General features: G+C 62.9%; 432 protein-coding genes, 2 tRNA genes, 2 other RNA genes and 17 pseudogenes (2 of these 453 only partly in view). 245 read left to right on the top strand and 208 right to left on the bottom strand.

The genetic code is table 11. The features are described from left to right. Nucleotides 1-120 carry the 5' portion of a transglycosylase SLT domain-containing protein gene (locus tag ACE103_RS31490; RefSeq protein ID WP_375776216.1) on the bottom strand. 420 nt of this gene lie to the left of the window's left edge, so 120 of the gene's 540 nt are visible here — the first part of the coding sequence; it begins with the start codon at nt 118-120; its stop codon lies off the left edge, out of view. A 377-nt stretch (nt 121-497) separates the two neighbouring features. On the opposite strand from ACE103_RS31490, the gene ACE103_RS31485 reads away from it, so the two are divergent. Continuing rightward, nucleotides 498-692, top strand: a complete 195-nt coding sequence (locus ACE103_RS31485) for a hypothetical protein (protein ID WP_050403193.1) — start codon at nt 498-500, stop codon at nt 690-692. 46 nt (nt 693-738) lie between these two features. Here the strand turns inward: ACE103_RS31485 and ACE103_RS31480 are convergent, their stop codons facing one another. Beyond that, complete coding sequence (locus ACE103_RS31480) at nt 739-2,094, bottom strand: ATP-binding protein (protein ID WP_223975350.1); 1,356 nt, start codon at nt 2,092-2,094, stop codon at nt 739-741. Between the two features lie 2 nt (nt 2,095-2,096). Then, complete coding sequence (locus ACE103_RS31475; RefSeq protein WP_021079973.1) at nt 2,097-2,834, bottom strand: response regulator; 738 nt, start codon at nt 2,832-2,834, stop codon at nt 2,097-2,099. A 286-nt stretch (nt 2,835-3,120) separates the two neighbouring features. On the opposite strand from ACE103_RS31475, the gene ACE103_RS31470 reads away from it, so the two are divergent. Then, complete coding sequence (locus ACE103_RS31470) at nt 3,121-3,498, top strand: PRC-barrel domain-containing protein (RefSeq protein WP_375776215.1); 378 nt, start codon at nt 3,121-3,123, stop codon at nt 3,496-3,498. A 371-nt stretch (nt 3,499-3,869) separates the two neighbouring features. Next, nucleotides 3,870-4,394 (top strand): PRC-barrel domain-containing protein, encoded by a 525-nt coding sequence (locus tag ACE103_RS31465; protein ID WP_375776214.1) that lies wholly within the window; start codon nt 3,870-3,872, stop codon nt 4,392-4,394. An 85-nt stretch (nt 4,395-4,479) separates the two neighbouring features. On the opposite strand, the gene ACE103_RS31460 is transcribed toward ACE103_RS31465, so the two are convergent. The 4 genes from ACE103_RS31460 to ACE103_RS31445 form a co-directional block, all read right to left on the bottom strand. Then, nucleotides 4,480-5,877, bottom strand: coding sequence for a glycerophosphodiester phosphodiesterase family protein (locus tag ACE103_RS31460; protein ID WP_375776213.1), 1,398 nt, complete (start codon nt 5,875-5,877; stop codon nt 4,480-4,482). A gap of 194 nt (nt 5,878-6,071) precedes the next feature. Next, a complete protein-coding gene (locus ACE103_RS31455; protein WP_375776212.1) occupies nt 6,072-7,040 on the bottom strand; it encodes an HlyD family secretion protein in 969 nt (322 codons plus the stop codon). After that, on the bottom strand, nt 7,027-9,378 hold the full coding sequence (locus ACE103_RS31450; RefSeq protein ID WP_375776211.1) for an ABC transporter permease: 2,352 nt from the start codon (nt 9,376-9,378) through the stop codon (nt 7,027-7,029). The genes ACE103_RS31455 and ACE103_RS31450 overlap by 14 nt, the downstream gene beginning before the upstream one ends. Further along, entirely contained in the window at nt 9,375-10,346 is a 972-nt protein-coding gene (locus ACE103_RS31445) for an HlyD family secretion protein (RefSeq protein ID WP_375776210.1), read from the bottom strand. The genes ACE103_RS31450 and ACE103_RS31445 overlap by 4 nt, the downstream gene beginning before the upstream one ends. 475 nt (nt 10,347-10,821) lie before the next feature. Here ACE103_RS31445 and ACE103_RS31440 point away from each other — a divergent pair, with 475 nt between their 5' ends. The 5 genes from ACE103_RS31440 (at nt 10,822) to ACE103_RS31420 (ending at nt 14,938) form a co-directional block, all read left to right on the top strand. Continuing rightward, nucleotides 10,822-12,567 carry a CocE/NonD family hydrolase gene (locus ACE103_RS31440; protein ID WP_375776209.1) on the top strand — a complete coding sequence of 582 codons (1,746 nt, stop codon included), beginning with the start codon at nt 10,822-10,824 and terminating at the stop codon, nt 12,565-12,567. Between the two features lie 24 nt (nt 12,568-12,591). After that, a complete protein-coding gene (locus tag ACE103_RS31435; RefSeq protein ID WP_375776208.1) occupies nt 12,592-13,380 on the top strand; it encodes an enoyl-CoA hydratase/isomerase family protein in 789 nt (262 codons plus the stop codon). A gap of 23 nt (nt 13,381-13,403) precedes the next feature. Further along, complete coding sequence (locus tag ACE103_RS31430) at nt 13,404-14,153, top strand: TetR/AcrR family transcriptional regulator (protein ID WP_375776207.1); 750 nt, start codon at nt 13,404-13,406, stop codon at nt 14,151-14,153. A gap of 216 nt (nt 14,154-14,369) precedes the next feature. Then, nucleotides 14,370-14,672, top strand: a complete 303-nt coding sequence (locus ACE103_RS31425; RefSeq protein WP_375776206.1) for a hypothetical protein — start codon at nt 14,370-14,372, stop codon at nt 14,670-14,672. Nucleotides 14,673-14,785: 113 nt separating this feature from the next. Continuing rightward, a complete protein-coding gene (locus ACE103_RS31420) occupies nt 14,786-14,938 on the top strand; it encodes a hypothetical protein (protein WP_172803558.1) in 153 nt (50 codons plus the stop codon). Between the two features lie 152 nt (nt 14,939-15,090). Here ACE103_RS31420 and ACE103_RS31415 read toward each other — a convergent pair whose 3' ends face one another. The 3 genes from ACE103_RS31415 to ACE103_RS31405 form a co-directional block, all read right to left on the bottom strand. Further along, entirely contained in the window at nt 15,091-16,305 is a 1,215-nt protein-coding gene (locus tag ACE103_RS31415) for an ABC transporter substrate-binding protein (RefSeq protein WP_375776205.1), read from the bottom strand. A gap of 134 nt (nt 16,306-16,439) precedes the next feature. After that, nucleotides 16,440-18,008, bottom strand: coding sequence for a DUF4403 family protein (locus ACE103_RS31410; RefSeq protein WP_375776204.1), 1,569 nt, complete (start codon nt 18,006-18,008; stop codon nt 16,440-16,442). Nucleotides 18,009-18,221: 213 nt separating this feature from the next. After that, complete coding sequence (locus ACE103_RS31405) at nt 18,222-18,911, bottom strand: L,D-transpeptidase (RefSeq protein WP_375776203.1); 690 nt, start codon at nt 18,909-18,911, stop codon at nt 18,222-18,224. 251 nt (nt 18,912-19,162) lie between these two features. On the opposite strand from ACE103_RS31405, the gene ACE103_RS31400 reads away from it, so the two are divergent. Beyond that, entirely contained in the window at nt 19,163-20,383 is a 1,221-nt protein-coding gene (locus ACE103_RS31400; RefSeq protein ID WP_375776202.1) for an acyltransferase family protein, read from the top strand. Between the two features lie 64 nt (nt 20,384-20,447). On the opposite strand, the gene ACE103_RS31395 is transcribed toward ACE103_RS31400, so the two are convergent. Together ACE103_RS31395 and ACE103_RS31390 are read right to left on the bottom strand one after the other, a co-directional pair. Further along, complete coding sequence (locus tag ACE103_RS31395) at nt 20,448-21,218, bottom strand: sulfite exporter TauE/SafE family protein (protein ID WP_375776201.1); 771 nt, start codon at nt 21,216-21,218, stop codon at nt 20,448-20,450. A gap of 111 nt (nt 21,219-21,329) precedes the next feature. Beyond that, nucleotides 21,330-22,715: a TAXI family TRAP transporter solute-binding subunit gene (locus ACE103_RS31390; protein ID WP_375776200.1), complete on the bottom strand. Its 1,386-nt coding sequence runs from the start codon at nt 22,713-22,715 to the stop codon at nt 21,330-21,332. 138 nt (nt 22,716-22,853) lie between these two features. On the opposite strand from ACE103_RS31390, the gene ACE103_RS31385 reads away from it, so the two are divergent. From ACE103_RS31385 to ACE103_RS31375, 3 genes are all read left to right on the top strand, one after another. Next, on the top strand, nt 22,854-23,909 hold the full coding sequence (locus ACE103_RS31385; protein WP_223975374.1) for a glycosyltransferase family 1 protein: 1,056 nt from the start codon (nt 22,854-22,856) through the stop codon (nt 23,907-23,909). Between the two features lie 35 nt (nt 23,910-23,944). Further along, nucleotides 23,945-24,634 carry a methyltransferase domain-containing protein gene (locus tag ACE103_RS31380; RefSeq protein ID WP_223975375.1) on the top strand — a complete coding sequence of 230 codons (690 nt, stop codon included), beginning with the start codon at nt 23,945-23,947 and terminating at the stop codon, nt 24,632-24,634. Between the two features lie 257 nt (nt 24,635-24,891). Next, nucleotides 24,892-25,509, top strand: coding sequence for a hypothetical protein (locus ACE103_RS31375; RefSeq protein WP_223975376.1), 618 nt, complete (start codon nt 24,892-24,894; stop codon nt 25,507-25,509). A 282-nt stretch (nt 25,510-25,791) separates the two neighbouring features. On the opposite strand, the gene ACE103_RS31370 is transcribed toward ACE103_RS31375, so the two are convergent. Further along, nucleotides 25,792-27,456, bottom strand: coding sequence for an aminotransferase class III-fold pyridoxal phosphate-dependent enzyme (locus tag ACE103_RS31370; protein ID WP_375776199.1), 1,665 nt, complete (start codon nt 27,454-27,456; stop codon nt 25,792-25,794). 34 nt (nt 27,457-27,490) lie between these two features. Here ACE103_RS31370 and asd point away from each other — a divergent pair, with 34 nt between their 5' ends. Together asd and ACE103_RS31360 are read left to right on the top strand one after the other, a co-directional pair. Then, on the top strand, nt 27,491-28,357 hold the full coding sequence (asd, locus tag ACE103_RS31365) for an archaetidylserine decarboxylase (RefSeq protein WP_375781221.1): 867 nt from the start codon (nt 27,491-27,493) through the stop codon (nt 28,355-28,357). A 196-nt stretch (nt 28,358-28,553) separates the two neighbouring features. Beyond that, nucleotides 28,554-29,336, top strand: a complete 783-nt coding sequence (locus tag ACE103_RS31360; RefSeq protein ID WP_375776198.1) for an NUDIX domain-containing protein — start codon at nt 28,554-28,556, stop codon at nt 29,334-29,336. Here the strand turns inward: ACE103_RS31360 and ACE103_RS31355 are convergent, their stop codons facing one another. Further along, the gene (locus ACE103_RS31355; RefSeq protein WP_375776197.1) at nt 29,337-31,061 is read right to left on the bottom strand and encodes a winged helix-turn-helix domain-containing protein; all 1,725 of its coding nucleotides are present in this window, start codon (nt 31,059-31,061) and stop codon (nt 29,337-29,339) included. Nucleotides 31,062-31,302: 241 nt separating this feature from the next. Here ACE103_RS31355 and ACE103_RS31350 point away from each other — a divergent pair, with 241 nt between their 5' ends. The 3 genes from ACE103_RS31350 to ACE103_RS31340 all read left to right on the top strand — a co-directional run bounded on the left by ACE103_RS31350 (nt 31,303) and on the right by ACE103_RS31340 (nt 33,042). Beyond that, nucleotides 31,303-31,608: a nickel-binding protein gene (locus ACE103_RS31350; protein WP_375776196.1), complete on the top strand. Its 306-nt coding sequence runs from the start codon at nt 31,303-31,305 to the stop codon at nt 31,606-31,608. Between the two features lie 79 nt (nt 31,609-31,687). After that, nucleotides 31,688-32,098, top strand: a complete 411-nt coding sequence (locus ACE103_RS31345; protein ID WP_375776195.1) for a hypothetical protein — start codon at nt 31,688-31,690, stop codon at nt 32,096-32,098. Between the two features lie 116 nt (nt 32,099-32,214). After that, nucleotides 32,215-33,042, top strand: a complete 828-nt coding sequence (locus ACE103_RS31340) for a class I SAM-dependent methyltransferase (protein ID WP_375776194.1) — start codon at nt 32,215-32,217, stop codon at nt 33,040-33,042. A 60-nt stretch (nt 33,043-33,102) separates the two neighbouring features. On the opposite strand, the gene ACE103_RS31335 is transcribed toward ACE103_RS31340, so the two are convergent. The 5 genes from ACE103_RS31335 to ACE103_RS31315 all read right to left on the bottom strand — a co-directional run bounded on the left by ACE103_RS31335 (nt 33,103) and on the right by ACE103_RS31315 (nt 38,097). After that, a complete protein-coding gene (locus ACE103_RS31335; RefSeq protein ID WP_375776193.1) occupies nt 33,103-34,731 on the bottom strand; it encodes a FecR domain-containing protein in 1,629 nt (542 codons plus the stop codon). A 71-nt stretch (nt 34,732-34,802) separates the two neighbouring features. After that, nucleotides 34,803-35,129 (bottom strand): hypothetical protein, encoded by a 327-nt coding sequence (locus tag ACE103_RS31330; RefSeq protein ID WP_375776192.1) that lies wholly within the window; start codon nt 35,127-35,129, stop codon nt 34,803-34,805. 155 nt (nt 35,130-35,284) lie between these two features. Beyond that, nucleotides 35,285-35,899, bottom strand: coding sequence for an inner membrane-spanning protein YciB (locus ACE103_RS31325; RefSeq protein ID WP_375776191.1), 615 nt, complete (start codon nt 35,897-35,899; stop codon nt 35,285-35,287). Nucleotides 35,900-36,007: 108 nt separating this feature from the next. Continuing rightward, a complete protein-coding gene (locus ACE103_RS31320) occupies nt 36,008-37,117 on the bottom strand; it encodes a helix-turn-helix domain-containing protein (RefSeq protein ID WP_375776190.1) in 1,110 nt (369 codons plus the stop codon). Between the two features lie 230 nt (nt 37,118-37,347). Continuing rightward, complete coding sequence (locus ACE103_RS31315; RefSeq protein ID WP_375776189.1) at nt 37,348-38,097, bottom strand: DUF2147 domain-containing protein; 750 nt, start codon at nt 38,095-38,097, stop codon at nt 37,348-37,350. Nucleotides 38,098-38,279: 182 nt separating this feature from the next. On the opposite strand from ACE103_RS31315, the gene ACE103_RS31310 reads away from it, so the two are divergent. Together ACE103_RS31310 and ACE103_RS31305 are read left to right on the top strand one after the other, a co-directional pair. Continuing rightward, nucleotides 38,280-39,059, top strand: coding sequence for a DUF2147 domain-containing protein (locus ACE103_RS31310; RefSeq protein WP_375776188.1), 780 nt, complete (start codon nt 38,280-38,282; stop codon nt 39,057-39,059). A gap of 103 nt (nt 39,060-39,162) precedes the next feature. Further along, entirely contained in the window at nt 39,163-39,504 is a 342-nt protein-coding gene (locus tag ACE103_RS31305; RefSeq protein ID WP_375776187.1) for a hypothetical protein, read from the top strand. A 629-nt stretch (nt 39,505-40,133) separates the two neighbouring features. Here ACE103_RS31305 and ACE103_RS31300 read toward each other — a convergent pair. Next, nucleotides 40,134-40,310, bottom strand: a complete 177-nt coding sequence (locus tag ACE103_RS31300; RefSeq protein WP_375776186.1) for a hypothetical protein — start codon at nt 40,308-40,310, stop codon at nt 40,134-40,136. A 20-nt stretch (nt 40,311-40,330) separates the two neighbouring features. Here ACE103_RS31300 and ACE103_RS31295 point away from each other — a divergent pair, with 20 nt between their 5' ends. The 3 genes from ACE103_RS31295 to ACE103_RS31285 all read left to right on the top strand — a co-directional run bounded on the left by ACE103_RS31295 (nt 40,331) and on the right by ACE103_RS31285 (nt 42,378). Continuing rightward, nucleotides 40,331-41,548, top strand: coding sequence for an extensin family protein (locus ACE103_RS31295; protein WP_375776185.1), 1,218 nt, complete (start codon nt 40,331-40,333; stop codon nt 41,546-41,548). A gap of 111 nt (nt 41,549-41,659) precedes the next feature. After that, nucleotides 41,660-42,043, top strand: coding sequence for a response regulator (locus ACE103_RS31290; RefSeq protein ID WP_050403215.1), 384 nt, complete (start codon nt 41,660-41,662; stop codon nt 42,041-42,043). A gap of 140 nt (nt 42,044-42,183) precedes the next feature. Further along, complete coding sequence (locus ACE103_RS31285) at nt 42,184-42,378, top strand: hypothetical protein (protein WP_342727590.1); 195 nt, start codon at nt 42,184-42,186, stop codon at nt 42,376-42,378. An 86-nt stretch (nt 42,379-42,464) separates the two neighbouring features. On the opposite strand, the gene ACE103_RS31280 is transcribed toward ACE103_RS31285, so the two are convergent. After that, nucleotides 42,465-43,055 carry a TetR/AcrR family transcriptional regulator gene (locus ACE103_RS31280; protein WP_375776184.1) on the bottom strand — a complete coding sequence of 197 codons (591 nt, stop codon included), beginning with the start codon at nt 43,053-43,055 and terminating at the stop codon, nt 42,465-42,467. Nucleotides 43,056-43,176: 121 nt separating this feature from the next. Here ACE103_RS31280 and ACE103_RS31275 point away from each other — a divergent pair, with 121 nt between their 5' ends. The 4 genes from ACE103_RS31275 to ACE103_RS31260 all read left to right on the top strand — a co-directional run bounded on the left by ACE103_RS31275 (nt 43,177) and on the right by ACE103_RS31260 (nt 47,769). Next, the gene (locus ACE103_RS31275; RefSeq protein ID WP_375776183.1) at nt 43,177-43,557 is read left to right on the top strand and encodes a DUF4267 domain-containing protein; all 381 of its coding nucleotides are present in this window, start codon (nt 43,177-43,179) and stop codon (nt 43,555-43,557) included. A 1-nt stretch (nt 43,558) separates the two neighbouring features. Beyond that, complete coding sequence (locus tag ACE103_RS31270; protein WP_375776182.1) at nt 43,559-43,879, top strand: DoxX family protein; 321 nt, start codon at nt 43,559-43,561, stop codon at nt 43,877-43,879. A 78-nt stretch (nt 43,880-43,957) separates the two neighbouring features. Beyond that, nucleotides 43,958-44,662 (top strand): SDR family oxidoreductase, encoded by a 705-nt coding sequence (locus tag ACE103_RS31265; protein ID WP_375776181.1) that lies wholly within the window; start codon nt 43,958-43,960, stop codon nt 44,660-44,662. A gap of 434 nt (nt 44,663-45,096) precedes the next feature. Then, the gene (locus ACE103_RS31260) at nt 45,097-47,769 is read left to right on the top strand and encodes an alpha/beta hydrolase fold domain-containing protein (RefSeq protein WP_375776180.1); all 2,673 of its coding nucleotides are present in this window, start codon (nt 45,097-45,099) and stop codon (nt 47,767-47,769) included. 178 nt (nt 47,770-47,947) lie between these two features. On the opposite strand, the gene ACE103_RS31255 is transcribed toward ACE103_RS31260, so the two are convergent. Continuing rightward, nucleotides 47,948-48,241: a hypothetical protein gene (locus ACE103_RS31255; RefSeq protein WP_375776179.1), complete on the bottom strand. Its 294-nt coding sequence runs from the start codon at nt 48,239-48,241 to the stop codon at nt 47,948-47,950. A 164-nt stretch (nt 48,242-48,405) separates the two neighbouring features. Further along, complete coding sequence (locus ACE103_RS31250; RefSeq protein WP_375776178.1) at nt 48,406-49,248, bottom strand: GNAT family N-acetyltransferase; 843 nt, start codon at nt 49,246-49,248, stop codon at nt 48,406-48,408. 371 nt (nt 49,249-49,619) lie between these two features. Here ACE103_RS31250 and ACE103_RS31245 point away from each other — a divergent pair, with 371 nt between their 5' ends. Both ACE103_RS31245 and ACE103_RS31240 read left to right on the top strand, forming a co-directional pair. Further along, a complete protein-coding gene (locus ACE103_RS31245; protein WP_375776177.1) occupies nt 49,620-52,556 on the top strand; it encodes an Ig-like domain-containing protein in 2,937 nt (978 codons plus the stop codon). Nucleotides 52,557-52,641: 85 nt separating this feature from the next. Further along, nucleotides 52,642-52,998 carry a hypothetical protein gene (locus ACE103_RS31240; RefSeq protein ID WP_375776176.1) on the top strand — a complete coding sequence of 119 codons (357 nt, stop codon included), beginning with the start codon at nt 52,642-52,644 and terminating at the stop codon, nt 52,996-52,998. 89 nt (nt 52,999-53,087) lie between these two features. On the opposite strand, the gene ACE103_RS31235 is transcribed toward ACE103_RS31240, so the two are convergent. Then, nucleotides 53,088-54,158 (bottom strand): helix-turn-helix transcriptional regulator, encoded by a 1,071-nt coding sequence (locus ACE103_RS31235; RefSeq protein ID WP_375776175.1) that lies wholly within the window; start codon nt 54,156-54,158, stop codon nt 53,088-53,090. Between the two features lie 138 nt (nt 54,159-54,296). Continuing rightward, nucleotides 54,297-54,944, bottom strand: coding sequence for a TetR/AcrR family transcriptional regulator (locus ACE103_RS31230; protein WP_223975407.1), 648 nt, complete (start codon nt 54,942-54,944; stop codon nt 54,297-54,299). Between the two features lie 190 nt (nt 54,945-55,134). On the opposite strand from ACE103_RS31230, the gene ACE103_RS31225 reads away from it, so the two are divergent. The 4 genes from ACE103_RS31225 (at nt 55,135) to ACE103_RS31210 (ending at nt 61,720) form a co-directional block, all read left to right on the top strand. Beyond that, nucleotides 55,135-56,448, top strand: a complete 1,314-nt coding sequence (locus ACE103_RS31225; protein ID WP_375776174.1) for an HlyD family secretion protein — start codon at nt 55,135-55,137, stop codon at nt 56,446-56,448. Nucleotides 56,449-56,498: 50 nt separating this feature from the next. Continuing rightward, nucleotides 56,499-58,088, top strand: a complete 1,590-nt coding sequence (locus tag ACE103_RS31220) for a DHA2 family efflux MFS transporter permease subunit (protein WP_375776173.1) — start codon at nt 56,499-56,501, stop codon at nt 58,086-58,088. Nucleotides 58,089-58,452: 364 nt separating this feature from the next. Next, nucleotides 58,453-60,252, top strand: coding sequence for an ABC transporter ATP-binding protein (locus tag ACE103_RS31215; protein WP_375776172.1), 1,800 nt, complete (start codon nt 58,453-58,455; stop codon nt 60,250-60,252). Nucleotides 60,253-60,334: 82 nt separating this feature from the next. Then, complete coding sequence (locus ACE103_RS31210; RefSeq protein ID WP_375776171.1) at nt 60,335-61,720, top strand: MATE family efflux transporter; 1,386 nt, start codon at nt 60,335-60,337, stop codon at nt 61,718-61,720. Between the two features lie 31 nt (nt 61,721-61,751). Here ACE103_RS31210 and ACE103_RS31205 read toward each other — a convergent pair whose 3' ends face one another. Continuing rightward, entirely contained in the window at nt 61,752-62,495 is a 744-nt protein-coding gene (locus ACE103_RS31205; RefSeq protein ID WP_375781220.1) for a sulfite exporter TauE/SafE family protein, read from the bottom strand. 190 nt (nt 62,496-62,685) lie between these two features. Here ACE103_RS31205 and ACE103_RS31200 point away from each other — a divergent pair, with 190 nt between their 5' ends. After that, nucleotides 62,686-63,402, top strand: a complete 717-nt coding sequence (locus tag ACE103_RS31200; protein WP_375776170.1) for an alpha/beta fold hydrolase — start codon at nt 62,686-62,688, stop codon at nt 63,400-63,402. Between the two features lie 593 nt (nt 63,403-63,995). On the opposite strand, the gene ACE103_RS31195 is transcribed toward ACE103_RS31200, so the two are convergent. Together ACE103_RS31195 and ACE103_RS31190 are read right to left on the bottom strand one after the other, a co-directional pair. Next, nucleotides 63,996-64,523: a hypothetical protein gene (locus ACE103_RS31195; protein ID WP_375776169.1), complete on the bottom strand. Its 528-nt coding sequence runs from the start codon at nt 64,521-64,523 to the stop codon at nt 63,996-63,998. 171 nt (nt 64,524-64,694) lie between these two features. Continuing rightward, on the bottom strand, nt 64,695-64,874 hold the full coding sequence (locus ACE103_RS31190) for a hypothetical protein (protein ID WP_298371939.1): 180 nt from the start codon (nt 64,872-64,874) through the stop codon (nt 64,695-64,697). A 231-nt stretch (nt 64,875-65,105) separates the two neighbouring features. On the opposite strand from ACE103_RS31190, the gene ACE103_RS31185 reads away from it, so the two are divergent. Continuing rightward, nucleotides 65,106-66,125, top strand: coding sequence for a patatin-like phospholipase family protein (locus tag ACE103_RS31185; RefSeq protein WP_223975692.1), 1,020 nt, complete (start codon nt 65,106-65,108; stop codon nt 66,123-66,125). A gap of 4 nt (nt 66,126-66,129) precedes the next feature. Further along, nucleotides 66,130-67,581 (top strand): GntP family permease, encoded by a 1,452-nt coding sequence (locus ACE103_RS31180; RefSeq protein WP_375776168.1) that lies wholly within the window; start codon nt 66,130-66,132, stop codon nt 67,579-67,581. Nucleotides 67,582-67,690: 109 nt separating this feature from the next. On the opposite strand, the gene rnpB is transcribed toward ACE103_RS31180, so the two are convergent. After that, nucleotides 67,691-68,105: RNase P RNA component class A (gene rnpB / locus ACE103_RS31175), an RNA gene on the bottom strand. Between the two features lie 135 nt (nt 68,106-68,240). Between rnpB and ACE103_RS31170 the strand changes: the two genes are divergently transcribed. Both ACE103_RS31170 and ACE103_RS31165 read left to right on the top strand, forming a co-directional pair. After that, nucleotides 68,241-69,140, top strand: coding sequence for a LysR family transcriptional regulator (locus ACE103_RS31170; RefSeq protein ID WP_375776167.1), 900 nt, complete (start codon nt 68,241-68,243; stop codon nt 69,138-69,140). Between the two features lie 105 nt (nt 69,141-69,245). After that, nucleotides 69,246-69,677: a PAS domain-containing protein gene (locus ACE103_RS31165; RefSeq protein WP_375776166.1), complete on the top strand. Its 432-nt coding sequence runs from the start codon at nt 69,246-69,248 to the stop codon at nt 69,675-69,677. 21 nt (nt 69,678-69,698) lie between these two features. Here the strand turns inward: ACE103_RS31165 and ACE103_RS31160 are convergent, their stop codons facing one another. Together ACE103_RS31160 and ACE103_RS31155 are read right to left on the bottom strand one after the other, a co-directional pair. Next, nucleotides 69,699-69,899: a hypothetical protein gene (locus ACE103_RS31160; protein WP_375776165.1), complete on the bottom strand. Its 201-nt coding sequence runs from the start codon at nt 69,897-69,899 to the stop codon at nt 69,699-69,701. Between the two features lie 7 nt (nt 69,900-69,906). Beyond that, complete coding sequence (locus tag ACE103_RS31155; RefSeq protein WP_375776164.1) at nt 69,907-70,062, bottom strand: hypothetical protein; 156 nt, start codon at nt 70,060-70,062, stop codon at nt 69,907-69,909. 216 nt (nt 70,063-70,278) lie between these two features. Here ACE103_RS31155 and ACE103_RS31150 point away from each other — a divergent pair, with 216 nt between their 5' ends. After that, nucleotides 70,279-70,638 (top strand): YciI family protein, encoded by a 360-nt coding sequence (locus tag ACE103_RS31150; RefSeq protein ID WP_223975424.1) that lies wholly within the window; start codon nt 70,279-70,281, stop codon nt 70,636-70,638. A 69-nt stretch (nt 70,639-70,707) separates the two neighbouring features. Next, complete coding sequence (locus ACE103_RS31145; RefSeq protein ID WP_375781219.1) at nt 70,708-71,943, top strand: RNA polymerase sigma factor; 1,236 nt, start codon at nt 70,708-70,710, stop codon at nt 71,941-71,943. 115 nt (nt 71,944-72,058) lie between these two features. On the opposite strand, the gene ACE103_RS31140 is transcribed toward ACE103_RS31145, so the two are convergent. Further along, entirely contained in the window at nt 72,059-72,910 is an 852-nt protein-coding gene (locus ACE103_RS31140; RefSeq protein ID WP_375776163.1) for an N-acetylmuramoyl-L-alanine amidase, read from the bottom strand. A gap of 478 nt (nt 72,911-73,388) precedes the next feature. On the opposite strand from ACE103_RS31140, the gene rsmH reads away from it, so the two are divergent. The 11 genes from rsmH to murC all read left to right on the top strand — a co-directional run bounded on the left by rsmH (nt 73,389) and on the right by murC (nt 87,286). Further along, complete coding sequence (rsmH, locus tag ACE103_RS31135) at nt 73,389-74,384, top strand: 16S rRNA (cytosine(1402)-N(4))-methyltransferase RsmH (RefSeq protein ID WP_375776162.1); 996 nt, start codon at nt 73,389-73,391, stop codon at nt 74,382-74,384. A gap of 2 nt (nt 74,385-74,386) precedes the next feature. Continuing rightward, nucleotides 74,387-74,839 (top strand): hypothetical protein, encoded by a 453-nt coding sequence (locus tag ACE103_RS31130; protein WP_223975427.1) that lies wholly within the window; start codon nt 74,387-74,389, stop codon nt 74,837-74,839. A gap of 11 nt (nt 74,840-74,850) precedes the next feature. Continuing rightward, nucleotides 74,851-76,608, top strand: a complete 1,758-nt coding sequence (locus ACE103_RS31125; RefSeq protein WP_375781218.1) for a peptidoglycan D,D-transpeptidase FtsI family protein — start codon at nt 74,851-74,853, stop codon at nt 76,606-76,608. A gap of 49 nt (nt 76,609-76,657) precedes the next feature. Further along, nucleotides 76,658-78,115 carry a UDP-N-acetylmuramoyl-L-alanyl-D-glutamate--2,6-diaminopimelate ligase gene (locus ACE103_RS31120; RefSeq protein WP_375776161.1) on the top strand — a complete coding sequence of 486 codons (1,458 nt, stop codon included), beginning with the start codon at nt 76,658-76,660 and terminating at the stop codon, nt 78,113-78,115. Next, nucleotides 78,112-79,545 carry a UDP-N-acetylmuramoylalanyl-D-glutamyl-2,6-diaminopimelate--D-alanyl-D-alanine ligase gene (locus ACE103_RS31115; RefSeq protein ID WP_375776160.1) on the top strand — a complete coding sequence of 478 codons (1,434 nt, stop codon included), beginning with the start codon at nt 78,112-78,114 and terminating at the stop codon, nt 79,543-79,545. Before ACE103_RS31120 ends, ACE103_RS31115 begins: the two co-directional genes overlap by 4 nt. A gap of 10 nt (nt 79,546-79,555) precedes the next feature. After that, nucleotides 79,556-80,662 (top strand): phospho-N-acetylmuramoyl-pentapeptide-transferase, encoded by a 1,107-nt coding sequence (mraY, locus tag ACE103_RS31110; RefSeq protein WP_016846578.1) that lies wholly within the window; start codon nt 79,556-79,558, stop codon nt 80,660-80,662. Nucleotides 80,663-80,670: 8 nt separating this feature from the next. After that, entirely contained in the window at nt 80,671-82,071 is a 1,401-nt protein-coding gene (gene murD, locus ACE103_RS31105) for a UDP-N-acetylmuramoyl-L-alanine--D-glutamate ligase (RefSeq protein ID WP_375776159.1), read from the top strand. Between the two features lie 391 nt (nt 82,072-82,462). Further along, on the top strand, nt 82,463-83,614 hold the full coding sequence (ftsW, locus tag ACE103_RS31100) for a putative lipid II flippase FtsW (RefSeq protein WP_223975432.1): 1,152 nt from the start codon (nt 82,463-82,465) through the stop codon (nt 83,612-83,614). Nucleotides 83,615-83,718: 104 nt separating this feature from the next. After that, nucleotides 83,719-84,819, top strand: a complete 1,101-nt coding sequence (gene murG / locus ACE103_RS31095; protein ID WP_375776158.1) for an undecaprenyldiphospho-muramoylpentapeptide beta-N-acetylglucosaminyltransferase — start codon at nt 83,719-83,721, stop codon at nt 84,817-84,819. 37 nt (nt 84,820-84,856) lie between these two features. After that, on the top strand, nt 84,857-85,696 hold the full coding sequence (locus ACE103_RS31090) for a class I SAM-dependent methyltransferase (protein ID WP_375776157.1): 840 nt from the start codon (nt 84,857-84,859) through the stop codon (nt 85,694-85,696). A 186-nt stretch (nt 85,697-85,882) separates the two neighbouring features. Further along, nucleotides 85,883-87,286, top strand: a complete 1,404-nt coding sequence (gene murC / locus ACE103_RS31085; RefSeq protein WP_375776156.1) for a UDP-N-acetylmuramate--L-alanine ligase — start codon at nt 85,883-85,885, stop codon at nt 87,284-87,286. A 56-nt stretch (nt 87,287-87,342) separates the two neighbouring features. Here murC and ACE103_RS31080 read toward each other — a convergent pair whose 3' ends face one another. Continuing rightward, on the bottom strand, nt 87,343-87,678 hold the full coding sequence (locus ACE103_RS31080; protein WP_375781217.1) for a GIY-YIG nuclease family protein: 336 nt from the start codon (nt 87,676-87,678) through the stop codon (nt 87,343-87,345). Between the two features lie 20 nt (nt 87,679-87,698). Here ACE103_RS31080 and murB point away from each other — a divergent pair, with 20 nt between their 5' ends. The 10 genes and pseudogenes from murB (at nt 87,699) to ligA (ending at nt 100,610) form a co-directional block, all read left to right on the top strand. Next, a complete protein-coding gene (gene murB / locus ACE103_RS31075) occupies nt 87,699-88,619 on the top strand; it encodes a UDP-N-acetylmuramate dehydrogenase (protein ID WP_375776155.1) in 921 nt (306 codons plus the stop codon). 149 nt (nt 88,620-88,768) lie between these two features. Beyond that, nucleotides 88,769-89,755 carry a D-alanine--D-alanine ligase gene (locus tag ACE103_RS31070; RefSeq protein ID WP_375776154.1) on the top strand — a complete coding sequence of 329 codons (987 nt, stop codon included), beginning with the start codon at nt 88,769-88,771 and terminating at the stop codon, nt 89,753-89,755. A gap of 125 nt (nt 89,756-89,880) precedes the next feature. Further along, a pseudogene (locus ACE103_RS31065) lies at nt 89,881-90,149 on the top strand (hypothetical protein); the annotation flags it as partial. Then, complete coding sequence (locus ACE103_RS31060; RefSeq protein ID WP_375776153.1) at nt 90,089-91,096, top strand: cell division protein FtsQ/DivIB; 1,008 nt, start codon at nt 90,089-90,091, stop codon at nt 91,094-91,096. The pseudogene ACE103_RS31065 and the gene ACE103_RS31060, both read left to right, overlap by 61 nt. Then, the gene (gene ftsA / locus ACE103_RS31055; RefSeq protein ID WP_375776152.1) at nt 91,093-92,409 is read left to right on the top strand and encodes a cell division protein FtsA; all 1,317 of its coding nucleotides are present in this window, start codon (nt 91,093-91,095) and stop codon (nt 92,407-92,409) included. Before ACE103_RS31060 ends, ftsA begins: the two co-directional genes overlap by 4 nt. Nucleotides 92,410-92,498: 89 nt before the next feature. Further along, the gene (ftsZ, locus tag ACE103_RS31050) at nt 92,499-94,283 is read left to right on the top strand and encodes a cell division protein FtsZ (protein WP_375776151.1); all 1,785 of its coding nucleotides are present in this window, start codon (nt 92,499-92,501) and stop codon (nt 94,281-94,283) included. Nucleotides 94,284-94,634: 351 nt separating this feature from the next. Continuing rightward, nucleotides 94,635-95,597, top strand: coding sequence for a UDP-3-O-acyl-N-acetylglucosamine deacetylase (gene lpxC / locus ACE103_RS31045; protein WP_375776150.1), 963 nt, complete (start codon nt 94,635-94,637; stop codon nt 95,595-95,597). A 259-nt stretch (nt 95,598-95,856) separates the two neighbouring features. Then, entirely contained in the window at nt 95,857-96,765 is a 909-nt protein-coding gene (locus tag ACE103_RS31040; protein ID WP_375776149.1) for an outer membrane protein assembly factor BamD, read from the top strand. A 13-nt stretch (nt 96,766-96,778) separates the two neighbouring features. Further along, complete coding sequence (gene recN / locus ACE103_RS31035) at nt 96,779-98,449, top strand: DNA repair protein RecN (RefSeq protein WP_375776148.1); 1,671 nt, start codon at nt 96,779-96,781, stop codon at nt 98,447-98,449. A gap of 7 nt (nt 98,450-98,456) precedes the next feature. Continuing rightward, on the top strand, nt 98,457-100,610 hold the full coding sequence (ligA, locus tag ACE103_RS31030) for an NAD-dependent DNA ligase LigA (protein ID WP_375776147.1): 2,154 nt from the start codon (nt 98,457-98,459) through the stop codon (nt 100,608-100,610). A gap of 160 nt (nt 100,611-100,770) precedes the next feature. Here the strand turns inward: ligA and ACE103_RS31025 are convergent, their stop codons facing one another. Next, entirely contained in the window at nt 100,771-102,048 is a 1,278-nt protein-coding gene (locus ACE103_RS31025) for a multidrug effflux MFS transporter (protein WP_375776146.1), read from the bottom strand. Between the two features lie 300 nt (nt 102,049-102,348). After that, a complete protein-coding gene (locus ACE103_RS31020) occupies nt 102,349-104,178 on the bottom strand; it encodes an aminopeptidase P family protein (RefSeq protein ID WP_375776145.1) in 1,830 nt (609 codons plus the stop codon). A 187-nt stretch (nt 104,179-104,365) separates the two neighbouring features. On the opposite strand from ACE103_RS31020, the gene ACE103_RS31015 reads away from it, so the two are divergent. After that, nucleotides 104,366-104,551: a hypothetical protein gene (locus ACE103_RS31015; RefSeq protein ID WP_223975455.1), complete on the top strand. Its 186-nt coding sequence runs from the start codon at nt 104,366-104,368 to the stop codon at nt 104,549-104,551. Between the two features lie 7 nt (nt 104,552-104,558). Here the strand turns inward: ACE103_RS31015 and ACE103_RS31010 are convergent, their stop codons facing one another. The 3 genes from ACE103_RS31010 to ACE103_RS31000 all read right to left on the bottom strand — a co-directional run bounded on the left by ACE103_RS31010 (nt 104,559) and on the right by ACE103_RS31000 (nt 106,300). Then, a complete protein-coding gene (locus ACE103_RS31010) occupies nt 104,559-104,825 on the bottom strand; it encodes a hypothetical protein (protein ID WP_223975456.1) in 267 nt (88 codons plus the stop codon). An 85-nt stretch (nt 104,826-104,910) separates the two neighbouring features. Beyond that, nucleotides 104,911-105,363 (bottom strand): hypothetical protein, encoded by a 453-nt coding sequence (locus ACE103_RS31005; RefSeq protein WP_375776144.1) that lies wholly within the window; start codon nt 105,361-105,363, stop codon nt 104,911-104,913. Between the two features lie 52 nt (nt 105,364-105,415). After that, nucleotides 105,416-106,300, bottom strand: coding sequence for a 50S ribosomal protein L11 methyltransferase (locus tag ACE103_RS31000; RefSeq protein WP_375776143.1), 885 nt, complete (start codon nt 106,298-106,300; stop codon nt 105,416-105,418). Between the two features lie 170 nt (nt 106,301-106,470). On the opposite strand from ACE103_RS31000, the gene ACE103_RS30995 reads away from it, so the two are divergent. Continuing rightward, nucleotides 106,471-106,635, top strand: coding sequence for a Flp family type IVb pilin (locus tag ACE103_RS30995; protein ID WP_223975461.1), 165 nt, complete (start codon nt 106,471-106,473; stop codon nt 106,633-106,635). A 270-nt stretch (nt 106,636-106,905) separates the two neighbouring features. On the opposite strand, the gene ACE103_RS30990 is transcribed toward ACE103_RS30995, so the two are convergent. Beyond that, nucleotides 106,906-108,513: a phytoene desaturase family protein gene (locus tag ACE103_RS30990; RefSeq protein WP_375776142.1), complete on the bottom strand. Its 1,608-nt coding sequence runs from the start codon at nt 108,511-108,513 to the stop codon at nt 106,906-106,908. Nucleotides 108,514-108,695: 182 nt separating this feature from the next. On the opposite strand from ACE103_RS30990, the gene ACE103_RS30985 reads away from it, so the two are divergent. The 3 genes from ACE103_RS30985 to ACE103_RS30975 all read left to right on the top strand — a co-directional run bounded on the left by ACE103_RS30985 (nt 108,696) and on the right by ACE103_RS30975 (nt 112,186). Further along, complete coding sequence (locus ACE103_RS30985) at nt 108,696-109,409, top strand: hypothetical protein (RefSeq protein WP_375776141.1); 714 nt, start codon at nt 108,696-108,698, stop codon at nt 109,407-109,409. A 6-nt stretch (nt 109,410-109,415) separates the two neighbouring features. Beyond that, a complete protein-coding gene (locus ACE103_RS30980) occupies nt 109,416-109,811 on the top strand; it encodes a DUF6915 family protein (RefSeq protein ID WP_375776140.1) in 396 nt (131 codons plus the stop codon). Between the two features lie 110 nt (nt 109,812-109,921). Next, entirely contained in the window at nt 109,922-112,186 is a 2,265-nt protein-coding gene (locus ACE103_RS30975; protein WP_375776139.1) for a spermidine synthase, read from the top strand. Between the two features lie 3 nt (nt 112,187-112,189). On the opposite strand, the gene ACE103_RS30970 is transcribed toward ACE103_RS30975, so the two are convergent. Next, nucleotides 112,190-112,777: a TetR/AcrR family transcriptional regulator gene (locus ACE103_RS30970; RefSeq protein WP_375776138.1), complete on the bottom strand. Its 588-nt coding sequence runs from the start codon at nt 112,775-112,777 to the stop codon at nt 112,190-112,192. Between the two features lie 140 nt (nt 112,778-112,917). On the opposite strand from ACE103_RS30970, the gene ACE103_RS30965 reads away from it, so the two are divergent. After that, a complete protein-coding gene (locus ACE103_RS30965) occupies nt 112,918-113,475 on the top strand; it encodes a DUF308 domain-containing protein (RefSeq protein ID WP_375776137.1) in 558 nt (185 codons plus the stop codon). 48 nt (nt 113,476-113,523) lie between these two features. Here the strand turns inward: ACE103_RS30965 and ACE103_RS30960 are convergent, their stop codons facing one another. Both ACE103_RS30960 and ACE103_RS30955 read right to left on the bottom strand, forming a co-directional pair. After that, nucleotides 113,524-114,369: an alpha/beta hydrolase gene (locus tag ACE103_RS30960; RefSeq protein WP_375776136.1), complete on the bottom strand. Its 846-nt coding sequence runs from the start codon at nt 114,367-114,369 to the stop codon at nt 113,524-113,526. 262 nt (nt 114,370-114,631) lie between these two features. Further along, nucleotides 114,632-115,426: a L,D-transpeptidase gene (locus tag ACE103_RS30955; protein ID WP_375776135.1), complete on the bottom strand. Its 795-nt coding sequence runs from the start codon at nt 115,424-115,426 to the stop codon at nt 114,632-114,634. A 285-nt stretch (nt 115,427-115,711) separates the two neighbouring features. On the opposite strand from ACE103_RS30955, the gene ACE103_RS30950 reads away from it, so the two are divergent. Continuing rightward, nucleotides 115,712-116,041: a hypothetical protein gene (locus ACE103_RS30950; RefSeq protein WP_375776134.1), complete on the top strand. Its 330-nt coding sequence runs from the start codon at nt 115,712-115,714 to the stop codon at nt 116,039-116,041. A gap of 125 nt (nt 116,042-116,166) precedes the next feature. Here ACE103_RS30950 and ACE103_RS30945 read toward each other — a convergent pair whose 3' ends face one another. The 5 genes from ACE103_RS30945 to ACE103_RS30925 all read right to left on the bottom strand — a co-directional run bounded on the left by ACE103_RS30945 (nt 116,167) and on the right by ACE103_RS30925 (nt 122,131). Next, nucleotides 116,167-116,928: an ABC transporter permease gene (locus ACE103_RS30945; RefSeq protein ID WP_244069794.1), complete on the bottom strand. Its 762-nt coding sequence runs from the start codon at nt 116,926-116,928 to the stop codon at nt 116,167-116,169. Continuing rightward, the gene (locus ACE103_RS30940; RefSeq protein ID WP_375776133.1) at nt 116,925-117,848 is read right to left on the bottom strand and encodes an ABC transporter ATP-binding protein; all 924 of its coding nucleotides are present in this window, start codon (nt 117,846-117,848) and stop codon (nt 116,925-116,927) included. The genes ACE103_RS30945 and ACE103_RS30940 overlap by 4 nt, the downstream gene beginning before the upstream one ends. 511 nt (nt 117,849-118,359) lie before the next feature. After that, complete coding sequence (locus tag ACE103_RS30935; RefSeq protein WP_375776132.1) at nt 118,360-119,052, bottom strand: OmpA family protein; 693 nt, start codon at nt 119,050-119,052, stop codon at nt 118,360-118,362. Beyond that, the gene (locus ACE103_RS30930) at nt 119,049-119,462 is read right to left on the bottom strand and encodes a hypothetical protein (protein ID WP_097674553.1); all 414 of its coding nucleotides are present in this window, start codon (nt 119,460-119,462) and stop codon (nt 119,049-119,051) included. Before ACE103_RS30930 ends, ACE103_RS30935 begins: the two co-directional genes overlap by 4 nt. An 89-nt stretch (nt 119,463-119,551) precedes the next feature. After that, nucleotides 119,552-122,131 (bottom strand): ATP-dependent helicase, encoded by a 2,580-nt coding sequence (locus tag ACE103_RS30925; RefSeq protein WP_375776131.1) that lies wholly within the window; start codon nt 122,129-122,131, stop codon nt 119,552-119,554. Between the two features lie 294 nt (nt 122,132-122,425). Here ACE103_RS30925 and ACE103_RS30920 point away from each other — a divergent pair, with 294 nt between their 5' ends. After that, nucleotides 122,426-122,599 (top strand): DUF1328 domain-containing protein, encoded by a 174-nt coding sequence (locus tag ACE103_RS30920; protein ID WP_212310518.1) that lies wholly within the window; start codon nt 122,426-122,428, stop codon nt 122,597-122,599. A gap of 237 nt (nt 122,600-122,836) precedes the next feature. Here the strand turns inward: ACE103_RS30920 and ACE103_RS30915 are convergent, their stop codons facing one another. Continuing rightward, nucleotides 122,837-123,352 (bottom strand): thioesterase family protein, encoded by a 516-nt coding sequence (locus tag ACE103_RS30915; protein WP_375776130.1) that lies wholly within the window; start codon nt 123,350-123,352, stop codon nt 122,837-122,839. Between the two features lie 130 nt (nt 123,353-123,482). On the opposite strand from ACE103_RS30915, the gene ACE103_RS30910 reads away from it, so the two are divergent. Both ACE103_RS30910 and ACE103_RS30905 read left to right on the top strand, forming a co-directional pair. Further along, the gene (locus ACE103_RS30910; protein ID WP_375776129.1) at nt 123,483-124,907 is read left to right on the top strand and encodes an FAD-binding oxidoreductase; all 1,425 of its coding nucleotides are present in this window, start codon (nt 123,483-123,485) and stop codon (nt 124,905-124,907) included. 34 nt (nt 124,908-124,941) lie between these two features. Then, a complete protein-coding gene (locus ACE103_RS30905; protein ID WP_375776128.1) occupies nt 124,942-125,334 on the top strand; it encodes a hypothetical protein in 393 nt (130 codons plus the stop codon). A 90-nt stretch (nt 125,335-125,424) separates the two neighbouring features. Here ACE103_RS30905 and ACE103_RS30900 read toward each other — a convergent pair whose 3' ends face one another. The 10 genes from ACE103_RS30900 to ACE103_RS30855 all read right to left on the bottom strand — a co-directional run bounded on the left by ACE103_RS30900 (nt 125,425) and on the right by ACE103_RS30855 (nt 135,013). Continuing rightward, nucleotides 125,425-127,113 carry a SulP family inorganic anion transporter gene (locus ACE103_RS30900; protein ID WP_375776127.1) on the bottom strand — a complete coding sequence of 563 codons (1,689 nt, stop codon included), beginning with the start codon at nt 127,111-127,113 and terminating at the stop codon, nt 125,425-125,427. Between the two features lie 97 nt (nt 127,114-127,210). Further along, nucleotides 127,211-128,200 (bottom strand): hypothetical protein, encoded by a 990-nt coding sequence (locus tag ACE103_RS30895; RefSeq protein WP_375776126.1) that lies wholly within the window; start codon nt 128,198-128,200, stop codon nt 127,211-127,213. Next, on the bottom strand, nt 128,197-128,973 hold the full coding sequence (locus ACE103_RS30890) for a creatininase family protein (protein ID WP_375776125.1): 777 nt from the start codon (nt 128,971-128,973) through the stop codon (nt 128,197-128,199). Before ACE103_RS30890 ends, ACE103_RS30895 begins: the two co-directional genes overlap by 4 nt. 12 nt (nt 128,974-128,985) lie before the next feature. After that, the gene (locus ACE103_RS30885; protein WP_375776124.1) at nt 128,986-129,771 is read right to left on the bottom strand and encodes a putative DNA-binding domain-containing protein; all 786 of its coding nucleotides are present in this window, start codon (nt 129,769-129,771) and stop codon (nt 128,986-128,988) included. Then, the gene (locus ACE103_RS30880) at nt 129,768-130,667 is read right to left on the bottom strand and encodes a DUF692 domain-containing protein (protein WP_375776123.1); all 900 of its coding nucleotides are present in this window, start codon (nt 130,665-130,667) and stop codon (nt 129,768-129,770) included. Before ACE103_RS30880 ends, ACE103_RS30885 begins: the two co-directional genes overlap by 4 nt. A 102-nt stretch (nt 130,668-130,769) precedes the next feature. After that, nucleotides 130,770-131,027, bottom strand: a complete 258-nt coding sequence (locus ACE103_RS30875) for a hypothetical protein (protein WP_021077200.1) — start codon at nt 131,025-131,027, stop codon at nt 130,770-130,772. A gap of 182 nt (nt 131,028-131,209) precedes the next feature. Then, a complete protein-coding gene (locus ACE103_RS30870; RefSeq protein WP_375776122.1) occupies nt 131,210-131,473 on the bottom strand; it encodes a hypothetical protein in 264 nt (87 codons plus the stop codon). Between the two features lie 321 nt (nt 131,474-131,794). Then, nucleotides 131,795-133,585, bottom strand: coding sequence for a thioredoxin domain-containing protein (locus tag ACE103_RS30865; RefSeq protein WP_375776121.1), 1,791 nt, complete (start codon nt 133,583-133,585; stop codon nt 131,795-131,797). A 97-nt stretch (nt 133,586-133,682) separates the two neighbouring features. Beyond that, nucleotides 133,683-134,147 carry a DoxX family protein gene (locus ACE103_RS30860; protein ID WP_223975491.1) on the bottom strand — a complete coding sequence of 155 codons (465 nt, stop codon included), beginning with the start codon at nt 134,145-134,147 and terminating at the stop codon, nt 133,683-133,685. Nucleotides 134,148-134,281: 134 nt separating this feature from the next. Further along, entirely contained in the window at nt 134,282-135,013 is a 732-nt protein-coding gene (locus ACE103_RS30855; protein ID WP_092115881.1) for a cytochrome c biogenesis CcdA family protein, read from the bottom strand. 190 nt (nt 135,014-135,203) lie between these two features. Between ACE103_RS30855 and ACE103_RS30850 the strand changes: the two genes are divergently transcribed. Both ACE103_RS30850 and ACE103_RS30845 read left to right on the top strand, forming a co-directional pair. Beyond that, a complete protein-coding gene (locus ACE103_RS30850) occupies nt 135,204-137,249 on the top strand; it encodes an adenylate/guanylate cyclase domain-containing protein (RefSeq protein WP_375776120.1) in 2,046 nt (681 codons plus the stop codon). Between the two features lie 74 nt (nt 137,250-137,323). Further along, complete coding sequence (locus tag ACE103_RS30845; RefSeq protein WP_375776119.1) at nt 137,324-137,608, top strand: hypothetical protein; 285 nt, start codon at nt 137,324-137,326, stop codon at nt 137,606-137,608. 13 nt (nt 137,609-137,621) lie between these two features. Here the strand turns inward: ACE103_RS30845 and ACE103_RS30840 are convergent, their stop codons facing one another. Then, nucleotides 137,622-138,353 (bottom strand): FadR/GntR family transcriptional regulator, encoded by a 732-nt coding sequence (locus ACE103_RS30840; protein ID WP_375776118.1) that lies wholly within the window; start codon nt 138,351-138,353, stop codon nt 137,622-137,624. A 159-nt stretch (nt 138,354-138,512) separates the two neighbouring features. Between ACE103_RS30840 and ACE103_RS30835 the strand changes: the two genes are divergently transcribed. The 7 genes from ACE103_RS30835 (at nt 138,513) to ACE103_RS30805 (ending at nt 147,164) form a co-directional block, all read left to right on the top strand. Continuing rightward, nucleotides 138,513-139,544, top strand: a complete 1,032-nt coding sequence (locus tag ACE103_RS30835) for a TRAP transporter substrate-binding protein (RefSeq protein WP_375776117.1) — start codon at nt 138,513-138,515, stop codon at nt 139,542-139,544. A gap of 9 nt (nt 139,545-139,553) precedes the next feature. Beyond that, complete coding sequence (locus tag ACE103_RS30830; protein WP_375776116.1) at nt 139,554-141,410, top strand: TRAP transporter large permease subunit; 1,857 nt, start codon at nt 139,554-139,556, stop codon at nt 141,408-141,410. 12 nt (nt 141,411-141,422) lie between these two features. Continuing rightward, nucleotides 141,423-142,406: an NAD(P)-dependent oxidoreductase gene (locus ACE103_RS30825; RefSeq protein WP_375776115.1), complete on the top strand. Its 984-nt coding sequence runs from the start codon at nt 141,423-141,425 to the stop codon at nt 142,404-142,406. 161 nt (nt 142,407-142,567) lie between these two features. Then, entirely contained in the window at nt 142,568-143,764 is a 1,197-nt protein-coding gene (locus ACE103_RS30820) for an ABC transporter substrate-binding protein (protein WP_375776114.1), read from the top strand. Nucleotides 143,765-143,783: 19 nt separating this feature from the next. Beyond that, nucleotides 143,784-144,641, top strand: coding sequence for a branched-chain amino acid ABC transporter permease (locus ACE103_RS30815; protein WP_223975500.1), 858 nt, complete (start codon nt 143,784-143,786; stop codon nt 144,639-144,641). Next, entirely contained in the window at nt 144,641-146,440 is a 1,800-nt protein-coding gene (locus tag ACE103_RS30810) for an ATP-binding cassette domain-containing protein (protein ID WP_375776113.1), read from the top strand. Before ACE103_RS30815 ends, ACE103_RS30810 begins: the two co-directional genes overlap by 1 nt. After that, entirely contained in the window at nt 146,421-147,164 is a 744-nt protein-coding gene (locus ACE103_RS30805) for an ABC transporter ATP-binding protein (RefSeq protein ID WP_375776112.1), read from the top strand. The genes ACE103_RS30810 and ACE103_RS30805 overlap by 20 nt, the downstream gene beginning before the upstream one ends. 52 nt (nt 147,165-147,216) lie before the next feature. Here ACE103_RS30805 and ACE103_RS30800 read toward each other — a convergent pair whose 3' ends face one another. From ACE103_RS30800 to ACE103_RS30790, 3 genes are read right to left on the bottom strand one after another with little or no spacing between them, the layout of a single operon-like run. Beyond that, nucleotides 147,217-148,254, bottom strand: a complete 1,038-nt coding sequence (locus ACE103_RS30800; RefSeq protein ID WP_375776111.1) for an A4/G1 family peptidase — start codon at nt 148,252-148,254, stop codon at nt 147,217-147,219. Further along, on the bottom strand, nt 148,251-149,150 hold the full coding sequence (locus tag ACE103_RS30795) for a phosphatase PAP2 family protein (protein WP_375776110.1): 900 nt from the start codon (nt 149,148-149,150) through the stop codon (nt 148,251-148,253). The genes ACE103_RS30800 and ACE103_RS30795 overlap by 4 nt, the downstream gene beginning before the upstream one ends. A 43-nt stretch (nt 149,151-149,193) precedes the next feature. Then, nucleotides 149,194-150,963 carry an adenylate/guanylate cyclase domain-containing protein gene (locus tag ACE103_RS30790; protein ID WP_375776109.1) on the bottom strand — a complete coding sequence of 590 codons (1,770 nt, stop codon included), beginning with the start codon at nt 150,961-150,963 and terminating at the stop codon, nt 149,194-149,196. Between the two features lie 701 nt (nt 150,964-151,664). Here ACE103_RS30790 and ACE103_RS30785 point away from each other — a divergent pair. Continuing rightward, complete coding sequence (locus ACE103_RS30785) at nt 151,665-152,957, top strand: MFS transporter (protein WP_375776108.1); 1,293 nt, start codon at nt 151,665-151,667, stop codon at nt 152,955-152,957. Between the two features lie 4 nt (nt 152,958-152,961). On the opposite strand, the gene ACE103_RS30780 is transcribed toward ACE103_RS30785, so the two are convergent. After that, nucleotides 152,962-153,573, bottom strand: coding sequence for a TetR/AcrR family transcriptional regulator (locus ACE103_RS30780; RefSeq protein ID WP_375776107.1), 612 nt, complete (start codon nt 153,571-153,573; stop codon nt 152,962-152,964). Between the two features lie 171 nt (nt 153,574-153,744). On the opposite strand from ACE103_RS30780, the gene ACE103_RS30775 reads away from it, so the two are divergent. Both ACE103_RS30775 and ACE103_RS30770 read left to right on the top strand, forming a co-directional pair. Beyond that, the gene (locus ACE103_RS30775; protein ID WP_375776106.1) at nt 153,745-154,977 is read left to right on the top strand and encodes a cytochrome P450; all 1,233 of its coding nucleotides are present in this window, start codon (nt 153,745-153,747) and stop codon (nt 154,975-154,977) included. A 229-nt stretch (nt 154,978-155,206) separates the two neighbouring features. Further along, the gene (locus ACE103_RS30770) at nt 155,207-158,941 is read left to right on the top strand and encodes an AsmA family protein (RefSeq protein ID WP_375776105.1); all 3,735 of its coding nucleotides are present in this window, start codon (nt 155,207-155,209) and stop codon (nt 158,939-158,941) included. 69 nt (nt 158,942-159,010) lie between these two features. Here ACE103_RS30770 and ACE103_RS30765 read toward each other — a convergent pair whose 3' ends face one another. The 6 genes from ACE103_RS30765 to ssrA form a co-directional block, all read right to left on the bottom strand. Next, complete coding sequence (locus ACE103_RS30765) at nt 159,011-159,364, bottom strand: VOC family protein (protein ID WP_375776104.1); 354 nt, start codon at nt 159,362-159,364, stop codon at nt 159,011-159,013. 55 nt (nt 159,365-159,419) lie between these two features. After that, entirely contained in the window at nt 159,420-159,695 is a 276-nt protein-coding gene (locus ACE103_RS30760; RefSeq protein WP_021077181.1) for a ribbon-helix-helix domain-containing protein, read from the bottom strand. Then, complete coding sequence (locus tag ACE103_RS30755) at nt 159,692-159,880, bottom strand: DUF4169 family protein (protein ID WP_097674527.1); 189 nt, start codon at nt 159,878-159,880, stop codon at nt 159,692-159,694. The genes ACE103_RS30760 and ACE103_RS30755 overlap by 4 nt, the downstream gene beginning before the upstream one ends. A gap of 274 nt (nt 159,881-160,154) precedes the next feature. Continuing rightward, nucleotides 160,155-161,570: a class II fumarate hydratase gene (gene fumC / locus ACE103_RS30750; protein ID WP_375776103.1), complete on the bottom strand. Its 1,416-nt coding sequence runs from the start codon at nt 161,568-161,570 to the stop codon at nt 160,155-160,157. 176 nt (nt 161,571-161,746) lie between these two features. After that, the gene (locus tag ACE103_RS30745) at nt 161,747-162,265 is read right to left on the bottom strand and encodes an SspB family protein (RefSeq protein ID WP_375776102.1); all 519 of its coding nucleotides are present in this window, start codon (nt 162,263-162,265) and stop codon (nt 161,747-161,749) included. 143 nt (nt 162,266-162,408) lie between these two features. Continuing rightward, nucleotides 162,409-162,774, bottom strand: a transfer-messenger RNA (tmRNA) gene (ssrA, locus tag ACE103_RS30740). Between the two features lie 76 nt (nt 162,775-162,850). On the opposite strand from ssrA, the gene ACE103_RS30735 reads away from it, so the two are divergent. The 12 genes and pseudogenes from ACE103_RS30735 to ACE103_RS30680 all read left to right on the top strand — a co-directional run bounded on the left by ACE103_RS30735 (nt 162,851) and on the right by ACE103_RS30680 (nt 173,359). Then, the gene (locus tag ACE103_RS30735; protein WP_375776101.1) at nt 162,851-163,462 is read left to right on the top strand and encodes a chromate transporter; all 612 of its coding nucleotides are present in this window, start codon (nt 162,851-162,853) and stop codon (nt 163,460-163,462) included. Further along, the gene (locus ACE103_RS30730) at nt 163,459-163,992 is read left to right on the top strand and encodes a chromate transporter (protein ID WP_223975525.1); all 534 of its coding nucleotides are present in this window, start codon (nt 163,459-163,461) and stop codon (nt 163,990-163,992) included. The genes ACE103_RS30735 and ACE103_RS30730 overlap by 4 nt, the downstream gene beginning before the upstream one ends. A 144-nt stretch (nt 163,993-164,136) precedes the next feature. Next, nucleotides 164,137-164,586 (top strand): annotated as a pseudogene (locus tag ACE103_RS30725) (tripartite tricarboxylate transporter TctB family protein); the annotation flags it as partial. 7 nt (nt 164,587-164,593) lie between these two features. Then, the gene (locus ACE103_RS30720) at nt 164,594-166,108 is read left to right on the top strand and encodes a tripartite tricarboxylate transporter permease (RefSeq protein ID WP_223975529.1); all 1,515 of its coding nucleotides are present in this window, start codon (nt 164,594-164,596) and stop codon (nt 166,106-166,108) included. Nucleotides 166,109-166,238: 130 nt separating this feature from the next. Next, the gene (locus tag ACE103_RS30715; RefSeq protein ID WP_375776100.1) at nt 166,239-167,219 is read left to right on the top strand and encodes a tripartite tricarboxylate transporter substrate binding protein BugD; all 981 of its coding nucleotides are present in this window, start codon (nt 166,239-166,241) and stop codon (nt 167,217-167,219) included. Nucleotides 167,220-167,394: 175 nt separating this feature from the next. Continuing rightward, a complete protein-coding gene (locus ACE103_RS30710) occupies nt 167,395-168,189 on the top strand; it encodes a thymidylate synthase (RefSeq protein WP_092115855.1) in 795 nt (264 codons plus the stop codon). Then, complete coding sequence (locus tag ACE103_RS30705; protein WP_375776099.1) at nt 168,189-168,674, top strand: GNAT family N-acetyltransferase; 486 nt, start codon at nt 168,189-168,191, stop codon at nt 168,672-168,674. Before ACE103_RS30710 ends, ACE103_RS30705 begins: the two co-directional genes overlap by 1 nt. Then, entirely contained in the window at nt 168,674-169,186 is a 513-nt protein-coding gene (locus ACE103_RS30700; RefSeq protein ID WP_375776098.1) for a dihydrofolate reductase, read from the top strand. The genes ACE103_RS30705 and ACE103_RS30700 overlap by 1 nt, the downstream gene beginning before the upstream one ends. A gap of 144 nt (nt 169,187-169,330) precedes the next feature. Further along, complete coding sequence (hflK, locus tag ACE103_RS30695) at nt 169,331-170,473, top strand: FtsH protease activity modulator HflK (protein WP_375776097.1); 1,143 nt, start codon at nt 169,331-169,333, stop codon at nt 170,471-170,473. Further along, nucleotides 170,470-171,369, top strand: coding sequence for a protease modulator HflC (hflC, locus tag ACE103_RS30690; protein ID WP_375776096.1), 900 nt, complete (start codon nt 170,470-170,472; stop codon nt 171,367-171,369). Before hflK ends, hflC begins: the two co-directional genes overlap by 4 nt. A 106-nt stretch (nt 171,370-171,475) precedes the next feature. Continuing rightward, nucleotides 171,476-171,676 carry a DUF2065 domain-containing protein gene (locus tag ACE103_RS30685; protein ID WP_092115850.1) on the top strand — a complete coding sequence of 67 codons (201 nt, stop codon included), beginning with the start codon at nt 171,476-171,478 and terminating at the stop codon, nt 171,674-171,676. A gap of 186 nt (nt 171,677-171,862) precedes the next feature. After that, nucleotides 171,863-173,359 (top strand): Do family serine endopeptidase, encoded by a 1,497-nt coding sequence (locus ACE103_RS30680; RefSeq protein WP_375776095.1) that lies wholly within the window; start codon nt 171,863-171,865, stop codon nt 173,357-173,359. Nucleotides 173,360-173,518: 159 nt separating this feature from the next. Here the strand turns inward: ACE103_RS30680 and serB are convergent, their stop codons facing one another. Next, the gene (gene serB, locus ACE103_RS30675) at nt 173,519-174,436 is read right to left on the bottom strand and encodes a phosphoserine phosphatase SerB (RefSeq protein WP_375776094.1); all 918 of its coding nucleotides are present in this window, start codon (nt 174,434-174,436) and stop codon (nt 173,519-173,521) included. Here serB and miaA point away from each other — a divergent pair. From miaA to ilvC, 8 genes are all read left to right on the top strand, one after another. Continuing rightward, complete coding sequence (gene miaA / locus ACE103_RS30670) at nt 174,435-175,364, top strand: tRNA (adenosine(37)-N6)-dimethylallyltransferase MiaA (RefSeq protein ID WP_375776093.1); 930 nt, start codon at nt 174,435-174,437, stop codon at nt 175,362-175,364. The genes serB and miaA overlap by 2 nt on opposite strands. Before the next feature lie 394 nt (nt 175,365-175,758). Next, nucleotides 175,759-177,534, top strand: coding sequence for an acetolactate synthase 3 large subunit (locus tag ACE103_RS30665; protein ID WP_375776092.1), 1,776 nt, complete (start codon nt 175,759-175,761; stop codon nt 177,532-177,534). Nucleotides 177,535-177,548: 14 nt separating this feature from the next. Next, nucleotides 177,549-178,535 (top strand): threonine dehydratase, encoded by a 987-nt coding sequence (locus ACE103_RS30660; protein ID WP_375776091.1) that lies wholly within the window; start codon nt 177,549-177,551, stop codon nt 178,533-178,535. A 22-nt stretch (nt 178,536-178,557) separates the two neighbouring features. Further along, nucleotides 178,558-179,100, top strand: a complete 543-nt coding sequence (gene ilvN / locus ACE103_RS30655) for an acetolactate synthase small subunit (protein WP_016841057.1) — start codon at nt 178,558-178,560, stop codon at nt 179,098-179,100. A 3-nt stretch (nt 179,101-179,103) separates the two neighbouring features. After that, nucleotides 179,104-179,799: a class I SAM-dependent methyltransferase gene (locus ACE103_RS30650; RefSeq protein WP_212310478.1), complete on the top strand. Its 696-nt coding sequence runs from the start codon at nt 179,104-179,106 to the stop codon at nt 179,797-179,799. 43 nt (nt 179,800-179,842) lie between these two features. Further along, nucleotides 179,843-180,721 carry an EamA family transporter gene (locus ACE103_RS30645; protein WP_375776090.1) on the top strand — a complete coding sequence of 293 codons (879 nt, stop codon included), beginning with the start codon at nt 179,843-179,845 and terminating at the stop codon, nt 180,719-180,721. 7 nt (nt 180,722-180,728) lie between these two features. Beyond that, nucleotides 180,729-181,337: a LysE family translocator gene (locus ACE103_RS30640; protein WP_223975544.1), complete on the top strand. Its 609-nt coding sequence runs from the start codon at nt 180,729-180,731 to the stop codon at nt 181,335-181,337. 151 nt (nt 181,338-181,488) lie between these two features. Further along, nucleotides 181,489-182,508, top strand: coding sequence for a ketol-acid reductoisomerase (gene ilvC / locus ACE103_RS30635; RefSeq protein ID WP_375776089.1), 1,020 nt, complete (start codon nt 181,489-181,491; stop codon nt 182,506-182,508). Between the two features lie 165 nt (nt 182,509-182,673). Here ilvC and ACE103_RS30630 read toward each other — a convergent pair whose 3' ends face one another. Together ACE103_RS30630 and ACE103_RS30625 are read right to left on the bottom strand one after the other, a co-directional pair. After that, nucleotides 182,674-183,780: a DUF2336 domain-containing protein gene (locus ACE103_RS30630; RefSeq protein ID WP_375776088.1), complete on the bottom strand. Its 1,107-nt coding sequence runs from the start codon at nt 183,778-183,780 to the stop codon at nt 182,674-182,676. Nucleotides 183,781-183,962: 182 nt separating this feature from the next. Then, nucleotides 183,963-184,982, bottom strand: coding sequence for an adenylate/guanylate cyclase domain-containing protein (locus ACE103_RS30625; protein WP_375776087.1), 1,020 nt, complete (start codon nt 184,980-184,982; stop codon nt 183,963-183,965). A gap of 133 nt (nt 184,983-185,115) precedes the next feature. Between ACE103_RS30625 and ACE103_RS30620 the strand changes: the two genes are divergently transcribed. Both ACE103_RS30620 and ACE103_RS30615 read left to right on the top strand, forming a co-directional pair. After that, nucleotides 185,116-185,514: a lysozyme inhibitor LprI family protein gene (locus ACE103_RS30620; protein ID WP_375776086.1), complete on the top strand. Its 399-nt coding sequence runs from the start codon at nt 185,116-185,118 to the stop codon at nt 185,512-185,514. A gap of 28 nt (nt 185,515-185,542) precedes the next feature. Beyond that, nucleotides 185,543-185,776 (top strand): hypothetical protein, encoded by a 234-nt coding sequence (locus ACE103_RS30615; protein ID WP_375776085.1) that lies wholly within the window; start codon nt 185,543-185,545, stop codon nt 185,774-185,776. A 12-nt stretch (nt 185,777-185,788) separates the two neighbouring features. On the opposite strand, the gene ACE103_RS30610 is transcribed toward ACE103_RS30615, so the two are convergent. Further along, nucleotides 185,789-186,409, bottom strand: a complete 621-nt coding sequence (locus ACE103_RS30610; protein WP_375776084.1) for a hypothetical protein — start codon at nt 186,407-186,409, stop codon at nt 185,789-185,791. Nucleotides 186,410-186,519: 110 nt separating this feature from the next. Between ACE103_RS30610 and ACE103_RS30605 the strand changes: the two genes are divergently transcribed. Next, complete coding sequence (locus ACE103_RS30605) at nt 186,520-187,233, top strand: TetR/AcrR family transcriptional regulator (protein WP_375776083.1); 714 nt, start codon at nt 186,520-186,522, stop codon at nt 187,231-187,233. A gap of 169 nt (nt 187,234-187,402) precedes the next feature. Then, a complete protein-coding gene (locus tag ACE103_RS30600; RefSeq protein ID WP_375776082.1) occupies nt 187,403-189,115 on the top strand; it encodes a sulfatase-like hydrolase/transferase in 1,713 nt (570 codons plus the stop codon). Between the two features lie 99 nt (nt 189,116-189,214). On the opposite strand, the gene ACE103_RS30595 is transcribed toward ACE103_RS30600, so the two are convergent. The 3 genes from ACE103_RS30595 to ACE103_RS30585 form a co-directional block, all read right to left on the bottom strand. After that, nucleotides 189,215-190,765, bottom strand: a complete 1,551-nt coding sequence (locus tag ACE103_RS30595) for an ABC transporter permease/substrate-binding protein (RefSeq protein ID WP_375776081.1) — start codon at nt 190,763-190,765, stop codon at nt 189,215-189,217. Beyond that, nucleotides 190,762-191,550: an ATP-binding cassette domain-containing protein gene (locus ACE103_RS30590; protein ID WP_223975561.1), complete on the bottom strand. Its 789-nt coding sequence runs from the start codon at nt 191,548-191,550 to the stop codon at nt 190,762-190,764. Before ACE103_RS30590 ends, ACE103_RS30595 begins: the two co-directional genes overlap by 4 nt. A gap of 168 nt (nt 191,551-191,718) precedes the next feature. Next, nucleotides 191,719-191,934: a hypothetical protein gene (locus ACE103_RS30585; RefSeq protein ID WP_021077148.1), complete on the bottom strand. Its 216-nt coding sequence runs from the start codon at nt 191,932-191,934 to the stop codon at nt 191,719-191,721. A 228-nt stretch (nt 191,935-192,162) separates the two neighbouring features. On the opposite strand from ACE103_RS30585, the gene ACE103_RS30580 reads away from it, so the two are divergent. From ACE103_RS30580 to ACE103_RS30565, 4 genes are all read left to right on the top strand, one after another. Beyond that, on the top strand, nt 192,163-192,999 hold the full coding sequence (locus ACE103_RS30580; RefSeq protein ID WP_223975563.1) for a metal-dependent phosphohydrolase: 837 nt from the start codon (nt 192,163-192,165) through the stop codon (nt 192,997-192,999). Between the two features lie 124 nt (nt 193,000-193,123). Then, the gene (locus ACE103_RS30575) at nt 193,124-193,834 is read left to right on the top strand and encodes a hypothetical protein (RefSeq protein WP_223975565.1); all 711 of its coding nucleotides are present in this window, start codon (nt 193,124-193,126) and stop codon (nt 193,832-193,834) included. Between the two features lie 41 nt (nt 193,835-193,875). Continuing rightward, on the top strand, nt 193,876-194,148 hold the full coding sequence (locus ACE103_RS30570; protein WP_375776080.1) for a DUF3551 domain-containing protein: 273 nt from the start codon (nt 193,876-193,878) through the stop codon (nt 194,146-194,148). Between the two features lie 76 nt (nt 194,149-194,224). Continuing rightward, entirely contained in the window at nt 194,225-194,494 is a 270-nt protein-coding gene (locus ACE103_RS30565; protein ID WP_375776079.1) for a DUF3551 domain-containing protein, read from the top strand. A 32-nt stretch (nt 194,495-194,526) separates the two neighbouring features. Here the strand turns inward: ACE103_RS30565 and ACE103_RS30560 are convergent, their stop codons facing one another. Genes ACE103_RS30560 through ACE103_RS30530 form a run of 7 tightly spaced genes read right to left on the bottom strand, consistent with a single transcriptional unit; the run spans nt 194,527 to nt 200,435 of the window. After that, nucleotides 194,527-195,726: an FAD-dependent monooxygenase gene (locus ACE103_RS30560; protein WP_375776078.1), complete on the bottom strand. Its 1,200-nt coding sequence runs from the start codon at nt 195,724-195,726 to the stop codon at nt 194,527-194,529. A gap of 15 nt (nt 195,727-195,741) precedes the next feature. Further along, a complete protein-coding gene (locus ACE103_RS30555) occupies nt 195,742-196,137 on the bottom strand; it encodes a hypothetical protein (RefSeq protein ID WP_223975569.1) in 396 nt (131 codons plus the stop codon). 23 nt (nt 196,138-196,160) lie between these two features. After that, nucleotides 196,161-196,355, bottom strand: a complete 195-nt coding sequence (locus ACE103_RS30550; protein WP_375776077.1) for a hypothetical protein — start codon at nt 196,353-196,355, stop codon at nt 196,161-196,163. A gap of 15 nt (nt 196,356-196,370) precedes the next feature. After that, a complete protein-coding gene (locus tag ACE103_RS30545; protein ID WP_375776076.1) occupies nt 196,371-196,964 on the bottom strand; it encodes a 3-phenylpropionate/cinnamic acid dioxygenase subunit beta in 594 nt (197 codons plus the stop codon). 10 nt (nt 196,965-196,974) lie between these two features. Next, nucleotides 196,975-197,802 (bottom strand): SDR family NAD(P)-dependent oxidoreductase, encoded by an 828-nt coding sequence (locus tag ACE103_RS30540; protein ID WP_375776075.1) that lies wholly within the window; start codon nt 197,800-197,802, stop codon nt 196,975-196,977. After that, nucleotides 197,799-199,148, bottom strand: a complete 1,350-nt coding sequence (locus ACE103_RS30535) for an aromatic ring-hydroxylating dioxygenase subunit alpha (protein ID WP_375776074.1) — start codon at nt 199,146-199,148, stop codon at nt 197,799-197,801. The genes ACE103_RS30540 and ACE103_RS30535 overlap by 4 nt, the downstream gene beginning before the upstream one ends. Nucleotides 199,149-199,205: 57 nt before the next feature. Further along, nucleotides 199,206-200,435 carry an ABC transporter substrate-binding protein gene (locus ACE103_RS30530; RefSeq protein ID WP_375781216.1) on the bottom strand — a complete coding sequence of 410 codons (1,230 nt, stop codon included), beginning with the start codon at nt 200,433-200,435 and terminating at the stop codon, nt 199,206-199,208. Nucleotides 200,436-200,563: 128 nt separating this feature from the next. Between ACE103_RS30530 and ACE103_RS30525 the strand changes: the two genes are divergently transcribed. Beyond that, the gene (locus ACE103_RS30525) at nt 200,564-201,373 is read left to right on the top strand and encodes an IclR family transcriptional regulator (RefSeq protein WP_375776073.1); all 810 of its coding nucleotides are present in this window, start codon (nt 200,564-200,566) and stop codon (nt 201,371-201,373) included. Between the two features lie 396 nt (nt 201,374-201,769). Further along, a complete protein-coding gene (locus tag ACE103_RS30520; RefSeq protein ID WP_375776072.1) occupies nt 201,770-205,540 on the top strand; it encodes a C2 family cysteine protease in 3,771 nt (1,256 codons plus the stop codon). 33 nt (nt 205,541-205,573) lie between these two features. Here ACE103_RS30520 and ACE103_RS30515 read toward each other — a convergent pair whose 3' ends face one another. Further along, nucleotides 205,574-206,497, bottom strand: coding sequence for a ketopantoate reductase family protein (locus ACE103_RS30515; protein WP_375776071.1), 924 nt, complete (start codon nt 206,495-206,497; stop codon nt 205,574-205,576). 170 nt (nt 206,498-206,667) lie between these two features. On the opposite strand from ACE103_RS30515, the gene ACE103_RS30510 reads away from it, so the two are divergent. Further along, nucleotides 206,668-207,483: an ABC transporter ATP-binding protein gene (locus ACE103_RS30510; protein ID WP_375776070.1), complete on the top strand. Its 816-nt coding sequence runs from the start codon at nt 206,668-206,670 to the stop codon at nt 207,481-207,483. Next, on the top strand, nt 207,483-208,268 hold the full coding sequence (locus ACE103_RS30505; RefSeq protein ID WP_223975579.1) for an ABC transporter permease: 786 nt from the start codon (nt 207,483-207,485) through the stop codon (nt 208,266-208,268). Before ACE103_RS30510 ends, ACE103_RS30505 begins: the two co-directional genes overlap by 1 nt. An 18-nt stretch (nt 208,269-208,286) precedes the next feature. Here ACE103_RS30505 and ACE103_RS30500 read toward each other — a convergent pair whose 3' ends face one another. Then, a complete protein-coding gene (locus ACE103_RS30500) occupies nt 208,287-208,793 on the bottom strand; it encodes a GNAT family N-acetyltransferase (RefSeq protein WP_375776069.1) in 507 nt (168 codons plus the stop codon). A 550-nt stretch (nt 208,794-209,343) separates the two neighbouring features. Beyond that, nucleotides 209,344-210,192 carry a helix-turn-helix transcriptional regulator gene (locus ACE103_RS30495; RefSeq protein WP_375776068.1) on the bottom strand — a complete coding sequence of 283 codons (849 nt, stop codon included), beginning with the start codon at nt 210,190-210,192 and terminating at the stop codon, nt 209,344-209,346. 92 nt (nt 210,193-210,284) lie between these two features. Between ACE103_RS30495 and ACE103_RS30490 the strand changes: the two genes are divergently transcribed. Together ACE103_RS30490 and ACE103_RS30485 are read left to right on the top strand one after the other, a co-directional pair. Further along, nucleotides 210,285-211,175, top strand: coding sequence for an SDR family oxidoreductase (locus ACE103_RS30490; protein ID WP_375776067.1), 891 nt, complete (start codon nt 210,285-210,287; stop codon nt 211,173-211,175). Between the two features lie 19 nt (nt 211,176-211,194). Next, entirely contained in the window at nt 211,195-211,920 is a 726-nt protein-coding gene (locus tag ACE103_RS30485) for an SDR family oxidoreductase (RefSeq protein WP_375776066.1), read from the top strand. Between the two features lie 119 nt (nt 211,921-212,039). Here ACE103_RS30485 and ACE103_RS30480 read toward each other — a convergent pair whose 3' ends face one another. Both ACE103_RS30480 and ACE103_RS30475 read right to left on the bottom strand, forming a co-directional pair. Next, nucleotides 212,040-213,365 (bottom strand): 4Fe-4S binding protein, encoded by a 1,326-nt coding sequence (locus ACE103_RS30480; protein ID WP_375776065.1) that lies wholly within the window; start codon nt 213,363-213,365, stop codon nt 212,040-212,042. A gap of 315 nt (nt 213,366-213,680) precedes the next feature. Next, nucleotides 213,681-214,130, bottom strand: a complete 450-nt coding sequence (locus ACE103_RS30475) for a cupin domain-containing protein (RefSeq protein WP_223975587.1) — start codon at nt 214,128-214,130, stop codon at nt 213,681-213,683. 167 nt (nt 214,131-214,297) lie between these two features. Between ACE103_RS30475 and ACE103_RS30470 the strand changes: the two genes are divergently transcribed. The 3 genes from ACE103_RS30470 (at nt 214,298) to ACE103_RS30460 (ending at nt 216,897) form a co-directional block, all read left to right on the top strand. Beyond that, on the top strand, nt 214,298-215,323 hold the full coding sequence (locus tag ACE103_RS30470; RefSeq protein WP_375776064.1) for an ABC transporter substrate-binding protein: 1,026 nt from the start codon (nt 214,298-214,300) through the stop codon (nt 215,321-215,323). 59 nt (nt 215,324-215,382) lie between these two features. Continuing rightward, nucleotides 215,383-216,084 (top strand): NUDIX hydrolase, encoded by a 702-nt coding sequence (locus ACE103_RS30465; protein WP_375781215.1) that lies wholly within the window; start codon nt 215,383-215,385, stop codon nt 216,082-216,084. Nucleotides 216,085-216,195: 111 nt separating this feature from the next. Continuing rightward, nucleotides 216,196-216,897, top strand: a complete 702-nt coding sequence (locus tag ACE103_RS30460) for a glutathione S-transferase C-terminal domain-containing protein (protein ID WP_375776063.1) — start codon at nt 216,196-216,198, stop codon at nt 216,895-216,897. A 145-nt stretch (nt 216,898-217,042) separates the two neighbouring features. On the opposite strand, the gene ACE103_RS30455 is transcribed toward ACE103_RS30460, so the two are convergent. Further along, nucleotides 217,043-217,594, bottom strand: a complete 552-nt coding sequence (locus tag ACE103_RS30455; protein ID WP_223975593.1) for a TetR/AcrR family transcriptional regulator — start codon at nt 217,592-217,594, stop codon at nt 217,043-217,045. A 72-nt stretch (nt 217,595-217,666) separates the two neighbouring features. Here ACE103_RS30455 and ACE103_RS30450 point away from each other — a divergent pair, with 72 nt between their 5' ends. The 9 genes from ACE103_RS30450 (at nt 217,667) to ACE103_RS30410 (ending at nt 225,608) form a co-directional block, all read left to right on the top strand. Continuing rightward, nucleotides 217,667-217,903, top strand: a complete 237-nt coding sequence (locus ACE103_RS30450) for a DUF2798 domain-containing protein (protein WP_223975595.1) — start codon at nt 217,667-217,669, stop codon at nt 217,901-217,903. 139 nt (nt 217,904-218,042) lie between these two features. Continuing rightward, nucleotides 218,043-218,924 (top strand): NAD(P)H-binding protein, encoded by an 882-nt coding sequence (locus ACE103_RS30445; protein ID WP_375776062.1) that lies wholly within the window; start codon nt 218,043-218,045, stop codon nt 218,922-218,924. Nucleotides 218,925-219,123: 199 nt separating this feature from the next. Then, on the top strand, nt 219,124-219,585 hold the full coding sequence (locus ACE103_RS30440) for a hypothetical protein (RefSeq protein ID WP_375776061.1): 462 nt from the start codon (nt 219,124-219,126) through the stop codon (nt 219,583-219,585). Between the two features lie 203 nt (nt 219,586-219,788). Next, a complete protein-coding gene (locus tag ACE103_RS30435; RefSeq protein ID WP_375776060.1) occupies nt 219,789-221,099 on the top strand; it encodes an ABC transporter substrate-binding protein in 1,311 nt (436 codons plus the stop codon). A 21-nt stretch (nt 221,100-221,120) separates the two neighbouring features. Continuing rightward, complete coding sequence (locus ACE103_RS30430) at nt 221,121-221,894, top strand: ABC transporter ATP-binding protein (protein ID WP_375776059.1); 774 nt, start codon at nt 221,121-221,123, stop codon at nt 221,892-221,894. Between the two features lie 5 nt (nt 221,895-221,899). After that, complete coding sequence (locus ACE103_RS30425; protein WP_223975702.1) at nt 221,900-222,604, top strand: ABC transporter ATP-binding protein; 705 nt, start codon at nt 221,900-221,902, stop codon at nt 222,602-222,604. Nucleotides 222,605-222,797: 193 nt separating this feature from the next. Next, the gene (locus ACE103_RS30420; RefSeq protein WP_375776058.1) at nt 222,798-223,679 is read left to right on the top strand and encodes a branched-chain amino acid ABC transporter permease; all 882 of its coding nucleotides are present in this window, start codon (nt 222,798-222,800) and stop codon (nt 223,677-223,679) included. Then, nucleotides 223,676-224,686 carry a branched-chain amino acid ABC transporter permease gene (locus ACE103_RS30415; RefSeq protein WP_375776057.1) on the top strand — a complete coding sequence of 337 codons (1,011 nt, stop codon included), beginning with the start codon at nt 223,676-223,678 and terminating at the stop codon, nt 224,684-224,686. Before ACE103_RS30420 ends, ACE103_RS30415 begins: the two co-directional genes overlap by 4 nt. After that, entirely contained in the window at nt 224,652-225,608 is a 957-nt protein-coding gene (locus ACE103_RS30410) for a polyphosphate kinase 2 family protein (protein WP_375776056.1), read from the top strand. Before ACE103_RS30415 ends, ACE103_RS30410 begins: the two co-directional genes overlap by 35 nt. Before the next feature lie 217 nt (nt 225,609-225,825). On the opposite strand, the gene ACE103_RS30405 is transcribed toward ACE103_RS30410, so the two are convergent. Next, on the bottom strand, nt 225,826-228,021 hold the full coding sequence (locus tag ACE103_RS30405; protein ID WP_375776055.1) for a spermidine synthase: 2,196 nt from the start codon (nt 228,019-228,021) through the stop codon (nt 225,826-225,828). A gap of 275 nt (nt 228,022-228,296) precedes the next feature. Then, on the bottom strand, nt 228,297-228,722 hold the full coding sequence (locus ACE103_RS30400; protein ID WP_375776054.1) for a nuclear transport factor 2 family protein: 426 nt from the start codon (nt 228,720-228,722) through the stop codon (nt 228,297-228,299). A 126-nt stretch (nt 228,723-228,848) separates the two neighbouring features. Here ACE103_RS30400 and ACE103_RS30395 point away from each other — a divergent pair, with 126 nt between their 5' ends. From ACE103_RS30395 to ACE103_RS30380, 4 genes are all read left to right on the top strand, one after another. Continuing rightward, nucleotides 228,849-229,418, top strand: a complete 570-nt coding sequence (locus ACE103_RS30395) for a bifunctional transcriptional activator/DNA repair enzyme AdaA (protein WP_375776053.1) — start codon at nt 228,849-228,851, stop codon at nt 229,416-229,418. A gap of 407 nt (nt 229,419-229,825) precedes the next feature. Beyond that, on the top strand, nt 229,826-231,388 hold the full coding sequence (locus ACE103_RS30390; RefSeq protein ID WP_223975611.1) for a 2-isopropylmalate synthase: 1,563 nt from the start codon (nt 229,826-229,828) through the stop codon (nt 231,386-231,388). Nucleotides 231,389-231,879: 491 nt separating this feature from the next. After that, complete coding sequence (locus ACE103_RS30385) at nt 231,880-232,857, top strand: LysR family transcriptional regulator (protein WP_375776052.1); 978 nt, start codon at nt 231,880-231,882, stop codon at nt 232,855-232,857. Between the two features lie 275 nt (nt 232,858-233,132). Next, the gene (locus ACE103_RS30380) at nt 233,133-233,771 is read left to right on the top strand and encodes an HD domain-containing protein (protein ID WP_375776051.1); all 639 of its coding nucleotides are present in this window, start codon (nt 233,133-233,135) and stop codon (nt 233,769-233,771) included. A gap of 18 nt (nt 233,772-233,789) precedes the next feature. On the opposite strand, the gene mobA is transcribed toward ACE103_RS30380, so the two are convergent. Both mobA and ACE103_RS30370 read right to left on the bottom strand, forming a co-directional pair. After that, on the bottom strand, nt 233,790-234,407 hold the full coding sequence (mobA, locus tag ACE103_RS30375) for a molybdenum cofactor guanylyltransferase MobA (RefSeq protein WP_375776050.1): 618 nt from the start codon (nt 234,405-234,407) through the stop codon (nt 233,790-233,792). Next, nucleotides 234,400-235,284 (bottom strand): formate dehydrogenase accessory sulfurtransferase FdhD, encoded by an 885-nt coding sequence (locus ACE103_RS30370; protein WP_375776049.1) that lies wholly within the window; start codon nt 235,282-235,284, stop codon nt 234,400-234,402. Before ACE103_RS30370 ends, mobA begins: the two co-directional genes overlap by 8 nt. Before the next feature lie 194 nt (nt 235,285-235,478). On the opposite strand from ACE103_RS30370, the gene glp reads away from it, so the two are divergent. From glp to ACE103_RS30345, 5 genes are all read left to right on the top strand, one after another. Then, nucleotides 235,479-236,732, top strand: coding sequence for a gephyrin-like molybdotransferase Glp (glp, locus tag ACE103_RS30365; RefSeq protein ID WP_375776048.1), 1,254 nt, complete (start codon nt 235,479-235,481; stop codon nt 236,730-236,732). A gap of 209 nt (nt 236,733-236,941) precedes the next feature. Continuing rightward, nucleotides 236,942-238,654: an NADH-ubiquinone oxidoreductase-F iron-sulfur binding region domain-containing protein gene (locus ACE103_RS30360; protein WP_375776047.1), complete on the top strand. Its 1,713-nt coding sequence runs from the start codon at nt 236,942-236,944 to the stop codon at nt 238,652-238,654. Between the two features lie 36 nt (nt 238,655-238,690). After that, a complete protein-coding gene (gene fdhF, locus ACE103_RS30355) occupies nt 238,691-241,477 on the top strand; it encodes a formate dehydrogenase subunit alpha (RefSeq protein WP_375776046.1) in 2,787 nt (928 codons plus the stop codon). A 61-nt stretch (nt 241,478-241,538) separates the two neighbouring features. Continuing rightward, entirely contained in the window at nt 241,539-242,333 is a 795-nt protein-coding gene (locus tag ACE103_RS30350) for a dienelactone hydrolase family protein (protein WP_375776045.1), read from the top strand. Beyond that, entirely contained in the window at nt 242,311-243,099 is a 789-nt protein-coding gene (locus tag ACE103_RS30345) for a substrate-binding domain-containing protein (protein WP_375776044.1), read from the top strand. Before ACE103_RS30350 ends, ACE103_RS30345 begins: the two co-directional genes overlap by 23 nt. 85 nt (nt 243,100-243,184) lie before the next feature. On the opposite strand, the gene ACE103_RS30340 is transcribed toward ACE103_RS30345, so the two are convergent. Beyond that, nucleotides 243,185-243,724, bottom strand: a complete 540-nt coding sequence (locus ACE103_RS30340) for a hypothetical protein (protein WP_375776043.1) — start codon at nt 243,722-243,724, stop codon at nt 243,185-243,187. A gap of 89 nt (nt 243,725-243,813) precedes the next feature. Here ACE103_RS30340 and ACE103_RS30335 point away from each other — a divergent pair, with 89 nt between their 5' ends. The 10 genes from ACE103_RS30335 (at nt 243,814) to ACE103_RS30290 (ending at nt 254,464) form a co-directional block, all read left to right on the top strand. Then, on the top strand, nt 243,814-244,401 hold the full coding sequence (locus ACE103_RS30335) for an exopolysaccharide biosynthesis protein (RefSeq protein WP_375776042.1): 588 nt from the start codon (nt 243,814-243,816) through the stop codon (nt 244,399-244,401). Nucleotides 244,402-244,515: 114 nt separating this feature from the next. Beyond that, a complete protein-coding gene (locus ACE103_RS30330) occupies nt 244,516-245,727 on the top strand; it encodes an ABC transporter substrate-binding protein (protein ID WP_375776041.1) in 1,212 nt (403 codons plus the stop codon). A 966-nt stretch (nt 245,728-246,693) separates the two neighbouring features. Then, nucleotides 246,694-247,086: a nuclear transport factor 2 family protein gene (locus ACE103_RS30325; RefSeq protein ID WP_375776040.1), complete on the top strand. Its 393-nt coding sequence runs from the start codon at nt 246,694-246,696 to the stop codon at nt 247,084-247,086. 186 nt (nt 247,087-247,272) lie between these two features. Beyond that, nucleotides 247,273-248,892 (top strand): GMC family oxidoreductase, encoded by a 1,620-nt coding sequence (locus tag ACE103_RS30320; protein ID WP_375776039.1) that lies wholly within the window; start codon nt 247,273-247,275, stop codon nt 248,890-248,892. A gap of 249 nt (nt 248,893-249,141) precedes the next feature. After that, nucleotides 249,142-249,918, top strand: coding sequence for a DUF4239 domain-containing protein (locus ACE103_RS30315; protein WP_375776038.1), 777 nt, complete (start codon nt 249,142-249,144; stop codon nt 249,916-249,918). A 467-nt stretch (nt 249,919-250,385) separates the two neighbouring features. After that, the gene (locus tag ACE103_RS30310; RefSeq protein WP_375776037.1) at nt 250,386-251,390 is read left to right on the top strand and encodes a TRAP transporter substrate-binding protein; all 1,005 of its coding nucleotides are present in this window, start codon (nt 250,386-250,388) and stop codon (nt 251,388-251,390) included. Between the two features lie 225 nt (nt 251,391-251,615). Beyond that, the gene (locus ACE103_RS30305; RefSeq protein WP_223975637.1) at nt 251,616-252,188 is read left to right on the top strand and encodes a TRAP transporter small permease; all 573 of its coding nucleotides are present in this window, start codon (nt 251,616-251,618) and stop codon (nt 252,186-252,188) included. Beyond that, nucleotides 252,188-253,474: a TRAP transporter large permease gene (locus ACE103_RS30300; RefSeq protein ID WP_223975639.1), complete on the top strand. Its 1,287-nt coding sequence runs from the start codon at nt 252,188-252,190 to the stop codon at nt 253,472-253,474. The genes ACE103_RS30305 and ACE103_RS30300 overlap by 1 nt, the downstream gene beginning before the upstream one ends. A gap of 155 nt (nt 253,475-253,629) precedes the next feature. Further along, entirely contained in the window at nt 253,630-254,223 is a 594-nt protein-coding gene (locus ACE103_RS30295; RefSeq protein ID WP_375776036.1) for a Spy/CpxP family protein refolding chaperone, read from the top strand. Nucleotides 254,224-254,388: 165 nt separating this feature from the next. After that, nucleotides 254,389-254,464 (top strand) — tRNA-Lys (locus ACE103_RS30290). 61 nt (nt 254,465-254,525) lie between these two features. Here ACE103_RS30290 and ACE103_RS30285 read toward each other — a convergent pair. Then, a complete protein-coding gene (locus ACE103_RS30285) occupies nt 254,526-255,548 on the bottom strand; it encodes a tyrosine-type recombinase/integrase (protein ID WP_375776035.1) in 1,023 nt (340 codons plus the stop codon). Nucleotides 255,549-256,282: 734 nt separating this feature from the next. Then, a complete protein-coding gene (locus ACE103_RS30280; RefSeq protein WP_375776034.1) occupies nt 256,283-256,498 on the bottom strand; it encodes a dodecin family protein in 216 nt (71 codons plus the stop codon). A 34-nt stretch (nt 256,499-256,532) separates the two neighbouring features. Between ACE103_RS30280 and ACE103_RS30275 the strand changes: the two are divergent. The 3 genes and pseudogenes from ACE103_RS30275 to ACE103_RS30265 all read left to right on the top strand — a co-directional run bounded on the left by ACE103_RS30275 (nt 256,533) and on the right by ACE103_RS30265 (nt 259,315). Further along, a pseudogene (locus tag ACE103_RS30275) lies at nt 256,533-257,413 on the top strand (Ku protein). A 51-nt stretch (nt 257,414-257,464) separates the two neighbouring features. Continuing rightward, nucleotides 257,465-258,328, top strand: a complete 864-nt coding sequence (locus ACE103_RS30270; RefSeq protein ID WP_375776033.1) for a LysR substrate-binding domain-containing protein — start codon at nt 257,465-257,467, stop codon at nt 258,326-258,328. A gap of 405 nt (nt 258,329-258,733) precedes the next feature. Beyond that, a complete protein-coding gene (locus ACE103_RS30265) occupies nt 258,734-259,315 on the top strand; it encodes a hypothetical protein (RefSeq protein WP_375776032.1) in 582 nt (193 codons plus the stop codon). Here the strand turns inward: ACE103_RS30265 and ACE103_RS30260 are convergent. The 4 genes and pseudogenes from ACE103_RS30260 to ACE103_RS30245 all read right to left on the bottom strand — a co-directional run bounded on the left by ACE103_RS30260 (nt 259,312) and on the right by ACE103_RS30245 (nt 263,738). Then, nucleotides 259,312-260,985 carry a restriction endonuclease gene (locus ACE103_RS30260; protein WP_375776031.1) on the bottom strand — a complete coding sequence of 558 codons (1,674 nt, stop codon included), beginning with the start codon at nt 260,983-260,985 and terminating at the stop codon, nt 259,312-259,314. The two genes, ACE103_RS30265 and ACE103_RS30260, sit on opposite strands and share 4 nt — an antisense overlap. A 502-nt stretch (nt 260,986-261,487) precedes the next feature. Further along, entirely contained in the window at nt 261,488-261,631 is a 144-nt protein-coding gene (locus ACE103_RS30255) for a hypothetical protein (protein ID WP_375776030.1), read from the bottom strand. 61 nt (nt 261,632-261,692) lie between these two features. After that, nucleotides 261,693-261,803 (bottom strand): annotated as a pseudogene (locus ACE103_RS30250) (IS5/IS1182 family transposase); the annotation flags it as partial. Nucleotides 261,804-262,757: 954 nt separating this feature from the next. After that, the gene (locus ACE103_RS30245; RefSeq protein WP_375776029.1) at nt 262,758-263,738 is read right to left on the bottom strand and encodes an AraC family transcriptional regulator; all 981 of its coding nucleotides are present in this window, start codon (nt 263,736-263,738) and stop codon (nt 262,758-262,760) included. Nucleotides 263,739-263,877: 139 nt separating this feature from the next. On the opposite strand from ACE103_RS30245, the gene ACE103_RS30240 reads away from it, so the two are divergent. Beyond that, nucleotides 263,878-264,468, top strand: coding sequence for a VOC family protein (locus ACE103_RS30240; protein WP_375776028.1), 591 nt, complete (start codon nt 263,878-263,880; stop codon nt 264,466-264,468). Between the two features lie 1,154 nt (nt 264,469-265,622). On the opposite strand, the gene ACE103_RS30235 is transcribed toward ACE103_RS30240, so the two are convergent. Further along, the gene (locus tag ACE103_RS30235; RefSeq protein ID WP_375776027.1) at nt 265,623-266,384 is read right to left on the bottom strand and encodes a molybdate ABC transporter substrate-binding protein; all 762 of its coding nucleotides are present in this window, start codon (nt 266,382-266,384) and stop codon (nt 265,623-265,625) included. Nucleotides 266,385-267,065: 681 nt separating this feature from the next. Then, the gene (locus tag ACE103_RS30230; protein WP_375781317.1) at nt 267,066-267,203 is read right to left on the bottom strand and encodes a hypothetical protein; all 138 of its coding nucleotides are present in this window, start codon (nt 267,201-267,203) and stop codon (nt 267,066-267,068) included. A 441-nt stretch (nt 267,204-267,644) separates the two neighbouring features. Here ACE103_RS30230 and ACE103_RS30225 point away from each other — a divergent pair, with 441 nt between their 5' ends. After that, a complete protein-coding gene (locus tag ACE103_RS30225; protein WP_375776026.1) occupies nt 267,645-268,691 on the top strand; it encodes an SAM-dependent methyltransferase in 1,047 nt (348 codons plus the stop codon). 223 nt (nt 268,692-268,914) lie between these two features. On the opposite strand, the gene ACE103_RS30220 is transcribed toward ACE103_RS30225, so the two are convergent. The 5 genes from ACE103_RS30220 to ACE103_RS30200 form a co-directional block, all read right to left on the bottom strand. Beyond that, nucleotides 268,915-269,649 carry an alpha/beta fold hydrolase gene (locus tag ACE103_RS30220; RefSeq protein WP_375776025.1) on the bottom strand — a complete coding sequence of 245 codons (735 nt, stop codon included), beginning with the start codon at nt 269,647-269,649 and terminating at the stop codon, nt 268,915-268,917. A gap of 152 nt (nt 269,650-269,801) precedes the next feature. Further along, nucleotides 269,802-270,272: an adenylate/guanylate cyclase domain-containing protein gene (locus ACE103_RS30215; protein WP_375776024.1), complete on the bottom strand. Its 471-nt coding sequence runs from the start codon at nt 270,270-270,272 to the stop codon at nt 269,802-269,804. Between the two features lie 1,162 nt (nt 270,273-271,434). After that, the gene (locus ACE103_RS30210) at nt 271,435-271,695 is read right to left on the bottom strand and encodes a hypothetical protein (RefSeq protein WP_375776023.1); all 261 of its coding nucleotides are present in this window, start codon (nt 271,693-271,695) and stop codon (nt 271,435-271,437) included. A gap of 60 nt (nt 271,696-271,755) precedes the next feature. After that, nucleotides 271,756-271,953 (bottom strand): hypothetical protein, encoded by a 198-nt coding sequence (locus ACE103_RS30205; protein ID WP_375776022.1) that lies wholly within the window; start codon nt 271,951-271,953, stop codon nt 271,756-271,758. Nucleotides 271,954-272,049: 96 nt separating this feature from the next. Next, nucleotides 272,050-272,262 (bottom strand): hypothetical protein, encoded by a 213-nt coding sequence (locus ACE103_RS30200; protein WP_375776021.1) that lies wholly within the window; start codon nt 272,260-272,262, stop codon nt 272,050-272,052. 502 nt (nt 272,263-272,764) lie between these two features. Between ACE103_RS30200 and ACE103_RS30195 the strand changes: the two genes are divergently transcribed. Beyond that, entirely contained in the window at nt 272,765-272,968 is a 204-nt protein-coding gene (locus ACE103_RS30195) for a cold-shock protein (protein ID WP_375776020.1), read from the top strand. 371 nt (nt 272,969-273,339) lie between these two features. Here ACE103_RS30195 and ACE103_RS30190 read toward each other — a convergent pair whose 3' ends face one another. From ACE103_RS30190 to ACE103_RS30180, 3 genes are all read right to left on the bottom strand, one after another. Beyond that, nucleotides 273,340-273,525, bottom strand: a complete 186-nt coding sequence (locus ACE103_RS30190; protein ID WP_375776019.1) for a hypothetical protein — start codon at nt 273,523-273,525, stop codon at nt 273,340-273,342. Between the two features lie 640 nt (nt 273,526-274,165). After that, nucleotides 274,166-274,366, bottom strand: coding sequence for a hypothetical protein (locus tag ACE103_RS30185; protein ID WP_375776018.1), 201 nt, complete (start codon nt 274,364-274,366; stop codon nt 274,166-274,168). A 569-nt stretch (nt 274,367-274,935) separates the two neighbouring features. Beyond that, the gene (locus ACE103_RS30180; RefSeq protein WP_375776017.1) at nt 274,936-275,151 is read right to left on the bottom strand and encodes a hypothetical protein; all 216 of its coding nucleotides are present in this window, start codon (nt 275,149-275,151) and stop codon (nt 274,936-274,938) included. A 285-nt stretch (nt 275,152-275,436) separates the two neighbouring features. Between ACE103_RS30180 and ACE103_RS30175 the strand changes: the two genes are divergently transcribed. Both ACE103_RS30175 and ACE103_RS30170 read left to right on the top strand, forming a co-directional pair. Beyond that, the gene (locus ACE103_RS30175; RefSeq protein ID WP_375776016.1) at nt 275,437-275,610 is read left to right on the top strand and encodes a hypothetical protein; all 174 of its coding nucleotides are present in this window, start codon (nt 275,437-275,439) and stop codon (nt 275,608-275,610) included. 982 nt (nt 275,611-276,592) lie between these two features. Continuing rightward, nucleotides 276,593-276,811, top strand: coding sequence for a hypothetical protein (locus ACE103_RS30170; protein WP_375776015.1), 219 nt, complete (start codon nt 276,593-276,595; stop codon nt 276,809-276,811). A gap of 749 nt (nt 276,812-277,560) precedes the next feature. Here the strand turns inward: ACE103_RS30170 and ACE103_RS30165 are convergent. From ACE103_RS30165 to ACE103_RS30145, 5 genes and pseudogenes are all read right to left on the bottom strand, one after another. Further along, nucleotides 277,561-278,205, bottom strand: a pseudogene (locus ACE103_RS30165) (GntR family transcriptional regulator); the annotation flags it as partial. A 65-nt stretch (nt 278,206-278,270) separates the two neighbouring features. Next, nucleotides 278,271-279,995, bottom strand: a complete 1,725-nt coding sequence (locus tag ACE103_RS30160; RefSeq protein WP_375776014.1) for an FAD-binding protein — start codon at nt 279,993-279,995, stop codon at nt 278,271-278,273. Nucleotides 279,996-280,005: 10 nt separating this feature from the next. Further along, nucleotides 280,006-281,874 (bottom strand): TRAP transporter large permease subunit, encoded by a 1,869-nt coding sequence (locus ACE103_RS30155; RefSeq protein ID WP_375776013.1) that lies wholly within the window; start codon nt 281,872-281,874, stop codon nt 280,006-280,008. A gap of 11 nt (nt 281,875-281,885) precedes the next feature. After that, a complete protein-coding gene (locus tag ACE103_RS30150; protein WP_375776012.1) occupies nt 281,886-282,896 on the bottom strand; it encodes a TRAP transporter substrate-binding protein in 1,011 nt (336 codons plus the stop codon). A gap of 39 nt (nt 282,897-282,935) precedes the next feature. After that, nucleotides 282,936-283,385: a type II 3-dehydroquinate dehydratase gene (locus ACE103_RS30145; protein WP_375776011.1), complete on the bottom strand. Its 450-nt coding sequence runs from the start codon at nt 283,383-283,385 to the stop codon at nt 282,936-282,938. Nucleotides 283,386-283,509: 124 nt separating this feature from the next. Between ACE103_RS30145 and ACE103_RS30140 the strand changes: the two genes are divergently transcribed. Together ACE103_RS30140 and ACE103_RS30135 are read left to right on the top strand one after the other, a co-directional pair. Further along, entirely contained in the window at nt 283,510-284,328 is an 819-nt protein-coding gene (locus tag ACE103_RS30140) for a sugar phosphate isomerase/epimerase family protein (protein WP_375776010.1), read from the top strand. 69 nt (nt 284,329-284,397) lie between these two features. Next, nucleotides 284,398-285,087 (top strand): hypothetical protein, encoded by a 690-nt coding sequence (locus ACE103_RS30135; RefSeq protein ID WP_375776009.1) that lies wholly within the window; start codon nt 284,398-284,400, stop codon nt 285,085-285,087. 345 nt (nt 285,088-285,432) lie between these two features. On the opposite strand, the gene ACE103_RS30130 is transcribed toward ACE103_RS30135, so the two are convergent. The 9 genes and pseudogenes from ACE103_RS30130 to ACE103_RS30090 form a co-directional block, all read right to left on the bottom strand. Then, a tRNA-Ile gene (locus tag ACE103_RS30130) sits at nt 285,433-285,508 on the bottom strand. A 69-nt stretch (nt 285,509-285,577) separates the two neighbouring features. Then, a complete protein-coding gene (locus tag ACE103_RS30125; protein ID WP_375776008.1) occupies nt 285,578-285,781 on the bottom strand; it encodes a hypothetical protein in 204 nt (67 codons plus the stop codon). Between the two features lie 503 nt (nt 285,782-286,284). Next, nucleotides 286,285-286,984 (bottom strand): annotated as a pseudogene (locus ACE103_RS30120) (alpha/beta hydrolase). Nucleotides 286,985-287,223: 239 nt separating this feature from the next. After that, the gene (locus ACE103_RS30115; protein WP_375776007.1) at nt 287,224-287,481 is read right to left on the bottom strand and encodes a hypothetical protein; all 258 of its coding nucleotides are present in this window, start codon (nt 287,479-287,481) and stop codon (nt 287,224-287,226) included. A 302-nt stretch (nt 287,482-287,783) separates the two neighbouring features. Next, nucleotides 287,784-288,029, bottom strand: coding sequence for a hypothetical protein (locus ACE103_RS30110; RefSeq protein ID WP_375776006.1), 246 nt, complete (start codon nt 288,027-288,029; stop codon nt 287,784-287,786). Between the two features lie 288 nt (nt 288,030-288,317). Further along, complete coding sequence (locus tag ACE103_RS30105) at nt 288,318-288,497, bottom strand: hypothetical protein (RefSeq protein ID WP_375776005.1); 180 nt, start codon at nt 288,495-288,497, stop codon at nt 288,318-288,320. A 1,013-nt stretch (nt 288,498-289,510) separates the two neighbouring features. Next, nucleotides 289,511-289,726: a lipocalin-like domain-containing protein gene (locus ACE103_RS30100; protein ID WP_375776004.1), complete on the bottom strand. Its 216-nt coding sequence runs from the start codon at nt 289,724-289,726 to the stop codon at nt 289,511-289,513. 40 nt (nt 289,727-289,766) lie between these two features. Beyond that, on the bottom strand, nt 289,767-289,922 hold the full coding sequence (locus ACE103_RS30095; RefSeq protein ID WP_375776003.1) for a hypothetical protein: 156 nt from the start codon (nt 289,920-289,922) through the stop codon (nt 289,767-289,769). A 368-nt stretch (nt 289,923-290,290) separates the two neighbouring features. Then, nucleotides 290,291-290,656, bottom strand: a complete 366-nt coding sequence (locus ACE103_RS30090; RefSeq protein ID WP_375776002.1) for a hypothetical protein — start codon at nt 290,654-290,656, stop codon at nt 290,291-290,293. 29 nt (nt 290,657-290,685) lie between these two features. Here ACE103_RS30090 and ACE103_RS30085 point away from each other — a divergent pair, with 29 nt between their 5' ends. Then, the gene (locus ACE103_RS30085; protein WP_375776001.1) at nt 290,686-291,405 is read left to right on the top strand and encodes a DUF1515 family protein; all 720 of its coding nucleotides are present in this window, start codon (nt 290,686-290,688) and stop codon (nt 291,403-291,405) included. Between the two features lie 1,549 nt (nt 291,406-292,954). On the opposite strand, the gene ACE103_RS30080 is transcribed toward ACE103_RS30085, so the two are convergent. Next, a complete protein-coding gene (locus tag ACE103_RS30080; RefSeq protein WP_375776000.1) occupies nt 292,955-293,416 on the bottom strand; it encodes a hypothetical protein in 462 nt (153 codons plus the stop codon). A 173-nt stretch (nt 293,417-293,589) separates the two neighbouring features. Here ACE103_RS30080 and ACE103_RS30075 point away from each other — a divergent pair, with 173 nt between their 5' ends. Next, nucleotides 293,590-293,823 (top strand): DUF6894 family protein, encoded by a 234-nt coding sequence (locus ACE103_RS30075; RefSeq protein ID WP_375775999.1) that lies wholly within the window; start codon nt 293,590-293,592, stop codon nt 293,821-293,823. Nucleotides 293,824-293,854: 31 nt separating this feature from the next. Here ACE103_RS30075 and ACE103_RS30070 read toward each other — a convergent pair whose 3' ends face one another. From ACE103_RS30070 to ACE103_RS30050, 5 genes and pseudogenes are all read right to left on the bottom strand, one after another. Further along, nucleotides 293,855-294,049 carry a hypothetical protein gene (locus tag ACE103_RS30070; RefSeq protein ID WP_375775998.1) on the bottom strand — a complete coding sequence of 65 codons (195 nt, stop codon included), beginning with the start codon at nt 294,047-294,049 and terminating at the stop codon, nt 293,855-293,857. Nucleotides 294,050-294,500: 451 nt separating this feature from the next. Beyond that, nucleotides 294,501-294,671 carry a hypothetical protein gene (locus ACE103_RS30065; protein WP_375775997.1) on the bottom strand — a complete coding sequence of 57 codons (171 nt, stop codon included), beginning with the start codon at nt 294,669-294,671 and terminating at the stop codon, nt 294,501-294,503. A gap of 209 nt (nt 294,672-294,880) precedes the next feature. Then, nucleotides 294,881-295,147: a hypothetical protein gene (locus ACE103_RS30060; RefSeq protein WP_375775996.1), complete on the bottom strand. Its 267-nt coding sequence runs from the start codon at nt 295,145-295,147 to the stop codon at nt 294,881-294,883. A gap of 170 nt (nt 295,148-295,317) precedes the next feature. After that, a complete protein-coding gene (locus ACE103_RS30055; RefSeq protein ID WP_375775995.1) occupies nt 295,318-295,602 on the bottom strand; it encodes a hypothetical protein in 285 nt (94 codons plus the stop codon). Further along, nucleotides 295,599-296,047, bottom strand: a pseudogene (locus tag ACE103_RS30050) (hypothetical protein). Before ACE103_RS30050 ends, ACE103_RS30055 begins: the two are co-directional and overlap by 4 nt. A 198-nt stretch (nt 296,048-296,245) precedes the next feature. Here ACE103_RS30050 and ACE103_RS30045 point away from each other — a divergent pair. From ACE103_RS30045 to ACE103_RS30030, 4 genes and pseudogenes are all read left to right on the top strand, one after another. Next, nucleotides 296,246-296,425: a hypothetical protein gene (locus ACE103_RS30045; RefSeq protein ID WP_375775994.1), complete on the top strand. Its 180-nt coding sequence runs from the start codon at nt 296,246-296,248 to the stop codon at nt 296,423-296,425. Between the two features lie 9 nt (nt 296,426-296,434). Beyond that, complete coding sequence (locus ACE103_RS30040; RefSeq protein ID WP_375775993.1) at nt 296,435-296,734, top strand: hypothetical protein; 300 nt, start codon at nt 296,435-296,437, stop codon at nt 296,732-296,734. Between the two features lie 38 nt (nt 296,735-296,772). Beyond that, nucleotides 296,773-297,195 (top strand): annotated as a pseudogene (locus tag ACE103_RS30035) (hybrid sensor histidine kinase/response regulator); the annotation flags it as partial. A gap of 9 nt (nt 297,196-297,204) precedes the next feature. After that, nucleotides 297,205-299,430, top strand: a complete 2,226-nt coding sequence (locus tag ACE103_RS30030; RefSeq protein ID WP_375781214.1) for an ATP-binding protein — start codon at nt 297,205-297,207, stop codon at nt 299,428-299,430. A 161-nt stretch (nt 299,431-299,591) separates the two neighbouring features. Here ACE103_RS30030 and ACE103_RS30025 read toward each other — a convergent pair whose 3' ends face one another. Both ACE103_RS30025 and ACE103_RS30020 read right to left on the bottom strand, forming a co-directional pair. Further along, complete coding sequence (locus ACE103_RS30025) at nt 299,592-299,987, bottom strand: hypothetical protein (RefSeq protein ID WP_375775992.1); 396 nt, start codon at nt 299,985-299,987, stop codon at nt 299,592-299,594. Then, nucleotides 299,984-300,427 carry a hypothetical protein gene (locus tag ACE103_RS30020; RefSeq protein WP_375775991.1) on the bottom strand — a complete coding sequence of 148 codons (444 nt, stop codon included), beginning with the start codon at nt 300,425-300,427 and terminating at the stop codon, nt 299,984-299,986. The genes ACE103_RS30025 and ACE103_RS30020 overlap by 4 nt, the downstream gene beginning before the upstream one ends. A 237-nt stretch (nt 300,428-300,664) precedes the next feature. Here ACE103_RS30020 and ligD point away from each other — a divergent pair, with 237 nt between their 5' ends. Both ligD and ACE103_RS30010 read left to right on the top strand, forming a co-directional pair. Continuing rightward, nucleotides 300,665-301,558, top strand: coding sequence for a non-homologous end-joining DNA ligase (gene ligD / locus ACE103_RS30015; protein WP_375775990.1), 894 nt, complete (start codon nt 300,665-300,667; stop codon nt 301,556-301,558). A 225-nt stretch (nt 301,559-301,783) separates the two neighbouring features. After that, entirely contained in the window at nt 301,784-301,978 is a 195-nt protein-coding gene (locus ACE103_RS30010) for a hypothetical protein (RefSeq protein WP_375775989.1), read from the top strand. 222 nt (nt 301,979-302,200) lie between these two features. On the opposite strand, the pseudogene ACE103_RS30005 reads toward ACE103_RS30010, so the two are convergent. Further along, nucleotides 302,201-302,323, bottom strand: a pseudogene (locus ACE103_RS30005) (plasmid stabilization protein); the annotation flags it as partial. Between the two features lie 196 nt (nt 302,324-302,519). Between ACE103_RS30005 and ACE103_RS30000 the strand changes: the two are divergent. After that, nucleotides 302,520-303,080, top strand: a complete 561-nt coding sequence (locus ACE103_RS30000; protein WP_375775988.1) for a type 1 glutamine amidotransferase domain-containing protein — start codon at nt 302,520-302,522, stop codon at nt 303,078-303,080. 3 nt (nt 303,081-303,083) lie between these two features. Next, nucleotides 303,084-303,530: a PPC domain-containing DNA-binding protein gene (locus ACE103_RS29995; RefSeq protein WP_375775987.1), complete on the top strand. Its 447-nt coding sequence runs from the start codon at nt 303,084-303,086 to the stop codon at nt 303,528-303,530. Nucleotides 303,531-303,713: 183 nt separating this feature from the next. Here ACE103_RS29995 and ACE103_RS29990 read toward each other — a convergent pair whose 3' ends face one another. The 6 genes and pseudogenes from ACE103_RS29990 to ACE103_RS29965 form a co-directional block, all read right to left on the bottom strand. Next, nucleotides 303,714-303,881, bottom strand: a complete 168-nt coding sequence (locus tag ACE103_RS29990) for a PQ-loop domain-containing transporter (RefSeq protein WP_375781213.1) — start codon at nt 303,879-303,881, stop codon at nt 303,714-303,716. Between the two features lie 39 nt (nt 303,882-303,920). Next, nucleotides 303,921-304,082, bottom strand: coding sequence for a hypothetical protein (locus ACE103_RS29985; protein ID WP_375775986.1), 162 nt, complete (start codon nt 304,080-304,082; stop codon nt 303,921-303,923). After that, complete coding sequence (locus ACE103_RS29980; RefSeq protein ID WP_375775985.1) at nt 304,079-305,185, bottom strand: DNA topoisomerase IB; 1,107 nt, start codon at nt 305,183-305,185, stop codon at nt 304,079-304,081. Before ACE103_RS29980 ends, ACE103_RS29985 begins: the two co-directional genes overlap by 4 nt. 490 nt (nt 305,186-305,675) lie before the next feature. Then, the gene (locus tag ACE103_RS29975) at nt 305,676-306,053 is read right to left on the bottom strand and encodes a hypothetical protein (RefSeq protein WP_375775984.1); all 378 of its coding nucleotides are present in this window, start codon (nt 306,051-306,053) and stop codon (nt 305,676-305,678) included. 202 nt (nt 306,054-306,255) lie between these two features. Then, on the bottom strand, nt 306,256-306,534 hold the full coding sequence (locus ACE103_RS29970; protein WP_223975873.1) for a hypothetical protein: 279 nt from the start codon (nt 306,532-306,534) through the stop codon (nt 306,256-306,258). A gap of 242 nt (nt 306,535-306,776) precedes the next feature. Next, nucleotides 306,777-307,211: pseudogene (locus ACE103_RS29965) on the bottom strand (DNA ligase); the annotation flags it as partial. A gap of 84 nt (nt 307,212-307,295) precedes the next feature. Between ACE103_RS29965 and ACE103_RS29960 the strand changes: the two are divergent. Next, the gene (locus ACE103_RS29960) at nt 307,296-307,511 is read left to right on the top strand and encodes a hypothetical protein (protein WP_375775983.1); all 216 of its coding nucleotides are present in this window, start codon (nt 307,296-307,298) and stop codon (nt 307,509-307,511) included. A gap of 264 nt (nt 307,512-307,775) precedes the next feature. Here ACE103_RS29960 and ACE103_RS29955 read toward each other — a convergent pair. Beyond that, a pseudogene (locus tag ACE103_RS29955) lies at nt 307,776-308,258 on the bottom strand (TspO/MBR family protein). Nucleotides 308,259-309,597: 1,339 nt separating this feature from the next. Between ACE103_RS29955 and ACE103_RS29950 the strand changes: the two are divergent. Continuing rightward, nucleotides 309,598-309,924, top strand: coding sequence for a hypothetical protein (locus tag ACE103_RS29950; protein WP_375775982.1), 327 nt, complete (start codon nt 309,598-309,600; stop codon nt 309,922-309,924). Between the two features lie 955 nt (nt 309,925-310,879). Further along, nucleotides 310,880-311,476 (top strand): TMEM175 family protein, encoded by a 597-nt coding sequence (locus ACE103_RS29945; protein ID WP_375781212.1) that lies wholly within the window; start codon nt 310,880-310,882, stop codon nt 311,474-311,476. A 1,086-nt stretch (nt 311,477-312,562) separates the two neighbouring features. Here the strand turns inward: ACE103_RS29945 and ACE103_RS29940 are convergent. After that, nucleotides 312,563-312,754: pseudogene (locus tag ACE103_RS29940) on the bottom strand (hypothetical protein); the annotation flags it as partial. A gap of 86 nt (nt 312,755-312,840) precedes the next feature. On the opposite strand from ACE103_RS29940, the gene ACE103_RS29935 reads away from it, so the two are divergent. Continuing rightward, on the top strand, nt 312,841-313,044 hold the full coding sequence (locus tag ACE103_RS29935; RefSeq protein WP_076865209.1) for a cold-shock protein: 204 nt from the start codon (nt 312,841-312,843) through the stop codon (nt 313,042-313,044). Nucleotides 313,045-313,117: 73 nt separating this feature from the next. Here ACE103_RS29935 and ACE103_RS29930 read toward each other — a convergent pair whose 3' ends face one another. Continuing rightward, nucleotides 313,118-313,351 (bottom strand): hypothetical protein, encoded by a 234-nt coding sequence (locus ACE103_RS29930; RefSeq protein WP_375775981.1) that lies wholly within the window; start codon nt 313,349-313,351, stop codon nt 313,118-313,120. 971 nt (nt 313,352-314,322) lie between these two features. Here ACE103_RS29930 and ACE103_RS29925 point away from each other — a divergent pair. Then, the gene (locus ACE103_RS29925) at nt 314,323-315,228 is read left to right on the top strand and encodes a ribonuclease Z (RefSeq protein WP_375781211.1); all 906 of its coding nucleotides are present in this window, start codon (nt 314,323-314,325) and stop codon (nt 315,226-315,228) included. Nucleotides 315,229-315,237: 9 nt separating this feature from the next. Next, nucleotides 315,238-315,756: a metallophosphoesterase family protein gene (locus ACE103_RS29920; RefSeq protein WP_375775980.1), complete on the top strand. Its 519-nt coding sequence runs from the start codon at nt 315,238-315,240 to the stop codon at nt 315,754-315,756. A gap of 114 nt (nt 315,757-315,870) precedes the next feature. On the opposite strand, the pseudogene ACE103_RS29915 reads toward ACE103_RS29920, so the two are convergent. From ACE103_RS29915 to ACE103_RS29905, 3 genes and pseudogenes are all read right to left on the bottom strand, one after another. Then, a pseudogene (locus ACE103_RS29915) lies at nt 315,871-316,158 on the bottom strand (DNA polymerase IV); the annotation flags it as partial. Nucleotides 316,159-316,902: 744 nt separating this feature from the next. Beyond that, nucleotides 316,903-317,262, bottom strand: a complete 360-nt coding sequence (locus tag ACE103_RS29910) for a PRC-barrel domain-containing protein (protein ID WP_375775979.1) — start codon at nt 317,260-317,262, stop codon at nt 316,903-316,905. Between the two features lie 70 nt (nt 317,263-317,332). After that, nucleotides 317,333-317,767 carry a hypothetical protein gene (locus tag ACE103_RS29905; protein WP_375775978.1) on the bottom strand — a complete coding sequence of 145 codons (435 nt, stop codon included), beginning with the start codon at nt 317,765-317,767 and terminating at the stop codon, nt 317,333-317,335. Nucleotides 317,768-317,785: 18 nt separating this feature from the next. On the opposite strand from ACE103_RS29905, the gene ACE103_RS29900 reads away from it, so the two are divergent. Together ACE103_RS29900 and ACE103_RS29895 are read left to right on the top strand one after the other, a co-directional pair. Continuing rightward, nucleotides 317,786-318,136: a hypothetical protein gene (locus ACE103_RS29900; RefSeq protein ID WP_375775977.1), complete on the top strand. Its 351-nt coding sequence runs from the start codon at nt 317,786-317,788 to the stop codon at nt 318,134-318,136. Between the two features lie 77 nt (nt 318,137-318,213). Then, the gene (locus ACE103_RS29895) at nt 318,214-318,783 is read left to right on the top strand and encodes a peptidase S14 (RefSeq protein ID WP_375775976.1); all 570 of its coding nucleotides are present in this window, start codon (nt 318,214-318,216) and stop codon (nt 318,781-318,783) included. A gap of 55 nt (nt 318,784-318,838) precedes the next feature. Here ACE103_RS29895 and ACE103_RS29890 read toward each other — a convergent pair whose 3' ends face one another. Further along, nucleotides 318,839-319,177 (bottom strand): hypothetical protein, encoded by a 339-nt coding sequence (locus tag ACE103_RS29890; RefSeq protein WP_375775975.1) that lies wholly within the window; start codon nt 319,175-319,177, stop codon nt 318,839-318,841. Between the two features lie 1,077 nt (nt 319,178-320,254). Here ACE103_RS29890 and ACE103_RS29885 point away from each other — a divergent pair. Further along, complete coding sequence (locus ACE103_RS29885) at nt 320,255-320,410, top strand: hypothetical protein (protein ID WP_375775974.1); 156 nt, start codon at nt 320,255-320,257, stop codon at nt 320,408-320,410. A 526-nt stretch (nt 320,411-320,936) separates the two neighbouring features. Here the strand turns inward: ACE103_RS29885 and ACE103_RS29880 are convergent. Further along, nucleotides 320,937-321,116 (bottom strand): hypothetical protein, encoded by a 180-nt coding sequence (locus ACE103_RS29880; protein WP_375775973.1) that lies wholly within the window; start codon nt 321,114-321,116, stop codon nt 320,937-320,939. A 1,163-nt stretch (nt 321,117-322,279) separates the two neighbouring features. Beyond that, nucleotides 322,280-322,465, bottom strand: coding sequence for a hypothetical protein (locus ACE103_RS29875; protein WP_223970095.1), 186 nt, complete (start codon nt 322,463-322,465; stop codon nt 322,280-322,282). Between the two features lie 189 nt (nt 322,466-322,654). Between ACE103_RS29875 and ACE103_RS29870 the strand changes: the two genes are divergently transcribed. Beyond that, nucleotides 322,655-322,924 carry a DUF6894 family protein gene (locus ACE103_RS29870; RefSeq protein ID WP_375775972.1) on the top strand — a complete coding sequence of 90 codons (270 nt, stop codon included), beginning with the start codon at nt 322,655-322,657 and terminating at the stop codon, nt 322,922-322,924. Between the two features lie 516 nt (nt 322,925-323,440). Here ACE103_RS29870 and ACE103_RS29865 read toward each other — a convergent pair. Then, complete coding sequence (locus ACE103_RS29865) at nt 323,441-323,818, bottom strand: hypothetical protein (protein ID WP_375775971.1); 378 nt, start codon at nt 323,816-323,818, stop codon at nt 323,441-323,443. A 3-nt stretch (nt 323,819-323,821) separates the two neighbouring features. Then, nucleotides 323,822-324,261, bottom strand: a pseudogene (locus tag ACE103_RS29860) (hypothetical protein). A gap of 374 nt (nt 324,262-324,635) precedes the next feature. Between ACE103_RS29860 and ACE103_RS29855 the strand changes: the two are divergent. The 7 genes from ACE103_RS29855 (at nt 324,636) to ACE103_RS29825 (ending at nt 330,201) form a co-directional block, all read left to right on the top strand. Next, on the top strand, nt 324,636-325,676 hold the full coding sequence (locus ACE103_RS29855) for a L,D-transpeptidase family protein (protein ID WP_375775970.1): 1,041 nt from the start codon (nt 324,636-324,638) through the stop codon (nt 325,674-325,676). A 398-nt stretch (nt 325,677-326,074) separates the two neighbouring features. Continuing rightward, the gene (locus ACE103_RS29850) at nt 326,075-326,923 is read left to right on the top strand and encodes a hypothetical protein (protein WP_375775969.1); all 849 of its coding nucleotides are present in this window, start codon (nt 326,075-326,077) and stop codon (nt 326,921-326,923) included. A gap of 46 nt (nt 326,924-326,969) precedes the next feature. Continuing rightward, nucleotides 326,970-327,191, top strand: coding sequence for a hypothetical protein (locus ACE103_RS29845; protein WP_375775968.1), 222 nt, complete (start codon nt 326,970-326,972; stop codon nt 327,189-327,191). Between the two features lie 7 nt (nt 327,192-327,198). After that, a complete protein-coding gene (locus ACE103_RS29840) occupies nt 327,199-327,639 on the top strand; it encodes a hypothetical protein (protein ID WP_375781210.1) in 441 nt (146 codons plus the stop codon). A gap of 105 nt (nt 327,640-327,744) precedes the next feature. After that, nucleotides 327,745-328,563 (top strand): mechanosensitive ion channel family protein, encoded by an 819-nt coding sequence (locus tag ACE103_RS29835; RefSeq protein WP_375775967.1) that lies wholly within the window; start codon nt 327,745-327,747, stop codon nt 328,561-328,563. Nucleotides 328,564-328,618: 55 nt separating this feature from the next. Then, nucleotides 328,619-329,113: a hypothetical protein gene (locus tag ACE103_RS29830; protein ID WP_375775966.1), complete on the top strand. Its 495-nt coding sequence runs from the start codon at nt 328,619-328,621 to the stop codon at nt 329,111-329,113. Nucleotides 329,114-329,115: 2 nt separating this feature from the next. Beyond that, the gene (locus tag ACE103_RS29825) at nt 329,116-330,201 is read left to right on the top strand and encodes a YihY/virulence factor BrkB family protein (protein WP_375775965.1); all 1,086 of its coding nucleotides are present in this window, start codon (nt 329,116-329,118) and stop codon (nt 330,199-330,201) included. A 4-nt stretch (nt 330,202-330,205) separates the two neighbouring features. On the opposite strand, the gene ACE103_RS29820 is transcribed toward ACE103_RS29825, so the two are convergent. The 3 genes from ACE103_RS29820 to ACE103_RS29810 form a co-directional block, all read right to left on the bottom strand. After that, nucleotides 330,206-332,134 (bottom strand): AI-2E family transporter, encoded by a 1,929-nt coding sequence (locus ACE103_RS29820; RefSeq protein ID WP_375775964.1) that lies wholly within the window; start codon nt 332,132-332,134, stop codon nt 330,206-330,208. Between the two features lie 484 nt (nt 332,135-332,618). Further along, complete coding sequence (gene tkt / locus ACE103_RS29815; RefSeq protein ID WP_375775963.1) at nt 332,619-334,667, bottom strand: transketolase; 2,049 nt, start codon at nt 334,665-334,667, stop codon at nt 332,619-332,621. 517 nt (nt 334,668-335,184) lie between these two features. Next, nucleotides 335,185-336,192 carry an alpha/beta fold hydrolase gene (locus tag ACE103_RS29810; RefSeq protein WP_375775962.1) on the bottom strand — a complete coding sequence of 336 codons (1,008 nt, stop codon included), beginning with the start codon at nt 336,190-336,192 and terminating at the stop codon, nt 335,185-335,187. Nucleotides 336,193-336,721: 529 nt separating this feature from the next. Between ACE103_RS29810 and ACE103_RS29805 the strand changes: the two genes are divergently transcribed. The 3 genes from ACE103_RS29805 (at nt 336,722) to ACE103_RS29795 (ending at nt 337,958) form a co-directional block, all read left to right on the top strand. After that, entirely contained in the window at nt 336,722-337,048 is a 327-nt protein-coding gene (locus tag ACE103_RS29805; protein ID WP_375775961.1) for a hypothetical protein, read from the top strand. A gap of 19 nt (nt 337,049-337,067) precedes the next feature. Further along, nucleotides 337,068-337,688 carry a general stress protein gene (locus ACE103_RS29800; RefSeq protein WP_375775960.1) on the top strand — a complete coding sequence of 207 codons (621 nt, stop codon included), beginning with the start codon at nt 337,068-337,070 and terminating at the stop codon, nt 337,686-337,688. 102 nt (nt 337,689-337,790) lie between these two features. Next, on the top strand, nt 337,791-337,958 hold the full coding sequence (locus ACE103_RS29795; RefSeq protein ID WP_375775959.1) for a hypothetical protein: 168 nt from the start codon (nt 337,791-337,793) through the stop codon (nt 337,956-337,958). Nucleotides 337,959-338,210: 252 nt separating this feature from the next. Here the strand turns inward: ACE103_RS29795 and ACE103_RS29790 are convergent, their stop codons facing one another. Then, nucleotides 338,211-338,759, bottom strand: coding sequence for a hypothetical protein (locus ACE103_RS29790; protein ID WP_375775958.1), 549 nt, complete (start codon nt 338,757-338,759; stop codon nt 338,211-338,213). Nucleotides 338,760-339,361: 602 nt separating this feature from the next. On the opposite strand from ACE103_RS29790, the gene ACE103_RS29785 reads away from it, so the two are divergent. Together ACE103_RS29785 and ACE103_RS29780 are read left to right on the top strand one after the other, a co-directional pair. Then, nucleotides 339,362-339,598, top strand: coding sequence for a DUF6894 family protein (locus ACE103_RS29785; RefSeq protein ID WP_375775957.1), 237 nt, complete (start codon nt 339,362-339,364; stop codon nt 339,596-339,598). Nucleotides 339,599-339,828: 230 nt separating this feature from the next. Continuing rightward, a complete protein-coding gene (locus ACE103_RS29780) occupies nt 339,829-340,527 on the top strand; it encodes a Crp/Fnr family transcriptional regulator (protein WP_375775956.1) in 699 nt (232 codons plus the stop codon). 212 nt (nt 340,528-340,739) lie between these two features. Here the strand turns inward: ACE103_RS29780 and ACE103_RS29775 are convergent, their stop codons facing one another. Beyond that, nucleotides 340,740-340,925 (bottom strand): hypothetical protein, encoded by a 186-nt coding sequence (locus tag ACE103_RS29775; protein WP_375775955.1) that lies wholly within the window; start codon nt 340,923-340,925, stop codon nt 340,740-340,742. A gap of 437 nt (nt 340,926-341,362) precedes the next feature. On the opposite strand from ACE103_RS29775, the gene ACE103_RS29770 reads away from it, so the two are divergent. After that, complete coding sequence (locus ACE103_RS29770; protein ID WP_375775954.1) at nt 341,363-341,605, top strand: hypothetical protein; 243 nt, start codon at nt 341,363-341,365, stop codon at nt 341,603-341,605. Between the two features lie 260 nt (nt 341,606-341,865). On the opposite strand, the gene ACE103_RS29765 is transcribed toward ACE103_RS29770, so the two are convergent. The 6 genes from ACE103_RS29765 to ACE103_RS29740 form a co-directional block, all read right to left on the bottom strand. Further along, nucleotides 341,866-342,078, bottom strand: coding sequence for a hypothetical protein (locus ACE103_RS29765; RefSeq protein ID WP_375775953.1), 213 nt, complete (start codon nt 342,076-342,078; stop codon nt 341,866-341,868). A gap of 373 nt (nt 342,079-342,451) precedes the next feature. Beyond that, the gene (locus ACE103_RS29760) at nt 342,452-342,808 is read right to left on the bottom strand and encodes a DUF6894 family protein (RefSeq protein ID WP_375775952.1); all 357 of its coding nucleotides are present in this window, start codon (nt 342,806-342,808) and stop codon (nt 342,452-342,454) included. Nucleotide 342,809: 1 nt separating this feature from the next. After that, nucleotides 342,810-343,019, bottom strand: coding sequence for a hypothetical protein (locus ACE103_RS29755; RefSeq protein WP_375775951.1), 210 nt, complete (start codon nt 343,017-343,019; stop codon nt 342,810-342,812). Between the two features lie 771 nt (nt 343,020-343,790). Beyond that, entirely contained in the window at nt 343,791-345,767 is a 1,977-nt protein-coding gene (locus ACE103_RS29750) for a glycosyltransferase family 2 protein (protein ID WP_375775950.1), read from the bottom strand. Further along, a complete protein-coding gene (locus ACE103_RS29745) occupies nt 345,767-346,990 on the bottom strand; it encodes a hypothetical protein (RefSeq protein ID WP_375781209.1) in 1,224 nt (407 codons plus the stop codon). Before ACE103_RS29745 ends, ACE103_RS29750 begins: the two co-directional genes overlap by 1 nt. After that, nucleotides 346,987-348,318: an HlyD family efflux transporter periplasmic adaptor subunit gene (locus tag ACE103_RS29740; protein WP_375775949.1), complete on the bottom strand. Its 1,332-nt coding sequence runs from the start codon at nt 348,316-348,318 to the stop codon at nt 346,987-346,989. Before ACE103_RS29740 ends, ACE103_RS29745 begins: the two co-directional genes overlap by 4 nt. Nucleotides 348,319-348,838: 520 nt before the next feature. On the opposite strand from ACE103_RS29740, the gene ACE103_RS29735 reads away from it, so the two are divergent. The 6 genes and pseudogenes from ACE103_RS29735 to ACE103_RS29710 form a co-directional block, all read left to right on the top strand. Beyond that, nucleotides 348,839-350,245 (top strand): TAXI family TRAP transporter solute-binding subunit, encoded by a 1,407-nt coding sequence (locus ACE103_RS29735; RefSeq protein WP_375775948.1) that lies wholly within the window; start codon nt 348,839-348,841, stop codon nt 350,243-350,245. 165 nt (nt 350,246-350,410) lie between these two features. Then, nucleotides 350,411-350,785: an alpha/beta fold hydrolase gene (locus ACE103_RS29730; protein ID WP_375775947.1), complete on the top strand. Its 375-nt coding sequence runs from the start codon at nt 350,411-350,413 to the stop codon at nt 350,783-350,785. 208 nt (nt 350,786-350,993) lie between these two features. Beyond that, nucleotides 350,994-351,170, top strand: a complete 177-nt coding sequence (locus ACE103_RS29725) for a DUF2934 domain-containing protein (protein ID WP_375775946.1) — start codon at nt 350,994-350,996, stop codon at nt 351,168-351,170. Between the two features lie 370 nt (nt 351,171-351,540). Next, nucleotides 351,541-351,807, top strand: a complete 267-nt coding sequence (locus ACE103_RS29720; RefSeq protein ID WP_375775945.1) for a hypothetical protein — start codon at nt 351,541-351,543, stop codon at nt 351,805-351,807. 51 nt (nt 351,808-351,858) lie between these two features. Beyond that, entirely contained in the window at nt 351,859-352,050 is a 192-nt protein-coding gene (locus tag ACE103_RS29715; RefSeq protein ID WP_375775944.1) for a hypothetical protein, read from the top strand. A gap of 21 nt (nt 352,051-352,071) precedes the next feature. After that, nucleotides 352,072-352,494: pseudogene (locus tag ACE103_RS29710) on the top strand (SDR family oxidoreductase); the annotation flags it as partial. 22 nt (nt 352,495-352,516) lie between these two features. Here ACE103_RS29710 and ACE103_RS29705 read toward each other — a convergent pair. Continuing rightward, nucleotides 352,517-352,690 (bottom strand): hypothetical protein, encoded by a 174-nt coding sequence (locus ACE103_RS29705; protein WP_375775943.1) that lies wholly within the window; start codon nt 352,688-352,690, stop codon nt 352,517-352,519. A gap of 108 nt (nt 352,691-352,798) precedes the next feature. On the opposite strand from ACE103_RS29705, the gene ACE103_RS29700 reads away from it, so the two are divergent. Then, the gene (locus ACE103_RS29700; protein ID WP_223970074.1) at nt 352,799-352,951 is read left to right on the top strand and encodes a hypothetical protein; all 153 of its coding nucleotides are present in this window, start codon (nt 352,799-352,801) and stop codon (nt 352,949-352,951) included. A gap of 373 nt (nt 352,952-353,324) precedes the next feature. Then, nucleotides 353,325-354,773: a carbohydrate porin gene (locus ACE103_RS29695; protein ID WP_375775942.1), complete on the top strand. Its 1,449-nt coding sequence runs from the start codon at nt 353,325-353,327 to the stop codon at nt 354,771-354,773. Nucleotides 354,774-355,117: 344 nt separating this feature from the next. Here ACE103_RS29695 and ACE103_RS29690 read toward each other — a convergent pair whose 3' ends face one another. From ACE103_RS29690 to ACE103_RS29645, 10 genes are all read right to left on the bottom strand, one after another. Next, complete coding sequence (locus tag ACE103_RS29690) at nt 355,118-355,453, bottom strand: response regulator (RefSeq protein WP_375775941.1); 336 nt, start codon at nt 355,451-355,453, stop codon at nt 355,118-355,120. 121 nt (nt 355,454-355,574) lie between these two features. Then, the gene (locus tag ACE103_RS29685; protein WP_375775940.1) at nt 355,575-355,760 is read right to left on the bottom strand and encodes a hypothetical protein; all 186 of its coding nucleotides are present in this window, start codon (nt 355,758-355,760) and stop codon (nt 355,575-355,577) included. 351 nt (nt 355,761-356,111) lie between these two features. Next, nucleotides 356,112-356,408, bottom strand: coding sequence for a hypothetical protein (locus ACE103_RS29680; protein ID WP_375781208.1), 297 nt, complete (start codon nt 356,406-356,408; stop codon nt 356,112-356,114). 1,795 nt (nt 356,409-358,203) lie between these two features. Next, on the bottom strand, nt 358,204-358,371 hold the full coding sequence (locus ACE103_RS29675) for a hypothetical protein (RefSeq protein WP_375775939.1): 168 nt from the start codon (nt 358,369-358,371) through the stop codon (nt 358,204-358,206). 141 nt (nt 358,372-358,512) lie between these two features. Then, the gene (locus tag ACE103_RS29670; RefSeq protein WP_375775938.1) at nt 358,513-358,713 is read right to left on the bottom strand and encodes a hypothetical protein; all 201 of its coding nucleotides are present in this window, start codon (nt 358,711-358,713) and stop codon (nt 358,513-358,515) included. Then, entirely contained in the window at nt 358,710-358,901 is a 192-nt protein-coding gene (locus ACE103_RS29665) for a DUF3606 domain-containing protein (protein WP_375775937.1), read from the bottom strand. Before ACE103_RS29665 ends, ACE103_RS29670 begins: the two co-directional genes overlap by 4 nt. 94 nt (nt 358,902-358,995) lie before the next feature. Next, on the bottom strand, nt 358,996-359,334 hold the full coding sequence (locus ACE103_RS29660) for a YybH family protein (RefSeq protein ID WP_375775936.1): 339 nt from the start codon (nt 359,332-359,334) through the stop codon (nt 358,996-358,998). A 238-nt stretch (nt 359,335-359,572) separates the two neighbouring features. Further along, nucleotides 359,573-359,941, bottom strand: coding sequence for an avidin/streptavidin family protein (locus ACE103_RS29655; protein WP_375775935.1), 369 nt, complete (start codon nt 359,939-359,941; stop codon nt 359,573-359,575). Nucleotides 359,942-359,972: 31 nt separating this feature from the next. Then, the gene (locus ACE103_RS29650) at nt 359,973-360,674 is read right to left on the bottom strand and encodes an antibiotic biosynthesis monooxygenase family protein (RefSeq protein ID WP_375775934.1); all 702 of its coding nucleotides are present in this window, start codon (nt 360,672-360,674) and stop codon (nt 359,973-359,975) included. A gap of 18 nt (nt 360,675-360,692) precedes the next feature. After that, nucleotides 360,693-361,610 carry an alpha/beta hydrolase gene (locus ACE103_RS29645; protein ID WP_375775933.1) on the bottom strand — a complete coding sequence of 306 codons (918 nt, stop codon included), beginning with the start codon at nt 361,608-361,610 and terminating at the stop codon, nt 360,693-360,695. 432 nt (nt 361,611-362,042) lie between these two features. Here ACE103_RS29645 and paoA point away from each other — a divergent pair, with 432 nt between their 5' ends. From paoA to paoC, 3 genes are read left to right on the top strand one after another with little or no spacing between them, the layout of a single operon-like run. Next, nucleotides 362,043-362,645 (top strand): aldehyde dehydrogenase iron-sulfur subunit PaoA, encoded by a 603-nt coding sequence (gene paoA / locus ACE103_RS29640; protein ID WP_375775932.1) that lies wholly within the window; start codon nt 362,043-362,045, stop codon nt 362,643-362,645. After that, complete coding sequence (locus tag ACE103_RS29635) at nt 362,642-363,592, top strand: xanthine dehydrogenase family protein subunit M (protein ID WP_223970059.1); 951 nt, start codon at nt 362,642-362,644, stop codon at nt 363,590-363,592. Before paoA ends, ACE103_RS29635 begins: the two co-directional genes overlap by 4 nt. A 15-nt stretch (nt 363,593-363,607) precedes the next feature. After that, nucleotides 363,608-365,812 carry an aldehyde oxidoreductase molybdenum-binding subunit PaoC gene (gene paoC, locus ACE103_RS29630; protein ID WP_375775931.1) on the top strand — a complete coding sequence of 735 codons (2,205 nt, stop codon included), beginning with the start codon at nt 363,608-363,610 and terminating at the stop codon, nt 365,810-365,812. Between the two features lie 112 nt (nt 365,813-365,924). On the opposite strand, the gene ACE103_RS29625 is transcribed toward paoC, so the two are convergent. From ACE103_RS29625 to ACE103_RS29615, 3 genes are all read right to left on the bottom strand, one after another. Further along, nucleotides 365,925-366,197, bottom strand: a complete 273-nt coding sequence (locus ACE103_RS29625) for a hypothetical protein (protein ID WP_375775930.1) — start codon at nt 366,195-366,197, stop codon at nt 365,925-365,927. Between the two features lie 1,268 nt (nt 366,198-367,465). Beyond that, nucleotides 367,466-367,645, bottom strand: a complete 180-nt coding sequence (locus ACE103_RS29620) for a hypothetical protein (RefSeq protein ID WP_375775929.1) — start codon at nt 367,643-367,645, stop codon at nt 367,466-367,468. A gap of 1,238 nt (nt 367,646-368,883) precedes the next feature. Continuing rightward, the gene (locus tag ACE103_RS29615) at nt 368,884-370,311 is read right to left on the bottom strand and encodes a histidine kinase (RefSeq protein ID WP_375775928.1); all 1,428 of its coding nucleotides are present in this window, start codon (nt 370,309-370,311) and stop codon (nt 368,884-368,886) included. Between the two features lie 59 nt (nt 370,312-370,370). Between ACE103_RS29615 and ACE103_RS29610 the strand changes: the two genes are divergently transcribed. Next, a complete protein-coding gene (locus tag ACE103_RS29610) occupies nt 370,371-371,015 on the top strand; it encodes a response regulator transcription factor (protein ID WP_223970048.1) in 645 nt (214 codons plus the stop codon). Between the two features lie 139 nt (nt 371,016-371,154). On the opposite strand, the gene ACE103_RS29605 is transcribed toward ACE103_RS29610, so the two are convergent. Beyond that, nucleotides 371,155-371,583, bottom strand: coding sequence for a hypothetical protein (locus tag ACE103_RS29605; protein ID WP_375775927.1), 429 nt, complete (start codon nt 371,581-371,583; stop codon nt 371,155-371,157). A gap of 1,344 nt (nt 371,584-372,927) precedes the next feature. On the opposite strand from ACE103_RS29605, the gene ACE103_RS29600 reads away from it, so the two are divergent. Then, entirely contained in the window at nt 372,928-373,131 is a 204-nt protein-coding gene (locus ACE103_RS29600) for a CsbD family protein (RefSeq protein ID WP_223970046.1), read from the top strand. Nucleotides 373,132-373,287: 156 nt separating this feature from the next. Here ACE103_RS29600 and ACE103_RS29595 read toward each other — a convergent pair whose 3' ends face one another. After that, on the bottom strand, nt 373,288-373,677 hold the full coding sequence (locus tag ACE103_RS29595; RefSeq protein WP_223970045.1) for a PRC-barrel domain-containing protein: 390 nt from the start codon (nt 373,675-373,677) through the stop codon (nt 373,288-373,290). 1,185 nt (nt 373,678-374,862) lie between these two features. Between ACE103_RS29595 and ACE103_RS29590 the strand changes: the two genes are divergently transcribed. The 3 genes from ACE103_RS29590 to ACE103_RS29580 all read left to right on the top strand — a co-directional run bounded on the left by ACE103_RS29590 (nt 374,863) and on the right by ACE103_RS29580 (nt 379,317). Further along, nucleotides 374,863-375,042 carry a hypothetical protein gene (locus ACE103_RS29590; RefSeq protein ID WP_375775926.1) on the top strand — a complete coding sequence of 60 codons (180 nt, stop codon included), beginning with the start codon at nt 374,863-374,865 and terminating at the stop codon, nt 375,040-375,042. Nucleotides 375,043-378,414: 3,372 nt separating this feature from the next. Further along, on the top strand, nt 378,415-378,735 hold the full coding sequence (locus tag ACE103_RS29585; protein ID WP_375775925.1) for a hypothetical protein: 321 nt from the start codon (nt 378,415-378,417) through the stop codon (nt 378,733-378,735). 168 nt (nt 378,736-378,903) lie between these two features. Continuing rightward, on the top strand, nt 378,904-379,317 hold the full coding sequence (locus ACE103_RS29580; RefSeq protein ID WP_375775924.1) for a DUF1236 domain-containing protein: 414 nt from the start codon (nt 378,904-378,906) through the stop codon (nt 379,315-379,317). A 666-nt stretch (nt 379,318-379,983) separates the two neighbouring features. On the opposite strand, the gene ACE103_RS29575 is transcribed toward ACE103_RS29580, so the two are convergent. After that, nucleotides 379,984-380,349, bottom strand: a complete 366-nt coding sequence (locus tag ACE103_RS29575) for a response regulator (protein WP_223970039.1) — start codon at nt 380,347-380,349, stop codon at nt 379,984-379,986. A gap of 212 nt (nt 380,350-380,561) precedes the next feature. Here ACE103_RS29575 and ACE103_RS29570 point away from each other — a divergent pair, with 212 nt between their 5' ends. Beyond that, nucleotides 380,562-380,714, top strand: a complete 153-nt coding sequence (locus ACE103_RS29570; protein WP_375775923.1) for a hypothetical protein — start codon at nt 380,562-380,564, stop codon at nt 380,712-380,714. Here ACE103_RS29570 and ACE103_RS29565 read toward each other — a convergent pair. The 15 genes from ACE103_RS29565 to ACE103_RS29495 form a co-directional block, all read right to left on the bottom strand. Continuing rightward, the gene (locus tag ACE103_RS29565; RefSeq protein WP_375775922.1) at nt 380,708-383,038 is read right to left on the bottom strand and encodes a PAS domain S-box protein; all 2,331 of its coding nucleotides are present in this window, start codon (nt 383,036-383,038) and stop codon (nt 380,708-380,710) included. The two genes, ACE103_RS29570 and ACE103_RS29565, sit on opposite strands and share 7 nt — an antisense overlap. Then, on the bottom strand, nt 383,022-383,684 hold the full coding sequence (locus ACE103_RS29560; RefSeq protein ID WP_223970036.1) for a chemotaxis protein CheC: 663 nt from the start codon (nt 383,682-383,684) through the stop codon (nt 383,022-383,024). The genes ACE103_RS29565 and ACE103_RS29560 overlap by 17 nt, the downstream gene beginning before the upstream one ends. Beyond that, entirely contained in the window at nt 383,681-384,064 is a 384-nt protein-coding gene (locus ACE103_RS29555) for a response regulator transcription factor (protein ID WP_223970035.1), read from the bottom strand. The genes ACE103_RS29560 and ACE103_RS29555 overlap by 4 nt, the downstream gene beginning before the upstream one ends. 77 nt (nt 384,065-384,141) lie before the next feature. Then, entirely contained in the window at nt 384,142-384,393 is a 252-nt protein-coding gene (locus ACE103_RS29550) for a hypothetical protein (protein ID WP_223970033.1), read from the bottom strand. Further along, entirely contained in the window at nt 384,390-386,597 is a 2,208-nt protein-coding gene (locus tag ACE103_RS29545; protein ID WP_375775921.1) for a chemotaxis protein CheA, read from the bottom strand. Before ACE103_RS29545 ends, ACE103_RS29550 begins: the two co-directional genes overlap by 4 nt. Then, nucleotides 386,594-386,983, bottom strand: a complete 390-nt coding sequence (locus tag ACE103_RS29540) for a response regulator (RefSeq protein WP_375775920.1) — start codon at nt 386,981-386,983, stop codon at nt 386,594-386,596. The genes ACE103_RS29545 and ACE103_RS29540 overlap by 4 nt, the downstream gene beginning before the upstream one ends. Continuing rightward, complete coding sequence (locus ACE103_RS29535; RefSeq protein WP_375775919.1) at nt 386,980-387,831, bottom strand: CheR family methyltransferase; 852 nt, start codon at nt 387,829-387,831, stop codon at nt 386,980-386,982. Before ACE103_RS29535 ends, ACE103_RS29540 begins: the two co-directional genes overlap by 4 nt. 3 nt (nt 387,832-387,834) lie before the next feature. Continuing rightward, complete coding sequence (locus ACE103_RS29530) at nt 387,835-388,440, bottom strand: HEAT repeat domain-containing protein (protein WP_375775918.1); 606 nt, start codon at nt 388,438-388,440, stop codon at nt 387,835-387,837. After that, the gene (locus tag ACE103_RS29525; protein ID WP_375775917.1) at nt 388,440-389,345 is read right to left on the bottom strand and encodes a chemotaxis protein CheB; all 906 of its coding nucleotides are present in this window, start codon (nt 389,343-389,345) and stop codon (nt 388,440-388,442) included. The genes ACE103_RS29530 and ACE103_RS29525 overlap by 1 nt, the downstream gene beginning before the upstream one ends. Continuing rightward, complete coding sequence (locus tag ACE103_RS29520) at nt 389,342-390,868, bottom strand: chemotaxis protein CheW (protein WP_375775916.1); 1,527 nt, start codon at nt 390,866-390,868, stop codon at nt 389,342-389,344. The genes ACE103_RS29525 and ACE103_RS29520 overlap by 4 nt, the downstream gene beginning before the upstream one ends. Continuing rightward, entirely contained in the window at nt 390,861-392,642 is a 1,782-nt protein-coding gene (locus tag ACE103_RS29515; RefSeq protein WP_375775915.1) for a methyl-accepting chemotaxis protein, read from the bottom strand. Before ACE103_RS29515 ends, ACE103_RS29520 begins: the two co-directional genes overlap by 8 nt. A gap of 529 nt (nt 392,643-393,171) precedes the next feature. After that, nucleotides 393,172-393,681: a ferritin-like domain-containing protein gene (locus ACE103_RS29510; RefSeq protein WP_375775914.1), complete on the bottom strand. Its 510-nt coding sequence runs from the start codon at nt 393,679-393,681 to the stop codon at nt 393,172-393,174. A gap of 125 nt (nt 393,682-393,806) precedes the next feature. After that, complete coding sequence (locus ACE103_RS29505; RefSeq protein ID WP_375775913.1) at nt 393,807-394,664, bottom strand: hypothetical protein; 858 nt, start codon at nt 394,662-394,664, stop codon at nt 393,807-393,809. Nucleotides 394,665-394,869: 205 nt separating this feature from the next. Continuing rightward, a complete protein-coding gene (locus ACE103_RS29500; RefSeq protein ID WP_375775912.1) occupies nt 394,870-395,025 on the bottom strand; it encodes a DUF2934 domain-containing protein in 156 nt (51 codons plus the stop codon). A gap of 14 nt (nt 395,026-395,039) precedes the next feature. Next, nucleotides 395,040-397,160, bottom strand: a complete 2,121-nt coding sequence (locus ACE103_RS29495) for a catalase (RefSeq protein ID WP_375775911.1) — start codon at nt 397,158-397,160, stop codon at nt 395,040-395,042. An 817-nt stretch (nt 397,161-397,977) separates the two neighbouring features. Here ACE103_RS29495 and ACE103_RS29490 point away from each other — a divergent pair. Beyond that, nucleotides 397,978-399,243: an HlyD family secretion protein gene (locus ACE103_RS29490; RefSeq protein ID WP_375775910.1), complete on the top strand. Its 1,266-nt coding sequence runs from the start codon at nt 397,978-397,980 to the stop codon at nt 399,241-399,243. A gap of 14 nt (nt 399,244-399,257) precedes the next feature. Next, a complete protein-coding gene (locus tag ACE103_RS29485; protein ID WP_375775909.1) occupies nt 399,258-400,841 on the top strand; it encodes a DHA2 family efflux MFS transporter permease subunit in 1,584 nt (527 codons plus the stop codon). 62 nt (nt 400,842-400,903) lie between these two features. Here the strand turns inward: ACE103_RS29485 and ACE103_RS29480 are convergent, their stop codons facing one another. Beyond that, nucleotides 400,904-401,047, bottom strand: a complete 144-nt coding sequence (locus ACE103_RS29480; RefSeq protein ID WP_375775908.1) for a hypothetical protein — start codon at nt 401,045-401,047, stop codon at nt 400,904-400,906. Between the two features lie 1,075 nt (nt 401,048-402,122). Between ACE103_RS29480 and ACE103_RS29475 the strand changes: the two genes are divergently transcribed. Continuing rightward, entirely contained in the window at nt 402,123-402,431 is a 309-nt protein-coding gene (locus ACE103_RS29475; protein ID WP_375775907.1) for a transposase, read from the top strand. 534 nt (nt 402,432-402,965) lie between these two features. Continuing rightward, nucleotides 402,966-403,292 carry a hypothetical protein gene (locus ACE103_RS29470; RefSeq protein WP_375775906.1) on the top strand — a complete coding sequence of 109 codons (327 nt, stop codon included), beginning with the start codon at nt 402,966-402,968 and terminating at the stop codon, nt 403,290-403,292. Here the strand turns inward: ACE103_RS29470 and ACE103_RS29465 are convergent. After that, on the bottom strand, nt 403,289-403,384 hold the full coding sequence (locus ACE103_RS29465; RefSeq protein WP_249788345.1) for a hypothetical protein: 96 nt from the start codon (nt 403,382-403,384) through the stop codon (nt 403,289-403,291). The genes ACE103_RS29470 and ACE103_RS29465 overlap by 4 nt on opposite strands. A gap of 100 nt (nt 403,385-403,484) precedes the next feature. Beyond that, the gene (locus tag ACE103_RS29460) at nt 403,485-403,766 is read right to left on the bottom strand and encodes a hypothetical protein (RefSeq protein WP_375775905.1); all 282 of its coding nucleotides are present in this window, start codon (nt 403,764-403,766) and stop codon (nt 403,485-403,487) included. Between the two features lie 399 nt (nt 403,767-404,165). Here ACE103_RS29460 and ACE103_RS29455 point away from each other — a divergent pair, with 399 nt between their 5' ends. Further along, a complete protein-coding gene (locus ACE103_RS29455; RefSeq protein WP_375775904.1) occupies nt 404,166-404,789 on the top strand; it encodes a phosphatase PAP2 family protein in 624 nt (207 codons plus the stop codon). A gap of 1,026 nt (nt 404,790-405,815) precedes the next feature. Next, entirely contained in the window at nt 405,816-406,196 is a 381-nt protein-coding gene (locus tag ACE103_RS29450) for a DUF1330 domain-containing protein (RefSeq protein ID WP_223970007.1), read from the top strand. 1,526 nt (nt 406,197-407,722) lie between these two features. On the opposite strand, the gene ACE103_RS29445 is transcribed toward ACE103_RS29450, so the two are convergent. Further along, entirely contained in the window at nt 407,723-407,857 is a 135-nt protein-coding gene (locus ACE103_RS29445) for a hypothetical protein (RefSeq protein WP_263009980.1), read from the bottom strand. A gap of 318 nt (nt 407,858-408,175) precedes the next feature. Between ACE103_RS29445 and ACE103_RS29440 the strand changes: the two are divergent. The 9 genes and pseudogenes from ACE103_RS29440 to ACE103_RS29400 form a co-directional block, all read left to right on the top strand. Beyond that, nucleotides 408,176-408,342: pseudogene (locus ACE103_RS29440) on the top strand (CoxG family protein); the annotation flags it as partial. Nucleotides 408,343-408,592: 250 nt separating this feature from the next. Next, nucleotides 408,593-409,786 carry an MHYT domain-containing protein gene (locus ACE103_RS29435; RefSeq protein ID WP_375775903.1) on the top strand — a complete coding sequence of 398 codons (1,194 nt, stop codon included), beginning with the start codon at nt 408,593-408,595 and terminating at the stop codon, nt 409,784-409,786. Between the two features lie 174 nt (nt 409,787-409,960). Beyond that, a complete protein-coding gene (locus tag ACE103_RS29430; protein WP_375781207.1) occupies nt 409,961-410,824 on the top strand; it encodes an FAD binding domain-containing protein in 864 nt (287 codons plus the stop codon). Nucleotides 410,825-410,835: 11 nt separating this feature from the next. Beyond that, on the top strand, nt 410,836-411,336 hold the full coding sequence (locus ACE103_RS29425; RefSeq protein ID WP_375775902.1) for a (2Fe-2S)-binding protein: 501 nt from the start codon (nt 410,836-410,838) through the stop codon (nt 411,334-411,336). Then, a complete protein-coding gene (locus ACE103_RS29420) occupies nt 411,333-413,759 on the top strand; it encodes an aerobic carbon-monoxide dehydrogenase large subunit (RefSeq protein ID WP_375775901.1) in 2,427 nt (808 codons plus the stop codon). Before ACE103_RS29425 ends, ACE103_RS29420 begins: the two co-directional genes overlap by 4 nt. Further along, on the top strand, nt 413,756-414,628 hold the full coding sequence (locus ACE103_RS29415; RefSeq protein WP_375775900.1) for an AAA family ATPase: 873 nt from the start codon (nt 413,756-413,758) through the stop codon (nt 414,626-414,628). The genes ACE103_RS29420 and ACE103_RS29415 overlap by 4 nt, the downstream gene beginning before the upstream one ends. Further along, a complete protein-coding gene (locus ACE103_RS29410; RefSeq protein ID WP_375775899.1) occupies nt 414,625-415,833 on the top strand; it encodes a VWA domain-containing protein in 1,209 nt (402 codons plus the stop codon). The genes ACE103_RS29415 and ACE103_RS29410 overlap by 4 nt, the downstream gene beginning before the upstream one ends. Then, nucleotides 415,833-416,669, top strand: coding sequence for an XdhC family protein (locus ACE103_RS29405; protein ID WP_375775898.1), 837 nt, complete (start codon nt 415,833-415,835; stop codon nt 416,667-416,669). Before ACE103_RS29410 ends, ACE103_RS29405 begins: the two co-directional genes overlap by 1 nt. A 14-nt stretch (nt 416,670-416,683) precedes the next feature. Further along, complete coding sequence (locus ACE103_RS29400) at nt 416,684-417,169, top strand: carbon monoxide dehydrogenase subunit G (protein ID WP_375775897.1); 486 nt, start codon at nt 416,684-416,686, stop codon at nt 417,167-417,169. Nucleotides 417,170-417,669: 500 nt separating this feature from the next. Here the strand turns inward: ACE103_RS29400 and ACE103_RS29395 are convergent, their stop codons facing one another. Genes ACE103_RS29395 through ACE103_RS29385 form a run of 3 tightly spaced genes read right to left on the bottom strand, consistent with a single transcriptional unit; the run spans nt 417,670 to nt 420,263 of the window. After that, nucleotides 417,670-419,010 (bottom strand): LLM class flavin-dependent oxidoreductase, encoded by a 1,341-nt coding sequence (locus ACE103_RS29395; protein ID WP_375775896.1) that lies wholly within the window; start codon nt 419,008-419,010, stop codon nt 417,670-417,672. Nucleotides 419,011-419,038: 28 nt separating this feature from the next. Beyond that, on the bottom strand, nt 419,039-419,854 hold the full coding sequence (locus ACE103_RS29390; protein WP_375775895.1) for a class I SAM-dependent methyltransferase: 816 nt from the start codon (nt 419,852-419,854) through the stop codon (nt 419,039-419,041). After that, nucleotides 419,838-420,263, bottom strand: coding sequence for a hypothetical protein (locus ACE103_RS29385; protein WP_375775894.1), 426 nt, complete (start codon nt 420,261-420,263; stop codon nt 419,838-419,840). Before ACE103_RS29385 ends, ACE103_RS29390 begins: the two co-directional genes overlap by 17 nt. On the opposite strand from ACE103_RS29385, the gene ACE103_RS29380 reads away from it, so the two are divergent. From ACE103_RS29380 to ACE103_RS29360, 5 genes are all read left to right on the top strand, one after another. Next, nucleotides 420,262-421,698 (top strand): FAD-dependent oxidoreductase, encoded by a 1,437-nt coding sequence (locus ACE103_RS29380; RefSeq protein ID WP_375775893.1) that lies wholly within the window; start codon nt 420,262-420,264, stop codon nt 421,696-421,698. The two genes, ACE103_RS29385 and ACE103_RS29380, sit on opposite strands and share 2 nt — an antisense overlap. 111 nt (nt 421,699-421,809) lie before the next feature. Beyond that, nucleotides 421,810-422,739, top strand: a complete 930-nt coding sequence (locus ACE103_RS29375) for a TauD/TfdA dioxygenase family protein (RefSeq protein ID WP_375775892.1) — start codon at nt 421,810-421,812, stop codon at nt 422,737-422,739. A 28-nt stretch (nt 422,740-422,767) separates the two neighbouring features. Further along, entirely contained in the window at nt 422,768-423,823 is a 1,056-nt protein-coding gene (locus ACE103_RS29370; RefSeq protein WP_375775891.1) for an ABC transporter substrate-binding protein, read from the top strand. Next, on the top strand, nt 423,820-424,683 hold the full coding sequence (locus ACE103_RS29365; RefSeq protein WP_375775890.1) for an ABC transporter ATP-binding protein: 864 nt from the start codon (nt 423,820-423,822) through the stop codon (nt 424,681-424,683). Before ACE103_RS29370 ends, ACE103_RS29365 begins: the two co-directional genes overlap by 4 nt. Next, complete coding sequence (locus tag ACE103_RS29360) at nt 424,676-425,542, top strand: ABC transporter permease (RefSeq protein ID WP_375775889.1); 867 nt, start codon at nt 424,676-424,678, stop codon at nt 425,540-425,542. The genes ACE103_RS29365 and ACE103_RS29360 overlap by 8 nt, the downstream gene beginning before the upstream one ends. Here ACE103_RS29360 and epsC read toward each other — a convergent pair. From epsC to ACE103_RS29345, 3 genes are read right to left on the bottom strand one after another with little or no spacing between them, the layout of a single operon-like run. Beyond that, the gene (epsC, locus tag ACE103_RS29355) at nt 425,539-426,504 is read right to left on the bottom strand and encodes a serine O-acetyltransferase EpsC (protein WP_374707987.1); all 966 of its coding nucleotides are present in this window, start codon (nt 426,502-426,504) and stop codon (nt 425,539-425,541) included. The two genes, ACE103_RS29360 and epsC, sit on opposite strands and share 4 nt — an antisense overlap. Before the next feature lie 17 nt (nt 426,505-426,521). Further along, nucleotides 426,522-427,094, bottom strand: a complete 573-nt coding sequence (locus tag ACE103_RS29350) for a flavin reductase family protein (protein ID WP_375775888.1) — start codon at nt 427,092-427,094, stop codon at nt 426,522-426,524. A 39-nt stretch (nt 427,095-427,133) separates the two neighbouring features. Then, entirely contained in the window at nt 427,134-428,363 is a 1,230-nt protein-coding gene (locus ACE103_RS29345; RefSeq protein ID WP_375775887.1) for an acyl-CoA dehydrogenase family protein, read from the bottom strand. 260 nt (nt 428,364-428,623) lie between these two features. Between ACE103_RS29345 and ACE103_RS29340 the strand changes: the two genes are divergently transcribed. Further along, entirely contained in the window at nt 428,624-429,712 is a 1,089-nt protein-coding gene (locus ACE103_RS29340) for an LLM class flavin-dependent oxidoreductase (RefSeq protein ID WP_375775886.1), read from the top strand. Nucleotides 429,713-429,716: 4 nt separating this feature from the next. Here ACE103_RS29340 and ACE103_RS29335 read toward each other — a convergent pair whose 3' ends face one another. Further along, nucleotides 429,717-431,057 carry an LLM class flavin-dependent oxidoreductase gene (locus ACE103_RS29335; RefSeq protein ID WP_375775885.1) on the bottom strand — a complete coding sequence of 447 codons (1,341 nt, stop codon included), beginning with the start codon at nt 431,055-431,057 and terminating at the stop codon, nt 429,717-429,719. A gap of 23 nt (nt 431,058-431,080) precedes the next feature. Between ACE103_RS29335 and ACE103_RS29330 the strand changes: the two genes are divergently transcribed. The 6 genes from ACE103_RS29330 to ACE103_RS29305 all read left to right on the top strand — a co-directional run bounded on the left by ACE103_RS29330 (nt 431,081) and on the right by ACE103_RS29305 (nt 435,989). After that, a complete protein-coding gene (locus ACE103_RS29330) occupies nt 431,081-431,290 on the top strand; it encodes a hypothetical protein (protein WP_375775884.1) in 210 nt (69 codons plus the stop codon). A gap of 81 nt (nt 431,291-431,371) precedes the next feature. Continuing rightward, nucleotides 431,372-433,000 carry an FAD-dependent oxidoreductase gene (locus ACE103_RS29325; RefSeq protein WP_375775883.1) on the top strand — a complete coding sequence of 543 codons (1,629 nt, stop codon included), beginning with the start codon at nt 431,372-431,374 and terminating at the stop codon, nt 432,998-433,000. Next, the gene (locus ACE103_RS29320) at nt 432,997-433,317 is read left to right on the top strand and encodes a 4Fe-4S binding protein (protein WP_375775882.1); all 321 of its coding nucleotides are present in this window, start codon (nt 432,997-432,999) and stop codon (nt 433,315-433,317) included. The genes ACE103_RS29325 and ACE103_RS29320 overlap by 4 nt, the downstream gene beginning before the upstream one ends. 48 nt (nt 433,318-433,365) lie before the next feature. Continuing rightward, nucleotides 433,366-434,490, top strand: a complete 1,125-nt coding sequence (locus tag ACE103_RS29315) for a methionine ABC transporter ATP-binding protein (protein WP_375775881.1) — start codon at nt 433,366-433,368, stop codon at nt 434,488-434,490. Beyond that, a complete protein-coding gene (locus ACE103_RS29310; RefSeq protein ID WP_097675480.1) occupies nt 434,480-435,145 on the top strand; it encodes a methionine ABC transporter permease in 666 nt (221 codons plus the stop codon). Before ACE103_RS29315 ends, ACE103_RS29310 begins: the two co-directional genes overlap by 11 nt. A gap of 49 nt (nt 435,146-435,194) precedes the next feature. Continuing rightward, complete coding sequence (locus tag ACE103_RS29305) at nt 435,195-435,989, top strand: MetQ/NlpA family ABC transporter substrate-binding protein (RefSeq protein ID WP_375775880.1); 795 nt, start codon at nt 435,195-435,197, stop codon at nt 435,987-435,989. A 43-nt stretch (nt 435,990-436,032) separates the two neighbouring features. On the opposite strand, the gene ACE103_RS29300 is transcribed toward ACE103_RS29305, so the two are convergent. After that, nucleotides 436,033-437,436: an LLM class flavin-dependent oxidoreductase gene (locus ACE103_RS29300; protein WP_375775879.1), complete on the bottom strand. Its 1,404-nt coding sequence runs from the start codon at nt 437,434-437,436 to the stop codon at nt 436,033-436,035. Nucleotides 437,437-437,837: 401 nt separating this feature from the next. On the opposite strand from ACE103_RS29300, the gene ACE103_RS29295 reads away from it, so the two are divergent. Beyond that, nucleotides 437,838-439,163 carry an O-acetylhomoserine aminocarboxypropyltransferase/cysteine synthase family protein gene (locus tag ACE103_RS29295; protein ID WP_375775878.1) on the top strand — a complete coding sequence of 442 codons (1,326 nt, stop codon included), beginning with the start codon at nt 437,838-437,840 and terminating at the stop codon, nt 439,161-439,163. Between the two features lie 34 nt (nt 439,164-439,197). After that, a complete protein-coding gene (locus ACE103_RS29290) occupies nt 439,198-439,995 on the top strand; it encodes a MetQ/NlpA family ABC transporter substrate-binding protein (RefSeq protein WP_375775877.1) in 798 nt (265 codons plus the stop codon). Nucleotides 439,996-440,844: 849 nt separating this feature from the next. On the opposite strand, the gene ACE103_RS29285 is transcribed toward ACE103_RS29290, so the two are convergent. Further along, nucleotides 440,845-441,204: a hypothetical protein gene (locus ACE103_RS29285; RefSeq protein WP_375775876.1), complete on the bottom strand. Its 360-nt coding sequence runs from the start codon at nt 441,202-441,204 to the stop codon at nt 440,845-440,847. A 36-nt stretch (nt 441,205-441,240) separates the two neighbouring features. Here ACE103_RS29285 and ACE103_RS29280 point away from each other — a divergent pair. The 5 genes and pseudogenes from ACE103_RS29280 to ACE103_RS29260 all read left to right on the top strand — a co-directional run. Continuing rightward, nucleotides 441,241-441,519 (top strand): annotated as a pseudogene (locus ACE103_RS29280) (helix-turn-helix domain-containing protein); the annotation flags it as partial. A 245-nt stretch (nt 441,520-441,764) separates the two neighbouring features. Beyond that, nucleotides 441,765-443,015, top strand: a complete 1,251-nt coding sequence (locus tag ACE103_RS29275; RefSeq protein ID WP_223968896.1) for an acetyl-CoA C-acetyltransferase — start codon at nt 441,765-441,767, stop codon at nt 443,013-443,015. An 18-nt stretch (nt 443,016-443,033) separates the two neighbouring features. After that, nucleotides 443,034-443,816, top strand: coding sequence for an SDR family NAD(P)-dependent oxidoreductase (locus ACE103_RS29270; RefSeq protein WP_223968897.1), 783 nt, complete (start codon nt 443,034-443,036; stop codon nt 443,814-443,816). Nucleotides 443,817-443,842: 26 nt separating this feature from the next. After that, a complete protein-coding gene (locus ACE103_RS29265; protein ID WP_375775875.1) occupies nt 443,843-444,610 on the top strand; it encodes a crotonase/enoyl-CoA hydratase family protein in 768 nt (255 codons plus the stop codon). Nucleotides 444,611-444,736: 126 nt separating this feature from the next. Then, entirely contained in the window at nt 444,737-445,897 is a 1,161-nt protein-coding gene (locus tag ACE103_RS29260) for an acyl-CoA dehydrogenase family protein (RefSeq protein ID WP_375775874.1), read from the top strand. 38 nt (nt 445,898-445,935) lie between these two features. On the opposite strand, the gene ACE103_RS29255 is transcribed toward ACE103_RS29260, so the two are convergent. Further along, complete coding sequence (locus tag ACE103_RS29255) at nt 445,936-446,613, bottom strand: GntR family transcriptional regulator (RefSeq protein WP_375775873.1); 678 nt, start codon at nt 446,611-446,613, stop codon at nt 445,936-445,938. A gap of 142 nt (nt 446,614-446,755) precedes the next feature. Between ACE103_RS29255 and ACE103_RS29250 the strand changes: the two genes are divergently transcribed. From ACE103_RS29250 to ACE103_RS29240, 3 genes are all read left to right on the top strand, one after another. Beyond that, on the top strand, nt 446,756-450,157 hold the full coding sequence (locus ACE103_RS29250; protein ID WP_375775872.1) for a molybdopterin-dependent oxidoreductase: 3,402 nt from the start codon (nt 446,756-446,758) through the stop codon (nt 450,155-450,157). Between the two features lie 49 nt (nt 450,158-450,206). After that, nucleotides 450,207-451,661, top strand: coding sequence for a short-chain fatty acid transporter (locus tag ACE103_RS29245; protein ID WP_375775871.1), 1,455 nt, complete (start codon nt 450,207-450,209; stop codon nt 451,659-451,661). A gap of 372 nt (nt 451,662-452,033) precedes the next feature. Beyond that, nucleotides 452,034-452,237, top strand: a complete 204-nt coding sequence (locus ACE103_RS29240) for a hypothetical protein (protein ID WP_223968903.1) — start codon at nt 452,034-452,036, stop codon at nt 452,235-452,237. 106 nt (nt 452,238-452,343) lie between these two features. On the opposite strand, the gene ACE103_RS29235 is transcribed toward ACE103_RS29240, so the two are convergent. After that, nucleotides 452,344-452,760 carry a hypothetical protein gene (locus ACE103_RS29235; protein WP_342712268.1) on the bottom strand — a complete coding sequence of 139 codons (417 nt, stop codon included), beginning with the start codon at nt 452,758-452,760 and terminating at the stop codon, nt 452,344-452,346. Between the two features lie 364 nt (nt 452,761-453,124). On the opposite strand from ACE103_RS29235, the gene ACE103_RS29230 reads away from it, so the two are divergent. Beyond that, a protein-coding gene (locus tag ACE103_RS29230; protein ID WP_375775870.1) for an AAA family ATPase crosses the window boundary here: on the top strand, nt 453,125-453,538 show its 5' end (the start). It continues 2,640 nt past the right edge of the window; 414 of the gene's 3,054 nt are visible here — the first part of the coding sequence; the start codon lies at nt 453,125-453,127; the stop codon falls past the right edge of the window.

Genomic DNA, 453,538 nt, shown 5'->3' with positions numbered 1-453,538 from the left:
CTGGGCTTCGGCCGCCACCATCGCCTCATATTGCGCCCGCGATTGTGCATGCGCACCGGCGCAGGACGCCAGCACCGCAATCGCGGCGGCAAGGCAGCTAAGGCTCTGAAGGATCTTCATCTCGGGTTGCCCGGGTGATCAAACGCGCGTCGGTTCTGCGGTCTCATTGGTACGGCGAGCGGGCAGGAATGTGGCAAAACCTTCGCATCAGCGAACGTTCTGCGTCCGTGATTGTCCGGGTGCGGAAGAAGCGGACGACGCTTATGCGCAGACAGATGCTTCAAATTGTTTGCTTCAATCGTGTCAGCTGAAAATTGTCTTTGCGTCCGATTTTCTTCTACGATTTTCTCGCCCGCCTTTTGCTGCACACTATCCACAGCGGATTGTCGTGCAAACGACGCGATGAAGGTTTACACTCGTCGCCGACAGCGAGCGTGTTGAGTCAGCACGTCTGTCCATTCAAAAGCACGCAAGAAACAACATTCGGGAGATGCGCCATGGTCCGTCAGGACACCGGCTATATGCCTCGCGAAAATCCCTGCGCGCAATGCGGCAAGCCGATCGCCCGGCCCGATTGGGTGGAGCACAGCGAGGGGCGCACGTCGTTCCTGTGGAATTGCCGCGCCTGCAATTACCGCTTCGAGGCCATCGCGATCTACGACACAGCGCAGCTCACGCCGCTCGCCGCCTGATGCTTTAGGTTATCGGTCCGCTTCGTCGCCGATCAGCTCCAGCTGATCAGGCTGCGGATTTCCGCGGCTGCAATTGCTGCTGCCGCGCCGGCAGTTCGATCCGGACCACGAGCCCGTGCGGCTTGCGATCGTGCAGCGACAGCGTGCCGCCATGCGCGAGCACGATGGCGTTGGCAATCGACAGGCCAAGGCCAAAGCCTTCGGCCTCATCCATGTTGCGCGCCTGGTCGCCGCGCACGAACGGCTCCAGCACGCTGGCCTTGTGCGCGTCCGAAATGCCGGGGCCGTCATCCTCGATGTCGATGACGAGGCGATCCGGCTTGACGTCGAGGCGAACGGCAACTTCGCCGCCGAAGCGCACGGCATTGTCGACCAGATTGGTGATGCTGCGATGCAGGTCGGCCGGCCGCGCGGTCGCCATCGCGTGCTGCGGACCTTCGTAGCTGACCTTGTGTCCCATGTCGGCGAACTGGTCGGTGACGAGGTGCAGCGTGCTTGCGATGTCGACCAGCGTCATCTCCTCGAGCTTGCGGTCGTTGCGCAGGAACGACAGCACCGATTCCAGCATCGAGCGCATCTGGTCGAGGTCGCGCAGCATGCGGTGGCGATGGGTCTCGTCCTCGATGAATTCGGCGCGCAGCCGCATCCGCGTGATCGGCGTGCGCAGGTCGTGGCTGATCGCAGCCAGCATCTTGGTGCGATCGTCGATCAATGCCGTGATGCGCTCGCGCATCCGGTTCAGCGCCTTGGCCAGCGAGCGGATCTCCTCGGGGCCGCGTTCGGGCAGCGGCGCGGCAGCGCCGCTCAGGCTGAAGGTCTCCGCGGCCTTGACGAAGGATGATAGCGGCGCCGTCAGCGCCCACGCCGCCCACAGGCCGAGCAGGGTGACGCTGATGACGGCGAACAGCACCGTCATCATCCATGGCCCGCCCCAGAACGGCCGCATGTGCTGGTCCGGCATCAGGTTCGCGGCGAACATGCTGCCGTCGGGAAGGCGGATCGCGACGCGGCGAATCTCGTTGTCATGCGGCGTGCCGCCCGCCTCGCGCGGCAGAGAGTAGACGTGATAGCCGGCCCCGAGCCGGCGCAGCGCGTGCAGGCTCGGCGGGTCGGTCTCGGTGAGGGCGCCGGTATCGGACGTGAAGTCAGCGATCGCAAGCTGCGGGAAGGCTCTGATGACGTCGGCCTGGAGCCGCGGCCGCTCCGATGCCGGCGCGTGCCCGAGCAGTTGCGCGGCGGCGGCGAGCTGGGTGTGCCAGCGATCGGACGGCTCCGGCCGGTCCGGCCGATGAATCAGGAAGGTGGCGGTGATGATCAGGTGCAGCGCGACGATCGAGACGACGACCAGCGCCGCCATCTGGGCGCCGATCCCCCGCAGACTCAGCACGCGCAGCAGCTTCATGGTCAGTTGCTCGTGGCGGCAACCGCCTCCACCCTCGGAGTGAACACATAGCCGCCGGAACGCACCGTCTTGATCATGGTGGCTTCCTGCGGATCGGGCTCGATCTTGCGTCGGATACGGCTGACCAGCACGTCGATCGAACGCTCGAACGAGCCGGCGCTGCGGCCTTGCGTCAGGTCGAGCAGGCTGTCGCGCGACAGCACGCGGCCGGGCCGTTCGCAGAAGGTGCGCAGCAGGTCGAACTCGGCGCTGGTCATGGCGACGCGCGCCCCCTCGGGGTTGCGCAGCTCGCGCAGGCGGATGTCGATGCGCCAGCCGAGGAAGGTCAGCGTGGTCGCGCCCTCGATCGCGCTGGCGTTGCGCGCCGCGGCCTGCCGGCGCAGCACCGCGTTGATCCGCGCCAGCAGCTCGCGCGGGTTGAACGGCTTGGCCAAATAGTCGTCGGCGCCCATCTCGAGGCCGAGGATGCGGTCGACGTCCTCGCCGCGCGCGGTCAGCATGATGATCGGCGTCTGCGACTCCGCGCGTACCTTGCGGCACAGGCTGAGGCCGTCCTCGCCCGGCAGCATGACGTCGAGCACCAGCAGATCCACGCGGTGGTCGGTCATGGCCTTGGCCATCTCGCGGCCGTCGGATGCGGTCGTGACATGGCAGGAATTGGTGCGGAGATATTTTGCGATGAGAGACCGCGTTTCGCGGTCGTCCTCGACGACGAGGATATTGGGCGCAGCCTGGGTCATACCGACTCTTTTGTCCGTGATTCGGGGGAAGCGGCTCAGGAATTTTGTTTCAGTGCATTTCTGGAATCTTGCCCAGCATAACGAGTTAACAGGTCGGCGCTGTGGAGAAAAGTTATCGTTCTGTCATCAAGCCTAATCCGTTGAAATACGGGCGGAAGTTTCCGATGCCGCACGTCGGGTCCGTGGCGCCAGGGCCGCCCGGAAAAGGGTAGGGCGGCTGTCATATCCAGCGCCGGAACCCGTTCCCAGGCGACGCGTTGTTTCTCTTTCAGGCCAGGAGGGTGAGATGGCTGTCGAGGTCATGGCAAGGCCGCATCAGCTCATTGCAAGCGATCGCGTCGAGGGGACGGCGGTGCGCCGGGCCAATGGCGACATGATCGGCCATATCGAGCGGCTGATGATCGACAAGGTCTCTGGCAAGGTGTCGTACGCGGTGCTGAGCTTCGGCGGTTTCCTCGGGATCGGAACCAATCTGCTTCCGCTGCCGTGGGGCCGGCTGCACTACAATACGAAGTTCGAGGCCTACGAACTCGACATCGAGGATGATGAATTGAAGCGCGCGCCGTCGTTCCGTGCCGACAAGGAATTCGATTGGGGCGACCGCTCGCAGGAAGTCGAGCTGCATCGCTTCTACGGCGTGCCGCCCTATTGGGGCGGCTTCTGAACGGCACATCGCGCTCGATCGGCTTTCGTGATGCGGGGCGCGCTGCGAGGTGCGCGTGCGGATGATTTTGCGCAAGCGCGGTTCGCCGGGACGACTTAGTGAGCCAACCATCGTCACATCGGGGACTGCGCGCCCGGCGCAGTCGTGAGGCTTCAACCGCAACCCACTTGAGAGATCGCGGTCGTTTTCGTCAAGGACCGCAACGTTCCATGCGGTGCGCAATCCTCGGACTTGCCGCATCGCTTCCATCGCGTTGCCAGCATGGTGTTCCCAAGCATCGGGGCGGCTTTTGACCGCAGGCGCATTAGGAACGGTCACGCAAACCACGGGTTCTCCCAGCATCGATTTTGCGAACTGAGGAGAGCGCAACAATGTTGGTTAGATCCATCATCGCCGGCGTGGCCGGCTCCGCCTTGCTTGCAACCGTCGCGATTGCACAGACACCCACCGACAAGGGCGACAAGATGTCTCCTGCGGCGTCGACGACAACGTCGACCACGTCGGCGACCTCGTATCATGGCGACTGGCGCGCGTCGAAGGTCGTCGGCCTCAGCGTGTACAACGACAAGAACGAGAGCGTCGGCTCGATCAACGATCTCCTGATGGACAAGGGCGGCGCCATCAAGGCTGTCGTGATCGGCGTCGGCGGCTTCCTTGGCGTCGGCGAGCATCTGGTCGCCGTGCCGCTCGACAAGGTGAAATTCGCAAGTGAGCCGGTCGCCTACACCGGCGCCTCGAACACCAGCGCCGGCAGCACCAGCAAGACGACCACCACGGGCGCAGCGCCCGCCGCGGCGGCGTCGAAGCCTAATCCCTGGTATCCGGATCACGCGGTGTTCAGCGCGACCAAGGATGAGCTGAAGGCGATGCCCGAGTTCAAATACGCGACCGAGTAACGCGCATTGCGTTGCCTGAAAGACGAATGCGCCCGGCGATGCCGGGCGCATTTTGTCGCAAGGTGCAAGAAATCTGCGCCTGTTTTTACCAGCCCAGTTCGCGCAAGTACGCCGCGCGGGCGGCGACGCCGGTGTGGGTGAAATCCGTGAAGACCCCGTCCACGCCGAGACGGAAGAACTTCAGATATTCCAGGCCCGGGTCGCCGCGATAGTCGGCAGCCAGGTATTTCTTCTCGTTCCGGAACGTGAAGACATGCACGAACAGGCCGAGCTTGTGCGCGTCGGCAATGACGCTGGTTGGTTCTTGCGTCGTAGCCTCTGCCGTCGATCCCTTGTAGGGCTTGCCGTCGGTGTTGCTGTCCTTCCACGGTGAGACCTTGTAGGGGACGATGTAAGCCTTCCACGGACCGATGCCGTCGGCATAGGTCTTGATCTCGGCGAGGCCCGCGGGCGTCAGCATCGCATCGAAGGTGCGGCCGTCGCCTGCGACCGTCCAGTCGTACGGGCGGGAATTGGCGATGTTGTTGAGCAGCACCTTGCCGGTCTTGAAGTCGACGCCGTTGCCGTCGATCAGCTGGACCTGCCGGGTTTCCAGTCCATGACTGCGCATATATTTCAGGCTGCCGGGCTCGAAGCTCTGCACGATGATCGGCGCGTCCTTCGCATTGAGGCCGTTCTCCTTGATGATCTTGATCAGGGCATCCTCGAGCGGGTGGCTGCCGGGCGCGCCGCAGCCGTTGGCGATGGCCTGGGCATTGTTCCAGGTCGGATTCTTGGTTTCCGGATAGACCGCGATCGAACGTCCCGTCGCCTTGCTCTTGGCTTTGGCGATGTCGATGATGTCCTGGAAGCTGATGATCGGAAACTTGCCGTTGAACAGTTTTGGCCGTTCGTTGGCCGCATCATAGGTGGTGCCGGCGATCCAGCTCTTGAGCTCGTCCATGGTAAAATCGGTGATCGACCAATCATTGGTGTGGTCGTCGCCGTCGACGATCAGTGCTTTCAGCACCGATTTGGGATCCGCCGGATCGATCAGGTCGGTGGGATATTCGGCCGGCCCGCTGGTCGGTGTTTGCGCCCATTTCACCTTGACGGCAACGCCCGGCGCCGTGCGCTTGCGTTTCGCGACTTCCGCATTGGTCTTCGCCACTTCGGCAACGTTGGTGTTGTCGCCGAGCCATGGATTGTGGCGTGCCACCAGCACGCAATCCTTGGTCAGATGCAGATCCTCTTCGAGCGCGTCGGTGCCGAGGTCGGCAGCTAGCTCATACGAGGCCTCGGTCTCTTCGGGCACGAGGCCCGGCACGCCGCGATGCCCGATCACGAGCGGCAGCTTGCCGTCGACGGTCAGGAAGGGTTTTGCGCCGGCCGGCGCCGGGCCGGTTTGCGCTGATGCCATCGACGGCAGCAGCACCGCCAAAGCCGCCGCGCCGAGCAGCATCGCGCCAACATGCATCTTCCGTCGCGAACGAATCTGCCTCACGGCCAAGTCTCCATCTTTTGCGTGGCATCGGGGCGATGCCGTAAGGGCCGAGCCGCGTAGGGCCGCCGCTGTTGTCTTCTTTGTCGCAATCTTCTGACAGTCCGATGACTATTCGGCGAGGAAGGCAGACACAAGCTTCCGCGACGCGCCGGAGGGCGCACCTCATCGCGGCTCGCGGCCGGGCGTTGTGCGCGTCAACGTTCGATCCGGACGCTCATGCCGGGTTCGAGGCCTTCCGCTGCGCCTGCGGGGTCGAGACGCAGGCGCAGCGTGTTGCGGTCGTGATCGCCGATCACGCGCTCGGCCTGCCAGGTGGCGAACACCCCGAGCGGCCGCAATTCGGTGATGGCAGCCTTGGCGGCGGCGCCGGAACCGTTCGGTATCACGCTCACGGTCTTGCCCATCGCGAGGCCGTCGAGATGGTCCTCGCGCACATTGAACGACAGCCATTGCTTGCCGGCCGCCGCGATCATCAGGATCGGCTGACCCGCGCGCACGTTCTCGCCCACTTCCGCTGCGATCACGCTGACCACGCCGTCGACCGGTGCGCGCAGCACCATCTTGTCGAGACGGCGCTCGAGCACCGCGACGGCGGCCGCAGCCGCCTGCACTTGCGCGTCGGCGATGGCGCGCTCCTCTTTGGTCGGCCCCGCCACACCCGCATCGTAATTTGCCTCCGCCGCCACGCCGGCGCGCGCCGCGGCAACGTCGTTCTCGGCCTGGTCGAGCGCTTGCTGGGTTTCAAAACTCTGGCTCGCCAAGGTGGTGATCCGCTTGAGCTGTGTCTCCACATAGTCGAGGCGCGAATTGGCCTTGGAGATCGCGGCTTTCAGCGAGTCGACCTGCTCGCGGCGTACGCCGGCATAGACGTTGTTGCGGCTCGCCACCGCGGCGGCGAGCGTGGCCCGCGCCTGGTCCGCCTGTGCGGTCAGCTCGACGGCTGAGAGTTTGGCGAGGACGTTGCCGGCGTGCACTTGCGCGCCTTTCTCGACCGCGATCGACACCAGCTGGCCGTTCACTTCCGGCTCGATCCTGACCTCGGTCGAGCGGACCACGCCGACGATTGCGGGGACAGGCGTCGCGCGGCTCTCGGCGTAGATCAACGCACCCGCGACGAGCACAAGCGGGATCGCGACAATGGCTGCGCGCCTAGCGTTGGGCATCTTGCTGTCCTCTTTTGAACACCAGCGCGGAGATCACGGCGAGCACGAAATAGCCCAGCGCCAGGCACCACAGCCTGAGCCAGTCATGCGAGACCTCCCAGATGCTGGCGCCGAGCTGGTTGATACGCACGAGGCCGTCGATCGCCGAGTCGGCCGGAAACAGCCGCCCGAGCGCGGTCGCCGCAGGAGGGATGGCCTCGCGCGGCCACGCGAAGCCGGCGGTGAAGAATTGCGGCAGGCTGGTCGCCAGCAGCAGGATGGTGGCGTTCTCCGGCCGCGTGAACCAGGCGCCGATCGCCTGTCCCAGGAAGCTCGTCGCCAGCAGGAAGACGGTCGCCAGCGCGAAGATCTGCGGCAGATGCCCGAGCGTCGAGAAACCATAGATCCGCGGCAGCACGATCAGATAGAGCGCGAGCGCCGGCAGATAGATGGTCAGATGGGCAATGCCGCGCCCGAACACGCCCGCGACCAAGTTGCGAGAGTTCGCAACAGTGTTGCGCGAGTTCGCCAGCGCCGTGCCGGTCAGCATCGCCGCGCCGATCAGCAGCGTCTGTTGCAGGATCAGGATGAACGCCGCCGGGACGATGTAGCTCGCATAGCCGCCGACCGGGTTGAAGATCGGTTGCAGCAGGACGTTGGCCGGGCTGAGGCTCGCCAGCCTTGCCTTGGCAAGACTTCCCTCGGAACGGGCACCCCGCGAAGCCAGCTGCGATGTCAGCGTGCCGATCGCGGTGGCGACGCTGCTTGCGGTCGATCTGAAGACGAACAGATAGGTGGCGTCGGCGTAGACCGGGATATGAGCCGTCAGACCCTTGAGCACGTCGCGCTCGGTGCCCGGCGGAATCTGGATCGCGGCCAGCGCGTCGCCGCGATCGATCGCGGTGCGCGCCTCCGCGAGGGTGCGGGCGCGGACCGTCACGCTCAACGTTCCGCTGGCATCGAGCGTCTCGACGATCTGCCGGGAGAGTTCGCTCAGATCGTCGTCGACGATCGCGACGGGCAGCTTGCGCAGGATCTGGTTGAGATAGGGTTGCGGATAATAGATGCCGTAGATCACGGGGGCCAAGAACAGCAAAGTGAAGGCGCTGCGCGTTCCGAGCACGCGCCGCCACTCCGCCAGGAACGCGCCGCCGACGCCTGGCGGTGTTGGCTCACTCGCCGGCTCTTCGGCGGGCCGCGCCGTCTCGAACCAGCCCCTGTGCGTGAGGCTCGCCATGCGCAGCCATGCGAGGCCGGCGAACAGCAATGTGAGGCCGGCGAGCGCCGCAAAGGGAACGGCGGATTCCGAGGGCGGCAACCCGCGCGCCGCCTGTCCCATCAGGACCGCCATGTACCAGCGTAGCGGCAGGATCGCGCTCCAGACCTGCGCGAACGTGTTCATGCCGATGGTCGGAAAGCCAACACCTGCATAGCCGAAGGCGGGGGAGGCGATCAGGCCGGCAAGTCCCAGCCCCGTTGCGAGGTCGCCGACCAGAAGCTGCAACAGCGCGCCGAGCGACAGATAGGCGATGATCAGGAGCGAGCCGGCCGCGATCATCAGCAGCACGTCGCCCTTGAAAGGGATTCGCAGCGCACCCTCCAGCGCAAGCGTCACTGCCAGCATGATCACGACGAAGATGCAGAATAGCGGCGCCAGTTTGCCGGCCAGCGCGGCGACCGGATTGCCGCCGGCGCTTGCGAGCCACTCGCGGGCGTTGCGGCGGCGGAATTCGGAGCCGACCGAATAGCCCGCGGCGAGGGTGATCACCACATGGATGATGGTCGGCAGCAGCGCGCGCAGCAGGAACTGCGCGTAGTTCTTCTGCGGATTGACCAGCGCGATGGTCTCTGCGCTCAGCGTGCCGATCGCGGCCGGCGCCGCGGCGGCGCGCCTGGCGGGCGCGCCGGCGTTCGCCGCGGCAGTCAGGCTGTCGCTCAGTCCTGAGGACGCGATGCCGGCGGCGGTCAGGAATTGCTGGTTGTAGAAGCCGACCACCTGCGGGCGGCGATCGGCCCGCAGGTCGCGTTCGAAATTCGGCGGGATGAAGATCGCCGAAATCGACTTGCCGGACCGGATGTCGTGCACTGCGGTCGACAGCGACCCGGAGTCGTCGACGATTCTCAGGTTCGGCGACGCCGCCACGAGCTGCGTCAGTACGCGGGAGGCATCCGACTTGTCGGCGTCGACGATCGTCACCCCAAGCCCGCGGATCACCGGCTGGCTGAACACGGTGGTAAGCACCATGAACGCAAACAAGGGCACGCCGAAGATCAGCAGCAGCGCCACGCGGTCGCGCGCCAGCCACTGCCACTCGCGCCGTGCGACCCGCCAGAATCCGGGCTGCGATGCCAGTCTCATTGGCGCGACCGCCAGTCGAGATAGGCGCTCATGCCGGGCCGCAGCTCGGGCACCGGCTGCACCGGATAGGCCCGGATCGAGAATGTCCGCAAGTCGAAATCGCCGGTGGCGCGGGTCGCCCGCCAGCTCGCATATTCGCCCTTGGTTGCGATCAGCTTGACTTCGACCGTGACATGGCGGTCGTCGAACGCCGGAATGCGGACGTCGAACTTGTCGCCGACCTTCAGGCCCTTCACCAGATCCTCGCGCAGATCGAAATGGATCCAGAGATCGCCGAGATTGATCAGCGTTACCAGCGGCACGCCCGGCGACACGAATTCGCCCGGCTCGACGTTGCGCTGATAGACCTGCGCCGCGACCGGCGCGTACACCGCGAGCTGATCGATCACCGACTGGACGCTCTGAATGTCGGCTTCGGCTTTCTCGACATTGGCTTTCGCGATCGCGCGTTCTTCCTTGGTGTAGCCGTTGACCGCCTGCTCATAGGCCGATTTCGCCTGATCGAGCCCGCGCTCGGCTTCGTGCAGCGCGTCGGTGGTCTGGTCGAGGCGCGCCTGCGGCGCGTTGCCTTGCTCGGTCAGTGTCTTGGCGCGGTCGAAGGTCTTCTGGGCCAGCACCTGCGCGGCCTCCGCGCGCGCCATTTCCGCCTTCCGCGCGGCGATGGTCTCCGCCCGCGTTCCAACCAGGACGTTGGCGAGTTGGGCGTCCGCGACCGCCTTGGCGGCGCGCATCTGATCTTGCTTTGCCAGCGTTTCCGGATTGTCGATCTTCACCAGCACGGCGCCCGCCGCCACGTTCTGGCCGCGCTCGACCGGGATGTCCTTGACCCGTCCGTCGACGCGCGCGGCGATATCGAGCCGCGTTGCATCGACCTCGCCCTGCACGAGCAGCGGCTCGGGCCGCAGCAGATAATAGACCGACAGCGCAACGATGATCGCGGCAATCACGCCGACAATGATGGCCGGCATGCGCGTTGCCGCGTGCGCATTGTCCTGGCGCGCTGCTTGTGGTGGCTCCGACGTGCTTCGGCTCTCGTTACCAGAAGGTGACACGTCCATAGCTGACCCCACATTGGCTCACGACCAGGATAGTCATTCACTATGGCGTGGATGTTAAATCCTGCCAACCTCGCCAGCCTGTCCGATCCGGCTCGAATTTGACCGGAGCAACCGCGTCCGGTGCCGCTGACGCGTGCGCGTGGCGTCCATCTCAGATGGAGATGGCGGGCGCATCGAACCCTCCAGCCGCACCCGCCACCACGATCATTCCGAGATTTTCGAACTGTCGAGGAATATCGAGCTGTTCCGTCGCGTTCCGAGGGCATGAGAATTATACTTTACGATAGTAAAGTTTTGTGCCATAGTGCGTTCGACCGGGCGGGCAGGGTGCCTCCACCGCCGCGGGCCATCGACCGAAAATGGTCGCGAACACCGGGATGAAACGATGATCGAGGAACGCGACATCAGCGTCGCCATGAGGGACGGGACCCGTCTTGCGGTCGACGTCTACCGTCCGGACGCAGCCGGCCGATACCCCGTGCTGTACGCCTCGGCGCTGCACAACAAGGACATCCAGGGCCCCGACATCGCGGACGTCTTGCCGCCGCAGCCAGCCCACGCGCCGTTATGGTTCGGTCCGATCGAGGCGGGCGATACGCGTCGCTTCATCGCCAATGGCTACGTCCACGTGATCGCGCAGCCGCGCGGTTCAGCCAAGTCGGAAGGGCATTACGGCCACGAGGACACCGACCATTACGACCTGATCGAATGGATCACGCAGCAACCATGGTCGGACGGCAAGGTCGGGATGGTCGGCATCTCGGGATTTGCCGGCGAGCAATGGCGCGCGGCCGCGCAGGGGCATCCCGCGCTGAAGGCCATCTTCCCGTATGACGCGTGCAGCGCCTACGGCGGCATGTTCGGATTCCGTGACTTCAATCCCGGCGGCGTGCTGCACAGCTTTCCCTATCTGCTCGACGTCTTCAGCACGGTCCATGAATCGCGCGACCGGCCCGCCGAGCTGCCGCCCGCCGAGGAAGAACTCTGGCGCCGGGCGATGCGCAACCCGGACTTCAAGCAGTACATCAACCTCTACAACATCCTGACCCAGAAGGGGCAACGCACCTTCATCATGTATCTCATGATGACGCATCCCTGGGAGGCGGACGGCACCGTCGAGCGCGCGGAGGAGACTTTCCGGAAGATCAAGATTCCGTTCTACACGGGTTCCGGCGCCTATGCGTACACCTACAAGCTTCACTGGCTCGGTGCGCAGCACTATTTCCAGAACGTCGATGCGCCGAAGAAGCTGCTGTTCACCGGGCCTGCGCATCTCGAGCGGCCGTTCCATCAGCACCACGATGAAATCCTCCGCTGGTACGATCACTGGCTGAAGGGGCACGACACCGGCATCATGGACGAGCCGCCGGTGCGCTATTGGCTGATGGGCGCCAACGAGTGGCGAACCGGCACCAATTGGCCGCTGCCGGAAACGCAGTGGACCAAATACTATCTCTCGCATTGGGAGACGCTGTCGACCGAGCCGCCGCGGCCGGCCGCGGAGGTCGGCGCTTCGGCGCGCGAGCCCGACGTCTTCACGCAGATGCCGGTGACGCGGACGACCAAGGTCGAACGGCTGCGCTACATGACCGAGCCCCTGCCGCACGACGTCACCGTCGCCGGCCCGATCACGCTGACGCTGCATGCCGCGATCGATCAGGACGACACCAACTGGATCATCGTGCTCAAGGACGTCGGGCCCGACGTGTCGGTGCGCACCGCGCGCGAGGACGAGCGTGACGTGCCCTCGACCTTGCCGGAGCGCGAGCTGACGCGGGGTTGGCTAAAGGCGTCCTATCGCGCGCTCGACGAGCAGCGCTCGAAACCCGGGGAGCCTTTCCACAAACTGACACAGGATGCGATCGCGCCCGTGACCCCGGGAGACGTGGTCGAATACCAGATCCAGATCCTCGCCACCGCGAACCAGTTCAAGGCGGGTCACCGCATCTGCCTCGATGTCACGTCGATGGACGTCCCGACCGGCACGGGAGCCATGACCAACGTCGAGTACATCCCGTATCACGTCTGCAGCAGCAAGACCGTCACTCACAAGATCTATCGCGATGCGGAGCGGCCGTCCCATCTGCTGCTGCCGATCATTCCCTCGTCCGTTGACCGGCGTCCGGCCTGACATCTCATAGAAGGAAACGCGACCATGAAGACGATCAGATTTGAAAGAGATGGCGCCATCGGCAACATTGTCCTCGCCAATCCGCCATTCAACCGCCTCGACGCGCGTTTCGCGGAGAACCTGCGCGCGGCGGTGCGTGAGGCGAGTCAAAGCGACATTCGGGTGCTGGTGGTACGCGCCGAGGGACCGCATTTCAGCTTCGGCGGCGAGGTGCGCGAATGGCCGGGCAAGGACGTCAACTGGTTCAGGACGTTCGTTGCCGACGTGAACATCGCCTATCGCGCTATCGAGATGCTGAAGATCCCGACGGTCGCGGTGGTGCAGGGGATAGCCTTCGGCGGTGGCTTCGAGCTCGCCCTGGCGTGCGATTTCCTCGTTGCAGCCGATAACGCGACCCTCCGTTGCGTCGAGGTCACGACGGCGATGCTGCCGATCGCCGGCGCGTTGCAACGCATCGCGGAGCGCGCCGGGCGGGCGCGTGCATCGCGATTTGCGATGCTCGGCGAGCCGATCTCCGGAGCCGAAGCGGGCACGCTCGGAATTGCCACCCATGTGGTGCCCGAAAGTGCGCTGACGGAGACGGCGACCGCATTGGCGCGGCAGCTCGCGACGGGGCCGACCAGGTCATATGCCGCGACGCGCACCCTGCTCAAGGCGTGGTCAAGCGGCGGCGTCGCCGCCGCGGATCTCGTGATGCTCGATGTCGCGATGGAGCTCTACGACGGTCCCGACGCCCAGCGCGGCTTTGTCAATACGGCGGCAGCCTTCGACAAGGATATCGAGCCGCCGCCGCTGGTGTTCGAAGGCAAATAGACCGACTGCGCGTCAAGGATGGCATGGCTGCCGGCGATGGGCTCGTGAACACGTCGGGTGACGTCGGGCCGGAAACCATGTTAGTCGAAGGCCGCATGACGAAGAAAGCGAGCCCGGCGGCTGCGCGTCGCGGCCGCCCGCGGCAGCGAGCCGAACAACAACGTTCGATCGAGACCCGCGCCTCGATCCTCGATGCAGCCATCGCCGAATTCGCCGAACGCGGGTTCGAAGCCGCAAGCATTCGTGCCATCGCCGATCGGCTCGGCCTGCAGCATCCGCTGATCACCTATCACTATCGCAGCAAGGACATCCTGTGGCGGGCGGCAGCGGAGCACGCCTTCGCCCAGATTCGCGCCGGTTGGGATATTTCGGCGCCCGAGACATCCGATTTGTCGCCGCTGCAGCGACTGCGTCAGGAATACACGACGCTGTTCCGGTACACGGTCGCATTTCCTGAATTCCATCGTTTCATGCGGCAGGAGACGCTGACAAACAATCCGCGGCTGAAATGGGTGGCGGAAGCGATTCTGGCTCCGCTGCTGGAGCGACTGCTGCCGCAGATCATCGCGGTTCAGAAGCAGGGTTTGCTCCCCGCCGTCGATCCCATGCTCTTTCACTACATGATGGTCAGCCTGACCGCGACGCTTTCCGAATTCGGGCCGGAAATGCAGGTGACGGGCGGATTGGCCTCCGCGGACCCGAAGGTCATCGAGGCGTATTGGCGCCTCGTTGACGAGACTGTGTTCGGGAAACAGCCCAAGGAACGCGGCTGAAGCACTCGCGCGCGTCGCCGCCGCTGCAGCCGCGCTGCGCGATCAGACCTGTCCTGCAAGCCGCGCAAGATCACCCGGATCACACGGACATTTGAAGTCCCGCGCGCGAATAAATCGCATCCGATTAAATCGAGTTACTTGAATCTCGGTCGTGTCGCGCCTTTATCAGGCGGGAACGAATTAATCGTATGCGATGTAAATCGCGGGAGCGCTACCATGACTACCAGGATTTCCCACCTCGCCAGGACGTTCAGGACCAGGACGTTGAAAACCGTCGCGCTGGTCGCGGCGCTGTCGGCCATCACGGCGACGGCGGCCTCGGCCCAGGCCGCGATCTCCGAGCCGGCAGCCTACCAGGCGCTGTATCCGTATCGCGACGTGCTCAACAACGGCGCGCCGACCCGCGCGGCCGCCCTGGTGCTGCTACCGCCGGCGGTGCTGCAGGCGATCCAGCAGCGGGAGGCCGGCATCGGTGTCGCGGATGTGCCGCGTCACGTTTCGCGTCGCGCCAGGCGCTGACTGTGCGGACCACTCTCGCGGCTGTGATTGAATGATAACAATCATTCTATTGACGCCGGACGTGCCGCGACTACGTCCAAATAAAGAACCTTCCCTTACGACGGAGACGTTCCATGACCAAGCAGACCAACGACCTCTCAAACTACTATCGCTACGAACTGGTGCACGGCGACCATGCCGATTTCATCGCCTATCAGCGCAATCTCGGCGCCGGCGTCTGGCAGACGTTCTCGACCTGGATGATCCCGCGCGGCAATGCCGATTGAAGCGCGATGAAACGGCGGTGAGTCTGCTTCAGCGCTGACTGACCAAGCGGTCGATAGGGATTGATCGCACAAAGAAAAGCGCCCGGTTGATAGCCGGGCGCTTTCTTGTTTGCTGTGGCCGGGCGGCCTGGCCGCCCGCAGCGGCGCGCGCGTCAGTTCGACTTCACCAGCGGGCAGCCGCCCTTGTCGAGCGGGCGGAAGGCTTCGTCTCCCGGGACGGTGGCGATCAGCTTGTAGAGATCCCACTCGCCCTTGGATTCCTCGGGCTTCTTGGTTTCGAACAGGTACATGTCGTGCACCATGCGGCCGTCGATCCGGATATGGCCGTTCTTGGCGAAGAAGTCGTTGACCGGCGTCCTGCGCATCTGCTCCATCACCTTCGGCGCCTCGTCGGTGCCGATCGCCTCGATCGCCTTCAGGTAATGCATGGTCGCGGAGTAGAGGCCGGCCTGGATCATGGTCGGCATGTGGCCGACCTTCTCGTTGAAGCGCTTCGAGAAGGCTCGGGTCTCGTCGTTCATGTCCCAGTAGAAGGCGTCGGTGACGATCAGGCCCTGTGTCGCCTTCAGGCCCAGCGCGTGGGTGTCGGTGATCTCCATCAGCAGAGCGATCATCTTTTGCCCGCCCTGGGCGAGGCCGAACTCGGCGGCCTGCTTCAGCGCTGTGGTGGTGTCGCCGCCGGCATTGGCGAGCGCCACGACCTTGGCCTTGGAGGCCTGCGCCTGCAGCAGGAAGGACGAGAAGTCCGGCGAGTTCAGCGGAGCTCGTACCTCGCCGAGAACCTTGCCGCCGCTCTCCTTGACGACGTTGGCGGCGTCACGTTGCAGCGCCATGCCGAAGGCGTAGTCGGCGGTGACGAAGAACCAGGTGTCCTCGCCGCGCTTGACCATCGCCTTGCCGGCGACGTTCGACAGAGCGTAGGTGTCGTAGGTCCAGTGCACGGTGTTGGGCGAGCAGGCACTGCCGGTGATGTCGGAGGAGCCGCCGCCGGAATTGATGTGGATCTTGTTCTTCTCGCGCGTCAGCGCGGAGATCGGCAGGGCGACCGAGGAGGTCGGCACGTCGAGGATCGCATCGACCTTGTCGTTGTCGTACCAGTTGCGCGCGATGTTGACGCCGACGTCGGGCTTGTTCTGGTGATCGGCCACGACGACCTGGATCGGCTTGCCCTTCACCTTGCCGCCGTAATCTGCGACCGCCATCTCGACCGCGGCGACCGAGCCCTTGCCGGTGGCGTCCGCATAGAGGCTCGACATGTCGGTGAGCACGCCGAGCTTGACGACGTCGTCGGAGATCTGGGCGTTCGCCGCGGTGCCGGAGACCGCCAGCGCGAGGCCGGCCGCTGCTGCGGCCAAGAGCGATTTCATCGTGTTTCTCTCCCTGATTTTTCGTTCGAGGTTGCTTCCACGGGCACCTTCTATCCGGTGCGGCAACCTGTCGCAAAGACGACTTTTTGGGCATGCGTAGGGCGCGGGGCGGATGGAACGCCGGGATTCGCGCCCTACAGCGCCGGCAGCGCGCTGACGGCAGCCTTGATGGTGCCGTCGGTCTCCACGATCACCCGGAGCGTCTTCGAATCGAACGTGATGCCGGCAAGGCGGATGCTGTTGACGTCGGCATCGACGCGGATGCCTTCCTCGTTCTTCTGCAGGTCGGCGATGGCGGCGGTGATCTTCCGCTGCGCGTTGGTCGCGAATGGCTTCAGGTCGACCACCAGCCGATCGGCGAGCGCCTGCTGCAGATGCGGGATCGCCGCGCGCGCGGTGGCGCCGAGCAGGCCGAACGCGGCCTCGGACTCGACCGCCAGCTCGACGTCGGTCAGCCGCAGCGTCTGCGCCGCCTGGTCGAGCCGTGGCCGGCCCCAGATGTGCACGTTCGCCTCGGCGCCGAGGCCGAAGAAGCTCTTCTTCTCCTTGGCGCGCACCAGAAGCGAGATCAAAAGCCGGTCGCCGGAGGCGGCGATACTCGCGCTCTTGACGGTCACGTCGACCGGGCCGGAGCCGTCCTCGGGGAAGGTCTTGCCCTTCAACTGCGCCTCGACCAGTTGCGTCAGCGTGGTGAAGGACATGTCGACCGGCAGGCCGACCGAGACCTTGCTCGGCATCGGCGGCACGATCGCGAGTTTATCGGGAAACGGGCAGTTCGGCGTGGTCTGCGTCTCCGTGATCCGTGTCTCGGCCTCGATCCCCATGGTCAGGATCAGCGAGGACGCATCGACCTTCGGCTGCGCGGCGATCGCGCGGGTCGGCCGCAGCTCAAGCCACATCGGCGGCATCGACGCGGTGCCGCCGGTGCCTTGCAGCGGGATCGAGCGGCAGGCCTTGGTCCATTGCGTGCGGGCGGCGTTCTGGAACACCGGGTTGTTTTGCAACCGCGCCTCGACCACGGAAATCTGGTCGGCGACCGCCTTGTCGATGACCGGCTTGACCTGGGCCGGCACGCTGATGCGAACGCCTGCGGCCGATAGGCTGGTGTCGCCGAGATTGACCTGCGCCTGCAGGTTCGGCTCGATCCGCCAGGACGCGCCGAGCTTCGGCCGCGCAGTCAGCGTGACGCTGCCCTTGATGTCGGCATTGGCGTTGATGTTCTTAATGTTCACGGCGCCGATCTGCTTGGCGACATTGCCGCCGAGCAGGCTGCCGAGTGCGTTGCTGACCGCGCCGGTCGCCTGTGCCGACAGCGAGCCGGTGACCTTCAGCGTGCCGTTGATCGGCGTCGTCAGCGTCAGCACGTCCTGCGCGCCGGTGGCTGCGATCGGCCCGCGCGAGGCGGTCCAGCCGATGTCGGCATTTTGCAGGATTTGCTGGACCGGGTTGTCGGCCTTGCCGCCGAAGGTCTTCGGCGCGCCGCGCTCGGCGGCATCGCGGATCGCCGACAGCGCGACCGAGACCTGCGCCACGACCGTCGACGAGCGCGGCGCCTGCGGCAACGGCGGCAGCTGCACCAGCGGCGGCGCCTGCACCGTGACGCTCGGCGCGAGCCAATCCATGGCCTTCAGGCTGATCGCGAACGAGACCAGCACCACCGTGAGTCCGAGCGCGATCGTTCTTGGATGCATCGGTAGACGCATCATTCCCCCGGATGAAATCAACTTGACGGGTTGTACAGGCCCGCCGACGAGGGCGCCAGTGTGGCGGGATCAAGCTGCTTCAGGGGCGGCCGCCCGAGATCACTTGGACGTTAACGACCTGGACGTTAGCGACCTGGACGTTAACGATTATGAACGCAACAATGGCCCCGGCATGATGCCGGAGCCGTTCGTCAATGTCTGAATGTGTCGGGTTTAGCGGACGGCCGAGCCGAGGTCGGCACGGCGGTCGGTTATCGGCAGCACGATCACCTTGGTGCCGACGTTGACCCGCGAATAGAGGTCGGTGACGTCCTCATTGGTGAGGCGCAGGCAACCGGAGGAGACGCGGGTGCCGATCGTCTCCGGCGCGTTGGTGCCGTGGATGCGGTACACGGTGCCGCCGAGATACATGGCGCGGGCGCCGAGCGGGTTGCCGGGGCCGCCGGCCATGTGGCGCGGCAGATAGGGCTGACGGGCGATCATTTCCGGCGGCGGGGTCCAATCCGGCCACTCCGCCTTCTTGGTGATGGTCTGGGTACCCGACCAGGTGAAGCCGTCGCGGCCGACGCCGATGCCGTAGCGCATGGCCTGGCCGTTGCCCAGCACGAGATAGAGGTAGGTGTGCGGGGTATCGATGATGACGGTGCCCGGCGCCTCGCGGGTCGGATAGGCGACGACCTGGCGGCGCAGGCGGGCGGGCAATTCGACGGAACGGTCTTCCTCCTGCGCCTGCGGCATCGTCTGCACCGGCGGCTGCACCGCCTCGGTCGGCGGCGTCAGGATGAAGGGGAACATCGGCAGCGGCGCGGCCGCGGCGGAATTCGAGAAAGCGACGGCGCCGATCGCCAGCGCACCGAAGGCGGCGGCAGCGAGACGTGCGTTCAGCTTGATGGAATTGAACATTGTCGACCCCTGTTGTTTGCGCCCTGCGCGCCGGTTCCGGCGCGTCGTTGGCTCAAACCAGTACAGGTGAGGCGTTTCAGGACGTTTGCACGAAATCGCCAAAATGGTTTCGTGGCGTTAGGGATTTGTTTCGTCCGTGTTTCGTCGCACGGTTAAGGGAGCGTTGCCGGGGTAGGTTGTACCGCATCAGGACATCTATCCCGGCACGAGGCTTGCTGTCCGAAGGCGTGGTTTGGAATGGAGTGGAAGTCATGCCAGCGCCTTCGATCGGGAGCATGCTGGATCAGCAGAAGGGCTTTGGTCCCGGGTTCGATTTTCTCCGCGTTGCGCTCGCCATCGCCGTCGTCGCCGGCCATACGCCCTACGTCGCCACCGGTCGCGGTGACACCGATCCGACGTCGGTTCTCTGGTTTCCGCAATTTGCCATCCTCGTGATGTTCTTCGCATTGAGCGGATTCCTGATCGCCGCAAGCGGGCTGCGGCTCAGCGTTAGGGAATTCCTGATCAATCGCGGATTGCGAATCATTCCGGCGCTGGCGGTCGAGATCGTGCTGTCGGCGCTGATCCTCGGGCCGATCTTCACGACGCTGCCGCTCTGGGATTATTTCACCAGCGCCGGCACCTGGAAATATTTCACGAACGTCGTCGGCCTCGTGAACTACACCCTGCCGGGCGTGTTCAGCGACAATCCCGCGCCGGAGGTTAACAGTTCGCTGTGGACCGTGCCGTTCGAATATGGCTGCTACGCGGTGATGGCGGTCATCATGGCCTTGGGGCTGCTGCGCAAGCCGGCCCTGATCGTGACCGGCGCCGTCGTGCTGGTCGGTATCGGCTTCGCCGTGCAGTTCACGGGGCATGCCGCAACGCCGCCCCAACTGCCTGCCGGCGTCGCAGGCACGCTGCATGACAGGATCTTCAGCACGGCGCTGTTCCTCGGGCGCGGTGCGAAATTGCCGGTCGCCTGTCTGCTTGCAATCGCGGTCTACCTTTACCGCGACCGCATTCCCTATGACGGGCGCATTCTCGCCGCCTGCTGTGCGCTCTGCCTCGGCGCCGTGCTGCTTGGGCCGGCGGCGTGGATGACCCAGCCCGTCCTCAATGCCGTCATTGCTCCGGCGCTGGTCTACATCACCGTGTTCCTCGGTGTCTCGAAGCTTCCGCGGCTGCCGCTGCTTTCGAGGGGTGACTATTCCTACGGGATCTATCTGTACGGTTTCCCGATGCAGCAGGTGGTGAAGGTGTGGCTGCCGTACGCGTCGCTGATTGTCCAGTTCGCCGTCGCGCTGGTGCTGATCACGGCGTTCGCGGCGTTCTCCTGGCACTGGATCGAGAAGCCGGTCCTGAAGCTGCGTCGCCATTTCTCGTTCGTGGCGCGCAAGCGGCTCGAGCCGGATGATATGGCCCGAACGCTCGAGGGGATCGGGCCACTCGCCGTCAGCGTTAGCTGCAGCCGGAGCGCGCGGTCTTCCTGACGGGCACCAACAACGCCGCCCGTGCTCAGGGCTGCAGGAGCGCCGCCGGCGCTCAGAAATGAACTTATCCGGCCAGTCCGTCCCACAGCAGCTTGGCCGCAGTGACGACGAGAATGGCATAGCAGAGGCGGTAGAGCGCGCGCTGGTCGAGGCGTTCGTGCAGCCGCCAACCGGCCCAGACGCCGACCGGCACGGCCGGTATGCAAAGCGCCATCAGCATCCACAGGCTTCGCGACGGCGTGGCGAGCACGAGCCACGGACCGGCCTTCAGCAAATTGCCGACCGTGAAGAACAGGCTGGTGGTGCCGGCGTAGCGCGCCTTCGACATGCCGAGCGGCAGCAGATAGATCGCAAGCGGCGGCCCGCCCGAATGCGCGACCATCGTGGTGACGCCGGAGGACAGCCCGGCGAAAGTGGCCTTGATCGTCGAGCGCGGCCGCGGCTTGATCTCGCCGCCGCCGATGAACCACAGCGCGGCGAACACCAGCGTCACCAGGCCCATCACGATCTCGACGGCATGCCGGTCGAGATCGCGCAGCACGAAATAGCCGAGGCAGATGCCGACGACGAGCGCCGGCAGCAGCCTCGCGAGGTCGACGCGCGACCACGTATTGGGGCGCCAGAACCGCAGCGCCGTGATGTCCATGACGACGAACAGCGGCGCGAGCAGTGCGCCCGCCGCGATCGGATCCATCGCCAGCGAGAGCAGCGGGATGCCGACGATGGCAAAGCCGCCGCCGAATGCGCCCTTCATGAAGGCGATCAGGAACACGCCGGCCAGCGCGACCGCGAACACGAACGGCGCGGGCATGTCGGCGAGGATGGACGTGATCATGGTGTCGTGCCGAGCGTTGTGGTCGTACGCAACATGGCCACGCGCGCATGCGCGCGCAATCCAAACATTGCTCTCGGTGCACATTGCTCTCGGAGCAATCGGCGTGCGCGCCTAGCTTGCGCGCATCCTCGGCAGGCCCGGCCGGTCGCCGCTGATCACCGCCCGGCGATCGGAGACGGCGTGATGGAATTGCTCGAGCGTCAGCCCGATCACCGTGAGATCGCCTTCCTCGATCGCGCCGTCGTCGTAGCAATCGAGCGCTTCGCGCAGCAGCGCATCTGCGTCGCCCTGCATTTTCGCGAGTTCCTCCGGCGTCTCGGCGCCGCGTACCCGCGCGATCAGCGTCAGCAGACCGTCGCGATGGGTGATGTAGCGCTCGCGCTCGTCACGCTTGACGTAGTGGCGCAGCCAGGCGCCCGCCGTGCCGAGGCCGGAGACCAGCAGGACGCCGCCCCAGATGTAGTCGGAGTATTTTTCGAGGAAGGTGCGCTCGGTGCCGTCGATATAGGCGGCCGCGCCCTGATGCGCCGGCAGTGCCGCATCCTTATCGGTGTCCGGCTTCTCGATCTTGGCGGCCGCCGGCAGATCGCGCGCGACCTGGAGTCGCTGCGTGAACAATTGCCGGTCGAGCGCGCCGACGGTCGCTTCCTCCAGCGCATGTTGCGCGATGATGAGGTGATTGACGCTGACGGTCTCGACCTTGTCTTCGGGCCGGGCCGGCGACGAGGAGAAAATGCTGCCGGCGATCTCCTCGGACTCATAGAGCGGATGCTTTTGCGCGATCGCTTCCGAGACATCGACGGGAAGGAATTTCGGTTCGCCGCGCGCGGCCGCTGTGGCCGCGATCGCCTCCGCCGTGATCTTGCTGTCGAGCGGCCCGACGGTCATGTAGGCGTCGAGCGAGGGGTCGCGCGCGAGATCGGCGACCTTGTTGACGGCGAACTGGCTGATCGTGACCTTGTCGGGGTTGACGCCGGACTCGGTCAGGATCACGCGCAGCAGCGTGACGTTGGCCTGGGTGCTGCCGACGACGCCGACCTTGTGGCCCGGGAGATCGTCGATGCTCTTGATCTTCGCGGACCGCGGCTTGCCTTTGCCGCCCGACGGCGCCCACAGCACGACGACATTCTTGCGCAGGATCGCAACCGCCTCGGCGCTCGCCGGCAGGCTGAGATCGCCGCGCACGACCGCGAGGTCGACCTTGTTCGCGGTGAACAGCGCGATGCTTTCGGCGGCGCCCTGTGTCGTGACCGGCTTCAGCCGCACCGAGTGGCCGTCACGCGCAAAGGCCTGCGCGAAGCCCTGGATGAGCTTGACGTCGTCACTGCCGGTCGGGCCGACCGCGATCTTCAACGTCACCGGACGCAGCCCGTAGAACAGCAGGCCTGCGACGACGGCAAACACGAAGATGCCGGCCGCCAGGATCAGGAGCGACGAGTTTCGCCGTTTGAGCCTGCGGCGCGTGGTGCCGGGATGTTCACTCTGCTGCTCTGACATCTGACTGTCATGTTACACGAAAAACCGGCAGTTCGCCGTGAAAAACAACCTAACATTTCGATGACGTCATACGTTTGAAACATCCATGTCAGAACGTCGTGCGAGCAGAATCAAGATTAACGATTTGGGTCTCCTGCGATGCGCATACTCGTTGCGACCGATGCCTGGCATCCGCAAGTCAACGGCGTGGTTCGGACGCTGACGTCGCTTGCGCGCAGCGCAGCGACCCTCGGCGCCGAGATCGAATTCCTCACCCCCGACGGTTTCCGTTCGGTCGGCGTGCCGACCTATCCGGGCCTGCGGATGGCACTGCCGAACCGCCGCGAGATCGCGCGCCGGATCGAGGAGGCCGCGCCCGAGGCGATCCACATCGCGACCGAAGGACCGATCGGCTGGGCGGTGCGCGGCTATTGCCAGCGCAACAAGCTCGCCTTCACCACATCATATACAACGCGCTTCCCGGAATATGTTTCGGTGCGCACCGGAATTCCCGACAGCGTCGGCTATGCCGTGCTGCGCCACTTCCACGCGTCCGGATCGATGACGATGGTCGCGACCGACTCGCTGCGCACAGAGCTTGCCGAGCGCGGCTTCCGCAAGCTCGGCTTCTGGACCCGCGGCGTCGACACCAAAATCTTCAATCCGGACCAGCCGGCGCTGCTCGATCTGCCGCGGCCGATCTTCATGACGATGGGCCGCGTCGCGGTGGAGAAGAACCTCGACGCCTTCCTGTCGCTGGACCTGCCGGGTTCCAAGGTCGTGGTCGGCGACGGTCCGCAACGGGCGGCGCTGCAACAGAAATATCCCGACGCGATTTTCCTCGGCGAGAAGAAGGGCCAGGATCTGACCTCGCACCTCGCCGCCGCCGACGTGTTCGTGTTCCCGAGCCTGACCGACACCTTCGGCGTCGTGCAGCTCGAGGCGCTGGCCTGCGGCACGCCGGTCGCGGCGTTCCCGGTCACCGGCCCGAAGGACGTCATCGCGGATCATCCGATCGGCGCGATCGACAACGATCTGCGCAGCGCCTGCCTGCGCGCGCTGAACATGTCGCGCGCCGACTGCCGCAATTTTGCGTTGGAGCGTTCCTGGGAAAACAGTGCGCGTCAGTTCATCGGCAATCTGGCCACGTTGCAGCCGAGCCGCGCGCCGCGGCCCGCCCGCCGCGTCGCCGGCCGCAGTGCGGTTCCGAATTAACGGTTCAAACGAACGAAAGACGAGAGACCTAATCTATGGCTGAAATCATCAAGCTGGGCGCTGACCGTTCCATGGACTTCGACCGCGAAACGGTCGAGCAGGCCTATGACCGCTGGGCCCCGATCTACGACCTCGTATTCGGTGGCGTGTTCAGCAAGGGCCGGCAGGCCGCGATCCAGGCCACCAACAAGATCGGCGGCCGTGTGCTCGAGGTCGGCGTCGGCACCGGCATCTCGTTGCCGCTCTATAGCCAGAATGTGCGCATCTTCGGCACTGACATCTCCGAGGCGATGCTGGAGAAGGCCAAGAAGCGGGTGACCGAGCAGGGCCTGAAGAATGTCGAGGGCCTCGCGGTGATGGACGCCGAGAAGCTTGAATTCCCCGACGATTCGTTCGACGTGGTGATGGCGCAGTACGTGCTGTCGGCGGTGCCGAACCCGGAAGCCGCGCTCGACGAATTCGCCCGCGTGGTGCGTCCGGGCGGCGAATTGATCATCCTGACCCGCGTCAGCGCCGATGCCGGCGTGCGCCGCTTTATCGAGCAGAAGCTGCAGCCGGTGGTGCGCCCGCTCGGGTTCCGGACCGCCGAATTCGCCTGGTCGCGCTACACCAAGTGGCTGGCCGGCGCGCGCGGCATGGAGCTCGCGGAGCGCCGCCTGATCCCGCCGCTCGGCCATTTCTCGCTGGTCCGCTTCCGCAAGGCGGACGTCGCCAAGGCGGCTTAAACAGGCCGCCTGAGGCGGCCTGGCCAAGGCGGCCCAAAAGCCGCCGGTCCTCCCGGGTGAGGTGGCGCACAGCGCGCCCCAAGCCAGGAGGCTAAGATCTCCTCGGCCTTATCCCGCAAATCTCGCCGGGATGAGGCAGGATCCTTCTCCGGTTGCGTCAAGGCGTCGCTCCGCATTGTCATATGTCATTATGATGATGTCACACGCGATACATCGAATCCCTGTAAATCCTGTCCCGAAAGATGTTGGGGGAACCAATGATCAAGAATTTTCTGCAAGAGCTGCGTACCCAGCGCTGGGATGACCATCGCTTCTACCACCACAGCCGGATCAACCAGAGCCTGCACTTCGTCAGCGCGCTGAGCTTCCTGTTCGCCTATGTGATGCTGTTCTTCGATCCGGTCGTGTCGGCGCTGGTCGGCTGGCTGGTCTCGATGACCTCGCGCCAGGCCGGTCACTTCTTCTTCGAGCCGAAGGGGTATGACCACGTCAACCAGGCGACCCACGAGCACAAGGAAGACATCAAGGTCGGCTACAATTTGCAGCGCAAGGTCGTGCTGATGGCGATCTGGGCGCTGTCGCCGATGGTGCTGTACTTCGATCCGACCCTGTTCGGCCTGTTCAAGCCCTGGGTCACGATGGGCGACTTCACCCGTCAGGTTGCCAAGGTCTGGCTCGTGGTCGGCATCGGCGGCCTCCTGTTCCGCACGATCCATTTGTTCTTCATCCGCGACGTCGAGACCGGCCTCGTCTGGATGACCAAGATCGTCACCGACCCCTTCCACGACCTGAAGCTCTATCACAAGGCGCCGCTGTTCCTGATGAAGGGCGAGCTGATCGATCCGGGTCTCGAGAAGCACGTCAGGCACGCCTGATCGCTGCTCCCAACGTCTTTGAACTGCGTCATGCCCGGGCTCGTCCCGGGCATCTACGTCTCTGGGGTTCCTGTGAACAGACTCGGCCGAGCTATTTGCAACGACGGGACTGCGCTCCCTCTCCCGCTTGCGGGGGAGGGGTGGGGTGGGGGTGTCGCCGCTTGCGATAATTTTCGTGAGGACAGAGCCCCCACCCGGATCGCATCGTTCGATGCGATCCGACCTCCCCCGCAAGCGGGAGAGGTGACGGAAGGCCGTGGATGCGTCAGGGCCGACGAGGGCTCAGCGCCCGAACCTCACGGCGACCATCTCTTTCAGGATCTGCCGCTTGATGTTCTTGTTGGTGAGGCCTTCCTGGTGCCACCACCAGCCGTCGCGCTTCATCTTCTCGGCTGCCGCGACGAAGCGGTCGGCGACCTCGGCGAAATCAGCGTCGGTGTAGTTCAGGCTGAAGATCAGCCGGCCGGTGCCGACCCAGCTCAGCGCCAGTCCTTCGGCCCGCAGATAGTATTGCAGCATCCAGTTGTAGCGGGACGGCTCGGTGTAGGAGACGGTCCAGATCGACGAGATGTTGCCGACGCGAACCGGCAGGTCTTGCGCTTTGAGCCGGTCGTTGAGCGCCTCGGCGCGGCCGTTCCAGGTCTCCTCGAGCCCGTTGTAGATCGAACGGAAGTTCGGGCTGGCGAGCCGGCTCAGGAACTCGTCCATCGCCGTCATCACGTAGGGATGCGAGTTGAAGGTGCCGCGCGCGAAGCAGATATCGGCCGGCCGGTCGTCGCGGAAGCGGCGCATCAGGTCCTTGCGGCCGCACACCACGCCGACGGGAAGCCCGCCGGCCAGGCTCTTGCCGTAGGTCGCCATGTCGGCCTTGACGCCGAAATATTCCTGGGCGCCGCCGGCGGCGAGGCGGAAACCGACGAATACCTCGTCGAAGATCAAGACGATGCCGCGCTCGGTGCAGACCTCGCGCAGCTGCTTCAGCCATTCGGTGTAGGCGGCGCGGTCGTACCTCGAGGAACGCGACGAATCGACCAGCGCGGAATCGCCGGGTGCGTTGCCGTTCGGATGCAGCGCCTGCAGCGGATTGACCAGCACGCAGGCGATGTCCTTGCGGGTGCGCAGCACGTGCAGCGTCTTCTCCGACATTTCGGCGAGCGTGAAGGTCTCGTGCGGCGACACCGGATTGCCGACGCCGGGCTGCACCTCGCCCCACCAGCCGTGATAGGCGCCGGCGAAACGGACCAGATGGGTCCGCTTGGTGTGGTAGCGCGCGAGCCGCACCGCCTGCATCACGGCCTCGGTGCCGGACATGTGGAACGAGACCTCGTCGAGGCCGGAGATCTCGCAGAGGCGCTTGACGTTGTCGGCGATGATCGGGTGGTAGGGGCCGAGCACGGGGCCGAGCGCGTGGGCGCGCTTCTCACCCTCGGTGATGCACTCCTTGTAGAAGTCGTTGCCGAAGATGTTGACGCCGTAGGAGCCGGTCAGGTCGTAGGACACATTGCCGTCGACGTCGGTGACGGTAACGCCGCTGGACGCCTCGACGAAGGCCGAGGTGCCGAGATGCTCGCGCACCAAGCGGCTGTACTGGAACGGCACGCGGTAGGTTTCGGTGAACTGCAGGTCGGAGATCCGCTCCGTCACCTCGGCGGTCAGCGCGCGGCCCTTGGGGTAGCGATCCGCGTAGAGGCCGGCGAGGCGGAAGAAGCCGTCCTGCCGTTGCATCGCGACGTCCTTCGGTGCTCCGTCGGAGCGGAAGAACTCGTCGATGTCGAATTCGTAGTGCGGCACCATGCGCGCCACCATCTTGGACATCTTGGAGTGTCCGGTCAGCGAGCGGTGCTTGGCCCGCGACAGCGCGAGGCGGGCCTGAATTTTGGGGAAAGCTGCGGCGGCGCCGGCAAGCGCGGCGGCGGACAGCGAGAGAATCGGAAGGGATGTTTCCATGACAGAAGCGCTAGCCTCGGCACCTAACAAATTCATGACAGTCAAGGGCCTGATCTCGGCATTCACCCAGCAGGAAGACCTCAATTTCCTGCTAACCAACCGGATTCCGCGGGCGGCGATCACCCGCTTCATGGGCTGGTTCTCCAAGGTCGAGAACCCCCTGGTGCGCGACGCCTCGATCGCCTGCTGGAAGCTGTTCTCCGACCTCGATCTGTCCGAGGCGAAGAAGACCGAGTTCAAGAGTTTGCACGATTGCTTTACCCGCGAGCTCAAGCCCGGCCTGCGCCCGGCGGCGGCCGATCCCGCCATCATCGCGAGCCCGTCGGATGCGATCATCGGCGCCCATGGACGGATCGAGGATGGACAATTGTTCCAGGTCAAGGGCGCGCCGTATTCGCTGCTCGATCTGCTCGGCGATCCCGCGCTGGTGGAGCAGCACAGCAACGGCCGCTTTGTCACGCTGCGGCTGACCTCGAGCATGTATCACCGCTTCCATGCGCCCTATGATCTTGCGATCGACAAGGTCACGTTCATTCACGGCGACGTCTGGAACGTCAATCCGATCGCGCTGAAGCGGGTCGAGCGGCTGTTCTGCAAAAATGAGCGCGCGGTGCTGCGCGCGAAGCTTCCAACCGGCGAGCCGTTGACGCTGGTTCCGGTCGCCGCGATCCTGGTGGCGAGCCTCCGCCTGCATTTCCTCGACGTCACGCTGAACGCGCAGTCGCGAGGCCCGGTGAATTTCCCCTGTGACGCGCACGTGAAGAAGGGCGACGAGCTCGGCTGGTTCGAGCACGGCTCGACCATCATCGTGCTCGCGCCCGGCCATTTCGAATTCTGCGACAATGTCGCGGAGGGAACACGGATCAAATGCGGCGAGCCGCTGTTGCGGAAGCCCTCATAGCGCTTTCGAGCGAAGTGGGCACCGGTTCGCGTGAAGAAAGCGCGCCAAAATATGCACTCTGATCTCGCTTTCCCGTTCGTGCCATTCTTTGAGCACGATCTGCCCGGAAAACCGGTTTCCACTTTTCAAGATCATGCTTTAGAATAGCCGGGATCGTCGCGCGACGATCCTAAATCGCAAACCTGATGGACACGAGATGGCGCGGACGCCTGTTCTGGCGGCGGGAGGCATTGTGCTGCGGCGGGACGCTCCGCAGCGCTTCGCCGTCGTGCGCCTGCGCAAGCGCAATGAGTGGGTGCTACCGAAGGGCAAGCTCGACGATGGCGAGACGCCGCGCGACGCCGCCGAGCGCGAGGTGCTGGAGGAAACCGGCCACGACGTCGAGGTGCACGAATTCCTCGGCACGCTGGTCTATGATTCAGGCGGGCGATCGAAGGTGGTGCACTACTGGCGGATGGATGCCGGCGGCAAGCCGGTGCGCGCGTTGATGAGCGACATCAAGGAAGTCGACTGGCTGCCGCTCGATGAAGCGCTCGATCGCCTGTCGCGCGGCTATGAGCGTGCGTTTCTGGAAAATGTCGGCCCGATCGCGTTGCAGGCTGCGGCGAATGCCATGCGCGAGCGGCGCGCGCGGTTGCGGGTTGCGGCCGCGGAGCGACGGCGCAGCCGCGCGGCGATGGTGCCGCCGGTTATCGAGGAGCGCGAGGTCGCCGGCACGCTTGACGTCGCTGATATGCCCGTGCCGACGGAGATACCAGCGATCGAAGCGACGGCGCTGGCGCGGAGCGAACCCGATACGCTCGCCAGGGCGCCGGAACACCCCGTTGCAGACGCCAGCGAAGTGGTCGAGACGGCGCCTGCCGCTGAAGCGCCGCCGTCATCCGCGCGCCAGAACGAGCCGGTTGCGACGGCCGTTCAGCCCACGCCGCGCAAGAACCTGATCGATCGCGTGCGCGACTGGCTGCGCCGCGCAGCCTGATCACCGGCCAATGCTTTGACGTCGTACGGCTGGTTGCCAGCCGTCGATGTCATGCTGCAAGGCAGTGCAGTCAGCGCGGAGCTTGGGCGAACCCAATTCACCAGCCACGAGCTGGGCCGCATGAACCTCGGCCATGGCGCCGCGAATGTCGCCACGCTCGAGCTGGAGGCGGGAGATCTGAAGTCTGAGCCGCACGATCTGGACCCGCCCGTCGATGCTCGACCAGAGCTGGCGGGCGAGATGGAGATGCCGCATCGCTGCTTCGTGATCCTGCCGAGACAAAGCGAGGATCGCCTGCGCTTCGTTGGTGAGCGCGCGGATCGAGGGCATCGGCCAGCGATCCGCACTTCCGGAAAGTTCGCAGATCAATGCCTTCGCCTGGCCGCTCCGATGCGTGTGTGCTGCGACCAGCGCTAGGTGTGCGAGCAGGATTCCCCGGCGCTGCAATGTCCACCAGGACTTGCCGATCAAGCTCCTTTCGAGGCTCGCATGGGCGGCTTCCGCTTCGCCTCTTGCGAGCAGTAACATCGCGCGGCCCGGCTCCGGGCACCAGCCCATCGTGTACGCCCTGTCGTAGGCTTCGAGCGCTGCGTCGTCATTGCCGATCGCTGCAAGAATATCGCCCAGCACCCGGTTGGCATCGCCCATCGACCATGGCGCATCGCTGGTCAGGCGCGCGAGCGCATCCTGGATGCGAGCCAGCGCTTCGTCGAGCGAGCCCCTGATGCCGAGCACCTCGGAGCGATGCAGCTGGCATGAACCTGTCAGTTCCATGCCGCTGCTCGAGCAGAAATTCTGGTAGCTCCGCGTCCACTGGTCGGCCCGGGCCCAATCGCCGAACATCCGGGCTGCCCAGAGAATGTTGCAATAGAGGCTGCCGCCCATGATTGGGTCCAGATTGGTGCTGGACAGTGCGACCGCGGCGGCATGGTCCTGGTCGGCCAGCCCGCCATGCGTGTCGCCGAGGCATAGCCGATAGAAGCCGCGATAGGCCAGGCTCAGCGCTTCGATGTTGAGCGCGTCCTTGTATCTGACGGCGGTGTAGGCCGCGTCGGCCAATGCGAGTGCCTGTTCCGGCTCGCCATCGAAGGCAGCCAGTTTCGACTTCATCCACAACAGCAGGGCGGTCGTCGGAGCATCGTCGAGCATCGAGGCCCAATCTTCTGCGCGCGCGAGCCAGCCCTTTCCGATCGCGGCCTGACCGCTCTCGAAATGCAGGCCCGAGAGCGCGATGGCGTCGACCGCTGCTCCGGCAGCGTCGCCGGCCTCGCTACGCGCGGCGACTGCGCGAACCAGAACTGGAATCGCTGCCGCGGTCCTGCCGAGGCATTGCAGGGCAATTGCCCAATCGTGGAAATCTTCGGCGCTGAGCTGGCCGTCTCTGTCGGCGCTCTGAAAGAGCGTTGCCGCCTGCAGCCAGAGATGTCCGACCGCCGCACGTCGGGCGAGGCCGATTGCTCCGATTGCACCGACGGTGCCATCGACTTGCTTGTGGTCAATGCGTTCCGGCTGCCTGGAATCAACGAAGAACCGATATCCTTTGCCCGGCAGATTCCGGATCGCGCCGTCCATGCCGCCCTGGCGCAGCGCGGCGCGCAACGAACTCACCGCCCGCTGCAGCGAGTTGTCGGTGACCGTGACATCCGGCCAGACACCTTCGAGCAGCTCGTCCTTGGAGACGACCCGCTCGCGGTGGTGGACAAGGTAGACCAGCAGATCGAACACACGCGGCTGCAAAGCGACTTCCTGCCGCGCGCACAGCAGCACGCGTCCAGCTTCATCAAGCTCGAACAGTCCAAATGAGAATGCCATGTGTATGGGTCCGGGGATGCCGGAAAAGGTTCAGGCAAAGATCAGACAATGATCAGCCCGCGGTAAGGACAGTTGGCGTTGACCGCGCCTATAGCTGAGCATGGCCGCGATCACCGCAGCCTGCCGTTCAACCGTCGCAACCGAGGAGATTTCGATGGAACTCTATGTCATTCGCCGTCCGAGCGCCTGGGCAAACATGGGTGAGCTGGAACTCGCCGGCGCAACCTCCGCCAGGATCGGCGACGAGCAGATGCCGGACCGCGTCCGCTGGATCCGAAGCTATGTGGTGCATGAGGCAGATGGTCGCATTGGCACTTTCTGCATCTACGAGGCGCGTGATGGTGACTCGATCCGGGATCATGCGCGCTGCGTCGGCATGCCGGGCGAGGAATTCTACAAGGTCGCGACCACAGTGGTGGTGCGTGCTGATCCCGTCGAACCGCCCATTGCAGCCGAATGACGCCTGCGAGGCGTCGCATGGCGCATCCCGGCCCAACCATTATCCGGGGCGCCATCACACTTCGATCAAGGAAACGATTATGCCGATCTTATTCATGGAGTCCGTGTCTAATCCGGTACGAAGACATTTTTCCATTCTGCTCTTGCGTATCCGCCGGATCGTCAACCAATCGGTCGCAGGCATGCTCGCACACCGCGAGCGGCAGGCCACCCGCTTGATGCCGCGCGAGCCCGGCGACCGGCAGTCGAAGCACGCCGGCAACCGCTGCTCCCGGCCGATCATTCGAAGCGCTGTGCTCGGGCTGATGATCGCGGGCTTGTCCTCGCCCGTGTTCACGCGAGCGGAGGAGCCTGTGGTTCGGGAGCTTCATGCAGCTCCGGCGCAGCAGGCCGTTTGGTCTCAGCGCAGCAAGAGTGGCTGCAGGCATCGCTCGGATTGGAGCATGGTTGCCGCGTCTCGCATTCCGGTCCTGCTCGACCGTCGTACATAGTTCGCAGCACATTGAAGTCATTGCACCGCATGACGCCGTTTTGGCGCAACGCGCGGACTTCAGGCGAAGCCAGCGGCTTCGCCGCGAGCCGCGCGTCATTTTCAAAGGAGATGCACATGAACGTTCAGACCGAAATGCCGGCCGTCGATCTCGCCGCCGTCAAGGCACGCCAGCAAGCCACCTGGAGCTCGGGCGACTATGCGATCGTCGGCACTACGCTTCAGATCGTCGGCGAGACGCTCTGCGAGGCTGTCGACCTGCGCAGCAATCAGATGGTGCTCGACGTCGCCGCCGGCAACGGCAATGCGACGCTGGCCGCGGCGCGGCGCTTTGCCGATGTGGTCTCGACCGATTACGTCGGAGCATTGCTCGAGCGCGGCCGCGAGCGTGCCGCCGCGGAGCGTCTACCCGTCACGTTCCAGGAAGCGGACGCGGAGAGACTGCCGTTCGCCGACGCGAGCTTCGATGTCGTGCTGTCGACCTTCGGCGTCATGTTCACCGCCGACCAGCAGCAGGCTGCGAATGAATTGCGCCGTGTCTGCCGCGTCAGTGGCAAGATCGGCCTTGCGAACTGGACGCCGGAGGGATTCATCGGCCAGGTATTCAAGACCATCGGCAAATATGTGCCGCCGGCGCCGGGCGTGAAGTCTCCCGCGCTATGGGGCACCGAGGCGCATCTCGCCGCGCTGTTCGGCCCACAGGCGACGGTCGACGCCAAGCGCAAGCACTTCAATTTCCGTTACAGGTCGCGCGAGCATTTCCTCGAGATCTTCCGCACCTATTACGGTCCGGTGCTGAAAGCCTTCGGAGCGATCGATGCCGTCAAGCAGCAACTGCTCGCCGCCGACCTGTTCCGCCTGATGGACCAGTTCAATGTCGCCAAGGATGGGACGCTGGTCATCCCCAGCGAATATCTGGAGGCGGTGATCACCAGGCAGCGCTGATCTGCGGTTCGCAGTTCGGAATGCGGCGCCGGCGCTTGTCGCCGATGCCGCTTCGTTCGGTTACTGACGCTTGTTCTTGGGCGGCGGCTTCGCGGCGCGCGGCGGCGGTGCGCGCCGTTGCTGGAAGGCGGGGCGTGCCTGCACCGCGGGCCGTTGCACGCCGGGGCGGACGCCGGGTGCGGCTTGCTGGATGCCGGGCCGCGCCTGGCCCGGTGCCGGCGGCGCAGGCTGCGCCGCGCCTTGTCGCGGCACGCCCGGCTGAGCTGGCTGTCCCGGCTGGCGCACGCCGCCCGGCACCGGTGTGCGTCCGGGCTGCAAGCCGCCCGGACGTGCAGGCGATTGTTGGCCGCCGGGTGGTGTCGCGCCGCCTTGGCGCGCTGGTTGTCCCGCAGGCTGCGGTCCGGCCGGCGTCTGGACGCCGGGCGCGTGCGGCAGCGTCGTGCCGCCGGGCTGGCCGGGCAGCGCGTGCTGTGCGCCACCTTGCTCCTGTTTGCCCGGCTGCTGCTGCGAGCCTTGCCGGCCAGGTGTGCCGGGTTGCGTGCCCGGTTGCTGCGGCTGGCCCGGACGGTTCGGCTGACCGGGCTGCTGCAACTGGCCCGGACGGTTCTGCTGACCCGGCTGCTGCGGCGCATTGCGGTTCTGGCCCGGCAGGCCGTTCTGGCGCTGCGGGTTCGGCTGCACCGGCTGGCCACGATTCGGATAGGGCGCCGCCGGATTGGCCCTGCGGAAGTCGGGATTGGCGCGCCGGAAGTCACGCTGCTCGGTCACCACCTGGCGGCCCAGCGTCTGCGCGGAATGCACCGTGCGCACAAAGCCCTGGTCACGCGTCATCTGTTGCGGCGAGATCGTCAGCGGCACGGCTGCGAAGCGGGCGCCGCCGGTGCCGGGGCGAATCGCAAACCCGCTCGCCCCGCGCGTCAGCACGCCGAGCGAGGCGCCGCCGCGCTCGTTGACCTCGATCCGGCCGACATGTCCGTCGGCGTCGGGATAGAGCTTGATGCCGACATTGCTGCTGGTCGCGGTCGCGCCTTCCGGCACCTCGACAAGGCCGGTGGTGCCGCGGATGCCGAGCGTCGCGGTCGGCGTCGATATCTTCATGTCGCCGGTCTTGGCGACGGCGGCAGCGACGAACGCCGCCGTTCCCTTGGCGACGTTGAACAGCGCGCTGTTCTGCTGGCCGCCGTCCTCGTAGACATAATTGTCGATCGTGATCTTGGCGTTGGCCCGCAGGTTGAAGGTGGTGCCGTCGTTGAAGGTGATGCCGAGCGAGGAGGTCGCGGATGTGGCGACGTCGTCATTGGCGAAGATGTCGTCGCGGATCTGCAGCGGCGTCGTGGTGTTGTTGCGCGTGACGGTGGCGGTGCCGGTCAGCGTCCCGACGTTGCCGATCGGCTCGGGCGCCGTGGCCTGCGGCGCGGCAGCCGGGGCGGGCGTGGCAGGCGCTGGCGACGGTGTCGCACTCGGCGCCGGGGTGGGCGAGGGGGCGGCTGCAGGCTGCGCCTGCGCAAGCTGCATCAGGTCCGGCGCGGCATTCGCGCTTGCATGCCAACCGATGGTCACGCCGGCACCAAGCAGAAGCGCATAAAGGAAGGCGCGGCGCATCACCATCGATTCCCGGGAGGCATTGGGGATCGGCAATTGAGCCGCGTCAGGCTGAATGCCGAATGAACGGTCCTGCCTTGTTGTCATGGCGGACCCGAACGATCAAGCACCGCGCTTCCGGAAGGAGGCGCGGTGCCTGGTCGTCGTTGGGGTTTTGCTTAGCCGCGCTTGTGAGGAGTGATGTTGAGTGGCTTCGCCGGCTTGGCCGCGGGAGCATAGCTTGCAGGCTGCGCGGCGGTTGCGGGCGGCACGTAGTGGAACACCGCCTTACAGCCGTCGCTGAGCAGTGCGCGCTGTCGGACCATGCAGGTGGTGACGCGATCGACGTCGGGGATTTCCGAACTGCACAGCCGCATCGCGTCGCCGGTGCACATCTGCTGCTGCTCGTCGGTGTAAGCATAGGACGCCGAGGTCAAGAGGCCGATCGTGAACGCGGTTGCCGCCAGCAGTTTGCCGTGACGAAGCGCGGAAGCGGTGAAAGCCATGATGTCCCCCTTGTGGTGATCGCGCCGTTGCAGCGCGTCGTCGAGGCCATCAGTAGGGAGGCTTGGTTTCGGCAATTCTTCGTGCGCATGGCAAAATGGTTTCGTCGCGCGCCGGTTTGTTTCGTTAACCACACGCCGACGAGTGACGTCAGCCCTTACGGGGTCGCCGTCGCCGGAGCCCCTTCGAGCGCGAGCACGGCCTCGCGCTGGGCCTCGGGCATGGCCCGGATGCGGCGCCTGGCGGTGAAGCGGATCGCGCCAAAGCCGCCGAGGAACACCACGATCTTGCTGACGATGCCGAAGATCGGCATTACGACAGCCCATGTCGTGATCTCGCAGGTCAGCGCGACGAAGGCGTTCACGGCGGCGGAGGTGAACATCAGGGCTGCCCAGGCGTAGCCGACCATGACGGCGACGTCGGGCACGACGGTCTGTGCGATCTCGGGCAGATAGCGGTTGAGCCAGCCGGGCTTCAGCATCACGACGCCGACGATGGCGTAAATCACGCTCGGCTTGAACAGCACGAAGCGCGGGTCATTCGTGAGTAGGGTCGCGGTGCCGGCGGTGACCACCAGGAACAGGCTCAGCCATTCCATGGTGTCGATCCGCCTCCGGCGCACCATCTGGATGCCGATCTGCGTGACGCCGAAGGCGATGCCGAGGCCGACCGAAAGCGCGGTGTTGTGCGTCAGCAGGAACAGAACGAGAAAGACAAGGGTCGACGCCAGGTCGAGGGCCAGCAGCTTTGCCGCAGTGAAAAAATGCTTCATCGGCCGTCGAACTCCGCTTGCCGTGGCGCGATCCGCGCCGGTGTCGGCACAGCTAGGCAGATTGTGGGGCCGCTAGCCTATCGATTTCTGAAATCGAGGAGTGAATTCTCACCCCGACCGAGCGTTTTCCGCAGCGTCCGTGGTTTGCGCGGCCGTCGCCCGGCGCCGAAACTCGGTCGGCGTCAGCCCGGTGTCGGCCTTGAAGGCGCGGTTGAACGGCGCCAGCGACTGGAACCCGGCGTCGAGCGCAATCGTCAGCACCGGCACCTCGGTCTGGCCGGCATCGGCGAGCGCCGCCTTGGCTTCGTCGAGCCGATAGCGGTTAAGGAAGGCGTTGAAGTTGCGGTGGCCGAGCCCGTCATTGATCAGCGTCCGCAGCCGGTATTCCGGCATGCCGAGCTTGACCGCCAAGACGCCGATGGTCAGCCCTTCCTGCCGGTAGGTCCGCTCGGTCGCCATCAGATGCTTGAGGTGATTGAGCGCGGCCTGGCTGGACGGCGGCGGAGCGGCATTGGCGAGCGAACGCGCGGCGACCGGTGTGGCCTGGCCCCGTCCGCCGACGCCGGCTACCGCCGGCTGGCTCTCGGGCGGATCGAACAGCATCATCCAGATCGCGATCAGGGCGAATGCGCCAAGGGCGAGTGCGGCGCTGAGGCTGATGGAGCGGGTCGGAATAGCGGCGAGCCCGGCCGCCGCGGCGAACATCATCTGAAGACCAATGCCGATCAGCAGTGCGATCAGAATCCGGCCGCGTGCCGTCGTCACGGCGGTGCGCCATCCCTTCGGAATTTGCGCGATCCCGAGCACGGCGAAGCCGATCGTCGCCAGCGCCAGGGCGCGGCCGCACGGCCCGGCGAGATCGGGCCAGATCGTCCAGCAATTGTGGCTCACGACGCCGAGGCCTGCGACCAGGGTCCACACCGCCGCGTGCCAGGGCCGCAAGGCAAACCGCTCGTCGAACATCGCGCGCGCCCACAGCCAGAAAATCACCGGCGAGCCCATCGCAAAGGCGATGAACGGCGAACTCCAGCCGAATGATGATGCGGGAAAGAAGGGGGCGGTCGTGATCGCGTAGGCCGCGCCGGCCACGCCCATCGCGGCACCGAGATGCGCGGCGCGATGCACCGCCGCGTAGCGCAGCAGCAGCACCGCGCAAACCACCAGGAACAGCGCGACCACCGCGCCCCGGAGACCGAGTTCAAGAGCCGTCATCGCCATCGCACGCCGCCCGCAGGTTCGATTCAACCTCGACATTGCGACGCTTATAGCGCGTCCGGCGATCGACATGAAGCGACCGTCGGGCGGGTGCGAAATGTGATACACCTTTCGTCATGGCCGGGCTCGTCCCGGCCATCCACGTCTTTCTTGCATGATTGGCGTAAAGACGTGGATGCCCGGCACAAGGCCGGGCATGACGGAAAATGATTCAGATACCGAAGATTGGCGTGCTAGCCGACCCGCTTCCAAGTCTGGCCGCCGCAGAACATGCCGCCGAAGGCGCAGCCCTGCACGCGCATCGCATTCGGGCCCTTCATCGCGATCGTCGAGTCGTAGTTGCGGCCGGAGTCGGGATCGTGGATGCGGCCGCTCCACTTGCTGCCTTCGGGCTTCATGTTGATCAGGATGCGTTCGTTGCTCTTCACCGAATAGCCGCACAGATTGTCGCCGCAGGCTTCGACGCGGACATTGCCCTTGTTCTCCTCGGTGGCCCAGACGCCGATCGGTCCGGTCGGCGCCGCTGCTGGTGCTGCGGCAATCGGAGCGGCTTGCGGCGGCGGCGCAGGCTGTGCGGCGACCGGGGCAGGCGCAGCGGGTGCGGCGTCGACCGGCGCGGGAGCCGCGGTGGCAACCGTCGTCGAAGCGGCGGGAGGAGCGGGCGGCGGGACGGCGGCTGCGACCGGCGCAGCCGGCTGCGGCGCGGTGGCCTGAACCGGCGCGGGTGCAAGGGCAGGCGGTGGCGCGTTCGTCGGGGCGACATCGTCATCATCGTCGGACTTCGAGCCGAGATTCTTGCTGATGCCGCCGATCGTGCCGTTATAGCCCGGTGCGGAGATGCGGATGCAGGACAGCGCGCTGCAATTGCGTGGCGCCTCGACATGGATGCGCTGGCCGTCGATCTGGAAGGTGATGCCGGTGCCGCCGGCATGCGCCGATGTGGTGGCCATCAGCAGCGCAGCGATCGCAACGAGCTTCTTCATCTCAAGTCTCCATGGCGTTGAGCGGGGTGCAGCGATTGGTCCGGACGCTACGCGCCGCCGGCTCCCGCTTCCGTGATGTGCATCACGTTGCCAGGCAGAGCCGAATGGCTCGCCACGGTGACGGAGATCACTGCGCCATGAGCGCCGCGCTCTTAGCGTCATCGGACGTTTTGGAGGTTTCGATGAAGCGCTCCTGCCTGCTCGTCGCGCTGATGCTGTTCATGCCGCTCGCCCATGCCGGCGAGGGCATCTCGTTTTCGATTGGCGGCCACCGCGTCCATCTCGATTCGTCGCGGTGCCGCTCGCTGTCCTGCGTCTCGGTGTCGGGCGCATCCAGGCGCGACGACGGCGCTGACAACGGCCGCGCGATCAAGCCGGTGCCCGCACCTGCGGCGACGGCAGCAACCCCTGCCACGCCGGCTGCAAGCGCGCTGCCCGCGCCTGTGCCGGCAGCACCTCCCGCGCCGCCGCCGTCAGCCCCGTCGCCGCCCTGCATGATGACGCCCCAGCCGCCGCCGGTTGTCGCCGCACCGCCTCCGCCGCCGGCCGCGATGCCTGCGCGTCCGGCGCCGCCAGTGCTGCGCGTCTCGCGCGAGGCCGACGAACCCGACGACGGTCCGATCGGCGACTGGCAGACCGAAGCCAACGATCTGGTGCGCATCCGTCTCTGCGGCACGGCGCTGTGCGGCTATGCGCTCGACAGGACCACGCGCGATCTCGGTGAAGCGGTACTGATCAACATGAAGCCGAAGCAGGCCGCGCGCTGGAATGGCGGCATCACCAGCCAGGACAGCGGCACCATCCGTTACGGCACGATCGAGTTGAAGGGGGCCGACAAGCTGTGGGTCTTGTCCTGCGCGCTCGGTCGCGTCTACTGCACCGGTGCCGACTGGGTCCGCGTCTCGCGCGCACGGCACCGCGTGATCACGCAGGGGCAACTCCGGGGTGAGCCGCGCTCCTGATCGCGCAGCTGTCCAATTTGTAACCGGACGCCGTCGAACCGTTTGCCGCCTCGCGCACGACCGATAGAGGTCAACACGGTCTTCGCAAGCGATGGAGGCAAACATGAAATGCCTGAGCCTGGTCGCGCTGCTGCTCGCCGGCAGCGTCGTCGCCGCCCACGCCGACAACGACATCTACACCAACATGTCAAAGCAGAAGCGCGGCGACGACGCGCTGCATGCCGACGCTGCGGTCTGTGATTCGCAGCTCGGCGCGCCGCAGAACGGCGCGCCGACGTCACGGCAATACAAGAGCTGCATGCGCACCCGCGGCTGGCGCTTCAGCCACACCATCCGCGAGCCGCGCCGGCGCGACGATGGCTATCCCGACCCCGATAATCCAGGCCTCGTCTGCCACGATTTTACGATCGGCGGCATCACCGGATCGAGCTGTTCGAATTTCTGAGGACGAGTTGGTTCGCTCTATTACCGTCATCCTGCTCTATTACCGTCATCCTGAGGTGCGAGCTCTTGCGAGCCTCGAAGGATGCACGGCCCGGCTGGTGGCCGTCGACCCTTCGAGACGCGCGTGCCGTGCTCCTCAGGGTGACGGGGTGAGAGAAAAGCAAAAGCGCTCGGCGGGGGCGGCCGCCGGGCGCTGAACTCATGCCTAGTCGAATACTTTAGAACACGCCGAGGACGATGGCGCCGACGAAGGCGAACGCGATGTACGCGGCCACAATGCTCAGCTTGCTCAGCAGAGGACTCGCGAAATCCATTGGAACGCTCCCTTGGTTCACAACGCTGCCCGCATTAACGCAAAAGCTAGCAAGTGGTTCCTGGCCAAAAAAGTCAGCCTTGCTGCCAAGCTCGATGTTCCCGCGTGATGCCGCATTGCGATGCCTGCCTCAAACAGGCGCCGAATCAAGGCGTTGAAGCGCCCGCAAATAAATTCCGTGGCGTTGCGGGTTGCGGACCGGCCGCCGGCCCCGGATACCGTCTGTCAGGTCTCAGCAAGATTGTGGTGTTTGGAAACGCAATCATAAGGTGAATGACGATGCCGGGCACAGGATGTCGAGCCCGATGCATTCTCGATCACGACAGCGCGGTGGCGATCACCTCGCTCTGTAGTGTCGTGACGCAGAGCATTCGCGACGGTTGCTGACACAACAAGATCGATGCGATCGCAAAGATTGCCGTGCCGGGTTCCACCGCATGGTTAAAGCCGGCTGAAATCAAGCGATCGAAATGCGTTGAAGAGTCTTTAATCAAATTCGCAGAACCTCCGCGCCATGACGCGTGGAGTTCGTTTGTATCTCGTCGGCTCCCTTGTCCTTGTGTCGCTTGCTGGTTGCGGCCGCGGTCTGTTTCAGACTGCCGAGCGCGAACCGTGGCGGGCCGAGGCCGAGGCCGCATGCCTGAAATCAGGCGCGGTCAAGGAAGGTCCGGACCTCGTCCGCATCGATCCGATTTCCGGCCCCGGTGTCTGCGGCGCCGAGTTTCCGCTCAAGGTCGCCGCGCTCGGCGAAGCCAGTGCAGCTTACGGATTTGCCGACGACAGCCTGCGTCCGCCGGCGTCGGTCGGCACCCAGCCGCGTTGGCCGATCAATCGTCAGCCGGGCCCGCCGCCAGCGCAGGCGCCGTACTCCGAACAGGCCGTCGGCCAGCCGAACTATGGCCGCCAGCCGAACGGACCGGTGTCGCTGTCGGCGCCCGGCGTCCCGCCGCAGCAGGGCGAGATCGACCTGCCGCCGGATGGCTCGCCCGATGCCGGCGGCGAGCGACCTTATTATCCGGGTCTGCCCCGCAGTCCGCAGCGCGAAGGCGCGGCCGCACCCTATTCACCTGCGCCGTATTCGCAGCAGCCGCCAGGCGCGGCACCGCCGCCGCGGCTCGGCCCGTCGAGCGGCAATCCGGTGATGACGGTCGGCCCGGTTGCAGTAAAGCCTGCGGCAACGCTGGCGTGTCCGATCGTCTCGGTGCTGGAGCGCTGGCTCGCCGATTCCGTGCAGCCGGCGGCGCAGCGCTGGTTCGGCGCGCGCGTCGTCGAGATCAAGCAGATCTCGGCCTATTCCTGCCGCGGCATGAACGGCAATTCGCACGCGCATATTTCCGAGCACGCCTTCGGCAATGCGCTCGATATTGCGGCCTTCACGCTCTCCGACGGCCGGCGCATCTCGGTGAAGGATGGCTGGAAGGGCCTGCCGGAGGAGCAGGGTTTTCTGCGCGATGTCCAGGCCGCCGCCTGCCAGCAATTCACCACGGTGCTGGCGCCGGGTTCCAACGTCTATCACTACGACCACATCCATGTGGATCTGATGCGCCGGGCCAGCCGGCGCCTGATCTGCCAGCCCGCTGCCGTCTCCGGCGAAGAGGTCGCGGCGCGTGCCGGCGGCCGTAGCCCCTATGCAGCGCGCGAACCTTATGTCACAGGATCGCTTGGCGGCAGAAAGCCGGCTCCGCGGGGTAAAGCGGGGGTCAACGAAGAAGACGAATTCGCCGACGAATAGGACGCGTCTGATACCCGTATTTTTACTGGGGATGCCGTGCAAACGGTAGCCACTATTTGCTGCATATGCTCGCGGAGCCGGGCGCACCCGGCTGATTTCTGGGGGATAGCTTTGCAAGACGTGCCGATCATTCTCGTCATCGAAGACGATCGTGATCTTCAGATGATGGTAGAGGACGCCCTGAGGGACGGCGGCTATGAGCCGGCGATCGCAGGCTCGGGTGAGGAAGCTCTGACGCTGCTGAAAGCGTTCCGAACCAAATACAGTGCGCTGGTGACCGACATTCGCCTGCTTGGCCGGCTCGACGGCTGGCGCGTGGCGCGCGGCGCCCGCGAGATCGATCCATCTTTTCCGGTGCTCTACATCACCGGCGGCGGCGGCGACGAGTGGCCGACCCGCGGTGTGCCGGACAGCGTGCTCCTCAACAAGCCGTTCTCGCCCGACGAGCTGGTCGCGGCCGTGACGAAGCTGCTCAAGAACGGCGCGCCGGCCTGACGGCGGTTCGGAGCGGTCTGCCGCGCCCGGTGGGCTGTTCGCGGCAGGCGCCTATTCCGTCTTTATAAGATCTCGTCGCGGGTCTTCTCGAATTCCTACGCCCTCGCGCTCATCTTCGCCGCACCAGCCGGAGGACGAAGATGACGACCTATCGCGCCTATATCGTCGGACCGCACAGCCGATCCATCGGCGTGGTCAACATGGATTGCAGCGACGACGATGCGGCCGTCACATCGGCCAGCCGTCTTGTCGACCGCCATGATGTCGAGCTGTGGCAGATGGACCGGCCGGTCGCCAGGTTCGACGCCTGTTCGAAGCAGGTGTTCCGGAAGTAAGGCGACACTGCGCGGCAGACCAGCGCGCAGAATCACAAGCGAGCGGCCGGTCTCGATGCGTCGAAGCAGTCGTTCAACTGAACGTCTCAGCCGCGAGCACGCGAGCTGTTTCCGGAAACGACGACCGCCCGGACCACAAGTGCGATGCGTTGGTTGCGCGCGCCGGGCCTAACTCGGCCTGAACGTTCGAGTGCAGCGAGCCCATGGAGGGCTGCCCAAAAAGTCTCGGTCACATCAGCTACGTCGACGCAAAACGGCGCGACGACCGCCGCGAGTGCTTCGAAACCGGCCCGCAGTTCGGGTCTGGTGCCGGCTTCGGCGAACCGCAAATCCGTTGGCAGGACAAACATGGCGTAGTAGAGCGCGGGACGATCCAGCGCAAAGGCGAGATAGGCCAGGGCGACATTCTTGAGGGCGTTTCGTCCTGTCGATCCGCTCGCTGCTTCGCGAAGAGCGACCGCGAGTTCCTTGAAGCCCTCGACTGCAACTGCCGCAACAATCGCATCCCGGTTCTTGAAATGTGAGTAGAGGACGGGCTGGCTATATTCGATCTCATCGGCGAGGCGGCGGATTGTAACGCCATCCCATCCCTCGCGCTCTGCGATCGCCCGCGCTGCCGCGACAATGCGATGCTCGCGCTCGGCACGCTCCCTGCCTTTCCGCTCAGCGGTACCCAATTGTCGATCTCCCGGACCGGGAAGGTCCAAATACATCAATATCATACCGGTGCTCAAAATTCTAGCGTTGCTATATATAGCATTGCTAGATATTGTTACAAGGCTAGACGAGGACGGTGTGATGCATTGGCTTGCGCTCGGAACGGGATTGCTCCTGGCCCTGGGAATTATCGCGATCGGCACCCTCTATCTCGCGAGCCCGACAACCGCGACACGCAGTTTCTGGCTGCCTCCTCCTGAGACTGGCACCAACATCGCCTGGTGGCTTCGCCTCAAGGGGGTGCGCGACATTGCCGCGGGATTGGCCGTATTGGCGTTCATGGTGTTCGGCGCGCCGCGCGAGGTCGGCATCCTCCTGCTGGTTGAAGCCATCATCCCCGTCGGCGACATGCTGCTCATACTCGCTGCGAAAGGCTCAACCAAAAGCGCCTTCGGCATGCACGGTCTCACGGCGGTGATCATGGTCCTTGCAGCGATGCCCCTGATCATTGGTGTGCTCTGAGATGATACACGCTCTTTCGATCTGGCTGCTCGCGGCCGGCCTCTTTGGCGCAGGCGTCTTCAACGCGATCAGCACGCCAGCGATCCAAGGCGATTTCGCGCGGTGGGGCTACCCGCGCTGGTGGGGCATTTTGACTGGTGGACTGGAGATCATAAGTGCCGCTCTGATTGCACTTCCCGTCAGTCGGATTCCTGGCCTCGTGCTTGGGGCGGTCATCATTGCGGCCGCGGTTTTCACCGTTCTGCGCCACCGTGATTTTTCTCATCTTGTGCCGCTTGGCGTCTTCGTCGTCTTGATGGCTCTTGCCGCGACCTCGTCCTGAGCGCCGCCCGGGGTGTCGCGCCGCGCGATCCCTGATGATAGACCTTGCTTCAGGTTCGTCATCAATGGGATCTCGATCATGACAACAGAGAAGGTCGCACTCGTCACCGCAGGCGGCAGCGGCATGGGAGCGGCGGCGGCGCGGCGGCTTGCCGCGGATGGATTTCGCGTTGCGATCCTGTCGTCGTCGGGCAAGGGCGAGGCGCTGGCCGCCGAGCTCGGCGGCATCGGCTTCACCGGCTCGAACCGTTCGAACGATGATCTGAAGCGCGCCGTCGACGGCGTGATGGCGCGCTGGGGTCGCATCGATGCGCTGGTCAACAGCGCCGGCCACGGCCCGCGTGCGGGCGTGCTGGAACTGACCGACGAGCAGTGGCACACCGGCCTCGACGTCTATCTGATGAACGTGATCCGGCCGACGCGGCTCGTGGCGCCGATCATGCAAGCGCAGAAGTCGGGCGCGATCGTCAACATCTCCACCGCCTGGGCATTCGAGCCGAGCGCGATGTTTCCGACCTCCGCGGTGTTCCGCGCCGGGCTCGCCGCATTCACGAAACTGTTCACCGACAGCTACGCGGCCGACAATGTCCGCATGAACAATGTGCTGCCGGGCTGGATCGACAGCCTGCCGGCCACCGACGCGCGCCGCGACAGCGTGCCGATGAAGCGCTACGGCAAGGCGGAGGAGATCGCGGCGACGATCAGCTTCCTCGTCTCCGACGGCGCGGGCTACATCACTGGACAGAACATCCGGGTTGATGGCGGTTTGATGCGGTCGGTTTGATCGTGCCCACAGGCAACACCTGTCATTGCGAGGAGCGAAGCGACGACGCAATCCATACCTCCGCATCTGCGGCGCGATGGATTGCTTCGCTTCGCTGGCAATGACGAATGGGAAAGTGTCACATATTCAACCCGTCATCCTGAGGAGGCCGCAACGCGGCCGTCTCGAAGGATGCACGGCCCGGCTGGTGGCCGTCGATCCTTCGAGGCTCGCTCCGCTCGCACCTCAGGATGACGGGGCTGAGTTATCGTGCGCGGGTTTTGTGATCTTGGCGGACGCAACATGTACCGACGCACTTGCGTCTACGCGCTGCGCGTCGCATTCCAGGCTGCACGCGTCACAATTGCGGCGACCTCAGATTGCGTTTGTCGTGATGACAAACTGAAAGCGCAGCGCTAGCCTTCCGTCAAATCAAAACATACGGGAGGAATGGCATGCCAGACGCAGCAGTTGCAGCACGCGCTTCGGACTCCACGCACAGCGGAACCACGCAGCAGGTCGACGTCGCGGTCGTCGGCGCCGGTTTCGCCGGTCTCTATCTGCTGCATCGGTTGCGCAAGGCGGGCTTCTCGGTTGTTGCGCTCGAAGAGGGCGCCGACGTCGGCGGCACCTGGTATTGGAACCGGTATCCTGGCGCGCGCTGCGACATCCAGACCATCGATTACAGCTATACATTCGATCCCGAGCTCGATCAGGCATGGACCTGGTCGGAGAAATACGCGACCCAGCCAGAAATCCTGCGCTATCTCGGCTTCGTCGCCGACCGCTACGATCTGCGCCGCGACATCAGGTTCGGCACCAAGGTGACGCAGGCGACCTGGAACGACGCGACGTCGCGCTGGCAAATTGCGACCAACAACGGCGCCAATGTCTCGTGCCGCCACTACATCATGGCGACCGGCTGCCTGTCGTCGCCGAAGCCGCCGGAGATCGACGGCGTCAAGGATTTCAAGGGCGAGATCTATTTCACCGGCCGCTGGCCGCATCAGGGTGTCGACCTGAAGGGCAAGCGCGTTGCCGTGATCGGCACCGGATCGTCGGGCATTCAGTCGATCCCGTTGATCGCCGAACAGGCCGCGCAACTCACCGTGTTCCAGCGCACGCCGAACTTCGCATTGCCGGCCGGCAACGGTCCGGCGCCGGAAGATCGCAAGACCTTCTTCGAGACCGACCGCGCGGCCTATCGCGAGCAGGCGCGCTGGTCGATGGCCGGCGTGCCGTATCCGCAGCAGACCGTGGTGAGCTGGCAATTGAGCGATGCCGAACGCCGCGAGCGGTTCGAGAAGGCGTGGGCGGCGGGCGACCTCGTCCACATCCTTTCCCAGCTTTGGGCCGACCAGGCGGTCGATGTCGACGGCAACCGGCTGGTCGCTGATCTGATCCGCGAGAAGATCGGCGCCGTGGTCAAGGATCCGGAGATCGCCGCGGCGCTAGCTCCGCACGATCATCCGTTCGGCGCCAAGCGCCCCTGCCTGGACACCAACTACTATGCGACCTACAACCGTCCGAACGTGACGCTGGTGAATCTGCGGCAGGAGCCGATCAAGGCGATCACAGCTGGCGGCATCTCGACCGACAAGCGCAGCTTCGATGTCGACGTCATCGTGTTCGCCACCGGCTTCGACGCGATGACCGGCGCGATCATGGCGGTGCATCCGATCTCCGGCCGCGGCGGCAAGTCGCTGTCGGATGTCTGGGCGCACGGACCGCAGACCTATCTCGGCGTCACCGTCGCGGGCTTCCCCAATCTGTTCATGATCACCGGTCCCGGCAGCCCGTCGGTGCTGTCGAACATGGCTGTCTCGATCGAGCAGCATGTCGATTGGGTGGTCGACCGCATCGCCGCGTTGCGCGACGCCGGTTTCACGACGATGGAAGCAACCGAGGCCGCGCAGGCCGGCTGGGAACGGCACATGGCCGACTGCGCGACGCTGACGCTGCACCGGCTGGCCAACACCTGGTACACGGGCGCCAATGTGCCCGGCAAGCCGCAGGGCGTGATGCCCTATACCGGCGGCGTCGGTCCGTATCGCAGCATCTGCAACGAGGTGGTCGGACGCGGCATGCTCGGCTTCAAGCTCACAGGACCCGGCGTTGCCGAGCAGTGCAATGACGGCGAGGTGGTGCGCTTGCAGCCCGATGTGCGGCTGGTGCTCGGCATGCTCGGCGAGATGAACCTGCCGCCGATCGAGACGATGGGCGCGCAGGGCGCGCGCGACTTCCTCAACGAGTTCAACAAGGGCCGTCCCGCCGGCCGCCCGGTCGGCGAGGTCGGCACCGGCATGCTGCAGGGCGCTGAAGGTCCGCTGCCGTACAAGCTGTATCGCCCGGCGACGCCGGGGCCGCATCCGATCGTGGTGTATTTCCACGGCGGCGGCTGGGTGCTTGGCGACGAGCTGTCGGACGATCCGTTCTGCCGCGATCTGTGCCGGCGCACCGGCATGATCATCGTCAGCGTCGGCTATCGCCACGCGCCCGAGCATCGCTTCCCGGCTGCGGCCGAGGACGGCTATGCGGCGACGCGCTGGATCGCAGCCCACACCGCCGAGCTCGGCGGCCGGGCAGGGCCGGTGCTGGTCGCGGGCTGGAGCGCTGGCGGCAACATCGCGGCCGTGACCTGCCAGCTCGCGCGCGATCGCGGCGGGCCCGAGATCGCGGGCCAGCTCTTGATCTGCCCGGTCACCGACTCCTCGTTCGACCGGCAGTCCTATGTCGACAACGCGGCCGGCTACTTCCTGACCCGCGGGCTGATGTTCTGGTTCTGGGACCTGTACTGCTCGCCCGCCGACCGCACCGATCCGCGCGTCGCGCCGTTGCGCGGCAAGCTCGAAGGCTTGCCCCCGGCGTTCATCGCGACTGCGGAGTTCGATCCGCTGCGCGACGAGGGCAATGCCTATGGCGACGCGCTTGCGAAAGCCGGCGTCAAGGTCGAGCAGCTCAAGGCGCAGGGCCACTTCCACTCGTCGTTCGTGATGGTCGACGTCATCATCACCGGCGTCAGCGGCCGTGTGAAAATGGCGAAGGCGCTAAGGCGTTTCGCCGGACTGCCCGAGGAGTTGGAGCAGGACAACGTTGCAACGCCACGGGTCAACGCCGCGGCGAATTAGAGCATGATCCGGAAAAGTGCGAAGCGGTTTTCCGAAGAGATTATGCTTAAACAATGAGCTAAAGCGCGATGACGATTCAACCTGATCTCATCGCGCTTTAGGGCGCGCAAACCCCCGCGGCTTGCCCGCGGGGATTTCGCACGACTTCGGAGCTCCGGTTCAATCAGAACCGGAAGCTCTAGAGGAAGGCGAGATGCTCCACCTTGTGCACGACGTCGTCGAGCGTCTGCTTGGTGGCCGTGGTATCGCCGCCGGCCATGAACACCTGCCAGAACTGCCGATCGACATTGTGCAGATGCAGGATGGACACGCGAACGCCGTTCTTGTTGCCGGCAACCTCTGACTGGGTATTGACGACATCGGTGAAGCCGTTCTGCTTCAGCGTGTTGGCGACGACGCCCTTGAGCTCGCCGACATTGGCGAGCGCCTCGCTGAGGCCCATGCTGCGGAAATTGAAAAACAGGAACGCCATGCGACACCTCCTTCTGTTGCGGACGAGCACAGCGCGTGCGGAAGTGCACTGAACCGGCTCTCTCGCTCAACCAGAGGTGTATTCCTGTATTTAATGATCGCGTTATGAGCCGCTTCACAGGAACCGGCTCCGCGATCGTGCGGCATTTGAACGCAGAGGTTTCTCTAGCCGAGCTCGAACGTCGTGACGCCGAATACGCGATCAATACGCAATGGCGGGATCGCGTCGGTATACATCCGTGCGGTCTCGAACACCGGCGACAGCCCGAGGCCTTGCGCCAGCGCGACGGCATCGCGGTTGACCGCGGGCACATCGAGGAAGATCTCGCCGCCGCCTGCGCTCGCGAGCAATGCGGACAGGATGGTCTCGGCGCCGGCGCGATCGTCGGCGACGAGCGGACCGATCTTGCGGCCGGTGCGGCACGGACGGATCACCCCCCAGCCGGCCAGCCTGCCGCCGCGCATCAGCGCGCATCCGACATGGCCCGGCGTATTAGTCCAGGCGCGCAGGAAGACCGGACGCGGTGCGGGAAACACCGTGGCGTCATCGGCCTCGACCAGCGCCATAGGCACCTCGGTCAGCGCGACGATGCCGGCGTTCGGCGCTGGTCCTGCGGTGACCGTGCCGCCGTAGCGCACATTGGCGTAAGCGAGCGCGAAGCCGGACTTTTGGTAGTTCGCCTGCTGCGCCACCACGCCATCGAGCCCGATCATGCGCGGATGCGCATGCGCGATGGCCGCATTCCAGATCTTCAGACCGTAGCCGCGGCCGCGCAGATCCGGGCGCACGATGTAGAAGCCGAGGAAGGAGAAACCTGCGCCGTAATTGACGCAGGAGATCACCGCGGCCGGCTGGCCGTCGAGCTCGCCGATGAAAAATCCCAGCGGATCCTCGGCGGCAAAGCAGGGCGCATCGGCGAGACCGGGATTCCATCCCTCCGCCGCGGCCCAGTCGATCGCGAGCGCGATCTCGTCGGGTCGCATATGTCGGATGATGAGGTCGCTCATCGGCGATAATCCCGTGTGATTGGAGTCACGGACTGTGCCTCCATGTTTGTGACGATCACACTACCCTCACAGAATGAGGCTGCCCACAGACGGTGCTTGAACCGAACAAAATTTTCAACGAATTCGTCTAACAATTTATGGTTTTTATATAATTAGAAACACGTTTGACTTGTAGTTGCCGCAAGCCTAACAATCTCGCGCGCCGCCGCGGATTTCAGGTGCGGTGCTCGTGAATCCCGGATCAAGCGGCCTTTGCGCCGCAAATTTCGAAATCGGAATCACCCTCAGCAGAAAGGATTGCATCGCACGTCAGCAAGACAACTGAACGGAATTGGGGACGTTTTTCATTTCACCCAAAACGGAGTTTTCCCATGACTCAAGTTGTTAATTTGTCCGGTAATCCAGATATCGATGGCATTCTCTGGGGATGGGAGTGGGGTTCGGGCGGCGCGCAGAATCTGACGTTTTCGTTTCCCACCAGCAGCGCTGAATACGGCTATCAGGAGATCGACAATTTCGGCGCGTTCACCGCGTCACAGCAGACGGCGGTGCGTACGGCGCTCGCCGACGTCGCAAGTTTCACCAATCTCACCTTCACCGAGACGACGAGCGCCGGCGCGACGCTGCGCTACGCCAATGCCGACAAGATTGACTACACCGACGACAGCAGTGTCGCCCAGCACACCGGACTGCACGTGCCTGGCAACGCGCCCGGCACCGCGGAGGCCAATCCGCCCGAACTGGGCTACAACGGCAACGCGCCGTTCTCCGCGATGGGCGCGCAAGGCGACGCATGGTTCGTCACCGGCGGCTACACCAATCCGGTGCTCGGCAGCTTCCAGGATGCGGCCGGCATCATGCACGAGACCGGCCATAATCTCGGATTGAAGCACGGCCACATCACGCAGGACGGGCACGGCGTGACGTTCCCCGCGCTGCCGGCTGACCACAATTCCTACGAATACTCGGTGATGACCTACAGCCAGTTTCCTGGCGACAACGCGACCAATGGCGACAACGCGCCCGATCATCCGACCACCTACATGCAGGATGACATCGCCGCGCTCCAGTACATGTACGGCGCGAACTATGGTGCCACGGCGCACAACGGCAACACCACCTACACCTGGAGCCCGACTACCGGCGAGGAGTTCATCGATGGCGTCGGGCAGGGCGCCCCGCAAAGCAATTTCGTGCTGATGACGCTGTGGGATGGCGGCGGCACCGATACCTACGACTTCTCCAATTACACGACCAACCTCTCCATCGATCTCAATCCCGGCGCCTGGACCATTCTGGACACCAGCGCGGCGCACGCGCAGCGTGCCGATCTCGGCAATAACGGGGCGGGCGGCGCTGAGTATTTCGCGCGCGGCAACATCGCCAATGCGTTGATCGATCCGAACAACCCGACCGAGACCGCGTCGCTGATCGAGGACGCCAATGGCGGCTCGGGCAACGACACGATCGTCGGCAACGCCGCCGACAACGTGCTTCGCGGCAATGGCGGCAACGACACGATCGATGGCGGGGGCGGCACCAATACGGTCGTCTACAGCGGTACCCGGCTGCAATACATCGCGACCCTGCTCGGCAGCGGTGCGATCCTGATCGCCGACCAGCGCGGCGGGTCACCTGACGGGAGCGACACCGTCACCAACATCCAGAAATTCGAATTCGCCGACGGTACATTCAACGAGACTGAGGTGCTGAACCGTCCGCCGGTGCTGTCGCCCGATCCGGGATCGCCGCATCCGCTGACCGAATTGGCCAACACCACTAATTCCGCCTCGCTGCAGGAACTTCTCGGCACACTGACGTTCACCGATGCGAATGCCGGCGACACCGACACCGCGAGTGAGGCGTTTGATACCGCGACCTGGTCCGGCGGCGCCACGATTCCGCTCGCGACGCAGGCAGCCCTCGCAACGGCGCTGACCGATTCGATTGGCGTCGACGGCACCAGCGGGACGCTCAACTGGCAGTTCGACCTGGCAGACAAGAATCTGGACTTCCTGGCGGCTGGCGAGACGCTGACTGTGGTCTACGACGTCACGGTGGCCGACCACCACACCGGCTCGAGCGTCAGTGACTCTTCGACCCAACAAATCACGGTCGTCTTCACCGGCACCAATGATCCCGTGTCGGTCGTGCCGGCACTGTCCAACTTGACGGGGACGATCAGCGAATTGCCCGGCGTCACAGGAAGTTCGACGCCGGATGCGACCGCCGGCACGATCGCCTTCACCGATCCCGACCTCAACGACCGGCCGACTGCGACGATCAATACCGCCGGCGAGACGGTGACCTGGCAGGACTCGACGCACGACTACACGTCGGAACTCACGCCGACGCAGATCGCCTCGCTCGAGGCAGCCTTTACGATCATGCCCGAGGCCGGCAACACCAACGCAGGCAAGATCGACTGGAGCTACAGCATCGTCGACAAGGATCTCGATTTCCTGTCGGTCGGCGAGAGCCTCACCGTCACGGTGCCCGTCATCATCGACGATGCGCATGGCGGGGCCGTCACCCAGGATGTCGTCCTCACCATCAACGGCGCCAATGACGCGCCGATCGCGGTCGCGGACAGCAACGGCACGGCCAAGAAGTCGACGCTGTCGGTTGACGCGTTGCACGGTGTGCTGTCCAACGACACCGATCCTGACATCCACGATCAGGGTCACTCGGTGGTCAGCGCCGTCGACGGGGCGGCCGGCAATGTCGGGCACACCATAGCCGGCACCTACGGCTCGCTGACGCTGGATGCCGACGGCAGCTATGTCTACGTCGCCAACAAGGGGGGCTTGCCGTCGCAGATCGTCGCGCAGGACACCTTCGCCTACACGATTGCCGATCCGCATGGCGCAACGGCGTCGTCGACGCTGAGCATCGTCGTGTTCAATCCCGGCGTCAATTACCAGGCCGGAAGCCATACCACACTGAACGGCGGCAACGGCCAGGACGTGCTCGACGGCTCGGCGGGGCACGACATCCTGATCGGCGGCAATGGCCCGGACGTGCTGATCGGCGGCGATGGTGACACGTTGACCGGCAACAACGGGCCGGACACGTTCCTGTTCCGCCCGCATTTCGGCACCAACGTGATCACCGATTTCGTTGCGCACAATGACGCCGTGCAACTCGACAAGTCGATCTTCGCCAGCGTGAACGACATGCTATCCAATCACACGGCCGATACCGCCGCCGGCGCCGTCATAACGGACGCGTTCGGCGATACGATGACCTTTGCCGGGATCAAGGCGGCGGAGCTGCAAGCGCACGCAGGCGATTTCCATCTGGTCTGAGCCGGAGGAGGGCGTCCTGCGGCTTGATTCATAAAACCACCCGCCGCAATCTGCTTGCGGCGGGTGGGTGATCGGGACATTCGAAATGACGTGGCGTTTGCCGATATTTGCCATCTCCGCAATCACCCTTGGTGTGATCGACATGACCGCGACGACGCAGATGAACGCGACAAGTGCACTTGCCGCTTCGCCGATCTCGGGCGCCGCGCCGCTTGAGGTGACCTTCACCGGCATGGGGCCGGGGATGCTGGAGGGCGTGGTCGTGCTCGATTTCGGCGACGGCCGGACCGATGACACGATCTCACCGATCCGCGGCTTTCGGCGGACGCACGTCTATCGCGCGGCTGGATCGTATACGGCCGTGCTCAAGAGCGGCGCGTACGGCGGGCAACGCCCGGCCGTGCTGGGCGAAATCGGGCGGGTAACCATCATTGTGGATTGAGTCGAATCTCTCTCTCTCTCTCTCCCGTGACGCTACGGCGCGCGCAGCGCGTCTCGAAGGGTAAGCGCCGCGCCGGTGCGGCGCCATGCTCAGGCAATCCGAAGCACGAGGCTGACCAGTTCGGGCTGGCGGTGCGTGCCGGTTTTGGCGAAGGCCGACTTCAACTGGTTGCGTGCCGTGTCCCGAACGATCCCGAGCCGTTCGGCAGCGTCGTCGATCGAGAGGCCGCCCGCGAGCAGCGCCACCAGCCGCGCTTCTGCCGGCGTGAGGCCGAATGCCTGCGCGATCATGCCGGGCTCGGGCATCGCGCGTGGCGTCAAATTGACGAAGATCAGCATTGCCCGCGCGCCGAGGAAGACGTTGCGTGCCGCACCGTCGATCGGCAACACGCGCAAAACCACCGGCCCCTTGTTCATGCGGTGGATCACGATCGGTTCGATCGGCAGCGCCGCGCGCTCGGGGGCAGCCCGGATCAGATCGACGACTTGATCAAGCCGCGCCTGTGCCGCTTTGTCGCGCACGATCAGCCGGCGATCCCTGATTCTGATATCCGCGTCGAAGCCGGCATCGGCGGCTTCGTTGCGATCGATCACGAGGCCCGCGCGGTCGAGTACGACGGCCGGCTGCCGCACCCGGTCGAGAATGCCGGTAATGGAGGCGAGCGCGATGCGGCCGACCGCAGTCGACAGTGTCGCTGTCTCCGTCAGGCGCGGCCCCAGCTGCGCCAGCAGCCGCGTCTCGCGTGTATCGAAGTGTCCTTCCTCTCCGGTGCGCTGCAACGTCAGCACCCACGGTGCGCTGTCGGCCCAGAAGCCGATGCCGGCGAACCATTTGAAGCCGAACGGATACAGCACCTCATTGTACATCGGATCGGACCGGATCTGCTCGGGCGTCAGCAAGTCCTGATCGGTGATTACTTCGCCGGCCATTGCTCGCGGAACGCCTGGAGCGCGCGAATCCTGCTCATGCCAGTTGTGTGCGAAGTAGTGCTGCACCATCTCTTCGGTCGACGCCGTGCGCGGCACGTCCGGGGTCCGCACGTCGCTTTGCAGCAGCACGGCGCCGGTTGCACCCACCGCTTCGCAGATCGACGTCATGATGCCGGTCCACGCCGTCGGGTCGACCACGGCGTCCCCCAGCCGCGCCATCACGCTGGACATTCGATCTGGGTCGATATCCCCGTTCATGCAGGGAAGTGTTGCGCGAGGTGGCGTCGCGCGACAAGCGCTAAGTTGCGGTCCTGCCAAAGGAAATAGTCGTATTGGATCGTCACTCGCCCGTCTTGCGACGGCGAGGGTTCAATCCGCCTGCTTTGGCCGGTATGCGGCGAAGAACACCCGTGTCGCGCTGTCGACGACATCAGCGATCCGCTCAGGCGAGGGCGACGGATTGGCCTGAAAGATGAACGCCTGGAACAGCGTTGCCTGGCACATCTGCATGAACTGCCAGGCCGCGAGCTGATAGTCGTCGATCACCAGCTCGCCGAGCGCGGCGCGTGCCTCGAGATAGGCGGCGAAGCGGTCGACGGTGTGGGCGATCACATGGGTGTAGAACCGGCTGCCGAGCTCGGGCATCCGCTCGGCGATCGCCATCACGGTGCGGATCGCCGAGCCGCCGCCGGGGCGACACAGCACCGCGACATAGGCGCGGCCGAATTCGGGGAGGGTGGTGTCGACGTCGCGCGCCGGATCGAAGTTGAAGGCGACCTTGCCCTGCTCGCGCTTTTCCTCCTCGACGATCGCCGCGAACAGCCCGGCCTTATCGGGGAAATACACGTACAGGGTGCCCTTGGAGACGGCAGCGGCGCGGGCAATCTCGCCCATGCTGGCGCCGTCGAAGCCGAGCTCCAGGAATACCTTGCGGGCGCCGTCCAGGATCTGGCGGCGCTTCGAGGATTCCTCGTCGCCGGCGACGAGGTGGAGGGGGTTTGGGGGCGCTGCAACCATTGATTTAGCTTCTCACGAAAGAACCCAACTCGGAATCAGTCCGGGAAGAATCGAAGCCTTATAATCCGCTGGACGGGAATATAGATTGACCGAACCGTTCGGTCAATGGTATTGGTGGGAGTGGCGATGCGCCGCACGGCCTTTCTTCCGCCATTGCGGGCGTCGAGATTTTTTCTGGGGAGCCTTGGTTATGGCCGCAGCACGAGATCAGGCCGCACGCATTGTTCGTTCCGAGCCTGACATGGCCGAGGACGCGATGGCGCGCGACGCATCCGTCGATCTCGGTGAGCAGGCCAGAACTGACGAGGCCAAGAGTCCCGGCGACAAAGGTCCTGGTGACAAGCGTCCAGCCGAGGCGCCGCCCGCTTCTGCGCCTGAGAAGCCGGGAGCGTCGCCCGCGGCCGCAGCGCCGAAATCGGGCAAGCGCAGATTCGTGATGATGGGTGTGCTCGGGCTGCTCGCGCTCGCCGCCGCGAGCTATGCCGCCTATTACCTGATGGTCGGGCGCTTCTACATCTCGACCGACGACGCCTATGTCCGCGCCAACAACACCATGCTCGGCGCGCGCGTCGCGGGCCATATCGCGGCGATCCTGCCCGGCGACAATGCGCTGGTGCGCGCTGGCGACGTGATCTTCCGGATCGATGACGGTGACTATCGCATCGCGGTCGATGCCGCGCGCACGCGGATCGCGACCCAGCAGGCGACGATCGAGCGCATCGGTCGCCAGGTCGCGGCGGCCGAAAGCTCGGTCGAGCAGGCGCAGGCGCAGCTCGTCTCCGCCGAAGCCGGCCTGAAGCGCGCCGATCTCGATTTCGATCGCCAGCAAGCGCTGAGTACCAAGGGCTTTGCCTCGCGCGCCACTTTCGAAGTCTCCGAAGCCGGCCGTGATCAGGGCGCGGCCGCGGTGCGGTCGGCGCAGGCTGCCTACGATGCCGCAAAGAGCAACGTCGATGTCACCAAGGCGCAGCAGGCCGAGGCCCGCGCCCAGCTTGCCGAGTTGCAGACCCAGCTCGCCAAGGCCGAGCGCGATCTCGATTTCACCCAGGTGCGCGCGCCGGTCGACGGCACCTTCTCCAACCGCCTGGTCAACACCGGCGACTACATCAATGTCGGCCAGCGGCTCGGCAATGTGGTGCCGCTCGACGGCGTCTTCATCGACGCCAACTACAAAGAGACCCAGCTCAAGCGCATCCGTACCGGACAGCGGGTGACGATCAAGGTCGACGCCTACGGCTTCCGCAAGTTCACCGGCATCGTCGACAGCATTTCGCCGGCGGCAGGCTCGGTGTTCACGCTGCTGCCGCCCGACAACGCCACCGGCAACTTCACCAAGATCGTGCAGCGCCTGCCGGTCCGCATCCGGGTGCCGAACAGCGTCGCGAAGCAGGGCATGCTGCGCGCCGGGATGTCGGTCTACACCACGGTCGACACGCGAGAGGGCGCGGCCGACGCCGACGCCGATACCGACCTCGACGCGCCGATGATGATCCATCCGCAGTGATGCCTTGAAGCTTCGAACCGCAGGTTCGAAGCGCGGAGCCTGATGAGCCCATGGCCGACGCGACCACTGCTTCGCCCTCGATGATGACCGGCGCCTCCGAGACCGAGCGGCTCCAGCCCAAGCGGGTGGTCGCCTTCATCATCATGGTGTTCGGCATGTTCATGTCGATCCTGGACATCCAGATCGTCTCGGCCTCGCTCACCGAGATCCAGGCCGGCCTGTCGGCGTCGTCGACCGAAGTGTCGTGGGTGCAGACCGCCTATCTGATCGCCGAGGTGATCGCGATCCCCTTGTCGGGATTCCTGTCGCGCGCGCTTGGCACCCGGCTGTTGTTTGCGATCTCGGCGTTCGGCTTCACGGTGTCCAGCCTGCTGTGCGGCTTCGCCTCCTCGATCGAGCAGATGATCCTGTGGCGCGCGCTGCAGGGCTTCCTCGGCGCCGGCATGATCCCGACGGTGTTCGCCTCGGCCTACACCATCTTCCCGCGCTCCAAGTTCTACATCGTGGCGCCGATCATCGGCCTGGTCGCGACGCTGGCGCCGACCGTTGGGCCGACCGTCGGCGGCTACATCACCGACCTGATGTCGTGGCACTGGCTGTTCTTCATCAACATCGTGCCCGGAATCATCATCACCGTCGGCGTGCTGGCGCTGGTCGATTTCGACCAGCCGAACTTCGCGCTGCTCGAGCGCTTCGACTGGTGGGGCCTGATCTTCATGGGCGGCTTCCTCGGCTCGCTGGAATATGTGCTCGAGGAAGGCCCGCAATATGAATGGCTGCAGGACACCTCGGTGGCGATCTGCGCCGCGATCGGTTTCGTCTCGGCGGTCGCCTTCTTCTGGCGGGTGCTGACCGCGGAGGAGCCGATCGTCGATCTCTATGCCTTCTCCAACCGCAACTTCGCGGTCGGTTGCGTGCTGCAGTTCTGCATCGGCATCGGGCTCTACGGCCTGACCTACGTCTATCCGCGCTATCTCGCCGAGATCCGCGGCTACAGCGCGCTGATGATCGGCGAGACCATGTTCATCTCCGGCATGACGATGTTCTTCATGGCGCCGGTGGTTGGCCGGCTGATGCAGAAGGTCGATCTGCGCTACATCATCGCCTTCGGCCTCGTCACCTTCGCGCTCGGCTCCTGGCAGATGACCTGGATCACCCGCGAGTACGATTTCTACGAGCTCCTGGTGCCGCAGATCCTGCGCGGCATCGGCATGATGTGCGCGATGGTGCCGACCAACAACATCGCGCTCGCGACGCTGCCGCAGGACCGCGTCAAGAACGCCTCCGGCCTGTTCAATCTGATGCGCAATCTCGGCGGCGCGGTCGGGCTCGCCGTGATCAACGAGGCGCTCAACGACCGCACGGATCTGCACATCTCGCGGCTGCAAGACCGCGTGACCTGGGGCAACGCGACCGCGGTCGAGACCCTCAACAATTTTACCCAGCGCCTGCAGGGCATGGGCGATTCCGCCACCATGGCGATGAAGCAGCTCTCGCAGCTGGTGCATCGCCAGGCTCAGGTGATGAGCTATGGCGACGCCTTCTTCATGCTGTCGCTGTTCTATGTCGGTCTCAGCCTGCTGGTGCTGTTCGTCAACAAGCCGCCGTCGATGACCGCGGGCGGCGGCGACGCGCATTGAGCGCATCGGCTTTTGCGTGGTGTGCGCCCGGTCGCGTGCAGAGCGTTGCATCATCGACACATTGCCGCACTCACGCGCTTGTCATCTTGCCAATCGCGCGTGATGCATTTATAAGCAGCGCATTCCTTACTCGAACCTGGGAGATGCGCATGAAGTCGTATATTTTGCAGATCGCGCGCCCGCGTTCGATGGTGCTTGACGTCGTAGCGCGTTAGCTCCCGGCGCTGATCGGGCCTGATCCCCGATCACCCAAACTTCCCAACACGTTATCTACAATTTCCAGCGACATGAGCGGCCGGATTCCGTCCGCCTGTCGCCTCAGATGGAGCCGGCTTGCGCTGCAGAAGCGTGGCCGGAATGTGCCATGACCTCTTTGACGACCAAGCGACCGGCCGCGATCCGGATCGTCCTGCCATTCGTGTTCCGCCACTGGCTGGAGCAGCCGCTGCGCGCCTTCGCCGTGACGGCGGGCTTCCTCGGCGCGACCGCCGCCGACCTGTTCATGCCGGTGTTTTCCGGCCATCTGGTTGATGCGCTGACCGCGGGTGCCACCGATGCCGCCGCGCGCCATGCCGCGATGCTGGCATTCGGCGCCATCGTCGGCCTCGGCGCGTTGTCGCTGATGCTGCGGCTGGTCGGTATCCAGACCATCGTGCCGTTCACGCTGAAGACGATGTCCGATGTCGGGCAGCAGGCCTTCATGCGCGTGCAGCGCTTCTCGACCGACTGGCACGCCAATTCGTTCGCGGGCTCCACCGTGCGCAAGATCACGCGCGGCATGTGGGCGCTCGACCTGTTGAACGACACCATCCTGATGGCGCTGTTGCCGTCGCTCGTCGTGCTGCTCGGCTCGATGATCCTGCTCGGGCTGCACTGGCCATCGCTCGGTGCGGTGATTGCTGTCGGTTCGGTGATCTATGTCGCGATGACCATGGTGTTCCAGGTGCGCTATGTCGCGCCTGCCGCGCGGGTCTCCAATGCGTGGGACACCAAGGTCGGCGGCACGCTGGCCGACGCCTTGACCTGCAACGCGGTGGTGAAGTCGTTCGGCGCCGAGACGCGCGAGGACATGCGGCTCGACGGCGTCATCAGTCGCTGGCGCCGGCGGGTGCGGCGGACCTGGTTGCGCTACAACCACACCTCGACGGCGCAGCTCCTGGTGCTGTTGTGCTTCCGCGCTTCGGTGATCGGCGGCGCGATCCTGCTGTGGGCGCAGGGTCACGCCACGCCGGGCGACGTCACCTATGTGCTGACCAGCTACTACATCATCCACGCCTATCTGCGGGATGTCGGCATGCACATCAACAACCTGCAGCGTTCGGTCAACGACATGGAGGAGCTGGTGCAGATCCATGGCGAGCCGCTCGGCATTGTCGATGCCGTCGATGCCAGGACGATCGACATCCAGGGCGGCCGCATCGTGTTCGACGACGTCACGTTCCACTATGGCGGCCATCGCTTGCCGCTCTATGACGGGCTGTCGGTCGACATCGATGCCGGCGAACGCGTCGGCCTCGTCGGGCGCTCCGGCTCCGGCAAGACGACCTTCGTCAAGCTGGTGCAGCGGCTCTACGACGTCACCAGTGGCAAGATCCTGATCGACGGTCAGGACATCGCCAGGGCGACGCAGCAATCGCTGCGCAGCCAGATCGCGATCGTGCAGCAGGAGCCGATCCTGTTTCACCGCACGCTGGCGGAGAACATCGCCTATGGCCGGCCGGGCGCCAGCATGGAGGCGATCGAGCAGGCGGCGCGGCTTGCCAATGCGCACGACTTCATCATGCGGCTGCCGAAGGATTACGGCACGCTGGTGGGCGAGCGCGGCGTCAAGCTGTCGGGCGGCGAACGGCAGCGCGTGGCGCTGGCGCGCGCCTTCCTGGCGGATGCGCCGATCCTGATCCTGGACGAGGCAACCTCGAGCCTCGATTCGGAATCCGAGGCGCTGATCCAGCAGGCGATGGAGCGGCTGATGAAGGGCCGCACCTCGATCGTGATCGCGCACCGGCTGTCGACCGTGCGCAGCATGGATCGCATCCTGGTGTTTGATCGTGGCGAGATCGTCGAGCAGGGCACGCATGAGGTGCTTGCCACCCGGCAGGGCGGTATCTACCGCGGCCTGTTCGAGCGGCAGGCGACCGAGTTTGGCCAGGCGGCGGCGGAATAAGGCGGCGGCGCGCGGCTGACGGATCGATCTCCGGCAGCCGCGCGCCCGAATTGACACGAGACGATTTGAGACTGGAATTGAAATGAAAGACCTTACGCGCGGCTCCATTGTGAGCCACATATTGGTCATGGCTCCCCCGATCGTGGTCGGCATGATCACGATCATGATCTGCCAGCTGGTCGATCTGTATTTTGTCGCGGGTCTCGGCGACGCGGCCGTCGCCGGGGTGGCCGCAGCCGGCAATGCCGGCTTCCTCGTCAACGCGCTGATGCAGGTGCTGGGCGTCGGCAGCGTCGCGCTGATCGCGCATGCGGTGGGACGCAAGGACCGCGGCGACGCCAACCTCGTGTTCAATCAGTCGGTCGTGCTGTCGGTGCTCTGCGGGCTGTTTACGCTGGCCGTGGGGGCATTGCTGTCGCGCCCTTATATGCGCTCGGTCGCGACCGACCCGGCCACCATCGAGGCGGGCACCACCTATCTCCTGTGGTTCATGCCGGCGTTGGCGCTGCAATTCATCATCCAGGTGATGGGGTCCGCGCTGCGGGCAACCGGTATCGTGCGGCCCAGCATGCTGGTGCAGGCGGTGGCGGTCATCATCAACATCGCGCTGGCGCCGGTCCTGATTGCGGGCTGGGGCACCGGTCACGCGCTCGGCGTTGCCGGCGCGGGTCTGGCAAGTTCGATCGCCGTTCTCATCGGCGTGCTGATGTTGTTCGCGTATTTCCGCAAGCTGGAACGCTATGTCGGATTCGATCCCGCGCAATGGCGTCCACGGTTGCGGCAGTGGGCGCGCATCCTCAATGTCGGCCTGCCTGCCGGCGGCGAGTTCGCGCTGATCTTCGCCTGGATGGGCGTGATCTATTATGTGCTGCGCGATTTCGGCCCGGCGGCCCAGGCCGGGTTCGGCATCGGGACGCGCGTGCTCGGCCTGATCCAAATGCCGGCATTGGCGGTGGCGCTCGCCGCCGGCCCGATCGCCGGACAGAATTATGGCGCGGGCAATGGCAGGCGCGTGCAGGAGACCTTCGTCAAGGCGGTGTCGATCGGCACCGTCGTCATGATCGTCTTCACGCTTGCCGCGCAGTGGAAGCCGGGACTGTTGCTCGACGGCTTCTCGAACGATCGCGAGACCATGGCGGTCGCAGGAGGATTCCTGCACTTCGTCTCCATGAATCTCGTCGCGCAGGGCGTGATCTTTACCTGCAACAGCATGTTCCAGGGCCTCGGCAACACCAGGCCGGTGTTGCTGAGTTCGGTCGTGCGCCTCTTCACTTATGCGGTGCCGGTGATCTGGCTCTCGAGACAGCCCGGCTTCCGGATCGAGCATGTGTGGTATTTGTCGATCGCGACGACGACGCTGCAGGCCGGTTTGAGCCTGTGGTTGCTGCGTCGCGAATTCAGCAAGCGTCTCGTGCCGCCGCCGCGCGATGTCGCGCCGGAACGCGTTGGTCTCGAGCCGGTGGGATGACCGGCTCAGCCAATGTTGCGGTGGCGGTTGGTCATCTCGGCGCCAGCCCGTTCCACACCAGCGCCACGCCGGACAAGAACAGCAGCACCAACACGATGTCGGAAAAATTGCGGTCGCTGAGTGCGTGGTAGAGGCGGGCGCCGAGCCAGGCGCCGAGCAGCGTTCCCGGAAACGCGCAAGCCACGAGCCAGATCAGTTCGGGCTTTACCAGGCCGCTCGCGATCTGGACCAGAAGCGCGGCCGCCAAAATCGTGAAGTTGAAGATCTGAAACACGCCGCGGCGCCGCTGCTTGCCCCAGCCGCGCAGGCTCGCCCACAGGATCGGGAGCGGGCCTGACAGTCCGGCGAGGCCGCCGAGGATGCCGCCGGCAAATCCGATCGCGCCATCGGCCCATTTGCCGCCGAAGGCGATCGACATCGGCTTGCGTTGCAGGAACAGCAGGGTCGGGAACACCAGCAGGAAAACGCCGATCGTCAGCTTGAAGACCTCGGGGTCGGCGCGGGCGATCAGCAGGATGCCGATCGGCACGCCGGCCAGCCCCGCGATGACGAACGGCCAGACCAGACGGAAATCGATGGTCTTCCAGATCGACGGCAGCGTCGACACCTGCGCGATCACCGAGCAGACCAGCACCAGCGGCACCGCAAGCGTCGGCGGCAGCACATAGAGCCAGATGCCGAGCGCCATCAGTGCGGTGCCGAAGCCGGCCAGCCCGGAGACGAAACCGCCGGCAAGCGCGCCGAAGAACAGGACCGCGTAGCTTGCCGGGTTCAGTTGCTTTCTCCTTCGTCGTCATTCCGGGGCGATGCGAGGCATCGAACCCAGAATCTCGAGATTCCGGGTCTGGTCCTTCGGACCATCCCGGAATGACGATCATGTTTTGCCGCGACGTTTACACGACGCGCGCGGCGGGTACACTTCAAAATCGCGGCTCATCAACGACAATCGGAATGGAAGCGTGCCCATGACTGCGAATTCGTCGAAAACCTTTCTGGTCTGTCACGGCGCCTGGTCGGCCGGATGGGCGTGGAAGAAGATGCATCCTTTGATGCAGGCCGCCGGGCACCGGCTGGTCACGCCGAGCTACACCGGGCTCGGCGAGCGCGCGCACCTTGCCCATCAAGGGCTCGACCTGGAGGCGCATATCCAGGACGTGCTCAGCGTCATTTCATATGAAGATCTGCGCGACATCGTGCTGGTCGGCCACTCCTATGGCGGCATGGTCGCGACGGGCGTCGCAGACCGGGTGCGCGAGCGCGTCGCGCAGATGATCTATATCGACGCCTTCGTGCCGCGTGACGGCCAGTCGCTGTTCGACCTTAACGAACCGGCCATCGAGACCATGCGCGAGCTCGCAAGCGACGGCGACGGCTGGCGCATCCCGCCGATGCCGACGCCGCCGGATACGTCTCCCGCAGATGTCGAATGGCTCACCGCGCGCCGCGTCGACATGCCGATCAAATGCTTCGAGCAGAAGCTGAAGCTGCAACACGGCGAGACGAATTTGCCGCGCAGCTACGTCTACGCCACCCGCACCACCCAAGCCGATACGTTCGGCCAGTTCGCCAGGCGCATCAAGAATGAACCCGGCTGGCGCTATTTCGAGATCGACGCCAGCCACTCGCCGAACGTCACCGCGCCGGAGGCGCTGACGGCGCTGCTGCAGGAGATCGTGGCGTAGCGATCGTCATTGGGTTCGATACGGCGCATCGCACCCGGCATCTCGAATTCTGTCGCCGATTGTGCGCGACGCTACCGCGAGACAGCCTTCGCAGCCGACCCGAGCGAGGCAGCCGCATCTCTCTTGCAAACCAGCTTTAGCCTATATAACAACTCGATCGGCTTGTTTCAGCTGGAGGTTGTCGGTGCAAACACTAGGCTTGGCTCTGAAAGCGGCGATCGTCGGACTGCTGCTGCTGTCGAGTGTTGATGCCAACGCGGCGCGGGTCGATGTGGGCCCCCGTACTTGCAGCAATCAGCGCGATCGGTGCGTTGCCTACCGGTTTCGCATTGGTCCGATCGGGTCCGAAGATGTCTGCATGAGCGTGTTTCGTGGCTGCATGCGGTCTGGTGTTTGGGACGGCGCTACTGCGTTTCCCTATGGGGGAGCACGTATCACCGGAATGATCCGTCGCTAGCGCAGCTTTGCTGCGGTGGCCGTTGTCCGATTAAGCCCACGGCCCGCAGCAGGAGATCGGTTCCTGACGAGCCGTCATTCCGGGGCGACGCGAAGCATCGTCCCGGAATCGATCGGGTGCGTGTGTTCACCCGGCGTCATGCGCCACGCGCGTCGCGCGCGGCCTGAGCGACTTTCGTCGCCTGCGACACGCGTCCGATTTTCGCGCCTGCAATGATCTTTCTTCGACGTTCGCTTGGCTTCGGCGCCATGCCTTCGCTCGGGGTTGCTCCGGCCGAGGGACGGGTTGTGAAGTTTGCAGCTCGGTGCAGCGCGAGGGCTTTTCGAGCCGCTTCAACATGCGCGGTCCGGGTCGCCAGATTGTGCTGACGCTTGAGCTCCGTGTTCACCCGCTTCAACGCCGCTGCGAACACTTGCTTCCGTTCTGATGCATGCGTGGCGGTTCCCGGAAAGCTTGTCCCGCGAGCCTCGGCCTTGCCGCGGTTCTCGCGCTGCTTTTGCCGGCCGACCGTTCGTTCCTTGTCGCGCATCTTGCGCAAGCGGGGGCGCATGGCCTCGAGTTCGGCTACCTCGACGCCATAGATTGCGGGATGATGCGTCAGGCGGATTGCTTCATATTCTTCGTGGTTGAGAATGCTGCGCTCGAACTTGCAGGCAACCGACATTATCATTCCTCCTCTTGATTTTCTTGAATCTCGGGGCAGAAGGACACGCCCAACTCGAGCGGATCATAGCTGCAATGCCGCCGGATGGCCAATCTGCCACCATCCAAACTGGGACAGTGCTTCGATCGCAGCGATCGATCGCCTTGCGATAGCGTCAAGGTACGGTGGCTCCTACTTTTCTGCTTCGTCGTCCTTGAGACGAATCCCCTCAGTTCGCAGAGCCGCAAAGAGAGCCGCGATGTCATCGGGCTCCATGTTGTTGGGGCACATCCCGTTCAGTTGCTCGGTTGTGATCGTGCCGGTGCTCTTGGCGATATCCCGCGCCTTCGCCATGATCTTCTGAAGGTCCATCTGCGATCCTCCGCGCGGCACACATCTTACGCCCGCCAACCCATTATGTCGCCTTTTAAGAAACGTGCGCCTACGCCGCGAAGCGAACCAATCGCGTTGGTGCCGCCAACGATGAGGCAAGATCCTTCGAGAAGTTCGCCATCGGAACCGGACGGTGACCGCAACTTTGTCTCGCATGTTCCGCCAAACCGCGACATAATCAGCGTCTCGCGTGCTGGTGAACATGGCCTCATGAACCGCAGCCCCGTGCTCGTAGATCTGGCGCTCCAGGGTGGAGGATCGCATGGTGCGTTCACATGGGGCGTCCTGGATCGACTTCTCGAAGAATCATGGTTTCAGATTGCGGGCATATCCGGGACATCGGCCGGAGCGATGAATGCTGCCGTGCTGGCGGATGGCTGGACCGCGGGCGGCGCTGCGGGCGCACGCGAAGCGCTTGAAAAATACTGGCGAAGCGTCTCACGCGCCGCCGCATTCAGTCCGTTGCAACGCTCGCCGCTCGACCGTCTGATGGGACGCTGGTCGCTCGACAGCTCTCCAGCCTATCTCTTCACGGATTTGATGTCGCGGATGCTTTCACCCTACGACCTCAATCCCCTCGGCTTCAATCCGCTGCGCGACATATTGAACAACAGCATCGATTTCGAGCGCCTTGCGCGCGCGCCGATCAAGCTCTTCATAACCGCCACACGGGTCCGTACGGGGCGGGGGCGGATTTTTCGCAACGCGGAGATTACCGCGGATGTCCTGCTCGCGTCGGCCTGCTTGCCAACGATGTTTCGTGCGATCGAGATCGATGGCGAGCCCTATTGGGACGGCGGCTATGTGGGCAATCCCACGATCACGCCGCTGGTCCGCGAGACCGACGCACACGATACGGTCGTGGTCCAGATCAACCCGACTGAGCGGCCGGAGCAGCCGCGCACGGCCGCTGACATTCTCGACCGGCTCAACGAGATCTCGTTCAATTCGCCGCTGGCAAAGGAGCTGCGGATGATCGCGTTGCTTCGTCAGGTTGCCGACCCCGGCACCGGAGAGGGCGCCCGCTGGGCCCAGATGAAAACGCATCGGATCAAGAGCGACATGCTTGCGACGTTCGGTTCATCATCCAAGCTCAATGCCGAATGGGCGTTCGTGACCAAGCTGCACGAGGAGGGGCGGCGTGCCGCCGGCGAATTCCTCGACGCGCATGGCGCCGATATCGGTGAGCGCTCGACCGCCGATCTGGATATTCTGCTGGCGGAGTGCTGAGCCGATGGGTCTACTCGGCATTCTCGTCGGGCTTGGACTGCTGGTCGGTCTTGCATTCCGCGGCTGGAGCGTCCTGTTGCTCGCGCCACTCTGTGCGTTGGTGGCCGCAGCCTTCGGTGGCGAGCCGTTGCTTGCCAACTGGACGCAGACCTTCATGGGCAGCGCGTCGGACTTTCTCGCGCAGTTCTTTCCTATTTTCCTGCTTGGTGCCGTGTTCGGGAAACTCATGGATGACAGCGGCGCGGTCGGTGCGGTCGCGGGCTTCATCTCCCGATGTCTGGGCGAACGCCGTGTCATCCTCGCGGTCGTGCTCGCGGGTGCACTGGTCACCTACGGCGGCGTCAGCCTCTTCGTCGCGTTCTTCGTCATCGTTCCGATGGCGCAGTCGCTGTTTCGCACGGCAGGGATTCCGCGTCGCTTGGTGCCGGCGGCGGTTATTCTTGGGACTTCGACCTTTACCATGTCGGCGCTGCCGGGCACGCCGTCGATACAGAATGCGATACCGATGCCTTTCTTCGGCACGACGCCGTTTGCCGCACCGGGCCTTGGCGTTGTCGCATCGATGATCATGCTTGGTGTCGGGCTGTGGTGGCTCCTTCGCGCAGAGCAAGCGGCGCGTCGCGTAAATGAGGGCTATGGCGACGAGCCGCCGGTTTCGGCGGATGCAGCCGACGATGAGTTGTTGCGCGAGCGGGCGACGACGGCGCGAGAATTCGACCCGGCGGAGATCCGCCACGGACATCACAGCGGCGCCGCCGTCCCGGTCTTCAACGCCATCCTTCCCCTGATCGTCGTGGTCGTAGTCAATCTGCTGATGTCGCTCGTTGTCCTGCCCCGGCTTGATTTCTCATTCCTGGCCGAACAGCGATGGGGAAATACATCACTGGCTGCCGTGGCCGGTGTCTGGTCGGTTGTCGTGGCGCTGGCGGGAGCGATCGTAACGGTCATACTCTGCAACTGGACGCGACTGCCCGCATTGCGACGAACCATGGATGCCGGCGCCAATGCGTCGGTCCTGCCGGCGCTGAGCGTCGCAAGCCTTGTCGGATTCGGCGCCGTTGTCGCCTCACTTCCCGCTTTCGACGTGGTGCGGGAGTGGGTATTGCGAATTGAGGGCGGCCCATTGGTGTCGCTTGCAGTCGCGACGAACATCCTTGCCGCGCTGACGGGGTCGGCTTCCGGCGGCTTGACGATTGCGCTCGATGCGCTGGGCAAGACCTATATGGGTCTTGCTGCGGAGGCGGGTATTGACCCCGGCCTTCTGCATCGCGTCGCGGTGATCGGCTCGGGAACACTGGACATTCTGCCTCACAACGGCGCGGTCGTTAGCCTGCTCGCGATCTGCGGGCTCAAGCATCGCGACAGCTATCTCGACATCGTCATGGTCGGCATTGTGAGTTCCGTCATTGCTCTCGCCGCGGTGATTGCAATCGGTACCGCGTTCGGGTCGTTCTGACGCAAGACGATGGGTCGGCTCGACCGGCCGCGGGCGCGCGTAGCTGGAACGAAGTTTACTGAAAATGGCGAAGGGCCCGGCGTGTTGCGCCGAGCCCCTCATACTCCAAAATATCAGCCGGCCTGTAAGCCGGGTTCTGTAGGGCACCATTCTTGCGAATGGTACGCGACGGCCATTCCTCTGGGACAAGGTTTGCACCTTGCCTCGAGCAACCTACCCGGACAGCGGGCCTGACATCGCCCTGCGGTGTTATCGCGCGAGCGCGAACTAACCGCGTTGCCGTCCCTATTCGGTTTTGCTCCCGGTGTGGTTTGCCATGCCGTCTCCGTTGCCGGAAACGCGGTGCGCTCTTACCGCACCTTTTCACCCTTGCTTCCTCCGAGGAGGGAGCGGTTCGTTCTCTGTGGCACTTTCCCTGGGGTCGCCCCCGCCGGACGTTATCCGGCACCGCATGTCGATGGAGCCCGGACTTTCCTCTCCCGCGGCCTTTCGGCACCAGCGGGAGCGGCCGTCCGGCCGACTGACGGCCTGTGCATGCGGGCTTTGGCCGCCCGCGTCAAGCGGTTGCGATGGTTAACCGGTCGCCGGCGTTCGATTTTGACATCCGCGAAGGAGGAGCCTTTGATATCGATTTGATCAAACCAAAGGGGTGAGGCGCCATGGACACCGAACTGGCCCGGACCTTCCTGACGGTGGTGAGCGCCGGCAATTTCATCACCGCGGCGGAACGGCTTCACGTTAGCCAATCGACGGTCAGCACCCGCATTCACACCCTCGAGCAGCAACTCGGCTGCGTGCTGTTCGTGCGCAACAAGGCCGGCACCACGCTGACGCCGGCCGGCCGGCAGTTTCAGCGTCACGCCTCGGTGCTGGTCCGCACCGTCGAGCAGGCCCGCCACGATGTCGGAATCCCCAAGGGGTTTTCCGCGACGCTGGTGGTCGGCGGCCGCATCGGACTTTGGGAAGAGTATCTGCTGCGCTGGCTGCCGCTGATGACGCGGGCGCATCCCGACATCTCGATCCGCGCCGAGAGCGCGCTCGAGCCCGAGCTGATGCAGGGCCTGGTCGAGGGACGCATCGACATCGGCGTGATGTACACGCCGCAGAGCCGCCCGGGCCTCAAGGTCGAGCAGCTGTTCGAGGAACAGCTCATCCTGGTGTCGACCGATCCCAGGAGCGCACCGGAGCCGGGGCAGGGCTATGTCTATGTCGATTGGGGACCGGAATTCTATGCGCGTCACGCGACGCTGTTTCCGAACTTCACCGGCCCTGCGCTGACGGTGAATATCGGCTGGCTCGGATTGCAGCATCTGCTGGTGAATGGCGGCTCCGGCTTCTTCGCGCGCCGCATCGTGGAGCCGCTCCTGAAGGCACGGCGGCTGCACGCCGTCGCCGGCGCACCCAGCTTTGCGATGCCGGCCTATGTCGCCTATCCGGCTGATCGCCAGGACGACCATCTGGCGCGCGCGGTCGCGATCATGCGTCGCCTCGCGGCATCCCAGGTCCACGCCGCGACCGAGGTCCCGCGGTCGAGGCCCGGCGCGCGGCGGCGGCGTTGACCGCGATTGCTATCGGCATCGCCGATCGGTTGCATCGGGATTCTTCGCTTGTCAGCGTGGCCATCGGAGTCCAGAGCAGGATCGGGATCAGCAGGAGGTCAAGCGATGGACATTGCGGCAGCGGTGGGAGATGCGTTGCTCAACGGCGCGTCGGATGCGATCGTTGCGACCGACGCCGAAGGCCGCATCACCCTGTGGAATCCCGTCGCCGTCAGGGTATTCGGCTTCACGGCTGAGGAAGCCGTCGGACAATCGCTCGACCTGATCATTCCGGAAGCCTTGCGCGGGCGTCACTGGGCCGGCTTCCGCCACACGATGGCGACCGGGACGAGCCGTTACGGTCAGGGTGATCTGTTGTCGGTGCCTGCGCTGACCAAGAGTGGCGCGCGGATCTCCGTCGAGTTCACCATCGTGATGCTGCATGACCCGGAGCATCGCGTCGCCGGCACCGTGGCCGTGATGCGCGACGTGACCAAGCGCTTCGAGGAGCTCAAGGAGCTGCGGCGCCGCGCCGCGCAGGGCGGGCCATCCTCATAAGGCCGCTGGCGGCAACGCCAGCTATTTCCCTGATCGCAGGCGGGCTTCCGCCAACGCCGTCACGAGGCCGATGATCAGCATCGACGCGACAATGTCGGCTTCCGCCCCGAAGCCAAACGCGATTGCAGTCGCCGAGGCGACCGCCGCCAATATTGCAATGGTCAGCCCCTCGTCGGCGATCAGCTGACGCAGCGCCTTCAGGTGCGTGATGCCTCGTTGCATGGCCTGTTCACACGCCGAGCGGATTGCCGGCCGCAGCGATCGCAGCGGCGACCTGGCTGGCACGGTGGCCCGGTTGCGCGACGATCCGCCCGCGCAGCATCCGGTACAGCGTCCACAGCAGGAGCCGCCAAAGGCGCGTTGCTGACTGCGGCAGTAATGTCATGGCCAGTCCTCCTGATATTCCACCCAAGGCTACGCGCGGCCATGAATTTAACAAACGAATAATATCGGCGGTTAGTATCGGATTATCAGATATAAGCAACGGCCGGGTCATGCGCTCACGCGGGCCGGCCAAAATAATTTATCCTGACCCTGTCGTCCTGCATGCCGCCCGTTCGACTGGGTGTCGGCGATCCAGCCGATCAAGAGGAGAGACGAGATGCAATATTTGCTGCTGATCTACCGGAGTGACGCGGAATACACCCACATGACCGCTGACGACCGCAAGGCCGTGACGGCGGAGTACGGCGCCTACACCCAGTCGATCATCCAGAGCGGGCACTTCAAGGCGGGCGACGGGCTGCAGCCGGTGTCGACGGCCACCACCGTGCGGGTCCGCGACGGCAAGACGCTGACGACCGATGGGCCGTTCGCGGAAACCCGCGAACAGCTCGGCGGCTACTATCTGGTCGAGGCCAAGGATCTCGACACCGCGCTCGGCCTCGCGGCGCGGATTCCCGGCGCCAAGACCGGCTCGATCGAAGTCAGGCCGGTGATGATCTACGACAACCCGCGGTGACGCCATTGTCGCATGATGAATGCAGCGGTCGCGTCGCCTGGCGCGGCCGCTGAGCAAAGATTGATGGCCATGACCCCCCGCCAGATCGAGAAAGTCTTCCGCGACGAGGCGGGCCGGGCGCTCGCAACGCTGATCCGTCTCGTCGGCGATTTCGACCTGGCCGAGGATTCCCTGCAGGAGGCCTTCGCGGTCGCGCTCGAACGCTGGCCGATCGGTGAATTCCCCGCCAATCCGCGCGCCTGGCTGGTCAATGTCGGCCGCAACAAGGCGATCGACCGCGTCCGCCGCGCGGTTTCGTTTCGCGGCAAGCAGCAGGAATTGACGCATCAGTTGCTGCTGGATGCGGAGGCATCGCCCGAGCCGGCCGATGCGACGCTCGACGACGATATGCTGAGGCTGATCTTCACGTGCTGCCATCCGTCGTTTGCCGCGGAGGTGCAGGTCGCGCTGACCTTGCGCACGGTGTGCGGCCTGACCACGGCGCAGGTCGCGCGCGCGTTCCTGGTGAGCGAGGACGCGATGGCGCAGCGGCTGTTGCGTGCCAAGCAGAAGATCAAGCTCGCCGGAATTCCCTATGAAGTGCCGGAGCGCGAGGCGCTGGAGCCGCGACTTGAGGGCGTGCTTGCGGTGATCTACCTCGTCTTCACCGAAGGCTATGCCGCGACCGCCGGCGAGGATCTGATGCGGCCCGATCTGGCGCGCGAGGCGATCCGGCTGGCGCGGCTGCTCGACGGATTGATTCCGGCGCGCGGCGAGATCAAGGGCCTGCTGGCGCTGATGCTGCTGCACGATGCGCGCCGCGCCGGTCGCCAGACCGCAGGCGGCGACATCGTGCTGCTCGAGGAGCAGGACCGCTCGCTGTGGGATTTTCAGCAGATTGCCGAAGGTGTGAGGCTGGTCGAGGAGGCGCTGCAGATGCCGGGTCGGCCGCAATCCTACGCGGTGCAGGCCGCGATCGCCGCACTGCATGCGCGGGCGCCAAGCTATGAGGATACCGACTGGCCGCAGATCGCCGGTCTCTATGAGGTGTTGCTCCGCATCAGCCCGTCGCCGGTGATCGAACTCAATCATGCCGCCGCGGTGTCGATGGTCGACGGCCCAGCGCGTGCGCTCGATCTGATCGATGCGCTGGACGCGCGCGGCAGCCTCAAGGGATACGACCAGCTGCCCGCGGTGCGCGCCGATCTGCTGCGCCGCCTCGGCCGCAAGGACGAAGCGCGGCAAGCCTATCTTGCGGCCACCGCCGCGACGCAACTCGAGCCGCTGCGGCGGCTTTATGCGCGCCGGATCGCCGAGATGGGGTGACGCACTAACGTCTCCGCGTCATTGCGAGGAGCGAAGCGACGAAGCAATCCATCTATCCATGGGCGGAGGAATGGATTGCTTCGCTTCGCTCGCAATGACGATGGAGAGACCGAGCTTACTTCGTCGCATCCGGCGGCAAGCTCTCGAGCAGCGCGTGAAGCGTCGCCATGGTGGAACGATCGGCGATCCCGTCGACGCGCTCGGGGCGGAAGTGACGCTGGAACGCGGTGACGACCTCCATGGTCGGGCCGTCGAACTTGCCGTTGGTCGGGATGTTGTAGCCGTAGCGCCGGAACGCGGCCTGCATGTTGGAGACGCTGTCGCTGATCGCGCCGAGCTGCAACGCATCGCCGCGCACGATCGGCACCGGCTGCACCCAGTGCCCGACGCCGGAATTGGCCAGCGAGTGCCAGGGGAATTTCTCGCCGGGATCCTTCTTGCGCCCCGGCGCCACGTCGGAATGGCCGAGCACGCGATGCGAGACCACGTTGCGGCGAAGCATGATGCCGCGGCACAGCGCGATGACGGCCGCGATCTGCCGCAGCGGGAAGTCGGGATAGCCCCAATCGTGGCCGCGGTTGACGATCTCGACGCCGATCGAGCAGGAATTGATGTCGTCCTCGCCGGCCCAGGCGGCGACGCCGGCGTGCCAGGCGCGCTTGCTCTCCGGCACGCATTGCACGATGCGGCCGTCCTCGAGCACGATGTAATGCGCCGAGACCTCGGTGCCGGCGGTGCAGAGCTGGGCGATCGCGCCCTCGACGTCGGGCATGCCGGTGTAGTGCAGCACGATCATGTCGGGCTGCCGGTTGTTGGCGCGGTCGCCGAAATTCACCGACGGGATCACGTCGGAGGCGATCGAGGAATCCGGCGTGAACGTCTCCACGTCGGCCACGCCCTTCGGAACAGGAAGGACGCGCTGACGCTTCGAATCAGCGTTGCCGGACGAGGACGAACCAGAAGCCATACGAATCACTCAAAACCCGAACCAGGAGAAAGCATTTTGACATATGGATAAACAAATAGGCGTTTACTATTCCTTTACCGTGAGGGCCGCCGCAATCGGCCTGCCGGTTCCAGGGTCTGCATGACGGGCCGCGCAATGATGCCCGAAGCGAGGGCCGAGAATATCACTCGAATGCGGATCAAAGTCGTGCGATTCCGCTAACCGATCATCAACGTTTTCTTAACGTTAAGTGCCGTTACTGAGAGGTGAAGTGCCGAACCGGTTTCGGGGGACGGCCAAGGTCCGCTGTTGCGCGAAATCCCATGGAAACCCTCCCAATTCCGGTCGGATATCAGGATTTGCGGCCGAGGACGGGAGTTGGCGCTGGGATCACGCAGCGGCCCTTTACCGGAACAACCAGCGCGAGGATTCGAGACGCAATGAGTCGGCGCGCAGCCAGCTTGCATGCCTGTTACGCGGCCCTGTCCGGGGGCGGCGCATGAGCGAACGTGCTCCCCGTCACATTTCCGTGCTGGGCCGCGAGGCGGTCGCCTATCTCGATCCGCGCGCCGGCGGCATCTATGTCGACGCGACCTTCGGGGCCGGCGGCTACAGCCGCATGATTCTCGATGTCGCCGATACGCGCGTCATCGGCATCGACCGCGACCGCACCGCGATAACCGGCGGCTTCGATCTGGTCGACGGCGCGGCCGGCCGGCTGACGCTGGTCGAGGATCGCTTCTCCAATCTTGCCAACGTCTGCGCATCGCAGGGGGTGGATCAGGTCGACGGCGTCGTGATGGATGTCGGCGTCTCCTCGATGCAGCTCGACCAGGCCGAGCGCGGCTTCTCGTTCCGCCTCGGTGGTCCGCTCGACATGCGAATGGCGCAGAGCGGCCTGACCGCGGCCGATGTGGTCGCCACCGCGTCCGAGAAGCAGCTCGCCGACATCATCTATATCTTCGGCGAGGAGCGACACTCGCGCGGCGTCGCGCGCGCCATCGTCGCCGCGCGCAAGGATGCGCCGATCACGACGACCGATGCGCTCGCCGACATCGTCGGGAAAGTCGTGCGTGCCAAGCCGAACGAGATTCATCCGGCGACGCGGACCTTCCAGGCGCTGCGCATCTTCGTCAATGAAGAGCTCGATGAGCTGCATCGGGCGCTGGCTGCGGCCGAGCGCGTGCTGAAGCCGGGCGGGCGACTCGCCGTGGTCTCGTTCCATTCGCTGGAAGACCGCATCGTCAAGAATTTCCTCACCGAGCGCGGCAAGGTTTCCGGCGGCTCGCGGCATCTGCCGGAAGTGGCGCAATCCGCGCCGAGCTTTCAGATCCTGACCAAGCGCCCGGTGACGCCGGGCGAGGCCGAGATATCGGCCAATCCGCGCGCCCGGTCGGCCAAGCTGCGCGCAGCCGAACGCACCGCGGCGCCGGCGCATGCGGACGACGACCTGCCGTCATGGCCGCGTCTATCAGACCTGAAGCGGGGAGGCTGACGATGCGTCTCCTCCATCTCCTCGTCATCGGTATGCTGATCTTCGCGGCATCCTATGTCTACCGCATCAAGATGGAATCGACCGCGCGCGTCGAACGCGTGCTGCAGCTTAATGCGGAGATCCGCGAGCAGCGCAACGCGATCGCGACCTTGCGCGCCGAATGGGCCAAGCTCGACGCGCCGCTGCGGCTGCAAGGGCTTGCCGAGCGCCATCTGCCGCTGAAGCCGGTCAACGCCAACCAGTATGATTCCCTGAAGAACCTGCCGGAGCGGCCGCCGAGCTTCACGCGGCCCGGTTCGCGCGATCCCATCGGCGCGATGATCGACACCATCGAGGCCGCCGCCGCGCCCGACAGCACGACCGGCTCGATCGGCAAGCCGGCGACCGACCAGCCGGCCGCCGACCAGCCCGCGTCCGCAGAAGATTCCGAGCAGGGCGGGGGAGATCAGCAATGACGGGACCTGCCATGACCGATCCGGCACCCGCCACCAAGCCGGCCGCGAAATCCGCAGAACTCTGGCGCACGCGGCTGATCCGCACGCTGCTGTACGGAAGCAATGTCGACCGCGCCGCGAAGGCGCGCGCGCGCGTCGGTCTTGCGATCCTCGCTTTTGCCGCCGTCTATTGCGTGCTGGCCGGACGGCTGGTGCTGTTCGCGGTCGGCGCCGACAGCCATGGCGCGCGGCGCACCGCCTCGCAGGACGCGATCGCCACCGCCAGGCCCGACATCACCGACCGCAACGGCGAAATTCTTGCCACCGACGTCAAGGCCCCGAGCCTGTTCGCCGAGCCGCGCCGCCTGATCGACAAGGACGAGGCGATCGAGCTCTTGACCGCGGCCTTGCCCGACCTCGACAACAGCGAAGTGCGCGACCGCCTGTCGTCGCGCAAGGGCTTTGTCTGGCTGAAGCGCGAGATCACGCCGAAGCAGCAACTCGACATCCACCGCCTCGGTCTTCCCGGCGTCGGCTTCCTGCGCGAGAACAAGCGCGTCTATCCGACCGGCAACGAGGTCGCCCATCTGATCGGTCTCGTCAACATCGACAACCAGGGCATCGCCGGCATGGAGAAGTGGCTGGACAGCAACGGTCTGGCCGATCTACATCGCGCGGGCTTCGCCACCGACCGGCTGCAGAAGCCGGTGGAGCTGTCGGTCGATCTGCGCGTCGAGCACGCGCTGCGCGACGAACTGATCAAGGCGAAGGAGAAGTTCAAGGCCAAGGCCGCTTCCGGCCTCGTCTCCAACGTGCGCACCGGCGAGATCGTGGCGATGGTGTCGCTGCCGGATTTCGATCCGAACAATCCGAAGGAAGCGCACGATCCCGATCGCATCAATCGCCTGACCACCGGCGTCTACGAGATGGGCTCGACCTTCAAGGCGTTCACGCTGGCGATGGCGCTGGACAGCGGCCGGTTCGATCTCAACTCGATGTGGGATGCGCGCGGCCCGCTGCACTACGGCAAGTTCGCGATCCATGACGATCACAACATGGGCCGAATGATCAACATGAAGGAGGTGTTCTACTATTCCTCCAACATCGGCGCCGGGCGCATTGCGCTGGCGATGGGCGTCGACGCGCACAAGGCCTTCCTGCGCAAGATGGGGCAGCTCGAGCGGCTGCGCACCGAATTGCCGGAGAGCGCCTCGCCGATCGTGCCGAAGAAGTGGGGCGAATTGAACACCGTCACGATCTCGTTCGGTCACGGCATCGCGGTGGCGCCGCTGCAGGCGGTGATGGGCATCGACGCGCTGGTCAATGGCGGCTACCTGATCCCGCCGACCTTCCTCAAGCGCACCGAGCAGGAAGCGATGGCGCTGGCCAAGCGCGTCATCAAGCCCGAGACCTCGGACAAGATGCGCTATCTGATGCGGCTCAATGCCGAGATCGGCACCGCGAAGAAGGCCGACGTCAAGGGCTACTATATCGGCGGCAAGACCGGCACCGCGGAGAAGGTGATCAACGGCCGCTACGCCAAGAAGCGCGTGCTGAACGCCTTCACCGCGATCCTGCCCGCCGACAATCCGAAATATCAGCTGCTGATCATGCTCGACGAGCCGCAGCCCCTGAAGGAGACCTACGGTTTCATCACCTCGGGCTGGAATGCGGTGCCGACCGGCGGCAACGTGATCGCCCGAATTGCGCCGCTTTTGGGCGTTGAACCGCGCTTCGACCTGCCGCCGTCCGACCGCCTTATTCTTGCGGCATCCAGAACAACCCAGTAAGGCGTATCATCACGCGGCGCCAGAACGGCGCCGGCCAGACTGGAAGATCATGAGACTTCGCGACCTCTTCAGCGCCGATGCCACGATCGATCCGAGTGCCGACACGATCGTTGTCGGAGGGCTTGCGGTCGACAGCCGCGCGGTGAAGCCGGGCGACCTGTTCTTTGCGCTGACAGGCAGCAGGACCGACGGCGCGCGCTTCGTCGATGCGGCGATTGCCGCCGGCGCAGTCGCGGTCGCCAGCGACCATCTGCCGCAAGGCCACGGCCGTGTTCCGTTCGTCATCACGCCCAATCCGCGCCGCGCGCTGGCGCTTGCCGCCGCCAAATTCTATCCGCGCCAGCCCGCGACGATTGCGGCGGTGACCGGCACCAGCGGCAAGACCTCGGTGGCGGCGTTCACGCGCCAGATCTGGCAGCGGCTCGGTCACTCGTCTGCGAGCATCGGCACCATCGGCCTCGTCTCGGACAAGCGCACCGTCTACGGCTCGCTGACCACGCCCGATCCGATCGCGCTGCATCGCCAGCTCGACGAGATCACGGGCGACGGCGTCACCCATCTCGCCTTCGAGGCGTCCTCGCACGGCCTCGACCAGTATCGGCTCGACGGCGTGCGCATCGCCGCCGGCGGCTTCACTAATCTGTCGCGCGACCACATGGATTATCATCCCGACGTCGCGCACTACCTGAATGCAAAACTCCGTCTGTTCCACGATCTCGTCGCCGATGGCGGCGACGCCGTGATCTCGGCCGATCATGATTGCTCACCCGAGGTGATCGATGCGGCGCGGGCGCGCGGCCTGCGCATCATCACGGTCGGCCGCCACGCCGACGCCACCGAAGGCATCAAGCTTACCGATGCCGAGATCGAAGGCTTTGCCCAGAAGCTTATGATCGAGCACCGCGGCCGCAAGCACGCGATCCGGCTGCCGCTGGTCGGCGAATTCCAGATCGAGAACGCGCTGGTCGCGGCGGGCCTTGCGATCGGCACCGGTAGCGCCGCCGATGACGTGTTCGGCACGCTCGAACATCTCGAAGGCGCCAAGGGCCGGCTCGAATTCGTCGGCGAGCACAATGGCGCGCCGATCTTCGTCGACTACGCCCACAAGCCCGATGCGCTCGCCAAGGCGCTGCAGGCGTTGCGGCCCTATGCGAAGCGCAGGCTAGTCGTGATCTTCGGCGCCGGCGGCGACCGCGACGCCGGCAAGCGCCCGATCATGGGCGCGATCGCTGCCGAGAATGCCGATCACATCATTGTCACCGACGACAATCCGCGCAGCGAGAAGCCCGAGGCGATCCGCGCCGCGATCATGGCCACCGCAAAGGGCGCGCGCGAGATCGGCGACCGCGCCGCCGCGATCCGCGCCGGGATCGCCGGTCTCGAGCCGGGCGATGCTTTGGTCGTGGCCGGCAAGGGCCACGAGGTCGGGCAGATCGTCGGCAGCACGACGCTGCCGTTCAGCGATCATGAAGCGGTCGCGAATGCATTGGCCGAGGAGGGCGCATGAGCACGATGTTGTGGACCTCGGATGCGATGGCGCAAGCGATGCGCGCCGCCACGCAAGGCACGCTGCCGGATGGGGTGACCGGTCTCTCGATCGACAGCCGCACCATCGCGCCGGGCGATGCGTATTTTGCCATCAAGGGCGACGTCCATGACGGCCATGCCTTCGTCGCGGCGGCGCTGAAGGCCGGCGCCGGCCTCGCCGTGGTCGAAGCCGCGCAACGCGACAAGTTTCCTGCCGACGCGCCGCTGCTGGTGGTCGATGACGTCCTCGCCGGCCTCGTCGAGCTCGCGCATGCCTCGCGGGCGCGGCTCAAGGCGCAGATCATCGCTGTGACCGGTTCGGTCGGCAAGACCTCGACCAAAGAGGCGCTGCGCCGCGTGCTGTCGGCGCAGGGCGAGACCCATGCCTCGGTGGCATCCTTCAACAATCACTGGGGCGTGCCGCTGTCGCTGGCGCGCTGCCCGGCGAGCACGCGCTTTGCGGTGTTCGAGATCGGCATGAACCATGCCGGCGAGATCACGCCGCTGGTGAAGATGGTGCGGCCGCACGTCGCTGTCATCACCACGATCGAGCCGGTGCATCTGGAGTTCTTCTCCGGCATCGAGGCGATCGCCGACGCCAAGGCGGAGATCTTCGCGGGGCTGGAGCCCAATGGTGCGGTGGTGCTCAACCGTGACAACGCCCAATTCACGCGGCTGCAGAAGCACGCGAAGAAGGCCGGCATCTCGCGCATCGTCTCGTTCGGCACCGACAAGCGCGCCGAGGCGCGGCTGATCGACCTGTCGCTGCACGCGACCTGCTCGGCGGTGCATGCCGATATTCTGAACCATGACATCACCTACAAGATAGGCATGCCCGGCCGCCACATGGCGATGAACTCGCTCGCGGTGCTCGCGGGCGCCTCGTTGCTCGGCGCCGATATCGCGCGCGCGGCGCTGTCGCTGTCGCAGCTCGAGGCCCCGACCGGCCGCGGTCTTCGCCGCACGCTCGAGGTCGGCCATGGCGAGGCGACGCTGATTGACGAGAGCTACAACGCCAACCCGGCCTCGATGGGCGCCGCGCTCAACGTGCTCGGCCAGGCCCAGACCGGGCCGCACGGCCGCCGCATCGCCGTGCTCGGTGACATGCTCGAGCTCGGGCCGACCGGGCCCGACCTGCACCGCGGCCTCAACGAAGCCGTGACCGCCAACCGTATCGACCTCGTATATTGTTGTGGTCCGCTGATGCGGAATCTGTGGGATGCCCTTTCCACCGGCAAGCGGGGAGGCTATGCCGAGAGTTCGGCGGCGCTCGAAGCGCAGGCGGTCGCCGCGGTCCGTGCCGGTGACGTGATCATGGTGAAGGGCTCGCTGGGATCGAAGATGAAGCTCATTGTCAGCGCGCTGGAAAAACGCTTCCCCGACAAGGCCGCGCACGAAGAAGCGGTATAGGACTTTTTGAATGTTCTACTGGTTGATCGAACTGTCCAACACCGTTCCGGGGTTTGGGGCATTCCGCAGCGCTCTGAACGTGTTCCGCTACATCACCTTCCGCACCGGCGGCGCGATGGTGACCGGCGCGCTGTTCGTGTTCCTGTTCGGGCCCTGGATCATCGATCATCTGCGGCTGCGGCAGGGCAAGGGCCAGCCGATCCGCACCGATGGTCCGCAGTCACACCTGATCTCCAAGAAGGGCACGCCCACCATGGGCGGGCTGATGATCCTGTCCGGGCTCGTGGTGTCGACGCTGCTCTGGGCCAACCCGCTCAATCCCTATGTCTGGATCGTGCTGGCGGTGACGCTCGGCTTCGGCTTCGTCGGCTTCTATGACGATTATCTGAAGGTCACAAAGCAGTCGCACAGCGGCTTCGCCGGCAAGCTGCGGCTGCTGATCGAGGCGGCGATCGGGCTTGCCGCCACCTACGCGCTGGTCCGGCTCGGGCGCGATGTGTCCTCGACCTCGCTCGTGATTCCGTTCTTCAAGGACCTCGTGATCAATTTCGGCTGGTTCTTCGTGATCTTCGGCGCCTTCGTGATGGTCGGCGCCGGCAACGCGGTGAACCTCACCGATGGCCTCGACGGCCTTGCCATCGTGCCGGTCATGATCGCAGCCGCGAGCTTCGGCATGATCTCGTATCTGACCGGCAACGCGGTGTTCTCGGATTACCTGCAGATCAACTACGTCGCCGGCACCGGCGAACTGGCGGTGCTCTGCGGCGCGGTACTTGGCGCAGGTCTCGGCTTCCTCTGGTTCAACGCGCCGCCGGCCTCGATCTTCATGGGCGACACCGGCTCGCTCGCGCTCGGCGGCATGCTCGGGGCCACCGCGGTCGCGGTGAAGCACGAGATCGTACTCGCCGTGATCGGTGGCCTGTTCGTGCTGGAGGCGGTCTCGGTCATCGTCCAGGTCACCTCGTTCAAGCTCACGGGAAAACGCGTGTTCCGGATGGCGCCGCTGCACCATCATTTCGAGCAGAAGGGCTGGACCGAGCCGCAGATCGTGATCCGGTTCTGGATCATCTCGGTGATGCTGGCGCTCGCCGGCCTCTCGACCCTCAAGCTGCGCTGAGCGCCATCATGACCCCGGTCACCTCCTTCTCGGGCAAGACGGTCGCAGTCTTCGGGCTCGGCGGCTCCGGGCTTGCGAGCTGCCAGGCGCTGAAGGCCGGTGGCGCGGAGGTGATCGCGGCCGACGACAGTGCCGACAACGTCGCCAAGGCGGCGCAGGCCGGCTTCACCACCGCTGATCTGCGCACGGTGTCGTGGGCGAATTTCGCCGCGCTGATCCTGACCCCCGGCGCGCCGCTGACCCATCCGGCGCCGCACTGGAGCGTGCTGATGGCGCGCGAGGCTGGTGTCGAGGTGATCGGCGACGTCGAACTGTTCTGCCGCGAGCGGCGCCGTCACGCACCGAACGCGCCGTTCGTCGCCATCACCGGCACCAACGGCAAGTCGACCACCACGGCGCTGATCGCGCATCTGATGAAGGTGGCCGGCTACGACACCCAGATGGGCGGCAATATCGGCACCGCGATCCTGTCGCTGGAGCCGGCGCGCATGGGCCGCGTCCACGTTATCGAGATGTCGTCCTACCAGATCGACCTCGCGCCGTCGCTCGATCCCTCGGTCGGCATCCTGATCAACATCAGCGAGGACCACATCGATCGCCACGGCACGCTGCAGCATTACGCCGCGGTCAAGGAGGGGCTGGTCGCGGGCGTACAGCAGGGCGGCACTGCGATCGTCGGCGTCGACGACGGCTGGTGCCGCGACATCGCGGACCGGCTCGATCGCGCCGGCAAACGCGTCGTGCGCATCTCGGTGAAGAACCCGCTGCCCGACGGCCTCTATGTCGAGCACGAGACCATCGTGCGCGCCCAGGGTGCAGCGCGCAGCGAGATTGCGCGTCTCGGCGGGATCGGCTCGCTGCGCGGCCTGCACAATGCGCAGAACGCGGCCTGCGCCTCGGCCTGCGCGCTGGCGATGGGGATTGCGACCGATGTGCTGCAGAACGCCCTGCGCAGCTTCCCGGGTCTCGCGCATCGCATGGAGCAGGTCGGCCGCCGCGGCAACGTGCTGTTCGTCAACGACTCCAAGGGCACCAACGCGGATGCGGCCGCGCACGCGCTGTCGTCGTTCGCCGATATCTACTGGATCGCCGGCGGCAAGCCGAAGGCCGGCGGCATCACGGGCCTCACCGGCTATTTCCCGCGCATCCGCAAGGCCTATCTGATCGGCGAGGCGGCGGCTGAATTCTCCGGGACGCTCGGCGACCGTGTCGCGCATGAGGTGTCCGGCACGCTCGACGTCGCGATCGCCAGCGCCGCGCGCGATGCCGAGGCGTCGGGGCTCGCAGAGGCCGTCGTGCTGCTATCGCCGGCCTGCGCCTCGTTCGACCAGTACCGTAATTTCGAAATCCGCGGCACCGCCTTCCGCGACATCGTCCAGACGCTGCCGGGTGTGAAGCCGGTGGTGTGAGAGCCTGCAGAATTGTAGGATGGGTAGCGTAGCGAACCCATCAGATCGCGCCACGCATTCGCTGTCGTCCCGGCCTAGTGCGCGATTGCGCACGGGGGCCGGGACCCATAACTCATCGTCGTCCTGGCGAAAGCCAGGACCCATTACCCTAAATCTCAATTGTTGCGCGACGCTGGGGCCGCCATCCTCTTCATCATTGAATCCGGTGGTTATGGGTCCTGGCTTTCGCCAGGACGACGGCTGTGTGAGGCGACCGCATGCCCGGATGGCGACACCGGAGGCGCCGCGGGCCTCCCAAATCCACCTCCCTCAAAAGTTACCCAACCCGTTAATCCCTTGGAAACCATCCTGCGCCACGAATGAACGTTATCTCTGCCATCTGGGGACGCCCATGCTCGCCCGTGACCAACGCACCCCGTTCTCGGACTGGTGGTGGACCGTCGACAAGCTGCTGCTTGTCGCGATCGCCGCGTTGATGCTGGCCGGCGTCATCCTGTCGCTGGCGGCGAGCCCGCCGGTCGCGACCCGGATCGGGCTCGATCCGTTCCACTTCTTCAACCGCCACGTCATGTTCCTGGTGCCGTCGCTGATCGTGCTGATCGGGGTGTCGTTCATGACGCCGCGGCAGATCCGGCGCACTGCGCTGATCGTGTTCGCGGTCTCGATCGTGCTGATCGTGCTGACGCTGCTGATCGGGCCCGAGGTCAAGGGCTCGCGGCGCTGGATCACGTTGCTCGGCGTCAACATCCAGGCTTCCGAAGCTGCCAAGCCCTCGTTCGTGATCGTCGCGGCCTGGCTGTTTGCGGAATCGACCAAGCGGCCGGAGATGCCGGCAACCTCGATGGCGCTGGTGCTCTTGATGATGCTGGTCACACTGCTGGTGATGGAGCCCGACTTCGGCCAGACCATGCTGATCCTCACCGTGTGGGGCGCGCTGTTCTTCATCGCGGGCATGCGGATGATCTGGGTGTTCGGGCTCGCCGGCGCTGCCGGCGCCGGCCTGTTCGGCGCCTATCTTTTGGTGCCGCACGTCGCAGGTCGCATCAAGCGCTTCATGAATCCGGCTTCCGGCGACACCTTCCAGGTCGACACCGCGATGGAAGCGTTCTGGAATGGCGGCTGGTTCGGGCTCGGGCCGGGCGAGGGCATCGCCAAACGCAGCCTGCCGGACAGCCACACCGACTTCGTGTTCGCGGTGGCGGCGGAAGAGTTCGGCATCATCCTCTGCCTGATGCTGGTCGCGCTGTTCGGCTTCATCGTGATCCGCACGCTGACCCGCGCCTATGCCACCGAGGACATGTTTTCGCGCTTTGCGGCATCGGGGCTTGCGATCCTGTTCGGTGTGCAGGCGACCATCAACATGGCGGTCAACCTGCAACTGATCCCGGCCAAGGGCATGACGCTGCCGTTCATTTCCTATGGCGGCTCCTCGTTCGTCTCGCTGGCCTATGGCGTCGGCATGATGCTGGCGCTGACGCGGCAGCGGCCACGCACCGAGATCGAATCGATGGAAGGCGCCAGCGCTCGGCGCGCCTATGCATGAAGCTTCCCATCGTCATTGCGGGGAGCGCCATGGATTGCTTCCGCCTTCGCCAAGGCTTCGTCGGACAAGTCGCTTCGCTCGCAATGACGGTATAAATTGTTGCCATGGCTGAGTCCCCACTGATTCTGCTGGCGGCCGGTGGCACCGGCGGCCATCTGTTCCCGGCCGAAGCGCTCGCCGTGGAATTGATCAGGCGTGGCCTGCGGGTGCGGCTTGCGACCGACGGCCGCGCGCTGCGCTACTCCGGCCTGTTCGGCCGGGAGAGCATCGAGCTGGTGCCGAGCGCGACCGTGCGCAGCCGCAACCCGATCTCGCTGGCACGGACCGTGCTGATGCTCGGTTACGGCACGCTGGTCGCCGCCAATGTGGTCCGCCGGCTGAAGCCGTCGGCCGTCGTCGGCTTCGGCGGTTACCCGACCTTGCCGCCGCTGATGGCGGCGCGGATGCTCGGCGTCCCCGGCATCATTCATGACGCCAACGCGGTGCTCGGCCGCGCCAACCGCTTCCTCTCCGGCCGCGTCAACGCGATCGCGACCTCGCTGCCCGGCGTGCTCGATCGCGATCCTGCGCTCGCCGGCAAGGCCACCACCGTCGGCACGCCGATGCGGCCGGCGATCCTCGCGGCCGCCGCGGTGAAATACACGCCGCCCGAGGTGGACGGCCCGCTGCGCCTGCTCGTCGTCGGCGGCAGCCAGGGCGCGCGGGTGATGAGCGACATCGTGCCGCCGGCGATCGAGCAGCTCGATCCCGCGCTGTGGAGCCGCCTGATCATCACCCAGCAGGTGCGCGACGAGGACATGGCGCGGGTGCGCGCAGTCTATGACCGGCTCAAGATCGATGCCGAGCTCGCGCCGTTCTTCCCGGATCTGCCGGCGCGGCTGGCGTCGAGCCAGCTCGTGATCTCGCGTTCCGGCGCTGGCACCGTCGCCGAACTCGCCGCGATCGGCCGGCCCTCGATCCTGGTGCCGCTGCCGGGCGCCATCGATCAGGACCAGTTCGCCAATGCCGGCGTGCTGTCGCAGGCGAACGGCGCGCTGCGCATCACGCAGGGCGACTTCACGCCCGAAAGACTCGCGACCGAGATCTCGGCCTTCGCCGCCGGGCCCGAGAAACTGACCGCGATGGCGGACGCCGCACGCAGTGTCGGCCGGCTCGATGCCGCGGAGCGGCTGGCCGATCTGGTCGCGAAAGTGGCCGGGATTTGATGCGCCAATCCGGCAGGATGCCGGGGGAGACTTGATCATGACGGGTCTTTTGATTCACTCCGTCTCGGAATTCTCGGACCTGATCCTCGAAGCGCTGCGCCTGTCGGATGCGCAAGACATCGTCGAGATCGGTGCGGAGTATGGCGGCATGTCGGCGCTGCTCGCCGATCACTGCCGGGCCCGCGGCGGCCAGTTCACCAGCGTCGATCCCGCGCCAAAGCGCGAATTCCTCGACTGGGTGAGCGCCAATCCGGATGTGCGTCACGTCGCGAAGCCCAGCCTCGGCGCGTTCGGCGAACTCGATGCGGCCGACGCCTGGATCGTCGACGGCGACCACAATTGGTACACGGTCTATCACGAGCTCAGGCAGATCGAGGCGATCAGCCGCCGCGACGGCAAGCCGGTGCTGGTCTTCCTCCACGATGTCGGCTGGCCCTGCGGGCGGCGTGACATGTATTACGCGCCCGGACAGATTCCCGCCGAGTTTCGTCACCCGCACAGTTTCAACGCCGGCGCCACGCTGGATCGCCCGGTGCTGGTCGAGGGGCGTGGATTTCGCGGCGCGGGCTTCGCCGCATTCGCGAACGTCGCCGGCGGTGCGCGCAATGGCGTGATGACCGCGATCGATGACTTCCTGGCGGAGGAGCTGGCGCAGGGCAGGGAGTTCGGCTTCGCCGAGATCCCCGCCGTGTTCGGCCTCGGCGTGCTGTTCGACATGAACGCCGCCTGGAGTGGACAGCTTGCCGAGCTCGTGCTGCCCTATCACCAGAACAAGCTGCTGCACGCACTCGAGACCAACCGGCTGCGCAACTATCTTCGCGTCATCGAGATGCAGGATGAGTTTGCGGCGCGCGCTGTGCGGCCGGGAGCGGCGTAGCGGCCGGGCCGAGATGGAGATGTCCGTGACGTCAGATCACCAGCACTGGCCGGTAGCTGACAACAGCGACATTTCCGCGGCTGCGGGGTGGAAAAAGCCCTTGTCACGCATGGGAAAAGCGGGGCATCCAGTAGTCTGCGCGGACAATGCGAGGCGCACAAAGACGATGATATCAGGAACCGGACCATGAGACTGCCGCGCGAGATCGGACCCATTCACTTCGTCGGGATCGGCGGCATCGGCATGAGCGGCATCGCCGAGGTGCTGATCAATCTCGGCTACACCGTGCAGGGCTCCGACGCGTCTGATAATTACAACCTCGACCGGCTGCGCAAGAAGGGCGCCAAGGTCTCGGTCGGCCACGCCGCCGAGAACGTCGATGGCGCCGATGTCGTTGTGGTCTCGACCGCGATCAAGCGCGACAATCCGGAGCTGATGGCGGCGCGGGCGCAGCGCATTCCCGTGGTGCGCCGTGCGGAGATGCTGGCGGAGCTCATGCGGCTGAAGAGCTGCGTTGCGATCGCCGGCACCCATGGCAAGACCACCACGACTACGATGGTTGCGACCTTGCTCGATGCCGGCGGGCTCGATCCGACCGTGATCAACGGCGGCATCATCAATGCCTATGGCTCCAATGCGCGGCTCGGCGCCGGCGACTGGATGGTGGTTGAAGCCGACGAGAGCGACGGCACCTTCCTGAAGCTGCCGTCCGATGTCGTCATCGTCACCAACATCGATCCCGAGCATCTCGATCACTTCAAGACCTTCGAGGCGATCCAGGACGCGTTCCGCAATTTCGTCGAGAACGTTCCGTTCTATGGTTTTGCCGTGATGTGCACCGATCATCCGGTGGTGCAAGCCCTCGTCGGCAAGATCGAGGACCGCCGCATCATCACCTACGGGCAGAATCCGCAGGCCGACGCGCAGCTACTCGACCTGACGCCGATGGGCGGGGGCTCGAAATTCACGGTCGCGATCCGCGATCGCAAAACCGGCGTGACGCACGAGATCGCCGACATCATGCTGCCGATGCCGGGACGCCACAACGCCTCCAACGCGACGGCGGCGATCGCGGTCGCGCATCAGCTTGGCGTGTCCGACGATGTGATCCGCCAGGCCATGGCCGGCTTCGGCGGCGTCAAGCGGCGCTTCACCAAGACCGGCGAGACCAACGGCGTCACCGTGATCGACGATTACGGTCATCATCCGGTCGAGATCGCGGCGGTGCTGAAGGCGGCGCGGGAATCGACCAACGGCAAGATTGTCGCCGTGGTGCAGCCGCATCGCTACACCCGCTTGCAGTCGCTGTTCGAGGAATTCTGCACCTGCTTCAACGATGCCGACGCGGTCGTGGTCGCCGAGGTCTATCCAGCCGGCGAAGCACCGATCGCAGGCATCGACCGCGACCATTTCGCCGCCGGCCTGCGCGCCCACGGTCATCGCAACGTTGTCCCGCTGCCGAACGCCGGCGAGCTCGCTAAGATCGTTCACGGCCTCGCGAAGTCCGGCGACCTCGTCGTCTGCCTCGGCGCCGGCAACATCACGCAATGGGCCTACGCACTGCCCGGCGAATTGAAGGCGCTGGGGTGATGGAGGCCTCGTATCTCACCACGTCATGGCCGGGCTTGTCCCGGCCATCCACGTCTTCACTGCACTATCGTGTCGTACAGGTCGTCCCAGTTCGGATTCGCTGCGATGATTGTGCGAACCTTCCAAGCGCGTGGCCAATGCTTGATGGTGTGTTCACGCTGGATAGCGGTGCGGATGTCGTCGAATTGCTCGAAGTAAACCAGCCCGTTCAGTCCGTAGCGCTTGGTGAATCCATCGACGAATCCAGAGCGATGCTCGAATATCCGGCGGACGAGATCGCTCGTTACGCCGACATAGAGCACGCCGTTCGGTCGGTTGGTCAGAAAATAGACGTATCCCCCTGCCATGTGGAGATACTGCAAGACGTGGATGGCGGGGACAAGCCCGGCCATGACGGATGGAGAGGTCACGCATGACCTTCCCGGACATCACACCCGACCTGAAAGCCGCGATGCCGGAGCTGCGCGGGCGGCTGCTGGCGAACCAGTCGCTTGCGGAGCTGACCTGGTTTCGCGTCGGCGGTCCTGCGCAGGTGCTGTTCACGCCCGCGGACGAAGACGATCTCGCCTATTTCCTGAAGCGCCTGCCGCAGGAGCTGCCGGTCTATGTCGTCGGCGTCGGGTCCAATCTGATCGTGCGCGACGGCGGCATGCCGGGTGTCGTGATCCGGCTGGCGCCGCGCGCGTTCGGCGAGACCAGCGCGGCCGGTGATGTCGTCACCGCCGGCGCCGCGGCGCTCGACAAGCGCGTCGCCGAGACGGCGGCTGCGGCAAACATCGGTGGCATGGAATTCTTCTTCGGCATTCCCGGCACGGTCGGCGGTGCGCTGCGCATGAATGCCGGCGCCAATGGCGGCGAGACCAAGGACGTGCTGATGGAGGCCACCGGCATCGGCCGTGACGGCACCAGGCACACGTTCGGTAATGCCGATATGAAGTTCGTCTATCGCAACTCCGGCGTCGATCCGTCCATCGTGTTCACCTCGGCGCGCTTTCACGGCAGGATCACCGATGCGGAGGCGATCCGCGCACGCATGAATGAAGTGCAGATCCATCGCGAGACCGCGCAGCCGATCCGCGAGAAGACCGGCGGCTCGACCTTCAAGAATCCGCCTGATAACAGCGCCTGGAAATTGATCGACGCCGCCGGCTGCCGCGGCCTCGAGGTCGGCGGCGCGCAGGTGTCGGAGATGCACTGCAATTTCCTGATCAACACCGGCAACGCCACCGGGCATGACATCGAGACCCTCGGCGAGACGGTGCGCGAACGGGTCAAGCAGACCAGCGGAATTGAGCTGCACTGGGAAATCAAGCGGATCGGGAATTCATTGTAGCCGTCATTCCGGGATGCGCCGAAAGGCGCAGGCCTCAGATGCTCAAGTTGCGCATCGGGGAATCCATAACCACGATCGGGAGTATGGATTCCGGGCTCTCGCTTCGCGAGCCCCGGAATGACAGAAGTAGCGAGCGACAGGCAAAGAACATGCAGGTGACCATTCTGTTCGGCGGCACCAACAAGGAGCGACTGGTCTCGGTGGCGAGCGCGCAGGCGCTGCACCGCGCACTGCCCGACGCTGAGCTCTGGTTCTGGGACGTCGACGACACCGTGCATGCGGTGACGTCCGAACGGCTGCTCGGCCACACACGGCCGTTCGAAGTCGACTTCAAGCCCGGCGGTCGCGGCCTCGCGCTCGACCAGGCGCTCGACAGAGCAGGCGCCGAGCAGCGCGTGCTGGTGCTCGGCCTGCACGGTGGCCGCGCCGAGAATGGCGAGTTGCAGGCGATGTGCGAGATGCGCGGCGTCGCGTTCACCGGCTCCGGCTCGGCATCATCGCATTTGGCGTTCGACAAGCCATCGGCGAAGCGCTTCGCCGCGATCGCGGGTTTGAACGCGCCGCAGGGCATCATCGTCGACCAGATCGACGATGCCTTCGCGAAACACGGCAGACTGATCGCAAAGCCCGCCAAGGACGGATCGAGCTACGGGCTGATCTTCGTCAACGCCAAGCAGGACCTCGTCGCGGTCCGCAATGCCGCGAAGCATGAAGACTACCTGATCGAGCCGTTCGTATCGGGCGTGGAGGCGACCTGCGGCGTGCTCGAACAGTCCGACGGCACGGTGTTCGCGTTGCCGCCGATCGAGATCGTGCCGGCGGAGGGGGGCTTCGACTACACAGCCAAATACCTCCTGAAGTCGACCCAGGAGATCTGCCCCGGCCGTTTCGCGCCCGAGGTCAGCGCCGCGATCATGAACCATGCGTTGCGGGCGCATCGCGCATTGTCCTGCACCGGCTATTCGCGCAGCGATTTCATCGTGTCGGCCAATGGCCCGGTCTACCTCGAGACCAACACGCTGCCCGGCCTTACCGCGGCATCGCTGTATCCTAAGGCCTTGAAAGCACAGGGCATCGCCTTTGCCGACTTCCTGGCCGACCAGATCGAGCTCGGCCGCCGCCGCGCCAGGAGTTAAGGCCGACCGGGTGGGAACCCGCCAGACTCGGCCGGATGGAACCCGGGCGCTGTTGCTAAAATGCTAACGGGTTCGCGGCAAAGTATTCAGAGCGTTGATCAAAATTCACTCCAGGCTGAACTCCTTTACCATTTGTTTACCAGGAAGCCCGAAGGTTAACGCTGGCGGCGCATGTAGCGCTTGGCTGCCGGGGCGTGAGCTGTCGCGGATTACCGCTTCGAGGATCGCAACCAGGGAACAGGGGGCCTCTCTAATCCCACCGGTCTAGCCGAGACGACACTTGTGCCGAGATCCCGCAGGGTTTGCGGGCGCAACATGTGACGAGCTCGTGCAATGGATGGTGCAGGACGCCTCACCCGATCGCTGCGATCGCTGGGGCCTCAAGCTGACCTGAAAGCAGCCGCTATTGGAGCGGCAATGCTGCTGCGCGAGTATGTCGGCGCCCATCTCGCCCGTCGCCGCCGGCGTCCCGCCAAGCGGCCGCAGGTGATCGATCGCGAGCCGCCGAACCGCTACATCATGCTGGTCGAACGCTATCTGCCGCGCCGCATCGGCCTGGTCGCGACGCTCGCGATCCTGTTCGGCAGCCTGGGCTTCGGCATCGTCAAGGGCGGCCATCTCGAGGAGTTCACCACCGCGCTCAGCGACACCCGCAACGCGCTGGCCAATTCCGCGGGCTTCCGCATCACCACCGTCGGCATCAACGGCCGCAAGCAGCTGAGCCAGGACGAGGTGCTTGCGATCGGCGGCGTCAACGGCCGCTCCTCGCTGCTGTTCCTGGACGCCGATACCGTGCGCGCCAAGCTGAAGGCCAATCCCTGGATTGCCGACGCCACGATCCTCAAGCTCTATCCGGGCCGGCTGCAGATCGACATCGTCGAGCGCACCGCCTTCGCGCTGTGGCAGCAGAACGGCCGCCTGTCGGTGATCGCCTCCGATGGCGCGGTGCTCGAGCCCTACGTCTCGCGCCGCTTCCTCAATCTGCCGCTGGTGGTGGGCAAGGGCGCGGACACCCGCGCCCAGGACTTCCTGGCGCTGCTCGACCGTTATCCGCAGGTGCGCTCGGTGACCAAGGCTGCGATCTTCGTCGGCGAGCGCCGCTGGAACCTGCGCCTGAAGGACGGCCTCGACGTCCGCCTGCCGGAGAACGACGTCGGCAACGCGCTGGCAGCGCTCTCCAGGCTCGACAAGGACGAGAAGCTGTTCTCGCGCGACATCGTCGCCGTCGACATGCGGCTGCCCGATCGGCTGATCGTGCAATTGTCCGACGAAGCCGGCAAGGCGCGCGACGAACTGTTCAAGGACAAGAAGTCCAAGAAGAAGCCGGGTGACTCCGCATGACCGGCCTCGATCGCAATCTGACCCCGAAGACCCGCCCGATGCAGAAGCGCACCGCGATGGTGGCTTCGCTCGACGTCGGTTCCAGCAAGATCGCCTGCATGATCGCGCGGCTCAGGCCGTCGCCGCCGAACGAGGCGCTGCGCGGCCGCACCCATGCGGTCGAACTGATCGGCTACAGCCAGATCCAGTCGCGCGGCGTCAAGGCCGGCTCCGTCGTCGATCTCGCCGAATGCGAGAAGGCGGTGCGCCATGCCGTGGCGCTGGCCGAGCGCATGGCCAAGGTCCGTGTCGAATCCGTCCTGCTGTCGGTCTCCGGCGGCAGGCTGCATGGCCAACTGGTCGAAGCCGCGGCCGATATCCACGGCGGCTCGGTGACCGCGGACGATATCAGCCGCGTCACCTCGGCCGGCATGCGCCACGCCGCCGGCGCCGGTCGCACCGTGTTGCACGCGCTACCGGTCGGCTACGCGCTCGATGGCGTCAAGGGCATCCGCGATCCCAAAGGCATGGTGGCGCGGCAGTTCGGTGTCGACATGAATGTGGTGACGTCGGATGCGACGGTCGCCAAGAACCTGATGCTGGTGGTCGAGCGCTGCCATCTCAACGTCGAAGCCATGGCGTCGAGCCCCTATGTCGCCGGCCTGTCGGTGCTGACTGACGACGAGGCCGATCTCGGCGCTGCCGTCGTCGAGATGGGCGCGGGTTCGACGACGATCGCAACGTACTCCGGCGGACGCCTCGTCCACGCATCCGGATTTGCGCTCGGCGGGCAACACATCACGATGGATCTTGCGCGCGGCATCGGCGCGTGCATTGCGGATGCCGAGCGAATCAAGACTTTATACGGCACGGTGCTGACCGGCGGTTCGGACTCGCGCGAGTTGATGTCCGTCCCCACTGCAGGCGACGATCGGGAGACTCCGCAAATCGTGTCCCGCGCCACGATCGCCAACATTGTCCGGCATCGCGCCGAGGAGATTTTCGAAATGATCCGTGACCGGCTCGCGGATTCTCCCTTTGCGGCAGAGCCGAGGGCGCGCGTCGTGCTGAGCGGCGGCGCGTCGCAGCTCACCGGCACCGTCGAGCTTGCCACCCGTATCCTGAACCGTCAGGTCCGCATCGGCCGCCCGCTCGGCTTCGGCCGGCTGCCGAACGAGGCGAAGGGCGCCTCGTTCTCGGTGCCGACGGGCCTCTTGGTCTATCCGCAATACGCACATCTTGAACATGTCGAACCGCGGCGCACGCGGCAGCTCAGGACAGGGACAGACGGTTACTTCGGAAAGGTCGGACGATGGCTTCGCGAGGGCTTCTGATGACCGCACCCCGGCTCATTGCATTTTCACCAGATCCTGCGGCCAGCGGCCGGGACGAACCAACGCGCGCATAATCGAGAGAGGCAACCATGGCACTCAATCTGACACCCCCTGACATCAGCGAGCTGAAACCGCGGATCACCGTCTTCGGCGTCGGCGGCGCGGGTGGTAATGCCGTCAACAACATGATCACTGCCGGGTTGCAGGGTGTCGACTTCGTCGTCGCCAACACCGACGCGCAGGCGCTGACCATGTCGAAGGCGCAGCGCATCATCCAGATGGGCACCCAGGTCACCCAGGGCCTCGGCGCCGGATCGCAGCCCGATGTCGGTGCTGCGGCCGCGCAGGAAGTCATGGACGAGCTGCGCGATCACCTCACCGGCGCCAACATGGTGTTCGTCACCGCCGGCATGGGCGGCGGCACCGGCACCGGGGCTGCGCCCGTGATCGCCAAGGCCGCCCGCGAGATGGGAATCCTCACCGTCGGCGTGGTGACGAAGCCGTTCCACTTCGAGGGCCAGCGCCGGATGCGCACCGCCGAGCACGGTATCTCCGAGCTCCACAAGGTGGTCGACACGCTGCTGATCATCCCGAACCAGAACCTGTTCCGGGTCGCCAACGAGAAGACAACCTTCGCCGACGCGTTCGCGATGGCCGACCAGGTGCTGTACTCGGGCGTCGCCTGCATCACCGACCTGATGGTCAAGGAAGGCCTGATCAACCTCGACTTCGCCGACGTCCGCGCCGTGATGCGGGAAATGGGCAAGGCGATGATGGGCACCGGCGAGGCCACCGGCGAGAAGCGCGCGCTGACCGCTGCCGAAGCTGCGATCGCCAACCCGCTGATCGACGATAGCTCGATGAAGGGCGCCCGCGGCCTGTTGATCTCGATCACCGGCGGCAAGGACCTCACGCTGTTCGAGGTCGACGAAGCCGCAACCCGCATCCGCGAGGAAGTCGATGCCGACGCCAACATCATCGTCGGCGCCACCTTCGACGAATCGCTCGACGGCGTCATTCGCGTCTCGGTGGTCGCAACCGGTATCGAGCAGGCCGCGATCGCTTCCCGCGCCCAGGCTCCCGCGCAGCAGACGGGCGGCTCGCCCGAGAGCCGGCTGGCCGATCTGACCGCTCGGCTGCGTGCTGACAATCAGCGCATGGCCGAGCGCGCCCAGAAGCTGGAACCGCCGACCGGCGTGACGGTTGCTCCGATTGCAGCTCCCGCCGCAGCCCAGCAGCGTCCGGCCGTCGAGCGCGCCGCGCTCGCGGCAATCGCAGCCGCGGTTGCCCCGGACAGCGCACCGGCTCAGACGCCGATGCAGCCGGGGTCCTACGGTGACGTCACTGTGCGGCCGATCGCCCAGAAGCCGACGCTGTTCCCGGACCACGAGGCCGCCCGCGCCGAACAGCACGAGCCGATGCCGCCTGAGACCTTCATCCCGCAGGCGGCAGAGCGGTCGCCGGTGCGTGCCCCGCGGATGCCGAAGTTCGAGGATCTGCCGATGCCGGCGCAGGCGGAGATCCGCCAGGCCAGCGGTGACGGTGAGGCGGAGCACCCGCAGAAGACCCGGCTGTCGCTGTTGCAGCGGCTGGCCAATGTCGGCCTCGGCCGCCGCGACGAAGAGACCGAGCCGCCGATCGCGGCCCGTGCCTCGGGTCCGGCGATGCCGACGATGCCGCCGCTGCCCGATCGCAAGCCGGCCCGCAGCGTTGCCCAGCAGATATCGGCGAACGAATCGCCGGTATCGGAATATGCGAAGCGCCCGGCACCGCAGGGATTGGACGCCCATGGCCGTCAGGCGCCTGTTGCCCCGGCGCCACAGGGTGACGACCATCTTGATATCCCGGCCTTCCTGCGCCGGCAGGCAAACTGAAGTTTGTTACAACCTTGACCACGAAGAAGGCCTCGGCGGGGAACCGCCGGGGCCTTCTCCTTCTGGCGGGCAGGCGGTTGCATCGGGTAAACAAGCAACTGATTTTAAATGATTAATTATTATTTTGGTGGTCAGATAGTCACTCGCCGAGGGCCGTTTTCGCTGCCGCAATTGGGTTAACCTTGGGCGTGAATGCGGCGGAGATGGGGTAACAATCGGTAAAGAAGCGTGAGTTGGCGCGGTTTGGGGCTGTGACTATGGTCTGCCGGGACTTGGGGAGCTCATGCGAGTCGGCCTTGGGGAAGTTTGGCCACTTGATGTTGAGCGAAGTCGGGTAGTGGGCATTATCGAATGAAGTTCAGCCGTCAGACAACGCTTCGGTCGCAAGCCACCGTGACTGGCGTAGGCGTTCATTCCGGTCTTCCTGTCAGTCTCACGCTGGGACCTGCACCCGTCGATGCGGGTTTTATTTTTGTCCGCACCGGTCTCGAAGGTGCCGACCGTGAAGTTACCGCCACCGCCGACGCTGTGATCGCAACCGAGTTTGCGACGGTGCTGGGTGACCGCGAAGGGCCGCTGGTCTCGACCGCTGAGCATGTTCTCGCCGCGCTGCGCGGCATGGGCGTCGACAACGCCACGATCGAAGTCGACGCTGCAGAAGTTCCGATCATGGACGGTAGCGCTGCGGCGTTTGTCGCGGCCATCGATCAGGCTGGTATCGTGACCCAACCCGCCGTCCGCCGCTTCATCCAGGTGCTGAAGCCGGTGCAGGTCAAGATCGGCGATGCGATGGGCGAGCTCCGTCCGTTCGCCGGCGGGTTCCGCGCCGAAGTCGAAATCAATTTCGCCAACAAGGTGATCGGTCATCAGACCTACGCCTTCGATCTGTCGCCGGAAGGCTTCCGCCGCGAAGTCGCGCGTGCCCGTACCTTCGGCTGCATGAACGACGTGGCGCGGCTGTGGGGCGCCGGCTTCGCGCTCGGCGCCTCCTTCGACAACACCGTGGTGTTCGACGAGGCCCGCCTGCTCAACGCCGAGGGCCTGCGCTACGCCAACGAGTGCGCCCGCCACAAGGTGCTCGACGTGATCGGCGACCTCGCACTGGCCGGCCTCCCGCTGCTCGGCAGCTACCGTTCGGTTCGCGGCGGTCACAAGCTCAACAACGCGGTGCTCAAAGCGCTGCTTGCCGACCGCAGCGCCTGGCGCGTGGTCGAATCGGAAACCGCCCGGCGGCCGGTCCGCGGCCATGTCGAAGCCGGTGCAAGCGCGGTGGGCGGCCTCGTCGCCCCGGCCTATGGCCCGGACGTGTCCTGATCCGCCCAAGTCCTGATCGCCTGGTCGGTCGGCCCGATTTCCGCAATAACCACAGCAGGCTGTGAGCATCGCCGGGTCGCCTTATTCCCGGCGGATTGGCTCCCTATTCGGTTGGTCGACGGTCATTTTTCGGTTAAACAGGCCTGCGGTTGCCTTGATACGGCGCCAATGGCGCGAGTGATATTGCATCCATGATCGCGGTTCATGGGTGGAGTGGGGTCGCCGTTAACCGCATCAAAGGCGTCAGGTTTTACAATCCATGTCGGCAATGCGTATGGCGCTCGAACCACGCTCTTCTTCTGACGTCTCCGGCCTGACCAAGGCCGTGCGCACGCTGCGTTTCGCGGCGGGCCTGATCATGCTTGCATTGCCACTCTCAGGCTGCGGCACCGGCGCGCTGTGGGACAAGTTCATGTCCAAGGACGACACGTTCGTCGATGAGCCCGCGGACAAGCTCTACAATGAGGGCTTGTACATGATGAACGAGAAGAAGGACCTGAAGGCCGCTTCGAAGAAGTTCGAGGAAGTCGACCGTCAGCATCCCTATTCGGACTGGGCGCGCAAGTCGCTCCTGATGTCGGCCTATTCGTACTATCAGGCGGGCGATTACGACAGCTGCATCGGCTCCGCCACCCGCTACGTGACGCTGCATCCCGGCAGCCCGGACGCCTCCTACGCGCAGTACCTGATCGCGGCATCACATTTCGACCAGATTCCGGACATCTCGCGCGACCAGAGCCGCACCGAGAAGGCGATCGCGGCCCTCGAAGAGGTGGTGCGCAAATATCCGACCTCCGAATACGCCACCCAGGCCAAGAACAAGATCCAGGCTGCGCGCGACCAGCTCGCCGGCAAGGAGATGGCGGTCGGGCGTTATTACATCGAGAAGCGCGACTTCACCGCCGCGATCAACCGCTTCAAGACCGTCGTCACCCAGTACCAGACCACCCGCCACGTCGAAGAGGCGCTCTACCGGCTCACCGAGGCTTATATGGCGATCGGCATCGCCGGCGAGGCGCAGACCGCCGCCGCGGTGCTTGGCCACAATTTTCCGGACAGCCGCTGGTACAAGGACGCGTATAATCTAGTAAAGTCCGGCGGTCTCGAGCCGAGCGAGAATCAGGGATCCTGGATCAGCAGGACCTTCAAGAAGATAGGTCTCGGCTAGGAATTGTCCTCGCATGCTGGCCCGTCTGTCGATCCGTGACATCGTCCTGATCGAACGGCTCGATATCGAATTTTCCCGTGGCCTGGCGGTGCTGACCGGCGAAACCGGCGCCGGCAAATCCATCCTGCTTGATGCCTTTGCGCTGGCGCTCGGCGGCCGCGGCGATGCCGGACTGGTGCGCCATGGCGCCGAGCAGGGCCAGGTCACCGCCACGTTCGATGTCCCGAAGGGGCATCCGGCAGCAAAAATCCTCGCCGAGAACGGCCTCAACGACACCGGCGAGATGATCCTGCGCCGCGTGCAGCTCGCCGACGGCCGCACCCGCGCCTTCATCAACGACCAGGCGATCAGCGTGCAGACCCTGAAGGCGGTCGGCGCGGCTCTGGTCGAAATCCACGGCCAGCACGACGAGCGCGCGTTGGTCGACGCCTCCACCCACCGCCAGCTGCTCGACGCCTTCGCCGGCCACGAAAAGGACGTCGCCGCGCTGGAAGCACTGTGGGATATCAGGCGGACCGCCAACGCCGATCTCGACGGGCATCGCGCCGGCATGGAGCGCGCCGCGCGCGAGGCCGACTATCTGCGCCACGCCTCCCAGGAGCTGAAGACGCTGGCGCCGAAGGAGGGCGAGGAGACCGAGCTCGCCAACCGCCGCACCACCATGATGCAGGGCGAGAAGGTCGCGACCGATCTGCGCGAGGCGCAAGAGGCGATTGGCGGCTCGCATTCGCCGGTGTCGGCCCTCTCGGCCGCAGTACGGCGTCTGGAGCGGCGCGCGGCCAACGCGCCGAGCCTGATCGAGCCGGCGGTGAAGGCGATCGATATCGCGATCAACGCGCTGGAAGAGGCCGACCAGCACCTCCACGCCGCACTGGCTGCGACCGACTTCGATCCGGCCGAGCTCGAGCGGATCGAGGAGCGGCTGTTCGCGCTGCGCGCCGCCTCGCGCAAATATTCGACGCCGGTCGATTTGCTGGCGGCGCTGGCTGCGCAATACGCCGGTGACGTCGCGCTGATCGATGCCGGCGCCGACCAGCTGAAGAAGCTGGAAGCGGCCGCCGCTGAGGCCGACAAGCGCTATGCTGCCGCAGCGGCAAAGCTGTCGGCGGCGCGTACCAAGGCGGCCGAGAAGCTCAACAAGGCCGTCAATGCCGAGCTCGCGCCGCTCAAGCTCGAGCGCGCGAAATTCATGACCCAGGTCGAGGCCAATGCCGCCGCGCCGGGACCGCAGGGCATCGACCGCGTCGAGTTCTGGGTCCAGACCAATCCGGGCACCAAGCCGGGGCCGATGATGAAGGTCGCCTCCGGCGGCGAGCTGTCGCGCTTCCTGCTGGCGCTGAAGGTCGTGCTTGCCGATCGCGGCTCGGCGCCGACTTTGGTGTTCGACGAAATCGATACCGGTGTCGGCGGCGCGGTGGCGGATGCGATCGGCTCGCGGCTGGCGCGTCTCGCCGGCAAGGTGCAGGTGATGGCGGTGACGCATGCGCCGCAGGTCGCAGCCCGTGCCAGCCAGCATCTTCTGATCTCCAAGGATGCGCTCGACAAGGGCAAGCGGGTCGCCACCCGCGTCAACGCGCTCGCGGCCGATCATCGCCGCGAGGAAATCGCGCGCATGTTGGCCGGCGCCGAGATCACCGCGGAGGCGCGCGCCGCTGCGGAGCGGCTGCTCAGGGCGGCGAGCTAGTCTGCCGATGGCTGCCAAGGCGAAGAAAGCGCTGGTCGACGTCGACAAGCTCACCAAGGCCCAGGCCAAGGTCGAGCACATGCGGCTTTCACTCGAGATCGAGGGCCACAACGAGCGCTACTATCAGAAGGACGCGCCGACCGTATCGGACGCGGCCTACGACGCCTTGCGGCAGCGCCTGGAAGCAATCGAGGCCAGGTTTCCCGATCTCGTCACCAGGGACTCGCCGACGCAGACGGTCGGCGCTGCGCCGGCCCGCGGCTTTGCCAAGGTGCAGCATGTCGTTCCGATGCTGTCGCTCGGCAACGCGTTCAGCGACGAGGACGTCACCGAATTCGTCGAACGTATCAGGCGCTTTCTCAAGCTGGATGCCGACCATATTCCGGCGCTGGTCGCCGAACCGAAGATCGATGGCCTGTCCCTCTCGCTGCGCTACGAAAATGGCGAACTGATCCGGGCCGCAACCCGTGGCGACGGCTTCACCGGCGAGGATGTCACCGCCAATGTCCGTACCATCAAGGACATCCCGCACAGCCTGAAGGGGCGCAACGTTCCGGCCGCCTGCGAAATGCGCGGCGAAGTCTACATGCTCAAGAAGGACTTCCTTGAGCTGAACAAGAAGCAGGCCGCGGCCGACGACACGGTGTTTGCCAATCCGCGCAATTCGGCAGCGGGTTCGCTGCGCCAGAAGGACGTCTCGATCACCGCGTCACGACCGTTGAAATTCTTCGCCTACACATGGGGAGAAATGAGCGAGCCGCCCGCCGACACCCAGCACGGCATGCTGGAGTGGATGGACAAAGCAGGCTTTGTGGTCAATCCGCTGATCACGCTCTGCAAGAGCGTCGATGACGTCCTGAAATTCTACAACAAGATCGGCGAGCAGCGGGCCTCGCTCGGCTACGACATTGACGGCGTGGTCTACAAGGTCGACCGCCTCGACTGGCAGGAACGGCTCGGCTTCGTGTCGCGCAGCCCGCGCTGGGCCATCGCACACAAATTCGCGGCCGAACAGGCAACGACGATTCTCAAGGGCATCGACATCCAGGTCGGACGCACCGGAGCGATGACGCCGGTCGCGCGGCTCGAGCCGGTGACGGTCGGCGGCGTCGTGGTTTCGAACGCGACCCTGCACAACGAGGACTACATCAAGGGCATCGGCAACGACGGCAATCCGATCCGGGATGGCGTCGATCTGCGCATCGACGACACTGTCGTGGTGCAGCGCGCCGGCGATGTCATCCCCCAGGTCGTCAGCGTCGTTCTGGACAAGCGGCCGAAGAGTGCAAAGCCGTACAAGTTTCCGGACACTTGCCCGGTGTGCGGCAGCCACGCGATTCGCGAGGAGGGCGAGGCGGTGCGGCGCTGCACCGGCGCGCTGATCTGTCCGGCGCAGGCGGTCGAGCGGCTGAAGCATTTCGTGTCGCGCCTTGCTTTCGATATCGATGGTCTCGGCGAGAAGCAGATCCAGGAATTCTACGACGACGGGCTGGTGATGTCGCCGGTCGACATCTTCACCCTTCGCGAGCGAGACAAACGTTCGACCAGCAAGTTGATGGAGCGCGAAGGCTACGGCGAAACCTCGGTACGCAACCTGTTCGACGCGATCGACGCCCGCCGCAACATCGACCTGCATCGGCTGATCTTTGCGCTCGGCATTCGCCATGTCGGCGAAGGCAATGCCAAGCTGCTGGCGCGCCACTACCACACGATCGAGAATTTCCGTGACGCGATGCTGGCCGCCGCCAAGGGCAGCACGGATGAGGAGAACACCACCGAGGCCTACCAGGACCTCAACGATATCGATGGCGTCGGCGAGATCGTCGCCGATGCGGTGGTCGAGTTCTTTGCCGAGCCGCGCAACGTCAAGGCGCTCGGTGAATTGTTGCACCAGATCGAGGTGAAGCCCGCCGAGCAGCCGCGCAACAGCTCGCCGGTCTCGGACAAGACCGTGGTGTTCACGGGGTCGCTGACGAAGTTCACCCGCGACGAAGCCAAGGCGATGGCCGAGCGTCTCGGTGCCAAGGTCGCGGGCTCGGTTTCAAAAAAGACGGATTACGTCGTCGCTGGCGAAGAGGCCGGCTCGAAGCTGACCAAGGCACGCGAGCTCGGCGTCGCGGTATTGACCGAAGACGAGTGGCTGAAGCTGATCGAGGAGTGAGGTGCGCGCAGGAGCGCCGCATTCTCCGCTGTCGTCCTCCGCGAAAGCGGGGGACCCAGTATTCCAGAGACCGCAGTGATTCACCCGGTAGGCCGCGGCGTACTGGATCCCTCGCTTTCGCGGGGGATGACGAGGCGAGAGCGCGGTACGAGCGCACGCCTCACATCATCCCCTGCTCATCCTCCTCGGCCTGAGCTATCAGCTCCTCGCTCACCACCACGTTCCGCCGCGGCACCACGAAGATCATGGTGCAGGCGCAGGCAAGCGAGATCGCGAAAAGCGCCGATGTCAGCGGCAGCGTCGTTGTCGAGTGACCGCCGAGATAGGCGCCGAACTGCGAGATCAGCGAGCCGATGCCCTGTTGCAGGAAGCCCATGGCGCCGGAGGCGGTGCCGGCGGCCTCGGGGCGGATACTGATGGCGCCGGCGGCCGAATTGGCCATCACGAAGGCATTGGCGACCATCACGATCATCTGGGTGCCGAACAGCCAGAGCGGCGCCTGGTTCAGCCCGGCGAAACTCCAGATCAGGTTCAAGAGACTGCCGCCGACCTGCAGCGCGAGGCCGAACCAGATCAGCTTCTCCAGCGAGTGGCGCGGCGCGAAGCGCACGCAGAGCAAATTGCCGATGAAATAGCCGAAGCCTGTCATCGCGAACCACGCGCCGTATTCGGCGCTGCTGCGGCCCATCTGGGTGACGACGATATAGGGACCGCCGCCGGCGAAGGCGAAGATGATCTGCGAGGCCAGCACCTGGCACAGCAGATAACCGACGAAGGCGCGGCTTCGCATCAGTCTGCCGAGGTCGCCGCGGAAGCTCGAGCTGTCGGCGCGGTCGCGGCGGGTTTCAGGCAGTGCCAGCGCAATGAAGATCGTGGTGATCAGCGACGCCGCGGTGATGAGATAGAGGATCGCGCGCCAGCCGAACGTGGTCTCCAAGAGACCGCCGGTCAGCGGGCTCACCATCTGCGCGATCATCAGCGCGGCGACGACGAGGCTGATCATGGCGCCGACCCGCTCGCGCGGATAGAGATCGCGGATGATGGCGCGGCTGATCACCATGCCGCTGGCACCGCCAAGCGCCTGGAAGAAGCGCGCCGCGATCAGTTGCGGCAGGGTCTCGGCGAACACCGAGGCGATGCCGGCCAGCACCATCAGACCGAGGCCGGAGAGCAGCACCGGACGGCGACCGAACTTGTCGGACAGCGGTCCCATGATCAGCTGCGAGAGCGCGATGCCGACCATGTAGAGCGACACAGTCATCTGCGCGATTGAAATGTCGCGGCCGAACGTGGTCGCCAGCACCGGCAGCGCCGGAACCAGCATGTAGAGCGAGATCGGCGCGACGCCCGTCATCACGACGAGCATCAGCAGCATGACCTTCGATGTCGCGATGTTATTTGTGGCCGCGCCGGGCGGCTTGCCCATCACGCCGTGCATTCAGGTCCGATCCAGCATTGTGGAACGACTGTAGCGTGCCTGTCCGCGCGGAATACGGGTGTTTCGGCATACGCCCATGCATTTCGGGCGGCGAACCGGTGGAGTTTCGTCTCGCGCAACAAGCGCCGCTGTCGTCAGCCGCAAATTCCACTGTCGTCCTCCGCGAAAGCGGGGGACCCAGTATTCCAGAGGCAGGCGTATTTGAACCGATGGGCCGCGGCGTACTGGATCCCCCGCTTTCGCGGGGGATGACACCGAGTACCGGGATGACACCGAATGTGTGGACGCTTGAGCGCGCCGCTACGTCAGCGCCGCCGTTGCCTCATCCAGCCACAGCTTCGTGGCATTGTCATCGAGATGCGGACGCACCACGCGGGCGACGCGGGCGTGGTAGTCGTTGAGCCAGCTCAATTCGCCTTCGCTCAGCATGCTGACCTCGATCAGGCGGCGATCGATCGGCGCCAGGGTCAGGGTCTCGAATGCGTTGACCGGCTTCTCGGCGCCGGCAATGTCGGTGCCGATCACCAGCTCGAGGTTCTCGATCCGGATGCCATAGGCGTCGGTCTTGTAGTACCCGGGCTCGTTGGACAGGATCATGCCGCGCTTCAGCGGTGTGGTGCCGAGCTTCGAGATCCGCGCCGGCCCTTCATGGACGCTGAGATAGCTGCCGACGCCGTGGCCGGTGCCGTGCTCGAAATCGATGCCGGCCTGCCAGAGATGTTGCCGCGCGAAGCTGTCGAGCTGTGCGCCGGTGGTGCCGTCGGGGAAGACCGCGCGGGCAATCGCGATATGGCCGCGCAGCACGCGGGTGAAGCGGTCGCGCATCTCGTCGGTCGGCTGGCCGATCGCGATGGTGCGAGTGACGTCGGTGGTGCCGTCCTCATATTGCGCGCCGGAATCGATCAGCAGGAGATCGCCGGGCGCGATGCGGCGGTTGCTCTTGCGCGTCACGCGATAATGCACGATGGCGCCGTTCGGTCCGGTGCCGGCGATGGTTGGGAACGAGACGTCCTTCAGCGCGCCGGTCTGGCGGCGGAAGGTTTCCAGCGCCTCGACGGTGTCGATCTCGGTGAGGTGGCCGGAGGGCGCCTCGCGGTCGACCCAGGCGAGGAAGCGCACGAGCGCCACCGCGTCGCGCTGGTGCGCCGTGCGCGTGCCGTCGATCTCGGTGAGGTTCTTGACCGCCTTCAACAGGCTGACCGGATCGCTGCCGCGCACCGGCTTGCCGCCGGCGCCGGAGATCTGCCGGCTCAACGCGTCGGCCGCGGTCGCGCTGTCGAGTGCGATCGAGGCGCCGCGTTTGGCGAGCTCGGTGAGCTTCGGTGTCAGCGCCTCCGGCTCCTCGACATCGGCGGATTGCTCGAGATGGTCGCGGGTCGCGTTGGACAGCTTGCGGTGATCGATGAACACCAGCGGCCGGCCTTCCTTCGGCACCAGCGCGTAGGACAGCGGCAGCGGCGTGTGCGAGACGTCGGCGCCGCGGATGTTGAAGGTCCAGGCCACCGCGTGGCTATCGGAGAGCACCAGCGCATCGACGCCGAGCTTGTTGATCTCGAGCCGGATGCGCTTCAGCTTCTCGGCCTCGATCTCGCCGGAAAACTGCGCGCCGTGGATGGCGACCGGGCCGAGCGGCGGTGCCGGTCGTTCGTGCCAGATCGTATCGACCGGGTTGCCGTCGACGGCGACCAGCTCGGCGCCGGCCTTGGCGCAGGCCGCTGCCAGCCGTTCGGCTGCCGCAGAAGTGTGCAGCCACGGGTCAAATCCTAGGCGGTCGCCGGCTGCCAGATGTCGGGTCAGCCAGTGCTCCGGCGGCGGATCGACCAGCGGCTCGACCTGCCAGGCCTTGCGGTCGACCTGCTTGCCGGCCTGCAGCGTGTAGCGTCCGTCGACGAACAAGGCGGCTTCCTTGCTCAGCACGATCGCGAGCCCGGCCGATCCGGTGAAGCCGGTCAGCCAGGCAAGCCGCTCCTCGGACGCCGCAACATACTCATTCTGCTGCTGATCGGCGCGCGGAACCACAAACCCGGTCAGCTTGCGCCGCGCCAATTCCTCGCGCAGTGCACTCAAGCGCGCGGTCAGCGCCACGCCGCCTTCGGGCTCTTCGAACGTCTGGAAATGGGCTTCGAACATCGCCTTTGCACTCTCTTCGGATGCAGCATGATCTTCGCGCCGACGCGCTGAGGCATGACCACATTTTTGGCATTACTTATGCTTGAATCATGGCATAGTTGAAGTGACTGGACGATGTCCACCATCGACGGTCAAGCGTACGGGGGGTGTCCAGGAGTGTCTCAACTCAACGGTGAGGAGAAGCACGATGCCTGCATTCACGTTTGAGAAGATCTCGCCGCCGGTCCCCCGCGGCCCGATCCCTCCGATCGAACAGAAGCAGCGTGGCGTTATCGTGCAGATGCTAGACCGTTTGGTCGCGGCGCGGGCCAGGCGCGCAGCCGGTCAGGACAACGTCGAGACGCCCGGCCGCGATTCTGAGCCATCCGCCTAGCATTCCTTTAATCGTCGTGACGCTGGCCGAGGTACACGCCTCGGTCCCGGTCTTCGTACTCCAGAGGATACGATCCGCTCGGCCAGCCACGCTCGCGACCGCCGCTGCGCAGCCGCAGCCGGTTGTCATGCCTCCCGATCGCATAATCGCGATAGGACTCGCCAGCATGGCTGCGGCCGCTGACGGGACGGAAGCCGGCCCCTTCATTGGCGACCGCCGGAGACACGACGGTGAGGATCGCCGCAATTGTCAAAGCGCGAACCGTACGTTTCATGCACATGGTCTCCCTTGCCAAGATTCCGGACCAACGCTTGATGATACCTGCCGTTGCAAGGCTTTAGTCCTTGCCCCTTTGGCGACTATTCCAGGTCGGACGCCTTCGCCACGGTTACGTTGACGACCCTGGTGCCCTCGAGTTCACGCATGATCCGCTCATCGGAGCCGACGACACCCAGATCGAATTCGCGCTCCGCCGTCAGCAGCGTGATGCGCTGACCGACGATCACGACGACGGTCATGTCGAGCGCCTCGCCGGATATCGCCCATTCCCTGAGCTCATTGCGAAACGGCTGCCTGCGCCAGGCATCCGGGAAGCCCGGATCGCATCTGACCTCGAGCCCGTCGTCCGACGTGGTCAGGACGAGCTTCGATCGGGAGGGCTTCCAGTGCTCCTCCAAAAGCTCGTTGACCAGCCAGACGCAGCCGAACGCGCGGCACTCCGCCGGCCGGCTCGGATAGATCCGGCAGCCGTGCCCCGGCCTGCAATGCGCACACCATGCGTTGGCCGGCTTCGCCAGCGCCTCGATCGCCATCACCTTGCAGCAGAGCGTGCAGTCGCCGCACTTTCTGCCGGCGCCGGTCATTTCACCTGACCGAGCGCAGCAGCAGGCTGCTCCAGCCCTCGATCTTCAGATGCCGCAGCGGCACCAGCCCGCGGGCGCGATAGGCAGCAATGACCGCCGGCGCCTGATGCGTCAGCAAGCCCGAGAGGATGACCTGAGCGGACGACGCGAGGTGCCGGGCCATCGGCCCCGCCAGCTGGCGCAGCGGATTGGCCAGGATGTTGGCGAGCACCAGATCGAACGGCCCGTCCTCGACAAACCGCGGCGACGCAAAGCCGGTGGCACGGATCACATCCACCAGGTGTCCTGCCCCGTTCAGCCGGGCGTTCTCCTCTGCGACCTTGACCGACGGCGGGTCGATGTCGCTCGCCAGCACCTTGCGATGTTGCGCCTTGGCGGCGGCGATCCCCAGCACGCCGGTCCCGGTGCCGAGATCGAGCACCCGGCGGGGCTGATAGGCCTTCAGCACGTGGTCGAGCAGCAGCAGGCAACCGCGCGTGGTGCCGTGATGGCCGGTGCCGAAGGCGAGCGCCGCTTCGATCTCGATCCCGAGCTTGTTCGGAGGTATCCTGTGCCGGTCATGCTGGCCGTGGACGATAAACCGGCCGGCTGCGACCGGGACCAGGTCTTCCAGGCTGGCCTTGACCCAGTCTTTCGCCTCGATGGTGTCAAATACCAAAGTCGATGCGACATCCTGCCGCACGGCTTGGCCGACCTGCTCGCGCAGCAAGATCTGGTCCGGCGCCTCGGCAAAATGGACGGTGACGTCCCAGCGGCCATCCGGCCGCTCGAAGGCGGCAAAAGCCGCCTGATCCTCGAAAAACAGCTCGGACAGCGTGTCGACCACGCGCTTTGCGGTCGATTCGTCTGGAAGGGTGACGCTGGCGCGGTGTGTGGATGGGGTCATCGGAGGCCGGTAGCGCGGTTTTTGTTAAAATTTCAACCCGTATTCAATCGAATTTCGCGAGAATCGATAGGTTCCCGATTCAGGCAACTTTAGATTTCACCGTAGTAGTACCGGTTCCGGAACAGGGAACTCCCCGGTTCCAAGGCATCACAACCCAGGGCAGGGCTGCAATGAAGACTCTTTTCGTTAGATTCTTGAAGAATGAAGCCGGCGCGACCGCCATCGAATACGGACTGATCGCGACCGGTATCGCCATCGCCATCATCGCTGCGGTGAATGGCGTCGGCACCAACTTGAGCGGGACGTTCAACACGGTCGCCAGCTCGCTCAAGTAATTTCGCAGACGGCGTTCTCGAGCAAGCACCGGGCAACGAGGCCCGGTGTTTTCTTTTTGACAGGTTGTCCACAGCGCCTCACGTAGCCTGTCCACAAGACATACAGCCTCGTCCCGGGGTTGTCGGCCTCTGTTCCACAGGCAGTCCACCGGAATACTCACCGATTGTCCCGCTAGGGGACACCAGGTCTGACCACGGTCGACCCACAGCTTCTCAACAGACATGTCCACAGCTTGCCACGCCATCGGCGCGCCCGGTGCGTCCTCCGCCCTATGTGAACAGCGCGCGATGGTCGGCGAGCACGGCCCGCGCGGCGTTATGCCCGGGGGCGCCGGTGACCCCGCCGCCCGGATGGGCCCCGGAACCGCAATGGTAGAGACCGCGCAGCGGTCCGCGGTAATCGGCATGGCCGAGCATCGGGCGCGCCGAGAACAGCTGGTTCAAGGTCAGCGCACCGTGGAAGATGTCGCCGCCGAGCAGGCCGAACTGCCGCTCGAGGTCGAGCGGCGACAGGATCTGGCGGCCGATCACACTGCCCGCGAAGCCGGGGGCGTAATTATCGACGGTTGCGATCATGAGATCGGCGACCTCATCGCGATGATCGTCCCATGATTTGCCGTCGGGCAATTGCGGCGCGACGTGCTGGCAGAACAGGCTCGCGACGTGCTGGCCCGGCGGGCTCAAACTGTCGTCGAGCGTCGAGGGGAGCAAAACCTCAACGACCGGCGCGCGGCTCCAGCCGGACTCACGCGCATCGCGCCAGGCGCGATCCATGTAGCCGAGACCAGGCGCGATGATGATGCCCGCAGTGAGGTGATCGCCGGTGCCGGGCAGCGCGGTGAACGAGGGCAGGGTATCAAGCGCCACGTTCATCCTGAACGTCCCGGAGCCGTTCTGCCATCGCGCGATGCGCGTGCGGAATTCGCTTGCCAGCGCGCTCTCCGGCACCAGGCGCGTGTAGAGCAGCTTCGGGTTGACGTTGGAGACGACATACCTGGCGCGCACCGTCTCGCCATTGTCGAGGATGACCCCTAGGGCGCGATCCTTCTCGACGATCACCTCGCGGACACCAGCATCGGTTTCGATCTCGACGCCATGGCTGCGCGCGGCGCTTGCCATCGCCTGGGTGATCGCGCCCATGCCGCCGATCGCGTGGCCCCAGACGCCCTTCTTGCCGTTCACCTCGCCGAACGCATGGTGCAGCATCACATAGGCCGAGCCGGCCGCGTAGGGGCTGGCATAGTTTCCGACGATGGCGTCGAAGCCGAACAGCGCCTTGACGAGGTCGTTCTCGAAACGCTCGTCGAGCATCTCGCCGGCCGAGCGTGTGAACAGGTCGAGCAGATTGCGCTGCTGCTCGAGTGATAGCCGCCGCAGGATGTTGGCGGTACCGAGTGCGTTGAAGGCTTCACTCATGGCACCGAGGCCAAAACCCTCGACCAGGTTCGGCGGCGCGCGCAGCACGAACTGGCGCAGCACATCGGCGATGGCTTCGAGCTCCCCCGAGAACACGCCGATTGTCGCCGCGTCCCGCTGGCTGAGTTTTGCGACCGACTGCTGGGTGCGGCCTTCGCCGGTTAGCAGATAACTGCCGTCGGGTGCGGGCAGGAAGTTCTGAGCGCGGCGCTCGACGATTTTGAGGCCGTGATCGGCAAGTTTCAGGTCGGAGATGATTTGCGGATTGAGCAGGCTCACCGTGTAGGCGGCGACCGAATTGCGGAAGCCCGGACAGAACTCTTCGGTGACGGCGGCGCCGCCCACCACCTTGCGGCGCTCGACGACCCTGACCTTGAGCCCGGCCATCGCGAGATAGGCCGCGCAGGTGAGGCCGTTGTGCCCCGCACCGATGATGACGACGTCGACTTCATGATTGGACATGGTGCTTCTATAGGCCGGATGATCTCATCCGGCCACCGTCCGCGATGCGCTCGCATCCGGCGGGTCACAAAACCGTACCGATCCGGATACGATAATTCGACCGCGATGGTGCGGGCCGTGAGCCCCCCAGCGGGCAGGCAGGGCGCCTCGTTCGTTCCGTGTTGCCAAGCCGTGGAGTGCAAATGCCGTTTGTTTTTGATCAAACTCAAATCGAGTGGCCCGACGACGATTCCGAACTGCCGCCGCCGCGTGCCGACCAGTTCGTCTATCTGCCGGCGCCGGAATATGGCGGCCAACACGACCCCGTTCATTTTTCCCTGGACGTTCCGCCCGAACCGCCAGCGCCGGACAAGGTGCCACTTTCGCGACCAAGCCTGTGGGATCGCCTGCGTGGCCGCAAATCTCCGGCTGCGCCAAATCCGCAGGCGACGGCAGCCTGGCATGCCGCACGCACCACGCAGGCCGTCTTTGTCCGGCAGCGGTTGCTCGCTGCGGTCGTTCCGGTGCTCGCCGATCTTGGCGTGCGGCAGCTCTACTGCCGCTATGACGGCGGCAACGACGAGGGATTCACCTGGCTCGAGAGTGCCACGCTTCAGGACGGCACGCGCATCGACACCGCTGCACTGGTCGATCAACTCGTCGCGCGCAAGCTGCTCGACCGGCTGGTCGCGCGCGGGGTGACGCGCCGGTTCGACGAGAGGAGCGAGCACGACCAGATCGGCTCCTTTGTTCACGACTGGCTGTGCACGGAGTTTGCGACCATGCTGCTCGGCAGCGGCTATGGCACCGGCGAGCATGTTCTGTACGGCGCGTTCACGGTCGATCTCGACGCGGGCACCGTGACCGACGACCCCGCCGCCGATGCGGTCACAAGCAACGTCGAGATCACGAGGTAGCCTGCGATGGCGCATCCCCATCATCATGCCGTGCGTTCCGCGCGCCTGTTCGGCGGTGTTGCCGAGGATTACCTGCCGATCCACGACTGGTTCGACGAGAGCAAGGCGCATCTCGCCGACGTGCGACACCGCGCGCTGCGTCACCACAGCGAAGGCATCTTCCTCTGCGAGAAGATCTTCGGTGCGACGCTGGCCAACAGCGCCGGCAAGCAGGTGCCGGTGCGGACGGTCGGCGAGCAGCACGTCAAGGACGATCTCGGCTGGATCCCCTCGGTCAAGGATTGGCTGCAACATCTGGAAATGCAGCCGTGGATGGGACGAACGCCGTTCCGGCCGCAGACGGACGAAGCTGCGCCGCTCACCGGCGCCGCAAGTCCGGCCGATGATGTCGTGAGAGGCTGAACCGCTCAAGCGATTGGCATCGGTGGCCGTGTTGCCCGCTGCGTGGCGCTATGATTCAATGCAATGCATCTGCCCGGTGTTGATCTGCCGGATCGTGACCGGGAGTATTCATGTCGTCTGAGCCGTCCGCCTCGCGAAACCGGCTGGTGCTGGTTGTCTACACCGCCGCGATCTTCGTCAGCGCGTTGTTGCTGTTCTCGGTGCAGCCGCTATTCACCAAGATGGTGCTGCCGCGGCTCGGCGGCTCGCCGGCAGTGTGGTCGGTGGCGATGGTGTTCTTCCAGTCGCTGCTGCTCGGCGGCTACGCCTACGCGCATCTGCTGATGAAGCTGAACAGCCGTGTAGTGCCGATCGTGGTGCATCTCGTGCTGCTCGTCGTCGCGCTGCTGACATTGCCGCTCTCGATCAAAAGCGGCTGGGGCGAGCCGCCGACCTCGGGCTACGCGGTCTGGCTGCTCGGCCTGTTCGCGGTCTCGATCGGCCTGCCGTTCTTCGCGCTCGCAGCCAACAATCCGCTTTTGCAGGCTTGGTTCGTGCGCACCGGCCACCCCAACGGGCCCGACCCATATTTTCTCTATGCGTCGTCGAACATCGGCAGCTTCCTGGCGCTGCTGTCCTATCCGGTGCTGCTCGAGCCGATGTTCACATTGCGCACCCAGAACCTGATCTGGACCAGCGGCTATGGTCTGCTGATCGTTCTGATCGCAGGCTGCGGCGTGCTGCTGTTGCGCTCGCCGGCCTATGCCGCTGCACGCAATATGCAAGTCGATGATGCCGATGCGCCGGCGCCGTCCTGGTCGCGGCGGGCGCGCTGGATCTTCCTGGCTGCCGTGCCGTCCGGCCTCTTGATCGCGGTGACGGCGCATATCTCGACCGACGTCGCGGCCGCTCCCTTGCTCTGGGTGCTGCCGCTGTCGCTGTATCTGTTGACCTGGGTGCTGGTGTTCCAGTCGCGGCCGCTGCTGCCGCACAAATGGATGCTGCTGGCGCAGCCGCTGGCGATCGCCGGCGTCGTGATCCTGCTCGCGGTCGGCGGCGAGCAGAACCTGCTGCTCACGCTCGGCGGCCATCAGCTCTGCTTCTTCATCATCGCGATGGCCTGCCATGGCGAGCTCGCGCGCACCCGCCCCGCGGCGAAATATCTCACCGGCTTCTATGTCGCGCTGTCGTTTGGAGGCATGGTCGGCGGCCTGTTCGCGGGACTGATCGCGCCGTTCACCTTCTCGTGGATCGCCGAATATCCGATCCTGCTGGCGCTCGCGGCGCTGTGCCGTCCGCCCGGCGGCGCGGAGCGGCTGCCGCGCTGGAGCGCCTGGTACTGGCCGTTCCTTGCCGTGCTCGCGGTGGCGCTGATCGCGCCGAGCTATTCGGCCGGCGACATCTTCAACTGGTTCGACGACCACCGGGTATGGGTGATCGGCGCCGTCGGCGTGCTCTCGGCGCTGCTCGCGCTCGCACTGAATGCCAACCGCTGGAAGATCTTCGCCACCGTCGTGGTCGCGCTGGTGGTGCTGCGCGTCTATCCATCGGACGATGGCCGCGTCGAAACCGTGCGCAGCTTCTTCGGCGTGCACAAGATCGTGGTGACGCCGAACGGGCAATATCACGTGCTGATGCACGGCACCACGATCCATGGCGCCGAGAAGTTCAAGAACGACGACGGCACGCCGGTCACCGGAAGGCCGGAACCGATCAGCTACTATCACAAGGATGGCGGCATCGGGCGGGCCATCACAGCAATCCGCGAGCGCAAGGGCGCGCCGCTGAAGGTGGCTGTCATCGGCCTCGGCTCAGGGACGCTGACTTGTTCATCGCTCCCGGGCGAGGACTGGCGATTCTTCGAGATCGACCAGTCGATGGTCGATACCGCGCGCGACCCGAAATACTTCACCTACATCCAGAGCTGCGAGCCGAATCTGAAGCCCGTGATCGGCGACGCCCGGCTGACCTTCGCCAAGGAGCCGGACGGCGTCTACGACCTCATCATCGTCGACGCCTATTCGTCGGACGCGATCCCGATCCATCTCGCGACCGAGGAGGCGATGGCGATCTACAAGGAGAAGCTGGCGCCGCAGGGCGCGGTCGTGATGCACGTCTCCAACCGGCATCTTGAACTGGCCAGCGTCGTGGTCGGCATTGCGGACGCAAACGACATGAAGAGCTGGGTCTACAGCGAGGATTCCGGCCGCGACAACGAGTACATCTTCTCGACCTCGGTCGTGGTCTCCGCGCGCGAGGACGCCGATGTCGGCAAGCTCGCATCATCAGACGTCTGGACCGAGACCGATGCCAACGAGAAGCAGCGGGTCTGGACCGACGACTATTCGAACGTGCTGGGCGCGGTGTACCGGCGTCTGCGAGACGGCGAGCAGTAGGCTCTAGCGGTTCGCGACCAGCAGCTTCGCGATCTCTGAGCTGACGATCGCGGTGAACAGTTCGGGGTCGTTGAACGCCCTCGCCGAGAGCATGGCTCCGTGAACCGACGCCATCAGCATTTGAGCTTCCTGTTCCGGCTGATTGTCCAGCCGGAACAGCCGCTGCTCTGCGCCTGCTCCCAGCACCGACGCAAGCCATCGCGCAAGATGATGGAAATGAGCGCGGACGCGCGATGCGACCTCGTCCGGCAACATCGGCATCTCGCCGGCAAGCATCGCGCAGACGCAGAACGGCAGCGCGGCATCTCGAATGCACGCCTGCCAGAAGCTCGCATAGGACTGCAGTTGGTCGACCGGGCTGGCGGACTGCTCCTGAAGCGCCTTCAGGCCCAGCTCGGTCTGCTGGCGGTAGCGATCGACCAGCGCCGAAACCAGCTCGGCCTTGGTCGGGAAGTGATGGTGGATGCTCGCCTTCCTGATGCCGATCGCGTCCGAGATGTCGGCATAGCTGAACCCGTTATAGCCTCCCGCGACGATGAGAGACTGCGCGACATCGAGAATCCGCTCTGAAGTCGAAATCATTGAGCTCATGGCGGGCCGCCTACCTTCCGGTAGGTAAGTTGTCAAGGCGGAGGGGTGCACCTGTTCGACACAAGAAGGTGTCCCTACGCCCGATTGACCTGAGATGTTTGTCTACCTACTAGTAGGTATGTAAACATGGGAGTTAATCGATGCAAAGCCGACTTTCGGCCCAATCCAGCTGGCTGCAATCCTACTATTTCGGGCGCGCGATCTTCTCGATCGCCTGGGTTGTTGCCGCCGTTCTTTTCAGCGGGCAAGCGGGCCCTGCCTCATTCCTGCTCGTGATCTACCCGGCATGGGACGCCATCGCCAATCTGGCGGACGGGCGGGTCAACGGCGGCCTGAAGGCCAACCCGTCCCAGGCATTGAATGTCGCGGTCAGCGCGATCACGACGATCGCCGTGATCGTGGCGGTCGGCCGCGACACCTATGCCGTTCTGGCGGTGTTCGGGGTTTGGGCGATCCTCGCGGGCGTGCTGCAATTGTCCACCGGCGTCAGGCGCTGGCGTCACGTTGGCGCGCAATGGGCGATGATCCTGAGCGGTGCGCAGTCGGCGCTGGCCGGCGGCTACATGATCAGCCGGTCGATCGGCACCGTGGCGCCGACGATTCTGGACGTCGCGCCCTATGCGGGATTCGGCGCGTTCTATTTCCTGCTTTCGGCGATCTGGCTCGTTGCGAGGGCCCATCGCAGCGCCCGTGCGTAGGCGCCGCCTGGCAGCATCGAAGAGCGCCAGTCGACGTCTGCGCGATAGCTATTTCTTCTCCGGTGCTGTCGTCGCGGAGGCGGGTGTCGACGCGGCGAGCAGCGGCATCGTCGGCGTGGTCTCGCCGGCGTCCTCGTCAAGGAATTGCTCGACGCCCGCCTGGATCGACGATTTCGCGCTGTCGGGGCCGCGGTCGCTGAGGTCGTTGTGGTGGAATTCGGTCCTGACCACCTTGATGCCGAGCCTGGCGCAGGTTTCGTCGTCAGGCACGACGCCCGGATCGGCCTTGAACACTGGGTCCCTGGAGCGGAACGACAGGATCTTGATCTTGCTGTCGGTGATGAAGGGGACGCGCAGATTGTCCAGCGTCACGACCTTCTTGACGAGGTCAGGATGCTGCCTGGCGAAGAACATCGAGATGTCGCCGCCGTTGGAGTGACCGATCAGCGTCAGCGCGCGATAGTTTGCGTTCGGATAGAGTTTCTTCAGCTCGTCGATCGCATACATGATGTTGAAGACGCCGCGATTATATTGCATCCGGCGGCCGACATATTCCTCGCCGACCTTGGTCACCATCGGCGTATCGGTGTCGAGATCATGCTGGATGCTGACGACGAGATAGCCGCGTGAGGCGAACACGTTGGTGAGGAACGAGTACTCGGTGTTCCTGACGGTGTTGCCGTGGCTCAGGATCGCGACCGGCAGCTCGATCATCTCGGCCATCGCCTGCATTTGCCGGTCGCGCCGGACCGCGACCTCGACCGTGACGTTGCGGTCGTCGCGCAGGACGTCGTGGAACGTCAGCGTCGTGTGACGGATGGCCCATCTGTCCGTCGTGAAATAACCGGCCATCGCCACGATGCACAGGCAAAGGACAATGATGCCCCGTTTCATGTCGACCTCTGATATTGCCTACGCGACCCGCGCTTCTCGCCCTGGCTTCATGGGGCATTCCGCGTGAATCGGCCTCCAAGGGCCAAGGCGGGCGCTCTTGCCGCCGAATATCGGGGTAATTTTACAATCAGATGACAGCGCGACAACGGGCCACGGCGGACGGCGACACAGGCGTTTTGCGGCGGTCACAAGCGGGTGAGGGGAGCGTGAACTGACGGCGCGCTGCTTGCGGCGCCGTCAGCCGATCGGGAGAGACTGCGTCTCAGTCTTGATAGTTGTTGCCGTAGAAGCCGCGCTGCTGCTGGTAGTACGGCCGCGGCTGATAATTGCCTTGCGGCGCCGCCGCGTAGCCCTGGTTGCCGTAGTATTGCTGCTGGCCATAGGCCTGCGCGTCGTAGACGCGGCGGCTTGACGGGGGCGCCGGGTAGCGCTGCGCGGTCGAGCTGCCGTCAGCCGGATAAATGTAGCCGTCGTCGACGCGGGCCTGTGCCGCCGGATATTCGCGCGGTTGCGGTGTCAGGACGACAGGGTCGCCGGCGGCGGCGGTGCCATACTGCTCGTCCTGCTGCGGCGCGCGGCGGGCGACCGCGGTGCCGTTGCGCCCGCGCGGATTGCGCGCCAGCGCGACCTGCGCCGAACCGGTCAGCGTCACCGTGGTGTTGAGCACGCCTTCCTTCTGGACCAGGGCGTAGAGCGTCGATGCGTTGTCGCGCGACAGCCGCACGCAGCCATGCGAGGCCGGCGTGCCGAGGCGGCCGACCGAGTCGGTGCCGTGGATCGCGTGCCCGATCTTGGTGAAGAAGATCGAATGCGGCATCGGCGCGTCGTCGAATTCCTTGGAGTAGTGATCCTCTTCCATGCGGAAGGCGCGGAAGGTGCCGTTCGGCGTTTCGCGCGAGGGGATGCCGCTCGAGACCGGCCAGTGATAGCGCGCGACGCCGTCGACCGCGACGGTCATCTGCTGGTTGTCCTTGTCGATGGTGATATCGACCTTGGCCTGCGCGGCGCCGGCCGTGAAAAGCATCACGGAAGTGAACGCAATGAGGAACGAACGCATTTTACCTTTGGCCTCCAGGCCCGATCGCAGTAGCGGCTCTCCGTCCCCGCAACCAATATGCACGGAATCCGAATTTGGTTCCAGTTGCGGACCCGTGCATCGTTAATCCCCCGCGCGGCACAAACAAGGCCGAAGCCGGGCCGGACCGTCACGGCGGACTGACATTTTCGCGAGCAGGCCGCGGCAACGGCCGCGGCCGGTCACCGCGACGCAACCATTTGGCCGCATGGGCGTTTCACAATCCCGCCCCGGCGGCGCATTCGCGTCGCGCATCAAGGAACCAAGATGAACAACACCAAGGTTAAGACCGCGGCCGTCATCCCGGCCGGCCTCTCCGCGCGGCTCCTGCTTGCGGCCGCAGCCCTCGCTTTGGCGCTGGTGACTTTCCCCCATGCCGGCCATGCCCAGGGCATCGTCCGCGGGGCTCATGAAGGCGCCTATGAGGGTAATCGGGCCGCCGGTCCGATAGGCGGCGTGGTCGGCGGGGCCGTCGGCGCCGGCGTCGGCGGCGCCATGGGTGCGGTCAAGGGCGTGTTCGGTATCCCGGATCGCGGCTACCGCCGCGGCCACCGCTGCCGCGGCTATTACCGCCACGGCCATTTCCATTGCTATTGAGTGGCATCGTCATTCCGGGGCATGCGAAGCACGAACCCGGAATCTCGAGGTGATGGCGCGAGATTCCCCGATGCGCAATCGCGCATCTGGGGTTGGGCGCGCCCCGGACCGACTTGCTTCGCAAGTCAGTTCTTCAGCCGGTAGCCGGTCCTGAAGATCCAGGCCACGATCACCATGCAGGCGATCAGGAAGCCCGCGGTCATGCCGAGGCTGAGCCCGACGCTGACATCGGCGATCTCGTAGAAGCTCCAGCGGAAGCCGGAGATCAGATAGACCACTGGATTGAACAGCGTGAGCGTGCGCCAGCCCGACGGCAGCATGTTTACCGAGTAGAAGCTGCCGCCGAGGAAGGTCAGCGGCGTCACCACCAGCATCGGGATCATCTGCAGCTTCTCGAAGCCGTCGGCCCAGATGCCTATGATGAAGCCGAACAGGCTGAAGGTGACGGCCGTCAGCACCAGGAAGGTCAGCATCCACACCGGATGCTGGATATGCAGAGGTACGAAAAGTCCGGCGGTGGCGAGGATGATCAGGCCGAGGATGATCGACTTGGTGGCGGCCGCGCCGACATAGCCGATGACGATCTCGAAATAGGAGATCGGCGCCGACAGGATCTCGTAGATCGTGCCGGCGAATTTCGGGAAGTAGATGCCGAATGAGGCGTTCGAGATGCTCTGGGTCAGCACCGACAGCATCACGAGCCCCGGCACGATGAAGGTGCCGTAGCTGACGCCCTCGACCTCGGTGATGCGCGAACCGATCGCGGCGCCGAACACCACGAAATACAGCGAGGTCGAAACCACAGGCGAGACGATGCTCTGCAGCAGCGTGCGCCAGGTGCGCGCCATTTCGAACAGATAGATCGCCTGGATTGCGCGGTAGTTCATGGCGCCCTCACGAGGCTGACGAAGATGTCTTCGAGGGAGCTCTGCCTGGTATCGAGATCGGAGATCCGGACGCCGGCATTGCGCAGATCGTTGAGCAGGCTGGTGATGCCGGTGCGATCGCCCTTGGTGTCGTAGTCGTAGGTCACCGCGTGCCCGTCGTCGGACAATTCGAGATTGTAGGCGGCGAGCGCAGCCGGAATGGCGTCGAGCTTGTTCTGCAATTGCAGCGTCAGCTCCTTCTTGCCAAGTTTCTGCATCAAGGTCGCCTTGTCCTCGATCAGGACGATCTCGCCCTTGTTGATGACGCCGATGCGGTCGGCCATCTCCTCGGCTTCTTCGATGTAATGCGTGGTCAGGATGATGGTGACGCCGGCCGCCTGCAGCGTGCGGACCACTTCCCACATCCCCTTGCGCAATTCGACGTCGACACCGGCGGTGGGTTCGTCGAGGAACAGGATCTGCGGCTCGTGCGACAGCGCCTTGGCGATCATCACACGGCGCTTCATGCCGCCGGACAGCGTGATGATCTTGCTGTCCTTCTTGTCCCACAGCGACAGGTCCTTGAGCACCTTTTCGATATGGTCGGGGTTCTTCGGCTTGCCGAACAGGCCGCGGCTGAAGCTGACGGTTGCCCAGACCGTCTCGAAGGCATCGGTGTGCAGTTCCTGCGGAACCAGCCCGATCATCGACCGCGCCGCGCGATAATCGGCGATGATGTCGTGTCCGCCGATCGAAATGCGGCCCTCGCTCGGATTGGCGATGCCGCAGATGATGCTGATCAGCGTGGTCTTGCCGGCGCCGTTCGGCCCGAGCAGCGCGAAGATCTCGCCTTTGACGATATCGAGATTGATGCCCTTCAGCGCCTTGAAGCCGGAGCCATAGGTCTTTGACAGATTGGATACGGAAATGATCGGCGACATGGAGGATCGGAAGCGTGAGGGAAGGGGCGCGCGGATTGAAGCCCGGGCGCGCGGGGGCGTGATGCGGGTTCAGCCCAGATATGAACGCATATTCCGTTCTGCAATCACCCGCGGGAGCAGAAATTTATTCCGCAGCGTGTGCCCTGACGGGCAGTTCGACCAATGCAACCATGTGAAGGTCCTCAAGTCGCCGGCAACGTCGGGGACGGCCTTCAGTTCGGTCAGTGTCCTGGGACAGGACAATGCCTGTCCATCCTCGCTGAGGCGTCTGCACGATTTCTGGATAATGGAAGAATGCCGGTGAGTTGCCCGACGAGTCAAGTTTGCCGTGGCAGCCGGCAGCCGCCGGCTACTTTGCATGGGGTTGTTTTCGATATTTTGGCCGGGCGCTCCCGCGACGGCAGACTATCGCATCCGGCTACGTCGGAAAGCTCGCCAGTGCCGTGTGCGATAACCCTGCCCGCGGGCAGGAGAGGGGACGCAGTTCCGACGCCCCCGCGATTCGATCCAATCAGTGCCGCTTTGCCGGTTTCGCCGGCTTTTTGGCGGCGGCCGCCGGGGCGGCGTGCACGGGCGGCGCGGTATCGGCGACCTTGCCGACCAGCATGATCTGCACCTGGTTGTTGACCGGCGCGTTGGGGCGGGCGGGGTCGAGCAATTGCTCTTCGCCGAGCCCGACCGACTGCAGGCGCTTCGCCGTGATCTTGAAGGTGTTGACCAGGATGTCGCGGATCGCGTCGGCGCGCCGCTGGCTCAGCAGCACATTGTTCTCGCGCCGTCCGGTCGATTCGATGTGACCGACGATCAGGAAGGTGTAGGGCAACAGCGAAGAGTGCGTCAGCGCATCGGCAATGCGCCCGACGGATTGGTAGGAGTCGGGCAGCACGATCGGCGTGTCGACATCAAACTGGATGTCGGCATTGAATGTCGGCAGGTTGGTCAGGTCGGGGGCGATCGGCGGCCGCTTTTGCGGCGGTGGCTCGTTCTTCGATCGCGACCGCGATCGTTCCAGCACCTGCTGGCGCAATGCCGGGACATCGATCGTGGCGTCAGTCTCATAGTGATTCAGCTTGGCGATGACGTCATCGCGCGTGACGGCGGTTTGCGCCTGAGCTGGCGCAAGCGGCATCGCCAGCAAGACCAGCGTGCCAAGCACGCCCAAAAGGCCAGGATCGCGCAAGCCTCGCGTCTTCAGGCGAATCATTGATACCCCGCGTCATTGATCGCCTGGGCGCAATTGCGGCTGAGGCCCTTGGCGGTGACGAGGCAGGGCACCGATTTGCTGGTCTCCTTGGTCGAGCCGCCGCAGACCTTGACGATCTCGCGGGTGCATACGTTGGCAACCGTCACGCGCGCCGCGATCCGCTTCTGGATCGCATCGAGGGTGGAGAAGTAGCTCTCCTTGCACTGCGGCGAGATCACGTCGCGGTTGCGCGACAGGCACTCCTTGAGGCGGTTGGAGTCGAGATTGACGCCGCGGCAATTGGCGGTGATGTCGGCGCCGCAGGCCTTGGCGAGCTGCGCGGCGGAATCGCCAAAGCTGATCGTCTCCGCGACCGCCAGCGACGGCGCAGTGAGCGCGATGACAAAAAGGAAAAACCCACCCCGGACCATGGGGCCATCTCAACCCGTGAAATCAGCGATGGTCAAGAGCTACGAACAGAGAAGGTCATCCAGGAAGGCCGGCAAGGAAAGCCGCTGTGTCACGCCCGTTCTACAAAACTGTCGACCACCTTCTTCTCGCCGGCCTTTTCGAAGGCGATGGTCAGCTTGTTGCCGTCGACTTTCACGACATGGCCGTAGCCGAATTTCTGGTGAAACACCCGGTCGTCCAGCGAAAATTCCGACGTCGTGCCCGTGGACTTCGCCACCAGCTCGCCCTCGATCACCATGGGACCGCGCTTGGTGCGATTGAAGCTTTCGGAGGAAAAGGACGATTGCCGCTCCTCGAAGCCGCCGCTGCGTCCCCCGCCGCCGCGATTGCGGTTGGCCTGGGCGCGCTGCCAGCCCGGGGTCGAATAGCTCGAGCCGAATGATTCGAGGTTGTCGAAGCGCGAGGCGCCATAGCCGCCGCTGCCGCCCCAGCCCGAGCCGCCCTTGGATTCGGTGATCTCGACATTGTGCGCCGGCAGCTCGTCGAGGAAGCGCGAAGGGATCGTGGTCGACCAGGTGCCATGGATGCGGCGGTTGGTCGCGAAATAGATTTTGGCGCGGCGGCGGGCGCGGGTCAGCCCGACATGGGCGAGGCGGCGCTCCTCCTCGAGCCCGGCGCGGCCCTGTTCGTCGAGCGTGCGCTGGCTGGGGAACAGGCCTTCCTCCCAGCCCGGCAGGAACACGTTGTCGAATTCGAGGCCCTTGGCCGAATGCAGCGTCATCAGCGACACGGCTTCGTCGCCGGCCTCGCCGTCGCGGTCCATCACCAGCGAGATATGTTCGAGAAATCCTTGCAGGTTCTCGAATTCCTCCATCGATCGCACCAGCTCCTTGAGGTTATCGAGCCTGCCTGCGGCGTCGGCCGAGCGGTCCTTCTGCCACATCTCGGTATAGCCGCTCTCGTCGAGCACGATCTCGGCGAGCTCGGTATGCGAGGTGACCTCGCGCTGGGCGCGCCAGCGGTCGAACTGCATGACGAGATCGCGCAACGACCCGCGCGCCTTCGGCTTCAGCTCGTCGGTCTCGACCACGGCGCGTGCCGCCTCGAACAGCGGAATGCGGCGCTTGCGGGCGTGGTCGTGCAGCAGCTGCACGGTGGCATCGCCGAGCCCCCGTTTCGGCACGTTGACGATGCGCTCGAAGGCGAGATCGTCGGCCGGCGAGTTGATGGTGCGCAAGTATGCCAGCGCGTCGCGGATTTCCGCGCGCTCATAGAATCTGGGGCCGCCGATCACGCGATAGGGCAGGCCGAGCGTGACGAAGCGGTCTTCGAACTCGCGCATCTGGAACGAGGCACGGACCAGGATCGCGACATTGTTGAGGTTTTCGCCCGCGCGCTGCAGCTCCTCGAGCTCCTCGCCGATCGCGCGCGCCTCCTCTTCCGAATCCCAGGAGCCGGTGACGGTGACCTTCTCGCCGTCGACATCCTCGGTGCGCAGCGTCTTGCCGAGCCGGCCCTCATTGTGCGCGATCAGATGCGAGGCCGCGGCCAGGATGTGGCCTGTGGAGCGGTAATTGCGCTCGAGGCGGATCACCTTGGCGCCGGGGAAATCGTGGTCGAAGCGCAGGATGTTGTCGACCTCGGCGCCGCGCCAGCCATAGATCGACTGGTCGTCGTCGCCGACGCAGCAGATGTTTTTCAGTGGCGCCGCATTCTCGGTCATTCCGGGATGCGCTGCAGGCGCAGACCCGGAATCTCGAGATGAGTCCTCATGACCTCTGGATTCCGGGTTCATGCCTTCGGCATGCCCCGGAATGACGGGAGAGGTGATGTCGCCCGGAATGACATCAGCGAGTGATCGCCCCGGCCGCGACGGCGCCTGTGACAGCAGCCGCAGCCACAGATACTGCGCGACGTTGGTGTCCTGATATTCGTCGACCAGGATGAACTTGAAGCGGTTCTGGTACTGCCGGAGCACGTCAGGATTTTCGCGGAACAGCCTGATGTTCTCGAGCAGGAGATCGCCGAAATCGGCCGCGTTGAGGATCTTCAGCCGCTCCTGGTAGGTCGCGTAGATCTTGCCGCCCTTGCCGTTGCCGAACGAGGCGGCTTCGCCCGCCGGCACCTGTGACGGCGACAGCCCGCGGTTCTTCCAGCTGTCGATCAGGCCGGCGAGCATCCGCGCCGGCCAGCGCTTGTCGTCGATGTTCTCGGCCTGCAGCAACTGCTTCAACAGCCGCACCTGGTCGTCGACGTCGAGCACCGTGAAGTTGGATTTGAGCTGCACCAGCTCGGCATGGATGCGCAGGATGCGGCCGCCGATCGAGTGGAAGGTGCCGAGCCACGGCATGCCCTCGACGGCCTGGCCCAGCATCTGGCCGAGCCGCAGCTTCATCTCGCGCGCCGCCTTGTTGGTGAAGGTCACCGACAGGATTTCCTGCGGCCGTGCGCGGCCCTGGCTCAGGATATGCGCGATGCGCGTGGTCAGCACGCGCGTCTTGCCGGTGCCGGCGCCGGCGAGCACCAGCACGGGGCCGTCGAGCGTCTCGACCGCCTCGCGCTGCTCCGGATTGAGGCCGTTGAGATATTGCGGAGCGCCCGCCGCAGCCCGTGCACGCGCGGCGATGCCCCCAGCCACCGGCTGGTGCTCGGGAACGCCGTGATGGGGCAGTTTGCTCGGCTCGGTCATTGGCGAATCGTCTCGGCCCCACGATGGCACCGTGGGACGGTGAAGGGGAGCCTTCTTAACAGGGATTGAAGGCCATATAGGGCCTGATCGGCCGTTTTGACAGGTTTTATCGTCGCCGACAGGAACGGTTTTGGCAGCAGTGCACAACCGGCCCGGTTCCTGAAATCGGCGAAAATTTCGCGGTTTCGCGCTCAGGAACCAGCGTTTCCCCGCAGGATTGTTTCAACAGATGCGGCGCCGGCTAATCGCCCGCGTCAGGAAATCGAACAAGGAAACGAAGCGAGAGGTTTGATCATGTTGAGCTGGGTCGTCACATTCCTGGTCGTCGCCCTGATCGCGGGCATTTTGGGCTTCGGCGGCATCGCCGGCGCCTCGATCGAAATCGCCAAGGCGATCTTCTTCATCGCCATCATCCTGTTCCTGGTGTCGGCGGTGGTCGGATTGGCGCGCGGTAGGACGCGGGTCTAGCGCGATGACGTCGCGTCTAGTCGCGTGGCGGCATCGGAACTGCATTCCCTCTCCCGCTTGCGGGGGAGGGCTAGGGTGGGGGCTCTCTCCACGAGTCGCTTCGCGGAGAGAGCCCCCACCCGGATCGCATCTAACGATGCGATCCGACCTCCCCCGCAAGCGGGAGAGGTGCAGCGAGCCTGCGGCCGGACCGACTGCTGAATCTCTAACGCCATCACACTTTGGCGCAGCGCTGATCTACTTCGAGGGCATCGCCACGTTGCGGCCGATGCCCTCGGGTCGCGGCACGCCCGCATAGCTATCCACGATCTTCTGAGTGCGGGCGCGAATATCAGGCGGAAACGGCGCCACCTTGCGCGCCTCCATGTCGATGTGCAGCGTGAGGTTTTCCGAAGTCGCGGAGAGCCAGCCCTCGGTGGCGTGGCGCAGCTCCTCGAACGTGTGCAGCCGCTTCTCGTCGGCGCCGAGCAGGAAGACCGAGACCTGTACGGGATCGCCGAGATGAATCTCTCTCAGATAGCGGACGTGGCACTCGGCAGTGAAGGTCGAGCAGTGCCGCTCCTTCATGTAGGCTGGCCCGATGCCGAGCTGCAGCCACATCTCGTCGATGGCGCGGTCGAACATCACATTGTAATAGGCCATGTTGAGATGGCCGTTATAGTCGATCCATTGTGGATCGATCTGCATCACGGAAGATTTGAACGGGGCGGCCGGTAGTGGCATCTCGCTCGTGGCAGTCGCTGAAGTCATCATCCGTCCCCGGTTCGTTGGCGTGCGAGCATGAACTTTTCTGTGACTCCGGCGTCCACTTTTTCAAGTCAGGCTCTCTTGACCCCTTATACAAGCTTTGCCACGGTCGGCTAAAGCCGGGAGGAAATTCGACGTGGCGACAACGATTTCGAGCAATCTGACGCGACCTGAGCCGGAGGCCCTGAAGCGCGCGATCGACGCGCTGGCGGCGCGGTTCGGCAACCGGCTCGTGACGTCTTTAGCTGTGCGCGAACAGCACGCCCATACCACCACCTGGCTGCCGACCCAGCCGCCCGACGCAGTGGTGATGGCGCAGGAAACGGCCGACATCCAGGACGTGGTGCGGATCTGCGCCGCCAATCGCGTACCCGTCATCGCCTTCGGCACCGGAACTTCGCTGGAAGGCCAGGTCAACGCGCCCGCTGGCGGCGTCTGCATCGACCTGCGCGACATGAACAACGTGCTCGAGGTGCACGCCGAGGACCTCGACTGTGTGATCCAGCCCGGTGTGACCCGCAAGGCACTGAACGAGCATCTGCGCGACCAGGGCCTGTTCTTCCCGATCGATCCCGGCGCCGATGCCTCGCTCGGCGGCATGACCTCGACCCGCGCCTCCGGCACCAACGCGGTGCGCTACGGCACCATGCGCGAGAACGTGCTGGCGCTGAAGGTGGTGCGCGGCGACGGCGAGATCATCACGACAGGCACCCGCGCCAAGAAGTCGTCGGCCGGTTACGACCTGACGCATCTGTTCATAGGCGCCGAAGGCACGCTCGGCATCATCTCCGAGCTGACCATCCGCCTGCGCGGCATTCCCGACACCATCGCGGCCGCCGCCTGTTCGTTCGAGACCGTGCGGGGCGCCTGCCAGGCCACCATCCTCGCGATCCAGACCGGCATTCCGGTCGCTCGGATCGAGCTGCTCAATGCCGCGCAGGTGAAGGCCTGCAACAATTATTCGAAGCTGTCGCTGCCGGAGACGCCGCTGCTGCTCTTGGAATTCCACGGCAGCGAGGTCGAGGTCGCCGAGCAGTCGAAGAATTTCCGCGACATCGCCGCCGAGTGCGGCGGCGGCGAGTTCACCTGGACCACCAAGCCGGAGGACCGCACCAAGCTGTGGCAGGCCCGGCACGATGCCTATTGGTCGGTCAAGGCGATTCGTCCCGGCGACAGCATCGGCGTGGTCGCAACCGACGTCTGCGTGCCGATCTCGCGGCTTGCCGACTGCGTCACCGAGACCGAGGACGATCTGAAGCGGCTCAATTTGCTGTCGCCGATCGTCGGCCATGTCGGCGACGGCAATTTCCACTGCTCGCTGGTCTGCGACGTCAACAACAGCGACGAGATGGCGCGCGGCGAGGAGTTCATGCATCGGCTGGTCGAACGGGCGCAGGCGATGGGCGGAACCTGCACCGGCGAGCACGGCATCGGCCAGGGCAAGCAGAAATACCTGAAGGCCGAGCTCGGCCCTGAGGCGCTCGACGCGATGCGGGCGCTGAAGCACGCGCTCGATCCGCAGAACATTTTCAATCCCGGCAAGATCGTTCCTGTGGCCTGACGAATCGGATATTCCGGGGCCACAGGACGTTGCGATGTCGTGGTTCAGCAAGGCCAAGCGCAAGGATATTTGGGACGACCCCGTCACGCAGCCGCTCGGCGACATCGAGGCTGCGCAGAGAATCCGTGCGATCTGCCGCGACGCGGCCGGTTGTGCCGAGGCGATCTCTTCGCCCGACATACGCTCGCAGGAGAAGCAGCAGATCGAGCGCGATCGCTACGAGCGTGCCGCCAAGGTCGCGATGAAGACCGCGATGAGGATATCCGACGAGCTGGTGCGGGATTCCGCGGTGCGCGAGATCGTCTGCCTCTGCATGAAGGCTAACAACGTCAAGACCGGGCGGGCGCTGTTCCGCGCCATCCACGCAAACTCGATCAAGGCCGAGGTGCTGAAGGAGCATCCGACGCTCGAGGGCGAGCAGGCTTGAGTTGTTCCGGCTGAGTGGAGAGCCAGTAGCCCGCATGAGCGAAGCGATATGCGGGAACGGTTTTCCCGGGTATCGCTGCGCTCACCCTGGCTACGTCTGCCCGCCGAGCGTGCGGACCGCTTCATCGACGCTGTGGAAGACGTGGTCCCTCGGCAGCACGGCGTAGAGATCGAAGCGCTCGAACGCCTCCTGGGCGCGGGAGGATTCGAGCCGCGCCACCGCCAATGTCACACCGTCATCGCGGCACTCGCGAAACAGGTCGCGCAGCGCCTGCGCCGCCGTGAAATCGATCTCGATCATGCCGCTGGCCTCGATCACCAGCAGTTTCGGCTTGGGTGTCGCGTGGCCGATGGTCTTGAGCACGCCGCCGTGAAAACCTTCCGCGTTGAGGAACGACAACGGGGCCTGTAGGCCGACCACGGCAATGCCGGGCTTGCGCTCGCCGGTGACATGCGGGCCGGTCGGCCACCAGATCGTGGTGCCGGGCACGTGGACGAATTCCACCAGCTGGCCGCGCGTCGTGGTCCAGATGCCGTGCAGCAGCGACAGCGCGATGCCAACGGCGACGCCTTGCTCGATCGGCAGCACGATGATCGCGGCGGCCGTCGCCACCACCAGCAGGAATTCGTAGAACGACTGGCGGAAGATCGCGACGATCTGCTTCACGCGGATGATGCGCAGCGCCACGAACAAGAGGACGCCGCCGAGCGCCGCATCGGGCACGTGCTGCAGCAGCGTCGCACCGAACGCCAGCAGCGCGAGCACGATGGCCGCGGCAAACAGCCCCGAGACCTGCGTGCGCCCGCCGGTCTCCGACACGATGCCGGTGCGCGGCGGGCTGGCGTTGACGGGGAAGGCGCCGAACAGGCCGGCGAGCACGCTGCCGGCTCCGGCGCCGAGGAAGTCGCGATCGACGTCGGCCGGCTTGTCCGGATCGGATAGAAACGAGCGCGTCGTCGCCGCGGTCTGCACCATGACGACGATGGCAATCAGGATCGCCAGCGACAGCAATTTGATCCACCGCTCCGGCGCGATGTCCGGAAGCGATGGCGTCGGCAGCGACCCGGGCACGGTGCCGACCACCTTGACGCCTTTGCTCTCGAGATGGCCGGCGATCACGGCGATGGTGGCCACGACAAGGCCGATCAGTGCGCCCGGAATCCGCGCGCTGATCTTCTCCGATCCGGCAACGAGCGCGAGCACGCCGAGGCCGATCGCCAGTGTGTAGGCATTGGTCTGGCCGATCTTCTCAGTGAGGACCCCGAGCTTGTAGAGCGTCGGCCCGTCCGGGGTGGTCAGTCCGAGCACGCCCGGCAATTGCGAAACCAGGATGTGGACGGAAATGCCGGCGAGGAAGCCGACGGTCACCGGCGTCGACAGCAGATTGGCGATCCAGCCGAGCTTGAACAGGCCGCCCGCGATCATGATCGCACCGACCATCAGCGCCAGCGCCATCGCCAGCGACTGATAGTCGGGCGAGCCAGCGGTCGCCATCAGCGCCAGGCCGGCCGCGAAGATCGGCGTGATGGTGGAATCGGCGCCGCAGGACAGGAAGCGGTTGGCGCCGAACATCGCAAAGCCGAGCGAGCCGGCCATGAAGGCGAAGAAGCCGATCTGCGGCGAGAAGCCACCGAGCCGGGCGGTCGCCATCTGCTCCGGGATCGCGATCGCGGCGAGCGTCAACCCGGCGATCAAATCGCCCGGCAAGTCGCCCGGCCGAAAGCTGGCCAGCGAACGGAAGATCGGCCAGTTGGCGCGTGTCTGATGAACGTCGGCCATCGGTCTCCCGTGAGGATTATGGCGATTCCCCGATAGTCCGATATCGCGCCGGCAAAATCCAGCGCAGTTGGGCCGTGTGCAGCCGCGAAGCAAGTCGCTATCCCGCGCGTGCTGCGGTGATCGCCTTGCGGATATCGGCCAGCGGCGCGCGGTCGTCGAATTCGACGCTGTCGCCCTGGAGCTTGACGCCGAGGTCGCGCCACAGCGTGGCGAGATCGGGCGTCACGGGTTTCGATCCCCATTCGCCGTGCAGCCGCGTCAGCACGTCGACGCCGACCGCCTTGTCGGCGGTCGACAGCACGCGCGCGATCGGCCAGTCCTTCTCGTGATTGCCGCCGGCCGCGAGCACGCCGCGCATGGCATCCTGCAAGCCGAACTTGTTGCCGGTGCGCTTGCGGATTTCGACGTCGGCGAACAGGCAGAACATCGCGCCGCCCCAGTATTTTCGGCCCCAGGTGTCGGTATGGTCGAGGCCCTCGTCGCCGGCCTGCGGCAGGCCCTTGGGCATGTCGCGCAGCATCGCCAGCCAGATCTCGCGCGCCGTGAGATCGCCGGCCTGCACGCGCGCGACCGGCTCGACATAGACCGCGAGCCCCTCCGACAGCCAGGCATAGCGGTCGTCGAGATCGGGCAGGGCGGTGTGCACCATCTCGTGCACGATCACCCAGTCGCGCTTGAGATCGTCGACGCCGGCGTCGCGGCCGATCGGCAGCCGGATCGCGGCGCCGCGATAGCCCCATGTGGTGCCGCCGCGAACCCGCGAACCGTCGACCGGCACGATCAAGAGCCGCAACGAGCTGACGGGAAACCGGCCGTAATAGATCGAGACCGCGCGGGCCGACGCCTTGATCCAGTCGAATATCCGGTCCTTCGGCAGCGCCATCTCGCCGGGTGCGAACCCGACATGGATGGTGGCGCCGGCGACCTCGAGATCGGTCTTCGGCAGCCGGTCGAAGGCGTCGTAGGGCATGCCTTCGCCGCGCATGAACTCGGACTGCGCATCGACATGACATGATGCGATGCCGATCAGGATCGCAGCGATCAGCATCGCGGCGGCGATCACGCGATATGTCGGGATGCTCTTCATCGCGGTGTGCCGCGCCGCTGTGGCATGGCGTTCTCGCCAAGCGCCGCGGTCACTTGTTCGCTGAGATCATCGAGAATCGCCGCGAGCAGCGCCTCGCCCTTGGCTGGCGTCGCCAGCGTCGGATCGCCGTAACTGCCGGAGCGGCTGTAGTTCGGCGAAGTGCTGTCCGACGGCGTCAGGCGGCCGGGCGCCTCGTGCTGCAGGGCGGGGCTCGCCTCGGCGCTGCCCCGATCGACCACGTCCGGTGCCAGCGCCAGCATCAGGGATGTCTCCAACTCGTCGGCATGGCTGCCATGGCGTTGCTCGGAGATCTGCTCGGCGGTGCGGCGGAAGCGCGGGCCCTGGTAGAGCCGCAGATGTCTCACGCGGGCCGGCTCGAAGGGCGCCAGCGCGCGTTCGACCGGAGCGAGCGTGCTGATCCCCGTGTTGAGCACGAACAAGGTGCCGATGCCGCTGTCGAGGATGCCGGCGGCGATCTCATGCACCATGGCTTCGAACGTTGCCGCCGACAGGCTGGCGCTGCCGGCATATTCGACGAAAGCGGGGTAGTGACCGTAGGTGATGGTCGGCCAGACCAGCGCGTCGAAGCGTTCGGCGAGATGCGTCGCAAACCACTCGGCCTGCAGGCGGTCGGTGTTCAGTGGCAAATGGAAACCGTGCTGCTTGGCGGCGGCACCGATCGGCAGGATCGCCGGTCGCTTGGCCGCAACGCGCCGCGCGACCTCGTCCCAGGTGAGGCGTTCGATGCAATGGCTGACGATGTCGGCGCCCATGCCGCGGGCCCTCTATGTGCCGATGGAAGCCGCTGTCAGAAGCCCCGCCGTGATCCAGCCATGCAGATAGCCGGCGCCGCGCGCTGCGGCATTGTCGGGATCGTCATAGGTCGCGAGCATCTCACAGAGCACGCCGAACGGAACACCATCGGAGGCTTCGTCCCACATCATCGCTTCCTCCGTCGACAGCTCGCGGAACATCGGCGTGGTGTCCTGGCGCCAGATCAGGAGGCGCGCAGGTTCGGCGAGCGTCTCCGCCTCGGGCGGCGTCTCGTCGTTCTTCAGGGTCATCCAGATCGCAGCCGCATTGGTCGATAGGTCGATCCTCGCAGCGCTGGGATGCGGCTGGAATACGAGGTCGTTCCAGACCTCGGGCGCGAAACCGGCCATCGCCTCCAGCGCGAGCACTGCGCCTTCACCGGCGTCGAAGGCGTCGTTCAACGCCTTCTCCAGCGCGGCGAGGTCGCCAAGCACGGGATGGTTGCTGTAGGGGGCGGTGGCCCTCAGGAAATCCGGCAATCCCCGTGAGAACCAGCGCAGGTTCGGGTGCTCGGACGGCCGTGCCTTGACGTAGGCATGGCCCATCTCGTCGAACATCTCGTCGCCGAGATAGCGATGCAACAGCTCGTGGTCGTTACGCATCGCCTCGACCAGCCGTGAGCCGTAGGCAAAACGGTAGACACCGAACAGCGTCGTGCGCGTCTCCCTTGGGCTGTCGAGGATTTCGCTCAGGATGCCGTCGTCGCCGCTGAGGATGGCGCGCTGGAAGTCACCCTGCTGGCGCGCGAAGTCGGTCATGCCGCCGGCGCGCCCACGGGCAGCACCTGCCCCGCGATCTCGCGGGTGCGCTCGACCTCGTGCAGCAATTCGTCGAGCGGCGGGATGTTGTCGTCGCGCTCGATCATGGTCGAGACCCGTCCGAACCGCTTCAGCGCCGCGACATAGAGGTCCCAGACGTCCTCGCACACCGGATGGTCGTGGGTGTCGATGATGTGGGTGCCCATGTGGCTGTGGCCCGCCATGTGGAATTGCACCACGCGATCCGGTGGAATGCCGTTGAGGAAGGCCATCGGATCGTAGCCGTGGTTGAAGGCGCTGACATAGACATTGTTGATGTCGAACAGCAGCCAGCAGCCGGAGCGGCGCGACAGTTCGGAGAGGAATTCCCACTCCGTCATCTCGGAATTGTTGAATTGCACATAGGTCGAGACGTTCTCGAGCACGATGGCGCGGCCGAGGAAATCCTGCACCAGCTGCACCCGGCTCACGACGTGATCGAGCGCCTCCCGCGTGTAGGGGATCGGCAGCAGATCGTGCAGGTTCTTGCCGTGCACGCCGGTCCAGCACAGATGATCGGACATCCATTTCGGCTGCACGCGTTGTGCGAGGTCCTTCAGGCCCTGCAGATAGTCGAAGTTCGGCGGCGCGGTGGAGGCGATCGACAGCGAGACGCCGTGCATCACCACGGGATAGCGCGCGCAGATCCGGTCCAGGATGCGCAGCGGCTGTCCGCCCGGCAGCATGTAGTTCTCGCTGATCACCTCGAACCAGTCGATCGGCGGATTTCCGTTCAGGATCTCGTCGTAGTGCTGGGCACGCAGGCCGAGGCCGAAGCCGAGGAACGGCGGCTTGGCCGATTGCAGCGGGCGCTCTGCGAGCACCGACTTGTCCGGTGATCGGCTCGCAACGTTCATGGCGGCTCCGCGCTTCCGGCGCCAGGATCGCGGCGCCCAACTTCAAAAACTATCATGGAAACGAGGCCCGGCCTACACCGGGCCCCGCTTGGTCCGATCCGTTCACCCGGCCTTGAACTTGCCCTTCGCCGCGGTGCAGTCGGCCTTCGTCATCTCCGCAAAGCCCTGGCCCTTGCAGGCATTCTGACCCTTGCAGGCGTGGTTGCCGCCTTTGCAGGCGCTCTGGCCCTTGCAGGCATTGGCGCCAACGCATTTGCCTTCGCTCGCAGCGTAGGACTGCGTCGACACCACGGCTCCGGCCAGGAAAAGCGTCGCTGCAGCGGCGGCGAGGGTGGCACCGGACTTGGTTGTAAGCTTCATGGGCGTCTCCTTGTGCAAGTGGTTGAAGGTGCGCCGCCCGCAAGCCGTGTGAGTTGGCCGAAGGCTGCACCCAAAGTTAGCTACGGATGTGGTCTGCTTTGGTTACCAATGCCGGGATCATTTATCCGCGCCTTGGCGTGAGAAGGCCCGGCGCGGTCGCCGGGCCTTCCGGGGCGATGCGATCAGCCCCTGACGAACTTGCCGCCCATCGCGTTGCACTGCTTTTCCGAGCTCAGCGAGAAGCCGGTGCCCTTGCAGGCGTTCAGGCCCTTGCAGGAATTGGCGCCGCCCTTGCAGGCGCTCTGGCCCTTGCAGGCATTGCCGGCCATGCACTTGCCCGCGGCGGCATTCGCGGACGTCGAGGTGGTCGAAACCACGGAGCCGGCGAGGAACAGGGTAGCCGCAGCGACGGCGAGCGTTGCGCCGGACTTCGAACTCAACTTCATGACGATCTCCTCGGTGATTGTTTGAAAGCAAAAAACATGGCGCCGTGAGCATCCTTCGATCGTTCGATCCCGGACCGCACAACGGATGGACATTCGGAGAGCAATCAGATCGCAGGGGCATCCGCGGCGCGGTGCTTCCCGCGATTTGAGTGCTCGTCCAAGATCAGCTACGGGGTATCAGGCGATTTGGTTACAGCGTTTCAAAAGAAAATTTTGTTTGGTCCGGGACTGACGCCCGGTCCATGTCAAACACCGTCGGCCAAAGAGTATTTCATTGCGCGAGGCCGATCGGTTTGCTGCATCGCACTGTGCGCATTTTAATCAGTTTTGCGCGGCGCGTGCCGGCTTCAGCTTCGCCATCTGCGCCACGTTCGCCTGCAATTCCTCGGCATTGAACGCCGGGAACGAGCAGATGCGGTTGCTGCATGCAAAGGCCGCGGGCTCGCCGAGGTCCGGATAGTCGACGTCCGGGTTGGGCAGCTTGCCCTCGCGCGGGTCGAGCCATTCGAGCCGCTTGTAGCGGGCTGGCAGGGCGCGGGCGATCGCATGCAGGCCTTGCGCGCGGCCGTCGTCCTTGTGTCCGACGATGGTGACATGCGTTGGCTCCGTCGCCAGCTCCTCATCGGCGAGCAGCACGCCGGGCATCGGCCGCGGCATCTCGGCCGAAGCCGCGCCGAGATAGCGCATCGCATGCGCGGCCAGTTCGCGGGTGCCGTCGCTGCCGACATAGCGATTGAGCATGTTCATGAAGCGTGCGACCTGGATCTGGTCGTCGATCAGCTTCGCGGGCTTGGCGAACACGCCGGCTTGGCCTTCCGACGTTTTCGACGTGAGGAAGCCGCCGGCGTCGTCGCGGAATGTCGCGGCGAAGTCGCCGGCTTTCGCCGCCGACGTCAGCCAGTCGCGATTGCCGGTCGCGGCGTAGAGATCGAGCAGGGCCTGACCCATCGCGACGGTGTCGCCGAGGAAAGGGCCACCGCGATCCGTATCGCCATGGCGGAAACCGCCGTCCGGCAGCGCGCGATTGGCGAGCACCCATTTGGCAGCGCGCTCGGCGATTGCGAGCGCCTTGGGATCGGCGCTCGCGTCGTAATAGGCGACGAGGCCCGAGATCGCCCAGCCGTTCTCTCGCGCATAGAGGTTCTTGTCGATGCGCGGCAGGCCGAGCTTGCGGCGCGCGGCATCATCAAGCGCATAATAGGCGTGGCCGTCGACGTCGTGATTGAGATCGGCGTCCTGGCTGACATAGAAGGCGCCGTCGGGGCTCAGCAGGACATCCGTCAGGTAACGCTCGACGTTGCGCGCGGCCGCGAGATATTTCTGATCCTTCCACTGCGCATAGGCCTGGCTGTACTGCCGCAGATATTGCGACTGGAACGAGATGATCTTCTCGAAATGCGGATGGCTCCAGGAGCCGGCTTCGGAATACTGGAACACGCCGCCCCACACCGGATCGATCAGCGCGGCCGCGGCATCGAGCGTCTGCCTTGCGCGCTTTGTTGCCGTCGTGTCACCGGCTTCGGCCCGGCTGACCGCAAGGTCGAGGCTGTCGGCGTCGATATATTTCTGGTTCTCGCCCCAGCCGCCGAGCTTGTCGTCGTAGGATTCGTCGAACGTCCTGGTCAGCTCAGCGCGTTGCGCCTTGCCGAGAAAGGCCGAGGTGGCGGGCTTGATCTCGAACGCCTCGCCGACCGACGGGCCGGGCGAGGGATCGTCGATAATGGCCTTGAGCAGCGCCTGCATCCGCGCGGGCTCGATATAGCCCCTGATCTTGGCGATCTCGCTGCCGTCGGGCGCGAACACGATGGTCGCGGGCCAGCCCCAATCGCCGTAGCGGCTCGACAGATCCGGATTGGCGTCCTGGTCGACGCGGACCGGGAGATATTTCGCTGCAAGCAGCTCCTGCACCTTGGGGTCGGCGTAGGTGGTCTTCTCCATCACGTGGCACCAATGGCACCACACCGCTTCGAGATCGAGGATGACGAAGCGCTGCTCGGTCGTGGCGCGCGCGAACAGATCGTGGCTCCAGCCGCTCCATGCCGGGGCGTCCGCCGCAAGTGAGGGCGACGCGCTCAACGCCATGAGAATTGCGATGCTGCGGACAAGTCTCATGGCGCGCTCCCGAAGGCGAGGGTCGTCTGAGCTACGGGGCCGCCAGCATCGGGGCTCGCGATGTCACGGCATTGTGAGCCGGCCTTCCGGGCTAATCTCAGGTCGACGCCTTCCGGCCCTCGACCGCGTTGACCAGCAGGCGGTCGAGCGAGGCGGCGCCGGGACCTGCGATCGCAAGCCACATGAAGGCGGCGAAGTAGGTCGCTTCCTCGAACCCGAGCAAGGTCTCCAGCGAGTCGACGTCGCCCCATTTCGCCGACTTGATCGCGACGATCATCACCACCGCGAGCATCGCGGCCGGGATGCGGGTGAACAGGCCGAGGATCAGCATCGCGCCGCCGAAGCATTCGACGCCGGACACGAAGGGGGTGAGGATGGTCGGGAATGGAATGCCCCAGCCGACGAAGTTCTCGGTGACCTGGGCGAGGTTGGTGAGCTTGCCCCAGCCGGCCAGCATGAAGGTGTAGCCGACGATGATCCGCATGATCAGCGGCCCGGCCCAGGCAAAATGCGCGGCGATCCGCGCCGGCAGCAGAATCAGCAGGTTGACGATGGAGTTCATGCGAAACCCTCCCAATATTCCGCCACGCAGCCGGCGCCGGCGTTCAGTGCGAACGCACGTCAATCGGCAAGAGCCAAAAGCTACGGCAGCGTCATGGTGGGAGTTTCGCCGGGATGGCGGCCTTGTTACGGGCCCTAGCCGATATTTTGCAGCGCCGGGAAGGTTTCCAGCAGCCAGACGCTGACACCTGACACCGCGCCGGTCAGGAAGCCGATGCCGGTGACCACCATCAGCACGCCCATCACGCGCTCGACGGTGTCGAGATGGCGCTTCATCCGCGCGAACACCGAGGAGAACTGCTTGACCATGAAGGCGGCGAGCAGGAAGGGGATGCCGAGCCCGGCGGAATACACCGCGAGCAGGCCGGCGCCCTTGGTCACCGTGGCCTCCGCGGCCGCAATCGAGAGGATCGCGGCCAGGATCGGCCCGATGCACGGCGTCCAGCCGAACGCGAACGCAAGCCCCATCACATAGGCGCCCCACAGCCCGACCGGCTTGGGCGCGGTCAGCCGCCCCTCGCGCATCAACAGGCCGATCCGGGTGATGCCGAGGAAGTGCAGGCCCATGATGATGATGACGATGCCGGCCAGGATCGAGAGCTCGGCCGACCAGGCGCGCACCAGCCCGCCGACGATCGAGGCGCTGGCGCCGAGCGCCACGAACACGGTTGAGAAGCCGAGCACGAACATCACCGCCGCCGTCATCACGGCGCGCTTGGAGGCCGCGGTGGCGCCGTCCTGATTGACCTGCTCGATGGTCGCACCGGTCAGATAGATCAGATAAGGCGGCACCAGCGGCAGCACGCAGGGCGACAGGAAACTGACTAGACCGGCGATCAAGGCGGCCGGGATCGTGACGTCGTGCATCAAGGAACCTTCGAAGATAGCTGGCTTGTCTTGGCGTGTACGGGCCCAACAATCCAGAAGTTTCGTCGCAGATGCATTCAACTATGGTCACAGGCCCGTGTCCGAGGGCTGCGTTGCGTCCGGCGCTGGTGAAACAATCGCGGATATGTTGCGTAATGCGGTAAAGCAACCGCTGATCCGGACCTCATCGATGCGCATCGGCATCCGCAGCGCCATCTCCGCCCTCGTCCTGACCTCGATCGTGGTCAGCGCCGTCGGCGTGCATCTGTTGTGGTGGCGCACCGCACAACGGGTGAGCCAGACGCTGGCCGACACCATCAACGACCAGATCGTGTCCGCGGTCGGCGACGAGCTGCAGTCGATCACGACCGAAGCGCGCTCGTCGATGACGGCGGTGCGGACGCTGTTGACCGAGAAGGTGCTGGACGCCCGCGACGCGCGCAAGCGGCAGTTCGTGTTCCTGTCGCAGTTGCAGTCGCAACCGACCATCTCGTGGGTCGCGTTCGGCTGGCCGGACGGCTCGTTTTTTGGCGCCCACAAGCTCGGCGACGCCGGCGTCGAGATGCTGACCATCTCGCCCGACCGCAAGCTGCGGGCCGATCAATACGACTATGCCGGCATCGACATCAAGCCGAAGGGCAGCACCGTCGAGGACGGCAAATATCTGGTCACGGAGCAGCCCTGGTTTCGCGACGCGATCGCAGCCCGCGACCAGCAATGGTCGACGCTGACGACGCTGCCCCGCGGCGAGCGGCTGGCCGCGATGCTGGCGGTGCCGATCGATGTCGACGGCGAGCGCACCGGCGTGCTCGCCATCATCATCGAATTGACCCGGGTGTCGAACTTCCTCTCGCAACTCACGGTCGGCAAGTCGGCGGGCGCCTTCCTGCTCGATCGCGACGGCGGCGTGATCGCGTCTCCGGATCAGGACGCCGACGAACTGAATGCGCTGAAGACCGACCATCCGCTGTTGCCGGTTGCGGTCGCCGCGATCAGGCAGGCCGGCAAGGCCTACGATCCCGGCGAGGGCGAGGCGTTCCGCTCCCAGGTCACGCGGGACGGGCAGGCCTATCAAGCGGTTCTGACGCCGATCTCGTTCCCGGGCTGGTCGCTGGTGACGGTGGTGCCGGAATCCGAATTCCTCGGCCCGGTGCGGATGACGATCCGCAACCTGCTGATCGGGCTCGCGGCGCTGATCGCGGCCGCCGGGCTGTTGTCGGCCTGGCTCGCGCAGCGCCTGATCGCGGCGCCCCTGATCAAGGTGGTCGGCGAGATCCGGCATATCGAGCGCTTCGACCTCGACAAGGTCGAGCGGCATCCGTCGCGCCTTGCCGAGATCGAGAACCTGTCGGGTGCGATCGGCGACATGGCGCAGGGGCTCGCCGCGTTCCGCAAATACATTCCCGCCGATCTGGTGCGGCGGCTGGTCAGCGACGGCAACGGCGCGCGGCTCGGCGGCGCGGTGCGGCCGATGAGCGTGATGTTCGTCGACCTCGCCGGCTTCACCGGCATGTCGGAACGGCTCGGCGACCGCATCATCCCCTTGCTGTCGCGCTATTTCGACATCGTCTCCGCGGCGATCCAGCAGGAGAGCGGCACCATCGACAAGTTCATCGGCGACGCCGTGATGGCGTTCTGGGGCGCGCCCACTGCCAATCCGGACCATGCCGCGGATTGCTGCCGGGCGGCGCTCGCCTGCCAGCGCGCGGTCGCGCAGGCCGGCCTCGCCGACGACAAGGGAGAGGCGGTCAGGATCCGCATCGGCATCAATTCTGGCGACATGCTGGTCGGCAATATCGGCTCGGAAGTGCGGCTCAACTACACCGTGATCGGCGACGCCGTGAACATCGCAAGCCGCCTCGAGGGCACCAACAAGGTCTATGGATCGACCATCATCATCGGTCCGGAGACGCGGCGTCTGGCCGGTGACCGCATCGTCGTCCGCGAGCTCGACCGGCTCGCCGTCTACGGCCGCGCCGGCGGGCTCGAGATCTACGAGTTGATCGCAATGGCCGACGAGGGCGCCGTTGCGCGCGACTGGATCGCGTCCTATGAGGCCGGGCTTGCGGCCTGGCGCGCCGGCGATTTCACCGTCGCGGCGGTCGCCTTCGAGACGGCACGGCAACTGCGCGGCACGGATGCGGCGTCTGCGCTGATGATCGCCCGATGCCGGCATCAGCTCGACAATCCGACCGACGAGGATTGGGACGGCACCACGGTGGCGCGCTCCAAATAGTGCTGCCGGTTTTTGCCAGTTCGCGCAAAATGGCGTTATCGTTTGCCGATCACAGGGGTGGACGGGAGAGCGGCATGAACGCCCACGAGTTCGAACAGCAACTGAAGGCCGACGGTTTCCAGGAAATCGAACGCCAGAATCTTGATCCGCGCCCCGGCAAGGGACGGCATCGGCATCATTTCGAGATCCGCGGCCTGGTCATCTCCGGAACGTTTGTTGTCAAGCAAACCGGCGAACCCGTCGCCTATCGTTCAGGACAGGTCTTTTCGGTTGCCGAGGGCGAATTGCACGACGAGTGGATCGAGGCCGATGGCGCGCACGTGCTGATTGGCCGGAAGTTTTCCGAGACGAGCGCCTGACGCCAGGGAGCTGCTATCGGCGAACCGGGGTCTCGAATTCCCGGCCCCGAATCCGCACCAGATCGTCGGCGGAATGCGTCAGCAGCACCACCGTGGCCTCGCGCGCAGCCTCGGCATCTCCCGCGACGATCGCGTCCAGCACCGCGCGGTGCTCGATCAGCGCGCGCGGCCGGTGCGAGCCGGGCGCTGCGATCGTAAAGCTCTGGCGCAGGGTGATCTCGAACATCTGCGCGATCGGCCAGAAGAACTCGTTGCGGGTCGCGAAATAGATCGCCTGATGGAACATGATGTCGGCGGCGACGAAGTCGTCGTTGGTCTTGGCCGCGTCCATGCCGTCGCAGCCGGCGCGGATGCGGGCGATGTCGTCAGCCTCGGCATGGTTCGCCGCCAGCGCTGCGGCGGCGGGCTCGACCGCGGAGCGCAGCTGGAACAGCTTGGCGAGATAGCGATCGATCTCCGTGGTCTCGAGGTGCCAGCGCAGTACGTCGGGATCGAGCTGATTCCACTGCTCGGGTGGCCGCACCCGCGTGCCGCTTTTGGGGCGCGACTCGATCAACCCCTTGCCGGTCAGCGTCCGCATCGCCTCGCGCACCACGGTGCGGCTGACGTCCATCATCGCGCAGATCTGCATTTCCGGCGGAAGCGTCTCGCCGACGCCGATCTCGCCGCGCACGATGCTGCTGCCGACCCGGTCGGCGACCTGGCTGTGCACGCTCCGGCGCAACGCGTTGGAGGTCTGGAACATCGGAAGCCTCGCTGCGGTTGGTTGTCTGCGCCGCCGCCGCGGCACTCTTGCACAACCGAATGTCTTTTGTCATACATTATGACAAAAGAGCTGCCAAGCTCGCGCCAACAGGGCGGGTAGCTGAGACATCAAGATCCGTTCCTGGGGAGGAGCACCATCATGATCTCGAAGCATGTGAACCGCCGCATCGTGCTGCGGTCGTCGGCCGCGGCTGCGGCGTGGCTCGCCGCCGCGCCCGCCATCATCGGCCGCGCGCAGGCCGCGACCATGAAGATGCGGTGCTCCTCGTCGCTTCCGAACGACCCCAAATACGCCAACGGGCGCGTCTACTACGACAACCTGGTCAAGAGCCTGAAGGCGAACGGGCTCGGCGAGCAGATCGAGGTCACCTTCTTCCCCGACAACCAGCTCGGCCAGGAGATCGACGTCATCAACTCGGTGAAGCTCGGGGTGATCGACCTGATGGTCTCGGGCTCGTCGATCTCGGCGAACCTCGTGCCGCTGGTCGGCACTTTCGATCTCGGCTACCTCTTCACCAGCTACCAGCAGCAGACCAAGGCGTTCGATGCCGGCGCGGCGAAGCCGATCGAGGATGCGTTGCTCAAGGGCGGCAGCATCCACATCGTCGCCTGGGCCTACAATTTCGGCGCACGCAGCGTGCTGGCGAAGAAGCCGGTGAAGACGCCGGAAGATCTCGCCGGCCTGAAGATCCGCACACTGCCGAACCCGATCATCACCGAATGCTTGCGCCTGATGGGGGCTGCCGCGACACCGCTGGCGTTCGGCGAGATCTACACAGCGCTGCAAGCCGGCGTGCTCGACGGCCTCGAGCACGATCCGCCGACCATCCTGGCCAGCAAGTTCTACGAGACGGCCAAGCACTATGCGCTGACCCAGCACATCTTCTCGCCGCTCGCGGTCTATTTCAGCGACACCACCTTCAATCGCATGGCCCCCAAGCTGCGCGAAGGCTTTCTCGACGCGGCGAAGCAGGCCGCAACCGACACCCGCGCGCACGGCCTTGCGGTGGAGAAGGAGGCGCTGGCGACCCTGGTGGAGAAGGGCGTCACCGTCGTCGAGTGCGACAAGGAGGCGTTCCGCAAGCGCGTGCTGCCGCAGACCGACAATTTCATCAAGGCGCGGCCCGAGGCGAAGGCCGTCGTCGATCTGATCCGCGCCACCCAGGCCTGAGGTCGGCGCATGTCAGTCGCCGCAGTCGCGACGAGAAGCAGCGCCGATCGGATCATGGCGCCGCTGCTCGCCATCAGTGACACGGTCGCCGCGGTCCTGCTCGCCGCCGATCTCGTGGTGGTGTGCGTCTCGGTGCTGGCCCGCTTCCTGTTCAATGCGCCGGTCGAGTGGTCCGACGACGTCGCCCGCGGCCTGATGGTCGGGTCGAGCTTCTTCGGCGCGGCGAGCGCGCTGGCGCGCAGCGAGAATCTCGGTGTCGCCTTCTTCGTCGACATGCTGCCGCCTGGCGTGCGGCGGGTCGTCGACGCGGTCGGGGCGCTGCTCGTCACCATCGTCGCAGGCACCGTCGCGTTCAACGCCGTCAAGATGGGCTGGCTGACCACCGGCCAGACCTCCGGCTCCGGCCTGCCGCTGGAATGGACGTTCTATCCGATGGGCGTCGGCGCGGCGTTCATGACGATCTTCGCGTTCGAGACGTTCTGCGGCCGGCCGCTGCGCGACATGGTGGCCGGCATCGTCGCGACCGCCATCATCGCCGGCCTATATCTGGCATGGGACGCGCTTGCGCCATCGTCGGTGCCGTCGTCGCAGGCGTTGATGCTGATCGGCTTCTTCCTCACGCTGTTCGGCGGATTGCCGATCGGCTTTGCGCTGGCGCTGGCGGCGCTGATCTTCATCTGGGTGGAGGGCACGCTGCCCGGCGTGATCTTCGCGCAGCAGATGGCGCGCGGCATCGACAATTTCGTGCTGCTGGCGATCCCGTTCTTCATCCTGGTCGGCTATCTGATGGAAGCCAACGGCATGTCGGTCCGGCTGATCGAGCTGTTGCAGCGTGCGGTCGGACGGATGCGCGGCGGGCTCAACGTCGTGATGGTGATGTCGATGGTGCTGTTCTCCGGCATCTCCGGCTCCAAGATGGCCGACGTCGCCGCCGTCGGCTCGGTGCTGATCCCGGCAGCGCGCCGCTCGCGGCAGAATCCGGGCGGCGCGGTGGCGCTGCTCGCCGCCTCCGCCGTGATGGCGGAGACCATTCCGCCCTGCATCAACCTGATCATCCTCGGCTTCGTCGCCAATCTGTCGATCGGCGGATTGTTCGTCGCCGGCATGCTGCCCGCCGCGCTGATGGCGCTGGCGCTGATCGCGGTGTCGATCGTGTTCGGCAAGCGTCCCGCCGCGACTGAGGAAGCCGAGCCGCGCGCCGCGGTGTCGGGCCTCTGGACCGGCGCGATCGCCTCGTTCGGGCTGATCTTCATGATCTTCTTCGGCTTCAAGAGCGGCTTTGCCACCGCAACCGAAATCTCCGCGTTCGCTGCGGTCTACGCCATCGCCGTCGGCAGCCTCTTGTTCCGCGAACTCGGCGCCAAGAGCCTCGCACATTGCTTCGTGCAATCGGCTGTTCGCTCGGGACTGGTGCTGTTCATCGTTGCGGCGGCGCAATCGCTTGCCTTCATCCTGACGCTGCAACAGGTGCCGCACGCGGTCGGCGAGCTCATGTTGGCGATCTCGGGCAGCCACGGCGTCTGGCTGTTCATGCTGCTGTCGATCCTGGTGCTGGTGGTGATGGGCTCGGTGCTGGAGGGCGCTGCGGCGCTGATCATCTTCGGGCCGTTGCTGCTGCCGGTTGCTGTCAAGCTCGGCATCGATCCCCTGCATTTCGGCGTCGTGCTTGTGATCGCGATGGGGCTCGGGCTGTTTGCGCCACCGCTTGGTCTTGGCCTCTACGGCGCCTGCCTGATCGGCAATGTGCCGATCGAGCAGACCATCAAGCCGATCTCGGGCTATCTCGGCCTGCTGTTGCTGTGCCTGCTGGTGATCGCCTTCGTACCCGCCATCAGCACGGCCTTGCCGCATGCGCTCGGCTACTAGGGGGATGGAAACGTGAAGGTCCTGCTCGCCCATACGCCGCAGATGCGCCGCGACTATTATGGCGAGCGCAGCCTGACCGGGTTGCGCGCGGTCGCCGACGTCTCGTTGCACGAGGGTGACGAGGCGCTCGACGCGGCTGCCCTGGCCGCGGCCGCAGCCGATGTCGACATCATCGTCGCCGACCGCATGACGCCGGGGCCCGGCGAAATATTTCCGAGGCTGCCAAAACTGCGCGCCTTCGTGCGCTGTGCGGTCGATATCCGCAACATCGACGTCGCGGCAGCGTCTACCGCCGGTGTGCTGGTGACGCAGGCCAGCGCCGGCTTCGTCCAGTCGGTCGCCGAGCTCGCGCTCGGCTTCATGGTCGATCTGTCGCGCGGCGTCTCGCGCGCCACCGCTGACTATCGCGCGGGCAGGGCGCCCGAGGTCGTGATGGGCCGCCAGCTCGCGGGCAGCACGATCGGCATCATCGGCTATGGCAGCATCGGGCGCTATCTGGCTGGAATCGCCAAGGTGCTCGGCATGAACGTGCTGGTCGCCGATCCCTTCGTGATGCCGGATGACGCGGCGATCGAGCATGTCCCGCTCGACGATCTCCTGGCGCGCGCCGACTACGTCGTCTGCCTTGCGATCGCCAATGCAGCGACCGAGAACCTGATCGGGCAGGCCGCGCTGGCGCGGATGCAGACGCACGCGTTCTTCATCAACCTGTCGCGCGGCAACCTCGTCGATGAGGTAGCGCTGGCGGCCGCGTTGCGTGAGGGCCGCATCGCGGGCGCGGCGATCGATGTCGGCCGCGCGCCGGACCAGATGCCGACGCCGGAACTCGCGAAGCTGCACAATGTCATTGCAACGCCGCATATCGGCGGTCTTACGCCGCAAGCCATCGAGCATCAGTCGTCGGAGACCGTGCGCCAGGTCGCGAAGATCATCGCCGGCGAGATCCCGGTCGGCGCCGTCAATGCCGAGCACTGGACGCGGCGACCGAAGCCATGAACGTTCCGCTGATCTCAATGTCGCGGAGGGGCTGGACAAGACCTTCACATCCAGCTCAAACTTGAGCCCGTCAACCGCGGCCCCTGAGCGCGCGGACAATCAATCAACGGACGTCCCGCAACAAACGACGGGCGCCGAGAGGGAAACAGGGAGTGCATCACATGGCCATTTCACGCCGTGACGTTTTATTGGGCAGCGCCGGCGCACTCGGCGCCGCATCATTCTCCTTCCCCGCTCCTGCCATCGCACAATCGGAACCGATCAAGATCGGCTGCCTCGCGGCGATCACCGGCCCGAGCTCGGCGCCGACGGTCGGCTTCAACCGCGGCGTCAACTTCGCGGTCGATACTATCAACGGCGCGGGCGGGGTGAAGGGGCGCAAGATCGAGCTCGTGATGCGCGACACTCAGGGCGATCCGACCAAGGCGGTGAACGCCACGCAGGAACTGATCAGCCAGGCCAAGGTTCACGCGATCTGGGGGCCGCTGAATTCGGGTGAGGCGCTGGCGACGACGCCGATCATGGCGCGCGCCAAGATGCCCGACCTGCATCCTTGCGTCGTCGAAACCCTGATCGATCCGGTCAAGTTCCCCAATGCGTTCCGCATCGCGCCGTCGAACAATCAGTGGGACGATGCCGTGCGCAACTATTGCCTGAAGATCCTCAAGGTGAAGAAGGTCGCCGTGATCGGCGACACCACCGGCTACGGCGTCACCGCGGTGGGGGCGTCGGTCGCGGCGTTCAAGAAGGACGGAGCCGAAGTGGTCTATCAGGCCAATATCGACGCCACCCAGCCCGACATGACGCCGGACATGCTGCGCGCCAAGAACGCCGGCGCCGAGGCGATCGTGGTGTGGAGCGTCTCGACCGGCATGGAGGCGCGCATGTTCAACACCCGCGCCGCGATGAACTGGGACGTTCCGTTCGTCGGCCACCCTTCGATGGCGTCGGGGGAGCTTGCGAGCCTCGTCGCAAAACCGGAGAACTGGAAGAAGGTCTATGCGATCGGCTACAAGAGCTGCAGCTATGACAGCGCCGGCAAGCTGCCGCCGAAGAGCGAGGATCTCGTCGCGCGCCTGACCAAGGCCAATATCGCGCTGAACGACACGCTGTTGTGGTGGGTCGCCGGCGGCATCGATTGCATCGAGCTGATCGCGAAGGCGGTCGCGGAAAGCGGCTCGACCGACAGCGCCGGCATCGTCAACTACTGGAATTCGCTGTCGACCTATCCCGGTTATTTCGGCAATTACCGCTTCTCGCCGACCCAGCATAACGGCTATTTGACCGAAGAGATCGTGATGTCGGAATCCTCGACCGCCAAGAACGGCACCTTCGCGCTGGCGCCGGGATACACATAGAAGGCAGAGGGCGCAGCCGATGCTGGCCTCTATCCTTGCATCCGGTCTCGCGGCGGGCGCGATCTACGCGCTGGTCGGCGTCACCTACAACACGATGTTCTCGACCTCGCGGGTAATGAGCTTCACCGCCGGCCAGCTTGCGATGCTGGGCGGCGTGTTCGGTTCGCTGTTCACGCTGAAGCTCGGCCTGCCGATCGCTGTCGGCTTCGTGCTGACGCTGCTGTGCTGCGCGGTGATCGGGATCATCACCGAATTCGTCGCGGTGCGGCCGGTGCTCAAGAGCCTCGACCAGCATCTTTACGTGCTGTCGACCTTGGCGGTCGCACTGATGATCCAGCAGGTCACCGCGATCAAATGGGGCACCGAGCCGCAACCGTTTCCGCGCATCGCCGGATTCGGCGAGGGCGTTTGGGACGAGAAATTCTGGCTGCCGGTCGCTGCCTGCGCGATCACCATCATCGGCCTTGAATATCTCTACCGCCGCACGCTGGTCGGCCGCGCGTTCCTGGCCATCGCCGAGGACAATTTCGCGGCGCGGGCGCTCGGTCTGCCCGAGCGCAATCTGCGCGTCGCGAGCTACGCGCTTGCCGGCGTGGTCGGTGGTATCGCCGGATTCTCCGGCGGGCAGTTGCTGCTCGCCTTCTTCGCCAATGGCGCGCTGCTCAATTTCTACGGCTTCGTGCCGGTGGCGCTCGGCGGCCTCGGCAACAACCGAGGCGCGATCATCGGCGGGCTGGCGCTCGGCCTGTTCCAGCAGGCGGCGAACTTCCTGGTTGGCGGCATCTTCTCCTCGGTCGCGGTGTTCACGCTGTTCATCGTGGTGCTGCTCGCAGCGCCGCAAGGCTTGTTCGGCGCCTCGACCGCGCGGAGAGTGTGATGACCTCGGTCGCAGCCACGCCGCTCCGGACCGACAGCGGCGCATGGCGCGCCGCGCTGCCGCATGTCGTGCCGTTCCTCGGTATCTTGGTCGTGGCGGTGCTGCTGCCCTTCGTCAGCAACGACTATTGGGTGTTGATCGGCACCCGCGCCGCGATCTACTGGGTGCTGGTGTCGGGCCTCAATCTGGTCGTCGGCTTCGCGGGGCATCTTGCGATCGGCTATGTCGCGCTGCTGACGCTCGGCGCCTACACGACCAGCGTGCTGGTCGCAGGCAACGTGATGCCGGCGATTTCGGTGTTTGCCGCCTTGCCGATCGCGGGCCTGATCGGCGCGATCTTCGGCGTGATCGTCGGTCTGCCGGCCTTGCGCCTGCGCACCTTCTATTTCGCGATGTCGACCCTGGGCTTTGCGACCATCGTGACCCAGATCGCGCTGGCCTGGCAGAGCGTGACCGGCGGCGGCATCGGCATCACCGGCCCCGAATTCCCGGCGCCGTTCAACACGCCTTGGGGATTCTACGGGCTCTGTATCGCGTTCGCCGCGGTCACGACCTGGATGAGCGCCAATGTCGCGCGCAGCCGCTTCGGCCGTGCCTTGATCGCGGTGCGTGACGCCGAGGTCGCCGCCGAAGCCAGCGGCATCTCCAAGCCGAACATGCTGATTGCGATCTTCCTGTTCGCCGGCGCGCTGGCGGCGATCGCCGGCGGATTGTTCGCGACCCTGCAGACCTACATCACGCCCGATGCCTTCACCTTCGATCTCTCGGTGCTGTTCTTCATCGCGATCCTGATCGGCGGCCGCGGCTCGATCCTCGGGCCGATGCTCGGCACCATCATCCTGACCATCCTGCCCGAAATTGCGGCGCCGCTCGCGGCGTGGTCGACCTTCCTCTACGCGGTGCTGCTGCTGCTGATCGTGCTGGTGATGCCCGGTGGCATCGCGGCGCTGCTCGATTTCCGCAATCGCCGTCCGCTCGCCAGCAACCGCGCCATCGTTCCGCGCCCGGCGGCGCTCGCCGACATCGTGCGCCGGCGCGATGGCGGCAAGCCGCTGCAGCTGCGCGGCATCGCGCTGAGCTTCGGCAATGTGAAGGCGATCGACGGCCTCGACCTCGACGTCGCGCCCGGCCAGATCCACGGCCTGATCGGGCCGAACGGTAGCGGCAAGACCACCACGCTGAACGTGATCTCGGGCTACTACGCCGCGAAGGCCGGCACCATGACGCTCGGCGACGCGATGTTGCCCGCGGGCGCACCGGTCAAACGCGCGGCCAGCGGCATCGCACGCACCTTCCAGACGCCGCGCGTGATCGGCGAAGCCTCGGTACTGGAGAACGTCATGATCGGCGGTTCGATCGAGGGCAGGGCCAACTTCGTCGAGGCGATGCTGGCACTGCCGCGCAACGGTGCGGACGAACGTCTGCTCGCCGCCAAGGCGCGAGCGCTGCTCGGCGTCGTCGGCCTCGAGGCGCTCGCCGATGTGCGCGCCGACCGTCTGCAGCACAGCGAACTGCGCTTCATCGAGATCGCACGCGCCCTGATGCTCGATCCGGATTTCCTGCTGCTCGACGAGCCCGCGGCTGGCCTCTCCAATGACGAGATCGAGCGGCTCGCCAGCCTGATCAAGGCGATCTGCGGCCGCGGCACCGGTGTGCTGCTGGTCGAGCACCATGCCGACCTGATCTTCGACATCTGCCACCAGGTCACCGTGCTCAATCTCGGCCGCATCCTGGCGGCGGGAACGCCGGCGGAGATTCGCGTCCACAAGGAGGTCGTCAGTGCTTACCTCGGCGGCTGAACCTCTGCTTGACGTACGCGCGCTGGAGTCCGGCTACGGCAAGATCCGCGTGCTGCACGGCATCGACATGACGATCGCCGCCGGCGAGGTCGTCGCATTGCTCGGTCCGAACGGCGCCGGCAAGACCACGCTGCTGCGCGCGATGTCGGGTCTGCTGCCCGTCACTGCCGGGCACGTCCGGTTCGGCGGACGCGACATGACCAACGTCACGCCGCGCGAGGCCGCACGTGCCGGGCTCGTGCATGTGATCGAAGGCCATCGCGTGTTCACGCAGATCTCCGTGACCGACAATCTGCTGCTCGCCGGCTACGACCTGCCGCGCGCGGAACGCGCCGTGCGCATCGAGGAGGCGTTGTCGTTCTTCCCCGAGATCGCCGAGAAGCGGCATGAGCGCGGCGGCGCGCTGTCGGGCGGGCAGCAGCAGATGCTGACGGTGGCGCAGGGTCTGGTCCGCCGGCCGCGGCTGCTGATGCTCGACGAGCCCTCCGCCGGACTGTCGCCGGTGCTGGTCGATCGTGTCCTCAACGTGATCGGCCGGCTGCGCGGGCAGGGCACCTCGGTGCTGCTGGTCGAGCAGCTGCTCGAGAAGGCGCTGGCGTGTGCCGATCGGGTCTACGCGTTGGTGCAGGGGACGATCGCGCTGGAGGCCGTGACCGGCGAGGGCGACCTCGCACGCCGGCTCGAGCGTGCCTATTTCGGCCATGAAAGCCACGCGCTGGGGTAGGGCAGCAGTTCCAATTTCTTCGGCGCCGAGTCCCGCAGGGTCGAACGCCGCGCTAGCGGAAGTAGGTAAGAAACTCCGTCGAATCGATCGGCTTCGCAATCGAGGGCTTCTCGGTTCTTTCCGGGCCCTCCTTCACGACGTACATGTCGATGAGCTTCGCGCCGGAGAGATTGCGCTCCACCGTCGCTCCGGTATCCATGTTGATTGCCGACGCGCCGCAGTCGTGGAAGACCACAGTGCCGTAGTCCGGGAGCTGCAGCGGGGTTGGATTTCCCGGGAGGGCCGACCGCTCCATCACCCATTCCGCCGTTGCGCCGGGAATCCTGAAGGGTTGCCCTAGCTGGGTCAGGGGTGCGGTTTGAAAGAACTGCACGGAGCGACTGGTCGTGAGGTTCGTGATCACGAACGATACGCCGGTGCGGTCCGGCGCCACCTGCATGAGGCACATGATCAGATCGCCGGCATGAATCTTCGGCGACACGAGCGTGATCGGATGCGCCTGGGCCGGGTCGCCCCTGACCCACCATTGCCACCACGCGAAGAACGAGGTCGTCGGGTTGCCCGCGCCTGTGGCAGGGTCGATGTTCTGCGCGGTGCCGATTTGCGGCAGCGTCGATCGATAGTACCGACGTTGGCCATCGAAGCCGATCCACGTCGAGCTGTGATAGGTCTCGCTGGCCCGGTCGCTCGCCGGCTGGGTTGGCGTCGGCACCTGAAACTTCCCCCAGAGCGACGAGAATACGGTGCCATCCCTCGGCGTGATGTAGGCACCGGACCAGTTGAGGCTGCTTTCCCGCCGCGGCGATTGGTCGAACGATCGGCGCAGGCCCGCCGTGACGGGGGAAAGCACCTGGAAATCGAAGGCCTCGAACGCCACCGTCGGACCAAACATCTTCTGCCAGAACGCATACTCGGCCGGCTGCAGCACAGGGTCCGGTCGTCTTGGAAAGCCGAGCGCCGTCAGCTCGTCCTGCGAGGCGACCAACGTGCGAAATCCGGTGGGAGGAAGCACGCTGGTCGTCGAGTCCTTGATGACCTTCCTCAGGCCTTCGGTGTCGTATGTGGGGCTCCGCCCGTCCCGGGTGCTCATTGCCATTCGCCTGCGGCAGCCGCGATTGCGGCGTCAAACATCGGCACAACGTTTGGTGTCAGAATGACGGTGTCCAGCAGATCGGCGATTCTGGCGCCACCTTCCGAATCCTTCGGATAGTGCACGCCGGCAATCTCGCGGTTTCGGGCGATCGAATCCGCCAGGATGGACAGGTCGGATTTCCAGACGGTCTGGTCAGCCGCGGACATCGCCGTCGCGGCGAACACCCTGAGCATGCAGTTCTTCATGAAATGCGCCTGGGTGGAATGCCCGCTCGGCCAGGACGAGTGACCGGGGACCTGGATCGGCGGCAGCAATGCGGGGCAAATCTGTGACGGTCGAGGCAAATCGTACTTGTCCTTGAAATACAATGCCGCAAAGGACCCGATCAAACTCGCGATATTCAACAGGCGCCAGGTTTGCGTATGCGAGCCGGGCCTCGCGGTCAGCACAGCCAGAAAATCCGTGAAGAATTCAGCGTCCTGCGAGAGGATCAAGCCCATCGCATCCGGCCGTTCATCCCGCGCGGCGAGCACGAGGTTGTCGATCTGGGCGGCATAGCCGGTGACCAAATCGGTCCGAATCTGTGTGAGTGTGACGTCAGCATCGATGGTCGTTGCCCAGCCGGGGGCATTGGCGATGAACTGATGCAGGACACGCCACGCATACCAGTTTGCCGACCATTGTCGGCTGCCGAAATGCGCCGGCGGCGTCCGTCGCAGGCTGCCAAGCTCGTTTGTGCCGGAGGGATCGAGCCGTGTCACGAACGGCAAGTCGACGCGGTCTGAGATAAACCAACCGCCCCCTCCGACGTTGCCGGTGTTTCCCGTATTGCCGGTGTTTCCCGTATTGCCGGTGTTTCCGGTATTGCCCGTGTTACCCGTGTTGCCTGTCATTGACGTCGCTCCCTTGTTCGGCAGTTGTCGTCAGCAGTATCAGTCAATCAGGAAGCCCCGCCGATCGCAGGTGGCCGAGCCAGCTTTGCAATGCCTCGCCGCGAAACGGGCAGCGTGGCGCGTAGGACGAAATACGGAATCCGGGTTGAATTTCCAGGTAGCGGCGCGCCGCCTCCGCTGCTTCTTCACGACGGCTCAAGGCACCGAGCGTGACGATGAGCAGGCGATGATTGAAGCGAATAAGTCCGTTGCGGTTCAGTGCGCCACGTACCCACTCCAATGCCTGCTCATAGTCGCCATTCACGTAGTGAGCCTGGGCGAACAATCCCTCGTGCCAGAACGAGCGCGCGTCGAGCGGCGAGAGCCGGACGCCCTGTTCACCTTGGCGCAGGGCGGCAGGGCCATCACCAAGAAAGCCGGATGTTGCGCTCGCCATGGTCCAGGCCATGGCTGAACTCGGGCCGGCGGCAACAGCGCGGTCGAGGGCAATCCTTGCGCTTTGAAAGTCATGCAGCAGAAATGACTGGACGTGACCATACACCGCCAAGGCGAATGCATCGTCACCGCCTCGATCGATAGCCTCCCTGGCATATCTGGCGCCGGCGATGACATCACCCTCGGGATCCGGCGATCCGATTTCCCCGATCCGGAACACATACCACAGCGCGACGTAGGAATAGGCCAGCGCAAAATTAGGGTCGTATGAAATGGCTTGCTCGAGCAGGCCCCGCGCCTTGGAGAAGGAATCGTAGTCCATCCGGAACAACAGATCGAGCGCCTGCAGTACGAGATCGTAGGCGGTCAGGTTCTGCGGATGTTTGCGCATCGATCGCATAAGCTCACGCTCGCGAACCTGCGGCGCGATCTGTCTGACGACATTGACGGCAATCCGATCCTGAAGCGCAAAGAGTTCGCGAAGGTCGCCTTCGTGCAAATCCGAACGAATGACTTCGCCCGACTCGGCGTCGCTGAGCTCGGTCACGATACGGACCGAGGTCATCGTCCTCTGAATCCCGCCATAGAGGACATAGCGAACCCCGAGCCGACGCCCGATCTCGCGCACGTCTATGTTTCGGCCGCTGAAGCCAAGGCTGGACCCGCGTGATACGACGAAAAGCTCCTTGAGCCCGGCAAGGCCGCGAATGATGTCGTCAACGACACCATCGGCGAAATACCCCTCTTCCGGAGTGGCCAGGTTCATTCGGAACGGCAGAACGGCTATCGAGGGACGAGGTTCCGAACCCACCGGGGCTTCGCCGACAAGCTTCGCGGGCTGCATGGGTCGGTGGAGCGCATACACGCGGACTGGCCGACCCATGTTGCGAAGATGCAGATCGCCAAGATCAATCACGCTGACGTCGAGGTCCTGGCCGATCTGCTCCGCGACGGCTCCCGAAACCACCACGCCGCCCGCTTGCGCATAGTTCTGAAGGCGCGCCGCGATGTTCACGCCCTCGCCATAGACGTCATCTTCTTCAACGATGATGTCAGCGGCATTCAGCCCTATGCGAAAGCTGATGCGCTCGTCGGCGGGCATCCCGGCTGTATTCACGGCCAGAGCTTCTTGCAGCGAAAGTGCGCACCGCGTCGCGTCGCGCGCGGTATCGAAGGTTGCAAGGAAGCCGTCGCCGGTATTCTTGATGATCCTGCCGTTTTGCGCCGAGACGCCCGGGTCGAGGACTTCCGAGCGCAAACGCATCAGCCGGGTATGGGTGTTTTCCTCGTGCGCCTCCATCAGGCGCGTATAGCCGACCACGTCTGCCGCGAGGATTGCCGCAAGGCGTCGGCGAACTTCCGGGACCGATGGGGTCATCATATGATTGATATTTCTGCAAAATTTACTGATAGGCGACTAAAATCCGGCACAAAAAAACAGAACACCAACGCGAAAAGGATATCTTCATCAAGATCATAAAGGAAGGCTCCATCCGGATGGGTGTGCCAGCCAAGTGCGCTGGTACAGTGTGATGTTTGCAACCTTTGAGGGGGGCGTCCGTGGGCGCGCAATCGCGATCCGCCCAACGGGTGGATACGGTGCGGACCAGGCAGGCATTGGCGCCTTGAACACGCAAATGCGTTCCTTGGCTTCATGGCTGGATCATCGCCGCGGCGAAACTCGTTTCCGTTGATCTGCGTCAATGCGGGAGCGGTGTTCTCCTTTCTTCCCGCCGATCACGGGCAAGATTGGCCGGGAGCGCGGCGTTACCGCTGGAGCGATCGCCATCGTCGTATCCGGGGCTGCCAGTCGTCCGATGGAGCGTACTCGGAAGTCCCGCAGGCAACAGAAGGTCAACTGATATGGCCGGGGTGGTTGACATAGCGCGCAAGTCTGCCGCGCCAGGCCTGATTGTCTATGAATTGCTTCACACAAGTTGGACCGTTGATTGAGCGAATTGACGCGGGCGGGTGGAATACCCGCCCTTGAAGCCACCTTGCCGGTCGATGGGACTTGACCGTCAGGGGGCGCGGGCTGAAACAGGTATTCGTCCTCCAACACTGGCAACGAAGACCTCCATGCGACTTCCCTTCTTCTACGGCTGGATCATCGTCGCGGTGACCTTCGTCACCATGGCGATCGGCGTCAACGCGCGGACGGCATTCTCGCTGTTCTATCCGCCGATCATCTCCGAATTCGGCTGGGAGCGCGGTGTTACCGCGGGCGCATTCTCGTTCGGCTTCGTCGCCTCCGCGATCGCGAGCCCGCTGATCGGCAGGCTGATGGACCGCAACGGTCCGCGCGCGGTGATGGAGCTTGGCGTGCTGCTGATGGGCTCCGGCCTGCTGCTGGCGCCGCTGACCACGCAGCCCTGGCATCTCTATCTCACCATCGGCGTGCTGGTTGGTTCCGGCAGTGTCTGCCTCGGCTATTCCGGCCAGTCGCTGTTCGTGCCGAACTGGTTCACCCGCCGCCGTGGCCTCGCAATCGGGCTCGCCTTCGCCGGCGTCGGCATCGGCTCGGTGACATTGCTGCCGTGGGTGCAGCACATGATCGAGCAGACCGGCTGGCGCACCGCCTGCACCGCGATGGGGATCCTGGTGCTGGTCGTGCTGGCGCCGATCAACCTGTTGCTGCACAAGAAGCCGGAGGACATCGGGCTGCAGCCGGACGGCGATGCGGCGCCGACGGCGACGTCGGCCAGGCCGGCGTCGAACATCGTCGATCCGGTGTGGGCCGGCACCGACTGGACGCTGTCGCGCGCGCTGCGCACCGCGCGGTTCTGGTGGATTGCGACCGGCTATTTCTGCGGCCTGTACATCTGGTACGCCGTGCAGGTGCACCAGACTAAGTTCCTGCTCGACATCGGCTTCAGCTCTAATGTCGGCGTCTGGGCGCTCGGCGTCGTCAGCCTGCTCGGCATTCCCGGCCAGATCTGGCTCGGGCATCTCTCCGATCGCATCGGACGCGAATGGGTGTGGGCGATCTCCTGCTTCGGCTTCGTGATCTGCTTTGCCGCGCTCGCCGCCTTGAAATATTGGCCGAGCATGACGCTGATCTATCTCATGGTCTTCACCCAGGGTGCGCTCGGCTACGGCCTGACATCCGTGATGGGACCGGTGGTGCTGGAGATCTTCCAGGGCAAGCAATACGGCAGCATTTTCGGTACGGTGATGCTGGCCGCGCTCGCCGGCGGAGCCGCCGGCCCCTGGATCACGGGGCAACTCTATGATCTCTCGGGCAGCTATACGGGCGCGTTCCTGCTCGGCATTGCCGTCAGCCTGCTGTCGGCATTCGCGATCTGGCAGGCTTCGCCGCGCAAGGTCCGCGCCGTCGCCGGCCAGATACACAAGGTCGCCAGCGCGGCCTGACGCATCAGGCGGATGAAACCCCGATCGCCCGCTGCAGGTCGGTGATCGCGCGCAGGCAACTGTCGGCCGGTGTGGTTTCCGGATCGATCAGGCGGTGCAGGCGGAAACCATCTTCCAGCGCCAGCACGATCGCGCCGGTCCAGTCCGGATTGAGTCTGGCGTTCCTGCCGCTGTTCTTCTGCGCGGTCTCGACGATGTCGGCAATCAGCTTGCGCCGCGCGCGCAGGCGCTTGGCGAGCTCGGGCCGGCGCTTCTCGGCGCGCGCCACGAACAGGATCATCTCCATATGCAGGAGAGGCGAGCGGCCGAGCGGATCCTGCCGGGTGCGGTCCACGGTGCGCAGCGCCTCCAGGAAGTCGGCGAGGTCCTTGTGCTTGGCGAGCAAATCGAGGTTGCGCCGGATCGATTGCTCGACGTGATCCTCGAGCATCGCGAAGATCAGCTCGTCCTTGCTCTTGAAGTTCGAGTAGAAGGCGCCGCGGGTGAAACCCGCCGCGGCCGCGATCGTCTCGATGCTGGCGCCGCCGATTCCCTGTTCCTCGAACACCTGCGCCGCCGCCTCGAACAGCTTCTCGCAGGTGTCGTCCCGTGTCGGTCTGGTTCGAACCCTTGACATCGGCGCAGTTTAGGGCAGAATGCAACTCGATACAAGAGTGTATCGAGTTGCGCTTTATAAAACGAGAGTTGCTAAAACCAGAATGGCCGTACCCGTGTTGGTGCGGTCTTGAGGATGACACCAAGGCGCGCCAGAGTGCAGGCACCGGCGTAGCGCACGAACGAGGTCACCATGAACGAGCAAGTTCAGCCGGCCAGCGGCGAGCCGCTTTTCAACCCACTGGCGCCCGAATTCATTCGTAATCCCTATCCGTACTATGAGCGGCTACGCCGCCTCGATCCGATGCATGTCAACGCGCACGGCGCCTTCGTGGCCAGCCGTCACGCCGAGGCGAGCCTCGTGCTGCGCGACAAGCGGTTCGGCAAGGATTATGTCGAGCGCTCGATCCGCCGCTACGGCCCCAAGATCATGGACGAGCCGGTCATCCGCAGCATGAGCCACTGGATGCTGCAGCAGGACCCGCCCGACCACACCCGCCTGCGCGGCCTCGTCGTCAAGGCGTTCACCGCACGCCGGGTCGAGGACATGCGCGCGCGCATCCAGCACGTCGTCGACGAAACGCTCGATCGCATCATTCCCCAGGGGAAGATGGACCTGATCGAGGATTTCGCGTTCCGCCTGCCGGTGACGATCATCTGCGACATGCTCGGCATCCCCGAGGAGCATCGCGATGCCTTCTACAATGGCTCGCGCGACGGCGGGCGCCTGCTCGAGCCGGTGCCGCTGACGGCGGAGGAAATCAAGCAGGGCAACGCCGGCAACGCGATGGCCGCGATGTATTTCCACCAGCTGTTCGAGCTGCGCCGCAAGCAGCCCGGTGACGACCTCACCACGCAACTGGTGCAGGCCGAGGAGGACGGCCAGAAGCTGACCAACGAGGAACTCACCGCCAACATCATCCTGCTGTTCGGCGCCGGCCATGAGACGACCGTGAACCTGATCGGCAACGGCCTGCTCGCGCTGTTCCGCAATCCGGACCAGCTCGCGCTGCTGAAGGCCAATCCCGGCCTGATCACCAATGCGATCGAGGAGTTCCTGCGCTACGATTCCTCGGTGCAGCTCACCGGCCGCGTCGCACTGGAAGACATCGAGGATCTCGGCGGCAAGCGCATCCCGAAGGGGGAGAGCGTGCTGTGTCTGCTGGGCTCGGCCAACCACGATGAGGCGGTCTATCCCGACCATCCCGAGAAGCTCGACATCCAGCGGCCGAACGTGAGGCCGCTGTCGTTCGGCGGCGGCATCCATTTCTGCCTCGGTGCCCAGCTGGCGCGGATCGAGGCCGAAGTCGCGATCTCGACGCTGCTGCGCCGAATCCCCGACCTGCGGCTCGATGACGCGGAAAACCCGGAGTGGCGGCCGACCTTCGTGCTGCGCGGGCTGAAGCGGCTACCTGCGAGCTGGTGACATCCCGGATGTGGCGACATCCAGGATGCGCGGCAGGGCAGTAATCCTGCCGCGGAAGGCCGGTGTGCACGCACGCTTGAGCGGAAAACCGTCATCCGCCTGACGTCGCAGCGGTAAAGCCGCTGTGACTTCGCCATACTTGTCTCTATATTTGGGTTGCTCCGGCCAAGGGTTGGCAAAGGGTTCAGCATAAGGAGGCTGCCGCGGAGCGGGCTCAAAGGGAGACACCGTGCAGACGACACTGCTCGGCCTGGCAATCGCCTTCATTCTTGCGCTGGTGGCCGCGCTGGTCGGTCCGTATTTCGTTGACTGGAACCAGTTCAGGCCGCAGTTCGAGACGGAGGCGTCCAAGATCATCGGCATGCCGGTTCGTGTCGCCGGCAATCTCGACGCGCGTCTGCTGCCTGCGCCCTCGCTGCGGTTGAAAAACGTCACCGTCGGCGGCGCCAACGACCGCGGCAAGGTCGGGGCCGCCAATCTCGACGTCGAGCTCAGCCTGAGCTCCCTGATGCGCGGCGAATGGCGCGCGAACGAACTCACCGTCAATGGCATGTCGCTCGATCTCGGGCTCGATCCGAATGGGCGGATCGACTGGTCGCCGTCGAGCGGGAGCTTCAACCTCACTTCGCTGGCGATCGACCGTCTCAATCTGACCGGCCGCATCACACTGCATGACGCCGCAAGCCGCAGCACGCTCGAGCTGAACGACATTGCCTTCAGCGGCGATGTTCGCTCGCTTGCCGGCGCGATCCGCGGTGACGGCAATTTCATGTTCGACGGCAACCGCTACCCGTTTCGGATCTCGTCCGGGCAAAGCGCAGATGGCAGCGGCACCCGCCTGCACTTCAACATCGATCCCGGGCAACGGCCAGTGTCGGCCGATCTCGACGGCATCCTGACCTTCGAGGCCCGCGCGCCGCGGTTCGAGGGGAGCGTGACGCTGGCGGGCACACCTGGCCAGCGCGGCGGCAGCGACATGCCGCCCTGGCGTATCGCGGCCAGGATCAAATCGGATTATTCGGCGGCGCGTCTCGACCAGGTCGAGGTGAGCTATGGCGGCGAAGACCGCGCGCTGAAGCTCGCAGGAAATGGCGATCTCCGGTTCGGCGCGTCGCCGCTGCTGCGCGCATCGCTTTCAGCACGACAGCTCGATGGCGACAAGTTCGCCGCCAAAGATAGCGCCAAGGATAACGCCAAGGACGGCAGCAACGGCAATGTCGAGCCGGTGCGCGTGCTCCCGGCGATGCGCGCGGTGTTGTCGGGTCTCCCGCAAAGCCCGATCCCTGCGCAGGTCGAGCTCACCTCCGAGCAGATCATGCTCGGCGGCCGCCCGTTGCAGGACATCTCGGCAGAGCTGCAATCGGATGCGAAATCATGGACCGTGCGCCGGCTGGAGTTTCGCGCGCCGGGATCGACGCGGGTCTCGATGAGCGGCGCCAGCGCGCAGACCGGCGTCGCCAACAGCTTCAAGACCGCGCTCAATATCGAATCGTCCGACCCCGATACGCTGATGAGCTGGCTGCAGGGGCGGAGCGACATCGCCTATCGCAGCCAGAAGCCGCTGCGGTTGCGCGGCGACGTCACGGTGTCGCCATCCGGCTTTTCGATCGACGCGATGAAGGCGGAGATCGAGGGCGGCTCGGTCGAGGGCCGCATCGCGGTCGCGCATCGCGAGGCGACCAGCGGCTCGAAGATCGAGGCGCAGTTGAAGGCGGAGCGGCTCGACCTCGATGCGACCACAGCCTTCATCCGCTCGCTGGCCGGCCCGCAAGCCGAATGGCCGGACGAGGCGCAACTGTCGCTCGATATCGGTCGCGCGATCTCTTCGGGGCAGGAATTGCGGCCGCTGCTCGCGAAGATCGCCTACAGCCCGAAGAGCATCGTGCTCGAGCGCGTGAGGATCGGTCAGCCCGACAATGTCACGCTTGACGGCAGTGGCAATTTCGATCGCGCCAATGCGACCGGCAAGCTCGCGGTCGATGCGACCGCCGCGTCGCTCGGCCGGCTGACCGCTGTGGTGCAGCCGTTCGCGCCGGCGCTTGCCACGCGGCTCGGTGTGCTGCGCGCGGACGCCGGTCCGGTCCGTGCCAGGCTTGCGCTCGACCTCGGCAAAGGCAAGACCGCCGATCGGGTCAGCGCGCGCGCGACGATCGATCTCGACACGCCGCAGCTCAAGGGCAATACGGTGATCTCGGCGACGCCGCCGGCAACTGCGATCCGTGCGCTGGATTTCGACGCACTTCGCAGCAGCGACGTGACGGCCGAGGCGAAATTCTCCGCCGGCGAGGGCAATGCACTGCTGGCGCTGCTTGGGCTTGACCGTGCGGTTGCAGCCGGTGCGGGCACGACGCAGTTCGAGGGCAACGTGAGCGGCGCGTGGCAGGCGCCGTTGCGGCTCAAGGCACGGCTCTGGGGCGCCGGGCTCGACGCGGATGCGGAAGGGACCGCGGAGCCGTGGTCCAAGAACGGGGCCGGGGAGAGCAAATCGAACATCAGCCTTCGCGTCCGCAGCGCCGACCTCAGTCCGCTGCTCGGTCTGAAATCATCCGATCCGGCGGCAAACATCCGCCTGTCGTCGCGGGTCACGCTTGCGGGTGACAGGCTGACCTTCGACGATCTCGACAGCATCGTCGCCGGTTCGCGGCTGCGCGGCCGGCTGGCGCTGACGCTCGCCGACCAGAAGAGCATCGAGGGCGAAGTCGGCCTCGATCAGATCACGCTGGCGCCGATTTTCACGGCGGCGATCGGCGCGGCCGGTCACGATGCGACGGAGCCGCTCGGCCAGGGACTGACGAGCGCCTGGCGCGGCAAGGTCACGTTCGAAGCGCTGCACGGCCTGCTGCCCGGCGGGGCCGAGCTGCAGCCGGTCAGCGGCACCATCAGGTCGGACGGCCAGTCGCTGACCTTCGACGGCGTCAAGGGCAAGATCGGCGGCGGCGAGGCGACCGCCTCCATCGATGCGCGGCAGGGCGTCAACGGACTTGCCTTGAATGCAAATGTGCAGCTCTCGGGTGTCGACGGCTCGGCTTTGCGCTATCGCAGCCTCGCGATGCCCAAGGCACGCACTTCGATGCAGATGACGTTGTTGACGCAGGGGCGCAGCGCCTCGGCGCTGATCGGTGCGCTGTCCGGCAGCGGCGCCGTGACGCTGGAGGGGCTGAACCTTCCAGGGCTCGATCCGCGCGCGTTCGACGTTGCGATCCGCGCCAGCGATTCCGGGCAGGCGACCGACGACACGCGGCTGAAGCAGATCGTCGAACCGGCGCTGGCAACCGGCGGGCTGGCGGTCGCTTCGGCGCAAATCCCCTTCAACATCCGTGACGGCCGCGTCCGGTTCGGCACCACCACGCTTGCCGCGAGCGGTGCCAACGTCATCGTGTCCGGCGGCTATGATATTCCAGCCGACCAGGCCGACATCCGCGCCGCGCTGGCACCGACGCAGATCGGCACTGCGAGCAGCCGCCCGGAAATCCAGCTGCTCGCCGTAGGCACGCCGGACGGATTGTCGCGCAGCATCGACATTGCGGCGTTGTCGTCATGGCTTGCGGTGCGCGCGATCGACCGGGAGACCAAGCGGCTCGACGCGATCGAGCGCGGCGAACCAGTGCCGCCGCCGACCCCGGCAGCCCTTCCGCCGCCCGCCGCGCCGGCGCCGGATGCGTCCAATCCAAATTCGGCGGGGGCGCCCTCTGCCAACTTGCCGGTGCCGGGCCCTGATCCACGTCATGCGCCGGCGAAGCCGAAGGTCGTTGCGCCGCGGCCGCCGATCATCCCGCCGGTCGTCACCGCGCCCGCCATTGCGCCGCCTGCGCCGGTTGCGAGCCAGCCGCAGCTGGCGCCGCTGCCGCCGCCGATCGAGGTCAAGCCGGTGCCCGGTGCGGCCAGGTCGAGGCCGCTGCGGCCGCCGCTGTCGCTGACGCCGCAGGTCGCCAATCCGCCGCCGCGGCCGGCGGTGCAGAACTAGCGAGTGTCTTCAGGCGAGGTGGGTCACCGGTTCGCGTGATGAAGACCCGTCGGAACGGAAATCCAGAGCCTACGATCGGTGCTGGAGAACATTGATCAGCCGGCCGAACGGATCGCGGACGTAGAAGCGCCGTACGCCCCATGGCTCGTCCGCCGGTCCGTATTCGATCGCGATGCCGGCGCCCTTCATCCGCTGCAGTGCTTCGTCGAGGTCGTCGACCTCGATCGAGAGATCGGGCACCGGCGTGCCGGAGCCGCCTTCGGAAGCGAAGCTGATTTGAACCTGCATCGTTTCGGATGAACCGTAAGTCGCAATCCAACCGAAATCCATCAGCGGGTCGAGGCCGAGGATGTCGTGATAGAACGACTTCGCTGCCGCTACATCTGATGCGGCAACGTTCGCGACGATGCGATTGACCTTCATGCTGAAGTCCGCGTGGCGGAACGACCGTCTGCCGAAGCGACGGTCGGCAAGGCAATCAGGCTTGCTGGCGCGTGTCGACCTGTTGCGGCCTGACATCCGTCGGCACCGCAGGAGTGGCGCGCGAGCGGAAATAGTCGAGCACGAAAAGCCGGATCGCGGAGGACAGATTGCCCTGCTGACGATTGCTGTCGATCTCGCCGACCAATTCCGACAGCGTCATGTTCCGCAGACCGGAAATCTCCTTCATGCCGTTCCAGAAGGCTTCTTCGAGGCTGACGCTGGTCTTGTGACCGGCGACGACGATCGACCGCTTGACGACCGGAGACTTCATGATGCGTCACCACTTTCGATGCGGTGCTGATCGAGCACGCGCTCACTGCGCTCGCCGAGAAATTCGTCACGCGCTCGTTCGGATTTGGTGCGACCGAATAGCGCACGATTGGCTTCGGCCTGCTTTGCTGCTTGTTCGCGCTCACCGCGCTTCTTGAATCGTTTCAGGTTGACCACGTCGCCCATGCTCGTCGTCCTCATCGTCCCCAGAGCGGAATTGGTGATGCATCGTGACGAAAGCAAGAGCGATCGCGCTAAGCGCCGGCTCGATATCCATCCCGAATCCCCATTTGATGCTTGTGATAGCATCAAAGAATCCGTTTCGCTCTGCGAAAACTAGACGTCTGTACCATGCGCCAGCGCAGAGCTGATAGGCAAACAGCCTTAGCCTTTAGGCGTTATGATCCATAATTATATCACGCGCGCTGACCGTAATTATCCGGACATTGCGCGCTTCACTTCAGCCGGGGTGTGTCATTTTGTCCGGCTGCACGAGGCGATCAAATTCGTCGGCAGTTACGAATCCGAGCCGCAAAGCCTCTTCCTTCAACGTCGTTCCGTGCGCGTGCGCCGACTTGGCGACCTTGGCTGCGTTGTCGTAACCGATCTTGGGCGCGAGCGCCGTCACCAGCATCAGCGAGCGCTGCATCAGCTCGTTGATGCGCTTTTCGTCGGCGCGTATTCCGACAACGCAATGCTCAGTAAATGAGCGGACAACATCAGACAGCAACTGAATGGAATTTATCATACAATATGCCAACACGGGCTTGTACACGTTGAGCTCGAAATGGCCCTGGCTGCCGGCGACCGTGATCGTGGTCTGATTGCCGAACACCTGGCAGCAGACCATGGTCATGGCCTCGCATTGGGTCGGATTGACCTTGCCCGGCATGATCGACGAGCCCGGCTCGTTCTCGGGCAGCACCAGCTCGCCGAGGCCGGAGCGCGGGCCCGAGCCGAGGAAGCGGATATCGTTGGCGATCTTGAACAGGCCGGTCGCCACCGAATTGATCGCACCATGCACCAGCACATAAGCGTCGTTGGACGCGAGTGCCTCGAACTTGTTTGCCGCGCTCGTGAACGGCAGCTTGGTGATTTCGGCGACGTGCTTGGCGAAAGCGTTGGCGAATTCCGGCTTCGAGTTGAGGCCGGTGCCAACAGCAGTGCCGCCCTGCGCCAGCGGAAACAGCTCCTTCACCGCAGTGCGCAGCCGCGCGATGCCGCTCTCGACCTGCGCGGCGTAGCCGGAGAATTCCTGGCCGAGCGTCAGCGGTGTCGCATCCTGGGTATGCGTGCGTCCGATCTTCACGATCCTGGCAAACGCCTCCTGCTTCTGGTGCAACGCCTGATGCAGCTCGGTGAGGGCAGGGATCAGGTCGGCGATGATGCGGCTGGCCGCTGCGATATGCATCGCGGTCGGGAACGAGTCGTTCGACGACTGACTCATGTTGACGTGATCGTTCGGATGGATCGGCTGCTTGGCGCCGAGCTCGCCGCCGAGCATCTGGTTGGCGCGGTTGGCGATCACCTCGTTCACGTTCATGTTGGTTTGCGTGCCCGAGCCGGTCTGCCAGACGACCAGCGGAAAATGATCGTCGAGCTTGCCCTCGATCACTTCCCTGGCGGCGCTGATGATGGCGTCGGCGCGGCGTGCATCGAGCTGGCCGAGTTCGCGATTGGTCTCGGCTGCGGCGAGCTTGACGATGGCGAGTGCATGAATGATCGCGATCGGCATGCGGTCGTGGCCGATCTTGAAGTTCTGCCGCGAGCGCTCGGTCTGCGCGCCCCAGTAGCGATCGGCGGCGACGTCGATCGGACCGAAGCTGTCGGTCTCGCTGCGGGTCGCGGCGTTGGATGGTGTCGTCGATTGAGCCATGCATGCTCTCCGTTGCGTCATCAGAACGTGGTCCGGCGGGGCGCCAGCTTTCCGGCGCGGCCACGTGACAGCGGACGCGCGGAGGCACGTTCATGCAGAAGATAGTCCGTGATGACGGTCTGTCATCCCGGCCCTCGCAAGCATCCTACAAGGTCGCGGATTGATCGGTGTTTAGATTATTTCTTGCGGAAGCGGTCCAGCCGCACGACCTCGGCGCCTTCGCTGGGCTTCGTCGGCTCCTGCTCGGTCTCGGCCGTCTCGGGCTCGACCGCCCGGGCGGCCGGTGCGGGAAGGGGAGAGGCCGGTGCCGTCGCGGGCGGGGCGTCCTCGGACAGCGCCTCCGAGACGTCGAACCGTAGATCGAACGGAGCAGACGGATCGAGGAAGCGGGTCACCGCGGCGAACGGCACGTTCAGCCGCTCGGGAATCCCGCCGAACGACAGGCCGACCTCGAACCGGTCCTCGGTCACCACCAGATCCCAGAACTGGTGCTGCAGGATGATGGTCATCTCCTCCGGATACTGCGCGAGCAGCCGCGGCGACAGCTTCACGCCGTCGCCGTGCGAGAGGAAGGTGATGTAGAAATGGTGCTCACCCGGCAGGCCATGTTCGGCGGCGTCGGACAATACCCGGCGCAGCACCCCGCGCAGCGCGTCGCGCGCCAGCACGTCATATCGGATGTGATCGGTCGCCATCGTATTCCTGTCGCTTCGAAAATGCCGGCAAGGCCTCGTTGGACCTGTCCGACTCGCCCTTTTGGCCATGCTACTCCGCCGGGACCCGGAAATCAGCAGGGCTGGCAGCGGAAAATGCGGGCGGACGCCCGATCGGGAAATAAAGTGGAGGCTTCTGTTGCCAGGTGCCTCCGAACCCCGCCTAACGGAGCTTAACCCGTTAGGACTTTAAGATGGTCTTTCAAACTGCGTTACGCAGCCTGAGCAACCGGAGCAAAGTTGTCGTTGGCAACTATTGCATTAGCCCGATAACGGCGGAACCATACCGAGAAAAAACACGCCCTTTACGCCCTCGTCGATCCTATTTCGCCCCCGCCAAAAGCCACCGAAGCTAGAGGCTCGGATGGGTTTTGGTGGAGGCGCCGGGTACCGCCCCCGGGTCCGAATGGTTTATTGCGACGGCCATTTATTTCCATAGCCGGCGAACCGGCATCCCCAATATAGGCGGCACGAACGAAGAAAAATAGAGCCGATTCAGGCTTGTTCAGGTGTGAAAACACGCCGATTTGGGTTGGCCCGCCTCCTAACGCCGTTCTAGATTTTGCCATGCCCCCGGAATCCCCGCCGGTTGCCGCCCCGGCGCCGGATGCCTCCGTACCGTCTGCGCCCCTCCGGCCCGGCCTGCTCGAGCTGTTCCTGGCCTTTGCCAAGATGTTGCTGGCCGGCTTTGGCGGGGTCCTGGTCTGGGCCCGGCGGTCGATCGTCGAGCAGCACCGCTGGATGACGGCGGAGGAGTTCAACGAGACCTTCGCGCTGTGCCATTTCCTGCCAGGTCCGAACATCGTCAACCTGTCGGTCGTATTCGGCTCGCGCTTTCGCGGCATCGCCGGCGGCCTTGCGGCCTTCGCCGGGCTGGTGGGGCCGCCGATGGTGATCGCGACAATCCTTGCCGCGCTCTACGCCCGCTACGGCGATATCGACGTCCTGCGCCGGACGCTCGCCGGCGTGGCCTGTGCCGCGGTCGGGCTGCTGTTCGCGGTCGTCCTCAAGATGATGATGCCGCTGTTGAAGCGGCGTGATGTCACAGGCCTCGTCATTCTGGCGGCGGTTTTCGTCGCGATCGGTCTGATCCGATGGCCGCTCCAGATCGTGCTGCTGGCGGCGATCCCGCTCAGCATCGCGACGACAGTTTTGGCGCGACGCATGGTGAAGGCATGAGCTCGGAGCCCAGCCCGATCGCAGCACTGGTCTGGACCTTCGGCCTGATGTCGCTGTTTGCGGTCGGCGGAGCCAATTCGGCGATCCCCGAAATGCACCGCGCCGCCGTCGACGTGCATCACTGGCTGACCGACAAGCAGTTCGCCGACGTGTTCGCGATCTCGCAACTCTCGCCGGGACCGAACGTGCTGATCGTGACGCTGATAGGCTATTCTGTCGCAGGCGTCGCGGGGGCATTGGCCGCAACGGTCGCGATGTGCGGACCGACCGCGTTGCTTGCCTATTATGTGAGCCGTTTCCTCGATCGCTCGCGCGACGCGCGTTGGCCGGCGATCATTCAGGCCGCATTGGTTCCGCTGTCGATCGGCTTGATGGCTGCCTCCGGCCTGATCGTGGCGCAGACATCAGACCAAAGTTGGATCGCGATCCTGATCACCATTGTCGCAGCCGCGCTTGCTTTTGCGACACGGATCAATCCCTTATGGATGCTGCTTGCCGGAGGTCTCTTGGGTTTTGCTGGCGTTGTCTGACGAAAATCGCTAGCAAGGCTTTCGGTCAACGCACCACAAGCCAAGCCATTCAATCACAACGGGCGGGACAGCCCTGACGGGGGAAGCGCAGTCATGAGCGATACGCCAAGCGAGGCGCCGGTCAAATCGATCTTGCCGAAATGGGTGCGCGGTCCGCAGGACTTTGTCGGCGGGCTTGTCATGATGGCGGTTGCCTTGTTTGCGTTGTGGGCTTCGAGCGATCTGCAGGGCATGCATGGATTCTCGTTTGGTGCCGGAACCGCACCGCGCATGTTCGCCGTGCTGCTGCTGCTGCTCGGCGGCGCTGTCGCGCTGATGGGGCTCCTGAACGACGGCCCGCATATCGCGGCCTATTCATGGCGCGGGCCGCTGTTCGTATCGGCAGCGATCGTGTTCTTTGCGGTGTCGATCCGGCCGCTTGGGCTCGTCGTCACGGCATTTGCCAGCTTCATGATTGCGGCACTCGGCTCGGAGGAGACGAAGTGGCTGGAGGCGACCATCGTCGGTGCCTGTCTGACGCTGGGCTGCGCATTGTTGTTTCCTTACGTGCTGGGACTTCCGATGCCGATGTTCCCTCGTTTCTTGATTCAGTGAGGGCGCAATGGAACTGTTCGCCAATCTAGCCCACGGTTTTGCCGTTGCGCTTTCGCCGATCAATCTTCTGATGTGCCTGATCGGCGCTCTGGTCGGTACGCTGGTCGGCGTGCTGCCGGGCATCGGCACCATCGCCACCGTCGCCATGCTGCTGCCGATCACCTTCGGCCTGCCGCCGGTCGGCGCGTTGATCATGCTCGCCGGCATCTATTACGGTGCGCAATATGGTGGCTCGACCACCTCGATCCTGGTCAATATTCCGGGCGAGGCGACCTCCGTGGTCACCGCGCTCGACGGCCACCAGATGGCACGACAGGGCCGCGCCGGCCCGGCGCTCGCGATTGCCGCGATTGGCTCGTTCTTCGCCGGTTGCGTCGCGACCGTGCTGATCGCCGTGCTCGGCGCACCGCTGACCAAGCTCGCGCTAGCATTCGGCCCGGCCGAATATTTCTCGCTGATGGTGCTCGGCCTGATCTTCGCAGTGGTTCTCGCCAAGGGCTCGGTGCTGAAGGCGATCGCGATGATCGTGTTCGGCCTGCTGCTGTCGATGGTCGGCTCCGACATCGAGACCGGCGCATCGCGCATGGCCTTCAACATCCCCGAGCTTGCCGACGGCCTCGGCTTCGCGACGGTGGCGATGGGCGTGTTCGGCTTCGCGGAGATCATCCGCAATCTCGACGCCGGCGCCGGGATGAGCCGCGATCTGGTGCAGCAGAAGATCACCGGCCTGATGCCGACCAGGAAGGATCTGATGGATTCCGCGCCGGCAATCGTGCGCGGCACCATCCTGGGCTCGATCCTTGGCATCCTGCCGGGCGGCGGCGCTGTGATCGCGTCGTTTGCCGCGTATACGCTGGAGAAGAAGATTGCCAAGGATCCGTCGCGGTTCGGCCGCGGCGCGATCGAGGGCGTAGCGTCGCCGGAAAGCGCCAACAACGCCGCGGCGCAGACCTCGTTCATCCCATTGCTCACGCTCGGCATCCCGCCGAATGCGGTGATGGCGCTGATGGTCGGTGCGATGACCATTCATGGCATCGTGCCGGGTCCGCAGGTGATGGTGAAGCAGCCCGACCTGGTCTGGGGCATGATCGCCTCGATGTGGATCGGCAACCTGATGCTGATCATCATCAACCTGCCGCTGGTCGGCATCTGGGTCCGTCTGCTGCGCGTGCCGTACCGGCTGATGTTCCCCTCGATCGTGATCTTCTGCGCGATCGGCATCTACTCGGTGAACAACGCGCCGGTCGACGTCGTGCTCGCAGGCGCGTTCGGTCTGGTCGGCTACTGGCTGATCAAGCACGATTTCGAGCCGGCACCGCTGCTGCTCGGCATGGTGCTGGGTCCGCTGATGGAAGAGAACCTGCGTCGTGCACTCCTGATCTCGCGCGGCGACTGGAGCGTGTTCCTGTCGCGGCCGCTGTCGGCGGTGCTGCTGGCGATCGCGGCGGGTCTCCTGGTGCTCGCCGTGCTGCCGACCTTGCGTGCGAAGCGCGACGAAGTGTTCGTGGAGTCCGAGGGCTGAGTGCTTCGCCTGCGTCGGCGCGCCGCAGGCGGAAGTCGAATCGACACTCGATGTCGTCTCATGAAATGAAAATGCCGGCCGATTTGGCCGGCATTTTTATTTGGTCAAAACGTTCCCGGGAGGAATTGAGATGATGTCCGTTCGCTCGCTTGCGGGCGCATGCCTTTCGGCATTTGTCGCGCTGGGCGCATTCGCCGTGCCGGCCTCCGCGCAAAACTATCCGACCCGTACCATCACCATGATCGTGCCGTTCGCAGCCGGCGGTCCGACCGACGTGATCTCGCGCATCGTCACCGCGCACATGGCGCAGACGCTCGGACAGAGCATCGTCATCGAGAACGTGGTCGGTGCCGGCGGCACCACGGCGACGACGCGCGCCGCACGCGCCGCCAATGACGGCTACACGCTCGTCACCGGACATATGGGCACGCACGCAGCTTCCGTGCCGCTCTATCCGAAGCTTGCCTATCATCCGGAGAAGGATTTCGAGCCCGTCGCGCTGCTCGCGGGTACGCCGATCCTGATCCTTGCCCGCAAGGATTTCCCGCCGAAGGATCTGAAGGAATTCGTCGCCTACGTGAAGGCCAATGCCGACAAGGTCAACGCCGCGCATGCCGGCGTCGGCTCGGTCTCGCATGCCTCCTGCGAGCTGTTGAATTCGATCCTCGACGTCAAGCCGGTGGGTGTGCCCTTCAACGGCACCGGCCCCGCCATGAACGCACTGGTCGCCGGCCAGGTCGACTACATGTGCGACCAGATCGTCAACGCGGTGCCGCAGATCAACGCCGGCACCATCAAGGCCTATGCGGTCGCGACCGCCGAGCGCAATCCGTCGCTGCCCAATGTTCCGACCACGGCAGAGGCCGGCCTGCCGGCGTTCCAAGCCCAGGCCTGGAACGCGATCTTCGCGCCGAAGGGAACTTCGCCCGCGATCATCGCCACGCTGAACGCCGCGGCCATCAAGGCGCTCGACGACGAGAACGTGCGCAAGCGGCTGCTCGAGCTCGGCAGTGTGATCCCGGCGCCCACCCACCGCACGCCGGAGGCGCTCGCGACCCTCGTCAAAAGCGAGATCGCGAAGTGGACCCCGGTGCTCAAGCCGGCAAGTTAAGCCAACGCGATCAATCGGATAGGGCAGGGGCGGAACACAAGTTCCGCCCCTTGTCGTTTGGCGCAAGGGTGCTCACTTTTCGGGGTATAATCGGTGCAATCAGCCGAATCATCGTGTCGGCCGGCGGCCTCGACCGTTAAGTTCGCCGCTTCCCGAAGGGTCCGAAACCAGCGCCATGAACCAGTATCACGACCTGCTTGAACGCATCCTCGCCGACGGCGCCGAGAAGCACGACCGCACCGGCACCGGCACGCTGTCAATCTTCGGCCACCAGATGCGCTTCAACCTGTCGGCCGGCTTCCCGATGCTGACCACCAAGCGGTTGCCGCTGAAGGCGATCGTGCACGAGCTGCTCTGGTTCCTCGCCGGCGACACCAACATCAAATATCTCAACGACAACGGCGTCACGATCTGGGACGAATGGGCCGACGCCAATGGCGATCTCGGCCCGGTCTACGGCTCGCAATGGCGGTCGTGGCCCGCGCCCGATGGCCGCAGCATCGACCAGATCGCTGGCGTGATCGAGATGATCAAGCGCAATCCGGACTCGCGGCGGCTGATCGTCAGCGCCTGGAATCCGGCCGAGGTCGACAAGATGGCGCTGCCGCCGTGCCACTGCCTGTTCCAGTTCTATGTCGCGAACGGCAAATTGTCCTGCCAGCTCTATCAGCGCTCCGGCGACGTCTTCCTCGGTGTGCCCTTCAACATCGCCTCCTATGCGCTGCTGACCATGATGGTCGCGCAGGTGACGGGCCTCAAGCCCGGCGATTTCGTGCACTCGCTCGGCGACGCGCATCTCTACTCGAACCACCTCGAGCAGGCGCGGCTGCAATTGACGCGGCCGACGCGGCCGTTGCCGACGATGGCGATCAATCCCGACGTGAAGGATATCTTCGCGTTCCGCTACGAGGACTTCAAGCTCGAGGGTTACGACCCGCATCCGCACATCAAGGCTGAAGTCGCGGTCTGATGTCGCTCACCATCCGCCGCGCGCGGCCCAATGAGGCCGGACTGGTGTTCTCGCTGGTCCGCGAGCTCGCCGACTACGAAAAGCTTTTGCACGAGGTCCACGCCAGCGAGGCCGATATCGCCGAGGCGCTATTCGGCGGCAACCCGCGGCTGACTTGCGACATCGCGGAATGGAATGGCGAGCCGGCCGGCTTCGCGGTCTGGTTCGTCAACTTCTCGACCTTCGCCGGCCGCCACGGCATCTATCTCGAAGACCTCTTCGTGCGTCCGGCGCTGCGCGGCAAGGGCATCGGCAAGGCGCTGTTGGTGCATCTGGCCAAGCAATGCCTCGCCAACGGCTGGTCGCGCCTGCAATGGGCGGTGCTCGACTGGAACGCGCCGTCGATCGCCTTCTACAAGTCGCTCGGCGCCGAGATGATGGACGAATGGACGATTTGCCGCGTCTCCGGCCAGGCGCTGTCGGCGCTCGCGCAAGGAGCGCGCTGATGGAGATCGTGCTCGTCGTCGCGGTCGCCGAGAATGGCGTGATCGGAAATGCCAACGCAATACCGTGGCGGCTGAAATCCGACCAGCAGCGCTTCAAGACGATCACGCTGAACAAGCCCATCGTGATGGGACGCAAGACGTTCGAATCCCTGCGCCGGCCGCTGCCGGGGCGCACCAACATCGTGGTGACGCGCGATACGAATTATCGCGCGCGCGGCGCCATCGTCACTACGTCGTTCGAAAATGCCCGTGCCATTGCGCTTGGTGACGCGCTGCGGCGTTTCGCCACTGAAATTGCCGTCATCGGTGGCGCGGAGATCTATGCGCAATCGATGGGCATGGCCGATCGGCTGGAGATCACCGAGGTTCACGCCCGGCCCGACGGCGATACACGGTTCGACACTATCGACGCGAAAGAGTGGGACGAGGTCGCGCGCGTGCGAAATCCGGCTGGTCCGGACGACAGCGCGGACTTCTCCTATGTGACATATCGTCGGCGCGGCCGGGGTTAACCAATGTTTGCATTGACAATTTTGCCCCGGCGCATAGCTCGTCCGGCAAGGAAGCTTGCGTTGTAAGGGCCTGAGCGGTCCCCTATAACCGGGCCGGACATTCGAGGCCGGGCGTCCCGTCCGGACTTGTCGAGGAGATGTTTGATGCCGTGGAAAAATCAAGGCGGGGGGCCATGGGGCTCGGGTCCGAAAGGACCATGGGGCACAGGTCCGCAGTCAGCCGGGCCAAGACCGCCGGATCTTGAGGATCTGCTGCGGCGCGGCCAGGACCGGCTGCAGCAGTGGATGCCCGGCGGTCATTTCAGCGGCATGGGCATCGCGCTGGTGCTGGTCGCCGCGCTGGCGATCTGGTTCGCCACCGGGATCTTCCGCGTCCAGTCCGAAGAGCTCGGCGTCGTGCTGCGCTTCGGCAAATACGTCCGCGATGCCCAGCCGGGCCTGCGCTACCACCTGCCGTATCCGATCGAGACGGTGCTGCTGCCGAAGGCGCTGCGCGTCAACACGATCTCGATCGGCATGACCCTGATCGACGATCCCGCACGGCGCGGCCGCACCATGCGCGACGTGCCGGAAGAGAGCCTGATGCTGACCGGCGACGAGAACATCGTCGACGTCGATTTCACCGTGCTCTGGCGTATCAAGCCGGGCGGGGCCGGCGCCTATCTGTTCAACATCCAGAATCCCGAAGGCACCGTGAAGGCGGTTGCCGAAAGCGCGATGCGTGAGGTGATCGGCCGCTCGCAGATCCAGCCGATCCTGACCGGGGCGCGCAACGTCACCGAGCAGAACGTCCAGGAGCTGATGCAGAAGACGCTCGACAACTACAGCGCGGGCATCCAGATCACTCAGGTGCAGATGCAGAAGGTCGATCCGCCGGCGCAGGTGATCGACGCATTCCGCGACGTGCAGGCGGCGCGCTCCGACCTCGAGCGCAAACAGAACGAGGCGCAGACCTACGCCAACCGGATCGTGCCGGAAGCGCGTGGTCGGTCCGCGCAGATCCTGCAAGCCGCCGAGGGCTACAAGGAGCAGGCGGTCGCCGAGGCCAAGGGCCAGAGCGCACGCTTCCTGAAAGTCTATGATGAATACAAGAAGGCACCCGAAGTGACGCGCGAGCGCATCTATCTGGAGACCATGGAACGCGTGCTCGGTAGCTCCGAGAAGCTGGTCTATGACGGCGGCCAGGGCCAGAATATCGTGCCCTATCTTCCGCTCGGCGAACTGACGCCGCGGCGTCCGCCGGCAGCGCCGGCCACGACCGGCCAGCAGCAGGGAGCCACCCGATGAGGTCCCCTGTCACCGGCATTGTGTCCCTGATCGTCCTCTTCATCGTGCTCGCCGTCGGCTACAGCTCGATGTTCACCGTGGCGCAGACCGAGCAGACCATCGTGCTGCGGTTCGGCGAGCCGGTTGAGGTCGTCACCGATCCCGGCCTGCACTTCAAGGCGCCGTGGAATTCGGTGATCAACGTCGACAAGCGCATCCTCGATCTCGAGAACCCGTCGCAGGAGGTGATCGCCTCCGACCAGAAGCGGCTGGTGGTCGACGCCTTCGCGCGCTATCGCATCAAGAATGCGCTGCGCTATTATACCAGCGTCGGCTCTATCCAGGCCGCCAATTTGCAGCTGACGACGCTGCTCAACGCGGCGCTGCGCCGCGTGCTCGGCGAGGTCACCTTCATCACGGTGGTGCGTGACGAGCGCGAGAAGCTGATGGCACGGATTCGCGAGCAGCTCGACAGGGAGGCCGACGGCTACGGCATCGAGGTCGTCGACGTCCGGATCCGCCGCGCCGACCTGCCGGAGCAGAACAGCCAGGCGGTGTACGACCGGATGAAGTCCGAGCGTCAGCGCGAAGCGGCCGAGTTCCGTGCCCAGGGCGACCAGAAGGCGCAGGAGATCCGCTCCAAGGCCGACCGCGAAGCAACGGTGATCGTCGCCGAGGCGAACTCGACCGCGGAGCAAACCCGCGGTGCGGGCGATGCCGAGCGCAACCGCCTGTTCGCCGAGGCCTATGGCAAGGACAAGGACTTCTTCGCGTTCTATCGCTCGATGACGGCCTATGAGAATAGTCTGCGCTCCGGCGACACACGTTTCCTGTTGCGGCCGGACTCGGAATTCTTCAGATACTTCGGCAATGCGAACGGCAAGTCGCCTGAGGCGGCCGCCGCGCCGAAACAGTAACGTCACGACGAACACCAAGACCTAAGTGTCAAGACTTGGCGGCGATGCGGAACACGCGTCGCCGCCACTCAACAACAATAAGCATCGAGCGGGAGGCTGCCATCCGATGAAGTCCATAGCGTTCGGCGACTTCCTCATCGGGTTGGGAATCCTGTTCGTGCTCGAAGGCATCCTGTTTGCGGCAAGCCCCGCCTGGATGCGCCGGGCGATGAAGAGCGCACTGGCGACGCCCGACAACATCCTGCGCATCGTCGGCATCGGCTCGGCGGTTGCGGGACTGATCCTAATCTGGCTCGTGCGGCGCTGATCACTGCCTGTTCCACCGCGCAGATCGCGCCGGAATGAACATAATCGTGAGCCTCGTGCGGCCGGTTTTTCGCCGGAATGCCCGGCTGAGATGCTTGCGCCATATGCCCGTTCGGGCGCACTCTATGATCACGGGCGCATACTGCGACCAACTAATTTGAATCCGTTTGCCTGGAGAAACTCCGACATGATCGCTGCCAGACCAGCCATGAGCCGTCGCCTCCGCATGATGGGAGCTGCGATCTCGATCGGTGCTGCGAGCATGCTGAGCTCCGGGCCGGCGTCCGCGCGCGGCCCCGAGGGCATCGCCGACATCGCCGAGAAGGTGATCGACGCCGTCGTCAACATCTCGACGTCGCAGACGATCGAGGCCAAGGACCGGACGATGCCGCAGCTGCCGCCCGGCTCGCCGTTCGAGGAATTCTTCGACGACTTCTTCAAGAACCGCCGCGGCCCGCCTGGCAAGGGCGGCGACAAGAGCGGCGAGTTCCAGCCGCGCAAGACCAACTCGCTCGGCTCCGGCTTCATCGTCGACACCGCGGGTATCGTCGTTACCAACAACCACGTCATCGCCGATGCCGACGAGATCAACGTCATCCTCAACGATGGCACCAAGATCAAGGCCGAACTGGTCGGCGTCGACAAGAAGACCGACCTCGCGGTCCTGAAGTTCAAGCCACCGAAGCCGCTCACCTCGGTGAAGTTCGGCGACAGCGACAAGATCCGTCTCGGCGATTGGGTGGTCGCGATCGGCAACCCGTTCAGCCTCGGCGGCACGGTGACGGCAGGCATCGTCTCGGCCAAGAACCGCGACATCAGCCAGGGCCCGTATGACAGCTACATCCAGACCGACGCGGCCATCAACCGCGGCAATTCCGGCGGTCCGCTGTTCAACCTCGATGGCGAGGTGATCGGCGTCAACACGCTGATCATCTCCCCGACCGGCGGCTCGATCGGTCTCGGTTTCGCGGTGCCGTCGAAGACGGTGGCGGGCGTCGTCGACCAATTGCAGAAGTTCGGCGAGCTGCGTCGTGGCTGGCTCGGCGTGCGCATCCAGCAGGTCACCGACGAGATCGCCGACAGCCTCAACATCAAGCCGGCGCGCGGCGCGCTGGTTGCCGGCGTCGACGACAAGGGTCCGGCCAAGCCGGCCGGCATCGAGCCGGGCGACGTCATCGTCAAGTTCGACGGCAAGGACGTCAAGGATCCGAAGGACCTGTCGCGCATCGTCGCCGACACTGCGGTCGGCAAGGAGGTCGACGTCGTCGTCATCCGCAAGGGCAACGAAGAGACCCGCAAGGTCACGCTCGGCCGGCTCGAGGACAACGACAAGGCTCAGCAAGCCAACGCCAAGCCCAAGGACGACACCGCCGAGAAGCCGGTGACCCAGAAGGCGCTCGGTCTCGACCTGGCCGCGCTGAGCAAGGATCTGCGCACCAAGTACAAGATCAAGGACAGCGTGAAGGGCGTTATCGTCACAGGCGTCGACAGCAACTCCGATGCTGCCGAGAAGCGTCTGTCGGCCGGCGACGTCATCGTCGAGGTGGCGCAGGAGGCGGTGTCCAGCGCCGCCGACATCAAGAAGCGTCTCGATCAGCTGAAGAAGGACGGCAAGAAGTCCGTGCTGCTGCTGGTCTCCAACGGCGACGGCGAGCTGCGCTTCGTCGCGCTCGGCGTGCAGTAGAGGCGCGCGCTCACGCCTCACCCGTCACTGTCATCCCCCGCGAAAGCGGGGGATCCAGTATGCCGCGGCCGTTCTTGTTGAGGAAGTGGGCAACGGCTTTTCCAAGTAACTTGCATCGGTGGTTATGGGTCCCGGCCTGCGCCGGGACGACACCGTAGACTACCTCTCGACGAACTCATCCCGCCGATAGCCCTGCGCGTACAACAGCGCGGTGAGGTCGCCGTGATCGATCCGCGCCGCCGCGGCGGCTGCGACCGCGGGCTTGGCGTGATAGGCGACACCGAGACCTGCGGCCTGGATCATGCCGAGATCGTTGGCGCCATCGCCCGTGACCAGCGTGTCGATGTCGTCGAGGTCGAAGGATTCGGTCAGCTCGACCAGGGTGGCGAGCTTGGTGGCGCGGCCGAGGATCGGCTCGATCACTTCGCCGGTCAGCTTGCCGTCCGCGACCTGCAACTGGTTGGCGCGGTTCTCCTGGAAGCCGATCTTCTCCGCGACCACCGTGGTGAACAGGGTGAAGCCGCCGGAGATCAGGCAGGTATAGGCACCGTGCGCGCGCATCGTCATCACCAGCGCGCGGCCGCCCGCCGTCGGCGTGATGCGCTTCTCCAGCACCTCGTCGACGACGCCGACGGGCAGACCCTTGAGCAGGGCCACCCGCTCGCGCAGCGCGGACTCGAACTCGATCTCGCCGCGCATCGCACGCTCGGTAATGGCGGCCACATGGGCCTTCAGCCCGGCGAAGTCGGCGAGCTCGTCGATGCATTCCTGGCCGATCATGGTCGAATCCATGTCGGCCAGAAAAAGCTTCTTGCGCCGGCCGAGCCGAGGCTGCACGACAATGTCGATCGGCAGGTCGCCGCGGGCCTGGCGCAGCCGCTCCTCGATGGCCTTGATCTCGTCCCTGCCGGCGTCTCCGCTCGAATTTTGGCTCTCGAACGGAATGTCGACGGCGACTTCGTTGAACAGCCACTGCGCCGGACCCGGTGAGGGCAGCACGGCCCGCGCACCGTCGACGATGGTGGAGTCGAGCGCGGGGCTTGCAGGATTGCAGATCAGCGTGGCAACGAGGGACATGCAGGCGCATTCAGGATTGTTGGACAAGGCAGTGCTTATCGCAGGGCCGACCGCCAGCGGCAAGTCGGCCCTGGCGCTCGAGCTTGCGCAGCGGACCGGCGGGGTCGTGATCAACACCGACTCCATGCAGGTCTATCGCGACCTCCGGATCATCACCGCGCGGCCAACCGCTGCCGAGGAGGCGCAGGTTCCGCACAGGCTCTATGGCCATGTCGACGCCAGCGTGAATTTCTCCGCGGGGGCCTGGGTGACCGACGCGGCAAATGTGCTGGGCGAGGCGCGTGCGCAGCGACGGCTGCCGATCTTCATCGGCGGCTCGGGCCTCTATTTCAAGGCACTGACGCGCGGCCTGTCGGCGGTGCCGCCGATACCGGCCGATGTGCGCGACGGCGTGCGCGCAAGGCTGGACCAACACGGCGTCGAGGCGCTGCATGCCGAGCTTGCACTACGTGATCCGGTATCGGCCGAACGGCTGAAGCCGCGCGACCGCACCCGCATCGCGCGGGCGCTCGAAGTCGTCGAGGCCACCGGCCGCCCGCTGCCGGACTGGCATCGCGATGGCCTGCCGCCGCTGCTGCCGCCGGGCCAATTCCACGCGTTGTTTCTGGCACCGGAGCGCGAGCGGCTCTACGCGCGGATCGACGCTCGGTTCGGCGCGATGCTCGATGCCGGCGCGCTCGACGAGGTCGCGGCGCTGGCCGCGCGCGGGCTCGATCCGCTGCTGCCGGCCATGAAGGCTCATGGTGTCCCGGCGCTGATCCGGCACCTCAAGGGGGAGATCAGCCGTGAGCAGGCCGCCGAGATCGGCCGAGCCGATACCCGCCACTACGCCAAGCGCCAGTTCACCTGGTTTCGCCACCAGCTCCCGGAATTCGAATGGGTCGCGCCCGAGGCGGCGAAGGGGTGGCTGGAGGCGCAAATCCCGTAGCCCCGTTGGCCCCCATCCGGGCTACGGCCTCTCGGACTGCGCCGCTCCGCCCGCGCGCCCGTCTGCCATGCGCGTTGCGCCGCGCAAAAACACTCGCCGAACGGCTGGAACCCCGTTACACTTCAAAAATCGCGAAACTGCTTGCCTTGCCTTGACATTCGGGCTTTGGCCGCTATGTTCGCGCAACCTTTGGGAAGACTGGGTCACCTCGTGCGCAACATTATTACCAAACTGCTTATCGCCGTCGTACCCAGGCACACCGCCGGGGATGGCTAGCGGCCATCCAAATTCGGGCGGTGTGCATGGGGCCTCTGGGGCCCCTTTTTATTGCCCGAAACAGAACTGACGAGAACTGACAAAAGCCGCGCAAAAACAAGCGCATCCGGAGCGAACCATGACCGACAAGAGCCACGATCCCAATCAGATGACCGGCGCCGCGATGATCGTGCGCGCGCTCATCGATCACGGCGTGCAGCATGTCTTCGGCTATCCCGGCGGCGCGGTGCTTCCAATCTACGACGAGATTTTCCAGCAAAGCGAAGTCGAGCACATCCTGGTGCGCCACGAGCAGGGCGCCGGCCATGCTGCCGAAGGCTATGCCCGCTCGACCGGCAAGCCCGGCGTGGTGCTGGTGACGTCAGGGCCCGGCGCCACCAACATGGTGACGCCGCTGACCGACGCGCTGATGGACTCTATCCCGTTGGTCTGCATCACCGGCCAGGTGCCGACCCACCTGATCGGCAATGACGCCTTCCAGGAATGTGACACGGTCGGCATCACGCGGCCGGCCACCAAGCACAACTGGCTGGTGCGCGACGTCAACGACCTCGCCAGGGTGCTGCACGAAGCCTTCTATGTCGCGACCACCGGCCGCCCCGGTCCGGTGCTGGTCGACGTGCCGAAGGACGTGCAGTTCGCCACCGGCACCTATCATCCGCCGCGCAAGTCGGACGTTCACATCTCCTACACGCCGCGCGTGAAGGGCGATGCGACCCAGATCCGCAAGGCGGTGGCGCTGCTCGCCAATGCCAAACGTCCCGTGATCTATTCCGGCGGCGGCGTGATCAATTCCGGTCCCGAGGCTTCGCAACTGCTGCGTCAGCTGGTGGAGGCGACCGGCTTCCCGATCACTTCGACCCTGATGGGACTGGGCGCCTATCCGGCGTCGGGGCCGAACTGGCTGGGCATGCTGGGCATGCACGGCACCTATGAGGCCAACATGACGATGCATGATTGCGACGTCATGCTGTGCGTCGGCGCGCGCTTCGACGACCGCATCACCGGCCGCGTCGATGCGTTCTCGCCGGGCTCGAAGAAGATCCACATCGATATCGACCCGTCCTCGATCAACAAGAACATCCGCGTCGACGTGCCGATCATCGGCGACGCCGGCAACGTGATCGGCGACCTGCTGCAGGTGTTCAAGGCGGAAGCCAGGAAGCCCGACATCAAGGCGTGGTGGCAGCAGATCGCGCAATGGCGCGCGCGCAATTCGCTGTCGTACCGGAAGAACAACGATATCATCCTGCCGCAATACGCGATCCAGCGCCTGTTCGAGCTGACCCGCGGCAAGGACACCTACATCACGACCGAAGTCGGTCAGCACCAGATGTGGGCCGCGCAGTTCTTCGGCTTCGAGGAGCCGCACCGCTGGATGACATCCGGCGGTCTCGGCACCATGGGCTACGGCCTGCCGGCCGCGGTCGGCGTGCAGGTGGCGCATCCGGACAGCCTGGTGATCGACATCGCCGGCGACGCCTCGGTGCAGATGACGATCCAGGAGATGTCGACGGCGGTCCAGTTCGAGCTGCCGATCAAGATCTTCATCCTGAACAACCAGTACATGGGCATGGTGCGGCAGTGGCAGCAGCTGCTGCACGGCAACCGCCTGTCGCATTCGTACTCCGAGGCGCTGCCGGACTTCGTCAAGCTCGCCGAAGCCTATGGCTGCGTGGGCCTGCGGGCGACCAAGCCGTCCGATCTCGACGGTGCGATCAAGGAGATGATCTCGATCAAGCGCCCAGTGCTGTTCGACTGCCGCGTCGCCGCGCTCGAGAACTGCTTCCCGATGATCCCGTCGGGCAAGGCGCACAACGAGATGCTGCTGCCGGAAGAAGCGACCGACGAAGCCACCGCGAAGGCCTTCGCCGGCGGCAAGGCGCTGGTGTGAGGTGAGGGTGGATCATGTTTGATCTCAGCGAGCTCGAGCGCGCGCACAGGATCGTCGGCACCGCGGTGCCGGCGACGCCGGCGTATGCCTGGCCGCTGCTGGCCGAGCGGCTCGGCACCGAGGTCGTGGTCAAGCATGAGAACCACACGCCGATCGGCGCCTTCAAGGTGCGCGGCGGCTTGGTCTATCTCGAGCGGCTGAAGCGCGAGCGGCCCGATGTGCCCGGCATCATCTCGGCGACGCGCGGCAATCACGGCCAGAGTCTGGCGTTTGCCGCGAGCCGCCACGGCGTACCGGCGGTGATCTACGTGCCGCGCGGCAACTCGGTCGAGAAGAACCGCGCCATGCACGCGTTCGGCGCCGAGCTCGTCGAGCACGGCGAGGACTTTCAGGCCGCGCGCGAAGAGGCCGAGCGCCGCGCCCAGTTCGCAGGCCTGCACATGGTGCCGTCGTTCCACCCAGACCTGGTGCTGGGCGTTGCGACCTATGCGCTGGAACTGTTTCGATCGGCGCCCGATCTCGACATTCTCTATGTGCCGATCGGGCAGGGCTCCGGCATCTCCGGCTGCATCATGGCGCGCGACCTGCTCGGGTTGAAGACCGAAATCGTCGGCGTGCAGTCGACCGAGGCGCCGTCCTACGCGCTGTCGTTCGCGGCCGGCAAGATCGTCACCACCGAGACCAGCAACACGCTTGCCGACGGCATGGCGACGCGGATTCCGGACGCCGATGCATTCGTGCTGATCCGCAAGGGCGCCTCGCGCATCGTGCAAGTCACCGACGACGAGGTCGGGCAGGCGATCCGTGCCTACTGGACCGACACCCACAATCTCGCCGAGGGCGCAGGTGCTGCGGCGCTCGCGGCCGCGCTGCAGGAAAAGAGCAAGCTCGCCGGCAAGCGGGTCGGCCTGATCCTTAGCGGCGGCAATATCGATTTCGATCTGTTCCGGACCTGGATGGGGACAGATGCTGCGCCGGCTGCCCAGCGGGCGGTGGCGTGAAAAGAATGCAAGGGGACGACCAATGAACCAGCCCGCATCCGCCTACTTCCTCGAAGAGCGTCACGATCCGAACGAGACTCACACGCTGTCCGTCCTGGTGCAGAACGAGCCCGGTGTGCTCGCGCGCGTGATCGGGCTGTTCTCCGGCCGCGGTTACAACATCGAGAGTCTCACGGTTTCGGAAACCGAGAGCCAGAAACACCTTTCGCGGATCACCATCGTCACCACGGGCACGCCGATGGTGATCCAGCAGATCAAGCATCAGCTCGACCGCATGATTCCGGTCTACCGCGTCGTCGACATGACGCTGACCGGCAGCTCGATCGAGCGCGAGCTCGCGATGGTCAAGGTGAGGGGCGGTGGCGACCACCGCGTCGAGGCGCTGCGGCTGGCGGATGCGTTCCGCGCCCGGGTGATCGATGCCACGACCGAGAGCTTCGTGTTCGAGATCACGGGCAACTCGTCCAAGATCAGTCAGTTCATCGACCTGATGCGCCCGCTGGGCTTGGTCGAGGTGTCACGAACCGGGGTGGCCGCGATCACGCGTGGGCCGGAAGGGATGTGAATCATGTTGGCGCGCGACTGGTACTACACGCAACGGCGGCAGGTCGGTCTCGATACCGCGGTTGCCTCGATCTATGACGTCAGCGAGGACAGCGATGTCCGTGCCCGACAGGCGCTGACCATGCTCGGCGTCAAGCCGGGCTGGCGGATCGCCGATATCGGCTGCGGCAACGGCGTGCTGGCGACCGAGGCGGCGCTGATGGGCGCCGAGGTCGACGCGATCGACATCTCGCCGGCGATGATCGGGCTTGCCGAAATCTACGCGCGCGACCGCAAGGCGAAGATCCGGACCCAGCCGGCCGGGCTGTTGTCCTTTGCCTATCAGCCGAACTCTTACGACGTCATCGTCAGTGAGTTCACGCTGCACCACCTGCCGGACTTCTGGAAGGCGGTGGCGCTGTCGCGGATCTTCAACGCGCTGAAGCCCGGCGCAAATTTCTATCTGCGCGACATGGTGTTCGTCAGCATGCCCGACGGCGTCGATCGCGATGTCGAGGGCTGGGCCGATTTCTCGATCAAGAACCACGATTTCGAGCGCGAAAGCGTGATGACCCATATGCGCGACGAGTACTCGACCTTCGGCTGGGTGATGGAGCGCATGCTGACCGAGACCGGTTTCACCCTGGTCGCCGCCGACTATCACGCGCCGCTGCACGGCACCTACCTGCTGCGCAAGCCGAAGCCGGACGAACAGATCTAGAGCTTGCATCGACAGAGCCAAACCGAACCAAAGAAGAAGAACAATGAAGCCGGCCGATGTTGGCATCGCCGTCATGGTCGCGGTGATCTGGGGGCTTGCGTTCGTCGCAAGCCGGATCGCGCTCGATGAGCTGCCGCCCGAATTGATGACGGCGCTGCGCTTCGGCATCGCGGCGGTGCCGTGCCTGTTCCTGCCCAGGCCTCGCCAGGTGTCGTGGCCGCTGCTGGTCGGAATCAGCCTCACTTTGTTCCTCGGCCAGTTCCTCGCGCAATCCATCGCCATCGCCCATGGCATGCCGGTCGGGCTGACCAGCGTGATCGTGCAGAGCCAGGCGCTGTTCACCATCGGTTTTGCTGCGGTGCTGTTCGGCGAATTGCCGTCGCGGTTGCAGACCGTCGGCATCGGCATCGCCGCGATCGGTCTGCTGATGATCTGCGGCACCGTCGGATACGATTTCAGCGTCGCAGCCTTTGCCATCCTGATGATCTCGCCGGTCTCGTTCGCCATCGGAAACCTGCTGCTGCGGCCGGCGCAGGGCGCACGCATGTTCGACCTGTTCGCATGGCTGTGCCTGTGTGCCGCGATCCCGTTGTTCGGTCTGTCGCTGTTGACGCTAGGCGCGAAGCCGATGTGGCAGGCGCTGTCGCATCTGTCGCCGGCCGGCATTGTCGCCATGCTGTTTGTCGGCACCGTTTCCACCAGCATCGCCTATTGGCTGTGGGGCCGGCTGCTCAGGGATTATCCGGCGGCGCAGGTGGTGCCGTTCGCGCTGCTGGTGCCGTTCGTCGGCTCCGCCGCTTCCAGCATCGTGTTCGGCGAGAGGTTCGGGCCGCTGCGGCTAGCCGGCATGCTTACAGTCATCGCCGGTATCGCCGTGATGCTGCTGTCGAAGCGGCCAAAAGCTCTGCCGAAAGTTGCGTGAGGGCACCATGTCGCATTCGCTGATGTTCGCCTTTGTCGTGTTTGCCGTCGTGATGTTCTTCACGCCGGGTCCGAACAACATCATGCTGCTGTCGTCGGGGCTGACCTACGGCTTCCGCCGCACCGTGCCCCACATCGCCGGCATCACGGTCGGCTTCGCCTTCATGGTCGGCGCGGTCGGCGTCGGGCTCGGGGCGGTCTTCATCGCCTATCCGGTGCTGCAGACGATCCTCAAATATGGCGGCGTCGCCTATCTGGTCTATCTCGCAGCCGTCATCGCCATGGCCGAGCCGCCCTCGGCGGACAAGGACGACAGGCCCGGCCGCGGCCCGATGACCTTCTGGGGCGCGGCCATGTTCCAGTGGATCAATGCCAAGGGCTGGGTGATGGTGATCGGCACCATCACGGCCTATGCGGCGATTGCCGCCTTCCCCTGGAACATCGCGATCCAGGTCGGCCTGAGCCTGGCCCTCGGGACGGTGTCCTGCATCGTCTGGGCGCTGTTCGGCACCGCCCTGCGGCCGGTCCTGACCTCGCCCCGGGCGATCCGCGTCTTCAATGTGCTGATGGCCATCCTGCTCTTGGCCTCGCTCTACCCGGTCTTCATGGACGCATGATGCCGCACCGCGCCATGCGAGATGGGGGTTTCCCCTGAGGGGAAAAATGCTCTAGACAACGCCGGAAATTCGCGGGCGCCCGGCGGTTCTGACCTTCCGAAAGCCTGACTCATCGGCCGATTTTGGCCCCCTTCAAAACGAGGAAAATACGATGCGAGTTTACTACGATCGCGATGCCGACCTGAACCTGATCAAGGGCAAGAAGGTCGTCATCGTCGGCTACGGCAGCCAGGGCCACGCCCACGCGCTGAACCTGAAGGATTCCGGCGTCAAGGACGTGGCGATTGCGCTGCGCAAGGGTTCGGCGTCGGCCAAGAAGGCCGAGAACGCCGGCTTCAAGGTGATGGAAGTCGCCGAAGCCGCCAAGTGGGGCGACCTCGTCATGATGCTGACCCCGGACGAGCTGCAGGGCGACATCTATCGCGAGCACCTGCACGACAACATGAAGAAGGGCGCGGCGCTCGTGTTCGCCCACGGCCTCAACGTGCACTTCAACCTGCTCGATCCGCGCGCCGACCTCGACGTGCTGATGATCGCGCCGAAGGGCCCCGGCCACACCGTGCGCTCGGAATATCAGCGCGGCGGCGGCGTGCCCTGCCTGATCGCGATCGCCAAGGATTCGTCGGGCAACGCCCATGACCTCGGCCTGTCCTACGCCTCGGCGATCGGCGGCGGCCGTGCCGGCATCATCGAGACCACCTTCAAGGAAGAGTGCGAGACCGACCTGTTCGGCGAGCAGGTGGTGCTGTGCGGCGGCCTGGTCGAGCTGATCAAGGGCGGCTACGAGACGCTGGTCGAGGCCGGCTACGCGCCCGAGATGGCCTATTTCGAGTGCCTGCACGAAGTGAAGCTGATCGTCGACCTGATCTATGAAGGCGGCATCGCCAACATGAACTACTCGATCTCCAACACCGCCGAATACGGCGAGTACGTCACCGGTCCGCGCATCGTCACGGCCGAGACCAAGGCGGAGATGAAGCGCGTGCTCGCCGACATCCAGGGCGGCAAGTTCGCCCGCGACTGGATGCTGGAGAACAAGGTCAACCAGACCTCGTTCAAGGCGACCCGTGCCAAGCTCGCCCAGCATCCGATCGAGGAAGTCGGCGCCAAGCTGCGCGACATGATGCCCTGGATCAAGAAGGGCGCGCTGGTCGACAAGAGCAAGAACTAAGCTCGGACCTGAACGGCGTAGGGTGGGTTAGCGAAGCGTAACCCACCGCGCCTCCGCGGAACGAATGGTGGGTTACGCCTTCGGCTAACCCACCCTACGCATCAAACTAAAAAAGGGTGGGCGCGTTGCCCACCCTTTTTCTTTGTCACGACAAAGCAGCGGCAGCTAACCGGCCGCCATCGGCTGCTTCTCGATCCTGTTGTGCAGCTGCCAGAACCGCACGGTGCGCTGTGCGGTTTCCAGCGACAGCCGCCGGTAATCGCGGTGCGCGATCTCGAGCGTCGCATGGTCGATCTGATGCGGCAGCGGCCGCTTGCGCAGGATGGTTTCGACCGTCGGCCAGTTGAGCCGCGCCGAGCGGCAGGGGATCAGGAGCAGGTCGGAGCGCAAGCCAAGCATCAGGCGCTCGATCATCGCGATCGGCATGTCGTTGAGCACGGCGAGCGCGACTGTAACCTCATCGAACTTGCCGTCCTCGGCGAATTTGTAGACCGCCGCATCGTCGAGCTCGTTCAGCTGCTTCATCAGCTTGACCAGCTCTTCGGCGATGCCGTAGTTGCGGCGCGGGGCGGCGGCCTCTTCCTGCGCGATGTCGTTCAGCACCTGGCTGATCTCCTCGCGGGCCCTGGGCGATGCGATCGCGAGCAGGCGGGCGCGCACCGTTTCCTTGGCGCGCTGCAACAGGTCGCGCAGCAGCTTGGCCGGAATATCGATGCGCAGCCCGAGGATCTCGACCAGCTCGTCGTCGCCCTCGGCGCGGGCGACGATCGAGGAATAGCCGTTGTCGGAGAATTGCGCGCCGGCATTCTTGGCGAGACGCCGGATCACCTTGTCCTCGCCGCGGTCGATGATCACGTCGGTGACGGACGCCGGCAGGTTCTCCCGCGCCGAGATCGCGAACAGATGGTCCTGGCCCTTACTGGCGGCGATCTCGCGCAGTGCGTCGTTCGAGAGGCGGCTGGAGTGGGTCAGCACGTCGCCGGCGACGCCGATGTCGTCGTCCCAGGCGAGGTGCTGAATCACCTCAAACGGCGCATAGTCCAGCGGCGCGAGCCGCTTGCTGAGCTCGGCCCGCGCCCGCGTCTCGACGCGCGCGACGAGCAGGCAAAGCACGTCGTCGAATACCTTGACCTGTTCATCGTTGAGGCGGTCGCCGTCGTTCAGGAACAGATCGGTGACCTGCCGCAGCGTCTGCACGCGCTTGGCGGATGTCCCGTCCCGGACCGCATCCTCGAGTTCGGCAATAATCGATTGTGACGCCTGTTGCGCCATCGATGGGCGACCTTGTTTTTGTTGAATGACACCTGTCCGTGCACCATGCATGGCGTCGTCTTACACCCGCGTTAAGGTGGAACCCGGTGCAAATACGGGTGCATCGCATCCTTAACGGGCTACGACCGGACAGGACGCAATTGGTGCTTTCGCCACCATGGCAGTGCGCCTTAAGAGATTGTTTAGGACGATGCGCGCCGCGCGACGGCACATAGCTCGATCGAAGCGGCGCGCCCACGCAACTGCGTTGAGCCGAGCGGCTCGATGACAAAATCCGGGTCCCGGGGCAGCAGGCGACGCAGCTCGCCCGAGATCAGCAGCGGCCGGCCGGCCTCCTTGCAATGCGCCTGCAGCCGCGCCGTGACGTTCACGGTATCGCCGAAATAGGCGATCTGCCGCCGCGAGTCGCCGCATTCGCTGATCACGACAGGGCCGGCATGCATCCCGGCGCGAAACGCCGGCACCACGCCGAACTCCTTGCGATAATGGTCGGCCCGCTTGGCGAGGCGGTCCTCGATCGCGAATACGCAGTCGAGGTAGCGCCGCGACGGCTGGCCTGCGCCGGCCGGCCAGGTCACGATGACCTCGTCGCCGACATAGGCATGAACCTCGCCGCCATGCGCCACGATCGGCTCATCGATGTCGAAGAAGAAGCGCGTCAAGAGCTCCTGCACACGCAGCTCGCCCATCGCCTCCGCCAGCGTCGTCGAGCCGACCAGATCGAGGAACAGCAGCACGCGTTCCTCGCGCACCGGTCGGCGATAGCGTCCGAGCACGATGTTGAGCAGCGTATGCCCGCCGATCATCCGGACCAGTTCGTAGATCGTCGTGATCGGGATCGAGAGCAGCAGGCCGACCCCGATGATCTTGAAGAAGGTCTCGCGAATCCACTTCGCCTCGAGCCCATGCCCGTACAGCAGGATCTCGAGCACAATCGCAGCGACCGCAACGATAACGGCGAGGATCACGGAGCGGGCAATCAGCTCGACGATGAGCGGCCGCCGCCGCAGCCAGCCGCCACGCGCGGCCAGATAGAGATGCGTGGCCCAGACGATCAGGGTGATGACGGCGCCTTCGAGCGCGCTGCGCGTATAGTTCGCAACCGAGGCCTCGTCGGATTGGTCGAAGACGTAGCGAAACAGCCCGCCGACGAGCAGGCCGAGCACGGCCAAAACGATTGCAGGCGTCACCGTCCGCCGCATGGTCCCTCCATGTCCATGAAATATCCTGCACGGATCGGGAAGGCCAGCCGCAGGCGATTGATATGAACGGGATGTGCTACGGCCGCACTAACGTATGGCCCAGCTACGGCATCCATCGGAAAGGGAAGGCGGCATGAAATCGGCTCTCACGACAGGCCTGTGCAGGCTCGGGCGCTTGGTTGCGGCCGCTTTCATCATCGCCACCTCGTCGGCATGGGCCGGCGATCAGGGCGATCCCGAGCCGTCCTGCGACGGCAATACCTACCAGATGGTCGAGTGCCTCAAGGCCAAGACCGCGCAATGGGACAAGCGGATGAACGTCGCCTATCAGCAGGCGCTGAAGGTTGCCGCCGGCGACAAGCAGCGCGACCAGCTGCGCACCGCGCAACGGTTATGGATCCAGTACCGCGACGCGAACTGCCTGTATTACGACCTCGGCGAGGGCACCATCGCCCGCCTCGATGCCGGCGAATGCATGCGCAGCATGACGGAAGTCCGTGCCAAGGAACTGGAAAACCTCGGCCATCAGTGAGCCATCTTCCGGAGTCAGGACCGGGGTCATGACTGACGGAAAGAGCCAGGACGAATTGACCCAGCTTGCCGAGGAGGCGCTGCGCGCCCAGCCCGGCTGCGAGACCGCCCGCGTGCGGGCGGTCTCGGCGCTGCCCGATGCGCAGGTCGGGCGCAACTGGGAGATCCCGAACGTCGTGCTCGGCGACAGCCTGATCAGCGACGTCGATCGCGCGGTGCTGTCGGTGCATCGCCGGCTCGGCCGCAAGTTTCACCTGGTGTGAGGCGGCCTGAGTTCAGCTCGCCTGGGCCTGACGCGGCACCGGCCGCGCGGCCATGCTGATCATCCTGAGCGCGAACACCGCGGCGAGCGGCACCAGGAACAGCGCGTAGAGCGGCATCTCGGGAATCCGCTTGCCGAACGAGACCATGAACTGCAGCAGCAGATAATAGCCGCCGATCAGATGCAGCCTGCGCCAGGCGCGCTGGCCCAGCAGCGCAGCGGTGCGATCGAACGAGGTCGCGGTCAGCGCAATGATCACGAGATAGCCGATGCCGCCGAAGATATAGGAGACGATAGATGTGGCGGCGGCGAAGCCGGCCGGATCGAGCATTGCGAACACCGTGATCGCGACCGCGTGGATGGCGTGCGAGGCGGCGAAGGTGACGCCGAGATAGCGGCGGTTGCGGCGCTGCCACTGCGTCCAGGCATTCGGCCGGAGCCGCGCCAGCGCCGCCGCGGAGAAGGCGAGGCAGAAGAATAGCAGCGAGGTCCGCGCCGTGAAGCGGATCACCATCCGCACGCCCTCGACCTCGAACTGCCGCATCGCGGCGATCCAGATCGAAAGCCCGATCAGGGTCAGTGTGAGCAGGCCGAACAGCCGCCAGCCCTCGAACCAGTTTCGACGTGTCGCCATATCCTGCCTCCCATCGTTGATGTAATCACCAGTTACATTTCTCGGTGGCGTGCGGTCAATCTGTGTAATCATCGCTTACATTCACAAGCAGGTGATGCTAGAGGTGCGCCATGCGCCGTCCCGCCAAGACCCCGCCCGCCAAGAATCCGCCGACCGGACGCCGGTCCGCCAAGCCGCGTCCAGCCGCAGCCCGGGCGCCGGCGGCCAAGCCGTACCACCACGGCGACCTCCGCCGGGTCCTGATCGAGGCCGCCATGCAACTGGTCGGCGAGGGCGGGCCGGAGGCGGTCAGTGTGCGCGAAGCCGCCCGCCGCGCCGGGGTTTCGCCGGGCGCGCCGTTCCGGCATTTCCCGAGCCGGGATGCCCTGATGAATGCGGTGGCCGAGGAGGCGCAGCGCCGCTTCCGCGCCGAGATCGTGGCGGCGCTGGCCGATGCATCGCCCGGCGATCCGCTGGGCCGCTTCCGCTGCCTTGGGATCGCCTATCTGCGCTGGGCGATGAAGAACCCGACCCATTTCGAGATCATCTCCAGCCGCCGCTTCTTCGACCACGACCGCTCGGCTGGGGTCTCCAGTGACAATGCGGAGTTGATCGGCCTGACCGAGCGGACGCTGGCCGAGGCCTTTTCAGCCGGCCAGCTTGCGGCGCGCGACCTGAAGCAGGTCCAGATCGCCGGCCGCGCGCTCGTCTACGGTTTTGCACGGATGCATATCGACGGCCATTTACCGCGCTGGGGCGTCGCCGAAGCTGAGGCCGAGCAGATGGCCGCTGACATCGTCGACCTCTTCATTGCCGGCATCGCGAGGCCTGCTGCGAAGGTCTGAGGCGCGCCGCGCCGGCCGGGCGTGCTCTGGGCGGGCAAATTCATTGCGCGTTCATGACGATTCAATTACGTTTTTGTGACACGGCGCAGACTCCGGCTGTGCGGTGTGCCTCCTGGCCTTTGCCAGTCAAGGCCGTGGCATTGCGCCGGGTTTGTATTGCGTCCCACCCATGGCGCCCGCGCCTCAGCAAAACTCTTCCGTTGCCGCGCTGGCCGGTGGCCTCGCCGCGATCGGCATCTGGCGGTTGCTGGCGGTCGCCGCACCGCATCTCGGCGCGCTGATCCTGATGCTGCGGACCGAGACCGATTTCGGCTCGCGGCTCTGCTTCCTGCTCAGCTGGGGAATCCTCAACTTCCTGTTCGTCGCACTGCTGCGCCGGCCGGCGCTGTCGGGCGCGCTGTCGCTGACGCTGGTCGTGGTGCTGGTGCTGCTGTCGCGGTTCAAGCACGACGTGGTGCAGATGACCGCGAACTTCGTCGACCTGATGGTGATCGATCGCGACACCGCGTCGTTTCTGCTCACGATCTTTCCGAACCTGCGCTGGTCGATCATCGGCGCCGGCCTCGTCACGCTGCCGCTGATGTACGCGCTGTGGTGGCTCGACCCGTTCCGCATCCGCCGCCTGCCGGCCGCAGCGGCCTGCCTTGCCTGCACCGCGGCGCTCTCGGGCTATGCCTTCGCCTGGCCGGATGAGGCCTGGCGCGGCTATTACGACGACGGCTATCTGTCGAAATTCGCGCGCTCCGGCGTGACTGCGGTGTCGGACTTCGTCGCCTATGGCTTCATGGAGTCGGATCCGAGTGCGAGCGACCAGCTCAAGGTGCCCCTGGTCGACGCCTGCCATCCCGCCGGGCGGCGGCCGAACATCATCATGATCCATGATGAATCGAGCTTCGACATCCGCGCTGCGTCCGGCGTCAAGGTCCCGCCGGGCTATGGCGGCCAGTTCAAATCCTACGACGGTGTCGAGCGCAAATTCCTCGCCGAGAGCAATGGCGGGCCGAGCTGGTTCACCGAGTACAATGTGCTGGCGGGATTGTCCTCGCGCTCGTTCGGCCGGTTCGCCTATTTCGTCACCCGCATCGCATCGGGCCGCGTCGCGCGCGGCCTGCCGCTGGCGCTGCGCCGCTGCGGCTACGACACGCTGTCGCTCTATCCGGCGTTCGGCGCCTTCATGAGCGCGCGCAGCTTCCAGACCACAACCGGCATCCAGCAATTCTACGACGCGCATGATCTGCACGCGAAGGACGTCGAGCCCGACAGCTTCTTCTACGACAAGGCGCTGAAGCTGATGGCCGAGCAGAAGACGCTCAGCACGCCGCTGTTCACCTTCGTCTATCTCGCCGCCAATCATTTCCCGTGGGAGACGAAATTCCGTCCCGAGTTGCTGCCGGCATGGAAGCGGCCGGGTAACACGCCGTCGGTCGACGAATATCTGCGCCGGCAGGCGATGAGCGCCAACGACTATGCCGGCTTTGTCGCGGCATTGAAGAAGAAGTTTCCGGCGCAGCCGTTCCTGATCGTGCGCTACGGCGATCATCAGCCGGAGTTCTCGCCGCAGCTGCTCGATCCCGGGCTCGACGAGGCCGGCATCGGCAAGAAGCTGATGGACTACGATCCGCGCTACTATGCGACCTATTACGCGATCGATGCCGTCAACTTCGAGCCGGTGAAGAGCCCGACGGTGATGGACACGATCGACGCCGCCTATCTGCCGCTGGTGATCCAGGAAGCCGCGGGCATTCCGCTCGATCCGTCGTTCGAGGAGCAGAAGGCGATCATGCTTCGCTGCAACGGCGCATTTTATTCCTGCAAGGACGGCGCGGAAGCGCGCCGCTTCAATCGCCTGTTGATCGATGCGGGGATCATCAAGGGACTTTGAGACTTCGTCATTGCGAGGAGCGTAGCGACGAAGCAATCCATCTTTCCTCGCATGCGGAGAGGTGGATTGCTTCGCTTCGCTCGCAATGACGGCAAGAGGTTATTTTCCCCCGACCTTCTCCCACAACCAGCGCGCCACGGCGTCGGGCGATGATGATGCGTCGTTGCCCGATGCGCGCAGGTTGGCCTCGCGCATCTCGGCGATGCCGATCTTGCCGAGCAGCGGACGCAGCGCCGCCTTGAGGACCTCGTCGTCGCGCCGCTTTGGCGACAGCAGCACGATCGCGTCATAGGGCGGGATCGCGTGCCTGTCGTCCGCGAGCGCAACCAGGTCGTATTTTGCGATCAGCCCATCGCTGGTGTAGCCCGCGATGACGTCGACCTCGCCGGAGGCAACCGCCGCATACATGAAATCCGGCTGCATCTGGCGCTGGGCGCGGAACGTCAGCCCATACGCCTTCTGGATGCCGGCCCATTCCGGCCGCGAGAAGATTTCATAGTCGCCGGCGATCGACATCGTCGCAGCGTGCGACGCCAGGTCGGCGATCGAATGGATGCCGAGCTCCTCGGCGCGCTTCTTCGGCATCACCAGTGCATAGGCGTTCTCGAAGCCGAGCTCGCCGAACAGCGTGATGTCCTGCTTCGCCAGCGTCGTCTTCAGTTCGCCCAGCAGCTCGGCACGGGGCCTGATGTCGGTGTGGTGGAACTGGTTGGCCCACAGTGTCCCGGAATAGTCGACATAGACGTCGATATCGCCGGCCGCGAGCGCATCGAAGATCACATTGGAGCCGAGGCCGGCGCGGGTCGTCGTCGGCAGTCCGGCCGCTTGTAGCCGCTGCGCCATCAGCGCCGACAGCACGTATTGCTCGGTGAACGTCTTGGCGCCGACGACGTAGCGCGCCTGCTGCCGTGCGATCGCTGGCACCAGCGTCGCCGCGATCAGGGCGGCTATGCCGAGCCCGCCGAGTGCGGTCCGGACGCGGCTGCGATTGCGCAGGCCATTCTCGATCAGCGCCAGCAATTGGTCGACGACGAGCGCGAGCACGGCGGCGGCGAAACAGCCGAACAGCACGAACACCCAGTTCTGGGTCTGCAGCCCCGCGAAGATGTAGTTGCCGAGGCTGGTCTGGCCGATCGGCGTCGACAGCGTCGCGGTGCCGATCACCCACACCGCGGCGGTGCGGATGCCCGCCATCATCACCGGCAGCGCGAGCGGCAGCTCGACCATGGTGAGTGATTGCCGCGGCGTCATGCCGACGCCCTGGGCTGCCTCCAGCACCGCCGGATCGACGCCGGAGAGGCCGGTGATGGTGTTGCGTAAGACTGGCAGCATCGAATAGAGCGCGAGCGCCAGCACCGCCGGCAGGAAGCCGAAGGCGGAGAAGCTGAAGCCGAGCCACGTCGCGGTCAGAGCCGTGAGCGCCAGCAACAACGGATAGAACAGCGCGAGCAGCGCAAGACCGGGCACCGTCTGCACGATGCTGGCAAGCCCGAGCAGCGTGCCGCGCAGCACCGGCTGGTTGCGCGCGATGAGCGCAAGCGGCAGGCTGATCAGAAGTCCGAGCGCCAGCGCGGCGACGCTGACCCGGACATGGTTGCCGAGATAGTCGGGCAGATGCGCAAGCGCCTCGCTCCAGCGTGGATCGCTCATGCCGTGCCGTCCCGCGGCAGCAATGCGCCCAGCCGTTCCGCCTGTCGCCGCGGCGTCCGCAAGAGTTCGCCGACATAGGCATCGGTGTTGGCCGCGAGCTCCGCCGGCGTGCCCAAAGCGAGCAGCTTGCCGCCGCGCATCACCGCGATACGGTCGGCCAGCAGCAGTGCTTCGGTCATGTCGTGGGTGATCATGACTGTGGTCAGTCCAAGCTCGCGGTGCAGTGTGCGATAATCGTCGCCGAGCGCGTCGCGGGTCAGCGGATCGAGCGCGCCGAACGGCTCGTCCATCAGCACGATGCGCGGCTTCGCAGCCAGCGCACGCGCGACGCCGACGCGTTGGCGCTGACCGCCGGAGAGTTCGTGCGGCAGGCGGTCGCGATGTTGGGCGCGGTCGAGCCGCACGAGGTCGAGCAGCTCGTCGACCCGTGCCGAGATCTCGGCCTGCGGCCAGCCGAGCAGTTTTGGCGTGATGCCGACATTGTCGGCGACGGTGAGATGCGGAAACAGTCCGCCACTCTGGAAGACATAGCCGATACGGCGCCGCAGCAGGATCGGGTCGATGCGGCTGACGTCTTCGCCCTCGACGGCGATCCGGCCGCGGTCGGCCTCGATCAGGCGGTTGGCGAGCCTAAGCAGCGTCGTCTTGCCGGAGCCCGAGCCGCCGACAACAGCCAGGAATTCACCCTCGGCGACGTCAAGCGAGACGTCGTCGACCGCCACCACGCGACCATTGTCAAAACTCTTGCCGACATGCGCGTAGGCGATCAGCGGCGTTGCAGGCATTCTCGGGCCATTCCTGGGCGACCTCACGTCTCACCATCGTGAACGACAGTGATAGCCCATAAAATGGACTTTGACTTGAGGTGCACGCGCCTGCGTCACGCGGCTTTCGCAGGCTGTTCCAGTTGGGCGCGCGAAGTGGTCAGCCCCTTCCGGGGCTGTGAGCACACATCACACTTCGTTCTTGGGGACGTACTTGCCCATGATGCACTTATAGCTCTGCAAGCGCCAATCGTGATACGGCCCCTTGGCGAGCCAGTCGGCGATGCCGATTTGGGCGTTCACGGCGCAGGCGCCCATGGTGATGCCGGATTGGTCGCTGTTGGTGACGACCTTTTCCATGCAGAGCTGAGCATTGCAAAGGATGGCGACGAGCGTAACGAGCATGATGGTCTTTATCCGTAGGATTAACCCGGTCTGAACCGAATCATGCACGGTTCATGCCATTATCAGCGACTTTGGTGTCACAGCCGGCAAGACCGGAAAAGTACGGCGGACCGAATCACGCGCTCGCCGGCGCGTAGCCGCACGCCCGCAGATACGCTATAGTTCTCCCCAACTACGACGTGAGATCGGGGGCGAGTGAGGAACGTTGCGCTGTCGGGGGCTGCATCGATGATGACGTTACCTGAGTTGGCGGCAGGCGCTTTGGAGAAGTTTCTCGCCACGCATGTCAGCCGCACCTTCGGGGCTTCGCAGGCCCGCTTTGGCGAACTCCTGCCGGCCGCAGCCCGCATTGCGCTTGAATGCATCGGCAACAGCGATGCGCTCTACCACAATGTCGAGCACACGATGCTGGTCACGCTGGCCGGGCATGACATCATCCGCGGTCGCGCGCTGCACACCCATGTCACCGCGGAGGATTATACTCACACGATCATCGCGTGCCTGACGCACGACATCGGCTATGTGCGCGGCCTGCTGAAGGGCGATGGACCGGATGGATATGTCATCGATGCCTCCGGCAACAAGGTGGTGCTGCCGCGCGGCTCGTCGGATGCCGGCCTGATGCCGTATCACGTCGATCGCTCGAAGCTCTATGTGCTCGACAGGCTCGAGGCGGTGCTTCCGCTCGATCGCGAGCGCGTCGCACGCAACATCGAGGGCACGCGGTTTCCGGCGCCGGAAGGCCAGCAATATGACGACGAGGCGGCGATCGTCCGGGCCGCTGATTTCATCGGTCAGCTCGGCGATCCCAACTACATCAGGAAAGCCAACGCGCTCTATCACGAGTTCGAGGAGGTCGGCATCAACCGCCAGCTCGGCTATGAATCGCCGGCCGATATCGTCGACCGCTATCCGCAATTCTACTGGAATATGGTTGCGCCGCACATTCAGGGCGCCATCAACTGCCTGAACATGACGGCAAGCGGCCGTCAGTGGATCGCGAACCTCTACAGCAACGTCTTCCGCGCCGAGCGCGAGGTCACGCTGTCCGGCCCGCAGATCTGAGGCACGGCGCCAGCGGCGCGGCCTTTCAGCACGGCTCGCCTGCATTCCCCGGTCGATTGCGGAGCGTCCACATTTCGGCCCGCTTCATCGTTGCACAGTCCGTGGAAATCGGCGACCTTGCGCCATGGACCTCTCCATTGACCGTGTTCTCGATCGTTTCAGCATGATCTCCCGTTTCGCTCAATTGATTGCGATTGCTATCGTGTGCTGGCCCGCGCTCGCCGTGGCCGCCGGCCCGGTCTACGACGTCGACCTGTATGCGTTGATGTCGGGCACCTGCCGCAATGTCAGCGTCGCCGGCCGCAGCTATACCTGCAAGGCGGTGGCCTACTTCCACACCCTGCGCGGCCGTTCCGAGTTCACCGTGGTGCTCGACGATCCCGCCGACAAGAGCCATATCGTCTCGTTCTCCGGCGAGAGCACCGAGCGCACCCAGGACAATCTGTTCGAGCTCGCGGTCGACCGCATGTTGCTGAAGTCGAGCGACCGTCCGCGTGTCGATGGCTTGCCGGTGCCGCTGGTCGAGATGTCGACAGGCTCCTGCCGTCAGGTCGGAAGCTTCATCACGCGGCAGGTGTCGACCATCACCTGCGCCGCCACCGACCAGAACGGCAAGCGGTACGAGCTGAGCTTCGAGTCGGACGGCTCGCCGATGACCTTGCGCCGGCTGCGGCAATCGACGCTGCCGTCGGAACGGCAACGGGCGCGCCAGATCGCGCAGCTCGAATGCCGCCTCAAGGCGCGGGCCGCGCAGGTTCTGCCGCGGGACACCACGGCCTTCATGATCCGTTGTCTCGGTGAGGACGACGGCAAGCCGGCCGGCGAACAGCGATAGCCGCGCGCCCGGCGTTGCGGAGCAAGCTCGAGGAGAATTCGATGCGCTTGAAATTCGCCATCATCGCCGCCATCGGCGTTGGCATCGCCTCGCCCTCCGCCGCGCAAATGTACGATCCGAATTATCCGGTTTGCCTGGAAGTCTATGGCGGCAGGCTGACGCCCGAGTACATCGATTGCAGCTTCACGTCGCTTCCGCAATGCAAGGCGACGGCGTCGGGACGATCGGCGACATGCTCGGTCAATCCCTACTACAAAGGCCCAAAAAAGCCGACCAGGGAGCGGCGGCAACGACAGCGCCAGCCCGCCGACTAGGGCGCCGTCGCGTCGCCAGCGCAGTTGACCAGCTCCGGCTGTTGCGGGGAAGCCTTCGAACGACAAGGAGAGACCGATGCGCCTGAAACTGTTCGCGATCGCCGCATTTGCGGTCGCCCTGGCAGGACCTGCCGCCGGGCAGGCCTATGATCCGAACTATCCGGTGTGCATGCACGTCTATGGCGGCCGATTCGGTGGCGGCAACTATATCGACTGCAGCTTCACCTCGATTCCGCAATGCCAAGCGAGCGCGTCGGGCCGGGCCGCGATGTGCTCGGTGAATCCCTTCTTTGCGCCGCCGCCGCCTCCGAAGCGCCGGGCGCATCGCCGCCATCACGCCCACTGACGCGCGCGCACGAGGCTGGTCGGACGCCTGCCTCACACCGGCACGCTCAAGGCGTCGTAGGTGAACAGCCAATCATAGCGCTCGCGCACCCGGTCCGGTTGCCATTCGCGCGAGACATAGGCGTCGGCGCCTGCGGCATCGGCGAGCGCCGGATTGTGGAAGCGCCTGGCATTCTCGGCGGACTTCGTCACGATCATGTTCGTCCGCGTCAGCCGCGCGGCCTGATAGCGCTGCAACGCCTCTTCGGGCGGGAAGCATTCGAGGCAGCGAGCCAGCACCATGCCGTCCTCGATCGCCATGTTGGCACCCTGGGCCAGGAACGGCAGCGTCGGATGCGCGGCGTCGCCGAGCACGCAGGCCCGCCCGACGGCGAAGCGACCGAGCGGGTCGCGGCCAAGCAATGCCCATTTGTAGGGAATATTGAGGTTGTCGATGATGGTATGGATGTCCGGATGCCAGCCGGCAAAGGCATTGGCGCAGGCCTCGCGCGTGCCACGTTCGGTCCACGACTCGACCGACCAGCTTTCGCCCTCGAAGATGCCGACGAAGTTCAACAGCTCGCCGCGGCGCACCGGATAGGTGATGACATGGCCGCCGGGGCCGACCCAGTTGGTGCCGACGTCGCGCCTGAGGCTCGTCGGTAGCCGTTGCATCGGGACCAGGCCGCGCCAGGCGGCCACACCCGCGAAGAATGGTTTGGTGTCGCCGCCAATCTGCCGGCGAATTTCGGAGTGCACGCCGTCGGCGCCGATCACGACGTCGCCGCGGCGCCGCTCGCCATTGGCGAGATGCAGCCAGATGCCGTCACCGTCCTCGTCAAAGCCGGCGCAGCGGCTGTTGAGATGCAGACGTCCCGGTGCCCGCACATTGAATGCGTCGACCAGCACGCGGTGAAAGTCGCCGCGATGCACCATCCAGTAGGGCGCGCCATAGAACGCCCGCGAGGAGGCGCCGAGGTCGAACAGCTTCCAGGTCCGCCCGGTGCTGAACAGCCGGATCTCCTTGCCCGTGGGCTCGCAGGCGATCGCCTGCATGTGTTGCTCGAGGCCGAGCGCAATGAGGACGGCTGTGCCGTTGGCGCTGAGCTGGACGCCGGCGCCGAGCTCGCGCAGCTCCGATGCCTGTTCGAAGATTTCAACCTCGATCCCCCGCTGCAGCAGCGCCAGCCCCGCGACGAGGCCGCCGATCCCGGCGCCGGCAATCAGGACTTTTGGCCTGCGGTTTGCGTTCACGCGATCCATCCGCCGCTATCTGCGCGTGACAAGGAAGTCATCGGTGAACTCGCCACGCGAGATCTTGACCGGGATCTCACCCTCGCTGCCGATCTCGACCAGCTCCGAGCCGGACTTGTTATCCTCAGGCGTCAAGAGCTCGATGCGCTCGGCAATCCGCTCGGCCTGCCAATCGGTCAGCTTCCAGGCAAACCGGCCGCCGAGATCGCGCATGCCGAATTGCTCGTCGGCGGGCAAGAGCACCAATTCGTTGCGCGAGACGGCGCCGGGAATGTGCTCCGCCACGGCAGCGGCTTGCGGATTCTCTGCAAAGCGCCGCAACAGACTTGCCAGCGCGGCAAGATCGGCAGCCTCGCCGAGGAACAGGAACAGCGGATGGAAATCGCTCGGCATGTATTCAAATCGCAGCATGATCGATGGTCCGTTGGCTGGAACTAGTCGCTGAGAACCTCGACGACATCCTGGGCATGGCAAAGCTCCACCGTGCCGACATCGCCAGGACGGGCAGGGGACTCCAGATAGCGCACCTGCAGCCATTGGCCGTCGTCCATGTTCTCCACCACCTCGGCGACGATATCGGCCTCCAGTTTCAGCCGCGTCCCGACCTTGATCGCCGTCACGTCAATCATCGCACCACACCTTGCTCAGAAGAACGTGGTGAGATTTTTGGCCAGCAGGATATTCTGTTCAAGCAATATCTCGCGCCTCGCGACCTTCCAGCAATTGTCTGTCAGGCGCAGCGTGTCGTTGCGGCGGCCGACGAAGATGTAGGTCTCGTACTCGACGCGGTTCTGGTAGACGAGAAAGCGGCTCGTGACATCGAGCTCCCGCGCCGCGGCGATATCCGGCCGCGCGCCCTTGATCTGCACGTTGCTGACCATGTGCGTGATCCGCGACAGCGGCTCCTCGGCGTAGTGCACGCCGGTCAGGATCTGTTCGACCCGTTTGGTCAACGTCCACTTGTCCTCGTCGAACCAGCTGATGCCTTCACCGCGTTTGGTGTTCTCGCGTGCGGCCTGCTGGCCGAACTTCACATTGCGGCGGATCGGCATGAAGTAGCTGACATCCTCGGCGAGCAGCGCGAGCCAGTCGCGGAAACGCCGGTCATCGAGCAGGTCGGCCTCGTGGTAGTAGAAATCCTCGACATCTGCCTTCAGCCGATAATAGACCGCCGATCGTTCGATCGTGGCACCGTCAGCCAGCGCTTGCTTGTCGTGATCCTGAACAGTCGTCGTCATCGGCATCTCCTCATCGGGGATCGCGGGGTTGTCGGGTTGCCGGGGCGGGCGGAATCGGCCCGCCTTGTTGCGCGAAGCAGCCGACGTCGATCACGGTGCCGGACAGCGTTTCCGCTTCCGGCGACAGCAGGAAGGCCACGACATTGGCGATGTCGTCGCCGGCGGCGACCCGGCCCGCGGCGGTGCCAGGCACGCCCTTGCCAAAGCGCGCCGCATCGCCGCCGACCCGGCCTAGGCTCATGCCGCTGACGATGCCGCCACCACCAGGGATCACGGTGTTGACGCGGATGCGCTGGTGGAAAAAGTCGTAGGCCATCGCGGCGCTCAACGCGACGACGCCGCCCTTGCTCGCGCTGTAGACTGCCATGTTCGGCTTGCCCCAGCCGGCGCCGGATCCGATGTTGACGATCGAGCCGCCGCCCTGCGCGATCATGTGGGGGATCGCCGCGCGGCTGGTCAGGTACGGTCCTTTCAGATTGACGGCGATAATGCGATCGAACAGCGCCTCGTCGGTATCGAGCACGGTGCCGAGCGGGCCGATCGCGGCGTTGTTGACGACGCCGTCGATGCGGCCGTACCGCGCCATGGCCTGTGCGACCACTCTGCCGACATCGCCCGATTGCGACACATCGGCTTCCATCAATTCGGCAGACAAGCCTTCGCGATCGAGCTCTTCGCGCAGGGCCGGAATGGCGTTCTGTGCGGTGCTCGAGACCTGCGGCGCCTCGAGGCCGAACGCCACCACCGCGTGGCCGCGGCGCGCGAGGCCGAGCGTGATCGCGCGACCGATGCCGAAGGTGCCGCCGCTGACCAGGACGGTTTTTCGGGGCGCGGTCATTCTGCGGCCTCCCGGTTGCCTGCGGGGGATCCGAGCAGCTCGTGCCAGCCGCCGCCCTGCATGTAGCTGGACCAGCGGCGGTAGAAGCCGCGCGCGATCTGCTCGGTGACTTGCGTGGAAACATCGCCGCCGAGCGGATGATCGCTCACATAGGCGCCCATCGACTGCTGATAGTTGAAGGGATAGCGCCGCGCGACCGTGCCGGTGCTCGCCGCGGTCGCATAGAGCCAGTTCTCCATGTCGTCCTGCTCGGTCATGCCGGCCGGGCCGGAGTAACGCATGTAGTAGTGGCGCAGATAGTCCTTGGCTTCCTGTGGCGCGTCCTTGTCGACCAGGAAGAAGCGCCAGCCTTCGGTCGAGGTCGGGCTGTGCGGATGCCAGGCGCAAAGTCCGCGCGGCTGGCGTCCGTGATAGGAGGTGTTGGGGAAAATCGTGCCGACGAAGGGCAGCAGCCGCGCGCCTTCGCCGAGCCGCCGCTTGCGCTCCTCGAAACAGTGCCGGAAGTATTGTTCGAGGATCGGATTGTCGAGGAAGGACTCGGTGTATTCGTTGGCTTCCGGCTGGATCGCGCTGTGCACGCCGTGGCCTCCCGGAAAGCTGATCCAGACGTGTTGTGCTTTCTCCAGTTCGTCGTCGCGGCGGCCCTTCTTGCCGGCCGCAGCGCTCGGTCCGATGCCGATCAGATCGACCGAGCGGTGGCTCGGATTGTGATAGGTGTCGCCGAGGAAATTCTCGGCGGCGAATTTCCAATTGGCGGGGAATACCCATTTGTGGACGCCGATCACCTCGGAGCCGCCCTCGCGGCCGTCGCGGCAGTCGAGCGCCTGGTCGAGATGGATCTTGGCATCGCCGAGATAGGTGATGAAGTCAGGCGCATCCTTGTCCCAGGTCGCCCAGATCGAGCCCTTGTAGTTGCAGAGCTTCGCCACCGAGACCAGCGAGTTGGCCTCGCGGTCGAGCACGCCGTCATAGAGCGTCCGGTGCAGCGGAACGCCCTGTAGCTTGCCGTCGGTGGTGTAGGTCCAGCTGTGATACGGGCAGGTGAACAGCGAGGTGTTGCCCTGCTCGTAGCGGCACACCTTCATGCCGCGGTGCCGGCACGAATTCAGGAAGACGTGAATCTCGCTTTTCTTGTCGCGGCAGAGGATGACGGATTCCTCGCCCATCCGCGAGGTGTAGAAGTCGCCGGGATTGGGCACGAGGCTTTCGTGGCCGACCAAAAGCCAGGCGCGGGTGAAGACCTTGTCGAGCTCCTGCCGGTAGATATCGGCGTCCACGAAGATCTCGCGGCTGATGAAGCCACCCTTGACGTCAACAAGCTGATCGAAATCGTTGCGAAGCGGCATCGGCGTCTCCTTGTTCTTCCCTGCGCGACCGTGCGTCGCGGCGAATGATGGTGCGTCCTATTTGTCGAGCTTGCAGCCGCCCGTTCCCTCGGGGCGGAATGCCTTGTCGCCGGGAATGACCGCGATCTTCTGGTAGTAGTCCCAGGGATATTTGCTCTCCTCGGGCTTCTTCACGCGATAGAGCGACAGGTCGTAGACGACGCGGCCGTCCTTTCGGATGTGCGCGGGGCGGCCGAAGAAATCGACCGGCAGCTTGCGCATCTCCGCGTTCACCGCCTTGGCCTCGTCGCTGCCGTCGGCCTCGATCGCCTTCAGATAATGCCGCACGGCGGCGTAGGTCGCGGCCTGCAGCTTGGTCGGCTCGCGCTTCTCGATCTCGATGAAGCGCTTGGCGAAGGCGCGGCTGCCGTCGTCGTCATCCCAGTAATATTGGGACGCGATGTACATGCCCTGCGCGTCGCGCAGCCCGATCGAATGGACGTCGGAGATGAAGGTCAGCATGCCGACGATGGTCTGACCGCCCTGTTGCAGGCCGAATTCGTGGGTCTGTTTGACCGCGTTGACGGTGTCGGCGCCGGTGCCGGCCAGTGCCACCACCTTGGCGCCGGAATTCTGCGCCGCCAGCAGGAAGGACGAGAAGTCGGTGGTGTTGAAGGGATAGCGCACCGCGCCGACGACCTTGCCGCCGGCATCGGTCACCGCGCGCGAAGCATCCTTCACCATGGCGGTGCCGAACGAATAATCGACCGCGACGAAGAACCATTCCTTGCCGACGCGGCGGCTCAGCTCGCCGACGAGGCCAGCCGACAGCGCGTAGGTGTCATCGGCCCAATGGGTGATGACGGGCGAGCATTTGTCGCCAGTCAAATCGGAGGTCGCGGCGCCCGAGACCAGCGCGGTCCGGTTGCTCTGCGTCGCAAGTCCGGCAACCGCGAGGCCAACCGAGCTCACGGCAAGATCGGTCACCGCGTCGACATGCTCGACGTCGAACCATTGCCGCGCGATCCCGACCGCGACGTCGGGCTTGTTCTGGTGATCGGCCGAGATGATCTCGATCGGCTTGCCCAGCACCTTGTTGTGAAAATCCGCGGCGGCAAGCCTGGCGGCGGTCACCGAGCCCGGCCCGCCGAGATCGCGGCCGCTGCCGTAATCGCCCAGGACCGCAATGCGCACCACGCCGTCGGAGATGCCCGAGCCATCCGGCGCGGCATACGCCAGCGACGTCGAGAGCATCAGCGCGGCGATCGCGGACCATCTGCGCGTGGCGTCAGTCTGAAGCAATTCCAATCCTCCCGTCATTTTGCTGTGTCCATCTGGTGGACATCATTCTCATAATATGAGATAGTATCCAGGCGAACCGATTGGTCAAGTGCGCTGGATGCAGCGCGCCCTGTCGAATTTGCGGATGTGGACGGATGGCGAAGAAACCGAAGGCGGAAGCTCACGAAGCGGAGCAGGGGGTGTCGGGCGTGCGCGCGGTCGACCGCGCGATCGCGATCCTGCAATGCTTCACGCCCGATCAGCCGGCGATGAGCGTGATCGAGATCCAGAAGCGCGTCGGGCTGAGCCGGCCGACGCTCTATCGCCTGCTGCAGACGCTGGCGCAGCGCGACCTGATCCAGGCCGAAGGCGACCCACAGCGCTTTCGGCTGTCCCACGGCGTGATGAAGCTGTCCCATGTCTGGCTGACGGGGCTCGAGGTCGTCGTGATTGCACGCCCGGTTGTCGAAGGCCTGCGCGAGGCGACCGGCGAGACCGCCGCGCTGTTCCGCGTGCAGGAGGAACGCGGCATCTGCATCCTCGAATGCCAGAGCCGTCACGTGCTCTCGATCAGCCGCGGCGTCGGCGACAGTTTGAGCCTGACCCGGGGCTCGACCGGCAAAGCGATGCTGGCCTTCATGGACCCGGCGCGGCAGGCCGAACTCCTCGCCACCATACCTGAGAGCGCCGACCGTGGTCGGCTCGAGGAAGCCCTGGCATTTGCTCGGCGCAACGGCTACGCGACCAGCCACAGCGAGATCTTCGCCGGCACGGTCGCGGTCTCCGCGCCCTGCTTCGATCACCGCGGCGACGTCGTCGGTTCGGTCGGCCTCTATGGACCGGGCGCGCGCATCGACGAGCAGAAGCTGCTGGAATTTTCCGGGCTGGTGCGCGAGGCCGGCCGGCAGATTTCGGTTCTACTGGGATTTCAGGGGGCCGAGCCGGCCACTGCCCATCGCTCGTGATTTCGATCGGGCCGGCGGCGCTCCGCCTGCCTTCATGCCGCGCGAGCCGGGGATCGAAGGGACGCCGGCGCGGGTGAAGCGCCGGAGAGAACCCGGACGATCGAAACAGGTCCGGCTTCCCTGGGAACCCGGCGCGGCGGTCGGGGCTAGACCCTGCCGCGGTCCCCGGGTGGTGGCGGCGCATCAGGCGGACGTTAACGAATCTTCACGATCATGCGATCTCTTTGGCCGTCGGCAGCGGTCGGCAAGATCGACACGCGTCCCGAATTCGTTCACAACTATGGCGATAGTTACGCAATCTATTGCTGCATTCGTCGCGACGGGACGCGCGCAACCTTGCCAGGACAGGCCTGGCCGACAGCAATCGTATCGCGTCATGATTTGCGAAGGAATTCTATGACGGCAAGCTGGGTCAATTCTCTGGTCGACAGTGGCGTCAAGTCCGACATGCTCAACTTTGCTGCGGACGGCGTTTTCACCGATGCTGAAGCCATTCAGTTGCTGGCGGATGTCGCCAATCGCGGGAGTGTCACCGCGAATGAGCTGAACTCGCTGCAGCTGATTGCGGCCAATCTGAACAGCGGCCTCTACACATCGGATTATGTCTCCCATCTCTTCAACCAGCTCGTTGATGGGAATCCGGCGAACGCCACCTGGACAGGGGGCGGCACTGCTCACATCACGCTCGGCAATCTGCAGGTCGGCACGACATCGACGCAGATGTCGGAGCTGATCGGAAAGTGGTTTCAGGGGACCGACCTTCCGGACCCAACCTTGCCGCCCGATGCAGGCGCGAGCGGCTGGACATTGCAGGGCTACAGCACGGTTACCGGACCGCTGTATTCTTCGGCGGGCGCAGCCACCGTCAACGACATCTGTCAGGGAGCAGACGGCGATTGCGAGCTGATGTCGGGTTTGATCGACGTCGTCGTCTTTCATCCTCAGGTCATGAGCTCCATGATCGTGGACAATGGAAACGGCACCTATGGCGTGCGCTTCTATGTCAATGGTCAGGAGACATGGGAGACCGTCAATGACGAGTTTCCAGTCGTCAAGGGCACCGAACTTGACTATGGCCACAACTACAATGAGCAACCCACGGCGATGTGGGTTGCCTTGGTGGAAAAGGCCTACGCGCAGCTCAGTTCGTCGGGACAGATTGGACACCCGGCCGTCAATAGCTACAACAACATCTCTGCCGATCCCCCGACGGATGTCTTCGAGAATCTGACCGACGCGACGAGCGTCAACTATTATCTGAGCAGTTCATCCTCCTGGTACAGCAACAAGTCCGTCTATATCGCAGCACTCTCCAACCACGACGATGTCATCCTCGAGATTCCCTCAACGTCTCCGTACACGTATGACAGCGCCGGAAATATCCAGCTGGTCCCGGACCATGCTTTCGGGGTCGTCGGCTATGACAGCGCGACGGGCAATTTCATCGTCCGTAATCCATGGGGAAATAGCTATTCCGGCCAAAACTGGGACGTGCAGTTTGAAGTCTCGCTGACACAGATCGCCAGCGAGGGCGGCGACTTCGTCATCGACAATTCCGGCGCCGTCGACGTCGCGCCGACGGTGGTCGCGTCAAACATAACCGGCCGCGTGCAAACATCGGTTGCAGCGTCGTCCATGTTCTATACGACGGGCGGTACTCTACCCATCATCGAATATGCGCTCTGGAACTCCACCGGTAACGGCCACTTCACCGTAGGCGGGGTGGCGCAGGCGAACGGGGTCGAGATCGACGTCGCCGCTTCACAATGGTCCAGCATTGCCTATCAGTTCGGTCCCGCGAGCGACCAGCTGTGGGTGGAGGCGTTCAACGGCGTATTCTGGAGCGCCTGGACCGAATTTACGGCAACCCCGCAAGGGCCCATGGTGTCGGCCGCAAACGTGACGGCAACGCACGGCCAGAGCTTTGCCGTGTCGTCGCTGTTCACCTATTACGACCCGTTCGGCCTCGCTGCCACCGAATACGATGTCTGGGACAGCGGCACCGGTGGCGGCCACTTCGTCCTGAACGGGGTGGCGCTTGCCGCCAATCAGGACAATTACATCACGGCCGCGCAGCTATCGTCATTGACCTATCAATCCGGCTCCGGTGTGGACACGCTCTGGATCCGCGTCAACGACAGCACGGTGTGGGGACAGTGGGCTACTTTCACCGTCACCGCGCCGGTCGACAGCGGTCCCGTCGAGGCGGTGTCGAACATTGTCGCGGCTCATGGCCAGAGTTATGCAGCCTCGTCCTTGTTCACCTACAGCGATCCGTTCAACAGTCCTGCAACGCTGTATGACGTCTGGGACAAGGGAACAGGTGGCGGACACTTCGTTCTGAACGGGGTGGCTCTTGCCGCCAACCAGGACAACTACATCACGCCCGCGCAGCTGGCCTCGCTGAGCTATCAATCGGGCTCCGGCATCGACACGCTCTGGATCCGCGCCAATGACGGCACGGTGTGGGGCGCGTGGTCGAGCCCCTTCACCGTCAATGCGCCGGTCGACACCGGGCCCGTCGAGGCGGTGTCGAACATTGTCGCGGCTCATGGCCAGAGCTATGCGGCCTCGTCCTTGTTCACCTACAGCGATCCGTTCAACAGCGCCGCGACCCAATATGACGTCTGGGATAGCGGTACCGTCGGCGGGAGCTTCGTTCTGAACGGCGTGGCGCTGCCGGCCAATCAGGACAATTACATCACAGCCGCCCAGCTGTCGTCGCTGACCTATCAGTCGGGCTCCGGCATCGACAAGCTTTGGATCCGCGCTAATGACGGCACCGTGTGGGGCGCGTGGTCGAACGCCTTCACCGTCAATGCTCCCCTCGACAGCGGCCCCGTTGAGACGGTGTCGAATATCGTTGCGACCCATGGTCAGAGCTATGCGGTCTCGTCGCTGTTCACCTACAGCGATCCTTTCAACAGTGCTGCGACCCAATATGACGTCTGGGATACGGGCACGGGCGGCGGGCACTTCCTTCTGAACGGGTCGGCGCTGTCGGCCAATCAGGACAATTACATTTCGGCCGCGCAGCTGTCGTCATTGACCTATCAATCCGGCTCGGGGACCGACACGCTCTGGATCCGGGCCAATGACGGCACGGTTTGGGGGGCGTGGTCGAGCGCCTTCACCGTCAATGGTCCCTTCGACAGCGGACCCGTTGAAACGGTGTCGAGCATCGTTGCCAGTCACGGTCAGAGCTATGCGGCCTCCTCGTTGTTCACCTACAGCGATCCGTTCAACAGCGCCGCGACACAATATGACGTCTGGGACACGGGCACAGGTGGCGGGCATTTTGTCTTCAGCGGGGTGGCACTTGCGCCCAACGTGGACAACTACGTCACGGCGGCCCAGCTGGCGTCGCTGAGCTATCAATCCGGCTCGGGCGCGGACACGCTGTGGGTCCGCACGAACGACGGCACCGTCTGGGGAGCATGGTCAAGTGCCTTCACCGTGACCGCGCCGGTGGACACGGGTCCGGTGCTGACTCCGACCAGTTCAAACACGCTGTCCGTTCAAGGCCAGACGTTTTCGGTGTCTTCGCTCTTCACCTATTCGGATCCGTTCGGCAGTTCCGCGACATCGTATGATGTCTGGAATAGCGGAGGCGGCAACGGCTACTTCACGCTGAACGGCGTTGCGCTGGGAGCAAATCAGGACAACGTCGTCGCGGCCTCGCAGCTTTCCCAACTCGCGTATCACGTCGGATCGGGCACCGACACGCTCTGGATCAAAGCCAGTGACGGAACCGTCTGGGGCGCCTGGTCCAGCGCCTTCACGATCAGCGATCCCTCGATCATTCCAGCCGGACAGACCCTCGAGCTTGCGTCTTCGAGCTCGGCGCAAATCTCCTTTGCATCAAGCTCCGGGACATTGAAGCTCGATGACCCCGCCGACTTCTCCGGCACCGTCGCCGGCATGACGGGGGCCGACGCGATCGATTTCGCCAATATCAGTTTTGCGGCTGGGCAAACCGTGGGCTTTGCCGGCAACACCGCGGGCGGATCGCTCTCGGTCTCGGACGGCGTGCACGCCGCCAGCATCGCTCTGCTCGGAAACTACATGGCTTCCACCTTCGTTGCCGCGAGCGATGGACATGGCGGCACGAGCGTTACGGTTCATCCCGATCAGGTCGCCACGCTTGCCCCGCCGCAACACGCCTGAGCGGCGCGGCTGCTCCGGCGCGCGGCCGGCTGCCTACGACGGCGCGCCCATCGCGTAGGGCTTCAGCACCGCATAGAGGAAATCGTGCGTCGGGGTCGGCACGCCGAGCTTGCGGCCGAGCTCGACCACCTTGCCGCTTAGCCAGGGCAGTTCGAGCCGGTTTCCGCGCTCGAGATCGAGCGCCATCGACGCTTTCATCGCCGGCGGTGCGTGCCCGATGAAGTCGAGCACCTTCGCAAGCGGGTCCGGCGGCAGCTTGATGCCGCTGGCGTGGGCGACGGCGATGATCTCCTCGCAGGCCGAGACGAAGAACGGGCGCAGGTCGGAATCGTCGCGCAGCCGGCCGATCGGCTGGCGTGTGACCGCGGTCATGCCGGCATTGGTGGCGAGGCCGACGAACTTCATCCACAGCTCGGTGTTGATCTGCTCGCTCAGCGTCGCATCGAAGCCGGCTTTCAGGCAGAGCTCGAGCAGCGCCTTGCCGCGCGGCGTGATGCGGCCGTCGAGCTCGCCGAAGATCATCCGCATGAAGGTGCCGACCTGGTTGATCACGCCGGGCTTGATGATCGAGGCGGAGATCTGCGCCACGCCGCCCATCACGGCGTTGCGGCCCAGGATCGGGATCAGCCGGTCGGGCGCGTCGATGCCGTTCTGCAGCGGGATCACCGCGGTGTCGGGACCGACCATCGGCTTGATGTGCGCGCCGGCGCTCTCGACGTCCCACAGCTTGACGCAGAACAGCACGATATCGACCAGGCCGACGCTTGCGGGGTCGTCGGTCGCCTGGGTCGGGACCAGGTGGGTTTCGCCGCGGCCGCCCTGAACCTTCAGACCTTCGCCGCGCATGGCGGCGAGGTGCGCGCCGCGCGCGATAAAGGTGACGTCGGCACCGGCATGCGCCAGTGCCGCACCAAAACCGCCCCCGACGCCTCCGGCGCCGACCACTGCGATCCGCATGATAGTCTCCTTGTCCCACGCTTTGGCCCGCAGCCTCGACGAAGTCGGTGCGATGCGCAACCCGGCTTGTCTGAAAACTGCGTGACCGCAGCCTCCGCCTTCTTCCTGCGTTGAACTTGTCCGGGCGAACCGCTAAGCCATCTGCTGATGTTCGGGAGGAATGGGTGGCGATGACGGAGCCGACGGCGGTCGCGCTTGATGGTGCGACGGTGGCGTTTCGGTTGGCGGATGGACGCGTCTATACCGCGGTCGAGCAGGCCAATCTTACGGTTGATCATGGCGAGTTCGTCGCCATTGTCGGCCCGACCGGATGCGGAAAGTCGACGCTGCTCAACGTCACCGCGGGGCTGTTGAAACCGGCGGCCGGGTCGGCGCGGATTTTCGACAAGCCGCTCAGCGGCCTCAACCGCGACGCAGGCTATCTCTTTCAGGCCGATGCGCTGTTCCCGTGGAAGACCGCAATCGACAATGTCGCGATCGGGCTCGAGATTCGCGGCACGCCGCGCACGGACGCGCTGGCGCGCGCGCAGCAATGGCTGACCTCGGTCGGGCTCGGCGCCTTCGCGGGCCGCTATCCGCATATGCTGTCGGGCGGCCAGCGCAAGCGCGTCGCGCTGGCGCAGGTCCTGATCCGCGATCCGAAGATCCTGCTGATGGACGAGCCGTTCGGCCCGCTCGACGCCCAGACGCGGCAGATCATGGGTAATCTGCTGCTGGAATTGTGGACCGCCGACCGCAAGGCGGTGTTGTTCGTCACCCACGATCTCGAGGAGGCGATCGCGCTCGCCGACCGCGTCGTGATCATGTCGGCCGGCCCTTCCGCGCGCATCATCGGCGACTGGCGCATCACGCTGCCGCGGCCGCGCGATATCGCCGAAGTCAGGATGGAGAAGGATTTCCATGCCCTGCATCGCGAGATCTGGGGCGTGCTGAAGGACGAGGTGATGAAGGGCTATGTGCAGTCGACGCAGGCGGGGGCCGCCTGATGTCGCGCATCACGTTGCTGGCCCTGCAGGTTCTGGTCGCCGTCGTCACCCTGGCGCTGTGGCAGTTGTTTTCCACCGTGCCTGTTTTCGGCAAGGTGCTGCTGCCGCCGTTCTTCTTCTCCAATCCGGTCGACGTCTTCAGCCAAATCGTAAAGTGGTTCTCGAGCGGGGTGATCTGGAAGCATCTGGCGATCACGCTATGGGAATCGATCCTGGCCTTCGTGATCGGCTCAGGCAGCGGCATCCTGGTCGGCTTCTGGTTCGCACGGCAGCCGCGCGTCGCCGCGGTGTTCGATCCTTATGTGAAGATGGTCAACGCGCTGCCGCGCGTGGTGCTGGCGCCGATCTTCGCGCTGTGGTTCGGGCTCGGCGTCTGGTCCAAGGTCGCGCTCGGCGTGACCTTGGTGTTCTTCATCGTGTTCTTCAACGTCTATCAGGGTGTCAAGGAAGTGCCGACCACCGTGCTCGACAACGGCCGCATGCTCGGCATGAACGAGCAGCAGCTGATGCGCCACGTCTACTGGCCCTCGGCGCTGTCGTGGATGTTCTCCTCGCTGCACACCTCGGTCGGCTTTGCGGTGGTCGGCGCGGTGGTCGGCGAATATCTCGGCTCCGCCGCCGGCCTCGGCTACCTGATCCAGCAGGCCGAAGGCGTGTTCGACGTCGCCGGCGTGTTCGCCGGCATGTTCGTGCTGTCGGCCTTCGTCATCCTGATCGACATGGCGGTGACTGCCGTGGAGAAGCGGCTGCTGGTCTGGCGGCCGACTGCGGTGGCGCGGGACTAGGCCATAATCGCTTCCGCACTACGTCGTGGACGGTCGTGGTTGCCCGGCCAAGGCAAGCCAATCGTTTCGTCTCAAACGATAGAGCGCTTGCCGCCGGAGCGGATCTGATGTGCCGACGCGCGGATGATCAAAATCGTCGGCCTCGTTGTGCGACATCCCCAATTTGGACATGACGCGAAGGGAGCGTGTATTGTGAACGCTCGCATGGGCAACAATCTCGGGCAAACACAGCTCCTGAAAACCAAATTCAAGCGCTCTGCGACCGGCTTCCGTGGCGAGCCCCTGTTCCCAATAGGCCCGTGCCAGACGCCAGCCAACTTCCACGGCAGGCGTGAAGTGAGCCGGGAAATTGACAAGCAGCAATCCGACCGCGCCGACAAAAGCCCCGGAACAGCTTAACTCCACGGCCCACATGCAGTACCCGTGGGTCGATTGATGCTCGATCTGGAAATCAACCCAGGCATCGCTGGATTCTCGTGTCGGGAGAGGCCGAAGATGCTGCATGACGACGGAGTCTGCTGCCATCTCCGCAAATCGAGCCTTATCAGCCTCTTGCCATGCTCGTAACGTCAGTCGGTGTGAGGACAATCTCATTCGATCGCCCCAGACGCTGCGAGCTGATCATGTCGAGCTGCAACAGAAGAGGCCGCCAGCGTTGGCGGCCCCACGTATTCTCGACGCGAAACCGTCAGGTCTTGTATCCTTGGCTGGTGCAAAACCACGAGATGCCGGCGGTATCGAAGCCAAGCTTCAGAAAGGATTCCCGACATTCGTTGAAGTTGTGGAAACGATTGACGCCCGCTGGCCAGCAAACCACCGGCGTAGGATTGGGCCAGGTGCCGGAGACTGAGCAGCCCGGTCCCGAGGCCGCTTGCTTGGCGAGTTTGGGTTTGGTCTCGGCATTTGCGGGGCAATCGACAAGATTGCGACAGCTAGGCCCGCGAGGAGTAACGAGGCTTTCATGGCTATCTTCTCCCACATCCCACCGTTGGGTCGGTGGGTAGGCGACTATACCTGAGGTCGTGTCGGAGGAGCGACTCAATTTGCGTTTCGGTTTGTGAGAAGCGCGCGACGGTCACGCGCGTTCGTGCGCCGGCGCGGTATCCATCAGCCCGCGGATCTTCTCCGTCACGTCGGGGTCAACAGGATTGTAGACGATCATGCTGAGGTCGGACCGGCCGTCGACCGCGAACGCCGAATATTCGAACTTGACCGGGCCGAGGATCGGATGGCGGAGCTGCTTGACGCCCTCGCCATGGGTTCGCACGTCGTTGTCGCGCCATAGCGCCGCGAACTCCGGGCTGAGCCGGCAGAGCTCGTCGACAAACGGTTGCACCTCGGCGGCAGCGCCGGCACGCGCCGCATCCACCCTGAAGGCGCCGACCACGAAGCGCGCCACGCTTGCCCAGTCGTGCTGCGCGGCGCGGACGCGCGGATCGAGAAACATGAAGCGCAGCACGTTGCGCTCGCCCGGCGGCAGCGATCCGTAGTCCGTCAGCATCACGATCGCCGCCCGGTTCCAGGCGACGATGTCCCATGTCGCGGTCCTGATCACGGCGGGGCTCGGCAGCAACGCGTCGAGCACACGCTGCAGCCGCGGCGAAACGCCCTCACTCTTCTGGTAGCGCACCTCGGGCGTGCGGCCGAGGCCGAGCAGGAACAGATGCTCGCGCTCGACATCGGTCAGCATCAGCGCCCGCGCGATGCGGTCGAGCACATCGGCCGACGGCGCGCCGCCGCGGCCCTGTTCGAGCCACGTGTACCAGGTCGCCGAGATGTTGGCGCGCTGCGCCACTTCCTCGCGGCGCAGGCCTGGCGTGCGCCGCCGCTCCGGCGGAAAACCGAACGTCGCAGGATCGAGCTTGCTGCGGCGGTCCTTCAGGTAGGCGCCGAGCTGGTTCTCATGCGCGAGCGGTTCGCTCATCCTGTTAGCCATTATACCATGATAAGGTCACTACTTTACCACGATAGCCGGACCGCCCAGGTTTGTCTCCGGCAAAACCTGGAGACTTGCTGATGCGCGTGTTTGTCACTGGAGCCACCGGCTGGGTCGGCGCGGCTGTTACCAATGATCTGATTGCTGGCGGCCATCAGGTGCTCGGCATGACCCGTTCCGACAAGGGCGCGGAAGCGCTCGCTGCCGCCGGCGCCGAGGTTCATTGCGGAACGCTGGAGGATCTCGACAGCCTGAAGAGCGGCGCTGCACGGGCCGACGCCGTGATCCATTGCGCCTTCAACCACGACTTCTCGAAGTTTGCGCAGAACTGCGCGGACGACCAGCGCGCGATCGAGACGCTGGGTGCCGTACTCGAAGGCTCGAGACGTCCGCTGATCACGACATCGGGCGTCGCTCGGGTGGCGCAGGGCCGCGTTGCGACGGAAGACGATCCACCGATTCCGGTCTCCGAGCTTTATCCGCGTGCGTCCGAGGCGACGACGGTGGCGGTGGCATCGCGTGGCGTGCGTGCCGCCGTCGTCCGTCTGCCGCCCTCGGTGCATGGTCATGGCGACCACGGATTCGTGCCGCGGCTTGTCGCCTTTGCGCGCGAGAAGGGCATCTCTGTCTATATCGGTGAGGGACAGAATCGCTGGCCCGGCGTGCATCGTCTCGATGCAGCCCGCGTCTACCGGCTCGCGCTCGAGCGCGGCGTCGACGGCGGTCCGTTCCACGCCGTGGCGGACGAGGGCGTGCCGTTCAAGGCGATCGCCGAGGTCATCGCCCGCCGGCTCAACGTTCCCCTGGTGTCGAAGTCGCCAGAGGAGGCGGCCGAGCATTTCGGCATGTTTGGCAGGTTCGTTGCCTTCGATGTGCCGACCTCGAGCGCGCGGACGCGGTCGCGGCTCGACTGGCAGCCGCAGCAGCCCGGGCTGATCGCGGATATCGATCACCCCGCTTATTTCGCGTGAGCGCGCCGGAGTACCGACCATGACAGACGCCAAGATGTCGCTCGACGGCAAGCGCGTGATCGCAATCGGGGGATCGTCGGGGATCGGCTTTGCCGTCGCCGCGCTCGCGCGGGAGCAGGGCGCGGAGGTGGTGATAGCTTCCAGCAAACCGGCCAACGTCGATGCCGCGGTCGCGCGACTGCCGGGATCTGCGGGCATGACCGTCGATCTGCGCGACGAAGCCGACGTGTCGCGCTTCTTCGAGCAGGTCGGCGCCTTCGACCATCTCGCGATCACGGCGGGCGATCAGGGCCTCCCGGCGTTCGGTGCCACCCGTGATCTCGATCTCGTTGCGGCGCGCGAGGCTCTCACGCTTCGTTTCTGGGGCTCGCTCGCGGCGGTCAAGCACGCCAGCCGGGTGATCGCCGCCGACGGATCGATCACGCTGACCGGCGGCCTGCTGGCACACCGTCCGCAAAAGGGGATGCCGTTTGTTACCGCGGCCGCGGGGGCCATGGAGAGCCTGGCTCGCGGCCTTGCCGTCGATCTTGCGCCGGTCCGCGTCAATGCCGTCTGCCCGGGGCTCATTCTCACCGAGCGCGTCAAGCAGATGCCGGAGGATAGGGTGCGCGGCTACGTGGCAGTCTTGCCGTTGCCGCGCGCGGCGTCGCCGGGCGAGGCGGCCGCGGCTTATGTCTATCTGATGCTGAACAGCTACGTGACCGGGCAGATTCTTCCGGTGGATGGCGGTGGTCTGCTGGTGTGACGCACGACGCCGTCATTGCGAGGAGCGAAGCGACGAAGCAATCCATCTACCTGCGTGCACGGACAGATGGATTGCTTCGCTTCGCGCGCAATGACGTGGAGATCGCCCCACGCAGTGGCTCAGAGCGGGAAGCACCGCATGTAGGCGACGAACAGCTTCTCATCGTTGTAACTCACCAACTCCGAGGCAACCGCGTCGGCAAGTTCGAGGTCGCGGTTCTGGATGCGCAGCCATGCCTGGGTGTCGGCGGTGATGTTCAAAGCCGCATCTCCGACATGACGCCCCGGCACCACCTGCAGATCCTTGCCCTTGATCACGACCGTCATGTCCAGCGCGCTTGACCCGGTGAAGCGCAGATACGTCACGAAATCCAGACCGCGCGCCCTGCCGCGCTGAAATCCGAGCGAGAGCGAGAAGATGTAGGACTGGATGCTGCCGGTATGGCGGCCGGACGTGACATGCTGGACCTTCTTGTGCGGAAAGCGCCGCGTCACCGTGTCCTCGGCATCGGTATCCGGGATCACATAGACGAACTCGTCCTTGTCGATCAGTGGCTGCACCACCTCAGAGAAATGCGCGTCACGATCATGCAGGAACGGTCCGATCACATCTTCGCCAGCCGGGCAGGCCGAGATGCAATAGGCCGCCTTGTAGCCCGGCTTGAACGACAGCGATTGCCAGATGTTCAGCGTCTCGGTGCGAGGGACGCGGGCGCGATAATCCTTGGCGTCCTTGGAATCCGCGACCTTCTCCACCCACTGCGTGAAGTTGCCGAGGAAGTCGTGATAATTGTGGGTGTGGCAGGACAGGAAATCGAAGCCGCCGTCCGGCTTGATGGCGCCGACCGGGCAGGCGGCGACGCACAGCTTGCACTCCAGGCAGGGGTTGTAGTCGATCGGCTGGTCATAGGCGTCCACCTCGGATCCGAGCAGGACGGTGCCGAGCAGGACGAAGCTGCCGAATTTCGGGTGGATGATGCTGCGATGGATTCCCATCCGCCCGAGGCCTGCTTCCACCGCGATCGGCTTGTGCTGGACCATCATGATCCGGGGCAAGTCCATCTCCATCGGGAAGGCGGCGACTGAGTTGCAGGCCGGGATGCCGTGCTCGTCGAGCGCGCGGACGATGGCGCGCGCGGTTTCGTTGACGTGGTCGTAAGTGCCGTGGAATTCCTCGTTGGCGACCGAGCGTGACGGCGAGCGCACCGGCTCGCGGTTCATGTGGCACACGATCGCAAGCAGGGAACGCGTCCGGCCGTAGACCTTGCGGATGAAGTCGCGCTGCGGCGCGATGGCGGCCCGGTCGAACTCGATGATGCCGACGTCATCGGCCCCGCACTCGCGCGCGATCCGCTTGATGAGTTCCGAAGAGACTGGGACGTCGGGAACGTGCTGGCTACTGCGCGCGCGCACCGCCCTGACCGTGGGGTGATCGTCCAGGCTCATGGTCCCGCTCTCTATAAAATGACGATAATAATCTTATGGAGCAAGCGGACGTCAGGCAAGTGAATTATCTGTCAATCGTCATGTAATGGAAACCGCTGCCGAAGTGACAGATCGGCGTATGCTTGGAGAACGCTTTGAGCGCGCAACGATCTCAGCTCCGTCATCCTGAGGTGCGAGCGGAGCGAGCCTCGAAGGATGAATCGGCCACAGTCGGGCCGTCGACCCTTCGAGGGCCGCTGAAGAAGCGGCCACCTCAGGGTGACGGTGCTTTGTATGGTTGGAGCCTTCTCGCGATGATGGCGGGCGAAGCCGTCCTCAATCCAGCAGCTTGGTATCGTCCGGCGCCTGCGGCGGCGTCTTGATCGCGATCGACTTGATGGCGCGGCCGTTCGGCTTGTTGCCGCCATGCGGCGTGCCCTTCGGGATCACGATCAGGTCGCCCGGCTTGACCGTCACTTCCTTGTCGCCGAGCCAGACCGTGCCGGTGCCTTCGAGCACGAATTGCATCTCGTTGGTGTTGGGGTGCATGTGCTTCGGCACGTTGCCGTCCTGGATCGAGACGGTGGCGCCGTCGGCGGAGACGAACGTCTTGGAGCGAAAGCCGACCTTGTTGGCGTCGCCGAGCTTGTCGCCCTCCATTTCGCCGGTGTGGATAACCTGCGCGGTGATGCTCTCGGCCGCGAGCGCCGGCCGCAACAAATGGGTGACGCCACAGCCGGCCGCAAAGGCAGTGGCAATCGACAGCGCGGTTGCAAGACGATTCATGAAGGCCTCCCTTGGTGTTTCCCTTGAAATATTCTTCGTGCTTCTTCGGTGCTTTCCTGTATCCGCGATGCTATGCCGTGGCCGCAGGCTTGACCAGTTACCGGAAAGTCGCCTTCTCAAGGCAGGCCTGCTCCTCTATCTTGCCGGCCAGTCGAACGGAGGACGTCATGAACAAACTGCTGGGCAAGCTTGCCGGAACGCTGCTCGCGCTGACCCTGTCCACGGGCGTTGCCGCGGCGCAAAGCAAGATCACCATCGCGGTGGGGGGCGGCGCCTGCCTGTGCTATCTGCCTACCGTGCTGGCCAAGCAGCTTGGCGAATATGACAAGGCCGGGCTTGCGGTCGAGCTGGTCGATCTCAAGGGCGGCTCGGATGCGCTGAAGGCCGTGCTCGGCGGCAGCGCCGACGTCGTCTCCGGCTATTTCGACCACTGCGTCAATATCGCCGCCAAGAAGCAGGAGATGCAGGCCTTCGTGGTCTATGACCGCTATCCCGGCCTGGTGCTGGTGGTCTCGCCGAAGCACACCGGCGAGATCAACTCGATCAAGGATCTTGCCGGCAAGAAGGTCGGCGTCAGCGCGCCGGGCTCTTCGACCGATTTCTTTCTGAAGTATCTCTTGAAGAAGAACGGCCTTGATCCCCAAGGCACCGCCGTGATCGGCGTCGGCCTCGGCGCCACCGCGGTGGCCGCAATGGAGCAGGGCCAGATCGATGCCGCCGTGATGCTCGATCCCTCTGTCACCGTGCTGCAAGGCAGCCACGCCGACCTCAAGATTCTCAGCGACACCCGCACCCAGCACGACACGCTCGCGGTGTTCGGCGGCGAATATCCCGGCGGCGCGCTCTATTCGACCACGGCCTGGGTCAACGGCCACGAGAAGGAAGTGCAGGCGCTGACCAATGCCATCATGGCGACGCTGGCCTGGATCCATTCGCATTCGGCCGAGGACATCATGGCCAAGATGCCGGAGGAGCTTGTCGGAAAGAACAAGGAGCAATATCTGGCCGCGCTGAAGAACACGATCCCGATGTATTCCGAGACCGGCAAGATGGATCCCAAGGGCGCCGAAGCGGTGCTCGCGGTGTTCAGCGAAGGCTCGCCGGAGGTCGCAAAGGCCGGCATCGACGTCACCAAGACCTACACCAACAAGTTCGTGGATCAGGTCAAGAAGACGACCGGAAGCGCGAAGTAGGGCATGATCCGCAAAAGTGTGAAGCGGTTTTGCGAAGAGATCATGCCCAAATGAGCGACATGCAGTCTCCGCTGATTTGCCGCGTCACCACGCTCGATCTGGCATTGCAGCAGCGTCCCTGGCCGTTCGCGGACGAGCGGCGCGGCGAGATCGACGCGCATTTCGCCGAGCAGCAACGGCTGAACCCGAACCTGTGGAACGGCCGCGTCCTGCTCGGGCGCGATCCGGTGTTTGCCGGCGAGCGGCTCAGCGCGAGCTATTTCGAGACCGATTTCGCAAGCTTCCTCGCCTGGCGCGACTGGGGGTTTCCCGACAAGGAGATTTTCAACGGCTTCGGCATGGGCGCGCTGCTCTCGATCGACGGCGCCTTCGTGTGTGGCGTGATGGGCGAGCGGACCGCGAATGCCGGACGGATCTATTTCCCCTCCGGCACGCCCGATCTCGACGACATCAGCGGCGAGACCGTCGATATCGCCGGCAGCGTGATGCGCGAGCTCGAGGAGGAGACCGGGCTTACCGCAGCGGATTGCCGTGCGGATGCCGATTGGCACTGTATCTACACCGGCGTTGCGCTCGCAATGATGCAGATCCTGCGCGTCGACATGTCCGCTGAAGCCCTGCGTGCGCGCATCGAATCCAACCTCGCGCACCAGAAAAATCCCGAACTCGTCGGCATCCATCTGGTGCGCAGCCGCGCCGATCTCACCAGCGCAATGCCGCGCTTCGTCACCGCCTTCATCGAAACGCAGCTGCCGGCGTAGGCGCATAGAGGTCCGCTTCCGGGGTGAGGCGGTCGTTGCCAGGATCTGGCTGACGTTTCCAACGAACCAATCTTGGGGTATCGTTAGCCGTCTCGAACGTGGCGAACCAGCATGCTCACGCTCTATTCCTATCCACCGCTGTTCGGCGTCGCCGACAACAACGGCTACGGCTTGAAGGTTTTCGCGTTTCTGAAGCTCGCCGACGTGCCGTTCCGGCACGAGCACATTTTTGATGCGTCGAAGGCGCCGCGCCAGCAATTGCCCTATATCGTCGACGGCGACGACACCGTCGGCGACAGCGAGACTATCCTCGCCTATGTCACCGACAAATATAGCGTGACGCTGGATGCGGCGTTGACGCCGGCGCAACGCACGACCAATCTCCTCGTCACGCGCACGCTCGACGATCTCTACTGGGTGATGTCCTATTCGCGCTGGCAGGACGAGCGCTACTGGCCCAAGTTTCGCGATGCACTCAAGCGCGAGCATCCGGGCCTCACCGATGACGGGTTGATGAAGGCCAAGGAGTTCAACGCGCAGCGCTATTACTACCAGGGCATTGGCCGCTTCGAGCCCGACGCCGCGATGGCCCGTGGGCTCGCCGATCTCGCCGCGCTGGCGAGCCTGATCCCGGGCCAAGGCTATGTGCATGGCGACACACCGACGAGCATCGACGCCAGCGTCTATGGCTTCGTGGCCAACATCTACTTCTACGACATCGAGACGCCGTTGAAGAAATTCGTGGTCTCGCACGATGCGCTGGTACGGCACTGCCGTGCCATCCACGCAGCAGTCAGTACGAGCGCGGAATAGGCTCAAGTCGTCGAGATCGCACGGCACCCGGCTTCGCCCGGAGCCCGATTGCCGAAATGGCACACCGCGCTGTGGCTTTCGCCCGTTGGCTTGCGGGTCTGTCTGTCGCGCTTGCGGCGCTGGGCGTGGCTGGCGCCGCGCTCTGCTATTTCCCCTGCCGCGCGCTTTCGAGCAGGGTCATGCAGGCGTCGAGGCAGGCTGCTGCAATCGTTCGGCCGAGGGGACCCGGCTTCTTGTTCAACAGCCGATGCATCACCACGCCGTGCAGCATCATCATGATCGGATAGGCGATGTGCGCGGCCCTGCTTTCATCGACACCGGCGCGCACGATATGGGTGGTGTATCGCTCGATCTCGCCGGCCTGCGCACCCGTGGTGACACGCTCCATCCAGCCGCGCCCGTAGAGCAATTCATAATCGCGGGGGTGGGTGCTGCCGAACTCGAGATGCCGTACGCAGGTGTCCTGAAAGTCGCGGGATTTTGCGAGGTAGGCCGAGAAGCGCTGAAAGGCCAGCGTGCGTAACGCCGTCAGCAACGCCTCCCGGTCGGCGTAGTAGCTATAGACCGTCGGCGTCGTCGTGCCTGCTTCCGCGGCCACGCCGCGGATCGTCACGGCCTCCTCGCCGCCCGACTGCCACAGCGTGTCGGCGGCCTTCAAGATCCTGTGAGGCAGCTCCGGATCGGCGGTTCTCGGCATTAGCTCTCTTGCTTTTACAATGTATAAGTTATACGTCGTCTAAATAATAAACCCGAAACCAGGAGCAGGCAAATGGCCCTTTCCCCGAAACTGATTGGCCCCTCGATCTCCATGATCACCGGCCTGATCACGTCGACCAGCATGTCGTTCGTCGGTCTCGCCATGAACTATGGGTTCCAGCCCGATTTCGCCGTGCGCTGGCTGAAGGCCGCAGCAACGAGCTACGTCGTGATCGTCCCGCTGTTGATCATGGTCATCCCGCGGATCCAGCGCTTCGTCATGCGGCAGGCCGGGTTGTCGACGCGCTGAGGTCGGGTCGCAGCACAATGCGCACCGTCTCCGGGTTCGAGCCCCCGAACATCACAGATATCACGCCAATTCGTCCTTTGAACGCAACCCGAGGGTCAGCAACATGACGACGAAACATAAGCACGACAAGCCGATTCTCGTGACCGGAGCCGCCGGCGCTGTGGGCGGCATCGGCCGCAGCCTCACCGAATTCCTGCTCAGGAATGGCCACAAGGTGCGTGCCCTGGTTCGGCGGGAGGACGCGCGCGCCGAAGCCTTGCGGCGGCTCGGCGCCGAGGTCGTCAAGGGTGACCTGACGGACCTCGCCTCGATGCACCGCGCCATCGAAGGTTGCCGGCGTATCTATTTCGGTATGTCTGTCTCGGCGGCTTACCTGGAAGCCACGATCAACACTGCCGCGGTGGCGCGACACCACGGCATTGAGGCTTTCGTGAACATGTCGCAGATGACGGTCTCGCAGATGAGCATCAACGAAACCACCGACAGCCCTCAGCAGAGGCTGCACTGGCTGGCGGAGCAGGCGCTGGCCTGGTCGGGACTGCCGGCCGTCACGGTGCGGCCGACGGTGTTCCTTGAGGGCTTCTTTCTGATGCTCGCAGCCGCCGGCGTGCGGGCCTCCGACGAGTTGGCGCTTCCGATGGGCGATGGCAAGACCTCGCCGATCTCGGCGGTCGATGTGGCGCGCGCGGTCGCGGCGATCCTCGACGATCCCGCACCACATATCGGACGAATCTACGATCTGACGGGGCCCGAATCCGCCGATCTGAACCACCATGCGCGTGCTTTCTCCGAGGCGCTCGGCAGGCCCATCCGATATCGCGACATCCCGCTCGCGGCGTGGAGCGAAGGCCTTCGGCGGGCGGGATTTCCCGAGCACGTCGTCAGCCATCTCTCGGCCATGACCGAGTTGAACAGGCAGGGGCGTTACGACCGCATGACGGACACCATATACACGCTCACGGGCGAAGTACCGGTGAACACGCGCGATTTCGTGAAGCGCCACGCCGCCGAATTCAAATAGTGTAGACTGGCGCTTTGATGAGGTGCTCGGCACAGATCGAAGCGGAATCCGACCGTTGCGGCGCCGGGATGGCGCGCTTTGGATCGCGGCCGTGCAATGGCACGGCCGACCGGAATTCCGGCACAACAATCTGCCCGCGGTCACGCTCCGTCGTCGGTCTGGCGCAAGCGTATCGGGGCAATCCGACGCGGGCAGTCCAATGAGACCTATCAGGGAAGGGCAGGCGCTTCTGGCACGCTTCGTTCTGCTGCTGCTGTTGAGCGGCTGTGGCGAAGCGGATCAAATTGCGGAGCAGGAGTGTCGTTCCTTGGATGCCCGCAGTTCGGTACTCAGGACATTTTCGGACGATCAAAACAACAAGCTGGTGACTTTTACTCTCAAATACTCGAGTTCGCTTGAAGCAATGATGAATGCTGCGAAATCGGAAACCGAAAAATCGGCGATCTTGGACGGTGCAAGGAAAAGCGCTGTCTACAGTCTGGACGGCACGATACTCGTGAAGTCCAAGGACAAGGCAACGCGGGAAGTCACTTGCATTGCAATACTGTCCGTTAGCGTCCTGGATACGAGCGCGGAAAAAGAGATAGAATTTCAAGTGAAGCAAACGAGCGACGGAACGCGGCTCGTTTCAGTCAGTCCTTTTCTTTTCTCGGTAGACTAGTCCCGAAACCCCGAGCGGGCGTGCTCGGTATTCGGTCTGGTCGGCTATCGACCCGCCTGTGCGTCCGCAACCATTTGCTGAAGCTTTGATCACACCTGCGCCGTGGCGACGCAGCCATCGCGCTTGACATCATCGGCCACTCCCCATGTGATAGGGCCGAACGAAAACAAAAAATGCAGTGCACAATCTCTGGGGAGGGATTCATGCCGGTCAGGAAGGCCACCCGCTGGCTCGCGGGTCTGTCTGTCGCGCTTGCGGCGTTGGGCGTGGTCGGTGCCGCGCATGCGCAGGACAAGAAGATCAAGATCGGCGTGATCTTCGATCTGACCGGCCCGTTGGCCGGCGGCGGCTCCGAGCTGCAATATACCGGCGTCAAGATCATGCTCGACCATTACGCCAAGACCGGTGTCGAGGGTTACAAGGTCGAGGCGGTCTATGCCGACGCGCAGAGCAAGCCGGATATTGCCATCAACGAGGCCGTCCGCCTGCTCGAGCAGGAAAAGGTCGATATGGTGATGGGCTTCTTCTCCTCGGCGCAATGCGTGCCGGTGGCGGCCCGGGTCGACCAGATGAAGAGGTTCATGTGGATCACGACCTGCATCTCATCGGGCGTGTTCGACGGCAAGAACTACAAATATGTGTTCCGTCCGCAGGCCGCAGGCAATCAGTACGGCATGATGACGACCGACTTCATCGCGCAATACTCCATGTCCAAGTTCGGCAAGGAGCCGAAGGACCTCCGTGTTGCCATCATCCATGAGGACGGCGCCTATGGCGTCGACGTCGCCAAGGGCAACGAGGCCGGTGCGAAGAAAGCCGGCTTCAACGTCGTGCTCAAGGAGGGCTATTCGGCGACTGCGCCCGATCTGTCGGCGCTGGTCACCAAGCTCAAGCGCGCCAAGCCCGACGTGATCTTCCACACCGGCTACAATCCGGACATTACGCTCCTATTCCGCCAGGCGCGCGAGCAGGGGCTGAAGTTCGGCGCCATCGTCGGCCACGGCGCGGGCTACGGCGTCTATGAGAAGCTGAAGGAAGGCCTCGGCGCCGACGCCAATTATCTCTTCAACACCGACCCGATCTCGATCTGGCTTGCCAACCAGAGCGGCATGGATGCCAAGCTGCCGCCGGTTATCAAGATGGTCGGCGAGGCGTTCGACCGGCTGAAGCCCGGCGTGTCGATCCGCTCCGCCCATGTCGGCATCGGCGCGGCCAACGCCTATGTGTTCCTCGACGACGTGCTGCCGCGCGCGATCAAGAAGTATGGCGGCGTCGATCCGGATGCCCTGCGCAAGGCGGCACTCGACACCGACATTCCAGAGGGCGGCACCATGCTCGGTTACGGCGTGAAGTTCTACGGCGAGGGCGAGCAGTACGCCGGGCAGAACGCGCGCTCGTTCCCGGTGGTGCTGCAATATATCGATGACAAATCCTATGTGGTGTGGCCGAAGAGCCAGATGCAGCGCGAGACCGTGCTGCCGCTGCCGGCCGGCACCACCTACAGCTACAAATAGCTCGCTCGCGAAGGGGACGCCGTGCTCGCCGTCGAAGGCCTGGTCAAGCGGTTTGGCGGCTTTCGCGCCGTCAACAATGTGTCGTTCCGCGTCGAGCAGGGCGAGATCCTCGGCCTGATCGGCCCGAACGGCTCGGGCAAGAGCACGATCTTCAACATGCTCTCGGGCACCTTGCCGCCGACCGAGGGCTCGATCCTGTTCGACGGCCGCGAGATCGCGGGGCTTGCCCCGCACCGGATCATCGTCGGCGGCATCGGCCGCACCTTCCAGATCCCGCGGCCGTTTCATCGGCTGAGCATTTTCGAGAACGTCGTGCTCGCCGGCTTCTACGGCCAGGGTCGCCACAGCCGCAGTAAGGCCGAGGAGGCGGCCGAACGCGCGCTGGCGATGGTCGGCCTGCCGACCGATCGCCACGCCAGCGTCGAGGGCCTGGGCGCCGCCGGACTGAAGAAGCTCGAACTGGCCAAGGCGCTCGCCACGGGACCGAAATTGTTGTTGGCCGATGAAAGCCTCGGCGGGCTCGACGAAACCGAGATGGACCAGGCCGCCGACATGCTGCGCCGGATCCGCGACGAGCTCGGCATCACCATCATCTGGGTCGAGCACATCATGGGCGTCTTGATGCGGGTGGTCGATCGCGTGATGGTGCTGGATCACGGCGAGAAGATCGCCGAGGGCCTGCCGGCTGATGTCGCCGGCGATGCAAAAGTGATCGAGGTCTATCTCGGCACCGATGCGGATGCGAGCCTGGCTGCTGCCGTCGCCGAGCAGGCGCGCCGCCGGATCGGGGCGTGACCGGCATGCTGGAGCTCCGATCGATCGACGCGGGTTATGGCAGCTTCCAGGCGCTGTTCGACGTCAGCCTCGATGTGAAGGCAGGCGAGGCGGTCGGCGTGATCGGTCCGAACGGCGCCGGCAAGACCACCTTGATGCGCGTGATCTCGGGTCTGATCCGCCCGAGCAACGGCAAGATATCGATGGAGGGTGCCGACGTCGTCAGGACGCCGGCGCATCGCATCGTCAGCCTCGGGATTGCGCATGTGCCGGAGAACCGCAGGCTATTTCCGCGGCTCACCGTCGACGACAATCTGAAGATGGGCGCCTACATGCCCGGCGCCCGCGCGCATTACGCCGAGCGGCTCGATTTCGTGTTCGAGCTGTTCCCGCGCATGAAGGAGCGTCGCCACCAGATGGCCGGCACCATGTCGGGCGGCGAGCAGCAGATGTGCGCGATCGGCCGCGCGCTGATGTCGAACCCAAAACTGCTGCTGCTCGACGAGCCCTCGGCCGGGCTCGCGCCGGTCGTGGTGCAGCAGGTGTTCGAGCTCGTCAAGCGCATCCGCGCCAGCGGGCTGACGGTGCTGATCGTGGAGCAGAACGTGCAGCAGGTGCTGCGCGTGGTCGACCGCGCCTATCTCCTGGAAGCCGGCAGCATCCGCGCCGCCGGCACGGCGGCGGAGCTCGCGGCCAGCGACACCATCAAGCAGGCGTATCTCGGGGTGTAGGATGATGACACTGGCGGGCAAGTGCGTTCACTCATTCTCCCGTCATCCTGAGGAGCCGCGAAGCGGCGTCTCGAAGGATGTACGGCCCGGCTGGTGGCCGTGCATCCTTCGAGGCTCGCTCCGCTCGCACCTCAGGATGACGGGTCTGCTGGTTCACCTAGCTGACGACGCCTCGGTCTAAGGCAGAACCGCCATGCAATCCTTCCTCGACATCTTCGACATCTACCTGCTGGAGGCCGTCATCAACGGCATCCTGCTCGGCGGCGTGCTGGCGCTGCTGGCGCTCGGGCTCAACCTGATCTTCGGCGTCATCGACGTCACCTGGATCTGCTATGCCGAGCTCGTGATGATCGGCATGTACGGCATGTACTACCTCGTGCAGGTCTTTCATCTGCCGTACTGGGCCGCCGCGCCGCTCGTCATCCTGCTGGTGGCGCTGCTTGGCGCCGCGCTGCATTTCCTGGTCATCGCGCCGCTGTTGACGGCGCCGCCGATCAACCAGCTGCTCGCCACCGGCGGCGTGCTGTTCATCCTGCAGAGCTTTGCCACCGTCGCCTTCGGCATCGACTTCCGCAATCTCGGCATCCGCCTGCCGGTGCTGGCGCTCGGCGAGATGAATTTCAGCTACGCGCGACTATTGTCGTTCGGCGCGGCGCTGGTCGGCATGGTCGGCGTCTATCTGTTCCTGACCCGCACCTTCACCGGCACCGCGATCCGCGCCATCGCGCAGGACCGCCAGATCATGCCGCTGATGGGCGTCGACCCCAGGCGCATCTATCTCGTCACCTCGGCGATCGGCGGCGGGCTCGCCGGGCTCGCGGCGTGCCTCTTGGTGCTCCAATATGACGTGCATCCGTTCGTCGGGTTGTCGTTCGGACCGATCACCTTCCTGATCTGTGTGCTCGGCGGTCTCGGCAATTTCATCGGCGGCTTCATTGCGGCCTTCGTGTTCGCCGAGATCATCTCGCTCGGCGGCCTGTTCTCCGATCTTGAATGGGGCTACGTGCTGGCCTTCGCCTTCTTCATCGTCATGATGTTCATCCGGCCCGCGGGCCTGCTCGCGAGGCGCTCGTGAACAGGCAGGCGGCCTTCTGGATCATCGCGCTGCTCGCACTCGTCGCGCTGCCTTTCGTGCATCGTGATCCCTATCACCTGCACGTGCTGGTGCTGATCCTGATCTGGTCGTTCGCCTATACGTCGTGGTCGATCATGGGCCGCTTCGGCCTGGTCTCGCTCGGCCATGGCGGCTTCATGGGCATCGGCGCCTATGTCACGGCGCTGCTGTGGAATCACCTCGGCGTCTCGCCCTGGATCGGCATCCCCCTGAGCATGGCGACCGCGGGCGTGCTCGCGCTGATCGTCGCCTATCCCTGCTTCCGCTTCCGCATTACCGGGCACTATTTCGTGCTGGTGACCCTGGCGCTGTCGGGCATCGTGCTGCAGGTCATCACCGCGACCCGCGACTATACCGGCGGCTCGCTCGGCTATACGCCGCAGCGCGCGCCGAGCGGCAAGGGGCTGTTCGCGCTGCAATTCGACGACAAGATCACCTGGTATCTGATCGCGCTCGCGGTCTGGGTCGCAGGCCTCGTGATCTGGCGCGCGATCGACCGCAGCATGATCCGCCATGCCATGGAGGCGATCTCGGAGGATGAGGATGCGGCGGCAGCCGCCGGCGTCAACGTCACCGCCGAGAAGCTCAAGGTCACGCTGATCAGTGCGCTGATGACCGCGCTCGCCGGTGCGCTCTACTGCCAGTACCAGATGTTCATCTCGCCGGACACCGTGAGCGGTATCGCGGTCTCCTTGCAGATGGTGTTCGCCGCGATCGTCGGCGGCGTCTATGTCGCGCTGGGACCGACGGTCGGCGCCATCATCACCATCGTGCTGGCCGAGGTGCTGCGCATCTCGTTCGGCACCAAGGCGGTCGGCTGGGACAATCTGGTCTATGGCGTGCTGCTGGTGCTGTTCATCATCTTCCTGCCCAAGGGCATTCTTGGTAGCGTGATCGACCGGATCAAATCGCCACGCAAGCCGTCGAGAGGCCATGAGCAGCAAACCGTCCCCATCGCTCGCCGATGAACTGAAACCCTTTGTCGCACCGTTCCGCTTCGACGGCGCAGGCGAATTTCGCCTGAAGTCGTATCCGACCGCCGAGAAGGGCGGCATCGACAAGGACGCCGGCGGCAAGATCATCGAGGCCAACCGCAAGCGGCTCAACGACTTCCAGGAGAAGCTCTACGCCCAGGACCGCTGGTCGCTGCTCCTGATCTTCCAGGGCATGGACGCCGCCGGCAAGGACAGTGCGATCAAGAGCGTGTTCGAGGGCGTCAACCCGCAGGGCTGCGAGGTCTCCTCGTTCAAGCAGCCCTCGACCAAGGAACTCGACCACGACTTCATGTGGCGCGCCATGACCGCGCTGCCGGAGCGCGGCCACATCGGCATCTTCAACCGCTCCTACTACGAGGAGTGCCTGGTGGTGCGGGTGCATCCCGAGGTGCTCGGCAAGCAGAAGCTCCCGAAGAAGCTGGTGACCAAGGACATCTGGCGCGAGCGCTTCGAGGACATCTCCGCGATCGAGCGCTATCTGTCGCGCAACGGCACCATGATCCTGAAATTCTTCCTGCATGTCTCCAAGGAGGAGCAGCGCCGGCGTTTCCTCGACCGGCTCGAGGAGCCGGCCAAGAACTGGAAGTTCTCGATGGCCGACGTCACCGAGCGCGCGCTGTGGGCCAAGTACCAGGCGGCCTATCAGGACATGATCCATCACACCGCGACCGGGGACGCGCCCTGGCACATCGTGCCCGCCGACCACAAATGGTTCGCTCGCGTCGTGATCGGCTCGACCATCGTCAATGCGCTCGACCGGCTCGAGCTGAAATTTCCCGAGGTCGACAAGGCCGAGCTGAGCGAATTCAAGCGCGTCCGCGCGGCGCTGGAAGCCGAAGGCAAGGGCGCGGTGGAAAACAAGGTTCCCGCGAAGAAGGAGGCGGTGAAAAAGTAGCGCCGTGTTTCTCTCGCTCGCGGGGCCTGCACGACTTCGGAATAATAGAAAAATGCCGCTGATTTGCCCGACGTGTCAAGCTGCCATGTCGAACGCCGGCAGCCGTCGGCTACTGTGCATGGGGTTGTTTTCGATATTTTGGCAATGCGCCCCTGCGACGGGGGAGGGAACCCTAGGCAGGTCCCTCGCCCCCGTGCGGCATCAAGCACACCAGTCGCTAGCCCTTGCGCGAAGGCATCCAGGCGGACAGCAGATAAAAACCGATCGCGACGATCAGGAGATAGCGGAAGCCGAGCAGGGTCGAGCACGACTCGGCGAGGCCGCCGATGACCGATCCCGCGATGTTGGATCCGAACGCCTGATCGGGATTGGCTTCGTCGCGGAACGAGCGGGCGAAGATCACGCCGGCGAAGAACATCGGGCCGAGCGCCAGCGCGCACGGGATCACGTAGCGCCAGACGATGCCGCCGCTGAGGAACGTGTCCAGCGGCACCAGCACCGAGACCGCCAGCAGCGCCAGCAGCCCGGCATAGTGCCGCGCCAGCCGGGTGGACGGCACCTTGATCACATACAGATTGGCGGCGAGGATCAACAATAGCGCGGTGAAGAACACCGCCGAGTTGACCAGCCAGGTGCTGCCGAACAACAGCGCCATCTGCACGACTGCCTTGGTCTCGAGCAGCATGAACGCCGCGCCGAGGAAGAACATCCGGTTGTTGGGCCGCCAGGCGCCCTTCGGCTTGAACAGATAGACCAGGCCAAGCCCGAGCACGCCGAGCAGGATCATCGAGCGAACGGTCAGGTCGGGGATCAGCCTGCCGCTGACATAAAGGAACGGCCAGTCGTCGCTGGTCGATTGCTTGGCGCCTTCATTGTCGACCACCAGTTTCGCCGGCGCCAGCGGCACCCAGTCGCCGTGCTGGGCGGTTGCCTTGTCCTGTGGCTTCTCGAAGCCGTCGACCGCCAGATTCTCCGGCGGAATGCTGTTCAGCCAGAACTGGCCGCGGTCGCGGAACGCGGTGGAGATGCGCGGATTGCAGCCCGCGATGATGGTGGTGAAGCCGACCGCTTCGGACGAGGTCAGCGTTTCCTTGTAGGGCAGCGGCAGCACCAGCGGATCGCAGCCGAACACCTGCTTCGCCATCTCGGCGACGCGCTGCACGATCCAGCCCTGCCGATAGTAGTTGTACATCACGAAGACGCCGTCCTGCTTCAGCACGCGGCGGACGTCCTGGAACGCCTGTTCGGTGAACAGATAGCTTTCGAGGCGGATGTTGGCGTAGCCGCTGTGCAGGATCAGCGAGTCGACGAGCGCATACACCACCAGATCGTATTTGCGTTCGGTGGTGCGAAGGAAATGCCGGCCGTCGTCGAGATGCGGCACCACCCTCGGATCCTGATAGGGCTTGTCGGGATGGTTGTGGATGCCGATGTTCTGGATCACGGGATCGATCTCGACCGCATCGATGCGCTCCACGCCGAAGCGCAAGGCGTGGGCGAGGTCGTTGCCGGAGCCGGCGCCGATGATCATGACGTCCTTGAACGGCGCGCCGCCGCTGTGCTGCTGCAGCAGATGGATCAACGAATAGGACGAGCCGCGTTCGCTGAACGGCATCATTTCCTGATGGCCGATGCTGTTGACGGTGATCACGCCGTTCGATTTGTTGAGGTCGACGGCGTAGTAGGGCGACCAGCGGATGTCGTGGCTGTCGGAGCGATCGGTGTAGTAGGCGGTAAATCCCACCACGACGATGATCGTCACGAGGCGCAGCAGTGACAGCGCCTTGTCCTGGTAGAGCAAATAGACGATGCCGGCGCAGCTGATCCCGAACCAGACCACCGGCGGCGCCTGTGCGAACGACAGCAGCGAGAACCCGACGATGCCCGCGAGGCTGCCGCCGATATTCAGCGAATAGCCGGCGACGCGGTTGGGGTAGGCGTCGAAGGCGCGGCCGAGCGTCTGGCCGAGGCCGACGAACATCAGCGCGATCAGCACGAAGAACAACCCGGCGATCGCCTCGATCGGCACGACGAACTTGGCGAGATCCGGGTTGCGATACTCGGTGCCGAAGAACACTTCCTGCGGCGACGCCTGATGGCCGACGTCGACCGCGAACTGGCCCCAGTTGGAATACAGCATCATGATCGTGGCCACGGCGGCGAAGGTCACGAGGGCGAGCCCCGGAAACAGCGCAAGCCAGTTGGTGGTCCGCCGCGCAGCAAGGCAGCCGCAGGACATGCCGAGGAAGGCCGCGAGCAGCACGATGTTGGTGAAGAATTGCAGGAACACGACCTTGGCCGAGAACCAGCGGATGCAGGCGAGTTCGAGGAACAGGATCAGGAATCCGACCAGGAAGAGATTGAAGCCGGCTTGGCGCTGATTGGGCCCATCGGCCAGGTTCGTCGTGGGCATGATCCTGATATCTCCTTAACCAACCAAAGGACGCGCCCCAATACCCGGTCGCCGCCGGCACACTAGATGCAACCAGTTGAGCAAAGATTGATTTGCCCGGCCGCGTACGTGTTGCGGTTGGCGCCGCTGCCACGCAGGGAGTCATGGTGTAGGAAAGGTTTCGCTGCGAGCGGGTCGCGCCCCGCTTACTACCCCGGCGCCGATTGTCCATGTCAGGAACGAAAGGGGAGGGAGCCCTTTCGGTAGGCTCCCTCACCCGTCGGCAACGGCCGTCCTCAGGCCGCTTCTTCTCCAAACACCATCTGCCAGCCCTTGCGCGTATCCATGTATTCCCGCACCTGCTTGATGCGGCCCGCCTCGACCGCGAACACGAAGCAATAGTCATTGTCGTAGGGCCGGCCGCCCGGCAGCGTCGCGCGCATGCGCTCCTCGACGATCACGCAGTCGCCGTCGGCATGAACGGCGCGGAACGCGATGTCGACCTCGGAGAACAGGCGGTGCATCTCGGTTGCGATGAAGCGGGCGATCGCATCCGCGCCGATCATGTGATCGGTGTGATCGAGCGCGACCGCGGTGGCGTTGCGCGCCGGCGCAATCCATTCGGCATCCGGTGCGAACACGGTGGCAATCAGGTCGGCGTCGCGGGTCCTGAACGTCTGCCAGGCGTTGAGCACGATTTCCTTGTTGGTTGGGCTCGTCATTGCGATGTCTCCAGGGGGTGATCGATCGGCTCGATCTAGGTCAGTGCTGCGGTTCACGCTGGCCGGAATCGGACCTCATCACCGCAGGCCACTTTCCCTGATCGCGCGATGCGCTAGTGTCCGATCATGCTCAGCTTCGAGGTCTGCAACGCTGCGCGGCTGCGGCGCGACGCGCGCTATGACGGCCGCTTCTTCACCGCGGTGAAGACCACCCGGATCTATTGCCGCCCGGTCTGTCCGGTGAAGCACCCGCTGCCGCGCAACGTCAGCTACTACCCGACAGCTGCCGCGGCCGAGGCGGCGGGCTATCGGCCGTGCCTGCGCTGCCGTCCCGAAACCGCACCGTTCTGTCCGGCATGGAACGGCACCCGCTCCACGGTTGCGCGTGCGCTGAAGCTGATCGACGGCGGCGCGCTCAAGCGCGGCTCGGTTGCCGCGTTGGCCGATCGGCTCGGCATCACCTCGCGCCACCTCGGGCGGCTGTTCGAGCGCCACGTCGGCGCCAGCCCGCAGCAGGTCGCGACCACCCGCCGCGTGCAGCGCGCCAAGCGGTTGATCGACACCACAGATGAGGCGATGACCGAGATCGCCTTTCGTGCCGGCTTCGGCAGCGTCCGCCGTTTCAACGCCGCCTTCTCCGGTCTCTACGGCCGCTCGCCGTCGAGCCTGCGCGCGTCCTCGCGCGGGCGGAGGTGAGGGGACAGGGCCGAGCCATGCGGCACGATAGGTCAACGCCCCTGACCATCTTTACCCATTGCGGCGGCTTGCCATAATCGTCTAGAACGACGGCGTCCAAGCGCTCCCGGCAACCAACCGTCAACGGTTTTGCCCGAGGATTTCGGCGCTCAACAGGGTCTGGCAATGCTGATTCGCGGCCAAATCGATGGGATTTCGGGGGAGGTGGCCCAGGCTACCGCCACGTTCCCGGCCGCACGGCCCACCCTGCTTATTGGCGGCCTGCTTCTTACCTGCCCCTGAGGGCCGGCTGGGCATTTGCGCCTGGGCACTCAGGGGTTTGTACGAGATCACCGGACCCCGACAATCGCCCAAGCAATTGCTCAAGCAGCAACATGACGGGCGCCAAGCTTAAAGGAATTTCTGACATGGCCACCGCTGATAAGTCCGATAAGGACCGCGTCATCATTTTCGACACCACCCTGCGCGACGGCGAGCAGTGCCCCGGCGCCACCATGACCTTCGAGGAGAAGCTCGAGGTCGCCGAGTTGCTGGACGATATGGGCGTCGACGTCATCGAGGCCGGCTTCCCGATCACCTCGGAAGGCGACTTCCAGGCGGTCAGCGAGATCGCCCGCCGCTCCAAGAACGCGGTTATCGCGGGGCTCTCCCGCGCCCATCCGGCCGACATCGACCGCTGCGCCGAAGCCGTCAAGTTCGCCCGCCGCGGCCGCGTCCACACCGTGATCGCGACCTCGCCGCTGCACATGCGCGTGAAGTTGAACAAGACCCCCGAGGAAGTCATCGAGACCTCGGTCGCGATGGTCGCCCGCGCCCGCAACCAGATCGACGACGTTGAATGGTCGGCCGAGGACGGCACCCGCAGCGAGATGGACTATCTGTGCCGGATCGTCGAGGCCGTGATCAAGGCCGGCGCCACCACGGTGAACATCCCAGACACCGTCGGCTACACGGTGCCGGAAGAATACACCCACTTCATGCGCACGCTGATCGAACGCGTGCCGAACTCCGACAAGGCGATCTTCTCGGTGCATTGCCACAACGACCTCGGCATGGCGGTCGCGAACTCGCTGGCCGGCATCGTCGGCGGCGCGCGGCAGGTCGAGTGCACCGTCAACGGCATCGGCGAGCGCGCCGGCAATGCCGCGCTGGAAGAGATCGTGATGGCGATCAATGTGCGGAACGACAAGTTTCCGTACTGGAACAAGATCGACACCACGCAGCTGACCCGCGCCTCGAAGGTGGTGTCCGCGGCCACCTCGTTCCCGGTGCAGTACAACAAGGCGATCGTCGGCCGCAACGCGTTCGCCCATGAAAGCGGCATCCATCAGGACGGCGTGCTGAAGGACGCCTCGACCTATGAGATCATGCGGCCCGAGATGGTCGGCCTGAAGCAGTCCTCGCTGGTGCTCGGCAAGCATTCCGGCCGCCACGCCTTCATCCACAAGCTGGAGGAGATGGGCTACAAGCTCGGCGCCAACCAGCTGGAGGATGCCTTTACGCGGATGAAGGCGCTCGCCGACCGCAAGAAGGATATCTACGACGAGGACATCGAGGCGCTGGTCGATCAGGAGATGGCGGCCGCGCACGACCGCATCAAGCTGGCTTCGTTGACCGTGATCGCCGGCACCCATGGCCCGCAGCGCGCGACCATGAAGCTCGACGTCGACGGCCAGATCAAGATCGAGGAAGCCGAGGGTAACGGACCGGTCGATGCCGTCTTCAACTGCATCAAGCGCCTGGTGCCGCACGAGGCCAAGCTGGAGCTCTACCAGGTCCACGCGGTAACCGAAGGCACCGATGCGCAGGCCGAAGTCTCGGTGCGCCTCGCTCACGAGGGCCGTTCGATGACCGCGCGTGCCGCCGATCCGGACACGCTGGTCGCGTCCGCAAAAGCCTATCTCGGCGCGCTGAACAAGATCGTGATGAAGCGCCAGCGCGACGTCCCGGCCGCCAAGGTCGTGGGCTGATCGACGCGAGCAGGATCGACAAGTTGAAACGCGGCGCTTTGGTGCCGCGTTTTTGTTTTGAGGCGCACGCATTCAAACCCGTCATCCTGAGGTGCGAGCTCTTGCGAGCCTCGAAGGATGAATCGGCCCCTACTGCTTCAGCACGTCGCGATCCCTTCGCGGAAGGACCCGCGCCGTCGCCCTTCGAGGCTCGCTTCGCTCGCACCTCAAGCGACAAAGGCGAAGCCTTTGCGCGGAGGTGACGGGGAACAGAGCTTTCCCGTCATTGCGAACGCAACGAAGCAATCCATCTCACGGCTTGCCGATGCATGGATTGCTTCGTCGCTCCGCTCCTCGCAATGACGGCTATGGGTGATCGGCTTGGGATAAAATCCGCCTCACTTGACCATTGTTGGAATCTTATCCCAACAATCCGTTCTATCCCGCACTGCTTTGGAATCTTCCGCGCCGGCCCCGGCGCTACCCTGCGTTCTTTCCCGGGGACGCCGCCCATGCCGCTTGCCTCCATCGACGTCGACATCCCGCGCGCCGCCACGCCGGCGGAGACCGCGCTGACCCGCCGCGTCGACCTCACCACGCTTCGCCTGTTCGTCGCGGTCTGCGACGAGCAGAACCTCACCCGCGCCGCGCTGCGCGAGGGGATCGCCGCCTCCGCGGTGTCGAAACGGATGAACGATTTCGAGCTGGCGTTCGGCGTCACGCTGTTCAAGCGGCTCGCCAAGGGCATGGCGTTGACGCCGGCCGGCGAGGCGCTGCTGCATCACGCCCGGGTCACGCTGCTCAACGTCGAGAAGATCGCGGTCGAGCTGTCGGAATATTCGCAAGGCGTGCGCGGCCATGTCCGCATGCTCGCCAACCTCTCGGCGATCGTGCAGTATTTGCCCGAGGACCTCTCCGCCTTCTTCGCGGCGCACGAGCTGCTTCGCGTCGATCTGCAGGAGCGGCCGAGCGGGCAGGTGGTCCGCGGCATCGAGGAGGGCGCGGCCGAGATCGGCATCTGCTCGGCCGAGGCCGACAGCCGCGCGCTCGAGGCCTTCCATTATCGCTACGACAATCTGGTGGTGGTGATGCGGGGGGACCATCCGCTGGCCGGTCGCGAGAAATTGCTGTTCACCGAGACGCTCGATTTCGACCATATCGGCCTGCACACCGCGAGCTCGATCTATCTGCGTTCGCAATACGCGGCGACGCAGGCCGGTAAGACGATGCGGCTGCGCATCAACGTGCCCGGTTTCGATGCGGTCTGCCGCATGGTGCAGGCCAATATGGGCCTCGGCCTGATTCCGGATCGCGCCTTCGCGGTGGTCGGCGCCGGCATGGGCCTTCTTGCCATCCCGCTGCGTGACGATTGGGGGCGGCGCGAGCTGAAGATCGTGGTCCGCGATGCCGCGCGGCTTTCCGGGACCGGCCGCCTGATGCTGGACTATCTGCGCGCCGTCGAAACGGATCGGGTCGGGCGGGTCGGCTAGCGCTTCGATCCCCTACAGCCGGCGGAGCCTTAGCCAGCCGTCGCCTGGATTGAACGCAAAAGCGCGCGTGATCGGCTGATCGCCGATCGCGCCTTCGGCGTTGCATCAGCCTCATTATCTCCCTGCAAAATCTTCATGCCGCAGGGCCCTTCCGGTCGCTCCTTCGCGGGTTACGTATTGGACAACGATGCACTGCAGCGCAGTGCCGGCACGCATGATCAGCGACGCCGTTGGCACGCATCCGGCAACGCGACAGGGGGGACAGGAGCGCGACGATGACGAACACGATTTCCGGCATTCGAATACCCGACAGCACGATCGCGCGGGAGGCCGCCGAGTTGGTGCGGCAATACGAAACCGAGATGCTGTTCAATCACTCGGTTCGCGTGTTCGTGTTCGGCGCGCTCAAGGGCGTCAGGCAGAATCTGACGTTCGACCCTGAACTGCTTTATGTCGCCGCGCTGTTTCATGACCTCGGCCTTGTCGATCACTTCCACACCGAGACCAAGCGGTTTGAAGTCGACGGCGCCGATGCGGCGCGCGCATTTCTCAGAAGCCACGGCATCCCAGAGCCGAAAGCCGATCTGGTGTGGGAAGCGATTGCGCTGCACACCACGCCCGGCATCCCGCAATACATGCGACCGGAAATCGCGCTCACCAATGCGGGCGTTCTGGTCGATGCTGTCGGCATCGGATACGACGACTACACGGCCGAGCAGCGCGACAGCGTGATTGCCGCGTTTCCGCGCGGTGATTTCAAGAACGAGTTCATCGAGGTCCAGACCTGCTCGGCCCTGAAGAAGCCCCAGACCACGTTCGGCACGGTCAATTTCGATTTTATCGCGGAGCGCGACCCCGCGTTTCACCGGCCGAACGCCTGCAGTCGGATCCGCAACACGCGGTGGCCCAGCTGAACCGGGCGGTGCTGGATATTAGCCGCCGTCAAGCGCGGCGAGACGATCGGCTTCCGCGATGTCTTCGACGGTGTTGGCGTTGAAGAACGGATCCAGCGGCTCGGTCGGCCATTCGACCGTTGCGAGCGGATAGCGCGCGGTCCAGCGATCGATCCTGCGCACGTCCTCCTCGACCAGCGCGTGGCGCAATTCACCGCGCAAGCGCACGCTCCAGAGACCGATCACCGGGTGCACCTGCCCGCCGGATGAGGCGACCGCGAGCTCGGCATTCTCGGCCGCGCGCGCCTGCTCCAGGCGTGCGACAAGATCGCGCGGCAGAAACGGGCAGTCGCCCGCCGCGCTCAGCACCCATTTCGCATCCGGCCGGTTGGCCGCAGTCCAGTCCAGCGCGGCCAGGATGCCGGCGAGGGGGCCCGGATAATCGGCGACATCGTCGGCGACGACCGGAAGGCCGAAGGCGGCGAAGCGCGCGGGGTCGCCATTGGCGTTGATGATCAGCCCGCCGCATTGCGGGGCGAGACGGTCGATCACCCGCTGCAGAATGGTGCGGCCCGCGATCTTGCGCATCGGCTTGTCGCCGCCGCCCATCCGCCGCGCGAGGCCGCCGGCCAGCAGCACGCCCGGGATATCAGTCATTGTCGGCCTCGCCCTTGCGCTTGTGACGCATCGATTCCTCTTCGACATAGTCGAGGTTCTGGTCGTAGACGATCCGCGCCTCACCCGACAGCGCGATGAAGCGCTTGCCGCGGGCGCGGCCGACCAAGGTCAGTCCGACCTGCCGCGCCAGATCGACGCCCCATGCGGTGAAGCCGGAGCGGGAGACCAGGATCGGGATGCCCATCCGCACCGTCTTGATCACCATCTCCGAGGTGAGCCGTCCGGTGGTGTAGAGGATTTTGTCGGCCGGATCGACATTGTGGCGATAGATCCAGCCCGCGATCTTGTCGACGGCGTTGTGCCGGCCGACATCCTCGGTGTAGCAGACCGGCGTGCTCTCCTTGCACAGCACGCAGCCGTGAATGGCGCCGGCTTCCAGATAGAGCGACGGCATGGTGTTGATGGTGTGCGTCATGCGGTAGAGCCACGAGGTCCGCAGCTCGGCCTTCGGCAGCGCGACCTTCTCGACGGCTTCGAGCAGGTCGCCGAACGCCGTGCCCTGGGCGCAGCCCGAGGTCTGGGTGCGCTTCTTCAGCTTCGCCTCGAAATTGGTGTGGTGCGCGGTGCGGACCACCACCACCTGGAGATCGTCGTCATATTCGACCTCGGTGACGACGTCGTCGTATTTGAGCATGTTCTGGTTCAGGAGGTAGCCGAGCGCGAGGTATTCGGGATAGTCGTTGATCGTCATCATCGTGACGATCTCCTGCGCGTTGAGGTACAGCGTCAGCGGCCGCTCGACCGGTACCCTGATCTCGGTCGGCGCACCGGTCTGATCGACGCCTGTGACGCGCTCCGTCAGCCGCGGGTCGTCCGGGTCAGGAACAATAAGGGGAGCGGTGGTCTTCTCGGTCACAGGTCGGCGTCCCAATGGGTTCACATGGCAACGGAGCTGGGGATATAAGCACGATCGGAGACGGACTGGCCACTTTCCGCCGGCTTGCGGGAACTGCCATGGACTCGTCAGGAACGGTCCGGCTTTGAGGACAACGCCGCAGTTCGCGATGTGGGTCGAACAAATCTTGTCGATGGCCGAGGACTGAGGACATCATGGCGCAGCTTTCCGACGACTGCTTCGCGTTCGGCGGACCGATGATGTCGGTCGACGAGGCCGTCGCGATCATCGCCTCGCGCGTCAAGCCGGTCGGCGAGACGGAGGCTGTTGCCCTGGTGGACGCCGATGGACGCATCCTCAGCCAGGACGTCGCTGCGCCGCTGCCGCTGCCGCCTTTCATGAATTCCGCCGTCGACGGCTACGCGCTGTCTGGCACGGACCTGCCGGCGAGCGGCGAGCGCGCGTTTCCCGTCGCCGGCCGCGTGCAGGCGGGGGCGCCGGCGGCGCCCGCGCAGCCCGGCCAGGCGGTGCGGATCTTCACCGGCGCGCCGATGCCCGACGGCACCGACACCGTGTTCATGCAGGAAGACGTGCGGATCGACGATGCGGGCAACGTGGTCCTGCCGTCCGGCCTGAAGGCCGGCGCCAATGTGCGTCCGGCCGGTGAGGACATTGCGCGCGGCCATGTCGCACTGGCGGCGGGTCGGCGCCTGCGGCCGCAGGACATCGCGGTCGCCGCGGCGTTCGGGCTCACCACGCTCGACGTGGCGCGGCGCCTGCGTGTCGGGGTGTTCTCGACCGGCGACGAGCTGGCTGCGCCGGGGAGCCCGCGCGCTGAAGCTCAATTGTTCGATTCCAACCGCTTCATGCTGATCGCGATGTTGCGGCGGCTCGGTTGCGAGGTCGGCGATCTCGGCATCCTGCGCGACGAACGCGCCGGGCTCGCCGCTGCGCTCAAGCAGGCCGCGCAACGATACGACCTGATCCTCACCACCGGCGGCGTCTCGACCGGCGAAGAGGACCACGTCAAGGCCGGCATCGAACAGGCCGGCTCGCTGGTGCTCTGGCGGATGGCGATCAAGCCTGGCCGTCCGGTGGCGATGGGAATCATCGACGGCACGCCGCTGATCGGTCTGCCTGGCAACCCGGTGGCGAGCTTCGTCACCTTCGTCCATGTGGTGCGGCCGACCGTGCTGGCGCTGTCAGGAGCTAAGCCGTCTGCCTTGCTGCCGATGCCGGTCCGGGCCGCCTTCGGCTACAACAAGAAGAGCGGCCGCCGCGAATATGTCCGCGCCTCGCTGCGGTGGGCGGCGGACGGCGCGCTGGAAGCCACCAAGTTTCCCCGCGAAGGGGCCGGCCTGTTGTCGTCGCTGGTCGAGACGGATGGGCTGATCGAGCTCGGCGAGTCCATCGTGCGGGTCGAGCCGGGCGATACGGTCGGCTTTCTCGGCTACGCCGACCTGCTCTGAGGCCGCGAGATGCGGTCGCGATCGCGCGAGCTGGACGCTCGCGTGATTTGGAATTCAGATCGATCGATAGGCAAACATTAACAACGGCCTGCGCGGCAACCCGACGCTGCTAGAGGCGTTCTAAATCTGCTTGCCTGTGGCATGCCAGAGAATAGAGTTGGGTTGAACCGGCGCAACTTGCGCAAAGCCGGGTTCCAAGGCGAGGTTTCATGAGTGGAGACGACGTTCACAAGGTCCGCGCGTTCGAGCATCCCGGAGCCGGCAGGAAGCGGGCGAAAGCCACGCCCAAGGGACGCCAGGTCGACCCCGCGGCCGCTCATGAGATCGAGGTGCTGCTCGCCGACCGGCCGAGGCGTCGCGACCTGCTGATCGAATACCTGCATCTGATCCAGGACAAGTATCACCAGATCTCGGCGCAGCATCTTGCGGCGCTCGCCGACGAGATGAAGCTGTCGTTCGCCGAAGTGTTCGAGACCGCGACCTTCTATGCGCATTTCGACATCGTGAAGGAAGGCGAGCCTGATATCGCGCCGCTCACCGTGCGGGTCTGCGATTCACTGACCTGCGCGATGCTCGGCGGCGAGAAGCTGCTGAAGGATCTCCAGAGCCGCGCCGGCCCCGGCATCCGCGTCGTGCGGGCGCCGTGCGTCGGCCGATGCGACACCGCACCCGCTGCGGAGGTCGGCCACAACTTCATCGATCATGCGACCGTCAGCAACGTGCTCGCTGCGGCGAAGAGCGGCGACACCCATGTGCATCTGCCGGCTTACGTCGATTATGACGCCTATGTCGCCGACGGCGGATACCAGCTGCTGACGCGGCTGCGCTCGGGCGAGTTGCCACGGGAAGACCTGCTGAAGGCGCTCGACGATGCGTCGTTGCGCGGTCTTGGCGGCGCCGGTTTCCCCACGGGCCGCAAGTGGCGGGCCGTGCTCGGCGAACCCGGTCCGCGGCTGATGGCGGTCAACGGCGACGAGGGCGAGCCCGGCACGATCAAGGACCGCTACTATCTCGAGCGCGATCCGCATCGCTTCCTCGAGGGCATGCTGATCGGCGCCCACGTGGTCGAGGCGCCGGAAGTCTACATCTACATTCGCGACGAGTACCCGGCCTGCCGCGAGATCCTCGCGCGCGAGATCGCAAAACTTCCACCCGGCGGTCCTGTGCTGCATCTGCGACGCGGCGCCGGCGCCTATATCTGCGGCGAAGAATCCTCGCTGCTGGAATCGATCGAGGGCAAGCGCGGCCTGCCGCGGCACAAGCCGCCATATCCGTTCCAGGTCGGCCTGTTCGGCCTGCCGACGCTGATCAACAACATCGAGACGTTGTGGTGGGTGCGCGACATCGTCGAGAAGGGCGCCGACTGGTGGAAGAGGCACGGCCGCAACGAGCGTCACGGCCTGCGCAGCTTCTCGGTGTCGGGACGCGTCAAGGATCCCGGCGTCAAGCTCGCGCCCGCCGGCATCACCCTGCGCCAGTTGATCGACGAGTTCTGCGGCGGCATGGCCGACGGCCACACCTTGCAGGCTTATCTGCCGGGCGGCGCGTCCGGCGGCATCCTGCCGGCCTCGATGGACGATATCCCGCTCGATTTCGGCACCCTGGAGAAATACGGCTGCTTCATCGGCTCCGCCGCCGTCGTCGTGCTCTCGCAGGCCGATGACGTCAGGGATGCCGCGCTCAACCTGATGAAGTTCTTCGAGGACGAGAGCTGCGGGCAATGCACGCCCTGCCGCGCCGGAACCGAGAAGGCGGCACTCTTGATGCAGCAACCGGTCTGGAACAAGGAGCTGCTCGACCAATTGAGCCAGGCGATGCGCGATGCATCGATCTGTGGCCTCGGTCAGGCGGCCTCCAATCCGCTGACCTCAGTGATCAAATATTTTCCGGACGGGTTTCGTCCGCAGCAAGCCGCCGAATAGGCGGACCAAGCAGGCGAACTTCGACGAGGATTTTGAATGAGCAACGATCACAACTCCGGCCAGACGATCCAGTTCGAGCTCGACGGCCATCAGGTCGAGGCGCGGGCCGGCGAAACGATCTGGCAGGTCGCCAAGCGCCAGGGCACCGAGATCCCGCATCTCTGCTATTCGCCCGCGCCGGACTATCGGCCGGACGGCAATTGCCGCGCCTGCATGGTCGAGATCGAAGGCGAGCGCGTGCTGGCGGCGTCCTGCAAGCGGACACCGTCGGTCGGCATGAAGGTGAAGTCGGCCAGCCAGCGCGCCGTCGCGGCGCAGAAGATGGTCATGGAGTTGCTCGTCGCCGATCAGCCGGCGCGCGCGACTTCGCACGATCCGGATTCGAAATTCTGGCACTGGGCCGAGAAGACCGGCGTGACCGAAAGCCGCTTCCCCGCCACCGAGCGCTGGCATGCCGACACCAGCCATCCGGCGATGCGCGTCAATCTCGACGCCTGCATCCAGTGCGGCCTGTGCGTGCGGGCCTGCCGCGAGGTGCAGGTCAACGACGTCATCGGCATGGCTTATCGTAGTCACGGCTCGAAGATCGTGTTCGACTTCGACGATCCGATGGGAGAATCGACCTGCGTCGCCTGCGGCGAATGCGTCCAGGCGTGTCCGACCGGCGCGCTGATGCCGGCCGTGATGCTCGACGACAAGCAGACGCGCGTCGTCTATCCCGACCGCAAGGTGGACTCGCTGTGCCCGTATTGCGGCGTCGGCTGCCAGGTCACCTACGAGGTCAAGGACGAGAAGGTGATCTACGCGGAAGGCCGTGACGGTCCGGCCAATCACAACCGGCTCTGCGTCAAGGGCCGCTTCGGCTTCGACTACATCCATCATCCGAACCGGCTGACCAAGCCGCTGGTGCGGCTGCCGGGTGTGAAGAAGGATGCCAACGACCAGGTCGATCCGGCCAATCCCTACACCCATTTCCGCGAAGCATCCTGGGAGGAGGCGCTCGATCTTGCCGCCGCCGGCTTGAAGAAAATCCGCGACGAGAAGGGCGCCAAGGCGCTCGCCGGATTCGGCTCGGCCAAGGGCTCGAACGAGGAAGCCTATCTGTTCCAGAAGCTGGTCCGCACCGGCTTCGGCTCCAACAATGTCGATCACTGCACGCGGCTGTGTCACGCCTCGTCGGTAGCGGCCTTGTTCGAAGGACTGAGCTCCGGCGCGGTGTCGGCGCCGTTCTCGGCCGCCGCCGACGCCGAGGTGATTTGGGTGATCGGCGCCAATCCGACCGTGAACCATCCGGTCGCCGCGACCTTCATCAAGAACGCCGCCAAGCGCGGCGCCAAGCTCTACGTGATGGACCCGCGGCGGCAGACGCTGTCGCGCCACGCCACCCAGCATCTCGCCTTCAAGCCGGGTAGCGACGTCGCGATGCTGAACGCGATGATCCACACGATCATCACCGAAGGCCTGACCGACGAGCAGTACATCGCCGGCTATACCGAGGGCTATGACGAGCTGAAGGCGAAGATCCAGGAGTTCACGCCGGAGCGCATGTCTCAGATCTGCGGCATTCCCGCCGAGACGCTGCGCGAGGTCGCGCGTGCCTATGCCCGCGCCAAGTCGTCGATCATCTTCTGGGGCATGGGCATCAGCCAGCATGTCCACGGCACCGACAATGCGCGCTGCCTGATCGCGCTCGCTTTGATCACCGGCCAGGTCGGCCGTCCCGGCACCGGGCTGCATCCGCTGCGCGGCCAGAACAACGTGCAGGGCGCCTCCGACGCCGGCCTGATCCCGATGTTCCTGCCGGACTATCAGCCGGTCGGCCGCGACGACATGCGCGGCGCCTTCGAGAAACTGTGGGGGCAGGAGCTCGATCCGGTGCGCGGGCTGACCGTGGTCGAGATCATGAACGCGATCCACGCCGGCGAGATCCACGGCATGTATGTCGAGGGTGAGAATCCCGCGATGTCCGATCCGGATTTGCAGCACGCGCGCCAGGCGCTGGCGAAACTCGATCATCTCGTGGTGCAGGATTTGTTCGTCACCGAGACCGCGTTCCATGCCGACGTCATCCTGCCGGCTTCGGCGTTCGCAGAAAAATCCGGCTCCTTCACCAACACCGACCGCCGCGTGCAGCTGGCGCGCGAGGTGATCAAGCCGCCGGGCGATGCAAGGCAGGATCTCTGGATCATTCAGGAGATCGCCAAGCGGATGGGATTGCCCTGGAATTACGCCGGGCCGGGCGAGGTCTTCACCGAGATGGCGCAGCTGATGCCGTCGCTGAAGAACATCACCTGGGAGCGGCTGGTTCGTGAGGGCGCCGTGACCTATCCGGTCGACGATCCCGACAAGCCGGGCAATGAGATCATCTTCACCACGGGTTTTCCGACCGAGAGCGGCCGCGGCAAGATCGTGCCGGCCAAGGTGATCCCGCCCGACGAGCTGCCCGACGACGAGTACCCGATGGTGCTGTCGACCGGGCGCGTGCTCGAACACTGGCACACCGGCTCGATGACGCGCCGCGCACAAGTGCTCGACCAGATCGAGCCCGAAGCGGTCGCGTTCATGACGCCGAAGGACATGCGCAAGAAGGGGCTCGCGCCGGGCGATTTCATCCGCCTCGAGACGCGTCGTGGCGCGGTCGAGGTCAAGGTGCGCGCCGACCGCGACGTGCCCGAGAACATGGTCTTCATGCCGTTCTGCTACGCGGAGGCGGCGGCGAATTTGCTGACCAACCCGGCGCTCGATCCGTTCGGAAAGATTCCGGAGTTCAAGTTCTGCGCCGTCCGCGCCGAGAAGATCGATATCCGGACGGCGGCGGAATAGCCGTCCGGGCTACGCAAGAAACAAACGCAACGCGGCGACGCCAACCCGCAGGGAGATCAGCATGCGAACGATCATCGTCGGAGCACTTTGCGCCATCGCAATGGTCGCGAGCGCACACGCCGCGGTCAAGGAAGAGCCGGTCACCTACTCCGACGGCGAGACCACGATGAAGGGCTTCGTGGTCTATGACGACGCGACCCAGGCCAAGCGGCCCGGCATCGTCATGGTGCACGAATGGTGGGGCATCACCCCGCATATCCACAACGAGGCGCGGAAGTTCGCGGAGCAGGGCTATGTCGCCTTCATTGCGGACATGTACGGCGACGCCAAGACCGCCGACAACCCGAAGGACGCCGGCGCGCTCGCAGGCTCGGTGATGAAGGATGCGAAGGTGATGGAGCAGCGCTTCAACGCCGCGCGCGAGCAACTCGTCAAGCAGGCCTCGGTCAATCCGCAGCGGATCGGCGCGGTCGGCTACTGCTTCGGCGGCGCGGTGGTGCTGAACATGGCGCGCACCGGCGCCGATCTCGCCGCCGTTGCGGGCTTTCACGCTTCGCTCGGACTCAATACGCCCGCACCCGCGCCGGGCACCGTCAAGGCGAAGATCCTGATTCTGAACGGCGCGGACGATCCGTTCGTGAAGCGCGAGCAGTACGATGCGCTGAAGAAGGATTTCGACGCAGCGAAGGCCGATTACCGCATCATCGAGTATCCGGGCGCCGTGCACGCATTCACGAACCCTGAAGCGACCGAGCTCGGCAAGAAGTTCAACCTGCCGCTCCGGTACGACGCCAAGGCCGATCAGGAATCGAAGGCCGAGGCGGCCAAGCTGTTTGCCGCAAACCTTCAGAAATGAGCCAACGGGCCGCCGACAGGGTGCCGCAGCATTGACGACGGCAAGCACCGATACGCCGGACACGATCAGGGTCATCATTTCCGGCGGCTTCGCTGCGGTCTATCGGGAAGTCCTGCCCGAATTCGAACGCAGCACCGGCATCAAGGTGGAAACCGGATCCGGCGCGTCGGAGGGCACCGGTCCGAAAACGATCAGGCACCAGCTTGCGCACGGCACGAAGGCCGACGTGGTGATCCTTTCGCGAGAGGGATTGCGCGCGCTGAACGAGGACGGGCGGATTCGCGCGGGATCCGACACCGGCCTCGCGGCGGCGCCGTTGGCGGCCGCGGTTCGCTCAGGCGCTCCGAAGCCGGACATCGGCAACGCTGTTGCGCTGAGACAGGCTTTGATCGATGCGGGCCGGGTGGTGGCGCCAAGCAGCACGAGTGGACAATTCTTCCGCGACAACGTCTGCCCCAGGCTGAACCTGCCGGACACGGTGCGGCTCACCCTCGAGGCGCGTGGAACCGAGGCCGCCGAAGCGCTGCGCGCGGGCAAGGCAAATCTCTCGATTGGGCCGACCAGCGAACTGGTTCAGGAGACCGGCATCGAGGTTGTCGGTCTGCTGCCTCCGGATCTCCAGCTTGTGCAGACCTTCACGGCCGCGATCGTCAGCGACTCAAAATCGCCTGACGCAGCCAGGCGCCTGATCGATTTCCTTTCCTCGGATACCGCTATCTTGCGCGCGGCAATCGGGCGGGCAGGCATGGAGCGGCCGCGCGGATAGGCTGCCCTTGCGCTGACGTCCGGCACTCACCTTCTTGGCAATGAGCCGCCGATGCATCTCATCGTACCGCTGACGGCGGCGCGACTCAGCGAGCCCCGGCGCCCGGTGCCACGTTGAGCGGCGCACCACCGGTCGAAATCGGACCCGCCGGTTTCGGTGCCCGAATCGGCGGCGGCTTCCTGGGCTTCGGGGCAGCCTGTGCGACCGGTGCTGTACGCGGCTGATCGGCCGCGGCGGTGGCCGGCAATGGCACGGGAGCTGGAGCGGGACGCTGGAGCGCATCGACCTTCGATGTCAGGGCCGCCAGCTGGTCGACGACGGTCTTCAGCTGCTCCTGCTGGTCTGCCACCGACTTGCCGAGCGCGCCGATGTCATCCTCGAGCTTCTGCTGGGTCGCGAGCAGATCCGGCAACGTCTCCTTGTCGCCTGCTGCCACTCTGTCGCTGGCCGCAGCGCTGCCCAGGGACGGGACCAGCGGCGCGATCTGGGGCCAAGCGTACACGCCCCCGGCGCCCGCACAGGCGATGATGACGGTCAGCAGGAACCACGGCCAGCGGCGGCGAGTGGCGGGAATCGGGCTTGACGGCGCATGGGGCTGCCATGCCTGATCGGAATCGTTGGTCACCAATGCTTCCTAGTCTGCTTCGGCAGCTGTTGCAATCGATGCCGAGTCTGACCACTTTGGCAGCTATGTCCCCCTCGTCCGGAGCCCCATTGGCGCCCACGCACACGTCCCAACTTCTTGAGGAACTCGTCGCTCAAGCACCGGACGGCCCCGTCGATCTCGAATGGCTCCTCAGCAACCTGGACAAGCGGTCGTTCGGCCTTCTCCTGCTGCTTCTGGGGCTGCTGGTGATCATCCCCGGCGTCGCGACGGTTGCGACGCTGGCGCTGCTGTTTCCGGCGGTCGAGATGATGCGTGGCCGCAGCGCGCCGTCGTTTCCGCGTTTCCTGTCGAAGCGGCAGTTCGACTTCAAGCGCTTCAAGCGGTTCACCGTCCTGGTCCGTCCAATGCTGCAGGCGATCGAGCGCATCAGCCGGCCGCGCTGGGACGCGCGGCGCGACGTGATCGATCGCCTCGTCGGACTGGTCGTGTTTCTGCTGGCCTTCTCGGCAGGCTGGCCGCTGCCTCTGGTCAACGTCATTCCGGGAATGGTGGTCGTCCTGATCGCGGTCGCCTACCTGCAGGAGGACGGCCTGCTGCTGACGATTGCGATGGCGGCGGCGCTGATCTGCCTGCTTGGGCTCGGATGGACGCTCTGGGCAACGTTCGGAGCGGTGATGAACTGGATGGGGCTGTGACACCAGACGGTAGGGCAGTTCGATGTCCCGACTTCAGGGGTCGACATCTCGCGCCGGCATGTTCATGATCTCGCCGGACGTCGCGGCAAACAGCGACGCGAATGGGGAGAACACATGCGTTGCATCACGCTCGCGGCGGTCGCCGCGCTCAGCCTTGTTTCCACTTCGGTGGTTCTCGCTGCCGACAAGAAATACGATCCCGGCGCCAGCGATACCGAAATCAAGATCGGGCAGACCATGCCTTACAGCGGTCCGGCTTCGGCGTATGGCACGCAGGGCAGGGCCGAGGCCGCATACTGGAAGATGATCAACAGCCAGGGCGGAATCAACGGCCGGAAGATCACGCTGCTGAGCATGGACGACGGCTATAGCCCGCCGAAGACGGTGGAGCAGACGCGCAAGCTCGTGGAGCAGGACGAGATCCTAGCCAATATCGGCTCACTGGGCACGCCGACAAACTCGTCGATCCAAAAATATTTGAACGGCAAGAAGATCCCGCATCTGTTGATCTCCACCGGGGCCTCCAAGTGGAACGATCCGAAGGAATTCCCCTGGACCACGCCGTTCTATCCGCCCTATGCGCAGGAAGCGAAGATCTACGCCAAGTACATCCTCAAGGAGCTGCCCAACGCGAAGATCGGCGTGATCTACCAGAATGACGACTTCGGCAAGGACTATCTGAGGGGCTTCAAGGAGGGGCTGGGAGAGAAAGCCGGTCTCATCGTCAAGGAGCTCAGCTACGAGGTGACCGATCCCACGATCGATTCCCAGATCGTCAATCTGAAGGCCAGCGGCGCCGACGTGCTGATGACCATCACGACGCCGAAGTTCGGCGCGCAGGCGATCCGCAAGGTTGCCGATCTCGGCTGGAAGCCGACGCATTTCATCGTCTCCGTCGCGAGCTCGATCGGCGGTGTGCTCGAGCCTGCCGGCCTCGAAGCATCCACCGGCCTCATGACGGCGCTGGCGACCAAGGTGGTCGGCGACCCCGCATGGGACACCGACAAGGGCGTGCAGGACTATCTCGCCTTCATGAAGCAGTGGTATCCGGAAGGCAATCCGATCGATGGCAGCAACCAGATCGGTTATCTGTCGGCGCAGTTCACGGCCATCATCCTGAAGAACTGCGGCGACGTGCTGACGCGCGAGAACCTGTTGAAACAGGCCACCAACCTGAGCAAGGTCTCGCTGCCGCTCTTGCTGCCGGGCATCACGGTCTCGGTGTCGCCGACGGACTATTCGACCTTCGACACGTTCAAGCTCGCGAAGTTCGACGGCAAGACCTGGAAGTTCTTTGGCGAGAACATCAGCACCGCGTCGCGCTGAGGACCAGCGAGAGGCGGCCGTGCTGGCCGGCGACTATGGACGCAGCAAAGTTCGCTGCGTCCATGCGGGGGCGTTGCCTAGCGCGGATGTCTGGATCGCTGAGCTCGGCGACCTGAAACTTCCCGGCGGCGGACAGGCTGCTGCAAACCCAGTGGGCCCGATTTCGGTACTCGCCCAGGAACACCTTGGTCTCCAGGCAATCCTCGTAGGATTTGTAGGTGAGGTTGTCTCGGCACGTTGCCGAGTAAGGTCCATATGTCTGTCCGCCGCCGGACTCGCTACACCCAACCCACGGGTCTTTGCCGTGGGGAAGGCTGGATTCGCAGCCACCGTTGCAGTTGCTGGCGACCTTCTCCAGACTGGCGATCCTCCCCAAAACTGTATCCGGTGCAGGCGACGGCGTTCGCGCGCCTTGGGATGACGTGTGACCGGCCAGCGATGTCCGGCGAGCAGCCACGCGGCTGCTTGCGACCTCCTTCGGCCTGATTGGCCTTGCCGCCTGCTTCGGCGCGTCGACCGTGATGGAGGGAAGCGGGGCGCTGGAGCCTGTTGCGGTCTGCGACGCAGCAGTGCCGCACAGCAAGACAGTTGACAGGAAAGCGACGGCGGTGGGCGCGACAAACCTTGACGACAATTTCATGACCTTGTCCTCTCGAGGACGGACATGCCGTCTTAATTGCATTGCCACGCCGATTCAACTAGCCGAAATTCCAGAACTTGACCACTGAGGGTCAAAAGAATTTCCGCCCATGATCGCCCGTGACATGGTTGCCACGGAGGACGCGGACTGCTTCGCCCGAAGCCGTTGTCGTGTCTGTTATTGAGCCAAGCCGGATGTCGCGGCGCGGCTGCCCGACGTCGCCCGTTGCCCCGAAGCGGACACTCGGGGCACGCAAATGGCATTGGCCGGGGTTTGCATTCGAGCTATCCTTGGCCCGATGCCGCCCTTCCATAGTTGGGTGTCCCATGCCGCAGCCCTTGGTAGACGAGATCAGCAAATTCTTCGACGATTACAATCGCACGTTCGCTGAAAGGGATGGTGCTGCAATCTCGATGTTCTATTTCGTGCCGAGCGTTTCAATGCGAGGCGACGGGTCGACCCATTGTTTTCAGTCCCGCGAGGAGTTGGTCGCGTTCTTTCAGGAAGTGTCCGATCGTTACGAGCGCGAGGGTGCCAGTGGCGCTCGCTTCCTTGACCTCGCGGTGCAGCCCATCGGAGGCCGGAGTGTGCTTGCCACATTGGAGTGGCAAAATACGCGATCGGACGGCAGCGTTGTTCGGAAATGGCGGCAGTCCTACAACCTCATTCGACCGGATGATCGGTGGCAAATTTTCGTTTCCACGTTTCACGTCGAGTGAGGATCAGCCCTCAGCCTTTCGATAACATGCCCGTGTTGAACGACGGATAACATACTCTCCGACCTTGATTTCAATGATCGTCGATGAAGCAGACCGAAGATCGTAGAGGGTGCTGCCGTGACAACGTGCGTCCTTGGCTAAAGCCAATACCCTTTCTTACCAAAGCAATCATGGCAAACCGGAGTCATGGGTAAATTGGAATTTGATACCGAATTCGATGTTGTTGTGGTTGGTGCGGGGTCCGCGGGATGCGTGTTGTCGGCGCGTCTTACCGAGAACCCGGACATTACGCTTTGCGTCATTGAGGCTGGCGGACGTGACCGCAATCCCTGGATACATCTACCGGTCGGCTTCGGTAAGGTCGTCCCGGATCCCCGATTAAACTGGGGTTACGCGACCGAGCCGGAGCCCGGCCTCGGCGGCCGCAGCATCATTTGGCCTCGCGGCAAGGTCCTCGGCGGCTCAGGCTCCATCAACGGACTGGTGTTCCTACGCGGGGCATCCGTCGATTACGACGAATGGCAACGACTTGGTGCAGCGGGTTGGAGTTATGGCGACGTGTTGCCGTACTTCAAGCGGATGGAACATTGCGTCGACGGCGCCGACCAGTGGCGTGGCACCGGCGGCCCGATGACGATCACGCAGAGCAAGCGGCCGTGCACAGTCACGAAGGCATTCATCGAAGCCTGCGAGCGTCTGCAATACCAGCGTAACCCGGACTTCAATGGCGAGCGTCTCGACGGGATCGGTTTCGCCCCACTCAACGTACACAATGGCTGGCGCCGTTCGACCGCCGCCGGTTACCTCAAGCCGAATCTCCACCGGCGCAATCTCGAACTGATGACCAAAACCCATGTGCGCCGGATTCTGTTCGATGGCCTCCGCGCGATCGGTGTCGAAGTCGAACGTGACGACGGAACGACGCTGCGTATCGGTGCCCGGCGTGAACTGATCCTGTCCGGCGGTGCGATCAACTCGCCGGTGCTGTTGCTTGCTTCCGGCATCGGACCCGCAGCCGAACTTGGTGCTGAAGGTATCGACGTCAAACTCGATCTCGTCGGCGTCGGCAAAAATTTGCAGGATCACTATCTGTCGAACTTCGCCTTCAAGACCCGCTCACCCGGCACACTCAACGAAGCCGTGATCTCGCCGCTCAAGGCGACAAAAATGGCGTTGCGATGGCTAATCGACGGCTCGGGACAAGTGGCCGTCGGTGCGACCGAGGCCATTCTGTTTGCCAAGTCGAACGCGTCTGAGCAAATGCCCGATCTCCAGTTCATGGTGCACAATTTCTCGTCCAACGGCCTCGTACACGGCTTGCATCGCTGGCCCGGCTTCAGCTTTGTCTTTTGCGTTTGCCGACCGAAAAGCCGCGGCGAGATCACGTTGCGCGATAGAGATGCCCGGATGCCGCCACGGATTGTGGCCAATTACCTGACCCACCCCGACGATATCAGGATCATGACGGCGGGGTTTCGCATCGCCAGCCAGATCGCGGCCACCGATCCGTTTCGTTCGTTGATCAGCGAGCCATTGCGGCCGGGACCTGAGGTGAAAAGCGACGAGCAGATCGAAGACTATATCCGCAAGGTCGGCTCAACCGTGTTCCATCCATGCGGCACCTGCCGAATGGGAGAGGACGACAGCGCGGTGGTTGATAGCGCCTTGCGGGTACGCGGTCTCGATGGCCTGCGGGTCGTGGACGCTTCCGTGATGCCGGCCATACCGTCCTCGAACATCCATCCTGCGACGATCATGGTCGCCGAGAAAGGGTCGGATATTATCGCAAAAGCGTTGCGACACTGAACCGAGCGGGAAGCATTGGCGAAGCTGGGCTTCCTCTTTTCAGCGAACGCATGTCGCCTATTGACCGAGAGCGGACGTTATAGCCGCATTGGCCGATGTCTTTTCGGCTCAAAGGCGGCGATGCCTGGACACCGCCATCGCGACTTCCATTCAGGGGTACGCCTTCCGGTGCGGGAGTTTTTGGATGACGTGAACTTCACGCGACCCTATTCTGGCCGCAGTCGCCGCGGGGGGGCGTTGCGCGCAACGATGATCAAGGCCTGGCTGGACTTTCCGACATACGAGTTGTTTTCCGTTCTCGTCGTCCTCTATGCGGCGACGGGCGCTGCCATCGTCATCGCCAGTTTCAGCCCGGCAACCGCTCAGGCGAGGCGCCGCGTCGAAGGCGTCGTGGCGCCGTTCTTTGGTGCGGTCGGCGTGCTGTTTGCGCTGCTGACCGGATTCCTCGCCAGTGATATCGCCGATCGCAACCGTCAAGCGGCCCGTGCGGTGCAATCGGAGGCGGGGGAGTTGCGCAACGTCGATGCGCTTAGCATCGCTTCTGCCCTGGACATGCGCAACGTCCGATCCGTCCTTGCCAAATACGTCACAGCGCTGGTGGACGATGAGTGGCCGGCGATGACGGAGGACCATGAGGCGCGCACGGCCGAGTCCGCCTATAATGCGCTGCTGCAGGAAGTCAGCGATCCCAGGATCGCGCAGAAAGCGGGCGCGCCGGTGCAGACCGCCCTGCTCAATGCTGCAGTCCGCGCCGGCAGTGCGCGCTCCGAACGGCTTGCGTTGGCATCCGATCGCACGATCGATGCCAAGTGGATCCTGGTGATCGTCCTCGGCGTGGTCACGCAGATCGCGATCGGACTGGTGCATCTGAACAAGGCCGGTGCGCAGATCGCGGCGCTCAGCGTGTTCTCGATCGCGGTGGTGATGGCGCTGGGGCTCATTGGTCTGCAGGAGCGTCCGTTCGCCGGGGATGTCCGGGTCGAACCGGGACCTCTTACAGAATTCGCGAACACCATCACGCAATGAGGATGCGGGCGGCTGTTGCCGCGGACGCAACGTATCACGTGAACTGACCCGTCCCGTCATCCTGAGGTGCGAGCCTTGCGGCGCATTGCGCCGCTGGGCGAGCCTCGAAGGATGCACGGCCCGGCTGGTGGCTGTCGACCCTTCGAGACGCGCTGCGCGCTCCTCAGGGTGACGGAGTTAATGACCGCGCGCAGTGAGCGTGGGCACCAGCATTCGCGCCCGGCGAACTCGCCATTGCCAAACCTCGCATTGACCGCGCCGCCATGGCCGGGCACAGCGTGCGGGCGGTGTCATTGAACGGTCGCAAGAGCCGAAAGGGATACCGCCGCATTGGATTTTGCAGTGCAGCAATGGCGCAATTCAGCCCCTGCTAAAGGGGCAATGGCAATCGCCGTTGCTTGTCTGTAATGGTGCGACCGGATGTCTCGGGGCCGGTATTTCGTGCTCCGCAATACGCGGGAGGAAACATGCGTAAACTCATATTGGCTGCGGCGTCGATCGCGGCCTTGACCTTTGTCGGACAGGCCTCGGCGCAGTCGCCGATCGTCATCAAGTTCAGCCACGTGGTGGCGTCGGATACGCCGAAGGGCAAGGCGGCCGACAAGTTCAAGGAACTCGCCGAGAAGTACACCGGCGGCAAGGTGAAGGTCGAGGTCTATCCGAACTCGACGCTTTACAAGGACAAGGAAGAGCTCGAGGCACTGCAGCTCGGCGCGGTGCAGATGCTGGCGCCGTCGAACTCGAAGTTCGGCCCGATCGGCATCAAGGAATTCGAAGTCTTCGATCTGCCCTACATCCTCCCCGACCTGAAATCGCTGCGCAAGGTGACCGACGGTCCGCTCGGCGCCCAGTTGCTCAAGAAGCTGGATTCCAAGGGCATGACCGGTCTCGCCTATTGGGACAACGGCTTCAAGCAGATGAGCGCGAACAAGAAGCTGGTCGCGCCGGCCGACTACAAGGGACTGAAATTCCGCATCCAGTCGTCGAAGGTGCTGGAGGCCCAGTTCCGCGCGCTCGGTTCGATCCCGCAGGTGATGGCGTTCTCCGACGTCTACCAAGCGCTGCAGACCGGTGTGGTCGACGGCCAGGAGAACACCTGGTCGAACATCTACACCCAGAAAATGCATGAGGTGCAGAAGTACGCGACCGTCACCAATCACGGCTACATCGGCTACGTCGTGGTCGTGAACAAGAAGTTCTGGGACGGCCTGCCGGCCGACATCCGCGACCAACTCAACAAGGCGATGAAGGAAGCCACCGAGTTCGGCAACAACCAGTCGGCCAAGGAGAACGAGGACGCGCTCGCCGAGATCAAGAAGGCCGGCAAGACCGAGATCATCACCTTGACGCCGGAGCAGGACGAGGCGATGCGCAAGGCGATGATGCCGGTCTACAAGGATGTGGCCTCGCGCGTCGGCCAGCCGCTGATCGACGAATTCCTGAAGGAAACGGGCCGCAGCCCGATGAATTAAGGCGGTGTTTGCACCTCGCCCCGCGTGCGGGGTGAGGTCGAAATTCAAGCGCAGCTTGAATTTCGGGTGAGGGGGAGTCTCCGCGAGCGCAATTATCAACGTGCGCGCGGAGGGAACCCTTCACCCAACCCTCTCAGGGCGAGCTTCGCTCGTCCCGGCCTCGTAAGAACGGGGAGAGGGAGACAAATGCTCTGGCCGCGGGGGCGGCCATGACAGGGGAGATCAATGCTGCTGAAAATTCTGGACCGGCTCGAGGAAATCATCATCGCGAGCCTGATGGGCGCTGCGACGCTTCTGACCTTCATCACGGTCGTGCATCGCTTCCTGGTCGACGTGCCGGTTCTCTATCCGTATCTGTTCGGCATCAATCTCGCATGGTCGCAGGAACTGTGCATCTACATGTTCATCTGGATGGCGAAGTTCGGCGCCGCCTATGGCGTGCGCACCGGCATCCATGTCGGCGTCGATGTGCTGATCAACCGCCTCAATGACCGCTGGCGTAAGATCGTCATCCTGTTCGGGCTGCTCGGCGGCGCGCTGTTCACCGGGATCGTCGGCACCATGGGCGCCAAGTTCGTTTACGAGCTGATGCACACCGACCAGGTGTCGCCCGACCTCGAAATTCCAAGCTGGATCGTCTACGCCTGCATTCCGCTCGGCTCCTATCTGATGTCTTTCCGCTTCCTGCAGGTGTGCTGGAATTACATCCGGACCAATGAGCTGCCGCACCATGACGCCGCCCATGTCGATGGCGTCGAGACCAGCAAGACCGCGCCGATCGCGCTTGGAGAAGCGTGATGAGCGCCGCACTTATTTTCGGACTGCTGTTTGCCCTGATGCTGACGGGCATGCCGATCTCGATTTCGCTCGGCCTGTCGGTGCTCACCTTCCTGTTCACGATGACGGAAGTGCCGATCGAGAGCGTCGGCCTGAAATTGTTCTCAGGGTTGGACAATTTCGGCATCATGGCGATCCCGTTCTTCATCCTGGCTGGCACCTTCCTGACCCGCGGCGGTGTCGCGCGGCGGATGATCGATTTCACGACCTCGCTGGTCGGCCATCTGCCGGGCGGTCTCGGTCTTGCCGGCGTAGCGGCCTGCGCGATGTTCGCGGCGATCTCGGGCTCGAGCGTCGCGACCGTGGTGGCGATCGGCTCGATCATGATGCCCGCGATGGTCGATCATGGCTATCCGAAGCGGTTCGGCGTCGGCGTGATCTCGACCTCGGGTGCGCTCGGCATCCTGGTGCCGCCCTCGATCATCCTGGTGCTCTACGGCGTCTCCACCAACACCTCGATCGGCGCGCTCTTCATGGCCGGCATCGTGCCGGGCATCCTGCTGGCGTTGATGCTGGCCGCGGTGACCTTCTTCGTCGCCCAGCGCAACGGTTATCCGAAGATGCCGAAGGCGACCATCGGCCAGCAGTTCAAAGCGTTCCGCGAGAGCATCTGGGGCCTCTCGCTGATCGCGATCGTGCTCGGCGGCATCTATGGCGGCATCTTCACGCCGACGGAAGCAGCCGCAGTCGCCGCCACCTACGCCTTCTTCATCACCGTGTTCGTCTACAAAGAGCTGAAGCTCTCCGAGGTGCCGAAGGTGCTGCTGCAGGCGGCGAGCATGAGCTCGATGCTGCTCTACATCATCACCAACGCGGTGCTGTTCTCGTTCCTGATGACGCATGAGCAGATCCCGCAGGAGATGGCGGCCTGGATCATCGACAAGAATTTCTCGGTCTGGATGTTCCTGCTCGTGGTCAACGTCATCCTGCTGCTCGCCGGCAACGTGATGGATCCGTCGTCGATCCTCCTGATCATGGCGCCGATCCTGTTTCCGCTGGCGACCAAGCTCGGCGTGCATCCGGTGCATCTCGGCATCCTGATGATCGTCAACACCGAGGTCGGGCTGTGCCATCCGCCGGTCGGGCTCAACCTCTACATCGCGAGCAGCATCGCCAAGATGGGCATCAGCGAGATCACGATCTCGGTGCTGCCGTGGCTATGCGCGATGCTGGTGTTCCTCGGCCTGATCACCTACGTGCCGGAGATCTCGCTGTGGCTGCCGCGGCTGTTGGGAATGATCCAGTGACAACAAGAAACCAAAGCGCGATCTCGCGCTTTGGATGTTTCTGACGGGCAATGAAGCGGATTACATCTTGGCAAGAAAGGTCTCTCTGTCCAATCCGTAAGTTGAAGGCGAGGGGCGGCGGCAGCATCTTCAAGCAACCTTCAAAGGAGGTTCGGATGAAGAAAGTTCTGCTCGCCGGCATCGCGGCGCTCACGATTGCCGGTTCGACCGCGGTCTATGCCCAGCATCGTCCGTGGTTCCATGGCCAGACGCGGATGAGCCCCGAGGATCGGGCCGCCTTCCTCGACGCCCGCATTGCCGCGGTGCACGCCGGGCTGAAGCTGACCGCCGATCAGGAGAAGCTGTGGCCGCCGGTCGAAACCGCGGTGCGCGACTTCGCCAAGATGCGGCTCGATCGCGCCAATGCGCGGATGGCCGCAGAGAAGACCGATGCGGACAAGGCGCAGGACAAGGCCACGAAGCCGGATGATCCGGTCGCGCGGCTGCGCGAGCGCGCCGACAACATGGCCGCGACCGCGACGTCGCTGAAGAAGATCGCCGATGCCGCCGACCCGCTCTACAAGACGCTCGACGACAACCAGAAGCGGCGGCTGACCATGCTCACCCACATGGAAGGGCGCGGCTTCGGCGCCGAGGGCTGGCGCCGCCATCGCCTCGAGCGCGGCATGGACCGCTGGGAGCGCGGCGGCCGCGACCACCATTTCGACCGCGATGACGGTCCGGATCAGGAGCGCTCCGGCCGGCTCTGAGAGCCAGCTGCCGGCATCCTCGCCAAGCCTATGAAAGGCCGCCGGAATCCGGCGGCCTTTCGGCTGTCAGAAAGTCGGGAAAAGTTGCGCCAGCTTGCTGGACATCGCGGAATCGCTTTGCTAAACGACGGCCTCTCTTGCGAGGGTCATTTCCGGACAAGTTCCGGGCGCATAGCTCAGTTGGTAGAGCAGCTGACTCTTAATCAGCGGGTCCCAGGTTCGAGCCCTGGTGCGCCCACCAAGCTTTTCAATGACTTAGCTGTCTTGATCAGTTTGCGATCTCTCGCCGTTTACGCCGCCGTTTACAGTTTTGTTCTCGCTTCGAGCTTCAGCACGGCTGCTTCAGCCAGCTGAATGTCGCGGCCGAGGTAATGCGCGTCGAGAATAGCCTCGACATCCTTCAGGCTGTGCCCGGTAAAGGTCGCGATCTGCGGCACGGTGGCGCCGGCGACGGCCAGCCTGACCACCGCGGTTCCCCTGAGGTCGTGGAACGTAAGATCTTCGATCCCGGCCCGGTTGCAGGCCTTCGACCATGAGGTGCGGAAGCCGTCGGACGTCCAGGGGCGGCTGTACGAGTTGGTCAGGATAAGGGGGCTTCGCCGCTCGGTCTTGTCCAGGACGGCCTTCAGCGGAGCGCCCGCAGGCATCGCGATCCGGCGGCCAGTCTTCGACTGGCGCAGCCTTAGATAGGTGCCGTCGTAAGCCGACCACGGCAGCCGCAAGAGATCGCCTTGCCGCTGGCCGGTCCACAGAGCCAGCATGAGGGCCAATTTGATCTCAGCGCTGGCGGTCTCGAGGATGGCTGCAATCTGTTGCTCGCCCCAGATATTGTCCTTTCGATCGGCCGCATAGAGGCGGCCGCCGCGCTCGCACGGGTTGCTTGCGATGATGCCGCGATCCTTCGCGAATGACATGACCCGCGCCAACGTCGTCCAGGCGTAATCGGCCTTGCGAGGCGTTTCAGAGAATGAATCCCGCCAGCTCTTGAAATCGCCGCGCACCCGACGATCGGCGAGCGCCGTCAGCGGCAGGTCGCCGAACTCATTCTCGATGAGCTTGAGGTAGGCGAGGTACGAGCGCCGACTGGATGCGGCGAGGCCGGTAAATTCCGGCGCAGCCTTGTATTGGGCGATGATCGTCATGAAGGTGCCGGCGCGAGGCTGCCGCAGACTTGCGTGGGCTTCATTGTATGCGAGCAAGAACTCTGGTGTGTTTGGCTTGGCCTCGATCGCCGGGCCACCGCGCCAAGCGTAGTAGTGGACACGTACGTCGCCATTCGCGAGCCGTCGTGTGACTCTATGTATGCCTTTCAGATTGACGCGCACGCTTCGCTCTCCACTCGTCCAGGGCAGAACTCGCAACGTCGAAAGCTTCGGATGCGGGTAACCTGCTCAGAGAGTCTAGCGCGTGGTCGATCGCTTTCAAGTCCCACCGCGCTGTACCGGAAAGAGCAGGGGGCAGTATCCCGCTCTTCACCCATCTGGAAAAAGCGCCGACGGATAGGCTGCAATAGGAGGCGGCCTGTTCGCGTGACACCAGGCGCTGGCCAATATTTTTCCTGTCGGACTCCATCGAATAGATCCAGCGGTGCGACTGGTGCCAAAGAGAGTGCGAGCTTCGCAGTTTCATCAGCTGGCGCAACTGCAAGCAGCGGCATCGAGATCAAGCTGCCGCCTTGTGGGGATGCGATTGCGCAATTGCAGTCAAGCCCGATCAGACGGCTCACTTTGTGTTGAGATGCGACGAAATCGTCGGCAAGCATCAAGCATAACCGTTCCGATTCGCCGTCGATTTTCATGCGCATCTGCTGCACGACTATTTTTAAGGCCCGTTAGGACCAGACCTTGGCATTGCCCTAGAGCTCACCTCCCTTATTAGCGAGGAGCCAAGTAGGGAGCACGTTGGAGTGCGGCAAGCGAGAATTCTGTCGTCAGCGAGACGGTGAGCAATCTCGAAACAAGTGCTCTTGGTAATGGCAGCAGCGGAATGCAAGGAAAATGGATGGGCGCCTTTCTCCAACGAGTAAACCTCGCCCCGCAAGGGGGCGAGGTACTCAGGCTCAGGTGCCTTCGAACTTGAATGACACACTGAGTTTGGCACGATAGGCCTCTACTTTTCCCTTATCGTCCAGTTGCATATCGAGCTTGACGACCTCTGCAACACGAAGATCTCGGAGAGATTTTGCAGCTTGCTCGACTGCATTGGCGGCGGCTTTGTCCCAGGAGTCTTTGCTAGTACCGACCAGTTCAATGACCTTGTAAACGCTGTCAGCCATCTCGTTCTCCTGTTCAGTAAGAAGCAGGCAGCAGGTGCTCCCTGCCGTTGACGAATCTAGCATCAAGACGTCGGCGCTGATACAATCCGAGAAGGTCTCGTTCAACCAGCTCAACCGGAAAACAGGCCACCGGATTAAATACGCCAAGGTTGACGCTGACACTGGCGAGGAGGTCGCCAGTGAGGACATCGTCAAGGGCTACAAGGTCGACGACGACACCTTCATTGAGGTGACAAGAGGGGAGCTCGAGAACGTCGCGCTGGAATCGACGCGAACCATCGAGATCGACGAGTTCGTCGACCGCAGCGAGATCGATCCGCGATATCTGATCCGGCCCTATTACCTGTGCCCTGACGGCAAGGTCGGGCACGATGCGTTCGCCGTGATCCGCGAAACCATCCGCGAAATGAACAAGGTCGCGATCGGGCGCGTCGTGCTGACAAACCGTGAGCACATCATCGCGCTCGAGCCGTTCGACAAGGGGTGATGGGAACGCTGCTGCGCTAGGTGCGTTCCGCGGGCGAGTATTTCGACGACATCCAGGATGTCAAAGTCACCAAGGACATGCTCGATCTCGCCAGGCACATCGTCAATCAAAAGACGGCTCACTTCGAGCCGGACAGGTTCGAGGACCAGTACGAAACCGCCCTGATCGACCTCATCAACAAGAAGCGCGAAGGCAAATCGATTACCGCGAAGGAGCGGACGCGTGGCGAGAACGTCGTCGATCTGATGGACGCGCTCCGCAAGAGCGTTGGCGGCGATAAGGCGGTAAAAAACTCCAAACCGGCCAAAAAGCCGCGCAAGGCCGCAAGCGGTCAGAAGGAAATGCTGATGCCGATCGCCGGCAAGAAGCCGGCGAAGGAAGCTGCGGCAAAGAAGCCGGCCGCGAAACCTCAGCGGAAATCAGCTTAAGGCCGCCTTGCCGAATTTTGCTGATATAGATACGCCATGGCATTTCGTGTCTTGATCATCGGCGGCACGGGGCAGGTGGGGGCTGCGGTGGTGCGCGCCCTGGCGGCTGAGCCGTCCTGCGCTGAAGTCGTGATGGTCAATCGCCGGGCGATCTCCCTGAATGCTGATCCCCGTGTGCGGCAGGTGGTTCTGGATACGGCAGCCGCCGGGTTTCCGTCAGAGGTGACCAGGCTTGCCCGGAGCATGATTGCGCAGGGCGATCCTGTCTTTGCGGCATGCTGTGTCGGCGTCGGTCAAGGCAGCCTGAAGTGGAGCGAGGAGGAGCTGAAGGCGCTTGAGATCGGCGTGGTCGGCGGCTTTGCCCGCGGTTGCCAGGCCGGCGGCATCACACGGTTTGCTTTGCTCTCGGCCGTCGGAAGCACCTCGAAAAGCAGGATCCGCTATGTGCGGATCATGGGGCTCAAGGAAGAAACGGTTCAGGCGGTCGGCTTCCAACGTCTTGCGATTTTTCGGCCGGGAATCATCGCGGGCAATGTGCATACGCCGGGATATGTCGCCCGGCTCGGCTGCCTGATTCCGGGGCGGTTTGGCGTGATCGAGCAGGACGATATCGCACGCGCCTTTGTCGCTGAGTTCGTGGGAAGCACGGCCCAGGATGGACTTGTGATCATAGAACACGCGCGGCAGATGCTTTCAGCGCTCGAATCCATCCGCGCGGTGGCCGACGAGTCGAGGGGGCTGGAGCGCGGCACCATCAGGATGGCGTGCTTCCCGGTCGTGCTTGCCACGATCTTTCCGCCGATCCTGAGGCGGTTCAAGCAATCGCATCCAGGTATCGATGTCATTACCCTGGAGGCGAGCGATGAGGAGGTCGATGCGCTGATTGCCGCAAAGCAGGTCGATATCGGCACCTGATCAAACCGCCATAAAGCGCATACCCAGTTTGGAATAGTCGTGCCGGCGTCTCGAAATATGGAATTGTCCGCTTTTTTGCGCCAAAGAGGAAACTGAACTTTGGTTCTCTCAATTTTTTCCGTCTGCTTGTTTCTTCTGCGTGGCAGGGGCACTGCGCTGGCCAAATCATCCTCCCTAAAAAGCTATGCAAACTCCGCGCGTTGAATTTGTGTCCGGCGAACGGCTGCCTAGTGCTAGAACAAGACGGTACTCTTGCGTGCAACTGTGGGAAAGCGCGCCGTTTGGTAGACCGGGTGGTGAATGGTTCAGAAAATCGAGTTCAGGTTGGAAGTGATAAATAAGGACATTGAGCCGTTGCGCTGACTGATTTTGGGCTGGCGCAGAGCGATGGAGCGATACTCGAGATTGCACCGCGAGGAGGATGAGGACGCACAGAGCAGCGCGGACGCAGGATATTACTATAACGAGCGCCCCAACGTGTGTTTTCTCGCGGCGGGTGCCTGGTTGATTGGCTGGAGTGCTCTAGAAGAGTACGCGTCAGACAAGTATCGATTGGATAAAAAAGGTTCTGGCAGAGTCGATCTCTATGTGGTGGCCGAAGGGGGCGGTCACGCCGTGTTCGAGGCCAAGTACGAATGGCTCCCATCAGTTGTATCTGACCAGTCGCTGAGAAAGAGGGTCAGGGGAGCAATCGCAAAGTCTACCGCCGATGCGCGCTGCGTTCGTAACGTCGATGCCAAGTTCGGTTGCGTCTTCTTCGTTCCCAGGTTTTCGAAGCAGGGGTTCTCGGAAGATCGAGATCGATACAACGAAGCCGTTGGAAGCTACATTGATCGCGTAAAAAGCATCCCCGGTGCGGATCTTTGGGCTTGGAGCTTCCCCAAGCTCAATCGCTGCCAACAAAGTTATCCAGACACCGGGTACTTCTACCCGGGTCATCATGGCGATGAAGGGCGTGAAATACTGGGATTAAAATCTGCTTCCTAACGCGTCAGAGCGTTCCCAAGCTTTTTAGCTTCTGCAAGATCAATCCTCGCAGTGGTCCCATGCTTCGCCAAAAGGTATAGAAGGTTATTTCCGTCCAAAAGGGTCAGTGGTTTACCCTTAGCGAACCTGTGAGAGTCGGGACCGAAACTTGACGTTGTCACAATGATTCCTTTTGTAGCCCCCTCAGCGAGGACCGTTCCGTACAAATCTCTCACCGCGCTCACGTCTACCGTATTCGTGTATCGCTTAGCTTGAATTACGATCTTGCCGCCTCTAATCGGGTCGGGATCGAACGCAATGGCGTCAACGCCACCATCGCGGCTGGCTTGGGTAACTTTAACTTCGCCACCGCCAGCGGAGAATTCTTTTTCAAACAGTTGGCGGATCAGGTGCTCGAACTCCTCCCAACCTATAGCAGCAATGTTGGCTCCTGAACCCATGCTGTCGATCACATCATGACTGTTGACGAAGCGCTTGTCGGATCGATCAATATTTATGATCGGTCTCACTGGCGTTAAAGAATTGATCTGAGGGCTTGCGACACCCTTCAATGAGCGGAAACAAGCTCTCGCATCGACCTCGCGAAGATTGATTTTCAGTAGTTCACTAGCTTCACAGTGGAGGGAAACAATGCAAGCTGTCGTCCTATTTCCAGTGGCGCGGTTGATGTACGTGACCCAACCGTTAAACACGATTGCCTGAACGGCTTGCTCGCCGTCACAGGTAAAAAAGGCATACGGGACCGAGAGGGCGAGTTGATAGATAAAGTCATCATAGACCTTCTGTACAACGCCCTCCTTGTGCCTCACTTCTTCGATTTCATTCTTGGATGCAACATACCGGTAGCCCCTTAGATTTGGAGTTTTTTCGAACTCAGGTAAGTCCAAATCAACTACTAGCGTCTTTGCAGCTTCATCAAAGTGAAGCTGATACTCGCCAGGTAGCACGTCTCCTGGCAGCGGCAGGTGGCCCCAGACCTGTTCGAACAGCCAACACACGCTTTCGGCTTCACCTTTCCTTAGCCCTTCCAGCATCGTATCAATCGTCGCATTCGCGCTATCGCGGCGCTCTTCCCAATCCGCCCTTCTGTGTGCCCATAGCGCTGACGCATCCAAATGCTTCCGGTGGAGCTCGTCGTTAGCGATCTTGATGTGGTTGACCTCTGCCCTCCATCGTTCATGATCATCCAGAAACTCGGTCTCAGCTCTATCCTTACCGATCTGAATCTTTCTATTGCGACGGTATGTGAACATCTTGTCCAAGAAATTGAATCTTGGGACGAACGTCCAATCTTCCCTCTTAGGCTCGCGCGGATAATCAGAATACTTAGGAGGCCGTGGATAAGCTTCGGCGAACGGCTCTCGAATGCTCTGTTTCGCGATCTCGTAGACTGGCGATGCATTGACTATTGAGATCAGAATCTCGCCAAGTTCGGCGATCGCCTGTTCCGCCTCTTCCGTCCGTTCGGCAGCTTCTTCCTTTAATGCGTCCCGCTCAGCACGCTTGTCTTCGGCAGCCTGCCGCTTTTGGTTCTGGAAAAGTGATTTGGCGTACTGTGCGTTCCAGGCGGCCATCTTCAAATCGGCTTTTGTGCGCGCTTCTTCTTCCGTGCGCCCTCTGACGACTTGATATTTTCCAAGCTTTTCGTGCTTAACCGCAAATGAAAACATGATCCAAATACGCCTCTCCGCGCTATGCGCCGCATGCAAATCTAATAGCTGCCCCAACTTCACCTTGCAATTCGCCGTTCGGGCAACTTGAGAGCTTAGGTGGGTGCCGGGGACGTTGAATCCTCGGCGGAAAAGGGGCTGCGACCGGCCCATAGGTAAATTTGCCTATCCACAAAATGGCGAGTCGCAGAGCCGTTCGATGCGGCCATGGAATCGGACATGAGGGACAGAAGTAAGTTCGCGAAGCTCAAGCCGACCTCGAACGCCCGAACTACCCGCGACTTGTCGCATTCCTACGTATGATGCCCAGTTGCGTCGGCTTGGATTGATTGAGAGATTCAAACGCTTGGCAATGCTTTGCACGTTTGGGCTTCTTACGTCGTTGCGGTCAATGTGCCCTATCCAAAGCCGAAGCGGGCACTCAGACAAGTGCGGTCGATCTTCGACTAGTCTAGCCAAAGCTGTTCCGAATCCCTGTCGGCGGAAACTGGGTCTGCTACGCTCACGCCAACTCAACGGCCGTATTTGAAAAGCTGAATGCACAGCCCGCAATCAAATTACGGCGTGCGGCCCACAGCCCATTGGCGACGAGGGAAGAGCTGACCTCGGTTCCCTTGCCGGTGAGCTGGCGTTGGTACAGCGCCATCACGATTCCGCGCGGAGAAGAGCTTCACCCGGCGTCAGAGCGAGATGGACCGGTCATTGGTGTCGACCACCGCGTGAATCTTGCTGGTCAGGCCACCTCGTGAGCGACCCATCTCTTGTTGATTGTTGTCCGCGACATCGGCTCCGTGCTGGTGCACGCGCACGACCGACCCGGCTCGGCATTTAGCACTTAACTTTCGGGGCCTCACTCATTTGCGAACACATCATGGCTATGGAACGGAGGCGAGGGTCACTAGGCCTAAGCTCACAAGGCGAGCCTACTCTCCATTTTGTGGATATGAACAAATTCCTATGGGCCGGTCAAAGCCCCTCTTTGGCCGAGGATTCACCACCCCCCATGGGGGAGTGGCTCGATCCCTCAAGGTCCATCGACTGACTGAGTGAACGGTGAAGGGTAGTGATCACTCATCTCGTTGAGTCTCTACACGCATGTGGAGCGGATAAGGGACGAGTGAAGTCACTACCCTTCACTAGCTTTATGAACGAACGTTGGCCGCGCCTCATCACCGGCCAGAACCCGCCTCGGCGGGACCTCTGGCGAATGAATTGTTCGCAGCGTTCAAAGCATAGGCGTCGGACGGTCAGTAACGCCTCGTCACATGACGTGAGTGATGCCGCCGCGAGGGTGTTCGTGGCGCTGACACATCATCCCGGGGCGGTATCTGAGCCACCGCAGAGTAGGCTCCATAGCTGGGCTTGCTATCTGAATAAATCGAGAAATTTGGATCCTGAGCCGATGCCGCTGCCGGCTCCGAGACTTGCGCAACGACTGGCGTCAGTTGAACTGTGGAAAGTACAAGCACTGCGCCCAAGATTCTGAATCTGGTCATCGACGCTCTCCTGTCACCGGTCCTCACAGCAAATTGCCGACTGTTTGCTGCCGCGGACATTGCGCAGTGAACTGCTGCTTCCCGTCGAATTCTGAGAGCGGACTTTAGCCTCTCTTGCGAAGATTGAGGGACACAAACTCGGCATTTGAAGCCGCCGAGGTCACGAGGCACGTGTGGGACGTGGCGCTGCCAGACAGCCGCTAACAGCAGAGCCGGTCGATGTCGCCTTCTGACCCAAGGCGGACATACGGCCTTTCGCGCCCCCTCCGCCAAAGGTTATTCTAGGGCCGACGTTGCCCTGCCTTTCCGCCATGAGCCAGGCGACACCCCGACATATTTTTTGAAGGCCCGGCTAAACGCTGCTTCGGATTCGTAGCCTACCTCCACACCCGCCTGGGCAACGCTGACTCCAGCGTTACTCAAGTGTCGGATGGCCAGTTGCATGCGCCACCGGCCGAGGTAATGCATCGGCGAGACGCCAACATAATGCGTGAAGCGGTCGGCGAAGACCGAACGTGATAGGCCCACCTCGCGCGCAAGTTCGGAGAGCGTCCAGGGCCTTTGCGGCTGTCCATGCATAAGCCGCAGCGCATGTCCGACATGTTGGTGCTTTAGTCCAGAGAGCCAGCCCTTCGAGCCGTCGGGAAGATGCATGAGGTACTGCCGAACGACTTCGACGAACATCAACTCGGCAAGTTTGGCCAGCAAACTTTCGCTGCCAGCGCCGCCGCGACTGGCTTCTTCGGCAGCCACGCGAAGCAAGCTGGCGAGCCAGCTCTGCGCCGGGGCAGACATTTGGCTGAGAAGCATGCGTGGCAGCGCTTCGAGAAGTGGATTGAACGGTCGCGCGTCACATCCGAAGTAGCCGCACACCAGATGGCAGTAGTCGTCGCCTTGGTTGTTCATTCGGGTCACTATCGGCAATGGCCGATCTTTCCGACGAGCGTATTCCTGGAGATCAGGGACGCCGCGCATGCCCGCAGCAGAGCTCAGGACGTTGGCGTCGCCCATCGGATAGATCACAATGTGACCTGCATTGAAGCGCTGGCTCGAACCAGACCCGGTGGCCAGTCCAGCCCAGCACGAGCCCGCCAGAATTGCATGGAAGCTGATCACATGCTCGGCTTCGGGCATCACCATAGAGGCGATCGCAGCCGACGGCGGAGACTCACCAACCCATGGTGCCTGGAGATGCCGCTCGAAGAAAATCGCACCAGTCAAGCGTACCGTCTTCAGCACATCCGAAAGAACATCCATCGCGGCGCGCCCCCGTCACGGACGATCGAGCAGGAAAAACGGATAACCGAGCATACCAGCGAAGTCATGCCTCTTGTACAGACTATACGGGAGAATTGAGCGCGAGGCACAACAGCATCCAGACGAGGAAGCAATTACAATGGCATCAGCAGAGGCGGAAGCGCGCAGACCGGTAGCGCCGGTCGGTATCAACCACGTCGTTCTCAACGTTCGCAACATGGACGAGAGTGACCAGTTTTGGACCGAAGTAGTCGGGCTACGACTGGTCGGGGAATTCCGCCAGCGAGTCGGCCGTCCGTCCACTCCCAGAATGCGGTTCTATGGCGGCACAGGGACGGACCGCCTGCACCACCACGATCTTGCTCTAGTTGAGAATCCGAACCTGCCGCCGCCACCTGTGGAATGGAAGATGTGGGATCTCCCTGTCGCGATCAATCACATCGCGATCACTTACCCGACGCGCGAGGCGTGGCTCAATCAGCTCGCTCATCTCCAGGCTAGTGGTGTGAAATTCGACCGGCGGATCGACCATGGGATGACGCACAGTGTCTATATTCACGATCCGAACGGCTACGGTGTCGAACTTGTCTACGACCTGCCGCGCGAGGTTTGGGAGAACGACGTCGACGCCGCGTTGAACTTTGCCGAACTTCGGCCACACGACGGAGCGGAAGTGCTGATCGATCGCACGGATGTCCCGGTGTTCGGTGCGCCGAAACGGTCTGACTAGGCGAAAGACTGGAGCTGTTGCGAGAGTCTTTTATTGGCCCTAAGCCGGCACGGCTCAACCTGACTCACGACCTCGGGTTCTGACCCAAACTTGAAATGAACGTTTGGGGCTATATTTCGGGTAAACCCCGGCCAGCTATAATTTCGCCAGAGAAAACCTTACTTGCTTCGTCAACGAAACCTGGTCGGGAATATCGCCATTTCCCGGAAAAAATGACTTAGTACCAGCGCCTTGACGCCGGAAATTGATCTGCTTTGAGATAGTCCGAGGGCTGCTTCTTGAGTTGGACATCTATAGTGGATGGAGCGCCTCTCGCGCGCCGCCCGCCTTCTCCTCGGGACGGGTCAGTCCCAAAAGGAACATCGCGCGTCCTTCTTCGCTGGTTTGAACTGCTATTATGTGTATCCCCTGCCTCCAGGTATAGACGTGGCGAACTGACGGAGCGGCGAAGCAAAGATTGCCTAGAACCCATTCAGGTCTCAATCGGTCCGAGGAGTCATTCACTATGCATGCTATTCGAAAATTGCGTGAGTCAGGTCACGCTACCGTAGCTGACTACGAAAATCTTCTCGCTCCAAATGTCGTTTTTCATAGTCCTGTGTTGATACGAGCCGCAGAAGGTTGCGCGGTAGTTGCCAAGATTTTCGCGACCTCGACCACTCTGCGAGAAGGCGCCTACACAGGAGAGTGGAAGATAGATGATCGAAGAACCTTATTGAGGTGGAAAGGAAAAATCAGGGGCACGAGCTGGAAAGTTTCGATCTTATCGAAGAAAACGACGAGGGACTGATTGTCGATCGGACAATAGCGTTTCGTCCAATGCCCGCGGCGAAGCTTTTTCGGGATGCAATGCGCTCTGCCATGGGAAGCGCAATTCCAGACGACTACTGGGAATATTCGAATTAGTTGGATCGACGATCCCGTTCACTGCGATGTCGGTTGGGAAGCCAATCGCCGCCGATTTCGGCGAGTCAGTTCTTCGCGAAAATTGCCGCCGCGCAACTGCCGTTTTTTGGCATTAACCAAGAGGGCAGAGTCGTAGCTCGGCCTCATTCTTGGGTGCGCAAGCCAAAGCGCTAGGGCGATCTCTCTTCTGCGGAGAAGCTGGTGATCGCGCGCCGAACATCTACCGCGCGAGGAGCGGATCAATGCGATCAGCTGGGATTCATGCCTTTCGATTTAATGATCGAAACAGCCGCCGGGCTCTTGAGGTATTCAATGAGTGCCTTGGCAGCGACGGCTTCCTTGGTTTCCGATCCGACTGCAGCCGTGTACACCACGTTTTGTTGCAGTTCGGCAGGAAACGGACCGACAATTTCCAAGCCGGGAGCGCTGAGAACGTTGATAAGAAAAATGCCCAATTCGGCTTCACCCTTGGCAACCGTCGCGACGACCTGCGCCGGGTCGGGCTGCGCCCTCATCTTCGCTTTCATTGGCTCCGTGATGCCAAGGCGATCAAATACCTTCGCAATTGAATAGCCAGTGGCACTCTCCGGGATCGAAGCGATGGACCGAGCCTTGAGCAGCGTCGCCCTGAGCGCGTCAGCAGTACTGATGTCAGGCCTTTGAGCACCAGAGCGGACGGCAACACCAATCCCAACGTGGGCAATATCGATAGTCGGACCTATCACGAATTTAGCTCTGGCCGACGCGTCCTGCATGACCTCGACGGGTACAACACCAATATCGAACGGTTTGCCCGACGTGGCCTCCTTTATGAGGTTCGGAGTTGTGCCAAAGAAAATCTCAAGCTTGTGACCGGAAGCTTCCTCGAACTGGGGTTTGATATCTGCCCAAACGACTGACATTCCTCCACCGGTCAGAACCCTGAGTTCGGCAGCGTTCAGATTTCCGGAGAAAACCATCAACATCGCGCCGCAAGCGATGATAGCCATGTTGAAACGTGATTTGTCCATGGTTACGCCCCTGCGAAGAGAGTGCGGACCTTAGCGTATTTCGCGCTCGCAATGCGCGCAAGCTGCGCCAGTTCGGCTTCGGGGTTGCTTCGTTAGACGATAAATCCGAAAAGGACTGTGATGATGGCGGAGTAGATCGTCCCGACGAGAAGCGCCCCGGTTACGGTAGATCCCGGCCGTGTAGCAAAGGCATAAATAAAATCGCCTTTGCCTAGTCTAGCGATGTTTTGGCTGTTCGTTGCTTCCCGCGCCATCGCCACAGCGATAGCGGCCGGAATCAATAGTCCAAAGAATACCCACCAGCGCCAAGTCCAAGCCATTCTTCCTCCGTTGGCGCACACAGCACAACGCCGCCCGTCCAGTATACAACGGACGGCGTTGGCCCTAGCCCCAGGAAGGTGTGCAAAATCCTGACAGGTGAAAATCTGGCACGGAGTGCATAGGAGGACATATCCCAAATGGGCTATCTCATCTCCGTAAGAATACGCCTGTCGCTTGGAGCGGGGCTCCGGCCATCCCAAATACTCGCAGCGGCGCGGTAAGGCGGCCTCAGCGTTCGTTCCAACGCGCTGGGGCCGTTTCTTTGGAAAGAGAAAGGCCAGCCGACTTGCGAGCCAGCGCTGCTTCTCGGCTGCCGTGATGTCGAGAGCTTTTCAGCCCTCGTTTACGCGACCAGGGTTCCTATCTGGAGTCATTGATGGTGCGCTCGACCTCATCAGCCAGAGTACGGTGATGCGCGGCCAGCTTGGCGAACAGCTCTTTCTTGGTCTTGTCGGTCGTCAGCTTACTGAATAGCTCGCACCCGGGGAACATCAGCAATATAGACCGCTCTCCCGGAGTACCTCCGACTCGCGAAGTATCCTAATTCGCGTCTGGGTGTGTCTCAGCCCGGCAACAGCGCTGGTGCTTTTTCAGGCGAATAGGTCGTTCCCGGCTTGTTTCATTCGCACGAACGTCCCGCTCTCAACTGTCCGATGATCGACGAGGACAGCGCGACGCCGGCCGAGGATTGGGGCAGGGCTTCAACACGCGGTCAGCCAAGGCTGGCTCGAGTATCACGAGGTCTTCTCGGTGTAGATCCGGCTATCCTGGATTGGCTCAAATACGCTCCATGATCCTGCGGGCGGCTTTCTCGGGGTCGGGCTAGTGGCGGTCGCCCTTCAGTTTCAACGGCGGATTCCATCTCTCTTTTGATGTCTTAGCGCATAATGCTACTTTGGCACGGCGCGTAATCGACGAGAGAATCCGTCTCGATTTATAATGCGCTTCAACGGTCAGGGAGCCACCTTGGTGGTTATTGTTCCGATAGTATTGTCAGTAGCGGCGTTCATCATAGCGTTGTTCCTGGCATACACTCTTTTTCACTACGTACTTTTTCTCCTGGTCAGTCGACCGAAGGACGCGAGCGGGATCGGTCATGAGCTAAATCAATTCGAGCAACTGCAACTGATCGAGTGGGCGCCCATGCCGACCGACTTTCTCAGGCATGATGACGAGCAGCGTACATATGACGAAGTGTTCGGCACATATCGCGATGAGAACGCGAACTACAGCACGTGTGTATTCCCTCGAACACCTTTTTCGAAAATCTACGAAGCCGAATACCTTCTTCTGAAGCCGAGGAATGGGATGCGGCTGTTGGATCTCGGGTGCGGATCGGGAGCCGCAGCTGCATATTTCGCAAGCCGGTGTAACATCGAAGTCGTGTGCGTGACGAACTCGCCTGTCCAGGCAGATATCTGCCGGCGCAAATTTGCGAAACTCGGCGGACGTGGACAGGTAATCGTCACGGATTTCGACAGCCTGGATCTTCCAAGCGAAACCTTTGACGCCGTCTATTCACTTGAATCGATTGGCTACACCAAGGATCTGGACGCCTTTCTGGCCCAGTGCCGGCGGATTCTCAAGCCGGGAGGACGCCTGTTGATCCGATCGCCGGGGTCGCTGGATCACTGCCGCCGCAAGGAGGATTACCTGAGCGTCACCGCCTTCTTCGAGAATTGGCGCTACAATTTCGTCGGGGCCAATCTCCTCGTCAACAAGTTGCGCCGGCTCGGCTTCACCCCGATCCGTTACCGCCGATTGCCGTTCTGGGCCTGGGGTCTCACCTGGAATTTCATTCAACACCTGCTGTTGTGGAAGTACCGGCTGAAGATGCGCACATTCGTGGACCTGGAAAAGATCATCTGGCGCACCTCGAAGGTGTTTGTGTTCGGCAACCCCTACAACACGGTGCTCGCCATCAAGCCGGAGACGGCATCCCGCGCCCCGATTTGCGATTCCGCGCCGGGGACACGACCCGCCTAGTGCTGCGATGATCTCCTTCGACGAGTTGCACAGTCATTTTGCATTCCGTGGGCAGGTCGATCTCAGCATTCGATCGCCACGCTTCCCCGACGCTGACGGTCTGGACGACCATCGAGAATGTTCACTCTCTGAAGTGAACCGCAAGCGATTAGGTTCGGTCGCTATCGGCGGCTCTTGACCCGGAGCGATCATGTTTGCTAGGCGGCAACGTTTCGAGTCAATATCACCTAGTCAAAAAGAGATTAATTTCGTCGAAGAAGCGAGCACTGGCAGGTTCGTGCTTCAGGAAGAGGTGGTTTCGCCCGGGAAGTGCAACAAAATGAGCCCCTGGGATTGCAGTCGCCATTTGGCGACCCGTATCGATGGGAACCATAAGATCTCCGCGTACATGCATGACGAGAGTTGGAACGCGCACCTCCGGAAGCAATTCGCGGACATCGAAATCTGCTACGACTTCAAAGTATCGAGCTGCGCATTCGGGTGATGTGGTCTTCCGTTGGAGATCGTTGAACCAATCAGCCTGCTCCTTTGTGCATTCGGGAATGAACTGCGACGTGAACATTTGTCGGAATGCTGGTTCATCCATGCCCCAGCCAAGGCGGATCAAGGTTCCCATTGCTTTTCGCTTCTCAAGCTCGTCAGGCGATCGCTTATTGCGGCCCAACGCAAAACCGCCATATAGAATCAGGTGAGATATGCGCTCTGGATATCGAACAGCGTAAGCGATGGATATCGCACAACCTTGGGAGACGCCAACGAGCGGAAAACGCTTAATCCCAAGGGCATCTACTACGGTTTCTAAATCACTGACCCATGCATCCAGAGAAAGCTCATCGACATCCCAGTCCGACAGGCCGTTGCCTCGAGCGTCGTATCGAGCCAGCGTATGGTTTCTCGCCAATCCCTCCAGAACGTGATGCCAGATCGGACTTTCCCAATCGTACTCAAGGTGATTCATCCAGTTCGCCGCTTTGACTAACGGGGGCCCATGGCCCACGGTTGCATAGGCAAGTCGTACCCCATCGGGCGATCGGCAATATTTGATTTCCTGCGTCATGCTGACTGAACTGAAGTTGACCGAATAGACCTCCACGGGCTTCGCAATATTTTTTAGGTTTCGAAGTCCCAGCTTCGCCCACAGCTGAACGAGAGTTTTTCGAGCAAGTGATCGTGTGCCTGACGCGAAATGTAGATTCCACCCGGTTCGGCGATACTTTCGAGTCGCGCCGCAATGTTAACGCCATCACCGTAAATGTCGTCGTCGTCGCTGATGATGTCGCCTAGGTTTATACCAATTCGAAACTCGATCCGCTTGTCGACGCTTGCCGTTGCGTTCCGCTCGCTCATCCCGCGCTGGACTTCAACGGCACAACGTACTGCGTCAACCACGGATGCAAACTCAACCAGCATACCGTCCCCCGTGGTCTTGACGAGACGTCCCCGATGTTCCTCGATTTTGGGGTCGACTAACGCTTTCCTGTGACCCTTCAAGAGTGAGAGCGTGCCTTCCTCGTCGACGCCCATGAGGCGACTGTAGCCGGCTACATCGGCAGCTAAAATTGCTGCAAGTCTACGCTCCATGACATGTCCTCCAATAACCGTCATCTACTATCATAAGCTTTGAAAACGTTCTCTCCGCTCCGAAGTAGAGACCCCGTGGCGAAGAACTCCTCTGCGCCATGCAAACTTCGATGCATCAAGCGCGACACGGGCCGCTCGCCTCTAAAGGATAGGCGATTAACCTCTGCTAATCCGCAATTTTAACCTTAGAGTCACTCAATGTCAGCAGGAGCCGCGCAGGGGATCAAAGTTGCAGTTTTGGTGGTGAAGCCGACGTCACGGCTACGCGGTCCGACTGCAGCGCCCACCTTTCGGATCTAGGCCGTGTACCTATAAACTCGGCGGCGCATGTGACTGGTGACCAGGTCCGCTTTGCTCCAATAGCGACTAAGTTCGTGCAGTAGCGCAATATGTCGCGATGGGCCAGAAGCTGAAGTTTCAGCCTTGGCAAACGTGCCGCTAATGCTTGAAGGAGAGAACAACCTTATTGTAGGCATCGGCGTTCTCCCATGGAACGGGATGTCCGCTTGCAGGGATTTCAACTCGCTCGCGATTGGGCAGGCAGCGCTCTAACTGATCCACGACCAGATGGAACACGGAAGGAGTTTGTTGGCGTTGGACAAGAGCGTAGGCGCCGTGATCTTCCTGGCCATTTCGCAGATAAAAACTGGTCGCGGCCGTTTCGTGGTCGCATCCGCCTGATACGACGCAACGTCGTCCAGGTTCATCTTCTGCTGAGCGTCCGACCGGCGCTCGTAGGCTCCCGGACCGCCGATTGCATTTGCGATCACAGGAATGCCCCGGTGCACATCGCCAGCCTTGAGAGCCTCCCTGGTAACGGTCCAAAAGACGCAGGCCGTAGCTTCGCCTCAATCTTTGGCTGACATGGTCAGCAAGTCAGCGCGGGGGGCAAGCGCGCGGGCGACTTGCGCCCGGAGTGAAGCGCCTGCACCGCCAGCCGCGATCGCGCTCCTCCGGGCTGCGCGTCGCGTTGCAGCCGCCGCTTATCGCTACGGTTCTCCGTTGAATAGCCGCCGCGTAGGCCCGCCACCCAGCGAGGCGTTGCCCCGGCTCGGCCGCCCACGGCCCCCAGCCAGCCGGGCTGGGGCAGCCGGCGTTTTGACCCACTTCTTGCGTAGAATGCTGCGCCCCGTCGATCCTTTTGTGGTCGGAGCTCCGGTAGTCATCCCTCGATAGCGAGGCGACCCAGGAACGCATTGCAGGCCCGCTCGGCTTCAGCGAACGTGCTGAAGGATGATCCGGACACCTGAGCCGCGGGCATATTCAAAAAGTCTGGACGATATGACGCAACAAAACCGGGCTCTCCATGCAAGCCACGTCCACTTCGGCTCTCGCTGCTGATAACGAACGAATAGTCGTCGCTGCTTGCGATCCAAATTTCCAGATCCTCAGCAGTTTCCACGCGACGAAAGTGCAGGGCCATTTCACCCTCCACCAGGCAGAGGTCCCGGCTTGGTCCTCCGCAATCATCCAGATGGACGCTTTAACCCGCTTTTGTGCGATTGGCCGCTTCAGCCTCCCGCGCCATTCGTTCGGCTTTTAGGCGCTCTCGATTATCGTGGAGCGCTTTTTGCGCTTTGGCGTAATCGGTCAAAGCTTCCTTCGCCTCGGCCTGCCTGAATACCTTACGAGCTTCGCGTTCCGCTGCCGTGGGTGCCCGCCGTTCTCGGTCATTGATCATCGTTGACCTCCCATTTTGGGCTTAACAGTCAACGCACAGAGCTCGCTTTCGATCCTATCAGCTTGAAGCGCGACGAACTCGAAGCTACACCAACGATCATTTTCGGTTTCGGTCGCGGCGCACCTTCTGAAGTTCCTCCGGTCCCTTGATAAGCTTGCGCTTGCGGCTGGCTTGATCGTCCGGGCTGGCCCTGGGGTCGGTCACCTTGTCGATTGCATTGCTGGCCAGTTCGCGGGCGCGCTGCTTTGGGTCTTTGCGGCGGTGCTCGTCTTCGCGCTCATCAGTCAGGGACTTGATCGGTACGGTCAAATCGAGCTCGTTGTGCCTTAATTGGCGTCGCCCAACGGGGTCAGATAATCGCCAACATATCGTCCTGGCTCCATCGGTATGGGCCAACTGAATAAGTACGCCGCCGGGCTCGAAATACGCTGTCCCGGCGGCGTCATTTTTTCCAGCGCTGGGCCCCGAATTCCCAGTGCCGGCAACTTAGCAAACACCGGCCCAGCAAACTGTTGCAAGGCTAGCACAAACCTTAGGGAAGAAGAGCCGGCGCCAGGGTCCGGTACGCCAGTTCCTCCCGAAACGTGACCGTACTGTTCTATCCCCATCGTTCCCGTCCCTCAGAGAAGCCTGCGCCGACCTGCTTGCTGATTTACTAGCGGCGCCACTGAGGCAGGCCGAGTTAGATGGAGAATGGATATCGTTTTTGGGCGAGCAGGCCGCCGCCGATTCATACTCGGCCGGGTTTTCCTTGCAGCCGGCTGCGCTATCGACTTAGGGTGCCGTCGTTAGATCAAAGGAGATTTGACTAGTGGCGACAGGTACAGTGAAGTGGTTCAACCCCACCAAGGGTTATGGTTTCATTCAGCCCGACAACGGTGGCAAGGACGTCTTCGTGCACATTTCAGCAGTTGAAAAGGCGGGACTGAGCAGCCTCAATGAGGGTGCGAAAGTAAGCTACGAAGTCCAGGAAAATCGCGGTAAAGCATCCGCGGAAAACCTTAGGGTGGGCTGAGCCCACAGTCGAACAGATGGCATTGCGGGAGTTTGGTGCGATCCTTGGCCCTAGCGCCCGGTCGCTTTCCGTTTACGCCCCCGCCGTCGGCAGCTTGTGTCACGCATCAAGTGAGCGTGAGATGTGAGGCCGATCACATTCGAAAATCGCGTATCGATCTAATGACCCGGGCAACCCGCGGTGTCGGAGGATAGCGATGCCAATATTCAGCAGCGAAAAGTGGTCGGGAACAGCCGCAGCCTCAGTGTGCGGAGTGCTCATCGTAGCAGCGCTTGGCTCTGCGATCGTTGGTTACGTGGAGTGGTCGTCGGACGCCAACCTGGCCCAATTCATGGGCCGGACGACCGAGGTGGCCGCCGCTACGTTACCGCTCAAGGGACGAACAGGTTGCGAGCAAAAGTCGCCCGCGGCGCTTTCTCTTCCGCTCGAATGACGCCGTCGGTTGATGGAGCATTCACGGGCAAGCTCTTAAAGATGCGCAGGTCAAAGGTCGGAGGGTTTCCAGGCATGAGGCGCGAGAAGATCGCGGCAAGGACCGTGCTGGCTGCATTGGCCATTGCCACTGCCGTTTGGGCAACCATAGGAGCGCCGCAGCCGAGCTCAAAATCGTCTGTACACGTCGCCAGTAGGCGATGACAGATCGTGGCGGCGGCCCCGATTGTGTATGTCATCCTCGCTGGATAGCGGAAGCCGGATGGGCCCTGCGGGGTACCCCCTGAGACGCTGGCAGGAACGCTGCGACGTCGAGTACAAATCAGGCTGCGGCGGATGTACCGGCAGGGCGCGCCGGCGCCGCCGCACCTGCACGCATGATTGCCCGTCCAGGGTTGATCCGGGTGGCTCTCACGGACCCAACCGGTATCGTCGCACACGATGCAGCGCGGCGCGGTCATCGCATCAGATTGAAGAGCTCAAGGACATCAGCAAGCCGAAGCTTCGTGCCGTCTGGCATATGCTGGAGCAGGAGACTCCGCGTGTCCGCGGCAATCTCGTATCGCTTGAGTGGGCTCTTGCTCCGCATGGAATCGCCGCATGTTGACGGCGAATTCCCTGGCCACCTCTGGCGGGATCTCAAGCGGATTTCGGGTCGGCATGCGCTAATGTAAGCACAACAATACCACCGCTCACTAGGGCAAGACGCACTGAGCAGCGGCCTTCAGCGAAACTGAAGGGGACGCTGCCCGGGCGATCTTCGAGCTAGCCCTTCGTTACGATCGGAGCAGGAGCTTTTCCAACCGGATACTTTCCGACCGGGGACTTGCCAACCGGATATTTGCCAATTGGCATCTTGCCAATCGGAGCCTGTTCGGCGACCGGCTGGGGACGAGGGAGGTCGGCCGCACTGGCAGCAGCCACGAAACCGAAAGTCGCGACTCCAACAACCAGAAACTTCAACATCGTGATCTCCGAGAGGGTAGTTGAGCACGATCACCCTTACCCTCTAAGGGCTACAGGGCAATTGTCGCTGTATCAAAGCTGGTGCTCTTGCGGTCGTTTCTTTGCCGGAGTGACAAAAACGACACGGAGCGATTACTTTGCGTGGTGCTGGATATAGGCGGGCGAGACGAAGCGCGTTCGGTGGCACTTGTTGCATATTCGGCGCCGTCCTAAGCGAGCAGATCATTTCCAGTCCGCAAGATTTTCACGTAAGTCCCGCTTTCGTGGATCTCCAGCCAGTCCTGCGCCAAGGCGTAGTTCAGACCGGCGCCGAATTCGGCCGGCGTGCCCTTGTCCCGATATGGAAAGGGTCTGTTGATCGTCTAGATATAGACGCGGCCGTCTTGAGCGGGCTCGAACGCTCGAGCGTGCTCCATGAGTCTCCGAGCGGCTTTCTCGGGATTACCGTAGGGACGATCTGCGGCGAGTTTCATCGGCGGGGAATCACGATTTCCATACGGCACTGAATGGCATCGCGTGGCTGGTCGTGTCATGCCAATTCGGCACAAAATGCGCGAGCCCGCCTTCGCTCACTGAGACAGTCCCTTTCCTACACCCCTGGCGAAGTCGATCACCTTGCCCAAGTCCATCACCTTGCCCCAGTCCATACGCGTATCGAGCCAGCCGACCTTGCCGCATGCGATGCACTTGAGGTGCGCCGAGATGTCCGACCAATCCCAGTCCGGAAGGTCGGCAAGCTTCAGCCGGCCGTTGTGATGCTCACAGCCGACACAGAAGACCAGCACCGTTTTGAAGCCGGCGTTGCGATCGACGGGAACGGACTAGTAGCGGAGGAAGTGAGCGGGCTTCGGGCGACCCCTTCACCAAATAGCGCACCATTACCGATGCGCCGCAACGATTATCGACAGTCCACGTCTGCAACGAGCCGTCCTTCGTTTTAGTGGGCCCCGTGAGACAGCTTTGTGCATTCGCATTTGCGGCAAGCACGAAAGGCACGAGCCAAACCGCGAGTGCTCCGGCAAGAGGATGGCATCCTAGCTTAGTCATCGCATGGCTTTCGGATGATAGGCATGCCCGGGAAATATGTCGTTGAGCCGGATTTTGCGAGGAAAATATCATCTATCGCGACGGCCGCGTTTGCTGAACATGGGCGGCGAGGAACAAAATCCTTGCATCGCAAGCTGGCGTGGCTTGAGCGCACCAGTCATGGACAAGAAGCAACCTTAACGACGGAAATCTTTTGACTGATCGCGGGCCAGACGTTTCCGTAGAGGTCATGTTTAACGTCATAATCGCCCTCTTGATTATTGTGAGCGTTGGCGTGCTCATTGCCCACGCCATCGACGCGCTGCGGTCCTGAAGGATCTTCTTTCCGCTGAGATTTAAAGCGCCTCGCGCAAACTCAAATGAAGGCAGCACGGAGCAAAGGTGGTAGCGCGCCGCAGCAACTGCGAATTCCGCTAGATCAAACTGGGGAAAGGAATAACTTCATAGACGGTGATTGGCCGCCCCAACCACCTACGCCGCCTTAGCCCCAGTGCTGGGGGCCCAGTGGGCCATGGACGTTGGAATGAAGAGAATTAGCGCTGACTGGTTCACCATCGCAGGATGCCTGGTAATCGCATTGGCTTCATTGGCGATCGTCGCCATGTTCGTTTTCTGAACCGCCGCGTTGAACCGGCCAATCACCGCATCAGCCTGAACGGCTTTCGCATGCGCCCGAGATAGGTATTGAGGGCGGCTTTTGCGTATAATCTACGGCGCGTCTTGCGGCCGTCGCCTCATTAGGTCCATATCCTCGAGGCGCTCGTCTATGCGCCGGTTTACGTTCTCGTCGTGCAGTCTGTCCTCGCGTCTACCCGCCCGCGCAGCAGCCACGGCGAAGCCGGCGATAGATGATATCGCGATGCTCACATAGGTCCACCAATGCATTTCAGGAGTCTCGCACCAGCCGCAGGCTGAGCTGGTGCCGGCCGCCGATATGTCGATCGACGAAGGCCTCAAGTGCGGCCGGCACCTCGATCAGCTCGATGTCGCAGCGGCGCTAGATCTCGCGGGCGATGTCCTCGGAAACGTCTTCGGACCAGTGCTCGGCCGTGTTGAAGCCGATCGCATAAACGCGCCGAATCCTGTGCGAGAGAAGTCGCTAGACCTTGGGGGCGCGAGCGAGCGATCGATGCGTGACGATTTGGTCAAGGCGCAGTCTAGAATGCGAAGAGCGAAATGATGAGCAGCACTGTTAGCGCCAAACAGGCGCAGCCCGCCAAGGTAACCCAGTCGAACCGCGCTGACATGGTGAGAGACGCTCATCCCGTCCACGGCGAAAGCATTGACGTAAATCAACGCGTGACATCAGCCGATGTTCTGCAGGCCAATGTGACCCACTGGAACAGACGTTCCAAAAAGTGGGTCAATGAGCGGCAAATTATCGAGCGATTTCAGTAGGCGATCTCGGCGCTGGCGATCCCGGCAGGACTCGAACCTGCAACCCGCGGAGTAGAAGTCCTCTACTCGTGCAGACTTCGCCAACCACCGATTGACCACCGAAACACCGTGAACAAAGGGCGATAAAGGTGGTCAATCAGGATCGAGCTTCTTTGTTTTTGTTGATTTTTTCGGTCGCTGATTACGTTCGGGACGCAGGGCTGCGGGTCGGCAACGGGAGCTGATAAGCTCCTTTTAGGTTGATAAGTACCCTTGATCCGCATCGTTTGGGGTGAGCGACTGAAATCGCAGCAAATGCGAGCGCCCTCCGAGCGCACCATAGTCCCAAAGCGGAGGTACGTCGTTGCTATGCGCTTCACACTGGCTGGTGCGCGAAATCATCCGCTACCACAACGCCCGAGACGCGCACGCTTGATACGTCCGAACGATAGCAGAAGGGACTGCATACTACGCTACATGTCCGCTTATCGAGCGATAGGTGACAAACGTCTCTTGGTCGCACACCGTCAGGTTTTGACCCAAGTGGACACGTGATGCCGTATTTGTCGCGAACTTGATGTCGCAGCGCAGTTTTTCAGAAGCCTGTTGATGCAGCAAATAGGGTTGCTGCGCTCCTATGCGGGGCGACGTTTTTGGCGCCCGGCCTTTCTCGCCTCTTTAGACGAGGTATTTTTGTCAGGTCGAGTTGTGCCTTCCGAGAGTCCAGCCAGAAGAGTTCTGGCCGGACTTCCGAAAACCCCCGCGTCATCCTTCGATAGCGCGTGATCGACACATCCCCGGATATGCGAAACCATGATCGTCTGCGCTAGCTTCCAGTCGCGAACCAGCGCGGACTCCAGGAGCGCCTGGTGCTCGCGCGCTGCAATCTCTCCGCGGAACACCACGGCAATCATCTGATAGCGAAGATAGCGGTCGTAAGCCGCCGCGTGAGCGGCGAGGAGAACGTCGGACCCGCAAGCCGAGATCAGCGAATGATGGAAATCCCAGTCGCACTGTTTCCACAATTCCTGGTTCTGCCGCTGCCCTTCCAGCATGCGTTTTTCCATGACGCCCAGCTTGTGATGGGCGGAAACAACTCTGCCTTCCCAATCCAGGTCGCCAGCGGCGAAAGACTGTTCGAGCGCATGGTTCTCCAGCAGCAGGCGTAGCTCAGCCACCTGCCTGAAGTCAGCCGCGGAGACCGGCGCGACCTCGAAGCCCCGTTGGCCTTCGGCCACGATCAAGCCTTCTGCGCACATTCGGTTCAGAAGTTCGCGCAACGTCGGAATCGACGTGCCGTAGCTCTCGCTGGCGCGCTCGAGTCTCAGCTTCTGGCCCGGAGCCAGGACGCCAAAAATGATGTCAGACCGGATTCGGCGATAGGCGGATTCGCCGATGGTCTCGGTCGGTTGGATCTTCGTCAACACGTTCGGCCTCTCATTCGGGACGAATCTATCACGTTTGGTTGGGATCGCATGGCTCAATCCGCCTGTTTCGGCCGGTTGTCCAAGGCGTGCGCTGCGTCCATCGCTGCCCGCCAGGCAAAAACCATCGCCGGCCCGATCATTGTCCCGGGCCCCGGATACGTCCCCCTGAAGATAGAGGTGGCGTCGGCGCCGGCCGCGTACAGCCCCCTGAGCGGGACACCACCAGACCGCACCACCCGGCTTCGCGCGTCAGTGCGCAGGCCCGCACTGCTCGCAAGGTCGGCAGGCCAGACCGCCACCGCGTAATATGGGCCGGGACCGATCTTTCGCAGGCAGGGATTTGGTTTGCAGTCCGGATCGCCGTTAAAGCGGTTCAGCGGACTCGCTCCGCGGCCAAACTCTTCGTCGAAGCCAGTCTGGGCGTACTGGTTGTAGCGCTCAATCGTCTGCATCAATGCTTCACCAATAGCTCCGATCTTGACTGCGAGCTCGGCAATCGTGCGGCCCTCGAACAGGTAGCCGGCTTGAGTGAAGCGGCCCAGATTGCGGGTCCCTGGATAGATAAGACCCAGCCCGAAGTCGGAGATGAAGCTTCGATCGCAGACTAGATAGGATGGCACGCGTGCTGGCGAACGGTTCGACTTCAGCATGCTTTCCACGAAGTCGTGGTACGAATTGGCCTCATTTACGAATCGCCGGCCGCTCGCATCCACTGCAAGCAGTCCAGGTTTTGCGCGATCCAGCATGATGTGCGGAAAGATGGACAAGTGACCGTCCGGCTGTTGCATGATGGAGCTGGGCATCCAGAGTGCTGGACTCTTCGTGCTTTCAATCTCTCCGGATGCTCGTTCGCCTGCGAGGATGCCGTCCCCGGTGTTGGGATCAGGAGAAAGTGAAAAACGTCGCGTGTTCTCGGGAAGAAACCGCTCGCGAAGTGCTTCGCTCCATCCGATCCCACCAGTTGCCAACACGACGCCTCGGCGAGCGCGAACGGTGAATTCGCCTGCCGGTGTCGACAGAACCGCCCCTGCGATCTCATCACCGATCCGGACCAACTCCTTCAGTGCGGTCCGATAGCGGATGTCGACGGCCAGTTTCCGTAGGTCGTTGAACAGCCGCGCGACGAGCGCGTTGCCCATGATCAGGCGTGTTCCGCGGTTGAACTTCAATCGATCTCGGGCATGCCGGGCGAGCAGGCCCACAACATGCCTGAAATTGCCCCACGTCCGGAAAGGCGCGAGCAGAGGCTGAATGTCATTCTTGCCGACCATCATGCCGCCAAGCACCATGAATTCCCGTCGCGGCGGCCGCACACGCTCGAAGTCGGCTCCAAGCTCTCGTCCATCAAACGGGACTGCCCCCAATGCCCGCCCGCCAGTGGCGGCTCCGGGCAGGTCACGGTAGTCGGGGTGAACGGGCGGTGGGGAAAAGACGACGCTGGTCCGCTGTTCGAGATAGTCCAGCATGACCGGCCCCAACGTCAGAAATGCCGACAGCCTTTCATCGGACGCATTGTCTCCCAATAAACCGGCAAGGTAGATCTTCGCCGCGTCTATCGAGTCCGGCACTCCCGCCTTCCGGCTTTGGCTGCTACCGGGTATCCACACTGATCCGGCCGAAGTCGCGGTCGTTCCCCCAACCATGTCGGACTTTTCGCAGAGGACGACGTTCAACCCCTCCAGCTTGCCGACAAGTGCCGCCGTCATTCCGCCGGCGCCGGCGCCGATCACGAGGAGGTCTGTCTCGCTATCCCAATGGCGGTCATTGGCTGACGTCATGGCGCTCTTTTTAAAGAAAGCCGATCGAAATCCAGGGCACGAAAGCAACCAGCAGAAGCCCGACCAGCAGCGCGATCATGTAACCGACGATCGGCTTCAGTCCCTCGTCCGGATGTACCCTACTGATGGCGCAGGCGGCATAATAGCCCACACCAAACGGGGGAGCGAACAGACCCACGCCCATCGCAAGGATGATGACCATGGCGTAGTGTACTTCGTGGACCCCGACCTGCTTCGCGATCGGAAACAGAAGCGGGCCGAACAGAACGACGGCGGGAATCCCCTCGAGCACGCTGCCCAGCACGACGAAGGCCGCGATCGAAACCAGCAGGAAGGTCGGCACGCCGCCGGGAAGTCCCGCCATTGCGTGGGCGAGATCGCGCGAGAACCCGGATTGTGTCAACGACCACGCCATGCTCGTCGCGGCACCGATGATGAGCAGGATCGCGCCCGAAAGGGATGCGGTATCAACCAGCATCGGATAGATGCGCCGCCAATCAAACCGGCGGTAGATCAGGAGGCCCGCGAGCGCAGCGTACGCGATGCCGATCGTCGATACTTCAGTCGCCGTCGCGACGCCCTCGATAACGGCGGCCCGGATCACGAACGGGAGCGCGACAGCGGGAAGGGCGATGACGAAGGTCCGTCCGATCTCGCGGGCCGAGGCGCGTGTTACATGTGAAAGGTCTTCGCTGCGATTACGACGCCACACCACCAGGCAGAGGATCGCGCCGACGACGACGCCCGGTAGCAGACCGCCGGTGAAGAGGGATGCGATGGAGACGCCGGTAACCGACCCGATCGTGATCAGGACCAGGCTTGGCGGAATGGTTTCGGTCTGGGCGCCCGTTGCGGCCAGCAACGCGACGAGTTCTCCCGGCTTAGAGCCTCGTGCCTTCATCTCGGGAAAGAGAGCCGGAGCGATCGCGGCCATGTCCGCCGCTTTGGATCCGGAAATGCCGGAGACCAGATACATGGCACCGATCAGCACGTAGGAGAGGCCACCTCTTACGTGACCCAGGAGGCTTGCGAGGAAGTTCACCATCGCCCGGGCCATCCCGGTCATCTCGATCAGCAGTCCGAGGAAAACGAAGAGGGGTACGGACAGAAGGATGAGATTGGAAATTCCCTCTTCGATGCGCCCCACCACCACGACAATGGGTGTTTGAGTGGTGAGGGCCTGATAGCCGAATGTGGCGAGACCGAAGGCGAACGCGATCGGCACGCCGGCGAAGACGAGACAAGCTACGATGCCGACGAAAAAGATCACGAGGTTGAGATTGCCGAGGTCCTCCAGAGTAGGCTGGAGGAAATAGAGGCCGCCGCCGACCAGGGCGGCTGCGAGCAGGGCGCCGAACACGTGACGCGAGTTGCCTACGGCAAGCAGCCTAGCGACGGCCACCGCGATCATAAGGGCGAATCCGACCGGCAACGCTGCCGCTCGCCATGCGTCCGAGATTTGCATCGCCGGCGTCGTCACTGGAATCTCGTCGGTGGCGAAGTCGTATGCGGACGGCAGGATCATCAACAGGAAGGCGAGCCCCGCAACCGTCGCGACGACGTCCAGCGCGAGGCGCATTGGGGGCGAAAGCATGCCGACGAACGCGGTCATGCGCATGTGCTCCGACCGGTGGAGGGCCATGGCGGAGCCCAGCATCGCCAGCCAGAGGAAGAGAGTAGAGGCGAGTTCATCCGACCAGATGATCGGGTGATGGAAAACGTATCGGGATACGACGCCACCCAGGAGGACGAAAACCTCGACGAGGACAAGTGCGGCCGTCGGCACAGCGATCGCAATACCGAGCAGACGATCCAGCTTACGCAATGGGCCGACCCGCGCCGAGCTCGAAGCCTTCGACTGCGTCGGAGCGGTCGCCATTTTTACGGGCATCAGGCGAGGCTGCCGGAATACTTTTCCAGCACGGCCCAGGCTTCTGGACCGTACTTCTGCTTCCAGTCGGCGTAGAAACCGGCTTTGGCCAGCGCCTGGCGGAAGGGAGCCTTGTCGGGACGGTTGAAAACGAGCCCCTTGCCCTTGAGGATGCCTTCGAGATCGACGTTCAGCCGCTCGGTCTCTGCCCGCTGCTTCTCCGTGGCGGCTTCGAAGGACCTGGTGATCAGATCCAGATCATCCTTGGCAAGCGACTTGATCCGCTTGCCGTTGGCGATGATCCACAGGCCGTCCCACATGTGTTCCGTGATCGAGCAGTATTTCTGGACCTCGTAGTATTTGCCGGACTCGATGATCGTGAGCGGGTTTTCCTGCCCGTCGACGATCTTGGTCTGAAGGGCGGAGTACAATTCGTTGATCGTGATGGAGGTCGGCGACGCGCCAAGGGCGGTGAACAGGGAAACCCAGACCGGGCTGGGCGGAACCCGCATTTTCATGCCCTTGAGATCGTCGACGGAAGCGATCGGACGATTGTTGGTTGTGATGTTGCGATAGCCGCTATCGAGGATCTTCGGAAAGGCGTAAATGCCGACTTTGTCGAGACCGGCGCGGATGCCCGCGCCAAGCTCGCCGTCCATCGCCTGCCATACGTGGGCGTAGTCGCTGAACGCGAACGCCATGCCGCTGATGCCGGCGACCGGCGAGACCACCTGCATCGAGATGCCAGATGCGGTCATCATGTCGAGGGCCCCTGAACGAACCTGGGTCAACATCGCTGCGTCCGAGCCGAGTTGCGCGCTTGGAAAGAACTGGATGTCGATGCGGCCGTTCGATTGTTGTCGGATCTCGGCGCAGGCCGCCTCCATTGCCTTGGAGGAGGGGTGACTGTCGGCGAACTGGCCGCCGACCTTGAGACCGACCTTGCCGCCTTGCGCGATGGACGGTGCGGCCCACATCGTCGCCATTGATCCGATCGCCGTCGCGCCGAATTGCCGTCTTGTCAAACCCATTGTCCCCTCCGTGTCGGATTTCTTGATTGGTGAGTGCGATCAGGTCTTGCCGGCTTTCGCGAATTCGGCGAGCGCGTCAATCGCGAGGACATAGCCTGTGGCGCCGAGCCCAGCGATCACGCCCGTCATGCCATGCGACATCAGTGATTTCTGGTACATCGGCTCACGCTTGTGGATGTTTGTAATATGTACTTCGACCTTTGGGCCGTCGAACATCTTCAAAGCATCGAGCAACGCGACCGAGTGGAACGACAGTCCGGCGGGGTTGATGGCGACGCCGACCTTGGTTCCGCGGGCCTCATGTAACCAGTCGATCAGGGTCGCTTCCGAATTCGATTGACGGAAGTCGATGTCGAGGTCGTGCCCCTTCGCCCTCTCGACGCACCGATTCTTGATGTCGTCGAGCGTGTCGCGTCCGTAGATCTCCGGCTCCCGCACACCGAGCAAGTTCAAGTTTGGTCCGTTGAGGACCAAGATCGTCCCGGTCATTCAGATTTCCTCCGTCCCGCCGGCGGCAGGGATTTGTATGGGTATTCTATAATCACTTGGTGAAACTAAAATCAACTGGTGATTATAAGATCATTAGGTGATACCACTATTGCATAGGTGTTCCATGCCCTCTTTTTCCCTCGCGGCACTGACCGCCCTCGAACTCTCACCGCCTGAACTCGTCGAGGTGGCGGCGGCTTGCGGTTTCGAGCACGTGGGCTTTCGCCTTTTGGCCGCGACACCAGGCGGATTGGCCTATCCGCTGATGGACGATGCGAAGCAGTTGAGAGAAACGAGGTCGCGGCTCGACGCCACCGGCATCCGTGTCGCGGACCTGGAAGTCGTCGCGTTCAGGCCGGAGACCGACGTCGAATCCCTGACCGCCTTCCTCGAAGCGGGCCGCATGCTCGGAGCACAACACACGCTCGTCGCCGCCTACGATCCAGATCTGTCGCGCTTCTCGGACCGTTTCGCGCGATACTGCGAGTTGGCCGCATCTTTCGGGCTGACAGCCGATCTCGAATTTATGCAGTGGACGCACGTGCCAGACTTGAACACCGCTGTCGCTATCGTCGAGAGAACCTCGTCCGCAGCGGCCGGCATTCTCGTAGATGCGTTGCATTTCGATAGGTCGCGCGGGTCTCTTGAGCACCTGCACAGAATCTCATCGTCGCGGCTTCACTATTGGCAGATGTGCGACGGGCCCGCCGAGCGGCCTTCGACAACGGAGGAACTCATTCACGCCGCCCGCGAAGAGCGCATGTTTCCGGGCGAGGGCGGGATCGATTTGGTCGGTCTGACCAAGGCAATGCCACCTGACATCACAATCAGCATCGAAATCCCTACGGCCGAACTGGCGAAAACGATGAATGCCGAAGCGCGAGCACGCCGCGCGCTGCACGGAGCGAAGGCTGTCATCGCGGCGGCCGGCATCATTTCGTGATCCTGCTCACGGCTGTGCCATGGTTCTCGACCATGGTGGTGCCAACCAATAACAAGGACTGAGGTAGTCATGTCGCTTCTTGGTAAGGCCGCTGTCGCAATGTGGTGGAATGTCCTTCCTGAACAACGTTCGGAGTTCGGCGATTGGCATTCTCACGAACATTTTCCTGAGCGGATGAGCATCCTCGGATTCCGGCGTGGATCGCGATGGACGAACTCGCTCGATGCCGAGGGGTTTTTTGTGCTCTATGAACTGGAGCGGTACGAAACCCTCACATCCAAAGGTTATCTCGACAGATTAAACGCGCCGACGCCATGGTCGACGAAGATGATGCCTCATCATCTCGATATGGTGCGCAGTCAGTGCCGGGTAGAAGTAAGCTTCGGTAGCGGTGTTGCGGCTTCGTTGGCGACGATCAGGTTTTCTCCTCAAACTGGAAACGATGATCTTATTCGAACGAGGCTCGCGGAACGGTTGAACGGATTGGCGTCGAAGCCTGGTTTGACGGGCGCTCATCTCCTTGTCACGAATACGCCTACGACCAGCGCGCCGACCACCGAGCAGCAGATTCGGGGAACGGACGGCGCGGCCGACTGGGTCGTTCTGCTTTCGGGTTACGATCCCCAAATAGTGGAGGAAGCCGTATCTAGATTCTTTTCCGCCGGCGCGCTCCAACTCCTTGGTGCCAAGGAGAAGTCGATCATGGGTCTCTATAAGCTCGCCTTCACCATGTCTCCAGCAGATGTGGTGACAATCTAGTTCCTTTGGCGGCGATAATGAGGGACCAACTCCCGACGTCCGCTTCTGGCAGAAGCCGAAGGCCCGCTCGTCTGTTATCCGCTCAGCACATTTGGCTAGAGCGGACGCAACCTAGCTTGGCAGCCACGGGTGGCCTTTGACGTGACCGCGTGGAAAACGCCCGCCGCCCGTCAGGCCTTTCTCCGTTGGTGAAAATTCCGCGGATCTTCCACATACTGTCGCATCGCACTCATCATGCGAGTTCGCCCGTCGCCTTCGCGAACGTACAGAGCACGTATCTGGTGCGGTTTCTGGTGCGGTCGTCGCGCTGCGGGCAACCAGGACCCAGCAAGATATTGATCTCATTGGTGGGCCCGGCAGGACTCGAACCTGCAACCAGACCGTTATGAGCTGTCGGCTCTAACCATTGAGCTACAAGCCTCGCCGCGGGACGGTCGCAGCTTGCGCGGCCTTTCCGCAATTCATGGCGGCGTTCGCAGCCGGCAAGCCGTCATCTACGAAAAAGCCGCTGGCCGGCTTGCTGCATGAGATCGGCCAGCTCATCGCCGACGAGTTCGGGGCGCGCAGGCGAAAGAGCCCCAGCGTGGGAAACGCTGAGGCTGAGTTTGTACCTAAAGTCGGGGCGGGCGATCAACAGCGCCCCTATGATGAGCCAGTGTGGTAGTTCCAGCCATCCCATCGCGGTCTTGATCATATCGGCCTACTTCGTCGCCTTGACGCGTTCGCCTGGAAACCGAGCGATGAGCTGCGCACGAAAATTCGCGATTTCTCGAAGTAGATCGCCGCGGCCCCGCCCCTGCGGAAGCTTGCGAGCGGTGGCTTCTAGCTTTACCGCCATTTCTTGCAGCTCCTGCAAGTCGTTCACGCTGGGGGCGGGCTGAGGCCGTCATTTGATCCGCCGATTTTATCTCTTGGAGGTCGGCAGCTTCGATACTGCGCCCCTCTTACATCCTCCCGCTATAGCCTGCGTGCAACAGCGACCCCCAGTTTCCCGCTGCGAGTGGTCGCGCTGCGTTTCGGCGGGAGCAGGTGGTAATGCAGGTCAGGGTCGCTGTCCGCTTACGTCCGCCACCGGTACCTGATCTCATGGCACCTCGTGAAGGGCGTCACGCTTGATGCGAGGCGCTATTCGCAGCGCGGGTTTGGCCTGATCGACGCCGCCAGCCCTGGGACAAGGCCGACGGCGCGTCTCGAGCTTCAGTTGTTCGACGTGGCACGCACACTCTTTGCTGCCTTCGCGATGAGGGCTGCCACGACGTCCGGCCTCGAGACGTAAATCGCATGGCTGCCCGGAGCTTCCTCAACCGTGGAGTCGGCGCGCTTCGACATCTGCCGTTGGGCTGGCGGCGGGATCATCTTGTCGTCGGTCGCGACGAGGTACCAGGTCGGCTTGGACTTCCACGCGGGTTCGGTCAGTGCGCCGGCGAGTGCATTGACGCCCCACGGCACTTGCGAGTCGGCCATCAGTGCAGCCTTTGCTTCACTAACATCGGCCGCGAACGAGGCGCGGAACTTCGCCTTGTCGAGGAACAGGAAGCCATCCTGCGGCGGCAGGATCGGCGGGACGGGCGCGCCGGGAGGCGGGTTCGCGATGAGCGACTGAACCGACTCGCCCTTGTCCGGCGCAAACGCGGTTATGTAGACAATGCCTGCGACCTTCGGGTCGGTGCCGGCTTCCGTCACGACTACGCCCAGGATCACCGGGCTGCGCCTGCGAGATCGCGCGCCGCGTAAACGCCACGTCGTCGGCAAGCGACGTTGTCGGATTCTGTACGATGCTGACGTTGTACCCGTCCTTCTTGAGGATGTTATAAACGCCTTCCCAACCCGCGCCATCGACGAAGCCGCCGTGCACGAGGACGACGCTTAAATCGTTTAGTGAGCAAGGTATGATCATTCCGGCAGCCCGGCTCGTCGCAAACCTTCCGCACAAGATCCTCAGCGTTTCCAATAAGGGCCGAGCTTGGTCCGGAGAGTTGACAAGCTGAGAGTCGAACTTTATTGCCGCCAGCAGCGTGTCTCTGACCGAGCCGAGCGGCAGCCCGCTTTCGCGCCTCGTGTGCAGATTTATGGCAAATTTCTCATTCGCTCGTCACGAAAAAAGAGGCCGCCGATCGGCGGCCTCTTGGGCGCGAACTACCAAGTGGTCCATTTGTCGCCGTGCCAATAGCCGCGACCCTCGTGTTCACGGAAGTTGAACCGCTCGTGCGGCCCCCAGCGCCAATTGTCCTCGTGGACGACGATGCCGGCATCCCGTGGATAATCGTATGCCTCGTGGGTGTGCCAGCACACCTGCCCAGAGCACACGATGGCAGCCGATGCGCTCATCGCGGAAGCGGCCAGGAAGCCTACGCCGAGGATGGCGCCAATGGCCGTTTTGCCAAGTAGTCTCATTTCATGCTTCCTTCACGTCGAAAATCATTGCCCGTGCGCCAACACATCGGTTTGGCATCCGTTCCGAGTATCGGGAAAAATATGCAATTCTGGAGAACTTGTTGGTCTTCCCCCGCATTTGATCAGCCGTGTTAAGGCACGCACTCCACTTCGCCAAAAAAATCATAGCGCGGCTGCGCCGGTGCCAATTTGTGCGGGCTCGGCCGCACGAAGAGCGTGCGACCGCGGGGATGGAGCGAGCGGCTCAATGCGTTGCCTCGAACGGCTCAGTGACAACAGCAACGAAAGCAGCGGGCGTGCAGTTAGAGCGGGGCACGAACCTGCTGCGCGGTTGGAAATGCAAGGTTTTTCGCCGCCCTCGATTCCACGAACAGGCTGGACGTCACGATCAGTGCCAGTGAGAACAACGCCACCATCGACATGCATGCGAACTGATCGCCTGCGCCCATCTCAGCCACTCCGCGTTTGCTTCGAACGGTGAACGTGGCAGAAATCGGTTCGTTCCAGAAACCGGGAAAAGCATGCAATGCTTGGGCGGCCATGGCCAACGTAAGCGCCTGTCTCGGCATCGGCGGCTGGCGATAGATTCGACCTACTACGAAGGGCTGTCTGCTTTGGTAGGTCTCTATCGCTTTATCCCCACCTCGAGAGGCGCTTGAGGAACCACACCCTTCCGCGGCCAATGCCTCCGCGCTCAGGTCATCCGTCGCCAGTCGCGCCTTGACGAACGGTGTGGGGCGGCGTGGCGCACGTCGTCATCCTTCGATGGGACTGTGATTGTGGCCGGCATGCGATAGAGGGCGTCCTCCTTGAACGGAGCAGACGCGAGATAAGCCTTACATCGGCTCGAATCTGTGAAGTAGTTGATCACCACGCCAGAGCTCTATTGTTTCGTTGTCGAGCAACTGTTTCGCGCGCTGGCTGACGGCGGCATCATTCGCGCAGTGAATATCAATTCTATTTAGAATCCGATCATCTGCGCCTATTACGTAGACGCGATATTCCTGAAGTGCCATCGGTCCTCCACCGTTGAGGCCATATGCCTGCGGCGTTCAGAATCGTTTTAAAGCAGCATCTAAGATGTGAGCCAACGAGAAAGTTGCCGCTTTTTCCCAACCTTGGACATTTGCTGGATTGCGCGGCGGAACTTCGTTCACCCACGCAGAACCCCAGAGGTGGGGGCGATCGCATTTTGAGCGTGGTCGACTTGCACGGCGGGAGCGACGCAGACGCAATCCAGCGGGTGCAGGATTTAGTGGACAGACATTCCATGGAGCTATGGAAGGGCGCACAGCTGCTACGCAAACTCGAAAACCAGCGAAGAAACGGCCCCAGCGAGGGGGGCAAGCTGGGGCCGAGTTTTCCACTTTGGTCGTCATCCTGCGCCGCCTAGGACGGCACCGGATATGCATTAAGTGCCAGCGAACGCGCTTCGTTCCTGCAAGAATTTGATCGCTCCGCAAACGTCCTGGATATGCAGAAAGTGCCAACTCAAAAAATGAACGGCCCCAGTGCCCCGGGGAGAGCACTGAGGCCGCTTGTCGTCCCGCTCCTCAACACGACCGCCTTTTTAACAGCGAAACCTGCCACTTGTTCCCGAGAAAGAACGGCCCCAGCGCATTGCTTCGCTAGGGCCGTTCCTTCTCCTATGCTGTCTCGGACCGCGCTTGCCTCAAAATAACGGGCCTTACCAGGTCTAAAGGGTTTTCTTAATGAAACGTCGACTTGCCCGGCAGCCGGATCATCGAATCAGGCGCGCGCGTCGTCAACTGACATATGTGAATCAAATCTAATATTTTGCCGCTTTTTCCCGAACCGGGGACCTGCACCATAGCGCCGCAGGCCGAGAGCACTGAGATCGGTCGCGGCCGAACTCGCGCCGGTGATCGGCGCGAGCATTCGATTAGCGCGTTTAGGGAGGCTAGGACGTCCGTCGCGGCAGCTAGACTAAAAGCGCAGAGCCTGATTCAGGGGTCGCGCGCTGAGCAACTCAAGCGAACCAGGGCAGTGACTCGACACGCGGTCTTGATCACAAGCTTGTCGTCCTCAAGGGCGTAAAGCGCACTTGATCGGTGCCAAGTCGACGTCCATCCCATTCGATATCGATGTGATGGACAATCTTTCCTGGCGCGAGCTTATACGTACCGCCATATGCAAGCATCGACTTAACCAGCTTAATCCGCTCCTCGTCGGTCGGCTCGGTGTGCGGATGTGGTTGGTCGGCTGAGACGAAGAACGCGATCATTCGTCCGTCAGCAGCGTAGTTGAGATATCCGTCGGGTTGCTCACCCCATTTGGTTGTAGCGCTCGCTGGTGCCCGAGACTTCGCGGACGAACGACTTCAGCTTCCAAGTTCCTAACAACGGATTGTCTTCGGCCGCTGCGGGCATCGCTCCGAAAAGGGTAAGTAGCGACGGGATCAGCACGGTTAGACGCTTCATGCTACCTCCGCCCAAAATAGGATTCGCGGTCGGCCAATTCCCCGGCAATGCACACAGTGTAGCGCCGTTGGACGCTTCTAGAAACAGGCAACCTGTCCGAGGGTTTGTTGTTGCTATCGTTGCGCCCTTCGGAGCGTTCCTCCCTCGATTAGCCGGCTTTTCTTAGTACAAGCCTGCTCGCTGGCGAGCACTGCGGCTGCGCGTGTTCCCGCGATCTCTGTACATGCCCGCGCATTCGTTGCCGCAGGGTCGAGCCAACCAGGGTGCTGCTGGCGTGTGACCACGTCACTCCGCATCGCCGAACGGTCGCGCAATGAAAAGGCCGCTAGCTGAGCGGCCTTTTACGCAACTTTGACTGCGAGGGTACGCTAGTCGCAACGGCGGACCTGGCGAACCGAACCGTCATCGCGTTCGATCGTAACGGTGCGGCATCCGCGATAACCGCGATCATAGTTGTAAGCGCGATAGGCGCGTCGATCATAGTCTCGGTCGTAATATCGGTGCTGCGGGCCAACCACGACGCCGCCGACCGGAGTATCAATGGCCAATTGGGCTGACGCTGGTGCAATCGAGAGCGGCGTGACAACAGCAAAGCCCGCAACCGCCAGTACACCCGCCAACGACAGTATCCTCATAAGTTCCTCCTCAGTTGTCCCATCGCTGTTAAACGTCACGGGTGAGGCAAGGTTCCTGTTCAAATCGGGCGTTTCCTCCCTAGACTTGAGGCCGATCATTGCGAGGTGCTCGGCCTTTCCTTTTGGTGATGCAGCAGCTGACCGGGAAATCCTGGTACTGGCTCGCGCGCAGGCGTGCGCTGCGCCTCCGTATCTTTCTGCGTGATCTCTGCACCTGCCCGTGCAAGGGCTGTGGCAGCGGCGAACCGCACACGTCCTTGCTAGTCTGCGACCACATCATCCCGCATTGTGGCGACCAGCGCCTGTTCTGGGATGAGAGCAATCTGCATCGGCCGTGTCGAGGGCGTGTCCTGCGAGAGCGCGGCGCCGTCGGAAAAGCCGGTGCACGGTTTCGCGCGAAAGAAGGCGCAATGAGCGGTGACGAAACGGCCAGCGTGAATACGGCCTTACTTCAAATGGCCGCCAAGATCGGCGGACTCGGGTCGACCGTCTCGACGCTGCTGCAGACCTGGCAGCGGCAGAAAGAAAAGGCCTCGGATGGCCGCAAGGACCTTCATCAGAAGGTCGACGCGCTGCGAGCCGACATGACTACGATGGGGGCGAAGCTTGCGATGGCGACGCAAGACATCGCCGATATGAAGCCGATCGTTCGAGCTGTCCAGAACGTGCGCGCGCGGGCAGACGGCGTGAGAAACGTCAGCCGCTGGTTCTATTGGGTCGCGGTTGGCTTGAGTGGCGGCGTCGTATGGGCCGTCACCGATTTCGTCTACATCCACGACGCCGGTGCTGAAGTGAGGTATGGCGCCTGGTGCAATCGTATGTTCGTCCGGACGAAAGCCTTCCGGTAGACGGGGCAGTTCATCATCCATCGGCCTATTGCAGACCGGGCAGGGCGTGCCGGCGCCGCCGCAGATGCAGGCATGAGGGCCGGTCCTGGCCGGTGCTGATTGTTCTCGCAAACTGTCCCTGTGTCCTCGCGTCGAATGCATGCCGGATTGCTCACGACAGCGCGTCCATCACGCGGCTCATGGGACCGACCATCGCGGCAGTTAGAAGCAAATCTCCCCTTCCATGCGAATGCCGCCAAGCAGCTTAAGGCCATTTTTTCGCGCGCACAGCACAACGCCGCCCGTTCAGTATACAACGGACGGCGTTGGCCCTAGCCCCAGGAGGGTGTGCAAAATCCTGGCAGGGGTAAGATCTGGCACGGAGTGCATAGAGGGGGCATATCCCAAACGGACTATCTCATCTCCGTAAGAATACGCCTGTCGCTAGGAGCAAGGCTCCAGCCGGCCAAAAAAACTCGCAGCCGCGCGGTGAGGCGGCCTCAGCGTTCGTTCCAGCGCGCTGGGGCCGTTTCTTTGGATGCAAGCTGAGGGGCGGGAATCCGTCGATTCCTGTGGGTTCCGTATCCTTGATTTATTCGCTCCGGATGCTCCCCTCATTGAGACACGCCCGGATCAGAATTAGGATACCCCGCGAGTCGGGGGTACTCCGGGAGAGCGGTCTATATTGCTGATGTTGCCGGGGTACACTTCACGGCGCTCTCGGCCGGACCGTGCGTTGCGTTTGCGCTCCGGAGAGGTTCGCATTCGGAAAGAAGCCCCGACGCGCTAGCCCCCGTCGGGGCTTCTTGCTGTTTACGAGGCACTCAGCGCCACCGAACATACGAACGCCGCCCGCTTAAAATGCACGCGGACGGCGTCAGCCTAGCCCCAGGAAGGATTTGCAAAATCCTGGCTATTTTAAGTGCTCACGAATATTGAAAAGGTTTAATACCCCTGAATGGGTAGCTCGGGCCGTACCTTTGTCGTGCATGAGAAGGCCGCAAAGAGAATGTTCAAAATAAAACCCCGCCTTCGCGGGGCGGGGTTTGGCCGCCGACCGCCTTGGGGGCGGATGAGGTCGGCAAGCGTGACATTAATTCTCGGCCTCGCAGAAAGTTCCTAGGAACGTGAGTGAGACGGCATGGCCTTTTTGTCGCGGCGGGGAGGTCCAACAAAGCGCCCGCATGGCGAGTTTCTCCAACCAATGGAAAGCGCATCCGCGAACGGCCTGAACGAAATAAGTCCCAGCGCCGCCGGGGAAGGTTGGCGCTGGGACTGATGGCGGCGGACTCGGGGGCAGGATTGCGCCGCCGCCAATTGCCTAATCTTCCCGACTTGGATTCGTTCCTATGTAGTCCCGACTCGCTCGCAAAACGGCCCCAGCCCATCGAGGGGCTGAGGCCGCTTTCCGACTGCTTTGCGCGTGCGCTCCGGGGAGAAGCGCGCACAAAGACCAAGCGGTGCTGTCGAGGGACGTTCCTGTGGCCGATTTCAGCCAGTACCCGGGTCTCGCGGCGGGTGCCTGAGATCCATGCCTGCGAGGCGCTCGTCGATACGCCGGTTCAGGTCCTCATCGCGCAGCGCATCCTCGCGCCGGTCGGCGCGCGCTGCTGATACAGCGAACCCGGCGACGACCGATGCGATCGCGATCCCGACATAAAGCCACCATGGCATCTGAACGTCTCAGACAAGCCGCAACGTCAGTTGCCGGCGATCGCTGACGTGCCGATCGACAAAACCCTGCAGGGCCACCGGCACCTCGGTCTGCTGCAGGTCGCAGCGCCGCTGGGACCTCGCGGGCGATGTCCTCGGAGACGTCTTCGCTCCAGCGCTCGGCGGTGTTGAAGCCGATCACTCGGATCGGGCTCGAATATTCGCCGGCCATCAGATCCTGGATCACGGTCTCGAGGTCAGCCGCCTCGAGGTCGGTCTCGCGCCAGGCGCGACCGATGGGGCCAAAATCGTCCGCGACGAGGTAAACGGTCTGATCATCGCAAGGGATGATCGACGGTGTCCAATCAGCCTTACGCATAAATGACTCCACGCAACGCAATCGGGATTCAAGCAAACGCCGACAAATTCGTTCCCGGCCGAGCTGGTCGTCAGGAACGAGGCAGATGTGCGGACGTTCGTTTCTCCGTATGTCGGTTTTGGCGGGTCGAGCCTTGCTCGTGGCCTCCAATAGGCGAAGCCTGAGGATATCAAATGCCGCAGTATTTCTTTCATGTTTACCACGACAGCCCCAGCCGTGACGACGTTGGGGAAGAGCTTCCGGATCGCCACGCCGCCTGGAAAGAAGCCACGGCAATTGCAGGAGAGACGTTGAAATATCTCGACGGCACGCTGAAGCCCGGGCACGATTGGAGACTGGAAGTCACGGATGCAAAGGACAAAATTCTGTTCAGACTGGTGATTTCGGCGGAGTACGCGTCGAAGTGACCGCTCCTAGGACTGCCAACAGCGGCAGGCCTCACACGGGACGAGGTCGCTCCTTCAGTTTGCGATTAATTAGCGTCTCGGCTCGCCGCCTCGCCAGCTCGACCAATCGAGTGCGCACGGTGTGATGAGACTTGCGTCCGCCGATATGAATATCGACCTTGAACACGTCGTCGTAGGTGTGCGTCACGGTGAACGTGACACCTCTATGAGTAAAGGTGTTGGGCATGCGCGCGATCTAACAAATCGCGTTTGCCAGTTGCACCGGGAAGCTACGGGAAACCGTCCCGCTCCGGGGATGGAGCCATGCATGGCCTAATCATCCCAGGTAAAGAACTGCACTCGAAATGCGAGCATGCTTACCGAGTGCGAATGTGCAGCAAGCCAGTCAACAAATAGACTACAAGCGGTCAGATCGATTGAAGCTCCGGCGCCCGCAGCCATTCGGTCATGCTAGCGCCAGCCTCAGCCTGATGGGCTAGCTTCAGCAGCGCTTCCTTTTCGATACCTGGGGCGAGCGCTGCGGCCTGTTCGCGTAGCTCTCTAGCTCGTTCTGCGAGCCGCGTTTCAAGTGAGTTAGTGTGCCTGACACGGCGTCGAATTTGGCCCACTCGCCCTTTCCCTCTCGTTCGGTTCCAGCCCGGAACGAGGCTGTAAATCCGTGAGGGAATGCAAAGTTCCTATCGGGAATCCTCAATGGTGCGCTCGACTTCATCAGCCAGAGTGCGGTGATGCGCGGCCAGCTTGGCGAACAGCTCTTTCTTGGTCTTGTCGGTCGCTAGCTTGCTGATCAGTTCACACTCTGCCGCCTCGACACGAAGCTTCTCCAAGTGCGCCTGCATGTCCTTCATCGAGAGAAATTCCTGCAATTCTCGCGGGTGGAATACGGGGAACCCATGTAGAAGGTGATTCGAGCTCGTCAAGCGCGGAAACGGCATTCCCGTATTCTTACGGAATCTGCGTTCGAGCCAAAGCGCGCTAACCTCATGATACCGGGCCATTTCATCAAGATCAGGGTTCATTTTTCCGGGAGGGGCCGCTGGCGTTAGGCGGCCCCTTTTTATGGGCCGAACAGCTCGCTTCCAGCCTGCAGGATCTTCACGTAGGTGCCGCTCTCGTGGCGGGTCAGCCAACCACTGTCGAGACAGAATTTCAGGCCTGCGCCATATTCGGCCGGCGACGCGCCGTCCTTGTCGATGAATGGATAGTTGATCTTCTCGATGTAGATCCTGCCGTCCTGGATCGGCACGAATGCCTTGGCGTACTCCATAATCCTGCGGGCAGCCTTCTCGGGGTCGGCCCACGGCCGCTCTTCCTTCAGTTTCATCGGCGAATTCGATCTCTCTTCTGAACGGCATAGATGTGCTGGCGGTGCACGTGGCTCTTGGCCGGCCGGTGGCTATCAAACATCACGCCGCAGGGACAGCGCATCAGCGACGACAGCTGTTGAGAAGGCAGTTTTTCGCCGCGCTCCCACATCGCTTGCTTTCTCTTGGTTCAGTCACGCTGGTCTCGCCACGCCTGGAAATCCGCCTCGGTTAGGGTCGGCAGCAACAGCTGCCATGCGGCTTCGAACGCCGTGCGCGCCTGCTCAAAGGTCTCGGCTGGTCCGCCAGTCAATCGGTCGCAACCAGGATGGAAGCCGCACTTCCATTCCCATTGATCGGCGTGGTTCGGCACACCGGCGCGCTGCCCGATCGAGCCGATACAGACGTCGCCGTAAAAAATGTTCCATTTCTCCCGAGCCGACTCCTTGTCGCGCCGGCGCGTCAGCTCGGTCACGTCCCATCTCCGATCGGCGAGCGTTGCCAAAGCTGCAGCAGCTCGGCGGCCGGGCGCTTGCCCGCCTTGCGGCACTTCTGGCACCGCAGTCGGCCAGCGAGGTCGTGAACATATGTCGTGGCGACGTGGGGCAGGGCGGCGAGATCGACAGCGCGCGGCGTCTTACATCGCGAGCACTTGATCTCCAGCCACGGATAGTCGGCGTTGATGGCCTGGTCGATCGAAGGCGACGGGTCGACCGGACCGCCGTCCGCCCACATCCTTTCATTCCAGCTCTGACACAGCAGGTCATCGGCCTCGCGGATCAGGTCCTCGCCGGCGGCGCGCTTCTCGGCTGATCGGGCGGCGAGGATGGTGGTCACGCCCCCGGGCCCGCGCCAACTCCTTGGTCAATGCCTTGCGATCGCCGTCCGGAGAGGGGTGTGGAGTGTTGTTTTGGAGCCATTGACTACATTTCCGTGCTGACTCGGACAGGCGGAATTCGCTAAGGGTGGTCGATGATTTGGGGTGTCCGCTTTCGAAGGGAAATGCGGACACCCTGCCTGACCCTCGGGATGTCGCCTTGTGACCCAAACCGGACGCCGCGACCGACCAGCCCAGTCAAGTATGGAACCGGCGCTAGGGTTCGGGATTATAAGTCAAAATGGGTGGACCTATTTGGGTGACGATCCACCGGGTGATTGAGGCCTACGGCCTGATGATGGACTTGACCGAAGCAAACCAACTGGAGGCAGGCCGACGGGTTGAGGCGCATCTGGCTGGCATCTCAGGCGACGACAAAGCTCTCGCGATCGAAGGCTTGCGGTATCTGCGCAAACACTGATGAACATTGTTGAATCAAATGAAGATTGGTAACGGCTTCAGAACGCGGCTCGAATTTGTGCTTGGACAGGTATTCGAGGATCTTGAGTGCGGCGGCGATCACGAAACGCGCGCGTTCGTAGCTACTCGGCTCCTGGAAGCGGTGCAGTCCGGCATTTTAAAACTGGAAGATTTGAAGGGCATCGCTCAGGATGCGTTGGCCGAGTTTGTGCATCCAGAGGCGCTTGCGCCAATTCGGCCCGATCGAATTGAACCATGCTCTGTTGTATTTTCCCCAATTGAACCCGATAGCCGGTCCCGGCACGTCTGACGTTGTGATTTCGACGGCTGGGAGGGTACCGTCTCACCATGTCTTATCCCTTTCTTGCAGGCGGCGGCGAAGCTGCCGACATCATCGCTAAATTCAAGTGGAGCGCGACCCCGCTGGGGCCAATTGAAGGTTGGCCGGGCAGCCTGAAAAGCTCGATCGCGCTCGTCCTGCGATCTCCCGTCCCGATCGTCACCCTGTGGGGCGAAGACGGGATCATGATCTACAATGACGCCTACTCGGAATTTGCCGGGGGACGGCATCCGAAACTTTTTGGCTCAAAGGTTCGCGAAGGATGGCCTGAGGTCGCTGACTTCAACGACAACATCATGAAGGTGGGCCTCGCCGGACAAACCCTGGCTTATCGCGACTTTACCCTCACGCTTTTTCGGCACGACGGCAAGCCCGAGCAGGTCTGGCTCAATCTCGATTACTCGCCAATCCTTAACGAAAGCGGCAAGCCTGCCGGGGTCATGGCGATCGTCGTCGAAATCACTGACAAGATCAGGATAGAGCGAGAGTTGAACGCCGAGCGCGAAGGTCTGAAGCGCATGTTCGAACAGGCTCCCGGCTTTATCGCCACGGTGAGCGGTCCTGAACACCGGTTCGCGATGGTCAACGAGTCCTATCGAACCCTCGTCGGACATCGGGACGTTCTCGGCAAGCCAGTCTCGGTCGCCTTGCCCGAGGTTGTCGAGCAAGGGTTCGTGACCCTGCTCGACAAGGTCTATTCCACGGGACAACCCTATATCGGGAGCGGTGCGAAAGTCCGGCTCAAGCGCGACGCGCACAGCGACGCTGACGACCGTTACCTTGATTTCGTTTATCAGCCGACGATTGCTGACGACGGGTCCGTCACAGGCGTCTTCATTCAGGGACACGACGTCACCGAACAACACATCATTGAACGAGCGATTCGCTCGGAGACACACAAGCTCAACGTGCTGAATCGCAGTGGCGCGGCTCTCGCTGCCGAACTCGATATCGGCCGGATCGTTCAGATTGCGACTGACGCTTGCACGGAAATCGTCGGCGCCGAATTCGGCGCGTTTTTCTACAACGTGACCAACGACAATGGCGAGAGCTACATGCTCTATGCCCTGTCAGGTGTCCCTCACGAGAAGTTCTCGCAGTTTCCCATGCCGCGAAATACGGCGGTCTTTGAGCCAACATTCAAAGGAGCTGGTGTCGTCCGTTCTGACGACATTCTGAAAGACGCTCGCTACGGCAAGAGCGCGCCGTATCACGGTATGCCGAACGGGCACCTGCCCGTTCGCAGCTATCTCGCCGTACCCGTGATATCGCGATCCGGTGAGGTGATTGGCGGATTGTTCCTGGGACATGGCGAGCCCGGCCGCTTTCTCGATGAGCACGAGGAACTCCTGATCGGCATCGCAGGTCAGGCCGCTACCGCCATCGATAACGGCAGGCTTTTCCAAGCCGCCGAACGCGAAGTGAAAGACCGTCGACGCGCAGAATCTGCTTTGCAGACCCTTAACAACACTCTTGAGCAACGTGTGATCGACGAAGTCTATGCGAGATCGAAGGTCGAGGACCAATTGCGGCAGATACAGAAAATGGAAGCAATTGGACAATTGACCGGCGGCATAGCTCACGACTTCAATAACATGCTCGCTGTCGTCATCGGTGCACTGAATCTATTGCAGAGAAATCTCGCGCGGGGTGAAACGGACGTCGACAGATTTGTTGCAGCAGCAGCCGACAGCGCCAAGCGTGCGGCGTCGCTGACGCAACGGTTGTTGGCTTTCTCAAGGCAACAACCGCTCTCGCCCGAGTTGCTGGTGATCAACAGGCTTGTAGCGAATATGAGTGACCTGCTCGTTCGGACACTGGGTGAGCACGTCAAGATCGAGACAGTGCTCGCCGCTGGCTTGTGGACGGTAATGATTGATCCCGTGCAGTTGGAAAGCGCTGTCATCAATCTGTCGGCGAACGCGCGCGACGCAATGCCCCAGGGCGGAAAGCTGACCATCGAAACGCAGAACACGTTCGTGGATGAGGCCTACGCCAAGGAATACGCCATCGTACCAGGTCAGTATGTCTTGCTTGCCGTGGCCGACAGTGGCAGCGGCATGAGCCAAGACATCCTGGACAAGGTGTTCGATCCGTTCTTCACGACTAAGACTGTAGGAAAAGGCACCGGACTTGGCCTGAGCCAAGTGTACGGCTTTGTTCGTCAGTCGGGCGGCCACGTCAAGATTTATTCGGAGATCGGCGTCGGCACAACGGTCAAGATTTATCTCCCGCGCCACTACGGCGAAGCGCCGCCCGATCGATCTATTGGAATCGAGCCAAAAATATTCAAGGGCTCAAATAGTGAGTTCGTCCTTGTCGTCGAGGACGACGATCGAGTTCGGGCGATCTCCGTCGAAGCGTTGCGAGAACTCGGCTATAGCGTACTCGAAACGTCCAACCCCAAAGAAGCACTTCGCCTACTGGAAAGCGACCAGCCGGTGACGATCCTGTTCACCGACGTCGTCATGCCGGACATGTCGGGGAGACAGCTAGCTGATCTCGCGCGTGAAAAGAGACCAGAAATCAAGGTTCTTTACACGACCGGCTATACGCGCAACGCCATCGCTCACAACGGCATCCTCGATCCCGGCACCAGTCTGCTGACCAAGCCCTTCAGTGTCGAAGAACTCGCTGAAAAGATCCGCCGGGCTATCGATACGTGAACTCCGCTTCTGGCCCAAAGAAGCGGTCATGCCGTTCGGCAGCGCGAAGTCCGCTTTTAAAATGAGAAACGGACATTTCCCAAGCGAGCTGACTTCCGTTAATGACCCCAGAGCAGCGTGCTCTCTCGCCGCCCGGCCGGCATCGATCGCCCAAGGTGAAGCTATTCCCGGAATTTCTCAACGAGCGGCTGGGTCTTCCTACATGGCGGACGAGCGAGCGCGCGCCGATCCCAACCGCTCGATTGCCGCGAACTTCCAGGCCTTGCCCGGCAACAGCTTTGTCGTGAGTAGGTGCGATCCGCTGGGGCCTCAGTCAGGGTCGGCAGCAACACTTGCCATTCCGCTTCGAACGCCGTGTGCGCCAGCTCAAAGGTCTCGACCGGTCCGCCGGTCAATCGGTCGCAACCAGGATGGAAGCCGCATTTCCATTCCCATTGATCGGCATGGTTCGGCACACCGGCTCGCAGCCCGATCGAGTCGATGCAGATGTCGTCGTAAAAGATACTCCATTTCTCCCGAGCCGACTCACTGTCGCGGCGACGTGTCAGCTCGGTCACGACTCGTCTCCGATCGGCGAGCGTTGCCACAGTTGCAAGATCTCGGCGCCCGGCCGCTTGCCGGCCTTGCGGCACTTCTGGCAGCGCAGCCGGCCGGCGAGGTCGTGAACGAACGTCGTAGCGACGTGGGGCAGGGCAGCGAGGTCGACAGCACGCGGCGTCATGCACCGCGAGCACTTGATCTCGAGCCACGGATAGCCGGCGTTGATGGCCTGGTCGATCGAGGGCGACGGGTCGACCGGACCGCCGTCCGTCCACATCCTCTTCCAGCTCTCGCACAGAAGGTCGTCGGCCTCGCGGATCAGGTCCTCGCCGGCGGCGCGCTTCTCGGCTGATCGCGCGGCGAGAATGGTGGTCACGGCCGGGGCGCGCGCCAACTCCTTGGTCAATGCCTTACGGTTGCCGCCGGATGGAGGTGGGGGATGATGTTTTGAGGCCATAGGCTTCATTTTCCCGTTGAATCGGGCGAGCGGGAAGTCGCTAGAGATTGTCGAGTGGCCTCGGTGCCCCGCTAGAAGTTGGTCAATCGGGCGCTGGTTCCTGAGTTCGGGTCGATCAGGACGGACGATGTCCCGTAGGACTGGGGCAGGTCCGCGGTCGTTGTCGACTCCGGAAGTACACTGGCTAAACTGCCCGTCGTTGGCCCCCTCCAGCGGCGGGCGCTTTGTGAGTTGTGTATGAAGCGGATCGAGATGCCTGGGTTCATTAAACCTCAGCTAGCGACCCTACGGAGCAAAGCTCCCTCGGGGCTGCAGTGGATTCACGAAGTCAAATACGACGGCTACCGCGTACAGCTCCATCTCGACCGCGGTAAAGCCAAGGCCTTTACCCGTAATGGCCTGAACTGGACAAAGCGGTTCTCAGTCATTGCCGGCGCCTTCGACATCTCCGGGCAGGCGATCATCGATGGGGAGGTCGTCGTCGTCCATGAAGGCCGTACCAACTTCTCCGAGCTGCAGGCAGAACTCGCCAGAGGCGAACAGGACCGCTTGCTCTATTACGCCTTCGACCTCCTATGGCTCGATGGGCAAGACTTAAGGAAAACGCCGCAGCTTGAGCGCAAGGCCATGCTGCAGGGCCTGTTCGATACCTACCAGCTCGAACCTCCGGTCCTATTCAGCGAGCATGTCACCGGGGACGGGCAGCAGTTGTTCGAGCGCGCTGCCAAGCTCAACTACGAGGGCATCATCTCCAAGCGGGCCGACGCTCCATACCGGTCGGAGCGGGGCGAGGCCTGGCTGAAGGTGAAGACGGTTCAGCGCGAGAAATTCCCGATCGTCGGCTTCGTCAAGGACCCCACTGGCGTGGCAGCCCTTTACCTTGGCAAGCAGCAGGGGAAGGAGCTTGTCTACATGGGTAAGGTCGGCACCGGCTGGAATCGGACTACCTCGGCGCAGATCCGTAAAGCCCTGGATACCGTCGTCAGCCCGAAGGCCAAGCTCACAAAGCCGATGCGGAAACCGAAGGCAACCTGGGTCGAACCCAAGTTCTTTGCCGACGTCGAGTACCGCGACATCACGTCCGAAGGTCTACTTCGAGCCAGCTCGTTCAAGGGGCTGTCCCGGAAGTAGCTTGGGGCTTTCAACCCACATCGGGGTATCAGCCTTTAGGTCCAGTCCATCGCAGGAAATACAACGTAAGTCGGTCCGCTGGTCGAGTGACATGACGGCCTTGAGCGGTTTGCCGCAGCGCTGGCATCTGGTGAGGTCCATGGTCTTTTCCCATTTACCCCATAACCAGCCGAAGGAACAAAAAGTTCCTGCGCGGCGTTGTGGGATTTTCTCGGGAGGATTTGAATGGAGACTGTGGTTGAGCGGGTTGTTCGTACCTACGGTATGATGGTCACGCTGGCGCCGAACGAAGAGGAAGAAGTCAGGCAGCGAGTTATGAAATTCGTCGTGGGACAGGCGGGCGATGACAACAGTGTCGCGGTCGAGGCAATCAAATTCCTCAGAGGGTCGAAGCCGTCCCGCAGGCGTCAGCCGAAGTGATCAATCCGAACTGTCCGATTTGCCACGGCCTCGGCTGGGTGTGTGAAGACCATCCTCATCTCGTCTGGACGGATGAGGTCAGAGGGTGTCAGTGCGGCGCAGGGATGCCGTGTGAGTGCCAGCGGTCGGGCGATGTTGATGCCGGGATTGAAGAGCCGAAAACCAGCTCAATAATCGACGTCGTCGAACGCATATAGTGGCTCGATAGTTCGGACTGTGAAGAACGGTAGCCCAAGCGCGCCTCTCCGCTTCGCTTTCCGTCAATCCGCGCTGCTCGTACCCTTCCTCGATATGCCGAGCCATCCTCTCTTGCTTGCCGGTATAACTCGATTTATTCGCCGCGGGGCATGGAACCCTCCTCTACGTGAAGTACGATAAATCCGAAATCCGGAGCGATGTTCCACATCGGCGCGACCGGCCTTTCTTCCCGAGGCGCCAGAGCCGTGGTGATCCCAGGCAGGCGCTGCAGACTTCGGTCGGGGCAGGAACAAACCCAGCGCGGTCCGCTTAGTAGGCAAAACGCCAAGATAAGGATTCGACCATGGATTTGAACGGGAAAAAGATCGCAATTTTGGCCGCCAACGGCTTCGAGCAGGCCGAGCTCGAGGTGCCGCGGGATCGCCTGACGAAAGTTGGCGCGACCGTCCACGTTGTTTCGCTCGCGGCCGGCGAGATAAAGGGGTGGGACAAGAAGGATTGGGGCCGATCCGTGAAGGTCGACAAGACACTCGACGAAGTGGCGGTCGACGACTACGACGCGGTCGTCCTGCCGGGCGGCCAGATCAATCCGGACCTGCTGCGGGTCGAGCCCAAGGCACTGAAGTTCATCAAGGACATCTTCGATGCGAAGAAGGTCGTCGCCGCCGTCTGCCACGCTCCGTGGCTCCTGATCGAGACAGGCATCGCCAAGGGGCGCAGGATGACGTCGTTCAAGTCGATCAAGACGGACGTCGCGAACGCCGGCGCCAAGTGGGAGGATGCGGAAGTCGTGGTCGATCAGGGAGTGATCACGTCGCGAAATCCAGGAGACTTGGAAGCCTTCAGCGGCAAGATCATCGAAGAGGTCAAGGAAGGCCGTCACTCCCAGCGCAGCGCGGCCTGACCGATGAAGAGCCAAAAAATAGCCCACGACGCGGGATCCGAAACCCGCGTCGTCGTTCTCGACTCCGGAGAGGAAGCGTTCGCCGCGCTCAGCAGGTTCGCCAACGAAACGGGAATCACGGCAGCAACGCTGACGGCGATCGGCGCCTTCCAAAAGGCGACGATCGGCTGGTTCGACTTCGAGCGTAAGACGTACAAGAAGATCGAGGTCGACCAGCAATGCGAAGTGTTGAGCGCGATAGGCGATGTCGCGATAGGCGACGACGGCAACGCGAGCCTGCACGTTCACGTCGTCCTTGGCTTGTCCGACGGCACGACGCGCGGTGGACACCTTTTGGCGGGTACGGTCAGACCAACGCTAGAGGTCGTCCTCACTGATACGCCGGTCCATCTGCGACGAAAGAAAAAGCCCGACATCGGCATTGCGCTGATCGACCTCGATAGCGCCTAGTCGCCGGACGTTTTTGAAAGCTTATCACGAGAACGTCTCTCGATAATGGTCCCTAGGACCGAAGCTGCCTCGATTTCAGGCAAATCGGAGTGGTCGAGCGTGAAATCGGGAAGGTGATGCCGTCAATGCAAGTCGCGAATCTTGCAACCGAGCACGACGGCGGCCAAGGTTGCCCCGATAGAGTCAGCCAAGATGATGACCCAGTCTCCGCGAAGCACCGCAGACGATCCAGAGGCCGAGCCCAAGCGTCAACACCGCCAGCATGTGGAGCGACAAGTCCTTCGTGGATCCCGCTGGCCAAGCCTTCCGGACCTGAGGGATATACGATAGCGACGCGAGCAACGTAGCCATACCGCCGGCATAGGCTGCAATCTCTGACATCCACCCCGATCATTTGGGGAGCAAGCCACTGATCGCGGCCGACCCCGCCGTCAGCGTCATGTCGCCCACGTGCTCGGCGGACAACTTCCTGCCGATGGCGCCGACGAAGATGAAATCCAACGGCGGCAGCACTTCCAGCGTGCTCAAATAGACGACGGCGCAGCGCTTCATGCCGCGTCCGCCGATTTCAGCGAGTTCAACCGCTTGTGGAGAAATGCCAATACCATGATCTCGTCGGCGGTCAGCTTTGCGTACTGCCGCTTGAACTTCTGGGCAATCTTCGCATCGATCATCTTGATCAGGTCCCCAGACATGTAGGCACTGAGGACCTCAGGATGGACATAGCTCTTGCGGCAGATGGCAGGCGTGTTGCCGAGCTGCTTCGCGACCTTCTCGATGGCGGCGACGACGTTGCGCTTGGCCTCGGTCTGGCTGTCATACTTCTTGAATTCTGCCAGCGCGAGCGCAGCCAGCACGGTTCCCGCCCACGTGCGGAAGTCCTTGGCGGTGAAGTCCTGTCCCGTGATCTCCCGGATGTACGTGTTGACGTCACCGGAATCGACCGTGTGCGACGCGTTGTTGTCGTCAAGGTACTTGAAGAGTTCATGACCTGGAATTTCGGCGCAGCGCTTTACGACGGCCGTGATGCGCTTGTCCTCGACCTGCAGCTTCCATTGTTTACCCGACTTACCCGTGAAGTCGAAACGGAGCACGCCCCTTCCGATCGCCACATGCTTGCGCCTCATTGTGGTCAGGCCGTAGGACTTGTTCTGCTGGGCATACTCCGCATTTCCCACGCGGATCAGCGTCTTCTCGAGCAAGCTGACGATGGTCGCCAACACCTTGTCACGCGGCAAGCCTTCGAGTTTCATGTCCGCCGACACTTGGGCGCGCAGCGATGGCAACGCGGCCGCAAATTGCACTACGTGCGCGTATTTGTTCTGGTCGCGCAGCTCGCGCCATTTCGAGTGATAGCGGTATTGCTTCCGTCCCCGGGCGTCGACACCTGTCGCCTGTATGTGACCGTTGGCCGATGGGCATATCCAGACGAATTCGTAGGCGGGAGGAATGCCGATCGACTTGATGCGACGAACGATGGCTTTATCGGTGATCTGCTTGCCGTCCTTGTCGTAGTACGTGAACGAAGTGCCGGTCCGCTTACGGCGATACCCAGGACTTGCGTCGTTTACGTACCGCAGTCCTTCTTCTGCAATCGAAGAGGCGACGTCAGCTGCTCGGTCGGGAACCTCTTCGATCCTGCTATTTCGAAGCATCTTCGTTTCCTCGCAGAAAGAAGCGCTTGCGAAACAACGGCTTCCTCGAGCGATAAGGTTCGTAGGGAAGGTTGGTTCCTTCGGAGTACGTCGGCTACTTTCGCATTTCGCGGAAGAAGGTCGACTGCCTTAGCTCAGGTAAGCGATAGGCCGGGAGCCTCGATCTCCTGCCCTGTCAGCGGCCGTTCCGATCAGGGAACATCCGACTTTATGCGCGCGGGCCGGCTTCAACATCGAACCGCGCGAGAGGACGACGATTGTCGCCCGATGGTGCAACTCGCGCTAGTGGCACACATCGTCACCGGCGGTAGTGAAATCGAGGCTGCAGCGCTCGCCGCGTGTCCCATGGCTCGCGTTCTCGGCTGGCGCTAGCGGGGTTCCCTGAACGGCGCTTCGATGTGGCGGGACAGCCTGAAAGGACCTCATGTTCCTGGCTTGCCGGTTGCATTGAAGATGCCCGCAGAAAGGCGGCGACTGTCACGCCTATCGCTCATTTTCGATTTCGATCGCGCCGCACCTTCTGAAATTCCTCAGGTCCTTTGATCAGCCTGCGCTTACGACTGGCTTGATCGTCGGGGCTGGCCGCGGGATCGGTCACCTTGTCGATTGCATTGCTGGCCAGTTGGCGGGCGCGTTGCTTTGGGTCTTCGCGGCCTTGCTGATCTTCGCGCTCATCAGTCAGAGGGTTGGTCGGTACGGTCAAACCGAGCTCGACCAACCGACGGATGGCTTCGGACAGGGACGGCATGCCCGGTTGATATTCAGCCCATCTGACCACGCTTGCGCGCATTTCAGGAGATGCGCGAAACCCCATTAGAGGTTCCTTGCCCGTAGCGGGCAGGCCCCGCTTATTCGGTTGAACCTTCATTGAGTTCTTCATCCTTTGGGTTGTCCCTTAAAACAGAGCCGAGCGGGAGATGATGCTTCTGTTCTCGGCCGTCAGAAATAATCTCGTCGGCGTCTTGCGGGTCGATACGTGACCGTGTCAGATGCAAAAAGGCCCCAGCGAGGAGGCGATGCTGGGGCCGAGTTGCGTGGGAGAGAGTCCGACGAACGATTCTACGCATGGCTTACTTCTTCATGTGCTCCTTGGACATCGCGCCGTCCTTGGACATGGTGCCGTCCTTGGGCATGGTGCCGCTGCTCTTGCCTGTCGTGCCTTCTCTCTCTTTCGGATCATTCTGCGTCGCGCCTGGATTTGCCGCGCTCGGACTGCTGGACGCGCCCTGACCCGAGGTCGCGGCCGGGGAGTCTCCGCCACCGCCACCGCCTCCGCCACCTTGGGCGGATGCCGTCGCAATCGAGCCAACTAGGAATGCGGTCGCCAAGACGATCTTTGCGATTTTCATCGGTCGTTTCCTTCCTCTTTTTAATAGAACAGACTAGAAAACCAGGGCTATTTGAGATCGTTCCTAAAGAGATCGCAATGATGCATCGGAGGAGCGAACTTGCGCTCGCCGCCTGCGGGAAATCTCGATGAGAGGCTTTCCGGAAATTAGCGTTCGCGATTCAGGCGGCGCCTGTTGCGGTTGTCGAACATGTTGCGGAACCCGCGCGGCACCTTTGGTACTTCTCCATCGGCACGCCACGAAAACGGATGCCGTACTTTTCCATCTGCGGATTTGGCGCGGTACTCGATCTCGGCCAGTGCATCCGGCTCCACCCAGATCGCCTTGTGAGCAATGCGCTTTGCATAGGATTGCGTTTTCCGGATCAGCGGCGTCAGGCGCGTCCGGAGAACGGTCGCCGAGGCCTTATCGCAGCCATGGTCGACCTTGCCGGCGTAGATCAGGTCATCGCCTTTGCGGCGGCCGGACATGATGCCGTCCCATTTGTTGCCGTCGAGCGCAAAGCCTGCGATCGTCAGCGTCTCGCGCTGCGAGCAGGTTTTCTTGACCCAGTCGCGGCTGCGCGCGCCGGTCGCATACACGCTTTCCCTGACCTTCGACACGACGCCTTCGAGGCCCAACTTGCAGGCGTGGGCGAACATCTCCGGGCCGTCGACTTCGAAGCTCTCGCTGAACTGGCCGGCAAGACGCCTGCAGCCTGGTTAAGGACCCGCCTTCACGGAGCGAGAGGAACGGTGGCGCCTCGAGGGCGTTGCTATTCCATGACCGAGCCACTGCCCCCCCTTGTCGAAAGCTCGCTGCAGATCGCCTGGGATTTTCTCAGCGGTCTGGATGAGATTGCCGATCCTCAGCAAACCGCCGAATATCTACTTGGGAACATTAAATCGCAGGTGATGAGAGGGGAGAGTCGGAAGCTTGTATTGGCGAACCGCGCCATAGATAACTTTCGCCGGCGCCCCCAGCTCGTCATCGACTAATCCCCGCTGCCCGATCTGCCACGGTCCTCAGACGGTGGTGCGAGACCATTTGCATGGCGGCTTTGGTTCGTTGAGTAGAGCAGCAACGTGCGCTCAACTTCTGCCGCGACTTGCACACTTCGCTTCGCTTTCGCAGCGACGCGGTTGGCAGGTCCAAGTGAGCTGAAAATCCGATCTTTGGACTAATCGGCGGGCGGCTGGTCTTCAATAGCTCGCAGGCCGGACATTCGGTTCAGCGAGAGAGCATGCGTCTGCAGTTCTACCTCAAGCAAGCTCGCCGAACGGACGGTTCAGCCGAACGATCTTGAGATTGAGGAACGCTGCGAAGGTCACCCAAAGCAGGTAGGGCAACAGAAGCCAGACGGACAATAGGGAATGCCGTCCGACTGCGAGCATGAGTGCCGCGATCGAGAGCCAAAGAAACAGGACCTCGACCAAAGCCCAGTCCGGTCTCTTCAAGGCGAAGAAGAGCGGACTCCACAGCATATTCAGGACGATATTCAAGGCGAATAGTGACAGAATGAGAATACGACCCGGCTTGTCGCCGATGGCATTCGTCCAGGACGAGACGCCCGACCAGCCGGCGAGAGCCAGTATGGCGGTCCAGGCCGGTCCGAAGACTCAATCCGGCGGATTCCAAGATGGCTTGCGTAAGTCCCGGTACCAGGTCTCCACCGTCGTAGACCAGCTGCCCACGGCAAGGACGAAGATAACGAGGGTGCTCGCTATAACGATGGGAACGGCCATTTGGTTTTTCTCTATCTAAAAATTTTCGGACCGAGCTAATTCGGACCGAGCTAATGTAGGCAGCGCGAAGATTCAGTGCGCAACGCCGCCCGCTTAAAATACATACGGGCAGCGTTGGCTCTGGCCCCAGGATGTAAAGTGCAAAATCCTGACGGATAGAATACTGCGCAAGCGCGCAATCGTTTCTTACCTCTGAAGAGGTAGTTCGCTGATCGTTGTTTCTAGGAACGAATGGATACGGAAAGAGTCGGCTTTCAAGCTCCCGGTCTGCTCCTCAGCCGCTGGGAGTAGCGATCCCTGGCGCTGTGACTAAAGTCCGGCGCTGGGGGCGCTGGTTTTAAGCTATCGCTACGTGCGCGGGGCTGAGGCAGCGACTTCCATCACGATCTCCGGCTTTCGGAAAATGGCACGCGGCACCCCATGTCATGCCGGTTGGGCGTAACGTGCACTGCGCCGGCCACACCGCAGACCTTGCAGACCAAACGCCAGCCGACGCGCGACCGGGGCTGATGCTGGGGCAGGGCATCCAAGCGTACATCCACCATCCGATCGCAGCCGCCATGGCACTGGATGTTGCAGGTGACATGGCCGCCAGCGAGCCATTCCGCGGGACTGCCAGACGGGAATGAGCGGCCGGACCATTGGTGTATCGACGCTGGCCAATGATCGCGCCATCCAGCGTCGGGTGAAGCCGCCACGCCTCGCGGGCAGGAGGCGACGATCACCACGGATTGGTCAAAGCGCAAGGACACGAAACAAAGAATGCCCGGCAGCGTTGCGGGCAGCCGGGAACAGCAACACGCGTGTCACGAAACTGAAATACAGCGTTGGTGAGATTGTCGCCTAACCTGCGGGTGGGACCACCAGCGCGGGCAAGGCGGAGCCATTCTGTTTACTCGGCCGAGTGGCTCCGCTCGCGCGCTGAACTGCCTTTCGGCTGAACGGGGAGCCGGTATGCGATGAGATTACTGCCGTCAAAAACCTCACCGCTATGACCAAGTTCGGACGATAGTTCCAATCGTCGGAACCCCGCGCCGCATCTGTCGCACGTCACGTCTGACTTTTTCATCGGCCATGCTCCAAGTCCGCGGTCTGCGTTCTTGGATGACGATTCGGCGAAACCAGCAAGGCATAGGTCATCAATTCGCTAGAGCAAATGTCTGCAATAGCGACTCCTCGATCTGTTGCAGGGCGTGATCTGCCACCGACTGTTTTGCGCTGCCATAATCGGTGATCGTGGCTCGCCACCTCGTGCCCTCGTTGAGAACGTGCACTTATGATATGGCCACCTCTGTTACACCAGTACCCGAGCAGTCTGGTTTTCGGCGAAGCAGATCAAGTGTGCGCGCCGCAAGATATTTCTCGGGATGAGTTGTTTTTGCATCCCGCTAAATTAGTGACGAAATTTCTCATTTTTGCGAAAGGCGCGCCTGTGGCGAAAACCCCCCGCGAACTTGCTCGGACGATGAAGGACCGCAGTGAATCTGAAGCCGTGTTAGAAACGATCAGCGCGACGCAAACTGAAGTCACGGCACGAACTCAGCGGATCTTCGAAAAATACCCGAGTTCGACCTATTTGACGGAGGTGATTTCTTCGAGGCGCCTGGCTGGGCAGCGGATCGAAGTGACCATCCGGCGTCGCAGTGAGCCCGTGAAGCTTGATTGAAGTCCCACAAGCCGCGAATTTCACCGACCAGCACTTGGCAATGCGAGTTCCTGGCGTCTTAGGTGTCAATGCGCTCTCGAACGGCGCAACCTAGGCCGCCCCCATGGAGTGGAATACCTTCTGAAGTGCGATCAGCAATACGAAGACAGTGCCGGTCACCGCGACGAACATGGCGAAATAATAGATACGAGACATCACCGGAATGATCCCAAGTGCATGTAAGAACGGGGTGGTAACATTTGGGCCGCTCGGTAGTTCGCTGGCGACCCACAGCGCATCGGCGGGTGTTGTCCCAATTCGGACACTTGCTGCGGGGAATTAGAACAGTCAGCGCTTGTTCCGTTTTGCGGACCACCGTGGTTTCCCGGAATCCACATTTGATGTGGAAAACTTTGGCCTAATTGTTACCGGGGCTAGACATTCAATCCCGATCTCATTTTCGAGAATTTCCCTCGGCGGGGCCGCATCGCGGTGGCCCCTTTCTATTCGGCGGACGGGTAAGGCGGCCTCAGCGTTCGTTTCAACGCGCTGGGGCCGTTTCTCTATCGGGGCAGCACGCGTGCTACGTACTTAACCCAAACACTATTGACAGGCGGCAAACGGCACAGAGCTCGTCGGCGTCCCCAAAGAGGATATTCTGGCGGGATGGCGGAAAGAGGCCGCCAACTGAGGCGCCCGGGACCAAAGCTATGCCGCCCGACGCGAATGACCCGACTCGGACATGGCCGCCGTCCCAATGGTAACCAACGTGCTTTGATGATCATTGCAAGAGCGTTGCGACTTACTGAATCTAAGTGTGCTGCGATGGGTCGGCTATTTTGTCCATAAGAGGGGTGACCCATGTCCGACAATCCTACAACCGAGAGCATGGCCGGCTCACAACGGGCCCCAGCCGCAAAGCGTGTCCAGCGGCTTTGAGGGGAGAGCGAGGCTGAAACAGATCGGTCTTTTCGAAATGCGCCGGTTGGAGGCGTTGAGCAACACCATTTTCGGCGTTGCTATGACGCTGCTGGCCTACGATCTACCGAAGGCCAGCAGGTTCGCGAACGCGCCAGCCTGGATGGACCTTGTCCGTGCGTACGCACAACCTGTCATCGCGTTGATGATCAGCTTTGTCGTCGCCGGCGTGTTTTGGCTCAGCCATCATCGACGCCTCACTTTCGCGCCGGAAGGCAGCCGCGGCGAAGTCTTCCTCAATCTGATCTTCCTGCTGTCGATCGTCATGCTCCCGGTGACGAATGGACTTTACGGCGCGTATCGGCTCGATAGCGTCGTCGCGGTAAGTTACGGCTTCCATTTGACCGTCATTGCCGGACTGAATGCGCTGCTATGGAGTCTGGCGCTGCGAGGTCATCGTAATCCTGAGCTGTTCGCAACCGCGATCTTTCCGGTCTTCGTGTGCATGTTCGGAACGCTGATAGCCGTCGTCGCGCCATCCGTTGCGCAATTCACATGGTGCCTCGCATTTGGCGCGCCTCTGGCAGGCTGGTGGGCGGCCCGACGTTGGCCGTCGAGAACGAATTCGCCATCTCAGTGTCCTGATTCCGATTAATCGAGCGGCAATCAAGGTTTGGCCGGTGCTCTCAGTGCTGCAATGGCTTTGGCCGATGTTACGGGGCCCCGGTAAAGTGTGAGCCGACATACTCAAATGAAAGGCACTCAGTAGTGCCCGGATCATCGCCCGGCCACGGCATCCATCGGTGACCGAGAGTTTTGTGCTCCCGTCCATACCGCGAGGATTTTATGCCGAAGAATACGCCCCACCTCTCTGCAATAAATGCAGCGAGCCCCATGCAATGGCTGCTAGCGAAGAGGGGCGGTCTTGAGTGACGGTCTAGATCCAACAAAAACGCCAACGCTATCATGCCAGCTCAGGACGATGTTCACAGCACCTGCTGTTGCACACTGAGCGCCAAGCCGGCGCAGGAAACGTCTTCCACCAATAACCCCCGCCGGGTCTGGGACCGACGGGGGTTGGGAAAGATGGTGCGAGGCGAGACATATCCCGGTGTCGCTCCAAGGACCCACCCGCATGACAGCGTGATGAAGCAGCCTTCGCAAGGTGATTTGATGGGCAACCAGCCGCAGATTAGTGCAACTCAGTTCCTATAAGTTGCGTCTTTCCTCTTTGAAGAGTTCCTCCAAAAAGCGCTCAAGAGCTCGCTTGCCAGCATATTCCGCGGCAGTCGGAGACTGAAAGCCATTCGAGCCGAATAGCGCGCCCATTGGCTTGCTTCGTCTCCCCAGCTCCCAATGCCACGGTTATGGTCTGGCGCCGGTATCGATAATCTCTATGTAGTAGTCTGGCTCTGTTTCCCATGGGGGCATGAAGATAGACCGTGGTCGCGCCGAAATAAGGACTGCACTGCATGGTCCCGCTTGCCTAGACTTCTCCGCATAACATGGCCTGATTTATGCACCGAAGATGCCACACGGAGGAAGCGCAATGAAGCGGGACCTTTTGGCTATCTGCGGTGGAATACTCGCGAGTGGCGCGATCGCTTGGAGCTTATGGGGAAATCCGACGAATGTGCCGCACATGCACGGGCTCCAAACCATGGCGGCGGATCAAGATTTGAGACTCGTTTCCCAGCGGAGTCCATATATGCGGGATGAGCGTTAGAGCCAATCATCGCTCTCACGGCCACCAAGTTGAAGGCGGTCATTGTGGAGATTTTGGTCGTCCGCAGCGCTACAAGGTGGCTGCGCTTGAAAGGGTGGCCGTGCCGGCGCGAGCACTGCTTTCACCGCATGTAGCGTTCGAGCTCGTGGATTGGCGTCCACTTCGGCCGCCTGACGATGTCCAGCGCCGCGTCTGTTGCGTCTCGCAGCGGGCATTCATGCTCCGCCGGTTTTCCTTGCAGCCGCCGGCGCTCCCGACTTAGGCTGCCGCGTTATCTCAAGAGGAGAGGCGACGTGGCTACAGGTACTGTTAAGTGGTTTAATCCAACCAAAGGATACGGATTCATTCAGCCCGACAACGGCGGCAAAGACGTATTCGTGCACATTTCGGCGGTCGAAAAGGCCGGTCTGAGCAGTCTCAACGAGGGTGCAAAGGTAAGCTATGAAGAGAGGGAAAATCGGGGCAAGACGTCTGCCGAGAATCTGAGAGTCGGCTAACGAGGTTCGGAGCCGATCCCCGCCGGTTCACGCCCGGCGGGCCTTCGTTTTAAAGCTAGCGCACGCGCGCCGGTTAGTGGCGATGGTGCCCCCAACCATAATGGTGGCCGCGGCCCCAGCCGTAGTGATGCCCGCGGCCGCCGTGATGGCCCCATCCATGGCCGTGGCCATGACCGCCCCTGACTCGGATGACGGTATCGGCGCTGCCGAGAGCACTTGGCGTTGCGGCGGGCAGCGCGGATGCACTTCCGACCGCTGCAAGGCTGCCGAGTGCAGCAAGTCCAACAAGTGCAAATTTGAGCTTCATTGGTTTCCTCCTATGCCGTTCAAAAAACGAACTCCAGAAGAGAATTCGTTTTCGCCCGCGAACCAGAGCGTCGCGCACAGTAGCAAGCTCAATGTGAACGAGGGATGAGCGAACGACGTTAAGCGAGGTCGTTGTTCATGAGCAGCGTGGGCTACGGTCCAGCGCAGGCGCCCGCCGATCTGATTGCTGATTTGCTAACGGGCCTACCGAGGTTCCAGGTATTCTTCGAGTATTTCTTGCGCGGCGCTGACTGCTTTGAGAGCGATATCTGCGTCCGACATCTTAGGACTCCGAGTAAACTCTTTTTCGGTTCCAATTCGTGAACATTCGGCATCGGTTTTCGGCGGGAACAAGTGGCAACGCTGGAAGTCATGTATATGCTCCCGCGATCTGGTTGCCCCCCGACCGGGAGTTTGGTGGCGACCCTGGCGCACCTCGCGCCCGGGTCGCTGTCCGTTTACGCCCGCGCCGGATCGCTTTTCAGCTAGCTCTTATGTAGCGCTGCGCGATTTTAGGTTGATGGACCGCAGGAAGGTGTCCAGCCCGCTCTGACTGCAGTTTTTCTTCTCGCCGGCCTGTTGAGGCGTGTCGGCCCGGACCGGCGGTGAACTAATTTCGACAGCCGCTCTTCGCTTGGCCAATTGGTATTTTGTGTCTGCGGGATCATGCCAATGTCGAGAAATGATCTTCAACGGCTCCTTCCGCTGTTCGCTCGGACGGGGCGTGACAGCGACTTGGACGGGTGCTGTGGGGCCAGCAGACGTTGCGGACGAAGCATCAATTGTAATCGCAAGTTTCGCGGACCCTGACGGCAACGGCTGGATGTTGCAGGAACGAGGCTATCGCAATCGGAATTCTGTCGACGTCCTTTAGGCGATATAGTCTCTGACGCGCCGTGGAGGCTCGGATGTCCGGTTTTGGCCCCTTTTCGGACGTGCCGAAGGTTCAGCTTGGATCCGGAATTCGCCAAAATGTTCAATCTGACATTCCTCGGTACCTCGGCCAGCGTGCCGTCCGCCGATCGCAATCATCCGGGCCTTCTCATCGAGGCCGGAAGCCATCGGTTCCTGGTGGATTGTGGGGAGGGAACGCAGCGGCAGCTATTGCGCAGCGGCGCGGGCTTCCGGCGGCTCGATCGCCTCCTGCTTACTCACGCGCATTTTGACCACGTGCTCGGGATTCCAGGACTCTTTTCGACGCTCCGGCTGCGTCAAAACGAGGATCTCGTGACCGTCCACGGCAGTCCAGGCACGCTCGACGTCGTCGTCAGGATGTTGGCCGGGCTCTGGGGCGAAAACAGAGCGCCGATCCCCTTGCAACTCGTGCCGCTGCAGCCAGGCTTGGTCCTCGACGCCGACGAGTTCTCGGTCGGGTGCTTTCCGGTCCGCCATCGCGACACCGACAGCTATGCCTTCGTCTTCGAGAGCGCGGCGCGCCGCCATCTTCGCCCCGACCGCCTGGCGGCACTCGGGGTGCCTGACGGGCCGATCCGGAAGGACTTGGTTGAGGGCCGCTCGATCACCCTGGCGGACGGCCGAACGATCGCTCCGGAGAGCGTTCTGGGGCCGCCCGAAGGAGCCCGGAAGCTTGTTATCGTAGGCGACGCCGAGACAACCGACGGCTTGGCGGGGTACGTGCAGGGTGCCGACATGTTGGTCATCGAAGCCACCTTCCTGGCGCGCGACGCTGGACTAGCGCGCGACTACGGACATCTCACCGCGGCGGAGGCAGCGTTACTGGCGGCGGAAAACGGCGTGAAGCAACTTGTCCTGACACACATCTCGGGACGCTACCCGGATGAAGAGATCTTGGCGGAGGCATCGCGGGCCTTTCCAAATAGCCGTATTGCGACGGATTTCACAACAATTGCCATCTAGGCGATCCCTTTGAACAACATCGACTCCCCCGCTGCGAAAACCGCGATCCCGGCGACCACCAGAGCGTTCAGGGTCGGCATCATCTCGGATACGCACGGCCTGTTGCGGCCGGAAGCGGCGCGTGCGCTGGCTGGCGTCGACCACATCATCCATGGCGGCGACATTGGTCAGGCCGGCATCATCACGGCGCTGCGTCGGATCGCGCCGGTCACTGCGATCAGGGGCAACATCGACAACGGCGATTGGGCCGGCGGATACCCTGACACCGAGCTCATAGAGCTTGCGGGTCGGACGATCTTCGTATTGCACGATCTCAAGACGCTGCCAATCAACCCCGTTGAGCGCGGCATAGACATCATCATCTCCGGCCATTCTCATGTGCCGAAAGTCGATACGCTCAACAATGTGCTCTACGTCAATCCCGGCAGCGCCGGGCCAGGGCGCTTCAAGTTGCCGGTCACGCTTGCGACGCTCGATGTTACGTCTGACAATCTGCGACTGGTCATCCATGAACTCGTAGCCCGTTGAACTGTGCGGCGCAGGGATATGCAGGGCGAAGGTCCGATGCTCGGCCTGTCCCACGCCGTGATGGTTCGGCATTCAGCGTGACCACGAGGAAATCGACCGCATTCATCGATCGCGTCAAATTGGCAGGTCCAGTTGGGGTCCCACCTGATCTTGGTCATGGAGCGCGGAGAGCGAGACGCCCAGTAAGCGGACGGGCTTCGGGAAGGGCATTTCGTGCTGCGGCAGGCCGACGGCCAGACGCTCGAGGTCAGCGCGGCTCGATACCGGGGCTGATACGGATCGGCTGCGCGTAATGATCTCGAAATCAAAGAACTTGACCTTTAGCGTCACTGTGCGCCCCCGGACGCCGGTGCTTTCGCAGTGCCGCCAGATCTTGTCGATGAGCGGCTGTAGCTCCGCCGCCGGCGTCGCCGCGGCAAGGGCCGATCAAATCGGCAGACGGCGTAAGGCATGCGAATGCTCAATCTCGCCACGCCACTGCGGTCGCAGACTCTCGCTTGACCGGAAAGCAGTCTTTGGAGCTCGATCATCCGGTACTTCGTCGCCCGCGCTAAAGCCGACGATCGGCCGCCAATCGAAGCCGTTCAAGGTTCTGACCGCATCGTGGCGTTGAAAGCATAAGCCATTCGAACTAGCGCGGACGACGCCCCAAGAGCGCTCCGATCAGAAAGGCCGTAGCTAACATCTCAAGGGGTGCTTCACGAGTTGCCGCGCTGACACGATCGATCCAAGTCGGAGGCGCTCGACCCTCAGCGAGCCCTTGAGAAAATTCACGTAGCGTCTCCCTGACGCCAATTTCTGTATCTTCTATCGACAACTTATAGATCTCCAAACCATCCGAAACGCTTAGCGAAATCGCGGCTCGCGCGCACATCAATTCGTGTACGCCAGCGTAGCTATCAATTGAATGAGCGCCTGCTGCTCCGGTCCGGCCTTGCCATCCGAGAGGAAATCCGAGAGTTCGATCTGTTTAAAGGCACCGCCCGAAGGCAGATTAGCTTCATGCAGGACGAATACCCGGCCGTCATCTTCGCTGCAGAGCGTCCAGCGATCTCCATTAGAGCTCCGATATAGTTCTCGCTGACCGGGCATATCAGACGCACCGCGGCGCACGCTCGCGAGCGCGCCATTAAGTCGTTGATGCAGCTAGAACGGGACGCCGTAATATTCATTCACAGATCGACCGACTGTTGGGTCATTCCAATTCCAGCCAGTCTCTTCACGATACTTCGGTGCGCCCTGCAACTGGCTCTCCGTGATGCCCGTGACATAGCCTGCCAGATGGGTATCGTACTTCAATGACGGCCAAGGAAGGGGATAATGGTCGTCGCCGATGCCGAGAAAGCCGCCAAAACTGAGCACCGCGTAAGACACTTTGCCGCTTGTCTTATCGATCATCAGTCGCTCGATGCTGCCGATCTTCTGGCTATCCGCTCCATAGACCGCGGTGCCTTCGACCTTGTCGCTCCCGATCAGGTTGCCGGCCTCGTTTGCTTCCATTGCCATGATAGTCCTCCTCGGAATAGTTTGGGGAGGCAATCGTCGCGCTCGCCGAACGTTCCTATCGAGAGCCGGTTCAATCCGTCACGCGGCCGGCACTCAATAGCCAGCCATGAATAACTTGCCACTTGTCTTCGACGGAGCCGAAATCGAGTAAGGCCGAATTCGACGATCGAAGATCCAGGAAGAACTTGAAGGCGTCCCGACCGGTCGGATTAGCCAGACCTGGCTGCGTCCCAATCCAACGATCCCATTCCTTGAGGATCTCTATTTTCGCTTCTGTCGGGGTCATCGATGCTCGAGAAAATGGCCTCGTCCATCCAAAGCCAAGGCCGCACAGTCTCAACGATCCAAGGTTCTCTAGCCAGGCAGCGAGAGCTTTTGGGCTTCGCGGACTAGAAACAAAACGACGCGCGGCAAGCTTGCAAGTTCCTGGCCTGCTGAGTTTCATGGTCTTGGAACCGTCCCATTGCTGGCAGCGTTTCGTATCGACTGAGCCGATCGTGCTCATCTGGGTGGGCATCGACCGATGGTACTGCACCGCAACGAGGACGATCGCCGGCGCCCTGGCTTTGGCTATCACTTGAAGGTCCACTCGTTTCGAGCGGTCACCGTGGTACTCGCGTGGGTGCTGATCTTCGCCGCGTTCTACCAGAAGCCGGAATTGCTTACCGGCGCCCAACGGGCTCTTCAACGTGGGATCGAGGCCGTTGGCGATGCTATCCCTTCTCCGTGGGGGCCACGGATCGAGTTTGTCTTTCGGGAAATCGGCGGTCTCATCTGGCTCCAAATCGCGCTGCTTATCTCGGCGCTGCGCCTAGGCCTCTCTACCTTTGCATTTATCGCGAGGATCTCCTTCCGCAATGACCGAAGGCCGTAAAGGGCGCCATTCGCTGGAAATCGGCACAGCACCTACATGCCGCTCGAGACTATCTCGTCTCAAACAGGATTGATCCAATGGAACTTGCAACGTTGCCTGCTACAGCCTTCAAGTCGCCGGCGATCAGCCTTTCTGGCGTCGTGGACTACAACATGTACACTGCCTTCAGATCGCAGTTCGACAAAGCTTCAGATCAAGAACTGGTTGTCATTGAGTTATCGACCCTCGGCGGCGATCCCGAGGTCGCCCGCATGATGGGAGAAGACGTTCGGTTCGCGAGCGAGACGGAGCCGCAACGGCGCTTCGTATTCCTCGGCAAGGCTGTGATTTATTCGGCTGGCGTTACTTTCATGAGCTTCTTCGCGCGGCCGAACCGATACCTCGCGCGCGGCACGCGTCTGATGATTCACGAACGCAAGCTTTCGAAGAACTTGGTGATCGATGGCCCATTAACGACGTGCATCGCAGTTGTAAGGGCAACGCTCAACGAAATCGAATGCTCGATCGCTATGCAGAACGAGGGCTTTCAGAATCTCATCCTGGGATCAAACGTGACGATCGACGAGGTCATGCAGAAGGCGCCGTCAAACTGGTATTTGGAGGCGCAGGAGGCGAAGACGTTGGGCCTGATCGAGACAGTCCTGTAATCCTCTTGAAAGCGACTGCGACGATAGTAGTCATCGCCCCGATAGTCAGAGCACGTTATTTGGTCGCGGGGAGGCGCGGGATGTCGAACGTCAAGGTTAGCTTATATTCGAGCCGGATCATCATGCAGGACGGATCGAATGCGCACGCCAGCGGCATCATAGTTTTTCTAGGCGGTCGCATCATGGGCGGCGACAGTAACTTCTGTTGCTCTGGGGTCTCGCGGCGGATGCCGGAGATCCCGCGATCCGCTCGTCCGATACGCCGGTTCACATCCTGGTCGCGCAGCGTGTCGTCGCGCCGGCCGGCCCGCGCTGCCGACACGGCGAAGCCGGCGCCGATCGACGCGATCGCGATACCGACGTAAAGCCACCATGCATCTGAAATCTCAGGCAAGCCGCAACGTCAGCTGCCGGCGATCGCCGATGTGACGGTCGATGAACACTCGCAGGGCCGGCGGCACCTCGGTCTGCTGTAGGTCGCAGCGGCGCTGGATCTCGCGGGCGATGTCCTCGGAAACGTCTTCGGACCAGTGCTCGGCCGTGTTGAAGCCGGGCTTGAATATTCGCTGGCCAGCAGATCCTGGATCACGGTCTCGAGGTCGGTCGTCTCGAGATCGGCTTCGCTCCAGGGCGGCCGATCGGGCCGAAATCGTCGGCGACCAGGTAGACGGCTGATCTGTCGAGGGGACGATCGCGGGTGTCCAATTAGCCCTACGCATAAATCAACTCCGCGCAACGCAATCGGGGCAATACGATACCAGCCACGGTTCATTGAGAAGCGGCGGTCAAGGCCGTGGTGAATGCCCCAGCGTCGTAGGGCTGGGCCACGGCGGGTCCAATCTGGCAACCAGGCGAGCGCCAAGCCAAACCCTGGGGCCCTTTCTTTGGGGCGGCGACCCCAGGCTCCAATGCTGGGGCCAATCCGGATCGCCGAACCGCTGTCCGCCGAGAGGCAGCGGTCGTCGTTACTGGGGCTGAAAAACACGAAATGAAAATCAGGTACCCCGTGGCTCGGATCATCCAAGTGATCTGCGGTTTCGGAAATAACTCATGTGAATCTTTGCCGCTGTTTCCCGTCCACCGGACGTCACAAATGCCTCGCCGCGGTGATTTTCTGCGTCGGTTGGAGCGCTTTCTTTCGAGCTTCCATTCATCAATCAGATCATGGGCCGCACGCGCGTCTTGAATCCGTATCGCGGCTATCCTCATCCGCTGCATGTGCCGGATCTCGGCGTCGATATTGTCGCACTTCTCACACATGCTCACCGCCCAGGATCGGGTGGGAGCATGCAGCACTCTCGAGCACCGATAGTTGCCGAGGTTCGTTCGATGATGACCGCCTAACAATTTTGGTGATCTGGCCGTTCCTACTCGGGGCTATTTCACTAGATGGCGGGCCCTGCAAGGCTACGTCGGCCACGAGGAACCCCTGCGAGGCTAGCGCTTTTGCTTCCCATTGACAGGAGCGAACATGAGCAAGGAAACACCCAAGGACGATCCCCGGCAGCGGCCGGACAAGACTTCACACAAACAGACCGACAAACCATGGGAGGGCAATCCGGAAAAGGAGCAACGGAACGAGTCCGATATCGACCTCGAAAAATGGCACCGAACCAATACTCATTAGGGAGAGCGCGATGTCACTTGCATGCTACGAGATCATTGGCCGCGACGGGGAATGGCGGGTTAGCCATGATGGGAAGGCCGACAATGCCTACGAGACGATTGAAGCAGCGTTTGCGGCTGCGGTTGCCGCGGCTTCTCTGGCGCTTCGTCAGGGCCACGCCGTGTCTGTCACAGCCCCGAACAGGAGCACCGCGACGGGCGCGGCGAACGTTGAGTATTGCGGGACTTGACCTTAAGCCGGCGACTTCAATTCTGAAGCTGTAAGCCATGCATTCATGTGCAGGGCAGTCTCGAGCTGGCCAATTTTCTTGAGAGCGCGGCCCTCTCTGGGCCCACTGGCAAAGCGTTGGGCTGGGCTTTAATCGCGCCTGCTCAGGTTCAATCTGATCTTGAATTGTATAGGGAGTAGTCGCTTGCACCTCTGCATGGCACGTCCCTCATGCGTCAGGGGTCATGTGGGGCTGTCGGTTCCAGGTGCAGGTAAACTGGAACCGGAAAATGAGCGGTTCCAGCGCAGTTTGTGCCTGTTACGGCTCGGACTTGGATTCGGTCAGGGCGCGCTCGACTTCATCAGCCAGATTCCGGTGACGAGCAGCCAGCTTGGCGAACACTGCCTTCTTCGTCGCATTTGTCGCAAGCTTGCTGATCAGATCACACTCTTCCGCCTCGATACGAAGCTTCTCCAAATGCGTCTCCATGCCCTGCATTGAATGAACTCCCGAAATCACGGTGAGGTCATCACACATGGAACTCGACGGGCATAACGCATGATAGTTTTTGGAACTCCGTTCACCTCCGGAGAACCGCGGACCGCCGAAGCGGTCCCAGCAACCTTTGGGGGCCTGTGTGAAGGGAGGCAAGTTGCTGGGGCCATCGACCGGCCCGATGTGACGAGCCAGGCGCAGAATTATTGCACATACATTGCCACCCCAATGATGACGAGCGGGCTTAACCCGAATAATGCGATCCAAACGCTTTCAAGTAGGTCTTTGCCCATAGCACAACCTCTGCGTTGGGGCCTACGCTCGCGGATCTCTGTGGGACAGTGCAGTTTGTGCCAAACAATCGAGCGAAATAAAAATGCGCCGAAGCTGCCGGAACTCCGTTGCTCTTCGAGAATTACGGCCTTATGTCGCAAACACGACAATCAGGATGAGCGCGGTAAGCCCGATTGAGCGGCAGCCAGCTATCGTGATGACGTCCCATTTCATGGCTTGAGCCTGAAATGACCCACGCTCCGGCCTTTGATTTGGGTGGTCATGGCCGAAATAGGCCCTGGGAGGCACGGGCTCCGGAGCTTATTGAGCTCTCACCCATGACCTGGATCAAAGGGTTTAGTCCTTCGTCCTCCGTGGCCGAGCAAAGGTCCACATCGGGAAAAAGTGGCAACTCAGGAACCTATCCGCTCCATATGGGTTTACAGCCGTTCCCGTAAGGAACTGAGCGAGGAAAAAGGTCACATGGGCCAAATTCGACAGCGGGTCGTCCACACGAATTCACTTGAAGAGCGGCTCTTCGAGCGAGCTAGGGAGCTGCGCAAACAGGCCGCAGCGCTCGCCCCAGGAATCGAGAAAGAGGCCCTGTTGAAGCTGGCCCAGCAATCTGAAGCTGGTGCAAGCATGACTGAATGGCTACGCGCTCCCGCGCTTCAGCTATCAACATGAACCGATCGGCGAAGCCAAGTGCCGCGCTAAAGCTTGCAGCCGGTGCGTCTGTTTTGCTCGCCCTGCTGCTCATGGGCTTTATTTTTACGGCGTTCTAGTATTGAGGCCGCCTCAGCTGGCGGCTTCTTTCTCGTCGTCATCGTCTTCAAATGACCAAGTCCCGCTTCCATGCAGAGTGGCCTATTTCGCATCCACTTGGCCGTCCGCTAGTCACCGCTCGCTAATGGGTGATACACCGCGATCTTGCGTGCGCCCTGCCAAAGTTCGACCACTCGATCCGTCGCCAGATTCTTTGCGTGTAGTTTGGCCGCCTCGTCATCCTCGCAGAATAGATCGACACGCTTCGCAATCTTCCCGTCCGCCCTAAGCAGATAGGCCTTGTACTCTTTCATAACGACGCATCCCCGAGCGCGGCTTACGGTCGGCGCTGGCCGTATTTAGAACGCGTCTAAACAGGAGTCATCGGGAAAAAGCGGCATGGCCCTATGTGGATTCGCAGTGGCTCCCAGCATGAACCTCCGAGGAACACAAACAGCAACCAAGCCTTCTCCGCCCCCGTTGCTTCCCAGTTGGGGGCGCGGATGACTCGCTACCTGTTCGATATCCGGGACGATACAGGCAGGTACCCCGAGGACGAAGGTCTAGAGCTTCGAAATGCGCGCGCCGCCAAGGTTGAAGCTGCACGCGCATTGGCCGATATCGCCAGGGACGCGGTTCAATCGGACAACGGCAACGATGTAACGATCGACGTTCGCACGAAAGACGGGCCCGTTGTTTCAGGCCGCCTATCATCTCCAAATCACCAACGCGAAGTACCGCTTCAAATGACGCGCCGCACGATAGGGCACTAGCTTGCCGAATCGAATCGTGATCGACAGCTTCCACCGATGACGGTTTCGTGAGTTCCGCATAGACCAATGGCGCATTGTCCAGCGCAGGGCAATTTGCGGAAATTCTCCGCACGCAGCGGTGCACGCTACACGCATGCGGAACTACAGCACCAGCGCCTGGTAGGGGCGCTGGTGCTTTTTATGCGAACAGGTCTTTCCCGGGACTGAAGCGTTCGCACAAGCGTTCCGCTCTCGTGGTACTCCAGCCGGCCTTGGCCGATCGCATGCTGTAACCCGGCCCAATATTCAGCCGGCGTCGCCTTGTCCTCCGATCATCGGTCGGTTGATCTTCTCGATGTAGATCCGGTCATCCTGGATCGGTTCAAACGCCCGGGGCGAGCTCCATTATCCTGTGGGCAGCTTTCTCAGGATCGGAGTAGCGGCGGTCGCCCTTCATCTTCAGCGTGAAATCCCGTCGCGTTTTTGCGCGGCATAGTTGCGCTCGCGGTGTGCGTAGCTTTCGGCCGGGTGTGGCTATCAAAGGTCGCCGCAGGGACAGCACATCAGCGACGACGGCTGTTGAGAAAGCAGTTTCTCCCCGCGTTCCCACATCGCCTGCTTGCGCTTGGTCCAGTCGCGCTGGTCTCGCCAAGCCTGGAAATCGGCCTCGGTCGGGGTCGGCAGTAGCAACCGCCATTCGGCCTCGAACGCCGCGCCCGCCTGCTCAAAGGGGCCTGCCGGTCCGCTGTTCAATCGGTCGCAACCGGGATGGAAGCCGCACTTCCATTCCCATTGATCGGCATGGTTCGGTACCCGAGCTCGCAGCCTGATCGAACCGATGCAGACGTCGTCGTAGAAGATGTTCCATTCCTCCCGAGCCGACTCATTGTCGCGCCGGCGCGTCAGCTCGGTCACGTCTCATCGCCAGTCGGCGAGCATTGCCACAGCTGCAGCAGATCGGGCGGCCGGCCGCTTGCCGGCCTTGCGGCACTTCTGACGCCGCAGCCGACTGGCGAGGTCCTTAACGAACGTCGTGGCGACGTGGGGCAGGCAGCGAGGTCGACGGCGCGCGGCGTCTTGCACCGCGAGCACTTGATCTCGAGCCACGGGTAGCCCGCGTTGATGGCTTGGTCGATCGAGGGCGATGGGTCGACCGGACCGCCGTCCGCCCACATCCTCTCGTTCCAGCTCTGAGCAGAGAAAGTCATTGGCCTCGCGGATCAAGGCCTCGCCAGCGGCGCGCTTCTCGGCCGAGCGGGTGGCGAGGGTGGTGGTCACTGCCCGGACGTGCGCGAGCTCCCTGGTCAACGCCTTGCGGTCGCCGCCTGAGAGAGGAGGGGGTGGTGTTTGGGTGCCATGGAATTCCTATTTGTTTTTCCTGCCGAATCAGGCGGGCAGGAAGTCGTTAGAGGTTGTCGGTTGGCCTCGGTGCCGCCCGCAAAGTTGGTCAACCAGGCGCCTGCTTTGATTTGGGATGTCCGCTTCCGAAGGGAAATGCGGACACGCTGCCCGACTCTTGGGGATGTCGCCTTGTGACCCAAAGCGGACCCCGGTTATTTCGCGGTGTCCCTGCCGCGAATTGACCCTCATTTGTGACCGGCCTTCGCGTCGGCGAAAGATTTATCCGGCCGTCTTGCAGCTTCCGGAGGAACCCGGAAGAGTTGCCTCCGTTTCAATCGGGCCCTTGCCCAGAGAGGTGCACCAAACCAGATCCCGTAGCGCACGACAGATCTTGGCGCCCAGCCTTGCGGGTTACGGCCAGAAGGATCCGATCATGTTGCCCGTCAGAAGGACAAGCGTCTGCGTCGGACTGCTACTCGCGTTGAGCGTGGATACGGCGATCGGGGGCGAGCTGAACGCCAACGCAATCAACGTGGCGGAGCGGTCGGAAAAGGACATTTCCGACACCAAACCGACAGCTCTGGGTGTGCGGCTTCAGGTGCTACTCGATCGTGTGCACTTCTCGCCCGGCGAGATCGACGGCAAATTTGGAGAGAATGCGAAGAAGGCGTTGCGCGCATTTGCCGAGGACCGGCAACTGCCGAGCTCCTCAGGTTTGTCCGACGCGGTCTGGAGAAAGCTCCGGACGGACGAGCGGCCGGTGATCGTCAACTACACGATCACCGAAAAGGACGTCGCGGGACCGTTCCTCGAGAAGTTGCCCAGCAAGATCGAGGATATGAAAGACATACCAAATCTAAACTACGTTAGCCCGCGCGAGGAATTGGCTGAACGGTTTCACATGGGCGAAGAGTTGCTCGCGATGCTTAACCCCGGACAGCACTTCAACCACGCCGGCGATAGCATCGTGGTTGTCGACACGGGCAGCGATGACACGCCGATTGCAGCCAAGGCCGCCCGGGTCGAGGTCGACAAGGTCAGGCAGACGGTGAAGCTATTCGACAAATCGAACGGGCTGATCGGATTCTATCCCGCCACCGTCGGCAGCAGCGAGAAGCCATCGCCAACCGGAACGCTGAAGGTAACCGAAATCGATCCCAATCCGAACTACCGGTACAATCCTGACTACCACTTCAGGGGTGTCCACTCACGCAAGCCTTTCAACATCAAGCCCGGCCCGAATAATCCGGTGGGCACAATGTGGATCAACCTGTCGGCGGAAAGCTACGGCATCCATGGAACGCCTTCGCCTGGCAAGGTGTCGAAGGCAGAGTCCCACGGCTGTGTCCGGCTCACCAATTGGGACGCTGAACGCGTCGCGCAGCGCGTTGTTAAGGGCACGCCGGTGGCATTTGCAGAAGCTCCACATTGACGCCCGGACCCTGCAGAATTGGACGCAGCAGAGGCTATCGAATAGCGTCCAGTGCGCACCTCTCATGGGTCGGCACCCTTTTGGAGTGGGCTTTTCTCCCATAGGACCTATTTTTGCAATGCTGGCAGCTAACGCAACGCCAAACGGTCGTAAAAGCCCGGGTTGCGATCGACGAGGCCTGGCGGCGGAGACGACGAGCGGGGTTTCGGCCTTTGAAGAGCTCTCACAGCCGATACGATCGCTCATTCCGCGAATGCCCTAGCTTAGGAACTTTGCCTTCTCGGCCAAATTGTCAGCTAAAGCGGAGGAGGCGTGCATGAACCAGTTGATCTATCTGGTCGGGCTAATTGTGGTCATTCTTGCGGTACTATCGTTCTTTGGATTGCGGTAGGTGCATCATGGACACCGGCCGAAGTGCTGCTGATGTCGTCGACGATAGGGGCGGCCTGCGACTGCAATGGAGTTCGATTTTTGCGGGCGCGCTCATGGCTTCGGCCCTGTCGCTGATCCTGCTCAGCTTCGGAGCAGCAGTTGGATTAGGTGTGAGTTCGAGTTCGCCATCATGGCGTGATGCATCGGCCGCACTCGCGCTGCTATCCGGGCTGTTCCTGATCCTTCAGGCTTTGGTGAGCTTTGGCGTCGGCGGCTACGTCGCTGGCCGCACGCAACGCGTAATCAACGCGACGCCGGTCGACGTGGTCGAAAGCAACGACGGACTTCATGGCCTGACCACCTGGGCTCTCGCAGTTATCGTGGGCGGGACAATCATCGCGTTGGTGGGCTTGTCGACCGCTCGCGCAGTGGTGCAGAGCCGGCCTGCTGCGACAGCCGCGGAGCCGTTGCTGAGCGCTGAAATCGACCGGATTTACCGATCGCCGCGGCGTCCGGCCAATCTCGACATCGGATATGAGCGGGCCGAGGCGGGCCGCATCCTGCTGACCAGCTCCGGCCATACCGGCGTCAGCACAGAGGATCGCAGCTATCTGATCCAGCAGGTGGCGGTCGCGACAGGTCTGCCTGCAGTCGAGGCCGAGAAACGCGTCGACAGCGTCATCGGTGATGCCAGAAGCGCCATCCAGCGGTCGCGGCGGAGCGCGGTAATCCTCGCATTTTCGGTCGCGGCGGCGCTGCTGCTCGGCGCGGTCGCAGCCTGGGCCGCAGCCTGTGCAGGCGGACGGCACCGCGACGGCGCGACCTTGCCGGAGTGGATGGGCGGCAGGCCAACGACCCCTGTGCCGGTGGTCTGATGAATGGTCTGATGCAACAGCCAATGTGCTACGATGGGAGACGATGATGGCAATGATCTTGGTCATGGACCACAGCGGCGACACAAGACAATCTTTCGATTGCGAGGATAGCGAACAACTGGCTTGGGCGAATGCGCGCTTCGCGGAGCTGACGTCGGACGGCTACACCGCCGTAGTGCGGAAATCCTCCGGCGAAGCGGTCGTCGTCCGCGCGCTGGATCCGACCGCCGAGGAAACATTGTTCTATCCCAGGCTGGTGGGCGGCTGACCCCGTGATCGGCCGTCTGCGCGCCGGGTTTCTGCTGTCCGTGCTGCAGCACACTGCCGGCACGCTGCGCGCCACGCTGGTCGCGATCCGGGACCGCTGGCAGGCTTATGAGCGAAAGGAGGCGCGTGGGCTGGCGCTGCTGTCCGCATGGCTCTCGCCGGAGCAGCGATCGCAATTTGAAAAGTACAATCGCTTCGAAGTCATCGGCTCGGAGTCCGGCAAACGTTATCGGATTTGCTACGGTACATCGACCAATGTCTATGAGATGGACGGCCGCGGCCGCGTTGTCCTCGGTTGGTGCTTCCGGCCTATCGGTTCGCTGGTGGCGGGCGACGTCATGCTTGCCCAAAAGATCGCATTGGAAACCGATGAGCGCGCGACGCTGACGGTGGCGCGGCCATTTCCGAGTTCCCTTCCGCCACGTGCGATACGTCCTTCATCCCGATAAATTATCGGACCGGTCGACCTGCTCGCTATCGGGAACGCCACTTTCCCTGGCGCGTTTGGCTTGCAGCTGGCGGCCCTGTTGGCCGCCTTCGCTGTAGGGGGACCTATGGCGCTCAATTTCGAAACTCTCAAGGCGACGCTGGTCCTCTATGGACTTAACGCGACCTTTGCCGTCCTGTTGCTGGTTCTTGGATGGTGCGCTTCAGCCATCGCTCAACGATTTGTCCTGCGCGTGCTCACGGCCACGCATCGTCTCGATGCCCTGGTCAGGGTGTTCCTCTCCAGCCTTGCGCGCTATGCGGTGCTCGACGTGGTCGGCATCGCCGTGCTGCAGCTTTTCGGCATTCAGACGGCGAGCCTGGTTGCGGTGCTCGGCGCTACGTCGCTCGCCATCGGGCTGGCCTTGCAAGGGACGTTGTCCAACCTGGCCGCTGGCGTGAAGCTACTGTTGTTCAGGCCGTTTCGGATCAACGACGACGTCGAGGTCGCTGGCAAGGCTGGTAAGGTGCAGACCTTATCGCTGTTCATGACCGAGCTGATCACATCCGACAACACCCAGATCCTGCTGCCCAATGGTTCGGTATGGGGCAGCGCCATCATCAATCACAGCACTTATCCCGGCACCGGTGAGGTGAAGGTGTCCTTCCCGGTCCGCGCGGGCGGGCCGATCGAGCGCATCGGCGAGCAGATTCTGAAGCATTTGCGCGAGGACTCGCGTATCGCGGCGCGACCCGCGCCCGAAGTGCACGTCTCGAAAGTGGTGGACATCTCCGATGCCGTGCGTCCGATCGTCGAACTGACGGTCAGTGCAAAGGCGAAGCCGGCCGATGCAGACGCCGTCAAGCATAGGCTCATGGACCTCGTCACCACAATGCTCACCGACACAGGCTCCGCGCGGCCGGAGCGGTCACGCGTCGCGGGGTAGGGAACGTCGATCACCCTGCCGGGTTGTCCGATGCCGACTAGCAGTGGACACCGCCATGCGCGCCGACGCCCGACCGTCACTCAGCCTGATCGCCCGGTCTTACCTCGCCGACTTACGACAATGGATCGGGCGTCTGGTGACCGGCTACGCGCTGGCATGCGGCTTCGTGCTCTTTGGCGCGGTGTCGCTTCTGGTGGCGATCAGCATCGGGGGCGCCGCAGCCTTCCATGCTCTCGAGCTGCGTTACGGCATTTGGATCGCGTATGCCGCGCTCGCGGGCATCTTTCTCCTTCTCGGGCTGCTGGGGCTGGGGACGGGCCGCGTGATGCTCGGGCGGCCAGCGCCGGCCGCTCCGCGGCCCAGCCGGCAAGTCGATATGCTCAAGCGTGCGATCGCAGTGCCCGTGGCGGCGCGCCTGATCGCCACCTCCCGAGCAGGGATAAACGCCGATCCCACGACTCAGGTACTGGCCGCCGCGGCGGTTGTGATGCTTGTCGGCTGGCTTGCCGCTTCGCGTTCCAACCGTCCGCGCGACGTCATTCAGGACTAGCGATGCCTCTGCGCTCGAATTGGCCGAACGACCTGATGCTCGCTGGCGCAACTGCGCTGGCGACCTTGGCGATCTATCGCCACGTATCACGATCTGAGACACGATCCGTCCTAGGGCGGGCCCCGGAACCCGAGCTCGCCGACGCGCAAGATCGTGGACGGCTGGCTCATACGCCGCTTCTGATTCCGGGCGCCGGCTGGAAAGACATTTTGCTGCGTACTTATAGGCAGATCGACGAGGACCGGCTGTTGGCGACCGCCGCCGGCGTCGTGTTCTACGGGTTGCTCGCGATCTTTCCGGCTATCACGGCGCTGGTCTCGAGTTATGGCCTGTTCGCCGATCCGTCTACGATCTCATCCAATCTGCAAAGCCTGGCGTTGCTGCTGCCGGAAGGTTCATTTGCGATCGTGCAGGATCAGATCGCCCGCGTGCTCGCGAAGGGGACCTCGACGCTCGGTTTTACCTTTGCTGTCGGCCTGCTGGTCGCGATCTGGAGCGCTAACGCTGGAATGAAGGCGATCTTCGATGCGCTCAACGTCGTCTATGAGGAGAGAGAAAAGCGCGGCTTCGTCAAACTTAACCTGATGTCCCTCTCTTTCACGATCGCAGCCCTCGTTTCGGTCATGTTGATGGTGGGAGCCGTAGTGGTCGTGCCGCTTCTGCTCCAGCAAGTCGGACTGGGCACACGGGCCGAACTCATCATCCGGTTCGGACGGTGGCCCATTCTGGTCCTCCTGCTCCTCGTCGCGCTCGCGGTGCTCTATCGATACGGTCCGAGCCGGAACACGCCGCGCTGGCAGTGGCTGAGCGTCGGCGCCGTCGCGGCGGCTATGCTGTGGTTAATCGGTTCGGCGCTGCTGTCCTGGTACCTCGCGAATTTCGGCGATTACAACGCGACCTACGGTTCGCTTGGCGCCGCCATCGGCCTGATGACCTGGATGTGGATGTCCGCCATTATCGTACTGTGCGGAGCCGAACTGAACTCCGAGATCGAGCATCAGGCCGCCATCGATTCGAGCGAGGGTCGCCGCGAGCCCCTGGGAGCGAGTGGCGCAATGATTGCCGATACGGTCGGCAAGTTTCCTTAGCACGCTATCCCGCAAAAAAACCCACCGGCTGGCCCCCGTCTGCCGCGCCCGTCGGGGCCGCAAGGTCAGCCCTTGCCTTCTGCTCCGCTGCATCGAGCGCGGTTGCGAAGGTCTTCGTCGTTGCAAACAGGCCGGGGACCTTGTCCAACTCTCCCGCCGCAGGCCCGAGAAGCAAGGCCATAACGGAGGCTGATTTTGTCCTTTTGGTCAACCTACGAACCGCATAGTGAAGCTTGGCGTTCGACGGTCGATCAGCATAGCAAATGCACACGAGCTCCGTCCCGGTGAGATCCAGCGAGAAGAACTTGGATACCGACATCGCATCGTATTGCTCAGCAAATGCGCCGTAGCCCCGACGCTTAAGTAGCTGCGCAAGAACGATCGCTGCCGCTTCATCGAGCTTGCTGAATCCCGGAATGCAAAGGATTGATCGCGGGGCGCGCCACATGCGACCAAGTCTTGTCTCATCCTTACCCGATTCGACGGCCTCGAGCGTTGCAAGGGGAAAGTTGGCGTTGGAGGAAGCTTGTTCGGCGACCAATGCGTCTTCGTGTCCTTCAAGGTCGTCAACCAATTCACGCACCGTATCCGTTATCCGATCGAGCCGTTCAGCATCAAGATGCCCGAGCCGATTGTCTGCTGCAGCCAGTCCGAGCCCGCCTGTCACCACGGAATCGTAGTATTCCTTGAGAGGGGCGGTCTTTAGGTATTCACGGGCTTGTTCGGCAGCCTCGATCGGGTCCCCGGCCAGCATGCGTTGATAGATCAGTTGCGACGGCGTCAACGCGGGCTGATCGCCCAGCATGATGTCGAGAAACTGCAACCGGTCGACATGACGACCGACGACCACGAGACAGATAGTAAGGGGCGTCGCGAGCACTAATCCGACAGGACCCCACAGCCAGGTCCAGAACGACGCCGCCACGATTATCGCGACCGGCGACAGGCCAGAGCTATGTCCGAAGATCACGGGTTCAAGAACTTGTCCCGCCAAAAGCTCCAGGATGACGAACAGGACCGCGGTCAGCAGCAGCATTTCCCAGTCGGATCCTGCCGCAGCTGCGAGAATAAGTGGAAAGACCGCCGAGATGAACGCGCCGACATATGGCACGAAGCGCAGGATCATGGCGACGAGTCCCCACAAAGGAGCCGAGGGCACGCCGATGAGCTGCAGGCCTACGCCGATCGCTACGCCGAAGGCGGCGTTGAACGCAATCTGCGTCAGGAAGAGCCGGCTTAGTCTCTCCCCAGCCTCGTCCAGCGCCGCGGTGGTCCGTTGGATGTCGTCCGACCCCGCCAGGCGGACGAAACGATTCCTTAGATCCTGACGCTGGAGCAAGATGAAGATCACGAAGACGACCACGATGCCAGTCGTCGTAAGCGGCGATACCAGAGGTGCGATTATGGCTACCAGCGTGTTCAAGGCGCCCGGATCCGGCTGCCTGACCTCGACAGGAATCGGTTTGCTGTCCGATGGCTGCTGAAGGACAGTGGTGCTCGGTGGGCTACTGGCTTTCGTATTCTGAAGCTCCGTCTTGAGATCATTCAGGACCTCTGATGCTCGCTGCAGCGTACCCGTGCCCCCGCCGGTTATTCCTCGCAAGGTTTCAATCTTGTTTCGAAGCGTCTGCTCATAGCCCGGCAGCGCTTCCGCAAGTCTGCTCGCTTGCGTGACCATCAGGCCCCCGAGGCTAAAGATGATCGCGAACCCGAAGACAACAACCGCAAACACGGCGACAACGCGCGGCAGCCTTAGCGACTGCAAACGACTGACGAAGGGGGCGAGCACGAAGCTAAGAAGGACAGCCAAGGCAACGGGAACGAAGATTTCGCGGCCAAAGTAGAGCCCCGCGACGATGAGCGCGGCCACACCCATATTGATCAAGGCCGTGCCCCGCGGCTGTGTCAGCTTGATCTGGGCTGGCGTTTCCATTTGTTGCTTCCGGCGCAGGCCAAAGCCGTGGTTCACCCTACGTGCGCTGTCTCTGGACTAGTTGGTTTTTCGGACATCAACTGACTTGAACCTCTCAGAACTCGCGATGTTCCGGCCGAACGGATAGAGGAAGCCGCGAATCCAGGCCGGCACCTGCGTCGCATACCTGCGGCAGTGGTCGAGATAAGCCATTTCTTGGCTGCCAATCAGCAAAACCCCGGAAGACCAGGAAGGAGCTTCCAATGTCGCAGTGCGTTTGCGTTTCAATTCCCTTTACCAACCTTTACAGGTGACGTCGTCCCAGTTTCGGTTCGGCGCGCTGGTCACGGTTAGCGAGCACTTGCGTTAGCCGCTCTGATCCACCACGCTGCGGATGTGTTTGGAGACGATCCCTTCTAGCTCCATACCGCAGGCAGCATCGAACAGCTGCAAATGTACTACACGAACCGCAGCTCTTGACTTCGTTATCGTCGGACGCATTCGATTACCGGGGCGCGGCGGCGGCCAGCGACTCTCGGGCGGCGCGCACGACCGCCTCGGCAGTAATGTCGAACTTCATATAGACGTCGTGGATCTTTCCGGAGGCGCCGAACGAGTGCATACCGACGAAACGGCCATCGAGGCCGGTGTAACGCTCCCATCCGAGCTCCACCGCGGCTTCGACCGCAACGCGCGCCCGTGTCCTGCCGAGCACCGCCTCCCTGTATGCTGCATCCTGTTGTTCGAACAGCAGGCGGCACGGCATGGAGACGACGGCGGTCGGAATCCCTTCGTTTTGAAGAAGTTCGCGCGCTTGAACGGCGAGATGAACTTCCGAGCCGGTGCCCAGGATGGTCAGCTTGCGGTCGCTTCCCGCGGCCTCCTTCAGAACGTAGCCGCCTCTGGCAGACTTGTTCTCGCTGCCGGGCTCGTGCCGCAGCAGGGGCATCGGCTGACGGGACAGGGCGAGCAGGGCGGTCTGGTGGGGCGTGCTCAGGATCGCCTCCCAGCATTCCGCGGTCTCGATGGGGTCGCCTGGTCGGTAGACCGCCAAATGTGGAATGGCGCGAAGCGCTGCCAGCTGTTCGACCGGCTGGTGGGTCGGACCGTCCTCGCCAAGGCCGATGGAGTCGTGCGTCATGACGAAGATCGTCCGGATACGCATCAGGGCGGCGAGGCGGATCGAGGGACGGCAGTAGTCCGAAAAGCAGAGGAACGTGCCGCCATATGGGATCAGGCCACCATGAAGCGCGATGCCGTTCATGGCGGCGGCCATGCCGTGTTCACGGACGCCATAATGCACGTACGTGCCGCCGTACTCGCCGGGCTCGATCTCGACCATGGACTGGGCCTTGGTGACGTTCGAGGTCGTGAGATCCGCCGAGCCTCCCAGCAATTCGGGTATCATCGGTGCCAGATGGTTAAGAACGGCGCCGCTTGCGGCGCGCGTTGCCACGTCTTTGCCGCTGACGATGAATTCGGCGCGGGCCAGTGCAATCGCCTTCGGCCAGTCGACTGGCAGCTTACCGTCGTTGCGGCGCTCGAACTCCACGCGCAGTTCAGCCGGAGCGGCCTTGACCCGATCAGCCCACGCCATGCGTGCTTTGCGGCCCTGGGCACCGATCTCGCGCCACTCGCGTAGCAGCGGTTCGGGGATCACGAAAGGCGGCGAATCCCATCCCAGGATATTGCGCGCGCCGGCGATCTCCTCTTCGCCCGGAGCGTCGCTGTGTGCTTTTTCGGTTCCTGCAATCGTCGGGAAGCCGAAACCGATGATGGTCTTGCAAGCGATCAAGGATGGCTTGTCGGTGACGGCGCGGGCGGCGGTGATGGCCTCGTGGATCGCGTCGGTGTCATGCCCGTCGATCTCCTGGACATGCCAGCCGGATGCGTGAAAACGTTGTATCTCGGTGTCGGAAACCGCCAGGCGGGTAGGGCCGTCGATCGTGATCGAATTGTTGTCCCAGAACGCGATCAGGCGGCCGAGCTTGTAATGGCCCGCCATCGAGATCGCTTCCTCGCTGACACCCTCCATCAGGCAGCCGTCGCCCATGAAAACGTAGGTGAAATGGCTGCAGAGGTCGTCGCCGAACTTGGCGTTCAGGACGCGCTCGGCGAGCGCGAATCCGACCGAGTTACCTATGCCCTGGCCTAGGGGGCCGGTAGTCGTCTCGATGCCGTCGGCGTGGTTGTACTCGGGATGACCCGCGGTCTTACTGTCGATCTGCCGGAAGCGCTTCAACTCATCCAGGGTCATGTCCTGGTAACCGGTCAGATACAGCAGGCTGTACAGCAGCATGGAGGCATGGCCGTTCGAGAGCACGAACCGGTCCCGATCGAACCAGTGGGGGTCGCCCGCGTCAAATTGCATGAAGTCCCTAAACAGGACTGTTGCGATGTCGGCCATTCCCATGGGGGCGCCGGGGTGGCCGCTCTTGGCGTGCTGAACGGCGTCCATGGAGAGAAATCGGATGCAATCGGCCATGTCACGCAAGTGCTGGTCGCGGGGCTTTGGAACGGACTTGGCGGCCGGTTTGGGCGCTGCGTCAGCCATGTGTTGGCCTCGTGTTCGAAGAGGGTCGAGGTATCCTTTGACAGAGTCAAAGGCACAGGACTCGGAATCGTTCCGCCAGTGCTTTCACGGTCGCTATTTTGTTGAAGAGGGCATGACATATCGACAGCGTGATCTCGTGGCACGCCGGAAAGATGAAGAAAAGCTCGCTCTGCAGCGGAGCCAAGCGCGGGCAAGCCGACAGTCGACGAGTACAAGACGCGCTTCACGCGCCGGAAGGCCGTTTCCTCGCCGGCGGCCTGGCTCGCCTGCGTTTTTTGGGTGAGGCGATCCCCGCGAAGAGAAGACTGGCCATTTTGTGGCAACCCGGCAAAGCGATTAGAAGTCATGACCCTGACCGTGTTCACCTCCTGCGGGGAGGGCGCGGAAGGAGACTGTGGCCTAAAGCCTGTACAACAGCCGGAAACAGCCTCACCTATAGAGGATTGCTACTCCCGGTCCGCGAAGTTCCGGTAAAGGCCTTACACCACTCGCGCCGTGATCAGTTCTTAGAACATTTTCAATGCAGCGTTTCCGCCGCGGCTTCGTCGACCGCTGCCATCAGGTCGGCCGTATCCGACTGCTGGATCATATGGCCGGCTCTCGGGAGGCGGTGCATCTTACTGTGCTTGATCTCGTCATGCAGCCTGCCGGACTGCTCGTCGATGTCGATGATGCGATCGTCCTCACCTGCCAGGATGACGACTGGCATGGCCAATTCACCGTAAGTCTTCGCGGACAGGATCGCCGCGGGGACCATCAGCGCAGCTTCGGCGGCGCTGGCGCGAAGTTGCGATGGACGCACGGCCAATGATTTCGGAAAGCGGTCGAATTTATGCGGGACGGATTTGGGTCCGAAAAGCTGCCGAAGCATCGCGGGCCACATCAGGCGGCTGAGGATCGGCGAGATTGTGTGACTAAGGATATCGCCGAATCCGGGTATCGCCGGCCCGGCCATCGCCATGATCGCGTCGGGGCGCGCCGTCGGGAAATAGTATCCCAAGGCCAGTATTAGCGCTTCGACCATCGAAGGGTGCTTGCTTGCCAAGGCAACTGCAACGGAAGCGCCCCAGGAATGTCCGAGCACGATCGCCTTGTCGACGCCCAGGTATGCAAGCGCGTCCCTGAAGAGATCGGCCTGGGCCGCGGGGGTCCATACGACATTGCGGGGTCTCAAGCTGTGGCCGAAGCCCGGGCGATCAAATACGATTACGCGGTAGTGCCTGGCGGCAAGATCGATGAGGCCACTTGTTTCAAAATCCTGGATCATGCTGCCGTTGCCATGAAGCAGGACCAGTGGCCGGCCGGACCCGCGCTCGACATAGTGCAGTCGGACACCATCGATTTCGATGAAGCGTCCTTGCGGCGGATGATCGCGTTGGGCCTTGTCGGCAAGTCGTTGATTGACGACCGCAGCGGCAACCATCAAGCCGACCGCCGCGACAGCGGCGGACGCCACCGGATATTCCCTCAGAGCACGAACGGCGCTGACCGCCAGCGATGGAGAACGTTTTTTCAGTAGGCGCATGTCACACTTTCGCTGGACGAAGCCAGCTGCTGGAGACGGGTTGCTCGCGGATCGGGCGTCCCGGTCCGATTGGCTCTTGATGACTCTGGCTTCGTCGCGAAACAATGTTGGGATCAATTTCGCTATCGACAATCTTCGGCCATCGAAGACGGCTCCCGCAGCGCCGTGCCGGTGATGTCATGCAGACGCAACAGGGGGTGCAACGATAGGTTCCTAACATCCGGTAGGGAATTCGACGCGGCGGTTTCTTTGCTTCCTGTTCGCCCAGTAACGGTCAGACCGATCCTTTAGAAGCCGAGATCGAATGCAATTGACCGGGAAGAGCGGATCGCTGCGACTTCGCGCAAAGCGCGTCGAGGAGCTCGGTCCCAGCGTCTTGATGCGACTGGCCGTGAGCGGGTCACTTGCAGCTCGTGCTATGGCGGGCACGCGACTGATACTTCCGGACCTTGGATCGCAAGCCTTACGGCAGCAGAGGAACTAAAGCTCCAACGGCGGCTTGGCTCACTCCTCAGACCTTGGAGAAAATATGAAACGCCCGTTGCTCTTCGTTTGCATTTCCTTATTGGCTGTTGTCGCGGCATGGCCGGCTTCGGCGCAGAATCCGCCGGCGCAGTCCGGACCAAACAACAACGCAGTCAACAGTGTCGGTCAAAACAACTCCGACGCTCCCGTCGCGGGTCACAACAGTTTCACCGAAGGCCAAGCCAAGTCGAAGATCGAGGATGCCGGCTTCGCCAACGTCACAGAGCTGAAGAAGGACGACAACGGCGTCTGGCGCGGCCAAGCCAGTAAAGGCGGATCGGCCATTGCGGTCAGCGTCGACTTTCAAGGCAACGTCAATTCGGCCAAGTAACAAGTAACAAGGATACAAAATGACCGTTACAATTTCTCGCCTTTACGACCAATACAATGACGCCCAGCAGGCTGTTCGACGGCTCGAGGCTGCGGGCGTGCCGCATTCGGACATCAGCATCGTTGCCAACAATTCGGACAGCTGGTTCAGTTCCGACAAGAAGGTGGATCGTGACCGCGGTGGTGTTGACGATCGCGCCGAAGGTGCCGGCAAGGGCGCCGGCATCGGTGCGGGGTTGGGTGGCGCCGTCGGCCTACTTGCCGGTCTCGGCTTGCTGGCTATCCCTGGCCTTGGGCCCGTTGTCGCAGCAGGCTGGCTGGCCGCGACTGCGGTTGGTGCTGCCGCGGGAGCTGCTACGGGCGGAATTGTCGGAGCGCTCACGGAAGCCGGCGTTTCGAGAGAGGACGCTGGCACCTACGCGGAAGGGGTTCGTCGCGGAGGTACGCTCGTATCGGCGCGCGTAGCGGCCCCGGAGCAGTCTCGACTTGAAACAATTCTCGACGAGTCGTCCGTCAACATGCGTGATCGTAGTGCGGCTTGGCAGAAGGCCGGCTGGAAATCATTCGATCCGGCCAGCCAGCCTTTTGGCGCAGAAGAGATTCGCGAGGAGCGGCGGCGTTACGGTGGGGCAATTCGCTAAGAGAGCAATGCGGCGGCTTGCAACGAAAGCAAGCCGCTGCATTCGCGGCCCGCGTTGCGAAGCCGGATGAACACCCTTAATCATAACGAAGGATCGCTTCATATGACGGACGAAAGTAACAAAAACCCCGATGAGAAGCAGGCCGGTGAAAATCCGGATGGCAAGTATCACTTCAATCCCGGTAACATGGCAGGGAAGAAGCCTGGAGATAAGGAGCAGACAGGGGAGAACCGAGGCGAACCAAAAGCCAAGGAAAGGCCCGCCGGTTAGTCCAGGGTTGATCCGGATGGTTCTCACAACCCAGCTGGATATCGTCGCAGGTAATGCCGCGGTCATAGGTCCTCCCGCACGCCGCGAAAGAACGGGTGCCGCTCGATCTCGGCCAGCACCTCCGGCTCGACCCTTGTGGGCGACGGGCTTCGTGTAGGGGCTGTGTCTTACGGATAAGCGGCGTCAGGCGCTTCCGGAGATCGGTCGCCGCGGCCTTATCGAAGCCTTGATCGACCTTGCCGGCGGCGATCGTCAAGGTCTCGCGTGCTGGGCGCAGGCTTTCTTGACCCGGTCGCGGCTGCGCGCGCCAGTCGGATACACGCTGTCCCTGACCTTCGACACGACGCCTTTGAGGCTCAACTTGCAGGCGTGGGCGAACATCTCCGCGCCGTCGACTTCGAAGCTCTCGCTGAACTGGATGTTTGTGCCTGCGATAAGGTTCTTCAGGGCAGCCTTTCGTCCGAACAACGGCGCAGGTCGCGCCCGTTGAGCAACAGAAGATCGAAGGCGACCAACACGATCTTGGTCGAACTGCCGCAAAGTTCGTTCTGCAAAAACCGAGAAGTCTGTAGCGCCACTTGCTGAGGGTACCACAACTTCGCCATTGATGATCGCTGACGCTGCCGAAATGTGCCAGGCGTCGTTGGCGATTTTCTTGAAGCGCTTCGACCAGTCGTGGCCACGGCGGGTGTAGATCTTCACCTCTTCATGGGCGAGGTGGATCTGGACGCGATAGACATCGAATTTGATCTCGTGTACCCAGCGTTCGCCGTTGGGCACCCTGTCGATCGGCGAAGCCAATGCCGGCGCAATAAAGCCCGGAAACAGCGCCTTGATGCCGATCGCCGCCGGCTTTTTGCGCTGGAACGGGATGGTTAGACCAGACGCAGCGTCAGCTGTCGCCGATCTCCGCTGGCATCGACGAAGGCCTGTAAGTGCGATGGAACGTCAGTCAGCTGCAGATCGCAGCGGCGTTGGATCTCCCGCGCGATGTCCTCCGAGACATCGTCTGACCAGCGCTCCGCTGTGTTGAAAGCAGCCACCCGGATGGGATTTGAGTACTCGCCGGCGAGCATCTCCTGGATGACGGTCTCAAGGTCCGCGGCCTCAAGGTCCGCTTCTCGCCAGGCGCGTCCGATGGGGCCAAAGTCGTCGGCAACGAGGTAAACAGTCTAATCGTCGCTGGGAACGATCGACGGTGTCCAATTTGACCCACGCATAAATCAACTCCACGCAACAGAATTGGATTCAAGCAAACGCCCACAAATTCGTTCCCGGTCAAGCTGGTCGTTAGGAACGCGGCAGATGCGCGGGCGTTAGCCTTGGTCGTTCTCCGGATAGCGGCATTGGTGGTCGAGCCTGGCTCTTAGCCGCCAATAGGCGTAGCCAGGGGAGAACACCAGATGCCGCTGTATTTCTTCCATGTCTATCATGACGGCCCCAGCCGCGACGAGGTTGGGGAGGAGCTTCCGGATCACCACACCGCCTGGAAAGAAGCCACGGCGATGGCCGGGGAGACGCTGAAAGATCTCGACGGTGCGCTGAAGCCGGGACACGACTGGAGCCTGGAAGTCACCGACGCCTCGGCAAAGGTACTCTTCAGCCTTGTAGTTTCTGCTGAAGACGGCGCGCACAAGTAGCGGGATAGAGCTCAGAGCCGGATACCGGAATCTCGTCGTTAGACGGCGAGGGAGCTTTCTGCCGCGGACACTTGGCCAAACGGTTATGCACAGCGCGTACCATAAGACGGATATCGGACAGACAAGGGCGACCTGTGCTTATTAGATGGGATGTTCCCGCCTGGCACGTGCTCTCGGAGCGTGCTCCCACTTTGCGGACATCGGCCCGACCGACCGGGCGGGATACCGCAGTGCCACAGTCAAAAGCAGCCGGACAGTCGAACAGCTTGCTGTCGTCGCTCTCACGTGACCAGCTCGCTTTGCTCACGCCCTACATGACGACGGAGCATCTGGAGCAGGGAAACGTTCTCTGCGAAGCCGGCGACGAGACAGAGGCTGTGTATTTCCCGCACAGCGGGATGCTCTCACTGCTTGCCGTTTTGAAAGATGGTAGGGCGATCGAGACAGCAATGGTAGGTCGTGAAGGGGCCGTCGGGGCAATGGCGGGACTTGGTCTTTACATCTCGCAAGTGCGGGTCGTGGTGCAACTGCATGCCGAGGTCTCAAAAATTCCGGCTAGTCGTTTTCGGAAGGCAGCAGCGCAAAGCGACGTTCTCCGCAGTCTCTGCATGAGCTGTAACGAGGTTTTGTTGTCGCAGGCGAGAATTACGGCGGCCTGCAATGCCGTGCACGTCATCGAGTCGCGGTTTTGCCGTTGGCTGCTTCAGACGGCGGACCGAGCGGGGAGTGACCCAATAAGTCTGACGCAGCAGTTCCTGGCGGAGATGCTCGGCGTGCGTCGCACGTCTGTGACCGAAGTAGCGAGGAAGGTGCAAGCCACGGGCGCGATCGAATACTCGCGCGGATCAATCAAAATCCTGGACCGTCCTCTGCTGGAACGTCAGTCATGTGAATGCTATGCGACGTTGCTCGAGCAGGAAGCGCCTTAGCCCTGATCGAACCGTCCGTGCCGCTCAAGCATCCCGTCGCGGGCTCGCGTCGACACCGAGTTGATCCGTCAAGGATTGTCCTGATGTTGTCAGCGCCTCGATCTCTCGAAGGTTGTCGAGCAGGGCATCACGTCTCGGGTTGCGTGGCGAGCTCAAGACATCGATCCGAGCCCTTCGCAACAGATCTGCAATTCGCTCTTGCCGGAGGCGTGTCATCGCTCGGGCTCAAGCCTTGCGACCTTGCGGATGCCGCACCACAGCTCTACTGGGCGATCAACCATCAATAACTCGGCATATGCTCGGGCGTCGTCGTCGCTCACGCTGTCGATATCGAACCGCGTCTTGATGTGGCCGTCATCTCCGATCACATATACCCGGTAGACCGGTGGATCGGCCATCAGTCGGGCGATCGCAGTCCGGGCGACCGCAGCCAGTCCGACACATGAGCGGCGGTCTCAGCCTGTCGAGCCCTGCGGATCAATTGCTCGCGTTCGACGCACGGAGACATTCTACGTGCTTCGGCGCGAAGGCGCTCGGCTTCGTGAGCAAGTCGGTCTTCGAGAGATTGCGTCTGTTCGACGCGGCGTCGCTGCTGCACGGCGCTGCTCCCTGTTCGCGTGGGGCGGGAGCGCGACGGGCGTTCTCATCACCGATAAAAGCCACGGGCGGTGCGGTGATAGTGTAGTGTCCGGCTTCCGACATATAAAAGCCAGTCTTTTATTTGCGATGAGCGGAGGAACAACCGACGGATTAACATAGGTTATTTCAAGAGGTCCCGCGCTTGCCTAGAGGCTGTTCAAAGGGCCCATTAGCGTTGGCGACCAGGTAAGGGATCATGACCGAAACCGCCCGCGAATATATCGACTATTGGGTAGAAAATAGTGTCCATGCGGCCGAGCAATTCAGAACGCCGGGTGCGTCGCAGGACGTTGAGGAATTGGTGCGGCGGCTCATTGCCGGCGCCGGAGGGCAGGGCATCACGGAACAGGCCATGCGGGACGAGGTTGGCGATATCGCCGACTACATCCGAAAAAAACTGAAAGCCGCCAACAAGTCTGAAGGCGATCGGCAAGAGTAGTGCGGACGCAGCCGGTGAAATCACCCGCCAATCGAGGCGGCCTCACTTCACTTTATCGCTCGTTTCGGCTTCGGAAGCCGGTCGGTGGCTTCAAGGCGTTCCTTCAAAACCGTCTCAATGAAATTGGTCAGAGTGCGGTTTTCTCGTTCTGCGACTTCACGCGCACGCTGTAGCAAATCAGCCTCTACGCGGATGGTAATGGCTTGCTTAATGACCTCGCTTTTAACGCGGTGTGGCCAGCAACTCGAAACGGATTTTGTTTAAGCCTCCGCGCCGACGAAACTATCGAACGCCTCGTAAGCTTGCAGCGGCGTTTTTCCTTCCTTAAAGGCGTCCGCGAAACTGAAGATCGCATCCGCCAGAAGGAATTCCTCCCGGATCGGAAACAGGGTGCGAAGTTCGATGAGCCAGCTCTCGTAAGAGGGCGGGTTGAACTTACCCAAGGCATAGTTGTCGCTGAATGAGGCGCGCATTTAGGTCGGAGCCTTCAGCCCGGGCGAGGCAAGCCACTCGCTGATGTGCGATGCGGCCTCAATCTGCCGCGCTCTCCGGATCAACCTCTCACGCTCGATACCTGGCGGAGTGCCCCTCGCTTGTTTGCGAAGTCGCTCTGCCTCATCGGCAAGGCGGCCGTGTAGAGGTTCATCTAGTGGCTTGTAGTGGCGTCGCTGCACCGGCGCTGCTCCTCTGTTTGCAGAAGGCGGGAGCGCGATCGGTCTCTCAGCCACCGACGCCTACGGACAGAGCCTTGGCCGGTGATGCAAAGCGAACGGTCCAGTCGGGGAAAGGTTGCTAAAAGTCGCGAATCCGACTTTGCGCCCAGGAGAGGCCGCCAGCCGAGGGGGCTTACTTCGAGACAGCGGAACTTTTCATTGCATTGACGTTGATGACGAACAGGATCAAGCCTGTCTCGTCGGTCACATCCATTTGCCAATCTTCGTCTACCCATAGCTTGCTAGCGTGAACTTGGAGAAGCTCCCCGATCCGCTTGGCGGCCTCGACACGGGCTTCGTCGGTATCAGCCAGTTCCGCAGCGTCAGTTACCATCACATGCGTCCCGGTCCTGACCTGGAAATGAAACCGCTTCGTGTTTGCCGGCATGTGGCCCCTGACCAAGTCTATTTCAGCAACGATTCCGAGTTTTCCAGTTCCGTCAAATCCCGTTAGGGGGATGAAGATCGCGGCCTGGTTGGTCGTGATCAAATCAGGCGAACAGATCCTTGCCTGCCTGGGTCATCCGGGTGAAAGTCTTGCTCTCGTGCAACGGTTCCAGCCAACCGCGCTCAATGGCGCGATTCAGCCCCGATCTGTATTCAGCTGGCGAAGCGCGATCAATGTCGATGAAGGGGTAGTTGATCTTCTCGATGTAAATCCTGCCGTCCTGGATCGGCACAAATGCCTTGGCGTGCTCCATGATCCTGCAGGCGGCTCTCTCGGGATGTGAAGGCCGGAGTTTCATCGGCGAATTCCATCTCTCTTCAGAGCGGCATAGATGTGCTGGCGGTGCACGTCGCTCTCGGCCGGCCGATGCCCGCGACCGCCGCGATGGCTGCCCCCATGTCCATGACTGTGGCCGCCCTTAACCTGGATGACAGCGTCGGCGTGGCCGAGAGCATTCGGCGTTGCGCCGGGCAGCGCGGACGCGGGTCCGACCACTGCAAGACTGCCGATTGCAGCTAATGCAACAAGTGCAAATTTAAATGTCATGGGGCTTCTTTCCTGTTGGCGTTCCAGATGCGCCGCACGGTAAGACGCTGAATGTGAACCGCAGAGGAGCAGGTCACCAGAATCGTGAGCGGATCGGCAAAGGAGTGCGAACAAATGCCAATGTCGGGAGTCATCCATTTGCTCCCGCTATCGAGCACCCCCGACCGAGAGACTAAACAACGGCGTCGACGGTCCCCGCGTCGGCAGGAAATTGAGTAAACTCGATGCTTGACGCGAGATACGCGGGCCGTCGAGTAAAGCGCCGCAATCGTCCGGGTAGTGATCGGCTTCGAGATATGCCCCAAGCCGATTTGCATTAGCACTTGTCGCGCTGATCGGCGTCACCCCCCGATTGTGAACCATGGGAAAGCTGAAGCTGACGGTCAACGAGGACAAGGCAAATCTGCGGTTGCCAGAAGGAGAGTTCGATTTCCTGGACACTTGGGTGCTGCACGCCTTTCCGACGACCGGGGCGGGTTCAACGTCCTCGAAATCCCCGTCGCGCGAGGCCAAAGAGTGCGCCGGTCAGGCTGGCCGTAGCGGCGACATTTCCATGAGATGCACTGAAGAGCCAGACCACCAGAAGCGCGCGCTGCTCGAAGGTCGGCTCCAGCGTCGCGCAAAGCTCCTCGCCCGACCGCGACGAAACTGAAATCTCTGTCCATCCGAGCCGGTCGAGATAGAGTTGCGACGGCGTCTCGCTCATGTCGTCCGCATGATCGGGCGAGAAGACGAGCCGCACCGCCGAGATCGACAGCGCCGTGACGCGACACGGCAGGATCTCGCCGCGCCATTTGAGTTGGCTCTCTTCGACGATCTCGAACAGTTCGTCCCCTCGCGGCAATTCGAAGCACACGATAAACGCGACGAAGGCGATCAGCATCGCGATTGCGGCCCAGAGCAGATTGAAAAAATCGAGAGACGAGATCTCTCCGGCAGCATTGGGCGAGACGAAGGCCCAAACGATACTGGCTGCCGAACTTGCCGCAATGGTCCCGAACACAGCGGCGAGCCTACGGTGGACGCGCGGAGCGGATCGATCGCCGCCCTTGTCGGTGATCTTGAAAGGCCGACCGAACGGCTTGACCACAGCGCTCAGCAAGGTCGCGGTGATGGCGAAGGACGTGACGGCATGCGTCGCTTCCATGAACAAAGGCAGGGTTTTCCCGCGTGAAATCCAGCCCATGAAAATGATCTGGGCCAACAACGCCGGCACGCCGTAGCGCAGAAATGACAGATAGTCGGCCTCGAATGCTGGCAGACCTCCGAACCAGTAGATCGGCGGCGCGATCAGGAGCAGCACCAGGAACGGCTTGCAGAGCCAGTTCAGCAAGCCGTGCAAGTAGTGCCAGCGCTGGGTGAACGTGTATCCGCCCCCGAATATCGGGCCGGAGCGAAGCAAGGCGACCTGAATGGTGCCGAGGCACCAGCGCGCGCGCTGCGTGATGTATTCCGGGACGCCTTCCGCCGACAGCCCAAGGCTCAGCGGCTCGTTGAGCCATGCTGTCTTATAGCCATGTCGGAGCATCGTGTAAGTGAGGTTGATGTCTTCCGAAATCGCCTCTGCCGGAAAGCCGCCGATCTCCTCGAGCCGATCGCGGCGCACGATGAAGGAGGTCCCGACGCAGAACGCGCAGTTCCACGCATCCTTGGCGGGCTGGAAGACATCGAAGAAGAAGCGCTGATCGTCGACCCAGCTCTGGCTGGACAGCAGATTGTGCTGAATCGGATCGCTATTGTAGTAGAATTGCGGTGTCTGCACGATCGCGCAGTCCGGCTCCGACATCAGCAGCCCGACCGTGCGCGTCAGAAAATCCTGCCTTGGGGCGAAATCCGCGTCGAGTACCAAAATCACGGGCGCATTGGTCCGGCCGGCGGTGGCAGCGAGTCCATTGTTGAGGTTGCCAGCCTTGGCATGCTTGTTGTCAGGACGCGTCAGGTGATTGGCGCCAACGCGCGAGCAATAGTCTCGCAACCAGACACGCCGCGTGTCATCGAGGACCCAGACGGTGAAGTTCGGATATTGAAGCGCGAGGGCGCTCAGGATCGATCGCTCGACCACCTCGATCGGCTCATCATAGGTGCAGATGAACACATCGACCGCCGGGTACACATTTTCTTTCGCAAGCGTTTGCTGTGCGCGCTCGGCCTGCCCGGATCGGTCGATGTAGCGGGACAGGATCACGATTGAGATCAGCGTGTAGGCGATCGCGATCGTTTCAAATGTGATAAACAGCCGGGACCAGAGGCTTTGCAGCGATAGCGAAAGTGGCGGCAAAGTATCCTGCCAACGCCAGAGTGCATAGATCGTCAGCAAACCGGCGGTGACAACGCCGAACAGCAAGCGATCAGTCATGCGCTTCGGATCGAGCACGCGGGCGATGACAACCAGCCCGAGCATGATTCCGATGTCGATTGTCAGGACCGGCCCGATGTCGCTTGCTGTTGGAAACATCAATTTACCTTCCGGCCGGTGAATGGATTCCAGCCTGTCGCCGCCAGCACCGCCCAGGCGGTCGCGCCCAGATGGGGCCGGCGAAAGTATAGAAAATCGGGTACCGAGCTGGTGGGGTCGATCGAGAGTCCGGTCGTTAGTTGGGGTTTTCGCGTGGCGTTCAGTAATCCGGACGCAGTCTGGTCAGAGGCCAGGCTTCCGAGCAGGCGATCGACCGCAGGGAGATCGCCTGTAATCCTGTAGGCCAGAGCGGCCTGCGCCGTACCTTCGACCCAGACCCCATCCCGGTCGCCGTTGAAATCGAATCCGCCGTCGACTGCAAGATGCGCCTCAGCGAAGCCAAGAGCTCGGCGCCATGCGGCAGGCGCGTCGTTCCTGGCCATCCACGGCCACAGCTGGACGTCGAGCGCGAGAAGGCGATCGTCGGCAAGGCTTGCGTCCGGTTTGGTGCCCAGCAGGAAGTGATCGTTCTGGAACGCCCTACCGACCAGGAGCTGGGACCGCCTGTCGGCGTCCGCGTAGCGCTGGTCGTGAGTGAGACGATACAGCCAACGGGATGCAGCGCCGATGTCGGCGTTGTGTTCGGTTGAACTCCACGTCAGCCGAACCTGATCCGGATCATAGCCGTGATATCCACCGCAGAAGCCGCTGTCTGCGCAGGACGTGCTGGCGATGATCCAGTCGACCAGGCGCGCGGCGTCATGCAGGTACTGCGCATCGCCCGTCGCTTCGTGCAGCGTCAGGAGCGCGAGCGCCGCCCACGCTACATTGCCGGTGGACGTGCCGTCCTGTGCGGGATCTTCGGCCCAGAGCTGCGCGCGATTGTCCCACCAGCCAGGCAGCTTCGGCGGGCCCGCACCGACAGGACCGGCACGGTACGCGTTGCGAATCCTGCCGTCGTCGAACGAGCGGTCGAGTTGTGTGGCGCGGCTGAGCGCATTGCCGATCGATCGCGCCGCCGTCACGTCTCCGCAGGCGACCAGCCCGATGACCGCAAGGGCGTTGTCATAGACGAATGCCGTCGTGCTGAGGCCGTCGGGCAGTTTGCTCTCGTCGGTAGCGGGCTGATAGCTACGGACGAACATCCCTTCGGCCCCGGGGACTTGTGACACCACGGCTGACCGGAGGCCGCTGCAGAAGGTAGCAACCGTCGGTTCGGCGCTGGCGGGCCTTGGCAAGCCACAAAACGCGACGCAGACCGCCAGCAGCGCGATTAGTCTCATCGCGTCACGAGAGCGTGCGATCTCGGCACCCAATCCTCGTCCAGCGCCCTCGCGGCTCTCTGGTCGGATGAACGCAAAGCGGTCTTCAGGCGGTCCGTCGCGTCGAGCCTTTCGGCCTCGGTAGGTGATCGGCCCGATCCCGTTAGATAAGCAACCAGGTGTCCGAGCCTCCGCCATGATACCGACATCGACGGCACGATGCCGTTCTCGCGCGTCACGGTGACCCAATGCCCGACCGTGCACGTTGCAGGCTCGGTCGTCTTGGTGACCGGCCTTGCGCCGTCCTCCCGGTCCGGCGCGATGATGGCATACAATTCGCGGCGTTCGGTCTGGGGGAACGGGACCGCGAAACGCTCGTCTGCCTTGTCGGTGGTCCGGGGAAGCACCGAGGTGATGACGCCGGAACGCAATGCTCCGCCATCGATGCGGACGCGTGTTCCCGGCATCAGGTTCTCCCCCTGCCGATAGGAGAAAATCGCGACAACGAAGCGTTTGTCACAATCGACCACCGAAGCAATTGTGTCGCCGGGGTTGACATGGCGTCCCGTGGAGGCGCCCACGGTCAATACCGTGCCGGAACCGGGCGAGACGACGGTGGCGGCTCCGAGCCGCTCCAACCTTCCGCCTTCGGTATCGATGATCTTTTGTAGGTTTACGACAATGCCGGATTGCTGCCGGGCCTCGATGTCCATGCTTTTAGCATCCAGCTCGATATCTCGGCGCTTCTGCGCAAGGATGTTGATGGCGACTGAATCGTCGCCGACGTAAATGCCCTTGTTCAAGGCATCGAGCTGCGACACTTTTTGATTAAGTTTGAAGGTCTCCGCATCGGTGTTGTGCAGGGCGGCGGAATATTGCTGCTGAGTGGGCCTCAGCATGTCCATACTCGCAGCGTTGCGGGAGACCATGTCGCTCTGCCGGTCGACCAATGCCTTCTTCTCACCGCTCATCGCACTTGACTGCGCGACCCGCGCCCGGAGTTCCTCGATCTGCGACCGCAAATGGGCGCGAAGCTGCGACGTCTGGTTGGCGATTTCGGTATCGAGCGAGGCGATGTAGGCGCTGTCGGTCTGGCTTTTGGAGAGGGCCGCACTCAGCTTTTCGCGGGAGTCTGCGGACTTCTCTTCCAGGGAAATGAGTGCCGCACGATCGACGCGTGGGTTGGAAATTTCCGCCAGCGTCTGTCCCGTGGCAACGTCGCTGCCGGGCTGCACCGATAAAGCAGCGATCTCGCCCGCGATCGAAGCCGTTATCAATGTCACTGGCGCGTCGACGACAGCGCGGTCGGACTGATCGGCTAACATCGGCGGCGCCACAGCGGTAATCATCATCGTCGCCAGGACACCGGCTACACCAATGGCGGACACCCGTAAGATAGCCGGGTGCCTGGTTTTCCCTCGCGGGATTGTTGGGATGGCATTCGGTGTGTGTTCGCCAGGGGTCATTCACAACTTCTCCGGTGTTGGCCCAAAAAAGGTGGCTCCTCTTTCGCTGCGGTGCTGCCGGGCGTCATGATGGACGCAACGGCCATGTCGCAGTGCAACAAGGCTGGCGACGAATCGTTGCAGAGGTTTCTCCAATTTGCCTAAAATTCCCGATGACGCCGCCGGCTTAGCCAGATCCCATTCTCGGGACCCGCCGACGGTCTGGCTGCTCTCGTCGTCGTTCGCTGACGTGCTCCTCACTGTGGCCGGTTCGCTATCGGCGCGAAGAGGTGGTCGTTCGCGGTCGAATTCGGACCCTTCGTGAACTCATTCTCACCCGTACGGAACATTCCGGTCGGACTCCGGTTCGTCCAAGTTCCCGGGGACGCGCCTAGGCAGGCGTTCGTTCAGGTAGGTTTTGCCGATGTCACCGTCCGATCGCCCGACCAGAACTGCCCAGGATCGACACCAACGAAGGCTCTTAATCGTGCTGGCTTTGGGATTTGTCGTTTTCGGCGCTGCCGCGGCCGCCCTCTTCTACATCGTGCAGCCCGAGAACCTCCGGATCGCCGTCGGGCCCGCAGGCAGCGACGATCAACAGGTGGTCCAGGCGATGGCCGAAGCTTTCGGCGACGAAAGCAGGACCGTGCGGCTCTCACCGATCACGACCGAGGGTGCGGCCGAATCCTTGGCTCTGCTGGACACCGGCAAAGCCGACCTTGCGATAGGTCGCGGCGACCTCGACATGCCGGCCGACGCGCAGACGCTCGCGGTCCTACGCAAAAACTACGTCGTGCTTTGGTCGCCTACCGGGGGATCTCGGAAAAATTCCAAGAAAAAGGCCACCGGGAATGTCGGAGAGATCGCCGATCTGGTGCGGCGCAAGGTAGCCATCATCGGAAGGACCGGAGCAAACCTCGAACTGCTGCGGATCATTCTCGTCGCTTCCGGCGTGGAGCCGGACAAGGTTACGACGATCCAATTCGGGACGGACGAGATCGAAAAGCTTGCGCAGGACGCCACTATCGACGCCTATCTCGCCGTCGGCCCGCTCGACAGCCGGATCACCGTCGCCGCGATCGCCGCGACCTCGCGATCGCGCGGCGCTCCGAAGTTTCTTCCGGTCGAGACATCCGAGGCCATCGCGCTGAAGCACGCCCGCTACGAAGCCGAGGAGATTCCGGGCAGCGTCTTCAACGCGAACCCAGCCTGGCCCGAGGACAAGATCGACACCATCAGCGTCAACCATCTGATCCTTGCTAGGAAAGAACTGTCAGAAACCAAGGCGGCGGCCTTCTACCGGCAGCTTTTCGCCGTCCGCGACACGATCACGCAACGCGTCGCCGGCGCCGCGCACATCACGAAGCCCGAGACGGAAAAAGAGGCGGAGCCCTCCGTGCACCGGGGCGCTGCGGCGGTCATTAACGGGACCGAGCGGACCTTTCTGGACAAGTACAGCGACTACTTCTGGTTCGCATTGCTTCTTCTTTCCGGGATCGGTTCGGCCGCCGCGTGGCTGCGTCGCTATCTGAACCGGGACGGCCGGGACGACACCACCAACCATCGGAACCGAATTCTCGCCGTGGTCTCGGAGCTTCGCGATGCCGGATCCGAACAAGACCTTCTGACATCGCAACGGGAAGTCGACGCGATCATCGGCGAAACACTAAAGTGCTACGATGATGGAGCGATCGAACAAGATGACTTGGCCGCATTCGGACTGGTCCTTGAACTGTTCGATCATGCCGTCGCCGAACGGCGAGCGGCGCTGCAGAGGGGCCCCGCCGATGAAGCAAAATCTCCGGGTCCAACCCTTGCCTCTCGCCGGTAGGCGCACCCGGCATGACGCCTCGCGGAATGTCTTGGCTCCGTGTGTCTTGCCTTCTCAGGTCGGAGCGCCGCGACTGGATCGGTCTGCAGACGAGCACATCGCCAACATCACGCTGGCCGGAACCAGCGGGCGGACCGCCCGTGATGCCGGTTTGACCACGGTTGGATGGTCACGCCAACATTCCGATCTGACGAAGTGCTGCGGCCGATTGAGATTTTCGAGGCGTCAATGGATATTTGCACTGCGCCATCGAGGGCAACGGGATCCCGCGGCACATTGCCGAAACTGGCACCAGTTCCAAATACTGCTCCGCCGCGGCTCCCTGAGCCGTGGTGCTCTCGGCGGCGCCAGCTGAAGGCCCCTGCTGAAGCGGGTTATCACGCCGTAGCCCCCGATATGCGTGGCTATGGTCGGACCGGCAAGCCACCCGACATCGATCAGTACGCCTTTGTTGATCTCGTCGGTGACATGGTCGGCGTTGTCAGCCTTCTCGACCACAAAGCAACCGCTATCCTCGGTTGGCCCGCATCCGCGCGGTGATTGAGCGAGTTGGGCTCGAAAGGGCGGCTCACTTTCCACGTCGAGGCAGAAGGGCGGTGCCCAGGTGTTTGGCTGCGTGATCTAGCGCGCCGTGCGAGTGTGAGCTTCTAAGTTCGAGTTTGCGCGGGCGCACGCCGCCGACGCTGATCGAAAGCTGGACTGGAACTCGTCGGCCGCGCCAAGCTTTGGTTGTGAAAGGGAGAGTGAGATGGCTGGTGTGACCGAGGAAGAAATTCGAAAGCGGGCTTATGACCTTTGGGAGAAAGCCGGTGAGCCCTCAGGTAAAATGGATGCATTTTGGTACGAGGCCGAGAAAGAACTTCTTGCTGAAGCCAAAGACGTGGGCGAGGTGCCGCCTGGAATGACAGACAATTTGCCGATCTGACGTATTGATTCGAAGTTCTTGTTCTTAAACATCACATCGTGGATGCCGGCATTGAAGAGGGCGATTTCGATATTGTCATTCATCGCCGCAAGCGGGAGTTCCGTCAGTTGCGGAACTATCCTGCTAACTCCGAGTTGCCAATGCACAATTCAGGAGGACATCATGGATTTCGGAAAGGGCGCCATCCTTTGGCTGTTGGGTGTGCCACTACCTGTAATTTTGCTGATTGCGTTGTTCTGGCATCACTAGGCTCTACGTAGCCCTGATGGCGACGAAGGCTCTCGGCACATGTCGGGAGCCTTTTGTGTTCGATGGTCGTTTGACGGGTAGTCGGGATTCAAGTCTTGCTCGTCCTTGAAGGGAGACATCGATGGCAAAGAAAACGCGGAAAGCAAAGAAGCGCCCGGAAACCCATTTGGTCGAAAACGTAAAAAAGCTCGCGGTATCCTCGCAGGCTGTTTTGCTGCTGGAACTGGGTAAGCTCTACAAGAAGGCCAAGCCAACGCGGCCCGGATTGCTGAATAAGGAGGCCGGCCAAAGTTCTACGCTGAGAAAGAGAGCCATCAAAAAATCTCGCGCAAGGCCGACCGCGAAATATCGCAGCAAGAAAGGCAAATCAATCGCAACTGCATCTTAGAAATAGGTCTCAAGCAGAGAGGTAATTGACGTCCGCGAGAAGATTGACGCCATGACCCGGTTCTTGAACGGCAAAGACGACGTTCGCTCGGCCTATTGGACGACCCGGCAACCGAGTTCGACATCCAAGGTTTGGAGCTGGATTGGGGCGGTGTTTGATGGGGATGCCGAATTTCGTTCGATCGATAGCAAATGGCAGTACTACCGGTTGTCAGGAACGCGCTGGCAGAATTTTCAACGATGACCTCATTACGGACGAGGCCTTGCCACCATGAAGACGAACATCTACGCGCCGTTTCGGATCATCAAGGCGGCCCTGCCGCATTTGAAGCCAGGTGCCGTGATTATCGGTACCACCTCCGAGCAGGCCTAGGATCCATCGCCCGACCTCTACGATTACGCGCAGACCAAGGCCGCGACCATGAATTACGTCAAGTCGCTTGCCAAGCAGCTCGCTCCAAAAGGCATCCGGGTCTGCGGCGTGGCACCCGGTCCAATTTGGACGCCGCTTCAGGTATCCGGCGGTGCGAGCATGGAAAAGCTCGAGAAGTTCGGCAGCCAAAGCAGCTTTGGTCGACCGGGCCAGCTGGCCGAACTTGCTTCGATCTATGTGCAGCTCGCCGCGGCCGATGCCAGTTACACCACTGGCGCCGTCTATGGCGCGGCCGGCGGCACCGGGCAGCCGTGAAACGCTTGTCGTGTCCGTGAAGTTATTTGGAATCCGGCTTCGACTTCGCGGGTTGAACGCTACTGGCCGGATCTGACGCTGGAAAGCTGTCCTTTAGGCCCTCGTCCAGATCTCCGTGTTTATCGCGGTCATGCTGTTCCTTCGCCGGAATGTCTGCGTGTTTGTCGTGTGGTGCGGGATCGAATTCTTTTGCCATCCGAGGCCTCCTCGTTAGCTCGGCCAACGCGAAGCCGTATCGCAAGTTCCTACCGAGGAACGATCGGGCTGCGCTGTCGTTGCCACACGTCACCGAAAGAAATCCGAGATGGTCAAACAGCAAAACGGACAGATCGTCGAGACCACCACGGAAGCGCGACAGGCCGAACCTGGTCCAAGCGTGCTCAAACTCCTGACGATCAGCCTCGCCCTTGCCGTAATCGTCCTGGGCGCCGTATGGATGATCTTTTTCCGCACGTGAACCCGACGATCAGGCCGCGAAAATTTCGGTAGGAGATCCGTCCGCACGACCAGGTGTACCAACTACGGATACTTCAACGAAGGGGGCGGGTGGATAGGTGATCAGCATAGTGCGGCCGACGCCGAAACCGAGTTGCGCGCCCGCCTGGCTGTAAAGTGCCGATGCCGTACAGGTCGTCGTCGGACGCGCCCGTGATCAGGACGGGCCCTACGCTTCAGAATGCTGTCCTGATCTTAGGTTTCCTTGAGCGTGTCGCGCGTTTCAACCCTGTCAATTCGTCCTCCAGAGTGTCATTTGTAACCGATCCCGGGCCCGTCGCGGCTTCGGCGTGGCTAACGCAGGTTAGTGCGCTGTGCTTTGTTTAGTGCACTACGTGGGCGAACCGGCCGATTATAGGCATTCCGCAAAACCTGCATCATCCAGTGGGACGGCGGTTGACGCGATGCGCTGCTTCACAATTCTGGTGATCGCCATTGTGCTGTGCGCACCCGCGCTCGCCCAGGGAGACAAGAAGACCGACGACCTGAGGCCGGCCGATCCCGACACGGGCGAAAGCACGGTGCAGGAAACAACCCTCGGCTTTCTTCCCAATCCGTTCGAGAAGCAGGGTGTCAAGTTCGCAGTCACCTATATCGGCGAGCTTCTTGGCAATCCCACCGGGGGCGCCAAACAGAGCGCGATCTATGAGGACCGCATCAATTTCGCGATGGATGTCGATCTTCAAAGGCTGTTCGGGCTTAACGGTATCAGCTTTCACAGCAACGTCTTTCAGATCGATGGCAGCGGGCTTTCGAGGGGCGCATTGTTCAATTATCTCGATGTCAGCGGCATCGAGGCGTTACCGACGACGCGGCTCTATGAAGTCTGGTTCGAGAAGAAATGGGGAGACAAGATTGCTCTCCGTGGGGGCCAGCTTGCCGCTGACTCCGAGTTCGCGACGTCGAAATACACCGACGTGCTCACGAACGCCTCCTTCGGCTGGCCCGGTATCTTTGCCCTGAGCATGCCAAGCGGGGGTCCTTCGCCCCCGCTTGCCGCCGTCGGAGCCCGCGTACGCGCTGATGTCACTGACAATCTCACGCTGCTCGGCGCCGTCTTCGACGGCAGTGCAGCAGGATCCGGCACAGACGATCCCCAGCTCCGGGATCGCCATGGCACAAATTTCAGAGTCAACGATCCACCCCTTGCGTTCTTCGAGGCGCAGTTCCAATGGAACGCAAAGAAGGGCGACCCCGGCCTCGACGGAAAGTTCAAGATCGGCGGCTGGCGCCATCTCGGTGCGTTTGACAGCGAGCGTATCGACGCCGCGGGGCTTTCGCTTGCCGACCCTGCGAGCTCGAGCATGCCTGCGCGGTTCGCCGGCAATTACGGGGTCTATGGTGTATTCGAGCAGAAGCTCTATCGCGTCGGCCATGATGATGATCGCGGGGTCGGCATCTTTGCACGAGCCTCCTACAGCCCGCCCAATCGCAATTTGATCGATCTCTACGCGGACGCCGGCATCGAGTTGATCGGCCTGATGGACGCGCGATCTCACGATAAATTTGGTCTGGCCGCGGCCTACGCACACGTGTCTCCGAGCGCTCAAGCGCTGGACCGTGACTTCCAATCGATCAACGGACCGTTCTGGCCGGTCAGGACATCCGAGACACTTCTCACAGCGGTCTATCAATACGAGGTCCGCTCGGGCATCACCCTGCAGCCGAACGTTCAGGTCATCCGCCATCCAGGAGGCGGCGCGACCAACCCGATCGGGACGACACGAGGGGTGTCCCTGAAGGATGCCGTCGTGCTTGGCATGCGGACCGTCGTGAAGTTCTAGCTGGCAGCGGCCCGGGCGCGATGAATGGGAACGACTCCGCCTCGGTTCGATTGTATCCAGGGAGACGGAATCCGGAGCAGGACAGTCGCCAGCGTGGCCATCCGGTGTAACGCCCGCGTGGCCACGTTTTCCATCGATGAGTAGGTCCAAAGCCTAACCCGACTGAAGAGCAAGTACGGATCCGTGCCCACGAATTATTGGGAAATCGCCGGACGAGCCGAAGGGCGGCAAAAGGAATTCTGGTAGGAAGCCCAGCGAAAGCTAAGGGACGGCACTACCAATAATGCTGACGAGAAATCCGTAAACGCTTCTTGAGTAGCCGGCGTCGTTCGAGCGCCCTGCCTTCAATTCAAGAGTGACCGAAGCTGGTTGACGAGCGCTTGCGGTGAGTATGGCTTCGCGATGAAGGTGCCGCCGACGGGCAAATCACTTTCGGCCGGCGAAATGCACCCTGAGGTTAACACCAAACCCATCGGGGGCCAGCGCCCCCGCACGATATGCGCGAGTTCAAGCCCGTCCGGTTCGCCGACGATCTGGATGTCGGTGAAGACGACGGCGACGTCGTCGCGGGAATTCAAGATCGCAATGGCTTCCGCCGCGCTCTTGGCCTCGACGGTCCGGAAGCCGGCAGCGTATAGGATGTCGATCACATCCATCATGATGAGCGGCTCGTCTTCCACGACTAGGATGACTTCTCCATCCGAGGAGCTTTGAATCAAAATCGATCTCCGCCGATCGCGTGGGATTGGTAACCACTACATCAATGCGGAAGCGCCGCGTCGCGACGCGGCGCTTCGAAATTTACTTCTCTGGATGGCCGCTGCCGGGCGGGGTCGTCTTCGGCGACTTGCCGTCTTCGATCCTGCCTTCGTTGCGAAGGTCGCGCCCTTCTTGCGCCTTGCGCTTGCTCTCCGGGTCCTTGCCGTGCTCGTTGAGTTCCTCCTTGACGTAGCCGGCGCCTTCCTTGATCTCACCCTTCACACTCATGTTAATCTCCGTTCCCTTGCTTTGCACTCATCCGTCACGGAAGTTGCTGTAAGGTAACGGCCTCGAATCAGCTTCGCTCCTATTTCGCGCGGAGATTTGCTGCCGTTCCAACCCCGCGCCGCCTTGCTGGCGTGTTGTCGATATGCCGGAAGCGTCCAGCGGCCTCGATGAGCGGGTCTCCGCGATCCGAACCGGGATCGCCTTGGGGGCATTCCGCACTTTGGAACTTCGATCTCAGACGATCGCGTTCACAGCGGCGAACGCCAAGCGTCCTAAGGCGCGTAGCGACACGAAGCCGCCCCGGTCGCGCGTCGGGGCGGCCATGGCTTTGGAATGGCAACATCGCAGCCGCTAGCGCTTCGCAGGCGGCCCGCTCTTGTTGCCGGGCAAGCCTTGTACGTTCGAGGGATCCTGCTGCTGTACGCGCTCGTTCTGAGGACTCGACCCTACCGTGCTTTGGCCCGGCGCAGGCCCGTTCTTGTTTCCTGGCGCGCCGGATATTCCGGTGCCGGAACTTTGCGCACTGGGAGCGTTGCTGGCTCCGGCCGCATTGTTTGCTGCAGCCGGACGTCCTGGAGGCGTTGCAGCCGCTCCAGGATTATTCTGGTCTCCTACGTACCCGGACTCACCGGAATTACGCGTCTTCACGCCCTTGTCGGCCTCACTCTGCTGGTTCTGGGCGATAGCCCGTTCAGCCGTCATCAGACCGGCTGCCGCAATGCCCGCAACGAGCAGCGCAATGGTACATGTTCTCATGAGCTTCCTCCTAAAGGTTGCCCCATCTCCACAACTCGCGTCGGCGTGATCATTTCCAATGCCGCAGACGAACTAGTCGTTGGCGCTAGTCACTCGGAAGCCGTGTTCGTCCTTCACTAGTATCCATGGCGTCGGAAACCGTCGCCATATTAGGTCCTGCGGTGGATGGTTTGCCCCTAATCGGTTTGGCGGAGCGCGTGCCGACGCAGCATTGGCACTCAACTACTCCTCAACCTTCATCCGGTCACGCCCAGGCAAAGGGCATGGACCCTGAACAGCATCCGCTGCAGCAGGGCTTCTGCCGAACGGGTCCTAAATCCCCTCCAGCGGGAGGGTCAGGATTTCCTTGGGCTGGCGGACGATCTGCACGCGCATGCGCTCGACCTCCGCACGGAGATAATCGAGTGCGGGCATTGTTCGCTCCGTATTGGCGGTGATCTAGCCGTAGGGACGTTACAGAGAACGTTGAGTCAAGCGTCGCAAAAGACATACCTTCGCCAACGCCAGAGAATCCACATCACCATTAACGCAACAAAAAGTTGCGGGTGCGCATCACGTGGCAAATATGAGATAGCAGCCGGCAATCACCAGCAGTATTCCCAAAACGGTTGATGCGTCAGCATGCTGCATCATCTTGATGGGAGGTCGAGCCCCATGACCCGCTTTCTAGTGAGGTCGCTGTGGCTGCTCATTCTGAGGCCTGACTGCCATGTTGCTTTCCGGCATCGCCGGTCACGGAACCTCCGCCGCTTGGCGCTCCGTTCGACTGTGCGAACGCAGTGGGGGCCATGAGAAGCAGGATCTTAGATAAAGCAGACAGCACTTTCATTGATGCTCCCTCTTTGCATCGAAGCCCGGCGCGAGGGCTTCTGCCATCGACGACAAACAAGAAACGGCGCCCACATGATCCTCGTTCCAATGTACACGATCGCTGACTAAGTCGAGAACAGCTCGGGGGATCGCGCATCAAAGTCGGTGGAACCAACCCATCGCAAGACCATTGGAGGTTTGGTGTCACGGACGCGACTGCCATGATTGGGCGTGGAGTACCGTTTTTTCTTCTTTTCTACCTGAATGCTTTTCCCACATATGCTGGCACTTTCACCGATTGTCTTGCGTGGTCATTCGCTATTGCGTAGCGAAATACGCTGCGCCTGCTGCGGAAGCGTGGGCGCGGTCCAAGGGAGCGACCGCTGCGGAAATCGATGCTGCGCGTCAGTGTTTGAGGGTGGTTCACGCAGCTCAACAATGAGGCTGGTCGTCACGAACTCGCCTCCGGTGTGGTCGTGTTGGTCGGCTAGGGTAGAAGCATTTTGGAGAGGCACCTAAGCGCACCAACTCTCTGTGAACTTGATCTTCGCTGTTATCTCGTACATCCAGCGTAACGGCGCGAACGACGGTTGAGCGGGGTGATCCGAAGCGGAATATCACTGGCGCCGCCCTAGTCTGCCTTCGAGCGCCTTTCATTCCGTGGTCTGGAGTCGGGAAGGTCTGGCAGCGGTGACCTGTTTGGACGTGACTCTGGATTTGGCCCGGCAGGTGGATCGCTATCGACGTCGTTCGATCGCTTCCGACGGATCGCATGTCCAACCGAGCCGACGATCACCAGTAATGTGCCCGCCACGATCAGCCAGTGTGGTAGCTGTAACGACCCTATGGTGGTCTTGATTAAATCCACTTTTTGCCTTCAGCTCAACTTCCAAACCCATTTCGTCGCCACGCGCGTTAGCTGCTCGCGCGCGACGTCGATAGCGCCGCCGGGCGCGAATCCGGAGATGTCATCGAGATGTTTCGCGATGCTGCCGGGATCCGAGAAGAAGCCGTAAATCGCGACGAGGGCGGCGAGCGCGTACAACCGCGATATTCCAGCCGCTCAGGGTCATTTTTGGGCGGCGCGCTTTCTCGAGACTGGCCATATCCGTCGCCACACCTAGTCCGCACACCTAGAAAGGCGCCGGCAGCGCAAGTACCGCGGGCCGCGTCCTTGCCTGCTGATCTACGAAGTAGCACCCCAATCGGTCCTACACTGCGCAGCCGCCGTGTAGGTCGGATCGGCGGGGATTTCTGCTTCGTACTGTTTAGCCTTCTCGAGCAGTGCGTCGCGAATTGGCCCTTCCGGTAAAAGGGCGGCCTGATGACGCGCATCTCTCGCGCATTCGGCGGCTTTACTTGCCAGTTCTTCCATCTCGCGATTCATACACCGTTGCTCCACTCGATTCCGAGTTCTTTACGCACGGCAACCGCTGAACTGCCGACCTTTTCAACGGCCTTTCGAAGCTCTTCCTTGGATACGCCGAGGGCGCGCGCCCAGAGTTTGACCTCAACGGCCTGGTGCATGTCGATATGAAGGCGATCCGGTTGTTCCTTGATGGTCAGATTGCTCATGCCGGCGCCTCCTATCGCAAGAACAGCGGCAATCTAACGAAGTTCCTATTGCCGCACGCTTTGTCCTAACACGCCGGTACAGCCCTGCTCGTTTTTACCCTTCTCCGCAGTTTGAGGGGCCGCAGCTAAGCTTCCTGATTTGCCCAACTCCATTAAGCGTTAGAACCGCATTGACCAGACCGGAGCCCGTAAAATAGGAGATTCTGATTTCGTTGCTGGAAGGCTGGAGGTCGTCCATCTCGAAAGCCGGGTCACGCCTCAGGCGATCAACCCAATAGGCGTGAAGCGCCTTCCGACCCATCAAGACTTTCGTGCCGCCGCAATCACAGCAGATCACTGCGTCATCGGCAAACATGTCGAGGATGGTTTCAACATCGCCAGCGCGGTAGGCGTCGAGCCAGTCAACCGCAGTGGCCATCGGGTCAAAGGACATATTCGTCACCTACATGCCATTGTCAGCTGCGGGTTCTAGGATCGTCTACGTGAACCGAAGCTGAAGGACTGAAATGAACCACAGGGAAGCGGAACCCGCCGCACTCTTATGGTGTCCCCGGTCCAGGCATTCATGCGTCGGATCCAAGGTTTGGGATCGACTTCCGGTACCCAAGCAACTGGTTGCAATCGGCATAGTTGCCGAGAATCGCACGCAAGTTGGTGCGGCCTTACGAAACTCAGAGAACACGTTCGAACGTGTCCGCGCCGGTCGTCATGGCTCGCCACCAGTTGTTCTTACGGGTCTCACCCGGCTTGCCGACTTCGGCTTTGACCGCGGCGTCGGCCGCGACGAACCAGAGCGTCTCCATCTTCCCTTCCCGAAAGAGGCCGGTGTAGGAGACCACCGAATCTCCGGTGGGTGTCACGCCCCCGCAGACGAAGCTGATGCAATCGCCTTGATGCGCACCCACCACCGGAACCGTCTGACCGAAAAAGCCGCTGTCCCGGAGGGCGGTCGTGAACAGCCCTTCGATCCGGTTGCGCGCGTCATCGGTGATCTCGACGATCGAGCCGTACTGGTTGCGCCATTTTCCTTTCCAGTTCATGGCAATCGTGCCCTTCCGCTATTTCCGGTCGCTAGTGGGTTGGCCACGGATGCTTATTTTCACGACCTTCGATGTCAGGGTAGAACTGAGGCGTCTCACGCCGGTCGAAGCGGCCATAGTCGCGTACAACCCGCACCTTGCGATGTCGCAACTGCTCGACGCCATCGATCATCTTCGGCATCCAAGAGTCCGCTGCCGTCGGGTTCTTCCAGCTGACAAGTAGTGCCATTTTTCCAGGATTGTAGATGCTCGCCCAAACGTCGTGGTCGATGACGCCCGGATCGTTCAGGTCAAGACCAAGATGTGCAGGCAGGAGATCGACCTGGTTCGCGAGTGCGGCGCCCTTCGCCGGCATGATTTCCGTGAACGTCGCCAACGTTCCCTTGCCGACCTCGGTCTCGTCGAAACGCCGTTCGCGGACGGGCGCTTCCTTCGGCGGATGGGTATCGGACGTCACGTCGCCGACCCGCAAGTGATAGTCCGAGAAGATCTTGAACCTGCCTTTGCCCTGGACGACGTGATGCTCGGCCTCGGTCCGCCAACGTACGACCGACTTCTCGTCCCGCCAGGTCGAATGCGAAAGCACCCACCCGGGACGCAGCTTGCTCTCGAAACGCTCGTTGTCGACGAAGCCATCAATGCGTTCCAAAATCGGTTTCAGGTGCTTGGCGAGATCCAGATACTCGTCCTTCTTGCCGTCGTTCGGATGCACTTCGAAAATCACTGAAAACATATCGATTCCTTTCGTGGTTCAACTCGGAATTGGCGCGATGTCTTCGCCTTGCAGGAAACCGATGCTTTCTCGCCAGAGTGCGAAGCGCATCGCTTCCAGATGCATCAGATGGGTGCCGCGACCGATCTTGATGTCGCGCTTGGTCGGTGTGTTGGAGAGCGCATCGAACAGCCATCGCGCGTCGTCGTCCTGGACTAGGCCATCCCATTCGCCCCGGATGATCGCGACCGGCGACTTCACTTGCGAGGGATCGTAGGCAAGTTGCCCGTGCCAAGCCTTGATGATCTCGCTGAATGGGCCGAGCGGAGTCTTCACTCCGGCGGGGTCGCGCGACCGGCTCTCGGGATCGCTGCCCAGATAGAGCTTGCTCCATTCATCGAAATGGACCCGTGAGAGCACCGGAGGAACGTGTTCGGGGATGTCCTCGACGAACCTGTTCCACTGGTCCTCCGACGTGACGATGCGCCATGCCGGGAACGTCGGCGGGTTTTCGTAGCGGCGAGATGGCCGGCGTCCGATCGGTGCGAAAAGGACGAGACGATCGACCAGCGCGGAATGGGCCGAGGCGAACAGGCACGCGGGCATCGCACCCCATGAATGGGAGATCAATGAAAGTTTGTCCCGGCTCTGATGCCCGCGGATGAATCGGGCCGCAGCCGCCACCTGTTTGGCGGCGTCCTCGGCGACGCAAAGCGGTTGATGTTCGGTTGCCGCTTGGTCCATCTCCGGATATCGGTCGGAATGCCCGAACCCGTAGAAGTCCAGACCCCAAACATCGAAGCCGGCCTCGTTCAGGGCATCACGCCACGACTTACCGTCGAAACGATGCGCGATCGACAGAGCGGAAGGGAAAGTCGCGCCATGCACATAGAGCACAGGGCTGCCGGCCGTGCCGGCCTGGCGGGTTGTCGGAAGAAGCCGAAGAAAAAGCGACAACCCGTCGCGAGGGCCGGGAATCCGGAAGTGCTGCTCCTTCGGATCCAGCAGCGCCGCCTTTGAATAATCTGTCATTTTCGCATTCCAACTGTCATTTGCGCATTTCAGAAAGGGCTTGCAGATCGGAGAGGCTTGTCGGTTTGGGCAGATAACGCTTCTTCAAATCGTGAGTTGCAGCAGACCAATTCGATGCCGGTCGAAGTGACGTTGTAGCGCAGCGCAGCATCCGCAACGCGGAAGGCCCCAGACCTTACAGTTCGGATTAGAGAGGGCTCGACGAGCACAAGTGTTCTGGATTGCAACTATTTGCTGTCCAGTCACTTCACTTGGTCATGTATGCGCTGCGCTCAGCAGGAACGCAGGCCGCCGCCTAAGGGAGGGAAGTGCATGCCCGCTCCAGCAGGTTTGGAACTATCTCGCCGCTGCTTGTTGATGACGGGAGCCACTACGCTTGCCGCGTCGTCCTTCGCGCCGCGCGGATCGTTGGCGGAGACCAACCGACCAGCCCCGATCGGAGCCCCCGTGATGGCGAAAGTGTCCTTTGACGTGAACGGCGAAGCCCATCGGCTTGAGCTCGATACCCGAACCACGCTGCTGGATGCCCTGCGTGAGCACCTGCACCTGACCGGCACCAAGAAAGGCTGCGACCACGGCCAATGCGGTGCGTGCACGGTGATCGTCGATGGGCGGCGGATCAATTCGTGCCTGACGCTTGCGGTGATGCATCAGGGCAACGAGATCACTACAATCGAGGGCCTTGGCACGCCGGACGCGCTGCATCCACTGCAGGCGGCGTTCGTCGAGCACGACGGCTATCAATGCGGCTATTGCACGCCCGGCCAGATCTGCTCGGCGGTCGCCGTGCTGGCGGAAGTCAAGGCCGGCGTCCCGAGCCATGTCACGGCCGACTTGAATGCGCCGGTGCGATTGACCAATGCTGAACTCCGGGAGCGCATGAGCGGCAACATCTGCCGCTGCGGCGCCTATTCCAACATCGCCGAGGCGATCGGTGCGGTCGCCGGGAGGCACGCATGAGATCATTCAGCTATGAGCGCGCCACCTCGCCGGGCGCAGCGGCCGCTGCCGCCGCCGCCACTGCGAACGCAAAATTCATCGCTGGCGGCACCAATCTGCTCGACCTGATGAAACTGGAGATCGAGACACCGGCACATCTGATCGACGTCAACGACCTTGCGCTCGACCGCATCGAGGAGACAGCTGATGGCGGCTTGCGGGTCGGCGCGCTGGTGCGCAACACCGATCTGGCTGCGAACTGGCGGGTGCGGCGCGACTATGGCGTGCTGTCGCGCGCGCTGCTTGCCGGCGCCTCGGGCCAGTTGCGCAACAAGGCGACGACGGCGGGCAATTTGCTGCAGCGGACGCGCTGCCCCTATTTCTACGACACGAATCTGCCCTGTAACAAGCGCAAGCCGGGCAGCGGCTGTGCCGCGATCGGCGGCTTCAGCCGTCAGCATGCGGTGGTCGGTGCGAGCGAAGCGTGCATCGCGACCCATCCGAGCGACATGGCGGTAGCGATGCGCGCGCTCGACGCGACGGTGGAGACGGTGCGGCCCGATGGCGCGACGCGGAGCATCCCGATCGCCGACTTGCACCGGTTGCCCGGCGACAACCCGGAAATCGAGACCGTCCTGGAGCCGGGCGAATTGATTACGGCTGTGACGCTGCCGAAACCCGTCGGCGGCACGCAGGCCTATCGCAAGGTGCGCGACCGCGCATCCTATGCGTTCGCGCTGGTTTCGGTCGCTGCCATCGTGCAACCCGACGGCACTGGCCGCGTCGCGCTCGGCGGCGTCGCGCACAAGCCGTGGCGTGTGGAGGCCGCGGAAGCGGAACTGCCACGCGGCGCCAAAGCCGTCACCGCGCGGCTGCTCGATGATGCAAAGCCGACTAGGGACAATGCGTACAAACTGCCACTCGCAGAGCGAACGCTGGCGGCGGTGCTGCGCGAGGCAAGAGCTTGATGAGGGCTTGAGATCATGCGTTTTGAACATCCTGCGACCTTCAATCCGATCGACCAGCTCAAGGTGATCGGCCATCCGACCAACCGGATCGATGGGCCGCTGAAAACTACCGGCACTGCGCCTTACGCCTATGAGCGGCACGACGCCGTGCCCAACCAGGCCTACGGCTATGTGGTCGGGTCGGGCATCGGTAAAGGCGGGATCGCAGCGATCGATCTTGCGGCTGCAAACGCGGCGCCTGGTGTGCTCGCCATCGTCACCGCCGGGAACGCGGGCAAGCTCGGCAAGGGCGAGCGCAACGTGGCGCCGCTGCTCGGCGGCCCCGAGATCGCACATTACCATCAGGCGCTCGCCGTCGTCGTCGCCGAGACTTTCGAGCAGGCGCGCGCCGCGGCGCAACTGGTCCGGATCGATTACGCGAGGGTCGACGGCAAATTCGATCTCGCCGCGGAGCGGGATCGAGCGGGCACGCCGAACCCGCAGATCGGCGGTCCGGCCGATACCGCGGTCGGCGATTTTATCGCCGCCTTTGCCGCTGCGCCCTTGCAACTCGACGCCCACTATACCACGCCCGATCAGGGCCACGCGATGATGGAGCCGCACGCCTCGATCGCGGCCTGGGACAGAGACAAGCTTACGGTTTGGACTTCCAACCAGATGATTGCTTGGGGCGTTGAGGATATGGCGAAGACGCTTGGGATCCCAAGGGAGAATATTCGTCTGGTGTCGCCCTATGTCGGCGGCGGCTTTGGCGGCAAGCTGTTCCTGCGCGCCGACGTGTTGCTCGCCGCGCTGGGGGCTCGCGCGGCAGGCCGCCCGGTGAAGGTGGCGTTGCAACGTCCGCTGATGTTCAACAACACCACGCATCGTCCGGCCACGATTCAACGCATCCGGATCGGCGCCGAACGAGACGGCACGATCACCGCGATCGGCCACGAAAGCTGGTCCGGCAATGTCAGCGGCGGCGAGCCCGAGATGGCGGTGAGCCAGACGCGGCTGCTCTATGCCGGTGCCCACCGGATGACGGCGACGCGGCTCGCGGCGCTTGATTTGCCTGAGGGCAATGCGATGCGGGCGCCCGGCGAGGCCTCCGGCATGATGGCGCTCGAGATTGCAATCGACGAACTCGCTGACAAGCTCGGCATCGATCCGGTCGCGCTGCGCATCAAGAACGACACCCAGGTCGATCCGGAACATCCGGAGCGGCACTTCTCGCAGCGACAATTGGTGCGGTGCCTGAACGACGGCGCCGCGCGGTTCGGCTGGAGCAGGCGCAATCCGAAACCCGGCCAGGTCCGCGACGGCCGCTGGCTCATCGGCATGGGCGTTGCCGCCGCCTTCCGTAATAACCTCGTGACCAAATCGGCGGCGCGCGTCCGTCTTGATGGGCAGGGAATGGTCACCGTCGAGACCGATATGACCGACATCGGCACCGGCTCCTACACTATCATCGCGCAGACCGTGGCCGAAATGATGGGGATACCGCTGAAGAAGGTCGCCGTGCGGCTCGGCGATTCCGACTTTCCGGTGTCGTGCGGCTCAGGCGGGCAGTGGGGCGGCAACAACTCCACCGCCGGTGTCTACGCGGCCTGCGTCAAGCTGCGCGAGACGATCACGCAGAAACTCGGCTTCAATTCCGAAGAGGCGGTGTTTGCCGACGGCTTGGTCCGCTCCGGCAATCGCAGCGTGCCGCTCGCGCAGGCGGCGGGTGAGGGCGAGCTCGTGGCGGAGGACGCCATCGAGTATGGCGATCTCGCCAAGACCTATCAGCAATCGACCTTCGGCGCGCATTTCGTCGAAGTCGGCGTCGATGCCGACACGGCCGAAATTCGCGTGCGGCGGATGCTTGCGGTCTGCGCGGCGGGCCGCATCCTCAATCCGAAGGCGGCGCGGAGTCAAGTGATCGGCGCGATGACGATGGGCGTTGGTGCCGCACTGATGGAGGATCTGGTGGTCGATAAGCGCCATGGCCTGTTCATCAATCACGACCTCGCCGCCTATGAGGTGCCGGTTCATGCCGACATCCCGCATCAGGACATGGTCTTCCTCGACGAGACCGATCCGATCTCGTCGCCGATGAAGGCCAAAGGCGTTGCCGAACTCGGCATCTGCGGCGTCGCCGCCGCGGTCGCGAATGCCGTCCAAAACGCGACCGGCGTCCGCGTCCGCGAGTATCCGATCACGCTCGACAAGCTGCTTTACGCACTGCAAGTCGATTGAGCAACTGCCTTGGTCGATGAAGGCCATTGAACGTAACGACGGAAATGCCCTGGCATGCTCCGTGATCCTGCGGGCCGCTCGGGATCGGAGTATGGGCGGTCACCATTATATTTCATAATGGCTGATGTTGAGTCAGGCGCCGCTTGAGAGCGTCCAAGCTGACCATCGTAATGGCCTCGTCCAGAAGATCGAGACGACTTTCGAAGATTGACATCAAGTCCAGATTGTCCTGCCGGTTGAAGACCAGCGGTCTGCGCGTGGCCGCAATGTAGATAGACCGAAGGCAGTGAAGCGCGGTTAGATTTCCTTGGGCGATGTAGCCATCCACCAAGATGACAAAGGCGGGACTGTACTCGGTCGCCCTTCCACGTCTTTCGTCGGTCATTCTTAAAGTCCCGCCTCGGCTCGCCCCCGGGCCGGTAGAGTTGTATTCTTTCGATGTGCATCTCCTAGATCAAGCGTCTTGGTCGTTACATATTGTTGCAATCTGCGCGGAGCTTGCATAGCGGACCTATCGCTCCCCTAAGCACCATGTCGAAGGCAGGTTCATGGTCGAGATTTTCGTCGTGTGCAGCGCCACAAGCTGGCTGTGCTTGAACGAATAGCCTTGGGCCGGCGAACACTCTTTGCAGGGCACGTATCGCTCAAGCTCGTCGGCGTCCACGTCGGCCGCCTGACGATGTCGAGCGCGGCCATTTGGTGCGCCTCGCAACCGAGGCACTTCACCTCAAGTCCGCGGCAGCACGGCGACAGCGGCGGCTTCTGCCGTCTTTTGGCAGCGGTCCACAAGACGCAGGCCGTAGCTTGGCCTCATTCTCGGGTTGGTATGGTCAGTAAGTCAGGGCGGGGGCAAGCGCGCAGGCGACTGCGCCCGGAGTGAAGCGCTTGCACCGCCAGCCGCGATCGCGCTCCTCCGGCTGCGCGTCGCGTTGCAACCGCCGCTTTTCGCTACGGTTCTCCGTTGAATAGCGCAGCGCGCGGCGTAGCGAAGGGGAGCGCCAGGCTGGCCCGCCGCCCAGTGAGGCGTGGCCCCGGCTCGGCCGCCCACGGCCCCCAGCCAGCCGGGCTTGGGCAACCGGCCCATCACGACTTCCAGTTTTCTGAAAATGGCACGCGGCCCCCATGTCATGCCAGTTCGGAACGACATGCACGGCGCCCACCGCGCCCAGTGCAGACCAGGCGCCATCCGACGCGTGACCAAGGCTGATCTTGCGGAAGGAATCTAGACGAACATTCACCGTCCGATCGCAGCCGCCATGGCATCGAATGTTGCAGGTGACCTAGCCGTCAGCGAGCCATCCCGCAGCGCTGCCAGACGGGAAGCAGCGGCCGGACCATTTCGTATATCGGCGGGGCATCGGCGAATGATCGCGACGATCGCGTACAGAGTTAAGCCGCTAGAAGTGTGGGTTGTTGCACAGGTCGAACACAACAGATTGGTCTAGTTGTCCATTGAGTGAAGAGTGTTGTCGGTCATTTTGCTGTCGGTGGGCCGCGCGCGCCTTGGCGAGCACCGTTACGCCGAGAAATACGAGAAAAGCCATGGTGCCCGATGGCTTCCATCGTCGTCTAGCTCCCGGTGACCCTTTTCCGTGATTAATGGATCAACCTGAGATCGTGCTTGAGAACCAGATTACCTGAAATTGAACGCCATCATGCGGCGGCGTCGACTGTCGCAATGACACTGCGCATGTCGCAGGCCAACTGGCGGTAGTGCGCCCCCAGGCGCAGGTAGAGATCTCGCTTGCCGCTATCCGCCTGCCGGCCAGCGATCAAGTCGCACTCCGTAGCGAGATTCTCAAATCGTTCCAGCTTGGCCAGCAACGTAGTCATGCGATTCCCCTGACGCTTACTAAGGGACTAACCAGGCTACTATTTAGATTAGTTCTTGGTGAACATCGTTATTGGGCAGAACTATTTTTTGTTGGCGGACCGACTGCCTTTTCTCGGTGGCTTCGCCGGCGTTCTACGCAGGCACTTTCGCGGCTGAGCCAAGAACATCCGGCAGCGGCGACAATTCGGGCTGCGGCTTGGGACTGGGTTTGAGGCTGGGTCGTCTTGGACATCGGGCCGCCGGCCAATCAGGCCGACCACTACCCGCAATCACAGCACGGACGCCTTGCAGGACCCGCAGCGGATTCCGCTGGTGAGCTTTATTTCAAACCGGCCTTTCCCCGGAGCAGATCTCCATTGCCATAGGCCACTCCAGGTGGCTCGATGCGCGAATTCCGACTGCAACAAGTACATTCAACTCACCCGTCTTACTCGCAGCGTTGACCGGCGTTTAGCCGGCTAGAACTCCATTTCGCCTCCAAGCGTTCAAGATAGCATCGCGGGCGCCCAAAACCTGCAGCTCGCGGGCTATCATTGCATGTCCATTCGGCGTTTGACTCATGTTGTGACAACGGAGGCTGTGGTCGCATTACGCTTTGTCTTGAAATCCGTCATCTCTGCTTGTGACGCAAAGCCGACGCGGAGGCACATTAGAGTAGGCGGGCCGCGTCGGTCGCAGCGCGAGCTCCTTGCAGGCCATCTAATTTCTGACAGATGCGCAGACACGTTGGAAAGCTTCGCTGCCGGGCGGCAAAGTACAATGGAGGAAAATGATGAAGTGCCTTCGGATTTTCGCTACGCCTGAATCCCATTTTGGGGAAGGTAAGGTAGCGAGCCTGTTCCAGCATCTCTGACAGGGCCAAGCGGCACAAGCGCGACCTGCTTTCGCGCCTCGCGTGCACATTCACCCGCTAGTTTCTTGTTCTTTCGTCATGATTCGCCCCCAGCATCCTTGCGGATGGCCGCGGTAAAATTTCCGACCTTGTCGACGGCCTTACTTGCGAAGCTCTCTTCGAAACACCCAACGCATGAGACCACCAGCATTTCATCTGATCAGGCGCATGCAGATTGATTTTGGAGCGTTCGAACTGATCGTTTCTCGTAAGGCTGTACGTCCTCCAACAACTTGGGCTTAGGCGCTACGTTCCCAACTAGAACCGGCGGCCTGATTGATGTGTTCATTCATCAGGACGTGTCTAAATCGCAAGCGCAGCGACCGGGGTCACCTGTAAGCAAGATTACAAGCATGCGCTGCGCCCCGTCGTCGAGGTGATGCCTTCATCTCGCCGCCCAACGGGGTGGTCGAGCGGAAGTTGGCAACGCACGACGGTCCGGTTGTGCTCGCGGAGCACCTGCAGCTTTCCGTCGAGCGCGCGCACGCGGTCATGCATGCCGGTCAGGCCTCTTCCGAACGTGAGGTCCTGCGGCAGGCCAATGCCGTCGTCGGATATCTCGATCTGGATCTGATTTCCGTCGACCATCGCCACAACGCCCATCGTGGTCGCCTGCGCATGCCGAAGCACATTGGTCACGCCCTCCTGCGTCAGTCGATAGGTGGTCTGCGAGAGCAGGCTGTCGAGCTCATTCAGACGATCATCGAACCGAGATGTGACGCGCAGTCCGGGAGCCTGGGATTGGGCGTTGCGCAGCAGCGCCTGGATGCTCGCGGCCAGTCCCAGTTCCGCAACGTAGACCGGGCTCAGGCCCTCCAGCACGCGCCGGTTCGCCAGTTGCAGGGCCTCAGCCGCGTTGAGGATGCCGTACGCCGGCGAACCGGGCTCGGGAGGGCCCTCAGCTTCGGGGTCGGACAGCGCCGTGGCGTTGGCGCGTATCGCGAACAGCAGCGGCCCCATCTCGTCATGTAGCTCCCGTGCCAGCTCGCGGCGCTCGTCATCCTGCACGGCGACGAGTTTGCGTAGCAGGTCTCGATTGTCGCGGCTGAGGCGCTTTAGGGTCGCGGCGAGCTCGTTGGCTTCTGCACAGCTCTGGCGGATCTCAGGTGGGCCGGCCAATGGGATCGCGGCATCATAGTTGCCGTTTCGCATCCGGGCCAGCCCGGCGCCGAGCTGCGCCAGCGGACGCAGTGCAGTGCCTGTTGTAAAATAGGCGCTGAGCCCAGCAAGCAGCATCAGCGCCGCGCTGGCCGCGACGATGGCCAGAAAGCCCACCCATTTTTCCAGGATCTCGGCCGAGAGGTCGGGTTTGAAGACTATGTCGCCGGCATGTGCCATTCCTATTCTGATCGGATGGGTCGAGCCAAGCTGGGGAATCCGCAGAAGAGCGGTGAACCAGGGGGGAACGTTGCTGCGATAGGTGTCGGCGGCGATGCGGGGCGGCCTCGATCCCGCCGGCACGAACTCGATGGCGGCAGGCATGCCCAATCCGCCCGCGAAAGCGTCGAGCGTCTGCTGCGGATTGCTCGCGGCCGCAAGCGCGGCGTTCAATGCATCGGCCACGAGCTGGGCGGAGCGCGCGCCCTGGGCATTCTCATCCTCGAACTGCTCGGGTGAGAAGGTCTGCAAGGCAAGCCCGCCGAGCAGCAACGCGCCGACGACCATTGCCGCCAATGGCAGCAACAGCCGTGCGCGCAGGGAGAGTCGGTTCCTGAGTTGAGCCGAGAATCTGGTCGAGAGACTTTTTGAGAGTCTTGGCAATTCGGGCTCCATTCGACGATTCTTCTCTTTCAATTCCCGCGCGAAGTTCTATTTAGACAGCGGAGGCAGTCGTGCACGATACGGCCAAATCAGCTACAAGGGTATTGATCGTCGATGACCACCCGGTGGTGGTGTCGGGCTGCAGATCCCTGTTCGCCGCCGACAAGACGGTAAAGATCGACGAGGCCGCCGATGCCAAGACCGGCCATCGTGCCTTCATGCAGAAGCGGCCGGATGTGACTGTCATCGATATCAAGCTTCCCGACGTTTCCGGGTTCGAGCTGCTGCGCAGGATCCGCAAGGACGATCCGGACGCCCGCATCATCATGTTCAGCATGAATGACGATCCCGCATTCGTGGTGCGGGCCGTGGAAATGGGCGCGCAAGGCTATCTCTCCAAGAGCGACGACCCGCGCCTGTTCGTTAGGGCGGTGCGCAAGGTCGCGGCCGGCGAGCGGTTCATTTCGCCGCACCTCGCGGAGGCGATTGCCTTCTCGGGCGCCGCGATCAAGGCCAATCCCGCCTCGCAGATGTCGGCGCGGGAGCTGGAAATCCTGCGGCTGCTCGGCCGGGGCGACAAGATCGTCGACGTCGCATCGGCGCTCGGCATCTCCTACAAGACGGTCGCCAACATCACGTCCCTGCTCAAGCAGAAGCTCGGCGCGAAGAACCACTCCGACTTGGTGCGGATCGCCGTCGAGATGGAACTTGCCTGACGCCTGCAGGAATTGAACTGGCCGCGTGATTGCACGCGGCCAGTCCCTTATTGCCGGAAAATAAGGCGACATTCGTTAGGGCAATGGAAGCGACGAACGCAGCCCTCCGGCAATCCCTATCCGGCACATCGTGGTCGGCTCACCAGTTCGGGAACGACCAGCCCTGCCAGTCCGGTGCGCGGTAGCTCGCGTAGCGCTGGCCAGGTTGCGCAAATCGCCGGCTTCTCTCACGCTGCGCGTGCCGGGTGGATCTGGCGCGACGCGTGGCTTGCCCTGTCGCCGTCGTCGGAATCAATTGAGGCGCGGCCAGCGCGACAGTTGCAGGCTGCTGCGCTTCGGGCGCCGAAGCCTCGGCGGCGATGGGGGCCGGTGAGGCGGAGACGAGCGGGGTGCTCGTATCCATCCGTATCGCCTCCGGCCATTTGTGCTGCGAGTGAATGCGAATTGTTGTGCGGTCGATGCTGCCATGAGCGACCGCGACTGGCGTTGCCGGAAAATACCAATCCACGAGAAACACCAGGCCAAGCAGCATCGCGCTGGTAAACAGAACATATCGAAGCAGGGGCATCAATCTTCACCACATCCCGGATCGCGTATCGACGCCGGCGCTCGACAACGGGAAAAAACGGCAATCGTTCCTCACGCGTCGCTCGCGCCACCGATTGGCGGCCTCCTAGGATTGACCGGTGCAAACTACCAAGTGGTCCATTTGTCGCCGTGCCAATAGCCGCGGCCCTCGTGCTCACGGAAGCTGAACCGCTCGTGCGGCCCCCAGCGCCAGCTCCGGCGCGGCCGCGCCGGAGCCAATTTATGCGGCGCGCGGAAGTGGAGCGAGCTGCTCGGTTGGCGCTGCTCGAACGGCTTAGGGACGACATGGACAATAGCAGCAGAGACGAAGGCAGTCAGAGCGGGGCCCGAACCTGCAGCGCGGCCGGCAGAGCGAGGTTCTTCGCTGCCCTCGATTCTATGAACAGGCTGGATGTCACGATCAGTGCCAGTGAGAACAATGCGACCACCGACATGCATGCGAACTGATCACCAGCGCCCATCTCAGCCACTCCGTGTTTGCTTCGAACGGTGAACGTGGCAGAAATTGGTTCGTTCCTGAGGTCGGGAAAAACATGCAATGCTTTGATTGGCCATGACCTGTGTGAGCGCCGGCCCCGGCACACGCGGCTGGTGATGCGCTACAACTCAATTAACATGGGTTAGTCCCTATGATCTGGGTCAAGGGAACGATTTGGGACCTGAAGTGGCTCGGTCTTTAGGAAGCTGCGGCCCTGCTTCCTCAGGATCGACAACCGACAACTGACGGCAGCCTCGGTGCGTTTGAGCGCGAAGGCAATTCACGGAAGGTCAGCCCGGGCGCCGTCGGAGCTCAAGCATTATCTTCTATGGTCCTCGAAGGGGGCGGTTTCGTCGGCATGGCGTACCGAGGACGGGTTCGAGGTCTGACACTGGGCTGACGCGCGGACGTTGTTTTCGAATGCGGTTAGGTGAAGGGCGTGCGAAAGAAAACGGGCTCAACGCGGCGGTTCCGTTGCAAAAAATTAGTCCCAGCGCCCCGGGGAAGGTTGGCGCTGGGACTGATGGCGGCGGCAGGCTATGGGGGCAGGATTTTGCCGTCGTCGATTGCATAATTTTCCCGATACTGAATCGTTCCAAATCATTCTCAGTGCAGGCCGCTCTCAGCATGGACCCCCGATGGCCCGCCGAAAGCCGGGCCTTCCCAATTCTCTGAAAAGAACTGACCCAGCATGGGGGCAGCTGAGGCCAAGTTTTCACTTCGGTGACCGTCCGGCGACGCATATCTCCGGGCAGCGCGGGTCATACAGCAAACTTGTCGCACGGCAGCCCAGGAACGAAGGCATCTCGCCTCGGTTGATCGGTCTCCAAATCACGGAGATTCAGGATGGACTGGAACAGGGTTGAAGGAAACTGGAAGCAGATGAAGGGGAAGGTGAAAGAGCAATGGGGCAAGCTGACCGATGACGACCTCGACGTCATTGCTGGCAAGCAGGACCAGCTCGAGGGCCGTCTGCAGCAGCGGTATGGCTATGCCAAGGACCAGGCCCAGAAGGAAATCGACGACTGGTATGGCCGCCAGAAGTGGTGAGCAAAGGCCCCGCACTCGCGGGGCTTTTTTCTGCGGCAATTTCGGCCCGAGAGAGATGATGTAGGGAGATCTCTGTGAAGCGCGGGGTCTCGATGAGACCCCGCTTTCCAGTGACCGCGAGTCCCTTGCGATGTCAGATCACTGCGCTGGGATCGGCTACTTGCCTTCCGGGACCCAAGTCGTGCTCGCCTTGTCGTATTTGAACCCCGGGGCCGACTTCAAACCGTCCTTGGACTCGTTCAGGGTCAACCACCATTTGTTGTCCTTCTTCGCCGTCTTCACGGCGGTGAACGGAACGATGACATCTTTCTCTCCCGCACCGAGGAAGCCACCAACGCCGATCACCAGACCGTTGACCTTGCCGGACTTGTCGACGAGGACATCATCGATATCACCGATCTTGTTTTGCTGCGGATCGTACACCGATTGCTTGTAGTAGTTGGTCACGGTCCAACTTTCGGCGGGGGCAGCCGACATTGTCTCTGCCGCGTGCGTTGCTGTCATCATGCCAGCTGCAACGATGCAGCCTATAGTAAACCTGTTCATTTTATTCTCCTCCATATCACGCACCTGTAACCTCACGCCTTTAAGGAAGTTCCTGCTCAGTGGGATTGCTGGAAGTTTTTCGCCCGAGGCGTGCGGCCGACGGCTAGTCCCAACTCAACACGGCGGATCCTCGTCAGGGGCGTATCCCAGGTGCAGTCTGCCGGCCGTCTCCAAGTGGTCCTCTGCCCGGTAGCGAAGTCCGGCAGCACGGTGATATCCGCCACCCAGCCCTCGAACGTTCGACGGTCTTTTGCAGGCCTAGATGAGCGAGGACGCCGAGCGGACGCCGGGATCCAGCGACAGGATGGAGTTGCAACACCTCGCGCATCCATCGCGTCGGGAGCCTTGGCCGGCTCCCAATTTGATCCAAGCGGGAGTCCGACGAGGTGCTCCCGGTCTTCTGCGAGGTAAAGCAGAGCACGATGCGATGATGGATCCCGACGAGGTCTGGCCGCGATCCGCGGCAGCCTGAGCGAACGCGGGCATAGCCTGTGTTTTCTGCTTAGACCCAGAAGCCGACCTTGTCGTCAACCGGCTTAGGGTCCAACGCTGCCCATTCAAAATACTCACGCACAACGTTGGCTCTAGCGCGCGTCAATGATGCGTCGCCCTGGGATGCGCGAGAGAGGCTGACAGGATGGCAGCTTTTGCGCCAAAGTTGCTACGGCGCATCTGCCATTTTCCGACATTGATGAACAGGGCACGGGTCGAAGCTCCGCCTCAATCTTTGGCTGACATGGTTAGCAAGTCAGCATGGGGGCAGGCGCGGGTGACCGCGCCCCGGAGTGAAGTGCCTGCACGACCAGCCGCGTTCGCGCTCCTCCGGGCTGCGCTTCGCGTTGCGCGCGCCGCTTTTCACAACGGCCGAGCGAGGCGTTGCCGCGGCTGGCCGCCCACGGCTCGCAGCTAACCGGCTGGGCAGCCGGCTCCATCACGATCTCCAGTTCTCTGTGAATAGCGTCTGGTGACTTACCGACTTACCATGTCATGACAATTCGGAGCGATGTGCATGGTGTCAACAGCGCCATGCACATCGTTTCCGGCGACCTGCGCGATCTCAAGGCTGACCATCGTTAAAATGGAAGACCAGTAGCGCGATCCCCTTCATACTCCGTTAAGCACGTCAAAATCACGTTTGGAACGAGACAATTTTCTTCAAGTTGTCGGGACCGGAGGATCGGCATCATGGATCATATCGAGTACCTGAAAGAGCAAATCGCCCGCGGCGAACGGATGGCCAATGGAGCCTTGGACAAACTCACGATTGATCGGTTGAAGTCTTTTGTCGCCGAGTGCAGGGCGGAGTTGGCACAGGATGAAATTGTTGAAGCCGCGCCACTTCATTACCCCGAGACTGCGCCGTGAGCGCGTTGCGTCAGACGGCTGACAGCATTAACAACATCGGCCGACCGAGCATCACAACAAGCCGATCTAAAATCATTCGCTCGTTGGAGCGCGGCCAAATTCGCGAGATACTCAATCGCCGATCGCGAGCACGCGAAATCACATCCTTCACTTGGCCCATGGCTGGATGCGGCAAGTGACAGCAGCCTCGGTGCGTCTGAGTTCGGTCGAGGGCGACTTTCACGGCAGGTCAGCCCGTGGCGTCGTCGGAGCTCAGCAGCCGGTTATCATTATCTTCGGATCATGAGGGGCTGGCATGGGTTGCGGTTCGCCTTAGAAGGGAGGATGCGCTCGAAGCCTGACACCAGGCTGACGCGCGAAAGCCGCAATTCAAGCAAACGCGGTTCGTTCCCGCGACCGCATCGGAAATGAGGCGGGAGGGCGGACGTTGGCCTTGGTCGTTCTCCGTATAGTGGAATTGGCGGATCGAGCTTGGCTCGCAGCCTCTAAGACGATACGCAAAGGCAGCGGGATAGAAATGACGGCCCTTATCTTTCGGCTCGGGATGGAGCGCCTGCTTTTCGGCTTGGTGCTCCGCGATCAGGCGAGCGATTCCGTCCAAGGTTTGCTGGTCCGTGAGCCGCGCGGCCAGTGTTTTGTAGTGCGTTATCTTCTCGTCCAACTCCGCGCACTTTTCACACATTGAATCTTCCAACTCGTCGCGTCACCCGTTTCTGATCCACCAGGATCATGGCGATCGCGCCTCACTGCTCACAGCGCTCGGTGAGAAGGCGGGTACCTTCTGGCTTTTCTAGGATCGGAGCTTAGCTCTTGTCCGCACCTATAGCTGGCAATTCTGTTTTGAACATCGGCATCATCCCCAGATGCGAAACCATGTCTATCCAACTGTCAAAAATTAAGTCCGTTCCGGACGTTCTCTATCGAAAATTGGAAACCGTTGTCCGGCGCTCACGTAGCTTGAGCGTCGGCCCACTCTTCTTGGCACTCCGGGCTGATTAGGGTCGCCCGGTCTGTCCCAGTCTCGGGCGACCCTATTTTGCGTGCGCTGGAACTCGTTCACCCACGGAGAAACCCGGCAATCCCTCTGTTCTCTGGATCGGAGGGGATCCATCCGAATCGATGTGCCTAGAACAGTGAGGGCTGTTCTAGTCTTGCTGAGAACAGCGGGCAACGCATGTTGCGACACGGCTAGACCCAAACTAAGCCACTCGAAATTTCAATCAGCAATTCGCTCTTGCCGGAGGCGGATCGTTGATCAGGTTTAAATGTTGCGACCCTGCGGGCGCCGCACGATCAAACATCAAAAACTCGGCCTATGCTCTGGCGTCGACGTCGACTCGCGCTGTCGATATCGAACCGCGTTAGGACGTGACCGCTCGTCTCCGATCACGTAGTCTCGATAGACCGGCGGCGTCAGCATCTGCGAGCCTTGCCACAATTGTAGCAGCGCGGCGGCCGGGCGCTTGTCGGCTTTGCGGCATTTCTGACACCGCAGCCTGCCGGCAAGGTCGTGAACGAGTGTCGCGGCGACATGGGGCAGGGCACCGAGGTCGACAGCGCGTGGCGTCTTGCATCGCGAGCACTTGATCTTGAGCCGCGGGCAATCGGCGTTGATAGCCTAGTCGATTGAAGGCGCCCACATCCCCCTCGTTCCAGCTCCGGCAGAGCAGGTCGTCGGCTTCGCGGATCAACGCCCCGCCAGTAGTGCGCTTTTCCACCGAGCGTGTGGTGGGATCGTCGTCACCGCGAGCGCGCAAGCTCTTGGGTCAACGCCTTGCGGTCGCCGCCTGAGTGGGGTGGTCTACGATCGCGCTGAATCCAGCGCGAGAGAAGCCGATAGGCCTTGCGGGCGCGAGCGACCGCCGCGCGAGCTTTTGGTCAAGGCGCGCTGTGCCGCATGCGAGCTGCTGTCAGCGCACGGTTGACGATCGTCGGGCGCAGCCGAAAAAGGTCACTCGCCGAACCAAAACAGGCCACTTGATAGGAACGATTCAGTGTCGGGAAAATTGAGCAATCGGTGACGGCGCAATCCTGCCTTATGGTCCGCCGTCGCCATTCAGTCCCAGCGCCCGACCCCGGGGCGCTGGGACTTATTCTTTGGTTGTATCCGCACATTTCCGAGAGTCGGCGAACAGTACCAGTTTGATTTTGGGTGTGATCGTGACAAGGACGATGACAAGGAATGTAAATCCGCGGTGAAACACAAAGTTTCTATACCAACGCGCCGGCGCCGTTCTAATTCGGACACTCGCCGCGACAATTAGGACAGGCGTGAAATCACGGAGCGACTGAACCCTTGCGATCTGCCAATCGTTCGATGCGAGCCCAAGATTAGAAGTTCCGATGCCTGCGTCGAAGCGGATCACGGAGAAGATGGAATGCCTTGGAACATCTCCGCTGGGAATTAGGACGCCCGTCGACCTGGGAAAAAGCGGCACCTTATTTGCGTTCGATTCGCACAGGTGATTTCTGGAATCGTCCGCCGGTTCGATGCTCTCGGAACTGGGTAGCGCGTTTCATTAAGATCAACTTACAAACCCAGAGGGGCCGTCTATTTTCGGCAAGCGGCGGTTCGGTGGCAGTGGAATGAGGCCGGCCTCAGCATTGGTGCTGAGGCCGCTTCTGCTTTTGCGATTCATCAATTCAAAAATGGAACGCGGCGTGTCGGCTGACGGTTGTATGTCCGGCGTCTCCGCCGGGTACGTCGGATAACGCATGTAAGCTCGGCTCTGGCTTGTGCTCGCTGGGTCCCATTTTTACTCAGATTTTCTGCGCAGCACCGGCCCTGTCAAAAACCGGGGTTTTTTCGATATCGTTTGAGCCGCTCCCCGAAGGCGTATCTTCGGCGGCGCGCCGCAACGACTCGGTGGTAGCGTCGAGTCCGTCGAGGGTCTCGTTTGCCTGACTGCCGGAGTCATGCGGGTGAGCGGGAACCTGCCCGGATCCGGAGCCAACGGAATCTATTGTGATTGACGGAGGCGGCGTCCGACGTTTTTGTGTCATATGAATCTCCCTGAGGAGTCAATTTCTTCGCTCGTTATAGGTTCCGGTAACAAGCCAAACCCTGGGCGGCTGACAGGACCCCGGCTTTTTCCCTCATGATATTTGCGGAACCGGAGATCATTGGATGATCCGGAGCGCAGGCCGATCTAATCTTCGTTTCGTATTGTTGCAAGCCGCAAGTTTCGATGAGCCGCGGCTCAGCGATCCGGCTTCTTCGCGTATATCGAGTGCGCTTGTTCGGAATTGACGCGGTTGGCTGAAAACGAGCCCGAAGTGATTGAGAGAGGCTCATGCGACTACCAGAAGTGAAAAGTATGTCGCGAGCGCTTCTACCGCGAGCATCTTGAGTGGCGGTTTGGTCTAATCTCGATGGTAAAGCCACACGCGCTGCAAGGCGAAGGTCGGAGCCGCATTGCTGCCAATCATCACTTAAGTGCAGGTGAATCGATGAAGGCCGGCTTTTGCCGGCCTTCTCGATTTCTTCTGCTGTTGGCTCTTGGAGTGCTCGTCATCCGAGTGTTGATGTGCCGATTGCGGGTGCTGCTTCGCACTCGCTGCGTGCTCCTTGCCTTTGGCGTGGTCGCCCCTGCCGTGATGTTCGGCGGCAGCGCGATGTGCCTTCCCAGCCTGCTCATGTTGCGCGGCTGCCTTGTTGTGCTCGTCTCTAGCCATGCAATCCTCATTGATTGATCAGCAGCCCTGCCGGCCATGACCTCCGGTTCGTTCCGTCATTCCAAGACTCTTGACCGGCCAACGAGGATTAGCCGCGGGGAAGTCGCGCGGCTGGAGCTGACCATCGAGGAACCAATGGTCGGCAGTTGGCTTGTCGTGCGTTCCCTTAGCAAATGAGGACGTACGATGAAACGAACTGTCATGGGGTCGCTGGTTGCAGCGACGCTGCTTATTCCTGCGGCCGTGCTCGCCCAAGGCGTGCCCGGAGGCATCGAGCGGGGATCCCGCGAAGGTGAACGGGCTGCAGGTCCGATCGGCGGAGTGGTTGGTGGCGCCATCGGTGGCGTTGTCGGTGGTGTGAACGGGGTGCTTGGAGTTGATCAGCGGCCTCGTTTTCACAGTTATGTCGTCGAGAGACATCATCCGTCCTATTCATATGACGGTGACGTGCGTGTGGGCGCGGATCTGCCTGGCGATGGCGTAACCTACTATGACGTCCCGCAGGAGTACGGAGTTCGCGATTATCGCTACACCGTAGTCAATGGCCGAACTGTCCTTGTCGATCCTCGCACACACCGCATCGTCGAGGTCGTCGAGTAATCTGTCGGGCCAGTCGCAATCGCGACTGGCCTTTCGACCGCTTCGGCCAGTGTTGCTCAGGGCGGGGCCGTGATCGTCGGCGCCGTGGTCGGTAGATCGCCTGCCAAGGTCGCAGTCGCGGCTGAGCGCGTCGGCCCGATAGACGCTGTCCCTGGCCGTCGACACGACGCCTTTCGAGGCCCACCTTCAAAAGCTCCGGTTGAACCGAATGTTCGTGCCTGCGACAGATTCTTCAGGCAGCCTTCAGCTCGATCAGTGGCAGCTTTCGCAGGTCACGCCCGTGAAACAGAAAATCAAATGCGACCAACACAATCTTGCTCGAGTTGCAGAGAGGCTCGCTGAGGGCACCACAACTTCGCCATCGAGAACTTTGAAGTAACCGACGCGTTGGAAAAGGTGCTCTTCAGGCTTGTGGTTTCTGCTGAAGACGGCACCACCGTACAAAAGTAGTGGGAATACAGCTCAGCGTCTGATGATGCGCGCCGCAACCATAGCTACGAATCGAGAGAAAACCGCGGCAAAACGTCGGCAAGGAATCTGAGAATTGGCTAACGAAAAGCGGCTTCGGGGTTGTTTTCGCTGGTTCTTCGTTCGCTGCGGAAAGCTGCGGACAACGAGCAAAGTAAAAACGAGGCCCTAGGCTTGCCCCCTCGCTGGGGCCCTTTGTTAATCCTCGACTCTCATGAGTTCGTCAACAGTGCGCCCCAGCGCTTCAATGCTGAAGGGTTTCTCGATTGCAGGTACATCGGCAAATTCGGGTGGAATTCCACTCGCGCCGTAGCCGGTTGAGAAGATGAAGGGGAGCTTACGCGCTCTGATAATCTCCGCCACGGGAGAGCTTGACCTGCCGGCGAGATTTACATCTAGCATGGCGAAGTCGAACTCGCTCCGGTTTGCTAGATGAACGGCCTGCTCGAGGTGACCAGCTTCGGCCGCGACGGTGTGACCTAGCTCTTCCAGCATTTCCACAAGCATCATCCTGATCATCGTCTCGTCCTCAACGACAAAAACTGAATAGGTCGGTCGGGTCATCGTGAAATGTCTGCCTTTTTTGTCGAGCCAATTCGAATTCTATAAGCTTAACTGTCGTCGTACCCTGGTTCGGCTGTTAAGCTTGATGTCCGCACAGCAAGTAAAATCCGGAACCGCTTCAAGGCGAATTGGCCACGCCAACCTATGGCCGGAGCCCATCCCTGCGGAGCAGGAAAACTAACCACCTCTCTTAATCCCATCACGAGGGATCAATGGCCAAACTTGAGAACGGGCGGATTGTCGAAACATCAACCTGGCGCGCCAAGCTGAATGGACCGAGCGTACGGATGCTGCTGACGGTCAGCCTCGCAGCCACCTGCTCGACGATGAGATCTGTCCGCGCTCTTTCCAAGGCAGGTCATTGACGCAAGAGTTCCCGTATGCGGGCCGCCAGCCCGTCCATCGCAAACGGTTTGGTAAGGATAGCCATCTCCTTGTCCAATGCGCCCGTGTCCATCACTACCTTTTCCGCATAGCCGGTAATGAAGAGGATTTTCAGCGCGGGTCTCGCAGTTCGTCCGAAATCCGCAAGTTGTCGCCCGTTCATTCCCCCGGGTAGTCCGACGTCGGTCACAAGGAGGTCGATGCGTGTATCTGACCGGAGAACCTGCAAGGCGCTGGATCCATCGGCCGCCTCGATTGCCGTATACCCAAGCTCAGCGAGAACCTCAGCAACGAGCATTCGCACAGAAGACTCGTCATCGACGATGAGCACGGTTTCGCCTGCTCCCGCACGCGGGGCCGTCGAGAAATCGGCTGAGCCAGTGGTGGTCTCCTCCTGCTCAGAATGTCGCGGCAGGAAAAGGTGGACGGTAGTGCCTCGGCCAAGAACCGAGGAAATACGGACTTGGCCTCCCGACTGCTTGGCGAAGCCGTAGATCATGGAGAGGCCGAGCCCAGTTCCTTGCCCGAGCGGTTTGGTCGTGTAAAACGGATCGAAGGCGCGCTCGACGACTTCGTCGCTCATCCCGGTCCCTGTATCGGTCACGCTCAAGCACACGTAGTCGCCAGGTCGCATCTCGAACGAGAAAGCATCGACACTATCGACCATCCGGTTGGCCGCTTCAATTTTCAGCTTGCCGCCATCTGGCATTGCGTCGCGAGCATTGATGCAGAGATTTAGAAGGGCGTTCTCCAACTGGTTCGGATCGACCAGCGTCGTCCAGAGCATCGCTCCGGTGGTCATCGTCATCTCGATTTCCGGGCCCAATGTATTATTGATGAGGTCCTTCATGCCGGCGATGAGTCGGTTGACATCGGTTGCTTTCGGGTCGAGCGTCTGACGTCTCGAGAAAGCCAATAGTCGATGGGTCAATGCCGCCGCCCGGCTCGCGGCGCCCTGGGCGGTCGATATATAGCGTTCAACGTCCTTGTAACGGCCTTGGGATATCCGGATCTGGAGAAGTTCAAGCGCGCCTGAAATGCCCGTCAGCAGATTATTGAAGTCATGGGCAAGGCCGCCGGTAAGCTGACCAACAGCTTCCATTTTCTGAGCTTGTCTCAGCGCGTCCTCAGCCTTGTCCAGAGCTTCCTGTTGGCGGTGTTGCTCTGTGACGTCCCGGGCGACGCAGTAGAGTAATCCATCGACATTCACGGCTGTCCAGGCCAAGTCGCGGTAGCCGCCGTCCCGGGTCCGGAAGCTGCTTTCAAATTCTGCGTTCTGTTCCGGCAACGCAAGTGAGGCAACAGCATCGCGCATCTTGCGCCTGTCGTTCGGATGCTCAAGCCATTCCGATGTTTTTCCTCTGATCTCGTCGATCTGCCATCCGAGCACTTTGGTCCACGCCGGATTGACGCTGATCCAGGTCCCATCGGACATGGCGACGCCGAGCATATCTCGGCTGACCTGCCAGATCCGGTCGCGTTCTTGCGTGCGTTCTTCAACGCGCTGTTCGAGGCTCGCGTTCAATTCGCGAAGAGCCTCCTCCGCAGTATGCCGTTCAGTAATGTCCCGCAAAATGGCGGTTACGAACATGCGACCGTCGCTCGTCCATCGAGATGCCGATACGCCCAGGAAGATGCGCGATCCATCCTTGCGCCGTGCAACGATCTCGATCGGGCGCAATGAGCGGCCCTCGGAAAGCACCTTATCCCAAAGTTCGTCCCATTGCTGCGGTTCTTCGAACAGATGCCCGAGGGCGCGACCGACCAGTTCGTTCCGCTCAAAGCCTGTTTCGCGCAACGATGAGGAGTTGGCGAACTGAACGAGGCCATTTGCGTCCAACGTGAGAATGGCATCCGATGCGCTTTCGACGACTGCGTCGTAGCGCGCGTTTTGCCGCTCGCGGAGGACCCGGTCGCGATGGGCGGAGCCGGTGACATCGGAAACCTGGAGCAAGCAGTACGAATAGGGGCGCTGGCCGAAGGGGCGCACCGACACGTTGTGGATCAGCGGCAGACCCGCCCTTGTTCGAAGGGGCAGCAGGTCGCGGTTCAGCAAATATGTCAGAAACGCTGAAGAGCCCAGGCTCAGCGCCTCTGCGACCGACATCGTGAGGCGACCGAGCGGGCGGCCCGGGAAAAGTTCTGTCAGACTCTTGCCAGCGGCCTGTGCCGGGGAAATTCCACTGGCCGACGTAAACCAGTGATTCCAGCCGATCACGCGCTGGTCGCGATCGAGCACAACGACGCCGAAATCCAAGGCATCGAAAGCTGCAAAAAGTTCCTCTATCTCAAGCCGGATCGTCAATTGAATGTGCCGTTTTGCCGGTCGCTCGTTCGATAAATTCGTCGAGAAGAAGCGTCAAAGCCGTGAGCGAGGGAAGGTCCATGATCATTGCGATGTAACCACTGATGTCACGCTCGCGAACCGCGAAGTTAATGTAGAGAAACATCACGACGTCACCCGCTTCCGGCGGCGGCGCGAGGTTGAAGAAAGTTGCGGCGCTGCCGCGGAGCACTTCCGGCAACGACATCTTCAAGCTCCGGTGGAGCATGTTGGCAATGGTCGCGAGGCAACTGTTGAGAAGGATGTTGCCGGTTTCAGCCAAAGCCTCCTGCTCCAGTTCTATGATGTCCTCCAGCGGAAGGTCACCACCCGTGATCGCCCGGACGAGTTCGAGACTCTTGGTTTCGGGAAATATCAGGAGTGCTCGCCCCGTGAAGTCGCCTTCGAAGACCTGATGCACGGCGACCAGGTTCGAGACCTCCCTTTCAGAGAGGATGGCTATGGCCCGAGATCGGGTTTCGAGCGAGACGTTGGGTACTGAGAGATGGACCTGCGAGCCGACCATCTCCCGTAGGCTTGAAGCCGCGTGGCTCACGCCGATATTGACGAGCTCGGTGAGAGCGTCGAGTTGTAGCTCATTGAGCAGATCCGTTTGCGCAGCGATCATGCTTGCGCCTGCTTGAGCCGCCGCACGGCATCTTCAAGGAAAGCGCCCAATGCTTGCTCGTTCAGCGGCTTGACAAGAAATGTGGCGCCAATCTCGCGGGCGCGGCGCACGATTTCTTCCTGGTGGTTGGCAGAGACCACGGCAAGCGGCATCGACGGGCGCAGGGCCAACAATGCGGCCGCAAGCTCAAGTCCGTCTCGCCCGGGCATGTTGAAGTCGAGGAGGGCGACGTCGAACGCAGTCTGCGTGGCCAAGGAAAGGGCTTCGTCAGCATTCGAAGCTTCCAGTCGCGCCCAATCCGGCTGCAAACTATTCAATGCCTTGGCAGCGGACATCCGGGCGAGCTTGCTGTCATCAACGATCAGGAGCCTGTAAGACATAATTTCTCCGATTGTGGTTCCTTCGCTTGGAACCGAATTTCTCAGTGGTTTCGCATCTTTGGCGGGGCGGCGAAAGATCAAACTTGACGGTTGAAACGCGCCAAAGCGGGGCCGATAAACCGTTCGAGAAAAGGGCCGCCGGCGGGCCCCCGGACCGTACGACCGGAAACCAGAAGAACCTGGATCACTGTCGTGTGGGCGCTCTCGCAGCCCTGCCAGTCGATCTGAGCCGCCGGATTGGTCAGCAAGTGCTGCAACAGCGTTTCGCCGTCCTCGGCGGGGCATGAGCCGATCAACCGGATGACGTTATCTTGCAGTGCGATAGTCACGCGAACAACTCCTGCAGATCCAATACGACCAGAACGCGTCCGTCTCCCAGCAAGGTGGTTCCGGAGACCGACCTCATACCGCCCAGGAGCCCTTCCATCGGCTTGAGCATGACGTCGAGCCGTTCGCCGAGGCGGTCGACCTCCAATCCACCGATCTGTCCACTTGTGGACACAACCACGATCTTTGCCGACTGCCGATCGGCTTCATCACATGTAAGGCCGAGCGCTTCCGCGAGGTTGATCAGGGGGATGGTCCGCTCCCTGAGCACAAACGCCCGGCCCGATCCAATTGGGGCGATTGCGCTGCGACTGACAATTGTTGTCTCAAGAACGCTGTCGAGTGGGAGCCCAAAAGCCTGGCCCGCCGCTTCCACGGTCATCACCCGTGTCATCATCAGGCTGAAAGGCAGCACCAAACTAACCGTGGTTCCGATGCCGCGCCGGCTGCGGACCGCGGCCGTGCCGCCCAGGCGTCCTACGGCCGCTCTGACCGAATCCATTCCGACCCCGCGGCCGGACAAGCCAGTCACTGTTGCCGCAGTGGAAAAGCCAGCCGAAAAGATCAGGTCGACCGCCTCCGCATCTGGCATGGCTGACAGCGCTTCCTCCGAAGCTATTCCCCTCGCGGCGGCGACCGTGCGGATCCGGTCGACGTCGATGCCGGCCCCGTCGTCCTCGATCTCGATGAGGATGTTCTCGGCGTCCTGGCGTCCGCGCACGATGACCGTGCCCATCGCAGGCTTGGCGGCCAACTCACGCCCCGCCGACGTCTCGATGCCGTGATCCACCGCATTGCGCAGCACATGCAGCAATGGCTCGAACAGCGCATCGACAATGGTGGCGTCGGCCTCAGTGCCTTCGCCCTCGATGATCAGCCTGACGGTCTTGCCGACGTCGCCGGCAATCTCCCGCACCAACCTCGGAAATCGACGAAAAACAGTTCGCAGCGGAAGCACGCGGATGCGAAGAACCGCGCGCTGAAGTTCGGCTGTCAATCGGTCGAACCGCCCATGTTGATCGTGCAGGGCTGAACTGACTGCTTCCGGGCCTTCATGATTTTCAAGTTTTCTTGCCAGATGCCCAATCGTGTTTTTCACGACAAGCAACTCGCCAGTGAGCCTCACGAGCGCATCGATCCGGTCCATATCTACCCGCAAAGCACGTGAAGCAGCGATCTGCGCGGTTGGCGTATTGGTCGACTGCGTTGACGTAGCCTCCCTTTGCAGCGCGGTCTCGATGGCGGTAATCAATGGGCCCGCCTTCCCTTGCGCCAGCGCGACAGCCGACGCCGCCTCGATCTCAGCGGCGAGCGCACTCTTGCCGATGTACCGCAAGGTGTTGGCGGACGCGCGGCCCGCGGATGCAAGGCGGCCCAAAAGACCGCCAAGCTCTTCCTCACGCAACAGCTCGACCTGGGCTTCGAGGATTGCGGTCGCACGCGCGAGATGGTCCGCGTCTAATGCAGGCATTTGGGATGGAATCAATTGGCAGATTTCTGCTCTGTCACCGAAACCATGAAGAGCCTCCCGGATTTCCCCGATGGGGGCTCTCGTCAGTGCCAGAATTTCGAGATTGCAGCTGAATGTGTTCATCGCTTCGAGCGAAATCGCCGGATCTGTCGGAGCCAAATCGACGATCAGCAACTTCGGAAGGCTCGCGATGGCCGAGATTGGATCTTTCCCATGAAAGAAGGCTTCCGGATCCGGTACCAGGCGCACGGCAGTCAGCGTCCCGAAGAACTGGTCGCCGGCGGCATTTTGCAACCTGTTCAGCCAATCGCCGCCAGGCGGGATGGCAGCGACGGCCTTCTCGCTTTCGTCGATATCCATCGAGCCGGCGAGTCGGGCGATCATTTCGTCCGCGTCTGCCTCCGCAGTGGGAGGCGTCCCGCCATTCGCCTGCATCGCATCCAGCCATCGCGACGTAAGATCGAGACAAGCCAGACACTCGTTGAGGACGTTTGGAGAGACGGCGCCTGTCGAGGAACGTAGCAACGCCAGGATGTCTTCAGCAGCATGCAGTGTTCTTGCCATGGCGGCGAATTCGACGATGCCAGCGGCCCCCTTGAGCGTATGAAAAGCTCGGAATGCACCGTCCAGGCTTTCCTTGTCACCGGGTTTCGCTTCGAGCGCCATCAAATCGTCGATCGCCTGGACGATGAGCTCCCTCGATTCCAGGAGAAACTGCTCCATAAACTCGTTCATTGCGGCGCTCCGCAGAACGCGGCTGCATACTCCGCCAGAACTTCCTGCTTGATCGGCTTTACGAGATAGTAATTGGCGCCGGCGCGTCGCGCCGCGGCCAGGTCCTGTATTCCGGCCTCCGTGCTGATCACCAGGACCGGTACACCCGACACGGGAAGCTGCTTCGAGCGCAACTCGAGCAGAAACGTGATTCCATCCATTTGCGGCATGTTGACGTCGACGATAGCCAGGTCGAAGGACTGCAACAACACCTTCTCCAGACCCTCTAGACCATTGAGAGCTTCCTCCACGATAAAGCCACGCACCTCCAGGGCCGAGCGATAATATGTCCTGATGAGCGCGGCATCATCGATGATGAGGATTCTTTTTTTGGAAGAGCCGTTCACGGGCGCAATTCCTCCGGCCTTCGATAAACGATCGCGCCCGAGTATCGGCAGACTTCGAACAGGGGCGAGATCCGACTCATTGACTCGGTATGTCCCAGACAGATGAAACCGCCTGGCAGCAGGTTATCGTACAAGTTTTCCGCGGCGATGCGGCGGGATTCGTCGTCGAAGTAGATCAGAACGTTGCGGCAGAAAATCACATCGAATTGGCCCTGCGGCTTGGTTTCTCTGGTCTCGATCAGGTTAACGCGGGAAAAGCGGACCGACTGACGTAGGTCGTCTAGAATTTGCCATCGCTCGGCGTCCAGCCCACGAAAGTAACGGCCGATCAGTTCGGGCGACATTCTCATGAGCGCCCGTTTGCCGAAGATGCCTTCTCCCGCCGCTTGGAGAACGCGGGTATCGATGTCCGATCCCACGATCTCGATGTCGTAAGCGTCGACGTCCTTCCAGTTCTCGAGCAGCCAGATTGCAATTGAATAGGGTTCTTCTCCGGTCGAGCAGGGTACCGACCAGATCCGGATGGTGTCGCCGAGCTGCTTTGCTGCCGTGCGTTCCTTCAAGAGATCTGCGCTGAGGCACGCAAGTTGGTGGTCCTCACGATAAAAGTAAGTCTCGTTGACGGTGAACGCGTTGATGAGATGCTCGACCTCGTCGCGAAGCTCGCTGCGGAGATAGGCGAAATAGGCTGCAAATGATTGGCTCGATGTCGCGTCTATTCGATCAAGAATACGGCGTTCGACGTAGTACCGCTTCGTCTGCGTGAAAACCATGCCGGTCCGCCGGTACAGAAACTCAGCGAGCTTCCGGTACTCGTCCTCGGTTATGTGAAGCGGTGCGACAAACATATCTCAGCGTGATCCGATACGATCGCGCGCGACATTGATTGCAAATTTGAGAAACGGGTCATCTGGAAAGCGATCGGAACATCGTGCCAACACCGGCAGGCTCGTTGCATCGCCAGTCTCGGCCAAAACCTCGATAGCGGCCGCGCATACATTGGGGTTGAGCTCACGGTCCATCATATCTCCGAGCAGCCGGCTTGCGTCCTCAGTTGGAAGGCCGCGCGCAATCTCGCATGCGAGCAACCGAACATCCGCGTCGGCATCACTCAATAGGCCGGGAAGATGCGTAGCGGCCGCAGCTGGCATGGCGCGGAGCGCATCAAGAACCGCGGTTCGCTGAGCTGCATCGTCGGAACGCAAGTAGGGCAGGGTAACCGCGGCGCTTTCCGGCGAGCCGATCCTGGCAAGAGCCGTCAGGATGGCCTCGCGGACTCGGGGCGCGCGCTCCTTTGACAGCGCTTCGCTTAGCAATGGAAGCGCGTTCGGAACCGCCGGAGCGTTTCGTGCAGCCGTCCATCGGTCCTCCAACGCCCCCCCGAGAAGCATTTCGGAAAATCGGCGGTCGTCCAGCGCGGGCTCTGTTGGGGATGACGGCTTGCGTACCAGCGGCATCAGCTCACCAATTTCTTCAACTGCGCTGCAATCTTGTTGAGTGGCATAATGAAGTCGGCGCCCTTCGCCTTGACCAGTTCTCCGGGCATACCCCAAACGACGGCCGTTTCCTCCGCTTCCGCGATGGTCTTGCCGCCACCTGCATGGATCAGCGCCATTGCCTCCGCCCCGTCATTCCCCATGCCCGTCATGAGTATGCCGATCAACTGGCTTGCGGCCATATGGTTCAGTGCGGTCCGGACCAACCGGTCCGTGCTTGGGTGCCACGGATAGTCGGCCTGTGCGGGGGCGGCCATGGCGAGAAGAGCCGAGCCCCGCCTTGACACGATGACATCGGCGTCGCCGCGGCCGATGTAGACGTGCCCGGGCTGGACCACGATCGGATCACGCACTTCCTGAACGCGAAGCGCGCTCATTCCGTCCAGGCGGCGCGCCAATGGCCCAGTGAAGGTTGCCGGCATATGTTGGGCAACCAGGATTGGCCACGGGAAGGACGGAGGAAGTCCCGAGAGCAGGGCCTCCAGTGCCGGGGGGCCTCCGGTCGAGGTCCCGACCAGCACCAGACCTTCGCCTTTGCGGACTGACTTGGCCCTTCTGCCAGGTGACGACGCGGGGGCGCGGGCGCCTTCGCCGATCCGGAAGCGGACCCTGTCGCGGAGCCTCAACGACACCATGACGACCGGGCAGGGCGTCTCGATCATGATCCTGTCGAGGCAGGAGAGGCCGTCCATTTCCGGCATGTGAACATCTAGCGTCACCACGTCGGGCCGAAAGTCCGTAATCGCGGCAAGCGCCTCACGCCCGTTTCGGGCGAAGCCGACCTCGAAATCGGCCTCTCTTGAAAACGCCTGGCCGATCAATTTCCGGACGAGTGCGGAATCGTCGACGACAAGGACTTTGATCACAGCTTCGTCTGCCGGCTCTCTTTGTTGAGGGCTCCCTTGTCAAAGGAATCCAGCAGGCCTCGTTCGGTCCGGGTCAATAACTCGGCAGGGTCGAGCAGCAGGACGATCCTGCCCGACGCCTCGAGATTGATGACCGAATGCACAACGCCGAGTGCATCCCCGGTTAGATCGGGGGATGGCTTGATCGATTCAGGCGCGCAACGCAGGACCTCCTGTACGCTGTCGACGATCAGGCCGGCACGATGTTGCTTGGTCCGAACCACGACCAGCCGGCGGTTCTCTCCCGCGATGGTTGCGGTCATGTCAAAGCGGCGTCGTTGATCGACAACCGGAAGGACTTCTCCCCGAAGATTGACCACGCCTTCAAGGAACTTCGGCGTCTTCGGAAGACGGGTCATGCGATCCGGCACCCTTGCGACTTCCTCGACTGCCTCGATGGGTAGTGCGAACTCACCGCCGTCGAGCCGGAAGACCAGAAACTGTAGCTCCGCGGCCTTAGCCTCGCCGTGACTGTCCTCGACCTTCGCTTTCATGGCTGCATCGCCCTGCATGAGCTTTTGCATGATATCCTCGCGAAACAAGCGCTCCGGCGCCAGAATCGAAACGAGTCTGCCTTGCGCTGCACGATAGATTTCCTTGATTTGCGCTTCCCCGCCGGCGCGGGCAGCGAGAACGGGGGGCGCCGGTTCGACCCGGCTGGGATCGACCGAAAGAACTGCGCGGCTGCGATCGGCGACAAATCCGACCACGACGTCGCCAATGGCGACGATCAGCACCTTCTCTCGCGAAAGGACGGCCGACGGCAGCCCTAGCAGCCGCCGCAACGATAGCAATGGCAACAGCCCGTCACGGTAGGGCATGACGCCACGTACCGCCTCGTCGCTCCCGGGAACGAACGTCAAGCTCTCGGGCGCAGTGACGATCTCCCGAACCGCCTCGAGTGGAAGCGCATATTCCTGACCGGCGACCTCGAAGGTGACCAGACGCTGCCGGATGGTCTCGACCGCGGCATCGCGTATGGATGCCGCTCCGATCGGCGCAGCCCGCATTTGCCGTTTTGTTGTGCTCTGCGCGAAGCCCCGGCGCAACAGTTCGGCAACGTCCAGAATCTTGGTGACGTGAGTGCCGCTGTCGAAAACGCCGGTCAGATGTTCGCCGGCTTCGGACGCCATCTCGGCCTCCGCTGTCTTGACCTGTCCTGGCACAACACGAACCAGGTTCGCGATCTCGTCCACCGCCAACGCGACGGGCGATGCGCCAGCAAGGACGATCAGACGGGTGGTCGGTGTCGAAGCGGCTTCCTCGCGTCCCAGAAGCCTCCGGACGCTCGCCACGGGGAGCACCGCGCCGCGATGGTTGGCGAGACCCAAAAGGCTCCCGGGGGCCTGCGGGATCCGCGCGAGAGGCGGCATCCGGGCCACTTCCGACACCAGCGCGGCGGGCAGGGCGTAAAAACGACCCTCGCTCTTGAACGTCAGAAAACGTTCGTCGGTCAACTCTCTGGCTTCGACGATATCAGCCATTCTGCTTCGTCAATGCCTCAGATAAGGATGCAATCTCTTCGATCGCGGCTGCAAGGTCGTCCGCACCCTGAGCTTGCTCGGCGGACGCCGTCGCGGCTTGCCGCGAGGCTGTGCTTGCTTCCTCCGCGGCGGATGCGATCTGTCGGGCTGCGGCCGCGGTCTCTCCCGCCGCGGTCAAAATTGCGCCGGCGCCTTGCTGGATGAGCTTGTTGGCATTTCCCAATGCCGCGAACTCGCCGGTGGCATCTTCGAGCGCCTTGATGACCGAACGATTGTTCTGAACTTCGACTTCTCCCGCGGTGATGATCTGTTCGAGATCGCGCCGAAGCAGCGCGATATGATCAAGAATGCCGCGTACCGTATCCTTGATGCGTTCGACGCTTTCCGACGCCTCGCGGGCGAGGGAGCGAATGTCATTTGACACAAGGGCAAAGCCTCGGCCGGCTTCGCCGGCGCGCGCTGCTTCCACGGATCCACTCACAGCAAGCATGTTGGTCTGAATATTGACCAGGGCGATCGCATCGACGATCTTCTCAATCTTGCGGCCGATCGCTTCGAGGGAGATGATTGTCTCGAGGCTCGCACGGGTCTTGTCGAGGGCCTTGGCTACACCTTCGATCAGGCTTTCAACAGCCTCGCGACCATCTGCGAGCGACTTGACCATGATCGTGATACGGTCGGTAGCCAGTCGCCCCTTTTCCTGCGCGATCCGCGCGCTCTTCTCGATTTGGGCCAGCGCGGCCGAAGTCTGCTGCGCGGCCGCAGCCTGCTGTTGCGACCCGCGATTTATTTGTTCGACCGCGGTCGAGATCTGACTGGCTGCGCTGGACAGCTCCTGAATGGTCGCCGAAAGCTGCTCCGCCATGCTGGCGATCTGCTCGGCCGCCGAAGCGCCGGCGCTGCCGGTGCGAAGACTTTCCGAGATGGACGCGAGGGACTGGGCGGCTGCCTGGCCTTGATCCAGCGATTGAGCCTGCTGACGGATCGCCGACTGGGCCTCGTTTGCAGCGGAGGCCTGTTCCTCGGCCGCTCCAGCAACGAGTTCGGCACCTTTTTGTGCCTCCTGGATGGCGCGCTCGGCTTCGATGGCCGCCGTGAGCGTCTCCTGGCTGCCGTCGGCGAGCTCAATCATGCCGGCCCGCAGCCTGTCCAAAATTTCGACGACAGACTGGCCCGTCTTGGCATGTTCGACGGCCATATCCGCCGCCGCTTTGACCGTTCCGGCCGTCTCGCGAACGTTCGACTGGATGTCCTCCGCCAGTCCCTGCACTTCGATGGCGCTCTTGTCCGAAACCTCGGCGAGGGCTCTGACCTCGTCGGCGACGACGGCAAAACCGCGCCCATGATCGCCGGCACGTGCGGCTTCGATGGCAGCGTTGAGAGCAAGCAGGTTCGTTTGATCTGAAATTCGGCTCACCGCGCCGGTGATTTCGCTCACATCCTTCGCCCGACGTTCAAGCTCGCGTATAATCGCGCTCGAGGAGACCTGGCGTTCGGAATTTCGCTCGATGGATTGAATGGACGCGCCGATCTGGGCAGCGGTCTCGGCAAGCAGAACCTGGGCGGTTTCCGTCCTGCGCCGGGAATTGTCGGCTTCTCCGCGGGCCGTTGTCAGGTTGGCTGTAACCTGCCGGATTGCCGCCAACTGCTCTTGGGAAGCCCCCGCTGCCTCGTCTGCACCCGCCGCAATCTGCTCCATGGAGCGCCGAAGTTCTTCCGCTGCCGCCGAGGCTTCCGAGAGGCCGCTGGATAGCTCTTCCGTGGCGGCGGCCACCCTCTCGGACACCTTGTCCTTGCCTAAGGCATTCCCGGCCCTGGTCGTCCGCCGTGCCGGGGGCTGCACGGCCCCAACTGCGCGCTGACCTCCGGCCGAGCGCCGGGCCTTTGCCGCCGAACCTGCTATTTTAGACGTCTTTACAAGGGCCATATGGAATCTCGATTGAAGGGGCGCCGGGCTCACGAGCCGGACCATACGCCATATTTGCACAGATTGGGTATTGCCATTGATCCGACGCGCCCGCTTGAACTGAAGGGGTGGCGAGTGAATGACCTACCGGCACTGGGATATGAACAGGGTGGGCTGAGTGCCCCGAACGGCAAAGCCTAGGCTTGCGGGATACCGACGTAAGAAGAGCGGCGAGCGCACCGATCCACCACAGCAAGTTCGAATCCACCACAGCAAGTTCGGCCTCACATTTTGCCAGTTGGCCTGCCAGGCAGGAAAAGCCTCACTCAACGGGATCGCCGGACTTCGATCGAAAGCCCGGCAATCGCGAGAACCCGTCTAGTGGACCGAAGCGTTGCTATGCCGCAAGGTCGTGTTCAGCTTCGACATTGACCAGGGTCTCGGCGAGCCTGGAGAGGGTCGAATCCGTGGCTTGCTCTTCGTCCAGCGTTGCCTGCAAAAGTTGGGCGGCGTCCGGCAGTCCGAGCTCTTCGGCCCAGGTCCGCAACGTACCGTAACGCGACATCTCGTAATGCTCGACGGCCTGCGCCGCCGCCAGCAAGCCGGCATCGAGTGCGGGCATACCCTTGAAGGCTTTCATGATCTCGGCACCTTCTTCGGTAATGCCGTTGATGGCAGCGCAGGTCTTCCCGCGTGCCGGCTTGCCGATGATCTTGAAGACCCGATTGAGCCGTTTAATCTGGCCTTCGGTTTCCCGCAGATGCTTGGTGAAGGCCTTCTGGAGGTCCTTCGAGTGTGCCGCCTTCGCCATCTTCGGCAGCGTTTTGACGATCTTATTCTCCGCGAAATAGATGTCCTTGAGCGTTTCGTGGAAAAGGTCGCTCAGCAGCATTGGCTTTTTGGCCATGGGTTTTTCCTTACTTTGAGAATTGTCCGCGTCTAAATCCGGCTCAGCGCAAGAGCAGGATCAGGATGATGAGAGGGATCGGTATTCCAACTAACCAGAGAAGAATCGGCATTATTTTGCTCCTGTCAGGTGCGCATTGCGGGTTTAAGCCGGGAGTGAGAGCCCCATGTGCCGTCCCGCAAGCCACCACCTTCGGTCGCGGCAAGACTGGCGCAGAAAGCTCCCAATAGCAGTGACGCGGTCAACCAGAACGCAAGCTGGGCCGTCGCCTTTCGTGCCGCATCGGTATCGGCCTTGATTTGCGTGACGACGTCATTGACGCGCTTGTCGGCCGCGGCCTGGTCGAGCCCGGTTCGCGCTGCCACGACCTTTGAGACGTACTCCCGATCAGTCGGCTTCATCTCGCCGCCCGCCTGGAAGCTCGACGTGAACAATCGGAGCATTTCGCCGCGCGAGTCGTTTGCTGTCGCTTGCGCCGATGGAGTATTCGGCCGTAGCAGGGTGTCGACGTAGCCGTCCATCGGGCCGGATCGGTTCGCAAACGAAGCCGCGCCTTGGCCGGCGGTGCCGAGTCCACCTCCGATCAAACTGGTTGCGGGAGTGGCTAAGAGAATTACGCCGACGACGGATGCAAGCGCCCAGGCGATAAAGCCGTGAGCCGTGTCCCTGAAATAAACCTCATCCGTGTGGATGCCGATCCAGCGGGATCGCAATCGGCCTGCAATGTAGCCACCGATCGACGACGTCAACATGGCGATGACGATCAGATAGAGGCCAGTCCCGATTTTGAAAGTGGTGGTGGAGACGCCGGCGCCGGTCCACGGAGAGACGACAGATAAGCCAAATCCGACGCCGAATGCCAACAGGACCAAGGTCAATGCGCAAGAGACGACGGCCCCGGCCGTGACTGCACCCCACGACACGCCCGAGACGGAGGGTTCACCGGCATCGGATGCTGGTTGGACGACGACGGTATCGATCATGATGCTTATCCCATTTTGCGATGAGATCAGCTCATCGTGCCGCAACAATAGGCAGTCGCAGCAATGGTTCCTCGATGGTTGCGTCATGATTTGCCATCCAAGCGACACCGCTTGCGGCTCACTGAGGCGGAGCCGCAAGCGGATTGAGCCGGCTCAATCCGCCTGGATGTGTTGGACGGCACGCAAGTGCTGGCGATGCCGTACGTTATTCTAGTCTGTCCTGCGCCGGTTCAGGCGCGGCCTCCGTCCGGACTTCGCGCTCTGCTTGCAGCCAAAAATCCATTTCCGAGCCGTGTGTCTTGCCGCTTTGCTCCCAAAGCTCGTAGGCGCGTCGTCGAATCTTGTCTTCCAGGCTGGTCATAACCGTCTCCGTTCCTAGGGCATCTTGACGTTTGGCTCACGTTTCCAGACGCGGAGCTTGGCGAGGCCATCGACAAACGATTTGGCATCCTTGGCGCTTTCCAAGGCGACACAGCCTTCATCAAAATCCTCCGCGGCGATGGCTTTCTCGAGCAACGGCAGCGCATAGCCGACGTAGCCGATGAACTTGCAGTGAGCAAAGGCGTCGGCGACGAAGTCCCGTGCCGAAGACTCATGGAGCAGGTCGTCCATGGCTGCCTGAGCCGGCAGCAAGGCAACGGCATCGTACAACACCGAGGGGCCGCCATCGATCATTTGATCGGCCTCGATCCAGCTGCCGTCGCTCGCTTCGGCTCCCGTGACCGTCGGCGCGATGATCTCGTACGTAGCTCCGACCTTGTCGAGCGCGGCCTCAAGTGCCTGGAGGAGACTGGCATCTGTTCCATCGGAAATCAGGATACCCAACTTCCGGCCCTCGAAGCGCTTGGGTCCGTTTTCGACGATGCTGAGCGCCGGCGAGGGATCGAGATCCTGACGCGTTGGCACAGCAGCGTCTGCCGGTTTTGGCATCTTCCGTAGACCAAGTTTGCCGGCGACCTTGTTGGCCAGAGCCTCATCGATGTTGAGGAGATGCGAGACCATCCGTTCCCGGATCGCAGGCGTTTTGACCTTGCTGAGCTCGAACGTCAAAGCGGCGGCGATGTGCGCCTGCTCTCCCATGGTTTGACTGATGAAGAACTGACGCGCCTGGCTGTAGTGGTCTGCGAAGCTCTCGGCGCGCAGACGACGTTTAGGGCCTTGCTCGACGTCAGCGAATGACGTGAAGCCGCGCTGTGGCGACTCTCGGGGGCCTTCGCCGAAGGAGTTCGGCTGGTAATTGGCGCGCCCGGCCGGGTTGCGCATGGCCATGTGGCCATCCTGCTGAAAATGGGCGAACGGGCATTTGGGCGCATTGATCGGGATGTGCGTAAAGTTCGGGCTTCCGAGCCGCTTGAGCTGTGTGTCGAGGTACGAAAAGTTGCGCCCCTGCAGCAGCGGGTCATTGGAGAAGTCGATCCCCGGCGGAACGTTCTGGGTCATGAAGGCGACCTGTTCGGTTTCCGCAAAGAAATTGTCGGGCATCCGATTGAGCACCAGCCGACCGACAGGGAGGGGAGGCAGGATTTCCTCCGGTATGAGCTTCGTTGGATCAAGCACGTCGAAATCGAAGGAATCAGCGAAGGCCTGATCGAACAATTGCAGCTGAAGTTCCCATTCCGGGAAGTTGCCGCTCTTGATGGCGGTCCAGAGATCCCGGCGATGGAAGTCAGGATCGGCACCATTGATCTTGACGGCCTCGTTCCAGACTACCGATTGCATGCCCAATTTGGGCTTCCAGTGAAACTTGACGAAGGTGGGCTCGTTCTTCGCGTTCACAAGCCGGAAGGTGTGGACGCCGAAACCTTCCATGAAGCGGAACGAGCGTGGAATGGCGCGATCGGACATCACCCACATGATCATGTGCATGCTCTCGGGGGTGAGGCTGACGAAATCCCAGAAATTATCGTGTGCCGATTGCGCCTGCGGAAAGGCGCAGTCCGGCTCTTCCTTTACCGCGTGGATCAGGTCGGGAAACTTGATCGCGTCCTGGATGAAGAATACCGGGACGTTGTTGCCGACGATGTCCCAGTTGCCTTCCTGTGTGTAGAGCTTCACGGCGAAGCCGCGGACATCCCGGGCAAGGTCGGATGAGCCCTTGCTTCCGGCCACGGTCGAAAAGCGCACGAACGCAGGCGTTTTTTCGCCGGCGCGCTGGAACAGGTCAGCCCTGGTGTACTTCGACAACGGCTTGTAGTTCTCGAAGAAACCGTGCGCCGCGTAGCCACGTGCGTGCACGACTCGTTCTGGGACCCGTTCGTGATCGAAGTGGAAGATTTTTTCCCGAAAGTGCAGGTCCTCGAGTAGCGTCGGACCGCGCGGGCCGATTTTCAGGGAGTTCTGGTCGTCGGAAACGGGACCGCCCTGCGCTGTCGTGAGCACCGGCGTTTTATCTGATGCGACCTGATGAAGTTCGCCTCCTTCACCACGGTCAAGCTTTTGATCGTGGATCGTTGCCGTCCCGCCAGATCTGCGGGCCTTTTTCGTTGTCTTCGTCATTGTTTTGCTTCCCGGGACGGAATTGAGGAATCCTTAATCCGACGAGGTGCGGTGCTGTTCCTATTTCGAGCATGATCGTGATGCCGTCTGGATGCTTAAAGCGACATCGAAACCGGTCGCCCACGGTAGCGGCAAGGGAGCTCCAGCATGTCCATCGATCATGCTGACACCGGTGCGCTCAGTCCGATGGCGATCCGTCCACCGCTTCCGCACAAGCTCGCCCGCAACCAACTTAGGAACTTTGCGTCTCGCTTGAAACTATCTCAGCGGGGTGAACTCGCTTGGGCAAAGGCGAGTTTCCGGGAGTTGACGTCAGTCTGCGTTGCGGGAGTATGGAGAGCGTCCGGAAAGTTGGGGAAGCGTAGACGGCCTGGCCTGGTCGTCCCCGGAAGCTGTTCAGGCGAACGTGGCGCGAACCGCGACGTGTCACGGCCTGCATGTCTCGGCTGGCGTGCTCCGGATGCTGACCACTGGCGCAGGTTCTGGCAAAGGGATTCCGGGGCCGACGTCCAGTGCCGCATCTCTTGCTTCGTACTGTTCTGGGTGGCGGAGTTCTCGATCGTCTGTCTGCTCGGAGCGGGCAGATGAACGATCAATCGCTCGATCCGACGCGCCCGAATTTGCGCCTCGGGGGACGAAGGCGAAGGCCGCGTCCGCACCCTTGGCTACCTGGTTGGCCTCGGCCACTCCCAGCTTCCCTGTCCTTTCCGAAGAACAAGGACACCCTAGCGGGAACAAGCGGCGATCCGGTCCGTTTCCCACGCTTCGGCCATGCACAGAAGCCGGCAATCGCAATGACGGAATGGAGCGAGGCGGAATGAGTTCTGCAGATCCGACAGATGTGGGTTCGTCCAACTCAGCGACGGGGGATGCGTCGCGCAAGGGCCGTTCATTCGAGAACAGGCCTAAAAGTATATCGGATCCTATCTTTGCAGAACACCGTGACGTTACGTCCGAGAAACCTCAAGCAGATCCGGAGGCAAATCCCGAAAGTCGAGAAGCCGACCGAGGACCAGCGGAGACTGATCAAAGCCAGGACCAGGGCCCGAAGGGCATTAAGGGGGCATACCGAAAGCACCCGATCGCGATCGTTGTCTGCCTTGGACTAATCGTCGTCGGCGTCGTTGCGGGCATCGCGTGGTATCTCCACGCCCGTCACTACGAGAGTACAGACGATGCCTTTATCGACGGTCGGCCGGTGCTGGTCAGCCCGCAAATCACCGGCAGCATCATCAGCGTCAATGTCACCGACAACCAGGTCGTGAAGAAAGGCGATCTGCTCGCGACCATCGATGCAAGAAACTATAGAGCCGCGGTCGATCAGGCTGACGCGCAAATCCGCCAAAACAAAGCAACTGAGAAAAACTTCGAAGCCCAGATTGCAGGCCAGAGAGCACAGGTCGATCAAGCCACCCAGCAGGTGACGGAAGCGGCGTCGGCACTCAAATTCGCGACCGACGAAAACACGCGCTACCAGGATCTGGTACAGAAGGGCGCTGGGACGGTTCAGCGCGCGCAACAGGCTTCATCCGACTTCAATGGCAAACATGCCGCCCTTGACGCAGCAACCGCGGCCAAGGTGTCGGCCGAACGGCAGATCGATGTTCTGAACGCGCAAAAGGTCGGGGCAGAGGCGCAACTCGATCAGTCCAAGGCGCAAAAGGATCGTGCTGATGCCGATCTACAGCGAACCGAGCTGCGCGCAACAGTCGACGGGCGCGTAACCAAACTGACGGGGGCTGTCGGCGCCCTCGCTGTGCCGGGGCAAGCGATCATGATTGTGGTGCCGCTCGACATCTGGGTGACAGCCAATTTCAAGGAATCGCAACTGGCCGACATGCGCGTCGGGCAGCCCGTCGATATCAGGATTGATGCGTTCGGGGGCCGCAACTTCCCTGGCCAGGTCAACAGCGTTCAAGCGGGTAGCGGAACCGCTTTCAGTCTTTTGCCGGCCGAAAACGCTACGGGCAACTATGTGAAAGTGGTGCAGCGCGTGCCGGTGAAGATTACTTTCAACCAGCGTCCAGACGTTGAATTGGGACCGGGCATGTCAGTCGTTCCCACCGTCACCGTCCGTCCCTGAGCGGATCGTGGCAAATGCCTGACGCATCCGACAAGGGCGAATACGGCAACGCGAATCCCTGGATCATTGCCGTGCTGGTTGCGATCGCAACCTTCATGGAAGTACTCGATACCACCATCGCCAACGTCGCTCTGCGTTACATATCGGGCGGCCTCGCGGTCAGCAGCGACGAAGCCTCCTGGGTCATTACCACCTACCTGGTGGCCAACTCCATCGTACTGTGCGCCAGCGGCTGGATCGCCGAACGGTTCGGCCGCAAGAACTTCTTTCTGGTTTGCATTGCGCTGTTCACAGTGAGCTCTCTACTTTGCGGGTTCGCGTGGAATCTGCAGGCGTTGCTGGTTTTCCGCGTGGTTCAGGGGCTGGCGGGCGGCGGCATGACGCCGGTGGCGCAATCAATTCTGGCCGCGGCCTTCCCACCTGCAAAGCGGAGCCAGGGGTTCGCGCTTTACGGCATCGCAGTGGTTGTCGCGCCGGCAGTCGGGCCGACCCTTGGCGGCTGGCTGAGCGACAATCTGTCGTGGCACTGGTGCTTTCTCATCAACGTGCCGGTCGGACTGATCTCGCTCGTGCTGATCTACGTGATTGTTCCCAGCTCGCCGAAGAAGAAAAAAGAGCGTGAGCGGAGCTGGGCCAGGGGCCTCGACTTTGACTTCGTGGGGTTTCTGCTGATCGTCACTTTCCTCGGTGGCCTGGAGTTGGTTCTTGACCGCGGCCAGATCGACGACTGGTTCGACTCGAGGTTCATCGTGACGTTTGCGGCGATATCCTCCACCGCGCTGCTGCTGTTCATCCCATGGGAGCTCAATCGTCCCCAACCACTCATTGACATCAAGATGCTGACCGGTCGCCAGTTCGGTACCTGCTTTCTCATTATGCTGGTGACGGGCGCGCTCCTAATCGCGACGACGCAGATTATGCCACAACTGTTGCAGGAAGAGTTCGGTTATACCGCCACGCTGGCTGGTCTTGCCATCTCGCCGGGTGGCGCGGTGACGATGTTGATGATGGTAGTGGTTGGTCGTCTTGGGTTCGTTCAGCCGCGATATCTGATCGCCGCTGGGGCGGCGATAGCTTGCTACGCGATGGTTGATCTGCTTCGCGTCACCGCTGATGCAGATTATTGGTACTTCGCCTGGTCACGTATCTATCTCGGAATCGGCTTGCCGCTTATCTTCATTCCGATCACGACCGCGTCCTACGACGGCATTCCGCCGTCGAAAACTGATCAGGCCTCGGCGCTAATCAATCTTGCGCGAAATTTCGGGGGATCGATGGGCGTTGCACTCAGCCAGACGGTACTGGCGCGGCGCGAGCAGTTTCATCAGAGCCGTCTGATCGAACATGTCGGCTCCTGGAATCCGATTTATAACGATGCGCTGGGCCGCATACAGGGGTATTTGAATGGGCGCGCGGCCACCGGCAGCTCATCCGGAACAAGCATGGCGATCGTAAATCAGATGGTGCAAAGCCAAGCAACACTCCTTGCATATATCGATGTATTTGTTGCGCTGGGCGTGATCGCCGCAGTGATGGTGCCGCTGGCCCTGACATTGCGCACAGTCAATCGGAACGTCGGTGCGAAATCTGCCCATTAGAATGCGGCTCTCGCTGATAAGTCTTCCCGCAAGGCACGGAAGAACCGATGCCGACCTTGCCATCAGCGGATTTGGCGGTACTCAATGATTGGCTCATCGCCTTTGCGGCAGCCGACATCGATGCCATCCCATTTGTTGCCGTCGAGCAAGAAACCCGCGATCATCAGGGTCTCGCGCGAGCCGGCTTCAGGGCTTGCCGCCGCCAATCCGCTGTATCAGTCCTCAGATATCATGGGGTCAGAAGCCTCGATGACTGCGATGACGTCGCCTTTGACTTTGATGCCGAGTTCATCAACGGACACATTCGTGATCCACGTTGCTGCCGCCGACATCGACCGTGACGTGAGAGGTAGTGGCACCCCTTTTTACGTCCCGGACGGTTCTCTTGATCTGATTGCGGGCACTAATGCGCATTGTGCTTCCCGGTCACTCGTCGCAACTCGATTGACGGAGTTTCGCTAATCCCGCCCGCTCGCTCAGTGGGCTCGCCTAGGGGCAGCAGCGGACCCTGGGTCCATAGCGACGCATCGGTCTCTAGCGGGGCAATCCCTTTGCAAAACATGCAGCGGAGTTCGGTTCGTTCGTCTAAAGCCAAAACCGATTTGAGGCTTTTCCACAGCGCGGGCAACCAGTCAGGTCAATTGCTTCCTCTCTTTGCCCGCGCTAACTTTTGCGAGGAAAGATTCCTTTCTGACGTTTTCGATTTTTTCCGGACAAATTGCATGGGAAAATCGTCGAGAAGGCCAACATACGAGATGATTGCGGGCTTAAGCGCCGCAGAAGTGCAGTTGGGGCGGCAGCGCGCTATCGAATTCATTCGAGGCGAGACACGGGACGACAACGCCCTGGTGGTTCAGGCCATCGGGCATCTTCGTGGCCCGAGACGCTCGCGGGCTCGCAGGCCTCGATGACGTGCCCTCGATGCGAGAAGCTGATGCAGCTCATCGAGCGGGGCTTCAAGTGCGAGCCTTGCCGCGAGATCATACTTCTGTTCACTGTCACACGCGATTTTGTTATCTCATCGCCGCTAGCTGCAACGGGGCAGCAACTTGCATGCCTGGAGCCAGCGCGTTGAGTTCGATACACTTCCGCTGGAGATCCAGCCCGTGCCCGTCGCCGTACTTTGGATTCTTGGTGTCGTGGCCCATCAACTCGTCCTTGAGCTCGCTTGGGGCCGCGACGCTTCGCAGGCGATCCTTGACAAGCGGCGCTGGCGCTCGGCTGCAACCTGGTCTGCCCTACAAGTCTGCTTTCTTCCTCCTAGATCGACTGCGGGAGGCAATGGCGGAGGAATTGAAGGGCCGCGTCATCGGTGGCCAAGGCAAAGCGGCTGAGGTGGATGGCCGTTATTTTGGCGGTCACGTAAAGCCAACAAGCCAGAAAGAATATCGCCGCGAGCGTCGATATGCCCGCAATCAAAATGGGAAATGGAAGGTCGTCGTCGTCATCAATGAGCGCTGCGGCAATTCGGTGCCAGCAGTGTTTGGCTCTGAAGGCCAAGCCCCCGCTTTCATCCGTGCCCGCATTGCGAAGGGGACTGTCGTTCATGCCGACGAAGTCGCTTCTTGGGATGAATCACAAACATTTTGAAACGAAACGAATCAACCGCCAAGAAGTTTACTCCTTTGATGGTGCCGCACCAATCAGGCCGAGCGGTATTTCAACCGCCCGCGTCCCTCTGAGATCGGCAAGATGGCAGGGCCCTCGATCATCTCAAACGAATCTCACTGCGCAATAACTGAGAGAACTACCTTTGGCTGTGATAACGAGCACGTATGAACAGTAGCAGGCTCGACATCACAGGGCCTGACAGTCCAGTGCCGAGGTAGTGCGGTCCCTTGCATGGACCTGCCGAAATATGGGCGAAGGTTTGGCGAGGGGGCTTCGAGTGTATGAGATAGCTCTGGCCGTGTTGATCCGGTCCGCAAAAGGGGCAGGGCGCGGAGCGTTCTCTGGGTGGAGGCGCTGTTCGTCAGACCTGCGACCCGTCCCCGGGGCTCCCGACGGACGCTGATCCAGTCCGCCGACTGCAAGCTAATTCAAGCGAGAGGCTGCAAACTTACCAATCTTCCTCGCGCCGTCCCAAAGTTCGACTGGCTGAGCATTAGTAGTCAAGTTTTGAGCTTGCTCACGCGCATCATCGTCATTGCTGCAGAACAGATCGACCCGCCACAATATGCGGTTGTCGGGACTGAGGATGTACGCCGTGTAACCGTGCATCGCGTGACCCTGAACGACCTGCCCTTGAACCAAGAACGTCGTCCACGCGGTATTGGTTCCAACGCTCCGGAAGAGGCGTTACGCCCCGAAACCGAGAAAACCCCGCCAGTTTCGGGCGCCCTCCGAGGACTTCGCTGGGTGCTCGATCTCGGCAAGTTGCTTCGGCTCTACCCCAATAACCTTGCTCCGACACCCTTCTTCAAGGACTCGGGAGATGACCTTGAAGGCTAGAGCTCCGGGATCGGACGTGCCGCGGTTAGCTTGCGGAGTCTGCCTTCACATGATGCTTCGGTGCGCCCGAGCTGCTGCGCGATCTCACGCATGTCTTTGCCTTGCGCGCGGAGTTCGAGGAGTTTGCATTCCTCTTCGGCACTCCAGCGCACAATTCTCCAGCCGCCTTCAACGTGACGCATAGGCGCACGCTTATTTTACTTCGCCTGTAGTCGGCGTGTTCTCTGGATTCTGCGCCCCGCCAGACTTCGGGATCACGGTGTCCTTCATGTTGGTGGGAGGCATGTTGGGCAGCACCTCGACCTTGTTCTCCGGCTTGAGCGCGGCGCAGTCCATGCCATAGATGAGCTCACCCTTGGCAGACTGGCCGATAGGCTTGCAGGCTTGCAGGGCAGAGGGGTCGACCCCCTTATCATCGGCCAGCGCTGGTGACACGAGCAGCGCAAGCGATAGCGCGATCGAAATGCGTAACATGGGCTCCTCCGGCAATTATTAATTGTACCGGTGGCGTAACCAGTACCGAAGCGACTAGTTCCATGATCCCCTAACGGTGCCGCGAAGAAGCGCTCGCAATTGAAGAAACCCGCTTACCAGGCACAATAAAATGGTGGCTAGTTCAGGCCTGTCCAAAAATCGGCGCGAAGAGGTTTACGGGCGTTCGTCGCGAGAAATTACAGCCTGACGTCGCGGGCAACAACGCCTTCGTCGACAACATGCCCCGCCGCACATTACGACTGTGCAAAGCATGGATGCGTGTCCCAGTTAAGCGACTAGTAAAACCCAAGACCGCTCTCCTGACGCTCCCGGCACGGGCATTAGGACCCAGGTCGAAGCTGGCGCGTTGGGCTAAATGGAGATCCGGCTTTGAGAACCATGCCTACGACCGCGCGCATTAGAGCAAGCTGCATTCGAGGCGCACCAATTTTCCCGATAACCGTTCGTCCGACGGCGGCGGATGCCGCAATCGCGCACGTGATCAGCCGCAACACCGCGCCCGCACCCGAAGCAATCGCGCGCGGGCTGACCTGGGGCGCTGACGAAAAGGTTCTACTTGTTCTCGCCGCCGCCGGCTGGATCGCCTCGCGCGGACACGATACCTCGCTGCAGCGCGCCGGCAATCACGCGCTGTTGGTGACGGTCGCGGCGTCGCTCCTGCCGCACGGTCTTAAATTGCTGTTCAACCAGACCCGCCCAGACCGCCTGACTGTGGTCGGCCACGCCCACGGTATCTCCGTTTCGGGCAACCGTGAGGACGCATTTCCATCCGGCCACGCGCTGCACATGGGTGCGCTGGCTTCAGCGGCAGGAACGCTGCCCGCCGGCGCACGCCGCGCAACACAGGCAGTAGCCGTCGCTCTTTCCGTGACGCGGGTTTTGGTTCTCGCACACTGGTCGAGCGACGTGGTCGCAGGATTCGCGCTCGGAGCAGTTCTCGAGCGACTGCTGCGATTCTGGACCGGCTATCCGATGGTTGGCCCGCGGTGGAGCAAGACGTGATAACCGAATACGTCCTCCGCTGTCCACAGGGCGGAGCCGTGGCATTGACGTCCGCGACGCTGGGAGACTTCTGCGCCCGACGAGCTTCGCCGGTCTGCTCGGAGCGACGCCGTCCGTTGCGCTGGCGACGCTCGGCATCACCGTGTACCGGCATCTGCTTGACTACCGGTGGCTCTCGCCTCGCAGAACCGATGCGCAGGAAGTGCGATGATCTGACTGAAGTCATGATCCAGTCTGGCCACTGGATGATGCAGGAATGCCCGGTTGCAGTGAACAGTGCACTTGCGAAATGGCTGGGAGGGTAGTTGCCAGAACGTCTGGATATCGTGACGGACGATCGATCTGACGCCCAACGCTCGCGTTTGCTAGCGCCACATGAGGTGCTCATATCTCGGATCAGGCGCTCTCAAATGAAACAAGAAAGCTTCTGGACGACTACATTGGCATGCGGGTGATTGGATCGCCGTAGCGGCGCTCTACCATATACCCCGTATCCCCGTATCACCATGCGAGGGGCCGGGTCGCTGCATTGCTTCCAATCAGACAAAGAGATTGAAGAAGAAGTTTTTCAAGGCGTGGACGCACGCTACGACAGGGAAGGCAATCTCGGGCCGGGTCGCGATCACAGCCTGACGACCCAACTCATCGGCGCACAAAGTTTGCTCGCTAACGTTAGCGCGGCAAATGGTTCAGAAGGACAGGAGCGTCCTTCGCGAGAGCCGGCAATCAATCTCGTGCGCACTAATGGAAGATAGCAGATACTAGTTGCGACAATCCATGTCGAATAATCGGATCGAGCACCTTTGCGCCTATTCGAACTTGCCGTTGTCAATCGAACGGCAGCGCAGCATGAGTCTGCTTTTGACCCTTAGCGGCCGTTACGTCCGCGTGACTACCACGCAGCTACCATGTTGCGCTTCTATGGACACTGGGTGCCAAGCCTAACCCTACATTGCCCACTACACGGTCTCGAATAGCAGTACTATTGGCCGCCGGATTATCGGCAAGGCAACCCGGGAGTCAGTCATGAAAGCTTACGCAATGGCATTGCTCGCAGGTGTCACCATCGGGGCCATCGCAGTCCAGGGCCTCCACGCTCAAGGAACCAAATTGAAAGCGTACACGGTCAGCGAAGTTGAAGTCCTCGACCCCGCAGCCCAAGCCGCATACCTGCCGGCCGCCCGGAAGGCGATTGAGGCGGCCCATGGTCGAGCCTTACGCACCGCAGCGGGACGGGTGGTTCAAATTGAGGGCGCGTCGCCTCCCAAGAGTGCGGCCATCGTCGAATGGGACAGCATGGATGACGCCGTAGCATTCTACAAGTCGAAGGCCTGGTCGGATCTTGCACCCCAGCGAGACAAGGCAACCAAGGTCATACGACGTTACGTCGTCGAAACCGAAAAGTAGCCTGTTGCGCAAATATCGTTGCCGATTTCCACCGCGCAACGTGCGCCCCCGGCGGGCGGGATTGAGGGCTAACGCTGAAGGCGGCGGGCTACGCTAGCGGCCCGCCGTTAGCCGCCTCCTTGATTGCTTTTGCGGTGTGCTGGGTCTCCTTTTGGCCCATCGCTTCCGGTGACGTGCTGCAGCTAGTTATCTCCTGATGGGAACGGACCGGAAGTCCGTCGCTGATCGCCGCGATTGACCCGACACGGGCATTGGGGCGCCGTGGTTTGCTTTCCCAAGCCGTTCATCAGTATTAAATTTCACCGAAACCGTTCCGCCAACGGCGATCGAAGGAAACTATTGCTGGATTGTCGGTTGAAGTTCCGGGAACAACGGAGGCTTCGGAAATGAAGAAAGCAGCATTGGCGTTCGTGACCGCTGCCACCATCGGTGTCTCTGCCTTGGTGGCCCCATCGCCAGCCCAAGCGTGGCGCGGTGGCGGCTGGGGCGCTGGACTTGCGGCCGGACTAATCGGAGCGGCGGTGGTTGGTGGCATAGCCTCCAGTGCCTACGCCTATGGCCCAGGTTACGGCTACTACGGCGGACCGGGTTATGGCTATTACGGGGGTTACGCCCCAGCGTATTACGGCGGCTATGCACCGGCATACTACAATTATGGCTACGCCCCCGCATATTACGGCGGATACCGGTCGTACTACGCTCGTCCAGTGTACCGGCGCGTTATTCGCCCCGCATACGCTTACGGCCCCAGGTACTATCGCGGGTATGGCTATCGCTGGTGATCGCCAGCGGCGACCGAAGTCTGGCCAACGAACGTCGCGGGCGGACGCGCCCAGTGTCGTGCCGCGGTTGCTTGAGTGTTTGCGCGGCCGGCCAGTCGCCACTACCGGGAGAATTATCTTTGCTGTCAGAGCCTGTCTTTCGTGTCCGGGATTCGAAGATATCCGGCGGCGGCCCTGGCGGACGTGCATCGGAATTTTGTTGTTCGGCAGGTTGGTCTTGAGCCTTCGGCCGTTGCCCGCGGCGCGACTATTGTGGTGCGTCTCCCACCCGAGGCACTTCACCTCAGGTTAGCGTTAGCACGGCGACGGCTTCTGCCGTTTTTTGGCAACGGTCCACAAGACGAAGGTCGTAGCTTCGCCTCATTCTGAGATTGGCAAAGTAGCAAGTCAGCGCGGGGCAGGCGCGCGGGCGACTGCGCCCGGAGTGAAGCGCTTGCACCGCCAGCCGCGATCGCGCTCCTCCGGCTGCGCGTCGCGTTGCAACCGCCGCTTTTCGCTACCGTTCTCCGTTGAATAGCGCAACGCGCGGCGTAGCGTAGGGGAGCGCCAGGCTGGCCCGCCGCCCAGCGAGGCGTTGCCCCGGCTCGGCCGCCCGCGGCCCCCAGCCAGCCGGGCTGGGGCAGCCGGCGTTTTGACCCACTTCTTGCGTAGAAAGCTGCCTCCACGCGCGAGCTCGAGTTCACAGAACTGTGTCGGCTCCGCAACGTCACGACAGTTCCTTTTGTGGATAGACTTGTTTGGACTTCACGGGGTTGCCAATTCATCGTTTAAGAATGCCGGACCTGCGGCGGCGATTTTATTTCCAAGACGTTCATTTGAGATCGGGTCTAAGAGGCCGCTGTCGGCGGCCAGCGGCCTCTTCATTTCTTTCTTTTTCATTGCAGGAGGAATACTCCAATGCCAATCCAGGCGTGGGCGCTAGCCACTTCGATCGGCTGGACAGCTGTTGTGGGCACGATGCTGATCTATAGGATTTTCGCACCGAGCTAATGTAGTCAGCGCGGAGATTCAGTGCGCAACGCCGCCCGCTTAAAATACACACGGGCAGCGTTGGCTCTGACCCCAGGATGTAAAGTGCAAAATCCTGAGGGATAGAATACTGCGCAGGCGCGCAATCGTTTCTTACCCCTGAGGGGGAGCTCGCTGATCGTTGTTTCTAGGAACGAATGGATACGGCAAGAGTGCTCACCACCCGGCCCGCCCAATGGCTACCGGATCTCTGGGGAAGGCTCTGGCGGCATTGCTGGCTTTGCCAAGGACGGGGCCACAGTGAGACTTGCATCGGATGGCCCAGATGCGACCATCCTCACCTATGAGGTCGATGCGCAGATTGGGGGAAGCTCGCCCAGCTCGGTGGGCGTCTGCGGTGACCGCATCGTGCCGGACGACCCGAACACGAGATCGCTATCATCCCCAAGGGCACTCGTTCGCAGACTGACAAGGAAATTGCACAAAGCTTTTCAGTCAGCCCATAGCAAGGACGCCGACAACTCCGAACATGGCGAACGCCGACTTTGGCGGCCAACAATCTGCGGATTGTCATCTATTGTGTGCGCCGTGTAAGCTTGCGGCGGGAGGAGGCTTGTCCGTGACGACGGGTGAGCTGAGACGATCATGTTCGAAGGACACGATCCTTATCTCGTCGCGCTCTCGGTGGCGATCGCGATCTTGGGAGGCTATACGGGCTTCGGCCTCGCTGCGCGCATCCGGGGGACGCCGGATGCAGGGCATCGCCTTCTGCTCGCGGGCGCAGCATTTTTCCTCGCCGTCGGCATCTGGACGATGCATTTTGTCGGCATGCTGGCCGCACCATTGCCGCTGGGCACTGTCTATCTGGTGTTGCCGACCATCATCTCCTTTTTGATCTGTGCCCTCGTGGTCGGCATATCGCTATTCTTCGTTAGCGTCGGCGAGCCGTCGATGGTTCGCGTTGCGTCGTCGGCCGTGTTGCTAGGGCTCGGCATTGCCAGCATGCACTATGTCGGCATGCACGGGCTGTCCGGCGACTTCGCGATGAGGCACGCTCCGGAACTGGTTGTGCTCTCGGTCGCGATCGCGATCGCCGCGGCCTATGGTGGCTTGCGCGCATTTCTGGCGCGGCACGGGGGCGTCCAGTTGATCTTGAGTGCGGTGGCCTTCGGCGTTGCCGTCTCCGGGATGCACTACACGGCAATGGCCGGTATGCAGATCACTCCATCTGGCGGCGGGGCTCATTACCACATGGATGGATTGGCAGCGTCGTCGCAGATGCTCTCGCTGGTCGTGACGCTGCTGTGCTTCGTTATTGCCGCGGGCTTCTTGCTCTCGCTAGTGCCTGATCCGCGCAAGGCGGCTGTCGCGATTGCCGGCACCGGGGCAGGCTCCAGTTCTGCCGAACCGGCGGGTGCCGGCCTTGTTCAGGCCGACCCGCCGCTTCGGCCTACCCCCTTGGGTGGAATTGGTCAGCCGCCCCGAGCCCCGCCGGTAGCTCGGCTGCCTGTAGAAGGGGCGGACGGCACCCACTTCATCGATGCCGCAGACATTCGCAGCGTAAGAGCGGATGCACACTACACCAAGGTGCATGACGGGACCCGGGAGAGGATGTGTCCCTGGTCGATCTCGGAGGCCGAGGCGCTACTCGATCCCCGCCTGTTTCTGCGTGTGCACCGCAGCCATATCGTGGCGATTCCGCACGTCGCCCTGGTCCGGAAGGAGGGCGATGGCGCGGTCATTGAACTGGACGGTCCGTCGCCGCATCGCGTTCCGGTGAGCCGAGCCAAGATCGCCGAGGTGAAGGCGCGGCTCGGGCTCGCGCGGCGGACCGCCTGAATGCATCCTGACCCGATGGGACGCCAACGCTGACGCATTTCGTGCGCGTCCGACGGCATTTCGTGCGAATTTTGCGCACCAGTGCCGTTGCTATTGCAGGTGAATCCACGCCTAGGCCAGCCTTCCTCCAACGTCCGCCCGGGCCTAAGGCCGCAAGACGACATGGAGGAAATGATGATTCCCGGCTCGTTCAGCTATCACCGCCCGGCGACGCTGGCTGAAGCGGTGAAACTGCTTTCGACACTTGGCGACGAGGTTCGTCCCCTGGCTGGTGGCCACAGCCTGGTACCGATGATGAAGTTACGGCTGGCGGCTCCCGAGCATCTGGTCGACCTGCACGAAATCGCCGACCTGAAAGGCGTCCGTCGTGACGGTGACAAGGTCTTGATCGGGGCCATGACCACCCAGCACGAATTGCTTGCCTCGGCCGAGATCGCACATTCCGTCCCCATTCTGCATGAAGCCGCGCTTCTGATCGCTGATCCTCAAGTCCGGTATCGTGGCACCGTGGGCGGCAATGTCGCCAATGGTGACCCGGGCAACGACATGCCGGCGCTGATGATGACGCTTGGGGCGACCTATCATCTCGAAGGGCCGCATGGCGGTCGTGAGGTTGCAGCTGTCGATTACTATCAGGGGGCCTATTTCACCGCGATCGAGCCGGGTGAGCTGCTGGCCTCGATCTCCATCCCGATCCCGCCGGCCGGTCACGGTTACGCTTACGAGAAGTTGAAGCGGAAGGTCGGGGACTACGCCACGGCTGCCGCGGCGGTGGTGCTCACGATGTCAGGCGCCAAGGTTGCGACCTGCACGATCGGACTGACCAATCTTTCGGAAACGCCGCTGCTGGCCGATGCCGCCGCTCAGGCGGTGATCGGCACCAGCCTCGACGCAGCCACGCTCGGGAAGGCTGCGGCCGCGGCGGAGGCGATCATGGCCCCAGCCGCCGATGCGCGCGGGCCTGTCGAATACCGCAAGCACGTTGGCGGCATCATGGTGATGCGGGCGCTGCAGCGCGCCGCCGCCGATGCGGCCTGAGGAGGGACAAGATGGCAAAGACGCATATCACGATGCAGGTGAACGGCGCCGAGGTCGAAGGCCTCGTCGAGCCACGCACCCTGCTGGTGCACTTCATCCGCGAGAACCTGCAGATGACCGGCACCCATATTGGCTGCGAGACCACGCATTGCGGCGCGTGCACGGTCGATATCGACGGCATGTCGGTGAAGTCCTGCACCATGTTTGCGGTACAGGCCAATAACTCCGACATCACCACGATCGAGGGTATGGCGAACTCCGACGGCTCGCTCTCGGCGTTGCAGGAAGGCTTCCGCATGATGCACGGTCTGCAATGCGGCTTCTGCACGCCGGGCATGATCGTGCGCGCGCACCGGCTGCTGAAGGAGAATCCTTCGCCGACGGAGCAGGAGATCCGGATGGGCATCTCCGGCAATATCTGCCGCTGCACCGGCTACCAGAACATCGTCAAAGCCATTCAATATGCCGCAGCGAAGGTCAACGGTGTGGAATTCCGGGAGGCCGCAGAATGAACGATATGGCTCCCACGCGGGAACAGCGCACTGCCGCGCTCGAAGGTATGGGCTGCAAGCGTAAACGGGTCGAAGACATCCGCTTCACGCAGGGCAAGGGCAATTACGTCGACGATGTGAAGCTGCCGGGCATGTTGCATGGCGACTTCGTGCGCTCGCCGCATCCGCACGCGCGCGTCAGGGCGATCGATGATTCCGAGGCGTTGAAGGTACCTGGTGTGCTCGCGGTGATCACCGCCGAGACGTTGAAGACAGTGAATCTGGCCTGGATGCCAACCCTGGCGGGTGACGTGCAGATGGTGCTGGCCGACGGCAAGGTGCTGTTCCAGAACCAGGAGGTGGCCTTCGTCGTCGCGACGGACCGCTATGCTGCCGATGACGGCATCAACAAGGTCAAGGTCGAGTACGAACCGCTACCGCCGCTGATCGATCCGTTCAAGGCAATGGACGCAGACGCGCCGGTGTTGCGCGAAGATCTCGCCGGCAAGACCACCGGCGCCCACGGCCCGCGCAAGCACCACAATCACATTTTCGAATGGACCGTTGGCGACAAGGACCTGACGGACGCCGCCTTCAAGAAGGCCGACGTCACGATCAAGGAGATGATCTCCTACCATCGCACCCATCCGTCGCCACTCGAGACCTGCCAGTGCGTCTGCTCCTTCGACAAGATCAAGGGCGAACTGACGATCTGGGGCACTTTCCAGGCGCCGCATGTGATCCGCACCGTCGTGGCGTTGATCGCGAAGATCCCCGAGCAGAAGATTCACGTCATCGCGCCTGACATCGGCGGCGGCTTCGGCAACAAGGTCGGGGCCTATCCGGGCTATATCTGCGCCGCGGTCGCCTCCATCGTCACCGGCAGGCCGGTGAAATGGGTTGAAGATCGCATCGAGAACCTGACCGCGACGTCGTTCGCGCGCGACTATCACATGACGACGGAAATCGCCGCGACCAAGGAGGGCAAGGTTACGGGGTTGCGCGTCCACGTGCTGGCCGATCACGGTGCCTTCGATGCCTGCGCCGATCCGTCGAAATGGCCGGCCGGCTTCTTCAATATCGTCACCGGATCATACGACTTCCCGACCGCGCATCTTGCGGTCGACGGCGTATACACCAACAAGGCGCCGGGCGGCGTCGCCTATCGCTGTTCGTTCCGCGTCACGGAGGCCGCCTACTGCATCGAGCGTGCAATGGATATCCTGGCGCAGAAGCTCGGCATGGATCCGGCGGAGCTTCGCTTGAAGAACTTCATCAAGGCGGAGCAGTTCCCGTATCACTCAGCGCTTGGTTGGGAATACGATTCCGGCGACTACGGCACCGCCATGCGAAAGGCGATGGAGACGGTGAAATACGCCGAGCTCCGCAAGGAGCAGGAGCAGATGCGCGCCGCCTTCAGGCGGGGCGAGACCCGCGAGATCATGGGCATCGGTGTTTCGTTCTTCACCGAAATTGTCGGCGCCGGTCCATCGAAGAATTGCGACATCCTGGGGATTGCGATGTTCGACTCCTGCGAGATCCGCATGCATCCGACCGGTACGGGCATCGCGCGGATGGGCACCAAGAGCCAGGGCCAGGGCCACGAGACGACATGGGCGCAGATCATCGCGACCGAGATCGGCATCCCCGCCGACAACATCATGGTGGAGGAAGGCAACACGGACACCGCGCCTTATGGGCTCGGTACCTACGGCTCGCGCTCGACGCCGGTCGCGGGTGCCGCGATCGCGATGGCCGCGCGAAAGATCCGAGCCAAAGCGCAGATGATCGCCGCCTACAAGCTCGAGGTTCACGAGGACGATCTCGAATGGGACATCGACGGCTTCCGCGTCAAGGGCTTGCCCGAGAAGCTCATGTCGATGAAGGATATCTGCTGGGCGGCGTACAATTCGGTGCCGCCCGGAATGGAGCCGGGACTGGAGGCGGTCAGCTACTATGATCCGCCCAACATGACTTATCCGTTCGGTGCCTACATCTGCGTGATGACCATCGATGTCGATACTGGTGTCTACAAGGTCGGACGCTTTTATGCGCTCGACGATTGCGGCACACGCATCAATCCGATGATCATCGAAGGCCAGGTGCATGGCGGCCTCACCGAGGCGTTCGCCATCGCGATGGGCCAGGAGATCCGCTACGACGCGGAAGGCAACGTCGTCACCGGCTCGTTCATGGATTTCTTCATGCCGACCGCGGTCGAGACCCCGCATTGGGAAACGGATTTTACGGTCACCCCATCGCCGCACCATCCGATCGGCGCCAAGGGTGTCGGCGAAAGCCCGAATGTCGGCGGCGTGCCGGCGTTTTCCAACGCGGTCAACGATGCGTTTTCGTTCCTCGGCTCGACACACATCCAGATGCCGCATGATTTCTGGCGGAACTGGGCGGCGGCGAAGAGCCTCGGCGTGTTCGCTTCGGCATGAAGACCCGTGACGAGATCGCGCGCGCTCTTGGCGACGCCGGCTACGTCGCCGACGGCGAGCTCGCGGTTGCGATCGCACTCATGCAACAATTGCGGCGTCCGCTGCTGCTGGAGGGTGAGGCGGGCGTCGGCAAGACCGAGGTGGCCAAGGCTCTGGCCATTATTCACGGTACGGAGTTGATCCGCCTGCAGTGTTACGAAGGGCTGGACCAGTCGGCGGCGCTCTACGAGTGGAACTACCAGCGGCAGTTGCTGTCGATCCAGGCGCACCGGGGTTCCGACACAGATGCGGTTGAGGATCAGATATTCTCCGAGAAATATCTCCTGGAGCGACCGTTGCTCGCGGCGATCCGCCGGGAGAGACCGCCGGTCTTGCTGATCGACGAGATCGATCGCGCCGACGACGAATTCGAGGCATTTCTCCTTGAGTTGCTGTCCGATTTCCAGGTCACGATACCCGAACTCGGCACGATCAGGGCGACTGCAATACCTCTTGTCGTGCTGACGTCGAACGGTACGCGCGAGCTCTCGGACGCGCTGCGTCGCCGTTGTCTGTATCACTATGTCGACTACCCCGATGTCGACCGCGAAGCGCGCATCATCACGGCGCGGGTCGAAGGCACCTCCGCCTCGCTGGCGTTGCAGATCGCGCGCATGGTCGAGTCCATCCGGAAGGAGGAGTTGCGCAAGGTGCCCGGGGTCGCCGAGACGCTGGATTGGGCCGCTGCATTGGTCGGGCTCGAGGTGCAGGATCTGCACGATGCGCCCGAAACGGTACACGAAACCCTGATGTGCCTGCTCAAGACGCAGGAAGATAAGGCGCGGGTCTCGCGCGAGGTCACGCAACGCTTGCTGGGAAGGGTCGCATGAGCTGCTGCGGCGCATCGCCTGACTTCGATGACGTCAGAGAGGTATCTCGTCTTGTCTCGCGCAAGCTCGCGGCGTTTCTGCGGACCCTGCGGGATAGCGGCTTCGCCGTCGGCCTTGCCGAGGGCCAGGATGCTGCAACCCTGATGGCTGTGGGCTACGCGGCGCGGCCGGGTCTGCTGCGTTCGGCGCTCAAGCATCTGTTTTCGACGCGCAAGGCCGATTGGGACAGGTTCGATGGAATTTTTGATGCGTTCTGGCTCGGCAAGCGGGTGCGGTCACGCTCAATCACGACGGGTGCCTCGAAACCCGCCAACAATCCGTCACTGAAAAATCTGAACCAACCCGCGGAGACGCGAACCAGTGCCGAGTCGGCAATGGATCAAGTGCCATCGGTCGACGGAGCAGACAATGAGCGGTCGGGCGATGGACGCATGGAAGGTGCGTCGCGCGCGGACAATCTCGCCGAGGTTGATTTCCGCAATCTGGCTGATCCGCAGCAGGTTGAGATGGCTCATCTCGCGGCGGCGCAGCTGGCGCGCGTAATGCGCACGCGGCTGACGCGGCGCGATCTGGCTCGTCGCCGCGGCTATCGTCTGGATCTGCGTCGCACGATTCACGGCAACATCAGTCACGGTGGCGTACCGCTCAGACTGGTGAGACGGCAGCGCAAGCCCAAGCCCTTGCGGCTGGTGGTCCTGCTCGATGCCTCCGGCTCGATGAGCATGTATACCGGTGTTTTTCTCCGCTTCATCCATGGCGTGCTCGACGAATTTCGTGAAGCCGAGGCGTTCCTGTTCCATACCAGGCTGGCTCACGTCTCGGGCGCGATGAAGGAGAGGGATGCCGGCCGCGCCCTTGACCGGCTTTCGATCGTGGCGCAGGGAGCTGGTGGCGGCACCAGGATCGGTGAGTGCCTGCAGACATTCAATCGTTGGCACGCCGCACGGGTAGTTCATTCGCGCACCTGTGTGATGATCGTTTCCGATGGTTACGAGACGGGCGACGCCGCGTTGCTCGGTCTGGAGATGGCGGCACTCCATCGGCGCTGTCGCCGGATCGCCTGGCTCAACCCGATGATGGGATGGCAGGGTTACGCGCCCGAAGCGCGCGGCATCAAGGCGGCCCTGCCGCATGTCGATCTCTATGCGCCGGCCAACACGCTTGCGAGCTTGACAGCACTCGAGCCCTATCTGGCGAGGCTTTGATGGGCGTGCATGTCGAGATCATGGACCTGGTCGCGCAGATGAAGGCCGCCGAGCAGGCCTTCGTGTTGGCGACCGTCGTTCGCACGGTCTCCGTGACCGCGGCCAAGGCGGGGGCGAAGGCCATCATCCGCCCGGACGGCACGATTGTGGCGGGCTGGATCGGAGGAGGGTGCGCCAGAGGAGCGGTCCTGAGGGCGGCGCGCGAGGCGTTGATCGATGGCGAGCCGCGCATGGTCTCGGTGCAGCCAGAGAATCTACTCGCCGAACTCGGCGTGAAGGCTGGCGAGAGCAAGGACGGGGTCCGCTTCGCCTCGAACATGTGCCCGAGCAAGGGCACGATGGATATTTTCGTGGAACCGGTCCTGCCGAATCCCTCGCTGATAATCCTGGGCGCAAGTCCGGTCGCGCTTTCGCTCGCCGGCCAGGCACGCCAGCTCGGCTATCACGTGACGCTTGCCGCGCCATCGTCCGACGTTTTTGTCCCGCCAGATGCTGACGTGATCCTCGACGGTTTCGAACCGAAAGATCTCCATCAGGCTCGTCGCTTCGTCGTGGTGTCAACCCAGGGCAAGGGTGACGAGATCGCGCTGAAGATGGCGGTCGCGATCGATGCTACCTACCACGCCTTCGTCGGCAGCAAGCGCAAGATGGCGGCACTACGCGACAAGTTAGTTGCTGACGGTCTCGAACCTGCCGTGATCGATCGCGTGAAGGCGCCGGCCGGGCTCGATCTCGGCGCCATCACGCCAGAGGAAATAGCTATGTCGATCCTCGCCGAAATCACCATCGAGCGCCGCCGTGGCCAGCGTTCCACCGGTTCCATAGCAGGGGGCTAAGCAGCAACATGCAGATGAACGACAGCCAGCGTATCGCAGCCTCAGAAGAACAGGTGTGGGCCGCGCTCAACGATCCCGAAATTCTGAAACGGTGCATTCCCGGCTGTCAGTCGCTCGAGATGACCTCACCCACCGAAATGACCGCCACGGTCGTGCTCCAGATCGGGCCGGTGAAAGCGACCTTCGGTGGCAAAGTGATTTTGTCGGACATTGATCCGCCCAATGGCTACCGGATCTCAGGGGAAGGCTCTGGCGGCATTGCTGGCTTTGCCAAGGGCGGGGCGACAGTGAGACTTGCAGCGGATGGCCCAGATGCGACCATCCTCACCTATGAGGTCGATGCGCAGATAGGGGGGAAGCTCGCCCAGCTCGGTGGGCGTCTGATCGATTCCACAGCCAGGAAGCTGGCAAGCCAATTCTTTGCCGCCTTCGGCGAAGCGGTCGGCAACGTTGCAGTACCCGATGCTTCAGACGTCCTTCAATCTGCGCGCTCCGCATGATTGCGGGTGGCAGGCTCTGTGCCGCCGAAAGGCGGAATTCCAGGCTCGAGTGGTAGTCCAGACGGTTGGTCTTGGTCCCGAAATGTCGAAAATGGCTTGTCTTTCATCAGGAAGCCACTTCGCGAGTCGAGCCGCCCTCGGAGAAGAAACCACGATTCCGAGCATAGCCGGTTTAGACACGCGACTTGCCCCCCCGAAGTTTCATCTCATCTTATGGCCCGTCTGAGCTGCTCCAACTCGTATCGGGCCATTCCGACACGAGGAAATCCAGTTGCAGGTTCAACATCGGTTCAACAGGACGCTTGTCGGAATGGTCGTCGATTTTGTTGCCAAAACATGCGTCTCTTAATCAGCGGGTCCCAGGTTCGAGCCCTGGTGCGCCCACCACGGAAAAGACCTTCTTTTCCAGTACCTTCGCAGGATCGCAGTCGCGGTCGAGCGCCAAACGCGTTTCGTCGCCGATTTTCTCCGATTTGCTTCACTTGGCGAACGTCAGGCGATCATGCGATCGCTTGAATCGAGCTGGAGAAGACGCTCGGCGGCCGGTGCAGGCCATAATGGTCGCGCAGTGTCGTGCCGGCGTAGTCATCGCGGAACAGGCCGCGCTTGCGCAGGATCGGGACGACCTGCTCGGCAAAGACGTCGAACCCACCGGGCAGCCAGGGCGGCATGACGTTGAAGCCGTCGGCGGCGCCGTTCTCGAACCAGGTCTGGATGTTGTCGGCGATCTTCTCCGGCGGCCCTGCAATCACCCAGTGGCCGCGCGCACCGGCCAGGCGCTGGACGAGCTGGCAGATCGTCGGCTGCTCGCGATCGACGATGTCGACCACCAGCTTGAAGCGGCTCGCCACGCCGCGCGCACCTGTCGTGTCGATCAGATGGCGTGGGAACGGACCGTCGAGGTCGAAGCCGGAGAGATCGAGCCCGATCATCTGGCGCAGCTGGGTCAGCGAATATTCCGGCTGGATCAGTTCATTGAACTCGTCCTGCAGCCGATCCGCTTCGGCTTGCGTACTGGCGATGAAGGGACTGATGCCCGGCAGGACCTTGATCTGATCGGGACTGCGATCGAAGGCACGGGCTTGCCGCTTGATATCGGCGTAGAACTCCTGGGCGCTCGCCAGGGTCTGATGTGCCGTGAAGATGGCTTCGGCAAAGCGCGCGGCAAAGGCGCGGCCGTCGTCGGACGAGCCGGCCTGCACGTAGACCGGCCGTCCCTGCGGTGTCCGCGATATATTGAGGGGACCGCGGACGCGAAAGTGCTTTCCGGCGTGATTGACGGCGTGGATCTTGTCGGTATCGGCGAAGACGCCCGAGACGGGATCGTTGATCAGTGCGTCGTCTTCCCAGCTGTCCCACAGCCTGGTGATGACATCGAGATATTCGCGCGCGCGCTCGTAGCGTTCATGATGCGGAGGATGTTCGGGCAGGCCGAAGTTCTGCGCCGCCTGCGCCGTGCTCGTCGTCACGATGTTCCAGCCGGCCCGGCCGCCGCTGAGATGATCGAGCGAGGCGAACAGACGCGCCAGATTGTAAGGCTCGGTGTAGGTCGTCGACGCGGTCGCGATCAGGCCGATGCGACGGGTGGCGACCGCGATGGCGGCAAGCCAGGTGATCGGCTCGAAGCGGAAGCGCTGCGCATAACGGACATTGTCGGCGAGCGCCGGCCCATCGGCAAAGAAGATCGCGTCGAACTTGTACGCCTCGGCCTTCTGCGCCAGCTCCTGATAGTAGGTGACGTCGAGGATCCGCTCGGCAGCCGAGCCCTTGTAGCGCCAGGCCGCTTCGTGATGGCCACCCGGATAGATGAAGAGATTGAGAGAAAGCTGTCGATCGCTCATGCCTGCGGCTCGCGGAATGGTGGGGTGATCAGTTGCCGGTTGAAGGCTTGTGTGCAAACGCGAAACGCAGGTAACGCTCCAGAGGCAGCCCTTCCGGTGTTCGTTTCGTTTCGACGAGGCGGGCAAACGCGTCGCGGATCTGTTCGCGTTCGGACGGTGAGAACGCCTCGAGGAAGTTGCCGAAGGCGCTGGCTTCCGACCATCGGAGCAGTGAATTGACGTCCTCGTGCACGTCGGTCAGCGTGCGCAGCTCGCTGCGGTAAGCGGCGAAGCCGCCGGCCGCGAACAGTGACCTGAGTTCTTCACCGGTCAGGCCGAGCACCGGATTGGAATCCTGGCGATGATCGGTGAGTCCGGTTTCCGTGATGGCCCGGCGCAGCAGCACGCGGGACTGATGCGGACGGGATGGGTCCTGCACGTTGAGCCCGAGGCGGCCGCCGGGCTTCAGCACACGATGGATTTCCTGCAAGGCGCCGCGCTTGTCGGCAATCCAATGCAAGACGCTGTTGAGATAGACCGCATCGAATTGGCCGTCGTCGAAGCGTGAGAGGTCTTCGGCCCGGCCCGTGCTGAATTGAAGATGATCCGACTGCCGAAGTCGCGCGATCTCGATGCGGCCGGGGAGCGGGTCGATCCCGATCACCCGGCCGTTCGGTTCGACCAGGCCGGCGACGAATTCGGCGAGGCGGCCGGTGCCCGTCCCGATATCGAGGACATGCTCGCCGGTCCTGATCGCCAATGGCCCGATCAGGAACTTGCCGTGACGGAACTGAACCAGCCCCGCTTCATCATAAGAGCGAGCCAGCTCGGGCGTATCGTGTTCGAGGCTAATGACACCACTCATTTGCGGCGAGTCCTATCGTCGATGATTGCAACGCTGTGTGCACTTCGGCGTGCGAGCGACGCTTGGACTCTACGTCGGTGATCGCAAACCTGTCGATGAAATGAACTTGCATTGTTGCGTCGGAAGCCAGCATGAAGCTTGTGAGTTGATCGGCGATGATAGACGAGTGCATCCGTCGCGAAGAAATCAGCGGGGCGTTCGTGCCGTTTTCGCGTGTCAGGCGCTTCAGTCGTTCTGGTCTCGCACGCTGAAACGGCGAGGAAAGCGACGGTCGTCGCAAATATTTCAACGGCTGCGTCGGCCACGAAGCGATCATTGCTCGCCGCGGAAAACAAAGCTGGTTTCGTTTCATTGACTGGCGATCGATCGCTTTTACGATTTGCAACGTCAAAGCGAGGCCGATCATCATGCCGCAAACCGACCCCGACAGTATTGCCCGTGAGGCGTTGCGCCTGATCGGACCCGATCCGCAAAACTGGGTGCCCGATCTGGATGGGATCGATCACAACGTGGTCGTCGTCGGCGGTGGACAATCCGGCTCGGCGTTTGCGTTTGCGCTTCGGCGGGCAGGGATCGGGAGGGTCTCGGTGATCGATGCCGCGGCCGGCGGGACTGAGTCGGGCGTGTGGTTGACGAGCGCGCGCATGCATAAGCTTCGGACGCCGAAGTCCCTGCCGGGCCCGGAGCTTGGTCTGGCCGGTCTCGGGTTCCAGGCGTGGTACGAGGCGCGTTACGGTGCAGCCGCCTATGAAGCGCTCGATCGTATTTTGCGGCTCGACTGGGCGGCCTATCTCGATTGGTACCGTAAGGTCACCGGTGTCGAGGTCCGTTACGCGACGCGGCTGGTTCTGATCGAACCGGCGGGAGGGCATCTGCGGCTGCATCTGGAGCAAGGCGGCCGCGTGACGGTCGAGACCGCGCGGAAGCTGGTGCTTGCGACCGGCTTTGCCGGAGGTGGCGGCGCCATTATTCCGGACGCGCTGCGCAATCTGCCGAAACAGATTCATGCGCATACTTCCGAAAGGATCGACTTCAGGTCGCTGAGGGGCCGATCGGTCGCGGTGATTGGAAGCGCCGCGTCGGCGTTCGATGCCGCTGCCGTCGCGCTGGAAGCCGGAGCGCGCGACGTTCACCTCTATGCGCGGCGCGGGACGCTGGCCTCGCTCCCGGTGATCCGGATCCGCGGCTATCCGGGCGCCTACGACAATTTCGGGGCCCTGCCGGATGCCGTGCGCTGGCAGCAGGCGATCCGCTTCCGCGCGGCAGGCTCGACCCCGCCGCCGGATGCGATCTCGCGCGCCGTCGCGTTTCCCAATTTCCATCTTCATCTCGGCGCGCCGTGGCAGGCGGTGCGGCTCGAGGGCGGGCGTCCCGTCGCGGTGACGCCGCAGGGCGAATTCGGTTTCGACTTTGCCATCGCCGGTACCGGATATGCTGTGGACCTCGGCGCGCAGGCCGAGCTTCGCGAACTTGCGGATGAGATCCTGCTGTGGCGCGACCGCTTCACGCCGCGTGACCAGGACAGGGATGAGACTCTCGCGGCGTATCCCTATCTGGGATCGGGGCACGAATATCTGGAGAAGGAGCCCGGTCGCGCGCCGTTCCTGAAGAACATCCATGTCTTCAACCCGGCGGCCTTCGTCAGCTTCGGCCTGCCGGTCGGCGATGTCCCGAGCTTCAAGCGCGACATTCCCGCGGTTGTGGCGCGGATCAGCCGCGATCTGTTCCTGGCCGATCTGGCGGCGCATGAGGCGCGCATCAATGGACCGATCGCCGACGATTTTGCTGCCGAGCTTTATGCGCCGGCGGTCTGGCGTCCACCGGAGCACGTCGCGGCCGAATAGAGCCCACACCATCAAGCCGGTTTGCAAGCCGGTCCGTTTGTCTCCGCCGTCGTTCCCGCGACCGGCGCATGGCGGAGCCTTGTCCTGGGAGATCGCGGTGAGAGCACGATCATGAGCAACACGACTGTCATCGATAACGTCATTCCGCGCGCTGATATCGTCAAGCGTGCGGCGAGGCTCGGAGCGGAGATCAGGAATGTCCTGCTGTCGGGTGATCTGTCCGACGAGGTGATCCGCGCCATCAACCAGGTGCTGCTCGAGCACAAGGTGATCTTCTTCCGCGACCAGCAGCATCTCGACGATTCCGAACAGGAACGCTTTGCGGTGCGGCTCGGCAGGCTGGTGCCGCATCCGACGGTCGGCGCGATCAAGGGGACATCCTCGATCCTGGAGCTGGACTCGGGACGCGGCGGCGGCCGCGCCGACCAATGGCACACCGACGTGACGTTCGTCGATGCCTATCCGAAGATCTCGGTGCTGCGCGGCGTCGTGATCCCGCCCTATGGCGGCGACACCGTCTGGTCGAATACGGCCGCGGCCTATCTCGACCTGCCGGCGCCGTTGCAGCGTCTTGCCGACGAGCTTTGGGCGGTTCACAGCAACGCTTATGACTATGCCGTCAAGGCGCGCGCAAGCGAGGCCGACCGCAAGCATTTCGATGAAGTGTTCACCGGCACGATCTATGAGACCGAGCATCCCGTGGTGCGCGTTCACCCCGAGACCGGCGAGCGGACGCTGGTGCTCGGCAATTTCGTGCAGCGCTTCGTCGGTCTGCCGAAATATGACGGCCAGAAGCTGTTCGACCTGTTCCAGTCGCACATCACGGCGCCGGAGAACACCGTGCGCTGGAGCTGGAAGGCCGGCGACGTCGCGATCTGGGATAACCGGGCGACCCAGCACTATGCGGTCAACGACTATGGCGATCAGCACCGCGTGGTGCGCCGCGCCACGATCGACGGCGAAGTGCCGGTGTCGATCGACGGTCGCCACAGCGTGACGCGCATCAAGGCACCGAAGCAGCAGGCCGCGAAGGCGGCATGATCCGGTCGGATCGAGGGGAGTTGCGAACATGAATGCATTGATCCGAATCCTGCGCGCCCCGCGTTTCGCCGCGCGCGCGGCCGCGCGGTTCACGCTGGCCGGCGCCGTGGTGCTCGGGCTGGCGGCTCCGGCTTTTGCCGAGCCACCGCTCGAAAAGACCGAGATTCGCTACCAGGGCTGGGCCGGCCAGGTGACGTTCACGGAACTGGCCGAAGACCTCGGCTATCTCGCGCCGCTGAAGCTGAAATGGGTCGGCAACACCATCAGCGGACCGCAGGACATCCAGACCGTCGTCACCGGCGACATCGACATCGGCGGCGCGTTCTATGGCGCAATTCTCAAGCTGATCGCGGCGAAAGCTCCGATCAAGGCCGTGGTCGGCTATTACGGCTCCGACGCCAACACCTATCAGGGCTACTTCGTCAAGGACGACAGCCCGATCAGGACGGCGCGCGACCTGATCGGCAAGAAGGTCGCGGTCAATACGCTGGGCGCCCATCTCGAATTCGTGCTCCGCGAATATCTGGCACGCAGTGGCCTCAGTGCGAGCGAGGCGAGGCAAGTGACGCTGGTGGCGATACCGCCGGTGACCAGTGAGCAGGCGTTGCGCCAGGGCCAGGTTGAGGTGAGTACGCTCAGCGGCGTGCTGCGCGACAAGGCGTTGGAGCGGGGCGGCATCCATTCGCTGTTCAACGATACCGATCTGTTCGGCCAGTTCACCGGCGGCGCCTATGTGCTGCGCGACAAGTTCGTCAAGGACAATCCCAATGCTTCGCGCAAGCTGGTCGAGGGCATCTCGCGGGCGATCCAATGGGCGCAGACCACGCCGCCGGAAGAAGTCCGAGCCCGTTTCGAACGGATCATTGCCGAACGCAAGCGCAACGAGGACGGCTCCTCGATCAAGTACTGGAAGAGCACTGGCGTCGCGAGCAAAGGCGGCGTGATTTCGGACGCAGAGATCCAGGTGTGGATCGATTGGCTCGTGAAGGATGGGTTGTTCAAGCCCGGCCAGATCAAGGCCTCCGACACCTACACGAACGAGTTCAACTATTTCCGTCCGGGCAAGACGGCGGAGGCGCGATGACGAGCCCGGTCAAGATCCGTTTCGAGCAGGTCTGCAAGGAATTCGTCACGCGAGGCGAGGGCGGCCGCCCTGCGGGCCGTTTCACTGCGCTGGAAGACATCACGCTCGATGTTCGCTCGGGCGAATTCCTCGCTCTAGTCGGACCGAGCGGTTGCGGCAAATCCACCTTGCTCGATTTGCTCGGTGGCCTGACGGCGCCGACCAGCGGCCGCATCCTGCTCGATGGCCGGCCGATCACCGGGCCAGGACGCGACCGCGGCATCGTGTTTCAGCAATACGCGCTGTTTCCGTGGCGGACCGCGGCGCAGAATGTCGAGTTTGGGCTCGATATCGCCGGTCTCAAGGCTGGGCAGCGGCGCGAGGTTGCGCGGCACTTCCTCGACCTGGTCGGGCTGTCCGGTTTTGCCGACCGCTACCCGCACGAACTCTCCGGCGGCATGAAGCAGCGCGTCGCGATCGCAAGGAGCTTCGCTTACGATCCGGAGGTGCTGCTGATGGACGAGCCGTTCGCCGCGCTCGACGCGCAGACGCGCGAAACGCTGCAAGGCGAACTGCTTCGGATCTGGCGCGCCACCGGCAAGACCATCGTCTTCATCACCCACGGCATCGACGAGGCCGTGGTGCTCGGTCAGCGTGTCGCGGTGATGACGTCGCGCCCGGGCCGGATCAAGCAGGTCATCGCCATCCCCGACGTGCTGCGCAGCGAGGCCGAGGACGTGCGTTCGCTGCCGGAGTTCGGTCACGTCAGGCATGAGGTCTGGAGCCTGCTGCGCGAGGAAGTGCAGAAGGCCCAGCAGGGACAGTTGGCCGGCAGCGCGCGTCGCACCGACCGTGAGCTGGAGGAGGCCGCGCATGTCTAGTCTGGAGATGTTGACCCTGCTGGAGCTTGGCTATGGCCGGCGAGAGACCGGTGCGGACGGCCAGGCATCGGCGGCAGTTCGGATGCGCGCTGCCCTTCGCTGGCTGGCCACGGCGGGGCGCCGTTCGCTGCTGCTGATTGCCCTGTTGGCCGCCTGGGAGGCAGTGCCGAGGCTCGGGCTGATCGATGCCGTGTTCCTGCCGCCATTCTCGGAGGTGATCGCGGCCGGCTGGCAGCTTGCGCAAACCGGCGAACTCTACGACGACGTCTCAGCCAGCTTGCTCCGCGCCCTGAGCGGATTTCTGATCTCGGTCGTGTTCATTGTCCCGCTCGGGCTCGTTGTCGGCTGGTACAACAGGCTCGGCGATCTCCTGAACCAGTTCATCGAGATCTGCCGTAACACGGCGCCGCTGGCGTTGCTGCCCGTGTTCATTCTGCTGCTTGGGATCGGCGAATTGTCCAAGGTCACGATGGTGATCTATAGCTGCGCCTGGCCGCTGCTGCTGAACACCATTACCGCGGTGAAGCAGGTCGATCCGCTGCTGATCAAGTCGGCGCGGACCATGGGCGCGACGCCGCAGCAGCTGTTCCGCAAGGTGATCCTGCCCGCCGCGCTTCCGACCATCTTCGTCGGGATTCGCCTCGCCAGCGCGTCGGCCATGCTGGTGCTGGTGGCGTCCGAAATGGTCGGCGCCAAGGCCGGCCTCGGCTATCTCATCATCAACAGCCAGTACAGCTTCCTGATCCCGCAGATGTATTTCGGCATTCTCGGAATCACGGTGATCGGTCTGGCCTTCAATGCCGTTCTCGAGGCGATCGAACGGCACTTCATGCGCTGGAAGGCGCCGGTGGCCAATTAGGAGGAGGCGTTGCTGCCGCCCGGCGTGTTGCGCGCGGTGGCCTGGGTCACCACGCTGTTCGGCGGCACGTCCCGGGTCAGCCAGACATTGCCGCCGACGGTCGAGCCGCGGCCGATCGTGATGCGGCCCAGGATGGTGGCGCCAGCATAGATCACCACGTCGTCCGCGACGATCGGATGACGGGCGTCGCCCTTGATTAGGCTGCCTTCGTCGTCGGTCGGGAAATGCCGCGCGCCGAGCGTAACGGCCTGGTAGATGCGAACATTGTCGCCGATGATCGCGGTTTCCCCGATCACGACGCCGGTGCCGTGATCGATGAAGAAGCCCGAGCCGATGCTGGCGCCGGGATGAATATCGATGCCGGTCCTTGCATGCGCGATCTCCGCCATCAGGCGCGCCACCAGCCGCGCCCCGAGCCGATACAGAAGATGGGCAAGTCGGTGGTGGATGATCGCGGTCATGCCGGGATAGCCGATCAGGATCTCCGGAAAATTTCGCGCCGCCGGATCGCCGACGAACGCCGCGCGCAGATCGTTGACGAGAAGCCCGCGCACTTGCGGCAATTGCGCGGCGAACGCGCGCGTCAATTCGACGGCGTCGTGGCGCTGGAAACCCGGTTCAAGCTCGTCGCCGACGAACAGCGCCGCGCGGTGGATTTGCGCGTGGAGCGAATCCAGCGCGATGCTCAAGGTATTGCCGACAAAATAGTCGATATTCTCGCCGTCGAGATCCGATTGGCCGTAGTGCCGCGGGAACAGCGCCTCGGTCAGTCCGTCGAGGATCGCTTCCAGCGCATCGCGCGATGGGGCGCGCCGCGGATCGCCGTCCCGCCGAATGCTGTGGGTGTCTTCCCTGGAGACGCGCAGCTCGGCAACGATCCGGTCGAGCTGCCAGCGGCCCGGCGGGCTGCCGGCAACGCCGGCCGATGACGGTGGCGACTGCGGCGGCATTTCGCGCTTCATGGTGTGCCTCTCCTGTCCTAGCGGACGTGGGCCAGCGGAATACTGACTTCGGCGAGCAGATCGAGATCAGCCTCGTGATCGATCTGCACATACCGTCCGTTCCAGTAGGTGAGGCCGGACAGGCGGTGCGACACGTCCATGCTTGAAAGCCGACCCACGATGATGCCGTGAGAGTGCCGCTCGATGATCTCCTCCACCTGGCATTCGACCGTGGCAAGCGAATGGTCCAGCAACGGGACGCCGGAAGCGCCAGGGGTCCAGGCCGTTCCGTCGAAACGCTGGCTGCCCTTCAGGCGGCTGTTGCTGAACCGTTCCGCCGACGCCTGCTGGTCCGAGCCGAGAATGTTGACGCCGAAGAGCCGGTGGCGGGCGATCGGCTCGAACGTAGAGGCCTGCCGGTTGATGCTGACCAGGAGCCGAGGTGGCGAGGCACTGAGCGACGTCAGCGAGGTGACGGTCATCCCGGTGATGTCATCGCCGCTTCCCGCCGTGATGACGCAGACGCCGCCGGCGAGGCGGCGCATCACCAGGCGAAACTGCAGCTCGATCTCGTGATCCGCGTCGACCAAATGGATGTCCGGCTTGCTCATCGGGTCTCTCCCTTTTGTCGCCGCCGGATCTGCTTCCGATCAGAAGAAGCCCTTGGCGGGTAGCGGCGTGCCGCTGATCTCATATTGCCCGATCGAGCGGGCCTTGAAGTTGTTCGGGTTGTGCGAGGCCAGGGTCCGCGCGTTGCGCCAGTGGCGGTCGAAATTGGTCGCCTTCTTGGTGGCGGACGCGCCGCCGACATCGAACAGCAGGCTGCCGCTGCGGATCGCGAGCTCATCGGCGACAATCTTGGCTTTGGCCGAGAGCAGCGCGGCCTTGTGCGCGGCGTCGACGGCATTGGCATCGCCGGCGTCGAACGCATCGGTGGCGGCGTCGAGGGCCTCTGCCGCCGCGAGCACCACGGTCTCGGCCGCAAACGCGCCGCTGGCGATCTGGCCGACGGTCTGCTGCAGCAACGGGTCGTCGACCGGAGTCTCGCTCGGTGCATAGTAGAACGTCCGCTTGCGCGATCGCACCAGTTCGGTCGCGTCCTGCAGCACCGCGCGCGCGATGCCGGCATTGATTGCGGTCAGGAACAGCTGCGCGAACGTGTTGGAGTAGGGAATGCCGTAGCCGGCGTCAGGCGCATCGAACACCACCTCCTGGCGCTTGACGCGCACGTTGCGGAAGTGCGTGGTGCCGGTTGCGGTCAGCCGCTGGCCGAGCCCGTCCCAATCGTCGATCAGCTCGATACCCTCGCGCTTGACCGGGATCAGCACCGCCGCATTGGCGCCTGCCGTATCGGCCGTGCGCACCAGCACATAGTCGGAATAGAGCGTGCCGGTGCTGTAGTATTTGGTGCCGTTGAGCAGATAGTCGTCGCCGTCGGCGGTCAGTGTGGTGTTTGGCGTGACATTGCCGACCTTCGGGGTATCGAGTTCGGTGGCCGCGAGCCCGATGATCGCGCCGTCGGCGACGGCCTTTTGCCACTGCCGGTGCTGCTCGTCCCTGGGACGGCGCACCAGCCGTTCGACCACGCTGAAATGGTTGCGCAGGATATGCGCGACGTTGGCGTCGGCGGCGCCGAGCCGGATCACGAGTTCGAACAGCGTGCGGATCGACGCGCCCGCGCCACCGACATCTACAGGAAGCCGTAGTGCGCCCAGACGCGCCTTGCGAATGAGATCGACCTCGGCGAAGGGCAGGATACGTTCGCGCTCGCGTTGACTGGCGCCCTCGGCGATGCGGCTCAGCAGCGCATCGATGTCGGGGGATTGGCTATCCAGGCGATCGGACGGCTGCAACGAGGTGGCGGATACGGGCTTGTTCATGGATGTCGGCCTGGAATGATGATTTTGCTCAGTTGCGCGTTCGTCAGCGGTCGGACTGGCATTGTTCAGATGCTGCAAACTGTCCCACGATTTTTCGCCAACAGAAATAGAGCGGTATTTCAATTGTCGTGAGATTTGGAGTTTTCTGATTTGTCCGCGCGCGCGGCGCGGCAAGGAAAATCTTTTGATGTGACGTTGCTTGATCTCCAGCCGCGTCTTCGTGAAAAGCAAAGCGACAAAGCGCAATTCGGAGATCGCCAATGACGATACGACCGCTTCGCTTCGGGATCTGGGCGCTGGTGCACGGTTCGCGCGCTGCCTATCAAGATACCGAGGAGCCCTATGATGCATCGTGGGAACGCAATCGCGACCTCGTGATCGCGGCCGAAAGGCTCGGCTACGACTCCACGCTCATCGCGCAGCACACCATCAATCCGCATCAGGAGGATCTTGATCAGCTCGAGGCCTGGAGCGCCGCCGCCGCACTTGCCGCGCTGACCAGCCGGATCGAGATCATCGCCGCCACCAAGCCCTATCTCTATCATCCGGTCGTGCTGGCGAAGCTTGCGCTCGGGATCGAGAACATCAGCCGCGGCCGCTTCGCGATCAATCTGGTCAATGCCTGGAACCGGCCCGAGCTCGACAAGGCCGGCATCGGCTTTGCGGAGCATGACGCCCGCTATGCCTACGGCCGCGAGTGGATCACCGTGGTGTCGCGCCTGATGCAGGGTGAGCGGCTGACCTACAAGGGTGAGCATTTCGATGTCAGGGACTATTTGTTGCGGCCTGGCAGCCTCTACCGGCCGCGGCCATTGATCTATGTCGGGGGCGAGTCCGAGCCGGCGCGCGCCCTGGTTGCCGACCACGGCGATGTCTGGTTCATCAACGGACAGCCGCTCGACGACGTCGCCGGCCTGATCGCCGACGTGGCTGCGCGGCCGCGAGCCACGGCACCGCTGCGCTTCGGGCTTTCCGCCTTCGTGATCGCGCGCCAGACCCGGGCCGAGGCCGAGGTGGCCTACCAGCGGCTGCTCGATCTCTCCAGATTGGATGCGCCGATCAAGGCGATCCAAAAGCAGAACACCGATCCCAAGGTGGTGATGATGCAGACGATGCAGAAGTCGGCGCGGGTCGGCAGCAATGGCGGCACGGCTGCGGGATTGGTCGGGAGCTATGAAGAGGTGGCGGCCCGCATTCGTGGCTTCCATGCCGCCGGCATCGAGCTCTTCATGTTGCAGTTCCAGCCGTTCGAGGCGGAGATGGAGCGCTTTGCGAAGGAGATCATCCCGCGCGTTCGTGCGAAGTTACCCGCCGCTGGCGATCCGGCACAGCTGGCCGGCTCGCGCTGATGCGTCAGGCGCTCGTGGCGGTCGCCGGTTGTCGCGCAAAGCGGCTGACCGGCCGCGGCAATCCAAAATGCTCGCGCAGGGTGGTGCCAGCGTAGTCGTGCCGGAACAACCCCCGTTGCTGCAGGATCGGCACCACGGTGTCGACGAACACGTCCAACCCGGTCGGCAATACGTCCGGCATCAGGTTGAAGCCGTCGGCCGCGCCCGCCTTGAACCAGGCCTCGATGTCGTCGGCGATCTGCTCGGGTGTGCCGACGATGATCCGGTGGCCGACGCCGCCACCGAGGGCGCGCAGCAATTGACGGACGGTGAGATTGCCACGGCGCGCGATGTTGACCGTTCCCTGAAACATGGTGTGGTTGGCGTTGGCCGGTAGCGGCAGAGGATCGGGCAGCGGCTTGTCGAGCTCAAGAGTTGTCGGGTCGACCTGCAATGTGCCGGCCAGTCGCGCAAGGCTGTATTCGATCGGAACCAGCTCCCAGAGCTCGTCTTGCCGGCGCCTGGCTTCCGCTTCCGTGCTGCCGATGACGGTCGCGAGCCCCGGCAGAATCACGATGGAGCTTCCGGCGCGGCCGTACGTGGCAGCCCTGGCACGCAGATCGCGCGCATAGGCGACGCCTTCGTCGATCGTTTGCGCAAGCGTGAACACCGCGTCGGCCTGCGCGGCGGCGAGGTCGCGGCCGTCGCTCGATCCGCCGGCCTGAACGGTGACGGGACGTCCCTGCGGCGAACGCGGTACGTTCAGTGGACCGGCCACGCTGTAGTGGGTGCCGCGATGTCCGATCGGGTGGACTTTTGATGTATCGACGAACCGCGCCGCCTCCTTGTCGCCGACAAAGGCATCGTCTTCCCAGCTGTCCCACAACGCATGGACGACTTCGGCGAACTCCTTGGCACGGTCGTAGCGCGCCTTGTGCTCGAGCACGGTGGGAAGGCCGAAGTTGCTGCTGGCTGCGGCATCGGCCGTGGTCACGGCGTTCCAGCCGGCGCGGCCGCCGCTCACCAGATCCAGCGTCGCGAAGCGGCGCGCGATGTTGTACGGCTCGTTGTACGTGGTCGACGCTGTTGCGATCAGCCCGATATGGCTGGTCGCGGCGGCGACGGTTGCCAGCACGATGGTCGGCTCCAGCGACATGAACGAGCGGTAGTCGATGCGGTCGGTGATGGCGGGCGTGTCGGCCAGGAAGATCGCATCGAGCTTGCCGCGCTCCGCGATCTGGGCAACGCGCACGTAGTGGCCGACGTCGAAACAGGCGCGCGGGTCGCTGTGCGGCAGCCGCCAGGCCGACGCGTAGACGCCGGAATGCAGGAGATTGACGTTGAGGTGAAGCTGACGATGGGACATGGCGGCCGTATCTGCGATGATGCTTGTCGCTAGATATCGACATGATGCGCGCGGGAAAATGCATCGCGGCGCGGAGCAGGCAAAAAGAAATATCCGTCCCCGCCGGCGCGCCTTGTGCGCAAGCTCGTGTCGCGTTGTTCGTCGATGACGCAACATCCGGCATGCGGCGACACGAATTTTCTTTGCGCGGCAAGGCAGGTGAAAGCTTCGTCCAACTCTCCGCAAATATCTGAAATTGCCAGTCGGGCTGGCGCGCGCAACGATGTGTCGTGGCGTGCCCTGCGCCGTGACCGATCCGCCCGGAGTTTTCCATGATGCCGAACCCGTCTCATCGCGCCGAACGCTTGTCCGCGCCTGAAGGCTCGGTCGCGTTCGAGGCCGACGTGCTGGTGATTGGTGGCGGCCCCGCGGGGACCTGGGCCGCGGTCAGCGCCGCCGAGCGCGGCGCGCGGGTGGTGCTGGCCGACAAGGGATTTTGCGGCACCTCGGGCGCCACCGCCGCGGCGGGAACGGGCGTCTGGTACATCGATCCGGATCCGGCCCTGCGCGAGGCCGCGATGGCCAATCGCGAGAAGATGGGCGGCTATCTCCAGGATCGCCGCTGGATGGCGCGCGTGCTCGACAGCACCTATCAGCACAGCAATCGCCTGGCCGATTGGGGATATCCCTATCCGGTGGACGGCCGCGGCAAGTCGCAGCGCAACTCGCTGCAAGGCCCCGAATATATGCGCCTGATGCGCAAGCGTACCAAGCAGGCCGGCGTCACCATTCTCGACCACAGCCCGGCGCTTGAACTGCTCGTCGACGACGACGGGGCCGTCGCCGGCGCCAGCGGCGTGCGGCGGCAGAAGCAGGATCGTTGGACGGTGCGGGCCAAGGCGGTCGTGATTGCCACCGGCGGCTGTGCATTCCTCAGCAAGACGCTCGGCTCGAACGTGCTGACCGGCGACGGCTATCTGATGGCCGCGGAGGTCGGTGCCGAATTCACCAGCATGGAGTTCTGCAACCCCTATGCGATCTCGCCGGCATTCGGCTCGGTGACCAAGACGTTGTTCTACGGCTGGGCCAGCTTCACCTATGACGACGGCAGCGTGGTGCCCGGCGCGGCGTCGAAGGGCGGGCGATCGGCGATTGCGCGTGCCCTGCTCGAGGGCCCGGTCTATGCCCGGCTGGACAAGGCGGATGACGATGTGCGGCATCACATGCGCGTATCGCAGCCGAACTTCTTCCTGCCGTTCGATCGCACCGGGATCGATCCCTTCAAGGATCGCTTTCCGGTCACGCTGCGGCTGGAGGGGACCGTCAGGGGTACCGGCGGCCTTCGTATTGTTGACGACAGTTGCGCCACCAGCGTGCCGGGGCTCTATGCCGCCGGCGACGCCGCGACGCGCGAACTGATCTGTGGTGGCTTCACCGGCGGTGGCAGCCACAATGCCGCCTGGGCGATGTCGTCGGGAGCCTGGGCCGGGCAGGGCGCCGCTGACTATGCCACCCAGGTCGGACCGGCTGCCGGGCGCACATTGTCGTCCGCGGGTGCCGTGGCATTTCGAAGCCGGTCGCGCCGTGCATTCGCGCCGGCCGCGCTGGCGAGGGCGGTTCAGGCTGAGGTCTTCCCGTATGAGCTGAATTACTTCCGCGAGGCATCGCGATTGCAGGGTGCGCTCGGGCGTCTCGACGCGGCGTGGCGCGATGTGTCGGAAGCGGACGCTGCCGACACATCCGAGATCGTGCGGGCGCGCGAGGCTGCGGCGATGCTGGCGACCGCGCGGTGGATGTACCGCAGCGCGCTCGCCCGTCAGGAAAGCCGCGGCATGCATCGCCGCGACGACTTCCCCGACCAGGACAGCCGGCAGCGGCATTACGTGACGACCGGCGGCCTCGACGAGATCTGGACCTCGGCCCGGCCCCATGCCGAGGCCGGTTATGCGGAGGCTGCGGAGTGATCGAGGTCATCGACGGCGAGCGCTGTACGTCCTGCGATATCTGTGTCAACGTCTGCCCCACCAACGTGTTTGACAAGACGGACGGAATTCCGGTAATCGCCCGGCAAGGCGACTGCCAGACCTGCTTCCTCTGCGAGCTCTATTGTCCCGAGGATGCGCTCTATGTTTTGCCCTTTGCGGATCAGGCGCAGCCGATCGACCTCGTTGCGCTCAAGCAAACGGACAGCATGGGCAGCTATCGCCGGGCCGTGGGCTGGACCGACGAGACCAGCGATCGCCGCGGCGTCGACCGCAGCTATTTGCTCTTTGGTCATTGAGGCGCGGCCGCGCGCGTGGTGACCAAGACGACCTTATGGACTGACTGAATGAACGTGCATCAATCCATGACGGCTGCGGAACCTGTCGAGACGCTGTTGCCATTGCCGCATCCACCGACCGCGGCCGATGCCATGGTCCGGTTCGAGCAAGTCGCGAAAGCCTACCCGGCCTACCGCGACAAGCCGAGCGTGCAGGCGCTCAAAGACATCGACTTCGCAATTCCGCGCGGCTCGATCACCGGCGTGATCGGGCGGTCCGGTGCCGGCAAGTCAAGCCTGGTGCGGCTGATCAACGGGCTGGAGAAACCATCGAGCGGCCGTGTCGTCGTCGACGGCCGCGATATCTCCGGACTTTCGGGACGTGATCTGCGTCTGGCGCAGCGCTCGATCGGCATGATCTTCCAGCATTTCAATCTGCTCTCGTCGCGCACAGCGGCCGACAATATCGCGCTGCCGCTCGAGATTGCGGGCTGGTCGAGGCGCGACATTGCGGTCCGCGTCGCGGAGCTGCTCGAGCTCGTCGGCATTGCGGACAAATATGATCGCTACCCGTCCGAGCTGTCGGGCGGCCAGAAGCAGCGCATCGGCATCGCCCGTGCGCTGGCGACGCGGCCGAACGTCCTGCTGTCGGACGAGGCGACGTCGGCGCTCGATCCGCAAACAACCCGTTCAATCCTCGATCTCCTCGCCAACATCAATCGCGAGCTTGGCGTCACCATCGTCCTGATCACCCACGAAATGTCGGTGGTACGTCAGCTCGCCAAGGAAGTCGTGGTGATCGACGGCGGTCATATCGTCGAGCGTGGTCACGTCGCCGACATCTTCACCCATCCGGCGAATCCGGTCACCCAGGCATTTCTTTCCGAGGTGATCGGCGACAGCGTTCCGGTGTCGCTTGCAAGCCGCTTGCAGTCACGACCGGTTGCCGACGGTCGCGCCGTCATTCGCGTCCAGGTTCGCGGTGCCGATGCCGGCGACACCATCGTCGCCCGCCTTGCGCGCGAACTCTCGATCGACGTCGCGCTGCTGTCGGCCCGGATCGATGAGATCGGCGGGCAACATGTCGGCTCGCTGTCGCTGGGCATTCCCGGCGGCGAGGCCGCGGCCGACAAGGCGGCATTGTATCTCTCCCAGAACAACCTCCCGGCGGAACGTCTCGGCTATGTCGCGTGAACTCCTCAACCTGATCGTTCAGGCCACCGGCGAAAGCCTGTTCATGGTGTCGATCGCCGCATTGATAGCCACCGCGTTCGGACTTCCGATCGGCGTCTTCCTCGCCACCAGCCGCAAAGGGGAATTGTTCGCTGCGCCGGCGGTCAACAGCGTGCTGGGCATCATCGTCAATGCGACACGCTCGACGCCGTTCATCATCCTCGTGGTCGCCATCATCCCGTTCACGCGCCTGATCGCGGGCACTTCGATTGGCTCGGGCGCGGCGATCGTGCCGCTGACCATCGCCGCGATGCCGTTCATCGCGCGATTGGTTGAGGCCGCGATCCGTGAGGTCGATGCCGGCTTGATCGAGACCGCGTCGTCATTTGGCGCCAGCCCTTTGCAGATCGTGCTCAAGGTTCTCATTCCGGAAGCGCTGCCGGGCCTTGTGCTTGCGCTGACACTCGCAGTCGTCAGCCTGCTCGGCTATTCAGCGATGGTCGGCGCGGTCGGCGGCGGCGGGCTGGGCGACCTCGGAATTCGGTACGGCTACCAGCGTTTCATGCCCGAAATGATGCTCGCGGTCGTCGTCGTCCTGATCGCGCTGGTGCAGACGGTGCAGACGGCCGGCGACTATCTCGCCCGCCGCGTCAACCGCCGCCTGCGCCACCGCTGAGACCGGCCACAATCTCTTCGCGCCCTTTTTTGCAATACTGACAATTCCAGTGGAGACCCAAATGTCGTTTCGTTCCATTGTCGCGTTTGCCAGCGTGCTCACGCTCTGGTCGGCGTCTGTCGCGGCGGAGACCATCAAGATCGGTGTGACGCCGGGGCCGCATGCGCAAATCCTCGAGGCCGTGAAGCCGATCGCGGCAAAGAACGGGCTCGACATCCAGCTGATCGAGTTCTCTGACTATGTGGTGCCGAACGCAGCGCTCGACGCCGGCGATATCCAGGCGAATTCGTTCCAGAACCAGCCTTATCTCGACAACCAGAAGGCCGATCGCGGTTACAAGATCGAGGCGGTGGGGTTGACGGTCAACTTCCCGATCGGCGTCTATTCCAAGAAGCACAAGAGCTGGGCGGAGATTCCGGACGGTGGCAAGGTCTCGATCCCGAACGATCCGACCAATGGCGGCCGCGCCCTGCTGCTGCTGCGCGACAAGGGTGCGATCAAGTTGAAGGACGGCGTCGGGTTCAAGCCGACCGTCCTGGATGTCAGCGACAATCCGAAGAAGCTCAAATTCGTCGAGGTCGATGCGGCCCAGGCGCCTCGTGCGCTCGACGATGTTGATGCCGCAGTGATCAACACGAACTATGCGACCCAGGCCGGCCTCGACCCGGTCAAGGACCCGATCCTGCGCGAGGATCCGAAGGGGCCTTACGTCAACCTGATCGCGGTTCGTGCCGCGGACAAGGACAAGCCGTGGGTCAAGATCCTCGTGGAGAGCTATCACACGGCTGAGGTCAAGGAGTTTGTCCTGACCAAATTCAAGGGCGCCGTGCTGCCGAGCTGGTAGCCGTGGCCGGCGACAACGCGCCGGCCGGAGTCAGGCCGTGACCTTATTCGGCGGCGTCGGAGTGGACTGCGTTCGAGGGCAAGTGCCGGTAGCCTGCGCCGGGATGCGTGGCATGAAGACGCGGTCCGCGCTCGGGGAAGAGTTTTTCCCGCAGCGTGCCTTCGCGATAGGCCGTCTTGTATACGCCGCGTGACTGCAGTTCCGGCACCACGAGGTCGACAAAGGCGTCGAGCGATTCGGGCGCGACGAGGCGGAACAGGTTGAAGCCATCGACGTCGGTGTCTTCCGCCCAGGCGATCAGCTCGTCCGCGACATCCTGGGGCGAGCCGACCACGAAGGGGGATCGTGCGCCGACGCGGCTCAGCGTCGCAAGATCGCCGACCTTGACTGGGCGGTCGCTCCGCAGGGTGAAGTTCTCCACCATCGACTGGATCGCGTTGCTCTCGACATATTGCACCGCCTGGTCGGGGCGATAGGTCGAGAAGTCGATGCCGGTCCAGCCCGAGAGCAGCGCGAGCTGCCCGGTCTGGTCGACATGTGCGGCATAGTCGGCGAGCAGATCTTCGGCTTCCGCCCGGGTCGGCGCGACGATCACGGTCGCGCCGGCGAAGAGGCGGATATCATAGGGATCGCGCCCGAACTCCTTCGCGGCGCTCCTGATGTCGCGGACCGCGCTCGCGAGAATTGGCCTGGTCTGGCCGTTGAGGAAGATTGCCTCGGCATGCCGTGCCGCGAAGGCGCGACCGCGCTTCGAGGTGCCCGCCTGATACAGCAGCGGCGTGCGTTGCGGGGAGGGCTCCGCGAGGTGGATGCCGTCGACCTTGTAGTGAAGCCCTTGATGATGGACGCGATGGATCTTGGAGGGATCGGTGAAGATGCGGGCCGCGCGGTCCCGGCGCACTGCGTCATCCTCCCAGCTGCCCTCCCATAGTTTGTAGCTCGCGGCAAGGAATTCTTCGGCCGCCTCGTAGCGTTCGTCATGGGCGCGGTTCGCATCAAGGCCCATGCCGCGGGCACCGCTGTCGAGATAGCCGGTCACGACGTTCCAGCCGATCCGTCCGTTGGTGAGATGATCGAGCGTCGAGAACCGACGCGCGAGCTGGTAGGGATGTTCATAGGTGAGGTTGGAGGTGATGCCGAAACCGAGATGCCTGGTGACCAGCGCCATGGCGGAGACCAGCAAGGTCGGCTCTGCATTCGGCAATTGAACGGCGTGACGGAGCGCGGTGTCCGGACTGCTTCCGTAGACGTCATAGATGCCGAACACGTCAGCCAGGAAGATGCCGTCGAGCAGTCCTCGCTCGGCGGTCTTGGCATAGTTGACCCAGTAATCGAGCGAGTTGTAGTCGAGCGAGGTGTCGCGCGGATGCGACCACAGGCCGGACCAGTTGTGGCTCGGCGCCATCATGTTGAATGCGTTGAAGCGAAGCTCTCTCGATTTTGTCATCGACCTGTTCCGACAGTTATCGTGTCGGGACAACGTAACAGTTTGCCTGCGCGACTTTGTTTTCTATTCAAACGGTCTGCGCAAAAATCCTGCTGTTGCGGAATTCCCGGACAGCACGTTACGCTCATTGCTGCGCGCGGGCGGAGTGGACGCGTCCATGCAGCTCAGATCGCGGGCCATCACCGCACTGCGTGATCGGCGATCTCACGCGCCGGCACCGGCCGCCGGGAAACGAAACAAATGCGTCGTGCCGGATGTTTCGTCTGAAAAATTCAAGATGCCGTTCCGCGAGACGTCAGCACGTCCATCGCTATTTTCCTGGGCATCTCGACAGCGGCAAGGTCGCTGCGCATCATTTCGCGACTTGCAACGCGTGTTCACCGATCCCAGGAGAGTCCGAAATGCCGGTCGAAACGAAGAATCTCGAGACGCTCGCCCTGCATGGCGGGTCCTACCGGTCCGATCCCACGACTGGTGCGGTGGCGGTTCCGATCTATCAGACCACCTCGTTCCAGTTCGAGAACACCGACCATGCCTCGCGGCTGTTCGCGCTGGAAGCGATCGGGCAGATCTACACAAGGATCAAGAACCCGACGGCGGACGCCTTCGAGGAACGGCTGGCGGCGCTGGAAGGCGGCGTCGGCGCGCTCGCCGTGGCGTCGGGCCAGACCGCCTCGGCCTTTGCCATCTTCAACCTCGCGCAGGCCGGCGACAACATCGTCTCTTCGACCGATCTCTATGGCGGCACTTGGACCCTGCTGTCGCAAACCTTGAAGCAGTTCGGCATCGAGGTGCGGTTCGTCGATCCAACCGATCCCGAGAATTTTCGCCGTGCCACCGATGCGAAGACCCGCGCCTATTTTGCGGAAACTTTACCCAATCCCAAGCTCAACGTGTTCCCGATCAGGGAAGTGGCCGACATCGGCCGTTCGCTCGGCGTGCCGCTGATCCTCGACAACACGGCAGTGCCGTTGATCGCACGCCCGTTCGAGCATGGTGCCGCGATCGTGGTCTATTCGACGACGAAGTATATCGGCGGCCATGGCACGTCGATCGGAGGCGCGATCATCGATGGCGGCAATTTCGACTGGGCGGCGCATGCCGAGCGCTTTCCGCTGCTGACGCAGCCGGACGCCGCCTATCACGGCGCGATCTGGACGGAGGCCGCCAAGCCGCTCGGTCCGATCGCCTACATTCTGCGGGCACGCGTCAAGCTGTTGCGCGATCTCGGCGCTGCGATCGCGCCGCAAAATGCCTTCCAGTTCATCCAGGGGCTCGAGACACTGCCGCTGCGGCTGCGCCAGCACAATGAGAATGCCATCAAGGTGGCGGACTTCCTGGCCAGGCACCCCGGCGTTTCCCATGTGATCTTCCCGGGATTGCAGGACGGGGAGAATCGCCGCCGCGCCGATACCTATCTGAAAGGCGGCTATGGCGCGCTGGTCGGCTTCGAGTTGAAGGGGGGTGTCGAGGCCGGCCGCCGCTTCATCGATGCGCTGAAGCTGTTCTATCATGTCGCCAATATCGGCGATGCGCGGTCGCTCGCGATTCATCCAGCCTCGACCACCCACCAGCAGCTTACCGGTGCAGAGCAAATCGCGGCCGGCGTCACGCCCGGCTATGTGCGGCTTTCGGTCGGGATCGAGCACCCTGACGACATCATCGCCGACCTCGTTCAGGCATTGGCCCAGGCCGAGGCAGGCAGCAGCGCCCGCAAAGCGGCGTGATCACACTTGGTAAAATCGAAACAGGATTGAGATGATGAAGACATTGTTGCGCCTGGCGCACGCGGCAGGCGTTCTCCTTGCCCTGACGGCGAGTGCCGTCGCCGATGAACCCCTCAAGATCGCGACCAGCGCCGGTCCGGTCGGCCAGCTCGCAGCGTTCGCCGCCAAGCTGGCCAAGGACAAGGGACAGGACGTCAAGGTCGTCGAGTTGTCCGATTGGGTCGCCTTGAACGAGGTGGTCAACAGCGGCGACGTCGATGCCAACCTGTTCCAGCACGGCACGTATCTTGCGATCCAGAACAAGCAGCGTGGCTTCAATCTGGTCCAGGTCGACAAGGTCGGTGTGATCGCACCGGTCGGGCTGTTCTCGAAGAAGATCAAGTCACTCGACGAGATCAAATCCGGCGACAGCGTCGCGATCCCGAACGAGCCGCTCAACGGCGCACGTGGATTGATCCTGCTTGAGCGGGCTGGCCTGATCAAGCTGACGCCGGGCAAGGGCTTCGCGGTGAGCCGGTTCGACGTCATCGAGAACCCCAAGAATCTGAAGATCGTCGAGCTCGATCCGGCGCAGACCTATCGCTCGCTCGACGACGTCACGCTCGCACTCGTCAACATCACCTATTTGATCCCCGCGGGTGGCGACCCGAAATCGGCACTGCTGATCGATCGCACGGTCGATGACGGGCTGGTGCTGCGCTTCACGGCGCGGCCGGACAAGAAGGACGATCCGCGCCTCAAGGCCTTCATCCAGGTCTTCGACTCGCCCGAGGTGAAGAAATTCATCGAGGACAAGCTGCCGGCGTTCATTCCGGCCGGCTTCAGCAGCTAAGCGCGCGTCAGTTCACGGCGGAGCGGGTGCTGTCCTGTTTCTTCGGTGCGGGAGAGCAGGGCAGCGAGTTCGGCGCACTGGTTGCGGATGGCGGGGAAATTTGGCCAGGCGGCCACGGCGAGAACCGTGGCCGCGTGTGTCTTCAGCAAGTGCCTTGGGCAACTGTCTTGGGTCAGCCGAAGCCGCAACGCGCGACCGGCTCAACTAGCCATGCGGCCCGAACAGGAACAGCTCGTGCAGATCGCGCTATCCATCGGGATTTGCGGCGCGGGCGAGCTTCCTGCGCCACCGCTGCAGCTGTCGGGTCATGCGACCGAGGGAGTGAAGCCAAGAGGATGCGAGACGCATAAAACCTCCGTCGAATAGTCCTCCTTTTAAAATAGCACGTCTTTGCCCAGCTCGAACGCGGACCATGATCGACGCGTCCGGTTTGCAATCAATGAGTCGAACCATGCCCGTTCTATGGAACGGTCGCTTCGCCTCCCGAGCCGACAAAGAAAATTCATTCTCGGAGCGATGGCCGATCAGCGACGGCATCTCGATCTGAGCGGCGCTCGCGGAGCGAGAGCCGCGTGAGTGCGCCACATCGAACGACGAGAGCTGGTCTGCCGCACGCTCTATCGTTGCGTCTCGGCGCTTGTGGGCGGTGGCTTGTACCGCGCATCTCGCCCGATCACCGTCCAGCACCGGTCCGACGTTCGGCACGAACGGATCGGCAGCTGCTGCTCCGATAAACCGGCCCGAGCAGCTTGAGCGATGCGTGAGGTGCGACCCGAGCGCGGGGCGCCCTGCGGCGAGGACGGTTGACAGGGGGGAGTGGTCACTTTAATCACCTGACTAATTAATCAATTAATTAAGGTCTGCAACCCTAGGGAAAGAATCCGCCTGATGCCGGCCGGCCGTCGAAATCCGAAGCTGCTTGCCCCGCGCGGTCGCGGCTTCACCGGGCTGGAAGACCAGGCGCCCGTCAGCGCCATGCAGATCGGCCTCGAACAGGGCGGAAATGGCCTTGTCCAGCGTGCCGCATTCGTTGCCGCTCGGGCATGGCACAGCGCCGGCTCTATCCTCACGGGCGGCGACGCGGCGTGCGCCGATCGCTGCCGTCAGATTCCGCATGCAGTTCCGTTCACGCGTGCGCCGCTCGGCGTTGCGCGCTTGACAGCGATGTCGCGGATCGGCGCGGCCTGCCCGAACCAGGGTGGGCTTCATTCACCTGTACGACAAATGAGGAGTGAGGCGTAAACGATGGGACGTCGATCTGAAGTATTGATGGCGCAAGACACCGCCGGCACGGACAACCGGCGCGTGATACAGGTGGTATCGCGCGCATTCGACATCGTGCGTTGCTTCGAAGGTCGAAGCATACGCCTGGGCAATCGCGACATCGCCGATCGCTGCGGTCTTCCCCGATCGACGGTCTCCCGTCTCACCTTGACCCTCACCCAGATCGGTCAGTTGATCTACCTGCCGCAAGAGCAGAAATATGCTCTCGGCCCGCACGCCGCCGCGCCGAGCGTCCCGTTGTTCGCCGAGGGCTGCGACAAGCCCGCCTGCGCCGACGAGCGGGAGCGCGAGACGGCGCAACCGCCGATGCTGATCAACGCGCGCTATTTCGAAGATCAGCGCAAGCCGGTTGCCGCGCCGCTTTCGGTCACGCCACACCGCTGACGCCTCGTCGGCTTGTTCCGGAGCAGAAGACGCAGCGCAAGCGGTCGGGACCAATCGGCACGAGCTCACAGTCAAGAAACAGCCAAAGTAGAGGGAAACGCATGTCTGAAGCATACATCATTGACGCGGTCCGCACGCCGCGCGGCATCGGCAAGCCGGGCAAGGGTGCGCTGTCGCATCTGCATCCGCAGCAACTGGCGGCAACCGTGCTCGGCGCGCTCAAGGAGCGCAACAAGCTCGATACGTCGACCGTCGATGACATCATCTGGTCGACCTCGACCCAGGAAGGCAAGCAGGGCGGCGATCTCGGACGCATGTCGGCCCTTGCGGCCGGCTACGACATCAACGCCAGCGGCACGACGCTGGATCGCTTCTGCGGCGGCGGCATCACGTCGGTGAACCTCGCGGCAGCTTCGGTGATGTCGGGGATGGAGGATTGCGTCATCGCCGGCGGCACCGAGATGATGAGCTATCAGCAGACCCTCGCAGCCGAGCGCTCCAAGGCGGGGCAGCCGGCGCGGATGATGGGTTCGGGCAATCCGGCGCTCGACGAGATTCACCCGCAGTCGCACCAGGGCGTGTGCGGCGACGCCATCGCCACGCGTGAGGGGATCAGCCGGGAAGCCTGCGATGCCCTGGCGCTGGTCAGCCAGCAGCGCGCCAAACGGGCGATCGATGAAGGCCGCTTCGCCAAGTCGGTGATCCCGGTCCTCAACGACGACGGCAGCGTCGCCCTCGGTCGTGAAGAATTCCCGCGCCCCGAGACCACGGCCGAAGGCCTTGCATCGCTGAAGCCGAGCTTCGAGCAGCTTGCCGATTTCGATCTCGGCAACGGCACGACGTTCAAGAAGCAGATCCAGCGCCGTTACCCGGATCTCGAGTGGAAGGGCGTGCATCATGCCGGCAACAGCTCGGGCGTGGTGGACGGCGCCGCGGCGGTGCTGATCACGTCGAAGGAATATGCCCAGAAGCACGGCCTCAAGCCGCGCGGACGCATCGTGGCCTATGCCAATCAGGGTGATGATCCGACGCTGATGCTCAATGCCCCCGTTCCGGCGGCCAAGAAGGTTCTCGCCAAGGCCGGCCTGACCAAGAACGACATCGACGTGTGGGAGATCAACGAGGCCTTCGCGGTCGTCGCCGAGAAGTTCATCCGCGATCTCGACCTGAATCGCGAGAAGGTCAACATCAATGGCGGCTCGATCGCGCTCGGCCACCCGATCGGCGCGACCGGATCGATCCTGATCGGCACGGCGCTCGACGAGCTCGAGCGCAGTGGCGGACGTTATGGTCTCGTCACCATGTGCGCCGCTGGCGGCATGGCGCCGGCCATCATCATCGAACGCATCTGATCGCGAAAGGAACTTGCCATGAAACTCGATTCATCGGTCGCCGCCGTCGTCACCGGCGGCGCTTCCGGCCTCGGCGCAGCCACCTCGCGGGCGCTTGCTGCCCAAGGCGTCAAGGTCGCGATCTTCGACTTCAACGAAGAGAAGGGCGAAGCCATCGCCAAGGAAATCGGCGGCGTGTTCTGCAAGGTCGACGTCACCTCCGACGAGCAGGTCGATGCGGGCTTCGCCAAGGCCCGCGCGGCCCACGGCCAGGAGCGCATCCTGGTGAACTGCGCAGGCACCGGCAACGCGGTGAAGACCGCGGGCCGGGACAAGAAGACCGGCGAACCCACGCACTTCCCGATCGACGCGTTCAACCGCATCATCCAGATCAACCTTGTCGGCACCTTCCGCTGCATCGCCAAGTCGGCGAAGGGCATGCTGTCGCTGGCACCGTTGGAGCACGGCGAGCGCGGCGCGGTCGTCAACACGGCGTCGGTCGCGGCCGAGGACGGCCAGATGGGGCAGGCGGCTTATTCAGCGTCGAAGGCCGGCGTCGTCGGCATGACCTTGCCGATCGCGCGCGACCTGATGGCCGATGGCATCCGCGTCAACACCATCCTGCCGGGCATTTTCAACACGCCGCTGCTGCAGGGCGCCCCGGAGAACGTCAAGGCCGCGCTCAGCGCCTCGGTGCCGTTCCCGAAGCGTCTCGGCATGCCGGAGGAATATGCCCAGCTGGCGCTGACCATGATCACCAACGGCTACTTCAACGGTGAAGACGTCCGCCTCGATGGCGCCATCCGCATGGCCCCGCGCTAAGCGAACGGCAACAGGAGACGAAAGCGATGTCTGAAGAAACTCCGGTCCTGACTGAAGTCCGCGGACCTATTCTGATCATCACGCTGAATCGGCCGGAAGCCAAGAACGCGGCCAACCTCGCCCTCTCCAAGGGCGTGGCCGCGGCGATCGACCGGCTCGACGCCGACGATGCCCTCAGCGTCGGCATCATCACCGGTGCCGGTGGCACGTTCTGCTCGGGCACGGACCTCAAGGGGTTCCTCAAGGGCGAGCGGCCGTCGATCCCCGGCCGTGGCTTCGCCGGCCTCACCGAGGCGCCGCCGAAGAAACCGCTGATCGCGGCCGTCGACGGTTACGCGCTCGCCGGCGGGATGGAGATCGCACTGTCGTGCGACATGATCGTCGCCAACCGCAACGCCAAGTTCGGGATCCCCGAGGTGAAGCGCGGGCTAGCTGCCGCGGCCGGCGGGCTGATCCGCATGCCGCGCCAGATGCCGTTCCGCGTGGCGATGGAGTTCGCATTGACAGGCGAGTTCTTCGGCGCACAGCGCGCCTACGAGCTCGGCATCATCAATCGCGTGACCGATGGCCCGGCGCTCGACGCCGCGCTCGAGCTTGCCGCCGCGATCGGCGCCAATGGCCCGCTTGCGGTCAAGGCATCCAAGCAGGTGATCGTGGAATCCAGGCTCTGGCCGGAAGACCAGATGTGGAAGAAGCAGCAGGAGATCGTCGCTCCCGTCTTCGTATCCGAAGATGCCCGCGAGGGTGCGGCGGCCTTTGCAGAAAAACGCGCGCCGAACTGGAAGGGCAAGTAAGGCGTCGCTCGTTTCGATGACGGAGCGCCGGTTTTGAAGCAGAACCGGCGCTCCGAATTTTTTTGTCAGTGCTTCGGCACACGCCGGCCGGTTTCCATGCCGCTTGAGAGCGCTATTGGGTGAATGATGCGCAGCTTTACCGAAGACCAGGTCATTTTCCGCGACTCCTACCGCAAGTTCCTCGCGAGCGAGATCGCGCCCCATATGGAGGCGTGGCGGGAGGCCGGCATCGTCGACCGCAGCGCGTTCAAGAAGGCCGGCGACCGCGGCTTCCTGATGATCTGGCCCGAGGAGAAATACGGCGGGATGGGCGATGAGGACTTCCGCTATGAGCAGATCATCATCGAGGAGACCGCGCGCTCCGGCTGCAAGGGCTGGTTCAACACGCTGCACAGCCGCCTGGTCGGCTCCTATTTCAAGCGCTTCGGCACCGAAGAGCAGCGCGACCGCTTCCTCCCGAAATGCGTCAGCGGCGAGACCATCCTGGCGATCGCGATGACCGAGCCCGGCGCAGGCTCGGACCTCGCAGGCATGCGGACGACGGCGGAAGACAAGGGCTATCATTTCCTGCTCAATGGCTCGAAGACCTACATCTCCAACGGCATCAATTCCGACGTCGTGATCGTGGCCGCCAGGCTCGCAGGCGCCGAGAAGAAACACGCCATGGTGCTCTTGATCGTCGAGCGCGGCATGGAGGGCTTCGAGCGCGGCCGCAATCTCAAGAAGATGGGCATGCCGGCGCAGGACACCGCCGAGCTGTTCTTCCAGAACGTGAAGGTACCCAAGGCCAACGTGCTGGGAGAACCGGGCAGGGGCTTCTACTATCTCATGGAGGGCCTTGCCGAGGAGCGGCTGATCTCCGCGGTCGGATCGATCGCCAACGGCCGCAAGGCGTTCGACATCACGCGCGCTTACGTGATGGATCGCAAGCTGTTCGGAAAGCCGCTCGCCGAACAGCAGAATACCCAGTTCCGCATGGCGGAGATGGATGCCGAAATCGACCTCGTGCAGGTCTATGTCGATCACTGCGTGGCCGAGCACAACGCGGGACGCCTGACCAGCAACATGGGCGCCAAGGCCAAGATGATGTCGTCGGAAGTCGAGTGGAAGATGCTCGACCTCGGCGTGCAACTGCACGGCGGCGCCGGCTATATGGATGAATATCCGATCAGCCGGATGTTCACCGACGCGCGCGTCAATCGGATCCTGGCGGGAAGCTCCGAAGTCATGCGGCTGATCATCGGCCGCGATGTCTTCTCGGAGCACTACAAGAGCATTCTGGACTAGCTCTTCAGCGCAGCAGGCAATCTAGCTCCGGTCGCGCGCTACCCGCGGGCCTGCCGCAGCGGCTCGCGCGCGTATTCCTTCGAGCGCATCAATGCGTCGACGAAGATAGGCTCCCAGGAGCGGATGTGGCTGCGAAGCAGGGTCGGCAGCGCCTCGGTCTCGCCGTCGAGCGCGAGCTCGATCAGCCGGTAGTGCTCGGGCACCGAGGCCTGCTGCCGCTCGAGGCCGGCGCGCGAACTGATGCCGTAGAGCCGCATCTTGTCGCGCAGGCCCATCACCATCTCGGTCAAGAGCTCGTTGCCGGCGGCTGCAATGAACGCGCGATGATAGTTGCGGTCGGCTTCGAGATAGAGCTGGACGTCGTCGGTCTCGACGGCCTTCGCGATCTCATCGGCCCAGCCGCGCACGGCCGGTAGATCCTTTGGAGGATTGGCCGCGACCAGCACGGCCGCGTGCAGTTCCAACACCTCGCGCATGTCGAACAAATTGCGCAGCTCGGTCAGCGACGGCTCCACCACCTTGAAGCCGCGGTTGCGCATCGGCTCGACCAGGCCGCCGCGGCTGAGCTCGAGCAGCGCTTCGCGCACCGGCGTCGAGGAGACGCCGAGGCTCGCCGCGAGCGACGGCACCGAATACATCGTGCCGGGAAGGCTCTGCCCGGAAATGATCTCGGCGCGCACCCGCTGCAGCACCTGTTCACGCAAATTCTGGTCCATGGGTGGTCGCGCCGCCTCTCGCTCCGAACGCCGATTCGTCTCTGATTATTACTTAGCCTTGACGGGAACGGTAGCGTATGACGTAAATGTGTAACGCATTACAAGAATGCGTCACAAGGGCTGACTTGACGATGAGACGGCGGTGAAACAGCGGTTACCTGGCTATTGCACGCTTTGTCGCTCGCGCTGCGGTTCTGTCACCGTGGTCGAGGACGGGCGTGTTGTCGGTGTGGAGGTATTAAATAACCACCCGACCGGTGGCGCGCTTTGCGCCAAGGGCCGGGCCGCCCCCGAAATCGTCGCCAGCCCGCGCCGTCTGACCGTGCCGCTGAAGCGGACCCGGCCGCGTGATGCCGCCGACCCCGGCTGGGTCGAGGTGTCCTGGGACGAGGCCTTGACCGAGATTGCCGACCGGCTCGGCCGGATCCGCGCAGAGAGCGGCGCCGAGGCGGTTGCGTTCGGCGTCACCACGCCGAGCGGCACGCCGATGGTCGACAGTTTTGAGTGGGTCGAGCGCTTCATCCGCGGCTTCGGCAGTCCCAACCTGATCTACGCGGTCGAGATCTGCGGCTGGCACAAGGACTACGCGCACGCGCTGACCTTCGGCCGCGGGATCGGCTTTCCCGATTACGACAATGCCGATGCGATCATCCTATGGGGCCACAATCCCGCGCGCACCTGGCTCGCTCAAGCAACGCGGATCGCCGATGCCCGGCGGCGCGGCGCCAAGGTCGTGGTCGTCGATCCGAAGCCGAACGGCTCGGGTCAGCAGGCCGATCTCTGGCTGCGCATTCGCCCTGGTGCCGATGGCGCGCTTGCGATGGGCGCGATCCGTCATCTCATCGCGACCGGCAGCTTCGATGCTGACTTCGTCGACCAATGGACCAATGGATCGCTGCTGGTCGATCGCGCGACCGGGAGCTTCCTGCGCGCCGACGCGTTGTGGCCGGATGGAGCGCCTGAGGCTTTCGTTCGTCTCGATGCGTCGGGCTCGCCGGTGGCCTGCGACACCCGCTATGCGCCGGAGCGCGGCGGTCGGCTGCGCGGCGCGCTGTCGATCCGTGCCCGCGACGGCCGGACGATCGAGGCGGCAACCGCGTTCGAATTGCTGGCCGAGCGGGCCGCGCCTTACACGCCGGCGCGCGTGGCGGAACTGACCTGGTTGCGTGTCGAGGACATCGACGCATTCAATGCGCTGCTCGCCGCCCGGCCGCGGCTCGCCTATCATTCCTGGACCGGCGTCGGCCAGCACACCAACGCCACCGCGATCGAGCGCGCGATCGCGTCGCTCTACGCGCTGACCGGCGCCTGCGATCGGCCCGGCGGCAATCGCTGGCCGGTGCCGCCGCCGACGCGCCCGCTCAACGACTACAACATCCTGCCACCGGAGCAGCAGGCCAAGGCACTGGGCATTGCCGAATTGCCGCTCGGCCCGCCGGCGAAGGGCTGGATCACCGCGCGTGATTTCAGCAAGGCGGTGGTGGAGGGCGAGCCTTATCGGGTGCGCGCGCTGGTCGCCTTCGGCACCAACTTCGTGGTCTCGCAGGGTCATTCCGAGCGCAACAAGGCCGCACTGAACGCGTTGGAATTCCAGGTTCATGTCGACATGTTCATGAACCCGAGCGCGGAGAGCGCCGATTTCGTTCTGCCGGCCAGCACGCCGTGGGAGCGCGATGCGCTGAAGATCGGGTTCGAGATCACGCAGAAAGCGGTCGAGACCGTGCAGTTTCGCCCGCGCATGGTCGAGCCGATCGGTGAAGTGAAGGCCGATTACGAGATCGCCGCCGCGCTCGCGCTCAAGCTCGGCATGGGGAATCTGTTCTTCGGTGGTGACATCAAGGCCGGCTGGAATTATCAGCTGGCGCCACTCGGCATCGATGTCGAGGATCTGCGCGAACATCCCGAGGGACGCCGCTTCCCGCAGGTCTTCCGCGATGAAAAATACGCCGTCACGCGCGAAGACGGAACGGCGGCGGGCTTTGCCACGCCGACACGCCGTGTCGAGATCTATTCGGAGCTGATGCTGGGACACGGGCATGACCCGTTGCCCGATCACGTCGAACCGGTCGGCAGCCCGCTCACGACAGCGGCGGACGAACACTTTCCGCTCGTGCTCTCCACCGCCAAGAGCGGCTGGTTCGTTCACTCTTCCTGGCGGCACGTCGCCTCGCTGCGACGAAAGTCGCCCGATCCAGCCGTCGAGATCAGCCCGCAACTCGCCGAGCGCCGCGGACTTGTGGAAGGTGACTGGGCAACGGTGGAGACGCCCGGCGGTGCCGTGCGCCTGAAAGTACGCCTCAATGCGGCGCTCGATGACCGGGTCGTCGTCGCCGAATTCGGCTGGTGGGAGGATTGTCCGCCGCTCGGTCGCGATCGTTCAGCGACGTCGGGCAGCCTCACGCGCAATATCAACGCCGTGCTGCACGACGATGCGCGCGATCCGGTCAGCGGCTCCGTTCCGTTGCGCGCGATCGTCTGCGATATCAGGCGGGACGACGTGGCCAGCCGCGGCGTCTGGAGCGGCCGGCGGCGGTTCGTGGTCGGCGAGCGCACGGCCGAGGCCGACAACGTCATTGCCCTCAGCCTGTTGCCGCTTGACGGCGGTCCGCTGCCCGATTTCCTGCCGGGGCAACATGTAATGACCGCGTTGCCCGGCGCAACCGAGGCGCGGGCCTATTCGCTGACGGGATCGGGGGATCTGCCGCAAGCGCTGTCGATCGCAGTGAAGGGACGTTTCCTCAATGAGGCGCGGGGCGGCGGTACGCCGTTCTTCATGCCGGATCATCTGCATGGTCTCGCTGTTGGAGACGAGGTTCTGCTGGAGCCGCCGGGCGGCATCTTCACGCCGCCATTGAAGGGACCGCGGCCGCTGGTCTTCCTCGCGGCCGGCATCGGCATCACGCCATTCATCAGCCATCTCGAGACGCTGCAACGCGCGGCGCAACAGGATCGTATAGCCGAAATCCTGCTGCTGCACGGCTGCCGCAGCAGCCGCGAGCATCCCTTCGCGCAGCGGCTCGCCGAGCTGGAAGCCAACACGCCGGAGCTGACGCGGGTGACGTTCTATTCGGCCCCGCTCGCGCCGGACCCGGTCGCTTCGCAGTCGCTGCACAAGGGACGGGTCGATCTCGAACAGGTCAAGCCGCTGCTGGCACGCCGTCCGCTGGTCTACATCTGCGGTTCGCCGGATTTTGTCGCGGCACAGATCGAGGCCGCCGTGGCGCTCGGTATCCCGCGGTTCGACGTCTTTGCCGAAAGCTTCGTGTCGCCGCCGTCGGTACCGAGCGACCTTGCGCCGCGAACCATCCGGCTTGCGGGCAGCAAGCGGAGCTTCACGTGGGGACCGGAGCAGGGGACGCTGCTCGACGCTGCAAGTGCGGCGGGCGTTGCGCTGCCGAGCGGCTGCCGTGTCGGGCAATGCGAAAGCTGCGTGGTCGAGGTGGTCGATGGGGAGTTCACCCATCTCGGCCCTGTCGACGGCAGCGAGGGGCGGTGCCTCACTTGCCAGGCTGTGCCGCTCACCGACCTCACGCTCGCACTTTGATGACCAAACACGATTGAAGGCCAACCGCATCACCGGAAGGGGATCATTGATGACGAATGCAACGCACGACCAAACCATGAGCCTGCGAAAACCTGTCGCGGACAACATCATGGCGCGATTTTCGCAGGCCCTGGTGGCGTTCGCCGAGCGCTGGTTTCCGGATGCGTATGTCTTCGTCCTGATCGCCGTGATCGCGGTTGCCGCAGGCGCGATCCTGCATGGCGGCTCGCCGCTCGCCGTCAGTCGCGCGTTCGGCGACGGGTTCTGGAATCTGATTCCCTTCACGATGCAGATGGCGCTGGTTGCGATCGGCGGCTACGTCGTGGCGATGTCGCCGCCGGTCGCAGCCGTGCTGGCGCGGCTCGCGAGTGTGCCGAAGACCGGGCGCGGCGCGGTGGTGTTCGTCGGGATGCTCAGTATCTTCCTCTCGCTGTTGAACTGGGGTCTGAGCCTGATCTTCTCCGGCCTCCTGGTACGGGAGATCGCGCGGCGCACGGACATTCGGCTCGACTATCGGGCGGCCGGTGCGGCCGGTTATCTCGGGCTCGGTTGCGGCTTCACCCTCGGCATCACGTCGTCGGCCGCACAGCTCCAGGCCAATGCCGGCAGCATTCCGGCATCGCTTCTGCCGATCACCGGCGTGATCGGCTTCTCGGAAACCATCCTGACCTGGCAGAACATGGTCACCGTCGCGATGGTGAGCGTCGTGTCGGCGGCGATCTGCTATTTCACCACGCCCGCGCCCGAGCAGGCCAAGACGGCGGAAGATCTCGGCGTTGCGCTCGGCGATGACCGCATCGAGGCCAGGAAGCCGGCCCGTCCGGGCGACTGGCTGGAGTTCAGTCCGCTGCTGACGATCTTGATCGCCCTACTTGCCGCCGGCTGGCTGTGGCAGACGTTCCAGTCAGGCAATCCGCTGATCACGCTGTCGGGGCTCAACACCTACAATTTCGTCTTCCTCATTCTCGGCATCGTGCTGCACTGGCGGCCGCGCAGTCTGATCGAATCCTTTTCCAAGGCGATGCCGAGCGTCTCCGGCGTGCTGTTGCAGTTTCCGTTCTACGCCGGCATCGCGCAGATCCTGACCAAGGTGCCGAACAGCAGCGGCACCACGCTGTCGGACACGATCGCGCACTGGTTCGTCGGCGTCTCCAGCAATTCCACCGTGTTCTCGTTCCTGGTCGGAATCTATTCGGCGCTGCTCGGCTTCTTCGTGCCGTCGGCCGGCGGAAAGTGGATCATCGAGGCGCCCTACATCATGAAGGCGGCCAACGACATCGGCGCGCATCTGGGCTGGACAGTGATGGTCTACAACATCGCCGAGACGCTGCCGAACTTCATCAACCCGTTCTGGATGCTGCCGCTGCTCGGCATCCTCGGTCTGAAGTCGAAGGATCTGATCGGTTATACGTCGGTGCAGTTCTTCATCCACTTCCCGATCGTGATGCTGCTGGCCGCGATCCTGATGGCGACTTTCACCTATCACCCTCCGATCCTGCCTTGAGCGATTGCGGCCGGGCACCAGGACGCACGGTGCCCGGCCAAGGTCGGCCAATTCGGCGGACCGCAACCGTCATCACCAAAACCGTGCTGTTTTCCCGGTCGTCGCGAATGAGGCATCGCGCCGGGCCGTGATCTTTGGTCGGTCATTTCATTGACCGCGGCGCGATTCGGCCGGATATTGATCCGCGCTAACCCGCGTTGTTCAAGGTCACTGCCATGAGACATTACCACCGCAGCTTGATGTGCGACATGCGAAACCGCATGCAGCATCGCTGCGTCTCAGCGGCGACCGGCGTCTGTTGTTGATCGCTTAAGAAAAATCCAAGCACCCGACAATCAGACAGGAGCGCCGTCATCCGGCGATCGAGCACGCATGTCCCAAGCCCAAATGTCCCAAGCTTACGTCATCGAAGTATCGGATCGAACCGCGGGTATCGTTGTCAGCGACGCCAGAGGCTTCTGCTTCTTCTCCTCGGATCGCGCCTTTGATGGCCTCGATGGCGGCTATTTCGGCTCCGCGCGCGCCGCGGAGCGTGCGGTGAGGGCGCTGTTGCAGCAGCGCCGCCCGGCGTCATAGATCATCCCCACGGCATCGGCGGTGGGCCAAGGTTGATGCGGCTGCCAGCAGGCAGCCGCGTGAGGTGCAATACCGTCGCGCGGAAAGTGCCGCCTGCGATCGCGGATCAGGCCGGGCAGACCATCGTCAGCAGCAGCAGCGTTGGCGGCTGATTGTCGCCGTTGGCGTGCTCCCAGGTCAGCAGAATGTCGTGTCGATCGGCGTTCGGCGCATTCTTGTCCTTCTCCTTCACATCGATCTTCATCGGGATCGGAGGTTGGGAGTTGAAGCACTTGCGGACGGCGGCATCCATCAGCGCGCATTTCGTCAGCGGTACGACGCCGGCCTCGTCCTTGGAGAGGGCTGCGGTGCTTGCTTGAGTGGCAAGGTCAAGGCGCGCCTTGCCCATCTCCTTCTGCCACAACTTGCCGCTTCCGCCCGGCCACTGGTGCCTGGGCGACAGGATCGGCTGGTATTGACCATATTCCAGCGTCTCGATGTCGATAAGATCCGACGCCTTAAGTATAGCGACGCTCTTGATCATGTTGTCCAAAGGATAGTAGTGCGCGTTGATATGATCTTTGAACTGCTGGTTATTGAATACTCTTCCGCCCATAGGATTTCCCTTTCATTACAACTTTGGCTTGCTCTAGCTATACATAAGTTATGCAACGCGGGGACGTCGAACGAAGTCGGTCGCACGGCTCGAGTTGCGCCGTTTGATTTCTCGCGCCTCGACCTACCACTCAAGACTGTATTTCGTCCAGATTAGCAACCTCTCGGGTTGGCGCGGGTGCAGACGGACTGCACGTCCGGATTGATAAGCATGTCCCGATGGGTAATCTCTACTCTAAGCTGCTCACCGGGATGCTGAGCTGGCGAGACCGCAGCAGCCTTTGAGAGCAGGAATGCTTTGCTTTGCATGCCAATCGACGATCGGAGCGAACGACAATTGGTGCGCCCAATGCGGTGCCGCCGTAGCCAAGCGCGTCGATCCCGACAGCGAACAGCGATTTGTGACGATCCTTCGCGCCGACGTGGTCGACTCCACGGGGCTCGTAGCGGACCTGGATCCGGAAGAGGCGGTCTCCCGCCTGGAGCCGGCCCTGGCCGCCATGCGCGGCGCTGTGCGCCAGTTTGGCGGAATCGTGAGCAAGGAATTGGGTGATGGGCTCGCCGCGGTATTTGGCGCCCCGATTGCTGATGACAACCACGCGCCGCTTGCCTGCCATGCTGCGATCGAGCTTGTTCGACGCGTCGCCGCTTTGGGCGATTCGGGGCTCCAGGTTCGGGTCGGGCTCCATTCAGGGCGTGTCGTGGCC

The organism is Bradyrhizobium sp. ma5 (assembly GCF_042258955.1).
In the GTDB taxonomy this organism is placed as follows: domain Bacteria; phylum Pseudomonadota; class Alphaproteobacteria; order Rhizobiales; family Xanthobacteraceae; genus Bradyrhizobium.
Note: the sequence above shows the minus strand (reverse complement) of the source record. Positions and strands in the feature narration are given on the sequence as shown.

Coding starts and splice junctions, on each gene's coding strand:
- ACE103_RS29705 (WP_375775943.1), bottom strand. CDS start 352,690: ATGGCAAAAGAATTCGATCCCGCACCACACGACAAACACGCAGACATT.
- ACE103_RS31340 (WP_375776194.1), top strand. CDS start 32,215: ATGAACGTTCAGACCGAAATGCCGGCCGTCGATCTCGCCGCCGTCAAG.
- ACE103_RS30965 (WP_375776137.1), top strand. CDS start 112,918: ATGCAAAGCCGACTTTCGGCCCAATCCAGCTGGCTGCAATCCTACTAT.
- ACE103_RS31090 (WP_375776157.1), top strand. CDS start 84,857: ATGACGGGTCTTTTGATTCACTCCGTCTCGGAATTCTCGGACCTGATC.
- ACE103_RS31425 (WP_375776206.1), top strand. CDS start 14,370: ATGACTACCAGGATTTCCCACCTCGCCAGGACGTTCAGGACCAGGACG.
- ACE103_RS29925 (WP_375781211.1), top strand. CDS start 314,323: ATGTTCAATCTGACATTCCTCGGTACCTCGGCCAGCGTGCCGTCCGCC.
- ACE103_RS31150 (WP_223975424.1), top strand. CDS start 70,279: ATGCAATATTTGCTGCTGATCTACCGGAGTGACGCGGAATACACCCAC.
- ACE103_RS29315 (WP_375775881.1), top strand. CDS start 433,366: ATGAACGTGCATCAATCCATGACGGCTGCGGAACCTGTCGAGACGCTG.
- ACE103_RS31380 (WP_223975375.1), top strand. CDS start 23,945: ATGGCTGAAATCATCAAGCTGGGCGCTGACCGTTCCATGGACTTCGAC.
- ACE103_RS30360 (WP_375776047.1), top strand. CDS start 236,942: ATGAGTGGAGACGACGTTCACAAGGTCCGCGCGTTCGAGCATCCCGGA.
- ftsA (WP_375776152.1), top strand. CDS start 91,093: ATGACCGGCCTCGATCGCAATCTGACCCCGAAGACCCGCCCGATGCAG.
- fumC (WP_375776103.1), bottom strand. CDS start 161,570: ATGGCTCAATCGACGACACCATCCAACGCCGCGACCCGCAGCGAGACC.
- ACE103_RS31350 (WP_375776196.1), top strand. CDS start 31,303: ATGGAACTCTATGTCATTCGCCGTCCGAGCGCCTGGGCAAACATGGGT.
- ACE103_RS31245 (WP_375776177.1), top strand. CDS start 49,620: ATGACTCAAGTTGTTAATTTGTCCGGTAATCCAGATATCGATGGCATT.
- ACE103_RS30610 (WP_375776084.1), bottom strand. CDS start 186,409: ATGGCGACACGTCGAAACTGGTTCGAGGGCTGGCGGCTGTTCGGCCTG.
- ACE103_RS30125 (WP_375776008.1), bottom strand. CDS start 285,781: ATGATCAAGACCGCGATGGGATGGCTGGAACTACCACACTGGCTCATC.
- ACE103_RS30760 (WP_021077181.1), bottom strand. CDS start 159,695: ATGAAGTCTCCGGTCGTCAAGCGGTCGATCGTCGTCGCCGGTCACAAG.
- ACE103_RS29425 (WP_375775902.1), top strand. CDS start 410,836: ATGGCAAAGACGCATATCACGATGCAGGTGAACGGCGCCGAGGTCGAA.
- ACE103_RS31020 (WP_375776145.1), bottom strand. CDS start 104,178: ATGTTCGAAGCCCATTTCCAGACGTTCGAAGAGCCCGAAGGCGGCGTG.
- ACE103_RS29995 (WP_375775987.1), top strand. CDS start 303,084: ATGAAGAGCCAAAAAATAGCCCACGACGCGGGATCCGAAACCCGCGTC.
- ACE103_RS30295 (WP_375776036.1), top strand. CDS start 253,630: ATGAAGAAAGTTCTGCTCGCCGGCATCGCGGCGCTCACGATTGCCGGT.
- ACE103_RS30385 (WP_375776052.1), top strand. CDS start 231,880: ATGCCGCTTGCCTCCATCGACGTCGACATCCCGCGCGCCGCCACGCCG.
- ACE103_RS29740 (WP_375775949.1), bottom strand. CDS start 348,318: ATGATTACCGCTGTGGCGCCGCCGATGTTAGCCGATCAGTCCGACCGC.
- ACE103_RS30030 (WP_375781214.1), top strand. CDS start 297,205: ATGGCGATCGTCGTCGAAATCACTGACAAGATCAGGATAGAGCGAGAG.
- ACE103_RS30925 (WP_375776131.1), bottom strand. CDS start 122,131: ATGACCGAGCCGAGCAAACTGCCCCATCACGGCGTTCCCGAGCACCAG.
- ACE103_RS30840 (WP_375776118.1), bottom strand. CDS start 138,353: ATGTTCCAGACCTCCAACGCGTTGCGCCGGAGCGTGCACAGCCAGGTC.
- ACE103_RS30920 (WP_212310518.1), top strand. CDS start 122,426: ATGTTGAGCTGGGTCGTCACATTCCTGGTCGTCGCCCTGATCGCGGGC.
- ACE103_RS31060 (WP_375776153.1), top strand. CDS start 90,089: ATGGATGGTGCAGGACGCCTCACCCGATCGCTGCGATCGCTGGGGCCT.
- ACE103_RS29625 (WP_375775930.1), bottom strand. CDS start 366,197: ATGACCGACGAAAGACGTGGAAGGGCGACCGAGTACAGTCCCGCCTTT.
- ACE103_RS31140 (WP_375776163.1), bottom strand. CDS start 72,910: ATGGCTTCTGGTTCGTCCTCGTCCGGCAACGCTGATTCGAAGCGTCAG.
- ACE103_RS29375 (WP_375775892.1), top strand. CDS start 421,810: ATGAGCAACACGACTGTCATCGATAACGTCATTCCGCGCGCTGATATC.
- ACE103_RS29895 (WP_375775976.1), top strand. CDS start 318,214: ATGGAACTTGCAACGTTGCCTGCTACAGCCTTCAAGTCGCCGGCGATC.
- ACE103_RS29445 (WP_263009980.1), bottom strand. CDS start 407,857: ATGAAAAAGAAAGAAATGAAGAGGCCGCTGGCCGCCGACAGCGGCCTC.
- ACE103_RS29490 (WP_375775910.1), top strand. CDS start 397,978: ATGAGTTCTGCAGATCCGACAGATGTGGGTTCGTCCAACTCAGCGACG.
- ACE103_RS30100 (WP_375776004.1), bottom strand. CDS start 289,726: ATGATCGCGTTCTTCGTCTCAGCCGACCAACCACATCCGCACACCGAG.
- ACE103_RS30960 (WP_375776136.1), bottom strand. CDS start 114,369: ATGAAACGGGGCATCATTGTCCTTTGCCTGTGCATCGTGGCGATGGCC.
- ACE103_RS29560 (WP_223970036.1), bottom strand. CDS start 383,684: ATGATCGCTGCGCAAACGGATCTGCTCAATGAGCTACAACTCGACGCT.
- ACE103_RS29475 (WP_375775907.1), top strand. CDS start 402,123: ATGGCGGAGGAATTGAAGGGCCGCGTCATCGGTGGCCAAGGCAAAGCG.
- ACE103_RS31255 (WP_375776179.1), bottom strand. CDS start 48,241: ATGGCGTTCCTGTTTTTCAATTTCCGCAGCATGGGCCTCAGCGAGGCG.
- ACE103_RS30300 (WP_223975639.1), top strand. CDS start 252,188: ATGAGCGCCGCACTTATTTTCGGACTGCTGTTTGCCCTGATGCTGACG.
- ACE103_RS31450 (WP_375776211.1), bottom strand. CDS start 9,378: ATGAGACTGGCATCGCAGCCCGGATTCTGGCGGGTCGCACGGCGCGAG.
- ACE103_RS29660 (WP_375775936.1), bottom strand. CDS start 359,334: ATGTCCTTTGACCCGATGGCCACTGCGGTTGACTGGCTCGACGCCTAC.
- asd (WP_375781221.1), top strand. CDS start 27,491: ATGACAGTCAAGGGCCTGATCTCGGCATTCACCCAGCAGGAAGACCTC.
- ACE103_RS31225 (WP_375776174.1), top strand. CDS start 55,135: ATGGCCGCAGCACGAGATCAGGCCGCACGCATTGTTCGTTCCGAGCCT.
- ACE103_RS30145 (WP_375776011.1), bottom strand. CDS start 283,385: ATGACCGGGACGATCTTGGTCCTCAACGGACCAAACTTGAACTTGCTC.
- ACE103_RS31120 (WP_375776161.1), top strand. CDS start 76,658: ATGAGACTTCGCGACCTCTTCAGCGCCGATGCCACGATCGATCCGAGT.
- ACE103_RS29970 (WP_223975873.1), bottom strand. CDS start 306,534: ATGAAAATCGCAAAGATCGTCTTGGCGACCGCATTCCTAGTTGGCTCG.
- ACE103_RS31040 (WP_375776149.1), top strand. CDS start 95,857: ATGTCGGCAATGCGTATGGCGCTCGAACCACGCTCTTCTTCTGACGTC.
- ACE103_RS31385 (WP_223975374.1), top strand. CDS start 22,854: ATGCGCATACTCGTTGCGACCGATGCCTGGCATCCGCAAGTCAACGGC.
- ACE103_RS31320 (WP_375776190.1), bottom strand. CDS start 37,117: ATGGCGATGACGGCTCTTGAACTCGGTCTCCGGGGCGCGGTGGTCGCG.
- ACE103_RS30645 (WP_375776090.1), top strand. CDS start 179,843: ATGAAGCCGGCCGATGTTGGCATCGCCGTCATGGTCGCGGTGATCTGG.
- ACE103_RS30930 (WP_097674553.1), bottom strand. CDS start 119,462: ATGGTCCGGGGTGGGTTTTTCCTTTTTGTCATCGCGCTCACTGCGCCG.
- ACE103_RS30010 (WP_375775989.1), top strand. CDS start 301,784: ATGGAGACTGTGGTTGAGCGGGTTGTTCGTACCTACGGTATGATGGTC.
- ACE103_RS30425 (WP_223975702.1), top strand. CDS start 221,900: ATGCTGGAGCTCCGATCGATCGACGCGGGTTATGGCAGCTTCCAGGCG.
- murC (WP_375776156.1), top strand. CDS start 85,883: ATGAGACTGCCGCGCGAGATCGGACCCATTCACTTCGTCGGGATCGGC.
- ACE103_RS31230 (WP_223975407.1), bottom strand. CDS start 54,944: ATGGTTGCAGCGCCCCCAAACCCCCTCCACCTCGTCGCCGGCGACGAG.
- ACE103_RS29435 (WP_375775903.1), top strand. CDS start 408,593: ATGTTCGAAGGACACGATCCTTATCTCGTCGCGCTCTCGGTGGCGATC.
- ACE103_RS29795 (WP_375775959.1), top strand. CDS start 337,791: ATGACGGACGAAAGTAACAAAAACCCCGATGAGAAGCAGGCCGGTGAA.
- ACE103_RS30640 (WP_223975544.1), top strand. CDS start 180,729: ATGTCGCATTCGCTGATGTTCGCCTTTGTCGTGTTTGCCGTCGTGATG.
- ACE103_RS29545 (WP_375775921.1), bottom strand. CDS start 386,597: ATGAACGAGTTTATGGAGCAGTTTCTCCTGGAATCGAGGGAGCTCATC.
- ACE103_RS31400 (WP_375776202.1), top strand. CDS start 19,163: ATGCCAGCGCCTTCGATCGGGAGCATGCTGGATCAGCAGAAGGGCTTT.
- ACE103_RS30330 (WP_375776041.1), top strand. CDS start 244,516: ATGCGTTGCATCACGCTCGCGGCGGTCGCCGCGCTCAGCCTTGTTTCC.
- ACE103_RS29265 (WP_375775875.1), top strand. CDS start 443,843: ATGTCTGAAGAAACTCCGGTCCTGACTGAAGTCCGCGGACCTATTCTG.
- ACE103_RS30780 (WP_375776107.1), bottom strand. CDS start 153,573: ATGTCAAGGGTTCGAACCAGACCGACACGGGACGACACCTGCGAGAAG.
- ACE103_RS29485 (WP_375775909.1), top strand. CDS start 399,258: ATGCCTGACGCATCCGACAAGGGCGAATACGGCAACGCGAATCCCTGG.
- ACE103_RS31000 (WP_375776143.1), bottom strand. CDS start 106,300: ATGACCCCATCCACACACCGCGCCAGCGTCACCCTTCCAGACGAATCG.
- ACE103_RS31010 (WP_223975456.1), bottom strand. CDS start 104,825: ATGAAACGTACGGTTCGCGCTTTGACAATTGCGGCGATCCTCACCGTC.
- ACE103_RS29570 (WP_375775923.1), top strand. CDS start 380,562: ATGGCCAAACTTGAGAACGGGCGGATTGTCGAAACATCAACCTGGCGC.
- ACE103_RS30255 (WP_375776030.1), bottom strand. CDS start 261,631: ATGGCGCTGTACCAACGCCAGCTCACCGGCAAGGGAACCGAGGTCAGC.
- ACE103_RS30650 (WP_212310478.1), top strand. CDS start 179,104: ATGTTGGCGCGCGACTGGTACTACACGCAACGGCGGCAGGTCGGTCTC.
- ACE103_RS30260 (WP_375776031.1), bottom strand. CDS start 260,985: ATGTTTTCATTTGCGGTTAAGCACGAAAAGCTTGGAAAATATCAAGTC.
- ACE103_RS30855 (WP_092115881.1), bottom strand. CDS start 135,013: ATGCACGACGTCACGATCCCGGCCGCCTTGATCGCCGGTCTAGTCAGT.
- ACE103_RS30835 (WP_375776117.1), top strand. CDS start 138,513: ATGATCTCGAAGCATGTGAACCGCCGCATCGTGCTGCGGTCGTCGGCC.
- ACE103_RS30205 (WP_375776022.1), bottom strand. CDS start 271,953: ATGATCAATGACCGAGAACGGCGGGCACCCACGGCAGCGGAACGCGAA.
- ACE103_RS29460 (WP_375775905.1), bottom strand. CDS start 403,766: ATGTTACGCATTTCGATCGCGCTATCGCTTGCGCTGCTCGTGTCACCA.
- glp (WP_375776048.1), top strand. CDS start 235,479: ATGGCGCAGCTTTCCGACGACTGCTTCGCGTTCGGCGGACCGATGATG.
- ACE103_RS30280 (WP_375776034.1), bottom strand. CDS start 256,498: ATGGCTGACAGCGTTTACAAGGTCATTGAACTGGTCGGTACTAGCAAA.
- ACE103_RS30700 (WP_375776098.1), top strand. CDS start 168,674: ATGGAGATCGTGCTCGTCGTCGCGGTCGCCGAGAATGGCGTGATCGGA.
- ACE103_RS30075 (WP_375775999.1), top strand. CDS start 293,590: ATGCCGCAGTATTTCTTTCATGTTTACCACGACAGCCCCAGCCGTGAC.
- ACE103_RS30245 (WP_375776029.1), bottom strand. CDS start 263,738: ATGGATGTTCTTTCGGATGTGCTGAAGACGGTACGCTTGACTGGTGCG.
- ACE103_RS29235 (WP_342712268.1), bottom strand. CDS start 452,760: ATGATCAAGAGCGTCGCTATACTTAAGGCGTCGGATCTTATCGACATC.
- ACE103_RS29730 (WP_375775947.1), top strand. CDS start 350,411: ATGGTCACGCCAACATTCCGATCTGACGAAGTGCTGCGGCCGATTGAG.
- ACE103_RS30325 (WP_375776040.1), top strand. CDS start 246,694: ATGCCGCAGCCCTTGGTAGACGAGATCAGCAAATTCTTCGACGATTAC.
- ACE103_RS29975 (WP_375775984.1), bottom strand. CDS start 306,053: ATGAAGGTTCAACCGAATAAGCGGGGCCTGCCCGCTACGGGCAAGGAA.
- hflK (WP_375776097.1), top strand. CDS start 169,331: ATGCCGTGGAAAAATCAAGGCGGGGGGCCATGGGGCTCGGGTCCGAAA.
- ACE103_RS31270 (WP_375776182.1), top strand. CDS start 43,559: ATGATACACGCTCTTTCGATCTGGCTGCTCGCGGCCGGCCTCTTTGGC.
- ACE103_RS29420 (WP_375775901.1), top strand. CDS start 411,333: ATGAACGATATGGCTCCCACGCGGGAACAGCGCACTGCCGCGCTCGAA.
- ACE103_RS30515 (WP_375776071.1), bottom strand. CDS start 206,497: ATGCGGATCGCAGTGGTCGGCGCCGGAGGCGTCGGGGGCGGTTTTGGT.
- ACE103_RS29295 (WP_375775878.1), top strand. CDS start 437,838: ATGCCGGTCGAAACGAAGAATCTCGAGACGCTCGCCCTGCATGGCGGG.
- ACE103_RS29670 (WP_375775938.1), bottom strand. CDS start 358,713: ATGAATCGCGAGATGGAAGAACTGGCAAGTAAAGCCGCCGAATGCGCG.
- ACE103_RS30665 (WP_375776092.1), top strand. CDS start 175,759: ATGACCGACAAGAGCCACGATCCCAATCAGATGACCGGCGCCGCGATG.
- ACE103_RS30570 (WP_375776080.1), top strand. CDS start 193,876: ATGCGCTTGAAATTCGCCATCATCGCCGCCATCGGCGTTGGCATCGCC.
- ACE103_RS30450 (WP_223975595.1), top strand. CDS start 217,667: ATGGCCCTTTCCCCGAAACTGATTGGCCCCTCGATCTCCATGATCACC.
- ligD (WP_375775990.1), top strand. CDS start 300,665: ATGAAGCGGATCGAGATGCCTGGGTTCATTAAACCTCAGCTAGCGACC.
- ACE103_RS29910 (WP_375775979.1), bottom strand. CDS start 317,262: ATGGCAATGGAAGCAAACGAGGCCGGCAACCTGATCGGGAGCGACAAG.
- ACE103_RS29615 (WP_375775928.1), bottom strand. CDS start 370,311: ATGGAGCCCGAATTGCCAAGACTCTCAAAAAGTCTCTCGACCAGATTC.
- ACE103_RS30440 (WP_375776061.1), top strand. CDS start 219,124: ATGAGACCTATCAGGGAAGGGCAGGCGCTTCTGGCACGCTTCGTTCTG.
- ACE103_RS30410 (WP_375776056.1), top strand. CDS start 224,652: ATGAGCAGCAAACCGTCCCCATCGCTCGCCGATGAACTGAAACCCTTT.
- ACE103_RS31325 (WP_375776191.1), bottom strand. CDS start 35,899: ATGAAGCATTTTTTCACTGCGGCAAAGCTGCTGGCCCTCGACCTGGCG.
- ACE103_RS31295 (WP_375776185.1), top strand. CDS start 40,331: ATGACGCGTGGAGTTCGTTTGTATCTCGTCGGCTCCCTTGTCCTTGTG.
- ACE103_RS29810 (WP_375775962.1), bottom strand. CDS start 336,192: ATGCGCCTACTGAAAAAACGTTCTCCATCGCTGGCGGTCAGCGCCGTT.
- ACE103_RS29465 (WP_249788345.1), bottom strand. CDS start 403,384: ATGCGTGAGATCGCGCAGCAGCTCGGGCGCACCGAAGCATCATGTGAA.
- ACE103_RS29385 (WP_375775894.1), bottom strand. CDS start 420,263: ATGATGATCGGCCTCGCTTTGACGTTGCAAATCGTAAAAGCGATCGAT.
- ACE103_RS29725 (WP_375775946.1), top strand. CDS start 350,994: ATGGCTGGTGTGACCGAGGAAGAAATTCGAAAGCGGGCTTATGACCTT.
- ACE103_RS29505 (WP_375775913.1), bottom strand. CDS start 394,664: ATGATCGATACCGTCGTCGTCCAACCAGCATCCGATGCCGGTGAACCC.
- ACE103_RS30080 (WP_375776000.1), bottom strand. CDS start 293,416: ATGCGTAAGGCTGATTGGACACCGTCGATCATCCCTTGCGATGATCAG.
- ACE103_RS30305 (WP_223975637.1), top strand. CDS start 251,616: ATGCTGCTGAAAATTCTGGACCGGCTCGAGGAAATCATCATCGCGAGC.
- ACE103_RS30175 (WP_375776016.1), top strand. CDS start 275,437: ATGCCCGGGAAATATGTCGTTGAGCCGGATTTTGCGAGGAAAATATCA.
- ACE103_RS31445 (WP_375776210.1), bottom strand. CDS start 10,346: ATGCCGGCCATCATTGTCGGCGTGATTGCCGCGATCATCGTTGCGCTG.
- ACE103_RS30830 (WP_375776116.1), top strand. CDS start 139,554: ATGTCAGTCGCCGCAGTCGCGACGAGAAGCAGCGCCGATCGGATCATG.
- ACE103_RS29960 (WP_375775983.1), top strand. CDS start 307,296: ATGACCGAGCCACTGCCCCCCCTTGTCGAAAGCTCGCTGCAGATCGCC.
- ACE103_RS30950 (WP_375776134.1), top strand. CDS start 115,712: ATGAACAACACCAAGGTTAAGACCGCGGCCGTCATCCCGGCCGGCCTC.
- ACE103_RS30720 (WP_223975529.1), top strand. CDS start 164,594: ATGGAACTGTTCGCCAATCTAGCCCACGGTTTTGCCGTTGCGCTTTCG.
- ftsW (WP_223975432.1), top strand. CDS start 82,463: ATGCTCGCCCGTGACCAACGCACCCCGTTCTCGGACTGGTGGTGGACC.
- ACE103_RS29805 (WP_375775961.1), top strand. CDS start 336,722: ATGAAACGCCCGTTGCTCTTCGTTTGCATTTCCTTATTGGCTGTTGTC.
- ilvC (WP_375776089.1), top strand. CDS start 181,489: ATGCGAGTTTACTACGATCGCGATGCCGACCTGAACCTGATCAAGGGC.
- ACE103_RS31390 (WP_375776200.1), bottom strand. CDS start 22,715: ATGTCAGAGCAGCAGAGTGAACATCCCGGCACCACGCGCCGCAGGCTC.
- ACE103_RS31240 (WP_375776176.1), top strand. CDS start 52,642: ATGACGTGGCGTTTGCCGATATTTGCCATCTCCGCAATCACCCTTGGT.
- ACE103_RS30070 (WP_375775998.1), bottom strand. CDS start 294,049: ATGCCCAACACCTTTACTCATAGAGGTGTCACGTTCACCGTGACGCAC.
- ACE103_RS29595 (WP_223970045.1), bottom strand. CDS start 373,677: ATGAACAGGTTTACTATAGGCTGCATCGTTGCAGCTGGCATGATGACA.
- ACE103_RS29745 (WP_375781209.1), bottom strand. CDS start 346,990: ATGAGACTAATCGCGCTGCTGGCGGTCTGCGTCGCGTTTTGTGGCTTG.
- paoC (WP_375775931.1), top strand. CDS start 363,608: ATGCGTTTTGAACATCCTGCGACCTTCAATCCGATCGACCAGCTCAAG.
- ftsZ (WP_375776151.1), top strand. CDS start 92,499: ATGGCACTCAATCTGACACCCCCTGACATCAGCGAGCTGAAACCGCGG.
- ACE103_RS30020 (WP_375775991.1), bottom strand. CDS start 300,427: ATGGCCTCAAAACATCATCCCCCACCTCCATCCGGCGGCAACCGTAAG.
- ACE103_RS31170 (WP_375776167.1), top strand. CDS start 68,241: ATGGACACCGAACTGGCCCGGACCTTCCTGACGGTGGTGAGCGCCGGC.
- ACE103_RS31115 (WP_375776160.1), top strand. CDS start 78,112: ATGAGCACGATGTTGTGGACCTCGGATGCGATGGCGCAAGCGATGCGC.
- ACE103_RS31310 (WP_375776188.1), top strand. CDS start 38,280: ATGAAGCGCTCCTGCCTGCTCGTCGCGCTGATGCTGTTCATGCCGCTC.
- ACE103_RS30985 (WP_375776141.1), top strand. CDS start 108,696: ATGCCGTTTGTTTTTGATCAAACTCAAATCGAGTGGCCCGACGACGAT.
- ACE103_RS30755 (WP_097674527.1), bottom strand. CDS start 159,880: ATGGGCGACGTGGTCAACCTGAAACGATTCAAGAAGCGCGGTGAGCGC.
- ACE103_RS31335 (WP_375776193.1), bottom strand. CDS start 34,731: ATGACAACAAGGCAGGACCGTTCATTCGGCATTCAGCCTGACGCGGCT.
- ACE103_RS29405 (WP_375775898.1), top strand. CDS start 415,833: ATGGGCGTGCATGTCGAGATCATGGACCTGGTCGCGCAGATGAAGGCC.
- ACE103_RS30210 (WP_375776023.1), bottom strand. CDS start 271,695: ATGGCCCTGCACTTTCGTCGCGTGGAAACTGCTGAGGATCTGGAAATT.
- ACE103_RS29835 (WP_375775967.1), top strand. CDS start 327,745: ATGGCGCTCAATTTCGAAACTCTCAAGGCGACGCTGGTCCTCTATGGA.
- ACE103_RS30150 (WP_375776012.1), bottom strand. CDS start 282,896: ATGGGTTTGACAAGACGGCAATTCGGCGCGACGGCGATCGGATCAATG.
- ACE103_RS30620 (WP_375776086.1), top strand. CDS start 185,116: ATGAAATCGGCTCTCACGACAGGCCTGTGCAGGCTCGGGCGCTTGGTT.
- ACE103_RS29580 (WP_375775924.1), top strand. CDS start 378,904: ATGAAACGAACTGTCATGGGGTCGCTGGTTGCAGCGACGCTGCTTATT.
- ACE103_RS30765 (WP_375776104.1), bottom strand. CDS start 159,364: ATGAAGGTCAATCGCATCGTCGCGAACGTTGCCGCATCAGATGTAGCG.
- ACE103_RS30955 (WP_375776135.1), bottom strand. CDS start 115,426: ATGCGTTCGTTCCTCATTGCGTTCACTTCCGTGATGCTTTTCACGGCC.
- ACE103_RS29775 (WP_375775955.1), bottom strand. CDS start 340,925: ATGGCCGATCCACCGGTCTACCGGGTATATGTGATCGGAGATGACGGC.
- ACE103_RS31195 (WP_375776169.1), bottom strand. CDS start 64,523: ATGTCGGTTGCCTGCAAGTTCGAGCGCAGCATTCTCAACCACGAAGAA.
- ACE103_RS29335 (WP_375775885.1), bottom strand. CDS start 431,057: ATGTCCCATCGTCAGCTTCACCTCAACGTCAATCTCCTGCATTCCGGC.
- ACE103_RS30945 (WP_244069794.1), bottom strand. CDS start 116,928: ATGAACTACCGCGCAATCCAGGCGATCTATCTGTTCGAAATGGCGCGC.
- ACE103_RS30845 (WP_375776119.1), top strand. CDS start 137,324: ATGAACGCCCACGAGTTCGAACAGCAACTGAAGGCCGACGGTTTCCAG.
- ACE103_RS31265 (WP_375776181.1), top strand. CDS start 43,958: ATGACAACAGAGAAGGTCGCACTCGTCACCGCAGGCGGCAGCGGCATG.
- ACE103_RS30090 (WP_375776002.1), bottom strand. CDS start 290,656: ATGATCGGCCTCAAGTCTAGGGAGGAAACGCCCGATTTGAACAGGAAC.
- ACE103_RS29520 (WP_375775916.1), bottom strand. CDS start 390,868: ATGGCTGATATCGTCGAAGCCAGAGAGTTGACCGACGAACGTTTTCTG.
- ACE103_RS29755 (WP_375775951.1), bottom strand. CDS start 343,019: ATGGAGCACGCCAAGGCATTTGTGCCGATCCAGGACGGCAGGATTTAC.
- ACE103_RS29245 (WP_375775871.1), top strand. CDS start 450,207: ATGACGAATGCAACGCACGACCAAACCATGAGCCTGCGAAAACCTGTC.
- ACE103_RS31250 (WP_375776178.1), bottom strand. CDS start 49,248: ATGAGCGACCTCATCATCCGACATATGCGACCCGACGAGATCGCGCTC.
- ACE103_RS29735 (WP_375775948.1), top strand. CDS start 348,839: ATGTCACCGTCCGATCGCCCGACCAGAACTGCCCAGGATCGACACCAA.
- ACE103_RS29430 (WP_375781207.1), top strand. CDS start 409,961: ATGATTCCCGGCTCGTTCAGCTATCACCGCCCGGCGACGCTGGCTGAA.
- ACE103_RS29985 (WP_375775986.1), bottom strand. CDS start 304,082: ATGAAGCGCTGCGCCGTCGTCTATTTGAGCACGCTGGAAGTGCTGCCG.
- ACE103_RS30085 (WP_375776001.1), top strand. CDS start 290,686: ATGCAGCAGCTGACCGGGAAATCCTGGTACTGGCTCGCGCGCAGGCGT.
- ACE103_RS29655 (WP_375775935.1), bottom strand. CDS start 359,941: ATGAACTGGAAAGGAAAATGGCGCAACCAGTACGGCTCGATCGTCGAG.
- ACE103_RS30860 (WP_223975491.1), bottom strand. CDS start 134,147: ATGAACTCCATCGTCAACCTGCTGATTCTGCTGCCGGCGCGGATCGCC.
- ACE103_RS30895 (WP_375776126.1), bottom strand. CDS start 128,200: ATGAAGAGCATCCCGACATATCGCGTGATCGCCGCCGCGATGCTGATC.
- ACE103_RS30705 (WP_375776099.1), top strand. CDS start 168,189: ATGTCGCTCACCATCCGCCGCGCGCGGCCCAATGAGGCCGGACTGGTG.
- ACE103_RS29785 (WP_375775957.1), top strand. CDS start 339,362: ATGCCGCTGTATTTCTTCCATGTCTATCATGACGGCCCCAGCCGCGAC.
- ACE103_RS30140 (WP_375776010.1), top strand. CDS start 283,510: ATGCCCTCTTTTTCCCTCGCGGCACTGACCGCCCTCGAACTCTCACCG.
- ACE103_RS31485 (WP_050403193.1), top strand. CDS start 498: ATGGTCCGTCAGGACACCGGCTATATGCCTCGCGAAAATCCCTGCGCG.
- ACE103_RS30880 (WP_375776123.1), bottom strand. CDS start 130,667: ATGAACGTTGCGAGCCGATCACCGGACAAGTCGGTGCTCGCAGAGCGC.
- ACE103_RS31440 (WP_375776209.1), top strand. CDS start 10,822: ATGATCGAGGAACGCGACATCAGCGTCGCCATGAGGGACGGGACCCGT.
- ACE103_RS29290 (WP_375775877.1), top strand. CDS start 439,198: ATGAAGACATTGTTGCGCCTGGCGCACGCGGCAGGCGTTCTCCTTGCC.
- ACE103_RS29380 (WP_375775893.1), top strand. CDS start 420,262: ATGCCGCAAACCGACCCCGACAGTATTGCCCGTGAGGCGTTGCGCCTG.
- ACE103_RS31025 (WP_375776146.1), bottom strand. CDS start 102,048: ATGCACGGCGTGATGGGCAAGCCGCCCGGCGCGGCCACAAATAACATC.
- ACE103_RS30785 (WP_375776108.1), top strand. CDS start 151,665: ATGCGACTTCCCTTCTTCTACGGCTGGATCATCGTCGCGGTGACCTTC.
- ACE103_RS29885 (WP_375775974.1), top strand. CDS start 320,255: ATGAGCAAGGAAACACCCAAGGACGATCCCCGGCAGCGGCCGGACAAG.
- ACE103_RS30795 (WP_375776110.1), bottom strand. CDS start 149,150: ATGACAGGCAACACGGGTAACACGGGCAATACCGGAAACACCGGCAAT.
- ACE103_RS29600 (WP_223970046.1), top strand. CDS start 372,928: ATGGACTGGAACAGGGTTGAAGGAAACTGGAAGCAGATGAAGGGGAAG.
- ACE103_RS31155 (WP_375776164.1), bottom strand. CDS start 70,062: ATGACATTACTGCCGCAGTCAGCAACGCGCCTTTGGCGGCTCCTGCTG.
- ACE103_RS30935 (WP_375776132.1), bottom strand. CDS start 119,052: ATGATTCGCCTGAAGACGCGAGGCTTGCGCGATCCTGGCCTTTTGGGC.
- ACE103_RS30730 (WP_223975525.1), top strand. CDS start 163,459: ATGAGCTCGGAGCCCAGCCCGATCGCAGCACTGGTCTGGACCTTCGGC.
- ACE103_RS29665 (WP_375775937.1), bottom strand. CDS start 358,901: ATGAGCAATCTGACCATCAAGGAACAACCGGATCGCCTTCATATCGAC.
- ACE103_RS30630 (WP_375776088.1), bottom strand. CDS start 183,780: ATGGCGCAACAGGCGTCACAATCGATTATTGCCGAACTCGAGGATGCG.
- ACE103_RS29340 (WP_375775886.1), top strand. CDS start 428,624: ATGACGATACGACCGCTTCGCTTCGGGATCTGGGCGCTGGTGCACGGT.
- ACE103_RS29800 (WP_375775960.1), top strand. CDS start 337,068: ATGACCGTTACAATTTCTCGCCTTTACGACCAATACAATGACGCCCAG.
- ACE103_RS30480 (WP_375776065.1), bottom strand. CDS start 213,365: ATGAGCCTGGACGATCACCCCACGGTCAGGGCGGTGCGCGCGCGCAGT.
- murD (WP_375776159.1), top strand. CDS start 80,671: ATGACCCCGGTCACCTCCTTCTCGGGCAAGACGGTCGCAGTCTTCGGG.
- ACE103_RS31005 (WP_375776144.1), bottom strand. CDS start 105,363: ATGGCGATCGAGGCGCTGGCGAAGCCGGCCAACGCATGGTGTGCGCAT.
- ACE103_RS30575 (WP_223975565.1), top strand. CDS start 193,124: ATGGACCTCTCCATTGACCGTGTTCTCGATCGTTTCAGCATGATCTCC.
- ACE103_RS29270 (WP_223968897.1), top strand. CDS start 443,034: ATGAAACTCGATTCATCGGTCGCCGCCGTCGTCACCGGCGGCGCTTCC.
- ACE103_RS30850 (WP_375776120.1), top strand. CDS start 135,204: ATGCGCATCGGCATCCGCAGCGCCATCTCCGCCCTCGTCCTGACCTCG.
- ACE103_RS30915 (WP_375776130.1), bottom strand. CDS start 123,352: ATGATGACTTCAGCGACTGCCACGAGCGAGATGCCACTACCGGCCGCC.
- ACE103_RS29715 (WP_375775944.1), top strand. CDS start 351,859: ATGACCCGGTTCTTGAACGGCAAAGACGACGTTCGCTCGGCCTATTGG.
- ACE103_RS30815 (WP_223975500.1), top strand. CDS start 143,784: ATGCTGGCCTCTATCCTTGCATCCGGTCTCGCGGCGGGCGCGATCTAC.
- ACE103_RS29875 (WP_223970095.1), bottom strand. CDS start 322,465: ATGAAAGAGTACAAGGCCTATCTGCTTAGGGCGGACGGGAAGATTGCG.
- ACE103_RS29260 (WP_375775874.1), top strand. CDS start 444,737: ATGCGCAGCTTTACCGAAGACCAGGTCATTTTCCGCGACTCCTACCGC.
- ACE103_RS30995 (WP_223975461.1), top strand. CDS start 106,471: ATGAAGACTCTTTTCGTTAGATTCTTGAAGAATGAAGCCGGCGCGACC.
- ACE103_RS31215 (WP_375776172.1), top strand. CDS start 58,453: ATGACCTCTTTGACGACCAAGCGACCGGCCGCGATCCGGATCGTCCTG.
- ACE103_RS30615 (WP_375776085.1), top strand. CDS start 185,543: ATGACTGACGGAAAGAGCCAGGACGAATTGACCCAGCTTGCCGAGGAG.
- ACE103_RS30775 (WP_375776106.1), top strand. CDS start 153,745: ATGAACGAGCAAGTTCAGCCGGCCAGCGGCGAGCCGCTTTTCAACCCA.
- ACE103_RS30870 (WP_375776122.1), bottom strand. CDS start 131,473: ATGAAGTTGAGTTCGAAGTCCGGCGCAACGCTCGCCGTCGCTGCGGCT.
- ACE103_RS29900 (WP_375775977.1), top strand. CDS start 317,786: ATGGTACTGCACCGCAACGAGGACGATCGCCGGCGCCCTGGCTTTGGC.
- ACE103_RS29685 (WP_375775940.1), bottom strand. CDS start 355,760: ATGAGTGTGAAGGGTGAGATCAAGGAAGGCGCCGGCTACGTCAAGGAG.
- ACE103_RS30235 (WP_375776027.1), bottom strand. CDS start 266,384: ATGGACAAATCACGTTTCAACATGGCTATCATCGCTTGCGGCGCGATG.
- ACE103_RS29365 (WP_375775890.1), top strand. CDS start 423,820: ATGACGAGCCCGGTCAAGATCCGTTTCGAGCAGGTCTGCAAGGAATTC.
- ACE103_RS29850 (WP_375775969.1), top strand. CDS start 326,075: ATGGACACCGGCCGAAGTGCTGCTGATGTCGTCGACGATAGGGGCGGC.
- ACE103_RS31475 (WP_021079973.1), bottom strand. CDS start 2,834: ATGACCCAGGCTGCGCCCAATATCCTCGTCGTCGAGGACGACCGCGAA.
- lpxC (WP_375776150.1), top strand. CDS start 94,635: ATGAAGTTCAGCCGTCAGACAACGCTTCGGTCGCAAGCCACCGTGACT.
- ACE103_RS30545 (WP_375776076.1), bottom strand. CDS start 196,964: ATGACGACGACTGTTCAGGATCACGACAAGCAAGCGCTGGCTGACGGT.
- ACE103_RS29620 (WP_375775929.1), bottom strand. CDS start 367,645: ATGACTACGTTGCTGGCCAAGCTGGAACGATTTGAGAATCTCGCTACG.
- ACE103_RS29350 (WP_375775888.1), bottom strand. CDS start 427,094: ATGAGCAAGCCGGACATCCATTTGGTCGACGCGGATCACGAGATCGAG.
- ACE103_RS30185 (WP_375776018.1), bottom strand. CDS start 274,366: ATGTTGAAGTTTCTGGTTGTTGGAGTCGCGACTTTCGGTTTCGTGGCT.
- ACE103_RS30745 (WP_375776102.1), bottom strand. CDS start 162,265: ATGGCGACCGATCACATCCGATATGACGTGCTGGCGCGCGACGCGCTG.
- ACE103_RS31360 (WP_375776198.1), top strand. CDS start 28,554: ATGGCGCGGACGCCTGTTCTGGCGGCGGGAGGCATTGTGCTGCGGCGG.
- ACE103_RS31285 (WP_342727590.1), top strand. CDS start 42,184: ATGACGACCTATCGCGCCTATATCGTCGGACCGCACAGCCGATCCATC.
- ACE103_RS30940 (WP_375776133.1), bottom strand. CDS start 117,848: ATGTCGCCGATCATTTCCGTATCCAATCTGTCAAAGACCTATGGCTCC.
- ACE103_RS29535 (WP_375775919.1), bottom strand. CDS start 387,831: ATGTTTGTCGCACCGCTTCACATAACCGAGGACGAGTACCGGAAGCTC.
- ACE103_RS31070 (WP_375776154.1), top strand. CDS start 88,769: ATGCAGGTGACCATTCTGTTCGGCGGCACCAACAAGGAGCGACTGGTC.
- ACE103_RS31130 (WP_223975427.1), top strand. CDS start 74,387: ATGCGTCTCCTCCATCTCCTCGTCATCGGTATGCTGATCTTCGCGGCA.
- ACE103_RS31305 (WP_375776187.1), top strand. CDS start 39,163: ATGAAATGCCTGAGCCTGGTCGCGCTGCTGCTCGCCGGCAGCGTCGTC.
- ACE103_RS30875 (WP_021077200.1), bottom strand. CDS start 131,027: ATGAAGCTTACAACCAAGTCCGGTGCCACCCTCGCCGCCGCTGCAGCG.
- ACE103_RS30190 (WP_375776019.1), bottom strand. CDS start 273,525: ATGGCCAATGCAGCCAGCACGGTCCTTGCCGCGATCTTCTCGCGCCTC.
- ACE103_RS30595 (WP_375776081.1), bottom strand. CDS start 190,765: ATGAGCGATCCACGCTGGAGCGAGGCGCTTGCGCATCTGCCCGACTAT.
- ACE103_RS30820 (WP_375776114.1), top strand. CDS start 142,568: ATGGCCATTTCACGCCGTGACGTTTTATTGGGCAGCGCCGGCGCACTC.
- paoA (WP_375775932.1), top strand. CDS start 362,043: ATGACGGGAGCCACTACGCTTGCCGCGTCGTCCTTCGCGCCGCGCGGA.
- ACE103_RS30550 (WP_375776077.1), bottom strand. CDS start 196,355: ATGATTGACGTGACGGCGATCAAGGTCGGGACGCGGCTGAAACTGGAG.
- ACE103_RS29585 (WP_375775925.1), top strand. CDS start 378,415: ATGGTAAAGCCACACGCGCTGCAAGGCGAAGGTCGGAGCCGCATTGCT.
- ACE103_RS30065 (WP_375775997.1), bottom strand. CDS start 294,671: ATGAAGGACATGCAGGCGCACTTGGAGAAGCTTCGTGTCGAGGCGGCA.
- ACE103_RS29495 (WP_375775911.1), bottom strand. CDS start 397,160: ATGACGAAGACAACGAAAAAGGCCCGCAGATCTGGCGGGACGGCAACG.
- ACE103_RS30495 (WP_375776068.1), bottom strand. CDS start 210,192: ATGAGCGAACCGCTCGCGCATGAGAACCAGCTCGGCGCCTACCTGAAG.
- ACE103_RS30310 (WP_375776037.1), top strand. CDS start 250,386: ATGCGTAAACTCATATTGGCTGCGGCGTCGATCGCGGCCTTGACCTTT.
- ACE103_RS29275 (WP_223968896.1), top strand. CDS start 441,765: ATGTCTGAAGCATACATCATTGACGCGGTCCGCACGCCGCGCGGCATC.
- ACE103_RS30225 (WP_375776026.1), top strand. CDS start 267,645: ATGCGCTTCAACGGTCAGGGAGCCACCTTGGTGGTTATTGTTCCGATA.
- ACE103_RS31430 (WP_375776207.1), top strand. CDS start 13,404: ATGGCTGCCGGCGATGGGCTCGTGAACACGTCGGGTGACGTCGGGCCG.
- ACE103_RS30380 (WP_375776051.1), top strand. CDS start 233,133: ATGACGAACACGATTTCCGGCATTCGAATACCCGACAGCACGATCGCG.
- ACE103_RS29400 (WP_375775897.1), top strand. CDS start 416,684: ATGAACGACAGCCAGCGTATCGCAGCCTCAGAAGAACAGGTGTGGGCC.
- ACE103_RS31190 (WP_298371939.1), bottom strand. CDS start 64,874: ATGGACCTTCAGAAGATCATGGCGAAGGCGCGGGATATCGCCAAGAGC.
- ACE103_RS30490 (WP_375776067.1), top strand. CDS start 210,285: ATGCGCGTGTTTGTCACTGGAGCCACCGGCTGGGTCGGCGCGGCTGTT.
- ACE103_RS30625 (WP_375776087.1), bottom strand. CDS start 184,982: ATGCGGCGGACGGTGACGCCTGCAATCGTTTTGGCCGTGCTCGGCCTG.
- ACE103_RS30590 (WP_223975561.1), bottom strand. CDS start 191,550: ATGCCTGCAACGCCGCTGATCGCCTACGCGCATGTCGGCAAGAGTTTT.
- ACE103_RS30565 (WP_375776079.1), top strand. CDS start 194,225: ATGCGCCTGAAACTGTTCGCGATCGCCGCATTTGCGGTCGCCCTGGCA.
- ACE103_RS31200 (WP_375776170.1), top strand. CDS start 62,686: ATGACTGCGAATTCGTCGAAAACCTTTCTGGTCTGTCACGGCGCCTGG.
- ACE103_RS29255 (WP_375775873.1), bottom strand. CDS start 446,613: ATGGACCAGAATTTGCGTGAACAGGTGCTGCAGCGGGTGCGCGCCGAG.
- ACE103_RS31415 (WP_375776205.1), bottom strand. CDS start 16,305: ATGAAATCGCTCTTGGCCGCAGCAGCGGCCGGCCTCGCGCTGGCGGTC.
- ACE103_RS31260 (WP_375776180.1), top strand. CDS start 45,097: ATGCCAGACGCAGCAGTTGCAGCACGCGCTTCGGACTCCACGCACAGC.
- ACE103_RS31275 (WP_375776183.1), top strand. CDS start 43,177: ATGCATTGGCTTGCGCTCGGAACGGGATTGCTCCTGGCCCTGGGAATT.
- ACE103_RS30000 (WP_375775988.1), top strand. CDS start 302,520: ATGGATTTGAACGGGAAAAAGATCGCAATTTTGGCCGCCAACGGCTTC.
- rsmH (WP_375776162.1), top strand. CDS start 73,389: ATGAGCGAACGTGCTCCCCGTCACATTTCCGTGCTGGGCCGCGAGGCG.
- ACE103_RS29530 (WP_375775918.1), bottom strand. CDS start 388,440: ATGCCGCTGGTACGCAAGCCGTCATCCCCAACAGAGCCCGCGCTGGAC.
- ACE103_RS30885 (WP_375776124.1), bottom strand. CDS start 129,771: ATGACCGACTTCGCGCGCCAGCAGGGTGACTTCCAGCGCGCCATCCTC.
- ACE103_RS30470 (WP_375776064.1), top strand. CDS start 214,298: ATGAACAAACTGCTGGGCAAGCTTGCCGGAACGCTGCTCGCGCTGACC.
- ACE103_RS30900 (WP_375776127.1), bottom strand. CDS start 127,113: ATGGCCGACGTTCATCAGACACGCGCCAACTGGCCGATCTTCCGTTCG.
- ACE103_RS31220 (WP_375776173.1), top strand. CDS start 56,499: ATGGCCGACGCGACCACTGCTTCGCCCTCGATGATGACCGGCGCCTCC.
- ACE103_RS30420 (WP_375776058.1), top strand. CDS start 222,798: ATGCAATCCTTCCTCGACATCTTCGACATCTACCTGCTGGAGGCCGTC.
- ACE103_RS31395 (WP_375776201.1), bottom strand. CDS start 21,218: ATGATCACGTCCATCCTCGCCGACATGCCCGCGCCGTTCGTGTTCGCG.
- mobA (WP_375776050.1), bottom strand. CDS start 234,407: ATGACTGATATCCCGGGCGTGCTGCTGGCCGGCGGCCTCGCGCGGCGG.
- ACE103_RS30735 (WP_375776101.1), top strand. CDS start 162,851: ATGCCCCCGGAATCCCCGCCGGTTGCCGCCCCGGCGCCGGATGCCTCC.
- ACE103_RS31145 (WP_375781219.1), top strand. CDS start 70,708: ATGACCCCCCGCCAGATCGAGAAAGTCTTCCGCGACGAGGCGGGCCGG.
- ACE103_RS31015 (WP_223975455.1), top strand. CDS start 104,366: ATGCCTGCATTCACGTTTGAGAAGATCTCGCCGCCGGTCCCCCGCGGC.
- ACE103_RS31370 (WP_375776199.1), bottom strand. CDS start 27,456: ATGGAAACATCCCTTCCGATTCTCTCGCTGTCCGCCGCCGCGCTTGCC.
- ACE103_RS30170 (WP_375776015.1), top strand. CDS start 276,593: ATGAGCAGCACTGTTAGCGCCAAACAGGCGCAGCCCGCCAAGGTAACC.
- epsC (WP_374707987.1), bottom strand. CDS start 426,504: ATGAAGCGCGAAATGCCGCCGCAGTCGCCACCGTCATCGGCCGGCGTT.
- ACE103_RS29500 (WP_375775912.1), bottom strand. CDS start 395,025: ATGACCAGCCTGGAAGACAAGATTCGACGACGCGCCTACGAGCTTTGG.
- ACE103_RS31180 (WP_375776168.1), top strand. CDS start 66,130: ATGGGTCTACTCGGCATTCTCGTCGGGCTTGGACTGCTGGTCGGTCTT.
- ACE103_RS30350 (WP_375776045.1), top strand. CDS start 241,539: ATGCGAACGATCATCGTCGGAGCACTTTGCGCCATCGCAATGGTCGCG.
- ACE103_RS30990 (WP_375776142.1), bottom strand. CDS start 108,513: ATGTCCAATCATGAAGTCGACGTCGTCATCATCGGTGCGGGGCACAAC.
- ACE103_RS29240 (WP_223968903.1), top strand. CDS start 452,034: ATGTCCCAAGCCCAAATGTCCCAAGCTTACGTCATCGAAGTATCGGAT.
- ACE103_RS30810 (WP_375776113.1), top strand. CDS start 144,641: ATGACCTCGGTCGCAGCCACGCCGCTCCGGACCGACAGCGGCGCATGG.
- ACE103_RS31160 (WP_375776165.1), bottom strand. CDS start 69,899: ATGCAACGAGGCATCACGCACCTGAAGGCGCTGCGTCAGCTGATCGCC.
- ACE103_RS29455 (WP_375775904.1), top strand. CDS start 404,166: ATGCCTACGACCGCGCGCATTAGAGCAAGCTGCATTCGAGGCGCACCA.
- ACE103_RS30095 (WP_375776003.1), bottom strand. CDS start 289,922: ATGAAGCGTCTAACCGTGCTGATCCCGTCGCTACTTACCCTTTTCGGA.
- serB (WP_375776094.1), bottom strand. CDS start 174,436: ATGTCCCTCGTTGCCACGCTGATCTGCAATCCTGCAAGCCCCGCGCTC.
- ACE103_RS30790 (WP_375776109.1), bottom strand. CDS start 150,963: ATGACCCCATCGGTCCCGGAAGTTCGCCGACGCCTTGCGGCAATCCTC.
- ACE103_RS30455 (WP_223975593.1), bottom strand. CDS start 217,594: ATGCCGAGAACCGCCGATCCGGAGCTGCCTCACAGGATCTTGAAGGCC.
- ACE103_RS29310 (WP_097675480.1), top strand. CDS start 434,480: ATGTCGCGTGAACTCCTCAACCTGATCGTTCAGGCCACCGGCGAAAGC.
- ACE103_RS29750 (WP_375775950.1), bottom strand. CDS start 345,767: ATGTTTCCAACAGCAAGCGACATCGGGCCGGTCCTGACAATCGACATC.
- ACE103_RS29300 (WP_375775879.1), bottom strand. CDS start 437,436: ATGACAAAATCGAGAGAGCTTCGCTTCAACGCATTCAACATGATGGCG.
- ACE103_RS30435 (WP_375776060.1), top strand. CDS start 219,789: ATGCCGGTCAGGAAGGCCACCCGCTGGCTCGCGGGTCTGTCTGTCGCG.
- ACE103_RS30160 (WP_375776014.1), bottom strand. CDS start 279,995: ATGACGTCAGCCAATGACCGCCATTGGGATAGCGAGACAGACCTCCTC.
- ACE103_RS29930 (WP_375775981.1), bottom strand. CDS start 313,351: ATGAAGCTCAAATTTGCACTTGTTGGACTTGCTGCACTCGGCAGCCTT.
- ACE103_RS30465 (WP_375781215.1), top strand. CDS start 215,383: ATGCAGTCTCCGCTGATTTGCCGCGTCACCACGCTCGATCTGGCATTG.
- ACE103_RS29285 (WP_375775876.1), bottom strand. CDS start 441,204: ATGAAGCCCACCCTGGTTCGGGCAGGCCGCGCCGATCCGCGACATCGC.
- ilvN (WP_016841057.1), top strand. CDS start 178,558: ATGAACCAGCCCGCATCCGCCTACTTCCTCGAAGAGCGTCACGATCCG.
- ACE103_RS30605 (WP_375776083.1), top strand. CDS start 186,520: ATGCGCCGTCCCGCCAAGACCCCGCCCGCCAAGAATCCGCCGACCGGA.
- ACE103_RS30215 (WP_375776024.1), bottom strand. CDS start 270,272: ATGGAGCGTAGACTTGCAGCAATTTTAGCTGCCGATGTAGCCGGCTAC.
- ACE103_RS30520 (WP_375776072.1), top strand. CDS start 201,770: ATGACGGCAAGCTGGGTCAATTCTCTGGTCGACAGTGGCGTCAAGTCC.
- ligA (WP_375776147.1), top strand. CDS start 98,457: ATGGCTGCCAAGGCGAAGAAAGCGCTGGTCGACGTCGACAAGCTCACC.
- ACE103_RS30890 (WP_375776125.1), bottom strand. CDS start 128,973: ATGGGCGCCGACATCGTCAGCCATTGCATCGAACGCCTCACCTGGGAC.
- ACE103_RS29880 (WP_375775973.1), bottom strand. CDS start 321,116: ATGCAGGGCATGGAGACGCATTTGGAGAAGCTTCGTATCGAGGCGGAA.
- ACE103_RS29945 (WP_375781212.1), top strand. CDS start 310,880: ATGCGCCGGTTGGAGGCGTTGAGCAACACCATTTTCGGCGTTGCTATG.
- ACE103_RS30315 (WP_375776038.1), top strand. CDS start 249,142: ATGATCAAGGCCTGGCTGGACTTTCCGACATACGAGTTGTTTTCCGTT.
- ACE103_RS29325 (WP_375775883.1), top strand. CDS start 431,372: ATGCCGAACCCGTCTCATCGCGCCGAACGCTTGTCCGCGCCTGAAGGC.
- ACE103_RS29825 (WP_375775965.1), top strand. CDS start 329,116: ATGCCTCTGCGCTCGAATTGGCCGAACGACCTGATGCTCGCTGGCGCA.
- ACE103_RS29605 (WP_375775927.1), bottom strand. CDS start 371,583: ATGCCCCTGCTTCGATATGTTCTGTTTACCAGCGCGATGCTGCTTGGC.
- ACE103_RS29845 (WP_375775968.1), top strand. CDS start 326,970: ATGGCAATGATCTTGGTCATGGACCACAGCGGCGACACAAGACAATCT.
- ACE103_RS31210 (WP_375776171.1), top strand. CDS start 60,335: ATGAAAGACCTTACGCGCGGCTCCATTGTGAGCCACATATTGGTCATG.
- ACE103_RS29765 (WP_375775953.1), bottom strand. CDS start 342,078: ATGCGCGCCTCATTCAGCGACAACTATGCCTTGGGTAAGTTCAACCCG.
- ACE103_RS29635 (WP_223970059.1), top strand. CDS start 362,642: ATGAGATCATTCAGCTATGAGCGCGCCACCTCGCCGGGCGCAGCGGCC.
- ACE103_RS30395 (WP_375776053.1), top strand. CDS start 228,849: ATGCTCAGCTTCGAGGTCTGCAACGCTGCGCGGCTGCGGCGCGACGCG.
- ACE103_RS29410 (WP_375775899.1), top strand. CDS start 414,625: ATGAGCTGCTGCGGCGCATCGCCTGACTTCGATGACGTCAGAGAGGTA.
- ACE103_RS29820 (WP_375775964.1), bottom strand. CDS start 332,134: ATGGAAACGCCAGCCCAGATCAAGCTGACACAGCCGCGGGGCACGGCC.
- ACE103_RS30510 (WP_375776070.1), top strand. CDS start 206,668: ATGACGGAGCCGACGGCGGTCGCGCTTGATGGTGCGACGGTGGCGTTT.
- ACE103_RS30135 (WP_375776009.1), top strand. CDS start 284,398: ATGTCGCTTCTTGGTAAGGCCGCTGTCGCAATGTGGTGGAATGTCCTT.
- ACE103_RS30585 (WP_021077148.1), bottom strand. CDS start 191,934: ATGCTCGTTACGCTCGTCGCCATCCTTTGCAATGCTCAGCTCTGCATG.
- miaA (WP_375776093.1), top strand. CDS start 174,435: ATGCAGGCGCATTCAGGATTGTTGGACAAGGCAGTGCTTATCGCAGGG.
- ACE103_RS30535 (WP_375776074.1), bottom strand. CDS start 199,148: ATGCCGCTTCGCAACGATTTCGATCAGCTTGTTGACGTCAAGGGTGGC.
- ACE103_RS30555 (WP_223975569.1), bottom strand. CDS start 196,137: ATGCTGCGATTTGAATACATGCCGAGCGATTTCCATCCGCTGTTCCTG.
- ACE103_RS30500 (WP_375776069.1), bottom strand. CDS start 208,793: ATGGCAGCAGACTCCGTCGTCATGCAGCATCTTCGGCCTCTCCCGACA.
- ACE103_RS31235 (WP_375776175.1), bottom strand. CDS start 54,158: ATGTCCAGCGTGATGGCGCGGCTGGGGGACGCCGTGGTCGACCCGACG.
- ACE103_RS31080 (WP_375781217.1), bottom strand. CDS start 87,678: ATGGCCGGGCTTGTCCCCGCCATCCACGTCTTGCAGTATCTCCACATG.
- ACE103_RS30400 (WP_375776054.1), bottom strand. CDS start 228,722: ATGACGAGCCCAACCAACAAGGAAATCGTGCTCAACGCCTGGCAGACG.
- ACE103_RS29700 (WP_223970074.1), top strand. CDS start 352,799: ATGGTCAAACAGCAAAACGGACAGATCGTCGAGACCACCACGGAAGCG.
- ACE103_RS29450 (WP_223970007.1), top strand. CDS start 405,816: ATGAAAGCTTACGCAATGGCATTGCTCGCAGGTGTCACCATCGGGGCC.
- ACE103_RS31345 (WP_375776195.1), top strand. CDS start 31,688: ATGCCGATCTTATTCATGGAGTCCGTGTCTAATCCGGTACGAAGACAT.
- ACE103_RS29345 (WP_375775887.1), bottom strand. CDS start 428,363: ATGAACAAGCCCGTATCCGCCACCTCGTTGCAGCCGTCCGATCGCCTG.
- ACE103_RS29370 (WP_375775891.1), top strand. CDS start 422,768: ATGAATGCATTGATCCGAATCCTGCGCGCCCCGCGTTTCGCCGCGCGC.
- ACE103_RS29575 (WP_223970039.1), bottom strand. CDS start 380,349: ATGACCCGACCGACCTATTCAGTTTTTGTCGTTGAGGACGAGACGATG.
- ACE103_RS29905 (WP_375775978.1), bottom strand. CDS start 317,767: ATGAGCACGATCGGCTCAGTCGATACGAAACGCTGCCAGCAATGGGAC.
- ACE103_RS30975 (WP_375776139.1), top strand. CDS start 109,922: ATGTCGTCTGAGCCGTCCGCCTCGCGAAACCGGCTGGTGCTGGTTGTC.
- ACE103_RS31435 (WP_375776208.1), top strand. CDS start 12,592: ATGAAGACGATCAGATTTGAAAGAGATGGCGCCATCGGCAACATTGTC.
- ACE103_RS30475 (WP_223975587.1), bottom strand. CDS start 214,130: ATGAATCGTCTTGCAACCGCGCTGTCGATTGCCACTGCCTTTGCGGCC.
- ACE103_RS31125 (WP_375781218.1), top strand. CDS start 74,851: ATGACCGATCCGGCACCCGCCACCAAGCCGGCCGCGAAATCCGCAGAA.
- ACE103_RS30155 (WP_375776013.1), bottom strand. CDS start 281,874: ATGGCGACCGCTCCGACGCAGTCGAAGGCTTCGAGCTCGGCGCGGGTC.
- ACE103_RS29720 (WP_375775945.1), top strand. CDS start 351,541: ATGGCAAAGAAAACGCGGAAAGCAAAGAAGCGCCCGGAAACCCATTTG.
- ACE103_RS29830 (WP_375775966.1), top strand. CDS start 328,619: ATGCGCGCCGACGCCCGACCGTCACTCAGCCTGATCGCCCGGTCTTAC.
- tkt (WP_375775963.1), bottom strand. CDS start 334,667: ATGGCTGACGCAGCGCCCAAACCGGCCGCCAAGTCCGTTCCAAAGCCC.
- ACE103_RS30390 (WP_223975611.1), top strand. CDS start 229,826: ATGGCCACCGCTGATAAGTCCGATAAGGACCGCGTCATCATTTTCGAC.
- ACE103_RS29395 (WP_375775896.1), bottom strand. CDS start 419,010: ATGAGCGATCGACAGCTTTCTCTCAATCTCTTCATCTATCCGGGTGGC.
- ACE103_RS31375 (WP_223975376.1), top strand. CDS start 24,892: ATGATCAAGAATTTTCTGCAAGAGCTGCGTACCCAGCGCTGGGATGAC.
- ACE103_RS31455 (WP_375776212.1), bottom strand. CDS start 7,040: ATGCCCAACGCTAGGCGCGCAGCCATTGTCGCGATCCCGCTTGTGCTC.
- ACE103_RS30240 (WP_375776028.1), top strand. CDS start 263,878: ATGGCATCAGCAGAGGCGGAAGCGCGCAGACCGGTAGCGCCGGTCGGT.
- hflC (WP_375776096.1), top strand. CDS start 170,470: ATGAGGTCCCCTGTCACCGGCATTGTGTCCCTGATCGTCCTCTTCATC.
- ACE103_RS30800 (WP_375776111.1), bottom strand. CDS start 148,254: ATGAGCACCCGGGACGGGCGGAGCCCCACATACGACACCGAAGGCCTG.
- ACE103_RS30980 (WP_375776140.1), top strand. CDS start 109,416: ATGGCGCATCCCCATCATCATGCCGTGCGTTCCGCGCGCCTGTTCGGC.
- ACE103_RS31330 (WP_375776192.1), bottom strand. CDS start 35,129: ATGGCTTTCACCGCTTCCGCGCTTCGTCACGGCAAACTGCTGGCGGCA.
- ACE103_RS30540 (WP_375776075.1), bottom strand. CDS start 197,802: ATGACCGCGCCCCGAAAAACCGTCCTGGTCAGCGGCGGCACCTTCGGC.
- ACE103_RS29980 (WP_375775985.1), bottom strand. CDS start 305,185: ATGCTTCGAAATAGCAGGATCGAAGAGGTTCCCGACCGAGCAGCTGAC.
- ACE103_RS31470 (WP_375776215.1), top strand. CDS start 3,121: ATGGCTGTCGAGGTCATGGCAAGGCCGCATCAGCTCATTGCAAGCGAT.
- ACE103_RS30045 (WP_375775994.1), top strand. CDS start 296,246: ATGGGTGGACCTATTTGGGTGACGATCCACCGGGTGATTGAGGCCTAC.
- ACE103_RS29415 (WP_375775900.1), top strand. CDS start 413,756: ATGAAGACCCGTGACGAGATCGCGCGCGCTCTTGGCGACGCCGGCTAC.
- ACE103_RS30220 (WP_375776025.1), bottom strand. CDS start 269,649: ATGAATCACCTTGAGTACGATTGGGAAAGTCCGATCTGGCATCACGTT.
- ACE103_RS29390 (WP_375775895.1), bottom strand. CDS start 419,854: ATGAGTGGTGTCATTAGCCTCGAACACGATACGCCCGAGCTGGCTCGC.
- ACE103_RS31480 (WP_223975350.1), bottom strand. CDS start 2,094: ATGAAGCTGCTGCGCGTGCTGAGTCTGCGGGGGATCGGCGCCCAGATG.
- ACE103_RS30105 (WP_375776005.1), bottom strand. CDS start 288,497: ATGGCACTTCAGGAATATCGCGTCTACGTAATAGGCGCAGATGATCGG.
- ACE103_RS30715 (WP_375776100.1), top strand. CDS start 166,239: ATGATGTCCGTTCGCTCGCTTGCGGGCGCATGCCTTTCGGCATTTGTC.
- ACE103_RS30865 (WP_375776121.1), bottom strand. CDS start 133,585: ATGAGACTTGTCCGCAGCATCGCAATTCTCATGGCGTTGAGCGCGTCG.
- recN (WP_375776148.1), top strand. CDS start 96,779: ATGCTGGCCCGTCTGTCGATCCGTGACATCGTCCTGATCGAACGGCTC.
- ACE103_RS30115 (WP_375776007.1), bottom strand. CDS start 287,481: ATGAGACTACTTGGCAAAACGGCCATTGGCGCCATCCTCGGCGTAGGC.
- ACE103_RS30680 (WP_375776095.1), top strand. CDS start 171,863: ATGATCGCTGCCAGACCAGCCATGAGCCGTCGCCTCCGCATGATGGGA.
- ACE103_RS29770 (WP_375775954.1), top strand. CDS start 341,363: ATGACCGAAACCGCCCGCGAATATATCGACTATTGGGTAGAAAATAGT.
- ACE103_RS29555 (WP_223970035.1), bottom strand. CDS start 384,064: ATGTCTTACAGGCTCCTGATCGTTGATGACAGCAAGCTCGCCCGGATG.
- ACE103_RS31405 (WP_375776203.1), bottom strand. CDS start 18,911: ATGTTCAATTCCATCAAGCTGAACGCACGTCTCGCTGCCGCCGCCTTC.
- ACE103_RS30600 (WP_375776082.1), top strand. CDS start 187,403: ATGGCGCCCGCGCCTCAGCAAAACTCTTCCGTTGCCGCGCTGGCCGGT.
- fdhF (WP_375776046.1), top strand. CDS start 238,691: ATGAGCAACGATCACAACTCCGGCCAGACGATCCAGTTCGAGCTCGAC.
- ACE103_RS30970 (WP_375776138.1), bottom strand. CDS start 112,777: ATGAGCTCAATGATTTCGACTTCAGAGCGGATTCTCGATGTCGCGCAG.
- ACE103_RS30505 (WP_223975579.1), top strand. CDS start 207,483: ATGTCGCGCATCACGTTGCTGGCCCTGCAGGTTCTGGTCGCCGTCGTC.
- ACE103_RS30525 (WP_375776073.1), top strand. CDS start 200,564: ATGGCGAAGAAACCGAAGGCGGAAGCTCACGAAGCGGAGCAGGGGGTG.
- ACE103_RS30405 (WP_375776055.1), bottom strand. CDS start 228,021: ATGCCCACGACGAACCTGGCCGATGGGCCCAATCAGCGCCAAGCCGGC.
- ACE103_RS29990 (WP_375781213.1), bottom strand. CDS start 303,881: ATGGCTACGTTGCTCGCGTCGCTATCGTATATCCCTCAGGTCCGGAAG.
- ACE103_RS30460 (WP_375776063.1), top strand. CDS start 216,196: ATGCTCACGCTCTATTCCTATCCACCGCTGTTCGGCGTCGCCGACAAC.
- murG (WP_375776158.1), top strand. CDS start 83,719: ATGGCTGAGTCCCCACTGATTCTGCTGGCGGCCGGTGGCACCGGCGGC.
- ACE103_RS30710 (WP_092115855.1), top strand. CDS start 167,395: ATGAACCAGTATCACGACCTGCTTGAACGCATCCTCGCCGACGGCGCC.
- ACE103_RS30685 (WP_092115850.1), top strand. CDS start 171,476: ATGAAGTCCATAGCGTTCGGCGACTTCCTCATCGGGTTGGGAATCCTG.
- ACE103_RS31420 (WP_172803558.1), top strand. CDS start 14,786: ATGACCAAGCAGACCAACGACCTCTCAAACTACTATCGCTACGAACTG.
- ACE103_RS30580 (WP_223975563.1), top strand. CDS start 192,163: ATGATGACGTTACCTGAGTTGGCGGCAGGCGCTTTGGAGAAGTTTCTC.
- ACE103_RS30320 (WP_375776039.1), top strand. CDS start 247,273: ATGGGTAAATTGGAATTTGATACCGAATTCGATGTTGTTGTGGTTGGT.
- murB (WP_375776155.1), top strand. CDS start 87,699: ATGACCTTCCCGGACATCACACCCGACCTGAAAGCCGCGATGCCGGAG.
- ACE103_RS29360 (WP_375775889.1), top strand. CDS start 424,676: ATGTCTAGTCTGGAGATGTTGACCCTGCTGGAGCTTGGCTATGGCCGG.
- ACE103_RS29510 (WP_375775914.1), bottom strand. CDS start 393,681: ATGGCCAAAAAGCCAATGCTGCTGAGCGACCTTTTCCACGAAACGCTC.
- ACE103_RS30485 (WP_375776066.1), top strand. CDS start 211,195: ATGACAGACGCCAAGATGTCGCTCGACGGCAAGCGCGTGATCGCAATC.
- ACE103_RS29650 (WP_375775934.1), bottom strand. CDS start 360,674: ATGTTTTCAGTGATTTTCGAAGTGCATCCGAACGACGGCAAGAAGGAC.
- ACE103_RS31410 (WP_375776204.1), bottom strand. CDS start 18,008: ATGCGTCTACCGATGCATCCAAGAACGATCGCGCTCGGACTCACGGTG.
- mraY (WP_016846578.1), top strand. CDS start 79,556: ATGTTCTACTGGTTGATCGAACTGTCCAACACCGTTCCGGGGTTTGGG.
- ACE103_RS31165 (WP_375776166.1), top strand. CDS start 69,246: ATGGACATTGCGGCAGCGGTGGGAGATGCGTTGCTCAACGGCGCGTCG.
- ACE103_RS31185 (WP_223975692.1), top strand. CDS start 65,106: ATGAACCGCAGCCCCGTGCTCGTAGATCTGGCGCTCCAGGGTGGAGGA.
- ACE103_RS29590 (WP_375775926.1), top strand. CDS start 374,863: ATGGATCATATCGAGTACCTGAAAGAGCAAATCGCCCGCGGCGAACGG.
- ACE103_RS31465 (WP_375776214.1), top strand. CDS start 3,870: ATGTTGGTTAGATCCATCATCGCCGGCGTGGCCGGCTCCGCCTTGCTT.
- ACE103_RS30660 (WP_375776091.1), top strand. CDS start 177,549: ATGTTTGATCTCAGCGAGCTCGAGCGCGCGCACAGGATCGTCGGCACC.
- ACE103_RS31315 (WP_375776189.1), bottom strand. CDS start 38,097: ATGAAGAAGCTCGTTGCGATCGCTGCGCTGCTGATGGCCACCACATCG.
- ACE103_RS29870 (WP_375775972.1), top strand. CDS start 322,655: ATGACTCGCTACCTGTTCGATATCCGGGACGATACAGGCAGGTACCCC.
- ACE103_RS30060 (WP_375775996.1), bottom strand. CDS start 295,147: ATGAAACTGAAGGAAGAGCGGCCGTGGGCCGACCCCGAGAAGGCTGCC.
- ACE103_RS30905 (WP_375776128.1), top strand. CDS start 124,942: ATGTCGTGGTTCAGCAAGGCCAAGCGCAAGGATATTTGGGACGACCCC.